This is a genomic window from Marinobacter salinus, assembly GCF_001854125.1.
Lineage (GTDB): Bacteria > Pseudomonadota > Gammaproteobacteria > Pseudomonadales > Oleiphilaceae > Marinobacter > Marinobacter salinus.
This window is the reverse complement of record NZ_CP017715.1, coordinates 1,378,461-1,839,833: the sequence shown is the minus strand read 5'-3', so window position 1 is coordinate 1,839,833 and position 461,373 is coordinate 1,378,461. Positions and strand designations below refer to the sequence as shown.

420 protein-coding genes, 14 tRNA genes, 3 rRNA genes, 2 pseudogenes and 1 riboswitch (2 of these 440 running past the window's edge) are annotated in these 461,373 nt (G+C 55.2%); of the genes and pseudogenes, 272 read left to right on the top strand and 167 right to left on the bottom strand.

All coding sequences use genetic code 11. The annotated features are described in order from the left end of the window. From BKP64_RS08445 to BKP64_RS08420, 6 genes are all read left to right on the top strand, one after another. Nucleotides 1–500, top strand: the 3' portion of a protein-coding gene (locus BKP64_RS08445; RefSeq protein ID WP_070968491.1) for a copper resistance system multicopper oxidase. It extends 1,222 nt beyond the left edge of the window; the window shows 500 of its 1,722 coding nt (coding positions 1,223–1,722); its start codon lies off the left edge, out of view; it ends in the stop codon at nt 498–500. After that, a complete protein-coding gene (locus BKP64_RS08440) occupies nt 497–1,246 on the top strand; it encodes a copper resistance protein B (RefSeq protein ID WP_070968487.1) in 750 nt (249 codons plus the stop codon). The genes BKP64_RS08445 and BKP64_RS08440 overlap by 4 nt, the downstream gene beginning before the upstream one ends. Before the next feature lie 167 nt (nt 1,247–1,413). Further along, nucleotides 1,414–1,767 (top strand): hypothetical protein, encoded by a 354-nt coding sequence (locus BKP64_RS08435; RefSeq protein ID WP_070968484.1) that lies wholly within the window; start codon nt 1,414–1,416, stop codon nt 1,765–1,767. Nucleotides 1,768–1,951: 184 nt separating this feature from the next. Further along, nucleotides 1,952–2,440, top strand: coding sequence for a hypothetical protein (locus BKP64_RS08430; RefSeq protein ID WP_070968481.1), 489 nt, complete (start codon nt 1,952–1,954; stop codon nt 2,438–2,440). Nucleotides 2,441–2,583: 143 nt separating this feature from the next. Further along, a complete protein-coding gene (locus tag BKP64_RS08425; RefSeq protein ID WP_070968478.1) occupies nt 2,584–2,988 on the top strand; it encodes an antitoxin Xre-like helix-turn-helix domain-containing protein in 405 nt (134 codons plus the stop codon). Beyond that, nucleotides 2,988–3,677: an RES family NAD+ phosphorylase gene (locus BKP64_RS08420; RefSeq protein WP_070968475.1), complete on the top strand. Its 690-nt coding sequence runs from the start codon at nt 2,988–2,990 to the stop codon at nt 3,675–3,677. The genes BKP64_RS08425 and BKP64_RS08420 overlap by 1 nt, the downstream gene beginning before the upstream one ends. A 59-nt stretch (nt 3,678–3,736) precedes the next feature. Here BKP64_RS08420 and BKP64_RS08415 read toward each other — a convergent pair. Further along, a tRNA-Arg gene (locus BKP64_RS08415) sits at nt 3,737–3,813 on the bottom strand. Nucleotides 3,814–3,901: 88 nt separating this feature from the next. On the opposite strand from BKP64_RS08415, the gene BKP64_RS08410 reads away from it, so the two are divergent. Together BKP64_RS08410 and BKP64_RS08405 are read left to right on the top strand one after the other, a co-directional pair. Continuing rightward, a complete protein-coding gene (locus tag BKP64_RS08410; RefSeq protein WP_083329299.1) occupies nt 3,902–4,603 on the top strand; it encodes a TIGR04283 family arsenosugar biosynthesis glycosyltransferase in 702 nt (233 codons plus the stop codon). After that, entirely contained in the window at nt 4,596–5,234 is a 639-nt protein-coding gene (locus tag BKP64_RS08405) for a TIGR04282 family arsenosugar biosynthesis glycosyltransferase (protein WP_070968472.1), read from the top strand. Before BKP64_RS08410 ends, BKP64_RS08405 begins: the two co-directional genes overlap by 8 nt. A gap of 1 nt (nt 5,235) precedes the next feature. On the opposite strand, the gene BKP64_RS08400 is transcribed toward BKP64_RS08405, so the two are convergent. Further along, entirely contained in the window at nt 5,236–8,088 is a 2,853-nt protein-coding gene (locus BKP64_RS08400) for an insulinase family protein (protein WP_070968469.1), read from the bottom strand. A gap of 35 nt (nt 8,089–8,123) precedes the next feature. After that, nucleotides 8,124–8,423, bottom strand: a complete 300-nt coding sequence (locus BKP64_RS08395) for a hypothetical protein (RefSeq protein ID WP_070968467.1) — start codon at nt 8,421–8,423, stop codon at nt 8,124–8,126. A gap of 388 nt (nt 8,424–8,811) precedes the next feature. On the opposite strand from BKP64_RS08395, the gene BKP64_RS08390 reads away from it, so the two are divergent. Beyond that, the gene (locus tag BKP64_RS08390) at nt 8,812–10,797 is read left to right on the top strand and encodes an SDR family oxidoreductase (RefSeq protein WP_070968464.1); all 1,986 of its coding nucleotides are present in this window, start codon (nt 8,812–8,814) and stop codon (nt 10,795–10,797) included. 56 nt (nt 10,798–10,853) lie between these two features. Here the strand turns inward: BKP64_RS08390 and rnt are convergent, their stop codons facing one another. After that, nucleotides 10,854–11,516 carry a ribonuclease T gene (gene rnt / locus BKP64_RS08385; protein ID WP_083329184.1) on the bottom strand — a complete coding sequence of 221 codons (663 nt, stop codon included), beginning with the start codon at nt 11,514–11,516 and terminating at the stop codon, nt 10,854–10,856. 41 nt (nt 11,517–11,557) lie between these two features. Then, a complete protein-coding gene (pyrC, locus tag BKP64_RS08380) occupies nt 11,558–12,589 on the bottom strand; it encodes a dihydroorotase (protein ID WP_070968461.1) in 1,032 nt (343 codons plus the stop codon). 163 nt (nt 12,590–12,752) lie between these two features. On the opposite strand from pyrC, the gene BKP64_RS08375 reads away from it, so the two are divergent. Then, entirely contained in the window at nt 12,753–13,670 is a 918-nt protein-coding gene (locus BKP64_RS08375) for a flagellar protein MotY (protein ID WP_070968458.1), read from the top strand. Nucleotides 13,671–13,697: 27 nt separating this feature from the next. Here the strand turns inward: BKP64_RS08375 and BKP64_RS08370 are convergent, their stop codons facing one another. Further along, a complete protein-coding gene (locus BKP64_RS08370) occupies nt 13,698–14,624 on the bottom strand; it encodes a histone deacetylase family protein (protein ID WP_070968455.1) in 927 nt (308 codons plus the stop codon). A 209-nt stretch (nt 14,625–14,833) separates the two neighbouring features. Between BKP64_RS08370 and BKP64_RS08365 the strand changes: the two genes are divergently transcribed. Beyond that, the gene (locus BKP64_RS08365; RefSeq protein ID WP_070968453.1) at nt 14,834–17,578 is read left to right on the top strand and encodes a bifunctional acetate--CoA ligase family protein/GNAT family N-acetyltransferase; all 2,745 of its coding nucleotides are present in this window, start codon (nt 14,834–14,836) and stop codon (nt 17,576–17,578) included. Nucleotides 17,579–17,600: 22 nt separating this feature from the next. On the opposite strand, the gene rdgC is transcribed toward BKP64_RS08365, so the two are convergent. The 8 genes from rdgC to BKP64_RS08325 form a co-directional block, all read right to left on the bottom strand. After that, on the bottom strand, nt 17,601–18,527 hold the full coding sequence (gene rdgC, locus BKP64_RS08360; RefSeq protein ID WP_070968451.1) for a recombination-associated protein RdgC: 927 nt from the start codon (nt 18,525–18,527) through the stop codon (nt 17,601–17,603). A 98-nt stretch (nt 18,528–18,625) separates the two neighbouring features. Further along, nucleotides 18,626–18,826: a DUF2788 domain-containing protein gene (locus BKP64_RS08355; RefSeq protein ID WP_070968447.1), complete on the bottom strand. Its 201-nt coding sequence runs from the start codon at nt 18,824–18,826 to the stop codon at nt 18,626–18,628. Between the two features lie 24 nt (nt 18,827–18,850). After that, nucleotides 18,851–19,621 (bottom strand): peroxide stress protein YaaA, encoded by a 771-nt coding sequence (gene yaaA, locus BKP64_RS08350; protein WP_070968445.1) that lies wholly within the window; start codon nt 19,619–19,621, stop codon nt 18,851–18,853. 12 nt (nt 19,622–19,633) lie between these two features. Beyond that, the gene (locus BKP64_RS08345) at nt 19,634–19,867 is read right to left on the bottom strand and encodes a glutaredoxin family protein (protein ID WP_070968443.1); all 234 of its coding nucleotides are present in this window, start codon (nt 19,865–19,867) and stop codon (nt 19,634–19,636) included. Next, nucleotides 19,867–20,616, bottom strand: coding sequence for a YciK family oxidoreductase (locus BKP64_RS08340; protein ID WP_070968440.1), 750 nt, complete (start codon nt 20,614–20,616; stop codon nt 19,867–19,869). Before BKP64_RS08340 ends, BKP64_RS08345 begins: the two co-directional genes overlap by 1 nt. A 58-nt stretch (nt 20,617–20,674) precedes the next feature. Further along, nucleotides 20,675–21,340 (bottom strand): phosphoglycolate phosphatase, encoded by a 666-nt coding sequence (gene gph / locus BKP64_RS08335; RefSeq protein ID WP_070968438.1) that lies wholly within the window; start codon nt 21,338–21,340, stop codon nt 20,675–20,677. Further along, nucleotides 21,330–22,046: a bifunctional 2-polyprenyl-6-hydroxyphenol methylase/3-demethylubiquinol 3-O-methyltransferase UbiG gene (gene ubiG, locus BKP64_RS08330; RefSeq protein ID WP_070968435.1), complete on the bottom strand. Its 717-nt coding sequence runs from the start codon at nt 22,044–22,046 to the stop codon at nt 21,330–21,332. Before ubiG ends, gph begins: the two co-directional genes overlap by 11 nt. Before the next feature lie 35 nt (nt 22,047–22,081). Continuing rightward, nucleotides 22,082–23,422 carry a TRZ/ATZ family hydrolase gene (locus BKP64_RS08325; protein WP_070968432.1) on the bottom strand — a complete coding sequence of 447 codons (1,341 nt, stop codon included), beginning with the start codon at nt 23,420–23,422 and terminating at the stop codon, nt 22,082–22,084. Nucleotides 23,423–23,531: 109 nt separating this feature from the next. Here BKP64_RS08325 and mtnA point away from each other — a divergent pair, with 109 nt between their 5' ends. Beyond that, nucleotides 23,532–24,596, top strand: coding sequence for an S-methyl-5-thioribose-1-phosphate isomerase (mtnA, locus tag BKP64_RS08320; RefSeq protein ID WP_070968430.1), 1,065 nt, complete (start codon nt 23,532–23,534; stop codon nt 24,594–24,596). Here the strand turns inward: mtnA and BKP64_RS08315 are convergent. The 4 genes from BKP64_RS08315 to BKP64_RS08300 all read right to left on the bottom strand — a co-directional run bounded on the left by BKP64_RS08315 (nt 24,585) and on the right by BKP64_RS08300 (nt 31,163). Then, on the bottom strand, nt 24,585–25,358 hold the full coding sequence (locus BKP64_RS08315; RefSeq protein WP_070968427.1) for a helix-turn-helix domain-containing protein: 774 nt from the start codon (nt 25,356–25,358) through the stop codon (nt 24,585–24,587). The two genes, mtnA and BKP64_RS08315, sit on opposite strands and share 12 nt — an antisense overlap. Nucleotides 25,359–25,377: 19 nt before the next feature. Beyond that, entirely contained in the window at nt 25,378–27,549 is a 2,172-nt protein-coding gene (locus BKP64_RS08310) for a carboxy terminal-processing peptidase (protein WP_070968425.1), read from the bottom strand. Nucleotides 27,550–27,772: 223 nt separating this feature from the next. Further along, nucleotides 27,773–29,923 carry a 3-hydroxyacyl-CoA dehydrogenase NAD-binding domain-containing protein gene (locus tag BKP64_RS08305; RefSeq protein ID WP_070968422.1) on the bottom strand — a complete coding sequence of 717 codons (2,151 nt, stop codon included), beginning with the start codon at nt 29,921–29,923 and terminating at the stop codon, nt 27,773–27,775. Nucleotides 29,924–29,954: 31 nt separating this feature from the next. Continuing rightward, the gene (locus BKP64_RS08300) at nt 29,955–31,163 is read right to left on the bottom strand and encodes an acetyl-CoA C-acetyltransferase (protein WP_070968419.1); all 1,209 of its coding nucleotides are present in this window, start codon (nt 31,161–31,163) and stop codon (nt 29,955–29,957) included. Between the two features lie 188 nt (nt 31,164–31,351). Between BKP64_RS08300 and BKP64_RS08295 the strand changes: the two genes are divergently transcribed. After that, nucleotides 31,352–31,615, top strand: coding sequence for a late competence development ComFB family protein (locus BKP64_RS08295; protein ID WP_070968418.1), 264 nt, complete (start codon nt 31,352–31,354; stop codon nt 31,613–31,615). A gap of 11 nt (nt 31,616–31,626) precedes the next feature. Here BKP64_RS08295 and BKP64_RS08290 read toward each other — a convergent pair whose 3' ends face one another. Beyond that, complete coding sequence (locus BKP64_RS08290) at nt 31,627–34,098, bottom strand: DUF349 domain-containing protein (protein ID WP_070973611.1); 2,472 nt, start codon at nt 34,096–34,098, stop codon at nt 31,627–31,629. A 165-nt stretch (nt 34,099–34,263) separates the two neighbouring features. Between BKP64_RS08290 and BKP64_RS08285 the strand changes: the two genes are divergently transcribed. Beyond that, entirely contained in the window at nt 34,264–34,740 is a 477-nt protein-coding gene (locus BKP64_RS08285) for a regulatory protein RecX (protein ID WP_070968414.1), read from the top strand. Between the two features lie 19 nt (nt 34,741–34,759). Here BKP64_RS08285 and mltF read toward each other — a convergent pair whose 3' ends face one another. Next, nucleotides 34,760–36,232 (bottom strand): membrane-bound lytic murein transglycosylase MltF, encoded by a 1,473-nt coding sequence (gene mltF, locus BKP64_RS08280; protein ID WP_083329298.1) that lies wholly within the window; start codon nt 36,230–36,232, stop codon nt 34,760–34,762. A 324-nt stretch (nt 36,233–36,556) separates the two neighbouring features. On the opposite strand from mltF, the gene purL reads away from it, so the two are divergent. Continuing rightward, the gene (gene purL, locus BKP64_RS08275) at nt 36,557–40,462 is read left to right on the top strand and encodes a phosphoribosylformylglycinamidine synthase (protein ID WP_070968408.1); all 3,906 of its coding nucleotides are present in this window, start codon (nt 36,557–36,559) and stop codon (nt 40,460–40,462) included. A gap of 418 nt (nt 40,463–40,880) precedes the next feature. Next, complete coding sequence (locus BKP64_RS08270) at nt 40,881–41,192, top strand: YqfO family protein (protein ID WP_070968405.1); 312 nt, start codon at nt 40,881–40,883, stop codon at nt 41,190–41,192. Here the strand turns inward: BKP64_RS08270 and BKP64_RS08265 are convergent, their stop codons facing one another. After that, nucleotides 41,193–41,750, bottom strand: coding sequence for an NUDIX hydrolase (locus BKP64_RS08265; protein WP_070968402.1), 558 nt, complete (start codon nt 41,748–41,750; stop codon nt 41,193–41,195). A gap of 95 nt (nt 41,751–41,845) precedes the next feature. On the opposite strand from BKP64_RS08265, the gene BKP64_RS08260 reads away from it, so the two are divergent. The 9 genes from BKP64_RS08260 (at nt 41,846) to rrf (ending at nt 50,236) form a co-directional block, all read left to right on the top strand. Beyond that, the gene (locus BKP64_RS08260) at nt 41,846–42,433 is read left to right on the top strand and encodes an NUDIX hydrolase (protein ID WP_070968399.1); all 588 of its coding nucleotides are present in this window, start codon (nt 41,846–41,848) and stop codon (nt 42,431–42,433) included. Between the two features lies 1 nt (nt 42,434). Next, a complete protein-coding gene (locus BKP64_RS08255; RefSeq protein ID WP_070968396.1) occupies nt 42,435–42,968 on the top strand; it encodes a gamma carbonic anhydrase family protein in 534 nt (177 codons plus the stop codon). Then, the gene (locus BKP64_RS19075) at nt 42,965–43,147 is read left to right on the top strand and encodes a DUF1289 domain-containing protein (RefSeq protein WP_083329183.1); all 183 of its coding nucleotides are present in this window, start codon (nt 42,965–42,967) and stop codon (nt 43,145–43,147) included. The genes BKP64_RS08255 and BKP64_RS19075 overlap by 4 nt, the downstream gene beginning before the upstream one ends. A 53-nt stretch (nt 43,148–43,200) precedes the next feature. Further along, nucleotides 43,201–44,400 carry a formate-dependent phosphoribosylglycinamide formyltransferase gene (gene purT, locus BKP64_RS08250; protein ID WP_070968393.1) on the top strand — a complete coding sequence of 400 codons (1,200 nt, stop codon included), beginning with the start codon at nt 43,201–43,203 and terminating at the stop codon, nt 44,398–44,400. Between the two features lie 516 nt (nt 44,401–44,916). Then, nucleotides 44,917–46,456, top strand: a 16S ribosomal RNA gene (locus tag BKP64_RS08245). Between the two features lie 89 nt (nt 46,457–46,545). Next, nucleotides 46,546–46,622 (top strand) — tRNA-Ile (locus tag BKP64_RS08240). 96 nt (nt 46,623–46,718) lie between these two features. After that, a tRNA-Ala gene (locus BKP64_RS08235) sits at nt 46,719–46,794 on the top strand. 350 nt (nt 46,795–47,144) lie between these two features. Continuing rightward, a 23S ribosomal RNA gene (locus BKP64_RS08230) occupies nt 47,145–50,038 on the top strand. Between the two features lie 83 nt (nt 50,039–50,121). After that, nucleotides 50,122–50,236: ribosomal RNA gene (gene rrf / locus BKP64_RS08225) — 5S ribosomal RNA — on the top strand. The 16S, 23S and 5S rRNA genes sit together here with 2 tRNA genes alongside, the layout of an rRNA operon. Nucleotides 50,237–50,332: 96 nt before the next feature. Here rrf and BKP64_RS08220 read toward each other — a convergent pair. The 8 genes from BKP64_RS08220 to BKP64_RS08185 all read right to left on the bottom strand — a co-directional run bounded on the left by BKP64_RS08220 (nt 50,333) and on the right by BKP64_RS08185 (nt 61,732). Continuing rightward, complete coding sequence (locus tag BKP64_RS08220; protein ID WP_070973610.1) at nt 50,333–51,013, bottom strand: sensor histidine kinase; 681 nt, start codon at nt 51,011–51,013, stop codon at nt 50,333–50,335. A 32-nt stretch (nt 51,014–51,045) separates the two neighbouring features. Further along, a complete protein-coding gene (locus BKP64_RS08215) occupies nt 51,046–52,689 on the bottom strand; it encodes a tetratricopeptide repeat protein (RefSeq protein ID WP_070968391.1) in 1,644 nt (547 codons plus the stop codon). Further along, nucleotides 52,686–56,204, bottom strand: coding sequence for a hybrid sensor histidine kinase/response regulator (locus BKP64_RS08210; protein ID WP_070968387.1), 3,519 nt, complete (start codon nt 56,202–56,204; stop codon nt 52,686–52,688). Before BKP64_RS08210 ends, BKP64_RS08215 begins: the two co-directional genes overlap by 4 nt. Nucleotides 56,205–56,248: 44 nt before the next feature. Further along, nucleotides 56,249–56,755, bottom strand: a complete 507-nt coding sequence (locus BKP64_RS08205; protein ID WP_070968385.1) for a hypothetical protein — start codon at nt 56,753–56,755, stop codon at nt 56,249–56,251. A gap of 93 nt (nt 56,756–56,848) precedes the next feature. Further along, the gene (locus tag BKP64_RS08200) at nt 56,849–58,615 is read right to left on the bottom strand and encodes a sodium:solute symporter family protein (RefSeq protein WP_070968382.1); all 1,767 of its coding nucleotides are present in this window, start codon (nt 58,613–58,615) and stop codon (nt 56,849–56,851) included. A 6-nt stretch (nt 58,616–58,621) separates the two neighbouring features. Next, complete coding sequence (locus BKP64_RS08195; protein WP_070968380.1) at nt 58,622–58,885, bottom strand: DUF4212 domain-containing protein; 264 nt, start codon at nt 58,883–58,885, stop codon at nt 58,622–58,624. 209 nt (nt 58,886–59,094) lie between these two features. Continuing rightward, nucleotides 59,095–59,802, bottom strand: a complete 708-nt coding sequence (locus BKP64_RS08190; protein ID WP_070968377.1) for a 3'-5' exonuclease — start codon at nt 59,800–59,802, stop codon at nt 59,095–59,097. Nucleotides 59,803–59,818: 16 nt separating this feature from the next. Continuing rightward, nucleotides 59,819–61,732 (bottom strand): putative nucleotidyltransferase substrate binding domain-containing protein, encoded by a 1,914-nt coding sequence (locus BKP64_RS08185; protein ID WP_070968375.1) that lies wholly within the window; start codon nt 61,730–61,732, stop codon nt 59,819–59,821. A 167-nt stretch (nt 61,733–61,899) separates the two neighbouring features. Between BKP64_RS08185 and smrA the strand changes: the two genes are divergently transcribed. The 8 genes from smrA to BKP64_RS08145 all read left to right on the top strand — a co-directional run bounded on the left by smrA (nt 61,900) and on the right by BKP64_RS08145 (nt 68,581). Next, nucleotides 61,900–62,481 (top strand): DNA endonuclease SmrA, encoded by a 582-nt coding sequence (smrA, locus tag BKP64_RS08180; RefSeq protein ID WP_070968372.1) that lies wholly within the window; start codon nt 61,900–61,902, stop codon nt 62,479–62,481. A 63-nt stretch (nt 62,482–62,544) separates the two neighbouring features. After that, a complete protein-coding gene (locus BKP64_RS08175; RefSeq protein ID WP_070968369.1) occupies nt 62,545–62,736 on the top strand; it encodes a membrane lipoprotein lipid attachment site-containing protein in 192 nt (63 codons plus the stop codon). A gap of 82 nt (nt 62,737–62,818) precedes the next feature. Beyond that, nucleotides 62,819–63,301: a (2Fe-2S)-binding protein gene (locus BKP64_RS08170; RefSeq protein WP_070968367.1), complete on the top strand. Its 483-nt coding sequence runs from the start codon at nt 62,819–62,821 to the stop codon at nt 63,299–63,301. A 1-nt stretch (nt 63,302) separates the two neighbouring features. Beyond that, the gene (locus BKP64_RS08165; RefSeq protein ID WP_070968365.1) at nt 63,303–65,507 is read left to right on the top strand and encodes a xanthine dehydrogenase family protein molybdopterin-binding subunit; all 2,205 of its coding nucleotides are present in this window, start codon (nt 63,303–63,305) and stop codon (nt 65,505–65,507) included. 105 nt (nt 65,508–65,612) lie between these two features. Beyond that, nucleotides 65,613–66,239: a methylthioribulose 1-phosphate dehydratase gene (locus BKP64_RS08160; protein WP_070968362.1), complete on the top strand. Its 627-nt coding sequence runs from the start codon at nt 65,613–65,615 to the stop codon at nt 66,237–66,239. Further along, nucleotides 66,236–66,796, top strand: coding sequence for a 1,2-dihydroxy-3-keto-5-methylthiopentene dioxygenase (locus tag BKP64_RS08155; RefSeq protein ID WP_070968360.1), 561 nt, complete (start codon nt 66,236–66,238; stop codon nt 66,794–66,796). Before BKP64_RS08160 ends, BKP64_RS08155 begins: the two co-directional genes overlap by 4 nt. Continuing rightward, nucleotides 66,793–67,485: an acireductone synthase gene (gene mtnC / locus BKP64_RS08150; protein WP_070968358.1), complete on the top strand. Its 693-nt coding sequence runs from the start codon at nt 66,793–66,795 to the stop codon at nt 67,483–67,485. Before BKP64_RS08155 ends, mtnC begins: the two co-directional genes overlap by 4 nt. 55 nt (nt 67,486–67,540) lie before the next feature. Then, nucleotides 67,541–68,581, top strand: a complete 1,041-nt coding sequence (locus BKP64_RS08145) for a DUF3080 domain-containing protein (protein WP_070973609.1) — start codon at nt 67,541–67,543, stop codon at nt 68,579–68,581. Nucleotides 68,582–68,595: 14 nt separating this feature from the next. On the opposite strand, the gene tfpB is transcribed toward BKP64_RS08145, so the two are convergent. The 4 genes from tfpB to arsC are packed head-to-tail and all read right to left on the bottom strand — an operon-like array spanning nt 68,596 to nt 71,840. Beyond that, nucleotides 68,596–70,413, bottom strand: a complete 1,818-nt coding sequence (gene tfpB, locus BKP64_RS08140; protein ID WP_070968355.1) for a type IV pilus assembly ATPase TfpB — start codon at nt 70,411–70,413, stop codon at nt 68,596–68,598. A 10-nt stretch (nt 70,414–70,423) separates the two neighbouring features. Next, nucleotides 70,424–70,783, bottom strand: a complete 360-nt coding sequence (locus tag BKP64_RS08135; protein ID WP_070968352.1) for a DUF2069 domain-containing protein — start codon at nt 70,781–70,783, stop codon at nt 70,424–70,426. 57 nt (nt 70,784–70,840) lie between these two features. Continuing rightward, nucleotides 70,841–71,446 (bottom strand): NAD(P)H:quinone oxidoreductase, encoded by a 606-nt coding sequence (gene wrbA, locus BKP64_RS08130; protein WP_070968349.1) that lies wholly within the window; start codon nt 71,444–71,446, stop codon nt 70,841–70,843. Nucleotides 71,447–71,486: 40 nt separating this feature from the next. After that, entirely contained in the window at nt 71,487–71,840 is a 354-nt protein-coding gene (gene arsC / locus BKP64_RS08125) for an arsenate reductase (glutaredoxin) (RefSeq protein ID WP_070968347.1), read from the bottom strand. A gap of 69 nt (nt 71,841–71,909) precedes the next feature. On the opposite strand from arsC, the gene BKP64_RS08120 reads away from it, so the two are divergent. From BKP64_RS08120 to BKP64_RS08035, 17 genes are all read left to right on the top strand, one after another. Further along, nucleotides 71,910–72,377 (top strand): TlpA family protein disulfide reductase, encoded by a 468-nt coding sequence (locus tag BKP64_RS08120; RefSeq protein WP_070968344.1) that lies wholly within the window; start codon nt 71,910–71,912, stop codon nt 72,375–72,377. Nucleotides 72,378–72,423: 46 nt separating this feature from the next. After that, the gene (gene dnaE, locus BKP64_RS08115; RefSeq protein WP_070968342.1) at nt 72,424–75,906 is read left to right on the top strand and encodes a DNA polymerase III subunit alpha; all 3,483 of its coding nucleotides are present in this window, start codon (nt 72,424–72,426) and stop codon (nt 75,904–75,906) included. 177 nt (nt 75,907–76,083) lie between these two features. Continuing rightward, entirely contained in the window at nt 76,084–77,037 is a 954-nt protein-coding gene (accA, locus tag BKP64_RS08105) for an acetyl-CoA carboxylase carboxyl transferase subunit alpha (protein WP_070968336.1), read from the top strand. Next, nucleotides 77,021–78,376, top strand: a complete 1,356-nt coding sequence (tilS, locus tag BKP64_RS08100; protein ID WP_070968333.1) for a tRNA lysidine(34) synthetase TilS — start codon at nt 77,021–77,023, stop codon at nt 78,374–78,376. The genes accA and tilS overlap by 17 nt, the downstream gene beginning before the upstream one ends. An 87-nt stretch (nt 78,377–78,463) precedes the next feature. After that, a complete protein-coding gene (locus tag BKP64_RS08095) occupies nt 78,464–80,092 on the top strand; it encodes a CTP synthase (RefSeq protein ID WP_070968330.1) in 1,629 nt (542 codons plus the stop codon). Between the two features lie 2 nt (nt 80,093–80,094). Then, nucleotides 80,095–80,940, top strand: coding sequence for a 3-deoxy-8-phosphooctulonate synthase (gene kdsA, locus BKP64_RS08090; RefSeq protein ID WP_070968327.1), 846 nt, complete (start codon nt 80,095–80,097; stop codon nt 80,938–80,940). A 200-nt stretch (nt 80,941–81,140) separates the two neighbouring features. Beyond that, nucleotides 81,141–82,436 carry a phosphopyruvate hydratase gene (gene eno, locus BKP64_RS08085; RefSeq protein WP_070968324.1) on the top strand — a complete coding sequence of 432 codons (1,296 nt, stop codon included), beginning with the start codon at nt 81,141–81,143 and terminating at the stop codon, nt 82,434–82,436. A gap of 200 nt (nt 82,437–82,636) precedes the next feature. Then, complete coding sequence (locus BKP64_RS08080) at nt 82,637–82,909, top strand: septum formation initiator family protein (protein WP_070968320.1); 273 nt, start codon at nt 82,637–82,639, stop codon at nt 82,907–82,909. Nucleotides 82,910–82,922: 13 nt separating this feature from the next. Beyond that, nucleotides 82,923–83,621, top strand: a complete 699-nt coding sequence (ispD, locus tag BKP64_RS08075; protein WP_070968318.1) for a 2-C-methyl-D-erythritol 4-phosphate cytidylyltransferase — start codon at nt 82,923–82,925, stop codon at nt 83,619–83,621. A gap of 26 nt (nt 83,622–83,647) precedes the next feature. Further along, nucleotides 83,648–84,127, top strand: coding sequence for a 2-C-methyl-D-erythritol 2,4-cyclodiphosphate synthase (ispF, locus tag BKP64_RS08070; RefSeq protein WP_070968315.1), 480 nt, complete (start codon nt 83,648–83,650; stop codon nt 84,125–84,127). Beyond that, complete coding sequence (gene truD / locus BKP64_RS08065; protein WP_070968311.1) at nt 84,124–85,221, top strand: tRNA pseudouridine(13) synthase TruD; 1,098 nt, start codon at nt 84,124–84,126, stop codon at nt 85,219–85,221. The genes ispF and truD overlap by 4 nt, the downstream gene beginning before the upstream one ends. A 20-nt stretch (nt 85,222–85,241) precedes the next feature. Next, nucleotides 85,242–86,012: a 5'/3'-nucleotidase SurE gene (surE, locus tag BKP64_RS08060; RefSeq protein WP_070968308.1), complete on the top strand. Its 771-nt coding sequence runs from the start codon at nt 85,242–85,244 to the stop codon at nt 86,010–86,012. After that, nucleotides 86,009–86,665: a protein-L-isoaspartate(D-aspartate) O-methyltransferase gene (locus BKP64_RS08055; protein ID WP_070968302.1), complete on the top strand. Its 657-nt coding sequence runs from the start codon at nt 86,009–86,011 to the stop codon at nt 86,663–86,665. Before surE ends, BKP64_RS08055 begins: the two co-directional genes overlap by 4 nt. Continuing rightward, nucleotides 86,665–87,657, top strand: coding sequence for a polyprenyl-phosphate transporter (locus BKP64_RS08050; protein ID WP_070968300.1), 993 nt, complete (start codon nt 86,665–86,667; stop codon nt 87,655–87,657). Before BKP64_RS08055 ends, BKP64_RS08050 begins: the two co-directional genes overlap by 1 nt. A 287-nt stretch (nt 87,658–87,944) precedes the next feature. Beyond that, nucleotides 87,945–88,739 carry a peptidoglycan DD-metalloendopeptidase family protein gene (locus BKP64_RS08045; protein ID WP_418287595.1) on the top strand — a complete coding sequence of 265 codons (795 nt, stop codon included), beginning with the start codon at nt 87,945–87,947 and terminating at the stop codon, nt 88,737–88,739. 204 nt (nt 88,740–88,943) lie between these two features. Then, on the top strand, nt 88,944–89,930 hold the full coding sequence (gene rpoS / locus BKP64_RS08040; RefSeq protein ID WP_070968297.1) for an RNA polymerase sigma factor RpoS: 987 nt from the start codon (nt 88,944–88,946) through the stop codon (nt 89,928–89,930). Between the two features lie 202 nt (nt 89,931–90,132). Then, a complete protein-coding gene (locus BKP64_RS08035) occupies nt 90,133–90,708 on the top strand; it encodes a chalcone isomerase family protein (protein WP_070968295.1) in 576 nt (191 codons plus the stop codon). Between the two features lie 87 nt (nt 90,709–90,795). Here BKP64_RS08035 and nth read toward each other — a convergent pair whose 3' ends face one another. From nth to metG, 8 genes are read right to left on the bottom strand one after another with little or no spacing between them, the layout of a single operon-like run. Further along, nucleotides 90,796–91,434 (bottom strand): endonuclease III, encoded by a 639-nt coding sequence (gene nth / locus BKP64_RS08030; RefSeq protein WP_070968292.1) that lies wholly within the window; start codon nt 91,432–91,434, stop codon nt 90,796–90,798. Between the two features lie 28 nt (nt 91,435–91,462). Beyond that, nucleotides 91,463–92,179 carry an electron transport complex subunit E gene (locus tag BKP64_RS08025; protein ID WP_070968290.1) on the bottom strand — a complete coding sequence of 239 codons (717 nt, stop codon included), beginning with the start codon at nt 92,177–92,179 and terminating at the stop codon, nt 91,463–91,465. A gap of 2 nt (nt 92,180–92,181) precedes the next feature. After that, nucleotides 92,182–92,883: an electron transport complex subunit RsxG gene (rsxG, locus tag BKP64_RS08020; RefSeq protein WP_070968287.1), complete on the bottom strand. Its 702-nt coding sequence runs from the start codon at nt 92,881–92,883 to the stop codon at nt 92,182–92,184. A 3-nt stretch (nt 92,884–92,886) separates the two neighbouring features. Next, nucleotides 92,887–93,939 carry an electron transport complex subunit RsxD gene (gene rsxD, locus BKP64_RS08015; protein ID WP_070968284.1) on the bottom strand — a complete coding sequence of 351 codons (1,053 nt, stop codon included), beginning with the start codon at nt 93,937–93,939 and terminating at the stop codon, nt 92,887–92,889. Between the two features lie 21 nt (nt 93,940–93,960). Next, nucleotides 93,961–95,781: an electron transport complex subunit RsxC gene (rsxC, locus tag BKP64_RS08010; protein ID WP_070968282.1), complete on the bottom strand. Its 1,821-nt coding sequence runs from the start codon at nt 95,779–95,781 to the stop codon at nt 93,961–93,963. Next, the gene (rsxB, locus tag BKP64_RS08005) at nt 95,781–96,359 is read right to left on the bottom strand and encodes an electron transport complex subunit RsxB (protein WP_070968278.1); all 579 of its coding nucleotides are present in this window, start codon (nt 96,357–96,359) and stop codon (nt 95,781–95,783) included. Before rsxB ends, rsxC begins: the two co-directional genes overlap by 1 nt. Before the next feature lie 14 nt (nt 96,360–96,373). After that, nucleotides 96,374–96,955, bottom strand: coding sequence for an electron transport complex subunit RsxA (gene rsxA / locus BKP64_RS08000; protein WP_070968275.1), 582 nt, complete (start codon nt 96,953–96,955; stop codon nt 96,374–96,376). Between the two features lie 28 nt (nt 96,956–96,983). Next, nucleotides 96,984–99,017 (bottom strand): methionine--tRNA ligase, encoded by a 2,034-nt coding sequence (gene metG / locus BKP64_RS07995; protein WP_070973607.1) that lies wholly within the window; start codon nt 99,015–99,017, stop codon nt 96,984–96,986. A 208-nt stretch (nt 99,018–99,225) separates the two neighbouring features. Here metG and apbC point away from each other — a divergent pair, with 208 nt between their 5' ends. The 4 genes from apbC to BKP64_RS07975 all read left to right on the top strand — a co-directional run bounded on the left by apbC (nt 99,226) and on the right by BKP64_RS07975 (nt 103,100). Then, on the top strand, nt 99,226–100,326 hold the full coding sequence (gene apbC / locus BKP64_RS07990) for an iron-sulfur cluster carrier protein ApbC (protein ID WP_070968272.1): 1,101 nt from the start codon (nt 99,226–99,228) through the stop codon (nt 100,324–100,326). Between the two features lie 255 nt (nt 100,327–100,581). After that, on the top strand, nt 100,582–101,148 hold the full coding sequence (gene dcd, locus BKP64_RS07985; protein ID WP_070968270.1) for a dCTP deaminase: 567 nt from the start codon (nt 100,582–100,584) through the stop codon (nt 101,146–101,148). Continuing rightward, nucleotides 101,145–101,744, top strand: a complete 600-nt coding sequence (locus tag BKP64_RS07980; protein WP_070968267.1) for a YjaG family protein — start codon at nt 101,145–101,147, stop codon at nt 101,742–101,744. The genes dcd and BKP64_RS07980 overlap by 4 nt, the downstream gene beginning before the upstream one ends. A 78-nt stretch (nt 101,745–101,822) precedes the next feature. Then, nucleotides 101,823–103,100, top strand: coding sequence for a valine--pyruvate transaminase (locus BKP64_RS07975; RefSeq protein ID WP_070968263.1), 1,278 nt, complete (start codon nt 101,823–101,825; stop codon nt 103,098–103,100). On the opposite strand, the gene BKP64_RS07970 is transcribed toward BKP64_RS07975, so the two are convergent. From BKP64_RS07970 to purM, 3 genes are all read right to left on the bottom strand, one after another. Beyond that, nucleotides 103,097–103,843: a DUF3108 domain-containing protein gene (locus tag BKP64_RS07970; protein WP_227515538.1), complete on the bottom strand. Its 747-nt coding sequence runs from the start codon at nt 103,841–103,843 to the stop codon at nt 103,097–103,099. The two genes, BKP64_RS07975 and BKP64_RS07970, sit on opposite strands and share 4 nt — an antisense overlap. Before the next feature lie 86 nt (nt 103,844–103,929). Further along, nucleotides 103,930–104,592, bottom strand: a complete 663-nt coding sequence (purN, locus tag BKP64_RS07965; RefSeq protein ID WP_070968260.1) for a phosphoribosylglycinamide formyltransferase — start codon at nt 104,590–104,592, stop codon at nt 103,930–103,932. After that, nucleotides 104,589–105,653, bottom strand: a complete 1,065-nt coding sequence (purM, locus tag BKP64_RS07960) for a phosphoribosylformylglycinamidine cyclo-ligase (RefSeq protein WP_070968257.1) — start codon at nt 105,651–105,653, stop codon at nt 104,589–104,591. Before purM ends, purN begins: the two co-directional genes overlap by 4 nt. Before the next feature lie 211 nt (nt 105,654–105,864). On the opposite strand from purM, the gene BKP64_RS07955 reads away from it, so the two are divergent. From BKP64_RS07955 to BKP64_RS07935, 5 genes are read left to right on the top strand one after another with little or no spacing between them, the layout of a single operon-like run. Beyond that, complete coding sequence (locus BKP64_RS07955; protein WP_227515537.1) at nt 105,865–107,202, top strand: DUF2066 domain-containing protein; 1,338 nt, start codon at nt 105,865–105,867, stop codon at nt 107,200–107,202. A gap of 21 nt (nt 107,203–107,223) precedes the next feature. Further along, nucleotides 107,224–107,784: a CDP-alcohol phosphatidyltransferase family protein gene (locus BKP64_RS07950; protein WP_070968253.1), complete on the top strand. Its 561-nt coding sequence runs from the start codon at nt 107,224–107,226 to the stop codon at nt 107,782–107,784. Then, on the top strand, nt 107,763–108,479 hold the full coding sequence (gene hda / locus BKP64_RS07945; RefSeq protein ID WP_070968250.1) for a DnaA regulatory inactivator Hda: 717 nt from the start codon (nt 107,763–107,765) through the stop codon (nt 108,477–108,479). The genes BKP64_RS07950 and hda overlap by 22 nt, the downstream gene beginning before the upstream one ends. 48 nt (nt 108,480–108,527) lie before the next feature. Further along, nucleotides 108,528–109,325 (top strand): ParA family protein, encoded by a 798-nt coding sequence (locus BKP64_RS07940; RefSeq protein ID WP_070968248.1) that lies wholly within the window; start codon nt 108,528–108,530, stop codon nt 109,323–109,325. A 12-nt stretch (nt 109,326–109,337) separates the two neighbouring features. Continuing rightward, complete coding sequence (locus BKP64_RS07935; protein WP_070968245.1) at nt 109,338–109,673, top strand: YqcC family protein; 336 nt, start codon at nt 109,338–109,340, stop codon at nt 109,671–109,673. Here the strand turns inward: BKP64_RS07935 and nadC are convergent, their stop codons facing one another. After that, nucleotides 109,674–110,513, bottom strand: a complete 840-nt coding sequence (gene nadC, locus BKP64_RS07930) for a carboxylating nicotinate-nucleotide diphosphorylase (RefSeq protein WP_070968242.1) — start codon at nt 110,511–110,513, stop codon at nt 109,674–109,676. 223 nt (nt 110,514–110,736) lie between these two features. On the opposite strand from nadC, the gene BKP64_RS07925 reads away from it, so the two are divergent. From BKP64_RS07925 to BKP64_RS07910, 4 genes are all read left to right on the top strand, one after another. Further along, a complete protein-coding gene (locus BKP64_RS07925) occupies nt 110,737–112,971 on the top strand; it encodes a DUF1631 domain-containing protein (protein ID WP_070968239.1) in 2,235 nt (744 codons plus the stop codon). A gap of 124 nt (nt 112,972–113,095) precedes the next feature. Beyond that, complete coding sequence (ampD, locus tag BKP64_RS07920) at nt 113,096–113,671, top strand: 1,6-anhydro-N-acetylmuramyl-L-alanine amidase AmpD (RefSeq protein WP_198402680.1); 576 nt, start codon at nt 113,096–113,098, stop codon at nt 113,669–113,671. Next, nucleotides 113,672–114,559: a regulatory signaling modulator protein AmpE gene (gene ampE, locus BKP64_RS07915; RefSeq protein ID WP_070968234.1), complete on the top strand. Its 888-nt coding sequence runs from the start codon at nt 113,672–113,674 to the stop codon at nt 114,557–114,559. Between the two features lie 124 nt (nt 114,560–114,683). Continuing rightward, on the top strand, nt 114,684–116,714 hold the full coding sequence (locus BKP64_RS07910; RefSeq protein ID WP_070968231.1) for a methyl-accepting chemotaxis protein: 2,031 nt from the start codon (nt 114,684–114,686) through the stop codon (nt 116,712–116,714). Nucleotides 116,715–116,738: 24 nt separating this feature from the next. On the opposite strand, the gene BKP64_RS07905 is transcribed toward BKP64_RS07910, so the two are convergent. From BKP64_RS07905 to BKP64_RS07885, 5 genes are all read right to left on the bottom strand, one after another. Continuing rightward, nucleotides 116,739–117,296, bottom strand: coding sequence for a cob(I)yrinic acid a,c-diamide adenosyltransferase (locus BKP64_RS07905; RefSeq protein WP_070968227.1), 558 nt, complete (start codon nt 117,294–117,296; stop codon nt 116,739–116,741). Then, the gene (locus tag BKP64_RS07900) at nt 117,289–118,203 is read right to left on the bottom strand and encodes a ketopantoate reductase family protein (RefSeq protein WP_070968225.1); all 915 of its coding nucleotides are present in this window, start codon (nt 118,201–118,203) and stop codon (nt 117,289–117,291) included. Before BKP64_RS07900 ends, BKP64_RS07905 begins: the two co-directional genes overlap by 8 nt. Before the next feature lie 4 nt (nt 118,204–118,207). After that, nucleotides 118,208–121,060: a valine--tRNA ligase gene (locus BKP64_RS07895; RefSeq protein WP_070968222.1), complete on the bottom strand. Its 2,853-nt coding sequence runs from the start codon at nt 121,058–121,060 to the stop codon at nt 118,208–118,210. 257 nt (nt 121,061–121,317) lie between these two features. Then, entirely contained in the window at nt 121,318–121,830 is a 513-nt protein-coding gene (locus tag BKP64_RS07890) for a DNA polymerase III subunit chi (protein ID WP_070968219.1), read from the bottom strand. Beyond that, a complete protein-coding gene (locus tag BKP64_RS07885; RefSeq protein ID WP_070968216.1) occupies nt 121,817–123,310 on the bottom strand; it encodes a leucyl aminopeptidase in 1,494 nt (497 codons plus the stop codon). The genes BKP64_RS07890 and BKP64_RS07885 overlap by 14 nt, the downstream gene beginning before the upstream one ends. Nucleotides 123,311–123,538: 228 nt before the next feature. Here BKP64_RS07885 and lptF point away from each other — a divergent pair, with 228 nt between their 5' ends. Both lptF and lptG read left to right on the top strand, forming a co-directional pair. Beyond that, complete coding sequence (lptF, locus tag BKP64_RS07880; protein WP_070968214.1) at nt 123,539–124,642, top strand: LPS export ABC transporter permease LptF; 1,104 nt, start codon at nt 123,539–123,541, stop codon at nt 124,640–124,642. After that, nucleotides 124,635–125,696 carry an LPS export ABC transporter permease LptG gene (gene lptG / locus BKP64_RS07875; protein ID WP_070968211.1) on the top strand — a complete coding sequence of 354 codons (1,062 nt, stop codon included), beginning with the start codon at nt 124,635–124,637 and terminating at the stop codon, nt 125,694–125,696. Before lptF ends, lptG begins: the two co-directional genes overlap by 8 nt. A gap of 13 nt (nt 125,697–125,709) precedes the next feature. Here the strand turns inward: lptG and BKP64_RS07870 are convergent, their stop codons facing one another. Then, on the bottom strand, nt 125,710–126,258 hold the full coding sequence (locus BKP64_RS07870) for an RDD family protein (protein WP_070968207.1): 549 nt from the start codon (nt 126,256–126,258) through the stop codon (nt 125,710–125,712). A gap of 141 nt (nt 126,259–126,399) precedes the next feature. Between BKP64_RS07870 and alaS the strand changes: the two genes are divergently transcribed. The 8 genes from alaS (at nt 126,400) to BKP64_RS07830 (ending at nt 132,192) form a co-directional block, all read left to right on the top strand. Next, the gene (gene alaS / locus BKP64_RS07865) at nt 126,400–129,030 is read left to right on the top strand and encodes an alanine--tRNA ligase (RefSeq protein WP_070968204.1); all 2,631 of its coding nucleotides are present in this window, start codon (nt 126,400–126,402) and stop codon (nt 129,028–129,030) included. A 103-nt stretch (nt 129,031–129,133) separates the two neighbouring features. Next, nucleotides 129,134–130,384 (top strand): aspartate kinase, encoded by a 1,251-nt coding sequence (locus tag BKP64_RS07860; protein WP_070968202.1) that lies wholly within the window; start codon nt 129,134–129,136, stop codon nt 130,382–130,384. A gap of 173 nt (nt 130,385–130,557) precedes the next feature. After that, nucleotides 130,558–130,755: a carbon storage regulator CsrA gene (gene csrA, locus BKP64_RS07855; RefSeq protein WP_008172808.1), complete on the top strand. Its 198-nt coding sequence runs from the start codon at nt 130,558–130,560 to the stop codon at nt 130,753–130,755. Between the two features lie 126 nt (nt 130,756–130,881). Then, nucleotides 130,882–130,971 (top strand) — tRNA-Ser (locus tag BKP64_RS07850). A gap of 63 nt (nt 130,972–131,034) precedes the next feature. Beyond that, nucleotides 131,035–131,111: transfer RNA gene (locus BKP64_RS07845), tRNA-Arg, on the top strand. 28 nt (nt 131,112–131,139) lie between these two features. Next, a tRNA-Arg gene (locus BKP64_RS07840) sits at nt 131,140–131,216 on the top strand. A gap of 211 nt (nt 131,217–131,427) precedes the next feature. Continuing rightward, entirely contained in the window at nt 131,428–131,619 is a 192-nt protein-coding gene (locus tag BKP64_RS07835) for a hypothetical protein (protein WP_070968199.1), read from the top strand. Nucleotides 131,620–131,685: 66 nt separating this feature from the next. Beyond that, the gene (locus BKP64_RS07830; protein WP_070968197.1) at nt 131,686–132,192 is read left to right on the top strand and encodes a BCAM0308 family protein; all 507 of its coding nucleotides are present in this window, start codon (nt 131,686–131,688) and stop codon (nt 132,190–132,192) included. Nucleotides 132,193–132,266: 74 nt separating this feature from the next. Here BKP64_RS07830 and BKP64_RS07825 read toward each other — a convergent pair whose 3' ends face one another. From BKP64_RS07825 to atpD, 10 genes are all read right to left on the bottom strand, one after another. Continuing rightward, nucleotides 132,267–134,123, bottom strand: a complete 1,857-nt coding sequence (locus BKP64_RS07825; RefSeq protein WP_070968195.1) for a HAMP domain-containing methyl-accepting chemotaxis protein — start codon at nt 134,121–134,123, stop codon at nt 132,267–132,269. Nucleotides 134,124–134,338: 215 nt separating this feature from the next. Then, the gene (locus BKP64_RS07820; RefSeq protein WP_070968192.1) at nt 134,339–135,238 is read right to left on the bottom strand and encodes a F0F1 ATP synthase subunit gamma; all 900 of its coding nucleotides are present in this window, start codon (nt 135,236–135,238) and stop codon (nt 134,339–134,341) included. Nucleotides 135,239–135,241: 3 nt separating this feature from the next. After that, the gene (locus tag BKP64_RS07815; protein ID WP_083329181.1) at nt 135,242–136,765 is read right to left on the bottom strand and encodes an alternate F1F0 ATPase, F1 subunit alpha; all 1,524 of its coding nucleotides are present in this window, start codon (nt 136,763–136,765) and stop codon (nt 135,242–135,244) included. A gap of 4 nt (nt 136,766–136,769) precedes the next feature. Beyond that, nucleotides 136,770–137,537: a F0F1 ATP synthase subunit B gene (gene atpF, locus BKP64_RS07810; RefSeq protein ID WP_070968189.1), complete on the bottom strand. Its 768-nt coding sequence runs from the start codon at nt 137,535–137,537 to the stop codon at nt 136,770–136,772. Between the two features lie 3 nt (nt 137,538–137,540). Next, nucleotides 137,541–137,819, bottom strand: coding sequence for a F0F1 ATP synthase subunit C (locus BKP64_RS07805; RefSeq protein WP_070968186.1), 279 nt, complete (start codon nt 137,817–137,819; stop codon nt 137,541–137,543). Between the two features lie 12 nt (nt 137,820–137,831). Beyond that, on the bottom strand, nt 137,832–138,545 hold the full coding sequence (locus BKP64_RS07800; RefSeq protein ID WP_070968184.1) for a F0F1 ATP synthase subunit A: 714 nt from the start codon (nt 138,543–138,545) through the stop codon (nt 137,832–137,834). Then, the gene (locus tag BKP64_RS07795; protein WP_157755410.1) at nt 138,542–138,859 is read right to left on the bottom strand and encodes an ATP synthase subunit I; all 318 of its coding nucleotides are present in this window, start codon (nt 138,857–138,859) and stop codon (nt 138,542–138,544) included. Before BKP64_RS07795 ends, BKP64_RS07800 begins: the two co-directional genes overlap by 4 nt. Then, on the bottom strand, nt 138,852–139,166 hold the full coding sequence (locus BKP64_RS07790) for an AtpZ/AtpI family protein (RefSeq protein WP_070968181.1): 315 nt from the start codon (nt 139,164–139,166) through the stop codon (nt 138,852–138,854). Before BKP64_RS07790 ends, BKP64_RS07795 begins: the two co-directional genes overlap by 8 nt. Beyond that, on the bottom strand, nt 139,159–139,587 hold the full coding sequence (locus tag BKP64_RS07785; protein WP_198402662.1) for a F0F1 ATP synthase subunit epsilon: 429 nt from the start codon (nt 139,585–139,587) through the stop codon (nt 139,159–139,161). The genes BKP64_RS07790 and BKP64_RS07785 overlap by 8 nt, the downstream gene beginning before the upstream one ends. Continuing rightward, complete coding sequence (gene atpD, locus BKP64_RS07780) at nt 139,577–140,977, bottom strand: F0F1 ATP synthase subunit beta (RefSeq protein ID WP_070968178.1); 1,401 nt, start codon at nt 140,975–140,977, stop codon at nt 139,577–139,579. Before atpD ends, BKP64_RS07785 begins: the two co-directional genes overlap by 11 nt. A gap of 359 nt (nt 140,978–141,336) precedes the next feature. On the opposite strand from atpD, the gene BKP64_RS07775 reads away from it, so the two are divergent. Beyond that, nucleotides 141,337–143,052, top strand: coding sequence for a choice-of-anchor F family protein (locus BKP64_RS07775; protein WP_070968175.1), 1,716 nt, complete (start codon nt 141,337–141,339; stop codon nt 143,050–143,052). Between the two features lie 86 nt (nt 143,053–143,138). Here the strand turns inward: BKP64_RS07775 and BKP64_RS07770 are convergent, their stop codons facing one another. Together BKP64_RS07770 and BKP64_RS07765 are read right to left on the bottom strand one after the other, a co-directional pair. Further along, nucleotides 143,139–143,573 (bottom strand): hypothetical protein, encoded by a 435-nt coding sequence (locus BKP64_RS07770; RefSeq protein WP_070968173.1) that lies wholly within the window; start codon nt 143,571–143,573, stop codon nt 143,139–143,141. Between the two features lie 137 nt (nt 143,574–143,710). Then, nucleotides 143,711–144,247, bottom strand: a complete 537-nt coding sequence (locus BKP64_RS07765) for a DUF2058 domain-containing protein (RefSeq protein WP_070968170.1) — start codon at nt 144,245–144,247, stop codon at nt 143,711–143,713. Nucleotides 144,248–144,353: 106 nt separating this feature from the next. Between BKP64_RS07765 and dbpA the strand changes: the two genes are divergently transcribed. The 4 genes from dbpA to BKP64_RS07745 all read left to right on the top strand — a co-directional run bounded on the left by dbpA (nt 144,354) and on the right by BKP64_RS07745 (nt 149,366). Then, on the top strand, nt 144,354–145,727 hold the full coding sequence (gene dbpA, locus BKP64_RS07760; RefSeq protein ID WP_070968167.1) for an ATP-dependent RNA helicase DbpA: 1,374 nt from the start codon (nt 144,354–144,356) through the stop codon (nt 145,725–145,727). Nucleotides 145,728–145,949: 222 nt separating this feature from the next. Beyond that, nucleotides 145,950–146,201: an OadG family protein gene (locus tag BKP64_RS07755; protein ID WP_070968166.1), complete on the top strand. Its 252-nt coding sequence runs from the start codon at nt 145,950–145,952 to the stop codon at nt 146,199–146,201. A gap of 40 nt (nt 146,202–146,241) precedes the next feature. Continuing rightward, nucleotides 146,242–148,029 (top strand): sodium-extruding oxaloacetate decarboxylase subunit alpha, encoded by a 1,788-nt coding sequence (gene oadA, locus BKP64_RS07750; protein ID WP_070968163.1) that lies wholly within the window; start codon nt 146,242–146,244, stop codon nt 148,027–148,029. Between the two features lie 14 nt (nt 148,030–148,043). Continuing rightward, on the top strand, nt 148,044–149,366 hold the full coding sequence (locus BKP64_RS07745; RefSeq protein ID WP_227515535.1) for a sodium ion-translocating decarboxylase subunit beta: 1,323 nt from the start codon (nt 148,044–148,046) through the stop codon (nt 149,364–149,366). 53 nt (nt 149,367–149,419) lie between these two features. Here BKP64_RS07745 and BKP64_RS07740 read toward each other — a convergent pair whose 3' ends face one another. From BKP64_RS07740 to imuA, 3 genes are read right to left on the bottom strand one after another with little or no spacing between them, the layout of a single operon-like run. Further along, nucleotides 149,420–152,539, bottom strand: a complete 3,120-nt coding sequence (locus tag BKP64_RS07740; protein ID WP_070968156.1) for an error-prone DNA polymerase — start codon at nt 152,537–152,539, stop codon at nt 149,420–149,422. Continuing rightward, nucleotides 152,539–153,957, bottom strand: a complete 1,419-nt coding sequence (locus BKP64_RS07735) for a Y-family DNA polymerase (protein ID WP_070968153.1) — start codon at nt 153,955–153,957, stop codon at nt 152,539–152,541. Before BKP64_RS07735 ends, BKP64_RS07740 begins: the two co-directional genes overlap by 1 nt. A gap of 7 nt (nt 153,958–153,964) precedes the next feature. After that, nucleotides 153,965–154,654: a translesion DNA synthesis-associated protein ImuA gene (imuA, locus tag BKP64_RS07730; protein ID WP_070968151.1), complete on the bottom strand. Its 690-nt coding sequence runs from the start codon at nt 154,652–154,654 to the stop codon at nt 153,965–153,967. Nucleotides 154,655–154,781: 127 nt separating this feature from the next. Between imuA and BKP64_RS07725 the strand changes: the two genes are divergently transcribed. Continuing rightward, on the top strand, nt 154,782–155,129 hold the full coding sequence (locus tag BKP64_RS07725) for a 4a-hydroxytetrahydrobiopterin dehydratase (RefSeq protein WP_070968148.1): 348 nt from the start codon (nt 154,782–154,784) through the stop codon (nt 155,127–155,129). Between the two features lie 47 nt (nt 155,130–155,176). Here BKP64_RS07725 and BKP64_RS07720 read toward each other — a convergent pair whose 3' ends face one another. From BKP64_RS07720 to BKP64_RS07705, 3 genes are all read right to left on the bottom strand, one after another. Continuing rightward, nucleotides 155,177–156,163 (bottom strand): integron integrase, encoded by a 987-nt coding sequence (locus tag BKP64_RS07720; RefSeq protein WP_070968145.1) that lies wholly within the window; start codon nt 156,161–156,163, stop codon nt 155,177–155,179. A gap of 783 nt (nt 156,164–156,946) precedes the next feature. Beyond that, complete coding sequence (locus BKP64_RS07710) at nt 156,947–157,201, bottom strand: Txe/YoeB family addiction module toxin (RefSeq protein ID WP_008938367.1); 255 nt, start codon at nt 157,199–157,201, stop codon at nt 156,947–156,949. Further along, nucleotides 157,198–157,449: a type II toxin-antitoxin system Phd/YefM family antitoxin gene (locus BKP64_RS07705; protein WP_012137510.1), complete on the bottom strand. Its 252-nt coding sequence runs from the start codon at nt 157,447–157,449 to the stop codon at nt 157,198–157,200. Before BKP64_RS07705 ends, BKP64_RS07710 begins: the two co-directional genes overlap by 4 nt. Nucleotides 157,450–157,596: 147 nt before the next feature. Here BKP64_RS07705 and BKP64_RS07700 point away from each other — a divergent pair, with 147 nt between their 5' ends. The 38 genes and pseudogenes from BKP64_RS07700 to BKP64_RS07525 all read left to right on the top strand — a co-directional run bounded on the left by BKP64_RS07700 (nt 157,597) and on the right by BKP64_RS07525 (nt 186,544). Beyond that, a complete protein-coding gene (locus tag BKP64_RS07700; protein ID WP_070968138.1) occupies nt 157,597–157,818 on the top strand; it encodes a hypothetical protein in 222 nt (73 codons plus the stop codon). Between the two features lie 520 nt (nt 157,819–158,338). Next, entirely contained in the window at nt 158,339–159,664 is a 1,326-nt protein-coding gene (gene ltrA, locus BKP64_RS07695) for a group II intron reverse transcriptase/maturase (protein ID WP_070973602.1), read from the top strand. A 165-nt stretch (nt 159,665–159,829) separates the two neighbouring features. Next, on the top strand, nt 159,830–160,135 hold the full coding sequence (locus BKP64_RS07690; protein ID WP_198402661.1) for a hypothetical protein: 306 nt from the start codon (nt 159,830–159,832) through the stop codon (nt 160,133–160,135). A 113-nt stretch (nt 160,136–160,248) separates the two neighbouring features. Beyond that, entirely contained in the window at nt 160,249–160,581 is a 333-nt protein-coding gene (locus tag BKP64_RS07685) for a hypothetical protein (RefSeq protein WP_070968133.1), read from the top strand. A gap of 161 nt (nt 160,582–160,742) precedes the next feature. Continuing rightward, complete coding sequence (locus tag BKP64_RS07680; RefSeq protein ID WP_070968112.1) at nt 160,743–162,314, top strand: transposase; 1,572 nt, start codon at nt 160,743–160,745, stop codon at nt 162,312–162,314. 220 nt (nt 162,315–162,534) lie between these two features. Beyond that, on the top strand, nt 162,535–164,205 hold the full coding sequence (locus BKP64_RS07675) for an ATP-dependent nuclease (protein ID WP_070968130.1): 1,671 nt from the start codon (nt 162,535–162,537) through the stop codon (nt 164,203–164,205). Nucleotides 164,206–164,359: 154 nt separating this feature from the next. Next, entirely contained in the window at nt 164,360–165,931 is a 1,572-nt protein-coding gene (locus BKP64_RS07670; RefSeq protein WP_070968127.1) for an IS1182 family transposase, read from the top strand. A gap of 200 nt (nt 165,932–166,131) precedes the next feature. Next, on the top strand, nt 166,132–166,500 hold the full coding sequence (locus tag BKP64_RS19755; RefSeq protein ID WP_418287592.1) for a SecDF P1 head subdomain-containing protein: 369 nt from the start codon (nt 166,132–166,134) through the stop codon (nt 166,498–166,500). Nucleotides 166,501–166,937: 437 nt separating this feature from the next. Further along, nucleotides 166,938–167,357, top strand: a complete 420-nt coding sequence (locus tag BKP64_RS07660; RefSeq protein ID WP_070968122.1) for a hypothetical protein — start codon at nt 166,938–166,940, stop codon at nt 167,355–167,357. A 230-nt stretch (nt 167,358–167,587) separates the two neighbouring features. Next, a complete protein-coding gene (locus BKP64_RS07655; protein ID WP_070968118.1) occupies nt 167,588–168,379 on the top strand; it encodes a hypothetical protein in 792 nt (263 codons plus the stop codon). Between the two features lie 159 nt (nt 168,380–168,538). After that, a complete protein-coding gene (locus BKP64_RS07650; RefSeq protein ID WP_070968112.1) occupies nt 168,539–170,110 on the top strand; it encodes a transposase in 1,572 nt (523 codons plus the stop codon). Between the two features lie 116 nt (nt 170,111–170,226). Then, on the top strand, nt 170,227–170,790 hold the full coding sequence (locus BKP64_RS07645) for a hypothetical protein (RefSeq protein ID WP_070968115.1): 564 nt from the start codon (nt 170,227–170,229) through the stop codon (nt 170,788–170,790). Between the two features lie 147 nt (nt 170,791–170,937). Beyond that, nucleotides 170,938–172,509 carry a transposase gene (locus BKP64_RS07640; protein ID WP_070968112.1) on the top strand — a complete coding sequence of 524 codons (1,572 nt, stop codon included), beginning with the start codon at nt 170,938–170,940 and terminating at the stop codon, nt 172,507–172,509. 231 nt (nt 172,510–172,740) lie between these two features. Further along, a complete protein-coding gene (locus BKP64_RS07635; protein WP_031211838.1) occupies nt 172,741–173,019 on the top strand; it encodes a type II toxin-antitoxin system RelE/ParE family toxin in 279 nt (92 codons plus the stop codon). Then, nucleotides 173,019–173,312 (top strand): HigA family addiction module antitoxin, encoded by a 294-nt coding sequence (locus BKP64_RS07630; protein ID WP_023012140.1) that lies wholly within the window; start codon nt 173,019–173,021, stop codon nt 173,310–173,312. Before BKP64_RS07635 ends, BKP64_RS07630 begins: the two co-directional genes overlap by 1 nt. Nucleotides 173,313–173,521: 209 nt before the next feature. Continuing rightward, a pseudogene (locus BKP64_RS19665) lies at nt 173,522–174,432 on the top strand (transposase); the annotation flags it as partial. Beyond that, nucleotides 174,404–175,312 carry a ZIP family metal transporter gene (locus BKP64_RS07620; protein ID WP_198402660.1) on the top strand — a complete coding sequence of 303 codons (909 nt, stop codon included), beginning with the start codon at nt 174,404–174,406 and terminating at the stop codon, nt 175,310–175,312. The pseudogene BKP64_RS19665 and the gene BKP64_RS07620, both read left to right, overlap by 29 nt. Before the next feature lie 351 nt (nt 175,313–175,663). Next, nucleotides 175,664–176,359 carry an AraC family transcriptional regulator gene (locus tag BKP64_RS07615; RefSeq protein WP_157755409.1) on the top strand — a complete coding sequence of 232 codons (696 nt, stop codon included), beginning with the start codon at nt 175,664–175,666 and terminating at the stop codon, nt 176,357–176,359. 74 nt (nt 176,360–176,433) lie between these two features. After that, nucleotides 176,434–177,192 (top strand): transglutaminase-like domain-containing protein, encoded by a 759-nt coding sequence (locus BKP64_RS07610; RefSeq protein WP_070968105.1) that lies wholly within the window; start codon nt 176,434–176,436, stop codon nt 177,190–177,192. A gap of 174 nt (nt 177,193–177,366) precedes the next feature. Further along, nucleotides 177,367–177,609 carry a type II toxin-antitoxin system Phd/YefM family antitoxin gene (locus BKP64_RS07605; protein ID WP_058092928.1) on the top strand — a complete coding sequence of 81 codons (243 nt, stop codon included), beginning with the start codon at nt 177,367–177,369 and terminating at the stop codon, nt 177,607–177,609. Continuing rightward, nucleotides 177,606–177,869 (top strand): Txe/YoeB family addiction module toxin, encoded by a 264-nt coding sequence (locus tag BKP64_RS07600; protein ID WP_070968102.1) that lies wholly within the window; start codon nt 177,606–177,608, stop codon nt 177,867–177,869. Before BKP64_RS07605 ends, BKP64_RS07600 begins: the two co-directional genes overlap by 4 nt. Before the next feature lie 144 nt (nt 177,870–178,013). Continuing rightward, the gene (locus BKP64_RS07595; protein ID WP_070968099.1) at nt 178,014–178,286 is read left to right on the top strand and encodes a CopG family ribbon-helix-helix protein; all 273 of its coding nucleotides are present in this window, start codon (nt 178,014–178,016) and stop codon (nt 178,284–178,286) included. Then, nucleotides 178,283–178,564: a type II toxin-antitoxin system RelE/ParE family toxin gene (locus BKP64_RS07590; RefSeq protein ID WP_070968095.1), complete on the top strand. Its 282-nt coding sequence runs from the start codon at nt 178,283–178,285 to the stop codon at nt 178,562–178,564. The genes BKP64_RS07595 and BKP64_RS07590 overlap by 4 nt, the downstream gene beginning before the upstream one ends. A 91-nt stretch (nt 178,565–178,655) precedes the next feature. After that, nucleotides 178,656–179,291, top strand: a complete 636-nt coding sequence (locus tag BKP64_RS07585; protein ID WP_070968092.1) for a hypothetical protein — start codon at nt 178,656–178,658, stop codon at nt 179,289–179,291. A 54-nt stretch (nt 179,292–179,345) separates the two neighbouring features. After that, nucleotides 179,346–179,882, top strand: coding sequence for a GNAT family N-acetyltransferase (locus BKP64_RS07580; RefSeq protein WP_070968090.1), 537 nt, complete (start codon nt 179,346–179,348; stop codon nt 179,880–179,882). Between the two features lie 164 nt (nt 179,883–180,046). After that, nucleotides 180,047–180,265 carry a GDCCVxC domain-containing (seleno)protein gene (locus BKP64_RS19505; protein ID WP_472387581.1) on the top strand — a complete coding sequence of 73 codons (219 nt, stop codon included), beginning with the start codon at nt 180,047–180,049 and terminating at the stop codon, nt 180,263–180,265. Further along, the gene (locus BKP64_RS07575; protein ID WP_070968087.1) at nt 180,198–180,434 is read left to right on the top strand and encodes a Txe/YoeB family addiction module toxin; all 237 of its coding nucleotides are present in this window, start codon (nt 180,198–180,200) and stop codon (nt 180,432–180,434) included. The genes BKP64_RS19505 and BKP64_RS07575 overlap by 68 nt, the downstream gene beginning before the upstream one ends. Before the next feature lie 115 nt (nt 180,435–180,549). After that, nucleotides 180,550–180,837, top strand: a complete 288-nt coding sequence (locus BKP64_RS07570) for an encapsulin-associated ferritin-like protein (RefSeq protein ID WP_070968084.1) — start codon at nt 180,550–180,552, stop codon at nt 180,835–180,837. A 124-nt stretch (nt 180,838–180,961) separates the two neighbouring features. Further along, nucleotides 180,962–181,537: a M23 family metallopeptidase gene (locus BKP64_RS07565; protein ID WP_083329179.1), complete on the top strand. Its 576-nt coding sequence runs from the start codon at nt 180,962–180,964 to the stop codon at nt 181,535–181,537. Between the two features lie 56 nt (nt 181,538–181,593). Beyond that, nucleotides 181,594–182,112 carry a uracil-DNA glycosylase gene (locus tag BKP64_RS07560; RefSeq protein WP_070968079.1) on the top strand — a complete coding sequence of 173 codons (519 nt, stop codon included), beginning with the start codon at nt 181,594–181,596 and terminating at the stop codon, nt 182,110–182,112. A 136-nt stretch (nt 182,113–182,248) separates the two neighbouring features. After that, a complete protein-coding gene (locus tag BKP64_RS19300; RefSeq protein WP_198402659.1) occupies nt 182,249–182,536 on the top strand; it encodes a GNAT family N-acetyltransferase in 288 nt (95 codons plus the stop codon). After that, nucleotides 182,506–182,928, top strand: a complete 423-nt coding sequence (locus BKP64_RS07555; protein ID WP_070968076.1) for an MAPEG family protein — start codon at nt 182,506–182,508, stop codon at nt 182,926–182,928. The genes BKP64_RS19300 and BKP64_RS07555 overlap by 31 nt, the downstream gene beginning before the upstream one ends. Before the next feature lie 298 nt (nt 182,929–183,226). After that, the gene (locus BKP64_RS07550) at nt 183,227–183,739 is read left to right on the top strand and encodes a methyltransferase family protein (RefSeq protein WP_198402658.1); all 513 of its coding nucleotides are present in this window, start codon (nt 183,227–183,229) and stop codon (nt 183,737–183,739) included. Nucleotides 183,740–183,752: 13 nt separating this feature from the next. Beyond that, a complete protein-coding gene (locus tag BKP64_RS19295) occupies nt 183,753–184,391 on the top strand; it encodes a hypothetical protein (protein ID WP_070968071.1) in 639 nt (212 codons plus the stop codon). Beyond that, a complete protein-coding gene (locus tag BKP64_RS07540) occupies nt 184,361–185,401 on the top strand; it encodes a sulfatase-like hydrolase/transferase (RefSeq protein ID WP_070968067.1) in 1,041 nt (346 codons plus the stop codon). The genes BKP64_RS19295 and BKP64_RS07540 overlap by 31 nt, the downstream gene beginning before the upstream one ends. Before the next feature lie 104 nt (nt 185,402–185,505). Continuing rightward, nucleotides 185,506–185,736, top strand: a complete 231-nt coding sequence (locus tag BKP64_RS07535; protein ID WP_070968064.1) for a hypothetical protein — start codon at nt 185,506–185,508, stop codon at nt 185,734–185,736. Next, a complete protein-coding gene (locus BKP64_RS07530; protein WP_070968062.1) occupies nt 185,733–186,257 on the top strand; it encodes a GNAT family N-acetyltransferase in 525 nt (174 codons plus the stop codon). The genes BKP64_RS07535 and BKP64_RS07530 overlap by 4 nt, the downstream gene beginning before the upstream one ends. Beyond that, entirely contained in the window at nt 186,254–186,544 is a 291-nt protein-coding gene (locus BKP64_RS07525) for a YkgJ family cysteine cluster protein (protein ID WP_070968058.1), read from the top strand. The genes BKP64_RS07530 and BKP64_RS07525 overlap by 4 nt, the downstream gene beginning before the upstream one ends. A gap of 27 nt (nt 186,545–186,571) precedes the next feature. On the opposite strand, the gene gtfA is transcribed toward BKP64_RS07525, so the two are convergent. From gtfA to BKP64_RS07505, 4 genes are all read right to left on the bottom strand, one after another. Next, nucleotides 186,572–188,014, bottom strand: a complete 1,443-nt coding sequence (gene gtfA / locus BKP64_RS07520; RefSeq protein ID WP_070968055.1) for a sucrose phosphorylase — start codon at nt 188,012–188,014, stop codon at nt 186,572–186,574. A 51-nt stretch (nt 188,015–188,065) separates the two neighbouring features. Beyond that, nucleotides 188,066–190,339: a glucosylglycerol-phosphate synthase gene (gene ggpS / locus BKP64_RS07515; RefSeq protein WP_070968053.1), complete on the bottom strand. Its 2,274-nt coding sequence runs from the start codon at nt 190,337–190,339 to the stop codon at nt 188,066–188,068. A gap of 394 nt (nt 190,340–190,733) precedes the next feature. Next, a complete protein-coding gene (locus BKP64_RS07510; protein ID WP_070968051.1) occupies nt 190,734–191,519 on the bottom strand; it encodes an OmpA family protein in 786 nt (261 codons plus the stop codon). Nucleotides 191,520–191,542: 23 nt separating this feature from the next. Beyond that, the gene (locus tag BKP64_RS07505; RefSeq protein WP_070968048.1) at nt 191,543–191,920 is read right to left on the bottom strand and encodes a DUF4398 domain-containing protein; all 378 of its coding nucleotides are present in this window, start codon (nt 191,918–191,920) and stop codon (nt 191,543–191,545) included. A 145-nt stretch (nt 191,921–192,065) separates the two neighbouring features. Between BKP64_RS07505 and BKP64_RS07500 the strand changes: the two genes are divergently transcribed. Next, nucleotides 192,066–192,356: a DUF3175 domain-containing protein gene (locus BKP64_RS07500; protein WP_198402657.1), complete on the top strand. Its 291-nt coding sequence runs from the start codon at nt 192,066–192,068 to the stop codon at nt 192,354–192,356. Nucleotides 192,357–192,513: 157 nt separating this feature from the next. Further along, complete coding sequence (yghU, locus tag BKP64_RS07495) at nt 192,514–193,395, top strand: glutathione-dependent disulfide-bond oxidoreductase (RefSeq protein WP_070968042.1); 882 nt, start codon at nt 192,514–192,516, stop codon at nt 193,393–193,395. A gap of 81 nt (nt 193,396–193,476) precedes the next feature. Here the strand turns inward: yghU and BKP64_RS07490 are convergent, their stop codons facing one another. After that, nucleotides 193,477–194,109 carry a DUF2202 domain-containing protein gene (locus BKP64_RS07490; protein ID WP_070968035.1) on the bottom strand — a complete coding sequence of 211 codons (633 nt, stop codon included), beginning with the start codon at nt 194,107–194,109 and terminating at the stop codon, nt 193,477–193,479. 359 nt (nt 194,110–194,468) lie between these two features. On the opposite strand from BKP64_RS07490, the gene BKP64_RS07485 reads away from it, so the two are divergent. From BKP64_RS07485 to BKP64_RS07475, 3 genes are read left to right on the top strand one after another with little or no spacing between them, the layout of a single operon-like run. Continuing rightward, on the top strand, nt 194,469–196,871 hold the full coding sequence (locus tag BKP64_RS07485) for an ATP-binding protein (RefSeq protein WP_070968031.1): 2,403 nt from the start codon (nt 194,469–194,471) through the stop codon (nt 196,869–196,871). Further along, the gene (locus BKP64_RS07480; RefSeq protein WP_099092581.1) at nt 196,855–197,727 is read left to right on the top strand and encodes a universal stress protein; all 873 of its coding nucleotides are present in this window, start codon (nt 196,855–196,857) and stop codon (nt 197,725–197,727) included. Before BKP64_RS07485 ends, BKP64_RS07480 begins: the two co-directional genes overlap by 17 nt. 42 nt (nt 197,728–197,769) lie before the next feature. After that, nucleotides 197,770–198,495, top strand: coding sequence for a ZIP family metal transporter (locus BKP64_RS07475; RefSeq protein ID WP_083329177.1), 726 nt, complete (start codon nt 197,770–197,772; stop codon nt 198,493–198,495). Nucleotides 198,496–198,503: 8 nt separating this feature from the next. Here the strand turns inward: BKP64_RS07475 and ftsH are convergent, their stop codons facing one another. From ftsH to ggt, 3 genes are read right to left on the bottom strand one after another with little or no spacing between them, the layout of a single operon-like run. After that, on the bottom strand, nt 198,504–200,411 hold the full coding sequence (gene ftsH / locus BKP64_RS07470) for an ATP-dependent zinc metalloprotease FtsH (RefSeq protein ID WP_070968025.1): 1,908 nt from the start codon (nt 200,409–200,411) through the stop codon (nt 198,504–198,506). Beyond that, on the bottom strand, nt 200,408–200,656 hold the full coding sequence (locus tag BKP64_RS07465; RefSeq protein ID WP_070968022.1) for a YkoF family thiamine/hydroxymethylpyrimidine-binding protein: 249 nt from the start codon (nt 200,654–200,656) through the stop codon (nt 200,408–200,410). The genes ftsH and BKP64_RS07465 overlap by 4 nt, the downstream gene beginning before the upstream one ends. Nucleotides 200,657–200,701: 45 nt before the next feature. Continuing rightward, a complete protein-coding gene (ggt, locus tag BKP64_RS07460) occupies nt 200,702–202,465 on the bottom strand; it encodes a gamma-glutamyltransferase (RefSeq protein ID WP_070968019.1) in 1,764 nt (587 codons plus the stop codon). Nucleotides 202,466–202,608: 143 nt separating this feature from the next. Here ggt and purU point away from each other — a divergent pair, with 143 nt between their 5' ends. The 12 genes from purU to pyrF all read left to right on the top strand — a co-directional run bounded on the left by purU (nt 202,609) and on the right by pyrF (nt 217,043). Further along, nucleotides 202,609–203,463, top strand: a complete 855-nt coding sequence (gene purU / locus BKP64_RS07455; RefSeq protein WP_070968017.1) for a formyltetrahydrofolate deformylase — start codon at nt 202,609–202,611, stop codon at nt 203,461–203,463. 126 nt (nt 203,464–203,589) lie between these two features. Further along, on the top strand, nt 203,590–206,223 hold the full coding sequence (gyrA, locus tag BKP64_RS07450; RefSeq protein WP_070968015.1) for a DNA gyrase subunit A: 2,634 nt from the start codon (nt 203,590–203,592) through the stop codon (nt 206,221–206,223). Nucleotides 206,224–206,273: 50 nt separating this feature from the next. Further along, nucleotides 206,274–207,356 (top strand): 3-phosphoserine/phosphohydroxythreonine transaminase, encoded by a 1,083-nt coding sequence (gene serC, locus BKP64_RS07445; RefSeq protein ID WP_070968012.1) that lies wholly within the window; start codon nt 206,274–206,276, stop codon nt 207,354–207,356. A gap of 2 nt (nt 207,357–207,358) precedes the next feature. Then, nucleotides 207,359–208,456, top strand: coding sequence for a prephenate dehydratase (gene pheA, locus BKP64_RS07440; protein WP_070968009.1), 1,098 nt, complete (start codon nt 207,359–207,361; stop codon nt 208,454–208,456). A gap of 23 nt (nt 208,457–208,479) precedes the next feature. Further along, the gene (gene hisC, locus BKP64_RS07435; RefSeq protein WP_070968006.1) at nt 208,480–209,604 is read left to right on the top strand and encodes a histidinol-phosphate transaminase; all 1,125 of its coding nucleotides are present in this window, start codon (nt 208,480–208,482) and stop codon (nt 209,602–209,604) included. A 1-nt stretch (nt 209,605) separates the two neighbouring features. Then, nucleotides 209,606–211,834, top strand: coding sequence for a bifunctional prephenate dehydrogenase/3-phosphoshikimate 1-carboxyvinyltransferase (locus BKP64_RS07430; protein WP_070968004.1), 2,229 nt, complete (start codon nt 209,606–209,608; stop codon nt 211,832–211,834). Further along, complete coding sequence (gene cmk / locus BKP64_RS07425; protein ID WP_070968002.1) at nt 211,834–212,514, top strand: (d)CMP kinase; 681 nt, start codon at nt 211,834–211,836, stop codon at nt 212,512–212,514. The genes BKP64_RS07430 and cmk overlap by 1 nt, the downstream gene beginning before the upstream one ends. A 130-nt stretch (nt 212,515–212,644) precedes the next feature. Then, complete coding sequence (gene rpsA, locus BKP64_RS07420; protein WP_070968000.1) at nt 212,645–214,336, top strand: 30S ribosomal protein S1; 1,692 nt, start codon at nt 212,645–212,647, stop codon at nt 214,334–214,336. Between the two features lie 131 nt (nt 214,337–214,467). Then, complete coding sequence (locus tag BKP64_RS07415) at nt 214,468–214,764, top strand: integration host factor subunit beta (protein ID WP_008172061.1); 297 nt, start codon at nt 214,468–214,470, stop codon at nt 214,762–214,764. A 64-nt stretch (nt 214,765–214,828) separates the two neighbouring features. Next, nucleotides 214,829–215,131 carry a LapA family protein gene (locus BKP64_RS07410; RefSeq protein WP_070967997.1) on the top strand — a complete coding sequence of 101 codons (303 nt, stop codon included), beginning with the start codon at nt 214,829–214,831 and terminating at the stop codon, nt 215,129–215,131. Next, nucleotides 215,131–216,300, top strand: coding sequence for a lipopolysaccharide assembly protein LapB (gene lapB, locus BKP64_RS07405; protein ID WP_070967994.1), 1,170 nt, complete (start codon nt 215,131–215,133; stop codon nt 216,298–216,300). The genes BKP64_RS07410 and lapB overlap by 1 nt, the downstream gene beginning before the upstream one ends. Before the next feature lie 32 nt (nt 216,301–216,332). After that, nucleotides 216,333–217,043: an orotidine-5'-phosphate decarboxylase gene (pyrF, locus tag BKP64_RS07400; protein ID WP_070967992.1), complete on the top strand. Its 711-nt coding sequence runs from the start codon at nt 216,333–216,335 to the stop codon at nt 217,041–217,043. Between the two features lie 109 nt (nt 217,044–217,152). Here pyrF and BKP64_RS07395 read toward each other — a convergent pair. Together BKP64_RS07395 and BKP64_RS07390 are read right to left on the bottom strand one after the other, a co-directional pair. After that, nucleotides 217,153–217,228, bottom strand: a tRNA-Asn gene (locus BKP64_RS07395). A gap of 70 nt (nt 217,229–217,298) precedes the next feature. Next, nucleotides 217,299–218,483: a pyridoxal phosphate-dependent aminotransferase gene (locus BKP64_RS07390; protein WP_070967989.1), complete on the bottom strand. Its 1,185-nt coding sequence runs from the start codon at nt 218,481–218,483 to the stop codon at nt 217,299–217,301. Nucleotides 218,484–218,682: 199 nt separating this feature from the next. Between BKP64_RS07390 and uvrB the strand changes: the two genes are divergently transcribed. After that, entirely contained in the window at nt 218,683–220,740 is a 2,058-nt protein-coding gene (gene uvrB / locus BKP64_RS07385) for an excinuclease ABC subunit UvrB (protein ID WP_070967987.1), read from the top strand. Here the strand turns inward: uvrB and rimI are convergent, their stop codons facing one another. Next, nucleotides 220,741–221,859, bottom strand: coding sequence for a ribosomal protein S18-alanine N-acetyltransferase (gene rimI / locus BKP64_RS07380; protein WP_070967986.1), 1,119 nt, complete (start codon nt 221,857–221,859; stop codon nt 220,741–220,743). Nucleotides 221,860–222,060: 201 nt separating this feature from the next. Between rimI and BKP64_RS07375 the strand changes: the two genes are divergently transcribed. After that, the gene (locus BKP64_RS07375) at nt 222,061–223,560 is read left to right on the top strand and encodes a RimK family protein (protein ID WP_070967983.1); all 1,500 of its coding nucleotides are present in this window, start codon (nt 222,061–222,063) and stop codon (nt 223,558–223,560) included. Here the strand turns inward: BKP64_RS07375 and BKP64_RS07370 are convergent. Continuing rightward, the gene (locus BKP64_RS07370; protein WP_070967981.1) at nt 223,557–224,738 is read right to left on the bottom strand and encodes a cation diffusion facilitator family transporter; all 1,182 of its coding nucleotides are present in this window, start codon (nt 224,736–224,738) and stop codon (nt 223,557–223,559) included. The two genes, BKP64_RS07375 and BKP64_RS07370, sit on opposite strands and share 4 nt — an antisense overlap. A 407-nt stretch (nt 224,739–225,145) precedes the next feature. On the opposite strand from BKP64_RS07370, the gene BKP64_RS07365 reads away from it, so the two are divergent. Then, complete coding sequence (locus BKP64_RS07365) at nt 225,146–226,174, top strand: quinone-dependent dihydroorotate dehydrogenase (protein ID WP_070967978.1); 1,029 nt, start codon at nt 225,146–225,148, stop codon at nt 226,172–226,174. A 190-nt stretch (nt 226,175–226,364) separates the two neighbouring features. On the opposite strand, the gene rmf is transcribed toward BKP64_RS07365, so the two are convergent. Further along, on the bottom strand, nt 226,365–226,577 hold the full coding sequence (gene rmf / locus BKP64_RS07360) for a ribosome modulation factor (protein WP_070967976.1): 213 nt from the start codon (nt 226,575–226,577) through the stop codon (nt 226,365–226,367). A 300-nt stretch (nt 226,578–226,877) separates the two neighbouring features. Here rmf and rlmKL point away from each other — a divergent pair, with 300 nt between their 5' ends. Continuing rightward, nucleotides 226,878–229,070, top strand: a complete 2,193-nt coding sequence (gene rlmKL, locus BKP64_RS07355) for a bifunctional 23S rRNA (guanine(2069)-N(7))-methyltransferase RlmK/23S rRNA (guanine(2445)-N(2))-methyltransferase RlmL (protein WP_236953996.1) — start codon at nt 226,878–226,880, stop codon at nt 229,068–229,070. Between the two features lie 35 nt (nt 229,071–229,105). Here rlmKL and BKP64_RS07350 read toward each other — a convergent pair whose 3' ends face one another. Further along, nucleotides 229,106–229,702 carry an outer membrane beta-barrel protein gene (locus BKP64_RS07350; protein ID WP_227515533.1) on the bottom strand — a complete coding sequence of 199 codons (597 nt, stop codon included), beginning with the start codon at nt 229,700–229,702 and terminating at the stop codon, nt 229,106–229,108. Nucleotides 229,703–229,823: 121 nt separating this feature from the next. Continuing rightward, a complete protein-coding gene (locus tag BKP64_RS07345) occupies nt 229,824–230,309 on the bottom strand; it encodes a hypothetical protein (protein ID WP_070967970.1) in 486 nt (161 codons plus the stop codon). Nucleotides 230,310–230,431: 122 nt separating this feature from the next. On the opposite strand from BKP64_RS07345, the gene BKP64_RS07340 reads away from it, so the two are divergent. Next, entirely contained in the window at nt 230,432–231,721 is a 1,290-nt protein-coding gene (locus BKP64_RS07340) for a M18 family aminopeptidase (protein ID WP_070967968.1), read from the top strand. Between the two features lie 56 nt (nt 231,722–231,777). Here BKP64_RS07340 and BKP64_RS07335 read toward each other — a convergent pair. Beyond that, nucleotides 231,778–231,853, bottom strand: a tRNA-Asn gene (locus BKP64_RS07335). A gap of 73 nt (nt 231,854–231,926) precedes the next feature. Between BKP64_RS07335 and BKP64_RS07330 the strand changes: the two genes are divergently transcribed. Continuing rightward, the gene (locus BKP64_RS07330; RefSeq protein WP_070967965.1) at nt 231,927–232,874 is read left to right on the top strand and encodes a YheT family hydrolase; all 948 of its coding nucleotides are present in this window, start codon (nt 231,927–231,929) and stop codon (nt 232,872–232,874) included. A gap of 24 nt (nt 232,875–232,898) precedes the next feature. On the opposite strand, the gene BKP64_RS07325 is transcribed toward BKP64_RS07330, so the two are convergent. Continuing rightward, complete coding sequence (locus tag BKP64_RS07325) at nt 232,899–233,528, bottom strand: arylesterase (RefSeq protein WP_070967962.1); 630 nt, start codon at nt 233,526–233,528, stop codon at nt 232,899–232,901. A gap of 61 nt (nt 233,529–233,589) precedes the next feature. On the opposite strand from BKP64_RS07325, the gene BKP64_RS07320 reads away from it, so the two are divergent. Together BKP64_RS07320 and BKP64_RS07315 are read left to right on the top strand one after the other, a co-directional pair. Further along, complete coding sequence (locus BKP64_RS07320; RefSeq protein WP_070973598.1) at nt 233,590–234,309, top strand: ABC transporter ATP-binding protein; 720 nt, start codon at nt 233,590–233,592, stop codon at nt 234,307–234,309. Continuing rightward, nucleotides 234,309–236,795, top strand: a complete 2,487-nt coding sequence (locus BKP64_RS07315; protein ID WP_070967959.1) for an ABC transporter permease — start codon at nt 234,309–234,311, stop codon at nt 236,793–236,795. The genes BKP64_RS07320 and BKP64_RS07315 overlap by 1 nt, the downstream gene beginning before the upstream one ends. An 8-nt stretch (nt 236,796–236,803) precedes the next feature. Here BKP64_RS07315 and BKP64_RS07310 read toward each other — a convergent pair whose 3' ends face one another. The 4 genes from BKP64_RS07310 to BKP64_RS07295 all read right to left on the bottom strand — a co-directional run bounded on the left by BKP64_RS07310 (nt 236,804) and on the right by BKP64_RS07295 (nt 240,920). Then, nucleotides 236,804–237,556 carry a substrate-binding periplasmic protein gene (locus tag BKP64_RS07310; RefSeq protein WP_227515532.1) on the bottom strand — a complete coding sequence of 251 codons (753 nt, stop codon included), beginning with the start codon at nt 237,554–237,556 and terminating at the stop codon, nt 236,804–236,806. 179 nt (nt 237,557–237,735) lie between these two features. After that, nucleotides 237,736–238,923 carry an iron-containing alcohol dehydrogenase gene (locus BKP64_RS07305; protein ID WP_070967954.1) on the bottom strand — a complete coding sequence of 396 codons (1,188 nt, stop codon included), beginning with the start codon at nt 238,921–238,923 and terminating at the stop codon, nt 237,736–237,738. Continuing rightward, nucleotides 238,923–239,468 (bottom strand): hypothetical protein, encoded by a 546-nt coding sequence (locus BKP64_RS07300; protein ID WP_070967951.1) that lies wholly within the window; start codon nt 239,466–239,468, stop codon nt 238,923–238,925. The genes BKP64_RS07305 and BKP64_RS07300 overlap by 1 nt, the downstream gene beginning before the upstream one ends. 174 nt (nt 239,469–239,642) lie before the next feature. Beyond that, nucleotides 239,643–240,920, bottom strand: coding sequence for a M48 family metalloprotease (locus BKP64_RS07295; RefSeq protein ID WP_227515531.1), 1,278 nt, complete (start codon nt 240,918–240,920; stop codon nt 239,643–239,645). Nucleotides 240,921–241,084: 164 nt separating this feature from the next. On the opposite strand from BKP64_RS07295, the gene BKP64_RS07290 reads away from it, so the two are divergent. From BKP64_RS07290 to BKP64_RS07255, 8 genes are all read left to right on the top strand, one after another. Beyond that, nucleotides 241,085–241,825, top strand: coding sequence for a DUF599 domain-containing protein (locus tag BKP64_RS07290; RefSeq protein WP_070967948.1), 741 nt, complete (start codon nt 241,085–241,087; stop codon nt 241,823–241,825). Nucleotides 241,826–241,843: 18 nt separating this feature from the next. Next, nucleotides 241,844–242,314: a PaaI family thioesterase gene (locus tag BKP64_RS07285; protein ID WP_070967945.1), complete on the top strand. Its 471-nt coding sequence runs from the start codon at nt 241,844–241,846 to the stop codon at nt 242,312–242,314. Then, nucleotides 242,311–242,745, top strand: coding sequence for a PaaI family thioesterase (locus tag BKP64_RS07280; RefSeq protein WP_070967943.1), 435 nt, complete (start codon nt 242,311–242,313; stop codon nt 242,743–242,745). Before BKP64_RS07285 ends, BKP64_RS07280 begins: the two co-directional genes overlap by 4 nt. Nucleotides 242,746–242,964: 219 nt before the next feature. After that, entirely contained in the window at nt 242,965–244,857 is a 1,893-nt protein-coding gene (gene htpG / locus BKP64_RS07275; protein WP_070967941.1) for a molecular chaperone HtpG, read from the top strand. A gap of 6 nt (nt 244,858–244,863) precedes the next feature. Continuing rightward, nucleotides 244,864–245,082, top strand: a complete 219-nt coding sequence (locus BKP64_RS07270) for a DUF2835 domain-containing protein (RefSeq protein ID WP_070967938.1) — start codon at nt 244,864–244,866, stop codon at nt 245,080–245,082. A 250-nt stretch (nt 245,083–245,332) separates the two neighbouring features. Beyond that, complete coding sequence (katG, locus tag BKP64_RS07265) at nt 245,333–247,504, top strand: catalase/peroxidase HPI (protein ID WP_070967935.1); 2,172 nt, start codon at nt 245,333–245,335, stop codon at nt 247,502–247,504. A gap of 137 nt (nt 247,505–247,641) precedes the next feature. After that, nucleotides 247,642–248,613, top strand: coding sequence for a tRNA dihydrouridine synthase (locus BKP64_RS07260; protein ID WP_070967932.1), 972 nt, complete (start codon nt 247,642–247,644; stop codon nt 248,611–248,613). Nucleotides 248,614–248,722: 109 nt separating this feature from the next. Continuing rightward, on the top strand, nt 248,723–249,712 hold the full coding sequence (locus BKP64_RS07255; protein ID WP_070967929.1) for an MBL fold metallo-hydrolase: 990 nt from the start codon (nt 248,723–248,725) through the stop codon (nt 249,710–249,712). Between the two features lie 3 nt (nt 249,713–249,715). On the opposite strand, the gene BKP64_RS07250 is transcribed toward BKP64_RS07255, so the two are convergent. Beyond that, nucleotides 249,716–250,729, bottom strand: coding sequence for a class I fructose-bisphosphate aldolase (locus BKP64_RS07250; protein ID WP_070967926.1), 1,014 nt, complete (start codon nt 250,727–250,729; stop codon nt 249,716–249,718). Between the two features lie 161 nt (nt 250,730–250,890). On the opposite strand from BKP64_RS07250, the gene BKP64_RS07245 reads away from it, so the two are divergent. Beyond that, nucleotides 250,891–252,948: a dehydrogenase gene (locus BKP64_RS07245; RefSeq protein ID WP_070967923.1), complete on the top strand. Its 2,058-nt coding sequence runs from the start codon at nt 250,891–250,893 to the stop codon at nt 252,946–252,948. Between the two features lie 77 nt (nt 252,949–253,025). Here the strand turns inward: BKP64_RS07245 and BKP64_RS07240 are convergent, their stop codons facing one another. From BKP64_RS07240 to BKP64_RS07230, 3 genes are all read right to left on the bottom strand, one after another. Continuing rightward, nucleotides 253,026–253,721, bottom strand: a complete 696-nt coding sequence (locus BKP64_RS07240) for an aspartate/glutamate racemase family protein (protein WP_070967921.1) — start codon at nt 253,719–253,721, stop codon at nt 253,026–253,028. Nucleotides 253,722–253,787: 66 nt separating this feature from the next. After that, a complete protein-coding gene (locus BKP64_RS07235) occupies nt 253,788–254,807 on the bottom strand; it encodes a sodium:calcium antiporter (protein ID WP_083329176.1) in 1,020 nt (339 codons plus the stop codon). A gap of 129 nt (nt 254,808–254,936) precedes the next feature. Then, the gene (locus BKP64_RS07230; protein ID WP_070967915.1) at nt 254,937–255,761 is read right to left on the bottom strand and encodes an HAD family hydrolase; all 825 of its coding nucleotides are present in this window, start codon (nt 255,759–255,761) and stop codon (nt 254,937–254,939) included. Between the two features lie 238 nt (nt 255,762–255,999). Here BKP64_RS07230 and BKP64_RS07225 point away from each other — a divergent pair, with 238 nt between their 5' ends. After that, the gene (locus BKP64_RS07225) at nt 256,000–256,332 is read left to right on the top strand and encodes a DUF3135 domain-containing protein (protein WP_070967912.1); all 333 of its coding nucleotides are present in this window, start codon (nt 256,000–256,002) and stop codon (nt 256,330–256,332) included. Here BKP64_RS07225 and BKP64_RS19745 read toward each other — a convergent pair. Beyond that, a pseudogene (locus BKP64_RS19745) lies at nt 256,333–256,401 on the bottom strand (SHOCT domain-containing protein); the annotation flags it as partial. It abuts the gene before it with no gap. A 45-nt stretch (nt 256,402–256,446) separates the two neighbouring features. Continuing rightward, nucleotides 256,447–257,403 carry a LysR family transcriptional regulator gene (locus tag BKP64_RS07220; protein WP_070967909.1) on the bottom strand — a complete coding sequence of 319 codons (957 nt, stop codon included), beginning with the start codon at nt 257,401–257,403 and terminating at the stop codon, nt 256,447–256,449. 640 nt (nt 257,404–258,043) lie between these two features. On the opposite strand from BKP64_RS07220, the gene BKP64_RS07210 reads away from it, so the two are divergent. Both BKP64_RS07210 and BKP64_RS07205 read left to right on the top strand, forming a co-directional pair. Continuing rightward, nucleotides 258,044–258,697, top strand: coding sequence for an ABC transporter ATP-binding protein (locus BKP64_RS07210; protein WP_099092580.1), 654 nt, complete (start codon nt 258,044–258,046; stop codon nt 258,695–258,697). After that, a complete protein-coding gene (locus tag BKP64_RS07205; RefSeq protein WP_070967900.1) occupies nt 258,687–261,257 on the top strand; it encodes an ABC transporter permease in 2,571 nt (856 codons plus the stop codon). Before BKP64_RS07210 ends, BKP64_RS07205 begins: the two co-directional genes overlap by 11 nt. 87 nt (nt 261,258–261,344) lie before the next feature. On the opposite strand, the gene BKP64_RS07200 is transcribed toward BKP64_RS07205, so the two are convergent. The 7 genes from BKP64_RS07200 to BKP64_RS07170 all read right to left on the bottom strand — a co-directional run bounded on the left by BKP64_RS07200 (nt 261,345) and on the right by BKP64_RS07170 (nt 269,018). Next, nucleotides 261,345–262,097, bottom strand: a complete 753-nt coding sequence (locus tag BKP64_RS07200; protein WP_198402656.1) for an ABC transporter ATP-binding protein — start codon at nt 262,095–262,097, stop codon at nt 261,345–261,347. 28 nt (nt 262,098–262,125) lie between these two features. After that, complete coding sequence (locus BKP64_RS07195; RefSeq protein WP_070967897.1) at nt 262,126–262,887, bottom strand: ABC transporter ATP-binding protein; 762 nt, start codon at nt 262,885–262,887, stop codon at nt 262,126–262,128. Nucleotides 262,888–262,889: 2 nt separating this feature from the next. Further along, nucleotides 262,890–264,125, bottom strand: a complete 1,236-nt coding sequence (locus BKP64_RS07190; protein ID WP_083329175.1) for a branched-chain amino acid ABC transporter permease — start codon at nt 264,123–264,125, stop codon at nt 262,890–262,892. Between the two features lie 4 nt (nt 264,126–264,129). After that, nucleotides 264,130–265,164, bottom strand: a complete 1,035-nt coding sequence (locus tag BKP64_RS07185) for a branched-chain amino acid ABC transporter permease (RefSeq protein WP_070967894.1) — start codon at nt 265,162–265,164, stop codon at nt 264,130–264,132. Between the two features lie 125 nt (nt 265,165–265,289). Continuing rightward, on the bottom strand, nt 265,290–266,633 hold the full coding sequence (locus tag BKP64_RS07180) for a substrate-binding protein (protein WP_070967891.1): 1,344 nt from the start codon (nt 266,631–266,633) through the stop codon (nt 265,290–265,292). A 266-nt stretch (nt 266,634–266,899) separates the two neighbouring features. Then, the gene (locus BKP64_RS07175; RefSeq protein ID WP_227515529.1) at nt 266,900–267,556 is read right to left on the bottom strand and encodes a class I SAM-dependent methyltransferase; all 657 of its coding nucleotides are present in this window, start codon (nt 267,554–267,556) and stop codon (nt 266,900–266,902) included. A gap of 142 nt (nt 267,557–267,698) precedes the next feature. Then, entirely contained in the window at nt 267,699–269,018 is a 1,320-nt protein-coding gene (locus BKP64_RS07170; RefSeq protein ID WP_070967889.1) for a serine hydrolase domain-containing protein, read from the bottom strand. A 188-nt stretch (nt 269,019–269,206) separates the two neighbouring features. Here BKP64_RS07170 and BKP64_RS07165 point away from each other — a divergent pair, with 188 nt between their 5' ends. Then, complete coding sequence (locus tag BKP64_RS07165; protein ID WP_070967886.1) at nt 269,207–269,599, top strand: RidA family protein; 393 nt, start codon at nt 269,207–269,209, stop codon at nt 269,597–269,599. Between the two features lie 156 nt (nt 269,600–269,755). Continuing rightward, nucleotides 269,756–270,730 carry a 1-phosphofructokinase family hexose kinase gene (locus tag BKP64_RS07160; protein ID WP_070967883.1) on the top strand — a complete coding sequence of 325 codons (975 nt, stop codon included), beginning with the start codon at nt 269,756–269,758 and terminating at the stop codon, nt 270,728–270,730. Here BKP64_RS07160 and BKP64_RS07155 read toward each other — a convergent pair. The 7 genes from BKP64_RS07155 to chaB all read right to left on the bottom strand — a co-directional run bounded on the left by BKP64_RS07155 (nt 270,714) and on the right by chaB (nt 275,260). After that, the gene (locus BKP64_RS07155) at nt 270,714–271,106 is read right to left on the bottom strand and encodes a hypothetical protein (protein WP_070967881.1); all 393 of its coding nucleotides are present in this window, start codon (nt 271,104–271,106) and stop codon (nt 270,714–270,716) included. The genes BKP64_RS07160 and BKP64_RS07155 overlap by 17 nt on opposite strands. A gap of 29 nt (nt 271,107–271,135) precedes the next feature. Next, nucleotides 271,136–272,191 (bottom strand): ribosome small subunit-dependent GTPase A, encoded by a 1,056-nt coding sequence (gene rsgA, locus BKP64_RS07150; protein WP_070967878.1) that lies wholly within the window; start codon nt 272,189–272,191, stop codon nt 271,136–271,138. Between the two features lie 115 nt (nt 272,192–272,306). Then, nucleotides 272,307–272,792, bottom strand: coding sequence for an acyl-CoA thioesterase (locus BKP64_RS07145; protein WP_070967875.1), 486 nt, complete (start codon nt 272,790–272,792; stop codon nt 272,307–272,309). A 136-nt stretch (nt 272,793–272,928) separates the two neighbouring features. Further along, a complete protein-coding gene (locus BKP64_RS07140; RefSeq protein ID WP_070967872.1) occupies nt 272,929–273,498 on the bottom strand; it encodes an acyloxyacyl hydrolase in 570 nt (189 codons plus the stop codon). Between the two features lie 281 nt (nt 273,499–273,779). Then, nucleotides 273,780–274,256 carry a YbhB/YbcL family Raf kinase inhibitor-like protein gene (locus tag BKP64_RS07135; RefSeq protein WP_070967869.1) on the bottom strand — a complete coding sequence of 159 codons (477 nt, stop codon included), beginning with the start codon at nt 274,254–274,256 and terminating at the stop codon, nt 273,780–273,782. Between the two features lie 196 nt (nt 274,257–274,452). Further along, nucleotides 274,453–274,788 carry a thioredoxin domain-containing protein gene (locus tag BKP64_RS19740; RefSeq protein ID WP_070967867.1) on the bottom strand — a complete coding sequence of 112 codons (336 nt, stop codon included), beginning with the start codon at nt 274,786–274,788 and terminating at the stop codon, nt 274,453–274,455. 235 nt (nt 274,789–275,023) lie between these two features. Then, nucleotides 275,024–275,260: a putative cation transport regulator ChaB gene (gene chaB / locus BKP64_RS07125; RefSeq protein ID WP_070967864.1), complete on the bottom strand. Its 237-nt coding sequence runs from the start codon at nt 275,258–275,260 to the stop codon at nt 275,024–275,026. 259 nt (nt 275,261–275,519) lie between these two features. Between chaB and BKP64_RS07120 the strand changes: the two genes are divergently transcribed. Continuing rightward, nucleotides 275,520–276,401, top strand: coding sequence for a hypothetical protein (locus BKP64_RS07120; RefSeq protein WP_070967861.1), 882 nt, complete (start codon nt 275,520–275,522; stop codon nt 276,399–276,401). Between the two features lie 122 nt (nt 276,402–276,523). Here BKP64_RS07120 and BKP64_RS07115 read toward each other — a convergent pair whose 3' ends face one another. The 6 genes from BKP64_RS07115 to BKP64_RS07090 form a co-directional block, all read right to left on the bottom strand. Then, complete coding sequence (locus BKP64_RS07115; RefSeq protein ID WP_070967859.1) at nt 276,524–277,063, bottom strand: CPBP family glutamic-type intramembrane protease; 540 nt, start codon at nt 277,061–277,063, stop codon at nt 276,524–276,526. Further along, nucleotides 277,060–277,710: a glutathione S-transferase family protein gene (locus BKP64_RS07110; RefSeq protein ID WP_070973594.1), complete on the bottom strand. Its 651-nt coding sequence runs from the start codon at nt 277,708–277,710 to the stop codon at nt 277,060–277,062. Before BKP64_RS07110 ends, BKP64_RS07115 begins: the two co-directional genes overlap by 4 nt. 154 nt (nt 277,711–277,864) lie before the next feature. Then, nucleotides 277,865–278,518, bottom strand: a complete 654-nt coding sequence (locus BKP64_RS07105) for a class I SAM-dependent DNA methyltransferase (protein WP_070973593.1) — start codon at nt 278,516–278,518, stop codon at nt 277,865–277,867. Nucleotides 278,519–278,655: 137 nt separating this feature from the next. Beyond that, entirely contained in the window at nt 278,656–279,150 is a 495-nt protein-coding gene (locus BKP64_RS07100) for a ZIP family metal transporter (RefSeq protein ID WP_070967857.1), read from the bottom strand. Nucleotides 279,151–279,473: 323 nt separating this feature from the next. Next, a complete protein-coding gene (locus BKP64_RS07095; protein WP_070967854.1) occupies nt 279,474–280,169 on the bottom strand; it encodes a TSCPD domain-containing protein in 696 nt (231 codons plus the stop codon). A 27-nt stretch (nt 280,170–280,196) separates the two neighbouring features. Beyond that, nucleotides 280,197–282,335 (bottom strand): adenosylcobalamin-dependent ribonucleoside-diphosphate reductase, encoded by a 2,139-nt coding sequence (locus tag BKP64_RS07090; protein WP_070967851.1) that lies wholly within the window; start codon nt 282,333–282,335, stop codon nt 280,197–280,199. A gap of 584 nt (nt 282,336–282,919) precedes the next feature. On the opposite strand from BKP64_RS07090, the gene BKP64_RS07085 reads away from it, so the two are divergent. Continuing rightward, nucleotides 282,920–283,729 (top strand): DUF6160 family protein, encoded by an 810-nt coding sequence (locus BKP64_RS07085; protein ID WP_070967848.1) that lies wholly within the window; start codon nt 282,920–282,922, stop codon nt 283,727–283,729. 55 nt (nt 283,730–283,784) lie between these two features. Here BKP64_RS07085 and BKP64_RS07080 read toward each other — a convergent pair whose 3' ends face one another. The 3 genes from BKP64_RS07080 to BKP64_RS07070 form a co-directional block, all read right to left on the bottom strand. Further along, entirely contained in the window at nt 283,785–284,579 is a 795-nt protein-coding gene (locus BKP64_RS07080) for an ABC transporter ATP-binding protein (RefSeq protein ID WP_070967844.1), read from the bottom strand. A gap of 9 nt (nt 284,580–284,588) precedes the next feature. Further along, complete coding sequence (locus BKP64_RS07075) at nt 284,589–285,491, bottom strand: ABC transporter permease (protein ID WP_070967841.1); 903 nt, start codon at nt 285,489–285,491, stop codon at nt 284,589–284,591. Nucleotides 285,492–285,558: 67 nt separating this feature from the next. Continuing rightward, entirely contained in the window at nt 285,559–286,533 is a 975-nt protein-coding gene (locus tag BKP64_RS07070) for an ABC transporter substrate-binding protein (protein WP_070967838.1), read from the bottom strand. A gap of 253 nt (nt 286,534–286,786) precedes the next feature. Here BKP64_RS07070 and BKP64_RS07065 point away from each other — a divergent pair, with 253 nt between their 5' ends. Both BKP64_RS07065 and BKP64_RS07060 read left to right on the top strand, forming a co-directional pair. Continuing rightward, nucleotides 286,787–288,454 (top strand): AMP-binding protein, encoded by a 1,668-nt coding sequence (locus tag BKP64_RS07065; protein WP_070967835.1) that lies wholly within the window; start codon nt 286,787–286,789, stop codon nt 288,452–288,454. 132 nt (nt 288,455–288,586) lie between these two features. Next, nucleotides 288,587–289,072 carry a YiiD C-terminal domain-containing protein gene (locus BKP64_RS07060; protein WP_070967833.1) on the top strand — a complete coding sequence of 162 codons (486 nt, stop codon included), beginning with the start codon at nt 288,587–288,589 and terminating at the stop codon, nt 289,070–289,072. Nucleotides 289,073–289,094: 22 nt separating this feature from the next. Here BKP64_RS07060 and BKP64_RS07055 read toward each other — a convergent pair whose 3' ends face one another. Both BKP64_RS07055 and BKP64_RS07050 read right to left on the bottom strand, forming a co-directional pair. Continuing rightward, nucleotides 289,095–290,783 (bottom strand): ABC transporter permease, encoded by a 1,689-nt coding sequence (locus BKP64_RS07055; RefSeq protein ID WP_070967830.1) that lies wholly within the window; start codon nt 290,781–290,783, stop codon nt 289,095–289,097. A gap of 147 nt (nt 290,784–290,930) precedes the next feature. Further along, a complete protein-coding gene (locus tag BKP64_RS07050) occupies nt 290,931–291,947 on the bottom strand; it encodes a Fe(3+) ABC transporter substrate-binding protein (RefSeq protein ID WP_070967827.1) in 1,017 nt (338 codons plus the stop codon). 187 nt (nt 291,948–292,134) lie between these two features. Between BKP64_RS07050 and BKP64_RS07045 the strand changes: the two genes are divergently transcribed. The 3 genes from BKP64_RS07045 (at nt 292,135) to BKP64_RS07035 (ending at nt 294,476) form a co-directional block, all read left to right on the top strand. Beyond that, the gene (locus tag BKP64_RS07045; RefSeq protein WP_070967824.1) at nt 292,135–292,413 is read left to right on the top strand and encodes a PilZ domain-containing protein; all 279 of its coding nucleotides are present in this window, start codon (nt 292,135–292,137) and stop codon (nt 292,411–292,413) included. Between the two features lies 1 nt (nt 292,414). Further along, entirely contained in the window at nt 292,415–292,996 is a 582-nt protein-coding gene (locus BKP64_RS07040; protein WP_070967821.1) for a hypothetical protein, read from the top strand. 175 nt (nt 292,997–293,171) lie between these two features. Continuing rightward, a complete protein-coding gene (locus BKP64_RS07035) occupies nt 293,172–294,476 on the top strand; it encodes an HD-GYP domain-containing protein (protein ID WP_070967818.1) in 1,305 nt (434 codons plus the stop codon). On the opposite strand, the gene BKP64_RS07030 is transcribed toward BKP64_RS07035, so the two are convergent. Next, a complete protein-coding gene (locus BKP64_RS07030; protein WP_070967815.1) occupies nt 294,466–295,584 on the bottom strand; it encodes an organic solvent ABC transporter permease in 1,119 nt (372 codons plus the stop codon). The genes BKP64_RS07035 and BKP64_RS07030 overlap by 11 nt on opposite strands. A 264-nt stretch (nt 295,585–295,848) precedes the next feature. On the opposite strand from BKP64_RS07030, the gene BKP64_RS07025 reads away from it, so the two are divergent. The 3 genes from BKP64_RS07025 to queF are packed head-to-tail and all read left to right on the top strand — an operon-like array spanning nt 295,849 to nt 298,401. Then, complete coding sequence (locus BKP64_RS07025) at nt 295,849–296,799, top strand: ABC transporter ATP-binding protein (RefSeq protein ID WP_070967811.1); 951 nt, start codon at nt 295,849–295,851, stop codon at nt 296,797–296,799. Next, nucleotides 296,796–297,569, top strand: coding sequence for an ABC transporter permease (locus BKP64_RS07020; protein ID WP_070967808.1), 774 nt, complete (start codon nt 296,796–296,798; stop codon nt 297,567–297,569). Before BKP64_RS07025 ends, BKP64_RS07020 begins: the two co-directional genes overlap by 4 nt. A gap of 13 nt (nt 297,570–297,582) precedes the next feature. Continuing rightward, the gene (queF, locus tag BKP64_RS07015) at nt 297,583–298,401 is read left to right on the top strand and encodes an NADPH-dependent 7-cyano-7-deazaguanine reductase QueF (protein WP_070967805.1); all 819 of its coding nucleotides are present in this window, start codon (nt 297,583–297,585) and stop codon (nt 298,399–298,401) included. On the opposite strand, the gene BKP64_RS07010 is transcribed toward queF, so the two are convergent. Beyond that, nucleotides 298,395–299,864, bottom strand: a complete 1,470-nt coding sequence (locus BKP64_RS07010) for an adenylate/guanylate cyclase domain-containing protein (RefSeq protein WP_070967801.1) — start codon at nt 299,862–299,864, stop codon at nt 298,395–298,397. The two genes, queF and BKP64_RS07010, sit on opposite strands and share 7 nt — an antisense overlap. Before the next feature lies 1 nt (nt 299,865). After that, the gene (locus BKP64_RS07005; RefSeq protein WP_070967799.1) at nt 299,866–300,177 is read right to left on the bottom strand and encodes an Mpo1-like protein; all 312 of its coding nucleotides are present in this window, start codon (nt 300,175–300,177) and stop codon (nt 299,866–299,868) included. Nucleotides 300,178–300,318: 141 nt separating this feature from the next. Here BKP64_RS07005 and BKP64_RS07000 point away from each other — a divergent pair, with 141 nt between their 5' ends. The 18 genes from BKP64_RS07000 (at nt 300,319) to secF (ending at nt 318,168) form a co-directional block, all read left to right on the top strand. Continuing rightward, nucleotides 300,319–300,873 carry a nitroreductase family protein gene (locus BKP64_RS07000; protein ID WP_070967796.1) on the top strand — a complete coding sequence of 185 codons (555 nt, stop codon included), beginning with the start codon at nt 300,319–300,321 and terminating at the stop codon, nt 300,871–300,873. Nucleotides 300,874–301,109: 236 nt separating this feature from the next. Further along, a complete protein-coding gene (flgB, locus tag BKP64_RS06995) occupies nt 301,110–301,508 on the top strand; it encodes a flagellar basal body rod protein FlgB (RefSeq protein ID WP_070967794.1) in 399 nt (132 codons plus the stop codon). A 34-nt stretch (nt 301,509–301,542) separates the two neighbouring features. Then, the gene (gene flgC / locus BKP64_RS06990) at nt 301,543–301,992 is read left to right on the top strand and encodes a flagellar basal body rod protein FlgC (protein WP_070967790.1); all 450 of its coding nucleotides are present in this window, start codon (nt 301,543–301,545) and stop codon (nt 301,990–301,992) included. 18 nt (nt 301,993–302,010) lie between these two features. Further along, a complete protein-coding gene (locus BKP64_RS06985) occupies nt 302,011–302,688 on the top strand; it encodes a flagellar hook assembly protein FlgD (RefSeq protein WP_070967787.1) in 678 nt (225 codons plus the stop codon). Nucleotides 302,689–302,715: 27 nt separating this feature from the next. Then, a complete protein-coding gene (locus BKP64_RS06980; RefSeq protein ID WP_070967784.1) occupies nt 302,716–304,629 on the top strand; it encodes a flagellar hook protein FlgE in 1,914 nt (637 codons plus the stop codon). A gap of 75 nt (nt 304,630–304,704) precedes the next feature. Beyond that, the gene (locus BKP64_RS06975) at nt 304,705–305,457 is read left to right on the top strand and encodes a flagellar basal body rod protein FlgF (RefSeq protein WP_070967783.1); all 753 of its coding nucleotides are present in this window, start codon (nt 304,705–304,707) and stop codon (nt 305,455–305,457) included. Between the two features lie 82 nt (nt 305,458–305,539). After that, the gene (flgG, locus tag BKP64_RS06970; protein ID WP_070967780.1) at nt 305,540–306,328 is read left to right on the top strand and encodes a flagellar basal-body rod protein FlgG; all 789 of its coding nucleotides are present in this window, start codon (nt 305,540–305,542) and stop codon (nt 306,326–306,328) included. Nucleotides 306,329–306,331: 3 nt separating this feature from the next. Continuing rightward, a complete protein-coding gene (flgH, locus tag BKP64_RS06965; protein WP_070967777.1) occupies nt 306,332–307,033 on the top strand; it encodes a flagellar basal body L-ring protein FlgH in 702 nt (233 codons plus the stop codon). Beyond that, on the top strand, nt 307,030–308,127 hold the full coding sequence (locus BKP64_RS06960; RefSeq protein WP_070967773.1) for a flagellar basal body P-ring protein FlgI: 1,098 nt from the start codon (nt 307,030–307,032) through the stop codon (nt 308,125–308,127). The genes flgH and BKP64_RS06960 overlap by 4 nt, the downstream gene beginning before the upstream one ends. Nucleotides 308,128–308,135: 8 nt before the next feature. Further along, entirely contained in the window at nt 308,136–309,122 is a 987-nt protein-coding gene (gene flgJ, locus BKP64_RS06955) for a flagellar assembly peptidoglycan hydrolase FlgJ (protein ID WP_070967770.1), read from the top strand. Nucleotides 309,123–309,127: 5 nt separating this feature from the next. Further along, complete coding sequence (flgK, locus tag BKP64_RS06950) at nt 309,128–311,161, top strand: flagellar hook-associated protein FlgK (protein WP_070967768.1); 2,034 nt, start codon at nt 309,128–309,130, stop codon at nt 311,159–311,161. A gap of 43 nt (nt 311,162–311,204) precedes the next feature. Continuing rightward, nucleotides 311,205–312,431: a flagellar hook-associated protein FlgL gene (flgL, locus tag BKP64_RS06945; protein ID WP_070967765.1), complete on the top strand. Its 1,227-nt coding sequence runs from the start codon at nt 311,205–311,207 to the stop codon at nt 312,429–312,431. Nucleotides 312,432–312,514: 83 nt separating this feature from the next. After that, nucleotides 312,515–312,601, top strand: a tRNA-Leu gene (locus tag BKP64_RS06940). Between the two features lie 33 nt (nt 312,602–312,634). Beyond that, entirely contained in the window at nt 312,635–313,738 is a 1,104-nt protein-coding gene (gene queA / locus BKP64_RS06935) for a tRNA preQ1(34) S-adenosylmethionine ribosyltransferase-isomerase QueA (RefSeq protein ID WP_070967762.1), read from the top strand. A 14-nt stretch (nt 313,739–313,752) separates the two neighbouring features. Beyond that, complete coding sequence (gene tgt / locus BKP64_RS06930) at nt 313,753–314,874, top strand: tRNA guanosine(34) transglycosylase Tgt (protein WP_070973592.1); 1,122 nt, start codon at nt 313,753–313,755, stop codon at nt 314,872–314,874. Nucleotides 314,875–314,903: 29 nt separating this feature from the next. Further along, on the top strand, nt 314,904–315,266 hold the full coding sequence (yajC, locus tag BKP64_RS06925; protein ID WP_070967759.1) for a preprotein translocase subunit YajC: 363 nt from the start codon (nt 314,904–314,906) through the stop codon (nt 315,264–315,266). 81 nt (nt 315,267–315,347) lie between these two features. Then, nucleotides 315,348–317,222, top strand: coding sequence for a protein translocase subunit SecD (gene secD / locus BKP64_RS06920; RefSeq protein WP_070967756.1), 1,875 nt, complete (start codon nt 315,348–315,350; stop codon nt 317,220–317,222). After that, nucleotides 317,215–318,168 (top strand): protein translocase subunit SecF, encoded by a 954-nt coding sequence (gene secF / locus BKP64_RS06915; RefSeq protein WP_070967753.1) that lies wholly within the window; start codon nt 317,215–317,217, stop codon nt 318,166–318,168. The genes secD and secF overlap by 8 nt, the downstream gene beginning before the upstream one ends. Before the next feature lie 76 nt (nt 318,169–318,244). Here secF and BKP64_RS06910 read toward each other — a convergent pair whose 3' ends face one another. Continuing rightward, nucleotides 318,245–319,045 carry an inositol monophosphatase family protein gene (locus tag BKP64_RS06910; RefSeq protein ID WP_070967749.1) on the bottom strand — a complete coding sequence of 267 codons (801 nt, stop codon included), beginning with the start codon at nt 319,043–319,045 and terminating at the stop codon, nt 318,245–318,247. A 184-nt stretch (nt 319,046–319,229) separates the two neighbouring features. Here BKP64_RS06910 and trmJ point away from each other — a divergent pair, with 184 nt between their 5' ends. From trmJ to der, 13 genes are all read left to right on the top strand, one after another. Further along, nucleotides 319,230–320,090 (top strand): tRNA (cytosine(32)/uridine(32)-2'-O)-methyltransferase TrmJ, encoded by an 861-nt coding sequence (trmJ, locus tag BKP64_RS06905; protein WP_083329290.1) that lies wholly within the window; start codon nt 319,230–319,232, stop codon nt 320,088–320,090. Further along, the gene (cysE, locus tag BKP64_RS06900; RefSeq protein WP_070967742.1) at nt 320,083–320,862 is read left to right on the top strand and encodes a serine O-acetyltransferase; all 780 of its coding nucleotides are present in this window, start codon (nt 320,083–320,085) and stop codon (nt 320,860–320,862) included. Before trmJ ends, cysE begins: the two co-directional genes overlap by 8 nt. Nucleotides 320,863–320,939: 77 nt before the next feature. Further along, nucleotides 320,940–321,437: an Rrf2 family transcriptional regulator gene (locus BKP64_RS06895; protein WP_070967739.1), complete on the top strand. Its 498-nt coding sequence runs from the start codon at nt 320,940–320,942 to the stop codon at nt 321,435–321,437. 19 nt (nt 321,438–321,456) lie between these two features. Further along, nucleotides 321,457–322,605 (top strand): IscS subfamily cysteine desulfurase, encoded by a 1,149-nt coding sequence (locus tag BKP64_RS06890; protein WP_070967736.1) that lies wholly within the window; start codon nt 321,457–321,459, stop codon nt 322,603–322,605. A gap of 68 nt (nt 322,606–322,673) precedes the next feature. After that, nucleotides 322,674–323,102: a nucleoside-diphosphate kinase gene (gene ndk, locus BKP64_RS06885; protein ID WP_070967734.1), complete on the top strand. Its 429-nt coding sequence runs from the start codon at nt 322,674–322,676 to the stop codon at nt 323,100–323,102. 62 nt (nt 323,103–323,164) lie between these two features. Continuing rightward, the gene (rlmN, locus tag BKP64_RS06880; RefSeq protein WP_070967733.1) at nt 323,165–324,277 is read left to right on the top strand and encodes a dual-specificity RNA methyltransferase RlmN; all 1,113 of its coding nucleotides are present in this window, start codon (nt 323,165–323,167) and stop codon (nt 324,275–324,277) included. Nucleotides 324,278–324,318: 41 nt separating this feature from the next. Next, nucleotides 324,319–325,125 (top strand): type IV pilus biogenesis/stability protein PilW, encoded by an 807-nt coding sequence (gene pilW, locus BKP64_RS06875; RefSeq protein WP_227515528.1) that lies wholly within the window; start codon nt 324,319–324,321, stop codon nt 325,123–325,125. Next, nucleotides 325,115–326,101 carry a RodZ domain-containing protein gene (locus BKP64_RS06870; protein WP_070967731.1) on the top strand — a complete coding sequence of 329 codons (987 nt, stop codon included), beginning with the start codon at nt 325,115–325,117 and terminating at the stop codon, nt 326,099–326,101. The genes pilW and BKP64_RS06870 overlap by 11 nt, the downstream gene beginning before the upstream one ends. A 36-nt stretch (nt 326,102–326,137) precedes the next feature. Further along, a complete protein-coding gene (ispG, locus tag BKP64_RS06865; RefSeq protein WP_070967729.1) occupies nt 326,138–327,256 on the top strand; it encodes a flavodoxin-dependent (E)-4-hydroxy-3-methylbut-2-enyl-diphosphate synthase in 1,119 nt (372 codons plus the stop codon). 52 nt (nt 327,257–327,308) lie between these two features. Beyond that, the gene (gene hisS, locus BKP64_RS06860; protein WP_083329174.1) at nt 327,309–328,589 is read left to right on the top strand and encodes a histidine--tRNA ligase; all 1,281 of its coding nucleotides are present in this window, start codon (nt 327,309–327,311) and stop codon (nt 328,587–328,589) included. A 42-nt stretch (nt 328,590–328,631) separates the two neighbouring features. Beyond that, nucleotides 328,632–329,288, top strand: coding sequence for a YfgM family protein (locus BKP64_RS06855; RefSeq protein WP_070967724.1), 657 nt, complete (start codon nt 328,632–328,634; stop codon nt 329,286–329,288). A 29-nt stretch (nt 329,289–329,317) separates the two neighbouring features. After that, nucleotides 329,318–330,460 carry an outer membrane protein assembly factor BamB gene (bamB, locus tag BKP64_RS06850; RefSeq protein ID WP_227515527.1) on the top strand — a complete coding sequence of 381 codons (1,143 nt, stop codon included), beginning with the start codon at nt 329,318–329,320 and terminating at the stop codon, nt 330,458–330,460. Between the two features lie 59 nt (nt 330,461–330,519). After that, a complete protein-coding gene (gene der, locus BKP64_RS06845; protein ID WP_070967720.1) occupies nt 330,520–331,941 on the top strand; it encodes a ribosome biogenesis GTPase Der in 1,422 nt (473 codons plus the stop codon). Nucleotides 331,942–331,974: 33 nt separating this feature from the next. On the opposite strand, the gene pta is transcribed toward der, so the two are convergent. Genes pta through BKP64_RS06830 form a run of 3 tightly spaced genes read right to left on the bottom strand, consistent with a single transcriptional unit; the run spans nt 331,975 to nt 337,788 of the window. Beyond that, nucleotides 331,975–334,128, bottom strand: coding sequence for a phosphate acetyltransferase (gene pta / locus BKP64_RS06840; protein ID WP_070967717.1), 2,154 nt, complete (start codon nt 334,126–334,128; stop codon nt 331,975–331,977). A gap of 26 nt (nt 334,129–334,154) precedes the next feature. After that, nucleotides 334,155–335,351: an acetate kinase gene (locus tag BKP64_RS06835; protein ID WP_070967714.1), complete on the bottom strand. Its 1,197-nt coding sequence runs from the start codon at nt 335,349–335,351 to the stop codon at nt 334,155–334,157. Nucleotides 335,352–335,370: 19 nt separating this feature from the next. Continuing rightward, a complete protein-coding gene (locus BKP64_RS06830; protein ID WP_070967711.1) occupies nt 335,371–337,788 on the bottom strand; it encodes a bifunctional diguanylate cyclase/phosphodiesterase in 2,418 nt (805 codons plus the stop codon). Nucleotides 337,789–338,023: 235 nt separating this feature from the next. Between BKP64_RS06830 and ccoM the strand changes: the two genes are divergently transcribed. Next, the gene (ccoM, locus tag BKP64_RS19735) at nt 338,024–338,176 is read left to right on the top strand and encodes a cytochrome c oxidase subunit CcoM (RefSeq protein ID WP_198402655.1); all 153 of its coding nucleotides are present in this window, start codon (nt 338,024–338,026) and stop codon (nt 338,174–338,176) included. A gap of 36 nt (nt 338,177–338,212) precedes the next feature. On the opposite strand, the gene BKP64_RS06825 is transcribed toward ccoM, so the two are convergent. From BKP64_RS06825 to BKP64_RS06815, 3 genes are all read right to left on the bottom strand, one after another. Next, nucleotides 338,213–338,288, bottom strand: a tRNA-Glu gene (locus BKP64_RS06825). Nucleotides 338,289–338,397: 109 nt separating this feature from the next. Beyond that, complete coding sequence (locus BKP64_RS06820) at nt 338,398–339,306, bottom strand: TIGR01777 family oxidoreductase (RefSeq protein ID WP_070967708.1); 909 nt, start codon at nt 339,304–339,306, stop codon at nt 338,398–338,400. A gap of 59 nt (nt 339,307–339,365) precedes the next feature. After that, on the bottom strand, nt 339,366–339,737 hold the full coding sequence (locus BKP64_RS06815; RefSeq protein WP_070967704.1) for a sirohydrochlorin chelatase: 372 nt from the start codon (nt 339,735–339,737) through the stop codon (nt 339,366–339,368). Nucleotides 339,738–339,837: 100 nt separating this feature from the next. On the opposite strand from BKP64_RS06815, the gene BKP64_RS06810 reads away from it, so the two are divergent. From BKP64_RS06810 to BKP64_RS06785, 6 genes are all read left to right on the top strand, one after another. Next, complete coding sequence (locus BKP64_RS06810) at nt 339,838–340,440, top strand: DUF924 family protein (RefSeq protein ID WP_070967701.1); 603 nt, start codon at nt 339,838–339,840, stop codon at nt 340,438–340,440. A gap of 183 nt (nt 340,441–340,623) precedes the next feature. Beyond that, entirely contained in the window at nt 340,624–341,346 is a 723-nt protein-coding gene (locus BKP64_RS06805; protein ID WP_070967698.1) for a murein L,D-transpeptidase catalytic domain family protein, read from the top strand. A gap of 149 nt (nt 341,347–341,495) precedes the next feature. After that, nucleotides 341,496–341,571: transfer RNA gene (locus tag BKP64_RS06800), tRNA-Gly, on the top strand. A gap of 136 nt (nt 341,572–341,707) precedes the next feature. Next, nucleotides 341,708–342,502, top strand: coding sequence for an MOSC domain-containing protein (locus tag BKP64_RS06795; RefSeq protein ID WP_070967694.1), 795 nt, complete (start codon nt 341,708–341,710; stop codon nt 342,500–342,502). 8 nt (nt 342,503–342,510) lie between these two features. Beyond that, complete coding sequence (locus BKP64_RS06790) at nt 342,511–344,454, top strand: ATP-binding cassette domain-containing protein (RefSeq protein WP_070967689.1); 1,944 nt, start codon at nt 342,511–342,513, stop codon at nt 344,452–344,454. Continuing rightward, entirely contained in the window at nt 344,451–345,119 is a 669-nt protein-coding gene (locus BKP64_RS06785) for a DUF6901 family protein (protein WP_070967686.1), read from the top strand. Before BKP64_RS06790 ends, BKP64_RS06785 begins: the two co-directional genes overlap by 4 nt. Before the next feature lie 65 nt (nt 345,120–345,184). On the opposite strand, the gene BKP64_RS06780 is transcribed toward BKP64_RS06785, so the two are convergent. Then, complete coding sequence (locus BKP64_RS06780) at nt 345,185–345,616, bottom strand: universal stress protein (RefSeq protein WP_070967684.1); 432 nt, start codon at nt 345,614–345,616, stop codon at nt 345,185–345,187. 154 nt (nt 345,617–345,770) lie between these two features. Further along, nucleotides 345,771–346,589, bottom strand: coding sequence for a hypothetical protein (locus BKP64_RS06775; protein ID WP_070967681.1), 819 nt, complete (start codon nt 346,587–346,589; stop codon nt 345,771–345,773). A gap of 447 nt (nt 346,590–347,036) precedes the next feature. On the opposite strand from BKP64_RS06775, the gene fadB reads away from it, so the two are divergent. From fadB to topA, 3 genes are all read left to right on the top strand, one after another. Beyond that, nucleotides 347,037–349,184: a fatty acid oxidation complex subunit alpha FadB gene (gene fadB, locus BKP64_RS06765; RefSeq protein ID WP_070967675.1), complete on the top strand. Its 2,148-nt coding sequence runs from the start codon at nt 347,037–347,039 to the stop codon at nt 349,182–349,184. Nucleotides 349,185–349,217: 33 nt separating this feature from the next. Next, entirely contained in the window at nt 349,218–350,393 is a 1,176-nt protein-coding gene (gene fadA / locus BKP64_RS06760) for an acetyl-CoA C-acyltransferase FadA (protein WP_070967672.1), read from the top strand. A gap of 269 nt (nt 350,394–350,662) precedes the next feature. Further along, nucleotides 350,663–353,299 carry a type I DNA topoisomerase gene (topA, locus tag BKP64_RS06755; protein ID WP_070967669.1) on the top strand — a complete coding sequence of 879 codons (2,637 nt, stop codon included), beginning with the start codon at nt 350,663–350,665 and terminating at the stop codon, nt 353,297–353,299. A 50-nt stretch (nt 353,300–353,349) separates the two neighbouring features. Here the strand turns inward: topA and BKP64_RS06750 are convergent, their stop codons facing one another. Beyond that, entirely contained in the window at nt 353,350–354,225 is an 876-nt protein-coding gene (locus BKP64_RS06750; RefSeq protein WP_070967667.1) for an NAD(P)-dependent oxidoreductase, read from the bottom strand. Between the two features lie 211 nt (nt 354,226–354,436). On the opposite strand from BKP64_RS06750, the gene BKP64_RS06745 reads away from it, so the two are divergent. Continuing rightward, nucleotides 354,437–355,798, top strand: coding sequence for an erythromycin esterase family protein (locus BKP64_RS06745; RefSeq protein ID WP_227515526.1), 1,362 nt, complete (start codon nt 354,437–354,439; stop codon nt 355,796–355,798). Nucleotides 355,799–355,880: 82 nt separating this feature from the next. On the opposite strand, the gene gltA is transcribed toward BKP64_RS06745, so the two are convergent. After that, complete coding sequence (gene gltA / locus BKP64_RS06740; RefSeq protein WP_070967663.1) at nt 355,881–357,155, bottom strand: citrate synthase; 1,275 nt, start codon at nt 357,153–357,155, stop codon at nt 355,881–355,883. 481 nt (nt 357,156–357,636) lie between these two features. Here gltA and sdhC point away from each other — a divergent pair, with 481 nt between their 5' ends. The 13 genes from sdhC (at nt 357,637) to rluB (ending at nt 372,864) form a co-directional block, all read left to right on the top strand. Beyond that, nucleotides 357,637–358,014: a succinate dehydrogenase, cytochrome b556 subunit gene (gene sdhC, locus BKP64_RS06735; RefSeq protein WP_070967660.1), complete on the top strand. Its 378-nt coding sequence runs from the start codon at nt 357,637–357,639 to the stop codon at nt 358,012–358,014. Further along, nucleotides 358,005–358,352 (top strand): succinate dehydrogenase, hydrophobic membrane anchor protein, encoded by a 348-nt coding sequence (gene sdhD, locus BKP64_RS06730; protein ID WP_070967657.1) that lies wholly within the window; start codon nt 358,005–358,007, stop codon nt 358,350–358,352. The genes sdhC and sdhD overlap by 10 nt, the downstream gene beginning before the upstream one ends. Nucleotides 358,353–358,355: 3 nt before the next feature. Beyond that, nucleotides 358,356–360,128 carry a succinate dehydrogenase flavoprotein subunit gene (gene sdhA, locus BKP64_RS06725; protein ID WP_070967654.1) on the top strand — a complete coding sequence of 591 codons (1,773 nt, stop codon included), beginning with the start codon at nt 358,356–358,358 and terminating at the stop codon, nt 360,126–360,128. A 14-nt stretch (nt 360,129–360,142) separates the two neighbouring features. Further along, nucleotides 360,143–360,847, top strand: coding sequence for a succinate dehydrogenase iron-sulfur subunit (locus BKP64_RS06720; RefSeq protein WP_070967651.1), 705 nt, complete (start codon nt 360,143–360,145; stop codon nt 360,845–360,847). A gap of 308 nt (nt 360,848–361,155) precedes the next feature. Then, nucleotides 361,156–363,993 carry a 2-oxoglutarate dehydrogenase E1 component gene (locus tag BKP64_RS06715; RefSeq protein ID WP_070967647.1) on the top strand — a complete coding sequence of 946 codons (2,838 nt, stop codon included), beginning with the start codon at nt 361,156–361,158 and terminating at the stop codon, nt 363,991–363,993. A 25-nt stretch (nt 363,994–364,018) separates the two neighbouring features. Further along, on the top strand, nt 364,019–365,239 hold the full coding sequence (odhB, locus tag BKP64_RS06710; RefSeq protein WP_070967645.1) for a 2-oxoglutarate dehydrogenase complex dihydrolipoyllysine-residue succinyltransferase: 1,221 nt from the start codon (nt 364,019–364,021) through the stop codon (nt 365,237–365,239). A 35-nt stretch (nt 365,240–365,274) separates the two neighbouring features. Next, a complete protein-coding gene (gene lpdA, locus BKP64_RS06705; protein WP_070967643.1) occupies nt 365,275–366,717 on the top strand; it encodes a dihydrolipoyl dehydrogenase in 1,443 nt (480 codons plus the stop codon). Nucleotides 366,718–366,911: 194 nt separating this feature from the next. Next, the gene (gene sucC / locus BKP64_RS06700; protein WP_070967640.1) at nt 366,912–368,078 is read left to right on the top strand and encodes an ADP-forming succinate--CoA ligase subunit beta; all 1,167 of its coding nucleotides are present in this window, start codon (nt 366,912–366,914) and stop codon (nt 368,076–368,078) included. Next, nucleotides 368,078–368,950, top strand: coding sequence for a succinate--CoA ligase subunit alpha (gene sucD / locus BKP64_RS06695; protein ID WP_070967637.1), 873 nt, complete (start codon nt 368,078–368,080; stop codon nt 368,948–368,950). Before sucC ends, sucD begins: the two co-directional genes overlap by 1 nt. Nucleotides 368,951–369,069: 119 nt before the next feature. Beyond that, nucleotides 369,070–370,284: a tryptophan--tRNA ligase gene (locus BKP64_RS06690; protein WP_083329173.1), complete on the top strand. Its 1,215-nt coding sequence runs from the start codon at nt 369,070–369,072 to the stop codon at nt 370,282–370,284. 59 nt (nt 370,285–370,343) lie between these two features. Next, nucleotides 370,344–371,177: a segregation and condensation protein A gene (locus tag BKP64_RS06685; protein WP_070967632.1), complete on the top strand. Its 834-nt coding sequence runs from the start codon at nt 370,344–370,346 to the stop codon at nt 371,175–371,177. A 44-nt stretch (nt 371,178–371,221) separates the two neighbouring features. Further along, complete coding sequence (scpB, locus tag BKP64_RS06680; RefSeq protein WP_070967629.1) at nt 371,222–371,851, top strand: SMC-Scp complex subunit ScpB; 630 nt, start codon at nt 371,222–371,224, stop codon at nt 371,849–371,851. Nucleotides 371,852–371,889: 38 nt separating this feature from the next. Continuing rightward, a complete protein-coding gene (gene rluB, locus BKP64_RS06675) occupies nt 371,890–372,864 on the top strand; it encodes a 23S rRNA pseudouridine(2605) synthase RluB (protein WP_070967627.1) in 975 nt (324 codons plus the stop codon). Between the two features lie 3 nt (nt 372,865–372,867). Here the strand turns inward: rluB and BKP64_RS06670 are convergent, their stop codons facing one another. Next, nucleotides 372,868–373,794: a GGDEF domain-containing protein gene (locus BKP64_RS06670; RefSeq protein WP_070967623.1), complete on the bottom strand. Its 927-nt coding sequence runs from the start codon at nt 373,792–373,794 to the stop codon at nt 372,868–372,870. Nucleotides 373,795–374,081: 287 nt separating this feature from the next. Between BKP64_RS06670 and BKP64_RS06665 the strand changes: the two genes are divergently transcribed. From BKP64_RS06665 to BKP64_RS06645, 5 genes are all read left to right on the top strand, one after another. Then, on the top strand, nt 374,082–374,765 hold the full coding sequence (locus BKP64_RS06665; protein WP_070967620.1) for a GntR family transcriptional regulator: 684 nt from the start codon (nt 374,082–374,084) through the stop codon (nt 374,763–374,765). Between the two features lies 1 nt (nt 374,766). Beyond that, nucleotides 374,767–378,261, top strand: a complete 3,495-nt coding sequence (smc, locus tag BKP64_RS06660) for a chromosome segregation protein SMC (protein WP_070967618.1) — start codon at nt 374,767–374,769, stop codon at nt 378,259–378,261. A gap of 126 nt (nt 378,262–378,387) precedes the next feature. After that, on the top strand, nt 378,388–379,452 hold the full coding sequence (zipA, locus tag BKP64_RS06655; protein WP_070967616.1) for a cell division protein ZipA: 1,065 nt from the start codon (nt 378,388–378,390) through the stop codon (nt 379,450–379,452). A 77-nt stretch (nt 379,453–379,529) separates the two neighbouring features. Then, nucleotides 379,530–381,566: an NAD-dependent DNA ligase LigA gene (gene ligA, locus BKP64_RS06650; RefSeq protein ID WP_070967613.1), complete on the top strand. Its 2,037-nt coding sequence runs from the start codon at nt 379,530–379,532 to the stop codon at nt 381,564–381,566. A 190-nt stretch (nt 381,567–381,756) separates the two neighbouring features. After that, a complete protein-coding gene (locus tag BKP64_RS06645; RefSeq protein WP_070967610.1) occupies nt 381,757–384,489 on the top strand; it encodes a hypothetical protein in 2,733 nt (910 codons plus the stop codon). Here BKP64_RS06645 and BKP64_RS06640 read toward each other — a convergent pair. From BKP64_RS06640 to BKP64_RS06630, 3 genes are all read right to left on the bottom strand, one after another. Then, nucleotides 384,486–385,118 carry a CBS domain-containing protein gene (locus BKP64_RS06640; protein WP_070967608.1) on the bottom strand — a complete coding sequence of 211 codons (633 nt, stop codon included), beginning with the start codon at nt 385,116–385,118 and terminating at the stop codon, nt 384,486–384,488. The two genes, BKP64_RS06645 and BKP64_RS06640, sit on opposite strands and share 4 nt — an antisense overlap. A gap of 69 nt (nt 385,119–385,187) precedes the next feature. Then, complete coding sequence (gene mnmC, locus BKP64_RS06635; RefSeq protein ID WP_070967605.1) at nt 385,188–387,080, bottom strand: bifunctional tRNA (5-methylaminomethyl-2-thiouridine)(34)-methyltransferase MnmC2/FAD-dependent 5-carboxymethylaminomethyl-2-thiouridine(34) oxidoreductase MnmC1; 1,893 nt, start codon at nt 387,078–387,080, stop codon at nt 385,188–385,190. Nucleotides 387,081–387,084: 4 nt separating this feature from the next. After that, the gene (locus tag BKP64_RS06630; protein ID WP_070967602.1) at nt 387,085–387,705 is read right to left on the bottom strand and encodes a peptidylprolyl isomerase; all 621 of its coding nucleotides are present in this window, start codon (nt 387,703–387,705) and stop codon (nt 387,085–387,087) included. Nucleotides 387,706–387,919: 214 nt separating this feature from the next. Between BKP64_RS06630 and BKP64_RS06625 the strand changes: the two genes are divergently transcribed. After that, nucleotides 387,920–388,660, top strand: coding sequence for a pilus assembly protein PilB (locus BKP64_RS06625; protein WP_070967600.1), 741 nt, complete (start codon nt 387,920–387,922; stop codon nt 388,658–388,660). A gap of 79 nt (nt 388,661–388,739) precedes the next feature. Here the strand turns inward: BKP64_RS06625 and BKP64_RS06620 are convergent, their stop codons facing one another. The 3 genes from BKP64_RS06620 to flgA form a co-directional block, all read right to left on the bottom strand. Further along, nucleotides 388,740–389,210 (bottom strand): flagella synthesis protein FlgN, encoded by a 471-nt coding sequence (locus BKP64_RS06620; RefSeq protein ID WP_070967597.1) that lies wholly within the window; start codon nt 389,208–389,210, stop codon nt 388,740–388,742. Between the two features lie 7 nt (nt 389,211–389,217). After that, nucleotides 389,218–389,544, bottom strand: coding sequence for a flagellar biosynthesis anti-sigma factor FlgM (flgM, locus tag BKP64_RS06615; protein WP_070967594.1), 327 nt, complete (start codon nt 389,542–389,544; stop codon nt 389,218–389,220). A gap of 195 nt (nt 389,545–389,739) precedes the next feature. After that, a complete protein-coding gene (gene flgA / locus BKP64_RS06610) occupies nt 389,740–390,441 on the bottom strand; it encodes a flagellar basal body P-ring formation chaperone FlgA (protein WP_070967591.1) in 702 nt (233 codons plus the stop codon). A gap of 187 nt (nt 390,442–390,628) precedes the next feature. Here flgA and BKP64_RS06605 point away from each other — a divergent pair, with 187 nt between their 5' ends. The 5 genes from BKP64_RS06605 (at nt 390,629) to BKP64_RS06585 (ending at nt 395,020) form a co-directional block, all read left to right on the top strand. Next, the gene (locus tag BKP64_RS06605) at nt 390,629–391,558 is read left to right on the top strand and encodes a chemotaxis protein CheV (RefSeq protein ID WP_070967588.1); all 930 of its coding nucleotides are present in this window, start codon (nt 390,629–390,631) and stop codon (nt 391,556–391,558) included. 37 nt (nt 391,559–391,595) lie between these two features. Continuing rightward, on the top strand, nt 391,596–392,423 hold the full coding sequence (locus tag BKP64_RS06600; RefSeq protein ID WP_070967585.1) for a CheR family methyltransferase: 828 nt from the start codon (nt 391,596–391,598) through the stop codon (nt 392,421–392,423). A 4-nt stretch (nt 392,424–392,427) separates the two neighbouring features. Beyond that, nucleotides 392,428–393,618 carry an MFS transporter gene (locus tag BKP64_RS06595; protein WP_070967581.1) on the top strand — a complete coding sequence of 397 codons (1,191 nt, stop codon included), beginning with the start codon at nt 392,428–392,430 and terminating at the stop codon, nt 393,616–393,618. Between the two features lie 22 nt (nt 393,619–393,640). After that, nucleotides 393,641–394,531 (top strand): LysR family transcriptional regulator, encoded by an 891-nt coding sequence (locus tag BKP64_RS06590; RefSeq protein WP_070973590.1) that lies wholly within the window; start codon nt 393,641–393,643, stop codon nt 394,529–394,531. Nucleotides 394,532–394,651: 120 nt separating this feature from the next. Further along, nucleotides 394,652–395,020: a DUF7352 domain-containing protein gene (locus tag BKP64_RS06585; RefSeq protein ID WP_070967578.1), complete on the top strand. Its 369-nt coding sequence runs from the start codon at nt 394,652–394,654 to the stop codon at nt 395,018–395,020. A gap of 51 nt (nt 395,021–395,071) precedes the next feature. On the opposite strand, the gene BKP64_RS06580 is transcribed toward BKP64_RS06585, so the two are convergent. After that, nucleotides 395,072–395,722 carry a cupin domain-containing protein gene (locus BKP64_RS06580; protein ID WP_070967576.1) on the bottom strand — a complete coding sequence of 217 codons (651 nt, stop codon included), beginning with the start codon at nt 395,720–395,722 and terminating at the stop codon, nt 395,072–395,074. A gap of 74 nt (nt 395,723–395,796) precedes the next feature. Beyond that, nucleotides 395,797–396,327: an isochorismatase family protein gene (locus BKP64_RS06575; RefSeq protein WP_070967572.1), complete on the bottom strand. Its 531-nt coding sequence runs from the start codon at nt 396,325–396,327 to the stop codon at nt 395,797–395,799. Nucleotides 396,328–396,592: 265 nt separating this feature from the next. On the opposite strand from BKP64_RS06575, the gene BKP64_RS06570 reads away from it, so the two are divergent. From BKP64_RS06570 to BKP64_RS06555, 4 genes are all read left to right on the top strand, one after another. Continuing rightward, a tRNA-Ser gene (locus tag BKP64_RS06570) sits at nt 396,593–396,683 on the top strand. A gap of 163 nt (nt 396,684–396,846) precedes the next feature. Then, on the top strand, nt 396,847–397,356 hold the full coding sequence (locus tag BKP64_RS06565; protein ID WP_070967568.1) for a YeeE/YedE thiosulfate transporter family protein: 510 nt from the start codon (nt 396,847–396,849) through the stop codon (nt 397,354–397,356). Next, a complete protein-coding gene (locus tag BKP64_RS06560) occupies nt 397,353–397,955 on the top strand; it encodes a DUF6691 family protein (RefSeq protein ID WP_070967565.1) in 603 nt (200 codons plus the stop codon). The genes BKP64_RS06565 and BKP64_RS06560 overlap by 4 nt, the downstream gene beginning before the upstream one ends. Nucleotides 397,956–397,975: 20 nt before the next feature. Beyond that, nucleotides 397,976–398,764, top strand: a complete 789-nt coding sequence (locus BKP64_RS06555) for a protein tyrosine phosphatase family protein (protein ID WP_070967562.1) — start codon at nt 397,976–397,978, stop codon at nt 398,762–398,764. Nucleotides 398,765–398,825: 61 nt separating this feature from the next. On the opposite strand, the gene yccX is transcribed toward BKP64_RS06555, so the two are convergent. Further along, nucleotides 398,826–399,104 (bottom strand): acylphosphatase, encoded by a 279-nt coding sequence (gene yccX, locus BKP64_RS06550; protein ID WP_070967559.1) that lies wholly within the window; start codon nt 399,102–399,104, stop codon nt 398,826–398,828. An 84-nt stretch (nt 399,105–399,188) separates the two neighbouring features. Between yccX and BKP64_RS06545 the strand changes: the two genes are divergently transcribed. Continuing rightward, the gene (locus BKP64_RS06545) at nt 399,189–399,962 is read left to right on the top strand and encodes a fructosamine kinase family protein (RefSeq protein WP_070967556.1); all 774 of its coding nucleotides are present in this window, start codon (nt 399,189–399,191) and stop codon (nt 399,960–399,962) included. On the opposite strand, the gene BKP64_RS06540 is transcribed toward BKP64_RS06545, so the two are convergent. Further along, complete coding sequence (locus BKP64_RS06540; protein WP_070967553.1) at nt 399,959–400,906, bottom strand: AEC family transporter; 948 nt, start codon at nt 400,904–400,906, stop codon at nt 399,959–399,961. The genes BKP64_RS06545 and BKP64_RS06540 overlap by 4 nt on opposite strands. A 220-nt stretch (nt 400,907–401,126) precedes the next feature. Then, complete coding sequence (locus tag BKP64_RS06535) at nt 401,127–402,053, bottom strand: LysR family transcriptional regulator (RefSeq protein WP_070967550.1); 927 nt, start codon at nt 402,051–402,053, stop codon at nt 401,127–401,129. Nucleotides 402,054–402,209: 156 nt separating this feature from the next. On the opposite strand from BKP64_RS06535, the gene BKP64_RS06530 reads away from it, so the two are divergent. From BKP64_RS06530 to BKP64_RS06485, 10 genes are all read left to right on the top strand, one after another. Then, nucleotides 402,210–403,544, top strand: coding sequence for an aminotransferase family protein (locus BKP64_RS06530; protein ID WP_070967547.1), 1,335 nt, complete (start codon nt 402,210–402,212; stop codon nt 403,542–403,544). A 2-nt stretch (nt 403,545–403,546) separates the two neighbouring features. Further along, the gene (locus BKP64_RS06525; RefSeq protein WP_070967544.1) at nt 403,547–404,242 is read left to right on the top strand and encodes a CoA transferase subunit A; all 696 of its coding nucleotides are present in this window, start codon (nt 403,547–403,549) and stop codon (nt 404,240–404,242) included. After that, nucleotides 404,229–404,876 (top strand): 3-oxoacid CoA-transferase subunit B, encoded by a 648-nt coding sequence (locus BKP64_RS06520; protein ID WP_198402654.1) that lies wholly within the window; start codon nt 404,229–404,231, stop codon nt 404,874–404,876. Before BKP64_RS06525 ends, BKP64_RS06520 begins: the two co-directional genes overlap by 14 nt. 267 nt (nt 404,877–405,143) lie before the next feature. Beyond that, the gene (locus BKP64_RS06515; protein ID WP_070967541.1) at nt 405,144–405,947 is read left to right on the top strand and encodes a transporter substrate-binding domain-containing protein; all 804 of its coding nucleotides are present in this window, start codon (nt 405,144–405,146) and stop codon (nt 405,945–405,947) included. A gap of 110 nt (nt 405,948–406,057) precedes the next feature. Further along, complete coding sequence (locus BKP64_RS06510) at nt 406,058–406,720, top strand: amino acid ABC transporter permease (protein WP_227515523.1); 663 nt, start codon at nt 406,058–406,060, stop codon at nt 406,718–406,720. A gap of 12 nt (nt 406,721–406,732) precedes the next feature. After that, nucleotides 406,733–407,386, top strand: coding sequence for an amino acid ABC transporter permease (locus BKP64_RS06505; protein ID WP_070967535.1), 654 nt, complete (start codon nt 406,733–406,735; stop codon nt 407,384–407,386). A gap of 38 nt (nt 407,387–407,424) precedes the next feature. Then, nucleotides 407,425–408,210, top strand: a complete 786-nt coding sequence (locus BKP64_RS06500; RefSeq protein WP_269466074.1) for an amino acid ABC transporter ATP-binding protein — start codon at nt 407,425–407,427, stop codon at nt 408,208–408,210. 173 nt (nt 408,211–408,383) lie between these two features. Further along, complete coding sequence (locus BKP64_RS06495) at nt 408,384–408,791, top strand: arginase family protein (RefSeq protein ID WP_227515561.1); 408 nt, start codon at nt 408,384–408,386, stop codon at nt 408,789–408,791. A gap of 37 nt (nt 408,792–408,828) precedes the next feature. Continuing rightward, entirely contained in the window at nt 408,829–409,188 is a 360-nt protein-coding gene (locus BKP64_RS06490) for a RidA family protein (RefSeq protein WP_070967529.1), read from the top strand. Nucleotides 409,189–409,290: 102 nt separating this feature from the next. Continuing rightward, the gene (locus BKP64_RS06485; protein ID WP_083329172.1) at nt 409,291–409,788 is read left to right on the top strand and encodes a DUF1330 domain-containing protein; all 498 of its coding nucleotides are present in this window, start codon (nt 409,291–409,293) and stop codon (nt 409,786–409,788) included. Here the strand turns inward: BKP64_RS06485 and BKP64_RS19040 are convergent. Next, nucleotides 409,691–410,029: a branched-chain amino acid transporter permease gene (locus BKP64_RS19040; protein ID WP_083329171.1), complete on the bottom strand. Its 339-nt coding sequence runs from the start codon at nt 410,027–410,029 to the stop codon at nt 409,691–409,693. The two genes, BKP64_RS06485 and BKP64_RS19040, sit on opposite strands and share 98 nt — an antisense overlap. After that, nucleotides 410,022–410,726: an AzlC family ABC transporter permease gene (locus BKP64_RS06480; RefSeq protein ID WP_070967528.1), complete on the bottom strand. Its 705-nt coding sequence runs from the start codon at nt 410,724–410,726 to the stop codon at nt 410,022–410,024. Before BKP64_RS06480 ends, BKP64_RS19040 begins: the two co-directional genes overlap by 8 nt. A gap of 145 nt (nt 410,727–410,871) precedes the next feature. On the opposite strand from BKP64_RS06480, the gene BKP64_RS06475 reads away from it, so the two are divergent. From BKP64_RS06475 to pgsA, 5 genes are all read left to right on the top strand, one after another. Further along, the gene (locus BKP64_RS06475; RefSeq protein ID WP_227515522.1) at nt 410,872–412,521 is read left to right on the top strand and encodes a methyl-accepting chemotaxis protein; all 1,650 of its coding nucleotides are present in this window, start codon (nt 410,872–410,874) and stop codon (nt 412,519–412,521) included. A gap of 76 nt (nt 412,522–412,597) precedes the next feature. Further along, nucleotides 412,598–412,849, top strand: a complete 252-nt coding sequence (locus tag BKP64_RS06470) for a YheU family protein (protein ID WP_070967525.1) — start codon at nt 412,598–412,600, stop codon at nt 412,847–412,849. Nucleotides 412,850–412,949: 100 nt separating this feature from the next. Further along, the gene (uvrY, locus tag BKP64_RS06465; protein WP_070967522.1) at nt 412,950–413,609 is read left to right on the top strand and encodes a UvrY/SirA/GacA family response regulator transcription factor; all 660 of its coding nucleotides are present in this window, start codon (nt 412,950–412,952) and stop codon (nt 413,607–413,609) included. Further along, nucleotides 413,593–415,452: an excinuclease ABC subunit UvrC gene (gene uvrC / locus BKP64_RS06460; protein ID WP_070967520.1), complete on the top strand. Its 1,860-nt coding sequence runs from the start codon at nt 413,593–413,595 to the stop codon at nt 415,450–415,452. The genes uvrY and uvrC overlap by 17 nt, the downstream gene beginning before the upstream one ends. Before the next feature lie 7 nt (nt 415,453–415,459). After that, nucleotides 415,460–416,008: a CDP-diacylglycerol--glycerol-3-phosphate 3-phosphatidyltransferase gene (gene pgsA / locus BKP64_RS06455; RefSeq protein ID WP_070973585.1), complete on the top strand. Its 549-nt coding sequence runs from the start codon at nt 415,460–415,462 to the stop codon at nt 416,006–416,008. Here the strand turns inward: pgsA and BKP64_RS06450 are convergent. From BKP64_RS06450 to thiB, 7 genes are all read right to left on the bottom strand, one after another. Further along, nucleotides 415,971–416,612 (bottom strand): ABC-type transport auxiliary lipoprotein family protein, encoded by a 642-nt coding sequence (locus BKP64_RS06450; RefSeq protein WP_083329170.1) that lies wholly within the window; start codon nt 416,610–416,612, stop codon nt 415,971–415,973. The two genes, pgsA and BKP64_RS06450, sit on opposite strands and share 38 nt — an antisense overlap. Further along, entirely contained in the window at nt 416,609–417,547 is a 939-nt protein-coding gene (locus BKP64_RS06445; protein ID WP_070967517.1) for an MlaD family protein, read from the bottom strand. Before BKP64_RS06445 ends, BKP64_RS06450 begins: the two co-directional genes overlap by 4 nt. A 5-nt stretch (nt 417,548–417,552) precedes the next feature. Further along, complete coding sequence (locus BKP64_RS06440; RefSeq protein ID WP_070967514.1) at nt 417,553–418,383, bottom strand: ABC transporter ATP-binding protein; 831 nt, start codon at nt 418,381–418,383, stop codon at nt 417,553–417,555. A gap of 3 nt (nt 418,384–418,386) precedes the next feature. Further along, nucleotides 418,387–419,514, bottom strand: coding sequence for an MlaE family ABC transporter permease (locus BKP64_RS06435; protein WP_070967511.1), 1,128 nt, complete (start codon nt 419,512–419,514; stop codon nt 418,387–418,389). An 83-nt stretch (nt 419,515–419,597) separates the two neighbouring features. Next, nucleotides 419,598–420,212, bottom strand: a complete 615-nt coding sequence (locus BKP64_RS06430; protein WP_070967509.1) for a thiamine ABC transporter ATP-binding protein — start codon at nt 420,210–420,212, stop codon at nt 419,598–419,600. Further along, the gene (gene thiP, locus BKP64_RS06425; RefSeq protein ID WP_227515520.1) at nt 420,205–421,863 is read right to left on the bottom strand and encodes a thiamine/thiamine pyrophosphate ABC transporter permease; all 1,659 of its coding nucleotides are present in this window, start codon (nt 421,861–421,863) and stop codon (nt 420,205–420,207) included. Before thiP ends, BKP64_RS06430 begins: the two co-directional genes overlap by 8 nt. Nucleotides 421,864–421,903: 40 nt before the next feature. Further along, the gene (gene thiB, locus BKP64_RS06420; RefSeq protein ID WP_070967503.1) at nt 421,904–422,911 is read right to left on the bottom strand and encodes a thiamine ABC transporter substrate binding subunit; all 1,008 of its coding nucleotides are present in this window, start codon (nt 422,909–422,911) and stop codon (nt 421,904–421,906) included. Between the two features lie 53 nt (nt 422,912–422,964). After that, nucleotides 422,965–423,063: riboswitch (TPP riboswitch) on the bottom strand. Between the two features lie 161 nt (nt 423,064–423,224). Here thiB and BKP64_RS06415 point away from each other — a divergent pair. The 3 genes from BKP64_RS06415 to BKP64_RS06405 all read left to right on the top strand — a co-directional run bounded on the left by BKP64_RS06415 (nt 423,225) and on the right by BKP64_RS06405 (nt 425,308). After that, nucleotides 423,225–423,300, top strand: a tRNA-Gly gene (locus BKP64_RS06415). 91 nt (nt 423,301–423,391) lie between these two features. Beyond that, a tRNA-Cys gene (locus BKP64_RS06410) sits at nt 423,392–423,465 on the top strand. Between the two features lie 100 nt (nt 423,466–423,565). Beyond that, the gene (locus BKP64_RS06405; RefSeq protein WP_157755408.1) at nt 423,566–425,308 is read left to right on the top strand and encodes a site-specific integrase; all 1,743 of its coding nucleotides are present in this window, start codon (nt 423,566–423,568) and stop codon (nt 425,306–425,308) included. A gap of 44 nt (nt 425,309–425,352) precedes the next feature. On the opposite strand, the gene BKP64_RS06400 is transcribed toward BKP64_RS06405, so the two are convergent. From BKP64_RS06400 to BKP64_RS06375, 5 genes are all read right to left on the bottom strand, one after another. Then, complete coding sequence (locus tag BKP64_RS06400; protein ID WP_070967498.1) at nt 425,353–426,453, bottom strand: tyrosine-type recombinase/integrase; 1,101 nt, start codon at nt 426,451–426,453, stop codon at nt 425,353–425,355. Nucleotides 426,454–426,635: 182 nt separating this feature from the next. Then, nucleotides 426,636–427,943: a hypothetical protein gene (locus BKP64_RS06395; RefSeq protein WP_070967495.1), complete on the bottom strand. Its 1,308-nt coding sequence runs from the start codon at nt 427,941–427,943 to the stop codon at nt 426,636–426,638. Then, nucleotides 427,933–428,412 (bottom strand): ribonuclease HI, encoded by a 480-nt coding sequence (rnhA, locus tag BKP64_RS06390; protein ID WP_070967491.1) that lies wholly within the window; start codon nt 428,410–428,412, stop codon nt 427,933–427,935. Before rnhA ends, BKP64_RS06395 begins: the two co-directional genes overlap by 11 nt. A 120-nt stretch (nt 428,413–428,532) precedes the next feature. After that, nucleotides 428,533–428,748: a hypothetical protein gene (locus tag BKP64_RS06385; protein WP_070967488.1), complete on the bottom strand. Its 216-nt coding sequence runs from the start codon at nt 428,746–428,748 to the stop codon at nt 428,533–428,535. A 743-nt stretch (nt 428,749–429,491) separates the two neighbouring features. Beyond that, nucleotides 429,492–430,106 carry a recombinase family protein gene (locus BKP64_RS06375; protein ID WP_070967482.1) on the bottom strand — a complete coding sequence of 205 codons (615 nt, stop codon included), beginning with the start codon at nt 430,104–430,106 and terminating at the stop codon, nt 429,492–429,494. A 399-nt stretch (nt 430,107–430,505) separates the two neighbouring features. Here BKP64_RS06375 and BKP64_RS06370 point away from each other — a divergent pair, with 399 nt between their 5' ends. The 5 genes from BKP64_RS06370 (at nt 430,506) to BKP64_RS06350 (ending at nt 434,494) form a co-directional block, all read left to right on the top strand. After that, a complete protein-coding gene (locus BKP64_RS06370; protein WP_070967479.1) occupies nt 430,506–431,252 on the top strand; it encodes a hypothetical protein in 747 nt (248 codons plus the stop codon). Between the two features lie 21 nt (nt 431,253–431,273). Beyond that, nucleotides 431,274–432,011, top strand: a complete 738-nt coding sequence (locus tag BKP64_RS06365; protein WP_070967476.1) for a hypothetical protein — start codon at nt 431,274–431,276, stop codon at nt 432,009–432,011. A 125-nt stretch (nt 432,012–432,136) separates the two neighbouring features. Next, a complete protein-coding gene (locus tag BKP64_RS06360; RefSeq protein WP_070967473.1) occupies nt 432,137–432,547 on the top strand; it encodes a very short patch repair endonuclease in 411 nt (136 codons plus the stop codon). Nucleotides 432,548–432,614: 67 nt separating this feature from the next. Further along, nucleotides 432,615–433,823 (top strand): DNA cytosine methyltransferase, encoded by a 1,209-nt coding sequence (locus BKP64_RS06355; RefSeq protein ID WP_227515519.1) that lies wholly within the window; start codon nt 432,615–432,617, stop codon nt 433,821–433,823. Next, on the top strand, nt 433,823–434,494 hold the full coding sequence (locus BKP64_RS06350) for an Eco29kI family restriction endonuclease (protein ID WP_070967470.1): 672 nt from the start codon (nt 433,823–433,825) through the stop codon (nt 434,492–434,494). Before BKP64_RS06355 ends, BKP64_RS06350 begins: the two co-directional genes overlap by 1 nt. Before the next feature lie 986 nt (nt 434,495–435,480). Here BKP64_RS06350 and BKP64_RS06340 read toward each other — a convergent pair. After that, nucleotides 435,481–436,257, bottom strand: coding sequence for a hypothetical protein (locus tag BKP64_RS06340; RefSeq protein ID WP_070967465.1), 777 nt, complete (start codon nt 436,255–436,257; stop codon nt 435,481–435,483). Between the two features lie 5 nt (nt 436,258–436,262). After that, nucleotides 436,263–438,137: a DEAD/DEAH box helicase family protein gene (locus tag BKP64_RS06335; protein WP_070967461.1), complete on the bottom strand. Its 1,875-nt coding sequence runs from the start codon at nt 438,135–438,137 to the stop codon at nt 436,263–436,265. Between the two features lie 741 nt (nt 438,138–438,878). Here BKP64_RS06335 and BKP64_RS06330 point away from each other — a divergent pair. Both BKP64_RS06330 and BKP64_RS06325 read left to right on the top strand, forming a co-directional pair. Further along, complete coding sequence (locus tag BKP64_RS06330; protein ID WP_070967458.1) at nt 438,879–440,612, top strand: restriction endonuclease; 1,734 nt, start codon at nt 438,879–438,881, stop codon at nt 440,610–440,612. 73 nt (nt 440,613–440,685) lie between these two features. Continuing rightward, nucleotides 440,686–441,690: an AlbA family DNA-binding domain-containing protein gene (locus BKP64_RS06325; RefSeq protein WP_070967456.1), complete on the top strand. Its 1,005-nt coding sequence runs from the start codon at nt 440,686–440,688 to the stop codon at nt 441,688–441,690. 294 nt (nt 441,691–441,984) lie between these two features. Here BKP64_RS06325 and BKP64_RS06320 read toward each other — a convergent pair whose 3' ends face one another. Both BKP64_RS06320 and BKP64_RS06315 read right to left on the bottom strand, forming a co-directional pair. After that, nucleotides 441,985–442,686, bottom strand: coding sequence for an RES family NAD+ phosphorylase (locus BKP64_RS06320; RefSeq protein ID WP_070967453.1), 702 nt, complete (start codon nt 442,684–442,686; stop codon nt 441,985–441,987). Then, on the bottom strand, nt 442,683–443,090 hold the full coding sequence (locus BKP64_RS06315) for an antitoxin Xre-like helix-turn-helix domain-containing protein (protein WP_070967450.1): 408 nt from the start codon (nt 443,088–443,090) through the stop codon (nt 442,683–442,685). Before BKP64_RS06315 ends, BKP64_RS06320 begins: the two co-directional genes overlap by 4 nt. 157 nt (nt 443,091–443,247) lie before the next feature. Between BKP64_RS06315 and BKP64_RS06310 the strand changes: the two genes are divergently transcribed. From BKP64_RS06310 to BKP64_RS06275, 8 genes are all read left to right on the top strand, one after another. Next, nucleotides 443,248–444,963: an NADH-ubiquinone oxidoreductase-F iron-sulfur binding region domain-containing protein gene (locus BKP64_RS06310; RefSeq protein WP_070967447.1), complete on the top strand. Its 1,716-nt coding sequence runs from the start codon at nt 443,248–443,250 to the stop codon at nt 444,961–444,963. A gap of 11 nt (nt 444,964–444,974) precedes the next feature. Continuing rightward, entirely contained in the window at nt 444,975–447,866 is a 2,892-nt protein-coding gene (gene fdhF, locus BKP64_RS06305) for a formate dehydrogenase subunit alpha (protein ID WP_070967444.1), read from the top strand. Nucleotides 447,867–447,949: 83 nt separating this feature from the next. Next, entirely contained in the window at nt 447,950–448,510 is a 561-nt protein-coding gene (locus BKP64_RS06300) for a hypothetical protein (protein WP_070967440.1), read from the top strand. A gap of 286 nt (nt 448,511–448,796) precedes the next feature. Continuing rightward, nucleotides 448,797–449,918 carry a metallophosphoesterase family protein gene (locus BKP64_RS06295; RefSeq protein ID WP_070967437.1) on the top strand — a complete coding sequence of 374 codons (1,122 nt, stop codon included), beginning with the start codon at nt 448,797–448,799 and terminating at the stop codon, nt 449,916–449,918. Beyond that, nucleotides 449,915–452,563, top strand: coding sequence for an AAA family ATPase (locus BKP64_RS06290; RefSeq protein ID WP_070967434.1), 2,649 nt, complete (start codon nt 449,915–449,917; stop codon nt 452,561–452,563). The genes BKP64_RS06295 and BKP64_RS06290 overlap by 4 nt, the downstream gene beginning before the upstream one ends. Nucleotides 452,564–452,876: 313 nt before the next feature. Next, the gene (locus BKP64_RS06285; protein ID WP_070967432.1) at nt 452,877–456,005 is read left to right on the top strand and encodes a DEAD/DEAH box helicase; all 3,129 of its coding nucleotides are present in this window, start codon (nt 452,877–452,879) and stop codon (nt 456,003–456,005) included. Then, nucleotides 456,002–457,684, top strand: a complete 1,683-nt coding sequence (locus BKP64_RS06280) for a class I SAM-dependent methyltransferase (RefSeq protein WP_070967429.1) — start codon at nt 456,002–456,004, stop codon at nt 457,682–457,684. The genes BKP64_RS06285 and BKP64_RS06280 overlap by 4 nt, the downstream gene beginning before the upstream one ends. Before the next feature lie 28 nt (nt 457,685–457,712). Further along, nucleotides 457,713–459,053 (top strand): NADH:flavin oxidoreductase/NADH oxidase family protein, encoded by a 1,341-nt coding sequence (locus BKP64_RS06275; RefSeq protein ID WP_070967426.1) that lies wholly within the window; start codon nt 457,713–457,715, stop codon nt 459,051–459,053. Here BKP64_RS06275 and BKP64_RS06270 read toward each other — a convergent pair. Further along, nucleotides 459,040–459,858, bottom strand: a complete 819-nt coding sequence (locus BKP64_RS06270) for an SDR family NAD(P)-dependent oxidoreductase (protein WP_070967423.1) — start codon at nt 459,856–459,858, stop codon at nt 459,040–459,042. The two genes, BKP64_RS06275 and BKP64_RS06270, sit on opposite strands and share 14 nt — an antisense overlap. Then, entirely contained in the window at nt 459,855–460,385 is a 531-nt protein-coding gene (locus tag BKP64_RS06265) for a CIA30 family protein (RefSeq protein ID WP_070967420.1), read from the bottom strand. Before BKP64_RS06265 ends, BKP64_RS06270 begins: the two co-directional genes overlap by 4 nt. Nucleotides 460,386–460,526: 141 nt before the next feature. Between BKP64_RS06265 and BKP64_RS06260 the strand changes: the two genes are divergently transcribed. Both BKP64_RS06260 and BKP64_RS06255 read left to right on the top strand, forming a co-directional pair. Next, complete coding sequence (locus BKP64_RS06260) at nt 460,527–461,309, top strand: hypothetical protein (RefSeq protein ID WP_070967417.1); 783 nt, start codon at nt 460,527–460,529, stop codon at nt 461,307–461,309. After that, a protein-coding gene (locus tag BKP64_RS06255) for a coiled-coil domain-containing protein (RefSeq protein WP_070967414.1) crosses the window boundary here: on the top strand, nt 461,302–461,373 show its 5' end (the start). The gene runs 2,868 nt beyond the window's last position; the window shows 72 of its 2,940 coding nt (coding positions 1–72); the start codon lies at nt 461,302–461,304; the stop codon falls past the right edge of the window. Before BKP64_RS06260 ends, BKP64_RS06255 begins: the two co-directional genes overlap by 8 nt.

The following is a 461,373-nucleotide window of genomic DNA, read 5'->3' as shown; positions in this document are numbered from 1 at the left end:
TGGTTCCGGAGGCGGCCAACGGCGGAAAATTCCTGTCTTATGCAGATTTGAAAGCCCAAAAACCCTTGTATGAAGAACGTGAGGCGACCCGTGAAATCGAACTGCGCCTGACCGGTAATATGGAGCGCTACACATGGAGCATCAATGGCGTCAAATACGAAGATGCAGATCCCATTCGCCTTCAGTACGGCGAGCGGGTTCGCTTCAAGTTTGTAAATGAGACGATGATGACGCACCCCATGCACCTCCACGGCATGTGGTCCATCCTCGATGTCGGCGCCGGCCAGTTGAATCCGGTCAAGCACACAGTGAGTGTGCAGCCGGGGACAACGGTCTATATGGAGACCGAAGTCGACGCTCCAGGACAATGGGCCTTCCATTGCCACCTGTCCTATCATGCCGCAGCCGGTATGTTCCGGAAAGTGATCGTTGAGGGTGGCCCTGAAACCGAACAGGCCGCGATCGACGATGCAATTGTCAATGATGGGGGTGACGCATGAGTCGTTGGATTTCTTTGGTTGCCACCGCCGCAATGGGGCTGAGTGCCATGCCTATGACCGCTTATGCCCAGGAACGGATACAGGATGTCACCGAGCGCAAAAAGCCCCTGAAGGTTTGGGGCGCTCAGTTCGAGGAATTTGAGTATCGTTATAGTGATGATGACGAAGAGCTGGGCGTATGGAGCGGAGATTTTTTCTACGGTACTGACGATCTGAAGGCGCGTTGGCTCACCAAGGGAGAATACGCCATCGAGGAGCAGGCCTACGAAAAGCTGGAGAACCAGTTGGTAGCTCAGACGCCTGTTTCTGATTTTTTCGATGCCAAGGCGGGTTTAAGGTTTGATACGCCTGAAGGCCCCGACCGCACCTACGTCGTCCTTGGGATTACAGGGCTTGCGCCTCAGTGGTTTGAAGTCGACGCAAACCTTTATGTCAGCAAGGACGGAGATACATCAACGGAGCTGGATGCCGAATACGAACTCCTGCTGACCAACCACTGGATACTTGCGGTCGCCCTGGATGCCTCGGTGGCGTTCAGTGAGGACCGGGAAATTGGAGTTGGCAAAGGGCTGGTTTCCACTGAAACAGGAATCAGGCTCAGTTACGATTTGGTCGATCGCTCTTTCTCGCCTTATGTGGGCGTAGTTCATGAGCGCAAATATGGAGATACGGCTGATTTCGCGGATGCGGACGGCGGCAATGTCGAAGACTGGTTTGCGGTAGTGGGTGCAAGACTTTCCTTCTGACAACACAAGTGGGCCTCGGGCATACGTCCTGGGCCCTTTTTTTGAACTATTTGATGTACATCAAATCCAGGTATAAAAGTATGATCTGCGTCCCCCCTTTTTCAGCTGCAGTTCAGTTTTTGATGCTGTGATAAAAGCAATGCATACAGGCTACGAGGTGCACAGTCATGATCAAGGCCCATAAAGCATCAAACCAGTCACCATTTCTGCTTCGGCGTAAGCTGACCGTTGAAGGTCTGACTGAGAGTCAGTGGGAAGACTTTATCCCGGAGCTAAACCATCATCCGTGCGTGGATTTCGCCGAACGAAAATCCCAGAACCGGCTTGTTGTCACATTTGATGGCACGCATTGCTCCACTAATGAACTGATCGGCCTTGTTGAGGCCCAGGGGGGGCGATTAAAGCTCGATTGGTGGGAGCGCCGGCGATTGGCGTGGTATCGATTCACCGATGACAACGTTCGGGCAAACGCCAAGCACGAGCCTTTCTGCTGTTCAAAAATTCCTCCCGCGAAAAAATAGCAGGAGGTTGAATGAGCTGGTAGCAGGAAAACACCAAATCCGATCGGGTGGCTAGCTTGGCTTTGCTTTAATAAATTGATGTGAAACAAACTTCCCGGTGATTAGGGTGCCCTGTTCAGATTCAGTTCAGGTAAATGATCTTAAATGTAGTTGTTTGAAATGGAGCTTTTAAAGGAGCGTCACTATGAATCGTTTTACTAAAGTACTCGCTGTTTCTTTGATCATTGCCGCACCTTCAGTGTGGGCCCACGGCTCGGGTAACCAGTATGGCCCCGGTATGATGATGTCCCAGGAAGATATGCAGGAGATGCAGGAAAATATGACCCGCATGCAGGACTTAGCGGGTCGGATGCACCAGAACTCCGGGCAAAACCGCCAGAAGTATATGCAGGAGCATATGGAGCTGATGCAAGAGCAAATGCGCATGATGCACGGGGGCATGCCTGGTGGCCCGGGAATGATGAACGGCCAAGGCATGATGAACAATCAAGGAATGATGAATGGCCAGGGCATGATGAATAATCAGGGTCAGCGAGACAACTCCACTCAGAGTCGCCCGGCGATTGGCTCGGAGGAGCGAATCCGATTCATGGAACAACGAATGGAGCAGATGCAATTGATGATGGAGCAGATGCTCGAGCATCAGAAAGAGCTGCAAAAAAGGCAGCAGTGATTGTCTGGTTATCCTTTGACGGCTAACGGTTGCGGCCAATTCGATTTGTATATACCTGAGTCTCAATTTAGACAAATAATAGTTTTGGGTCTAAAATTGGACTAAGCGAGGATCTGAATGCTCGCTCATGAGGGGGGTAAGAAATGACCGCAATCGCAGCGAAAAAGTCGCCGGCTGACGCCCGCCGAATGGGTGTCAGCGGCCTGAGGGCCGCCTTCAATATTCTCGATATGTGGGGATGCTCCGCTGAGCAGGCCCAAGCCATTCTGAGGTTGCCAAAGGCGACCTACTATAAATACCGTAATGATCCCGCAAGTGCTCGTCTCGACAGGGACCAGCTCACACGCATCAGTTATCTGTTAAATATTCACCAGGCGTTACGAATTGCATTCAGCAATCCGGAGAACGTTTATGGATTCATGCGTAAACAGAACCACAATCCCTATTTCCACGGCAGGGCCCCTCTGGACGTGATTGAAAGTGGCGATTTCGGGGCGTTATATGAAACCTTCCGTCGTATCGATGCCTTGCGAGGCGGTCTCTGGTAATGACGTTGGATCTTCCTGTCATCAGCGTTGCGAAAACCAGGGGCTTTCGCCTCATTAACTCCAAATTACCTACAATAGATCTCTTTAACGACGTGGCAGATCCGGATCAATTCCAGGATCTCTATGATCTCCAGGCCATGACCAATCCCCGCTTCAGTCAAGAGATAGGGAACCTGAACTACATTGACTTGGATGAAATCCCCTGGGGTATCCCCGGCTGCAATTATGCCGCGGCCTCTTTCACTCATGTTCCCCCTGACGGAAGCAGGTTCAGCAGTGGGGAATTCGGGGTGCTCTACATTGCCGATACCATGACAACAGCGCTGGCGGAGGTGGAGTACCACCAAGGTAAGTACTTGGCAAATATTGAAGACCTGAAGTTCGACAGGCTGCTTTTTCGCGGGCTTGTCTGCACGTTTGCCGGCGAAGTCATACACGATGCGACTTCGCTGCAGGTAACTCATGATATATATCACACCGACGATTACAGCACCTCCCGCACCTTGGGCGCCCAGCTCCGTGCAGAGGGATCTGAGGGCATTCACTATTGGTCTGTTCGAAATCCCGGAGCTACCTGTTGGGGCTTGTTCACACCAAAGCATGTGCGGTCAGTAGTCCAGGCCGCGCATTATGAATTCATTGTGGGTAGCGGGAAGATTGTGGATACGAAGAAGGTAAGTTCAACCTGAGTTTTCGGTAACGATCCAGAGCGACAGGCGGACGGGTTTTCGGGAGCAGGAAGGATAAATGGTACCCCCGGCAGGACTCGAACCTGCTACCTTCCCCTTAGGAGGGGGACGCTCTATCCAGATGAGCTACGGGGGCAATTCTTCAGGAAGGGCGGTATGATAGCTGTCTCGGGTTGTTGTCTCAAGGTGTTGCCCTGTTTACCTGTTTTTTTCCGGAGAGTGTTTTGCCTGATTCTGTCTCATTGAGCGTTATTGTGCCGGTGTGGATGGAGGCCGCAGGTATCGAGGATACGTTGCGAGCCTTGGCGAAGGTCAGATCGGCCGGCAATGAGGTCATTGTGGTGGATGCGGGCAGTTCCGATAGCACCGCAGAGCTTGCCAGGCCCCTGTGCGACCGGGTGGCAATTTCGGAAAAAGGCCGTGCCGTTCAGATGAATGCTGGTGCGGCCCTTGCGCAGGGAGATTTGCTGCTGTTTCTCCATGCGGATACGCGTCTGCCTCCGGATGCTCTTGAGCACCTTCATCGCTTTAGCGTCAGTCGCCATGCCTGGGGCCGATTCGATGTGCGTTTGAGTGGCGACCGCTTGCTGTACCGGATTATCGCCTGGTTTATGAATCGTCGATCCCGATTCACGGGTATTTGTACCGGTGACCAGGCCATGTTTGTCCGGAGGGATACGTTTGAGGCTCTGGGCGGGTTTCACCCAATGCCTCTGATGGAGGATGTGGAGCTCTCTCGCCGACTCTGTCTGGTATCCCGGCCATATTGCATTGCATCACCCGCCACCACAGACAGCCGGCGCTGGGAAAAGTCTGGCCCTTGGCGTACGATTTTCCTGATGTGGCGATTGCGCTGGCGCTATTGGCGCGGTGAATCGCCGGAATCCCTGGCCCAGGCCTACCGCTCGGATGTCCGTAATGCCTGATACTGAAGCCCCGAAGACTGTTCTCATGCAATTCGCCAAGTGGCCCGAAGAGGGGCGGGTTAAAACCCGTTTAATGCCGGTGTTGGGTGCCAGCGGCGCGCTGGATGCCCATGTGACTCTTACCCTGGCGGTCCTGGATAACCTCTGTGCCTCCGGTTACACCGTTCAGTTCTGGTGGGATCGTGAGTTGGAACATGCTCCAAAGGAAGCGGGCGTGATTGTCCAGAACGTCAAGAGCGCAGGTCTTGAGCAAAAATTTCAGCAGGGCGCCACCCTTGGCGAGCGGATGTTCCGGGCATTGCAGGCGTCGCTGGAAACCCATTCCCGGGCTCTGGTGATTGGCAGTGATTGTCCTTCGGTTGACCCTCAGTATGTGCGTCAGGCCGTTGCACTTCTGGCGGATTGTGATGTGGTGCTGGGTCCTTCGGACGATGGAGGCTATGTCTTGATAGGTGCCAGCAGGATGGTTCCCGGAATGCTGGATGACATTCAGTGGGGAACCGTCCGGGTTATGGAACAAACTTGTGAGCGGATGGAAAGGCTGGGGCTCCGCGTGCGTCTTCTGGAACCCCGCTGGGATGTGGATGAGCCTGAGGACTGGGCGAGGTTTCAGCGCCTGCCCATAATCTAGGTCAGCTTGCTGGTACGGGTGGCAATTCCAGTAACCGGGTAAGCACTGTGTCCGATTTCAGGCCACTCTCTCCCGTGACGACCTTCAAGGCGTGTTTGCGTTCCAGAACGGCCTCCGTGAACGTCTGCAAAAGCGCCTTTTTGCTGACGTTGTTAATGGCTTCGGCCAGTTTCTGTCTGGAGTTGAAGTTGTAAGCCCCGCGGTCTAACTCACGCCAATAACGACCTGAAATGTCGCCCAGCTGTCGATCCTTTTCCAGCAGTTTGCTGATCACGGCCTGCTTTTCACGATTCATGCCCGTTTCACTGAGGCGCTCCAGCTGTACTTCAAAATCCTCTGAGAACTGACGCACGGCCTTGTCAATCTGCTCCTGGCTTGCGCCCGGAGACTGGACAACAAAGCCCAGGGCCGGAGTTTCGAGCATTTCAAAGGGCGTGGCATAGACGATGTAGCCCAGCTGCTGGTTTGTGCGAATTTCCTCGTAAAACGGGCTGCTGATAATCTGGGCCAGGAGCCGGAATCGGGCGCGCTCTTCGAAGCTGGTGTTGCTTCCTTGCATATAGAGAGTGTATCCGGTATCTGGATGGTCCACGTCCAGCGCCACCTGTGTTTCTTTCTGAGGCAGCTGGCGCACTCTGCTGCGCTCCACGGTGGCAATCTTACTATCGCCCAGTACGATGGCTCCGACCTGTTGTGCCAGGTTAAGCGCATAGGCGCGGGTAAGGTTGCCGTGAGCCAGCATGACTGGATCCACATGCGACAAAAGGGCATGGGAAAACGATTTGAGTTCGTCCAGGGTTACCTGTTTTGCCGCAGCCAGCTTGTCCTCTGTGTTCCAGGCACCTTCAATCAACGCGGTTTGTACGAACTCGGATGTTTGCTCAACCGGTCGGTCCTTGGCCTTGTTCTGGAGGCTGTCCACCAGCTTCTGGCGAGCGATGTCGAACCGCTGCTGGGTTAGTTGGGGAGACGCGATCTGGGTGAGAATGCGGTTGATCAGCGTATGCAGTTTGTCACTGTACCCGCCAACGCGGATGGTCACGCCCCTCAGATGCGGGTAGACGCTGTAGTCCAGGCCGGCGAGCCGGGCTGAATAGGCCCATGCATTGAGGTTGGTATTGATGGCATCTACCAGTAATTGGGTCAGCACACTGCTGCGGGCTGATGCTCTTGCGGCCGGAGTACGGAGACTGATGAATACGTTCGCTTTCGGTGTGTTGAAGCGGGTGTCCCGGGCAAACCAGATGTCCATGCCCTCATGACTTCCGAGCAACGTGGGTTTTGTCATGCTCTGGCCAGCGACCATGTCGAGATTCTCCGGCACAAACGGATTGGATGCGGGTAGCCGGAGTTGTGACGCCAGTGTTGGTTGCTGCTTTCCGCGAAGCATCGATGGGTCCAAGGGGGTCAGCTCCCATTCGGCATCGTACCAGCGGGTCTTTTTCGGATTCTCAAGTTGTGGTTCCGGATCCAGTACAAACACCATCAGGTTTTCAGGCGTCAGTTGATCAAGAAGGTCCTGGTATTGTTCAGGGGCATAACGTTCCATAAGCCAGGGCGCGCTGAGGATCTCCTCTGGCGGGTAGTGCTGAAGCTGGCGGGAGAGGGTCATGGCCTCATGAACCGGCTCACCCTGCTCGCGGAAGCGGAAGTCGATGCGCGCCAGCTGCTGCATTTCCTCGAAACGTGACTTGCTGATGCCCTGGTTTCGGATTTTGTCGATATAGTCGAACACCAGGGGCAGGATGTCATCCTGCTTGCTCAGACCTTCCGGTGTCAGGGACATGCTGATGTCCAGTGTGGCGTTCTCTCCCGTGTCCATGCCAAGACCTGCAGACAGGCTTTCGACCAGTCCGGCCCGTTTGAGAACATCGAACAGGCTGCCCGGACCTTCATGCCCGAGAAGGTTGGCAATGTAACTGGCCGGTTTGGTGCGGTAATTGGCTTCCTGGGATGGAATCGGAAAGGACAGGGTGAGACTGCGCACATCCTTTAAGGCATCCGCTGTGACTTTTGCGGGCCGTGTGTCCCGATTATAGAAAGTCTCCGGATGGCGCCTGGGTGCCAGATTATGGTTCTCGATGGCATCGAAGCGGCTGCGGACCATGTTCTCCAGGTCATCCAGAGACTGCGGGCCATAGACTGCCAAGGTCATCAGGTTTGAGGAGTAATGGCTCCTCCAGAAGTTGATCAGGTCTGGCCGGAGGGGGTTCTCTCCGGTGTTTTCGAGTGTGCTCAAATTACCCACAGCGAACTGACTGAACGCGTGCCCCGGGTTGCTAACAGCCTTTTTGACAGAGTAAAACCGGCGACCGTCTTCCTTCTGTTTGGCGCTGAACTCGGAGTGCACCGCATTGCGCTCCCGGTCTACCAGGTCCGCAGTGAACAAGGGGGCCGCAAATTGTTGGGCGAAGCGGTCCAGGGCGGGCTCCAGGAACTGTGCTTGCACGTCGAAGAAATAATTCGTGTCCTGAAATGCGGTGAAAGCGTTGTGACTGCCACCATGGCTTTTGATGAACTGCTGGTATTCACCGGGCTCAGGGTACTTTTCTGTGCCCAGAAACAGCATGTGCTCAAGGAAGTGCGCGAGGCCTTCCCGGTCGGCCGGGTCGTCGCCGCTGCCGACTGCCACGTTCATGGAGGCAGCGGCTTTATCTGCATCCTTATCGGATACGAGTATGGTACGCAGCCCGTTGTCCAGCTCAATAAACCGATACTGATTATCATCGTTAGGGCTTTTTACGGGAGCCCCTGTTGCCAGGGCAACCGCACTGCCCAGCAACAAGGTAAGCAGCACGAATACGTTGGTGACGATCAGGTGTGATCTGGCGGTACGGCGTTTACCAGTGCTCATAGCGTCTCTTTAATCCGGTGATGAGTCAGGAATGTTCAGTGCATCAGGGCGTTGCGTGTGCTTTCCGGTTGCTGGTCCAGTGTTTTCCTGGCGAGGTCAGCGGCCTGGTCCGCGTCAAGCTGGCCCGAAGCGATGCGCTCCAGCACCGTGGCCATAATGGCAACCGACTGACGATAGTCGGCGAACTCTGCCTGGAACGCGGAATCAATGGCTTCGTACACGGCCTGAATTTTCTCTTCCCGGCTGCCGGCATTCGCGGACGTGTCGTTGATGGCTTTGAGACAGGCTCGGGCAATGGTGATGTAGCGTTCTGTGTTCGGGTTGTCTTTTTGCATGGTCTGTTTCCGGAAGAGCGTGATTTCCTATGATTTTTCATGACGCCGAAAAGCGCAATAAGTTCCCGATTATGGCATTGCTGGCAGGGTGTTTCATTGCTTTCCGGTAATCGGCCCCACGGGGCAGGCAGAGACCGATTCCTGTGCTAGTCTCAAAATCATTGTGTCGATGTGTCAGGCAGATGCCCGCAGAGGGATCTTGTTCATTTTTAGAGTAATGGCTCTAACAAAAACAAGAGGTTACAGAGTAAAAGCTCTAAAAAAGTTCGATACATGAAGATATCAATTAAGTACAATGCCGTCGTTCCCGGATCCATCTACGACTTTAGTCTAAAAGAGGGCCGGCATGGATAGACAACAAATGAGCAACAAGCAGGGTGGATAATTGATGAACTATTTCCTGACGGGTGGTACCGGATTCATTGGTCGTTTTCTCGTGGAAAAACTACTGGCTCGAGGCGGCACGGTGTATGTGCTCGTGCGTGAACAGTCCCAGGGCAAGCTGGATCTTCTGAGGGAGCGCTGGGGAGCTGATGAGTCCCAGGTCAAAGCAGTGATTGGTGACCTGACGAGTAAAAACCTTGGTATCGACGCCAAGACCATGAAGACCCTGAAGGGCAACATTGACCACTTCTTTCATCTGGCCGCCGTTTATGACATGGGTGCGGACGAAGAAGCCCAGCAGGCTACCAATATTGAAGGCACCCGTGCTGCCGTTAATGCGGCCGAGGCCATGGACGCCAAACACTTCCACCACGTGTCCTCGATTGCTGCCGCTGGTCTGTTCAAAGGCACTTTCCGGGAAGACATGTTTGAGGAAGCGGAAAAGCTGGACCACCCCTACCTGCTCACCAAGCACGAGTCCGAAAAGGTGGTGCGCCAGGAGTGTAAGGTTCCCTTTCGCATCTACCGTCCTGGCATGGTTATCGGCCATTCAAAGACCGGTGAGATGGACAAGGTCGATGGACCCTACTATTTCTTTAAAATGATTCAGAAGATCCGCCACGCGCTTCCGCAGTGGGTGCCGACCATCGGTATTGAAGGCGGTCGCCTGAATATCGTGCCTGTGGATTTCGTGGTGAATGCCATGGACCATATTGCCCACCTGGAGGGTGAGGACGGCAACTGCTTCCATCTGGTGGACTCCGATCCGTATAAGGTTGGCGAAATCCTCAACATATTTTCCGAGGCCGGCCATGCGCCCAAAATGGGCATGCGTATTGACTCCCGCATGTTCGGATTCATTCCACCGTTCATTCGCCAGAGCCTGAAGAACCTGCCACCAGTGAAGCGCCTCACGAGCGCGGTTCTGGACGACATGGGGATTCCACCTTCGGTCATGTCGTTTATCAATTACCCGACCCGGTTTGATGCCCGGGAAACCGAACGTGTGCTCAAGGACACCGGCATCGAGGTGCCACGTCTGACTGATTATTCCGCGGTGATCTGGGATTATTGGGAGCGCAATCTGGACCCGGACCTGTTCAAGGACCGCACGCTGCGGGGAACCGTGGAGGGACGGGTATGCGTAGTTACCGGCGCAACCTCGGGTATTGGTCTGGCTACTGCGCAGAAGCTGGCGGATGCGGGCGCGATCCTGGTTATTGGTGCGCGCAAGCCGGAGCGACTGAAAGAGGTGGCTGCAGAGCTCGAATCCAGAGGAGCCAGCGTGCATGCTTACCAGTGCGACTTTTCTGAAATGGAAGACGCTGACCGCTTTGTCCAGACGGTATTGGACAACCACGGTGCGGTGGATGTGCTGGTGAACAACGCTGGTCGATCGATTCGCCGTTCGCTGGATCTTTCATTTGACCGGTTCCACGACTTTGAGCGCACCATGCAGCTTAACTATTTCGGTTCTGTTCGTCTGATCATGGGCTTTGCCCCGAAGATGCTGGAGCGACGTCGCGGTCACGTCATTAATATCTCGTCCATTGGCGTACTGACCAATGCGCCGCGATTTTCAGCCTATGTTGCGTCCAAGTCTGCTCTGGATGCGTTCAGTCGCTGCGCTGCGGCGGAGTGGTCGGATCGCAATGTGACCTTTACCACCATTAATATGCCGCTAGTGAAGACCCCCATGATCGCGCCGACCAAGATTTATGATTCGGTGCCGACGCTGACGCCGGATGAAGCAGCAGACATGGTGGCGGAAGCGATTGTGTACCGTCCGAAGCGTATTGCGACCCGTCTTGGTATCTTTGCTCAGGTGCTGCATGCACTGGCGCCGAAAATGGGTGAAATCGTAATGAACACCGGCTACCGAATGTTCCCGGATTCTCCGGCAGCGGCCGGCAGCAGGTCAGGGCAGAAGCCGAAGGTGTCCTCCGAGCAGGTGGCTTTTGCCGCCATTATGCGAGGCATCTACTGGTAAGCAAAGGGTTTGCCCTTATAAGAAAAACCCCGCTTCGGCGGGGTTTTTTGTGTCTGTTACTCTGTATCTTCGGGAATCAGGGGCAGGGGCGGCGGGAAGCCACCGAGGTCCTTCCACCGGTTCACAATCCCGCAGAACAAGTCTGCCGTCTTTTCCGCATCATAGGCGGCGGAGTGGGCTTCTTTGTTATTGAACGGAATGCCGGCAAGCTTGCATGCCTGGGCCAGAACTGTGTGGCCATAGGCAAGCCCGGCCAGAGTGGCGGTGTCAAAAGTGGAGAAGGGGTGGAACGGGTTGCGCTTGATGTCTGAGCGCATGGCGGCAGCGAACACGAAGTTGTGATCAAACGTAGCGTTATGCCCAACGAGCACCGCGCGTTTGCAGTCGTGGGCTTTTACCGCCTTGCGGATAGGGCTGAAAATTTCGCTCAGACCTTCCCGCTCCGGTACCGCTTCCCGCTCCGGATTCCAGGGGTCAATGCCGGTGAAATCCAGGGCAGACTGCTCCAGGTTGGCACCTTCAAACGGATCGATTTGCTGCAAGTGTGTTTCGGCACGGCGCAGGTAACCGTCTGCGTCCATGGTCAGCAGCACCGCAGCCACTTCCAGGAGGGCGTCCCGTTCCGGGTTGAATCCGGCGGTCTCCACGTCAACAACAACGGGCAGAAAGCCGCGAAAGCGGCGGGACATAGGATGTGGTTCTTTGTTTTCGTCAGTCACTCAAACTCCGGTCATGGCCGTGTAATGTATAGTCAGGATGTTTACGCCAGGCGCCAGTTAACGGTTTCGCCCGCTTTCAGTGGCACGATGTTGCCGTCTGCCAGGGGCAGCTGGTCTGGCATGGTCCAAGGCTCCCGGACCAGGGTGACGGTATCGGTATTTCGTGGCAGGCCATAGAAATCCGCGCCATTGAAGCTTGCAAAAGCTTCAAGTTTGTCGAGTATGCCCAGCTCTTCGAAGATGTCGGCATACAGCCCGATGGCGCCATAGGCAGAGTAGCAGCCTGCGCAACCACAGGCCGCTTCTTTGCGATCCTTTGAATGCGGCGCGGAATCAGTGCCCAGAAAGAAGCGTTTATCACCGCTGGCGACCGCATCTCTCAAGGCCTGCTGATGTCGGTTACGCTTGAGAATGGGCAGGCAGTATAAGTGGGGGCGAATACCGCCAACCAGCATGTGGTTGCGGTTGTACATCAGATGCTGAGGGGTCAGGGTGGCACCGAGATTGCCGCCTTTATGACGCTGCACGAATTCCGCTGAGTCCGCTGTGGTTATGTGCTCCAGAACTACTTTCAGACTGGGAAACGCTTCCAACGTCGGTGCCAGCACCCGGTCGAGAAATGCCTTCTCACGGTCGAAGATGTCGATGTCAGCATCCGTGACTTCACCGTGCACCAGTAACAGCATGCCGCACTCTGCCATAGCTTCCAGCACCGGATAGATATTACGGATATCGTTCACTCCGGATGCGGAGTTGGTGGTCGCACCCGCCGGATAGAGCTTGGCGGCCACTACGCCAGCCGACTGAGCCTCATGAATGGTGTCCGGCGTTGTGCTTTCAGTCAGGTAGAGCGTCATCAGTGGTTGAAAGTCTGTCCCCGATGCCGCCGCCAGAATGCGTTCTCTATAGGCGATGGCGGTTTTTGCGGTGGTTACCGGTGGCACCAGATTGGGCATGATGATCGCGCGCCCGAAACAGGCGGCTGTTGCTGGTACAACATCGTTCAGAATAAGGTCGTCGCGAACATGGAGGTGCCAGTCGTCCGGGCGAGTAAGAGTGAGCTGATCGGTCATGGGTTTTTCCGCAATGCCATCGGCGGGCCGGAGCCCTGAAAAATTTTGCGAATTATATCAGAAGGCGCGAATGTTTGTTTTTGTATGCAGTGCTAAAGAAGCGCACGTTTCTGCCGTTACCAAGATAAATACCCGAATCATCCGGAAGCGTCGGTAAACCGTTATGGCATTCAGCCTTTGTAAACAGACACTGAGCCTGCTTGGCGCATTGGCGCTGGCCTCGGGCATGCCTGCCTCAGTCGGGGCAGCCAGTTATGGGGCAGGCATTGAAAACAGCCAGTGGTATCTGGCTGAATCGGTGTTTGAGTGTTCACTGGTGCATGAGGTTCCCGGTTATGGGAAGGCAGTATTCCGGCACCAGGCGGGGGAGGCTCTTTCGTTTTTCCTGGAAGCCGAGCACCCGATGATGCGGCCCGGGCGTGGTTCACTGGTTGTTGAAGCTCCGGCTTGGCGCCCCGGCGTCGCGCCAAGACCCATGGGCACGGTGAACGTCTCGGACGGGAGCCGGCCGGTGCTTCTGGACACCCGTCAGGCAATGATTCTGGCCCGTGGGTTGCTGGAAGGCATGAGGCCTACCGTAACCCGGGAATCCTGGTTTGACGGCAGTCCGGTTCGGGTTCAGATATCGAATATCAATTTTTCCGGCCAGTTCCAGCGCTACCGTACCTGTACGTCCAATCTTTTGCCGGTGAATTACGGCCAGATTCGCCGCTCCCGCATTCCGTTTAACAGCGGCAGTGCCAGTCTCTCCGGGGCTGACCGCACACTTTTGGACAACATCGTGACCTACGTGCTGGCAGATACGACCGTTGAGCGTGTCTTCGTGGATGGTCACAGTGACCGTTTGGGTAGTCGAATCGACAACCGTGCGTTGTCGGAGGAACGGGCCAATGTTGTTGCAGATTACTTGAAGGCCCGGGGCATTTCCGAGGACTTGATTATTGTCCGGGCACATGGCGATCAATACCCGGTATCACGCCGCCCTGCTGATAACAGGAGAACCACCATTCGTCTTCAGCGGGAGGGCGAGCGGCCTGAATTCCAGCAGGCGAACGCCTATGGTGGTGAACCTGCCGGCTGAAGGCGTTCCTGGTGTATGGTGCTGAACTTAGTATACGGCGTTCAGCACTTCCAGATGGGCCGTCACGCTCTCGGCTAGCGCTTTGAGGTGATAGCCGCCTTCCAGAGTTGAGATGATCCGGTCGTTGGAATAATCACTGGCAAGGTTGGTGATCATTTCCGTCAGCCAGCGATAATCTTCTGTTTCCAGGTTCAGTTCCGCCATCGGGTCCAGCTTGTGGCTATCAAAGCCGGCTGAAATCAGAATAACCTGTGGTTTGAAATCCTGAAGTTTTTTCACCCATGCGGTCTCCACCGCTTTTCGATACTCAAGGGCAGAACACCCGGCTTCAATAGGCGCATTGACGATATTGGGTGCCTGCCGGTGTACGTGGGAGTGTGGGTAAAAAGGGTGCTGGAAACTGGAGCACATCAGAATGCGTTCATCGCCACCGACGATGTCAACCGTACCATTGCCCTGGTGGACATCGAAATCAATGATGGCGACGCGCTCAAGGTGGTGAAAATTCAGGGCGCGCATGGCGGCAAGTGCGACGTTGTTATAGAAACAGAATCCCATGGACTTGCTGCGTTCCGCGTGGTGTCCGGGAGGTCGTGCGCAGATAAAAGCATTGGTTACCTGGCTGCTCATGACCATATCGACAGCCTGAATGTTTGCGCCGGCGGCCAAGCGTGCGGCACGGAGAGTATCCGGCATCATGGCAGTATCCGGATCGGTAAAGACGCGGCCCCGGGTAGGCTGCATCAGTTCAAGCTGGTGCAGGTATTTTTCCGGATGAACCATCAGCAACTGGTCGCGGGTGATCTCTTCAGGCCTGACCCAGTCCAGCTCTTGTTCGAGCTTGGTGTCAGCAATGTAGCTGAGAATGGTTGAGATCCGCTCAGGACACTCCGGGTGTTCCGGGCCCATGTTGTGTCGCAGACAGTCATCGTGGGAAAAGAATGCCGTGGTCATACGTCTCTGAATGCCTTGGGTATGCTTGTATTTTCATCAATCTTATCAGGGATAACCACAGGGTGCCGTGTTTCTTTGGTCTTAGAGGTAAGGTCGCCGTTTTAGATCAATTCACCTCCGCCCAAGATAAGGTATACACTCATAAGTAACCTGTTTTATTAAAATTATCACCGACGCGGCCCCAGGGTCGGATTCTAAGGAGAGCCAGTTTGAGCACCCGGTATCTGGAAAGTCTGTTCAATCCTGCATCCATCGCAATAATTGGTGCATCCGAACGGGCAGACAACCTTGGTGGTATGGTGCTGCGAAATCTTATGGGGGGTGGCTACCCTGGCCGACTTCTTGTGGTTAACCAGAACGATTACGACAATGTGCATGGCGTTCCCTGTGTGAAAAAAGTGTCGAAAATGGACTTTTCGCCCGACTTGGCCATTATCTGCACACCTCCGGATACTGTCGCTAAAACAATCAAACGTCTTGGCGAATCGGGTGTCCGGACGGCAATTGTCATGACCGGGGGAATGTCCCGGGCACACAGTAAAACCGGCCAGCCGCTGATGTATTCGGTAAGAGAAGCCGCCAGAGAAACCGGGATTCGTGTCCTCGGCCCGAATACCATTGGCCTGATGGTTCCGGCTCGCAGCCTTAACGCAACCTATGCGCATATGGGGGCGATCCCGGGACGCGTGGCCTTTGTCGGCCAGTCCGGCGCGATTGCCAGTTCCGTTATTGACTGGGCGTTTGCCAGGGGCGTGGGGTTTTCCTATTTTCTGACCCTCGGAGATGGCATGGATATCGATCACGATGACCTGATCGATTACCTCGCCCAGGACACTCAGACCCGCGCCATTCTTCTGCACATCGAGAACATTCCCAATCCACGGCGTTTTATGTCTGCTGTGCGGGTCGCATCCCGAACCAAACCGGTGATCGCCGTGAAATCAGGCCGCGTACCGGAATCCGAGTGGTTCCCTCACGAGCTACCCGCCGGGCTGACACGGAGTGATCCGATATACGATGCCATGCTCCAGCGGGCGGGTGTCCTGAGAGTGGACGGTCTTGGGCAGATGTTTGATGCCCTTGAGACGCTGACCCGGATGCGTCCCTTGCGTAGGGAAACGCTGGCGATCATGGCCAATGGGGTTGGCCCGGGGGTGCTGGCGGTGGACCGGCTTGCCGACCTGGGCGGAGAACTGGCGAACCTGTCCCCATCGTCCATTGATGCTCTGGCAGAGTTGCTCCCGCCTTACTGGGGGCGTCGAAACCCCATTGACCTCAACTACGATGCTTCGCCGGCGTTATACGGCCAGGCCATCAAGATTCTTGCGAAAGATCCCGAGGTGGCAAATGTCCTGGTTATGTACGCCCCGAGTCTGACCGAGGACAGCCTGCAGATTGCCGACGCTGTCGTGCAGGCTTCGAAGGGCACTCGTCTGAACGTGTTTACCTGCTGGCTGGGACAAAGCACGGTGATGGATTCCCGTGAAGAGTTTTACCGGGCTGGTCTGCCGTCCTTCTTTAATCCGGAAAAGGCTGTCATGGCCTTTATGCAGCATGTCCGTCACCAGCGTGTGCAGCGGCTGCTCACGGAAACGCCGGAATCATTCACGGATCATTTTGATGATCGAACCCATACCCGTCGGGTTGTGATGAATGCGGTCAGGGCAGGGCGAAAACATCTTTCGAACCGGGAGGCCCGGGATCTGATCCAGGAATACGGCATCAACACCATCGATACCATGTACTGCGATGATATCGAAGAAGTGCTGGAGGTGTTTGCTGTGGAACGGCGCCCGGTAGACATAACTATTATCCACGAGCAGGCGTGCCACCCGTTTCTGAATCTTAGTCCCACTCAACGGCGTTACAAGGGCACGATGCAGAAACTGAACAGTGAGGCTGCAATCATGGATGCCTGCCGGTTTCTGATGGAGGAATACCAGAAACACTTCCCGGAAAGCGGCTTTCTGGGTTTCGCGGTTCAGCGCTCCTACCAGCATGTCGGGGGTATTGAGTTCAATGTGGGGATTACCCGGGACGCCCTGTTCGGGCCGCTGGTGGTGTGTGGCGCAGCCGGTGCCCAGATAAACGTTATGACCGATCGCCAGATTGCATTACCACCCCTGAACATGGTTTTGGCCAGAGAGCTGCTCCGGCGCACTTACATGTTCAAGCTTCTGAAAGAACATAGCCTGAAACCGGAAGAGGATATCCGGGCGGTATCGGAAACACTGGTCACCCTGTCTCAGATCGTCATTGATATGCCCGACATTCAGGGGCTGGAAATCTCACCGCTGCTTTTCAACGAGCAGGGTGCGGTGGCGGTGAATATCGCGATCAATCTGGCCGAGAAGCCGGGTCGGCCAATTATCCAACCTTACCCGAGGGAACTGGAAGAATGGATTGTGCTTCCGAAATCGGGGCGCCGGGTGATCATAAGGCCAGTACTGGCTGAAGATGAGCCCGCCCACCGGGCCTTTCATGAGTTGCAATCACCAGAGTCCATTCGCTACCGCTTCTTCCAGTACCGAAAGCATTTCTCCCGGGAGGACGTTGCCCAAATGGTGCAGATCGACTATGACCGGGAGATGGTGTTTATTGCGAACGCACCGCGGGAAGATAGCGAGGGGGAAGAAACCCTGGGGACTGTGCGAACCTGGACAGATGCAGACAACTTGCAGTGTGAATTTGCGGTGATGGTCCATGACAAAATGAAGGGTGAAGGTCTGGGCGCCGCGCTGATGCAGAAGATGATCGAATACTGTCGCGCCCGGGGGACCATGGAAATGGTGGGTAATGTGCTACCGGATAACCGGCCTATGCTGCAGCTGGCGGAACACCTGGGGTTCGAGATCAAATTCAACGTAGAGGAAGAAGTTATGGATTTGCGGCTGGTATTGAATGAGCCAGAGAAGGACTGGCAGCGGGAGAGGTTGGGCAAGAGCGTCCACTGAGGGAAGCCCTTGCCCGGGAGAATTATTCCTCTACGATCGCGGAGCGATCTTCTCCGCCCAGGGCTTCCAGTAAGCCGGGAAAGAGGCGTGACAATTCCAGAGTCATCAGGGTGAAGGCTGCATCAAACTTGGCGATGGCGTCGTCTGCATCCACATCATCCAGCTGGTCCTGCAAGGTCTCACCAAATTTCAGTCGGCGGATCCCCAGTTCTTCATCCAGAACAAAGGACACATTGTCATCCCAGGTAAGTGACAGTTTGGTTACCTGCATGCCCGCATCCAGATGATTGCGGATTTCGTCGGCCCTCAGGTCCAGCCCCTTGCAGCGGACCACGCCGCCGTCTTCGGACGGGTCTTTCAGCTCGCATTCGCTGCCCAGTTCAACCTGGGCCGGCAGATCGATGGTTTCGGTCAGCCAACCGGTAAATGTAAAGGCCGGTGCCTGCTCCACAGCCGGTGGGCGAACCGGAAGTGATCCCAGGCTTTTGCGCAGGGTTGAGGCGAGATCCTCGGCTTGCTTGGCGGAGCCGGCGTCAACCACGAGAACGCCGTCCTTGGGAGCCAGGTAAGCAAAACAGCGACGGTTCTTTGAAAATGCCTGGGGTAGCATTTCCAGCATCACCTGCTCCTTGATTTCATCCTTCTCCTTGCGGCGGACCTTGCGGCCCTGTTCAATTTCGATGGCTTCTGCTTTTTCTTCCACGGCTTCTTTAACAACCTGGCCCGGCAGAATTTTATCTTCCCTTCTCAGGGCAATCAGGTGGTAGCCATTGGCACTGTGCACCATTTGTTCGCCATGCTTGCCAAGCGGAGGCACCCACCCCTGCCGGGTGGTTTCCTGAGGTCCACAGGGCTTGAAGGCGTCAGCTTGCAGCTTTTCATCCAGCTCTTCGGCAGAGATGTCGAAAGGTTTGGTAAAACGGAAAACACGGGCATTACGAAACCACATCAGGGTTGGTCCTTGCTCTAGAGTCTATTCAGATGATGTTTAAAGGGGAGGGGATGATACGGCCACCTGGTGGTGGCCGTAAAGTGACGGGCGGGGCGTCAGATCTGCAGGATCTCAACAAGGACGGTCTTGACGATGAAACCCACCACGCCGGCGCCCAGCACCGTAAAAAGCGCAATCGTGCCGAATTTACCGGCCTGTGACTTCTTGGCCAGATCCCACACGATAAAACCCATCCAGACAATCAGGCCGGTAAGAAATACCAGCATGGCAATCTGGGAAAAGACAGCTTCGTTCATGACTTACTCCGATCTCAACTTGGTTTACTGTTCATCCCGCAGGAAAACCCAGTTGTTCTTGTCGGACTGGTCTTCGCTGAAATAGTAGCCTTCGATGTTGAAGCCCTTGAGGTCGTCAGCCTGTGTAATGCGATTCCGGATCGCATACCGGCACATCAGCCCACGGGCTTTTTTGGCGTAAAAGCTGATCATCTTGTACTGGCCGTTTTTCCAGTCCTTGAACTGGGGGGTGACGAGTCGGCCTTCAAGCTCTTTCTTCTTCACGCTCTTGAAGTATTCATTGGAAGCCAGATTGACCAGTACGCCATCATCGGCGGTAAGCAAGCGGTTTATCTCTTTGGTAATCTGGCTGCCCCAGAAGGCATAAAGATCTTTACCGCGTTTGTTCTCGAACCGTGTGCCCATTTCCAGGCGATAGGGCTGCATCAGGTCCAGCGGCTTCAGGATTCCGTAAAGGCCGGACAGCATGCGCAGGTGCTCCTGAGCAAACGCGAAATCGTCATCGCTAAAGCTTTCTGCGCCCAGGCCGGTGTAGACGTCGCCCTTGAATGCCAGTACCGCCTGGCGCGCGTTGTCTGGCGTGAAGGGCGTATGCCAGTTACGGAAACGCTCAGCATTGAGCTGTCCCAGCTTGTCACTGATGCCCATCAGGTTGCTGACCTGGTGGGGCTCCAGTTCTTTGAGCTGGTCGATCAGCTCGCAGGCGTCATCCAGGAAGTCTGGCTGGGTATAGGCTTCTGTCGCCAGGGGGCTCTCGTAATCGAGAGTTTTGGCGGGAGAAATAACCATTAGCATGTGGGGCAATCCTCATTGCAGAAACATAAGTAACTGATCACTGGTAAACGGCCAGTCCAGTTCGGCACCGGTGTCATTCCGGCGAAGCACGGGAATACGGGTGCCGTAACGTTCAACCAGTTCTTCGGACTGGGCAATATCCACGACGTCTACCGGAATGGGCTCCGGCATGGGGGTATTGACCAGCAGGGCTTCAGCCAATTCGCAAAGGTGGCACTGCGACGTTGTGTAAAAAAACAGTTCCATTACTTGGGCTGCGCATCCAGTTGCTGGCCATTAACACCGTTACTGTCCTTGCCCATGAGATACAGATAAACCGGCATCAGGTCTTCCGGTGCGGGATTCTGTTGTGGGTTCTCCGCCGGATAGGCGCGGGCACGCATATTGGTACGGGTTGCCCCTGGATTCAGACTGTTCACTCGAACATTGTGGCGCTCGTCGTCGAGCTCGTCCGCCAGCAACTGGCTGAGACCTTCAATCGCAAATTTGGAAACGGCATAGGCGCCCCAGTAGGCTTTAGCCTTGCGGCCAACGCCTGACGAGGTAAAGATCACTGACGCCCCAGTGGACTTTCGCAACAGGGGGATCATGGCGCGGCTCAGCAAAAACGGCGCTGTTGAGTTCACATGCATTACCTTGTTCCAGGTTTCCGGGTCGTACAGTTCAACCGGGCTGCGGTCACCAAGAATGGCGGCGTTGTGGAGAATCCCGTCAAGGTGACCGAAGTTGTCTTCAATGGTCATGGCCAGCTCTTCGTAATCCTTGACCGCAGCGCCCTCAAAATTCATGGGCACGATGGCCGGTTTTGGATGGCCGGCGGCCTCGATCTCATCGTACACCGATTCCAGCTTGGAAACGGTACGTCCTACAAGGATCACCGTGGCTCCGTGAGCGGCATAGGCCTTTGCCGCGGCCAGACCAATGCCGCTGCCAGCGCCCGTCACCATGATGATGCGGTCTTGCAGAAGATCGGCGGGTGCTTGGTAATCTTGCATAACCTGTCTCCGTGTCAGGCTGTGACCGGTTCTGGGAACCGGTTAAGAAATTCGGGATCTATTGTAACAGTTTTGCCAGATCGCTGACGGTGTCTGCGATCATGTCCGCTTGCCACAGGTCAACGGTCTCCGGCTCTTCTATGTATCCATACCGGACGGCAATGGTTTGCATCCCCGCATTGCGTCCCGCCTCGATGTCACGTTCGTGATCACCCACGTAGACGGCCTGCGAAGGGTCGGCTTCAATCTGTTTGCAGGCGAGAAACAGCGCTTCCGGGTGTGGCTTGCGCTCGGCAACGTGATCCGGGCAGATGACAACGGCACAACGTTGGGCGAGACCGAGTGCTTCCACAAGCGGCGCAGCGAATCGTGCCGGCTTGTTGGTGACAATGCCCCACGGAACGCCTCGTGATTCCAGGCTTCGCAGAATCTGGTCCATGCCGTCGAAAAGAGTTGTCTCTATGGCGACGCCAGCTTCATAAAGGTCGAGGAATGCCGTGTGCTTGTCTGTGTAATCCGGATGTTCGGGCTCCAGGCCAAAGCCCACCCGCACCATGGCACGCGCCCCATTGGACACGGAGCGCCGGATCTGCTCGGCGGGAAGGGCTTCGAGCCCATGCTGTTGCCTGAGCTGGTTAAGGCATCGGATGAAATCCGGCGCGGTGTCAATCAGCGTGCCATCCAGATCGAACAGGACTGCAGAAGGAGCTGATTCAGGCGTCATGGGTGTCCCGGGCATACATCAGGTAATTTACGTCCACGTCGCGACCAAGCTTGTAGGCCTTGGTTATCGGGTTGTACGTCATGCCTGTGAGTTCCAGGACCTCGAGTCCGGCATGGCGGAGGTGATCGGACATTTCAGACGGGCGAATGAATTTCTTCCACTCGTGCGTTCCCTTGGGTAGCAGGTTGAGAATATATTCAGCACCCACAATAGCGAACAGAAACGATTTGGGGTTGCGGTTGATGGTGGAAACAAACATGTGGCCGCCCGGCTTGAGCATGGTTGAGCATGCCCTGATAACGGAGGCTGGATCGGGAACGTGTTCCAGCATTTCCAGACAGGTTACAACGTCATACTGACCCGCGTGTTGAGGGTCTTCCGCCAGGGCTTCCACGGTAGTCTGGCGATAATCGACCTTGATACCACTCTCCAGGCCGTGCAATTTCGCCACTGCAAGCGGCGCTTCACCCATGTCGATGCCGGTTACGTGAGCGCCTCTCTGGGCCATGCCTTCGGAGAGAAGGCCACCACCGCAGCCGACATCCAGTACCCGCTTGCCCGCAAGAGGAACCCGTTCATCGATGTAGTTTAACCGCAGCGGATTGATGTCATGCAGTGGCCGAAATTCGCTGCTGGGGTCCCACCAGCGACTGGCCAGTGCCTCGAACTTGGCGATTTCGTTCCGGTCTACATTCTGGTTTGTCATGGTCTGTTCTGCCTGATGAATCTGTCGGAATTCGGTTATTGGGCCTGCTGATTTCGGATTCGTTCCATCCAGCCATCGACCCGGAGCATTAGATCTGCGACATCAATGCGGGTGAGTGTGCCTTCCTGTAATTGAGGTACGCCATTGATCCAGCTATGGCTTACTGCACGGCCATGATTGCTGTAGACGAGGTGGGAGGCCGGGTCATAGACAGGCTGTAAAAACGGGTCGCTCAGATCGACGGCAATGATGTCGGCGAGTTTTCCAGGCACAAGGGAGCCCAGTTCGTGATCCCGACCTATAGCCCTGGCGCCATTGAGTGTCGCCATGGTTAGTGCCTGATGGGCCGAAAGGGCAGTGGCATCGTCTGCCACGACCTTGGCGATCATTGCCGCGGTGCGCAGTTCCCCGAACAGGTCCAGATCGTTGTTGCTGGCAGCACCGTCGGTGCCAATGGCGACGTTGATACCGGCATCCATCAGTTTCTGAACGGGGCAAAGCCCACTCGCAAGCTTGAGGTTGGATTCGGGGCAGTGAATGACATGAGCGCCGGACTCGACAATTGATCTGAGATCGGAATCGTCAACCTGAGTCATGTGCACACACTGCGTATTCGGGCCCAGGATGCCCATCTCGGCCAAACGCGCAACGGGACGTTTGCCTTGCTTTTCGAGTGATTCGGTTACTTCGAATGCCGTCTCATGCAGGTGAATCTGGATAGGAGCACCGGTCTCTTCGGACAGATTGAGCGCCTTGAGCAGTGGACCATCGGAGACAGTGTAGGGAGCATGTGGCCCGATTGCCGGTGTTATGTACTCGTCGCCCTTCCACGTTTTGATGAGCGCTTCACCTTTGCTCAGGTATTCGTCTGGTCCTGACCCCCATACGGTCGGGAAGTCGAGCAGCGGAAAGCTGATCTGGGCCCGCATGCCTGCGTCATGGGCGGCCTGGGCGGCAATTTCCGGGAAGAAGTACATGTCAGAGAATGTTGTCGTTCCTGTGCGCAGCATTTCCGCCATGGCGAGTTGCGTGCCGTCAGCAATGAACTGCTCACTGATAAACGCGCCCTCCGCCGGCCAGATATGTTCGTTGAGCCATGTCATCAGCGGTAAGTCATCCGCTATACCCCGGAATAGCGACATCGCGGCATGACCATGGAGATTGATCAGTCCCGGCATGACGACGTGATTGGGCAGATTAACCGTTTCCCGGGTTCGAAACCGCAGATCGGCCTCTTGCTGCGAAACCACCGCTGCAATCCTTGACCCCTGAATAATGACCGCCTGATGTTCAAGTACCACGGCTTCGGGTTCGATGGGTATGAGCCACCGGGAATTGATTCGGATATCGGCTGCGGTGATGGTGTCTGCCGTCATTTACCTGCCTTAATTGCGGCGCGTAGGAGAAGTCGCGCTTTGGAAATGTAGCCCGGAAGTATAAACGTTATACTGGCGGTTTTCAGCGTTTCAGACATGGAGCTGTTTTATGGCGAACTCCCCCTTACCTCCTTCTTCAAGGGCGATCGGCACGGTTGCGATGCGCTGGCATGGGGCCAGTCTTGAGTTGCTGGACCAGCGCTTGCTGCCCATGGAGGAACACTGGATTACAGTTGAGGGTGCCTCCGGCGTTTCTCAGTGTATCCGGGACATGGTGGTTCGCGGGGCTCCCGCCATTGGTATCAGCGCTGCCTATGGCGTCGCATTGGCCGCTCGCCATGCCGGCGGCGGTGACTGGAAAGCAGAAATCAAACAGGCTATTCGCGAGCTGGCGGCTTCCAGGCCAACCGCGGTTAACCTGTTCTGGGCGTTGCAGCGGATGGAACGGGTATTCCACAAATGCCATTCCCTGGATGAAGCCAGCAAGCGTCTGGCCGCTGAGGCGGTCACTATCCACGAAGACGATCTGGCGGCCAACCTGGCTATGGCGGGTAATGCCCTGGAGGTGATGCATCCGGAAGCGCCCATCTCAGTGCTCACTCATTGCAATACCGGCGCATTGGCAACTGGTGGCTATGGCACGGCTCTGGGGGTCATTCGTCGCCTTCATGAGAAAAACCTGCTGACAATGGTGTATGCAGATGAAACCCGGCCCTGGCTTCAGGGAAGCCGTCTGACTGCATGGGAGTTGGCACAGGATAGTATTCCGGTCACTTTGAACGCGGACGGCGCCGCCGCGGCCATTCTTGCACAAGGTGATGTGCGATGGGTTGTAGTGGGTGCAGACCGGATAACAGCCAACGGGGATGTGGCTAACAAGATTGGAACCTACAGCCTTGCTGTGCTGGCTCGCCATCACAAAGTGGGGTTTATGGTTGTCGCACCTTCAAGCACTATCGATATGTCACTGGCGGCGGGTACGGACATTCCGATTGAGGAACGCGACGGTTCGGAAGTTCGAGAGATTCGCGGCATCCCCCTGGCACCCGAAGGAATCAAGGTTTTTAATCCGGTCTTTGACGTCACTCCGGCAAGCCTGATTGATGCCATCGTGACCGAGAAGGGGGTCGTTCATAATCCGAATATTACGGGAATGCGGGATCTATTTGGTTGAAGGCTTGTCATTTCTGGTGCCAGGCGGTTCGTGGGTCTCGGCCCCTTTTTCATAGGTGGCTCTCAATTCGGCCACCTGGCGCTCTTGTTCCTCGACAAAATGAAGGGACATCTCGAAACTCTGGCGAGTAAAGTCCAGGACCTTCCGGAAACCTTCGTCGGTCAGGGTCCGGGCATCGTCGTGTCGGCGGAAAATATTGATGAATTCCCGCTCCCTCTCGAATTGTAGTGGCAGTCGTCCCACCCCCCAGTCATTTAGAGCCTGCCAGACTTCGGGGTTATAGTGGCGCGTGGTTCGCATGATGAAGGGAATGGGGTCGTTGCGTGCAATCAGTGCTGCAAGCCGCAGGATCAATTCGAAGGAAAGGGTGGCGGTGCCGTTTTCAATTGCCTCAAGCACCGACTTGTCTTTCAGGTTCAGTGCTTCACTCATTTCTGACAGGGTCAGACCGGCCACCTCGCGGATATCCTTGAGTGATCGGCCGGCCGTCAACATGGCCCGGAGCTGATCCTGCGAACTGATCAGTGCCCGGCCCACTCTCAATGAGGTGTCAGTCGCCCGGGCACCCAGGCGAAGCGCCGAACCTGTAAGGCTGGTGAGCCGGTTTAGCAGGCCTTCAGGGCCTTTTTGCATGCTGTCCCCAGGCTTCTCCAGTCCTTCCACTTCCTCCAGCGAGCGCATCGCATGGAGTGCATCCAGCAGCATGTCCTGTACGGCGCGTGCCTTTTGCCGACTGTCTTCAGTTCCGGCCTTTTCGGTCATTCTCCGGCGCCTTCACAAGTTATTGGGTTGGCGTTTGAGCCGCATATTGCTGGGGCGTCAGGATCGACGCCATATGCTGATCCAATTCCAGCATGTCAGCCATAATGTCGCCGCCTTCCCGAATCACGAAATCCAGTTCGTCATCGGTCGTGTCCAGATCTGCCGCCTGCTGATCCTGCCAGTCTTCAAGCTCTTCAAGGCTTTCAAACGGTGCTTCACCACGCAGTTCCCGGCGGGCATTGGCAATGGTCAGGCGCGTACGCTCGATCTGTTCATGCTGATTTTTGCGTTCATCCATATTCAGGCTGACCGAGTCCATTTCGCGCTGCTTTTTGAGGAAATCGATTTCCTGTTGCAGCAGGCCGAACTCGGGGCTGGTGGCAAAGCGCTCGTCGTGACGTTTTCGCAGTTCATCGATAATGCCACTGAAATCAAAGTACCTGGTGTGGGGTACGGCTTCGATCTGATCCCAGGGCAGGGCGTGGTCAAGCGCATCCTCGCCAATGCGTTTTTTATCAATCCGTGAGGGTATTTCAATATCCGGAATGACGCCCTTGTGCTGGGTAGACCCGCCGGATACCCGGTAGAACTTGGACTGGGTGATTTTCAGTTGCCCATGGTTCAGGGGCCGTACCGCCTGGACTGTGCCTTTGCCGAAGGTCTGTGACCCTACCACGAGCCCGCGCCCGTAATCCTGGATCGCCCCGGCAAAAATTTCGGAGGCGGAGGCGCTCATACGGTTGGTGAGGACAACCAGAGGGCCGTCGTAAGCGATTGACGGATCCTCATCGTTTAAAACCTGTACATCATTGTTTGCGTTGCGGATCTGTACGGTCGGGCCCTGGTCGATGAACAGGCCAACCAGGTCATTTGCTTCGTGCAGCGCACCACCACCGTTGTTGCGCAGGTCAATGACGAGCCCGTTGACACCATCCTGCTCAAGCTCGGCAATGAGTTTGCGCACGTCCCTGGTGGTACTCTTGTAATTGGGGTCCCCGGCCTGCATGGCCTGAAAGTCCGCATAGAATGTGGGGATCGTGATGACGCCGATCTTGTAGTCGCTGCCCCCGCGCTCGAGCTCAATGACATCTTTACTCGCGCTTTGTTCCTCCAGCTTGACCTCATCCCGCTTGATGGCAATCGCCTTGGTAATGGTTTCGTCGCTGGCGTTGGCCGGGATCACCTCCAGGGTTACCACGGAATTTCTCGGACCCCGAATCAGGTCCACCACTTCATCCAGACGCCAACCGATCACGTTGACAGCTTTTTCATCCTCCTGCGTAACCGACACAATACGGTCTGCAGGTTGCAGCTGGCCCTGTTTGGATGCGGGACCACCGGGCACCAGGCGAACCACCTTGGTGTACTCGTTATCCGACTGCAACACCGCCCCGATGCCTTCCAGAGAGAGGCTCATATTGATGTTGAAATTCTCTGAAGTCCGCGGCGAAAAATAGGAGGTATGAGGGTCCCACATGCCGGTGAAGGCATTCATGTAAGCTTGGAAAGCGTCTTCACTGCGGGCCTGGTAGGCGCGCTTGAGCTGACCCTCGTAACGACGTTGCAGGTTGTCTTCGATGGTTTCATCATCCGCCCCGTTGAGGCGCTGGGCCAGAACCGCGTTCTTGATTCGCTTGACCCAGAGTTCATCCAATGCCTGTTGATCCGCTTCCCAGCTGGCGTCAGATCGATCCAGCAAGATGCTCTCGTTCCTGTTGAAGTCGAGCTGGTCGATGCCCTGGCCAACCAGATTCAGGGCAAAGCGAAGGCGATCAATGACACGCTGCTGAACCAGATTGTAGATATCAAAGCCGGGTTGGAGCTGGCCGGTTTTCAGAGCCGAGCCCAATTGCGTCTTCACCCGGTCGAACTTGTTAAGATCTTCCTGTGTCAGGTAAATGCGCTGGCCATCCAGGTATTCCAGGTAGGCGTCGAACACGTCCCCGGAGAGTTCATCGCTCATGCCCAGGTCCCGGAAATGGGTGAACTGCAATTGGCGGGCAATGAGGATATTGGCTCTGGCCTGGTCAATGGTTGGGGCGACCGGTTCATAGACCCGGGCGTCGTCCATTTTGGCCTGCAAGCCCGTGGCTGCAGTGAACAGCAGGGCGACAGTCAGTGCTTTGCAGATGCCTGACCGGCTGGTATTGGCCGACGAATGACGAGCCATAATTCTTTCCGCGATGGTCATAAATACGTACCTGACGGTGCTGGGCGAAAGTTCATGGATACTGAACTCTACTATACCCGGTTGCGAATAAATTTATTGTAGGCAAGCGGTACACCCGTTGCCATAGGCAGGGCGTATCGATTCGTGACAATCTGTCCATGAACCCGGCAGGTTGGTAACACGCCAGGGCTGGAAATGCGGAGAAAGGACGGGGCCGGAGGGGGCAAGCCTCCGGCAATGATGCTCAGGCAAACTCGGTGTTGGTTTCTGCCTTCTCAAGCAAGAGTCCGGGCGGCGTAAATCGATCGCCATGCAGTTCCGCCAGCGCCTTTGCGCGTTCTGCAAAGGCACGCACACCGTATTGGTTGATAAACTGGATGGCACCGCCAGTCCAGGGTGCATAGCCGATACCGAAAATGCTGCCGACGTTGGCGTCTTCCACGGTGCGCAGAACGCCCTCTTCAAGGCAGCGGACTGTTTCGATCGCCTGTATGAACAGTATCCGGTCTTTCAGGTCCTGCAGCTTCACAGCGTGAGCTTTGGCGGAATCCACATAAAGGCGTTCCAGTTCAGGCCAGAGGTATTTCTTTCCATTCTCCGGGTATTCATAGAATCCGGAGCCTGCGGCCTTACCTTTGCGCCCATGCTCATTAACCATCTGGTCAATCACTGCTCCCGCGGGATGGGGATTCCAGGTACCACCGGCGGCTTCTGTGTCCTTTTTGCTCTGATCACGAATATGCTGCATCAGGGTCATGCTGACTTCATCAGAAATGGCCAGGGGGCCGACCGGCATGCCCGAGAGCAGGCCGGCGTTTTCGATGCTTGACGGGTGAATACCCTCGGCCAGCATACAAATGCCTTCGTTGACGAAGGTGCCGAATACCCGGGATGTGAAAAAGCCGCGGCTATCGTTAACCACAATGGGAATCTTGCCGATCTGTTGCACATAATCGAAAGCGCGGGCCAGGGTTTCTTCAGAGGTTTTCTTGCCGACGATGATTTCCACCAGCTGCATTTTGTCTACCGGAGAGAAAAAATGCAGGCCGATGAAGTTTTCCGGCTTGGCCGAGGCGTCCGATAGTTGAGTGATAGGAATGGTGGAGGTGTTGGAGGCGAAAATACCATTTGGCGCCAGCCTCGGTTCAGACTCCCGGGTTACCGTCGCCTTAAGGTTGCTGTCCTCGAACACGGCTTCAATCACCAGGTCGCAACCGGCCAGGTCATCCGCGGAATCGGTGGCGTGGATACGCTTGAGAATGTCCGTTTTCTGTTCTTCGGTTATCCGCCCACGACTGACTCTTTTGGCCAGGAGTTTTTCCGAGTAGCTTTTGCCTTTTTCGGCGTTTTCCACCGATACGTCTTTCAGTATCACCTCAATGTCCCGTGAGGCCGTGGAATAGGCGATACCCGCTCCCATCATGCCCGCACCCAGGACGCCCACTTTTTTGAAGGTGCCCTTGTCAGTGCCGTCAGGGCGGCTGCCCCCGGCCTTGATGGCATTTAACTGGAACCAGAAGGTGCCCGTCATGTTCTTGGCCACCTGACCAATCACCAGTTCGGCGAAGTAACGGGTCTCAATAAGACTGCCGTTGTCAAAGTCCACCTGGGCGCCTTCAACAGCAGCAGAGAGGATTCGCTCCGGTGCCGGATAGCAGCCCTTGGTTTTCTGTCTCAGCATGGCCGGAGCAATAGAGAGCTTCTGGGCCATGGCGGGGTGATGCGGCGCACCGCCAGGAAACTTGAAACCTTTCTGGTCCCACGGCTGCTGACATTTGGGATTGGCTTCAATGAATGCGCGCGTCCTGGCCATCATATCTTCGGGAGAATCGGCGATTTCATCCACAATTCCGGCCTTCAGCGCGGCCTTTGGATTCGTCTTCTTGCCCTCCATGAGGTAAGGGAGCGCGGCTTCAAGGCCAATCATTCGGGGTAGGCGCTGGGTTCCGCCTCCGCCGGGGAGGAGGCCCAGAGTCACTTCCGGCAGGCCAAGTTGGATCGAGTCCTTGTTCAGCACCACGCGGTGGTGGCAGGCGAGGGCAATTTCCAGCCCGCCGCCTAGCGCGCTGCCGTTAATGGCGGCTACCACGGGCTTGCCACTCGTCTCGAGATACCGCATACCGGCTTTCAGGCCGTTAACCATCTCCTCGAATGTCCCGGCGTCTTCACGGGTGACCCTGTGCAGTTCTTTGAGGTCGCCGCCGGCAAAGAAGGTTTTCTTGGCGGAGGTGATGATAATGCCGCGAATCTTGTCGAGGTCCGTCTTTACCCTGGCGACTGTTTCTGCCAGACCTTCCCGGAAAGCGGCGTTCATGGTGTTGGCAGACTGGCCGGGCATGTCAATGGTGAGGGTCAGAATCTGGTCCGAACCCAGGTCGTAACGAATAGTGCTCATAGTCGGTTCTCCTTGCAGAAAAGTGTTGGGTTCAGACACGTTCGATGATGGTGGCAATGCCCATGCCGCCGCCAACGCACAGCGTAGCGAGGCCATAACGCAGTTCGCGTCGCTCCAGTTCATCCATCAGCGTGCCAAGAATCATGGCGCCGGTGGCTCCCAGAGGGTGGCCCATGGCGATTGCGCCGCCATTCACATTCACTTTTTCATCGGGAACAGACAATTCGCGCTGGAAGCGCATGACCACAGAGGCAAAGGCTTCATTTACTTCAAACAGGTCAATCTGGTCGGCGGTCATGCCGGCCTTTTCCAGTGCCTTGCGGGCGGCCGGGCCTGGCCCGGTCAGCATGATGGTGGGGTCGGTACTGGTGACCGCCGTCGCAACAATACGTGCGCGGGGTCGGAGCCCCATCGCCTTGCCCTTGGCCTCACTGCCAATGAGCATGGCCGTGGCACCATCGACAATGCCGGAGGAGTTGCCGGCGTGGTGTACGTGATTGATTTTTTCTACGTAGTGGTATTTTTCCCGGGCGACGCCGTCGAAACCCATATCGCCCATCATCTGGAAAGAAGGCTTCAGGCCGGAAAGTGACTCAGTTGTGGTGTTGCCCCGAACATGTTCATCGCGATCCAGGATGACCACTCCGTTTTGATCAGTGACCGGGACAATGGACCTGGCGAAGTAACCGTTCTGCCAGGCCGCCGCCGCTTTTTGTTGGGATTTGACTGCAAAGCCGTCCACGTCTTCCCGGCTGAAGCCTTCGATTGTTGCGATCAGGTCGGCACCGATGCCTTGAGGCATGAAGCCTGTGTGCAGGTTGGTTTCCGGGTCCGTTGCCCAGGCACCACCATCTGAGCCCATAGGTACACGGGACATGGCTTCGACGCCCCCGGCGACTACCAGGTCTTCCCACCCGGAGCGTACCTTCATAGCTGCGAGATTAACGGCCTCAAGGCCGGATGCGCAGAAGCGATTCAGGGTCACGCCGGCAACCCTTTCGTCCCAATCGGCAGCCAGGGCGGCAGTCTTCGCGATGTCTGCGCCCTGGTCGCCAACGGCGGTGACGCAGCCCATAACAATGTCGTCTACTTGCGCCGTGTCCAGGCGATTCCTCTCTTGCAGTGCGCTGAGCACGGTCGTCAGCAGCGTGATAGGTTTGACGCTGTGCAGGGCCCCGTCTTTCTTGCCACGTCCCCTGGGGGTACGGACTGCATCGAAGATGTACGCCTCGGTAGTCATTGCTTGTCCTCTGGTATTTGTTGTTTCAGAAATTACATCCAATGGGATAACCATAGCCGGTTGCAGCATTGGCGCGTAATGACGAGGCCTGCCAATCGTATTGGCGAAATTGCTCAGGTGCCATGACAAGATGCAGAGGGGCTTCTATGGTTAAAGGAGAGCGCAGGCAAACGCGGGAGGCACACGCTATGTCCCTCAGAGATGCTATCGACAACTTTTACGAAAGGCTGGTTCAGGATGCCATTGATGCCACGCGGGAAGACACAGATACCACCGATTACCTGACTGATGTGATGTGTGTGGCACTAAACCGGTTGCCCAGTCGGTATTATCGGCATTCCATCGACATGATGTTTTATCTGGCAGATGAGGAATTGAAGGGCATGAAAGAGAAATCCCTGGCCGCAGTAAAAGCCGCCAGGGATTTTGTAAAGGAACATCGGCGAGAATAATCTCGCAGAAGCTAGCTGGCCACCAGCGTAGAGAGAACGTTGTTCAAGCGTTCAGCAAGTGCCTGGTCGGGCGCTTCGGTCCATGGCTGAAGGCACCAGCCGGCAACCAGCTTTTCCAGTTCCCGGACCTGATCGTTGGCTTTTTCTGAAGAACCCATGCCTTCTGCCAGCCGCTGGACCTGGATTTCCATACGCTGCTGCTGATCCGATTGAGGCGAGGCAACGCCTCCGAGAATCTCTGCTCGAATAACCAGCTCAGACGGCTCCAGTTGATTCTGGTCAGCGGCCAGCCCAGGCCAGTGTTCGGGCAGTTCGGCATTTGACTCCACGCCGTCGGCTCTTGCTTTCACCAGAGATTGCCATGTTCCGATATTGGCTTTCATGCGGCGATTTGCCATTTCCTTGTGAAGGCGTTGTTTTTCACCTTGCACACGTTCTTTGGCGGAGGTAGAGAGTGCGGTCCCTTCCAGCTCTCGAAGCCTGGAGAATGCTGCGGACAGGGCATCTTCGTCGCTGCTGCTATCGAGGCTCCGGGTCTCGCTCAAAGCAGATTCCGCCGCTTCGTCAGCTGCCTTTGCAGCTTCCTGTTTTTCATTGCGCTGGGCATCCCTGCGGGCAAAAATCTCATCGCAGGCTTTGCGGAATGCCTGCCAGAGCTTGCGATCTTCCCGGTGACGGGTGATGCCGATGGCTTTCCAGTCGGTCTGCAGGTCCTTGGCTTGGTTCATCGCGTCCTGAAGCGGCTCATGACTGATCAGGGCATTGGCCTTGTCGACTATTTCCTGTTTGAGTGCCTCGTTCTTACGCCGTTCCTCATCCAAAGGTGCTTCCAGCTTTTTTAACAGGTCATCAAATTGTTTTTGCACCTGCCGGTTGTCCCGAAACTCCACTGGCCAGGCGGCTTTCCATTCTTGCCGCGCGGTCAGGTGAATCTTTTCTGCAGCCTTCCAGTCAATAGCGGACCAGTCTGCGTTGTTCAGGAAGGTTTCCAGGTCAGCGCAGATGGCCTGACGCTTCTCTAGGTTGGCGTGTTTAAGGCCGGACTTGGCCGAAAAATAGGCTTTGCAAGGTTCATAGGCCTGGTCTGATGCTTTCTTGAATCGGGCCCACAGAGCGCGATCTGACGAGCCGCCAAGGTTACGCCACTCGTTCTGGAGTTCCTTTATCCGCTCAGCCTTCGCTTCCGGCTCCATTGGTTGCTGGGCCAGATACTCCATCTGCTCACAGAGGGCTATTTGCTTGGGCTCAGTCGCGAAGCCTTGCCAGTCGTTGAGTTCATGCAGCTGCCCTGCAAGCAGTTGCAGACGGGCCTGGAAGGGCTTGCCATGGCGATGATCCAGTGATTTAAACTTTTGCTGGGCCGTTTTTAACAGGTGCCTGGATTCTTTCAGTTGTTTCGCTTCGAGTGCAGCTTCGAGTTGGACGACAAAATTTTCCAGCTCTGAGGCCAGAGCTTTTTGTTTTTCCTGATCTTCTGCTTTGGCGGGCGCTGGAACCTTGCGCTTACCTGCCAGTTTTCGGACAGGCTCCAGAACGGCTGGCATGGGGTAGCCTTCCGGCCAAGTAATGGTTTTGATCAGGGTTTTGGCCTGTTCCCGTCGTTCATCTGATACGTCCTCGTCGGACTCTAGCGCCCCCGCGAGTTCGGAAATGGTGTCCTTTTCCTGATTGATATGGCGGATGGCGTTCACGTAGTTACGCAGTGAAAGCATGGCAGTTTCGTAAGCTTTCTGCTCCTGCTTGCTTACAGTAGTTTCACGGGTGGCTTCGAGCCAGCGGTTCTCCTGGGTTTTTTGTAGCGCATCCAGTGAGGCGAGGGAGGGAAGAGCTTCCGGCACCTGGCTTTTCAGGTCGGCCAGTGTGCTGTGGAGCAGTGCCAGAGTTTCATCTCTCTGCTGTTTCTGATCCAGTTGCCGTTTTTCATCTGCCAGCGCCGAGTGGATACCATCCAGGCGTTCCTTGCAACGATGAATCGCCTCAAGGAACGCCTGGGCCTGGTCCGAAGTTGCATGCGGCTCGACATCACTCCATTGGCGAATGAGTGATTCCAGCCGCGGCTCGTAGAGCTTGGTATCCTCACTGCGTGCCTGGTCACTGGCGTGACTGATCAGGGTTTCGATGGTTTGTGACAGGCTTTCTTGTCTCGCCTGTTCATCCCGCATTTTCTGGAGGGATTGTTTGACGCTCTGGTAGACCCCTTTATCCCGACCCTTGGCTTGTTTTTGTACTTGCTGCAAGCTATCGATTTCCGTCAACCGGCCAGCCGCATCGAGCCGAATGGAGGCGGTCGCGCCGTTAATGGCAAGTTCTGCCAGAGTAGACTGGTTCGGCGAGCCCAGCAGGGCCTGGAGCTGCTCCTCTCTCAGATTGTCGCGCGTATCTTCCGGTTTAACATCCGTTGGTTGTGCTTCTTTCTTGTGGTTTTTTCCGGTTGTTTCGGAGGATTTACGGGATTTAAACAGTTTCTGGATGAAAGCGGCCATGAAGGTATCCTTTGGGATTGAAACCAGTCCGCGGTGTCGGGCAAAGTAAGCCGCCACCGACCATCGGCCTCCTTTGCAGGGTGCCGGGTACTGTTGCCGGACATGCCAGCAGGAATAATTCGGGGGCTAGTCTAGCGTTTTGTACGCGCATGCGGGAAGGGGTGTATGGCAAAACAGGAAAATCAGGATGATCATGAATACAAAGCACGCTCGGTTGCGCTGAGACTGCTGGCCAGGCGAGAGCACAGCCGCCTGGAGTTGTCACTGAAACTGCGCCAGCGAAAGATCGATAATGACGTGATCGAAGCGGTGCTGGACGACTATCAAAAGCAGGGCTGGCTGGACGATGAGCGTTTCGCCGATGTCTACGCTCGCCAGCGAATGGATCTCGGTTACGGCCCCATGCGCATATTGGGGGAGCTCCAGCAAAGGGGGGTTCACCACGCCCCGGACTGCCTGGATAAAATGTCCGAGGAGGATTGGTGCCGTCGAGCGGTTGAATTAAGGGAGAAGCGTTACGGGCTGTTGGATCTCAGTGAGGATTGGGACGAAAAGGTACGGCAGGCCCGCTTTCTGAATCGACGTGGTTTTTCCTCGGGGCAGGTTGAGAGGGCGTTGGAGGCCCGCTCAATCGAAGATTGATGCCATTGAGAATTACTCGCTAGAGGGTTGGGGGTATCATGCCCAGCTCAGAAGGCAAGCCTGCGCGCAGGTTCGGGTGGGCTTCCGCTTCCGGAGGCCCGTTGCTGTCCTGTGCGTCGGACTCCAGGCTTACCACTCCGGTGCTTTGGTCGGGTTGGGGCGGGGCCCGCTCTGTCATGCGAGCGAGGACATCGTAGTAGCGGCGAATGTTCTGCACGTAAAGTACCGGCTCATGTCCTCTGGCGTAACCGAAGCGCGTCTTGGTGTACCACTCTTTCTGTGCCAGCAGCGGCAAAAACTCTTTTACGTCCATCCAGCGATCCGGGTTTTTGCCAGCGCCTTCCGTCAGCCTGCGAGCATCCTCAAGATGGCCAAAGCCGACATTGTATGAGGCAAGAGCAAACCAGGTGCGGTCAGGTTCTGGAATGCGTTCGGGAATCTTTTCGTGAACTATCCGGAAATACTTGGCGCCACCCTGAATGCTTTCCTCGGCATCCATCCTGTTATTGATGCCGATATAGCTTGCGGTGTTGCGCGTGAGCATCATCAGACCACGTACCCCTGTAGGGGAAACCGCGTTCGGGCGCCAGTGGGATTCCTGATAACCGATGGCCGCAAGCAACCGCCAGTCCATACCGAAATTGGTGGCGTAGTTCTGAAACAGGCTCTCGTATTTGGGCAGGCGATTCTCCACGTGATGCATGAAGGTTCTTGCGCCCACGTAATTGAGCTGGTCAAGGTGCCCATAGAAGCGTTCGGCGAGTTGGGCGAGAGTGCCATCGGCCTGCAGCTTCCCAAGAAACTGGCTGGCGGCGTTGACCAGAGAGTCATCCTGAGCGGAGGGAAAAAGCCAGGCGAGCTCCTCCGGGTCACCAAGAAAAAAGGCCTCTTTCACCTCGGGAAAAAACACGTGGTTCAGCTCAAGTTCGTTTGAAGACACCACCGCATAGGAGAATTCTCCGCTCTCGACACGCGCCAGTATGCCAGCTGCGTCCAGCCCCGGGTGCACCTGCCAGCCTGTTGCGCGGTCTCCTTTGGGATCCTGTTGCAGCACATGCTCGTGGTTGCTGTCTGCGACCAGATGGAGCGTCTTGTCGGCAAGGTCAGCCAGGGAATCCGGGCGATCGGCATCACGGTTGTAAACCACCACCGACTGGGCGGATATGCCGGTTGGAAGTACCTTGTACTGATCTTTGAATCCTGGCTGCTGTGAGAGTCCCGCCAGACCAATGTGGGCAAAGTTCCTGGAGAGTACGGAGAGCACTTCGGTGTTGTCCTCGGCCACGCGCACTCTCAACTCCACCCCGAGCTCGTCTGCAAACAGCTTGGCCAGTTCGTAGTCATAGCCAGTGGTCCCGTCGCGACCCTCGTAATAGATCGAGGGCGCCTCGCGGGTGATTACGTGCAGCACACCCTCATCAAGAATTTCCTGGAGGGTGCTTGGTCGCGAACAGCCGGCGATTGTCAGAACGGCGCCTACAAGGAGCACCATCCGCACCCGCTTTGCGCCAAACGCAGTGAACAGTCTGGACAAATCCCTGATCTCCGTTACAGCTGGATCTTCGAAATACGTCATGAATTGCGGAGGAGACGTATCCGGTGTCGTGCTGGGTGTGGCTTCCATTGCCACATCCCATGATCCCCATTGGAGGAACGCTGGTCAATAAAGCTGGTTAATTAATATGCAAAACAATGTCAATTATAAGGTGGGGGTTTAACGTCTCCCGCACTATATCCCGAGTAAGCTTTCGCGTATCATACCGGCCTTTCAGATTGCACCCAGACTTCCCCGTTTCGCGCGATACAGGTTGATATCATGCTTGAACTTCGCGGCGCTCCCGCGCTTTCACCTTTCCGCTCCCGCAAATTACATTCCCGGATTCAGGACATTGTACCTGAGGTCGAGCATGTCTATGCCGAGTTCATGCACTTTGCCGATCTGGAAGGACCCCTTTCAGACTCAGAGCATGCGATTCTGGACCGGCTACTGACCTATGGTCCCAGTGTGGCTGTCGAGGAGCCGGACGGTGTGCTGTTCCTCGTAGTTCCGCGTCCTGGAACCCTGTCTCCCTGGTCCAGTAAGGCAACGGACATTGCCCGCAACTGTGGCTTGCGGCAGATTCTCCGTATTGAGCGGGGTACTGCTTTCTATATAAGGGCCAGTCGCAAGCTTGGCCTTGAACAACGGGAGAAGATCGCCGCCCTGTTGCATGACCGCATGACGCAAAAGGTCTTCCATGAAATGGGTGGAGCTGAACTGCTGTTCAGTCATGAGGAGCCTCGCCTTCTGGGTCGCGTTCCGGTGCTTGCCGGGGGGCGCTCGGCGCTGGTTGAAGCCAATACGCGGCTCGGGTTGGCTCTTGCAGAGGACGAAATCGATTATCTGGTCAAGTCTTTTGCCGACCTCGAGCGGGATCCGACCGACGTTGAGTTGATGATGTTCGCCCAGGCCAACTCTGAACACTGTCGGCACAAGATATTCAATGCGTCCTGGGATATTGACGGGCAGGGCCAGGAAAAATCGCTGTTTGCTATGATTCGAAACACCTTCGAAATGAATAGCGAAGGCGTACTTTCTGCGTACAAGGATAACGCCTCGGTTATTCGGGGCAGTCGGGGAGGGCGTTTTTTCCCCGACCCCGAAACGGGTGTCTACGGCTATAACCAGGAAGACATTCATATCCTCATGAAGGTTGAAACCCATAACCATCCTACCGCCATTGCGCCAGCAGCAGGTTCCGCTACCGGCTCCGGTGGTGAGATTCGGGATGAGGGTGCCACGGGCCGTGGATCGAAGCCGAAAGCAGGACTGAGCGGTTTTACCGTCTCTAACCTGAATCTGCCGGGTGATACCCAGCCTTGGGAGATTGGCTATGGAAAGCCTGACCGAATTGCGTCCGCGCTCGATATCATGATTGAAGGGCCTGTTGGGGGTGCTTCCTTTAACAACGAATTTGGTCGTCCGAACCTGGCGGGCTATTTTCGTACTTTTGAAGAAAAGGTACCCGGAGCTGCGGGCGACGAGGTTCGCGGTTACCACAAGCCGATTATGATTGCCGGTGGCCTTGGCAACATTCGGGGAGAACATGTTGAAAAGGGCGAGATCCCTGTAGGTGCCAAGCTCATTGTTCTTGGCGGGCCCTCCATGCTGATTGGGCTGGGGGGTGGTGCCGCCTCTTCCATGGACTCCGGCTCCAGTAACGAAAACCTCGATTTTGCATCGGTTCAGCGGGATAACCCTGAAATGGAGCGCCGGTGCCAGGAAGTGATTGACCGTTGCTGGCAGATGGGCGACAGGAACCCGATCTGTTTCATCCACGATGTAGGTGCGGGCGGCTTATCCAACGCCATGCCGGAGCTGGTGAAAGACGGTGGTCGGGGCGGCAAATTCGAACTGAGAGATATCCCCAGTGACGAACCAGGGATGTCACCGCTGGAAATCTGGTGCAACGAATCCCAGGAGCGTTATGTCATGGCGGTGGCTCCGGAGAATCTGGAGCAGTTTGATGCACTGTGCCGTCGGGAGCGTTGTCCTTATGCGGTTATCGGCGAGGCGACCGAATCCCATCACCTCGAGCTGGGCGATTCCTACTTTGATGACAAGCCGGTAGACCTGCCCATGGAAGTGCTGTTTGGCAAGCCGCCGCGTATGCACCGGAGTGTCAGCCGAGCAGCCTTTACCAAGCCGATCTTCGATTCCACGAAGATAGATCTGCACGATGCGATTCGCCGCGTGCTGCGCCTGCCGTCGGTGGGCTCCAAAAGCTTCCTCATCACCATTGGTGACCGGACCATTACCGGTCTGGTCGCTCGTGATCAGATGGTTGGTCCCTGGCAGGTGCCGGTGAGTGATGTTGCGGTCACCGCCAGTTCCTTTGACGTTCGAAGCGGTGAGGCCATGGCCATGGGCGAGCGCACGCCTGTTGCTGTGATCGATGCCCCTGCATCCGGGCGTATGGCGGTTGGGGAGGTAATTACCAACCTGGCGGCCGCATCCATCGGCAAACTGTCCGATATCCGCCTGTCGGCAAACTGGATGGCAGCAGCCGGGCACCCGGGCGAAGATGAGAACCTGTACGAAACCGTTCGCGCGGTCGGCATGGAGTTGTGCCCCGCATTGGGAATCACCATTCCGGTGGGCAAGGACTCCATGTCCATGAAAACAATGTGGGAGGAGGATAGCGGCGAGCAAAAGAGCGTGACTGCGCCGCTTTCGCTCGTAATTAGCGGCTTTGCTCCGGTTATTGATGTTGCCCGCACCCTCACTCCGCAATTGGTAAGTGATGCTGGAGAAACAGATCTGATTCTCGTTGATCTTGCCGCCGGGCAGAACCGCCTGGGTGGTTCCGCTTTGGCTCAGGTCTATCGCCAGGTTGGGGCAGTTGCGCCGGATCTGGACGACCCCGAGGATATCAAGGCGTTCTTTGCTGTTATTCAAGGACTGAATTCGGATGGCAAACTGCTGGCATATCATGATCGGTCGGACGGTGGTCTTTTCGTAACGCTGGCCGAGATGTGCTTCGCCGGCCGCACCGGAGTCGATATCAAGCTGGACGGTTTAGCTGAAAATTCCTCGCAGTTCGCCCGCGAGCTGTTCAACGAAGAGCTTGGCGCAGTCATCCAGGTTCGTCGCGAGGACACCAGCTTTGTACTGCAGCAATTATCCGGAGCAGGTCTCGGTGACCACACCAGTGTGATTGGCACACTGAATGAAGACGACCAGTTGCGCCTGAGCTTTGCGGGCGAAACCGTAGTTGATGAATCCCGTAGTTCGCTTCAGCGTTTATGGGCAGAGACCAGCTATCGAATCCAGTCGCTCAGGGACAATGCCGACTGCGCCCAGGAAGAGTTCGATAACCTGCTGGAGTCTGACGATCCGGGGCTTCATACCGAGCTGACTTTTGATCTCAACGAAGATATCGCCGCCCCCTATATCAATATGGGGGCACGGCCAAAAGTCGCAGTGCTTCGCGAGCAGGGCGTGAACGGTCAGGTGGAGATGGCTGCTGCGTTTGATCGTGCCGGCTTTGAATCTGTTGATGTTCACATGAGTGATCTTCTTTCGGGACGCGTCACTCTGGAGAAGTTCAACAGCCTGGTTGCCTGTGGCGGCTTTTCCTACGGCGACGTTTTGGGGGCCGGTGAAGGCTGGGCCAAATCCATTCTGTTCAGTGACCGGGTTCGGGATCAGTTCGCTGCGTTCTTCAATCGTCAGGACACTCTGGCGCTTGGCGTTTGTAACGGATGCCAGATGCTTTCGAATCTCCACGAACTGATTCCGGGAAGTGAAGGCTGGCCGCGTTTCGTGCGTAACCAGTCTGAACAGTTTGAAGCGCGCTTTGTGATGGCTGAAGTTGCGCCTTCCCCGTCTGCTTATCTTGATGGTATGGCCGGTTCAAAGATGCCTATTGCCGTGGCTCATGGCGAAGGGCGAGTGGAGTTTACCGGAAGTGCGTCGGCGGCAGGGTTGTCAGAGAATGAGATGGTGGCGCTGCGGTATGTGGATAACCGGGGTCAGGCGACTACCCGTTATCCGTTTAATCCCAATGGTTCAGAAGCGGGTATTACGGGTGTCACCACTCGTGATGGGCGCGTGACCATTATGATGCCACATCCGGAGCGGGTATTCCGGTCGGTTCAGCATTCCTGGCACCCGGACGGCTGGCAGGAGGATGGTCCCTGGATTCGCATGTTCAGGAATGCGAGGTGTTGGTTCGGTTAACTCCGGTGCTCTAAAAAACCGGTCTCGGAAGTGTCTGTTAAAAACACTAACCCGAGGCCGGTTTTTTTGTGCCCGCTTGCCTCGTTTGGGGGAGCTTTTCAAGGGATAAAACCCCCTAATTTGCTAAAATACCGCTTGACTCAGGTTTTTTATGCACATTCCTGGTGCCTCTTTGTTTGTTCACTGAACAAAGCGTGAAAATTTGGTTCATGTTTTGGTCAAGTTCTTTAACGTATTGAAATATAAGAAAATAAATTAACGGGTGATTTTGTCGCCAATTTAAGAGAAGTGCAGTATTTACGGGGTTTCCGGGCGTGTTCCCAAAAACTTTCCCCAGAGTTATCCACAGATTCTGTGGGTAAGTAGCTAAGCCATTAATCTGTACAAAAAATATCCGATCAAGAGGGAGATTTTTTCTATGTACAAGCTGTGTTTCTTCGTCCCCGAGAGCCACCTTGTTCAAACCAAGCAGGCGCTGTTTGATGTCGGCGCTGGCCGCATTGGCGATTATGACAGTTGCGCATGGCAATGCCTTGGGCAGGGTCAGTTCCGTCCCCGGGAAGGCAGTGATCCGTACCTTGGTAAGCAGGGTGAGGTAGAAGTGGTTTATGAATATAAGGTTGAACTGGTTTGCGAGGACAATCTGATCAGGGAAGCTCTTAGTGCACTTAAGCAGGCTCATCCATACGAGGAGCCTGCCTATGAGATTTTTCGCATGGAGGCGCTTTGATCAGTATTTTTCAGAAGATAAAGGCATTGGGCGGCGGATATCCTTTACATGCACACTGAAGTCGTCCTTTCTGAAGTCTTCAAGGAACAGTTCAAGTGTCTTTCGCACGGTCGGGAACGACAGCTCGTCCCACGGAATGTCCTCGAGTTCAAACAATTGGGTTTCAAGAGACTCTTCTCCTGCCCCAAATTGTCCGTCTTTGAGGGTTGCCCTGTAAAACATGTGAACCTGGTTAATATGTGGTACATCGATGATCGAATAGAGACCTTCGATATTGACGTCGGCAAGTGCTTCTTCCACGGTTTCCCTGATTGCAGCCTCAACTGTCGTCTCGGCGTTTTCCATAAACCCTGCCGGGAGTGTCCAGTAGCCGTAACGGGGTTCGATGGCTCGACGGCAAAGGAGAATTTTGCCCTCCCAAACCGGCACCGTGCCAGCAACGATGCGGGGGTTCTGATAATGTATCGTGTCGCAGCTGGCACAAACATAGCGGTGACGGTTGTCGCCTTCGGGGATACGTTGTTCAACCGGATGGCCGCAGGTGCTGCAGTACTTCATGTTTTTCCCCGTATACTGATATTGGTTTGGTAGTCAGTTTAACTGTCGTGACTGCCCCTGTCTCATTCAACATTTTGATGTTCTGGAGCCACAATTTGCGCGATCTTCTTGCCGAACGGCTGGCCGGCTATGCTCCCAGGCAGCTGGCGCTGGATTATCCGGAGGCCGGTATTCTGGTGCCGGTTACTGACGATCATCGTAACCCCGAGATGGTGTTTACGTTGAGGTCCTCGAATTTGAGCACTCACCGGGGGCAGGTTGCCTATCCCGGTGGCAAGCGTGACCCCGGCGACCCCTCTCTGGCTGCCACGGCCCTGCGGGAGACTCATGAGGAGATCGGGTTGCCTCCGGATCATGTCGATATTATCGGTCCGTTGAGCCAGGTGATGTCACGCTATGGGATTCTCGTTACACCTTACGTCGGGGTTATCCCCGTCGATCATCCGCTGGAACCTAATCCGGATGAGATCGAGAGCGTATTTCGTGTTCCCTTGTCTTTCTTCCTTGAAGACAGAAGAGAGCGAACCGATTCGCTGAACTTTCTTAATCACACGTTTTACGTGCCCTGCTATCGTTGGGAGCGCTACCAGATCTGGGGATTGTCGGCGGTGGTTCTGGTCGATTTTCTGAACGCTGTGTACGATGCCGGTATCGATTTGCTGGAACCGCCTGGAGGAGGCTGACATGTTTTATGAACTGGATGAACGAACGCCGGAGCTTATTGGGGAAGGCCAGTTTGTTGCTCATAGTGCAACGGTAATTGGCAGTGTTCGCCTGATGGAAAGAGCCAGTGTCTGGTATAACGTGGTAATCCGGGGCGACAACGATCTTATTACGATTGGCCCGGAGAGTAATGTGCAGGATGGTTCGGTACTTCATACCGATTCGGGAATCACGTTGACCCTGGGTCGGGGCGTTACCATCGGACACAAGGCCATGCTCCATGGTTGCGATATCGGTGATTACACACTCATTGGTATCAACGCGGTCGTGCTGAATGGTGCAAAGATTGGAAAGCATTGCCTGATTGGCGCGAACACCCTTATTCCCGAAGGAATGGAAATCCCCGACGGCTCTATGGTGGTGGGTTCGCCGGGCAAGATCAAACGAGAGCTCAGTGATGGCCAGAAAAAAATGCTGGAGATGAGTGCTCAGCACTATGTTGAGAACGGAGTGCGGTACCTCGCGAAACTTCGGACCTGTGAGCCTTCCAGATGAGTGCGTTGGACAAAGTGCGTTCGCCCTGCGTGCAGGTTTGCGCACTGGATGAAAATGATACATGTATCGGGTGTCAGCGTACTGGGGGCGAAATACTGCGTTGGACTCAAATGACCAATGACGAGCGAAGGGATGTGCTTCGAAAAGTGGCAATACGCGAAGAGAAGGTCTCACTCTAGCGTCCCTCCCCCGGCGCCGCATCTAACAGATCCAGTTTCAGGTAGGAATTGATATGAAGGAAGGCATTAATACTGTCCGAATTGGTACACCCCTGAAGGAAAGTGCATTCAGGGTTCTATTCTGCGGTTCCGGCGAGCTTGGCAAAGAAGTTGTCATTGAGCTCCAACGTTACGGAGTGGAGGTGATCGCTGTGGACCGGTATGCGAATGCGCCGGCCATGCAGGTTGCCCACCGTAGCCACGTTATTGATATGCTGGATGCAAGTAGTCTTCGCCATGTCATTGAGCAGGAAAAGCCAGACCTCATTGTTCCCGAGATTGAGGCAATTGCCACGCCGGAGCTTGTCAGGCTTGAAGAAGAGGGGTATCGGGTTATTCCGACTGCCCGGGCGGTAAACCTGACAATGAATCGGGAAGGGATCCGCCGATTGGCGGCTGAAGAGCTTGGATTGCCAACCTCGGCATATCGATTTGCCGGCTCCCGAGAAGAGTATCTTGAGGCTGTTGAGGCAGTGGGTCTGCCTCTGGTCGTAAAACCGGTAATGAGTTCATCAGGCAAGGGACAGAGCACTGTTAGAACAGAGAGCGCTGTTGCACCTGCCTGGGAGTATGCCCAGTCGGGTGGTCGGGCCGGAAAGGGTCGGGTCATTGTCGAGGGTTTCGTGGACTTCGACTACGAGATCACGCTGCTGACTGTAAAGCATCGAGACGGTGTCTCATTCTGTGATCCGATTGGGCATCGTCAGGAGGATGGAGATTACCGCGAATCCTGGCAGCCGCAGCCCATGTCGCCATTGGCCCTGGATCGCTCTATGGAAATAGCCAGGGCCGTCGTTGAAAATCTTGGAGGCTTCGGCCTTTATGGGGTGGAGCTGTTTGTTAACGGGGACAATGTCTGGTTTTCGGAAGTTTCGCCTCGCCCTCATGATACAGGTCTCGTAACTCTTATCTCCCAGGATCTTTCAGAGTTTGCTTTGCACGCGCGGGCAATCCTTGGGTTGCCGATTCCCACGATTCGCCAGAATGGCCCTTCGGCATCGGCCGTTATTCTGCCGGAAGGTGATTCGGGTAACGTAAGCTTTACCGGCGTCGAGAATGCCTTGGTGGAGCCGGATACCCAGTTGCGGCTGTTCGGTAAACCGGAACTGAAGGGCCGTCGGCGTATGGGAGTGGCTCTGGCTCGAGGAGAGTCGATAGATCAGGCGAGAGAAAAGGCCCGTAATGCGGCGTCGGCAATAACGGTTCAGCTCTGATAGGCGTTGGAGTGTTTGGGTGTCTATAGAGAGGTGGGCCGAACGTCAAAATGACGGTTTCAGGAAAAAGTTAAAAGGAACCGTTGACACCTACGGGCAGGTCTGTAGAATGCGCATCTCTTCTGAGGGACAAGCCACTGAGACAGCGGCTTCTTGAGGGAGTAACTGTTTGAAAGCGCTGAAGAATTTGAGTTTCAAAATTCTTCAGAAAGCGGTTGACAGGAAAGCGATTCGCTGTAGAATGCGCTCCTCGAAACAAGCAGTAAGCCGGTCAGTTTTTCGGCGATTTCCGGAGACGGGGACGACGGAAAATAAACGGTTGACAGGGCGGCGGTTCGATGTAGAATACGCCACCTTGATTGAGCAACAGCTCAAACGCTCTTTAAAAAATTGACCAAGTAATTCGTGTGGGCGCTGGCCGAGGTATTTCGGATATGAAATATCAGGACAGTGACTCGTCGAAATTGAGTTTTGTCTTGAGCAAGAATAGAGAATCTTCGGATTCTTGTATGATTTAAACTGAAGAGTTTGATCATGGCTCAGATTGAACGCTGGCGGCAGGCTTAACACATGCAAGTCGAGCGGTAACAGGGGGTGCTTGCACCCCGCTGACGAGCGGCGGACGGGTGAGTAATGCTTAGGAATCTGCCCAGTAGTGGGGGATAGCCCGGGGAAACCCGGATTAATACCGCATACGCCCTACGGGGGAAAGCAGGGGATCTTCGGACCTTGCGCTATTGGATGAGCCTAAGTCGGATTAGCTAGTTGGTGGGGTAAGAGCCTACCAAGGCGACGATCCGTAGCTGGTCTGAGAGGATGATCAGCCACATCGGGACTGAGACACGGCCCGAACTCCTACGGGAGGCAGCAGTGGGGAATATTGGACAATGGGGGCAACCCTGATCCAGCCATGCCGCGTGTGTGAAGAAGGCTTTCGGGTTGTAAAGCACTTTCAGTGAGGAGGAAAAGTTAGTCGTTAATATCGGCTAGCCTTGACGTTACTCACAGAAGAAGCACCGGCTAACTCCGTGCCAGCAGCCGCGGTAATACGGAGGGTGCAAGCGTTAATCGGAATTACTGGGCGTAAAGCGCGCGTAGGTGGTTTGATAAGCGAGATGTGAAAGCCCCGGGCTTAACCTGGGAACGGCATTTCGAACTGTCAGGCTAGAGTGTGGTAGAGGGTAGTGGAATTTCCTGTGTAGCGGTGAAATGCGTAGATATAGGAAGGAACACCAGTGGCGAAGGCGGCTACCTGGACCAACACTGACACTGAGGTGCGAAAGCGTGGGGAGCAAACAGGATTAGATACCCTGGTAGTCCACGCCGTAAACGATGTCAACTAGCCGTTGGGGATCTTGAATCCTTAGTGGCGCAGCTAACGCACTAAGTTGACCGCCTGGGGAGTACGGCCGCAAGGTTAAAACTCAAATGAATTGACGGGGGCCCGCACAAGCGGTGGAGCATGTGGTTTAATTCGACGCAACGCGAAGAACCTTACCTGGCCTTGACATGCAGAGAACTTTCCAGAGATGGATTGGTGCCTTCGGGAACTCTGACACAGGTGCTGCATGGCCGTCGTCAGCTCGTGTCGTGAGATGTTGGGTTAAGTCCCGTAACGAGCGCAACCCCTATCCCTAGTTGCTAGCAGTTCGGCTGAGAACTCTAGGGAGACTGCCGGTGACAAACCGGAGGAAGGTGGGGATGACGTCAGGTCATCATGGCCCTTACGGCCAGGGCTACACACGTGCTACAATGGCGCGCACAGAGGGCTGCAAACCCGCGAGGGGGAGCTAATCTCACAAAACGCGTCGTAGTCCGGATCGGAGTCTGCAACTCGACTCCGTGAAGTCGGAATCGCTAGTAATCGTGAATCAGAATGTCACGGTGAATACGTTCCCGGGCCTTGTACACACCGCCCGTCACACCATGGGAGTGGATTGCACCAGAAGTAGTTAGTCTAACCTTCGGGAGGACGATTACCACGGTGTGGTTCATGACTGGGGTGAAGTCGTAACAAGGTAGCCGTAGGGGAACCTGCGGCTGGATCACCTCCTTAAACGAAGCCGAAAGCTTCGGTCAGAGTCCACACGAATTACTTGGTTGATTAATAAAGAGAGCAGATGGGTCTATCAGGCCCGTACCATTGGGTCTGTAGCTCAGGTGGTTAGAGCGCACCCCTGATAAGGGTGAGGTCGGTGGTTCAAGTCCACCCAGACCCACCAGAATTGTCCAGCTCGTCGTTGTGTCCGGACTTGCATAGCAGGCTATGCGGCGCCCGAACACGCCTAGATCTGAACAATTCTTGTAATAGCTTGAATGGGGCTATAGCTCAGCTGGGAGAGCGCCTGCCTTGCACGCAGGAGGTCGGCAGTTCGATCCTGCCTAGCTCCACCAAAACTCTACTGACGAACCTTCGGGTTGCGATCAGTGTACAGAAACAAGCATTTCATCACGATGACAGCGGTTGTTGGGTGAAGTTCTTCTTTCTGATCACTGGGTCAGATTTGCTCTTTAACAAATTGGACGAGATAGAAACACGATTGATGGATTCCATTATCTCCGGAATTCATTGATCAGAGTGATAACGATTTCAAGCGTTATCCGGTGTTGTCGTTGAAGTGGTTGTATATGACTTCGAGCGACTGTCTCTGAACCTCATCCTGGATGGGAAAGCTGGTGTCACTTCGGTGGTGTCGGGGCTCTTGTTCATGTTGAAGTCCAGATCAGTTGTCTTGGGGTTATATAGTCAAGCAACTAAGCGCATACGGTGGATGCCTTGGCAGTCAGAGGCGATGAAAGACGTGGAAGCCTGCGATAAGGTTCGGGGAGCTGGCAAACGAGCTGTGATCCGGACATTTCTGAATGGGGAAACCCACCTGGTTTCGGCCAGGTACCTTGCACTGAATACATAGGTGTAAGGGGCGAACCGGGGGAACTGAAACATCTAAGTACCCCGAGGAAAAGAAATCAACCGAGATTCCCTAAGTAGCGGCGAGCGAACGGGGATTAGCCCTTAAGCTAAACAACTGGTAGGAGAAGGCTCTGGAAAGTGCCGCCATAGTGGGTGATAGCCCCGTATCCGAAACCTGAGTTTAGTGAAATCGAGTAGGACGGGACACGTGGTATCCTGTCTGAATATGGGGGGACCATCCTCCAAGGCTAAATACTCCTGACTGACCGATAGTGAACCAGTACCGTGAGGGAAAGGCGAAAAGAACCCCTGTGAGGGGAGTGAAATAGATCCTGAAACCGTATGCGTACAAGCAGTCGGAGCAGACTTGTTCTGTGACGGCGTACCTTTTGTATAATGGGTCAGCGACTTATGTTCAGTGGCGAGGTTAACCGTTTAGGGGAGCCGTAGGGAAACCGAGTCTGAATAGGGCGATTTAGTCGCTGGGCATAGACCCGAAACCGGGCGATCTATCCATGAGCAGGTTGAAGGTTGAGTAACATCAACTGGAGGACCGAACCCACTGTCGTTGAAAAGCCAGGGGATGACTTGTGGATCGGAGTGAAAGGCTAATCAAGCCCGGAGATAGCTGGTTCTCCCCGAAAGCTATTTAGGTAGCGCCTCGGACGAATACCACAGGGGGTAGAGCACTGTTTCGGCTAGGGGGTCATCCCGACTTACCAACCCGATGCAAACTCCGAATACCTGTGAGTACTATCCGGGAGACACACGGCGGGTGCTAACGTCCGTCGTGAAGAGGGAAACAACCCAGACCGCCAGCTAAGGTCCCCAAGTACCAGTTAAGTGGGAAACGATGTGGGAAGGCTCAGACAGCTAGGAGGTTGGCTTAGAAGCAGCCATCCTTTAAAGAAAGCGTAATAGCTCACTAGTCGAGTCGGCCTGCGCGGAAGATGTAACGGGGCTCAAACTGGTCACCGAAGCTGCGGCTGCATACTTTGTATGCGGGGTAGGGGAGCGTTCTGTAAGCCTGCGAAGGTGTGTTGAGAAGCATGCTGGAGGTATCAGAAGTGCGAATGCTGACATGAGTAACGACAATGCGGGTGAAAAACCCGCACGCCGGAAGACCAAGGGTTCCTGCGCAACGCTAATCGGCGCAGGGTGAGTCGGCCCCTAAGGCGAGACCGAAAGGTGTAGTCGATGGGAAACGGGTTAATATTCCCGTACCTTGGATAGCTGCGATGGAGAGACGGAGAAGGCTAGGTGAGCCGGGCGACGGTTGTCCCGGTTTAAGCGAGTAGGGAGTGGACTTAGGCAAATCCGGGTCCACAATCCTGAGACGCGACGACGACTGCCCTTTTAGGGCGGGAAGTCATTGATGCCCTGCTTCCAGGAAAATCTTCTAAGCTTCAGGCTATTCGAGACCGTACCCCAAACCGACACAGGTGGTCAGGTAGAGAATACCAAGGCGCTTGAGAGAACTCGGGTAAAGGAACTAGGCAAAATGGTGCCGTAACTTCGGGAGAAGGCACGCTGGTGGTATGTGAAGCCCCTGCGGGTGGAGCAGAAGCCAGTCGAAGATACCAGGCCCCTGCGACTGTTTATTAAAAACACAGCACTGTGCAAACACGAAAGTGGACGTATACGGTGTGACGCCTGCCCGGTGCCGGAAGGTTAATTGATGGGGTTAGCATTCGTGCGAAGCTCTTGATCGAAGCCCCGGTAAACGGCGGCCGTAACTATAACGGTCCTAAGGTAGCGAAATTCCTTGTCGGGTAAGTTCCGACCTGCACGAATGGCGTAACGATGGGGGCGCTGTCTCTACCCGAGACTCAGTGAAATTGAAATCGCCGTGAAGATGCGGTGTATCCGCGGCTAGACGGAAAGACCCCGTGAACCTTTACTATAGCTTCACAGTGAACTTTGAGCATGTTTGTGTAGGATAGCTGGGAGGCTTTGAAGCGGCGACGCCAGTCGTCGTGGAGCCAACCTTGAAATACCAGCCTGACATGTTTGAGGTTCTAACTTGGACCCCTTATCGGGGTTGAGGACACTGTGTGGTGGGTAGTTTGACTGGGGCGGTCTCCTCCCAAAGCGTAACGGAGGAGCACAAAGGTGGGCTAAGTACGGTCGGACATCGTACGGTTAGTGTAATGGCACAAGCCCGCTTGACTGCGAGACAGACACGTCGAGCAGGTACGAAAGTAGGTCATAGTGATCCGGTGGTTCTGTATGGAAGGGCCATCGCTCAACGGATAAAAGGTACTCCGGGGATAACAGGCTGATACCGCCCAAGAGTTCACATCGACGGCGGTGTTTGGCACCTCGATGTCGGCTCATCACATCCTGGGGCTGAAGCCGGTCCCAAGGGTATGGCTGTTCGCCATTTAAAGTGGTACGCGAGCTGGGTTTAGAACGTCGTGAGACAGTTCGGTCCCTATCTGCCGTGGACGTTGGAGATTTGAGGAAAGCTGCTCCTAGTACGAGAGGACCGGAGTGGACGAACCGCTGGTGTTCGGGTTGTGTCGCCAGACGCATTGCCCGGTAGCTATGTTCGGATAGGATAACCGCTGAAAGCATCTAAGCGGGAAGCCCCTTCCAAGATGAGATCTCCCTGGACCTTCGAGGTCCCTGAAGAGCCGTTCAAGACCAGGACGTTGATAGGTCGGGTGTGTAAGCGCTGCGAGGCGTTGAGCTAACCGATACTAATTGCTCGTGCGGCTTGACTATATAACACCCAAGACAATTGCGGATAGCGCAACGAAATCAACATCACCCGTTTCCATCTCGTCCCCCAGTGATCAACCGTTTTGTCTGACGACCATAGCGGCTTGGAACCACCTGATCCCATCCCGAACTCAGACGTGAAACAGGCCTGCGCCGATGGTAGTGTGGCATTGCCCATGTGAGAGTAGGTCATCGTCAGACTCTTAATACCAAAAACCCCCAGCGGAATACCGTTGGGGGTTTTTTTATGGCCCGAACAAAGTGAACCAGGGCATGCCTCACTCCGATGCCGTTTGGTCAGGGCAGCCAGATTTCGAAGACGCCCCCACCGAAACTGCCACCGTTGTGAAGCTTGATGAAACCAGTTCTGTCGCCTTCACGATGAAGTGCCGCTACGGACGAGGCGAAAAAGAGTCCCAGGCTGGTGCTGCCACTATTGAAGTCGAGTGATTTAAAACTCAGGGTGCCGGTATGCTGCATACTCTCGGGATACCCCTCACCGTCGTCTTCAACCCCCAACACCAGATAGTTATCGCGCTCTTTGGCGGTTAACCGGATCTTGCTTCGCGTATAGCGAATGGCATTGTTGATGGTGTTGTTAAGAGCCCCTGTCAGCAAATCTTCATCGAAAAATCCATTAATTTCATCGGTATCTATGGAGTACTCAATTCCGAGCCCTTCAAGGAGCGGTGTATGGCGAGCCAGGTGCGCTGACAGGAAATCCGGAACGAAGTGCTCCTCGATATGTGCGGACAGGTTGTTCTCGCCCAGTCGGTAAATGCCCAGGAGTTGAACGAGGTCGTTATGCATTCGCTCTGCTTCGTACTGGAGGGTATTGAATCGGGAAGACTCGCTGAGGGTCTTCTCATGCTCGGCCCTCAGTTCGTCGAGGGAGTTCAGTAGCATGCCTAATGAGTTCTTCATGTCATGTACGGCTGAGGCAAGCACCATGGAAAAATCGATATTCTGGTCTGCCAGGCGGTCCGGGGTGCCGGGTTCACGGTTATCGGTCATGCTGTCAGTCCTTTCAGTTTGCGGCTCAACGCCCTATAACGCCTGTGTTGCCGGTGCTGCTCAGGGAGTCCGGACAGGCGATCAAGACAGATCTGGCATTGACTCAGTAGTTCGTGGTTCGTGGCGTCAGCTTCATATTCTTTCATCAGGACCTGGACAAGGTTAAGGTTCAGCGCCGCGTGATCTGGAACGACCTCCAGCGCCTGTCTGAAGGCATCAGCCGCCCCAACGAGATTGCCCGACTCAAAGGCCTTGATTCCATCCCTGTTGAGTGTGCGTGCCTGGATTTTCTGGCGAAAGCCCACGGGTTCGTCGAGCAGGCTTTCAATCTTTTGAAGTGTGCCGGGGTCATTGTTAAACCGCAGTGCGAGGCGTGCCAGCAAGGACTTGGCTTCGTCGTTATGACCAAGCCTGAACAGCGTTTTGGCATAATCCAGGCCCGTGCTGACATCGAGAGCCTCGTCGTCTTCCAGTTCAGGCCGGACGGAGGTAAGGAGCTTCTCTGCCTCCGATTGTCTACCCTGGCCAGCGTGAACGCGGCATTGGACTAATCGACTTCGCAGGCCAATGCCCGGTGAGTCCTGGAAGCGCTTCTCCATCTTGTTAAGGACACTGATGGCCTCGCTGGCACGCTTGATGCCCTCCGGCTCCCGATCACCCTCACTGAGGTCGGTCAGAGCCTGTCCCAGAGCGAGATGATGCTCGGCGCTGTCGTGAATGGAGTATTGGCCAAGCTCGACCGTTCGGCGCCAGGCCTCAGAGGCGGTATCGATATCCTGATTTGCCCCGGCCAACTCGGCAAGATGCTTCTGGCGAAGCAGGGCATTAGGTGAATGCTCTGTTGCCTGTTCGAGAGTATGTTGCGCTTGGGTGGGCTTGCCTTGGCGCTCCAGCCCTTCCGCCAGAAGGTCATAGGCCTCCATGTAGTCGGGGTGCTTGGCGATGAGCTGAGAGAGACTGTCGACGGCGTCATCATAACTTCTATTAGCCAGCAGCACCTTGCTCCGTCCCAATAGCGCCCAGGACAGCTCTCTCTGCGCCAGAACCTCATCGTAAATCTTAAGGGCATGGGCAAGATCGCCGAGGCGAAAGTAAAGGTCCCCCAGTGTTTTCATCAGCCACGTTTTATACCGAGGCTGTTTGGGAAGCGCCTGAAGGCACAGTGATATTGCTTCGGGATAGTTCTCCCGGCCTATCTCCCGGTTAATGGGTAACAGGGCATTGCGTTGGTCAATCAGGCTGCCCAGCCGCTTTTCGAGCATGGCCCGGTTGATAGGCTTGGTAAGATAGCCGTCCGGCTGGTATTCCCGTGCCCCCATGACCATTTCCTTGGAGGTTTCAGCCGTCACCATCAGGAACAGGGATGATCGTTGAAGCAGTTTTTTGTGGCGCAACTCTTCCAGAATGTGCTGACCGTTTTTGCCTTCGCCCAGATTAAAGTCGCACAGTACAACATCGACATGATTGTAGGTGCAGTGCTGGATTGCCGGAGTCGCATGGGCGACCAGCTCGATTTTGTCTCCGCCGCAACTCCTGAGCATTTGCCGCATGGAGAGCCTGAAACTCTCGAAGTCGTCGATGACCAGAAAGCTCAGCTTGCCGAACGAATTAACGGAGGATGTGTTGCTGGACTCTGTCATGGGCGCTTCTGCTTCAGTAATTTATTCACCAATGCCCGCAGGGCTGCCGGCTTCACAGGCTTATAAAGAATGTGGTAGCCCCTGGCAACTGCATCCTCCCGAACTTCGGGTGCCATGTATCCGGTAATAAGAATTCCGGGTATATCATTACTAATGTTGCCGCGAATGGCATCCATGGCGTCCAGGCCGTTCTTTTTATCATCCAGCTGGTAGTCAGCGAGAATGATATCGGGCTTGTGGCCATCCAGCCTGTGCATGGCATCTTCAAGGCTTTCCGCGGCGGTGACGTCACATTGCCAGTTCCCCAACAAGGCAACCATCCCCTGAAGAATCGCCGGGTCGTTATCAATGCAGAGCACATGTAACCCTCCGAGGCTGGATACCCTCCGAGAACCGGTCGAAGGCTTGTTGACGGCGATTTGGCTCTGGTCAGGCGCCGCGACAGGAACGGTAATGCCAAATACGCTGCCACGATCCTGAATGGAGTGAACCGTGACGGGGTGGTTCAGCATGCCGCTGATTCGATCAACAATGGCAAGCCCGAGTCCAAGTCCTTTCTTGTCCCTGCCATGCTGGAAACGCCGAAATTCTTCAAAAATATGGGCAAGCTGATCTTCCGGGATGCCGGGACCGGTATCCCAGACTTCGATACGGATATAGCCCCTCAGGCGCCGGCAACCGAGTAAAATTTTGCCCTGTGGGGTATAGCGAATGGCATTGGAGAGAAAGTTCTGCACCACCCGCCTTAACAGTTTGGAGTCAGACCGGACCCAGGCGGTACTTGGTACCACATGCAGCTCCAGACCCTGATCCTTGGCGATGGCAGAGAAGTCCGTAGCCAGGTGGCGCAGGATATCATTAACAGGAAACACGCCAATGTCCGGTTCCAGTGCGCCAGCATCCAGTTTGGATATATCCAGAAGGGTACTGATAATCTCTTCTGCGGCTCCCAGGGAGCTGTCGATGTGGTCGACAAGGTCCTTCATTTCGCCGTCTGAGGCCTTTCCTGCAAGAGCGGAAGTAAACAGGCGCGCAGCATTCAGGGGCTGCAGCAGATCGTGGCTGGCAGAAGCCAGGAAGCGGGTCTTGCTCTGGTTTGCCTGCTCAGCTACGGATTTTGCCTTGAGCATCTGCTCATTGATAACTTGAAGCTCCTGGGTCCGCTCTTTCACCCGTTGCTCCAGGTAGATATTGGTTTCCTTTAGAGCCTGTTCGGTTCGGCGCATGGCCGTGATGTCCTGAAACGTGGTGACATAGCCTCCCCCCGGGATGGGGCTGCCATCCACCCGAAGTACCGTGCCGTCGGGCCTCTGGCGCTCATAGGACATGGGTTTGCCCTCGCGCATGCTGGTGCAACGATCGGTGATGATATCGTCAATGCGGCGAGCAGAGAGATTTGCATTGGTCAGGTTGTACCGCATCAGGTCTTCTACCGGCCGTCCAGCGCGAACGAAGCCTTTGGGGTAGGTGAACAGTTCAAGGTAGCGGTGATTCCAGACCACCAGCTGCTGTTGATGGTTGACCACCGAGACACCAAGGCTGATGTTTTCGATTGCCGATTGCAGCAGTTCCCGGCTGAAGGTCATGGCCTGGGACGCTTCGTCGACAATACTGACCACATCCTCGATTTGCATGTCACGGCCGGTGAGCGTGGACTCGAGCACCACGCGCGCTGTCGATGCACCTATGACGGAAGCCAGCTGGCGCTCGATGTACTTCATCAAGTGAGTCGATGCAGGCCGGTGCGGGTGCAGTCGAATTGCATTACGGCGTTCGTAGTTTCGGAAAATGGTTTCTGAACGCTCTTCGCCCATAAAACGGTCAGTCAGCGCCTGCAGGTCCGAGGTCAGAATCTCACCCTGCCAGCTCTGGTGTTGGGCAGTCTCAGCTCTGGGCTGAGGGTCATGGAAAAAAGACGCAATCTGGATTTTCTCCCGCACACGCTGGCGCGTCAGCATCGAGAGCACCACATAAGTCAGCGTGTTGATCCCCAGGCTCCAGATAATTCCATGACTGGTCTGGTCCAGATTCGACCCAAACAGGGCCGTCGGGCGGGTCCAGTCCAGTCCCCATAGTCCTTGGTTGATCAGGGTGTCGGTAACCCAGCCTGTGGTTGCCAGTGCCGGCAGGAGCAGGGTGTAGCACCACATCAGAAAACCAAGCGCCAGCCCCCACACTGCGCCCGTATAGTTGCCTCGGCGCCAGAGAATGCCGCCGACCAGCGCCGGGCCAAACTGGGCAGCCGCCGCAAAGGAGAGCAGGCCAAAGGCAGTCAGGCTGTAGTCGGCGCCAGCCATACGGTAAAAGCCGTAAGCAGTCAGCAGTACCACGAAGATGGCGACGCGGCGGATACTCAGCAACAGATAGCTGAGGTCGGCGCGCTGGTTCATTCTCGGGCGGAAAAACTTCAGCAGTGCCGGCATGATGATTTCGTTGCTGACCATGGTCGCGATAGCAACCGAGCAGACGATAACCATGGCGGCGGCAGCGGAGCCGCCACCAAGAAAGGCCAGGATGGCGAGCCATTCCTCACCGGCCATAATCGGCAGTTGTAGGATGAGGATGTCGGGATTTCCGTTGGCGCCCCCAGGGGCAAGCAAACCGGCGGCCGCGATCGGAAGCACGAAGGCACTGGCCACGATCAGATAGATTGGCATCGCCCACCGGGCAATCTCAAAGTCCCGGTGGTCGGTATTCTCGACCACCATCACATGGAACTGCCTTGGCAGGCAGATGATGGCGAGCATCGCCACCAGGGTCTGGGTAATGAATGCCGGGGCCTGGAGGCCATCGGTGGTAAGGGTGCCAATCAGATCTGCTTCCCGGGTCCGGTCGAGCAAGTCACCAAAGCCACCATAAAGCCCATATCCGACGAACAGCCCGACTGCGACGAAGGCAACGAGTTTGATCAGTGATTCGAAGGCAACGGCCTGGATCATGCCCCGGTGATGCTCCGTAGACTCCAGGTGACGGGTCCCGAACAGGACAGTGAAGACAGCCAGGGCCAGGGTGATATACCAGGCGGAATCGTTCCACGCTGCTGTGCTGAGTTCCTCATAGCCGGAACCGGATTCGGAAAGGACATTAAAGCCCATTGAGATCGCCTTCAGTTGAAGGGCGATATAAGGGACGCTACCGATAAGGGCAAACGTTGAAATCATGGCTGCCAACAGCTGGGATTTTCCATAGCGGGAGGCAATAAAGTCCGCAATGGAGGTGCTGTTGTTTCGCTTACTGATGTAAATGATGCGGCGGAGCAGGGGGGCGCCAAAGATGAAGACCAGCAGGGGCCCCAGATAAATGGGCAGAAACCCCAGCCCTTCCTGGGTAGCCCTTCCAACGGCGCCGTAAAACGTCCAGGAAGTAAAGTAGACCGCCAGAGAGAGCGCATAAATATGAGTGCGCGCCAGCCTGCGCTTGTACAGCCCGGGATGTCTGTCACCTGCCCAGGCGATGACAAACAGAACCGAGATATAGGTGATGGATATTAAAACCAGCAGCCAGGCACTAATCATATAAACGCATTTCCGTTTGTTCCGGGCAGTCCGCTACGTGCCAATCAGTCTGTGCAGACTGCATTCAGCAGAGTGTCATTGCTGTTGAGCACCTTCATGTTATCGACTCGGGGAGTGCCGTCGGAGCCCAGGGGTACCAACTCCCGGGTTTGGCAATTCAGGATATGAACCCGGTGAGATACCGCATCCGCCAGTTTCTGTTCAAACCGATACAGCGTAAACCGCACCACGTCCGGATTTCCGGTGTCGTGACTGATGCTTTTTGTATCGACAGTTGAGAACGCGGTTATGTAAGGGAAGGCGAAGGTCCACGGACGCCACAGGATGCCATCTGTCTCGGTATCTACAACCACTGCCTCTTCGGGCAGCTGGGATTGTTTGTGATCGTACCAGGTGTACTCGCCATAAATCAGGTAGCCGAGCATACCAGCACCCGCGAATACAGGGATGATCCACTTTGGGGCTTTTTGGCGGGTTGCAGTGCGGATTGCAAGAGCAATACCGGCAGCTCCCAGTCCGCAGAATACGGTGGCGACAAACGTCCAGAACATAGATCTGTTTCCTCAAAAAAAGAACGGGCTCCCTCATAGAGGAAGCCCGTTCAGTACAACCTGTCAACTTAATGAATCAGGTCGGTTTATTGCTTAGTGGTCTTGAGCCTGACCGGAACCGCGTGGGTAACGGACGCTTTCAACCAGCTCCTGAATCTCAACGGGCGGTTCTTCAGTTGCGTTGGATACAGCGAAGGCTACCGCAAAGTTGACGATTGCACCAACCGCACCGATGGACAGTGGGGAGATACCCAGTACCCAGTTTGCCGGGGTGTCTGCCAGGTTGTTGGTGCCGGGGATGAACAGCCAGCCCTTGTACACGAAGATGTATGCCAGGGTAAAGGCCAGGCCGGTCAGCATGCCGGCGATGGCACCGACGTTGTTAACCCGCTTGGAGAAGATGCCCATCATCAGGGCCGGGAACAGGGAGGCTGCGGCGATACCAAATGCCAGCGCAACGACCTGTGCCGCAAAGCCTGGAGGGTTAGCCCCGAGCCAGGTGGCTACGATAATCGCTACCGACATCGAAATACGGGCTGCCAACAGTTCGCCTTTCTCTGAAATGTTCGGGTTGATCGAGCCTTTGATCAAGTCGTGACTCACCGCAGAGGAGATAGCCAGCAACAGACCCGCCGCTGTGGACAGTGCCGCTGCGAGACCGCCTGCCGCGATCAGGCCGATGACCCAGCCGGGAAGGTTGGCGATTTCGGGGTTAGCCAGTACCAGGATGTCCCGGTTAACGACCAGCTCATTGCCTTTCCAGCCCCGCGCTTCAGCCTCGGGTGCGAAGGCTTCGCTGTCATTATACAGCTGGATGCGACCGTCTTCGTTCTTGTCGGTGAACTGAATCAGACCGGTCACTTCCCACTCTTTCACCCAATTCGGACGCTCATCGTACTGGATCGGCGCAGAAGCAGTTCCGTCCGGGTAGATGGTGGTCATCAGGTTCAGTCGAGCCATGGAAGCAACGGCAGGTGCTGTCAGGTACAGCAGGGCGATGAAAACCAGAGCCCAGCCTGCTGACCAGCGCGCATCAGCAACCTTCGGTACGGTGAAGAAACGGATGATGACGTGTGGCAGGCCGGCGGTACCGATCATCAGGGACAGGGTAAACAGAACCATGTTCAGTTTGTTGTCCACGTCTGCTGTATACTGGTTAAAGCCCAGATCAGTGATGACCTGGTTCAGTTTGGTGAGCAACGGCAGGCCGGAATCCACGTGGGTGGAGAACAGACCAAGGCCAGGAACAGGGTTGCCTGTCAGCTGAAAGGAAATAAACACCGCAGGAATGGTGTAGGCAACGATCAGAACGCAATACTGAGCGACCTGTGTGTAGGTAATGCCTTTCATGCCGCCCAGTACGGAGTAGATGAAGACCACGACCGCAGCAATGATCAGACCCATGGTGGCGTCGACTTCAAGGAAGCGTGAGAAGGCAACGCCGGCGCCAGCCATCTGGCCGATAACGTAGGTTATAGACGCTACGATCAGGCAGACAACGGCCACCAGGCGGGCGTTCTTGCTGTAGAAACGGTCACCGATGAACTCGGGAACGGTAAATTTGCCGAACTTCCGCAGGTAGGGAGCCAGTAGCATTGCCAGAAGCACGTAGCCGCCGGTCCAGCCCATGAGGAAGGTGGAGTTGGCATAACCACCAGCGGCGATCAGGCCCGCCATGGAGATGAAGGATGCCGCTGACATCCAGTCCGCACCGATCGCCATGCCGTTGGTGATCGGGTGAACGCCGCCGCCGGCAACGTAGAAGTCTTTGGTGCTACCGGCTTTCGCCCAGACAGCAATACCGATGTAGAGGAGGAAAGACGCCCCTACGAAGATGAGGTTGATTGCAAATTGACTCATTCGTTCTTACTCCTCGTGCACGCCGAATTTTTCGTCGATCTTGTTCATGCGCCACGCGTAGTGGAAAATCAGAGCGATGAACGTAAGGATGGAGCCTTGCTGGGCAAACCAGAAGCCCAGGTCAGTCCCCCCGACTGGAATGCCGGCAAGCATCGGGCGAAGAAGAATGGCAAAACCATAGGAAACGAGGGCCCAGACGACCAGGCTCCCGACTATCAGGCGTAGGTTCGCCTTCCAGTAGTTTTCAGCGTCGTAGCTATGACCTGACATAGGATCACTCCTGTCTTGTTGTTGTTGAGGTTGGGTAGGTTTTGTATGTGGTTTTTCGGATAGAGAAATTATTATTCATATAGTACTTCTCCGACTTGTTGTCCTGTCCGACTTTACCTGTCAAGCGATTTATAGATATTGGCAAAAAGTCTAATTCTCAGTAATTTGCCGCACATTTTGGCCGTTCTGTGAACCCGATTAGATTTCCGTCAAAATCGATGCATGTTTTGCAGGCGACGGTGGTAATGAAGCTTGTCGTGAAACTCCCGAAGAGTTTTTAACCCTTCTTTTCGGGCTTTATTCAGTGCCACCAGGGTAAGTTCTGCGGTTGCCAGGGCGTCTGCTGCGGCGTGGTGGCGTGCACTGACCTCAAGCCCGAAGTAATCGGCCCAGTTATCGAGTCCTTTTCCGCCGGTTTTTGCGTCCGGGAAGACGGCGGGCAGCAAGTCGGCGACATCCATCCAGGTATGGGTCAACGTGTACCCGAGCTGGCTTCGCAGTGTTTTTTCCAGGAACTTCTGATCAAAGGCTGAGTGGTAGGCCAGTACCGGATCTCCGTTCATCCATTCAAGCAGGTAAAGCAGGGCGTCTTCGGTTTCGTGGCCCTGGGTCAGCGCTTCGGGACCGATTCCATGAATCAACACAGTTTCACGGATATCGAGGTCCGGACGTCTGAGAATCAGGTCAAACTGGTCGTCCAGGTGAATGACGCCGCCCGAAATTGCAACGGCGCCTATGGCGATGACCTCGTCTTTGGAGGGGTTGAGGCCTGTAGTCTCAAGATCCAGAACAATTAGCCGGCACTCGGTCAGTAATTGATCCGCGGGGACTTTGGGGTTTGGGAGGTTGTCCGGATCATGGCTGCCAACTTTGCCGCCCCGTCGCTGTTCTATCCACTGCTTGATTCTCTCCAGCATAGTTCTGGCCCGGTCTTCAGAGTTGGTAGGTGACTTCCAGCTTCTGCTGCAGGCGCTGTGCCTGCCGGAAGGATTCTCTCAGGATCCGTCGGTCGAGCGGGTTCAGGTCGTCAGGGTCTATGTAGTTGGTCAGCTCTTCGCCCCGATTCAGCATCTCCTGGTGAGCACGCATCCTGATTGCCTGAATCAGGCTGTAGCCTTCTTTCCACGCATTGGCGTCTTTTGAATCAAAGACCCCTTTTTTGGCCAGCTCGTCCATACGTTCCAGGGTATTGGCTGTCTCAACGCCGTTTGCGAGCGCGAACACACGAATCGACTCAACAAACGGCGCCAGACCCTGGCGTTTCAAGTCCAATAAGTGTTTATTTCCATCGGTGACATAGCGAAAGTTCCGGAACATTGTTAGCGGAGGTTTTCGCTGAAACGCATTGCCCGCGAGCATTTTCTGGAAGAGGGCATTCTTGCGGATGCGGCTGAGAACCTTGTCAAGCAGCTTATGAAGAGGCTCTGCGGGTCCGAAAACTGCTCTCATGTCCAGAAATATGGACGAATAGACGAGGTTTTGGGGGGTGGATGCATCAATAAATCTGATAAACCAGTCATCCCACTCACGTTCACTCAGGCAGAGTTTGGGGTTGCTGGCCATGATGTTGCCCTTGCAGAGGGTGAAGCCGCATTCAGCCAGTTCCTTGTTGACGGTCTGGGCGAACGGCAGGAGCTTTTCACGAACCTGGTCTTCCGTCATTCCTTCCGGTGTCCGGAACAGGATGCCGTTGTCCTGGTCGGTCAACAGAGTTTGTTCCTGACGGCCTTCGCTACCGAACGTCAGCCAGGTAAAAGGGATGCCAGGGTCGTTCTTTCTGATGTTCAGTTCCAGCACGCGCCGCACAGTCACGTCATTCAGTGTGGTTATGATTTTCACTACCTGGCCTGAGTCGGCACCGTGGGCAAGCATTGCGTCAACCAGGCGCGATACATCCGAACGAAGGCTGACCAGAGTGCGCAGGTGCGTGGCGGTGCCGATGGTGCGGGCGAGGTTGACCAGGTCTACCCGTTGCAGAGCGAACAGGTCCCGTTCCGACACAACGCCAATCAACCGGTCGTCCTCGTCGACGACACACAGGTGCGCAAAGTGATGTTCCGCCATCAGCATGGCAGCCTCGAACGCGTCCGCATGTGCGGGGAGGCGGCAGGGGTCTGGCGTCATTACCTGCTGAATCGGTGTATCCAGCGGCCCCTTTTCCTCGGCGATCATGGTGCGCAGATCGCGCAGGGTAAATATCCCGGTGGGGTGCCGGTTGTCGTCGGTAATGATAATGCTGCCGCAATTGTTTTCGTGCATCCGCGCCACTGCCTTTCGCACTGGCAGGTCCGGTGAGCACACAATTGGATTGCGAAGTGCATAGCGCTCCAGTGGGGTATCAAGTGAGTTGCTGGACCCCATGGATGCCATGGCATTGGACTGAATCCGCTGGTTTACCTGATCCAGCAGGCTACTTACACCACGGAGACAGAAATCCCGGAAGGGCTCGCTCTCCGAAAACAAGGTAATAAAAGCGTCCTGCTCAATACTCAGGCAGAAGGTGTCACCAGCGGCTCTGTGTAACGTTCGGGTCGGGCGCTCGCCAATGAGGGCGGCCAGGGGAAAGCATTCGCCAAGGCTGATTTCAAAGGTGGTTTCGGCCTTGTCTTCCTTCTCGTTGTGGCGTTCTCCACGAATCCGTCCCTGCTTGACAACGTAGAACCTTTTAATGATTCCATCTTCCGGAGAAAGGACCTCGTCACCATCTGCAAAGAATCGCAACGTCGCATGCTCGGCGAAATGAGCGAGATGGGTGTCATCCATGCTGGAGAAAGGAGCGTGTTCCCGTAAAAATGCCATGATGGCGCGGGTGTTTTGGGGGCGGGTCGTGTCCTGGTTCGCTGCCATGTATGGATCCATTCCTTCATTATTATTGTCCGAATGCAGTGTAGTTCAAGGAGTGCTTGCAGAGCCCTACGATTTTCGTCGCACGGGGAGCTGCGCCAGCACTTCTTTATGGCAAACGGAGCGGGTGGTAAAGTTCCTGAATTAACCATGATATTAGTAGCATTGCCATGACCACCAAAGACGAGCGCCTGAGTTTTCTTGAAGAAATGAAAGATGTCCGGCGCATCAGAAAACCAAACCGGGCTGAGGTCCAGGCCCCCAGGGAGCTGACGCCAGGGCATCTGGAGCGGCAGCGTGCTGCGGTTGAGGCCCCCATCAAAGACAAAAATCCGCTGACATCGGATATTGTGGAGCCGTTGACGGCCCACGACGTGCTGGGGTGGCAGCGTCCGGGAATACAGCATGGCGTATATCGTAAGCTCCGGCTCGGTCAATATCCGATCGAGGCGCGTCTGGATCTGCACCGGATGACGGTTGAGCAGGCACGGCGGGAGGTTTTTGCATTTATCGGGGATTGTGTCCGATATGGATTGCGTTCCGTGATAATTCTGCACGGCAAAGGCGAACGCAACCCCGATGGTATCGCTCAGTTAAAAAGCTACCTGGCCAAGTGGCTGCCCGAACTGGATGATGTTCTGGCCTTCCATTCGGCCCAGAAACACCATGGTGGAACCGGTGCCGTCTATGTCATGGTGCGAAAAAGTGAACGAGACAAGCAGCACAACCGTGAGGTTCACGGGACCCGGTAGCGGTCTCATAAGCATTAAAGTTCAAAATCACGCCGCGCAAGCGGTGCTTTGGAGGTATTTTGCGTGAAAAAAGTAACGTTGATCTTGTTTGCTGTAGTTGCGCTTTCGGGCTGTAAGGACCGTGTTATCTGGAATGACAACGGCAAGGTGGAAGCAGCCACCGAGAACCGAGAGGTCTGGGACTCCAATGGTCAGATGGAGGCCGGTGAGCGTAAGATCTGGGTCAACAAGGATGGCGAGGATGTCGTCAAGTAAGTGCTCCGGTCAGGTCCTCTGGCGGACATGAAAGCAGGAACGCGAGCTGGGTTTCCGGAATACACGAAGGGAGAGCAGGGTAATGGCATTGAGCCTGACGGTGAATGGAGAGGAACGCTCGTTGAACGTAGAGGGCGACACGCCTCTGTTGTGGGTGATCCGGGACGAACTGGGGCTTAAAGGAACGAAATTCGGTTGCGGGGCTGGTTTGTGCGGTGCCTGTACGGTCCACCTTGATGGCCAGCCGGTGCGTTCCTGCTCCACACCGGTGGAGATGGCTGCGGGTGGTCGCGTTACGACTATTGAAGGGCTCGGTACAAGCGAGAATCTGCATGCGCTGCAGCAGGCCTGGATTGATCATGGTGTGCCTCAGTGTGGCTACTGTCAGTCCGGGCAGATAATGAGCGCTGCCCACCTGCTGGCGACCAACCCCTCTCCTGAACGGGATGAGATCGTTGCAGCCATGACCGGCAACCTGTGTCGTTGCGGCACATATTCCCGGATCATCGAAGCCGTCGAGTCAGTTGCAGGTACTGTGCGTCCGGATCAGAAGGAGGGCGCGTAACATGGGTATGAATCGACGGGATTTCCTTAAAGTCAGTGCCGGCACCTCAGGTAGCCTGGTGCTCTCGCTCTCACTACCGGGGTGCGCGGGTATCCAGACCGGCTATCAGGCTGAAAGCGGCGAGTGGAAGCCTGACGCCTGGCTGGAACTGACCAAAAACGACGAAATCTGGTTCACCCTGGCAAGGGTGGAGATGGGGCAGGGAACCTATACCGGCCTCACAACATTGATCGCAGAAGAGCTAGAGGTGAGGCCGGATGCGATCACCCCCCGATTTGCTCCCGTTGCGCCTGAATATCGCAACCCGCTATACAAGCTTCAGCTCACGGGTGGCAGCACCAGTATCGCCACCAGTTGGGAGCCCCTGAGAACTGCGGGTGCATCGGCCCGTCAGATGCTGGTCATGGCGGCGGCAAGGGTATGGAAGGTCGACTCAGCCGAGTGTTCAGCGCGTGAAGGTCGGGTGCTGCACCCTAACGGTATTGATTCCATGGGGTATGGCCAGCTGGTTGAGTTGGCGTCCAAAGAGGTCATTCGTGGCAACGTCGCGCTCAAACCCCGAAGTGATTGGAAATACATTGGCAAACAGGCTGGAAGGCTGGACGCACGTGCGAAATCAACAGGTACCGCCGAATACGGCATTGATGTTCACGTGCCGGGCATGGTCTATGCCGTGGTGAGCCGCTCACCCCGGCATGGAGGTCGTGCAAAGGCGTTTAACGGCGACGAAGTCCGGGCCATGCAGGGGGTTCTTGATGTTTTCAGGATTGAGCGTGGTGTCGCGGTCGTCGCCGACAAATACTGGCGAGCGCGCAAAGCCCAGAATGCGCTGCAGGTGGAGTGGGATTTCTCGGAAGCGCTGTCACTATCCACCAGCGACGTTTTCGATTCGTACCGGGCAGCTGCGGATGAAGACCCAGGCAAGTCCGAGCGTAGCGAGGGTAATTTTGATAACGCGGCAGGCAATGCTGCTGCGCTGGTAAAGGCTGAATACGCGCAGCCCTATCTTGCTCACGCCACCCTGGAACCGATGAATGCCACCGCCTGGTATCGTGGTGACAGCGCAGAGGTATGGGCACCGACTCAGGCGCCCGATCTCGGGCGCATTGCCGTTGCTCGTGCGACGGACCTGTCTCCGGATGACGTCACCATCAACACAACGTTTCTGGGCGGCGGTTTTGGCCGCCGGCTGACGCAGGACTTCATTGAGGAAGCCGCTGCTGTTTCTTTCCGTATGAACCAGCCAGTGAAGGTTATCTGGTCGCGGGAAGAAGACACCAGACACGATTTGTATCGCCCTGCGATGCTGCACCGGATGACGGCCTCGATGGAGGGCGGCCAGTTGACAGGCTGGCATCATCAGATCGTCGGCCCACAGATTCTCACGTGGTATGTGCGCAACGCCGCGCCCGCCCAGTATCCCTGGGCTCCAAAGTTCCTTTACGACACCCTGGGTAAAGTGGGCCTGATGGCGGAGGGCATTGCGACGCCAAAAGATATGTCCGCGATCGAGGGTGCCATCGAATATCCCTATGGTGTAGAAAATGTGGATATCCGCCACACTCATACTGATCCCGGAGTCCCGATCACCTGGTGGCGTTCCGTCGGCTATTCCCATAACGGATTTGCCGTAGAGACGTTCATGGACGAGCTGGCTTACGAGGCGGGCGATGACCCTTACCGGTTCCGCCGTAAACTGCTTGCAGACGAACCAAGGCATCTTGCGGTTCTTGATCGTGCGGCCCGGCTGGCGGACTGGGAAGAACCTGTGCCGAAAGGCCGCGCCCGCGGTATTGCCCTATTCAGGAGTTTCGGTACCTATGTGGCTCAGGTGGTCGAGGCTGGTATCGAGAATGGCGCGATTCGCGTGTTTCGGGTTTCTTCCGCCGTAGACTGCGGCGAGGTGGTGAACCCGCGTGTTGTTGAGGACCAGATTGAAGGCGGCATTCTTTTTGGTCTGACAGCGGCCCTTTACGGCGAAATTCACTTTGATAATGGGGAAGTCCGGGAAAGCAACTTCCATGATTACCAGTTGATGCGCCAATATGAGCGCCCGGAAGTGACTGTTGACATCGTGGATAGCCGGGAACTTCCAACGGGTGTGGGCGAACCTGGTGTGCCGCCGGTTATCCCCGCGCTGGGTAATGCGCTGTTTGCCTTGACTGGTAAACGGCAACGAAGTCTGCCACTGAGAGCCGATGCCTGAGGTGCCTGTCTGATCGCCGCAAGGCAGCATTTGCGGGTCGCTTCACCATCCCTATAATGTTGGCAGATGAGCGCTTTGAAGGCGTGTAAAACCCTGGGGGAACCTGTGCTTGATGTAACCCGATATGCCGTCGCGGCAGATGCCATCGTCGAAGCCGGCCGTTTCCTTTACGAGCGCGGTTGGTCGCCGGCAACAAGCAGCAACTATTCTGCCCGAATCGATGACCAGAACATTGCCATCACCGTGTCCGGCCGCCATAAGGGGGAGCTGGGTGCGGGCGACGTTATGGTTGTGGGGCTGAACGGCCAGTCGGTTCAGAGCAGCTGCCGGTCTTCCGCAGAAACGCGGTTGCATACAGTACTGTACGAGCTATTTCCCGAAGTAGGTGCGGTGCTGCATACCCACTCCGTCAAGGCCACGGTGCTGAGTCGGCTGGTACCGGAAGGTCAGCCGCTGACCCTCGAAGGATACGAGCTTCAGAAAGCCTTTAGTGGCGTGCAGACCCACGATTCTGTGCTTTCCGTTCCGGTGTTTGAAAACACCCAGGACATCGACGCCCTGGCCCGGGAAACCAAAGCCTGGTTTGAAGGTCACCGGGATCAGCCGGGGTACCTGATTCGCGGCCACGGACTGTATACCTGGGGAGAAACCATGGCGGATTGCTTGCGCCATGTGGAGGCCTTTGAATTTTTGTTTGAATGTGAGCTTGAAACCATGAGGGTCCGCCCATGACTACATTGAGTATCTTTGATCAGAACCAGCCGGAGACGGCCCGCACCGTGACGGAAAATCCTTCTGAAATTCAGGAGCTTCTGGAAAAACACGGAGTCCGGTTTGAGCAGTGGCCGACCCGGGAGTTGCCTGCAGGCGCTTCCCACGAGGATATTCTGGCGGCTTACCGGGATGAAGTTGCAGAGCTGAAAGCTGAGTGCGGTTTTCAGACCGCCGATGTGGTGAGTCTTAATCCGGACAACCCCCAGAAAGAGGCGTTTCGCCAGAAATTCCTGGATGAGCACATTCATCGTGAAGATGAAGTCCGGTTCTTCGTTCGTGGGCAAGGGCTGTTTTACCTGCACTTCGGCGACCAGGTGTTTGCCATTTTGTGCCAGAAAAACGACCTGATCAGTGTTCCAGACGGAACCCGCCACTGGTTCGATATGGGGCCGGAGCCGGAGTTTACCTGTATTCGTTTGTTTTCCAATCCTGACGGCTGGGTCGCTGACTTTACCGGTGAGGATATCGCCGGGCGCTTGCCTCGCTATGAGGCCCTGGCGGGAGCCGCGGAATGATCCGGGTTATCCTGACAGATATCGAAGGCACTACCAGCTCGATCTCGTTCGTCCACGATGTCCTGTTTCCCTATGCCAGAAAACACCTTCCCGGCTTCGTGCGAGCTCACTACCAGGACGATCCGGCGGTGCGCGAGCAGCTTGATATGGTGGCGGCCAATGCCGGCTTGGAGCGTCACGACATTGAAGGGCTGATTGAGACCCTGCAGGAGTGGATCCGCGACGACCGTAAGGAAACGCCCCTCAAAGCGCTCCAGGGTATGGTCTGGGAGCAGGGCTACCAGCAGGGCGAACTGAAGGGCCATATCTATCCCGATGCGGCTGATTGCTTGCAACGCTGGCATGATCGAGGCTTGCGTCTGTTCGTATATTCTTCAGGGTCCGTCAAGGCGCAAAAACTTATTTTCGGTTTTACCACGGCCGGTGACTTTACCCCCTGTTTTTCGGGTTATTTTGATACCCGCATCGGCGGTAAGAAGGAAGTGGAGTCTTATCGCAATATTCTGAATGAACTGGGTGTGGAGGCGTCAACGGTTTTGTTTCTCTCTGATGTGGAGGCAGAGCTGGACGCCGCGGAAGCCGCCGGAATGAAATCGGCATGGCTGGTTCGGGAGGGCGAACTGCCCGAGACCAGCCGTTTTGTGGCTCGTGACTTCGAGGAGGTGGATACACTGCTACGGAAGCGGTAATACCTCTGCCATACAATCATCAGGTCAGGAGCTATCCGTGCCGGAAATCAAATGGATGAGGATGCTTGCCCCGGGACTGGCAATGATGATTCTGACCGGTTGTAACCCTTTCTCCGAAGCGCGACCCATGATGGACGAATATGTGGAGCGAGTCGCCCGGGTGCTTGAAATCGAGCCCAGATTTTCTGATCCGGCGCCCGTTTCCCGGATTCCCCGACGACGTGAGCGGGTGCTGCCCATACCTGAGCTGGAGATGGGGATGCTGGACTTCCTGTCTCTCTATGGCTGCGAATTGCAGCGTGTGGTCGGAGAGAAAAATTCCGTAATGGGCAAGTTCATGCAACCTCTGAATCGCCTGCGTTACGAAGTGGATTTTATCAATGCAGCGCGAGAGTGTCTTCCGGAAGTGGAGGATGAGGAGCTGACTGAAGCGCTTGAGTCCGCTATTAAAAGCAAGCGGGAATCACTGCCAATCGCCATCTGGAACGCGACCTGGGGGGTTGAGGAGGTTGAGAGCCTGTTTACACTTGCCAAAGGTGCATACCCTGTAGCACCGGAGGGTAACCCGGTTTCGGATCTGGTTATTGAGTTGAGGCAGTTAAACAATGCCGTAGCAACCTTGCTTGGCGGGAATCTCGATACTTCTCTGACATTTGCCGGAAATGTTCACCAGCGTTGGCAGGCGGAGCACCGCGCCGGGCAGCTGCTCAACAGCGCCAGCCTGCTCACTGCTCGCCTGAATGATGCGACGGCCCTGATTCGCCAGAGGGTTGAGGGCAGGCCCCTGTGTCTCAATGAAAAGCCCAACAGCCAGTCGGATATTGTTCAGAGCATGTTTTTCAGTATCTACATTGAAAAAATCCAGCCTTACATGAGCGAGGTCCAGCAGGCGAGGGCGGCTCTGATCGAGCCATTAGCCACGCTTGCTGAAATCCAGGAACAGACCATGCCGGCCGTTTTCGAGCCCTGGTTCGGGCGTCATCTTTCCCGGACCGCCAGGGGAAGCCTCTGGCGGGAGCTGGATGAGGCCATGATGCGCCACACCAGAAACTGGCAAAAATTATTGGAGCATTGCGGGTTGCGGCCTGGCGCCTGAGATTTGCTCTCTCTTCAGCGCTGGCTTTCCGGCGTTACTCTCAGGATCTCCTCCACGGTGGTCTGCCCCGAGGCCACTTTCTGGGCGCCGCTCAGTCGCAGTGATTTCATGCCTTCCTTATAGGCATCCAGCCGAAGTTGCTCCAGCTCACACTGCTCTGTGATCTGTTGGACCAAGCCTCCTGAGAGGCTCATGATCTCATAGACGCCGGCCCGGCCCAGATAGCCGGTGTTGCGGCACTCCAAACAGCCAACAGGCTGATAAAACTGCTTGGGACATGTGGCCTTCCACGGGCGGGTGAGCGTTTGCCAGGCTTGTTCATCTGCGGGGGCCGGTGCTTTGCAGTGAGGGCAGAGCGTTCTGGTCAATCGCTGGGCCATAACCCCCAGGACAGTTGCACGGATCAGGTAAGGCGGAATACCGAGCTCCATCAGCCGGGTAATGGCACTCGGAGCATCGTTCGTATGCAGTGTAGAGAGTACCAGGTGTCCCGTAAGAGCGGCCTGTACCGCCATTTCTGCGGTTTCGAGATCCCGGATCTCGCCGATCATGATGATATCCGGGTCCTGCCGCAGCAATGCCCGCACGCCAGCCGCGAAGGTCAGATCTATGTTGGTCTGGACCTGCATCTGGTTGAAAGCCGGCTCTACCATTTCTATTGGGTCTTCAATCGTACAGACATTCAGCTCGGGCGAGGCAATCTGCTTCAGAGTGGAGTAGAGCGTGGTGGTCTTTCCCGAACCGGTGGGGCCGGTAACCAGAACAATGCCATGGGGTCGGGACGTTATCGTATTCCAGCGCTCCCGGTCTTCCTTGCTGAACCCCAACTGTTCATAGGACTTCAGTAGTACTTCCGGGTCAAAGATCCGCATGACCATCTTCTCGCCAAAGGCCGTGGGCATGGTCGCGAGGCGCAGTTCCACTTCGCTGTTATCCGGTTTCCGGGTCTTGATGCGACCATCCTGAGGGCGGCGCTTTTCCGCAACGTTCAGTCGCCCGAGAATCTTGAGCCGGCTGGTGACGGCGACGCCGACATGCTCAGGAAATTCGTAAACATTGTGCAAGACACCATCAATCCGGAAACGGACCTGGGTTACGGCCCTGCGCGGCTCAATGTGGATGTCCGAGGCGCGTTGATCGAAAGCGTATTGCAGCAGCCAGTCGACAATTTTGACCACATGCTGGTCGTTGGCGTCCGGGTTTTCGCTGCTGGTACCAAGATCCAGTAGTTGTTCGAAGTTCTGGTTGCCGGCACCACTGGACGACTGGCCGCCACCGGCCTTGCTCACGGAGCTGGCCAGCTGGTAGAACTCGACAGTATAACGACGGATATCTTCCGGGTTGGCAACGACTCGTCGAATGTCCTTGCCAACAGCCTGGCGTAGGTTGCTTTCCCACTCATTCTTGAATGGTTCGGTACTGGCAACGAGTATTTCATCCCGCCCGATCTCAACCGCTAATATTCCATGGCGCTGGGCAAATGCGTAGGACATCACCCGGGCGATGGCGGGTGTGTCAATTTTAAGAGGATCAATGTGGTAGTAAGGCTGCCCGGCCCATTCAGCCAGCCACTGGCTTAATCGGTCAAGATCAAGCGTCCGGCCCGTTTTTTGGCTGGTCAGGGCGGCCATCGCTACCAGATCGAGAGGGTGGCGCCTGGTTGCCTGCCCGGCCCCTGAGGAGGTGCCAATATTGGTCGTCAGAACCCGTTCCGCGTCTTCCTGGCTGATCTCACCGCTGGTCACCAGCGCTGTGCACACATCCCTTAGCGTTAGCGTGGAACGGGTAGGAGCCAGAGGGCGGGCCTGTTCAGGAGTCTTGGTGTCAGACATGGGGTCTCGCTTATTCCGGTATCGGCCGGTTCACTTTCAGATGAACCATGGCCATTATGAACAGCAGCAAGGTTAGCACGGTCAGAGTCACCGGCCCGGCGGCCCCCTCGCTCAGCCAGGCGGAAACAACAGCTTGGGTAAAATAGAAGATGACTACAAAGGCCAGCCAGATGTAGCCACGGTTGTTGCCCAGGAATACGGGGACCGCGAAAGCCAGCAGCGGTAACAGCTTGACGGTGAGTATCAGCGCAATGGAGACCCCCTCAACGGGTGCCGGGTAGAAAGTTGTGACAACCAGCGTCACAAGCACCGCTACGTATAGGAAAAGGGTCAGCCGGGCAGTGTTCCTGGCTTTCGGGTTTTTGAGCATAATCTGTTTCCGGAAAAGGGTGAGTGGTCTTGCTATGAGGCAAAGGCTGTATAGGTGTCACGCCGACAATTTGAGAGCGATCCTGGCCAGGCGTTCACCGAGGGCCTGGCAAAGCGATTTCTCATGATTACTCAAAGGGAGCTGCTCTCCGGTGCCCGCCCAGTGAGTAGGACCATACGGCGTACCGCCGGTTTCGGTTTCCCCGAGAGCTTTCTCGGTATAGGGCAGGCCGCACAGTAGCATGCCGTGGTGCAGCAGCGGCACCATCATGGTCAGCAGCGTGGTTTCCTGGCCACCGTGAAGGCTGCCGGTCGACGTGAAGGCGCCTGCGGGTTTCCCGGCAAGTGCGCCACTGAGCCAGAGGTCGCCGGTTGTGTCGAGGAAGTGTTTCAGCGGCGCGGCCATGTTACCGAAGCGGGTTGGGCTGCCGAGTGCCAGCCCGGCACAATTCGCCAGATCTGACTTGGTCGCGTAAGGCGCGCCAGCATCAGGCACCGGGGGCAATGAGGCATGGGTATCTGGCGAAACCGTTGGTACAGTTCGCAGTCGTGCCTCGATGCCGCTCACTCTGGATACACCCCTCGCAATTTGCGTGGCGAGCTCGGCTGTTTGTCCATTGCGGCTGTAATACAGTATCAGAATATACGGTGAAGGATCTGACATTCGCGAGCTTCCTTGTTGCCGGGGGCGCTGACGGTCGGAATCACAGGATAGACAACACGTTTTCAGGCGGTCGGCCTACCGCAGCTTTGCCATTCGCGAGTACAATAGGCCGCTCAATCAGTTTCGGGTTAGCGGCCATGGCCGCAATCAGCTGATTGCGGCTCAGGTCAGGGCTGTCCAGCCCGAGCTCCTTGTATTCCTTTTCTTTGGTGCGCATCAGATCTCTTGGCTCGAGTCCAAGCGCACTGACGATGTCGGTCAGCTCCTGCTCTGTTGGTGGTGTTTCCAGGTAGCGTATAATTTCCGGTTCAATGCCCCGATCCATAAGCAGTTCAAGGGTTTGACGTGATTTTGAACAGCGCGGGTTGTGGAAAATCCGGGTCGGTTCTGTCATCTTCTGGCCTGATTGTCTGAATGGAAACAGCGGTTTTACGTGGGCCGTAGTCTAACAGGAGGTTTTCTTGTGCAGTACCCTGCAACCGGATGGTTTCGCAATTGGAGTTTTCGTTTTGGAATCTTGTTACTGATTTTGCTCACCGCCGGCTGTGAGAAAATGGAGTTTGAGCGCGCTGATGGGCTAAAGATGGGGTGGGACCGACTCAGGGGCCAGTGGGTTCTGGTTAATTACTGGGCTGAATGGTGCAAACCCTGCCTTGAAGAAATTCCGGAACTGAATGAGCTTGATAAGGCGCCGGACATTGCCGTTCTAGGTGTCAACTTCGACGGTGTCCGGGGCGAAGAACTGGAAAAGCTGGGGGAGCGCATGGGTATTGAGTTCACCCTTCTGGCGGATGATCCTGGCCAGATGCTGGGCTGGAAAACGCCGGTTGCATTACCCGCCACTTTTATTGTGAATCCAGACGGAGATTTGCTGGAGGCCCGGTTTGGTCCCCAGACAGAAGACGACATCCGGGCCCTGATCGGCGGCTGAGTGCCGAGGCCCCAACAGAATTTACTAGCAGGAAGTGCCTGACGTTATGCCGCAGACTTTTATTCACCTCCGCGTGCACTCTGAATACTCCATGGTCGATGGACTGGTGCGGGTTAAGCCTCTTGTCAGCCGTGTAGCCGAGCTGGGCATGCCAGCGGTGGGTCTTACCGAGCAGTCCAACATGTGCTCGCTGGTTCGTTTCTACAAAGCCGCAACCGGCGCCGGGGTAAAGCCCATCATCGGCGGGGATCTGTGGCTGGAGAACCCGGACGAGCCGGACAATCCGTTCAGGCTGACATTGCTGGCCAGAAATAACGATGGCTACCTGAATCTCACAGAGATCATCTCGCTGGGTTACACGGAAGGGCAGCGGTTTGGAAAGCCGATCATTCAGCGCAAATGGCTCGAAGATCGGCCAGATGGTCTGATCATGCTGTCTGGCGGAAAACTCGGAGATATCGGGAAGGCCCTGCTGGCAGAGAAGCCTGAGCTTGCCCGAGAACGGGCTGCTTACTGGATGAATCTTTATCCGGGTGCCTGTTACCTGGAACTGCAGAGGACAGGTCGTGCAGGTGACGAAGACTGCCTGCACCTGAGCGTGCAGCTGGCCCAGGATCTGGGGCTTCCGGTTGTCGCCACCAATGATGTGCACTTCCTGGATGCAGAGGACTTTGAGGCCCATGAGGCCCGGGTCTGCATTGGCGAGAGCCGGACCCTGGATGATCCGCGCCGGGACCGGCGGTTCAGTGACCAGCAATACCTGCGCAGTGCCGAGGAAATGATCGAGCTGTTTGCCGACATTCCGGAGGCCATTGAAAATACTGTGGAAATTGCCCGCCGCTGTTCCGTAAAGGTGCGAATGGGCGAATACTTTTTGCCGAACTATCCCATCCCGGAAGGGATGACAATGGACGAGTATTTTCGCAAGGTGTCCGAGGACGGGCTGGAAGAACGGCTCGCCAAGACTCTGAGCAGGGATGATCCGGATTACGAGGAAAAACGGGCGGCCTATTACAAGCGTCTGAACTTTGAGCTGGATATTATTATCCAGATGGGGTTTCCGGGTTACTTCCTCATCGTTATGGATTTCATCAAATGGGCCAAGAACAACGGCGTGCCGGTAGGGCCCGGCCGGGGTTCCGGTGCCGGTTCGCTGGTGGCCTACGCCCAGTTGATCACCGATCTGGACCCGCTTGAGTATGACCTGCTGTTTGAGCGCTTTCTGAACCCCGAGCGGGTATCCATGCCCGACTTTGACGTTGATTTCTGCATGGAAGGCCGGGACCGGGTTATCGCCTATGTGGCTGAGAAATATGGTCGTGAAGCGGTTTCCCAGATTATTACTTTCGGAACCATGGCTGCCAAGGCCGTGGTCCGGGATGTGGCGCGGGTACAGGGTAAGTCTTACGGCCTGGCCGACAAGCTGTCCAAAATGATCCCGTTCGAGCCGGGCATGACGCTCGATAAGGCCATTGAGCAGGAACCGCAGCTCAAGGATTTTCTGGAACAGGACGAAGAAGCCCAGGAAATCTGGGAAATGGCGCTGAAGCTGGAAGGTGTTTGCCGTAATGCCGGTAAACACGCCGGTGGCGTTGTGATCGCGCCCACCAAGATTACCGATTTCTCACCCCTGTATTGCGATGATGAGGGTGGCAGCCTCGTGACCCAGTTTGACAAGGGTGACGTGGAAGATGCCGGCCTGGTGAAGTTCGACTTTCTGGGTCTGAGGACCCTGACGATCATCGACTGGGCACTGAAGATGATCAATCCGAGACGGGAAAGCCGGGATCTGCCTCCTCTCGATATCAACGAGATTCCGCTGGAAGATGTTCCGTCTTTCGACATGCTGAAGAAAGCGGAAACCACTGCCGTATTCCAGCTGGAATCCCGAGGCATGAAAGACCTGATTCGTCGCCTGCAGCCGGACTCCCTGGAAGATATGATTGCACTGGTTGCCCTGTTCCGGCCAGGCCCGCTGCAATCCGGCATGGTTGACGACTTCATCGATCGGAAGCACGGTCGTCAGCCCATGTCTTTCCCGCATCCTGACTATCAATATGAGGGCCTGAAGCCCGTATTGGAGCCTACGTACGGGGTTATCCTTTACCAGGAGCAGGTCATGCAGATCGCCCAGGTGATGGCCGGCTACAGTCTCGGCAACGCCGACATGCTGCGCCGCGCGATGGGCAAGAAGAAGCCTGAGGAAATGGCCAAGCAGAAACAGTTTTTTCTGGATGGCTGTGAGCAGAATGGCATCGACAAGACCCTGGCGGAAAACATCTTCGACCTGGTAGAGAAGTTTGCCGGTTACGGCTTCAACAAATCGCATTCGGCCGCATACGCACTGGTTTCCTACCAGACCCTGTGGCTGAAGGCGCATTACCCGGCCGAGTTTATGGCTGCGGTGCTCACCGCCGACATGCAGAACACCGACAAGGTGGTCACGCTGGTGGAAGAGTGCAGGAACATGAAGCTTGATCTTCTGGTTCCGGATGTTAGCCGCTCTGATTTCACCTTCACCGTAAATGACGAAGGACAGATTGTTTACGGACTCGGTGCAATCAAGGGGCTGGGCGAAGGTCCGATCCAGAGCATTGTGGAGGGAAGGGGCGACGGAGAGCCCTATCAGGATATCTTCGATTTCTGCCGCAGGGTGGACCTGAAGAAAGTGAACAAACGGGCTATGGAAGCCCTGATTCGTTCCGGCGCGATGGATAAGCTTGGAGCAGGCCGGGCGCAGCTCATGGCCAGCATCGACAAGGCCGTGCAGCAGGCAGATCAGCAGTCTCGGAACGAATCCGTGGGCATGATGGATATGTTCGGGGAAATGCTTGAAAACGGTGAAGGCGGCGATCCTTATGCCGATGTGGCGGGAGTTCGGGAGTGGCCCGAAAAGCAGCGGCTCAAAGGTGAAAAGGATACCCTGGGGCTGTACTTGACCGGTCACCCGTTCGATGAGTATGAAAAAGAAGTTCGGCGCTTCGTTCGCTCCTCCATTGCCGACCTGAAACCCAACAAGTCGCCGCAACGAGTGGCGGGCCTGGTGGTGGCTCAGCGCACCATGAAGACCCGAACCGGTTCCACCATGTGTTTTATCACCCTTGATGACCGCAGTGCCCGGATTGAAGCAACACTGTTTTCGGAAGCCTTTTTTGAAAACCGGGAACTGCTGCAGTCCGATCAGGTGATTGTCGTGGAAGGCCAGGTCAGTCATGACGATTATTCCGGCCAGATGAAGATGCGGGTAAGTTCGGTGATGGACGTTGGCACCGCGCGCCAGCAGTTCAGTCGTGGACTGAAGCTGGCACTGAGCGCAGACCAGCTTCAAAACGGACTTCTGGAGAAGCTGGACACCACGCTTCGGCCATTTCGTTGTGAGGGTAGTCCGGTCTGGATAGAGTACAGCAGTCCGGAGGCCCGGACCCGAATAGAGCTTGGGGATTCCTGGCGCGTGCAGCCTGACGATAATCTTCTGTTGGAACTCAGGTATCTCGTGGGCGACCAGTCCGTAGAACTGGTCTATGATTGACTAAGTCCGGCAAGGTTCTGGGCGCAGGTATGGCTGACACCTTGAAAAATTACGGTTTTGTCAGAAAGCGGACTCATACCAATGTCCGCTTTAGCCACGTTGCCGGCGCTGATATCTTTGTCCCAAATTCTGGTTTGGCGGAGTGTTTCCCGCCTGGCAATCAAATGATGGAACATCATGAACCCTAACTATCTGGATTTTGAACAGCCCATTGCCGACCTCGAAGCTAAAATCGAAGAGCTTCGCATGGTGGGCAACGATACCGATATCAACATCACCGATGAAATCAGCCGTCTCAAGAAAAAGAGCGTCAGCCTGACCGAGAGTATCTTCTCGGACCTGAAGCCCTGGGATGTCGCTCGTTTGGCAAGGCACCCGCGCAGGCCCTATACCCTCGATTACATTGAATCGATTTTCGAGGACTTTGACGAGTTGCATGGTGACCGTCGTTACGCCGACGATCAGGCCATTGTTGGTGGTACCGCGCGCCTGGACGACAAGCCGGTGATGGTGATTGGTCATCAAAAGGGCCGGGAAGTGCGGGAGAAGGTCAAACGCAATTTCGGCATGCCCCGTCCTGAGGGTTATCGCAAAGCGCTGCGTCTTATGGAAATGGCGGAACGTTTCCGGATGCCGATTCTGACTTTTATCGATACGCCGGGTGCCTATCCTGGCATCGGAGCGGAAGAGCGCGGCCAGAGTGAAGCTATTGCATTCAACCTCGCGGTGATGTCCCGGCTGAAAACTCCGATCATCTCCACGGTTATCGGTGAGGGCGGATCTGGCGGCGCGCTGGCGATTGGTGTCTGCGATCAGTTGAACATGCTCCAGTACTCCACCTATGCAGTCATTTCGCCCGAAGGCTGTGCATCCATCCTATGGAAAAGTGCGGAATACGCTGCCCAGGCGGCGGAAGCGATGGGCGTCACCGCAGACAGGCTGAAAGACCTCGGGCTTGCGGACAACGTGATCAAGGAGCCCTTGGGCGGAGCCCATCGAAACCCGGAGGAAATGTCCGTTTCCCTGAAAGAGGTTTTGGCCAAGGGTGTGGCGGAATTGAGCCGTCTTCCGGAAGATGAGCTGGTATCCCGCCGTTACGAGCGGCTCACCCGCTATGACACCGGGCGCTAAGCCCGGCTCCGGATTTGCCTGGCCGGATACGCTATGTGAGCCGGTCAGGTCGCTTCCCTCGCATTCCCGCCTGTGGGTTGCCCTCAGCGGTGGACTCGATTCTGTATTGCTCCTGCATCTGGCGGCCTTCTGCCACCGCTCCCGGGTCCCACTGGGGGCTATCCATGTGAATCACCAGCTCCAGCCCAATGCTGGTGAGGCCGAGGCCTTTTGCCGGGAGCAATGCGGCGTGCTGGGCATTCCCTTTGTTGCCCGCAGGGTGATCGTCAATACCGGAGGGAATGATTCGGGGGCTGGCGGCGTGGAGGAGGCTGCCCGCAAAGCCCGTTACGCAGTCTTCGAACAGATTCTGGAGCCGGGCGACTTGCTGCTCATGGCCCACCATGGTGATGATCAGGCCGAGACTGTTCTGTTCCGTTTGCTCCGGGGTAGCGGCGTGGCCGGTCTGGCTGGCATGCCCCGTTCCCGCAAGCTGGGAGCTGGTCATCTCGCGCGCCCGTTGCTGGATCTGGCGCGCGATGACATTGTTCGGTGGGCGAGAGAAGCTGGGCTGTCGTGGGTCGAAGACCCCAGCAATGTTGATCAGGTTTATGATCGCAATTATCTGCGCCACGCTATTCTGCCGCGGCTAAAGGCCCGATGGCCAGGACTTGCCCGAAGGGTTCGCCACAGCGCCAGCGCTTGTGCTGACAGTGAGTTTCTGAACGGCCGCCTTGCTGAAATCCAGTGGGCAGGGTGTTCTGACGGCGAGGGCCGCGTTTTGGTTGCGGGTGTGAAAGCACTGACGTTGTCGGAGCAGAGGAACATGTTGCGCTGGTGGATCCGGAAACGTGGCTTTCACCCCCCGCAGCTCTCTGACTGGCGTCAGGTGATGCATGACCTGCTCGAGGCCGGAGAGGACCGGGAACCGGAGCTGCTGGGTGAGGGCTTCAGTCTGCGCCGGTTTCAGGGGCGGCTGTATCTGGTTCCGGATCCGGTTGATGTGGCCAGGAGGGTGGCAACCATCGCGCCAGGCGAAAAACTGAAATGGGGGGAGTGGACGCTTGGTCTGGAGCCGGGTACTAACCCGGAACAGACGATCCCGCCAATAAGGGTATCTACGAGGCAAGGTGGGGAGCGCCTTCGGTTTTCCCCTCGGGAATCCTCGAAATCCCTGAAAAATTGGCTTCAGGAAAAGGCGGTTCCACCTTGGGAGAGGGCCCGTCTGCCTTTGGTTTTTGCGGGTTCCGAGGGTGTCGGAGAACTGATTGCAGTTGGCGATTTGTGGTGTTCTGAACAATACTCGGGAAGCGCCCCCGCCGCCGGCTGGCGGCTGATTGTGGAGAGGGATTGTGATTGAGTAGGGAGGGGCTTTCTGGTAGTCTGGCGTCCCATCTTGAGATGACAATCTCCCTCCTTCACCGAACCAGACAATCATGGAATCTGCATGACGCGTTATATTTTCGTCACCGGCGGTGTCGTGTCCTCCTTGGGGAAAGGTATCGCTTCAGCCTCCCTGGCTGCGATCCTCGAGGCACGCGGCCTGAAGGTCACTATTCTCAAGCTGGACCCGTACATCAACGTGGACCCCGGCACCATGAGCCCGTTCCAGCACGGTGAGGTTTTTGTCACCGAAGACGGCGCGGAAACCGATCTCGACCTGGGCCACTACGAGCGGTTCATCCGCACGCCGATGAGCCGTCGGAACAACTTCACCACCGGTCGCGTTTACGAAGAAGTGATTCGAAAGGAGCGCCGAGGTGATTATCTGGGCGGCACCGTCCAGGTTATTCCCCACATTACTGATGAGATCAAGCGCCGAGTAGTGGAAGGCGCGGCGGGCGCAGATGTTGCCATGATAGAAATTGGCGGCACGGTAGGGGATATCGAATCCCTGCCATTCCTTGAGGCCTGCCGACAACTGAAGGTCGAAGTCGGTCCTCAGCGTGCCCTGTTCATGCACCTGACTCTGGTCCCTTACATCGCCACCGCAGGCGAGATCAAGACCAAACCTACCCAGCACTCCGTCAAGGAAATGCGTTCTATTGGCCTGCAGCCAGACATTCTCCTGTGTCGATCCGAACACGAAGTGGATGTCAGCTCTCGTCGTAAAATTGCGCTGTTTACCAACGTTGAAGAGCGGGCGGTCATTCCCTTGCAGGATGCCAAGTCCATTTATGCCATCCCCCGTATGCTCTATGAGCACGGTCTGGATCAGCTGGTGATTGAGCGTTTCGGCCTGGATGCGCGACCGGCGGATCTGAGCGAGTGGGATGATGTGGTGGAGTCCCTGATGAATCCCCAGGGTGAAATCACCATTGCTATGGTCGGCAAATACATGGAGCTGCTCGACGCCTACAAGTCGCTGATCGAGTCTCTGCTCCATGCTGGCATCAAGACTCGAACCAAGGTCAATATCAATTACATTGATTCCGAAGACATTGAGCGTGACGGCACCGTCGCTCTGGAGAGCGCGGACGCCATTCTGGTTCCCGGCGGTTTTGGTGAGCGTGGCGTTGAAGGAAAGATTCGCACAGTTCAGTATGCCCGCGAGAACAAGGTTCCCTATCTGGGGATCTGTCTGGGCATGCAGGTGGCTGTCATCGAATATGCCCGCAACGTAGCAGGCCTGAAAGACGCCCATAGCACCGAATTCCGCGAGCACACGCCAGAGCCGGTCGTCGGTCTGATAACTGAGTGGCTGGATTCCACCGGTGAGCGCGAAGAGCGGACCGAAGAATCCGATCTGGGCGGGACCATGCGCCTGGGTGCTCAGGATTGCGTGCTGACGGAAGGTTCAACCATCGCCAACTGCTATGGCAGGAAGACCATTCGCGAGCGTCACCGTCACCGCTATGAAGTGAACAACCATTTCCTGCCGAGGTTGGAAGAAGCTGGTCTCCAGATCTCTGGCCGTTCGACCGATGGCCGCCTGGTAGAAGTTGTTGAGGCGCCGGATCACCCTTGGTTTGTCGCCTGTCAGTTCCACCCGGAGTTTACCTCCACACCCCGTGACGGCCACCCGCTGTTCAGGGGCTTCGTTGAGGCAGCACTGGCCTGCAAGAAAGGATCCTGAGCATGGCGCAGAGCACTGTAAACGTTTCGGGAATAGACGTCGCCAACCACAAGCCGTTTGTGCTCTTTGGCGGCATGAACGTCCTCGAGTCGCCGGAACTGGCCATGGAAGTGGCTCAGGCCTATGTTGAGGCCACCGGCAAGCTCGGTATTCCCTACGTTTTCAAGGCGTCTTTTGATAAAGCCAACCGGTCGTCTGTGAATTCCTTCCGTGGCCCCGGCCTGGAGAAAGGTCTTCAGATACTGGCGGACATCAAGAGCAAGTTTGGTATTCCCATTATCTCGGACGTCCACGAACCAGTCCAGGCCGCTCCGGCAGCCGAAGTGTGCGACATCATCCAGCTGCCGGCTTTCCTGAGCCGCCAGACGGACCTGGTGGTCGCCATGGCGAAAACCGGTGCGGTGATCAACATCAAGAAGGCCCAGTTTCTGGCTCCTCAGGAAATGAAGCACATCATCACCAAGTGCGAGGAAGCCGGCAACGATAGGGTGATTCTGTGCGAGCGGGGTAGCAGCTTCGGTTACAACAACCTGGTCGTCGACATGCTGGGCTTTGGCATTATGAAAGCCATGAACGTACCGGTGATGTTCGACGTTACTCACTCCCTGCAGATGCCGGGCGGACGAGCCGATTCTGCCGGTGGCCGCAGAGCCCAGGTTACGGATCTGGCTTTGGCGGGCATGTCCCAGGGCTTGGCCGGCCTGTTCCTGGAAGCCCATCCGGACCCGGACAAGGCCAAGTGCGATGGTCCCTGCGCTTTGCGGCTCAGCCAGTTGGAGCCTTTCCTGCAGCGAGTGAAAGCTGTGGATGATCTGGTAAAAAGCTTTAAACCTATCGACACCGCCTGATTGGCGGTGTTTGTTTTGTTTAGGAGTACGAGCAGGTGGGGGATGACTTTCCGAAACACGCTCCTTGCGGCACATCCATGTGACGCTTGGGCTCCGCCATCCCTGGCTCCGCACAGTTTCGGAAAGTCATCCCGCACCTGCTCTATGCCGAACTTCGAGTTTGAACCGTTTAGATATTGAAAAATTGGAGAATCATTCGAATGACCAAGATTGCCAACATCAAAGGCCGTGAGGTTCTGGATTCCCGCGGTAACCCTACTGTCGAAGCAGACGTTATTCTCGAAGACGGAACGGTGGGCAGTGCTTGTGCGCCGTCTGGTGCGTCTACCGGTTCCCGGGAAGCCCTGGAACTGCGTGACGGTGACGCTTCCCGTTATCTGGGCAAGGGCGTTCTGAAGGCCGTAGAAGCGGTGAACGGCAAGATCCGCGAGGCGCTGGTAGGAAAAGATGCCGCTGATCAGCGTGCTCTGGATCAGATCATGCTGGATCTCGACGGTACCGAGAACAAGGCCAATCTGGGCGCCAATGCAATCCTGGCAGTTTCCCTCGCTGCGGCCAAGGCGGCGGCTATCTCCCTGGGCAAGCCGTTGTATGCGCACATTGCCGACATCAACGGCACCTCTGGCAAGTTCTCCATGCCGGTGCCGATGATGAACATCCTGAACGGTGGTGAGCACGCGGATAACAACGTTGATATCCAGGAATTCATGGTTCAGCCGGTTTCCGCCAAGAGCTTCTCCGAGGCCCTGCGAGTTGGTGCGGAGATTTTCCATAGCCTGAAAAAAGTGCTGAAGGCCCAGGGTTTGAACACTGCGGTAGGGGATGAAGGTGGCTTTGCTCCAAACCTGCCGTCCAACGAAGCGGCACTGGCGGTGATTCAGGAAGCGGTGGAGAAGGCGGGTTACAAGCTGGGTGCCGACGTGACCTTGGCTCTGGACTGCGCCTCGTCCGAGTTCTATAAGGATGGCCAGTACCAGCTCTCCGGAGAAGGCAAGAGCTTCGACTCTGAAGGTTTTTCCGACTATCTGGCAGGGTTGTCCGAGCGTTATCCGATTGTATCTATCGAAGACGGTATGGATGAAAGCGACTGGGATGGCTGGAAAGTCCTGACCGATAAGCTCGGAAGCAAGATTCAGCTGGTCGGTGATGACCTGTTTGTTACCAACACCAAAATCCTGAAACAGGGTATCGAAAAAGGCGTGGGCAACTCGATTCTTATCAAGTTCAACCAGATTGGTAGCCTGAGCGAAACTCTGGACGCCATCAAGATGGCGCAGGACGCCGGTTACACGGCGGTTATTTCACACCGCTCTGGTGAAACTGAAGATACCACTATTGCGGATCTTGCGGTCGCCACTTGCGCGGGCCAGATCAAGACCGGTTCCCTGTGCCGTTCTGACCGTGTCGCCAAATACAATCAGCTGCTTCGTATTGAAGAAGCTCTGGATGGCAAGGCACCTTACCGCGGTCTGAGCGAGATCAAGGGGCAGAGCTGAGTCTGGCTCCTTCATTTTGAAATACGGTCATTCGATCGTGGTTGAAAAAATGTTAAGGCCATCGTGTTCTGGATGAAAATTCAGTTACGATGGCCTTTTTACACAACCGGTTAGAAGAATTTGTTGCTAATCTACTCTAAGGTCTATACTCAACGTCCAACGTTGAATTTTTGATCGGTAAACTCTTAACGGAATCGGCAATGAAATTGCTTTGGGCCATCATGGTAGTGCTGATACTCCTGCTTCAGGTTCGCCTGTGGGTCGGGGAGGGCAGCTTTGCGCAAGTATGGGCCCTGGAGAAATCGGTAGCCGAGCAACGGGAAGAGAACGCGGAGCTGTCTACTCGCAACGAACGGCTTTATGCAGAGGTCCGGAACCTGCGAAATGAGCAGGGCGCCGTGGAAGAGCGAGCCAGAATGAACCTGGGGCTGATTCGCGAGAACGAAACCTTCTTTCTGGTTGTAGAGAATTAAAGACGCCCTCCCCATGACTTCTCCCCGATTATGGCTAATAGTCCCTGCGGCCGGCATAGGCAAGCGTATGCAGGCCGAGTGCCCGAAACAATACCTTCGTATCAACAACCGTTATATTCTGGACCTCACACTGTCACGGTTGCTGGACTCTGCCCGCTTCGCCGGTTGCATGGTTGCCCTCAACGCTGCCGATCACTGGTGGCAGGATGCCGATGCCAGCAAGGATAGCCGTGTTCAAACCTGCACCGGTGGCGCCGAGCGCGGCGATTCGGTCCTTTCCGCCCTCCATGCCCTTGCCGAACAGGTAGAGGATAATGACTGGGTATTGGTGCACGATGCGGCACGTCCTTGTGTTCATTCCGACGACTTGACCCGTCTGGTGGACACTGTGCTGGGCCATCCGGTTGGAGGGCTTCTGGCTGCGCCGGTCGCTGACACGATCAAGGTAGCGGATGGAACTCCCCCTGAGGTCGTCAAAACGATGGACAGGCGTCAGCTTTGGCGGGCTTTGACGCCTCAGATGTTCCGTTATTCCATGCTCGTTGATGCACTGGAGCAGGCCCTGGCGAGTGGCCACCCGGTGACCGATGAGTCCTCTGCCATGGAGTTTTCCGGTAACATGCCGGTTCTGGTGGAAGGTCGGTCGGATAATATCAAGATCACCGTCCCGGCTGACCTGGACCTTGCTGGGTTTATTCTCAATCGGTTCTGAATTTTCTGGTTTTCCGGAGTTAGGTTATGCGAATTGGTCAGGGCTTTGATGTCCACGCCTTTTGTGAAGGTGATGCAGTAATCCTTGGTGGTGTTTCAATCCCTCACAGCCAGGGCCTGAAAGCCCATTCCGATGGTGACGTGCTGCTGCACGCTTTGGCGGACGCCCTTCTGGGAGCGTTGGCGCTGGGCGATATCGGGCACTTTTTCCCGGACACCAGCGATGAGTGGGCGGGTGCCGACAGCCGCGACTTGCTGCGGAGGACTGTGGCCAGGGTGCAGGATGAAGGCTATGCAGTGGTCAATATCGATAGCACCATCATTGCTCAGGTACCGAAAATGGCTCCTCATATCGAAGGCATGCGACTGAACATTGCCGAAGATCTCGGAATTCCGCCGAATCGTGTAAGTGTCAAGGCGACGACCACCGAGAGACTTGGTTTTACGGGGCGGGAAGAAGGCATTGCCTGCCAGGCTATTTGTCTCATGGAGCCAGTTGCTTCGTGAGTAGCACGACTTCACCCTCCGACCGTTGGCGACTGGACTGGCCCACCTCAGGAGGTGGCCGGGTTGCCAGCGCAAAGTTGAAGTCAGGCCCGGAAGACTTCCAGGTGGATGAGGACCTTGGTCTGGAAGGATTCTTCGGGAATTCGGATTTAACATCGATTCCCGGTGACGGGGAGCACCTTTGCCTCCGGCTGGAGAAGCGTGGTGATAACACCGAGTATGTTGCCCGAGAGTTGGCGACGCTGTCGGGATGCCGGTCCTTCGACATTGGTTTTTGTGGCCTGAAAGACCGCCACGCCGTGACCCGGCAGTGGTTCAGCCTTTACCGTCCCGGACTGGCGGCAGAGGATGCCGCTTTTATTGATAAAATTTCCGGGCGTTGGCCAGTACTTTCTGCGTGCCGGTACAGTCGCAAACTCCGTCGAGGGGACCATCGTGGAAACCGCTTTATCATTACCCTTCGGGATATTGCCGGTGACAAGGCGAGTGTCGAGGCGGCTCTGGATCACTTGAAAGAACAGGGGGCTCCCAATTATTTCGGTCCGCAGCGATTTGGCATAGCCGGGGCCAACCTTGACCGTGCAGCGGCGATGGGCCCTGACGCCATGGATCAACGGGGACGCTCAGGTGGTCGCGGTCGCAAAGGCAAAAACCGCGCTGGCAGAGAGGGCTCTAAAAACGTATTGTACTTTTCGGCGGCACGTTCCTGGCTATTTAACGAAGTCCTGGCGCTCAGGGTGGAACAGGGTAGCTGGTTGACGCCCATTAACGGCGAGCCCGGGCTTGCTGGTAATGAATTGGAGGTAACCGGCCCGCTCTGGGGTGACGGTGGCACCAGTGCTGGCGGAGTTCAGGCAGAACTGGAGCAGGGCGTTGTCGACCAGGCGCCAGCGCTTGTCCGGCTGTTTTCGACGACCCGCATGAAGCCGGAACGCCGGCCATTGGCGGTGCGGCCGGCGGAGCTGGCCTGGGAATGGCAGGCTGATGGCAACCTGACACTGGCGTTTTTCCTGGCACCTGGCCAGTACGCAACCACCATTCTGGGCGATATTTTTGAGCTTGAGGATATGAGCCTCGGCCAACATAACAATTGACAAGGCTAGCGGAGAACACTGTGCGTATTCTGTTGTCCAATGATGACGGTGTCCATTCGCCGGGGTTGATAGCCCTTTACGAAGGACTTGAAGGGCTGGGGGACCTGGAAGTGGTTGCTCCGGATAGGGATCATAGCGGGGCCAGCAATTCCCTGACGTTGAATCGTCCCCTGACGGTAGAGCAGCACCCTAACGGATTCCGCTCCATCGACGGTACCCCAACAGACTGTGTGCATCTTGCTGTTAACGGACTGTTCAGAGAGCCTTTCGACCGGGTGGTTTCCGGGATCAATACGCACGCCAATCTCGGTGACGATATCATTTATTCCGGAACCGTCGCTGCCGCGACCGAGGGTCGCCATCTAGGTCTTCCAGCCATTGCGGTATCCCTGGTCAATGATGGTCATTTCCACTATGAAACCGCAGCCCGCGTTGTTCGCGTGCTCCTGGAGAGCGAACGGCCTCTGGTGCTTGGGCCCCGCTCCATACTCAATGTAAACGTACCGGATGTTCCCTGGGATGAACTGGCAGGCTTCCGTGTCACGCGTCTTGGTCACCGCGAGCGTGCGGAGGGTGCTGTGCCCATGACCTGCCCGAGAGGTAAGGAGCGATACTGGATTGGAGCCGCTGGTGAGGGTGGCGATGCGGGTCCGGGAACCGACTTCCATGCGGTGCGCGAAGGCTACGTATCTATAACGCCTGTCCACATTGACATGACCCGCCACGACGTTCTTTCGTCTCTGCGTGAATGGGTGGGCAGTTTGCCGGATAGCGGGGAGGGAGTTGCATGAGTGCCGAACTTCAGGGCATTGGCATGACTTCCAGACGCACAAGAATGCGCCTTGTTCAGCGTCTTCGGGATGCTGGAATCCAGTCAGACCGGGTGCTGGACATCATCGGAGAGGTGCCCAGGCATATCTTTCTCGACGAGGCCCTTTCCCATAGAGCTTATGAAGAGACATCCCTGCCCATCGGACATGGCCAGACTCTGTCCCAGCCCTATATTGTTGCCCGAATGACCGAACTGATGCTCGCGCACTCGCCCTCCCGTGTACTGGAACTCGGTACCGGGTCCGGTTATCAGACTGCGATTCTGTCGCGCCTGTTTGATGAGATATACAGTGTTGAGCGGATCAAGCCGTTACAGGACCGTGCCAGAGACCGGTTGCGCCAGCTCAAATCCCGAAACGTGCTGCTTAAGCATGCGGATGGCGGTATGGGGTGGCCCGATCGCGGCCCTTTCGACGGAATCATCGTGACGGCAGCACCCATAGAGGTGCCTGCCGAGCTGCTGGCGCAGCTGCGTGATGGTGGCGTTCTGATTGCTCCTGTCGGAGAGGAAAACCAGATCCTCGTGGAAGTCACGAGGAGGGGAGACCGGTTCGATCATAAGGAGCTGGAACCGGTGCGTTTTGTGCCCCTTCTGGGCGGAGTGGTCCGTTGATGACTGATGAGAATCGGGTGCATCAGGGCATAACCTATGCCCGTCCACATCATCCTGCGGCGGTCTTTGTCCGCGGCATGGCGATGGGTGCGGCCGATATTGTTCCGGGCGTATCCGGTGGCACCATAGCCTTTATTACCGGCATCTATTTTCGTTTGCTTGAGGCCATCAATGAGGTTCCAGTCGCCATTTTCCGTGATCTCGCCCGGCGGCGGCTGCGAGCATTCTGGCAAGCAATCGACGGTACCTTCCTGGTATGCCTGCTGGCCGGTATCCTGACCAGTATTGTTACCCTGGCGTCGGCAATCAGTTATGTGCTGGCGGAACATCCTATCCTGATCTGGAGCTTTTTCTTCGGCCTCATCGTGGCGTCTGTCTGGCATGTCGGTCGTCAGGTTAAGCATTACCGTTATTCGCTGGTGGCGCCACTTTTCGCCGGTGCTGTGTTGGCATGGTGGATCACTACGCTGTCTGCCAATGAGTTGGAGCCGGGCAGCGCAGCCTTTTTTGGCGCAGGTGCCCTGGCAATCTGCGCCATGATTCTCCCTGGGATTTCAGGCAGTTTCATCCTCGTAATCATTGGCATGTATGCTCCGGTACTCGCGGCTATCAAGAGCATTGATATCAGCATTTTGCTCCTGTTCATGGCTGGGTGTGTGGTTGGCCTGCTGTCCATCGCTCGCCTGATTACCTGGGCGTTCCATCATTTTCATGATGTCGTGCTGGCGGTTCTTACGGGGTTTATGGTTGGGGCTCTTAACAAGGTCTGGCCCTGGAAAGAGGTTCTGAGCTGGCGAACAAACAGTTCCGGTGAGCAGGTCCCGCTGAATGAAATCAGCGTCACCCCTTTCACGTTTTCGGACCTGACCGGGCAGGACCCCCAGATTCTGACTGCAATTCTGATGGCAGTGTTTGGTTTTTGTGTGGTGTTGTTGGTCGAGTGGATTGGTACTCGTCATCAGGGCCGCCCCCTGTCCGCGCCTGGCCAGTGAATAGTTGAAAGTGTTACCTATCGCACAAGCCAAGTGTTTCGGCAGGTAACAGAAGTCGCCAGAGCGTAACTTGGAATACACTGAAAAATATGCAATATATTAAGAAGTTACTTTTCAAAGCTTAGAAACTGCTTTGGCATGCTCTGCGCTTTAGACGGATTTTTTATAACTAGGTATTTTTTATTCCTGTGATCTTTTTGCGTGGGTTAATCCATGCCGCATGGCCGGCCTTCCCGCGGTTCCCCTCCGGTGCCCACGCTTCATTACGTGTCCTGAAAGCCTCTGGCATCAAGCGTAGCCTGCTTGTGGTGCTGCTTGGCGGGCTGCTCCTGACTGGCTGTAATACCTCCGCCCTCTACCAGGACGACCTCTATAATCCGCCAGTTTACTGGGGGCGCCACGTGGTTCAGCCAGGTGAGACCCTGTACAGCATTGCGTGGCGTTACGGGCGTGACTACCGGGAACTGGGTAGCGCCAACGGCATTGGTCCCCCATGGAGCCTCAAAGCTGGACAGGTGCTTCGCCTGGACCTTCGCGGGACCGTAGCTACCCGTCCGGATCAGGACGCGGGCAGGACTGCGACCGCACCCCGACGCGCAGCGTCCCGTGCGGTTCCGCCGGTGCAGACACCGTCATCGGCATCGAAGCCGGCAGTTACGTATAGGTCTGACAAAGGGGTGCCGGCCATTTCGAAGACCCAAACGGTAGCACGAGTGAATTGGCGCTGGCCTCACATTGGCACCGTAATTGCTGGATATTCAACATCCGGAAAAGTCAATAAAGGTATTGATATTGCCGGGAAAGCCGGGGATGCTGTGAGAGCGGCGGCCAGTGGAAATGTGGTATACGCCGGCAACGGTTTGTTAGGGTATGGAAACCTGGTTATCGTAAATCATAATGAGCACTATTTGAGTGCTTATGCTCATAACCGGAAGATTCTGGTGCAGGAAGGGGAGGATGTGAAAGCCGGTCAGGTGATCGCAGAGCTCGGTAGCAGTGGCGCTGAACGACCCGTATTGCATTTTGAAATTCGAAAAAATGGCAATCCGGTTAATCCCGCCCATTATCTGCCGCCGCGCTAGCGAAGAAGCAGCCAGGATGCTGTTACCCCCTCACAAACCGGCACTGACAGAAAGACCGCATAAAAAAAGAAAAAAAAACGGTTACGACAGTAACCGGCCAACTAGCAAATGTCCTGAAGAAAAAAGCATGAATACGCAGAATGTCCGCAATAACAAGAAGTATCGGACAAACACCCAGGATTATTGAGAGGCGGGGCAAGACAGATGTCAGCAGAGCAGGAAGGAATCATTATTGACCGGGTCGAGGATGTGGAAGAATCCGAGACTCAACTACTGGCCGAAGAGAAGGTTGAAAAGAATTCAGCCGATGAAATGGAAGAGGATATTCCGTCGAAAGGGCGCTATTTCACGAGCCAGAAACAGCTGGATGCAACTCAGCTTTATCTCAACGAAATTGGTTTTTCACCCCTTCTGACACCGGAAGAAGAGGTTTACTTCGCCCGTCTGGCCCGCAAGGGCGAGGATTCTGGCCGAAAGCGAATGATTGAAAGCAATCTTCGACTGGTGGTCAAGATCGCGAGACGCTACGTCAATCGGGGGCTGACCCTGCTGGATCTGATCGAAGAGGGCAACCTGGGCCTTATCCGCGCGGTTGAGAAGTTTGATCCCGAGCGTGGATTCCGCTTTTCGACCTACGCCACCTGGTGGATCCGGCAAACGATTGAGCGGGCCATCATGAACCAGACCCGGACGATCCGGCTGCCGATTCATGTTGTGAAGGAGTTGAACCTTTACCTCCGTGCAGCTCGTGAGCTGACGCAGAAGCTGGATCATGAGCCGTCTGCCGAAGAGATCGCACGGATGGTTGATAAGCCCGTATCTGATGTGAAGCGAATGCTTGGCCTCAATGAACGGGTTGCCTCGATGGATACCCCGATCGGTACCGGCGGTGAGAAGTCCTTGCTCGACACAGTCGCAGACGAGGGTGCCTCCGATCCTGCGGACCTGTTGCAGGATAACAACATGTGTTCCTGCCTCGAGAAGTGGATTGACCAGCTCAGTGACAAACAGCAGGAAGTGTTATCCCGCCGCTTTGGTCTGAGAGGCTATCCGGTCAGTACGCTGGAGGAGGTGGGGCAGGAGATTGGCCTCACTCGTGAGCGTGTCCGTCAGATCCAGGTAGAAGCCCTGCGTCGTCTGCGGGAAATTCTTGAAAAAGAAGGCTTGTCCGGAAACCTGCTGTTCAAGTGATATTCTTCTGATCTTTCCGATCGAAAAGCCGGCCAGAAACCTGACCGGCTTTTCTGTTTCAGTATCTCTGCAAATGAGAACCAGGTTGCGACCTGGCCTCCCTCGTCGTTGTTAGAATGCCCGGACCAGGGTGGGATAAGGTGGTCGAACCCCGGTGCACGAATGAAACACGTCAATAATAACGATCGAAAAGGAAAGGACTATGAAGAAGGCTCTCTCAACCTGTTTTGCCTCTCTGATAATAACGGCGGCTCTGGCTGCCCCGGCCTCCGCAATGACTGTGGAGGGCGTTGATGTACCTGACACCTATTCCGTCATGGACACCAAGCTCAAGCTTAACGGTGCTGGCACCCGCTCAAAATGGTTTATGGACCTGTACGTGGGCGGCCTCTATGTGCCTGACACCGTAGGTGATGGAGAAGCGGTGATCAATGCGGATGAGCCCCAGGCAATTACCCTGCATATCATCTCCGGGATGATCACCAGTGATCGTATGAGCGAAGCAACTTTGGAAGGTTTTGAAGCTTCTACAGACGGCGACATGGCAGCAATTCAGGCTGATGTTGATCGGTTTATGGATGTCTTCAAGGCAGAGATCAACGAAGGCGATGTCTTCGATCTGGTGTACCTGCCAGGCGAAGGCGTAAAAGTGCTCAAGAATGGCGAACTGAAGGATACCGTTGGTGACCTGGCGTTTAAAAAGGCCTTGTTCGGTATCTGGCTCTCGGACAAGCCGGCCCAGGAAGATCTTAAAGAGAAGATGTTGGGGCAGCGATAAACGTAGTTCCTCTATAAGCACAAAAAAGCCGACACCTGATGTCGGCTTTTTTGTGGACTCAGGGCTTTGTCCAAGGACTGTGACAGGTTACAGGTAATCCCGCTTTTCCCTGAACTCACACAGGTCCTCAATGGGGCAGGCTCCGCACTTCGGTTTACGCGCGGTGCAAATGTAACGGCCGTGGAGTATCAACCAGTGGTGAGCGTCTAGCAGGAATTCCTTGGGGACCAAACGCATCAAGCGCTTCTCCACTTCCAGAACGTTTTTCCCTGGCGCGATCCCGGTACGGTTTGCGACCCGGAAAATATGGGTGTCCACCGCCATGGCCATGTGCCCGAACGCGGTATTGAGAACCACATTAGCTGTTTTTCGTCCGACACCGGGCAGTGACTCAAGCTCTTCACGCTTTTCAGGAACCTGGCTGCCATGTTTTTCAATGAGAATACGACAGGTCTTGATTACGTTTTCGGCTTTGCTGCTAAACAGGCCAATGGTCTTGATGTATTCCTTTAGTCCGTCCACACCCAGCGCCAGAATCGCTTCTGGCGTATTGGCCACAGGGAAGAGCTTGTCTGTGGCCTTGTTGACACCCACATCGGTGGCCTGGGCCGAGAGAATGACCGCAATCAGTAACTCGAACGGTGAGGCGTAATTCAGCTCGGTTTCAGGGTTCGGATTTGCGTTCCGCAGTCGGGTAAAGATTTCAGTGCGTTTTTGCTTGTTCATCGGTATCTAAAGCGACCTTACCTGCGGTTCAGGAAACATTGCCAGTGACACGCACCCGCTTGTTTCCGGGTGCAACGGGCATTGGCTCTTCGACTTTTTGACGCTCTGCCAGATGATGATCAACACGGTTTTTGAGCGCGATGAGCAGCCCAAGCCCAATAAAAGCTCCGGGCGGCAGAACCATGAACAGCATGTTGGGATAGTTCTCGAACGGGCGTAACACCCAGTCAGCAGCCATGGGGCCAAGTAACAGGTTCATGTCCACAAACAGGGTACCCTGACCAAAAAGCTCACGCATGCCGCCGAGCACAATGAGTACCGACAGGAAGCCCAGTCCCATCATCGCACCATCCAGCAACGCCGGGCCGGGGGCATTTCGTGAAGCGAATGCATCGGCTCGACCCAGGATGGCACAGTTAGTCACAATCAGCGGAATAAAAATGCCCAGAATCTGGTAAAGCTCATAGGTAAACGCCTGCATCAATAATTCGGCACAGGTTACGAAGGAGGCGATGATCATCACGAAAGCCGGCAGCCGGACGGACTCACTGACAAAGTTCCGGATCAGCGACACGGCGAGATTCGACCCCATAAGAACCATCGTTGTCGCAAGGCCAAGGCCAACAGCATTGACAACAGTGCTGGTCACGGCGAGCAGAGGACAAAGTCCGAGTACCTGAACCAGGGCCGGGTTATTGGTCCACAGCCCGTCGCGTATGATTTCTCTGGAAGTTTTAGTGGCCATGATTATGAATGCTCCGAACGGGTTGACTCACCGGCAATGGATTCCGGAGAAAGGGCACCGTCCCTCATTTGTGGCGTTTCGTTAAGACGTTCCCTGATCGCTTCCCGGTTTTTGCGGAAATAGATCAGGGCCTTCTTTACTGCTTTGACCACCGCCCTGGGTGTGATTGTCGCGCCGGTAAACTCATCGAAGTCTCCGCCGTTTTTCTTGACGTTCCACTCCCGATGGGGCGGCTCGCCCAGTGAACGCCCGTCAAAGCTCCTGATCCAGGGAGACTTTTTGGTTTCAATGCGGTCTCCGAGCCCAGGGGTTTCCTTATGGCTGGTGACGCGCACTCCCAGAATTGTACCTTCCATGTCTACTCCGACAAGTAGCTTGATATTCCCGGAATAGCCGTCGGTCGCAATGACGGGCATGATGATGCCGGTCGGCTGACTGCCCCGACGGGCAACCCAAACAGTCAATGGGCCTTTGGTTGCCAGTTGGTCGCTGGCGGGGAGCTGAACGGTATCTTTTAGCAGGTCATTGTCACGCATGCTTTCCGGAATGATCTCGAACAATGCCTTGGCCTCGGCCCGGGCCGCCTGTTCCTGGATTCGCTGTTCGGTGAAGGCTTGGGTAACGGCGATGGTGCCTCCGGTGATCACAGCGAACAGACCAAGGCCAATGGCGCTGCGACGTATTGACTGCCCAAGTGCTGCCATATCCTATCCCTGATCCCTGCTTGCCAGACCCCGACGGGGCTTGTGATGCCCGTAGGTTCTTGGTGGTGTGTAATGGTCGATGAATGGCACCGCAAAGTTCATCAACAGAACGCTGAAAGCCACGGCATCGGGGTAGTTGCCCCAGGTTCGAATCAGGTAAATGAGAATTCCGATGCCCGCCCCATAGATCAGTTTGCCCTGATGGCTGGTAGCAGCAGAAACCGGATCCGTCGCAATGAAGAAGGCCCCGAGCATGGTGCCTCCGGCCAGGAGATGAAGCGTTACCGGGGCATACTGATCTGCGTTATTACCGAAAGCCAGGCTCATGATGGTTAGCCCGGCCAGGAAAGCAACCGGGATATGCCAGGTGATGATCCGAAGGACTACCAGCAACAGCCCTCCGGCCAGGAATGCGGCATTAACCCATTCCCAGCCCCGGGCAACGCCAGTGCCAAAAGTGGGGTGTCTGAGCACTTCCTCGGCGGTGTGTGTTGCGATTTTGTGTTTGTACTCGTCCAGGGGGGTTGCCATCGTCCAGCCGTCCACAGCGGTTTGCTTGGCGGAGATAATGGTGCCCAGGGTTTCACCAAAACCGGGAGCGCCTTTCCAGAGCATGGCAGGCTCGGCCCAGTTGGTGGTCATGGCAACCGGGAAGGAGATAAGCACGAGGGCGTAACCGACCATGGCAGGGTTGAACGGATTGGAGCCGAGGCCGCCGTACAGCTGTTTGGCGACGACAATGGCAGAAATAACCGCAATGGCAGATACCCACAGAGGTAAAAACTGGGGCAGGGACAGGCCCAGCAAGAGGCCGGTTACCGCAGCGGTATTGTCTTTGAGAAAGAATGCCACCGGCTTGTTCCGGAGCGCCAGAATGGCCGCTTCGGAAGCCAGTGCCACGGCTATGCACCAAATGACATTGATCAGATTGCCCCAGCCGAAGAACAGGGTCTGGGCCAACAGGCCCGGCAGAGCGGCAATAATCACCCAGAGCATGACCCGCGAGGTGGGGCGGGCATTGTGGGCATGGGGTGACGACTGTTGAACAAATGCCATGAATGTCGGGCCTGAATTCGGTTAATCGGTTGACTGGGATTCTGTCTGATTTGCCAGTTGTTTGCGGGCATCCGCCAAGGCGTTTTCCGCTCGCTTTACCCGGTCATGGTTCTTCGCGACTGCCCGTTCCAGCTTGTCCACGTTATCGGCCTGCTGCGCTTTGGCGTCATCCAGCATGCCCTGCATGGTCGCAAGCTTGGATTGCGCATGAGCGAGCTGTTTTTCCAGGTCCGGAATGTCGGGCGTTTCCCCAGCAGGCACATCAGCGTCGGTTTTTGCGGTATCGGCCTTGGCCTTTTTGCGGGCAAGTGCCTGTTGAACCAGAGCCGCCTTGGCTGCTCGCTCGTCTGTTGCCTCGCCTTCCGCAGAGGCGTTCTGGGCTTCCGCCTGCTTCTTCGCCTGGGCCTCGGCTGCCGCTTTTGCGCGTTCTTTGCGGCGCTGTTCTTTCTCTTGTTGCTCGCGCTCCAGGCGGGCCTGGCGAGCTTCAAAACGTTCCCTTGCTCGGTCAGCCTTCAGCTGTTCGGCTTTTTGAATACGAATTTCGCCCTTGGCATAGCGATAGTACTGCACCAGGGGAATCGAACTGGGGCATACGTAAGAGCAGGCACCGCACTCGATGCAGTCAAACAGATTCAGATGCTCTGCTTTTTCAAACTCGGACGCTTTGGAATGCCAGAATAGTTGCTGGGGCAGCAGCCCCATGGGGCAAACTTCGGCACACTCACCGCAGCGGATGCAGGGCTGTTCAGGCGGCGGTGCGGGCAGTTCGACGGCCGTGGCGGCGATCACGCAATTGCTCGTCTTGATGACGGGGACAGCGGTGGTATGCAGTGTGTAACCCATCATGGGGCCGCCCATCACAAGCCGGCTAACCCTCTCAGCCTCGAGGCCGGCCTGTTCCAGCAGGTACTCGACCGGCGTGCCAATAAGTGCCTCGAAATTGCCTGGTTCCCGAACGGCCTCGCCGGTAATAGTGACAATCCGGGAAATCAGGGGCTTGCCTTCGAAGACGGCCCTGGCGACGGCAACTGCCGTTCCGATGTTCTGGCACATAACGCCGATGTCCGCGGGTATACCACCGCTGGGCACTTCCATGCCCGTGAGAATCTCAATGAGCTGCTTTTCACCACCGGACGGGTACTTGGTCGGAATTACCGCAAGTTCGATTTGCGTGCCCTCAGTGGCTTTGCGCATGGCATCAACAGCTTCGGGCTTGTTGTCTTCGACGCCAATCACGCAGCGCTCGGGGCGAAGAATCCAGGCCATGATCTTGAGGCCGGCCACAACCTCGTCGGCCTGCTCTCGCATGGTCATGTCATCGGCGGTAATGTAGGGCTCGCATTCGGCGCCATTGAGAATCAGCGTGCTGACTTTCCGGTCCCGGGGAGGGCGCAACTTGATATCGGTGGGGAAGCCTGCGCCCCCCAGTCCGCATACTCCGGCTTCGCGGATAATTCTTAGCACTTCGTCCCTTTCCATCCCGCGATAGTCACTGATGGGAGACAGTGGTAACCACTGGTCTTCGCCGTCCGGTTTCAGTGTGATACAGCGGTCGTTCATGCCGGAAGGGTGGGGAACAGGTAAATCAGCAATATTTTCAATGATTCCTGACGTTGGGGCGTGGATTGGAACCCCCATGCCCATGGTCACATCGGCTATTTTCTGACCTTTGAGTACGCGGTCACCCCTGTTCACAACTGCTTCGGCGGGCTCTCCGATATGCTGCTGCAACGGCAGAACCAGTAGGTCAGGTATGCCGGCAACGCGAACTGGGCGGGCCGTGGACTGATGCTTGTTTTCGGCAGGATGAACGCCGCCGGAGAAGTTCCATAACTGAGTCATCAGGCGCTCACTCCCCGGCGGTCGGTAGCGATGATGTCCGGTTCCGGTGGTGTCCAGGTCCAGGTCCGAATGTCGGGCTCAACCGTCACCATATCGATACAGTCAACGGGGCAGGGCTCAACACAGAGATCGCAGCCGGTGCACTCGCTTTCAATGACCGTATGCATGTGCTTGGCTGCGCCAAGAATCGCATCTACCGGGCATGCCTGAATGCATTTGGTACAGCCTATGCATTCATCCTCGCGAATCACGGCAACCCGTTTGGCCTGCTCGACGCCATGCTCTGCATCCAGCGGCTGGGGTTCGATATCAAGCAGATCCGCCAGCGCCTTGATAGTGGACTCGCCACCCGGTGGGCACTTATTGATAGGGCCGCCCTCGGCGATAGATTCGGCGTAGGGCCGGCAGCCGGGGAAACCACACTGGCCGCACTGGGTTTGAGGGAGCAACGCGTCAATCTGGTCCACCAGGGGGTTGCCTTCGACCTTGAACTGTTCCGACGCAAAGCCCAGCAGACCGCCAAAGACCATGGCAAGGGCCAGCAGTACCAGAACAGCGATAATGATGCCTGTCCACATAAAGCGCGTCTCCGTTAAACGCTGACCAGACCAGTGAAGCCCAGGAACGCCAGTGACATCAACCCTGCGGTTACCATACCAATGGCGGCACCCCGGAAAGAAACGGGAACGTCGGCCACAGCGATACGCTCGCGCATCGCGGCGAACAGCACCAGCACCAGTGAAAAGCCTGCGGCGGCGCCAAAACCATAGAGTACAGATTCAACGAAGTTATTGTTTTTATTAAGATTGAGAAGTGCAACGCCAAGCACCGCGCAGTTCGTTGTTATCAGCGGCAGAAATATGCCCAGTACGCGGTAGAGCAAAGGGCTGGTTTTGTGAACGACCATTTCTGTGAACTGGACCACGACGGCAATCACCAGAATAAACGTGATCGTCTTCAGGAATGCCAGGTCCAGAGGTGCCAGAAGATAGGTATAGGCCAGGTAGCTGCAGACTGACGACAGCGTCAGCACAAAGGTGGTCGCCAGGGACATGCCCATGGCGGTTTCCAGCTTCCCGGACACCCCCATAAACGGGCACAGCCCCAGAAACTGAACCAACACAAAGTTGTTCACCAGGATGGTGCTGACCAGGATGAGTAGATACTCTGACATCAGAGCTGCCCTCTGCCTCGCTGACGGGTTACATGATCCGCATGCCGGGTGTGGCGCCGGAGTCCGGCGAAAGGATAAAGATTTCTTTACCGCCGGGACCTGCTGCCAGAACCATGCCTTCCGACATACCGAATTTCATTTTCCGGGGTTTCAGATTGGCCACCATCACCGTCAGGCGACCTTCCAGATCTTCCGGTTTATAGGCTGACTTGATACCAGCAAATACGTTCCGCTCGCCATGCCCTATATCAAGTGTCAGGCGAAGAAGCTTGTCGGCCCCCTCAACATGTTCCGCTTTGACAATTTTAGCGACCCTGAGGTCGGTTTTCGCAAAATCGTCGAATTCTATCTCATCCGCAACCGGTTCCAGATTGGGAGCGGGCGCGGGCTTGCCCGTCGCAGCAGGCAGCTCTTCTTTTGACGCGTCCAGCATCTTCTCGATCTGCGCCATGTCGACCCGGTTCATCAGCGGCTTGAATTTGTTTATGCCGTGGTTCTCCAGACGCTGAGCACGCTTGTTCCAGTCCAGGCGGGCGTTCAGGAATGCTTCTGATGCTTCAGCGGTTTCCGGGAGTACCGGTGCAAGGTAGGTCATTAGCAGGTGAAACATATTGATCGCGTTGGTGCAGATGGCCTGCAGATTGTCCTCCTGGCCCTCCTGCTTGGCGATCACCCAGGGTTGCTCGTCGTTCACATACTGGTTGGCGATATCTGCCAGCTCCATAATCCGGCGCATGGCGCGGCCAAACTCCCGGGCTTCGTAGAACTCCTCGATTTCGTTGCCGGCATCGATGAACTCCTTGATTTTGGTATGTTCGGTAACCTGTCCCAGCTGGCCGTCAAAACGCTTGGTGATAAAGCCGGCGCTCCGACTGGCAATATTGACCACCTTGCCTACCAGATCGGAGTTTACCCGAGCCGCAAAATCTTCCAGGTTCAGGTCCATGTCATCGACGCTGCCGGTCAGTTTGGCTGCGAAGTAGTAACGCAGGTATTCCGGCTTCAGGTGGTCCAGGTACGTGCGGGCCATGATGAAGGTGCCGCGGGACTTGGACATCTTTTTGCCGTTAACGGTCACAAAGCCGTGTGCCCAGACCGCCGTTGGCGTGCGGAAACCGGCATCGTGCAGCATGGACGGCCAGAACAGGGCATGGAAGTTGATGATGTCCTTGCCAATGAAGTGGTACACCTCAGCGGTGGAATCGGCCTTCCAGAAGTGCTCGAAATCGATGTTTTCCCGGTTACACAGGTTTTTGAAGCTGGCGAGGTAGCCGATAGGCGCATCCAGCCAGACATAGAAGTATTTACCTGGCGCGTCCGGAATCTCGAAGCCGAAGTAGGGCGCATCGCGGCTGATATCCCATTCCTGCAACCCAGCGTCCAGCCACTCGGCCAGCTTGTTTGCCACCTGTGGCTGCAATGTGCCGCTCCGGGTCCATTTGGCCAGGAAATCGGCAAAATCAGGCAGCTTGAAGAAATAGTGCTCGGACTCTTTCTCAATTGGCGTGGCGCCGGATACCGCAGAGCGTGGATTAATCAGCTCCGCTGGCGTGTAGGTCGCTCCACAAGCCTCGCAATTGTCACCGTACTGGTCCTCCGTCTTGCACTTCGGGCAGGTTCCCTTGATGAAGCGGTCCGCCAGGAACATGTTTTTTTCCGGGTCAAAGGATTGGGTGATCTTGCGCGTAGCAATGTGTCCGTTTTCCTGCAGCTGCCGGTAGATGTACTCGGAGAACTGCCGGTTTTCCTCGGAATGGGTGGTGTAGTAATTGTCGAAGCGGATGTGGAAGCCCGCAAAATCCTGCTGATGCTCGTCGCGAATGCGATCAATCAGTTTCTCCGGGGTGATGCCTTCCCGCTCGGCACGCAGCATAATGGCTGTTCCATGGGCATCATCAGCGCAAACGTAGTAGCAGTTCTGGCCCCGCATTCTCTGATAACGCGCCCAGATGTCGGTCTGAATGTATTCCAGCAAATGGCCCAGGTGAATTGGGCCGTTGGCATACGGCAGGGCGCTGGTGACCAGAATATCGCGCTGTTGCTTTGAACTCGCTTGCGTCATGGTGTGTCCGAACCTTTCAGTCAGTAAGGGTTGGCAATAAAACAGAGTAATGGGCGTCCCGATTGCAAATTTTGGCGTATCTTGCGCCAAGTGGTGACCCCATATGGCCAGAAACGGGCACAGATGATACCTTCCGAGCAGATATTTTTCATCCGAATCACCTGTTTTCATGCCTAAAAACAAGCATGAGCTTATTCCGGAGAACCCGATGACACAGATTTCAGAACAGGCCCTGCAAACCGCGGTTCGTGAATACCGTGATCCCTATCTTCAAAAGGATCTTTACGAGCTGGGTGCTGTGAAGTCACTGATCGCCGACGATGCTGGTAACGTGACCCTGATGGTCGAGTTGCCATACCCCTCCAAAGGCATTGCAGGTGCCCTGAAACAGCTGGTTTCCGTCGCGCTGGAGAACGTCGACGGCGTTGAGCATGCCGACGTGCACGTGGGCCAGAAGATCCACTCGTACAAAGTGCAGAAAGACTTGCCTTCCGTTCCGGGTGTTAAAAACATCATTGCGGTCGCATCCGGCAAAGGCGGTGTGGGCAAATCCACCACCGCCGTCAACCTGGCCCTGGCCCTGCAGGCCGAAGGCGCCCGCGTGGGCATTCTTGATGCCGATATCTATGGCCCCAGCATCGGAATGATGCTCGGCGTACCCGAAGGCAAGCGCCCCGAGACCCGCGAAAACAAATACTTCGTGCCCATGGATGCCCACGGCCTTCAGGCCAACTCCATGGCGTTTGTGGTCACTGAAAAAACACCCATGGTCTGGCGTGGCCCCATGGTCAGCGGCGCGGTCATGCAGCTGCTGCAACAGACCCTCTGGAACGAACTCGACTACCTCATCATCGACATGCCCCCTGGTACCGGCGACATACAGCTCACCCTGGCACAGAAAGTCCCGGTCACCGGCGCAGTGATCGTCACCACCCCCCAGGACATTGCCTTGCTGGATGGTAAAAAAGGCATTGAAATGTTCCGCAAAGTCGACATCCCGGTGCTGGGCGTTGTTGAAAACATGAGCGTGCACATCTGCAGCAACTGCGGCCACGAAGAGCCGCTCTTCGGGCACGGCGGCGGCGCGCGCATCGCCGAGGAATACGACACCACACTTCTCGGCCAACTGCCCCTGCACATGACCATCCGCGAACAGACCGACGGTGGCACACCCTCCGTTATTGCCGAACCGGACTCCGAAGTGGCCCGCCGGTATCGTGATATTGCCAGAAGGGTAGGGGCCGAATTGTCGACACGCGAGCGGAACCTCTCTGGTTCGATCTCAAGCGTTTCAGTGACCGAGCACTGAAGCAGGTAAGAAGGCGAATGCCTGGCTACTTGAATCGCGAGGTTGGGGCACGCTTTTCAAAACTGTAGAGGGCCACGGACGGCCCGAAACAAGCGTACACGGACGTGCTTGTAGCGTGTTTTGGAAAGCGTGCCTCAACCTTGCAGCCCCCATAGCAGGCCGTCCTGTAATAAAGCGAGCAGACTTCGACAGACTGGGCGCTAACGGGTAAACTACGCCTCAATTTTTTTCCCCAGTGATTACGAGACTTCGCCAATGAGCATCAAAGCCGACAAGTGGATTCGCCGGATGTCCGAACAACACGGCATGATAGAACCGTTCGAGAGCGGACAGGTTCGTGAAACCGAAAAAGGCCGCGTGATCTCTTACGGCACCTCCAGCTATGGCTACGACGTACGCTGCAGCAACGAATTCAAAATCTTCACCAACGTCCACTCTGCCACCGTGGACCCAAAGAACTTCGACGAAAACAGCTTCGTCAACTACACCGGCGATGTCTGTATCATCCCGCCGAATTCCTTTGCTCTGGCCCGCACCGTGGAATACTTCCGCATACCACGCAGCGTACTCACCATCTGCCTCGGCAAATCCACATACGCTCGTTGCGGCATCATCGTCAACGTCACCCCGCTTGAGCCCGAGTGGGAAGGTCAGGTAACCCTGGAGTTTTCCAATACCACCAACCTCCCGGCCAAAATCTACGCCAACGAAGGCGTGGCCCAGATGCTCTTCTTCGAATCCGACGAGATCTGCGAGACCAGCTACAAAGACCGGGGCGGCAAATATTTCGGCCAGACCGGCGTAACTCTGCCCAAGACATGAACGCCAACCAGTTTCTTAAAGCTGTTTCCCAGTTGCAGGGGTGGCGCGAATGCGCGTTCCTGCTTGCGCTCGCTGAGCGGTCGTTCCCGAACTATGCATTGTTCGCGGACGCTGTGGGTCTGAAAACCGGCGCCAAAATGCGGCAGATGCTGGATCTTGGCTGGGACATGCTGCAAAAAGACGTTGCTGAATCGGCTATTCCTCAGTTACTGGCCAAACTGGAAGCCCTGTCTCCGGATGTAAATGCCTACGATGCCTATGGGGTGTATCCGGCCTTTGATTTCTGCCAGCTGCTTGAGCAAGCACTGTTGAATCGTCTGAACCCCACAAAGCACCGGGCAACGGACGCTTCCCAGATGGCCACTGCCACTGTCATGGATTTTGTTGAGATGTCCGAAGGTGAGGATCTGGACGAAGATGAACTGGTGCGACTTCTGGACCAGCACCCGCTCATGAAAGAAGACAAGGCCTTTCAGCGCGATATCGTGCTGGCACTCAAGCGTCAGCGCACCCCGACAAAGCAGTTTGTGGAAAAGCTGCTGGCTGACGCCGCTAACGACGGTGTCAGCAATCTGGGAATCTCTCTGGCAGAATGACGCCAGCTATTGGGTGCGGGCTACACTGTTTCTGACACCCCGGTTTTATCCCATTGAATGCAAGACGGATTTGACGCCATGAAGCTCTCTGCGTTTGGTCGCAAGTTTACTGCCGATGCCGGCATCACCTCGTTGATGGATGATCTGGGTAATGCCATGGCATCCGGCGACGACATGATCATGATGGGTGGCGGTAATCCCGGCCACATTCCGGAAATACAGCGGCGGGTCCAGGAAATTCTGGCGGAGATGAGCCAGAGCGAAAGCGATGTGCGCCGCCTGGTTGGAGTCTATGACCCGCCCCAGGGTGAAAAACAGTTCATCGCGTCACTGGTTGACTTGCTGAACCGGGAGTATGGCTGGGGCCTGAGGCCAGAGAATATCGCCCTGACCAATGGCAGTCAGGCCGCTTTTTTCATGCTTTTCAATATGTTTGGTGGCGATTACGGAGACGGGCAGAGCAAACACATCCTGCTGCCCCTGGCGCCGGAGTATATCGGGTACGCCGATGCAGGCATTGAGCCTGGTTTGTTCCATGCGGTTCAGCCGGAAATCTCCTTCACCGATGCTCACGAATTCAAATACCGTGTAGACTTTGATGCCGTTGAGGTGACGGGCGAGACCGGTGCTGTGTGCGTATCCAGGCCGACCAACCCGACCGGCAATGTTGTTACGGACGAAGAGCTGGCCCGCCTTGAAGCGCTGGCGCGGGAGCAGGATGTTCCTCTGATTGTCGATGGTGCATACGGAACGCCATTCCCAAGCCTGTTGTTTGTGGACGCAAAGCCCACCTGGAATGAACAGATTATCTTGTGCCTGAGTCTGTCAAAACTGGGTATGCCGGCCGCCCGCACCGGCATCGTCATTGCGGCGGAGCCTATCATCAAGGCATTGTCGGGAATCAACGCCATCATGAACCTGGCCACGGGCAGTTTCGGTGCCATGTTGGCCGAGCCGATGGTTCGTTCTGGCGAGATCCTCTCCCTGAGTCGGGATGTGGTTTGTCCATTTTACAAAGCGAAAATGGAGAAGGCCGTAGCGACGTTCCGCGAGGCAATGGGTGAGGACAGTTGCCGCTGGTACATTCACAAGCCGGAAGGGGCGATGTTCCTCTGGTTATGGTTCCCGGATTTGCCAATTACCAGTCTGGAGCTGTACCAGCGTCTGAAGGCTCGAGGTGTGCTGGTGGTTTCCGGTCACTACTTCTTCCCCGGCCTCCCCGAGGATGACTGGAAACACTGCCACGAGTGCCTGAGGGTGACCTATTCCCAGGATGACGACAGGGTGGCGGAAGGTTTGCGGATTATCGCGAATGAAGTAAAAGCAGTATGGGCCGAAGCAGGACGGGCGGATTAACCGCCCAGAGCTGCCTGTTTCAGTTTGAGTTCGTATTTGCTGCCGTCGGGTTCTACCTGTAACAGCCGGATGAGTAAATAATCCTGATCCGGGGCGAACCACATCAATGTTTCGCGCTTTGCGCCTTCGCCCCTGACTTTCTCTGCCTTCAGTGTTGCTACGATCCCGTTGGGTGTTTTCAAGGGTTCCTCGTCAATCACGGCAAAGTGATCCTGGTCGTAGTCGCCGCCGTCGATAATCTGATAGGTCATGTCCCGCTTTCCGGCCCTGATATCATGGTGAAGCTGAAGCTGAAAACCCAATGGGTCCAGTGCGCCTTCCCGCAGTTCCAGCTTGAAAGGTTTGCCCCGATATTTTCCCGTCGCAAATCCGGTTTTCCAGTCAAAATCAATAGACTGTTCCCGGTCCTTCACCAGAAAGCCGGACAGCCGGTAGCGATAGCGCAGGGGCACAACCCGGTTGTTTTCCCATCTCAGCGTCAGGGACTCATCAATGTTTGCGATAAACGATTTCACGTCCGTCCGGTACAGCCAGACATCGTCGCCCTGGGATGTGAGCGTCCGTTTCGCGCTACCGTTCAGGGCAATGCCTTTTTCCATTGATGCTGTGTAGCTGGCTTCGAAGGGGGCAAGAAAGGGCTGTTCTTCCGCGAGCGTTATGGCAGGGATCGCGAAGGCGCCAAGGCATAGCAGGATTGCCATGCCCCGGGCCAGGGAGTTCGCGGTGTTTCGAATCGCTTGCATTGTCGGTAATTCCAAAGCTGTCATCTGTGACGACAGTCTAGCGGGTTACCAACGATGGGGAGATGACAATCCGTTCAGGGTGGGACTCAGTTATCAGGAAGCCGTGTGGGCTTCCCAATAGGCTCGCCATCAAACGCCACATAGTCACTGCCGAGCTGGATACGGCCTTCGCAGAACCAGCGAACCACGATCGGATAGAGAATGTGTTCCTTTTCCTGAACCTTCTCTGCCAGCGTCTCAGGAGTGTCGTCCGGAGTGACGTTAACCTCGGCCTGGGCGATCACCGGGCCGCCATCCAGTTCTTCTGTGACGAAATGAATGGATACGCCATGAAGCTTGTCGCCGGCTTCCAGCACCCTTTTATGAGTGTTGAGCCCGGTGTAGTCCGGAAGCAGTGATGGGTGGACATTGAGCATTTTGCCCCGGAACGCACGAACGAAATCCGTCGTGAGGATGCGCATAAAGCCGGCGAGCACCAACAGGTCCGGGTTGTGCCGACGAATCTCCGCCATCAGCGCCCCATCAAACTCCTCCCGGGAGCCGTACTTGGTGTGGTCGATAACGAAGGTTTCTATGTTGGCCTGCGCTGCCCGTTCTAGTGCAAATGCATTCGGCCGGTTGCAGCCGACAGCGATAATCTGGCCGGGGAAATCACGTTCCCGGCTGGCATCAATCAGCGCCTGCAGATTGGTGCCGCTACCTGAGGCGAGGACCAGAATACGGGGCAGGGTGGGCTGATCCGCTTTCATGACGAGACAAGTCCTGGTGCATAACGCACCACCGGATCGTTGTCGGCGCTTTCGGCGCTTTCAATAACGCCTACCTGCCACGCGGTCTCTCCCAGAGCGCTCAAGGTATCCAGTGCCAGCTCTTTCTGGTTGGCGGGAACGCAGACGATCATGCCAATGCCGCAGTTGAAGGTGCGGTACATTTCTTCGCCGGCGACTCCGCCAGCGTCTTTCAGCCACTGGAACACCGGGGGCAATTCCCAGCTGGAGGTGTCGATTGCAGCGACGCTGCCCTTCGGCAGAACCCTGGGGATGTTCTCCGGCAGGCCGCCGCCAGTAATGTGGGACATTGCCCGCACGTCCACTTCGCGAATCAGCTGGAGAAGATTCTTGACGTAAATGCGGGTCGGGGCCATCAGGGCGTTGGCCAGAGTACTGTCGCCCACAGGTTGATCCAGATCCGCGTTGCTGACTTCCAGGATTTTCCGGATTAGAGAGTAGCCATTGGAATGGGGGCCCGACGAGCCCAGTGCCAGTAACACGTCGCCGGACTGGACCCGGCTACCGTCGATGATTTCGCTGCGTTCGGCAATGCCAACGCAGAAACCCGCGAGATCATAGTCATCGCCCTCATACATGCCGGGCATTTCCGCAGTTTCGCCACCAACCAGCGAGCATCCAGCCTGCTCACAGCCTTCGCCGATGCCTGAAACAACTTGCGCCGCGATATCCACGTTCAGCTTGCCAGTGGCATAATAGTCGAGGAAAAACAGCGGCTCCGCACCGCCAACGATAAGGTCGTTCACGCACATGGCAACCAGGTCGATGCCGATCCGGTCATGCTTCTGCAGCTGCATGGCCAGGCGCAACTTGGTGCCGACACCATCTGTGCCTGACACCAGAACGGGCTCATTATAACCGGCAGGGATCGAGACCATGGCGCCAAACCCGCCCAGTCCGCCGAGAACTTCCGGGCGGCGGGTGCGCGCTGCGGTATTCTTGATGCGGCTTACGAGTTCATTGCCGGCGTCGATATCAACGCCAGCATCGCGGTAGGTCAGGGAGGGCTTCTGTTCGCTCATGGTGTACTTTAACCGTTGGCCAGTGGGTCAGGCGGCGGATTTTAACAGGTGCTGTGTAGGGCTCCAAATGTAATTCCTCGTATCGATTTAGCCTTTAAGGGCAAGTAGGCCAGCTGAGGTCAATATTGCTTTTCCGAAACCCCTGTCAGCTACTCACATCCGGGGGCATGGTGTATCCTATGCGCCATTCATGCGAACTGCAGGGTGTTTCATGTCAGTATCAGGATCAAAGGCGGCCTATAAGCCGGGACCGGCCGCATGGTTTGTCTTGCTAGGGTTATTTCTGGCGGCTATGAGTGCTCCGGCGACTGCTGTGACCGTTTCCGGCCTCTATGCTGTGGAGGTGCCAGTGACGGGGTCGTCACCGGAGCAGCTTGCGGAAGGTTACGCTGATGGTCTCGCGAAGGTGTTTGTACGCGTTTCAGGCACCCGTCAGGTCCTGGCCCGGGAGGGCGTCGATGACCTGCTCGCCGGCGCCGAGTCTTTATTATTGTCGTATCAGGTTCTTCGCGGCGAGTCCGGAGAAAGCCGGTTACGAATGACCTTTGGCGCCGTTGGTGTTAACCGCGCTCTGGCCTCGGTCGAGGCGCCGGTCTGGGGCGCTAATCGTCCCCTGACCCTGGCCTGGATTGCTGTTGAAGACCGGGGCTCCCGGTCACTCATTACCAGGAGCCGTGAATTGGCGACATCCGTAGCCGGGCAGACAACCAGTATCTGGCAGTCGGCATTTGAGCAGGCTGCCGAGGACAGGGGCCTTCCGGTCGTTCTGCCTGATGCAGGTTTCAGTGGTGACCGGGAGTTGCTCTCTGATATATGGGGCCAGTTCGTCAGTCGAATTAGTACTGTAACCGGCGAAACGGATCACGACGCCCTGGCGTTGGTTCGGGTCAGCCGAAATGGCGGGCAGTGGCGCGCGGGCTGGGTGTTCGATGGTATGGCGATGAATGCGGGTGAGGAATCGGTAACGGCAGCCACTCCCGAGGCGTTGGCTCAATCCGTTGTGAACCGGTGGGCAGAGTTGTATGCGAGCCGGTACGCTGTGGCGGCAGCGGAGGTGGGCGAATCGCCTCAGGTCGATATCGTGCTGCGAGGTGTTACCTCACTGGCGGATTACGGCAGGGTTAATGAGGTTCTTGAGGGACTTACGCCAGTTGTCAGTGCCGGAGCATCACGGGTCAAGGGTGAGCAGCTGACCATGAGGGTCGCGTTTTCAGGCGAGCTTGATCAGCTCAAGGAGTACATAGCGCTGGATCCGCGTTTTGTGGCCCTGGAACCGGAACAGAACCGAAGCGCCGGCCCGTCGCCTCTTGCTGAGGCACGGGTGCCCGACGCATCGGAAGAGGTTGACTCGACACCGAATGCATCGGAAATGCTGGAAACGCCGTCGAGCTCAGCCAATGGTGCAGAAGACGCCGAACAGACGATGTTTTCTTATCAGCCTATGCCAGTGGATGAACAGGAGGCCGAGCAGGTGTTTGAATCCCTGTATCAGGTCCTTTACTACCGTTGGCAGCCGGCTTCCGTCATCGGGAATGGTGACGGGCAATAGGGCGTTACCGGAGGGAGCCTTGTGAGTTTGGAACGCTGGCGCTGGATTCCCAATGCCCTGACGTTTTTGCGGATTCTGCTGATCGCTCCCTTTGCGGCCACATTGCTGGCCAGGGATTATCGTCTTTCGCTGCTGATCTTCTTCGTGGCTGCGGTGACCGACGCCTTTGACGGTTTTCTGGCCCGGCATTTTAACTGGCGCTCACGGTTCGGCGCGATCGCTGATCCATTAGCAGACAAGGCCCTGCTCATTACGGCCTATCTGATGCTGACGTTCACCGCTGTGCTCCCGGTGTGGCTATTCCTGCTGGTCCTTGGTCGGGACCTGTTGATTGTGGCGGGAGCCCTTGCTTATCACTACGGCGTCGGGCGGTTCGAAATGCAACCGAGCCTCCCAGGCAAAATAAATACTTTTATCCAGATCCTGGTGGTGCTTGCTATCATCATCCTGTTGGCCGGCTGGCCTATGCAGCCTTGGGTCCTGAAGGTGGGCATCCTGCTGGTGGCTGTTTCAGCGGTATTCAGTGGTGGTCACTACCTTGTGGTCTGGGGGATACGCGCATGGAGGGCCAAGGGCTCGTGAGTGCTTCACAACTGGCTCTTGGGGTCAAACTCCGGGACGATGCCCGCTTCGACAACTTCCACGGCGATCGCAATACCGGTGCGGCTTCTCGCCTGAAGGCCATTAGCGATCAGCCTGAAGGTATTCCTGTCGTGGTTATATGCGGCGATTCGGATACCGGGAAAAGTCATCTGCTTCAAGCTGTGTGCCATCACGCCGAGAGCCAGGGAAAGTCGGCGGTCTGTATCAGTATTGCCGAGTTGGAGCCTTTCGGCCCCGAGGCCCTCGCCGGCCTTGAAGAGCAGGACGTGATCTGCCTGGATGATCTCGACCGTGTTGCCGGCCTGCAGGCCTGGGAAGAGGCGGTTTTTCATCTATACAACCGTGCCCAGGACCGGGGTAGTTTGCTGGTGGTAAGCCTGTCCGAGGTTCCCGGGGCGTTGCCTCTTCACCTGCCAGATCTGGTGTCGAGGCTCAGTCATGGTCTGACAATTCAACTCGGGATTTATCGCGACGACGATCGTTTGAAGATCCTGATGGCTCGCGCGGAACAGCGTGGACTGGTGATGGGTGACGATGTCGCCGGATTTATCATGCGTCGCGCACCCCGGCGTCTTGGGGATTTGCTGGCAATTCTGGATACTCTGGATGAGAATTCGCTTCAGGCTCAGCGAAGGCTGACTATCCCGTTTGTAAAAACCGTAATGGGTTGGTAAGCGGAAGGTCAGTCGCAAAAACTATAAAGTGCGTAAGGGAGAGTCGACATGAGACGGGTTGTATTTAACCAGAAAGGCGGTGTAGGCAAGTCCAGCATTACCTGTAATCTGGCGGCCATCAGTGCTGCGAGGGGTAAGCGAACGCTGGTAGTGGACCTGGATCCACAGGGCAATTCGACCCATTACCTGTTGGGCAAGCCGGCCGGTGAACTGCGGGATACGGTGGCAGACATGCTGGAGCAAACCGTGGCCTTTACCGTTTTTAACCGCCGGCCGGATGAGTTTGTGCATGCTTCGCCTTTCGATAACCTGTTTGTCATGCCGTCCAGCCCGGAGCTCGATTTTCTTGAGCGCAAGCTTGAGGCCAAGCACAAGATCTATAAACTGCGTGAGGCTCTGAAGAAGCTTGGCGAGACCTTCGATGCCATCTACATCGATACCGCTCCGGCATTGAATTTTTATACCCGTTCAGCGTTGATCGCGGCGCAGCGTTGCCTGATTCCGTTCGATTGCGACGATTTTTCCCGGCAGGCGCTGTACAACATTCTGAATGAGATCCGTGATCTCCAGGAAGATCACAATGAGGATCTGGTCGTGGAAGGTATTGTTGCCAACCAGTTCCAACCGCGTGCCAGCCTGCCGAAACAGTTGGTGAAGGAGCTGACAGAAGAGGGATTGCCCGTTTTGCCGGTAAGGCTTTCCAGCTCGGTCAAGATGAAGGAATCCCATCAGGTCCGGCAACCACTCATTCACATGGCTCCCAAACATGCTCTGACCCGTCAGTACGAAGACCTGTTTCGTGTACTGCATGGTGAATCGGTGGAGCTGGAGCCACTGACCGACTAGAGACATTAAATTATGACAGATTCTTCTGGCCAGATTGGCCAGGTCGCAGACAGCCTGCTCCGAGTCGAGATTGAACTACGCCAGCTGGGTGTTTGGGAGTCAACGCAGCCTCCGGCGGAGGCGTTCCAGAGCGCTCAGCCTTTTTGTCTCGACACCCTGGAATTCACCCAGTGGCTTCAGTTTGTCTTCGTTGAGCGCATGAAGGTGATCATCGAAGGTGACCACCCACTACCCGCAGTTTCAGGTATTGCTCCCATGGCGGAGGAGCATTTTGGTGGGCGCCCGGAATCGGGCGAGAGGTTGATAAAGGAGCTTGAGACTATTGACCAGCTCTTATCCAGAGATTGATCAGTCCAGACGCATGGACAGATCGATGGCCTTGAGATCCTTGGTCAGTGCGCCAATGGAAATGAAATCCACCCCGGTTTCCGCCACGGGGACCAGCGTGTCCGCGTTTATGTTTCCGGAAGCTTCCAGTTTCGCTTTTCCATTGGTCTGAGCCACTGCGGCACGCATATCCCCGAGCGAGAATTCGTCCAGCATGATGATGTCGGCAGCGGCACTCAAGGCCTGGTCCAGCTCCTCCAGATTCTCTGTTTCCACTTCGACCGGCCTGCCTGGGGCGATCCGGCGGGCCTCGTTGATGGCTTGTGCAATCGAGCCGCAGGCGGCAATGTGGTTTTCCTTGATCAGGAACGCATCCCACAAACCAATCCGGTGATTGAAACAGCCTCCGCAGGTGACCGCGTACTTTAACGCGAGGCGCAATCCAGGCAGGGTTTTACGGGTATCGAGCAGGCGAACGCCGGTATGAGAAACCTTTTCAGCGTATGCCGAACAGGTTGTTGCTACACCCGAGAGTGTTTGGAGCCAGTTCAGCGCCGTGCGCTCAGCGGTCAGCAGGCTCCGTGCCTCGCCCTCCATGCGAAAGAGAACCTGCTCCGGTGCTACCTGGTCGCCGTCCTGGACCTGCCAGTGCAAAGCAACCGCCGGGTCAACCTGGCGAAAGACCTCGTTCACCCATTCACGGCCGGCGATGGTTGCCGGCTCCCGGGTAATGACACGGCCGGTCGCCCGCTTGTCAGCAGGAATCAGCTGAGCCGTAATGTCGCCATCGCCGATGTCTTCGCGCAGGCTCTGTGCGATGTTCTCAACTCGGGATTGGCGGAGAAGTTCTGCAGGAATCATGGTGATGGGTCCGGTCATATCTGGGGAGCAGGTTGTTGACATGTGGATTCTATAGGGCCTGTTCCGATTAGCCAAACCCTTTGGGTGGAACTGCTAAACTGTGACGTGCGTCTGATCTAAACAAAAGGTGACAAAATCTGACACAAGCTGACGCACGTAGCCCGTATCATTTGAAATCAGGAAAGCCCTTTGGCATTCGCGCGATCAGATCCGGAGCAGCTTAATGGCGTATGATAACAACGTTGTCCGTTTTTCGGGCCAGCAGCCCCCGCAGCGGTTCTCGCTGCCACCGGCTATGGTCCGCCTGCGTGACGCGTCTGGTCAGTCTCTGAAAAGTGTATTGGCCAGCTTCTTTGATCGCGCCGATGATGCTCTGTTTGAGCTTGCCGACCGTGCAGGCTCAAACACAGATCAAACCGCGTACTTTGATGCCATGCGGGAGCTGCGCCTTCGTCGAAAGGCTATGGTTGTTTCTGTGCTCCAGCATGTCAGCCAGGCCTTTAACGACATCGGAAAATTCAAACCCCGCCAATCCTCTGGCTCACTGGATGACGCTGATCAAGACTCTTTGAGCCTTGTCGACCACTCCCAGCTTGAGCAACAGGTCGCCATTGATAACCTGATTAACAAGCTTCGCAACCGTTACACCGACCAGATTCGTCTGCTGACGGTTCGGGTGGCTCATCTCGTCCCCCGATTCGACCTGGCAGACAGCCAGATGCCTTTGAGTCCGGAGGTCATCTGTGGCGGTGTGGCGGAAGCCTGCTCAGACCTCGACATTGATATCCGTGCCAAGCTCGTGGTGCTGAAACTGTTTGATCGTTTGCTTGCTGATACCCTCGGTGATTTCTATCAGGAAGCCAACCGGACGCTGATTGAGCAGGGTGTCATGCCTGAAATGAAGCGTCCGCCTGTCGCCAGGAGCGGCTCAGGCCAGGGTTTCTCTGGCAGAGAAGTGCCTGCTTCAAAGGCGGGCTCTTTTCGATCAGCCGGTCCAGACGAGCAGGGTGGGAGTGGGGCTCCGCAGCCAACGTTTTCAGAGCTGAGTGCGCTCTTGCACCAGGGTGCTGGCAGTGGAGGCGGTCATGCTGCGTCCGGTGAAGACTATCTGGATACAGACCTCCTGATGGCTCGTCTGAGCGAGATCCAGACTTCCTCAGGCCAGTGGGGCGTCGAGCAGGTGGTGGCTTTGAGTGATCAGCTCAAGCCGGTACTGAAAGCGGCGAACGGCAGGGCCCTTAATGTGGGACAGGTCGACAGCGATGTCATCAATCTGGTCGCCATGCTGTTCGATTTTATCCTTGAAGATCGCCAACTGCACCCGGTCATGAAATCCCTGATTAGCCGGTTGCAGATTCCCGTTCTCAAGGTTGCCCTAAGTGACAAAACCTTTTTCAATCGCGGCGGACATCCCGTTCGGAAGCTCCTCAATGAACTGGCGCTTTCGGCAATCGGCTGGTCTGAAAAGCGCGCGGGCCAGAGGGATCCACTGAGGGAAAAAATCGAAACAGTGGTGGACCGCGTGCTGAGTGAATTCGCGGATAACATCGGTTTGTTCGAGGAGCTCCTGACAGACTTCCGGCATTTCATGGATCTTGACCGTCGCCGCCGGGAGTTGGTTGAGCAGCGTCTCCGGGACGCGGAAGAAGGTCGGGCCAAACAGGAGCGAGCGTCCGAGGCTGCGGAAGGACTGGTTCGGGATCAGCTTTTGAACCGGGATGTGCCGGAGCCCGTCAGCCAGCTTTTGCAGGAGCCCTGGAGCAAATACCTTCAATGGGTTGTCTTGCGGGAAGGTGAAGATAGTGAGCGCTGGAAGAACGCCCGGGACCTGACTGAACGCTTGGTGTGGAGTGTGGACCCAAGGCCCGTGACCGACTCCACCCGAAGTGACCTGTTGCGGGCGATCCCCTCAATCGTTGATGAGTTGCGCAAAGCCTTACTGGAGATTTCCTGGGACCCGTTCGCGACCGACTCAGCGATACGTGATCTGGAGCTTGTTCACGTCGATGTATTTCAGCGCCTGGTTACCGAAACCGGCCGTTCCGCAGCGCCCGTGGAGGAGCCAACCAGTACCCCCGAAGAACCTGTCGGGAAAGCAGAAGAGCCCGAGGATATACCTGAGCCGGCAGTGCCCGAGACGGTTGATACGCCATCTGTTGAATCCACTGAAACAGTCCCTCGGGAATGGCTTGATCGTGCCGACAATCTCCGTGTTGGCTCGTGGGTTGAATTGTCCAGAGACGGCGGTAAGGTGCGTTGTAAACTGGCAGCCTTCATAAAGGCGACGGGCAAATACATCTTCGTCAACCGAAGCGGGGCCAAGGTTGCAGAGTACCACCGTCACGAACTTGGCTCTGCCATGGCAGCGGGTGATATCAGCATGCTCGACGACGGCCTTATTTTTGACCGGGCCCTGGAGTCCATCATTGATAACCTGCGCAGCAGCCGAAAAGACTAAAGGCATGGCAACTCCCGTAACTTTGTGCTTCAATCAGGGCATGCTCTAACGCCCTGATACCTTTGGATTTACCTTGCCAGATTCAGACGTTGTCCCGGTCCGTCAGGCCGTATTTCCTGACGACATCAAAGCGCTCCGCGAAACCGGTAGGGTGCCAGGTTTGCGCTGGTGTCCTTCCCCCAATTTCGGCCCCCGACCAGAGGGCGCATCCATCAGTCTTCTGGTGGTTCACAATATCAGTTTACCCCCGGGGCAGTTTGGTGGAGCCGAGATTGAGGATTTCTTCTGCAATCGACTCGACTGCTCTGCGCATCCCTACTTTGAAGCCATTGCCGGTATGCAGGTATCTGCGCACATCCTGATAAAACGCGATGGCTCCCTGACACAGTTTGTGAGTTTGCTTGATCGTGCCTGGCACGCGGGTCGATCCTGTTTTCAGGGGGATGAAGAGTGCAATGACTTTTCAATAGGTATTGAGCTGGAGGGAACCGATGAGATTCCTTACACCGATGCCCAGTACCGCTCCCTCGCCTGGTTGTCGCGACTTGTAATGATGGCGTGGCCCGAGATCACACCTGAACGCGTAACCGGACATTGCGACATTGCACCTGGCCGAAAAACGGATCCCGGTCAGGCTTTTGATTGGGGGTACTTTCTGGCGTTACTGGAGAATTCGTCTTCCGGCGAGGAGGGTGCCTGAATGGTGCTGATCGTATTTTTACTGGCGTATGTGCTGCGGCGAAGGCTGGATACGCAAGGCAGGCTTTCCGGTGACACCCTCTGGCGACAGTGGTTTCGCCAGGCCGGGAAAGTCGAAGCGGGTCACGAAACCGGAATTGGCGCGGGATTGGCGCTGGTTACCCTCCCGGCACTTCTCTCAGGTCTGGTCATCTACCTCCTCGACATATCCGGTTGGAGACTTGCGGGGTATCCCCTGGAGTTTCTGGTGCTTACCCTGATGATGGGTGTCCCCGGCTGGAGGCATTCATTGCGCACCTATGCCGATGCGTGGCACCGCGGGGATATGCAGGCAGCATGGCACCACATTCAGGATCGCTTGCCGGCTGCGGAGAGAGGGGCCGCGGTATCACCTGAAGCCATGCATCTGTCGTTCTCTAAAGCATTGATGCTGGCTGTTTTTCAGCGTTTCTTCCTGGTTGCCTTTTGGTACGTCGTTGGCGGTATTGGTTTTGCCATATTGGCCCGTGGCCTTGTTGCGTTGACTGAACAGTGGCCCCATGCCGCGGCAAGGCCCCGGTTTGCGCGCCTGCTGGAACTGATGGCCTGGATACCCGCCCGACTGCTCTCACTGACGTTCGGTGTCGCCGGTGACCTGGCTGGCTGGCTCCGGGAAACACGCTCAACCTTTACCGGAATTAGCAAAAGCGCTGGGGAAGTCCTCATGATTTCCGCCAACGGGTCGTTAACCGGGTATGCGCTGGACCCTGCCAGGTTTTCGCGGATCCATCCCGAGGAATGGACTGACTTCGGAGGGCGTAGCCTGAGTGCGATACGAGATTTGCTCAACCGGAGCATGCTGGTATGGATATGTTTACTGGCGTTGCTCGTGATCTCGGGAATTGCCTGACGTCAGAATTGTAGACGGGATTACAAAATAATAATAAATACTACTTTAGTATTTAGGGCTGTAGGCGACAATACAAAAAAAAGAACAACAATTCAGTTGTTAAGGTTCCAACGAGAGGGCAAACGTGAAGCAACTCATTAATCCCGCCATAGCCTTGATGAACCGGCTGCCCATGGTCTTCAAGTTCAGCCTCATCAGTATACTTTTTCTCCTACCCATTGGTGGATTGTCCTGGCTGGTGATCACCGAGCTGAATCAGTCTGTGCAAACCATGACCCGTGGCGTGGAGGGGCTTGAGCAATTGCAGAATGCAGAGCGGTTGCTGTCAGCCTCCGTCGGGTATCGTGATTACCGGGCACCGGGAGTTCTCAAAAACCAGAAAGAATTACTGGCTGAATCGAGAAAGGCGGCCGACCGGATTGACGCCATTCTTGAAGCCCTGGTTGTGGAGGAGCGCTCATTCGACACTTCGGGAGCCTGGGCGGAACATGTCTCGGCCCTCAGGCAGGACTGGGAGGCCCTGAAATCCGATGATAATTATCAGGGCAGTATCGACCCCCAGTTCAAGTATTATCAGGCCTTTGTGCAAAAGGTCCTTGCCCTGCTTCCCGCAACAATCGAAATCTCCGGACTGAGTCAGGGGGCATCGCGGGAAAACCTTCTTTTGCTGGGATTGCTGCAGGAAGCTCTGCCCGAGACCCGTGACGTGATTGGTCGTGCCCGTGCCTATGGCATTTTTGCGCTGGTGGAAGGGCAGGTCGGGTATGCCCTGAGTGAGACGCTTAACGGCCTTTACGACCAGCTTACCAACCGGGATTCTATGTTATCCCCGGCGCTGTCAGTGGCGTCTGACGCCTCTCCACGGCTGGCTGGCGAGGCATCAGGCACGATCGAGAGGATTAATGAAAGTCTGGTGGTCGTTCGTGATGCCCTGGACCTGAACGTCATTACCCCAATGCGCCTGGAAATGCCCTGGAAGGAGTATGACGGGCTGATTAAGGCGCAACTCGAACATTATGATGCCCTGCAAACCGTCATTTTCGATACCGTCAGCGCAAACCTGTCTTCGCGGCTGGAAAGAGAGGTCAATCAACGTCGCCTGATTGTTATTGCACTGGTGGCGGTTCTGCTGGTTGTGGTTTACCTGTATGTCGGCTTCTTCATGTCTGTTCGCACAGCCATTAACCGGTTTACGGAGGCGGCCCGCAATGTCGCGGCGGGAGATATGACCACCCACATTCGTTTGAGCAACCGTGACGAACTGGGTGAGCTGACCAGTGAATTCAATAATATGACCGATCGCATTGCCGAGCTGGTCCGTTCGGTCAGTCGAACCACGGGCGACGTTGGTCAGCAGGCAGCCAGGGTTAACGATACGGCAGCCGCGAATAGCGAAGCCGTCGCTCGCCAGATGGAAGAGAGTGGCCAGATCAATGAAGCCATGAACCAGATGGTAGAGGCGGTCCACGAAGTGACTGAAAGCGCTCACAGGGTAGCCGACAGCGCCGGTACGGCCGAGAGTGACACAGAGACTGGTCGGGAGGTGGTAGCGGATACTGTGGCGACGATCAACCGCCTGGCGACGGAAATTTCCGGAGCGGTGGAGGTGATCAACCGTGTCAGCAAGGATAGTGACAACATCAGTCAGGTTCTGGTCGAGATCAAGGCCATTGCCGAACAGACCAACCTGCTTGCCCTGAACGCTGCTATCGAAGCGGCGCGCGCCGGTGAACAGGGGCGGGGCTTTGCGGTTGTAGCGGATGAGGTGCGCTCATTGTCCCAGCGTACCCATAAATCCACGGAAGAGATCGAAGGCATGATTTCAAGGTTGCAGAGCGGTGTTAAGGATGCCGTATCTGCAATGACTAACAGCCGGGACGTCACTGAGGCGACGGTCAAGAAGTCCGGTGAGGTAACGGAGTCGCTCGATCGTATTGCCCGTGGTATCGCCATTATTGTGGATATGAGTCACCAGATTGCCCAGGCGGCTGAAGAGCAGTCCGCCGTAGCCAAGGATGTGAACCTGAACGTTGAGAAAATTGGCGAACTCGGTCAGAAGACCGCCGCTAACGCAGAAGAGACACTGGGTTCTTCTCGGGAGATGTCTGAACTGACAACGTCGCTGCAGCGGTTGGTTGAAGCGTTCAAGGTATAGAGGATCGTTCAGAAAAAATCCGGCTCACAGGCCGGATTTTTTTTGCTCCCACAGAATTTCTTCCCCGCCGTCCCGCCGCGCCAGTACTCTGGCTATGACGAATAGCAGATCCGAAAGCCGGTTCAGGTAATGCCTGGACGCGGTATTGATTGAGTCCTCGTGGCCCAGCGCCACGACAATGCGCTCTGCCCGTCGGCAGACGGCGCGCGCCAGGTGGCACTGGGCAGCGGCAGGAGACCCCCCGGGAAGGACGAAGTTCTTCAGTGGAGGGAGATGTTCGTTGTACTGATCGAGCGTCTGCTCCAGCCATTCAATATGGTCATCTCCGATCACCCGGCTGCCCGGTATGGCAAACTCTCCGCCCAGGTCGAACAGATGGTGCTGGATTCTGCGCAGGCTCCCAATCAACACGTCTTCGCTGTCGAGGGTCTCGATTAACAAGCCGATATGGCAATTCAGTTCATCGGCCGTGCCCATGGCCTCGACCCGTTGGGCATTCTTGGCAATCCGGTTGCCGTCGGCAAGTCCGGTTGAGCCATCATCTCCGGTGCGGGTATAAATCTTTGAAAGTCGATTACCCATCGGGTTGCTCCTGTATGTTTGGCGACAGTAGTTTTACCTGTTCAGTCAGCATTTGGTTCACCGGTGTGGGTATTCCGGCGTCTATTCCCAGGCGGACCAGATAGCCGTTGATGAAATCAATCTCGGTTTTGCGGCCCGCCAGCGTATCGCTGCGCATGGATGAGGTGTTTCGGGCCGTATTCTCCGCCACGGTTTCAATCTGTTGGCGAAGCACCTGTGGTCGTTCTTTCGTTTGACCGTTCGCGGCCATGAGTGCGGCTATCTCGCTGCACAGGGAATCAATGTTTTGCTGGTAGAACTCCGAGGTGAGAATCTCACCGTTGGCGCAATTCAGGATGGCAGTGAAGGGATTAATGCCGGCATTGATCACCAGCTTTTGCCAAAGTCGGCTCAGAATGTCACTTTCCCGGTGAATCGAGAGGCCACTTGTGGCGAGCTGCTGTACGATCGGGCCGACGTAGGGTTGAGCGGCCTCGTTCATGGCACCGATCCAGGTTTGTCCCGATCCGGCGTGAATGACCGTGCCAGCGTCAGGCCGGTTTGCACCCTCTGTGGTGCTTGCGGCCAAAACGGGATGGCCGGGCCAGCGTTGAGCTACCGCCTGCTGGCTTCCGAGTCCGTTCTGAAAAAGCACCACGGGAGTGTTTCCTGGAAGAGTAGCCATCACGGAGGTTAGCGCATTCTGGGTATCGCCGGCCTTGGTGGTTACAAGCAGAAGACTGACCGGGTCCCCGAGTGCCTGCCAGGGCACGGAGACATCCTGGATTGAGCCGTCTGGCCCCTGAAATTGAAAATCCACCGGGCTGTTACCAGAGGCTCCGGCCCGGGGCACGAAGGCCGTTTCTCCGGCAGGCAGGGAGGCGGCCCACAGCCGCCCCAGTGCACCTGCGCCCAGAATGGCAATCATGCCGTTACATGGCCTCTATGTCGGCCCGCTGCTGGCTCAGGCGAGACAGGCTACCTTGGGCATCCCGGAGTTTTTCCTGCTCCTTCTCCACCACTTCGGCGGGTGCCTTGGCGGTGAATTTCTCGTTGCCAAGCTTGCCTTCGAGGCGCCCGATCTCTTTCTGCAGGCGTTCCAGTTCCTTGTCTAGCCGCTTGAGCTCCGCCGCCTTGTCAATCAGCCCGGCCATGGGGACCAGCACTTCCATCTCGCCAACCAGTTGGGTCGCGGACATGGGGGCCTTGTCGCCGGCAAACCATTCCAGGCTTTCCAGCTTGGCCAGCGATGCCAGGAACTGGCGGTTGTCGTCCATTCGTCGTTTGTCTTCCGCATCTTTGCCGCGCAGCAGAACCGGAATTTTCTTTGCCGGAGAGATGTTCATTTCGCCGCGAATGTTCCGTACGGCGACGATCACACCCTTGAGCCACTCGATATCAGCGGCAACGGCCGGATCCTGCTTGCTGCTGTCAGGCTGGGGATAGGGCTGCAGCATGATACTGTCACCGGACTTGCCGGCCAGAGGCGCAATTCGCTGCCAGATTTCTTCGGTGATGAACGGCATGATCGGGTGAGCCACCCGCAGGACCGCTTCAAGCACACGGACCAGTGTGCGGCGGGTGCCCCGTTTGGCCTCAGCACTTGCGCTCTCGTCGTTAAGGGCAGGTTTCGACAGCTCCAGGTACCAGTCGCAGTACTCATTCCAGATAAACTCGTATAGGGCGTAGGCAGCCAGGTCAAAGCGGTACTGATCCAGGTGACGAACCACGTCCTGCTCGCATTTCTGCAGCTCGCTAATGATCCAGCGGTCAGCCAGGGAGAGCTCGACCGGCTCGTCGTTAACACCGCAGTCCTCACCTTCGGTGTTCATCAGCACGTATCGGGCGGCATTCCACAGCTTGTTGCAGAAGTTGCGGTAGCCTTCGAGGCGCTTCATATCCCAGTTGATATCACGGCCCGTGGTGGCCATGGCCGCCAGGGTAAAGCGCAGGGCGTCGGTGCCGTGGGCGGCGATGCCTTCCGGGAATTCCTTCTCGGTACGCTTGCCGATCTTCTCGGCCAGCTTCGGCTGCATCAGGTTTCCGGTGCGCTTTTCCAGTAATTCGTTCAGGCCAATGCCGTCGATCATATCCAGAGGATCGATAACGTTGCCCTTGGACTTCGACATTTTGTCACCGTGTTCGTCCCGGATCAGGCCGGTGACATACACAGTGTGGAAGGGCACCTGCGGCGTGCCATCTTCATTCTTCATGAAGTGCATGGTCATCATGATCATTCTGGCGACCCAGAAGAAGATGATGTCAAAACCGGTGACCAGCACGTCGGTGGGGTGGAAGTTTTTCAGGCGCTCGGTGATTTCCGGCCAGCCCAGGGTGCCGAAGGTCCAGAGTGCCGAGCTGAACCAGGTGTCCAGAACGTCGTCGTCCTGAGCCAGTTCGAGATCGCCCGACAGGTTGTATTTCTGACGCACTTCCTCTTCGCTGCGGCCGACGTAGATGTTGCCCTCGACGTCGTACCAGGCCGGAATGCGGTGGCCCCACCAGAGCTGGCGGGAGATGCACCAGTCCTGGATGTCGCGCATCCACGAGAAGTACATGTTCTCGTACTGCTTCGGTACAAACTGAATGCGCCCGTCTTCAACGGCTTCAATGGCCGGCTTGGCCAGGGTCTTGGCATCGGCGAACCATTGATCAGTCAGCATCGGCTCGATAATCAGACCGGAGCGGTCGCCCCGGGGCACGCTGAGCACGTGGTCTTCTTCCCGCTCCAGCAAGCCACTATCTTTAAGGTCGGAAACGATGGCTTTGCGGGCGTCCTCGCGAGTGAGGCCTGCATAAGCACTGGGTACCTGGCCATCGATCTCGGTGTTTTCGGTGCCGTCGGAATTGAAAACCTCGGCAACGTCCCGGATGTTGGCATCCTGGGTCATGACGTTGATCATGGGCAGGTGGTTGCGCTTGCCTACGGCGTAGTCATTGAAGTCATGGGCGGGCGTGATCTTCACGCAGCCCGAGCCTTTCTCCGGATCGGCATGGTAGTCGGCTACGATCGGGATCTTCCGGTTTACCAGCGGCAGCATCACGTGCTTGCCGATCAGGTGCTGATAGCGTTCGTCGTCCGGATGCACAGCCACGGCGGTATCGCCAAGCATGGTTTCCGGACGGGTGGTGGCGACGATCACGTAATCCTTGCCGTCCAGGGTTTTTGCGCCGTCGGCCAACGGATAACGAAGATGCCAGAAAAAGCCTTTCTCTTCTTTATTCTCCACTTCCAGGTCGGAAATAGCGGTGTGCAGTTTCGGATCCCAGTTCACCAGGCGCTTGCCGCGGTATACCAGGCCTTCGTCATACAGGCGGATGAAGACTTCCTGAACGGCTTTGTAGAAGCCGTCGTCCATGGTGAAACGCTCGTGGTCCCAGTCCACGGAGTTGCCCAGGCGGCGCATCTGACGGGTGATGGTGCCGCCGGAGTGTTCTTTCCAGTCCCAGATCCGTTTGATGAATTCCTCACGGCCGAGATCATGGCGAGTTTTACTTTCTTCCGCAGCTACTTTGCGTTCGACAACCATTTGGGTGGCAATGCCGGCGTGGTCGGTGCCTACCTGCCACAGGGTGTTGTGGCCCTGCATGCGCTTGTAGCGGGTGAGGGTATCCATGATGGTGTGCTGGAACGCATGGCCCATGTGCAGGCTGCCGGTGACGTTGGGCGGCGGTATGGCGATGCTGTAGGACTGGCCTTCGCCGGAGGGCCGGAAGTACCCTTTGGATTCCCAGTTCTCGTACCACTGGCGCTCGATGTTTTCTGGCTGGTAGGTTTTTTCCATGGGTTTCTGCTGGTGACCGTTGGTTGATTCACAAGGGAAAATTGAGACGCCCGATTATACATGGTCGCTATCTTTGCGGCGAACCTCTCATAGCATAAGACTGCAAGTTCGGGTGCCAGCGCAGCAGGAAATGCCTTTCCAAAACACGCCCACGAGTACGTCCCTGTAGGCTCGTTTCGGGCCGTCCATGGCCCTCAACGGTTTTGGAAAGGCATTTCCTGCTGCGCGTTTCAGCTCAGGTGCAGGTCGCCTGTTGTTTATCGCTTTCTCTGATCGTGGACTCTCGGTTCGATGCCCAGGGCCCGCAACTGCTTGAAGTGCGATCGTGCCTGATTCAGAACGGACGGGTCGTTGTGGGCGACCAGGGCAAGTCGTTTGAACCGGTCGGCGTCGGCCGGCAGACTCTCGGAAAGGATAATGACGGTATCCCAGTCTTCGGCAACTGGCGGGCACAGCAGTATTCCGACGGGATCTGTGCAGGTGGTGGCGGAGTCCGGTACCACGCTGTGTGGGATGAACGCATCGGGGCTGAAGTTCCATAGCAGGTCGTCCAGTTCCTGGGCGTGTTGCATGGTGTCGCAGACGATGCAGACACGGTCTCCCTGCTGCCATGCCTTGTCTACCAGTTTTGCGGCATGGAGGTTGCGGGCGGCAGGGGCGTTTTGGGTCAGGATGTGGAACCAGTAACGCTGGTTGCGATCGGCTTGCCCGGAGGAACCGGCAGCAGCGCCGCCGGTTTCCGTGTGATTTTCTGAATTACTTGCCTGCATGGGACATCAGGTAATCAACCAGCAAGGGAACCGGACGGCCGGAGGCGCCTTTGGCCTTGCCTGACTGCCATGCGGTGCCGGCTATGTCGAGATGCGCCCAGCGGTATTCTTTGGCGAATCGGGACAGGAAGCAGGCCGCAGTAATGGTGCCGGCAGAGCGGTCGCCAATGTTCTGCATGTCTGCAAAGTTGCTGTCCAGCTGGCTCTGGTAGTCGTCCCACAGCGGCAGGCGCCATGCACGGTCGCAGGCGCGCTCGCCCGATGCCAGAAGTTCATTCGCCAGCTCGTCGTTGTTGGCGAGCAAGCCGGTGGCGTGATGGCCCAGGGCGACGATGCAGGCGCCGGTGAGGGTGGCCATGTCAATGACGGCTTCCGGATCGAATTTCTTTACGTAGGTGAGGGCGTCGCAAAGCACCAGGCGGCCTTCGGCGTCAGTGTTGAGGATTTCCACGGTCTGCCCCGAGAGGGTGGTCACGATGTCGCCTGGTCGGCAGGCTCCACCATCTGGCATATTTTCGGCCGCGGCAATCACCGCAACGACGTTGATTTTGGGCTTGGTTTCCGCCAGTACCTGCATGGCGCCAAAGACGCTGGCCGAGCCGCCCATGTCGTATTTCATTTCATCCATGCCGGCGCCGGGCTTGAGGCTGATGCCGCCCGTATCAAAGGTGATGCCCTTACCGACCAGGACGTGGGGCTTGTCTTTCGCCTTACCACCACGGTACTCCATCACGATCAGGCGTGGCGGCTGTGTGCTGCCTTTGCCAACGGCCAGGATGGTGTTCATCCCCATCTTTTCCATCTGCTTTTCGTCAAGCACTTCGGTCTTGATGCAGTCGTGGTCTTTGGCAAGCTTCTTGGCCTGCTGGGCGAGCCACTCCGGGTGACAGATGTTGGGAGGCGTGTTGCCCAGGTCGCGGGTGAAGTTCATGCCGCGACCGGTCGCCAGGCCAAGATTGAAGGCATCTTTCAGGGCTTTCCCGGCACCGGATGCCGCCACCAGTACTTTGTTCAGCTTGCGCGCACCGGGCTTTTCGCTCTTGAATTCGGTGAAGGTGTAGAGCTGGTCTTCCAGGGTACGTCCCACCAGGCTCAGGCGCGCAGCTTCTGAGCTGACTGTTTCATCGCCTGTGACAGCGGTGTCCGTAAGAGCGATCAGTGCCGATTTGGACGGGCCTTCTTTGAGTGCGCCCATCATGGCTATGAGGGCCTTGCGGTAGTTGGCCGGTGTCCGCGCCGAATCATCCCCGGTGCCGACCACAACTAACCGGGCCCAGGGCTGGTCGTCCAGGGGAAGGGTGCGGGTGCTTGCGTTTTTACCGCTGATATCACCTGCGTTCTGGAGTTTCTTGATCAGCCCGCCTAGCGCTTCGTCTGCCTCGGATGTGGACTCCGGCCAAGTGCCTTTTTCGGGCAGGCCGATAACGAGACAGTCTGCTTTCGTGTTTGCGATGGCTTTACTGCTCAGGCTGAAATTCATGGCAACTCCTGTTGATTGTACTGAAGAAGCGTCCGCAGATCGCGGAGGCTGGTTCCGGTCTAGTCTAGCATTGGGGTTTGCAGGCAATTTATCAAGCGGCGGTGCATCAAGAGTTCCATGGCCCGCGCCCTGTTCCCTTTGCGCTGTCAATCGACGGAAAGGTTACATAGAATACGCGCAGTTCCCTGTTTCCTCCATGTTTCAACGGGCACTGCCAGAGAGACCGTTTTGGGCATAATTTTCCGTTATCTTATCCGTCAGGTAATGATCAGCATGGTTGCCGTTTCCGGCATACTGCTGCTGGTCTTCATGAGTGGCCGGTTCATCAGGTACCTCGATAGCGCGGCCGAGGGCTCTATTTCCGCCGATGTTCTTCTGAGTATCATGGCTTACCGCTTTCCGGGTTTTCTGGAGCTCATTTTGCCATTGGGTCTGTTTATCGGCATTTTGCTCGCCTATGGGCGCATGTACCTCGAGAGCGAAATGACGGTGTTGTTCGCCTGCGGCATCAGTAACGGGCAGTTGCTGCAAAAGACACTGTTGGGCAGCATCCCGGTCATGGTCATTGTTGGCGCCATGAGTCTTTATATCTCGCCCTGGGGTATGAAGCAGGTCGAGCAGATTCTTAACGAGCAGCGCAAGGCAACAGAATTTGAAATGCTGGTGCCAGGGCGATTTCAAAGCTTTGGCTCCGGGGATCGGGTCACCTACACCGAAGGGTTAAGCGACGACAAGCGGGAGCTCCGGGGTGTGTTCATCGCGGAGTATGGTAAGAGTGGTGACGGCGTTACCATCATGACGGCCCGTTCAGGCTCCCAGTTTGTTGATGAAGAAACCGGCAGCCGCTTCCTGGTTCTCCAGGATGGGGGGCGCTTTGACGGGATTGCCGGCAGGCTTGATTACGACACAATGGGGTTTGAAGCTTACGGCCTGAAAATCGAAAGTGGTGAGGCACGGAACAAGGAGTTGGAGAAGGGTGTCACCACTGAGTACCTCTGGCAGTCCGACAACCTTGAAGATCGGGCGTTGCTGCACTGGCGCTTGTCGCTGCCGTTGATCGTTCCGATTGTCACCCTGCTTGCGGTCCGGCTGAGCCGGGTTAATCCCCGGCAGGGGCGTTTCTTTCATCTGTTGCCTGCCATGCTGGTATATATCACTTATCTTGGCTTGTTGATTGTCGCCAGGGATGCGCTGGCGGACGGCAAGGTGCCGGAGTGGGTTGGTATGCTCTGGGTCCATGGAATTTTTCTGATATTCGGGCTCTGGTTGCAGTTCGGGCCTTCCTGGCTCCACCGGCGGCGCCTGATGCGCGAGGAGCCGGCCCATGCGTAGGATTGATGGCTACGTGATGCGCACCGTTGGCAGCGCCATTTTTCTGGTTATGGTCGTGGTGCTTTCGCTGGATCTGATTTTTGGCTTCATTGGCGAACTCGAAAACACCCGTAACGATTATCAGACCCTCGAAGTGCTCTGGTACGTATTCCTGACCCTGCCTCGCCGGATTTACGATTATTTGCCGCTGGGTGCGTTCATGGGGTGTCTGGTAGGCCTGGGGTCTCTGGCCAGTTCCTCTGAGCTGACTGTCATCCGCGCCGCCGGGGTATCCCTCAGGCGAATTGTCTGGTCGGCTATGAAGCCTGCGCTGGTAGTGGTGGTTCTGGGCGTGTTCATCGGTGAATACGTTGCTCCTCCCGCCGAGCGGTATGCCCAGAGTGACAAAGCAGTGGCACTGGGTGCAGGGAGTAATGTGGCATCGGCCAGAGGGGTCTGGCACCGGGAAGGGGATGTGTTCATGCATCTTAACGCGGTCCAGCCCAACGGTGTACTCCACGGGGTTTCCCTGTTCCGTTTCAATGATGAGCGTGAGCTGGAGTCCGCAAGCTTTGCCGAGCGGGCAATCTATCAGGGTGATTACTGGCTGCTGGAAAAAGTCAGCGAAACCGACATTGGAGAAACCGGTACAACCCTGTCAAAGCACCCGACACTACGATGGGATACGGGCCTGTCACCCGGCGTTCTGAGCGTTCTGATCGTAAAGCCGGAGAATCTCTCCATGACCGGGCTTTATACCTACGCACGCTACCTTAACGCCCAGGACCTCAACGCCAAGATATACTGGCTGGCGTTCTGGAAAAAGGCGCTGATGCCTCTGGGTACCGCCGTTATGGTTCTGGTGGCAATCTCGTTCGTGTTCGGGCCATTGCGCTCGGTGACAATGGGCTTCCGGGTTTTTACCGGATTGCTGGTAGGCCTGGTGTTCAAGTACATGCAGGATATTCTCGGCCCGATGAGCATGGTGTACGGATTCAATCCACTGATTGCGGTACTGGCACCGATTGCGGTGAATGCCGTGGTGGGGGCCGTGCTGATGCGCCGGGCCGGCTAGAGCGGCCCGGCCACTAGTTCTTCGGAGTTTTTTTGGAATCCTTGGGGACCTGAACGACGACGCTGTCCGACATGCGGTCGGTTAGCGACAGGCCATTAATGGGATAGAACAGGGCAATGATGGCGGGTAGCGTCAGGAAGAGGGTGGCGGCGCCGAAGTAGTAGCCGGCCAGCAGCGCCAGGAAAAAGACGGCTGCAGCTGTGACGTAACGACGCAAAGCCTGACTCCAGCTGACGGACACCCCGTCCAGGTTTTCGATCCGGATTCGCCAGACCTGCATGCCCAGAGTTTGCCCGATGCGGGTCCAGAAATAAGCGAAGAACACATACAGCAGCAGGAAAAGCACGAAGGTCAGGCCTGGGTCTCCGGAAAGCTGGCCGGCCTCTGCCATTTGCTCAAAGCGATCCCAACCGGTAATCCAGCCACCAATCATGGTGTAGATCCAGGTAATAACAAGCAGAACTGCAATGCTGATCAAACCATCATAAATAATGGCCAGAGCCCTTTTTAAAAAGGTGGCTGGCGGAAAAAGTTCCTCGGCGTCATGGAAGCGTCGGGGCATGGAATCTCCTGTGATGTTTCACGTTTTTCCTGTTCTCGGCGTGTGCTAGAGTAGCGGATTTGCGCGAGCATGTAAGTAATCGTATTCAATCGTGGACCCGACGGCATTTCCGGCGGGTTTCTGGAAAGGTATCAAAGGGCTATGAAAACCGCAGAGTTGCGACAGGCATTTCTCGATTATTTCAAACAGCAAGGTCACACCATTGTTCCAAGCAGTTCGCTGGTACCCGCGGACGACCCCACATTGCTGTTTACGAATGCGGGAATGAACCAGTTCAAGGACCTGTTCCTCGGCCGTGAAGAGCGCGACTACACCCGAGCCACGTCTTCCCAGAAATGTGTACGTGCCGGCGGCAAACACAATGACCTTGAGAATGTGGGTTATACCGCCCGTCATCACACCTTCTTTGAAATGCTTGGTAACTTCAGCTTCGGCGATTATTTCAAGCGCGAAGCCATCAACTACGCCTGGACGTTCCTCACCGGCAAGGACTGGCTGAATCTGACGCAGGAAAAACTCTGGGTAACCGTTTACGCCGAAGATGACGAAGCCTACGACATCTGGAACAAGGAAGTCGGTGTTCCTGCCGAGCGCATCGTCCGCATTGGCGACAACAAGGGCGGGCGCTATGCGTCTGACAACTTCTGGCAGATGGGTGACACAGGCCCCTGCGGCCCCTGTACCGAAATCTTCTACGATCACGGCCCGGATGTGGCTGGCGGTCCTCCAGGCTCTCCAGAAGAAGACGGCGACCGTTATATTGAGATCTGGAACGTGGTGTTTATGCAGTACAACCGTACTGCCGATGGCGAAATGCTAAAGCTGCCCAAGCCGTCTGTGGATACCGGCATGGGGCTGGAGCGCATTACTGCTGTATTGCAGGGCGTGCATAGCAACTACGAGATTGACCTGTTCCAGGATTTGCTGGCGGCTGCCTCCAAGGTTCTTGGCGGTGCGGCAACCACCGAAGCGTCTCTGCGGGTTGTGGCCGACCATATCCGCTCCTGTGCTTTTCTGATCGCGGACGGCGTTATGCCTTCCAACGAGGGCCGCGGCTTTGTCCTGCGCCGGATCATTCGCCGTGCAGCGCGCCATGGCAACAAGCTGGGCGCAACAGGGCCGTTCTTCTATAAACTGACCGGTGCCCTGTGTGAACTGATGGGCGATGCGTTCCCGCAGCTGGTCAGCAGCCGCAAGCAGATCGAAAAGGTGCTGCTACAGGAAGAGGAACAGTTCGCCAAGACCCTGGATAAGGGTCTGCGACTGCTTGAACAGGATATTGCTGAGCTCAAAGGGACCGAAATTCCGGGTGAAACCATTTTCACCCTGTATGACACTTTCGGTTTCCCGGTAGACCTGACCAACGACATCGCCCGTGAGCGCGGCTTGACGCTGGATTACGAAGGCTATGAGAAGGCCATGGAAGGGCAACGTGAACGTGCACGTGCCGCGAGTAAGTTCGGTATCGACTACAACGCGGGTGGCCTGCAGATTGAGGGCAAAACCGAGTTCACCGGATATGACCATGTCGACGGCCACGAGAGAATTCGCACGGTTATTGTGGGCGGCGAAGAAAAGGCCGCAGAAGCAGGCGATGAGGCCGTTGTCGTGCTTGAGCGTACTCCGTTTTACGCGGAATCCGGTGGCCAGGTAGGCGATACCGGCCTGCTGACCTGGAGCGGTGGTCGTTTCAAAGTGACCGACACCCGCAAAGAAGGGGATAACCACCTGCATCTCGGTACGCTGATTGAGGGCGAGTTGTTTCCGGGGCTGGAAGTGGATGCGCGGATTGATCATGCCCGCCGCGAGCGCACCAAGCGCAACCACTCTGCCACGCACCTGCTACATGCTGCGTTGCGCAAGGTGTTGGGCGAGCATGTGACCCAGAAGGGCTCGCTGGTGGATCCAGAGAAGCTGCGCTTTGATTTCTCGCATTTTGAGGCATTAACGCCGGACCAGCTGAAAGAGATTGAGCGTCAGGTGAATGAGCAGGTTCTCGAAAATACCCCGGTACAGACCGAAATTACCGACATGGAAAACGCCCAGGAAAAGGGGGCCATGGCACTGTTCGGCGAGAAATACGGGGATGTGGTTCGGGTCCTGAGCATGGGCACCGACCGCTACTCTGTTGAGCTGTGCGGCGGTACTCACGTCGGGCGCACCGGCGATATCGGCTTGTTCCGTATTACCTCTGAAAGCGGTATTTCTTCAGGAGTTCGCCGGATTGAGGCGGTGACCGGCTTTGGCGCTCTGGAGTGGGTGGATGAAACCGAGCGTACCTTGCGGGAGGCTGCCCGCCTTGTGAAGGGCGGCCGCGAGTCCCTGGTTGAGAAGGTTCAGCAGACCGTCGATCGCAATCGCCAGCTTGAAAAGGAAGTGGATGCTCTCAAGGCGAAGCTGGCCAGCTCAGCTGGCAGTGATCTGGCGGGCTCCGCGGTTGACGTTGGCGGGCTGAAAGTCGTGGCGTCGGAGCTTGAAGGTGCAGACCGAAAGGCGCTGATGGAAACCGCCGACCAACTGAAGAACAAGCTGGGAGAAGGTGTGGTGGTCCTGGCCAGCGTACAGGATGGCAAGGTGACTCTGGTGGCCGGCGTGACCAAGTCTGCAACCGGAAAAATCCGGGCAGGTGATCTGATGAAGCACCTGGCCGCGCAGGTTGACGGTAAGGGCGGCGGTCGGCCGGATATGGCCCAGGGTGGCGGCAATGATCCGTCCAAACTGGCAGGGGCGCTTGCCGGTGTTCCAGCCTGGGTTGGGAAAAATATCGCATAAGCAACTTTTTTGGGAGCGGGCTGGAGTTTATAATCCAGCCCGCTTTCTTTTGACTGGTGGAGAACTCCTCCACCGTGAGTCCCGTTTCGGAGTTTGGGAAAAAATGGCCCTGTTGGTTCAGAAATTTGGTGGTACTTCGGTTGGAACGACTGAGCGTATCGAAGCGGTTGCGGAGAAGGTCTGCCGTTTCCGGAAGGAAGGTCACGAGGTCGTGGTGGTCGTTTCTGCCATGAGTGGCGAAACCAACCGGTTGATCGGGCTGGCCAATGAAATTATGGAAGAACCCACGCCCAGGGAGATGGACGTGCTCGTCTCGACCGGCGAGCAGGTTACGATCGCCCTGTTGTCTATGGCGTTGCAGAAACGTGGCTGTGAAGCGCGTTCCTATACCGGGTCGCAAGTCCGGATCGTTACCGATAGTACTCATACCAAAGCTCGTATCAAACAGATTGACGAGCAGCGGATGCGTGAAGATCTGGATGCCGGACGTGTGGTGGTGGTCGCCGGATTCCAGGGTATTGACGAGAGCGGCAATATTACAACGCTTGGCCGCGGTGGTTCCGATACGACGGCGGTTGCATTGGCGGCTGCGCTGAAAGCAGACGAGTGCCAGATTTATACCGATGTTGATGGCGTCTACACCACCGACCCCCGAGTCGTTGATAGTGCTCGGCGTCTCAAGCAGATCACCTTCGAAGAAATGATCGAAATGGCGAGCCTTGGTTCCAAGGTTCTTCAGATTCGGTCCGTAGAGTTTGCAGGTAAATACAACGTTCCATTACGGGTTCTTTCCAGCTTCCAGGAAGGGGAAGGCACCCTGATTACTCTTGAGGATGAAAACGCCATGGAACAACCGGTTGTTTCCGGCATTGCCTTTAACCGTGACGAAGCAAAACTGACTATTTCCGGCGTTCCCGATACTCCGGGCAGCGCTTTGCGTATACTGAAGCCTGTTAGTGACGCCAATATCGAAGTGGACATGATAGTCCAGAACGTTGGCGAAGATAACAGAACTGCGTTCACGTTCACCGTGCATCGCAACGACTTCAAGCGCGCGAAGGAAGTGCTGCAACGGGTTGCAGATGAACTGGGTGCGCGGGAAGTTGGCGGTGACAGCAAGATAGCCAAGGTGAGCATTGTGGGCGTGGGTATGCGGTCCCATGCCGGGGTTGCGACTCAGATGTTCGAGGCGCTTTCCAATGAAGGCATCAATATTCAGATGATCTCCACATCGGAAATCAAGATTTCCGTGGTGATCGATGAGAAGTATCTCGAGCTGGCGGTTCGCGCACTGCATAGTGCGTTTGGGTTGGACAAGCTCGCGGTAGAAGAAGAGGCCGTAAAGCGCAGTTAACAGGTCGAACTGCGAGGTCTCGGAAAAGGGAACCATTTGCTGAGCCTATGACAGCTCGGATCCGTATAAGGGGATGTGCGTCTTTTGCTCAGCCAGTGATCCCACTATAAAAAGAATAAGTATAGAAAAAACCATTTGTCGGAACAGGTAGCTCTGGATAGGGAGTATGGGATATGTTGATTTTGACTCGCCGTGTTGGCGAAACTCTGATGGTGGGTGACGATATCACCGTCACCGTGCTCGGAGTAAAGGGGAATCAGGTACGCATTGGCGTTAATGCCCCGAAAGAAGTGGCGGTACACCGTGAAGAAATCTACCAGCGTATTCAGTCGGAAAAAGGCTCTGAAGAGCCCGAGCCTGGCAACAGCTGAGAGATGAAAAGCCGTTCAAGGGAAACCTGAACGGCTTTTTTCATTTCATGGGAAACCGAGATCGAAAAATCTTGTGTCAACCCTATGAAAACAGAAAAATTATGGTAGTATACGCCCCGTTCTCAAGGAGAGGTGGGTGAGTGGCTGAAACCAGTTCCCTGCTAAGGAACCGTACGAGCAATCGTACCGAGGGTTCGAATCCCTCCCTCTCCGCCATTTTCTTTTCGAAGAAAACGAGGCAGGTTGACGTAGCACTCAACCAAAGCAAGTGATGAATGCGCGGCTGTAGCTCAGCTGGATAGAGTACCTGGCTACGAACCAGGCGGTCGGAGGTTCGAATCCTCCCAGCCGCGCCACTTCCTCAATACCTTGCACCAGTTTTAAGCGGCTGTAGCTCAGCTGGATAGAGTACCTGGCTACGAACCAGGCGGTCGGAGGTTCGAATCCTCCCAGCCGCGCCATATCAAAGTTTGACGCCTCAGTTTGTGTACCTCACAGGCTGGGGCGTTTTGCTATGTATAGCTCTTATTGCCTCAGCATCCCTTCTCTGAAGCCCCGCAGCGCGATCTGATGTTTGCTCCAGATCAATCTCTGGGCGGTTAAAATTGCACAGTCTCGGTGCTTCTGCTTATTCTTGAAAATGTAGAGAATACTTTTCAAGGAGCGGAAACCATGAATAAAACGATCAATGGTGCCTATGATAATCACGACCAGGCCAAGAATGCGTGGGATGATTTAATAGCCACAGGCATTCCCAGAGACAACATCTTCATCGATGAGGAAGCGAAGGTCGTGAAGGTGAGCGTCCCTGCGGAAACGGAAAGGGAAATTCTGGAGATATTCGGGCGCCACAAGCTTCATTAACTCATCTGACATCGAGAGCATCGCCATCCGGTGGTACTCGGGTAATCTTTGGGAAGGAGCGGAGTCATGAGTGGTAAAGATGGAGATGTGGCAGGACGCGGTCGGCGGGACCGCTTGATTAAGGAAGAGATTCACGATCCTTACATGGCGCGAAGCAAGCCTCCGGAGCCAACTGTCTGTCCCGGATGCAGTGCAGTGTTCAGCAAGGGCCGATGGCAGTGGTCACCGGAGTCGGCGGAGGGGGCCCATGAAATGATGTGCCCGGCTTGTGAGCGAATCCGGGATGACATGCCAGCGGGCATTCTTACATTGAGCGGCGGTTTTCTTGGTAAGCATAGGGACGAGCTTCTCAAGCTGATCAGGAACAAGGTAGAAGAGGAAAAGGCCAATCACCCGCTGAAGCGCCTGATGGGGGTTGAGGACGGGCCCGATGGCGAATTGATCGTGAAGTTTACCGATCTTCATCTGCCACGAGGCACCGGTGAGGCGGTTGAGCGGGCCTATGATGGCGATCTCGATATCCAGTACACAAAGGAGTCCAATCTGGTCCGGGTGTACTGGAGTCGGGAGTAGTTAGGGCTGCGGCAGACGGAGAGACCCGTCCCCGTCGTCCGCAGCTCCAGGATTTTGATGATGACTGGCTGTTATCAGAGCCTGAACCGGGAGACCAGAGTCTGCAGTTCGCTGCCGAGCCTGGCCAGCTCAGAGCTGGAACTGGCGGTTTGATTTGAGGAGGCGGCCGACTGGTCAGTGACGTCTCGAATGCGGGTGACGTTCACATTAATCTCCTCGGCTACAGACGTTTGCTGTTCCGACGCGGTAGCGATCTGATTATTGTATTGCTTGATTTCGTCTACAGCCCGGGTGATCCGTTCAATGGTGCTGCCCGTCGCGGTTGCTCGTTTCAGGGTGTCGGAAGCCAGCGACGCGCTGGACTCCATTGCTGAAACGGAGTTTCCAGCACTGGTTTGCAGCGAGGTCACGAGCGTCTCTATTTCCTGTGCCGAGGCCTGGGTCCGTTGCGCCAGGGAGCGAACCTCATCGGCAACGACTGCGAACCCCCGACCTTGCTCGCCGGCCCGGGCAGCCTCAATTGCCGCGTTTAGAGCTAGCAGGTTGGTTTGTTCGGCCACGGATTTGATGACATCCAGAACGGTACCGATATTGGCGGTTTCCTTCTGCAAGCCCTGGATAGTTTCCATGCTCTGGTTCACTTCACGGGTCAGGTTGTTTACCTGATTGACGGTCTCTGTGACTTCCTGTTCGCCTTCGATGGCCTGATTGGCGGCATCCGAGGCAATGCCAAAGGCCTGTTCGGCATTTCGTGCAATGTCAGCGACGGTCGCGGTCATCTCGTTCATCGCCGTGGCGACCTGATCGGTTTCCTGTTTCTGGAGGTTGATACCATCGCTGGTCTGATTTGAAACGGTAGAAAGCTCTTCCGCGGAAGCGGCGATATTGGTGGCACCGGATTCGATGCTCCTGACCAGCTCTCGCAGACCGGTCACCATGGTTGCCAGAGCTGCCATCAGGCGCCCAATTTCATCGGTTCGTTGGTTGTCGATCTTTACCGACAGATTGCCGGACGCAACCTCAGATGCGATGGCGACAGCCTGGTTGATGGGTGCGGTAATTGCGCGGGTAATCAGGAAGGCCATCAAGATGCCAAGCAGCACTGCTATGCCGGTAGCGCCAAAAATCAGAACTGTCGCTTGCTGGCGATCCGACTCCATCATCTCGGCTTGTTGAGCACGCAGACCGTTTGCCGATTCGATGACACTCCTGGCCGTCGCTACCATGTCTTGGGAAAGCTGGCTGCCGGACTGGGTAAGGGTGGCCACGGTCTTGAATTCGTCCACGTAAGCATCGAGTGCCTTGGTGATTTTTGCTTTCTCTTCGGCGCTGATGGCTGCCGATTTCAGTGGCCCCTGTACCCGTTTTGCGTCGCCGAGGTACGCCTCAACACTGGCATCGTCATGCTGGATCAGGAACTTGCGTTCGGAGCGGCGCATATCTTCAAAAATGGCCGATGCAAAAAACAGCGAGCTGTGCGCCTTGAGCGATGAGCCGAAGATTCTGGCCTTGGTTTCCAGTCGGCCCAGTGCTTCTTCCTTCTGACCTATGTTTACTTCCACCTTGCCCATCAACGACTGATACTGACTGATATCGGACTGGATGTTGCCGAGAGTCTCAATATCTTGCGGATCTGTTAGCAGGGGTTCGATGTTGCTGGTGAGCCCAAGCACTTTATCGCCCTGAGCCTGGGACTTTTGGACGTATTCGGCTTCACCGGTTAACAGAAAGTTCTTTTCCTCGACCCGAGCCTCGGTCAGCCCTGTGTTCACTTGTCCGAGCAAGGCTACGATATTTGATCGCTGGCTGTATGTTTCCAACGCGCGATTTCCAACCACTCCAACAATAACTGTGAGCAGCAGGAGAAGGGCGAATCCGGCCGAGAGTTTCGTTCGGATGGTCATGTTGCCAAAGAAGTCTGGAAGTCTCATACGATGTCCCTGAAGCGTGTGAGCAATGCCCGTCTTGTCGTCTGCTCAACAGATAGCGGAGGAGCATTATTGATACGCAAAATCGGTGGTTACTTACTTTATTGTGGCTCTATTAAGTATGTTTTCAGAAAAGAATTCAATTGTTATACGTAACAGATGATTGCGGCGTCCGAAAAAAGCGATACATAAAATAGCATTTTACGGTGTTTAAAATATCAGGATTTGGGATTCTTTGGCTCCAGCGCTTCAAATCCGGACACGAGATCAAGGAGCTCAGAGGTTATCACCGTTTGCCTGGCTCTGCGGTAACTCATGGTAACGTCGCCGATACGTTCATCCAGATTGCGCTCGGCTGACTGCATCGCTGACAGTCTGCTCGCATGTTCACTGGCCTGTGACTCGGCGCAGGCGCGGAATACTGAAACAAACAGGTACTGATCCAGCAGGCGATGAAACAAAGCCTGCCGCTCCATGGTGAATGTCGGCAGGCTGCGGGAAGGCCAGGGTTCTTCTTCAAGGCGATGAAAACGCCTCAGATTCATGGGCAGTAACTGCACCCCGGTGGGTTGGTAGCTGCGTTGGCGGGAATGGCGGTTGTAGAAGAGAAAGATATAGTGTGCGCCGGCTTCTTCCTGCCACTGATCGATTTTCAGAAGGATTTGCTGAACGGTAGCAGTGATCTGTACTGCTGATCCCGGCGTCAGGAAGTCTTCTTCGACGTGCAGACCGGCGTTCTCGAGGCTGCCCGCCACACGGGCGCCGACCGCAAGAAGGCGGCGGTCTTCTTTCTCCGCGGCAGTGGAATCCATGCGCATGATGGCGTGCTCGGCGATTTCCTCATTAAAGCGGCCACATAGTCCATGGTCTGACCCGAACACGACGGCGCCCAGACGGCGGGGGCGGGAAGCCGGACCATGTTCAAAGCCAGAGGGTTTCATGTCCTTCAGCACGACATGAAGCCCAAGTTCCACTGTTCGGTAATAACCACCGAGGGCTTCAACCGCCTGCTCAAACTGATGGATGTTTGCGGCCGAGAGCGCCTTCATGGTTTTCACAATGCTGCGTAGCTGATCCAGACTGTCCAGTTGCTTGTGAAGTTGTTCCAGTGATTCCATGGGTTAGCTCCCGCTTGCCTGAACGATGCCGGCCAGCGCGACCTCAAGTTCCGACAAAACCCTTTGCCATTGGTCATCGTCCAGCGTTTCGCCGTTTTCCATGTTTGCGCAGAGTTCGGGGAGAGTCTCCAGCAGGTGTTTCTGAATCCGTTTTTCGGCGTTCGCGATTGCATCCAGAGGCACGTCATCCAGCAGTCCGGCATTGACGGCCTTCAGCACCGCCACCTGCTCACTCGCGCGCAAAGGGTGGCGCTCGTTCTGTTTCAGGACTTCCCGCACTCTTCGGCCCCGCTCGATGGTGGCGCGAGTTTCCTTGTCTAGGCGGGTAGAGAAGCGGGCAAAGGTTTCCAGTTCCTCGAACTGGGAATAGGACAGGCGGAGGTCGCTGGCGACACTGCGGAGGGCGGGGTGCTGGGTTTTACCGCCAACCCTTGAAACCGATTTACCGACATGGATTGCCGGCAGAAGCCCTTTCTGGAAAAGGACCGGAGACAGATAGATCTGGCCATCGGTTATGGAGATCAGGTTGGTCGGGATGTAAGCCGAAATATCCTGTGCCTGGGTTTCAATCACTGGAAGAGCCGTCAGGGAGCCGCCACCAAATTCCTTTCGCAGATGGGTGCTGCGCTCCAACAGGCGGGAATGAATATAGAAAATGTCGCCCGGATAGGCTTCCCGTCCCGGGGGACGGCGCAGGAGCAGCGACAGCTCACGATAGGCCCGGGCATGGCGGGTCAGGTCATCGTAGACAATCAGCGCGTCATAGCCTTTCTCCATGAAATACTCGGCCATGGTGGTGGCTGCGTAGGGTGTGATGTAACGCAGGCCGGGAGGGTCGTCATCGGGGGCGACAACCACGACTGTGTGGTCCAGGGCATCGTGTTTACGTAAGGTTTCGACCGCTTTGGCAACAGCGGTGGCCCGCTGACCTACTGCGCAATAGATGCACTTAACACCTTTGTTCCGCTGATTGATGATGGTGTCGATGGCCACGGATGTCTTGCCCGTCTGTCGGTCACCGAGAATCAGCTCCCTTTGCCCACGACCGATCGGGATCAGAGCATCAATCGCTTTAATACCAGTTTCCATGGGGACTGTTACCGGGGAGCGCTCGATGATTTCCGGAGCAGGGCGCTCAATTGGCCGACGTTCATGAAACTCCAGCGGTTTGCCCCCGTCCAGGACCTTGCCGGTAGCATCAATCACCCGCCCGAGAAGGCCCTCGCCCACGGGCGTATCTGCCTCTCGGCCGGTAGCCGTGACACGAATACCTGCGCCCAGTTTCTCGCTATCGCCCAGGAGCATGATGCCCACTTCGTCCGGTTCCAGATTGATGGCCACTCCGAGTACGCCATCGGGAAACTGCACAAGCTCCTCGGAGGTGACGCTTGCCAGCCCCCGAACCCTGGCAATGCCCCCGCCAACCTGTATAACCGTGCCCGTTTCGTGGCTGCGTAGTGTCGGCTCGGTGTCCTCAACCACCTTGTGGAGTGTGGCCATGGTGTCGTCAAGGAGTTGCTGCAACACGGCATCAGGCCTCTTGCTGTTCGGTGATGACAGGTTTGAACGCTTTTTCCATGCGGGTCGTCAGCTCCTCAAGGTAGTCCGACAGGTTCCAGCTGACTCGCTCTCCATTGCACACCAGTTCGATGCCGCACCCGAGTTCGGGGTTTGTGGTGTAGGTAACTGCAATTTCGCCGCCTATCTGGTCGTGCACAGCTCCTGTTAACTGCTTCTGCAGAGCCGGATCAAGTTCAGAATGGCTGGAAATACAGGCCGGTTCCGAAGTGTTCCTCAAGGATTCCCGGGCTTCCTGATCGAGAGTCGGCAGTTTTTGAATAAAGGTATGGACCATGCGGGCTTCCAGATCCGAATCTGCCAGATCCTGAAGTGCTTTTCCGGCAATGGACTCAATGGCCTCCAGGGTTTGGCGTCTCAGGCTGCCGATAAACTCCGCCTTCTCCTCGTTGACTTCCCGCATCCAGCTGGCCCGGACCCGGGCGGTTTCTTCCCGCGCGACATCAAGCATATGACTGCGCTCCTGCCTGGCTTCCTCCCGGGTCTTCTCCAGAATGTCGTCCTGCTGTTGCTTCAATGCGTCGGCTTGCGCCTGATACTTTTGCGCCTCCTCCCGGGCAGTTTCTTCACGGGCGTCGGCATCTTCCATCCTGCTACGTATTTTGTGCTCACGCTTGTCCATTGCCTTGATAACCGGCTGGTAAAGAAAGCGTTTCAGTAGCCAGACCAGGATAAGGAAGTTGATAGCCTGGGCGGATACGGTGATCCAGTCTATATCCATGGGTCAGCCTCCGGCAGCAGCGATGGCATGGTCCCAGAAAGGGTTGGCAAATATCAGAATCATGGTGACCACGAAGCAGTAAATGGCCGTGGATTCGATCATTGCCAGACCCACAAACAGGGTACGGGTGATGGTGGCGGACTCATCCGGTTGCTGGGCGATGGCGCTCAGTGCCTGGGCAACGGCGCGCCCCTCAGCCAGGGCCGGCCCTATTGAACCGATGGCAATGGTCAGGCCTGCTGTGATGACGGAAATCATGCCAATGATTGAAACGCTGTCCATAGGGTGGCTCCTTTACTGGTCAGAAGAAAGTGTATCCGCTTGGTCCGGGTCCTCAGCCTTTTCATAGACTGAGGTAGCCGAGGCAATGTAAACCATGGCGAGTACAGCAAAGATGTAGGCCTGGATCATGCCGGTGAGCAAGCCAAGAAGTTGCATGACAACCGGGAAGAAATAGGGCGTCAGGCTCAGAAGAATGCCAACGATCACCGTGCCACTCATGATGTTTCCGTATAGTCGCACCGCGAGTGCCACGGTGCGCGAGATCTCGCCGATAATGTTGAACGGAAGCATAAACCAGGTGGGCTGAAGGTAACGCCCCAGGTAGCTGCCGGCACCCTTGCTGGCAATTCCGAACACCGGAACCGCGATGAACACACAGATAGCAAGCGCCGTGGTGGTAGAGAGTGAGCCCGTGGGTGCGAGATAGCCCGGAACCACATTCAGAAGGTTGGCCATGGCAATGAACAGGAACAGGGTGCCAACAAAGGGCAGGTAATTGCCCGGTTGCTGGTGGCTTACCTGTGCGATCTGATCACGAATACCGGTAACCAGTACCTCCAGCAGGTTCTGCCACCGGGAGATGTCAGGGTTATCCGAGATGCGGCGGGTAACCAGCCAGGAGGTTAGTGTCAGTATGGCCATAACCACCCAAGTAAAAACGAGCGTGGCATTCAGGGAAAAAATACCCCACTGGAAATAGACGACGCTATCAGGCGAGATGGTCATGGGCGTGGCTCCCCGCCGATCCCGGGCGGCCGAATACGGTGTGCGATCAGCAGCCTGGGTAGCGTAAAGCCGGCAACGGCCGCCAGCAGGTGCTGCCAGTCACCATATTGGGCAACAACATAAAAGCCCGCCAGAGTGATGCCAAGGCGCAGAAACAGGCTGCTCATCATCAAGAGACCGGGATGACGGGCCTCGCCTAAACGGCGAACCGTAAGCCATAGACCACCGAGAAAAGCCAGGCCAAGCGCAACTCCGAGCGCAAAAGAAATACCGTAGGCTGACAAGGAGGCAGGGAGGGTCGTTTCATCAGTCACGTTCGCTCTCCTGTTTGATCCAGTACCAGGCATTGAGGCAGCCTAATGCTATGCCGATGATAAGCAGAGTAAGCGTCCAGGACACCTGGCCCGGCCAGCGATCGTCCATCCAGAGCCCAACGGCGACACCGATGAGTGTCGGGATGGCCACAGACCATCCCACCAGGCCAAACATGCCAAGGCCAAACCAGGCTGCATGCCGGCCTTTCTTCCGGGCCTCTTGCTTGCGCCTGGCACGACGGCCCACTTGCTCGCCAAGTTTTGGCGGATGGCCGTCAGGTTCTGAACGATGAGGCCGGTCAGCCATGGAGTTTCTCCTTGAGGTCAAGGAAGCCCCGTAGCGTTCCGGCCTCAAGTCGGGCAAGGGCGGTACGAGCTTTCCGTTCGTGCTCATCCAGATCCAGGAAACGCTCCTCAATCATCGACTGTAGCTCGGCCATATTGGTTCCGGTTACGCCTTTGTAGGTGGAGACGGTGACATCCTGTCCGCACTTCACTAACACGCCCCGGTCCACCGCCGCGAAGCACTCTGTGCCATCTTCGCTGTAGAAAGACAGCACTCCAGGAGTCAGGGCAGCGACGAAATCAATATGTCGGGGCAGCAAGCAGAATTCACCGTTCTCCGCTTCCGCGATAACCTTGCTGACCGGCTGGTCCACAAGCACTTCTGTCGGAAGCAGAACTTTCAGGTTCATGTGTCCCCTGCGGGCGGCATTATCAGGACTCATTACCGATCTCCGTCGTGTCCACCTGGTCAATGGTACCGATCATGTACAAGGCTTTTTCGTTGACCTTTTCAAACTCGCCGGCAAGGATGCGTTCACAGCCCTCAATGGTCTTTTTCAGCGGGACCAGTTTGCCGCCATGGCCGGTGAACTGGCCTGTGGTAAAGAACGGCTGGGTCAGGAACCGTTCCAGGCGCCGCGCCTTGCTGACGGTTGCACGATCCTCTTTGGACAACTCTTCCATGCCGAGCATGGAGATGATGTCCTTAAGCTCGTCGTATTCCGCCAGTGTGCTGCGTACAGCCTGGGCCACCTCGTGGTGACGACTGCCGACAATGGCGGGTGTGAGCATTTTCGAGCTGGTCTGCAGCGGGTCCACGGCCGGATAAAGCCCCTGGCTTGCCCGCTTGCGGGACAGCACGATGGATGCAGTCAGATGAGAAAATATATGGGTTGCTGAGGGATCGGTAAGATCGTCCGCGGGAACATAGACTGCCTGTACCGAGGTGATGCTGCCATTGCGGGAACTGCAGATCCGCTCCTCCAGTTCCGCCAGTTCGGTGGCGAGGGTGGGTTGATAGCCAACCCTTGATGGAATCCTGCCCATGAGCCCGGACACTTCCATGCCGGACTGAACGAAGCGGAAGACATTGTCGATCAGTAGCAGTACATCCCGTTTAACCACATCGCGGAAATATTCCGCGACGGTCAGGGCGGCATGGCCAACCCGGAATCGGGCTCCCGGAGGTTCGTTCATTTGGCCGTATACGAGTATGGCCTTGTCGATAACCCCGGATTCCTGCATGGCGCTGTACATCTCTTCCGCTTCCCGCATGCGCTCGCCAATGCCGCAGAACAGGCTGATGCCCTCGTACTGCTCCGCCATATTGTTGATCAGCTCATTGATCAATACGGTCTTGCCAACCCCGGCACCCCCGAACAAGCCGGACTTACCACCGCGCTCCATAGGCGCGAGGAGATCAATTGCCTTGATCCCGGTTTCGAAGATTTCCGTGCTGGTGGTGCGATCCGAGAGTGGCAGGATAGGGCGGTGGATGGGCCAGTGCTCGCGGGTACCGATCGGGGCGCCGCCATCAACTGGCTTGCCGAACACATTGATCATTCGGCCAAGAAGTGATTCCCCGACCGGAACCTGTAAGCCTGCGCCGGTTTGCTGAACGGGCATACCTCGGGAGAGGTGGCGGGTAGAGTTCAGAGCAATGCAGCGAACTGTGTCAGTGTCCAGATGTGTCTGGACCTCAAGGTTCACCTGATTCTCAAGACCCGTGAGCAGTTCCCGGTTGCGAGGCGGGAGGGGTGGGTTGAAGCGCACATCAACCACATTGCCCCGTATAGCGGCGATTTCACCAAGCTGTGCGCTTTTCGCTTCCATTTGAGTCCTTTCCCTTACGCTTTCGAATCAGGCTTCAGTAAAGTAATTGTCATGCTCACGTTCAACGGAGTACAGATGAACTGCGACATTTTGTCGCACAGTGCTTAGCCCTTCGAGGTTCTCTGCGGAGAAGGTTCGCGTTACTGTCGATGTAAGCATTACCACTAAGCCGATGAATAGAATCCTGTTCTAAGGTTAGCAGCCCGACCAGTGTTGGTCTTTTCCTTAGGCGGTAAAGTTGACTTGGGTTAACTCCTGATGCTGAATCAAATAGCGCATTTGCATATAACTGGATTTATTATACTCTAGGCAGGAAAGGTCGGAGAGGACCTGATTTAAGGTGTCAAGGAGAAAATCCAATGAAAATGGGAATTAAATTCTCAAGAAAACCGCTTGTTAGCGCGATAGTGTTTTCGTTGTTGGGAGTGTCGCAGGCAGCTTCGGCGGCAACGATCGATAGCGTCAATGAGGACAACCTTGCAGTTCCCCCTGTCCAAGGAAAAACCCTGGTTTATACCGATACTGAGGGAACCGGCACTTTTGGCTGGATTGATCCCGTAAATGACTTTGGTAATTTGGGCTTGGGTATCAGAGTCTATAACGAGCCATTTACCGCCCAGAATACCTATGACTTCGCGGGCTGCATCATGGCGCAACCGGATCGTCAGCTTCTGGATCCTCCCCAAAAGAACTGCCAGGCTCCCCCCGACTCGGGTAAACGCTTCAAGCTGAAATCAACCGAGACCAATGGTCCGATTGATCTGGTATTTAATGTGTCGCCCGGGGCTGAGCCGAAGCTCTACCGGGTTATTGGCAAGCTGTCGAACCTGACGGATGGCACCAATAGCGTTGGAGGGGATTTGAACGCCTTCCGATTTGAGACCGGTTTCGGTGTAGGTAACGCCTTCAGTGCGTCTACTGCAGACGACGGTCTTTCATTCGGTTTTGACGGTGCCGACAAACTCACGATAGGAAATCTGGGCAAATTCCCCGGAGGCTTGTTTGGCGGCAGCAAGGTCGAAGGCCTGCCGTTCTTTAACACAAGCGTTGCAGAGTTTATTGAATCAGGAGCGACCGCCTCCAATCAGGATACAACTGAGACTGACACGAATGTTCCGAGTCAGTACAAGGACTTGTTTGGTGACTGGCGTACCCTCAGCTCAGTGCCGACCGGCTGGTTCATCGATCATGATGGCAACCCGGCGAACGATTCCATCCTGCTTGCTTGGGACGATGGTGCTCCCGGTGCGGCCGATTGGCAGACATTTGAAAAGGTATTCGATCCGGCTGTGACGGTTGACCATGACGGTGATGCCGGGACTGCCGAGATTTCCGCGGCAGAATGGGACCCGAACAGCGGCAGCTTCAATCCTGCTGTGGCTGGCGACGTTCTGCCCCTCGTTGATACGTTGGGCGAAGAAGACCCCGACAACAATGTTCCCGATGCGATTTCACTTGTGCAGTCGACGGCTTCTGGCCTTTACGACGGAACATTCAATGTTCTGATCGATGGCGAGGCTGTAAACATTGATGCCTTCGCCGACTGGGCTAATAAACCGGTGACTGTAATTGACGCCGATAACAGTGATGCTTTGGTCGCCACCTGGAATCCTGATACCGAGCTGTATGATATTGCTGCAGCATACGTGGAGACCTATGGTTCAACACTGACATTAACTGAAATGCTCAATATTAGCGGCCCGCCCGATGCAACAACTGGTCTCATCAGGCAACCCGGTTATGTTCAGGGCCCCGTTGAAGATTTGGCGAACGTCAATATCAATACCACCATCAGTGTGGCCGACACCTTCACTTTGAACTGGCCAACCTGCACCAGCGATGGTGTGGATACAAACTGTACCTTCACTCTGCGTGTGACAGGTCTGAATGATGCGGTTGGAGTGCCCGCCATTCCAGTACCAACTCCGCCAGAGGCGCCAACGCCTGCCGGTGACGGTCCGATCTTTGGCTGCTCTGCCGGTGCGCCGGGCTCGCCATTTGATCCGGTACTGCCGGGCATGGTCCTGATGGCCCTGGGTGGTTTGTGGGCGCGCAAGCGTCTCAGCAACGCCTGAACCATCTGCCATTAAAAGGCGCAAATAAAAAGCGGGGCTGATAATCAGCCCCGCTTTTTTTTGTAACTGTGAAAAGTGAATCCGGGTTACTGGTTACCGGACCCCTTGATCTTATACTCCTGGTTTTTGCCGTTACCCCCTGAGCCTTTGCCCATACCTTGACCAGATCCCATGCCTTGTCCGGAACCCATGCCTTGTCCGGAACCCATGCCTTGTCCGGAACCCATACCCTGGCCCGCTCCCATGCCTTTGCCTGGCCCTTTCCCCATGCCGTTATTCAGTTCAACCCCACGCTCACGGGCGCGTTGTAGCATGCGTTCGTGGTGCAGCTGGCGATACCGGGCCCGCTCGGCATCGGTGTTCAGGTTACGCATGGTTGTGCGGTGTTCCTGCAACTCCTGCTGGGTCATCAGTTCCCGACCAAATACCTGTTCGTTGGACTGGGCGGCTACCGGTAAGCTGGCCAGGGACGTAAGTAAGGTGGCGCCTGCTATCGAGATCAGCGATTTTTTCATACTCATGGTTAATCCCCTTTCGTTATATGGATATAACCTGAGTGTAGTACGGCGTCATCAGATTGGGAGTGATGATTAGTACTTATGTCCGCTGACCGGACAGATAGATCAAAAAGGAATCTGGTCCGAAGGCGTTCGGAGGTCTACCACATGAGATCGTCCGGAATCTCATAACCGGCATACGGGTCGTCGTCACCCACGTCGTCTGTTTTGCGGTCATGGAGAACTACAACAGCGCTTTTATCGCGCTCCATGATCTTCCGGGCAACACCCTCTGCCACAATCTCATAGGCATCGTTCACGAAAACAATAGCGAGGCGACCACGGGACAGCTGATCCACCATGGTGTCGTCGACAAAAATTTTCTTGATCTTCTTGTCGTGGACAAACTGATAGGAGGTATCGCCCCTGCTACGGTCCAGTCGGTTGGTTTCCACCAGCTGGCGTATCTGCGCCTGAATGGCCTTTTTTTCCGCTTCCTGCTGGCGTTGCCGGTTCAGCTCGCGGTCTCGCTCGGCCTTCTCTTCCCGGGCCTGGCGGGCACGGATCTGGGCTTCATTAACCTGCTCCGTACCTTTGGGTTGCTGTTTTCTCTGTTTGCGTTTCTCGTTTCGAACGGCCTTGGCCTTCTTCTCGTCGGCAAGGCCTGCTTTCAGTAGCTGATCCTGTAGGGACGCCATCAGTAACTCCGTTAATTATTGGCAAATTCTGGTATCCTGTGCGTGTAGTATACGCCCTCATTTTTGCCTTCATAACCAGCAGCCGCTGATTCCGGGATTTTCTTGTATGCCTTCCTTTAAAGAGTTTGGTCTTTCCCCTGCGATGGTCTCCAATCTGGAGCAGTTGGGATTCGAGCACCCCACTGAAATTCAGGCCAAGGCCTTGCCGCAATGCCTGGCGCGCCGTGACGTGATTGCCATGGCGCAGACCGGTAGTGGCAAAACCGCCGCCTTCGGGATTGGGCTGGTTGAGCATCTCAATCCCAGGTTGTTCGCGGTGCAGGCCCTGATTCTCTGTCCTACCCGTGAGCTGGCGGATCAGGTGAGCAAAGCGCTGCGAGAGCTGGCCCGGGCCAGGGACAATGTCAAGGTGCTGACGTTGTGTGGTGGTGTGTCCATTGGCCCCCAGATAGGCTCCCTGAGCCATGGTGCCCATATTGTTGTGGGGACGCCCGGACGGATCCAGGATCACCTTCGCAAAGGCACGCTCACGCTTGATCGCGTCGGGACTGTGGTGCTGGATGAAGCCGACAGAATGCTGGACATGGGCTTTGAGGACGCCATGGAGGATATCCTGGGGCAAACGCCGGAAACCCGCCAGACCCTGATGTTTTCGGCCACCTGGCCGGAATCCATCCGAAAACTCAGTGCCCGTTACCAGCAGGATCCGGTCGATGTGCGTGCCGAATCAGGGCAGGGCAATCCGGACATTCGTGAGCTTTTCTACGAGATTTCGCCAGGGGCCACCACCGATGCTGTTATGGCCTTGCTGTCCAAGCATCAGCCTTCCTCGTGCATTGTCTTCTGTACCACCAAGCAACAATGTGACGAGATGGCCGAAGGGCTCAGCCAGCGAGGTTTTTCGGCCTTGCCTCTGCACGGGGATCTTGAGCAGCGGGAACGGGACAGTGTGCTGGTCCGTTTTGGCAATCAGAGTTGCTCGGTCCTGGTAGCAACGGATGTGGCCGCGCGGGGGCTGGACATCAAATCCCTGCCACTGGTTATCAATGCCGAACCTGCCAGAGATTCCGAAGTGCATACCCACAGGGTTGGCCGGACCGGGCGCGCGGGCGAGCAGGGGCTTGCCATAACCCTGTGCACCCCGTCCAAGGGCCATAAGATCAGTCGTCTGGAATCGGATCGTGGGCGTGCGGCGGAATGGGGGGATACGGAAGCTCTGATGGCGACGCCTCAGCAGCCTGTCTACCCGGCCATGAAAACGCTTTGTATTGCCGGTGGCAGGAAAGAAAAAGTCCGCCCGGGCGATGTTTTGGGTGCACTGACGGGTGAGGCCGGAATCCCGGGTTCCGCTGTCGGAAAAATTGATCTATTTGATTTTCAGTGCTTCGTAGCAATTGACAAGGATTACGCGGCGAAGGCGTTGAAACGATTGGAAAGTGGGCGGGTCAAAGGTCGGAAAATACGCGTTCGATATGCTTGAATCGTTAGCATGATGGGGTTGAGCGCGGCAGGTCACTTGGGCGTCGCGCCTCGGAAAGCGCGTATAGTAATTCGCATTTAGGTTGCTCAGGACAATCTAAAACGGTAAATTACGCAGGATTTTGCCTCCCGATTTGTTACGGAAAGTGCTGAGACTTTAGTCTAAGTGGTCCGGCCAGACAACTCGGGGAAATCAACAAACCAATACAGGTAGCTATTCGATATGAATGACCTGATGTCACAAGCCGTAGATCTCATGATTGCCGGTATGGGGTTTGTGTTTGCGTTCCTGGTGGTTCTGGTGTTCGCAACACTGCTCATGTCCAAACTGATCTCCCGGTTTGCGCCGCCAGAGCCGGCAACCCCGGCCAGAACGCCACGTGCCAAGCCGAAGGCGCCCGCGTCGGTCGACCCTGACACCGCCGAGGCCATCAAGAAGGCGATTGCACAATTCCGGTCCCGCCACAAGAAGTGAGCCGGTAAAAGATAGAACCTTTAAACAGAAGGCTGACACGATGACTGACACGAAGAAACCGCTGGGGATTACGGACGTTATCCTGCGTGACGCCCACCAGTCCCTGCTTGCCACCCGTATGCGGCTTGATGACATGCTACCCATTGCCGAGAAACTCGACAAAGTCGGTTTCTGGTCCCTGGAATCCTGGGGTGGAGCCACCTTCGACTCCTGTATCCGTTACCTGGGCGAAGATCCCTGGGAGCGTATCCGCGAACTGAAAAAGGCTATGCCCAACACTCCGCAGCAAATGCTGCTGCGTGGCCAGAATCTGTTGGGCTACCGCCATTACGCGGATGATGTGGTCGAGCGGTTTGTAGATCGTGCCGCCGAAAATGGCGTTGACGTGTTCCGTATTTTTGACGCGATGAACGATCCCCGCAACCTGGACACCGCCATCAAGGCCGTTCGCAAGACCGGCAAGCATGCGCAGGGCACTATCTCTTATACCACCAGCCCGGTGCACACCATTGAGATGTGGGTTGAGCTGGCGAAGGAAGTCGCAGACATGGGGGCGGATTCCATTGCCATCAAGGACATGGCGGGTATTCTCAAACCGTACGTGGCCTTTGATCTGGTTAGCCGCCTGAAGAAAGAACTGGATATCCCGATTCACATGCAGTGCCATGCGACCACGGGCATGTCTACCGCCACAGCCATCAAGGCAGCGGAAGCCGGTATCGATAACGTGGATACGGCCATTTCCTCCATGAGCATGACGTATGGCCACTCGCCCACCGAGGCGGTTGTTGCCATTCTTGAAGGTACTGACCGTGACACCGGCCTTGACCTGAACCTGCTTGAAGAAATTGCCAGTTACTTCCGCGAAGTCCGCAAGAAGTACGCAAAATTTGAAGGCAGCCTCCGGGGTACCGATTCCCGTATCCTGATTGCTCAGGTGCCTGGTGGCATGCTGACCAACATGGAAAACCAGCTGAGAGAACAGAACGCGAGCGATAAGTTTGATGAGGTTCTGGCTGAGATTCCCAAGGTTCGCGAAGACCTGGGTTACATCCCGCTGGTGACTCCGACTTCCCAGATCGTTGGTACCCAGGCGGTGCTGAACGTTCTGACCGGTGAGCGTTACAAGTCTATCTCCAAGGAAACCTCCGCAATCCTGAAAGGCGAATACGGCTCCGCGCCAGCGCCGTTCAACAAGGAGTTGCAGGAGCGTGTTCTGGATGGCAAAGAAGCGATCACTTGCCGTCCCGCCGACCTCATTGACTCGGAAATGGACAAACTGACCGACGAGCTGAAGACGCTGGCCAAAGAGAAAGGCATCAAACTGGCGGAAAACACCGTTGATGACGTGCTGACTTACGCTCTGTTCCCGCAGATTGGCCTGAAATTCCTCGAAAATCGCGATAATCCGGATGCCTTTGAGCCGATTCCGAGCGCTGCTGATGTGGCACCTGCGAAGAAGGCCGGCGGCCCCGAGACTTACACCGTTGAAGTCAATGGCAATAAGTTTGTGGTGGCGGTGTCCGAAGGTGGCGAAATCACCCAAATCCAGGGCGAGGGCGGTGCTGCTTCTGCGCCTGCCGCGTCTTCGGCTCCTGCGCCTGCAGCGGGTGATGGTGAGCCAGTTGTTGCCCCTCTGGGCGGCAATATCTTCAAGATTCTGGTATCGCCGGGTGACGTTGTTGAAGAGGGCGATGTGCTGATTATCCTCGAAGCCATGAAGATGGAAACCGAGGTTCGCGCACCTAAGGCCGGTACTATCGGTGAAGTTTTCATCAAGGTCGGTGATGCCGTCTCCCCTGATGATGAAATGCTGACAATCGCATAAAGGGCCAGCATTCCATGGATAAATTAATGACGTTGTGGACGGGCAGTGGCCTGTTCAACATTGAAATTGGTCAGGTGGTAATGATTGCCATCGGCTTTCTTCTCCTGTTCCTTGCGATTCGCAAGGGCTTTGAGCCGTTGCTGCTGGTGCCAATTGGCTTTGGCGGTATTCTGGCGAACATTCCGGAGGCAGGGCTCGCTCTGTCTGCCGCGGAAAATGCAATCCATATGGCCAAGCCAGAGGTTCTTGCGGCGCTTGCGAGTGCACTGGATGTGTCCTATCAGTCTGGCCAGGTGGTAACGGCTGAGGTCATGGACGCGTTCAAGTACGCGTATAAAGAAGCCAGTTCCGCCGAGCTTGCTATGGCCAACGGCCTGGCGCAGGACTTTGGTTACGGTAACGGAATGCTGTACAACTTCTACACCGTGGTTATCGGGAGCACCGTTGGGCCGCTGCTGATTTTCATGGGCGTGGGCGCCATGACTGACTTCGGACCGTTGCTCGCGAACCCGAAGACACTGCTGCTTGGCGCTGCAGCCCAGTTCGGTATCTTTGGTACGGTGCTCGGCGCAGCTCTGTTGGACTGGCTGGGTATCCTGGACTTTACCATTCTGGAAGCAGCTGCGATCGGTATCATCGGTGGTGCGGACGGCCCAACGTCCATCTACGTGTCCAGTGTGCTGGCGCCTCACTTGATTGGTGCAATTGCGGTATCTGCCTACGCCTACATGGCGCTGGTACCAATGATCCAGCCGCCTATCATGAAGGCTCTGACGTCGCCGGAAGAACGCAAAATCAAGATGTCCCAGCTGCGCCCGGTGAGCAAGCAGGAGAAGATCATCTTCCCGCTGGTTGTGCTGATTGCCGTGGTTCTGTTCCTGCCTGATGCAGCGCCGCTGCTGGGTATGTTCTGCTTCGGTAACCTGATGCGCGAGTGTGGTGTGGTTGAGCGTCTGAGCGATACAGCCCAGAATGCGCTGATCAACATCGTTACAATCTTCCTCGGGTTGTCGGTTGGTTCCAAGTTGATGGCTGACAAGTTCCTCGATCCCCAGACTCTGGGTATTCTGGGCCTTGGTATCGTCGCCTTTGGTGTAGGAACGGCCTCGGGTGTTCTGATGGCGAAACTGATGAACAAGTTGAGCAAGGAGCAGATCAACCCGTTGATTGGTTCGGCAGGTGTATCTGCGGTGCCGATGGCAGCGCGGGTATCCAACAAGGTTGGTTTGGAAGCTAACCCGCAGAACTTCCTGCTGATGCACGCCATGGGTCCGAACGTGGCTGGTGTTATCGGCTCTGCGGTAGCTGCCGGTGTGATGATCAAACTGCTTAGCTGATCGTTCCTCTGCTGCACTGAAACCCCGCCCGGTGTAAGCCTGGCGGGGTTTTTTTAATGGAAATTCCGGGAACTGACCGGGAGCGTTTTTATGAGATGGCTCAGGTCCGAAAGTTTGCCTGCCATGATATGAACAATATCTCCCTCTCTTTCCAGTACGCCTTTTACATGTAATAGCCGGGCGGTTAATAACGGTTTCCGCTGCCGCCGGGCGGTTTCCAGCCATACCACCACATTTACGTTTCCGGTTTCGTCCTCGAGGGTCACAAAGGTGACACCAGAGGCGGAACCGGGGCGTTGGCGGCCGGTAACGAGGCCTGCCACCTGAACCGGAATGCCGGCTTTGGTGGCTTTGAGCTGCTCGGCGCTGAGGCAGAACTGCAGATGGCCCTGTTCCCGCAGGAGTGCCAGCGGGTGGCGTTGCAGGGTCAGGCCCTGGCTGGCGTAGTCGGCCAGGACGTTCTGGCCTTCGGTGGGCTCTGGCAGCTGGTCACAGGTATCCGGGGCGTAGTCTTCGTTCTCTTCTTCTGCGAACAGCTTGGTGGGCTGTTCATGTCCCAACAGTTGCCAGTAGGCCTGATGGCGGTTGGCGGCGAACGCGGGCATGGCATTGGCGCCGGCGAGCAGTTCCATGTCCTTCTGGTTCAGGCCGGCCAGCCTGCGCAGTTCGCTGGCGGAACGGTAACCCTGCTCTGGCCGCAGCTGGCATAGGCGTTCTGCGCCGCCGGACGATAATCCCTGAATAAGCCTGAGGCCGAGCCGAAGCTTCTGGTCAGGGCCTTCAAGAGTATGGTCCCACTGGCTGTGATTTATGTCTGCTGGCAGCACGGCCACGCCGTGGCGGCGGGCGTCCTGAACCAGTTGGGACGGGGAGTAGAAGCCCATGGGCTGGCTGTTGAGCAGAGCACAGTAAAAGGCGGCCGGGTAGTGGCACTTGATCCAGGCGGAGACATACACCAGTAGCGCAAAGCTGGCAGCATGGGATTCCGGAAAGCCGTAGCCGCCAAATCCGCAAATTTGCTGGTAAAGCCGTTCGGCAAAGTCCGCACCGTGCCCCCGTTCAAGCATACCGGTAACCAGCTTTTCCCGGAACGGGGTCAGGTCGCCGTGGGACTTCCAGGCGGCCATGGCGCGGCGAAGCTGGTCGGCCTCACCGGCGGAGAAACCGGCTGCGACCATGGCCAGTTTGATGACCTGCTCCTGAAAGATGGGAACACCCAGGGTGCGCTCAAGCACTTTTCGGATGGCGTCGTTGGGGTAATCCACCGGCTCCAGACCGTGCTTGCGCCGCAAGTAGGGGTGAACCATGTCGCCCTGTATGGGGCCGGGTCGCACGATGGCGACTTCGATCACCAGATCGTAATAGGTCTCCGGTTTCAGCCTTGGCAGCATGTTGATCTGGGCCCGGGATTCCACCTGAAACACCCCGATGCTGTCACCCTTCTGCAGCATGGCGTAAGTCGCTCGGTCTTCCTGGGGAACGTCCTGCATCCGGAAGGGCCGGCCTTTTTCTTCGCTGATCAGATCCAGTGCTTTGCGGATGGCAGACAGCATGCCCAGGGCAAGAACATCGACCTTCATCAGCCCCAGGCTTTCCAGGTCGTCTTTGTCCCACTGGATAACCGTACGGTCTGCCATGGCGGCGTTTTCCACCGGCACCAGTTCAGCCAGCGGCCCGGAACTGATGACAAAACCGCCTACATGCTGGGACAGGTGGCGGGGAAAGCCGAGTAGGGTATTCACCAGGGTAAAGAATTGATCGGCGACTTTCGGGTTTCGGGTCAGGCGCTTGTCCAGAACCTGCTGGCGCCAGCCAGTGGCTTTGTCCCGCCAGTCGATACCTTCCAGTAACTGCTCCACCAGCGCCGGATCGAATCCCAGCGCCTTGCCCACATCCCGGATGGCGCTGCGGGGGCGGTAGCGAATCACCGTCGCGGCCAGCGCCGCCCGCTCCCGGCTGTAACGCCGGTAAATGTACTGGATAACCTCTTCCCGGCGCTCGTGCTCAAAATCCACGTCGATATCGGGCGGTTCATTGCGGTCTTTGGAGATGAACCGTTCAAACAGAAGCTCCACCCGCGCCGGGTTTACCTCCGTGATGCCCAGGCAGTAACACACGGCAGAGTTGGCGGCAGAGCCCCGGCCCTGGCAGAGAATGCCCCGGCTGCGGGCAAAGGCAACGATGTCATGAATGGTGAGGAAGTAGTGCTCGTACTTCATCTCCGAGATCAGCCCCAGTTCCTTGCGAATCAGCGCCTGAACGGTCAGCGGTGTGCCGCCCGGAAAGCGTCGCCGTTCGCCTTCATGGGTCAGTCGCTTCAGGTAAGCCGCCGGTGTTTCATTCTCCGGTACCAGGTCCGGTGGGTATTCATAACGCAGGCTGCCGGGCTCGAAGGTGCACTGTTCAGCAATCCGCAGGGATTCCTTCAGCCAGGCGTCGGGAAACAGGCGTTGCAGCACCGGCAGAGGCCTGAGGTAGCGCTCACCGTTCTGGAACAGGCAGTGGCCAGCGTTTTCCAGATTGGTATGGTTGCGCAGGGCAGTGAGCACATCCTGAAGAGGCTGGCGCTTCCGGCCATGCATGTGCACCTCGCCGGTGGCGGTGATCGGGCAATGTAACTGCTCAGACAGCCAGCGGGCACGGGCTAGTTGTTGTTCCTCGCCGGATTCCAACGTGCGGGCGGCGGCTATCCAGAGGCGATGTTCAAATAGCCGAAGCAGCCATTCGCCGCAGGCCAAAGCCTGATCGGCATCGGCCTGAACCGGTGAGGGCGGCAGCCATAGGCACAGACAGTCCTCCAGGGCGTGGGTTTCTGCATCCCGGTAGAACAGCTGGTACTGGCCTTTTTCTGCCCGGCGGCGCCCGGTGGTAATCATCTGGCAGAGCTGACCATAGCCTTTTCGGGTACGGGCCAGGAGAATAAACCGGGGTGTGCTGGCGCCAGGCGGGGCATCCTGTAACTCAAACCAGCTGCCGGTGATCAGTTTTACCGGGCTCTCTTTCAATGCCGCCCAGGCCCGGGGAATGCCGGCCACAGAGCAGGCGTCGGTGATGGCCAGGGCGGTATACCCCAGCTCCGACGCCCGCTCTGCCAGTTCCTGGGGGTGGGATGCCCCGGTCAGGAAGGTGAAATTGCTGAAGCAGAACAGCTCCGCGTAGGAATTCCCGCCCATCAGCCAAACCACCCATGCACAAACCAGCCATCCCGCACATCCCGGAACACCCAGGCCAGCTGACCATTGTGCAGCTGGGCAATGTAATAGTCCCGGTGCACCCGCTGGCCGTCCCACCAGCCACCGGTGATCCGTTCCGGCCCGGAAAACCAGACTGTCGGGGCTTCCGTCAGGGGTTGTGGCCCTTGTAAAAGCCATAGGGGGCGGCGGGGAAGCGAGTTGTTCGCCGTGGTCGCTGGCTGGCTGTGCCGCTGGATTTCAGAAGCACTCCAGGCCCGTTCCGGGCGATGATCCGCCTGGGGTGTCAGTTGCTTCAGGGCATTTTCGCCAAGCCTGGCCTGCAGGCGACTCATCAGGGTGTGCCAGGCCTCGTTCAGATCCTGAGTTTCACCCAGAAGATCCTGCCCGGCTGTGGCTTCCCGCCCCAGAAACCGCTTCACAGATAACAGCAAAGCAATTACCGGAGCCCTTAATGGCTGTTGCTCAAAGCGCAGGCGGATCAGGTTCAGAAACGCCTCTGACCGGTGCTCCGGCCCGGAGGTTCGGATGCGCAGGCGCGTAGGCGCTTCATGCCGGTGATGGAGTACCAGTAGCAGGCTGTCGGTATCCTGCTGGCGCCAGCACAGATCTTCCTCCAGCTCTGACAGAATACGCTGCAGCGGAAACAGCAACCCCTGTGACTGCTCAATTTCCTGCACGAAGTCTGCCTGCTGCCGGAAGTGGTGTGGCGGTTGCCAGGGGGACTGTGGGTCTGACCGGGCGCCCTGGATTTTCTGCACATGGGCCAGGGTTTCCGGAGACAGCCGCCGGGCGAGTTCGGCTGCTGGCAAATCAAAGACCTCCCCCAGGGTATTCAGGCCCAATCGCTGCAAACGGGTACAGGTACGGACACCAAACTCTGCAGCTAACAGGGGCAGTCTGCCCAGGGTACGGAAAATATGCCCTTGGTCAGATGTGCATTCTCCCTTGCCGGCCCTGGCGACAAGGCGAGCTGCCAGTGGCGTATGGCCTATGCCTGGCCAGGCTGTAAGCTGGCGCTCGTCCAGAGCCTGCTCCACGGTTTGCCAGACCGCCGGCAGGCCGCCGTACAACCGCTGCAAACTCCCGATTTCCGCCAGAAGACCATCGGGTGGCACCAGAACAATGTGGGCGGCGTAGCGGTACAGCCAGCGGGCCTGATCCTCCAGGATCCGGGCTTCCTGCTGGTGGTCTGCCCGCACCATGCCCAGTTCCGGCACCAGACTGATGGCGGTTTTCAGGCGCATGCCAGCATGTACGCCCTGGTCCCGGGCTTCCGGACAGGCTTGTATCACCTTCTGACCGGAACCTTCGACGATGACGAGTGCATCTGTACCCTCGCGCGAGCGCCGGATATGGTCCAGTAACAAGTGAGGAAAGTGCAGGTACAACCAGAGCATGATGAAACTACCGGGCTGAATCGGGCCAGGGGCCTTGAACCACGCGAGGGGCCTCACGGAAAGACAGGTCCGCCCTGTGGGCCATGGCCAGCGAGCAACGCTGACCGGGCCAGCTGCCGCGGCGCTTCACCACATTCACCTTCAGGTCCTGTTGGTCTCCGGGTTCCAGTTCAAGGCGAAGCGCGGCCGGAGAGTTCTGCCCGGCGTAGCGGCGCTCACGGAACAGCACACACACATTACTGCCGGCCTCTGCAGCCAGCTGCAGGCGCCGGACTTCCCGGGAGGCCAGCTTGCCCGGCCAGGCCATCACCAGTCCTGTTACCGGTGAACGAAGGCAGTTCTCCAGCGTCCACAGGAAATCGCCTTCGTCTTCGGTGTGGATCATCACTACCTGATCAAGATTCACGCCTTCCCGTGCCAGGGCAGGGGCGTAGGGAGTGTGCGGTGGATTTAGCCAGAACACGGTTTTGCCGTTATGGGACAGCCGTTGCATTAATGGCAGCAGCAGATGCAGTTCGCCAATGCCGGGTGTGTCCAGCAGGCATTCGCTCAGGGCGCCCTTGGGCCAGCCCAGGCCGCCGAGCTGGTTATCCAGTACCTGGTAGCCGGTTGGTTCCGCCGGCTGGGTGGTTTGCATATGCCGGTGTCCCTGCCAGACACGGGCATCCTGCATCAGCGTGTTCAGAAGCTCGCTCATGGGAAGACTCTCAAAATACTGTTTAAATATACAGTATTCTGAAAGTGGCCGGATTTCAAGGGAAGGGTTGATAAAGCAAAGGGCACAACCCACGCTTGTAGTACAGCCATCAACCATGGAGGTTGAAATGAGTGACCTGAAAGCGCACAGCTGTGAAGCCTGCAGCCCAAACGCCCCCAAAGCGACCGAGGAAGAAAAGCAGCGGCTGCACAAAGACGTTCCGGACTGGGAAATTCTGAACATTGACGGAGAAGAGCGGCTTCATAAGGTCTACAAACTCAAAAACTTTGTTAAGGCTCTGGAATTCACCAACAAGATTGGCGACCTGGCTGAAGCCGAAGACCATCATCCCGTGGTTGTTCTGGAGTACGGAAGAGTCGCGGTAAGCTGGTGGAGCCACGAAATTGGCGGCCTGCACAAAAATGACTTCATCCTGGCAGCAAGAACAGACGCTGCCTTCAACGATATGCAATAACCCTGATCGCGGCGGAACCCGGTTTCCGCCGCTTTCCCTCCGGAGGTCTAGAACCCCTCATCGACAGGACTGCGTACGCCAAAGCCCCCCTTGCGGACAACGTGAGTGTAGATTTCGGTGGTGCGTACGTCGGAATGGCCGAGCAACTTCTGAATGGTGCGGAGATCATAGCCGGCCTCAAGTAAGCGTGTGGCAAAGCTATGACGAAAGGTATGACTCCCTGCAAGCTTGCGGATGCCAGCCGCCTGAATAGCCCGACGAAAGTGCTTTTGAACAGTTCGATCCAGCAAGTGATGCCGCCTTCGAATGCCTGAACGAGGATCCATCGAAAGCTCCTGCGCGGGAAAGATATACTGCCACCCGGTCTCCTGACTGGCATTTGGATATTTGCGTGCAAGGCCCGCTGGAAGATAAACAAAGCCAAATCCTTTCAACAGATCTGCCTTATGCTGATGCAGCGCGGAATCAATCTGATGCTTTAACGGCTCCACGAGGCGGTCCGGCAGTAGCGTAATTCGGTCTTTAGCACCTTTGCCGCTTCGAACAATCAATTGCTGCATATCAAAATCAACATCTTTGACTCTTAAGCGCAGGGCTTCATTGATACGCAGTCCAGAGCCATAGAGAAGCATGGCAACAAGCTTGTAGTCTCCGCTCAGATTGCGAATAACGGACCTGGCTTCTTCCGCGCTGAATACCGTTGGAAGCTTTACTGGCTTTCTGGAGTGCTCGAACTTCAGATCGTCCAGAGGTTGGCTCAGGAATTCCCGATATAAAAATACCAATGCGTTCAAAGCGACTCTCTGGGTAGAGGCGCTGGCGTTTTCCTGCAAAACCAGATGAGACAGAAATGCTTCGACTTCTGCAGAGCCCATAGCTTCAGGGTGTTGGAGGCCGTGGAAGCGGATAAAGCGTTTGATCCAAAAGAGGTAGGTTTTCTCCGTTTTATACGCCATACCTCGCAGACGTAAAAAACTCCGAACCTTGTCCAAAAACCGGGTTGGTTGCGCAGGTATCGGGGTGGGGATATCCATATCCAGTCATCCTTAAATACTGTTTTTATATACAGTATCTTGGTGTTAGCCAAAGTCAAGGAGCTGATGTTTGGCGGAGTTATACGAACGCGTTCGCAAAACTCCAAAACATCACATGAGAAATGAAGATAACTATCTGATAGGGTTGAAAGTTGGAACACGAAGGGCGGAGTTATACGCCCATGGCTAGGAGCAGGAGTGGCTCAGGAACGGGCGTATAACTCCGGCGGTAGCCGTGGTAATTGGTGCTCAAGATGCTCTTTTTACTGAAGAATTGGGCCCCAGTTCGGGGAAGTTTGACCGGAGTTTTGCGAACGGGTGATATACGAACGCGTTCGTATAATTAGCTGTTAAAGCGGTGGGTGAGGGTGCAAAGGTTTTCTTGCCGTTTCACCGTAGGTTAGCGGTATACCACTGTATAAGTAAACAGTATCATTTTGCATCTGGGATCGTGTGCAAGAAAACAAATAATGCGGATCGCCGTTGAGCGCTCTCCCTGCTACCCTCAAGAGCCGGAGCAGACGGATAAGTCGCGGCTTGATCCGTCTGCTCCGGCTCTTGAGGGAAAGCCGATCAATCCGCGATCGTGGTCGCCTTTGTTCCGTGCCTTCTCGTCTTGGTTGCCCGCGCTGACCATTGGCCTGATACCTTTCCAGGGTTGTCTTCCGGGTATGGAGTGGCCTGTGACTAAGAGCAATATGACAGTCTTTCTGGACGTTCCGTTTAACAACACGTTGCACGCGACCTGCGCTTCGCTCCGGCACGTGAACATGTATCGTTAAATCAGTAGTGATACCGGAGTTGGGCGATAAGCAAAGCGTCATCCGTGACTTTGTAAACTATTCGGTGTTCTTCGTTGATTCGGCGAGACCAGTACCCTGCGAGGCTGTGCTTGAGGGGCTCTGGTTTGCCAACACCTTCGAACGGTTCTCGCTTGGTCTCTTTAATCAGCTTGTTGATTCGGTTAAGAATCTTTTTGTCGGTTTTCTGCCAGTACAGATAGTCTTCCCAGGCGTTCTCAGAGAAGATGAGTTTCATTCAAGAAGTTCCTTTTCTTGACCACCGCCTTGCTCTAGTTCGGCAACAGATTCCAGCAAACGCCGTGCGTTTTTCGGTGCGCGCAGAAGGTATGCCGTTTCTTGCAGCGCCTCGTAGTCCTCCAAGGAGATCATAACCACTGACTGGGACTTGCTCCGGGTAATGATCACAGGGGAATGGTCTTCACAGACCTGCTCCATGGTTTTTGCTAGATTGGTTCTAGCGGCTGTGTAGCTGATGGCATCCATAAGGTTGCTCCTGTACAGGATGTTGATCATGGTCAGGATACCGTACGTCAGAGGATTTAACAATCGGCTGCACAGCGACCGGTTTTCCGCCGCTTCGCGGCTCCAAACCGGCGCATGAGCCGGGCGTTATAGGGCTTCTCGATCACTATGAGCAAACTGGCCGGAATGACCATCAATGAACGTCTCTTTCATGTCGGTATCATGGATGAGTTTGATGCAGCCATTTTGTCTCACGATCAAGATCAAGCAATTGCTCTATTGCAACGTGTAGAGCTTTCGAAGGAAGAGGCAATGGCAACTGTGGCAACTGTGGCAACTGTGGCAACGATTTTTAAGAACCCGGGCAAGTATGGCTACATCAAGCCGTAAACCAGGTGCTTTGCAGCCCAATAACAAGGCCATTAAGTCTGTTCCGGGCCGATGGCCCTCCACCGGACGCCCTTGTCAGGGCGCCGCTTATGGCCGGCGTGTGTGCCGGGCATGGCACAGAACTAGGGAGGTGAAAGTCCTCCTGCCAGGTGTTCGCAGAGCCGAAGGCTAGGAGAAGAGCAAGGGCGTCATCGCGAGGTGGGGTCCGGAGGAAGCCCAATCCAAAGCGGCGGGGCGACGAACAGGAACCCGATACGAGGTGTGGTACATCCGGGGCGAGCGGGCACGTGACCGCGAAGCCCTCCTTCTGCGACTGGGGTGTGCTTTATAAATCGGGCGTCTACGCCGTGAAAGCTCTGTGCCTTACCCCGGGAGGTCTGCCATGTGTGGACGGACCCACTGAGAGACGAGCGATCGCCTCTGATCGCGTGGCAGAAATCAGCCGAGGGCATAGTAGGTTCGCCCGTGAACCGAAGGCCCGAACAGAGACAGGAGTCGAGTGTCCGTGCAGGGAAACGAGATGGCATCTGCAAAGCAGCTTGCGCTGCCCCTGGAGCAACCAGGGGATGAACCCGTTTCCGGAAATCGGGAAGACTCGCACTCCGTTCAACCCTCACCGTGGATGGCGCGTGTGTTGAGCAGGGACAACCTCAATCGCGCCCTGAAGCAGGTTCGACGTAACAAGGGAGCGCCGGGCGTCGACGGCATGACCGTGGATGAACTGCCGGATTATCTGCGCCAACACTGGCCGGAGATTCGACAACAGCTGCTCCAGCAGACCTACCGACCAAAACCGGTACGGCGGGTCACCATCCCCAAAGCCAACGGCGGTTCCCGCCCTCTGGGTATTCCAACGGTGCTGGACCGCTTTATCCAGCAGACGATTGCCCAAGTTGTCCAGCAGGACTGGGAACCCCGCTTTCATCCGAACAGCTACGGTTTTCGTCCTGGGCGTTCTGCGCATCAAGCGGTCCGATACGGACAGCGCTGCGCCCGGGAAGGTCGCAGCTGGGTGGTGGATCTGGACCTGGAAGCCTTCTTTGATCGGGTAAACCATGATCGCCTGATGGCACGGCTGAAACGGCACACGCCGGACAAGCCCTTGCTCCGGTTGATCAACCGATACTTGAAAGCAGGCGTCCAGATCGACAGCCGCAAAGCCCCGACACCCGAGGGCGTACCGCAAGGCGGGCCATTGTCTCCGGTGTTGGCGAATGTGGTGCTGGACGAACTGGATTGGGAACTGGAACGGCGCAACCTGCGCTTCGCCCGCTACGCCGATGACTGCCAGATCTATGTTGGCAGTCGCCGCGCTGGTGAGCGGGTGATGGTGAGTCTGACGCGCTTTATCGAGGACTCACTGAGGCTCACAGTGAATACACGAAAGAGTGCGGTGGACCGGCCCTGGAAGCGCAGCTTCCTGGGCTTCACCCTCAGCCGGAAAGGACAGCGACTGAAAGTGGCCAACAAAGCCCTCGACAAGCTGAAAACCCAAATCCGGATACTGAGCCGCCGAACACGGGGCCACTCACTGGCCCAGGTGATCGCAGATCTGAAAGAGACCCTGCTTGGTTGGAAAGCGTACTTCGACGAAGCCGAAGTGCTGAGCCCGCTGCGGGACCTGGACAAGTGGATACGGCGGAGATTGAGAAGTTACGTGTGGAAGCAATGGGGGCGAAGGGGGTATCGTGAGCTGAGAAAGCGGGGTGTCTCGGTCAGGTTGGCCTGGAACACCGCGAAATCAGCCCACGGCCCGTGGCGGTTGAGTCATTCGCCGGCACTGCGGCAAGCCTTACCGGCCCGATTGTTCCGGAGCTATGGACTGCCGGAATTGGCAGTACGGTAAAGGGTTGAATCAAGTCACTGAATCGCCGTGGTACGTGATCCGTATGCCCGGTGATGTGGGAGGAGGGGCATCGTGAGGTGCCCCCCTATCCCGATTATATATTTCTGAGGGAGTTCAAAATTGCTCAACAGGTCAGCTTTAATCCTCCGCTACAAAGAGCCCGCAGTGCGCTGGATCAACGAAGCTGATCCGAACCCCGATGGCCCGGCAATCACGCTAGAGGATGTTAACGAGGAACGTACCGTTTACCTCATTGACGAGGAAGTGGCCGACACTCCTGAACAACTCAGAAAATGGGTCAAAGCTAACTTCCGCCCGCTATTTGAGAGCGAGCTTGGCGGGTGGTACGTCGACCCTGATTTATGGCCCCGGAAGCTCACCCTGAAATTGTTCGACGAGTGGTTTACGGTCGAATGCCACACAATGATTTTCGATACGGTTGGTGGTCCAATTGAGGACGACGAAATATAACAAGGCGCATCAATACGCGGCCGATGGCCGCCGGACGCCCTTTTCATTGCGGCTGCGCCTCCATTACAAGGGCGCCGTTGTGCGCTGGCGTTATAAGCACTAGGGAAATTCGCATGATCAACAAGGAAGTTTTAGTTCTTCTGTTTTTATTATCAGGATCTGCTATCGCTGGGGAAAAACCGCCTGAGCTTTGGTCATGGTTTAAAGACCTGAGCAAATCCAAAGAGGCTTGCGAGATACAAAGCTCATATGCCCTGCAAGTCCTGGGGCTGGAGAACCAGGTTGAGAATGAGTACGGAATATACGGGAACGTAAAGTCGAACCGTGTTGTAGTGAAATGTATAGAAATATCACCTACCCAAAGCAAGCTCATGGTTGCGGTTGCTGGCTATAATAAGGATTCAGTTGAGCTTGTGAGAAACAAAATCATTGATTCAATTCAGTAGCATAGAGCTTATAACAAGGCCAGGCACGCGACGCCTACTGCATTGCGGCTTCGCCTGCATTCCGTAGCCGCGCATGCTGGCTAGCGTTGAGGCTGTAGAAAAACCCCGAAATCTCCACCCCGGTTTGGTAGGATCAGGCAAACGGACAAGGAGTTGTTGGCATGCCCCGCTTCAAGCATTACAACTACGACCAGGACGCCATGGTCGTGATCAACTACCAGGAACAGCTTCAACCCGGCACCTTTGAATACGCGGTGCACTACCTGATCGAACATAAGCTAGACCTGTCAGTTTTCCATCCCAAATACCGCAACGAAGACACTGGCCGTTTGGCCTACGATCCGGCCATCCTGCTGAAGATCATTCTGTTTGCCTATTCCAAGGGCATCACCTCCAGCCGTGAGATGCAGTGGTGCTGCGAGACCAACATCATCTTCAAAGCCTTGTCCTGCGATACGGTTCCCCACTTCACCACCCTGGCGAAGTTCGTCAGCAGCCATGCCGAGGAAATCGAAGAGCTGTTCGAACAGGTACTGCTGGTGTGCCACGAACAGGGATTGCTGGGCAACGAACTCTTCGCTATCGACGGCTGCAAGATGTCCTCCAACGCCGCCAAAGAATGGTCGGGCACCTTTAAGGAACTGGGCGAAAAGCGAGAGAAACTGCGACGACTGATCCGCCACCACTTGAAGGAGCATTACGAACGGGACGAGGCGGAGACCGAAGCCGAACTGGATCGGGATATCCGTCGGGCAAACACCATCCTCTCGCTGGATGAAGCCATGAACAAAGTGGACCGCTTCCTAAAGACGAACCGCCCAAGGATGGGCCGTGGGAAGCGGAGCAAGGAAGTGAAGAGCAACCTGACTGACAACGAAAGTGCCAAGATGACCACCAGCAAAGGCACGATCCAGGGCTATAACGGCGTAGCCACGGTGGATAAGAAACACCAGATCGTCATCGACGCCCAGGCCTTCGGCGAAGGCCAGGAACACCACACCCTGCAACCGGTACTGGAAACCGTCGAATCCCGATTCCGGAAACTGGGCATCGCTGACAGTATTTACCAGCAAGGCACGGTCGTCACCGCCGACACCGGCTTCGCTAACGAAGCCAACATGAAGTACCTGCACGAACGACAGATCAACGGCTACGTGCCAGACAATCGGTTCCGCAGCCGGGATCCGAAGTTCCAGAACCAGAAAGACAAATACGGCAAGCGTCATCAGAATCTGCCGGATACAGGCTGGAAGCAGACCATCCCGGCCAGTGAGTTCCAGTTCGATCCGGTAACCATGACGTGCATCTGCCCGGCAGGTAATTCCATCAGCTACCAAGCCACACGCGAAGCCGAGAATGGCAAAATGCGGGTGCATTTCGAAGGGCGTTTGCTGCAATGCCGGCACTGCCCGAAGAAGCATCAGTGTATGCAGAACCCCGCGTCCGCCAACCATCGCAAAGGCTCCGGAAGACAGGTCTCGTTTACCATCGAAAACAAGCGCCTGCCAAACTACACCGACTGGATGAAACACCGGGTGGACAGTCCGCAGGGCAAGGAAATATACAGTCACCGGATGTCGGTGGTAGAGCCGGTATTTGGCAACATTGGTACCACGAAGCGACTGAACCGTTTCAGCTTGCGAGGCAAGAAGAAGGTGCAGGGCCAGTGGCAGCTGTACTGCCTGGTGCACAATATTGAGAAGTTAGCGAATTACGGGCGGTTAGCGGCGTAATGCCGAGGGTGGAAGGCCAGAAATGTGGCCGCTGAATGCTAGTAATACCGGCACTAAGACCGTCAACGGGCCGAAACTGATGGCTGAACATCGCAATGGCAATAATCGGCTAGCTGATGGCTGCGACAAAAATTTTAGGAACCAGGCGCTGGGAGCGACTCGCAATCGGGTTTTTCTACAGCCTCGTTAGTTGCCATCCTTGAAATCAGAGTATTCCGAAATGATTAAAGATATAAAACTGAAATTTGGTCGAGCTGAGGGACTTAGTGCAGAAACAATTACTGCTATGCCTATCACAGTGTTCGTAGGCCCGAACAATTCAGGGAAAAGCAAAATACTCTCTGAAATACATCAGTTTTGCAGCAATGGAAACAAAAACACCAACAACGTAATCATTGATACGATAGAGCTGTCTCCATTTGGGGAAGACGAAATAGATGCCAAGATTAATAAGGTGACGCTCAAGCCAAATCCTGGCGAGGCAGTTCAGCCGGAGCACATTTTTGTCGGCAAGAGAGGCGCACGAAACCAAGTGCATCTGCCAGCACTAAAGCAGGCCCTTAAATCGCCTAATCAGCAACCAACCCATACATGCCAGTGGTACTTGGCATATAACACCCTGATTCTTAACGGCAATAATCGAATCAATTTGGTAAATGAGCAACCAGCAGGAAATCTTCAGCAGCCTGCACAAACTAGTTTTCAGACGCTATTTCGGGATGACACCAAAAGAGAAGAGGTACGAAGGATAGTATACGAAGCTTTTGGGCAGTATTTAGTTGTAGACCCAACAAATCTAGGAAAGCTTAACTTGCGACTTTCCGAGTTTGCCCCTGCTGATCACATGGAAGAGAGAGGAATTCATGACGAAGCAGTTAAATTTCACAATAAAGCACTTCTAATTAACCACGCAAGTGACGGTGTTAAAGCTTTCACTGGAATGGTTACAGAAATGATTGCAGGTGACCCGTCAGTACTTCTTATGGATGAGCCAGAAGCCTTTTTACACCCTTCTTTGTCTTTTAAGCTGGGGAAAGAAGTTTCTGGAATAATGTCGCATTCTGATAAGCGACTTTTCGTCGCAACTCATAGCCCAAACTTTGTGATGGGCTGCATTCAGTCAGGAGCCCCAGTTAACATCGTGCGCCTCACTTATAGAGATGGCGTTCCAACATCTCGAATTCTGCCGAACAAGGAAATTCTGAGGTTGATGAGGAATCCTCTTTTACGCTCGACGGGTGTGCTCAGCGGTTTGTTTTATGAATTTGTAGTTGTGACGGAGTCAGATGCGGACAGGGCATTCTATCAAGAAATTAATGACCGTCTTCTAAGGTATTCTGATGGAAAGGGAATTCCGAATTGTTTATTTCTCCATGCGCAAAACAAGCAAACCGTGAAAACTATTATAAAGCCGCTGCGTGAATTAGGGATTCCTGTTGCAGGCATTGTTGATATTGATGTTCTTAAAGATGGTGGAAGTGTTTGGACAAGTTTTCTCGACTGTGGATTCTTGCCAGAGATTGAACGGCAACCATTAGCGAGCCTGAGGCAGGCGATAAAGCAGAAGTTTGAAGGTTCCGGTAAGGATATGAAAAGAGAAGGCGGAATAAAAATACTTAACGAGGAAGACAAAGAAGCACTATCAAATCTATTTCTAAAGCTATCAGAATATGGACTTTTTGTTGTTCCCAATGGCGAGCTCGAATCGTGGCTTAAAAGGTTGAATGCAAGAGGGCACGGACCAAATTGGCTGGTCGAAATCTTTGAAAAGATCGGTGAAGACCCAAATTCTGAGGAATATGTTAAGCCTGAAGAAGGTGATGTATGGGGTTTTATTGAGGAAATATCAAAGTGGTTCTTCAATCCAAGAAGAAAAGGCATTCCCAAATAGCAACTAACAAGGCCAGGCACGCGACGCCTACTGCATTGCGGCTTCGCCTACATTTCGTAGCCGCGCATGCTGGCTGGCGTTGAGGCTGTAGAAAAACCCCGAAATCTCCACCTCGGTTTGGTAGGATCAGGCAAACAGACAAGGAGTCGTCGGCATGCCCCGCTTCAAGCATTACAACTACGACCAGGATGCCATGGTCGTGATCAACTACCAGGAACAGCTTCAACCCGGCACCTTTGAACACGCAGTGCACTATCTGATCGAACACAAGCTGGACCTGTCAGTTTTCCATCCAAAATACCGCAACGAAGACACCGGCCGCTTAGCCTACGATCCGGCCATCCTGCTGAAGATCATCCTGTTTGCCTACTCCAAAGGCATCACCTCCAGTCGCGAGATGCAGTGGTGCTGCGAGACCAACATCATCTTCAAGGCCCTGTCCTGCGACACTGTTCCGCACTTCACCACGTTGGCCAAGTTCGTCAGCAGCCACTCGGATGAGATCGAAGAGCTGTTCGAGCAGGTATTGTTGGTCTGCCACGACCAGGGCCTGCTGGGCAACGAACTCTTCGCCATCGACGGCTGCAAGATGTCGTCGAATGCGGCCAAAGAATGGTCCGGCACCTTTAAGGAACTGGAAGAGAAACGAACCAAGCTGCGACGCCTGGTTCGCCATCACCTCAAGGCCCATTACGAGCGGGACGAGGCAGAGACTGAAGCGGAACTGGACCGGGACATCCGACGAGCCAAGACCATCCTGTCCCTGGATGAGGCCGCCAGGAAAGTCGACCGCTTCCTAAAGACGAACCGCCCAAGGATGGGCCGGGGGAAACGGAACAAGGAAGTGAAGAGCAACATCACCGATAACGAAAGCGCCAAGATGACCACCAGCAAGGGCACGATCCAGGGCTATAACGGCGTGGCCACGGTGGACAAGAAACACCAGATCATCATCGACGCCCAGGCCTTTGGCGAAGGCCAGGAACACCACACCCTGCAACCGGTGCTGGAGAGCGTGGAAACCCGCTTCAAGAAGCTGGGCATCGCCGACAGCATCTACCAGCAAGGCATCATTGTTACCGCCGACACCGGCTTCGCCAACGAAGCGAACATGAAATACCTGCATGAACGGCAGATCAATGGCTACGTGCCGGACAACAAATTCCGCAGTCGCGACCCGAAGTTCCAGAACCAGAAAGACAAGTACGGCAAGCGTCACCAGAACCAGCCAACCACGGGTTGGAAAGACATCATTCCGGCCAGTGAATTCCAGTTCGATCCGGTCAACCTGACGTGCATCTGCCCGACTGGCCAAGAGCTTACCTACCGGGGCCAACGGGAAGCGGAGAATGGCAATATCCGGGTGCACTTCGAAGGTCGATTGCTGCAATGTCGGCACTGTCCCAAGAAGCACCAATGCATGCAGAACCCTGCATCCGCTAACCACCGAAATGGGTCTGGCCGACAGGTGTCGTTCACCATTGAGAACAAGCGCTTGCCCAACTACACGGACTGGATGAAACACCGTGTCGACAGCCGTCAGGGCAAAGAGATCTACAGCCACCGCATGTCGGTGGTGGAACCGGTGTTCGGCAACATTGGCACGAATAAGGGGCTCAATCGCTTCAGTTTGCGGGGCAAAAAGAAGGTGCAGGGCCAGTGGCAGCTATACTGCCTGGTGCACAATATTGAGAAACTGGCGAATTACGGGCGGTTGGCGGCATGAAACAGGGATCAGAAGGCGGGAAATATGGTCCCTGGATGCCAGCAATACCGGCACTGGAAGCGGCAAAGACCCGAAACGACTCGCTGAACATCGAAAGTGGAATCATCAGTCAGTTAATGGCCGCGGCAAACAATTTTAAGAACCAGGCGCTGGGAACGACTCGAAATCGGGTTTTTCTAGAGCCTCGTTAGGTAATCGTGATGATGAAATGGGTCGCAACCCTCTTGCTAGTTACCCCCGGTGCCGTACTAGCAGAGACTGAGCTAGACTTTCACCTGTGTTCAGCTTATGTGCAGCAATCGGCAGTAGGTACACAGATCGAAAATGAATGGCCGGTTCACGTAAAGTTGACAGAGGTTAGCGCCACAAGTTTTGAGCGTTTCACTGATGCAAACATTGGCAGAATGAGCCGAATTATTGTCGGTGGTCGCGTATTTTTGAGAGCGACGATATGGACGCCAGTTCCTAGCGGAACCTTACGTGGGAAGTTCAGCTCCCAGGAGGTTGCCAAAGCATGGCAGCGAACTCTTGTAGGAGAATTACCCGCAGCTCCGTGCGGTGTGAACTGAAAAATGCCTAACCAATCGCTCAAGTACGTTACCGGCCTGGCGGCCGTCCACCGGACGTCCCTGACGGGCCGCCGCTTAGCTTCGCGTTAATGGCCAAGGCTTCGGGTAGTAGAGTGCGGAGTTGCTTTCAAGTGTTTACCACCGTTCAGAATTTCTCCCCGCAAAACACTGCAAAATCCGTGAGTTTCGTGTTCCGATTCCTCGCGCCATGGGCTAGGGTAAGTGCAAGCTTAAAAGCAGGGGGCATTCGGCACTATGTGCCAGAGATGAGCCGCCGGGTAACCGGTCACTAATAAGGCCAGGCACGGCGTCGTCTTTTTTGTTGCGGCTGCGCCTCCACTACAAAGCCGCGCATGCTGGCATGCGTTCGCAGGCTGCGCTCGAAAGTAGAAAAAGATCAACGGTAAATAACGATAACAAAGTGAGGCGAGAGGTTAATGAAGGATCAATCAAGGACCAAAACCTTGGAGTTTGATGCTCCAAAAACAGAACAAGAGGTCTACGCTCTTGTGCAAAACGCTCTGAAAAGCGAGTTCCAGACGGTCAAGCTGAATGAAAAAAAGAAGAAAAAGGATTTCCGCGAGGTGTATCTTCGCGTCCGGACCAAAATGCTCTCCCCGATAATTTCCCTTCGGGGGCCTTTGAGCGTTCAGGTCAAGGACAACAAAGCACGAGTGAACATTGATGGCAAGACCATGGCAAATCGCTGGTATTTGTTCCTGTTCATTCTGTGCGTGTTTTTGCCTCCACTGTTTTTGCTTCTTCTGATGCTGTTCGTGTCACAAAAGAAATCGTCAAACGAAGCGATCGACAAGGTCTTCGAGCGATTGGAGTTCGACTCTTCCGCATACGAATAGAAAAAAGGGGATTGACCGGCGTTTCGGTCGAGGGGCAATTCGGCGTTATGGTTCCTGTCGCCATGCGGTGGGTTGATCCAGCGTATCTGGGAGTTGGCATTCAACTTGGGGGCGCTGGAAAGCGCCGGGTAACCGGCCATTAACAAGTCAGGTCAGCGGATGCGTGAGACGCGCCGCTGCCTTCAGCGCTATGCCATGCACTGAACTGGTCAGCTAAAAGGAACGTCGGTTTGCGTTTAGGTTGGGTAAAAGGTGACAAACTTATAGGTGTACTTAACTGGATTGGTACGCCGGCAGTCTTTCTCTACTTTTTTAGCATGATTGTCTACCCATGGTTTGAGACAGGTGGCCAATGGTCTGGCGTGCAAGAAACATGGATGGATTGGCAGACGTTAAATGTTGGTGTTTTGGCGTTTATATCAAGCATGGTGGCTTTCAATATTTCGAAATACCATGCGAATCAGCAGCGTGAAAGGGAGTTCATTGCAGCGAGAGCGTTTCTTCCTGAGGCGCTCAGTGAGCTGGCCGAATATTTTGAGCAAAGCGCAGAATTGCTCAAAGAAGCTTGGGATAGGGCGAAGGACAAACAGGATCAATGTAAAACTTCCTTGGAGCGCCCCGTGCCTAGTCTTCCAGAAAACTATAGAGAGATTTTTAGCAAGTGTATTTCTTTAGCTGAACCTGAAGTAGCTCAATTCCTTTCATATATTTTGATGCGATTGCAAGTTCACCACGCGCGAATCAATAGCTTGAGTAAGAGCTTTCAGCCCGTTAGTAATACTCTGGTTATAAAAGACAATATAAAGTCATACTTTTATCGATTGGGCGAGTTGCAAGCTTTGATTGGGAGGATTTTTAACTACTCCAGAGGTCTTGAGGGTTTCGATGATAGCCCCTTGTCTTGGGATGAGTTTAAAGGTGCCTATGGAAACTTGGATCTATGGATTGATGAAATTGATGATCTCAGCGACTTTACCAGAAGAGCTATCGGCAGAGGGGATAACCATGGTTGGAAGGCATAACAAAGCCAGTCACGGCGACGTCTACTGCATTGCGGCTTCGCCTTCGCCTTCGCCTTCATTCCGTAACCGCGCATGCTGGCGGCGTTGAGGCTGTAGAAAAACCCCGAAATCTCCACCCCGGTTTGGTAGGATCAGGCAAACGGACAAGGAGTTGTTGGCATGCCCCGCTTCAAGCATTACAACTACGACCAGGACGCCATGGTCGTGATCAACTACCAGGAACAGCTTCAACCCGGCACCTTTGAATACGCGGTGCACTACCTGATCGAACATAAGCTAGACCTGTCAGTTTTCCATCCCAAATACCGCAACGAAGACACTGGCCGTTTGGCCTACGATCCGGCCATCCTGCTGAAGATCATTCTGTTTGCCTATTCCAAGGGCATCACCTCCAGCCGTGAGATGCAGTGGTGCTGCGAGACCAACATCATCTTCAAAGCCTTGTCCTGCGATACGGTTCCCCACTTCACCACCCTGGCGAAGTTCGTCAGCAGCCATGCCGAGGAAATCGAAGAGCTGTTCGAACAGGTACTGCTGGTGTGCCACGAACAGGGATTGCTGGGCAACGAACTCTTCGCTATCGACGGCTGCAAGATGTCCTCCAACGCCGCCAAAGAATGGTCGGGCACCTTTAAGGAACTGGGCGAAAAGCGAGAGAAACTGCGACGACTGATCCGCCACCACTTGAAGGAGCATTACGAACGGGACGAGGCGGAGACCGAAGCCGAACTGGATCGGGATATCCGTCGGGCAAACACCATCCTCTCGCTGGATGAAGCCATGAACAAAGTGGACCGCTTCCTAAAGACGAACCGCCCAAGGATGGGCCGTGGGAAGCGGAGCAAGGAAGTGAAGAGCAACCTGACTGACAACGAAAGTGCCAAGATGACCACCAGCAAAGGCACGATCCAGGGCTATAACGGCGTAGCCACGGTGGATAAGAAACACCAGATCGTCATCGACGCCCAGGCCTTCGGCGAAGGCCAGGAACACCACACCCTGCAACCGGTACTGGAAACCGTCGAATCCCGATTCCGGAAACTGGGCATCGCTGACAGTATTTACCAGCAAGGCACGGTCGTCACCGCCGACACCGGCTTCGCTAACGAAGCCAACATGAAGTACCTGCACGAACGACAGATCAACGGCTACGTGCCAGACAATCGGTTCCGCAGCCGGGATCCGAAGTTCCAGAACCAGAAAGACAAATACGGCAAGCGTCATCAGAATCTGCCGGATACAGGCTGGAAGCAGACCATCCCGGCCAGTGAGTTCCAGTTCGATCCGGTAACCATGACGTGCATCTGCCCGGCAGGTAATTCCATCAGCTACCAAGCCACACGCGAAGCCGAGAATGGCAAAATGCGGGTGCATTTCGAAGGGCGTTTGCTGCAATGCCGGCACTGCCCGAAGAAGCATCAGTGTATGCAGAACCCCGCGTCCGCCAACCATCGCAAAGGCTCCGGAAGACAGGTCTCGTTTACCATCGAAAACAAGCGCCTGCCAAACTACACCGACTGGATGAAACACCGGGTGGACAGTCCGCAGGGCAAGGAAATATACAGTCACCGGATGTCGGTGGTAGAGCCGGTATTTGGCAACATTGGTACCACGAAGCGACTGAACCGTTTCAGCTTGCGAGGCAAGAAGAAGGTGCAGGGCCAGTGGCAGCTGTACTGCCTGGTGCACAATATTGAGAAGTTAGCGAATTACGGGCGGTTAGCGGCGTAATGCCGAGGGTGGAAGGCCAGAAATGTGGCCGCTGAATGCTAGTAATACCGGCACTAAGACCGTCAACGGGCCGAAACTGATGGCTGAACATCGCAATGGCAATAATCGGCTAGCTGATGGCTGCGACAAAAATTTTAGGAACCAGGCGCTGGGAGCGACTCGCAATCGGGTTTTTCTACAGCCTCGTTATAAATCGGTGGGTCATGGATATACCGTATGAAGATCTAGCACCTCTTTTCGAGGCGTATGGGGCAGCGTGTTTTCAAGCGCAGCATTTGGAATATGGTTTACTCTTGCTCCTGAAAATACTTCAACGCCCTGCTGTGGGAAAAAAGCCGACCCTCGGAAAATTAATAAAGCATGCAAAAGACTTGAAGCTTTTCACAAGCGAGGATTCGAAGAGCCTTAGGTCAGCCCTTGAACTCCGGAACAACTTGGTCCACGGCTACTGGCACCAAGATAAGGTTTTGAATATGAGGGACGCCCAGACTCGGTCGAGTATGAAGCGGGAACTGGAGTCTTATCAGGCCGATCTGCGAGTTGCCAGTGCTCTAATCGATGGTGCCATTGACAGCCTTTTAATTCATTGGGGTGAAAGCTTGGCGGGCTTCGGAGATGCAGCGATCGAAGATTGGCAAACTGACATTGGCTATGCGGAGGAGCTCCTGGAAAATTTATAACAAGTGCAGTCACGGCGACGCCCACTACATTGCGCCTCCGGCTCCATTACGTGGGCGCGCATGCTGCAGGCGTTGAGGCTGTAGAAAAACCCCGAAATCTCCACCCCGGTTTGGTAGGATCAGGCAAACGGACAAGGAGTTGTTGGCATGCCCCGCTTCAAGCATTACAACTACGACCAGGACGCCATGGTCGTGATCAACTACCAGGAACAGCTTCAACCCGGCACCTTTGAATACGCGGTGCACTACCTGATCGAACATAAGCTAGACCTGTCAGTTTTCCATCCCAAATACCGCAACGAAGACACTGGCCGTTTGGCCTACGATCCGGCCATCCTGCTGAAGATCATTCTGTTTGCCTATTCCAAGGGCATCACCTCCAGCCGTGAGATGCAGTGGTGCTGCGAGACCAACATCATCTTCAAAGCCTTGTCCTGCGATACGGTTCCCCACTTCACCACCCTGGCGAAGTTCGTCAGCAGCCATGCCGAGGAAATCGAAGAGCTGTTCGAACAGGTACTGCTGGTGTGCCACGAACAGGGATTGCTGGGCAACGAACTCTTCGCTATCGACGGCTGCAAGATGTCCTCCAACGCCGCCAAAGAATGGTCGGGCACCTTTAAGGAACTGGGCGAAAAGCGAGAGAAACTGCGACGACTGATCCGCCACCACTTGAAGGAGCATTACGAACGGGACGAGGCGGAGACCGAAGCCGAACTGGATCGGGATATCCGTCGGGCAAACACCATCCTCTCGCTGGATGAAGCCATGAACAAAGTGGACCGCTTCCTAAAGACGAACCGCCCAAGGATGGGCCGTGGGAAGCGGAGCAAGGAAGTGAAGAGCAACCTGACTGACAACGAAAGTGCCAAGATGACCACCAGCAAAGGCACGATCCAGGGCTATAACGGCGTAGCCACGGTGGATAAGAAACACCAGATCGTCATCGACGCCCAGGCCTTCGGCGAAGGCCAGGAACACCACACCCTGCAACCGGTACTGGAAACCGTCGAATCCCGATTCCGGAAACTGGGCATCGCTGACAGTATTTACCAGCAAGGCACGGTCGTCACCGCCGACACCGGCTTCGCTAACGAAGCCAACATGAAGTACCTGCACGAACGACAGATCAACGGCTACGTGCCAGACAATCGGTTCCGCAGCCGGGATCCGAAGTTCCAGAACCAGAAAGACAAATACGGCAAGCGTCATCAGAATCTGCCGGATACAGGCTGGAAGCAGACCATCCCGGCCAGTGAGTTCCAGTTCGATCCGGTAACCATGACGTGCATCTGCCCGGCAGGTAATTCCATCAGCTACCAAGCCACACGCGAAGCCGAGAATGGCAAAATGCGGGTGCATTTCGAAGGGCGTTTGCTGCAATGCCGGCACTGCCCGAAGAAGCATCAGTGTATGCAGAACCCCGCGTCCGCCAACCATCGCAAAGGCTCCGGAAGACAGGTCTCGTTTACCATCGAAAACAAGCGCCTGCCAAACTACACCGACTGGATGAAACACCGGGTGGACAGTCCGCAGGGCAAGGAAATATACAGTCACCGGATGTCGGTGGTAGAGCCGGTATTTGGCAACATTGGTACCACGAAGCGACTGAACCGTTTCAGCTTGCGAGGCAAGAAGAAGGTGCAGGGCCAGTGGCAGCTGTACTGCCTGGTGCACAATATTGAGAAGTTAGCGAATTACGGGCGGTTAGCGGCGTAATGCCGAGGGTGGAAGGCCAGAAATGTGGCCGCTGAATGCTAGTAATACCGGCACTAAGACCGTCAACGGGCCGAAACTGATGGCTGAACATCGCAATGGCAATAATCGGCTAGCTGATGGCTGCGACAAAAATTTTAGGAACCAGGCGCTGGGAGCGACTCGCAATCGGGTTTTTCTACAGCCTCGTTAAGCTCTATTGTTGCGTGGTGCGCAACATGCTAGTATTCCCTCATGATTAAATCATTCCGTCACAAAGGACTGAAGCGGTTTTACTCGACCGGCCACACGTCTGGCATACAACCCGACCATGCCAAGAAGCTGCGTATGCAGCTGGCTGCTCTGGATACGGCGACTTCAGTGGAAGACATGGATATCCCTGGTTTTCGGCTTCATCCATTGAAGGGCAAAGACAAAGGCCGGTGGTCGATTAGGGTTAACGGAAATTGGCGCATGACGTTCGAATTCCAGGACGGCAACGCCTACATTCTTGATTATGAGGATTATCACTAATGACTATGCATAATCCGCCGCACCCTGGTGAATTCATTCGCGAGGTGTACCTGGAGCCTTTCGGTATCAGCTCTCGTCAGCTTGCTTCCAGTCTGGGCGTTTCACCTTCTACTTTGTCTCGGCTGCTCAAAGGAGATAGTGGCATTAGCCCTGAAATGTCTTTGCGGCTGTCCAAGGTTCTCGGGCGCACTCCTGAGAGCTGGTTGGCGATGCAAGATATGTATGACCTATGGGTGGCTCGCGGCACAGTCAATCTGGATGGTATTCATCGCCTGGACTTCGAAGCAGCTTAACCAGTGGCTGTTGTCGGACGCGCCTGCGCTGGCGCTACGGCACGCCGAAAAGCCAAGCGTTGAGGCTGTAGAAAGACCCCGAAAATCCCCTCCCAGATTGGTAGGATCAGGCAAACAGACAAGGAGCCGTCGGAATGCCCCGCTTCAAGCACTACAACTACGGTCAGGACGCCATGGTCGTGATCAACTACCAGGAACAGCTTCAGCCCGGCACCTTCAAGGAGCTGGATGAGAAACGGGAGAAGTTGCGACGATTGATCCGCCACCACTTGAAGGAACATTACGAGCGGGACGAGGCAGAGACCGAAGCGGAGCTGGACCGGGACATCCGACGAGCCAAGACCATCCTGTCCCTGGATGAGGCCGCCAGGAAAGTCGACCGCTTCCTAAAGACGAACTGCCCAAGGATGGGCCGGGGGAAACGGAACAAGGAAGTGAAGAGCAACATCACCGATAACGAAAGCGCCAAGATGACCACCAGCAAGGGCACGATCCAGGGCTATAACGGCGTGGCTGCGGTGGACAAGAAACACCAGGTCATTATCGATGCCCAGGCCTTTGGCGAAGGCCAGGAACACCACACGCTGCAACCGGTACTGGAGAGTGTGGAAACCCGCTTCAAGAAGCTGGGTATCGCTGACAGCATTTATCAGCAAGGCACTGTGATCACGGCCGATACCGGCTTCGCCAACGAAGCGAACATGAAATACCTGCACGAACGGCAGATCAACGGCTACGTGCCCGACAACAAATTCCGCAGCCGCGACCCGAAGTTCCAGAACCAGAAAGACAAGTACGGCAAGCGGCATCAGAGCCAGCCGACTACGGGTTGGAAAGACATCGTCCCGGCCAGTGAATTTCAGTTCGATCCGGTAACCCTCACCTGCGCCTGCCAAACTACACCGACTGAATGAAACACCGTGTGGACAGCCCGCAGGGGAAAGAGATCTATAGCCACCGCATGTCGGTGGTGGAACCGGTGTTCGGCAACATTGGCACGAATAAGGGGCTCAATCGCTTCAGTTTGCGGGGCAAAAAGAAGGTGCAGGGCCAGTGGCAGCTATACTGCCTGGTGCACAATATTGAGAAGCTTGCGAATTACGGGTGGTTGGCGGCGTGATACCGAGAGTGGATGCCCTGAGGAAGAGCTTGCTGGAAACCAGCAACACCGGCGCTTAGCACGTCGAAAAGCCGAGGTTCATGGCTGGGGCCTGGATTCGGGTTTTTCTACAGCCTCGTTAGCTGCCAAGAAGGAATCGCATATCGATAACTTGATTTGGATTGTCATCGGTGGATTTCTCATGAGTGCGATCGCCTTGGTGGGCAGTGTCACCGTAGTGCTTAAACCGGCCACCCTTGATCGCTTGCTGCTACCCTTTGTCTCCCTTGCAGCGGGAACACTGATTGGCGGTGCCTTGTTTCACATGATTCCAGAGGGTTCTGCCGCCCTCGACCCGTTGGTAACCGGCGTGTGGCTCGCCGCTGGTTTTGTCACCTTTCTGGGGTTGGAGCTGTTTCTTCACTGGCACCACTCACACAGTTCCGAACCTACAGGACGAAAACCGGTAACCTATCTGATCCTTATTGGCGATGCTGTTCATAATTTTCTCGGCGGCCTGGGGATTGCTAGTACCTTCCTGATCAATCCTGCTGCCGGCGTTACCGCTTGGGTTGCGGCGGCAGCCCACGAGGTTCCACAGGAGTTGGGCGACTTTGGTATTCTGGTGCGCGGTGGCTTTCCTCGACGAAGTGCTTTGCTGTGGAATTTCCTCTCTGCACTGACTTTTCCTCTGGGAGCCCTGGTCGCTTATTTTGCAGCTCAACAGTTTGAAGTGTCCGGCTTGGTGCTTTTTGGCGCAGGCAACTTCATTTACATTGCCGCTTCCGACTTGGTACCGGAGATCAAGGCAAATAAAAGCTTCCGCGCCGCAGCCACGCATTTCGGTTTCTTTTCAGTGGGGATAGCGCTGACGCTATGCCTCGCGATGTGGAATGCATGAACGAGTCAGCTATCAAGGTGCTGCTGTTGGACAAATTTTCCGCTGCGCTACAAATTTGCCACAGAGCGTAGCGTTATGCGTAAAGGGTAATGCATTGGGTCCAGGTAATGCACTGACTGGTCGTGCCACTACAGGGCGTGCGCAGCAGGGGCATGGCCAGTGGCGAGGACGGATTTGTACCACGGACCCAGTCTAAAACGAACTCCGAGACTTGAGTTATTAATTCCATATAGATCGGGCGATGCTCCAGAGGTAAACTGAATGTCTATGGGACACCCACCTGCGGAGCCAAGACCTCCTACCGTTTGGCTAAAACCCGGGCTATTGATGGTTTTCGGAGCCACGTTAGAGGTGAAAAGCCATAAACATCACCCTATCCAGGTGGTGTGGCCCGCCGGTCAGAAGGCGATTTGCCGCCATGACGATCTGGTTGTGCATGGAGCGGTGGTTGTGCAGTCGCGGGTTGCCCACCGGCTGACGATGGATAGCGGCTGGGTCATACTGGTGGAACCGCAAAGCGCTCTGGGAGCGCGGCTGTCGCAGCTACTCGGCAATCAGGCCATGATTGCCTTGCAAGAGTTGCCGGCTGCTACGCCACTCATACCCAGTGCCGAAGATGATCCGGCCGCTCACCTTGGTGGCCTGTTCGGCGCTCTCGACATGAAACAAGAATTTCTGGCCCAGTCCACCGGCGATACCGCGTCAACCGTTGCGGATGAGCGATTGCGAACACTGTTGCGAGAACTGGACGAGTGCCTCTCCGGGGCCTGCCTTAAACCCGCCGGCTGGCGCGCCGTAGAAGTGGCACGGTCCCTGTCATTGTCGGAAGGACGTTTTCTCCACCTGTTTCGCGAACAGATGCATATACCCTGGCGCCCTTACGTGCTCTGGCGGCGCTTGATCTGTGCCATAAACGCCCTGGCCCAGGGAGCCTCCGCCACCGAAGCGGCCTATGGAGCTGGCTTCTCCGACAGCGCCCATTTGAGCCGGACCTTTAAAAGCCTTTTCGGGCTGTCCATTCGAGAGGCCGGCGGACTTTTCTCATAGCCAGTTTATTCAATTATTCCGGGCGCCTCCAAAGTACACTGACAGTACATGTTCTTTAACAGGAGGAGACGCCCATGAACAGTCCGGATAATGATTATTTGTCGCAGACGCCAATGCTGGACTACGACCACCCCAGCCTTCAGGCGTTGATCAAAGCGAAATGCTGGCGCGAGTTGTCGCCTTATGACGCCATCGGCGCCATCTATACCTTTGTGCGGGACGATATCCACTTCGGGTACAATACCGACGACACCATTCCCGCCAGCCAGGTGCTCAAAGACGGATATGGTCAGTGCAACACCAAAGGCACTTTACTGATGGCGCTGCTCCGGGGCGTGGGCATTAGCAATCGCTTCCATGGCTTCACCATACACAACGAGTTGCAGCGCGGTGCCATTCCTTGGTACCTATTCGCGCTTGCCCCGGAACGCATCGTTCACAGCTGGGTGGAAGTTTACCTGGACGGTCGCTGGATCAACCTTGAAGGTTACATTATCGACAGGGCTTATTTAGGCCAGGTCCAGGCGCGCTTTGGTGACGAGTGTAAAACGTTTTCGGGGTACGGCGTCGCCACGCCCTGCCTGGCTCAGCCACCCATAGATTGGCACGGGGAAAACACCTATATTCAGAATGAAGGTATCGCTGATGATTTCGGTGTTTACGCCCGGCCGGACGATTTCTACCCCACTCACAGCAATTTGGCCGGGGTGAAGAAGTGGCTGTTCCGATACCTCTTCCGCCACTTAATGAACCGTAACGTCGACCGTATTCGCAGGCGGGGAATCAGCGGTCGGTCAAGGAAGCCCTTCACAAGGATGATTCGACAGGATTAGGTGTATATTTTTAGGAATGTCCGCAGTAACGGGGTAGAACCCACGTCTTTTCATTGCGGCTTCGCCTCCATTCCAAAGCCGCGCATGCTGGCTGGCGTTATGCAGAGCGTTCGTCTTGACGTACGTACCTATAGGCGTACACTTGATAAAAGTTAAACACGCAAGAGGTGCGTCATGACCGGAATCACAGCAACTGAGGCGCGCAGCAACCTTTATCGGTTGATTGATGAAACTGCCGAGTCCCACCAGCCAATCGTCATTATGGGTAAGCGGAACAAAGCGGTTTTGGTATCCGAGGAAGATTGGTCGGCAATACAGGAAACACTTTACCTGCTCTCGGTACCGGGTATGCGTGAGTCTATTCGCGAGGGGATGGACACCCCCGTGGATGAATGCGATGAGGAGCTGGACTGGTGACATGGAAGTTGGTTTATACCAAGCAAGCCCAAAAAGATGCAAAGAAACTAGCCTCCAGCGGCCTCAAACCAAAAACCCAGGAACTATTAGCGCTGATAGCGGAAGACCCATACCGCAAGCCGCCACCGTTTGAGAAACTTATTGGCGATCTTGCGGGAGCCTACTCACGCCGTATCAATATTCAGCATCGTCTGGTCTACCAAGTGCTCGAATACGAGCGTGTGGTTAAGGTTTTAAGGCTCTGGAGCCACTACGAATAATGCATAACCAGCCGCTGTTGCCGGACAATTTTCCACAGCTTGGCGGCTCCAAAATTGCCGCAAAGCTCCGCGTTAAATTCTTTTGCTGCACCCTAGCCGACTATGCTGTAATACACTGTAGTCACTAGCATTGAGGGTACAGTCATGAGCGTCACTACCGTTCGTCTTCAGGCAGAAGTTGAACAACATCTGGAAGCAATTGCCGGCAGACTCCATCGGAGTAAAGGCTGGGTGATCAATCAGGCGCTATCAGAATATATTGAAAAGCAGCAGCGTGAGCAGGAGCGTTGGCAGCAAACGCTGGAGGCAATGGAGTCGGCTGCCCAAGGAAAGGTGGTCGATGCTAGCGAGGTCCATAGCTGGCTCAATAGCTGGGGAACTGAAAACGAGCAGGATGCACCGAGGTCAGGTAAGTGAAACTGGTTTACACGGACGAAGCCATTGAAGATTTGAAGCGCCTCAGGGAGTTTATCGCGGTTCACAATCCTTCTGCGGCAGGCAGGATAGCCACAGAACTGGTTAGCAAAATCGAATTACTACCAGACTTCCCCAGAATGGGAACACCGGTTGAAATGGCACCGGTACCTGATTCCATCCGCGACATGGTCTTTGGCAAGTACGTTGTTCGCTACTCCGTACATGTCAGTGCCATCATCATTCTAAGGGTATGGCACGAGCTGGAAGGTGAACGATAGCAATTTAACCAGCCGCTGTTTTCGGACAGTTTTTCCACAGCTGCGCGGTTCCAAAACTGCCGCAAAGCTCCGCGTTAGCGGGCTATAAACTATGCCAACTCCAGAAGAAATTCTCGCTGGGCTCAGCGCCATCGCCAATGATTGGCGTCTTCTTGCCATTTTTTGGCACGGATATTTCGCAGCGCTCATTTTTGGGCTGTTTGCTGGGCTGCGCCTGAAAGGACGACTCTTTGGAATACTACTCGCAGCGCCGATGCTCTCCGTTAGCGCCCTTGCATGGATTCATGGGAACCCGTTCAACGGATTTTTCTTCGCGCTCACAGGTGTCGTGTTGATCGGGATCGCAGCACGTATTGAGATAGAACGTCTAAGCATTGCTCCAATGCGGCTTACGATTCCCGGAGCTTTACTAATCCTCTTTGGTTGGGTTTATCCTCATTTTCTCCAGGACACAGGGGCCACCGCGTACCTCTATTCAGCACCAACGGGGCTAGTCCCATGCCCTACGCTATCGGTTATCATCGGATTTACGCTGGTGCTGCGCGGATTGGGATCTAGGGTGTGGTGCCTTGTGTTGAGCGCAGTGGGTCTATTCTATGGTGCCTTCGGCGCTGGCCGGCTTGGCGTGACGATTGACTGGATTCTATTCATCGGCGCACTAGCAACAATATATGTAGCATTTTCAACTCATTTGACGGGAAACCGCATTGGCGAAATCGCCCGCTAACAAAAAATTGCAGTCCGTTCGGGCCCTGACGGGCCTCCACAGGATTCCCAAGACATGAAATTTTCGACGTATAGCGAGTCTGACCGACAGGAAATTGAGGCCCTGTTTACCCGGACGTTCTCTGATTCAGAAGGTGAGTCCGAGGGAAAGCTGATTGGGCATTTGGTGCATGAGTTGATGAACGGGACCGAAACCGATGACCTGTTCGGGTTCATAGCTACCGAGCAAGGGCAGATAGTCGGCTGTATCTTTTTCACGAGATTGTCGTTCGGCTCCCCCGTAAAAGCTTTTATGCTGTCACCGGTAGCTGTTGATACAGACCACCAGGGCGAAGGTGTTGGCCAAAAACTGATTCATTTTGGCATTAAGCGCTTACGTGAACTGGGTGTCGAACTCATTTTTACCTATGGTGATCCGAACTATTATTCAAAAGTGAGTTTCGAGCACGTACCTCAAGAGGTTGCGGAAGCGCCGTTTAAACTAGCTCATCCAGAGGGTTGGCTGGGGCAGTCGTTGGGTGGGGGCAGTCTTGAGCTCCCACTGGGACAGGCTTGTTGCGTTGAGGCATTTAATGATCCTCGGTATTGGTAAACCTATCTACCGGACCGAGAATCACATAAAAATTCGCGTCAGGCGTATCGGGGTAAGTCCATTAAATACTGCCTTTCGAATGAACATAGACCATAAGGCCAGCATCGCGAACAAACCTGTACCGCCGAGAATGTTACCGATGAGCACCAGGGAAATAGGAGAACATGGCTATGGTCGAGATAGTTCTGGAATCGATAATCAAATGCCCAAATTGTGGTCATCAGAAAACGGAAACTATGCCTACGGATTCCTGCCAGTACTTTTACGAGTGTGAATCTTGTCGTACTTTACTCAAGCCGAAGCAGGGAGACTGCTGTGTCTTTTGCTCATACGGCACCGTGCCGTGTCCGCCCATTCAGCAAGGGTCAGGGTGTTGTAAGTGAAAAAAACGGGGAAGACCCATACCGCAAGCCGCCACCGTTTGAGAAACTTATTGGCGATCTTGCGGGAGCCTACTCACGCCGTATCAATATTCAGCATCGTCTGGTCTACCAGGTTCTTGAGGACGAGCGAGTAGTGAAAGTTCTCAGACTCTGGAGCCACTACGAATAATGCATAACCAGCCGATGTTGCCGGACAATTTTTCCACCGCTTCGCGGCTCCAAAATTTCCGCAAAGCCCCGCGTTATGCATCACAATATAAATTTCATTTATCGAGGAGATAAAGATGTCAAACGAAGGTTACCATGAACCAATAAGTGAGCTCTCGGATGAAACAAGAGATATGCACAGAGCTCTCACATCACTTATGGAAGAACTTGAAGCAGTGGACTGGTACAACCAAAGAGTTGATGCCTGTAAAAACGAGGAGTTGAAAGCAATCCTTGTTCACAACCGTGATGAAGAAAAAGAGCATGCTGCGATGGTTCTGGAATGGATCAGGAGACAAGATCCCCGGTTTGATAAAGAATTAAAAGACTATTTATTTACAGACAAGCCAATTGCTCACAAATAAATGCATACAAGGCCATTAAGGTTGTGGGCCTGCAGCTCTCCACCAGAGCGCATCCAGCTCAATCCTGTCGACTGGGGAGGGATGGAGCGAGAGGGAAGCAGGTCACTACTTCTGAATCACCGCCATGAGTGGCAGCAAGATGGCTATAGATATCGTTAAGCTGAACTCGCTTGGTAATCGGGCAGACGGTATTGCTCCTCGAGCGTTGAGCGCCTATGAAATCTTTGGAGAGACACTCTATAGTCCGTGCCAGGGAAGCATTTTCAAGGTCCGCAAAAGTCTGCCAGACAACCCTCCCGGACATCCCGATACAGAGCATCCTGAGGGCAATTATATCGTGCTGAAGTGTGCTGAGGCGGATATATTCATGGCCCACTTAAAGGCAGGCAGTATTAGAGTGGATCCAGGGGAGGTTGTGACTTCGGGGCAACCGTTGGCTAAAATCGGCAATTCGGGGAATACACTTGAACCGCATCTTCACATTGGTGCAGCAAAAGACGGTAAAGAGATAGGGCTCCAGTTTAACGGGCGGTCATTGTCGATTAACAGTGTGATAAGCCGAAAGAAAGAAGTGCATAAAAACGCCATTAACTTGAACGCGCAAAAGCGTCGCTTCGCTTTGCTCTTGCGCGCTGGTAATGGCGAACGTAGAGGACAAAGGCAACGACTGTGTTATCCGACAAATTCTTCGATGATTTAGCGGGCCGCGAGAGCAGCTCTACTGTTGCGAACCCATACAAGCGGAAGGGTGCACTAGTGAACCTTCGGCTGTACTTTCAATATATGAATGCCTTTCCGTCAACGAAAAAAATCTTGTTAGTTGGTGAGGCTCCGGGGCACAAGGGATGCGGTGTAACTGGTATCCCATTCACCAGTGGTGCTGCTTTTCAGGATGGCCAACACCCTCTTCTTCAGCAGCTGAATTCCCAAATTTCACTGCCTTATGTCGAGTCTGAAAACACTGCAACTATCGTGTGGGAATATCTCTACGCGAAGGAAAACACTCCGCTTTTCTGGAATTCGTTTCCGTTCCACCCACATCCGGAATCCACCCAAGCCACGAACAGGGCGCCAACGAATGATGAAATTGATGAGGGGGTGCGCTATTTGCGGGAAATTCGGGAATGGTATCGGCCAGACGTCGTCGCTTCCGTTGGCTGGAAGGGAATGAGAGGCCTGTCCAAGGCATTTCCGGGCGAAAACTTTTTGTATATCAGACATCCTTCATTCGGTGGAAAGAGAGATTTCATCAGCGGGATGGAAAATGTCATCTAACAAATCATTGCAGAGGACGTTTGACCCGCCATCCATTTTGCTGCCGCAAAAAACGGACGTCGCCTCAAACGCTACTGAATTCATTCGTTAGGCTTCAGAAGTAAGGCACATCCTGCTATGGCAGAGTTATTGGAATTTGAAACCGAGCGGCTACATTTGCGGCAATGGCAAGAAAGCGATTTTGAGTCGTTCGCTCATCAAGCAGCGCGGTTGGGGGTTATCGTTAGCCCACTGGGGGAAAGGCTATGCATCAGAAGCTGCTCGCGGTGCATTACATGTTGGGTTTCAACAGCTGCGACTTCCTGAACCAGCCGGCGTTGCCGGACACTTTTTCCACCGCTGCGCGGCTCCAAAACTGCCGCAAAGCTCCGCGCCAGGGGGTAAGGAAACACCATGGATCAGGCAGAATATTGGTACACGGTAGCTTCAGTGTTGCTGTTCTTTAAGATGTTTGCCATATCCGCATATCAGGGGTTCCATCGAATCGGGAAGTTGACCTTCAAGAACCCCGAAGATGCCGCCTTCGTGAGGCGGGAGGCCGCCGAAGAGGAGTTGCCCCAAGTTCAGAGAGCAGCCCGCGCCTGGTTAAATGACCTCGAGAATATCCCCATCTTCCTGGCCTTGGGCGTGGCATACATTTGGGTTGGCGCCACTCCCGGTTGGGCCGTTTGGCTCTTCTCGATATTCACGGGAGCTCGCTATTTGCATACATTATTTTATCTGTGCGGAATTCAGCCTTGGCGAACGGTGGCTTATGCAGTCGGAGTGGTGTGCATGTTCACCATGAGCATTCAGATCCTCTTGGCACTTCCCTAACCAGTGCAGGCGCGGTGACATCCATTACATTGCGCCTGCGGCACCATGCGCGCAATTTGGGTCGGCGGTGAAATGCAAACGCCGGCTTCCGGCCAGGAGCTCTTATTCAGAGCGGGTGTCATGACCAGAGTCATGATATCTGTGAAATCTCATCCCTGAGATTTTGTTTCCTTAGAAGTTACGGATTTTATTTGCATGTGCTTGGGATCTCGGTTGGTGGCAAGCGTGGGTCTACTCCCTGCTGATCTTATCCGTGGGTATTGGGGGGCGTATATGGGCGGAACAGCGACACCCCGGATTGACGGCTGAACGGCAAAATATTGAAATTATCCGAAACGCAAAGGCCTGGGATAAAGTGCTTGCTCCGCTGATGGCAGTGAGTATCAGTTACCCTATGGTTATTGTGGCAGGGCTGGACCATCGCTATAACTGGTCCCCCGAATTTCCGCTATGGATCAATGTAATTGGATTCATATTGATCGCGTTCGGTTATGCCTTCGCTGCATGGGCAGTGGCAGAGAACCGTTTTTTCTTCAGCGTGGTAAGTATTCAGACGGAACGAGGGCATGTGGTGTGTGATACCGGCCCGTACAGGTTTGTTCGGCATCCGGGTTATGCCGGAAATATTCTTCCACTGTTCGGTATCGTTCTTGCGCTGGGCTCGGTATGGACCCTTATACCTGCGGCATTAGCAGCAATTATCTCGGTGATCAGGACCGCACTAGAGGACAAGACTTTACAGGAAGAGTTACCGGGCTATCGAGACTATGTGCAACGTGTGCGCTACAGGTTGATCCCCGGCATTTATTGAGAGAAATTACATCTTGAGAAAAATTCTCAGCCTTGGGACGGTTTCGATTCTTTTGCTCGTAGAATTCAGTATGTTCTACGACTTTTTCTCTCCGTTTCGGTTTCTGTGGAGTGAAGGCAAGGTAATAGAGTTAATCCTGTCAGTGCTGGTGTTTCTCTGGAGTCTGGCAGGCGTTTTCTTAATATTTTTTAGTGGCCGCAGTCTTATTCGAAAAATCACCTTGCCATTTTTTATGTTCTTCTTTCTTTCCAATATCGGCTCCTTCCTTGTCTCAAACGCGCCCATCGATTTCCAACAGGCAGACCTGATTGTGAGTTATTTTCAATGGTGGGCCGGGGCCGTGGTTGAGAATATTGGTCTGGCGGTACTGCCGCTTTTTATCATTCTAGTGCCGCTTATTATTTTCACCGAACGTTTGCCAGGCCTTTTAAAATTAAACATCCCCGGAAAGCTCTATGCCGTTCCAGTCAGCACAGTACTACTTGCCTTTATTGTTCTGCTGAACAGCGATGGAATTTTGATCGATACCCATCTTTTTTCAGGGTTCCGGCACTGCTTATGTTTGCCGGCCAAAGCGACCTCTACGAGGGCGAGAGATCTGAGGCCAATTACTCGGGTTCTTTGGAATCGCAGGTTGAGAAAATCGTTCTGATTGTGGATGAAAGTATCCGTGCGGACATTCTGGGAATCAATGGATACGGAAAAGGTACGACTCCCTATCTTCGCTCGGTGGAAACTGGCCTCATCAATTTCGGGTTGGCCGCTTCGGCGTCAAACTGCAGTGATTATTCCAACCTCATCCTCAGGACGGGTATCAGAAAAGGGGCGATCCCGGACCACGATCAAATGAGCTTGAAGACACCCTCAATCTGGCAATTGACCAAGAGGGCAGGGTATTACAATGTTTACCTGGATGCGCAGAGCGCAGAGGAATGGGGAAACTACCAAAACTTCATGAACAAACAGGAAGCGACCTTTATAGACGAACTGCTAAGGCTTCGCCAGGGCGTCGCCTACGAGAGTGACGGAGTTGCTCGTGACAAGCTGATTGATCTGCTAAAACAACCCGGTAAGGTCTTTATCATGCTTAATAAGTATGGCATTCACTTTCCGTACTTCAGGAGCTACCCCCCGGAATCCATAATTTTCACCCCTGCTCTTGGGCCAGGTGAGCCAATGAATGACAGAGAAAAATCTCTGAATTCATTTATGAATGGAATACGTTGGAGCGTCGATGACTGGTTTAAAGGCTTGCTGTCCGAAAGCGGTGAGTTCGGGAATTACGTCATTATTTACACAAGCGATCATGGACAGAACATTGTCGATGACGGGACACTGGCCACACACTGCAGGCCCAGGGCAAATCGTTTTGAGGGCATTGTGCCCATGATGGTTTTCGCCAGCGACGCGGCAACCCTGGAAAGGTTAAAGGCGGCACAAGCGGAAGGTTATGATCGAACCAGCCATTTTCAGGTATTTCCGACGCTAATTAAACTTGCCGGTTATAATGGAGCTTGGGTAAAAAGCCACTATGGAGCATCGCTGGGTGAGCCTCTCGGCTCCTCGCCAGAATTTTTTGTGGGAGACGTCCATGGCCGTGGGTCGGTCAGAAACTGGGTCTCAATATTCCCGAACGGTATAGAAAATGACCAACGCCCCTGAATACGGATGTGGCAGGTGAGGATGTTAGGGTTCGAAAAGGCAAGTTTGGCCGAAACAAAAGGCTGCGCGGCTGATTTGCGCATTTGTTTTCAGGAGAAAGTCTCGTGATCATTGAATCCTGGTTTGCATTTGTTATCGCATCGGCCGTTTTGCTGGTCATTCCCGGTCCGACAATTTTGGCTGTCATCAGCTATTCGGTCACCTATGGTCGTCGCGCCAATATTCCCCTGGTGGCTGCGGTTGCACTTGGCGACTCAACTGCGTTATTTACGTCCCTTGTAGGTTTTGGGGGCATTGCATGCCAAGCGCTCCGCACTGTAGAAGGTGACAGATGATTCCACCTGACTATTCCGATCCATTCGACGTTGCGGGGCAGCAAGTCACGATTCGCACAATGCATCCGGCGGACCGCCGCATTGAGGCCGAGTTTGTTAATGGTCTTTCTCAGAAGTCACGCTACCAGCGGTTTCACGGTGCTATGCGTGAGCTTCCGACTAAGATGCTGGATCGCTTTACGCATCCCGATTACCCGGACGAAATGGCGCTGATCGCTACCATCACTGAAAACGGTGAAGAGCGTGAGATTGGCGTTGCGCGATATGCCCGGACCACAGAGCCTGGCCATGCAGAGGTTGCTATTGTTGTCTCGGACGAATGGCACGGTAAGGGCATTGGAACCCGGTTGCTGAGAGATCTCAGGGAGCTGGCAATGCAAGCCGGATATCGCCACCTGGAGGTCAGCATACTGTCTGATAACAAGCCCATGCTGGAATTGGCGCGCGAGCTGGGCTTTGAGAATACTCCGTCGCATTCAGGCTATCCGGAAATCACACTGGGCAAAGGCCTTGATCAATGACCATTCCTGTTAAAGATGTAACCGACGCTGAGGTTTCCTGTTCCAATTGCCGTGCCTGCTGCTGTCGCTTGGAGGTCATGATCATCAGCGATACCGGCGTTCCCGAAGAGCACATTGCTTTCGATAAATGGGGGGGTGAAACCATGCTGCGTTTGTCGGATGGGTGGTGCTCCGCTTTAGACCGGGAAACGTTCATGTGCACGATTTATGAAAACCGTCCGTGGATTTGCCGGGAGTTTGAAATGGGCTCCTATGAGTGCCGGGAAGAGCGAGCGGAATTCATGTAGTTTTTACCATGAATTCCACTCAGAACATCAGCAGGCAAGCCGTTTGGTCTGTGCGGTGTCGACATCGTAATATTCGATTTTCACGGTTTTGAAGTTCAGGTCGACAAACAAGTGGCAGTAGTAATCTCCGTGGCGCCAGGCCATGGCCACACTGGAGTTGTTGGAGTAGTTCAGTTCAAAATGGCCGTCAAAGGCAGGGTAGTTGCTACGAAATTCCATAAGGCCCAGTAAGCGCTGCACGACCGGTTTCTGAACCGCCTGTTCCACCTCATCCAGGCTGTAATAGTGGCGGTTAATATCCCGCAGCTCTCCGCTCTGTTCCATAAGCTCATGATCATTGCAGCCCGCAAACAGCCCAACGTAGTAGACCTGTGGAATTCCGGGTGCGAAAAACTGGATTGCCCGGGCCGCGATGTAGGCGTCGTCATTTTGCATGAGGGCGTCGTAAAAGGTGCAGGTAAGCTGATAGATCGCGCCAACGCTATGAATATTGGCCGCGGAGCGGCGCATGATAGGGTCCGCACTGCGGGCATCAATGTTGTCGATCAGAACCCTGATTTTCTCGTCCGGCAGCACACCCTCGACATCCGGGATACAGATGCCATCGTGTGTATCCAGAACGGTGACCATATTACGCGGACACATGCGCAGCCAGTTTTTCAGGTACACGCTGTTCGCGTCTAACAGCGAATAGAGCAGCAACGGCGGTAAGGCGAAGCCATAAGGATGCATGTTGCGCCGGCCGATCGCGTACTGGTAACTGGTGTGATCGTGCACTTCCGGCAGGCATTCCGCGCCATGCTTCAGCGCCACTTCGTTGATCCAGTCCAGTATCCGGTAAACCTCGGGCTCCACTAGAAAGCAGCTGGTGCCGATTCGCTTGGTGGTGTAGCCGAAGGCGTCGAGCCTGAGCAGGTTCACGCCTTTGGAGGTGAGGAACCCGATGTAGCTTTCCATCAGGGTGTAAGCCTGATCAGCATCGTAATTCAGGTCAATCTGCTGTTCCGTGAAGGTACACCACACCCGGGTTTTGGTACCGTCCGCGAGCGTGACCTCCCGGAAGGGTTCTTTCTCCTTGCGAATGTGGATCTTGGCCATATCGTCCGGGGAGATCTCGCCGAATTTGTCCACATGAACAAACAGATCGGCGTACTTTGAGTCAAAACCATTGACAATGAAGTCTTTGAATTCGGGAGATTCATCGGAAATGTGATTCACGGTGAGGTCTACACACAGGTCGTATTTTTGTGTGAAGGCTTCAATATCGTTCCAGGTGCCAAAGTCCGGATCCACTTCCTTGTGGGTCAATGGTGAAAACCCGCCATCGGCGTTGGAGGGAAAGAAAGGCAGGATATGCAGCCCGCCGATGGCCTCTGACAGATGCTTTTCAACAACGGTGTGAAGGTCCTTCAGATCTTTGCCGATGCGGTTCGGGTAACAAATCAGCTGCACTGCATTTTTTAGCAGCATGGTCTGGCTCCTGCTTTGGGCGAATGCCGGTATATGGGGGCTTCGGGCCGATCAGGCCGCACTCTGGCCCAGGGGCACGATTTTCTTGAGCTTGCCTTCCCGCCGCTGTTCCACTGCGTGAATAAACTCTCGTCCCCAGTATTCAATGTCATAACGGCTCACGATTTCGAAGGCTTCGCTGAGCCGGTTCCTGGCTTCGCTGCGGCTCATGGCCAACGCGTAGTAACAGGTGTCGGCAAGGTCCTGTGGATGGTGTGGATTCGCCAGAATGGCACCGCGCAGCTCGGCGGCGGCACCGGCAAACTCGGACAGAACCAGCACACCGCTGCCTTTGGTTAATCCCTGGGTCGCGATGTATTCTTTGGCAACGAGGTTCAAACCATCCCGAAGCGGAGTAATCCACATCACGTCGGCCATGGTGTAGTAGGCCACCAGATCTTCGAAGGGCAGGGCCCGGAAAAAGAACTGCACAGGGGTCCATCCGACCTGGGCAAACTGCCCGTTAATGCGCCCCACCGTTTGCTCGATCTGAGACAGCAATTCCTCGTAGATGGTCATGCCCGCCGCCGCGGGCACACAGACCATCAACAGGGTGACTTTGGTGGCCAGTTCGGGATGCTCGTTAAGCATGCGCTCGTAGGCGTGAAGTTTCTCGATAATCCCTTTGGTGAAGTCCAGCCGCTCCACGGACAGGATTAACCGGATATCCATGAATTCCTCCCGCAGCGTTTCCATCCGCGCCACGACGCTCTGATCGGAGAGGGCATTGCGAACACGATTCAGGTCGAGGCCAACCGGGTGTGCGCCCAGCCCGATCCTGCGATCATTTACCCGGATTTCGGTCGTCATCTCGTCCAGCCCCACCGCGCACCCATAGGTGAGAAAGCGTGGTGCGCAGCCCATTTTCTGGGTGACTTCCAGCGGGGTTACGCCGCGGGCCACGTCCACAAAGTTTTCGGCCTGCCTGGGAATGTGGAAGCCAATATGATCACATTGCAGCAGGCTGCCAATGATCTCACGGCGCCAGGGCAGCACGTTGAACACATCCGCGGAAGGGAAGTAGGTGTGATGGAAAAAGGCAATGGTGAGGTCGGGACGCATCTCGCGCAGGAACGCCGGCACCATCCACAGGTTGTAATCGTGAATCCAGACCACGGCGTTTTCCGCCGCTTCCGCCGCGGTACGTTCCGCAAACATTTTGTTCACTTTGAGGAAGACCTGCCAGTGGTCATCCCGGAAGGTGGCCCGCTCCCAGAAAGTGTGCAGGGTGGGCCAGAAGGCTTCTTTGGAGAACCGCTTATAGAAGATTTCAACATCTTCTTTGCTCAACGGCACCCGTGCTGCGACCAGTTTTTCATAGCGGCCGCTATCCACTTCCGTATGAGTCTGGAAGGGGCCAAGGTCGGGATCGTCAATCGACCAGGCCACCCAGGCTCCTGCCTTGCCGTCGGCAAAAAAGCTCAGTAGCGTCGGAATGATGCCATTGGGGGATTTGGGGCGGCGCCGGATCAGCTCGCCGTTCTCGATTACCTCCTCATAAGGCAGGCGATGATAGACGATTACCAGGTCGGATTTTCCCGAGTTCATGTACTCGGGAATTTCGGCGTCGATGCCGGCGTGTCCGAGATAGCCGAAGTGTTCAAATGCCTCAAGAATACCCCCACAGCCAGTGGCTCCGGCATGAAATACCCGTGCCTGGTGTTCTGTCGCTTCCAACAGTGCCGCCTCGGACTCGCCGACACAGACACCCTTGAATTCGTGTTGATACATCGACAAATCGTTCAGGGTATCACCGGCCACCAGAACCGCTTCCGGTTCTAATCCCAGGTGCTCAACCAGGCGGGACAGTGTGCGTCCTTTGTTGACATCCTTCGGAAGAATATCCAGGTACTTGCCGGCTGAGAACAGGATATCGCAGGACAGTGCCTCCACCTGTGCCCGCATGTTTTCGCAGACCACATCGCTGTGGCAAAAATAGGAAACACGGCGTTCCTGCGGTACTTCCTGACGCTGCAGACCTTCAAAGGAAGCGAGGGCACTCTCAACCATGTGCTCCCCAGGCCAGAGATCGTCGATTTCGCCCTGCAATGGCTGTATCGCTTGTTGGGAATCTCCGTGCACCACGGTACAACCGACATCGCAAATGATGTAGTCCGGTTCGGGAATCGTCGGATCTGAAAGTAAGGGCAGCACGGATTCCAGCCCCCGACCTGTGACAAACACCAAATCAATTTCAGGGTGAGCGGAGATCAACTGATAAAGCTTGAGGCGATTTTCCGGATCACCCGCGAGAAAGGTGCCGTCGAGATCGGTGGCAAGTAGCATTGTCTACTCCTGATGTGTCTTCCTTAATGTCCAGGAGTTCAGCAAAACGTTGAGTAAAACGGGAACCGCTTAGCACGGGCAAAGCTTTGCTGAACCAGGGGACCCTTGAGAGGTGTGCTTGCAGTTTTCATACCGGGATACGCAGCCAGCTCTGCAATGCACATCGCATCAGCAACAGGTAATCCCGGGAAAACAGAGGGATAGAGTGCTCTGGGGCATTGGACTTGTGTCAGACACGTCGTGTTGGAATGCACGCCGATGGTGCAGTGTGTGGGCTGGCGCGTCATTTTCGGGCTGTGCCCTCAGGTGCATGACGCGCCGCTTGTGTTGGCGCAGCAACTCCGGCATTTGAGTCCCGGGGAATTGCTGACCCTGTGCTCACTGTCAGCCGGCTTCAGCGGCCTTCTATCATTCCGGACTCGTCCGAGATCACAATCTCCACGCGTCGGTTTTGTTGCCGGCCGGCACTGGTGTCATTGCTGGCGACCGGGTACGCCTCACCATAGCCCTGGACTTCTACCCGGCGGCTGGAAATGCCCTGCTTTAACAATGAGTCATAAACGGACATGGCACGTCGCTCCGACAGGCGCTGGTTGTAAGCCTCTTCGCCAGTACTGTCGGTATAGCCTTCAATCCGCACTCTCCGATTCTCATACTCTTGCATGAAGTCGGCGAGGCGGGCCACCGTGCGCTCACCGGACGCCTTCAGTTCCGCCTTATTCAGATCGAACAGCACGTCGCCCAGAGTCAGCACCATGCCGCGGTCTGTCTGCTCCGCTTTCAGGGCTTCCATCTGCGCCCTGAGCGCCTCAGTCTCTTTGGTTTTCAGTTGCAGCATGATCTGTTTGCGACGCTCTTCAGCGGAGCTGATCTGGGACTCCAGGGAAGCACGCAGCCCCTGCTGTTGGGCAATCTGGGCGTGCCGGTTCGCCAGATAGGCGGCATGTTCAACCGTCTCAATATCGGCACCGTCTTCGAGCAACGATTCGGCTCTGTCGAGCTGGGTTTTTGCACTGCGTAACTGGCTGGCACCGCTACGTGCAACATCCGGATCCTGCTCGATGCTTTGGTAGGTTGAACGGGCTTCTTCAATTTTGGCGTTGCTGGAGGGAGTGCTGGCACAGCCGGCCATCAGTGTGGACAGCCCGATCGCGATGCTAAGGGATAGTATGGGTTTCATCGTCTCAATCTCCTTGTCCGGGCTTATTGTTTGTCCGTTTCCAACTGATTCTGGAGGTTTTCGATGCTTCGGTTGATCTCGGCTACGGCTTGCCTTGCCCTCTCGGTCTGGGAGCGCGCAGCCGCTAACTGGGCGTCAACTGCTGCCTGCTCCAGCAGGTGCTGTGCTTCACCGTATTGCTCCCGGTCTATCAATTCACGGGCATCGGCCAGTTTGTTCTGGGCTTGATTGAGTAACACCGGCTCGAATTGACGGGCATCGGCGGCTTCGGCCTGCTGGATGGAAGACTGCGCTGATTGTAGCTGGCTGTCCGGTTTCGGTCCGGGGCCGGCACAGGCGATCAGAGCCGTGGCCAGTCCGAGAACAATGAGGGGGCGTGCAAATAGGCGGTGCGGCTTCATGTGTGAACTCCCTTGCCTGGTTGCTCCCGTCTCCTGACGGGACGAACAAGATTGTTAAATAATGTAAAACCACTAAAGATGACTATAGCAGAAAAAGACTGGTACGGTTTCAGGGTAGTGTTCGACACAAGACTGGAGGTTGGTTTTGGATAAACCCGAACGCTGGTCGCAGAGCGTCACCGAATCCAGCGATGCCCTGGACCTTGAGCAAGGCGTATTTGCCCTTGAAGATCCCCGGGAAATCGCCTGCTCCCTGAAGAGGTCTGCCGAGAAGAGCAGGCGTCGGAAATCGGATCCTTACCGGTCGGCCATGTCGATGCTGACGTTTTACATCAATCGGGCCGGAAAGCAGCTTGCCCCGGACCAACGGGACCGCCTGGAGGCTGCAAAGGATGAGTTGCGAGACCTGTTTGGCAGGCCTCGAAAAAATCAGTGAATACGAACAAACGCCTCAACCCTTGCCTTATGCAGGAACGCCCCAAGGTTTTCGGGGATAATGAACCTTTTTTGCGCCAAAGGGCGTATCCCTGACAGTGATTGTCTGATGCCCGCATATTGGGCCTGTTTTTTTATCCGAAGGAGAGAGCACAGCTATGAGTGACCCGACCTACACTCCGCCAAAAGTCTGGAAATGGGAGTCCGAAAGCGGTGGCGCCTTCGCCAGTATCAATCGGCCAATTGCCGGCCCCACTCATGACAAGGAGCTTCCTGTCGGCAAGCACCCGCTGCAGCTTTATTCATTGGCAACGCCGAACGGTGTAAAAGTCACCATCATGCTTGAGGAGCTTCTGGCCCAGGGTTTTGAGGGCGCCGAGTACGATGCCTACCCGATCCGGATTACCGAAGGTGATCAGTTTGGCAGCGGTTTTGTTGAGATAAACCCGAATTCCAAGATTCCGGCATTGCTGGACCGGAGTGTGGATCCTGCCGTTCGTGTGTTCGAGTCTGGTTCCATTCTTTTGTATCTGGCCGAGAAGTTCGGTGCCTTTCTGCCGAAAGACCTCGCTGGCCGTACGGAGACCATGAACTGGCTGTTCTGGCAGATGGGCAGCGCGCCGATGCTGGGCGGGGGCTTTGGCCACTTCTACGCTTATGCGCCGGAGAAATACGAGTACCCCATCAATCGTTACACGATGGAGGTAAAGCGTCAGCTGGATGTTCTGGACCGACAGCTGGCGAATAATCGTTACATTGCCGGAGATGAGTACACCATTGCGGATATGGCAATCTGGCCCTGGTATGGCGCGTTGGTGAAAAACAAAGTGTACGACGCGGCTGAGTTTCTCGAGGCCCATTCATACAAGAACGTGATTCGCTGGACAGACGAGATTGCCCAGCGGCCCGCTGTTCAACGCGGCCGGATGGTAAACCGGACCTGGGGCGAGCCTGAAGAACAGCTTCACGAACGCCACGACGCGAGCGACTTTGAAGACAAAACGCAGGACAAGCTTGCGGCGATTTTGGGGCATTCCTGAATCATTTGCTTATTATTGGAACTGAATAAAACACCGGCAGTCAGAGGCTGCCGGTGTTTTATTGCTTTAGTGGTGACGAGATTAGCTCTCTACCTGGCTATCGTCCTCAAGAATGAGTTCCACTTCCTCCGGCTCAAGAACCTGGGCTTGGTAGTCGAGGCCCTGGTCTTCGATTACCGCAACGAAGGCCTTCAGGTGGCTTTTGGAGCCATCCAGAAGGTTGGAGTAGGCGAGTGTGATGGCACGCTCATCGGTTTCATTGATTGCGGCAAGAATGTCTCGCATGTCCTTCTCCTCAATCAGGCCACCCACGTACAGGCCGTCAAGAAGTGAGTTCTTTCCTTTGGCAATAAGTTCGTCGTAAAGCGCCTGTAATTCCTCATTGGTAAATACGCCTATGGTGTCATTAACAACAGGATCTTCAACGTCAAACTTATCAAGCAAATAGTTAACAGTGCTCGTGTGGGTTTCCTCCGAGAGGGCTATTTGTGCAAAGACTTGCGTTTGGTCACCCCAGTACTGATCAAGAGTCAGGTATACATCTCTGGCAAGTTTCTCTTCTTCACGCATGAATTGGAGATCGTCAGTTTCGGTGGTGGTTAACTCGGACGACGCCGAAGAGCTCTCATGGCCCTGACCGCCGGCTGCCAGGGCGGAGCTACTAATGAAGATCGAACTGATGATCAGACCATTGATGAAAGAGTTTGTTTTCATGGTTACCTCACATAAACGACAATATTTAAATCCCGAACTTATAGGTAAGACGCAAACAACCGAAAAAGGTTCGTTAAATTATTGTAAGTTTGCTTTCTTTTTTCTTGTTGCTTTATAAACGGTTTAAATATTGTTAACTCTATCTTTAGTTATCGTTTTTTTAATAAAAAGAAAATAACGATTTACTTTTTTATTTACACTTGAACTTTGAGTAAGTGAATGGTCTCACCTGTGCATTTCCCGGTTTGTCTTTTCAGGCGCTGCTACTCGCGGCACAACTTAGTCGTTTTAGTGGTCTATCCTTTGGTTACATTCTTCGCAGTTTTGCAGACTGCCCGTTACTCATCAGGAGGAAGCTGATGGCCTTACCATCGCCCTTGACGCCGGAACAGGTCTATCACCGGTGCCCACTCGACCAACTGGATTTTGACACCACCGAATCTTTGGAAGACCTGGAACTGCCTTGTGGCCAGGAACGTGTGCTGCGGGCCCTTGAGTTTGGCGCCAGTATGCAGGCGGATGGATTTAACCTCTTTGTCCTCGGCCCCTCAGGCGCGGGCAAGCATGAGTTGGTCGAGCGTTTCTTTTCCAGTCATGCCAAGCGACAACCTGTACCCTCGGACTGGTGCCATGTTCACAACTTTGAGTTTTCGGACCGGCCCAGGTCTATTCGTCTCGCAGCGGGGGAGGGCCGGCAGTTCAAGAAAGACATGAATGATCTGGCCGGGGAGTTGCGCACGGCTATTCCGGCCACCTTCGAAAGTGAGGAATATCAGGCGCGTCTGCAGGAGCTGCAGGAGGAAATGACAAAGCGCCAGCACCAGGGTTTGTTTGATATACAGGAAGAAGCCAACGCCAATAACATTGCCATGATAACGACGCCTGCGGGCTTTACCTTTGCTCCAATGCGCGAGGGCGAGGTTATTGATCCGGAGGAGTACAAAAAGTTTTCCGATGAAGAAAAAGCGCTGGTGGAATCCAAGGTAGAGGAGCTCCAGAAAAAACTGCAGCAGACCATCCAACAGATTCCGCGTTTGCGTAAGGAGGTCCGGGAACGGGTTCATGCTCTGAATGAAGAGATGGTACAGCTCACACTCGGCGGTCCGATCGGGGAGCTTCGCGAAAAATGGCGGCACCTGCCCGCGGTTGTCGATTATCTGGATGCCATACGTGAGGATGTGGTTGAACACGCGGAAGCGTTCCAGGACACCGAAAACGGTCCACCCAGTGGCCTGCTGGGGCGTTACAGAGTCAATCTGCTGGTCGACAACGCCGAGACGGTCGGGGCGCCTGTAATCTATGAGGACCTCCCCAATCACCAGCATCTGGCGGGCCAGATTGAGCACCGGGCCCGGCAGGGCACACTCTACACTGACTTCACTCTTATCAAGAGTGGTTCTGTGCATCGGGCGAACGGTGGCTACCTGCTTATTGATGCTCGCCGGATACTGACCCAGCCGATGGCATGGGAGAGCCTGAAGCGCATTCTGTTTTCCAGTGAGATTCGGATCGAATCCCTGGAACGCCTGTATGGCTTGGCGAGCACCATAAGCCTGCAGCCAGAGCCCATTCCGGTATCGGTTAAAGTTGTGCTGCTTGGTGATCGGATTCTGTACTACCTGCTGTCCCACTACGATCCGGATTTTCTGGATCTGTTCAAGGTTGAGGCCGACTTTGAGGATGACCTTGACCGGGACGATGATAGCTATGAGCTCTATGCCCGGATGATCGCCACCATGGCGCGGAAGCTGAAATGCCGGCCGCTTGGCCGGGACGGAGTGGCAAGGCTGATTGAGCAGGCGAGTCGCTTGGCGGCGGATCAGCGTAAACTTACGGCTCATGATCGGGTATTGCGGGATCTAGTCAGTGAGGCTGACCACTGGGCAGACCGCGCCGGTGTTTCCGTTATCGAGGCGGACCACGTTCAGCAGGCGATTGATGAGCGGGAATTCCGGGCCAGCCGGATTCGCGACCGGAGTCGTGAACAGATTGCCCGCGGCACCGTGATGATCGCTACCGAGGGTGAGACCGTGGGGCAGGTAAATGGTCTTTCGGTGCTCAAGCTCGGTGCGTCAATGTTTGGCCAACCAACCCGGATTACGGCTACCGCCCGTCCGGGGAAAGGGCAGGTTGTGGATATTGAGCGGGAAGCCAAGCTGGGCGGCCCCATTCACAGCAAGGCTGTTATGATTCTTTCCCGTTTTCTGGCCAGTCGATATGCCGGCGAAGGCGAGCTGTCACTGTCGGCAAGTCTGGCCTTTGAACAGTCATACGGGGGCGTGGAGGGCGATTCCGCGTCCATTGCAGAAACTTGTGTTCTGTTGTCGGCAATCAGCCGTCTGCCGTTGCGCCAGACGTTTGCCGTTACCGGCTCGATGAACCAGCACGGAGAGGTTCAGGCGGTTGGCGGAGTCAACGAAAAGATTGAGGGCTTTTTTGATGTCTGCCGTGAGGCCGGGAAGGTGCGCGGTCATAGTGTTATTTTACCGGCAAGCAATGTGGAGCATCTGATGCTTAATGCGGAGGTCCGCAAAGCCATCGCCGATGGCGATTTCAGCATCTACCCGGTTTCGCATATCGATGAGGCCATTGAGCTCCTGACGGGCAGGGACGCCGGCGAGCCGGATGAGCAGGGTGAGTTCCCGGAAGCATCTTTCAACCGGGCGGTGGCCGATCGTCTTTCGCAGTTTGCCGAAGTCAGCAAGAAGCGGAGTGACAGCGAAGGAAACGATGACAGCAATGGAGATGCAAACCGTGAGTAATACTGCCAAGCCTGAAGAGCGGGCTTCCGCACGTGGGCGTGTACTGGTGCTGATCGACGGTTCAAGGATGAGTTATGCGGCCCTGGAGGCTGCCGTTGATATCGCCGGAAAACGGGGTGTGGATGTCCTGGGTGTGTTCGTTGAGGAACTGAATCTGGTGCGTAGTGCCGGATATGGTTTTTCACGTGAGGTTGGGTCGGTCTCCGGTATCAGCCGGCCTCTCGACCCGGGCATTCTGGAACAGCGCATGCAGCGCTTGGCTGATCAAGCGCGTGCTGCGCTTGTCCGGGCGGTCAAACAGCGTGGAGGCAGGCAGGCCCTCAGTATTGCTCGTGGTCATGTTGTTGATGAGGTGCTGGCGTTGGCTGGCCCGGAAGATCTCCTGGTACTCGGTCGTGCCGGTTGGTCTTCGCCGGCCGGTGCCCGGCTGGGCTCCACTGCACGGGGGCTGATCCGGCAGTCACCGGGGCACGTTTTGTTGTGGTGTGAGCAGACGCTACGATCCCAAAACCGTGTGGTCGTTTTCCTTAATGACCACGATGACGCAAATCATCGGGCTGCATTGGCCGCCGCCGAAATCTCGCGCTACTATCACCAGCCGGTGACGATCATTCTGGGCGCCGGTATTGAGCCAGCCTCTGAGCGGCTCGACGCTATCAAGCAGGATCTTGATGTGCTCGGGGCCGGCACCCGCTTGCGGGTTCTTTCTGATACCAACCCGATAAGGGTAGCTCGGTTGCTCCGGGAGGAGGGCGCCTCGCAACTGGTAATTAGCCGGGAGTGTGCGCTTTTTGACGAACCTGGCGCAGAGCAGCTGTTGGCAGCACTTACTCTCCCCGTTACTGTAACGCCCTGACAAAAAGGGTTCCTTGGGTAGTTTTGATCTGGGGCGGTTTTGATGATTCTGGATGTTTTGCACATTGTCGGGCTGACAGTATTTGCCGGTGCCTGCATTCCCTTGGGAGGTTTGCTGGCGAGCGTGGAGCGGATAAGTCCCAACTGGCTGGAACAGGAGTTTCGCCATTTCCTGATCGCTTTTGGCGGTGGGATTCTCCTTGGTGCTGTTGTGGTTGTTCTGGTGCCTCAGGGCCAGGAAGCCGTCGGTGATTCGTTGTTGGCCATTCCCGCCATCGTCGCAGGTGGCATTCTGTTTTTCGCCGTGGAGCGAGTGCTCGGGCTCAGGCGCCGGGAAGCGCCACAGTTGATGGGCGTGATGCTGGATTTCGTGCCGGAAGCGGCTGCGCTCGGTGGTCTGGCTGTCGTCAGTCCGGGTATCGCTACGTTACTGGCCCTGTTGATTGCGTTGCAGAACCTTCCGGAGGGGTTTAATGCCTACCGGGAGTTATGCGAGCGTCCTGGCTACACCTCACGCAAGACCCTGATATTTATGAGCGCGCTTGTGCTGGCAGGGCCTCTTGCAGGGCTGCTGGGTTATTTCTTCCTGTCGGAGCATCAGTTTGTTCTGGGCATCATTATGCTGGTGGCGTCGGGTGGTATTCTTTATCTGATTTTCCAGGACATTGCTCCCCAAGGCCGGCTTGACCGGCACTGGGGGCCACCGCTCGGAGCGGTTTTCGGGTTTTGCCTGGCCCTATTCAGTCACGACCTGGTCACTCACGTCTGAGCAAAAGCTCAGGCGATCTTCCGGGCTTCTTCCTTACGAAGAACTTCTTCGATTTCTTCGGATGACAGGGTTTCGTCTTTCAGCACCGCCTTTGCAAGGGCTTCAAGCTGATTCCTGTGTTCACTCAGGAAGTCGATGGTGGTTTTTTCAAGCGCTAGAAGCTGTGACTGGATTTCTGCGTCAATCAGTTCCGCCATCTTTTCACTGAATTCCCGTGGCAGGCCCATTTCCCGTCCGAGAAAAACGTGCTCTTCGCCAATACTCAGGCCAAGCGGGCCAATCTTCTCGCTCATGCCCCATTGGCCGATCATGCGGCGGATCAGCGTGGTAGCTTCCTTGAGATCGTTCTGGGCACCGGTACTCACCTCGCCATAGATGAGCTTCTCTGCTGACCGGCCGCCAAGCATCACTTTGATGCGGTCCTTCAGGTAGCTCTCGGTATAGTTGTAGTGGTCATCCTTTGGTGTTTGCTCGGTCACACCCATGGCCATACCGTGAGGGATGATGGTGATTTTTGTGAGGGGGTCTGCCTTTGGCAGGTAATAAGCCATGATGGCGTGACCGCACTCATGATAGGCCACCGCTTCCCGTTCCTCCGGCGTCAAATGGGCGTCACTTTCTTCGCCGAGAATGATCCGGTCCCGGGCAACATCAAAGCAGTGGGCATTGACCTCGTCGAGGCTTTCACGGGCTGCCGTCAATGCGGCCTCATTAACCAGATTTTTCAGATCAGCACCGGAAAAACCGATGGTGCGGGCAGCCAGATGCTCAAGATCCACGTCTGCCGCCAGGGGTACCTTGCGCACATGGACCTTCAGAATGGCGTTTCGTGCCTCTTTGTGTGGGAGGGCCAGAGTGATCTTGCGGTCAAAACGGCCGGGGCGCAGCAGAGCGGCGTCCAAAACGTCTGGCCGATTGGTCGCGGCCAGGACAAGAATGTTCTCGTGTTCTTCGAAACCATCCATTTCACTCAGGATCTGGTTCAGAGTCTGTTCCCGTTCATCGTGACCGCCTCCAAGGCCTGCGCCACGGGAGCGGCCGACGGCATCCAGTTCATCGATAAAGATGAGTGCCGGGGCCTCCTTGCGCGCCGTCTGGAACATATCGCGTACCCGTGATGCGCCTACGCCGACAAACATTTCAATGAACTCAGAAGCACTGATACTGAAAAAGGGCACCTCAGCCTCGCCGGCAATGGCTCTGGCCAAAAGGGTTTTACCCGTTCCCGGTGGGCCAACCAGTAGCACGCCCTTGGGCATGACCGCACCCAACGCCCGGAATTTCTCGGGCGCTTTCAGGAAATCGATGATCTCGGTGATTTCCCGTTTGGCCGATTCGATGCCTGCAACCTCATCCAGTGTTGTGGTGGAGGTTTCCCTACGGGCCCTGTGGGCCTTGGACTTTCCGAAATCAAACGGTCCGCCGCCCTGGGTCATGCGCCTCTGTGCGGCGCCCCAGAACCAGAACATCAACGCCAGCAACAATATCCAGGGCAGGAAGCCACGAATCATCTCTTGCCACCAGGGTAGTCCGGATGGCGTCGCCTTGATGGTTACCTGATGATCTTCCAGAAGCCCCAGCAATGCCGGATCTTCCATCGGGGGGCGGATGGTATGAAATCCGGTACTGCTGCTTTCGGCGGGGCGTCCCGAACTGAAAGAAGCCGCGCCACTGTCGGTAAACAGGCCGTTAATGGCTTCCTCTTTCAGGGTGACTTCTTTGACCTGGTCGTTCGTTACGGCCGTTTTGAACTCGGAATAGGCAAGCTCCTGGAGTCTTGGCTGGCCGCTGTCCTGGAGCCAGAGCACCATCAGAAAGATGGCGGCACTGAGCCACAGGAATGAAAACTGGTTGGGAATTGCAGGCTGCTGGTTGCCCGTCGGTTTTTGATCCTGGGGGTTGTTAGGTGCTGTCATTTTGGTCTCCGGTCACCCTCCATGATTTTTGCCACGAAGACGGATTTCCCGTAGGTCTCAAAAGACCACTTCATGGTGTCCGAAAGTACGCTCATCACCTCGTCGTATTCGCCGAAGATCTCAGTACTCATGCGCCCGGGGACGACTTCAAGCCCGGTTTTTTCCAGGCGGGCAATCAGGTCCCATATGGGCTGCTTGTAATCATCCTTGAGCGGATAACAGCTCAGTTGCACAGAAATAAACATAAAACACCTCCGTTATTGCTGGTTACCCGTACTCCTGGCCAAAGCTCAGTAGCCCTTCGCCGAGGATGTGCTGCGCCTCGGGTCAGCACCGCCGTAAAGGGTGCCGTCTTCCCCTATCATAATACTCTGAATAGCGCCCATCGCCGAATTGGTAACCACGCTGTGGCCCCGGTTTTCCAGTAGACGAACAGTATCCGGGCTGATTCCCTGTTCGATCCGGATTTCGTCCGGCAGCCACTGATGGTGGATGCGCGGGGCGGCGACAGCCGTCTGGATGTTCATGCCATGGTCGATCACATTCATAATCACCTGCAAGGTTGTTGTGATAATCCGTGAGCCGCCCGGACTGCCGGTGACCAGAAAATTCTTGCCGTTCTTGCGAACGATGGTGGGTGACATCGAACTTAGCATGCGTTTGCCGGGCTCGACCTTGTTCGCTTCTCCGCCAATAAGGCCATAGGCGTTTGGAACCCCGGGCTTGGCGCTGAAATCGTCCATTTCGTTGTTAAGCAGGAAGCCGGCACCCTGGACCGTGATGCCGGAGCCGTAACTGAAGTTGATGGTATAAGTGTTGGAAACCGCATTGCCCCACTTATCGACGACTGAGAAATGGGTGGTTTCATTGCTTTCATAGGGGGCCGGCTTGCCAGCGTTAATCATACTGGCTGGCCTGGCTTGTGCCGGGTCAATGGTCTCACGAAGCTCGTCAGCGTAAGCCTTGCTGGTCAGGCCGGTAAGGGGGACGTCTACGTAATCGGTGTCTCCAAGGTATTTAGAGCGGTCCGCGTAGGCGAGTTTCATGGCCTCGGCCATCAGGTGGATGGTATCAGCGGAGTTGTGACCGGATTCTGCCATCGGGTAATCCTCAAGGATGTTGAGGATCTGAACAATGTGAGTGCCGCCGGAGGAGGGCGGAGACATGGAATAGACATCGTGGCCCCGATAGGTTCCGTGGACCGGAGAGCGAACCACTGGCTGGTAGTTTTTGAGATCCTTTTCGGTAATCAGGCCGTCGTGGCGGCGCATTTCTGCTGCGATCAGGCGTGCGGTTTCACCTTCATAGAAGCCCTTCACGCCCTCATCTGCGATACGTTGCAGGGTATTCGCCAGGTCCGGTTGCCGAAACCGCTCTCCCGGCTTCCAGGCAGAGCCATCGGGTTTGTAGAAGGTGGCCCGGCTGGCGGGCCAGCGTTCCAGGCGGTCGCGGGCCTGCTCCAGCCCCTCAGTAAAACGTTGGGGGACGATAAATCCTTCCCGGGCCAGCTTGATCGCGGGCGCCAGTGCCTGTTTCAGCGACAATGTGCCGTGCCTGTCCAGCGCCAGTGCCAGCCCGGAAACCGTGCCCGGTACACCTGCTGCCAGGTGGGTGAAGCGGCTGCGGTTCTTCACGACCTCGCCCTCCTGGTCCTGAAACATGGCTTCCGACGCCGCTGAAGGGGCCTTTTCCCGGTAGTCGATGGCCTCCGGTGTGCTGCCGTCGCCCTTCGAAATCAACATGAAGCCGCCCCCGCCAATGTTGCCGGAGCGCGGTTGGGTAACTGCCAGCGCAAAGCCTGCGGTAACCGCGGCATCGATGGCATTGCCGCCATCCTTCAGAACCTGGAGCGCGACGTCGGTCGCCAGGCCATGGCTGGTGGCCACCATGCCGTGGTTTGCAGCCGCAGGGTGAAAACGCTCGCCTTCCAGAATGGCCTGGCCAAACGCAGGGGTAATGCCCGTCAGAATGGCAATCAATGCAATGGCGCAGAGGCTGCCTGAGCGCCTCCAGGGGCTGGCTTTCCGGATTTGCCGGTGTGGGTGTCTGTCCATGTTTCCGCTCCTCGTTTCTGGCGTTCAGATAGGCTATGATAGCCGGTCATTTTCATAGGTGCGTACCGTTTACCTGTCGAGAATTCCGCCAGTGGTTCCTGCGCGCACCTGCTTTCCCGGATTTGAGCTAAGGAAAGGGTTTCATGGAGCATACCTATCGTCTTGTGATTTCCTGCCCCGATCGGGTCGGGATTGTCGCCAAGGTGAGCAATTTTCTGTCCACGTACAATGGCTGGATTACCGAGGCTAGCCATCACTCGGATACCCAGACCGGCTGGTTTTTCATGCGCCATGAAATAAAGGCCAGTTCGATTCCTTTCGGCCTGGATCAGTTCCGGGCGGCGTTTGAGCCCATTGCCCGCGAATTCAACATGAACTGGCACATTGCGGACTCGGCCCAGCCCAAAAAAGTTATCCTCATGGGCAGCAAGGAATCCCATTGCGTGGCAGATCTTTTGTATCGCTGGCACAGCAAGGAGATCAACGCCGAGATCGTGGCCGTGATTTCCAATCACGACGATTTGCGGCGGATGGTGGAGTGGCATGAGATTCCCTATCATCATGTGCCGGTGAGCAAGGAAAACCGGGACGAAGCTTTTGCCCACATCGACGACCTGTTCCAGCAGTACGATGCCGATGTGGTGGTGCTGGCCCGGTACATGCAGATTCTGCCCTCAGAGCTGTGTGGCAAGTATGCCGGGAAAGTCATCAATATCCATCACAGCTTTTTGCCGTCGTTTGCCGGAGCCCGCCCTTACCACCAGGCCTACAGCCGTGGTGTGAAGCTGATTGGGGCCACGTGCCATTATGTTACTCAGGATCTGGACGAAGGTCCGATCATTGAGCAGGACGTGATCCGGATCACTCACAGCGATTCCATCGAGGACATGGTGCGCCTGGGTAAGGATGTGGAAAAGAACGTGCTGGCCCGGGGCCTGCGTTCCCACATTGAAGACCGGGTGATCACCTATGAAAACAAGACGGTGGTTTTTGATTAAGTCCGCCTCACAGTTGCCCCGGTCAGGGTGCGATTGTGGTAGACTTCGCGGCTTGTTGAAGAATAACTACGGGGCCCGGAAACGGTCCTGACACGACTTCCAGATAACGCAAAGGAACCTTTCTCGATGGGTGAGTTAGCCAAAGAGATCCTGCCGGTAAATATTGAAGACGAGCTTAAACAGTCCTACCTCGACTACGCCATGAGCGTCATTGTCGGCCGAGCGCTGCCGGATGTGAGGGATGGCCTGAAGCCGGTACATCGCCGTGTTCTGTTCGCCATGTCCGAGTTGAATAACGACTGGAACAAGGCTTACAAGAAATCCGCCCGTGTGGTGGGTGACGTTATCGGTAAATATCACCCGCACGGTGATTCGGCTGTCTACGACACCATTGTTCGTATGGCCCAGCCGTTCTCCCTGCGTTACCCGTTGGTGGACGGCCAGGGCAACTTCGGTTCCATCGACGGCGATAACGCGGCGGCGATGCGTTACACCGAAATTCGCATGGAGAAGATTGCCCACTCCCTGCTGGCGGATCTCGAGAAGGAGACGGTGGATTTCGTCGACAACTACGACGGCACCGAGCGAATTCCTGATGTGCTGCCGACCCGGGTTCCGAATCTTCTGGTCAACGGCTCTTCCGGTATTGCCGTGGGTATGGCCACCAACATTCCTCCGCACAATCTGAGGGAAGTCGTCAGCGGGTGTCTGGCGCTGATCGACAATCCGGACCTGTCCATCGACGAGCTCATGGAATTTATTCCCGGACCGGATTTTCCGACCCAGGGCATTATCAATGGCCGCGCGGGCATTGTTGAGGCTTATCGTACCGGTCGTGGCCGCATTTATATTCGTGCCCGCCACGAAATTGAGCATGACAACAAGACCAATCGCGATGCCATCATCATCAACGAGCTTCCCTATCAGCTGAACAAAGCCCGCCTGATTGAGAAAATTGCCGAACTGGTGAAAGAAAAGCGCCTGGAAGGCATCACCGAATTACGGGATGAGTCGAACAAGGAAGGCATCCGCGTAGTGATTGAGTTGCGCCGCGGTGAAAACCCGGAAGTGGTGGTCAACAACCTTTTTGCGCACACTCAGCTGCAGACGGTGTTCGGCATCAACATGGTGGCGCTGATCAACGGCGAGCCCAGGACGCTGAACCTGAAAGAAATGCTGGATGCGTTCGTGCGCCACCGCCGGGAAGTGGTTACACGACGGACCATTTTTGAGCTGCGTAAAGCGCGTGAGCGGGGCCATATCCTTGAAGGCCTGACGGTTGCGTTGGCCAACATTGACGAGATGATCGAGCTGATCAAGGCTTCTCCGAGTTCAGTAGAAGCCAAAGAAAAGCTGATGTCCCAAGGCTGGTCGCCCGGCGATGTTCTGGCCATGCTGGAACGCGCCGGTGAAGATGCCTGTCGCCCGGATGATCTTCCGGAAATCTACGGTTTGCGTGACGGCTTGTATTACCTGTCTCCGGAGCAGACACAGGCCATTCTGGATATGCGTCTGCATCGCCTTACCGGTCTGGAAACTGAAAAGCTCCAGAATGAATATAAGGACATCCTGGAAAAGATTGCCGGCCTGCTTGAAATCCTGGCGGACCCGGATCGTCTGATGCAGGTGATTCGTGAAGAACTGGAAGCCGTAGTAAACGAGTTTGGCGACGAGCGTCGTACCGAAATTACGAGTTCGCAGCGCGATCTGACCATCGCCGACTTGATTGATGAAGAAGATCTGGTGGTGACCATTTCCCACAGTGGTTATGCCAAGACCCAGGCGGTTGAGGATTACCAGGCTCAGCGTCGCGGCGGCCGGGGTAAAGCTGCTACCTCGATGAAAGATGAAGATTTTGTTGAGAAGCTCTTGGTGGCTAACTCCCACGACACCATCCTGTGCTTCTCCGACAGAGGCAAAGTCTACTGGCTGAGAGTTTTCGAAATCCCGAGAGCCAGCCGGGCCTCCCGTGGTCGTCCGATGGTGAATATTCTGCCGCTGGACGAGGGTGAGCGCATTACCACCTTCCTGCCAGTTCGCGATTACCCGGAAGATCAGTTTGTGCTGATGGCGACTTCTGGTGGCGTAGTCAAGAAGACGCCGTTGCCGAATTTCTCCCGCCCTCGCAGCAGCGGCCTGATCGCTCTGTCTCTGGATGAAGGCGATGCCTTGATTGGTGCGGCGATCACCAAGGGTGACGCGGAAATCATGCTGTTCTCCAGTGCCGGTAAGGCCGTGCGCTTCAGTGAGGAAGCCGTGCGCCCGATGAGCCGGACTGCTCGTGGCGTCCGCGGTATCAAGATGCCGGCAGGGCACCACGTTGTTTCTCTGATCATTCCCCAGGAAGATGGTGTAATTCTGACCGCCAGTGAGAACGGGTATGGCAAGCGGACCGCTATCGATGAGTTCCCTACCTATGGCCGGGGCAGTCAGGGCGTTATTGCGATGCAGTGCTCTGAGCGTAACGGTAACCTGGTAACGGCGCTGCAATTGTTCGATGGCGACGAAATGATGCTGATTTCGGACAAGGGCACCCTGGTTCGTACCCGTACGGATGAGGTCTCTGTACTGAGCCGGAACACGCAAGGTGTACGCCTGATCAAGCTGAGCCAGGAAGATGAGCGCCTGGTGGGTGTTGAGCGGATCGCCGAGACCGACGCCGAAGAAATTGATGGTGAAGAGATCGACGGTGATGAAGCGGAAGCTTCTGGCGAGAACAATGCGGAAGGTGGCTCTGAAGAAGGTGCCGGCGAGGAATAAGCCGGCACTGCCAAAGACCGAATCAGCACTATTTGAGAGAAAACAGGATCATGAGCAGGGCGTTTAACTTTTGTGCAGGCCCGGCAACCTTGCCGGAAACCGTGCTGGAGCAGGCACGTGATGAGATGCTGGACTGGCGCGGGACTGGCATGTCTGTAATGGAAATGAGCCATCGCAGTGATGAGTTTGTGCAAATCGCCGAAGCAGCCGAGAACGATCTGCGTGAACTCGCCGGTGTGTCGGACGATTACGCGGTACTGTTCATGCAGGGGGGAGCGTCAAGCCAGTTCGCGACCATCCCCCTGAATCTGTTGGGCAGCAAGGCCTCTGCGGATTATGTGAATACGGGAATCTGGTCGAAAAAGGCGATCGCTGAAGCGAAGCGCTATGGTGACGTTAACGTGGCAGCGAGCTCGGAAGATAGCGGTTTTACGACCGTTCCCGATCAGGCGAGCTGGCACACCCGCGCCGATGCGGCATACCTGCATTACACGCCGAACGAGACCATTGGCGGTCTGGAATATGATTTTATTCCCGACAGCGGCAAGGTCCCGCTGGTGGCTGATATGTCGTCCACCATGCTTTCCCGTCCTGTGGATATCTCAAAGTTTGGTCTGATCTACGCGGGCGCCCAGAAGAATATCGGACCGTCCGGTCTGGTCGTGGTCATTATTCGCAAAGACCTTTTGGGCATGGCCCGGAAGGAAACCCCGACGATGATGAATTACCAGGTCATTGCCGACAATGGCTCTATGTATAACACGCCTGCGACCTATTCCTGGTACCTGGCAGGTCTGGTGTTCAAGTGGTTGAAGGCCCAGGGCGGTGTAAAAGCCATGGGCGAGATCAATTATCGCAAGGCCAAAAAGCTGTACGACTTCATCGATACCAATGATTTTTACGCCAACCCGATTGCGCCCCGTTTCCGGTCCTGGATGAACATTCCGTTCACCCTGGCGGATGACGGGTTGAACGGCGAATTCCTGAAAGGTGCGAATGCCTGTGGGCTGCTGAACCTCAAAGGGCACCGTTCTGTCGGTGGCATGCGCGCAAGCATATACAACGCCATGCCCGAAGCCGGGGTTGATGCCTTGATCCGGTACATGGCGGAATTTGCGAAGGAGCGCGGCTGATCATGAGTGACGAGCAGATTCGACTGGCCGAACTCCGGGATGAAATCGATCAGATAGATCAGCAGATTATGGATCTGATCAGTGCCCGTGCCCGCTGTGCGCAGGAAGTGGCTCACGTGAAGATGGGGGCAAATCCCGGACAGGACGTGTTCTTCTATCGTCCCGAACGGGAAGCCCAGGTGTTGAGGCGTATCAAGGATTCCAATCCCGGGCCGCTCTCCGGGGAGGAGATGGCGCGACTGTTCCGTGAGATCATGTCGGCCTGTCTGGCTCTTGAGAAGCCGATGCATATCGCTTTCCTGGGCCCGATTGGTACCTTTACCCAGGCGGCTGCCCTGAAGCATTTTGGTCACTCCGTTGTCAGCGTGCCGCTCCCCGCCATTGATGCTGTGTTCCGGGAAGTGGAATCCGGTGCAGCTCACTACGGTGTGGTGCCGGTGGAAAACTCCACCGAGGGCATGATTAACCATACCCTGGATATGTTTATGTCCTCGCCACTGAAAATCTGTGGCGAGGTTCAGCTGCGAATCCATCACCATCTGATGGTATCTCCGAAAAACAAAGATCAGGAAATTACCCGGATCTACTCCCACCAGCAGTCATTCGCCCAATGCCGCCAGTGGCTTGACACCCATCGCTACGGAATTGAACGGGTAACCGTGTCCAGCAATGCAGAAGCTGCCCGTCGAGCAGCCGAAGAACCGGGAACGGCCGCCATCGCCGGCGACATGGCGGCCGAGTTGTACGGTTTGGAGAAGCTTGCCACCAGTATTGAGGATCGCCCTGATAATACCACCCGATTCCTGATTATCGGTCGGGAAGAAGTGCCGGCCAGCGGTCACGACAAATCGTCGATTCTGGTCTCCATGAGGAACAAACCGGGTGCGCTGTATCAGCTTCTTGAGCCATTCCACAGTCACGGCATCAGTCTTACCCGCATCGAAACCCGCCCATCGCCCAGTGGTACGTGGGCCTATGTCTTCTATATCGACTTTGAAGGGCACATGGAAGATGAGCAGGTGAGCAAGCTGCTTGCGAAAGTGGACGACGAAGCGGTTGAACTCAAACGGCTGGGTTCCTATCCGATCGGTGTTCTTTAAGTACAGGTTGTCGAGGAGTGGCTATGGCGATTGATTACCAGAGCCTGGCGGTAAAAGGGGTTCAGGCACTGTCTCCTTACCAGCCGGGCAAACCGATTGACGAGCTTGCGCGCGAGTTGGGGTTGAATCCGGCTGAGATCATCAAGCTTGCCAGCAACGAGAATCCCCTGGGGCCGAGCGATAAGGCGTTATCAGCGGCAAAGGCCGCTCTGTCCGAACTTTGCCTTTACCCCGACGGTAACGGATTTGAGCTCAAGCAGGCTTTGGCCGGGCGCCTGGGCGTCGAAATGAGCCAGATAACCCTCGGTAATGGTTCCAACGATGTTCTTGAGGTGATCGCCCGGTGTTTTGCTGCTCGCGATTCCGAGATCATTTTTTCCCAGTATGCCTTTGCCGTTTACCCCATAGTTACCCAGGCTATCGGTGCTACCGGTGTCTCCGTACCGGCGAAAGACTGGGGGCATGACCTGGACGCCATGGTCGCCGCAGTCACCGACCGTACGCGCCTGATCTTCGTTGCCAACCCCAACAATCCGACCGGAACCGTCCACACGGCGGATGCAGTTGAAGCCTTTCTCGAAAAGGTACCCGAGAATGTACTCGTGGTGCTTGATGAAGCCTACTGCGAATATCTGAAGGGCGGACAGTACCCCGATGGCATTCGTCTGTTGTCCCGCTTTCCGAACCTGATTGTCTGCCGTACGTTCTCCAAGGCCTGGGGCCTGGCAGCGCTGCGAGTTGGTTACAGCGTCAGCTCTCCGGCCATTGCAGACATACTGAACCGGGTACGGCAGCCGTTTAACGTAGATACTATTGCTTTGGCAGCGGCAACTGCCGTGCTGAGCGATGAGGCCTATCTGGAGCGCTCTTGTGAGGTAAATGCCGCCGGGTTGCGTCAGCTTGAGCAAGCATTGGACGATATGGGGCTTCCCTATATTCCCTCCGCCGGTAACTTCATTGCGGTAGAAGTGGGCGAGAGAGCTCAGGAGATCTATCAGGCACTGTTGGCCCATGGTGTGATAGTTCGCCCGGTCGCGGGGTATGGAATGCCGAAGCACCTGAGGGTTTCAGTAGGTTTGCCGGAAGAGAATAGCCGTTTTATTGAGGCGCTGGGACACTCGTTGGCATCCGTGGGGCAGGGGACCTGACGTGTCTGGCCAAAAGCCCCTTTTCAAGCGAGTTGCGATTATAGGCCTTGGGCTGATTGGAGGCTCACTGGCCAGTGCCATACGCCGCCATGGACTGGCGGGCTCTGTGGTTGGTGCGGATAAGCGGCCGGATGAACTGGCCCTGGGTGAAGAGCTGGGTATCATCGACGAAGCTGCGGCGTCTATTGAAGAGGCGGTAACAGGCAGTGATCTGGTGGTGCTGGCGGTTCCAGTGCGTGCTACGCGGTCAGTGCTCGAAGAGATCAGGCCTTGGCTCGGAGCTGATACCGTGCTGACAGATGTTGGTAGTACGAAATCCAGTTTCGTCTCCGACGTAGAGGCTGTGTTCGGCGCACTGTCGCCAAAGGTGATTCCGGGGCATCCTATTGCAGGTTCCGAAAAAAGTGGTATCCGGGCCGCAAACCCGGAGCTGTTTGCCAAGCACAAGGTGATCCTGACTCCCGGTGACAATGCGGGTGAGCCGGATGTTGCCCGCCTGAAAGCGCTTTGGGAAGGTTGTGGAGCCACGGTCCTTACCATGTCTGTGGCGTACCACGACGAGGTTCTGGCGGCCACTAGTCACCTGCCTCATCTGATTGCGTTTTCCCTGGTAGATACACTTGCAGGCGAAGACGAAAATATGGACATCTTTCGCTATGCGGCGGGGGGGTTCCGCGATTTTACCCGGATTGCTGCCAGTGATCCGGTGATGTGGCACGACATATTCCTGTCTAACCGGGACGCAGTTCTTCGGGTAATTGACCATTTTACGCACGACCTCGACCAACTGCGCACAGCGATCGCCCAACAGGACAGTGCCACACTGTTGAGGGTTTTCAGTCGTGCCAAGGCGGCGCGAGAACATTTTTCAAAGATGCTTTCAGGGCAGGCTTACGTGACACACAACACTGAGAAACCGGTAACGTTCCGTCTTCAGCCAGGTAGTGCTATTTCCGGAGATATCCGGGTGCCAGGCGACAAATCCATGTCCCATCGCTCGATAATGCTGGGCGCTCTGGCCGACGGCATTACTGAGGTCAAGGGCTTTCTTGAGGGGGAGGACAGTCTGGCCACCCTTCAGGCATTTCGCGATATGGGGGTCACTATTGAGGGCCCGGACGACGGATTTGTGCGCATCCATGGCGTTGGCATCAAGGGGCTTCAGGCACCTCGCGGCCCTCTGTATCTCGGCAATTCCGGTACCGCCATGCGGCTGTTTGCCGGCCTGCTGGCAGCACAGCCTTTTGACTCGGAGTTGACCGGCGATGCCAGCCTTTCGAAGCGTCCCATGGGGCGGGTCGCCGACCCGCTCCGGGCAATGGGTGCAGTGATCGACACTGCCGAGGGCGGGCGCCCCCCGCTTAAAATCCGGGGTGGTCAGCACCTGACCGGGATCCACTATGAGATGCCGGTGGCCAGTGCCCAGGTTAAATCCTGCCTGCTGCTGGCAGGGCTTTACGCAGACGGCAGTACGTCCGTTACTGAGCCGGCGCCAACTCGCGACCACACCGAGCGCATGCTGGCAGGTTTTGGCTATCATGTGCATCGTGATGGTGCCACGGCCAGTGTAAGTGGCGGCGGAACGCTGACAGCAACGAATATTGACGTCCCGGCAGACATTTCCTCTGCTGCTTTTTTCCTGGTTGCTGCCAGCATTGCTCCGGGATCTGATCTTATCTTGCGACACGTTGGTATGAACCCGACGCGGGTCGGGGTTATTAATATTCTCCGGCAGATGGGCGCCAATATTGAAGTGCTCGATGAGCGGGAGATTGGTGGAGAGCCGGTTGCGGACCTGCGCGTCCGTTCTGCGAATCTGAAAGGCATTGATATTCCCGAAGACCAGGTGCCACTGGCGATCGATGAGTTCCCGGTACTATTTATCGCTGCGGCGTGTGCAAGTGGTCGCACGGTTCTGCGCGGAGCTGAGGAACTTCGGGTCAAGGAAAGTGATCGAATTCAGGTTATGGCAGACGGGCTTGCCGCACTGGGGGTTGAGTCCGAGGTGACTCCGGATGGCATTATTATTGAAGGTGGCCAGGCCATCGGTGGTGGCACGGTTAGCAGTCATGGCGACCATCGGATTGCCATGTCATTTGCCGTTGCTTCGCTGAGGGCGGCGGGAGAGATCGAAGTGAAAGACTGTGCCAACGTGGCAACGTCCTTCCCGGGGTTTGTGGAACTTGCCAGGAATACCGGAATCAATATCTCCGCCGAAGGAGCTGAATAATGAGTGACAGTCAGGCGCCGGTTATTACCGTCGACGGTCCCGGTGGATCGGGCAAAGGCACTGTTACCCAGATGCTTGCCAGGAAGCTGGGCTATCATTTGCTGGACAGCGGGGCGCTTTACCGATTGACTGCGCTGGCCGCGGTTCGCCAGGGTGTCGCATTGGACGATGAGGAAGGCCTGGTTGGCGTGGCGGCTTCGCTGGACGTTGCTTTTGAGCCGACGCCGGCGGGAGAACCCGCGAGGGTCATCCTGGCGGGTGAAGATGTGACCTCGGAAATCCGTACCGAGACCTGTGGTGACAACGCCTCGAGGGTTGCGGTAATGCAACCTGTACGGGATGCGCTGCTACAACGGCAAAGGGATTTCCGGAAAGCGCCTGGCCTGGTCGCCGATGGCCGGGATATGGGCACGGTGGTCTTTCCCGATGCTCCGGCAAAGATCTTCCTGACAGCCAGTGCGGAGGAGCGTGCCCGAAGGCGTTACAACCAGTTGAAGGACGCGGGTGTCGATGTTAACATTGATGCCCTTTTAGAGGAGATACGGGTTCGCGATGAACGGGATATAAACCGTTCTGCAGCCCCTCTCAAGCCTGCAGATGATGCGCAAGTCATTGATTCTACGGGTTTGAGTATAGAAGAGGTGTTAGTCAGGTGCATGGCCGTGGCAGGTCAGGCCTGACTGCACCTGTTTTGCGTTGAAGTGCCGGAAGTGGCGTTATCGGCCAGCCACTGGCCACGTCCGGACATTATTAACAGACCGTGTTGCTGGTGGCACGGAGCGTACTTGCGTTGATCATATAGGACTCATAATGAGCGAGAGCTTTGCGGATCTTTTTGAAGAAAGCCTAAAAGAAATTGACATGCAGCCGGGTTCCATCGTCCAGGGAACCGTGGTGGATGTTGATAACGACTGGGTCACCGTTAACGCCGGACTGAAGTCCGAAGGCGTTATCCCCGCCTCCCAGTTCCTGAACGAAAAAGGCGAGTTGGAAGTTGCCATCGGCGATGTGGTCGATGTGGCTCTTGATGCGGTTGAAGATGGTTTCGGTGAAACCCGTCTGTCCCGTGAGAAGGCCAAGCGTGCAGAGGCATGGAAGGTACTCGAGAAGTCCTTCGAAGCCGAAGAAGTGGTCAAGGGCATTATCAATGGCAAGGTCAAAGGTGGTTTCACCGTCGATCTGGCCGGTATTCGCGCCTTCCTGCCAGGCTCTCTGGTAGATGTTCGTCCGGTTCGCGACACCGCGCACCTGGAGAACAAAGAACTTGAGTTCAAGGTTATCAAGCTGGACCAGAAGCGTAACAACGTGGTTGTTTCCCGCCGCGCCGTTCTGGAAGCTGAAAACAGCGCCGAGCGTGAAGCTCTGCTGGAAACCCTGACCGAAGGTATGGAAATCAAGGGTATCGTCAAGAACCTGACCGACTACGGTGCGTTCGTAGATCTGGGCGGTGTTGACGGTCTGCTGCACATTACCGATATGGCCTGGAAGCGCATCAAGCATCCGAGCGAAATCGTCAATGTGGGCGATGAGATCAGCGTTAAAGTTCTGAAGTTTGACCGTGAGCGTAACCGCGTTTCACTGGGTCTGAAGCAGTTGGGTGAAGATCCCTGGGTCGATATCAAAGGTCGTTACCCTGAAAGTAGCCGTGTCAAGGCGCGTGTTACCAACCTGACGGATTACGGCTGCTTTGCCGAGCTGGAAGAGGGTGTGGAAGGTCTGGTTCACGTATCCGAAATGGATTGGACCAACAAGAACATCCATCCGTCCAAAGTCGTTCAGGTTGGCGACGAAGTGGAAGTGATGATTCTGGATATCGACGAAGAGCGTCGTCGTATCTCCCTGGGTATCAAGCAGTGTGCTTCCAACCCGTGGGAAGATTTCTCCAGCAACTTCAACAAGGGCGACCGTATCTCCGGCAAGATCAAGTCTATTACTGACTTTGGTATCTTCATCGGACTCGACGGTGGCATCGACGGTCTGGTTCACCTGTCTGACATCAGCTGGAACGAGACTGGCGAAGAAGCGGTTCGTGAATACAAGAAGGGTGACGAAGTCGAAACCGTTATCCTGTCTGTTGATCCTGAGCGTGAGCGCATTTCCCTGGGTATCAAGCAGCTTGAGAGCGATCCGTTCGCCGAGTTCGTACAGCTGAACGACAAGGGCTCTATTGTTAAGGGTACTGTGTCTGCAGTTGATGCCAAGGCCGCGACTATCGCTCTGAACGACGAAGTTGAAGCTGTGCTCAAGGCTTCTGAAATCAGCCGTGACCGTGTTGAAGATGCACGCAACGCGCTGAAGGAAGGCGAAGAAGTTGAAGCTAAGATCATCAGCATCGATCGTAAGAACCGCATCATCAACCTGTCTGTGAAGTCCAAAGATGTTGAGGACGACAAGCAGGCACTTGAAGGTGTGCGGGCGAAAACGGCTGAATCTTCTGGTGCGACCACCATTGGTGATCTCATCAAGGAGCAGATGCAGCAGCAGAACGCCAACAAGGACTGATTTTCCGGTTGGTAAGAAAAAACGGGCTCTAAGAGCCCGTTTTTTTTGTGTTTTTTTTGGGTTTGGCTAAACTAGTGTCATGGGAGTCCGGTAGCCGATGGCTTAATAATAATGAAAGAGGGAAACGCCTCATGACGAAGTCCGAATTGGTGGAGCTGATTGCTTCAAAGCAAACGCAGCTCTCCGTTAAAGATGTAGAATTGGCCGTTAAAACCATTATCGAGCACATGTCCCAATCGCTCGCCGATGGTCAGAGAATCGAGATCAGGGGGTTTGGCAGCTTTTCCCTCCATCATCGGGCCGCCCGAACTGGGCGAAATCCGAAGACAGGTGAGGCGGTTCAGTTGCCCGCTAAATACGTGCCGCATTTCAAACCCGGTAAAGAGTTGCGGGAACAGGTTAACGACAGCCTGAAAAAAGGCTTTTAAGACCTGATCAGCTAGCGCGTATAATCCCGGCTTAATCATTGGCTCATTTTGGAGTGGTTTCACCATGGCAGGATTGCAGAAGGTTCTTATTATTCTGTTGGTACTGGCCCTTATCCTGCTGGCCCTTGTGTTTTCGCTCAATAATCAGATGGCGGTTTCTCTCAACTTTCTGCTGTTTGAAACCCAGCCCCACGGCATCGCCGTCTGGATTATTATGGCCTTTGTCATTGGCGCCCTTGCAGGCGTGCTAATGACCATGCTGGCGACCTTTCGTACTTCGGTCTCCCGGCGCACCCTTCAGAAACGACTCGATCGTGCCGAGCAGGCATTGGAGAAATCCAGGGCCCAGAACGACCGGACTCTTTAATGGATATGGTGCTTCAGTGGCTGTTGCTTACGGCAGCGGTCGCAGCAGGCTGGGTGGCTGGCAGGCTTGGTAGCAGTGGCCGCAGATCCGGAACCACTATCGCTGATGAAGACTCAGTACGCGACCGGCTTCAGTTTCTATTCACTAACTATTCTGATCAGGCGGTCGAGAACTTTGTTCAGTCGTTGGCTGTAAACAAGGATACGGTCAGCCTTCACCTCTCTATAGGTAATCATTTTCGCCTCAAGGGTGAGACGGACAGGGCCATTCTCATTCATCAAAACCTGCTGGCCAGACCTGAGCTGCCAACCCGGTTTTCGCCCCAGGTTACCCTCGAGCTGGCAACGGATTATCTGAATGCTGGCCTTCTGGACCGGGCAGAGGCGCTTCTGCATCAGTTGATGGGAGATCGGGATTACGGGCGTAAATCTGCCCAACAACTGATTGAGCTTTATCAGCAGGAAAAAGAATGGCGCAAGGCCGCCGATGTTGCGCGAACGCTCACCAAAGGCGATGCCGATCCCGGGATGTTCAAGGTGCTCGCCTATATTACCTGTGAGCTGGCTGAGGAAGCACTGAAGCAAGATGACCGGTGGTCCGCCCAGAAGCTTGCAAAAGAAGCTTTGGATTATGACCGCTCATGCGTCCGGGCCTCTTTTATTCTTATGCGATTGCTCATTCGTCAGGGCAGTTACCGGGAGGCCGGGAATCAGAGTCTGAAGGTATTTGACCAGAATCCGGAATTCGGATCCGAGGCGGTCGACCGGCTGATGAAGCTGGAGCATGACCACGGTGATGTGGGGCGTCTGGTCAAGAAGCTCCGTAAACTGTATGAAAGTTACCCGAGTACCAGTCTTCTGCTGGCGCTGGTTGAGTCTGTCGAGCGTGCTTCCGGCAGGCCGGCGGCTATTGATTTGTTGAGACAGGAGCTGGAGGTGCGACCCAGCGTTCGTGGTCTGCTGAGGCTGGTTGAAATGGCAGGCTACGAAAAGGGCATGACGACGGATGAAGGCCGGCTGGTTAGTCGTATCGGCCACCTGATACTGGTCAACCGCCCGGTGTATCGATGCGTCAACTGTGGCTTTTCGGGGCAGCAGCTCCATTGGTTGTGCCCTAGCTGCAAGCAGTGGGAAACCGTCCGTCCGATTCAGGGCGTTGAAGCCGAATAAACTTCTACTGAATTTCCTCAGGATAATTGAACGTGCAAACCGCAAACGACCCCAAAATCATCGTAGCCCTGGACTTTCCCTCCGAAAACCCGGCCCTGGAACTGGTCGATAAACTGGATCCTGCCAAATGCCGGTTGAAAGTGGGCAAGGAGCTGTTTACCCGTTCAGGCCCTCAGTTTGTTGAGGGGCTCCACGGGCGCGGATTCGATGTGTTCCTGGACCTGAAGTTCCACGATATTCCGAATACCACCTCGGCGGCGGTAGTGGCTGCCGCAGATCTCGGCGTCTGGATGGTAAATGTCCACGCCTCGGGCGGTGAAAAAATGATGACCGCCTGCCGGGAGCGTCTGGAAGCTTTTGGTGCGGATCGCCCGTTGTTGATCGCCGTCACCGTTCTCACCAGCATGACTGCCGAGGATCTGGCTGGTATCGGCATCACCGACTCCCCGGAAGCCCAGGTATCACGGCTTGCAACTCTCACGAGAAACTGCGGCCTGGATGGCGTCGTCTGCTCTGCCCAGGAAGCCCTAAAGCTCAAAGCGGAGCAGGGCGCCGACTTCAAGCTGATTACCCCGGGGATTCGTCCGCTGACCGCCGACAAGGGCGACCAACAGCGGATCATGACTCCGAGTGAGGCTCTCAAGGCTGGTTCCGACTACCTGGTGATCGGCCGTCCGATTACCCGGGCGTCGGATCCGTTAGCTGCTTTGGAGGCTATTCATGCTGAGGTGATGGGCCTCTAATCGATTGTTTTTTCAACTCCTGCCCCGGCCCGCCCAACAAGCCGGCTAGGGCAGAAATCAGGCAATAAAAAACCCGCTAACTCAGAGAATTAGCGGGTTTTCAGAATAGTGGCTCCCCGAGCTGGGCTCGAACCAGCGACAAACGGATTAACAGTCCGTTGCTCTACCAACTGAGCTATCGGGGAACGTCGTCGTGTGACGAGGCGCGTATATTAAGTTGGCTATAGCGCCCCGTCAACCCCCAGCCCGAAATTTTTAGGCGAGCGCTTTTTGGAGACGCTCAATAGCCTTTTTCAGGTTCTCCATGCTGGTTGCGAAACTCAGGCGCATATGGCCCGGGCAACCGAATGCGGAGCCTGGAACCAGGGCAACGCCTGCGTCGGTAAGCAGCTTTTCGGCGAACTCCACGTCACTGCTGACACTAGCGTCGGCCTCGATGGCTCCCTGGAAGCTGGGGAATACATAGAAGGTGCCGTCACCTTTCAGGCATTCAACGCCGGGCAGGGCATTCAGAGCCTCAACCAACCAGTCGTGACGCTCCTTGAAGGCCGTAACCATTTCCCCGACGCAGTCCTGCGAACCGTCGAGGGCAGCCTGGGCGGCAGCCTGCGAAATCGATGACGGGTTCGAGGTGCTCTGGGACTGGATCTTTTTCATGGCGCCGATGATTTTTGCCGGGCCGGCGGCGTAGCCGATTCGCCAGCCAGTCATGGAGTAAGCCTTGGAGACACCGTTCAGAACAAATGTCCGGTCATAAAGCTCCGGCGTTGCATTCAGGATGTTACAGAATGGTTTTCCGGTCCAGAGAATGGGTTCATACATGTCGTCAGTGGCGATCATGATGTTCGGGTGCTTCTTCAGCACTTCCCCGATCGCCTGCAGTTCTTCCAGGCTGTAAGCCATACCGCTGGGGTTGGAGGGGCTGTTGATCACGAACAGGCGGGTACGCTCGGTGATCGCGCTTTCGAGCTGTTCCGGCGTGATCTTGAAACGGGTGTCTGCACCGGTTTCGATAATGACCGGCTTGCCTTCGGCAACCAGTACCATGTCCGGATAGGATACCCAGTAGGGGGCCGGAATAATGGCTTCGTCGCCGGGGTTCAGGGTGGCAAGTGCCAGGTTGAAAAAGCTCTGTTTGCCACCACTGGATACCAGTATCTGGTTGGCTTCGTATTCCAGGCCGTTGTCTCGTTTGAACTTCGCAATAATCGCTTTCTTCAGGGCGGGCGTACCATCCACAGCGGTGTATTTGGTCTGACCGTTATGGATGGCCTCAATGGCCGCCTGTTTGATGTGATCGGGGGTATCGAAGTCCGGTTCGCCAGCACCAAGGCCAATGATGTCCTGGCCGGCGGCACGCAGTTCTGCGGCCTTGTTGGTGACTGCGAGGGTGGGGGAGGGCTTGATAGCCTGTACTCGGCTGGAAAGTTGAAGGTCCAAACTTGCGCTCCTTAAAGCTGCGTCTGATAGGGCTGCGATCGGCGGGGCATCGATGGAAAGGCCAAATTGATGGCTGATTTTCGCCCAGCCGTCGATCGCACTGATGGTATCATGAAGCCGGCATAACGCTAAATTTCTCGATAGTATGAGCCTGATCAGTGGCTTTCACTGTTAATTTACCGGAGGTTATCCGCCAATTATGGCCAATAAAGAGTCCAGGGCTGCCAAAGAGGCCGTATTCAGAGTCGACTCACCTTATCAGCCTGCGGGTGATCAGCCGAAGGCGATTGAGGGGCTGGTTGATGGTATTCAGTCAGGTCTGGCCCATCAGACACTGCTGGGTGTAACCGGTTCGGGTAAGACCTTCACGATTGCCAATGTTATAGAGCAGGTTCAGCGCCCGACGATTGTCATGGCCCACAACAAGACACTGGCTGCACAGTTGTATGGAGAGTTCCGGGAGTTCTTTCCGGACAATGCCGTTGAGTACTTTGTTTCCTATTATGATTACTACCAGCCGGAAGCTTACGTACCGTCTTCTGACACCTTTATTGAAAAAGATGCCTCTATTAACGAGCACATCGAGCAGATGCGGTTGTCAGCCACAAAAGCACTTCTGGAGCGGCCGGATGCGATTATCGTGGCAACGGTTTCTTCAATCTATGGTTTGGGGGATCCGAAGTCTTATCTCAAAATGATGTTGCACCTGGATCGTGGTGACCAGATTGACCAGCGTCTTATCCTGAGGCGCCTGGCTGAACTCCAGTACACCCGCAATGATATCGAGTTTCACCGGGCCAATTACCGGGTGCGCGGGGATGTTATTGATGTGTTTCCGGCGGAATCTGAAAAAGAGGCCATTCGAATTGAGTTGTTCGATGATGAAGTCGAAAACCTGAGCTATTTCGACCCCTTGACCGGGGAGGTACTTCGGAGGGTGCCCCGGGTTACCATTTATCCCAAATCCCATTATGTCACGCCACGCCAGACCGTTCTGGACGCGGTTGAGCACATTCGTGTGGAGCTGGACGAACGGCTGCAACAGTTGCGAGACAACAACCGCCTGGTGGAAGCTCAGCGGCTGGAGGAGCGGACCCGCTACGACATTGAGATGATGATGGAGCTGGGGTACTGCAACGGCATCGAGAACTACTCCCGTTATCTCTCTGGTCGCCAGCCGGGTGAAGCGCCTCCGACCCTGTTCGATTATCTGCCGCCCGATGCCCTGCTGGTGGTCGATGAGTCCCATGTGACCATTCCCCAGATTGGCGCCATGTACAAAGGCGACCGGTCACGAAAAGAGACGTTGGTGGAATACGGTTTCAGGTTGCCCTCGGCGCTGGACAATCGCCCGATGCGTTTCGAAGAGTGGGAGCGCATTGCTCCCCAGATGATCTTTGTTTCCGCGACACCGTCCACGTACGAGGCGGAACATGCCGGGCAGGTGGTTGAGCAGGTGGTCAGGCCCACCGGTTTGCTGGATCCGGAAATCGAAGTGCGCCCGGCTTCCACTCAGATTGATGACCTTCTGTCAGAAATCCGCGCCCGCGTTGCCATCCGGGAGCGGGTGCTGGTAACAACGCTGACCAAGCGTATGGCGGAGGATCTCACCGACTTCTTCATGGAGCACGACATTAAAGTACGTTACCTGCACTCCGACATTGATACGGTTGAACGGGTCGAAATCATCCGGGATCTCCGTCGGGGAGTATTCGATGTACTGGTCGGAATCAACCTGTTGCGGGAAGGTCTGGATATGCCTGAAGTATCACTGGTGGCAATTCTGGATGCGGACAAGGAAGGCTTCCTGAGATCTGAGCGGTCACTGATTCAGACTATTGGCCGGGCTGCGCGGAACATTAACGGCAGGGCCATACTGTATGGCGACCGTATAACCGGTTCCATGCAAAAAGCCATCGATGAGACCGGTCGTCGGCGAGCCAAACAGGCTGCCCATAACGAGGAGCATGGCATCACACCTCAGGGGCTGAACAAGAAGATAGCGGACATCATGGAAGGTGCCGGTGGCGGCGGGCGCGGTCGGCGGAAGGCTGAACGTCCTGGTCAGAAAGCGGCCGAGGAAGCCGAGCAGTACAGGGCCAGGGCCGGCAACAGATCGCCGGAAGAGTTGCTCAAGGAAGTATCCCGTCTGGAGGACGAGATGTACAAGGCGGCCTCCGATCTGGACTTTGAGAACGCCGCACGTTTACGGGATGAAATCTCGGAACTGAAGGAAGCCGCGCTGCGAACCGCTTGATCAGCCGGTGCGTTTTGGCCCGACGATCACGGTAGCCTGCAGGGGCTGGAGGCTGCCGTACCTCGACATCTTGTCGAAGATTCGTCGGTCGATAGGCAGGTACTGTTTGTCAGCCACGGTGTCTCCAGCCTCTACATCGATTTCCGGATCGTGCAGATACACGAACTGGTCATCAATGGCGCAAACAGTTACCCAGTGTGGCACCCGGCTGCGATTGAGCTGCCAGGTACTGATCAGAATAACCGGGATTCGGCCTTCAAGGAGGGCTGTTTCCATTCCTTCAAGTGTGAGCGGATCGTGGTGCAGGTCGATACCTGTCAGACCTATGTCGTGCAGAAAGCCCTCGTGCACCAGTTCAAGCACTCGTTTTTTATCCTCGTTTCTTACCGTGTCCTTGAACAGGGCACCCTCTTTGCTGATCCAGGCGCTGGCGTTAAATCCGCGATGCCAGGCTGCAAGTGCGAGTCCGTGAGGACCGCAGCCTCCATGACCGGCCAGCATGAAGATGGTGGTGGCCTCCCGCCAGAGCTTAAGCTCTTCCAGTGTGGTCATCGGTTGCTGCTCATCGAGTGCCGCCATCGCCATGATCAGTGCTGCCGGCCCGCATGAAAATTCCGTGGTTTGCGGATAGTAGGGCACGGCCGGAAATTTCCGGGACGGTTCATAAAACAGGATACGCCGCTCAAAGCGCAGAGCATTGCCGTGGTCCTCGTAATAGTCCCGGAGCGTGCCGAACTGGCGATAACCGAGCCGCTTGTATAGGGCTATGGCTGGCCCGTTGTCTTCTCTGACTTCCAGGCGCATAACAATGCGCCCTGCTTCCACCGCTTCCCGCTCGGCCTCTCGCACCAGTTTCTCGCCAGCACCGCGCCCACGGGCAGTCGGGGATACTGCAATAGAGTATATGCGCGCAAGGCGTGTGGCGGCATTCATCAGGACCAGGCAGTAGCCCACAAGCTGCTCCCCGAGGCTGGCTACGATCAAACGGTCCCGGGGCATCTCCAGGAATCGCCGAAAGCTTCGCCGCGAAATTCGATCCTCTGAAAAGCATCGGTTTTCCAGCCGGACAAGATCGTTGAGGTCGGCGTTGGTGGCATGTCGGAGCTGAAGTTCAGGCATGTGGGTGGAGCCTTGGAGAGAGTCTGGTCGGGTATGCTGGCTGGCTTCCCTTATAGGGCTATTATGGGAGAACTGCTGGTATTGGCAAATACGCCAGCTATGCGTAAAAGCACGCATTATCCGGTGATTGTGCAGGATTAGGCCCCGGCGTATTGTTGCGACTTGTTGTTGAGGCTGAACCTTCAGGGAGGAATGCCATACATGTCCCGTTTGCTCATCGTTGTAGATCGCGCCAGAGACTGGTCGCCTTATTATCCCAGTGAAGATGTACTGACCTTCGATCAGTACCTGGAGCTCTCGGTGCCAGCCTCCAGTCGCGTCCGGGTTATCAATCTGTGCCAGAGTGCGAAATACCTGAGTCGTGGGTATTACTGTTCCTTACTGGCGGAAGCACGCGGCCACCATGTAGTGCCCTCGGTAATGACGCTTAACGATCTGAGCAGAAAGGGGCTGTTCTCGCTGGAGCTGGAAGAGCTTGATGACAGTGTGATCAACTGGCTGGAGGCCTCTGGTGCGGAAATTGATCCGGCAACCGATGAGCGTGAGGCGACCCATGAAGTCAGGATCCGCACCTATTTCGGTCAGGCCGAGAACCCGGACCTGAAGCCTGTGGCGCGGGCGCTGTTTGAGCGTTTTCCCTGTCCGATTCTGGAGATCGTTTTCAAGCGCCGAAAAAAATGGCAGATCGAATCCATGAAGCCTGCGGCGCCTGCGGATCTGGACGAGCACGAACAGGATATCTTTGCGGCGGCTTTTGACCGTTTCAGCAGCATGGTTTGGCGTAAGCCACGAACACGTCGCCGTTACCGTTTTGATCTGGCTGTTCTGGTCAACCCCGATGAGGAGATGCCACCAAGCGACAAAATTGCGCTCAAGCGGTTTGAAAAAGCTGGTCGCAAGCTCGGTATCAATGTCGAGCAGATCACCCGCCGGGACTACATGCGGCTGCCGGAATACGACGGCTTGTTCATCCGGGAGACCACAGCTATTGATCACCACACCTATCGCTTCGCCCGCAGGGCAGAGGCCGAGGGTATGGTCGTGATCGATGACCCTGTGTCGATTCTCCGGTGCACGAATAAGGTGTTTCTGGCGGACTTGCTCAAGAACAACAAGGTACCGACGCCGAAAACCCTGATTCTATCAAAGGATCAGAAGCACGCAGTGGAACAGGTCATTGAGCAGCTCGGTTTCCCTGTCGTCATCAAGATCCCTGATGGCGCATTCTCTCGGGGGGTAACCAAGGCCGAGGATGAAAAAACACTGCGTGCCGGTCTCAGGGAATTGTTCAAACAGTCGGCGCTGGTTCTTGCGCAGGAGTACCTTTACACCGATTACGACTGGCGAATTGGCGTTCTTGGCGGTCGGGCGATCTATGCCTGCAAATACATGATGGTGAAAGGCCACTGGCAGATTTATCAGCATGGGGAGTCCAGCAGCGAGAGTGGTGATTTCGAGACGATGCCAACTTACGAGGTTCCCAGAAATGTCATTCAGGCGGCACTGAATTCCACCCGACTGATTGGAAATGGTTTGTATGGTGTGGATATCAAGCAGTCGGGTAACCGGGTGGCGGTCATTGAGGTAAACGACAATCCGAGTATTGATGCAGGTGTGGAGGATCGCTTCCTCGGAGGCGAGCTCTACACACTGATCATGCAGGAGTTTCTGTCCCGGATGGAGGAAAACCGGCGCCGTTAGGCCCCGGTTTCCTGAAGTGATGGTTCCGCGACCCAGACTCGGGCGCTGCCAAACCAGTTATAGTTATCAAGTGCTTCCCGGATACGCTCGGCCGTCAGCACGTTGTCGCTTGCCGAGGTATCGAAAAACAGCTCCAGGTGAACCTTGTTTTTCAGATAATGCAGGCGAAGCCGGGTATTGGGGGGCAGTTCGCCCACATGCCGAGCCAGCGTGCCACGGATTTCTTCCCGGGAGGGCAGCCGCTCGGACGTGGGCAGGTGATCTTCATCATTCTCGGCATCAATGTGGAAGTTGATGTCGCGGATGTTCTCCAGCGCATCTCTCATGCCTCCGACTACCTGCATGCCGATCTGATGCCCCTCGGACACGCTGATGTCAGGCCTCACAACCAGGTGAATGTCGAGCAGGATGTCATGCCCCATACGACGGCTACGCAGTTCATGCACATTACGGACGCCGTCGGTGCGACGGGCAATGTCTTTGAGCATTTCGGTATCTTCCGGAGACAGCCCGGTGTCTACCAGTTCCTTTACGCTGTCCCAGGTAAATTTCCAGCCGATGTGGATAATGATAAGGGCGATAACAACGGCTGCCAGCACGTCCATCCAGAGAAACCCGAGCATTGCGCCAAACGTTGAAACCAGAACCACAACGGATGAGAAGGCATCCGTCCTGCTGTGCCAGGCATTGGCAATAATCAGGTCGGATCGAATAGCCAGACCAACCCGGCGGGTATAGTGATAAATCCATTCCTTACCCAGAACAGACAGGGCAGCCGCAACAAGCACTGGCCATCCAGGCACGATATCGGCCTTGCCTTCAAGCAGCCTCAGAGTATTTTCCCAAGCCAGGGCAGCACCTACAGCAATCAGAATGCTGCCGAGTACTAGCGTGCCGAAGGTCTCAATGCGCTGATGGCCGTACGGGTGGTCTTCATCCGGCTCCTGTCGTGACACTCGCATGACACCAAGAACCACGAGGTCTGAAGCCACGTCGCTGAATGAGTGAATACCATCCACCAACAGTGCCTGAGAATGAAAAAGAGCACCTCCAATGACCTTAATGACGCCGAGTACGGCATCAAGAATCATACCAATAATGGTAACTCTGGACGCGGCCTTCATTTCCATGGCCAGGTTTTCTCGATGGCGTTGAGCCTTTGAAACCGGTTCTTCCATTCGGGCTGCTCCGGGTAGATTAACAGGCCTTAGTATAACGTTATTGCCAGGCTCCGTGTGGACCGCATCTTAACTGCCTGATTGCACTATTTATGCACAATGTTGCGAATCGGTGACGAACTAACATTTTGTACAGATTTACTCAAGAGTTCTTTGCTTTATGCATAAGCAATTGAAAAATATAATAAAAATAACTGGTCAAAAAATGATCAATCTGTAGGCTGTCGCAGTTATCAAGGGATAGCAAACGTTGCCCCGCGATTTTCAACAGGTTTATCCACAGATTCCGTGGAAAAGGTCATCAGACCGCCATCATACAGTCATTTAGAGCTGATTTTGCCTTCCACCGGGATGCTGTGGAAAACTTCCGGTATACTCCTGCTCACTCATTGGCAAGGAGTTTTCAGATGTACGGCGTTATCCGCAACCTGCTTTTCAGGCTCCCACCGGAGCGGGCCCATAATATTGCATTAAATGGTCTTGATATCGCTAACCGGCTTGGTTTGCTGGGAACTCTTGCGCCGAAGATAGATGCATTACCGGTGAATGTTATGGGTCTGGATTTTCCGAACCCCGTCGGGCTTGCAGCAGGGCTGGATAAAAACGCCGATCATCTTGACGCTCTGGGGACGCTGGGCTTCGGCTTTATTGAGGTCGGGACGGTCACGCCTGTCGCACAGCCTGGTAACCCGAAACCACGGATGTTTCGGTTGCCGGAACACCAGGCCATCATTAACCGCATGGGCTTCAACAATGAAGGCCTCGATCATTTGCTGGATCGGGTTGACAGGCGTCGCTACCAGGGCGTGCTGGGCATTAATGTGGGTAAGAATAAGGACACGCCGAACGAGGAGTCCGAGTCCGACTATCGCAAAGGCATTTCAGCGGTATACAGCCGGGCTGACTACATCACCGTGAACGTCTCGTCGCCCAACACTCCAGGGTTGCGTGATCTCCAATTCGGCGATTCGCTGAAAGCATTGCTGCAGGCAATCAAGAGCGAGCAGGCCGGATGTGAGAAGCGATTCGGCCGTTACGTGCCGATTGCGGTCAAAATTGCACCGGATATGGATGACGAAGGAATTCGCTTTATGGCCTCCGCTCTTCGCGAGAGTGGTCTGGATGGTGTTATCGCCACAAACACCACCGTCAGTCGTGAGGCCGTCAGCGGCCACCGACATGCAGGTGAGGCTGGCGGGCTGAGCGGCGCACCGGTTCGCGCTGCCTCGCTCCGGGTTATCCAGGGGCTTTATGCCGAGTTGGGTGAGTCACTGCCGATTATTGGCGTCGGCGGTATCACCGATGGAGAGAGCGCGGCTGAAAAGATCCGGGCCGGGGCGAAACTGGTCCAGGTGTATACCGGTTTTATATATCGGGGGCCGGAACTGATTCGTGAGGCGGTTGATGCTATCCGGAAGGTGAGTGCGGAGAGTTGATTCCTGTTCTGCAAAAAGGGAAGGGCCAAAAATAAGGTGGGCCCGCTTAGCGGGCCCTTGCGGGGAATAAACCCCGTGGCGTGTCATCGCATGGTACGAGGCGGGGGGCCCCGTTTGGGTTACTCTGAGTACTGCGCCAAATTGTATGAAAAAAGATCAGATCAAGATTCGGGGTTACTTGTGAATGTCGTCACGCTGACGTGACGTTGGAAAGTTTGTGGATGCCGGAAACGCCGGTCATGCCCTCCCAGTTATCTGTGCGGCCTTCTCGCCACCCGTTCAGCCATTCCTGGCGGACTTCAGCCTGTTCGATCGGGCAGCTGTCTTTCGGTTTACCGGACACGCCAGCGAGATAACCCCGCTTGAATGCACGAGCGTACATGTCTCTTTTCTGTCTTTTCATGCCGTTCCTCACTGATGGATTAACAGAACAAGCGTGTACACATCTGCAGTGGCTGCGATCAGTGGACTCCATTCAGGGATAACCCACTATTGTCAGCTCAAGCCAGAGCAGTCAGGATCCTGTTAACCGAGGCGTTTATGCCACCGGAACGACGCGTCACTTACAAGCTAATTCAAACATCGCGCTGATGTACACTATTTATTTCATCTATGTGAATGTTTTTTTATATTTTTATGAAATAAAAAATGACAGCTCTATTTTTAAAAAGCTGCTATTCCGGAAACTTACCCGGATGACCCAATGAATCAGGAGTTGAACTTGTCCCAATCTGTCTTTTTCGTAACCTGCCCGAAGGGCGTTGAATATCTTTTGGCAGACGAACTCAAAACGTTCGGGCTGGAGCCAGTTCGTAATGCGCCGGCCGGTGTCTGGGCGAAGGGCAGTCTGGAAGGCGGTTACCGTACGTGTCTTTGGTCACGGCTTGCGAACCGGGTCATCCTGCATATTGATGAGGTTGATGCCACCAGTGGTGACCGTCTGTATGACGGCGTGGTTCACCTGGACTGGCAACAGCATATTCCGGTTAATGGCAGTTTCCGGGTGACATTCCTTGGCCAAAACGAGGCCATTCGGAACACCCAGTTTGGTGCGCAGAGGGTGAAGGACGGCATAGTTGACCGGTTCCGGGTCGGCGGCGGGCAACGTCCATCGTCCGATGCAAAGGCGCCGGATGTCGTCATCTCGGCAAGGCTCAACCGTGGCCGGCTGTCCCTCGGGATAGACCTGAGCGGACACAGTCTTCACATGCGCGGTTATCGCACAGAGAAGGGCCTTGCACCCATGAAGGAAAACCTGGCTGCTGCTCTTTTGCTGCGTGCTGGCTGGCCTGAGATTGCCCGTGAGGGAGGTGATTTTGTCGATCCCATGTGTGGTTCCGGCACGTTGCTGATAGAGGCTGCGATGATGGCTCTGGATCTTGCGCCGGGGCGCAAGAGCGAGGGCTTCGGTTTTGAGAAGTGGCCAGGGCACCAGCCCGAATTATGGCTGTCTCTTCGCCAGGAAGCGGAGCGCCGCGCCCATGAGGGGAAGCAGGGCAAGTTGCCAAAGTTCGCGGGGTTCGATCAGGACAGCCGGGTTATTGCGACCGCCCGGAATAATCTTCAGCGGGCAGGGCTTGATGGTGTGATCCAGCTGGAAGTCCGGCAGGTAGCGGATCTGGCTCTTGATGGAGGCTGGGCCGAAACCGGTCTGGTGTTAACCAATCCCCCCTACGGCGAACGCCTGAGTGAGCGTCGGGAATTGTCTGCCCTTTATCGCTCGCTCGGGGAGTCCGTAAAGCGTGTCGCTCCTGGTTGGCGCCTGGGTGTGTTCACTGGAGCGCCGGAGTACGGTAAATCCATTGGTTTGCGGAGCTACAAGCAGTATCGCCTTTTCAACGGCAAGCTCCCGGCCCAGTTACTGTTATTCGAGATTGATGATGCCAGCGCGATGACGCCCAGGGAGCCGGACATTCCCGGCGAAATCACGCCACGCATTGCCAACGAGGAACGGGCGGCAATGCTCGGGAACCGACTTAAGAAAAACATGAAGACGATCGGGCAGTGGGCCCGCAAGCAGGGGATCAGTTGCTATCGCCTGTATGACGCTGACATGCCGGAGTTTGCCCTGGCCATTGATATTTACGAGGGAAGGGTTCACGTTCAGGAATATGCTGCTCCCAAGTCTGTTGATGAGCGCTCTGCCAGAGAGCGCCTCGCGGAGGCGTTGGCGGTTATTCCGGGTGCGCTGGGTATTGAACGCGAGGATATGGTGACAAAACAGCGCCAGCGCCAGACAGGCACGAGCCAGTACGAGAAGCAGGAGGCCAGCGGCGAGTTTTTTCAGGTGCATGAGCACGGATGTGTGCTGAAAGTGAATCTGAAAGACTACCTGGATACCGGCCTTTTTCTCGACCATCGTCCGGTGAGGCTCTGGATTCAGCAGCACGCGAAAGGTCAGCGGTTTCTGAACCTTTTCTGCTACACCGGTGCCGCGACAGTGCATGCGGCAGTCGGAGGCGCCAGCCGCTCTCTGAGTCTTGATATGTCAAAGACCTATGTGAATTGGGCGGAAGAAAATCTCGCGTTGAACCGTGCAGACCCGAAACGTCACCGGGTGGAACAGGCAGACTGTCTGGCCTGGTTGGCTGAGAAACCGTCCCCGGACCAGCGGTTTGATCTGATTTTCATGGATCCTCCCACTTTCTCCAATTCCGCCCGCATGGCGGGTGTGCTGGATATCCAGAAAGACCACGGCAGGCTTATTCGTCAGGCCATGGCCCGGCTGAACTCTGAAGGTTTGTTGATCTTCTCAAACAATTTCCGGCGCTTTAAGCTGGATGAGGCTCTGGAAGGCGAGTTCGAAATCGAAGAGGTGAGCAAAAGCACCCTTGATAGAGATTTTCAGCGGAACGCGAGAATCCATCGGTGCTGGCATATTCGCCACCAGGACTGACCTGATTCGTCCAGATCGGCCGGTGGACTGCGGTTTCAGAATTCGTAACGCAGACCACCGGAGAACTGAAACGTATTCACGTTCGTTCCGGTATCTTCGAACAGTTTTCCGCCTTCGAAAACCAGGTAGGTGTTGTCGAGAACTTCAAAGTCCAGACCGGCAACCCAGCTTATGCTGAAACTGCTGCCCGGGAATTCCCCTTCAAGATCCCGGAACTGGGCATTCCGACTATCTTCGGCGTTCATGAGTCTGCCTTCTCCGTTGATGTAGGAAAAGCCAAACTGCCCGTAAATGTCGGCCGAATCGGTGATGGGGTAGTGCATGCCGAGGTACCAGCTGGCGAAGTAGTCGATGGAAAGAGTCAGGTCACTTTCGGGGATGTCTGCATCCTTGAAACCACCGCCAGCCCTTAGCTCGGCGTGAAAGAAGTCAGTGATGTGACCGCCGACAATCAGTGTGCCGCCAGAGCCCCAGCCAGTCTCGTTGGTGAGCTCGCCCACGGTGCGGTGGTTGAAAGCGGTCGCCAGCATGCCAACATAATGCATGTCTTCCCGCGCTTTTTCCTGAGCCGTTGCAGTCGGAGATGTGGGCATCGTGGCCGCAATCAGCGCGGCGAGGAGGGATGTTCTCACAACCTGGTTCATTGTTATGGGGCTTCCTGACGTAAGCGGATACGGGCTGATTTTGCCTTCTGTAACCGTTTGTTACGTCGACCCGTGTCACACTTCCCTGTGTTGAGTAAGGGTGTAGTGCTCAGTTTTCTTCAAGAAGGCCCTCTTCTTTGGCCAGAAGCAGCAGTGCATAGACTCCGTTTTCCGGCAGTTGGGGCTCCAGGCCTTCATCAATCATGACCTGGCGGCGGCGGTCTTCCAGGTCGTTGCTGTCCAAGCCGGTAATAAGGTCGGTGATCGGTGCGATCTCAAAGGGAGCTTCCTGGCCAAGGGCGGTGAAGATCTTGTCAATGAGGATCTCGTCCGGGTCCAGTCCATCGACGTAAACGGTCTGGTCCGGCAGGTCTTCGTGGAGTTCTCGTGCTAACTCCAGTATCGGCACGCCCTGTTCTTCGAGGTACCTGAGGTCGACGTCGCCCAGGTCGCCATCGTCAGGCAGCCAGTCGTCTTCCGGGGCAATAACGACCGCTTTCATGCGACCGTCGGCCAGCGACCAGGCCATGGCAACCGGAAACAGGGCGTCGTCTGTATGGCAGTATTCAATATCGAGAAATCTTGGTGCTTGCACGATGGGCTCCGGTAATCACGGGTGAGTAAAAATCTGGTGGTCAGGAATGTCCGCATCCGAGTATGAGGCTTGAGAGCTTCATGCCATACTATTCAAGCAATTATCATCGAATCAGGAACATCATGGAACACGCTGAATTTAACAAAGACTTGCTGAAATTTCTGGACTCATCGCCAACGCCCTGGCATGCGGTTGCCACCATGAAATACCGGCTGGATGCGGCCGGCTTTGAAGAGCTCGACGAACGGGATGACTGGTCGCTGGCTCGTAATCAGGGTTATTACGTTATCCGGAACGGCTCGTCCATTGTTGCGTTTCGCACAGGACAGAATGATGTAACAACGTCCGGGATCCGCATGGTCGGCGCCCACACGGATAGCCCCTGCCTTAAAGTGAAGCCTAACCCGGAGTTGCGTCGAAAGGGCTTCTTTCAGCTCGGCGTTGAGGTGTATGGCGGTGTTTTGCTGAACCCCTGGTTTGACCGGGATCTTTCACTTGCGGGTAGGGTAACCGTTCTGGATGAAAACGGTAAGGTGTGCGACACACTTGTGGACTTCCGCAAGCCGGTGGCCTTTATCCCTAGCCTGGCCATTCACCTGGATCGGGAGGCAAATAGCAATCGCACGGTGAACGCCCAGACGGATCTACCTCCTGTTCTCATGCAGGTTCCGGAAACCGATACCACCAGCTTTGCTGATCTTCTGTGCCAGCAAATGGCGAGCGAATCCGGTATGAAGGTGCGCAAAGTTTTGGGGTATGAGTTGAGCTTCTATGACGCCCGGGAGGCCTCTTTTGTCGGACTGCGTGATGAGTTTATAGCATCGGCGCGACTGGACAATCTGTTGAGTTGCTATGTTGGCCTTCAGTCTTTGTTGAATACCTCCGGCGACGAGGCTGTGCTGCTCGTGTGTAATGATCACGAAGAGGTCGGGAGCATGTCGGCAGAAGGGGCCCAGGGGCCGTTCCTGTCTGCGGTTATTGATCGCTGGTGTGGTTCCGGCAGAGCTCGGGCGATTGCTCGGTCAATGATGATTTCGGCGGATAATGCCCACGGTATCCATCCCAATTACATGGACAAACACGACGAGAATCACGGTCCCTTATTGAACCAGGGGCCAGTCATCAAGGTTAATCACAACCAGCGCTATGCGACCAATAGCCGATCAGCAGCCGTTTATCGCCACATCAGTGATGAGTTGGGCTTGCCGCACCAGACCTTCGTTGTGCGCAGCGATATGGGCTGTGGAAGCACAATCGGACCGTTGACGGCAGGGAATCTGGGTGTGACTACACTGGATATCGGCGTGCCTCAGTTTGGTATGCACTCAATCCGGGAGCTTATCGGGACTGAGGATGGTTATACTTTGTTCCGGGTGCTTGAAGAATTCATGCAGCGAGAGCAGATTTTCTGAAGTCCGGAATGAAAAATGCCGCTGGTTCATACGAAGCAGCGGCATTTCGAAATATGTGGCTCCCCGAGCTGGGCTCGAACCAGCGACAAACGGATTAACAGTCCGTTGCTCTACCAACTGAGCTATCGGGGAACAGCAGCAAAGTGGCGCGCATATTAAGCGCTTTGCGGGATCGGGTCAACCCCCTGAATTGAAAGGTTAAAAATTGTACTATCGTCCACCACCCTGGCTCCGTAGCGGGCATGTACAGTCGGTCTGGCCCACTCTGTTTCGCAAGGTCGAGACACTGTCGCCGCAGCCAGAGGTCATTCAGACGGATGACGACGACGAGTTGCACCTTGACTGGTATCGGCAGGGCAGTAACCGCCTTGCCATTATTTCCCATGGTCTTGAGGGCCATAGTCGCCGGCCTTATGTGCTGGGTCTTACCCGGGCACTGCTGATTGACGGCTGGGATGTACTTGCGTGGAATTTCCGCTCCTGTGGCGGTGTGATGAACCGGCAGCCCCGGTTCTATCACAGCGGCGCGACTGGCGACCTGGGCAGGGTTGTAAGGCATGGTCTCGGGAACGGCTACGACACGGTCTTCCTTTCCGGCTTCAGCATGGGTGGGAATCTGACGTTGCTCTACCTTGCTCAGCAGGGGGAGCAGATTGACAGCCGGATATGTGGCGCCGTTACCTACTCTGTACCGTGTGATCTGGCGGGCAGTGCGGAAGTTCTTGCCCGTCCAAGCCGAAAAATATACATGCAGCGTTTCCTGAAGGATCTTCATTGGAAAATGCAGGGAAAAGCGGAGAAGTTTCCGGATTTGATCGATGTTACCGGTTTTGAATCTATCCGCACGTTTCGCGAATTTGATGATCGTTACACGGCGCCGTTGCATGGTTTCCGGGATGCCCGGGATTACTGGGCCCAGTGCTCGGCACTTGGACAGCTCAGGAACATTCGGGTGCCGGCACTGATGCTCAATGCCGCGGACGATCCTTTCCTGTCGCCGGCGTGTTTTCCGGAGTCCCGCGGCATATTGGGAAAACACGTCCGTCTGGAAGCGCCGCGTTGGGGCGGACACGTCGGATTCGTGGAGCATGCCCGGGATGGCTACTACTGGTCGGAGCGCCGGGCCATTGCATTTTTGCAGGGCGTTTTCTGACGCCGCCAATCAGCGATAAACGCCCTAACGAAGCACTGGCTTGAGAACGGGCCAGACATTTTCAAGAAGCTGTGATTGTGCCTCGTCTGTCGGGTGGATGCCGTCTTCCTGCATCAGGGCTTCCTGATCGTAGATACCTTCCAGAAAGAAGGGAACCAGAGCGGTGTCGAACCGGTCCGAGAGTTTCGGGAAGATATCCGCGAACGTGCTGGTATAACGTTGGCCATAGTTGGGTGGTATCTGCATGCCCACCAGTACGGCTCTGGCGCCGGACTTCTGGACCAGCGTGATCATGGAGGCCAGGTTGGACTCGATGACGTTGGGCGGGAACCCGCGCAGTCCGTCATTGCCGCCCAGCTCTATGATGACGACGTCCGGATTGTTTTCCTCAATCAGCCTGGGTAGCCGCCTGGCACCGCCATCGGTAGTCTCACCACTGATGCTGGCATTAATGACCTGCCATTGCGCCAAGCCATTGTTTTGCAGGCGCTGTTTGAGTAACTGGACCCAGGCGGTTTCGGAAGGAACACCGTAAGCGGCACTCAGGCTGTCACCCAGAATAAGCAGCGTGTTCTGGCTGGCGAGCGAGTGCGCGGAGAAAAAAGCGAGAAATACCAAAAGGATTGATCTGGCGGACCGTCGTGCCGTATGCATAGTCAATTCATTTACCTTTTTCAGTTCAACAAACCCAGGAACGGGGGCTCTAGTGAACCAGATGACCGATCTCAACTCCGACCGTCAGCATCCGATGTTGCGTGTCTCGAACCTGACTCACAGAGTCAGCCTTGAAACCGATACGCTGACGATCTTGCAGGGGGTCAGTCTGGAAATCAATCGGGGAGAATCCGTAGCCATTGTCGGTCGCTCCGGTTCCGGTAAAACCACGTTGCTGGGATTGCTGGCAGGACTGGACACGCCGAGCGAGGGAACGGTCGAGCTGGACGGTTCGGTGATCAGCAAGCTTAGCGAAGATGAGAGGGCAAAGCTGAGGGCCCGGCGGGTTGGTTTCGTGTTCCAGTCGTTTCAGCTGCTGCCGGCGTTAACAGCACTGGAGAACGTTATGCTGCCGTTGGAGTTGGCCGGCATGGAAGAGCCCGAGAAGCGGGCGCGGGAGCTTTTGGAACGTGTTGGCTTGGGGGAGCGCCTGTCCCATACCCCCCGGCAACTATCAGGTGGTGAGCAGCAGCGGGTGGCGATCGCCCGGGCGTTTGCCTCTGAACCAGTCATCCTGTTTGCCGACGAGCCCACCGGCAACCTCGATAACCGAACCGGACAAGCAGTGTCGGATCTGTTAATGGCGCTCAATCGGGAGCAGGGCACGACATTGATCATGGTCACCCATGATGAGCACCTGGCGGGTCGGTGTGGCCGGCAGTTTCACATTGAGGCAGGCGTGCTGACAGAGCCGGAACCGGCCCGGGAGCTGGCCCACTGATGGCTGCCGCAAAGAAATTGATGTCTGTTCGCCGCGACTGGCGCGAGCGAGACGTTCGTGTGGTGCTGGCAGCACTGATCATCGCTGTCGCAACCGTTGCCACCATCGCCCTGTTTGCCAGTCAGTTGCAGCGCACCCTTGTGTCCTCGGCCAGCTCTTTTTTGGCGGCAGATCGCCAGCTTGAAGCAGAAAACGGCCGGGAAATACCGGCAGACTGGCTGCAAGAGGCTCAGGCCAAAGGACTCGCCACCGGCAGAATGGTGGAATTTTCCACCATGGTATTCGGGAGTGGCGGTTTTCAGCTGGTGTCCGTGAAAGCCGTCAGTAATGAATACCCTTTGCGCGGTCAGATTGAGGTGCAGCAGGATGCCGAGGGGCCGCGAAGCATGGTGGCCGGGGGGCCGAAACCCGGGCAAGTCTGGATTAACCCTCGCCTGTTGCGACTGTTGGACCTGACTATCGGTGACTCGCTGGAGGTGGGGAACCGGAATCTGACCATATCAGGACTTCTCATCCGCGAGCCCGATGGCGGATTCAGGCTGTCATCCCTGGCTCCCCGGGTAATGATGCATGTGGACGATGTGGCCTCGACTGGCGTTATCCAGGAAGGTAGTCGGGTAGAGTACGTTTATCTGTTCGCAGGCGACAATGCTGCGCTTGAGGACTATTACACCTGGTTGAAGCCGCGCCTTGAACCGAGTCATGAATGGGAAGGTGTCCGCGACGGAGAGACCTTCTCCCGGTCTCTTGAGCGAGCCGAGCGATTCCTGCTTCTCGGCGGCAGCCTGGCTGTTTTGCTGGCAGCAGTTGCGGTTGCTGTAGCCAGCCGGCAATACGCTTTGTCTCAAAGAGATACGGTGGCGCTGCTGAAAACGTTGGGGGTTAGCAGTGGCGGTATCGGTAAGCTTTACCTCCGCCGGCTGGCACTCTGGGGTATTACCGGTGTTGTTGGCGGGTTGTTGGTTGCCTTGCCCCTGTTCTGGTTACTGACCCGAATATTGAGCGATGTGCTTGAGCGCCCGGTGGAATTCTACCTTGACCCGTCAGCGTTAACCCCGGCTCTTCTGACCGCTTTGGTGTCGCTGTTTGCGTTTGCCTATCCGCCGATTCGACGTTTGCGTCATGTCCCGGCAATGCGCGTGCTGCGCAGTCAGCCTGGGGAAACGGGGCGGGAGGCTTTGCCGGATATGGCGATTGCCGTTCTCGCTGTATTCGGGCTGGTTTGGGCTTACGCCGGCGAGTTGGCACTGGTGGTATCGCTGCTTGGTGGTTTGGTGCTCCTGCTTGGGGCCCTCGGGCTGCTAGGGGGACTCCTGGTTGCGACATTGAGGAAAGTGCGCGGTGGCGGCAATTCCTGGCGACTGGCACTGGTGGGGCTGTATCGCCACCGCCGCGCCAGCCTTTCCCAGATGGCGGTATTCGCCATGACCCTGATGCTGGCGGCCACATTGATCCTCGTCCGAACCTCCCTGCTGAATGACTGGCAGGCACAGTTGCCCGAAGATGCGCCGAACCACTTCCTGATTAACATTGCGCCGGATGCCGTGGACGAGGTGGGCGCTTTCTGGCAAGAGCGCGGACAACCCCTGGACCGACTTTATCCCATGGTGCGCGGGCGACTTACTGAACTGAACGGCCAGCCGGTGAAGGAGGCGGTTAGCAAAGACCAGAGGATCGGCGCGCTGAACCGGGAGCTGAATCTCACCTGGATGTCGTCATTGCCCGAGGATAACGAGATTGTGCAGGGGCAATGGTTTGAACCGGGCCAGGTGCAGGGTGTATCGGTGGAATCGCAACTGGCAGAACGCCTGGGGCTAAAGCTCGGTGACAAACTGAGCTTTACCATTGGATCCGCGAAAGTTACGGAACCGGTTACCAGTATTCGTACGGTCCAGTGGGACAGCATGAAGCCCAATTTCTACATGGCCTTTCCGCCTGGTGGTGGTTTGACGGATATGCCAGCTACCTGGATAACCAGCTTCTACCTACCCTCGGAGAAGAAAACAGAATTGAACGACTTCTCCCGCCAGTTCCCGACAATTTCGGTGTTGGAGATTGATAACATTATTGAGCGTATTCAACAGATCGTTCTTCAGGTAACCCAGGCCATTGAGGCTATTCTTGCCCTGATTCTGGCCGCTGCCCTGGTGGTTATGGCTGCCGTGGTGAGTGCTACCCTGCGGGACCGTCAGAGGGAGGGAGCGTTACTGAGAACCCTGGGCGGTCGCCAGTCTCTGCTGGTGCGAAGTACTATGCTGGAATTTGCCCTGTTGGGTGGTTTTGCCGGTGTGCTTGGTGTGGTTGCAGCGGAAGCTGCTGTCTGGGCCCTTCAGTTCCGGATGTTTGAGGGCAGTTTCAACTGGCATTGGCAGGTTGTGTTGCCGGTGCCGCTGATTAGTGCTGTAGTTCTTGCCGTGTTCGGGCGTTGGCAGTTGCGACCGGTGCTGAACGTGTCGCCTATGCTGCTGTTGCGGCGACTGGAGTAATCTCCGGTTTACCGGTAGTTCGCAAGAATGGCATCCAGTTCGCCGTTCTTGCGGATGCGGGCGAGCTCGTTATTGAAGGCGTCAACGAAATCCGCCCATTGTTTAGTGACCATGATTCGAAAGCCATATTGGCTGATGACTTCGCGCGATGTCCTGAACTCGTCCTGAAGCCCTTCGTTGCGGAGAATCCACTGTCCAACCAGGCGGTCAGCCACGGCGGCGTGAAAGCGGTCTCCGTGGAGTACGAAGGTGAACATGTCCCGAGTCCGCGATACGTCGAAGCGCTGAATAGTACCCGCGGAAAAATATGGCTCGAGCGGAGGATAATGGAAGCCCAACTGCGTCACCAGGGTTTTGGAAAAGAGGTCCGCCGGAGATTCGTAGCTTTCTGCTGATTTTTTAGGTATGAAGAATACTTCTTCACTGTTCACGATCGGGTCTGTAAACAGAAATCTTTCCGGTTGTTCCGTCCATTCTATGGCCCGAGGGGTGCCATCAACGTAACCATCGAGCAGCATTTGATCGACGCGCTTACGGGGAATTTTCTCCGCCATCAGGGTGTAACCAAGACGGTCTGCAATCAGCAGCACGGCATCCCACATAATGCCTGAGGGCGTTTCCCCGTCCACAATCAGGTAGGGGGGATAGCCGTTTGGAGAAACATTCAGGTGGAATGTTTTATCTTCGGGAGAAGCCATAGCCCTGGAAGAAAGGGCAACAAACCCAATGAGGAAAAAAGCAAGGCTGGCGAAGCAAATCAATCGGCAGGATCGTCGGCTTTTCATGGCGCAGGACTCTGATGTCGGTTGAATAACATACCCGGCTACATCCCTGCCAGAATGCGCATAATTGTTACTTTTTTATCAATATAATTCAATAACCCAATATTTTATGTGTTTCAGGCAAGTTTCGGGGGCCGGCAGGGCCCCCGGCCGAAGGATTATGCCCAGGCGCGACGCAGCACTGTCCGAGCGTCTTCCAGCGAAACCTCTTTCGGGTTGAACATGATTGACCCATCATCCAGCGCCATCTCGGCAATGTGGTCCAGCTGACTTTCCAGCACTTTACCGGTTTCTTTGAGAGTGCGCGGCAACTGGCATCGTTTGTAGAGAGCATCCCGCAGCTTTCGAATTGCCGAAATGCTTGCTTCAGCACGGCGGCTGGCTGGCGTTGCGGAGAAGACTTCCGGCCCTTCAAGGTAGAGCAGAAGCTCACCCAGGGGTTCACGAATCGACTCCAGATTGAACTCGAGGACGTAGGGCAGGTATAGGCTCATGCACAAGCCGTGGGGCAGGTGGCAAATTGCGCCGGTGGCGTGGCCGAGGGAGTGCACAAGTCCTACCATTGAATTCGAGAACGCAATGCCGGCCATGGTGGACGCCTGCGCCAGTTCCAGACGACCGTCGGTATCCTTTGGATTGTCCATGACATGCAAAAGTGAGTGACTGACTTTTTTTATGGCCGCGGTTGCATAGGCATCACTCAGTGGGTTCTTTGCCATGCAGGTGAAGGCCTCGGTCGCATGGGTCATCGCATCCATGGCGGTTGCTGCCGTGATATGAGGCGGCAGTGTCAGAGTCATGCGCGGATCAATAATGGCCGCGTTGGGCAGCAGGAAAGACGAAGTAAAGGGCAGTTTTACGCCCTTGGTTTCGTCGGTGATGACGGCAACCGAGGTTACTTCCGAACCAGTACCTGCGGTAGTGGGTACCACAAAAAACGGCTTCAGCGGATGCTTGATAATGCCCGCACCACTGTATTTGGCGATGTTGTCGCCGCCCTCTGATACCAGAATGTTGACGGCCTTGCCGGTATCAATGGCTGAACCACCGCCAACCGCGATTATGGAGTCGCATTTTTCCTTGCGATAGATGCCCGCTATGTCCCGAACAACTGTGGTCGAGGAATCCGGGGGTACGTCATCATAAATGCTGACGATTTCAAGGCCACTTTCCTCACAGGCTGTAATGACGGGCTCCAGCAGGCCCGCAGCGCGAACGCCCTTGTCTGTGATAATCATTGGCCGTTTGGCCGAGAGGCCGGTCAGTTCGTAAGGGATATGCTCCAGTGCTGCCTTGCCGGCAATGACTTTTACCGGGCAGAAGAACTCATAGTATTTGTTAGTCATTACGCTCTCACCGTCTCAACAAAATTGGTTGCAACTTTCAGGTAAATACGGGCCGCACTGACCAGTTTTTCAGGTAGGTGCAGGTCAGTCGGGTATTCTTTCACGGCTCGCTCCGCAATGAGTCTGGGCAAAATGAAAGCCTCAAGCCGGTTGAGGACCCGCGTCATCCGGACGGCATAACTGATGTCACCATCCACCAGCATTCGGTCGTTGGCAAAGGCCACCGACGTCTTCTCCTGAAACGAAAGCACCAGGAAGGCATGGGCAATGTGTTTGAACTGGATTGAGAGATCTATCGGGCGGGGCGCCGAACTACCGTGATAATGAAAACGCCCCAGGCCCGTGTGCTCCACAATCAGCCTCGGTCCGTCTGGCATAACCATCATTTCAAAGAGGAAGCCTTCGGGGAGTGCCAGGGCCTCCTGATTCACCGTGGCATCCACTTCACTGACCGCCTGAAGAGCGCGCCCCATCACCTGGAACATTAACTCCACGTACAGGCGGCGGGCCTGGAATACCATCGGCTGGATACGTTTCGCTAACATGGCCGTCATCCATTGGTTGTTTGTGTTATATGATTTTTAGAGTTATTGCTCTAAAAGTCAATGTATGTGATGACGCCAATCCGACGTCAATACTGCAAATGAGAGCCTGGTGGCATAAAAAAGGCCGGGGGACTATCGTCCGCCGGCCCTGAAAGAGGGAAGCGTGCAGAATGATTACTGGGTTAGCGCCGCAAGCTTTCGTTTCGCCTCTTCGGCAACGTCTCCGCCCGCTTCGGTGGCTTTGCGATAATACGCAATCGCATCATCGCGCCGGTTTTGTTTAACGGAAATGTCACCGAGTCGCAGGAACGCGATAGATGTGGGTACCGTCTGATTGGCGTGAAGAAGATTTTCCCGGGCTGTGTCCAGGTTGTTCATGGCGAGGGCATTCAGGCCGTTATAAAGTCGGTAAACGAACATCTCCGGGTAAAGTGAGACGGCTTTTTCGAAATCGGCTGCGGCCTTCTCGGAATTATTCTGTTCTTTGTATATTCGGCCACGAAGGGCATAGAACATGGCTTCATCCGGCGCCAGGCGGATGGCTTCATTAATTTTTTCCAGGGCAGGCTCAAGTCTATCCTCCGATGCCAGCTCAAGGGCTTTTTCATGGGCATCATAGGCGGGCTGAAGCTTCCTCAGAGTGGCGAGCTTCCGTTGATATACATCCTTCCCCCGGTACCCGCCAGCGCCAACCTTGCTCACCAGGTCCCGGTTTTCCTGCACCCTCTTGGCGGAAGGCGGGTGCGTGGCAAACAAACCCTGCAGAAAATTACTGTCCCGCCCTTCGGAGAGTTTCAGGAAGAGCTCCTGCAACTCAACGGCCGCGCCGGGGTCGTAACCTGCTTCTTTCATGTAAAGAATGCCGTAATGGTCCGATTCCAGTTCATCGCCCTGGCTGTACTGGGCTAACGCAAGCTGGGCGCCCAGGGCAGCGCCGCCCATGACCAGTCCGGCCCATTCGTTGTCCGTCACGGCCATGCCCAGCACGCCAACGCCAAGGCTTATCATCTGGGTCTGCTGCATTCTCTGAACGCTGTGGCGTGCGGCTGCGTGAACAATCTCGTGGCCCAGCACAGACGCAAGCTGGGCTTCATCGTCCAGCTTGATCAGCAGGCCCCGGTTCACCGCGATTTTGCCGCCTGGCAACGCCCAGGCGTTGGGAACACTGCTGTTGAGTACTACAAATTCATAGGGCAGGTCAGGGCGATCACTGACCTGCGCCAGTTTTTGCCCGACATCCCGGACATAAAGCGCCAGTTCCGGATCCATATAGAATTGCCCACCCTGGGTTTGCTGGGTGGGTGTGTATTGTTCGGCGCCCATGGCCAGTTCCTGGCTTTCGGGAATCAGGGATAGCTGTTTTTCGCCCGTGACCGGATTGACAGAGCAGCCTGTCAAGAGCAGCAAAAGCGCTGCAGCGGAAAGGCAGCGTAGTACGGCAGCATTTTTCACACTCAACTCCTGTAAATCGATTTCCTGATGCATCATTGCACGGCATCGTGCGGCTTTAAATACCTGTGAAGGCACAATGCAAAGTGGAGAGCCGCGCCGTCTTGGCGTATTATAAAAGGTGTTTTCTGCTGTGCCTCTATCTTACCGCTTTCCAAAGGCTTTTAATGGGTAATGTCCTCGAATTCGTAGCCCTCGTGTGGTTTTTTGTCTGTTGGCTTGGTTACACTGAATACTCCAAACGAAGGGCCGCCGACCGCCCCTGCCTGTCCAACACTCTGGATATGTACAGAGAGGACTGGATGCGCGTGATGTTGCGCAGGGATAACCGGATTTCGGATGCCTCCGTGGTTGGTAACCTGGAGCGTAATGGTGCGTTTTTCGCCTCCAGCTGCCTACTGATCCTTGCGGGTATTATTACTGCGCTTGGTTACACTTCCGAAGCCATGGAAGTATTCTCCACCATGCCTTTCAGTGCGGTACCGAGCCGGGAAATATGGGAACTGCGGCTTGTGGTATTGCTGGTTGTCTTTGTGTATGCCTTCTTCAAGTTCACCTGGTCCATGCGGATGTACAACTTCGTTTCCGTGATGATTGGCAGTGCGCCTCTTGTTGATGATACGAAAACGAGCCCGGCAGGACGGGAGGCTTTTGCTCGCAGCGCTGGCACCACCTGCAATCTGGCAGGTGACGCATTCAACCTCGGCCTGCGTTCCTATTACTACGCGCTGGCGGTTGTTGCCTGGTTTATTCACCCTATCGCGTTTATTGCGGCTTCCACGCTGGTGGTTGTCGTCCTGTATCGCCGCGAATTCTGTTCGAGCGCCCTGGTGGCGTTGCGTGCCGGCAAAGTCTTTGAAGAGCCTTTGTCGGGAAAGCCGGATTCTGGCGTAAAATCCAAATCTTGATCCACAGGTTTGTCCTGAATGAACGATGAAATCCGCATGAACCGGGTCACCCGGTTCATTGAAACCCTTAATCAGGCCAAAGAGCTGGGCTTGTCCGTCGCTGAGGCCACAAAGGGCAGCCTGACGTTATGCCTTCCCTACAGCAGCCGCATTATCGGCAACCCTGATACCGGCGTTATACACGGCGGGGCTATCACCACTTTGATGGATACCACATCGGGGTCCGTCATTCTGTGTGCACTGGATGAGTTTGAACTTTGCCCGACACTGGACTTGCGGGTTGATTACATGCGACCTGCCGAGCCACACAAACCGGTTTACGCCCGGGCGGAGACTTACAAAATTACCCGGAACATCATCTTTACCCGTTGTGAAGCTTTCCATAAAGGAGGGGAGACCATTGCCAATTGCGTGGGCACCTTCATGCGTATCGGGCCAGACGCCTTGCCGCGAGCCTACCGTGACCTGATCTCGGGAGATGCTGAATGACCGAACCTGAGATTTTGCGTTACACCCGGGAGACCGGTGACTTCTCCCGAATGCTTCAGAGCATTCCCTATGCGGCGTTTATTGGTCTGGAATGCGATCAGTTTGGGGATGATCTGATTTTTCGGTTGCCGAAGAAAGAGCAAAATCTCGGTAACCCGATCTTGCCCGCGATCCATGGGGGGGTGATTGGTGGTTTCATGGAAATGTCAGCCGCGCTCTACCTGATGATGTCCCAGGAGAGTATGCGCATGCCCCGCATCGTGGATTTTTCCCTGGATTACCTGCGCGCCGGTCTGAACCGGGAAACCTATGCCGAGTGCCAGCTCACCCGGCAAGGAAACCGGGTGGCCAATGTGATGATTTCAGCGTGGCAGAAGTCGCGCTCCCAGCCCATTGCAACGGCCCGCGCTCATTTTCTCCTGGAAGACTGATTTCCGCACGGTTCCGGGGCTTGAAATGCTCCGGCATGCCCCCACTTCTGCACCAAGACAAAGAATCCGTGCTGAAGCAAGTACAGAGATTTTGCCGAAACACGCTGTGAATACGTCCATGTATGCTCGGCTCTGCCATCCTTGGCTCCGCATGGTTTCGGCAAAACCTCCGCACTTGCTTTTCCGAACTGTGAGTTAATGTCAGGAGATATAGACGCCATGACGGTTGAGTCAAAGAAAGAGACGCTGGGTTTTCAGACCGAAGTGAAGCAGCTGCTTCACCTGATGATTCACTCCCTGTATTCCAACAAGGAAATCTTCCTCCGTGAGCTGATCTCGAACGCCTCGGATGCTGAGGACAAGTTACGCTTTGCCGCGCTCAAGGACGACAGTCTCTACGAATCTGATCCTGAACTGAAGATTCGCCTCGATTACGATAAAGAAGCGAACACCATTACCCTGACCGATAACGGCATCGGCATGACCCGTGATGACGTTATCCAGAATCTGGGTACCATTGCCCGCTCCGGCACTGCCGAGTTTCTGCAGCAGCTGTCGGGGGATGAGAAGAAGGACAGCAAGCTGATTGGTCAGTTTGGTGTCGGTTTCTATTCCGCCTTCATTGTCGCCGACAAGGTCGACGTATTTACCCGCCGCGCCGGTGCACCGGCCGAAGAGGGTGTGCATTGGGAGTCCAAGGGTGACGGCGAATTTGCCATTGAGCAGGTTAACCGTGAAAACCGCGGTACTGAAATTGTTATCCACCTGAAAAGCGATGCCAGCGAATTTGCCGATGGCTTCCGTCTGCGTAATCTGGTGAAGAAGTACTCCGATCATATTTCCTTCCCGGTGGTCATGAAATCGGAATCCGAGGAAGAAGAGGAGAAGGGCAAGGACGAAACCGTCAACGATGCAACGGCTTTGTGGACGCTACCCCGTACCGAGATCAAGGATGAGGAGTACAAAGAATTCTACAAGCACATCGCCCATGATTTTGAAGATCCGCTGACCTGGTCCCACAACAAAGTGGAAGGCAAGCTGGATTACACCAGCCTGCTGTACATTCCGGCCCGGGCTCCGTTCGATCTGTACAACCGTGAAGCTCCACGTGGTCTGAAGCTCTATGTTCAACGCGTGTTTATCATGGACGATGCGGAACAGTTCCTGCCGTTGTACCTGCGTTTCGCCAAAGGCGTGATCGATTCGAACGATCTTTCCCTGAACGTTTCCCGGGAAATACTGCAGAACGACAGTACCGTCGATAGCATCCGCACAGCCATGACCAAGCGGGTTCTGGATATGCTATCCAAACTGGCCAAGAAAGAGCCTGAACAGTATCAGTCGTTCTGGAGCGAGTTTGGCACCGTTCTGAAAGAAGGACCTGCGGAAGACTTCAGCAACCGGGAGAAGATAGCCGGTCTGCTACGTTTTGCATCTACCCATACCGGTGAGAGCATCCAGAATGTGTCCCTCGACCAGTACATTGAGCGGATGAAAGAGGGCCAGCAGAAGATTTTCTACATTACGGCCGACAACTTCACCGCAGCCAAGAGCAGTCCGCACCTGGAAGTGTTCCGTAAAAAGGGCATTGAAGTGCTGATCCTGTCTGACCGTATTGATGAGTGGATGATGGGATACCTGAACGAATATGACGGCAAGCAGTTCCAGGATGTGGCTCGTGGCGATCTGGACCTTGGCGAAGTTGAAACGGAAGAGGACAAGAAGCACAAGGAAGAAGCCGCGGAGGAACACAAAGACCTGGTTGAGCGGATCAAGAAAGCTCTTGAAGACCGCGTTCAGGACGTCCGTGTGACTAACCGCCTGACCGATTCCCCTGCGTGCCTGGTAGTAGGCGACTTCGATATGGGCGCCCAGATGAAGAAGATCATGGAAGCGGCAGGCCAGAAAGTGCCGGACAGCAAGCCAATCTTCGAAATCAACGTGGACCATCCCCTGGTTCAGCGTCTTGAGAATGAGAAGGGCGAGGAGCGCTTTGGTGAGCTCTCTGCCGTTCTTCTGGACCAGGCCACTCTGGCGAGCGGTGAGCAGTTGAGCGATCCGGGTGCCTATGTGTCCCGCCTGAACCGTCTGTTGCTCGAACTGGCGAACTGAGACTCAATGCAGCAGATCATTGTGGATATCAGCATCAGCCCTGAAGAGTGGATCAAGCTCTATCAGGGCGTTGCGACCGATGTTCGCACCTCGGCCCGGGACGGACGCTCTGTCCGGTTCCCGGCCCGTATCCTCTCCCGGTTTTTCCTTGAAAACGGCGTACATGGCTGTTTCCGGATACTGTTCGACGAACAGGGCAAGTTCTCCTCTATTGAACGGCTGTAACCAGTCGCTCATACCTTCCATAAATAAAAGCTTTCTTAATCGTATTTTTAATTAATTGTATTAAACATTCGGCCTCGCGTTAAGGTTGAAACTGTCCCATGGGGAGTCCCCGAAAACTGCGGGAAACTCTATAGGTATTCGCTATGCGGGGCATTGGAAATACTCAGAGCAGCGTGTTTTTTCTGGCCTATAGTTAGTGATGCCAACATCAAAGTAGTGTCGTTTTGCCAAACCGAACAAGGAGAGAGCAATGACCGAGAACAATAGCCCGGGTGGAAAGTGCCCTGTAATGCACGGCTCGAACACACAGGAAAAGGCGGAAGTGACGGCCTGGTGGCCTGAAAATCTCAACCTCGACATCCTGCATCAGCATGACAGCAAGACGAACCCAATGGGTGAGGATTTTGACTATCGGGAAGAGGTCAAAAAGCTCGACTACGAAGCGCTTGAAAAGGACATGCATGAGCTGATGACCAACAGCCAGGACTGGTGGCCTGCAGACTGGGGGCATTATGGCGGACTGATGATTCGTATGGCGTGGCACGCCGCAGGCACCTATCGCCTGGCCGATGGCCGGGGCGGTGGTGGAACCGGCAACCAACGCTTCGCACCACTGAACTCCTGGCCGGACAACGGCAACCTGGACAAGGCGCGCCGTCTGCTGTGGCCGCTCAAGAAAAAGTATGGCAATAAGGTGAGCTGGGGTGACCTGTTTATCCTGGCCGGCAATATTGCCTACGAATCCATGGGCTTCAAAACCTTCGGTTTCTCTTACGGTCGTGAAGATATCTGGCACCCGGAGAAAGACATTTACTGGGGTGCGGAAAAAGAGTGGCTGGCACCGTCTGACAGCCGGTACGAAAACCTCGACAAGCCAGACACCATGGAGAACCCGCTGGCTGCCGTCCAGATGGGTCTGATCTATGTGAACCCGGAGGGGGTAAACGGCCAGTCGGATCCGCTCAAGACCGCGGAACAGGTGCGTGTAACGTTTGCCCGTATGGCGATGAACGACGAAGAAACCGCGGCCCTGACCGCTGGTGGCCACACGGTCGGCAAGACCCATGGTAACGGCGATGCGGAAGCACTTGGGCCGGAGCCCGAGGGCGCCGACGTTCATGAGCAGGGCTTTGGCTGGCATAACCCGAACATGGGGGGCAAAGCCGCCAATGCCATCACGTCCGGCATTGAAGGTGCCTGGACCACCAACCCGACCCAGTTCGACATGGGTTACTTCGATCTGCTGTTCGGTTACGAGTGGGAACTGAAGAAGAGCCCGGCGGGTGCAAATCAGTGGGAGCCTGTTGATATCAAGGAAGAGCACAAGCCGATTGATGCCAGCGACCCGTCCAAGCGCCATAACCCGATCATGACCGATGCGGATATGGCCATGAAGATGGACCCGAAGTACCGCGCGATCTGCGAGAAGTTCATGGCAGACCCGGATTACTTCAAGGACTGCTTCGCCCGTGCCTGGTTCAAACTGACTCACCGGGACATGGGGCCCAAGTCCCGTTATATCGGCCCTGACGTACCGGCCGAAGATCTGATCTGGCAGGACCCGGTTCCCCAGGGCGAGACGAACTACATCGAAGAGGCGGTTAAAGAGAAGATTGGTGAAGCAGGCCTGAGCCTTAACGAGCTGGTCTCCACCGCCTGGGACAGCGCCCGGACCTTCCGTGGTTCTGACATGCGTGGCGGTGCCAACGGTGCCCGTATCCGCCTGGCTCCCCAGAAAGGCTGGGAAGGCAATGAGCCCGACCGCCTGGCCAAGGTGCTGAAGGTTTACGAGAAGATCTCTGCCGACACTGGCGCCAGCGTTGCTGACGTTATCGTGATTGGCGGTAACCTGGGCATTGAGATGGCTGCGAAGGCTGCCGGACACGAAATTCATGTGCCTTTTGTTAAGGGCCGTGGCGACGCAACTGACGAGATGACGGACGCAGAATCCTTCGAGCCGCTGGAGCCCTTGTCTGATGGGTTCCGCAACTGGCAGAAGAAGGATTATGTGGTCAAGCCGGAAGAGATGCTTCTGGACCGCGCCCAACTGATGGGCCTGACTGCGCCGGAAATGACTGTTCTGCTCGGCGGTATGAGGGTGTTGGGCACCAACTACGGTGGGACCAAGCACGGTGTGTTCACAGACCGCGTTGGCCAGCTGACCAACGACTTCTTTGTGAACCTTACCGATATGTCGAACCGTTGGGAGCCAACTGGCAAGAACTCCTACAACATTGTGGATCGCAAGAATGGCAACACCAAGTTCACTGCGACCCGTGTTGATCTTGTGTTCGGTTCCAACTCCATCCTGCGAGCCTACGCAGAGCTGTATGCCCAGGATGACAACGAAGAGAAGTTTGTGAAGGACTTTGTTGCCGCATGGACCAAGGTCATGAACGCTGATCGATTCGACGTTAAATAAAACCTGAAAGTAATTGAATCGGCGCCCCGGAAACGGGGTGCCGATCTACCAACTTCCCGCCAAATTCCTTACAATCCCGCTCCGCCTGATTTTTGATCAGTCTCAACGTGAAGATCTTGATTGCCGCTGGAGCACCCATGCGAATTATTCTCGCCCCGATGGAAGGGCTGGTTGATGCACCTATCCGTGAAACACTGACCAAAGTCGGTGGTATTGACCGGTGCGTGACGGAATTCGTTCGCGTGACCCACGGCATGCTGCCACCGAGAGTGTTCTTCAAGTACGCCCCGGAACTTCACAACCAGTCGCTCACCGAAGTCGGCACGCCCGTGGCACTGCAGCTGCTTGGCTCGGACCCATACCAGATGGCGCGACACGGTGTTAAAGCCGCCGAACTGGGTGCAACCCAGGTCGATATCAATTTCGGTTGTCCTGCGAAAACCGTGAACAAGCACAAAGGCGGCTGTGTACTGATGCGGGAGCCGGAACTGATGCATGACATCATGGCCGCCGTCCGCCAGGCAGTGCCGAAGCAGGTGCCGGTAACCGCCAAAATGCGCCTCGGGTATGACGACCGGTCCATGGGGGTTGCCTGTGCGCAAGCGCTTGAGTCCGCCGGTGCCGAGGAGATTGTCATCCATGCCCGCAGCAAGGTGGATGGTTACAAGCCACCGGCTTACTGGGAGGAAATCGCCCGGGCACGGGAAGCGGTCAGCACCCATATTATCGCCAACGGCGAGATCTGGACCGTCGCGGACTATTGGCGATGCCGTGAGGTGTCCGGTTGCGACGATGTCATGATCGGCCGGGGCCTTATCGCCCGGCCAGACCTTGCCCGGCAGATCAAAGCTAGCCAGCTGGGTGAAACCGTAGCGGACATGACCTGGCTGGAAGCCGTGGCGCTGGTTCGTGAGTATGCCATGGTTCTTCAGGGCTGGCTGGAAGACCGGTATGTGACCGGCCGCGTCAAGCAGTGGCTGAATTTTCTGCGCCTGGGTTTCGCCGAGGCAGACGCTCTCTGGCCCGAGGCCCGCAAGATCCGGCAGGTGGCTCCCATGCTAGCCTGCCTTGAGAAACCGGTGCCAGTCACCGGCTCGCGCGCGGCCTGATCTGCCTGTTCTGACTCAAGTCCTTTCTGCTGACTACACTGGTACCAATAACGTTGTTGTTCGTATACGTAAGGGTACCAATAAGAAAATGGATGAGAGGAGGAAGAACATGTACCGATTTTTCCGAAGCACCCTTGCTGGCGCAACGTCGGTTGCCTGTCTGATGCTCGGTGCTGCCATGCCGGCACTGGCTGATGACCATGTGGTGAAGGTCACGCCACTGGGCAGTCACGATGGCGAGTTCTGCAGCCGTGACCGGGCTCTGGTGTTTGAAGACCCGAATGGCACACGTATTCTTTATGATGCCGGGCGAACCGTTGCCGGGCCGGACGATCCGAGGCTGGGCAAGATAGACGTCATTCTGGTGTCTCACATGCATGGAGACCACGTTGGAGATCAGCGAATCAGTGAGACCAATCAGGGTACCTGCGCCTCTCCGGACACTGGCGTGTCGGCATTGCCACAATCCAATACCGTGGACATTGCGGTAAAGAAAGGCGCCAAGATCGTAACTGGCAGTGAGATGCCGGCGTTCTTTGCGACCAAACTCATAGCTGCGGGCGGTGATCCTGCCAATTCGATGCTGGTGCGATTCGGTGGCGATCGGGACGTCGGCGGTGTGGCCATTACCACTGTGCCCGCAGTACACAGTAACGGCGTTTCTCCCTCATTTCTGTCCGGTCCGCTGGCGGAGTACCTGAAAGCCGCGGGCGTTGGTGCCAGTGTGGGGCCGCCGACGGGTTACGTGCTGACGTTCTCTAATGGTCTGGTGGTCTATCTGTCTGGCGATACCGGCATAACCGCCGAGCAGAAGCTGGTCGTTAATGATCATTACGGGGCCGAACTGGTGGTCATGAACATCGGTGATACTTTCACTACCGGGCCCAAGGAGGCGGCGTACGTGGTCAATGATCTCATTGATCCGAAATCCGTGATTGCGTCACATGCGAACGAGCCGGCCACCTCGGGCGGAGAATTGAAGCAGGGCACGAAAACCTCCCTGTTCAGGGATCTGGTCAAAGTGCCTGTGCATGTCCCGCTGAGCGGACGCACCCTCGCGTTCAACGGTGATGGCGTCTGCTCCGCAGGCTGTGATTGAACATCAGCTCTCCATGTCCGGTGTGTAGGTGCCCCAGCGGGCTGCGCTGTTGAGCCTGGCCCGTTTAAGCATCGCTTCCTGGGCGGCCGGTCCGTTTTCCAGGTGTCCTGCCCACGCCTTCTGGGCCGGTTCCTGCAAGGCGCGGCCGTAGGAGAAGCTCAGCTCCCAAGGCTGGACCCCTTCGCTGTTAATCGCGTTCAGGTTCAGCGTAGCTTCTTCCGGTGTCTGGCCACCGGACAGGAAATTGATGCCCGGCACGGCTGCCGGTACCGACCGCCTGAAAACCTTAATGGTTGCCTCGGCTACTTCCTCTGGGGAGGCTTTCGGGCACTCCTTGCCCGGGGTGACCATGCTCGGTTTCAAGATCATGGTTTCCAGCTCTATGCCATGACGATACAGAGCAAGGAACACTTCTCTCAGCACGGCCTCACTGACTTGCGCACAGCGTTCCATGGAGTGGTTTCCGTCGATAAGGACCTCCGGCTCGACAATCGGCACGATACCCATGGACTGGCAAACCGCTGCGTACCGAGCCAGCATTTCGGCGTTGGCTTCAATGGCCTGGCGAGAGGGCAGGGTGTCCGAGATATGGAACACGTCACGCCATTTGGCAAACCGGGCGCCTGCGTTCTTGTATATTTCCAGTCGGTCATCGAGACCATCCAGGCCAAAGGTAATCTCATCGCCCGGTGCATTGATCAACGGCTTTTTGCCTTTGTCCACCTTGATGCCGGGCACAATACCCTGGCTCTCCAGCAGCTTCGGAATCGGCACCTCATCCAGGCTGTTCTGGCCGAGGGTTTCCTCGAACAGAATAACGCCACTGATAAAGTCTCCTAGCCCTGGTGCAGAGAGAATCAGGCTTCTGTATTCGCGGCGGTTTTCTTCTGTGGATTCAACATCCACTGCTTTGAAACGTTTGGCAATCGTAGGATGGCTTTCGTCCGCCGCCAGAATACCTTTGCCAGGCTGGACAAGATCCTGAATGGTCGTGGTCAGTTCGTCCTGAATGCTCATGTCGGCTCCTGTTATCTATAGTCCGGTTTCGTGATACCGAGCGATACTGTTTTTATTGTAGACCGTCAACCGGCGACGGGAATTTGATCTGGGCTAAGGCAAGGGTGGTCTTCATGTTTTACGCTAGTAAATATAACAACAGGAATACAAAGGACTGAATTATGAAAACGGTGGTCAGTGTCAGCCAGGGGTCCTCAGAGTACGACTACGACCTGGAAACGGAATTTCTTGGCCAGCCCTTCCGGATTATCCGGATCGGCACCGACGGTGATCTTTCCCATGCCGAGTCGGTCCTGGACTCGGTTCGGGACCAGGCTGATGCCATCGGTCTGAGTATGATCCACGACCACTATCAGGTAGGTCGGGAACAGCTGGAACATCCGGAAACGGCACGCCTTGAAGCCTGTGTTCCGGACAAGTCGGTGACCACCGGGGCGGGGCTGCGTGGTATTCTTCAGGAATGGGCTGTGCGCCATACTCAATCTGAACTCGGGCATTTCTTTGATAATGCGCGGGTTCTTTTTATGAATGGACAGGCCGGCTACCGGATCGCCAGATCACTGGCGGAGCACACCGAAAACCTGTTTTTCGCAGACCCCTACATGGACTTTGGCGTTCCACGAATGCTTACGTCCCTGAAACAGCTTGAAAGCTATACTTCCCTGACGGCCCCGATCATGTTCCGGCCAACGGCTGTAAAGATGGTGGAGACTGTTCTGCGAAACCCGATTTACCGCCTTGGCGAGGGGCTGGTGAAAGGGTCTTTGCACCACGCTGTTCGGGACTCGCACGTTATTGTAGGAGCTGTTGGTGATCTGGAAGCGTTCAGCCAGAAGGAGCTGGATGGCAAAACCATCATCACCTCCAGGGTGACAGACGCTGCGCTCGACTGGATGCGCTCGCGCAAGGTCGCGATGGTGGTGGATTACAGTCCTTGGCTGGAGGGTCGGCCCATTGGTGTCAACGTTATGGAAGCGATGATCAGCGCCGCGCTCTCAAGGACACCGGAACAGCTTAGCCCTGATGATTACCTGGACGTGATTGAACAGCTTGGTGTGGAGCCCCGGATTCTGTACCCGAATGGCTATCGCCGCGTAAACCGCTTTGCCTTTGTGATCCACCCGCTGTCTCAGCAGTACCTCACCAAGACGCCACCCCTGGACTGGATTGCTAATGTGTCGCCGCCTGTGGTTATGAACCTCGTGGAAAAGGCCGTGGCGTATACGCCGCCATTTCTCTATTCAAAAGTATCCGGTATTACCTCGCCCACGGGAGATGAGGTGGAAGGTTGGTTGATTACCGTCGGCGGAACTCCACGGGAAATCATGGCCCATGGCCCGGAGTTCACGTACAGCAGGTTGCTGGCGGCCGCCAAACTGGCGAAAAAGCTCGGTGCCCAGATTATGGGGCTGGGGGCCTTTACCAAAGTGGTTGGCGATGCTGGCATAACCGTTGCAAAACGGGCACCTCTGCCGATTACCACAGGCAACAGTTACAGCGCCTCTGGAGCGCTCTGGGCTGCGCATGACGCGGTTCGGAAAATTGGCCGTGTCCATATTGGCGAGAGCGGCAAGATGGCCGGCAAGGCCATGGTGGTCGGTGCAACGGGTGCGATTGGCTCGGTCTGTGCGCGCTTGCTGGCCAAGGCGGTGGATGAGATCTACCTGGCTGCGCCGGAGCCGGCGAAACTGTTGGCTCTGAAAGAGAGTATCGAGCAGGAGACCGAAGGCGCCATTGTCCACGTGGCAGGTTCTGCTGATCGGGACGTTGCCGACATGGACATGATTGTGACGGCCACCTCCGGTGCCGGAAAACGCATTCTTGATATCATGAAGGTAAAACCCGGTTGCGTTATCACCGACGTTGCCCGTCCCCTGGACATTTCTGCCGAGGATGTGGCCAAACGGCCGGATGTGCTGGTGATTGAATCAGGCGAGATCCAGCTCCCCGGCGACGTCATAATGAAAGACATAGGTTTGCCGAAAGGTATTGCCTATGCCTGTCTTGCGGAGACGATTGTGCTTGCGCTGGAAGGCAAGTTTGAGAACTTCACCCTGGGTCGCAATATTGAATGGGAAAAGGTTCGGGAGATATACAAAGTCGGCCTCAAGCACGGTATGAAGCTGGCCGCGATTTCCGGCGTGAATGGCGTCTTTACCGAAGAGGATTTCGAACGGGTTCGAGAGCTTGCGGCCAGCAAAGAGGCTGAGGCAGTTTAAGACTCGGGCAGAACGCATGATTAATTGCGACCAGACGCTTTCGGTGGCGTCATTTTGCGCCATTTACGATGGGGGGTTCACAGACCTTCGAGTGTGCGATCCACGGCAATGGCGGCATGGATTTTCGTCGTGTCGTAGAGAGCAACGGATGTATCCGTTTGCCCGATCAACAGGCCGATTTCCGTGCACCCGAGAATGACTCCCTGCGCGCCCCGACCCGCCAGGGAGGCCACAATATCAAGGTAGGCCTCCTTGGAGGCCGGGTTAACTTTCCCCCGGCACAGCTCTTCGTAGATGACTCGGTGTACAACCGCCTTCTGGGACTCATCTGGCGTGACCACTTCAATGCCAGCCTGTTCCAGGCGCTTGCGGTAAAAATCCTGGTCCATGGTGAATCGCGTCCCCAGCAGGCCGATTCTGGTAATGCCGTCCTGTTTCAGCACCCCGGCGGTGGCATCCGCTATGTGTAGCAGAGGGATGTCGAGAGCGTTCTCAATGGCAGGCGCGACCTTGTGCATAGTATTGGTACAGATGAGCAGAAGCTCGGCACCTGCTCTCTGGAGAGACAATGCAGCATCGCAGAGTATCTCGGCGGTTTTGCCCCAATCGCCCTGGTGCTGAAGGGTTTCGATCTCGGCGAAATCTACGCTGTATAGAATGAGTTTTGCGGAATGAAGACCGCCAAGCCTGGCATTTACTCCCTGGTTGATCAGCTGGTAATAGGTTTGAGTGGATTCCCAGCTCATGCCACCCAGTAGGCCAATGGTCTTCATCAGAAACATCCTTATCAGGTAATGGATCCGGGGTTGATAGTGACCCCCTCCGGCCCTTCCAGTCATTCAGCCACTTGCGACTACAATAGACAGCGTTACAGTGTAAATCAGCAATATCAGGGCGCTCTCAAAGCCGATCCGGCCAATGCCATAGAGCTCCCGCCTGACCATCCCCATCAACAGAATGGCTGTCATCAGGATGCTGACCAGGCCCCAGGTCATCTGTATTGGTGTGATGTCATGGTAGATGGAACCACCCGGGTAGCCAACATCAGCCGCGGCCACCACCAGCATATTAAAGCAATTGGTGCCAAAGATATTACTCACTGCGAGCGTAAGCGCACCCCGACGAATGGCTGCAATGGTCGTGACCAGTTCGGGCGAGGAGGTGGCGAGTGCCGTGAACAGGCCGCCGATCAGGGTTTCGGAGAGCCCGGTCTGGTCACTGATGCTCTTGGCACTCTCCATCACCACCCAGCCGGCTATACCGGTTACGACGGCCAGTGCGGTGAAGTTGAGCCAGGCCATGGCCAGGCCGCCGCTGAGGTAATGTTTGGGTTTGTCTGGAACGGTCTGGCGGGTGAGGCGGGGGAACCACATGGGTTTGTTATCGGTTCGGCGAACCAGATGCAATCCGAATAAATACGCTGCTACGATCACCGGGGTAACGGGGTGCAGGCCCCAAAGGGAAATTGCCGGACCTGCCATCGAAATCAATGGCAGTGCCAACAGCACAATCAGCAACGCCGCAAGCATCAGGTTTGTAGGGGAAGCGGCAGCGTGCTCCAGATTCGCCCTGCGATAAATTACATCCGCTATGCCGAGAAATACCAGGTTCGCGGCCATGCTTCCCATGATATTACTCATGGCAAGGTCCGGCCTGGAATCCAATGCTGCGCTCAGAGTGGCCGCGAAGTCGGGCAATGAAGTTACCCCTGCCAGCAAAAAAATCCCGAACAATGCCTCGCCCAAGCCGGTCCGGTCCGCCAGTTCATCCGCAACTCTTGCCAGGCGACTGCCCGCGGTGACGATGACCACGGCACTGATCGTAAATGTGATAATGCTTGCTGTGAGGGATGGAAACACAATGTGCCTTGATCGTTGTTGCCTGTGAATGCATTCAAGAGGTAAATGGCATTTCGAGACCCTGGGTGTTCATTAGCATTCTGCCGGTATTGGTAAGACAATTAGCAGTCGCCAGCTTTGCTCTGAGAGTCAGCCATATTTTCGTTTGTACAGTCTGAGGATTCCCCTGACAGTAACATCCAGCTGACTGCCTGTAGAGTAGTCTCCCTGCACCACATAGTTTGCCCTCTCTTCAGAGATCAGCTTCTCGATCTTCTCCTGCGTTGTCTGCTCGCCCCATTTTTCACCATCGAACACCGCAATGCTGCAACCGCCTTGGGCTTTGACCATCTTCATCGCCGGAATGTCGGTGTCTCCGTCACCGATATAGATAACGTGGTCGAAGGGAAAAGGGCGCTCCAGGGGCTCAAGGTATTTATTGATGGTCACGTTATCCCAGCTGTTTTCGATGCCCTTGTTGATGCGAAACAGGTACTGGGTCTTGGTGGTGTAGTCGATCGCGACGGCGGGCCATTTGGCGTGCCCGGTGGTTTCATCGTAGTGGTAGCGACAGCCGAAGATCTTCTTGAAATGCTTCGCCACCGGCGTTCCGCGAATCATCTCCTCCAGCCCGCTTGAGACGATGTAATGGCTCAGCGCTATACCCTGGTCGCTGGCAAAGCGATTGATGGCATCAAACCAGCCCTCCACACCGGGAAACAGGGGAATGGACTGGCCATGCACGCGCAGCCTGTCAGGCGTCAGCTCATCGTGCATACCCACATCGCGGGCGCGCTTTGCCAGTTCCCCAAGGTAGGTGAGTATCTCGTCGCCGTCCCGTTCAAAGTTCTTACGGTTCACCTCGGGCCAGAAGTCCGAGTTTTCGCTCAGGCCGAGGGTTGGCATCAGGCCATGTTCGGCGCAGTTGCCTCGGGCGAGGGTGCCGTCGAAGTCGTAAACCAGGGCGCATTGCATCGTCTTTTGCCTTCTTGTCGATCGATCTGTCCCGGCTTCCTGTTCGCGGCAGGAAGTAGGTTGGATGTCGCTCGAAGATAGGTTTGATTACGGAACCATTCAAGGCTTTACTAAAATAAAAAAACGCAGAAAAAAAACAGTCTGGTTTCCGGACTGTTGAACGAGGGTTACAGGGGCTTTTAATGCGAGTGGTGCTGCACTGAGTAACTGAGTAATTGAATCCAGGGAGGAGGAAATTATGAATATGCCCACGTTCGATGAGCTCAAGGATCTGGCTCACCGTGACCCGGAAGGCTTTGAGAGGTTACGTGCGGAATTGATTGATGACTGTATTCGCGGCAGCTCGGAGCGCAACCAGCGCCGGCTTCGCGGTCTTCAGTTTGTGATTGAGGCTCGGCGACGGATAGCCGGTAGTCCCATGAAAGCGCTACTGGATATTCAGGCCATGATGCACGACTCGTTTCTTGCTCTACAAGAGGCCCTGCTGGCGCAGCGGCGCCCTGATGTTCCAACGGCGCGGAAAAATGCTCGAGTTCTGCACTTTGGACGGTCCCTGTCCTCGCGGACTTGATTAATCCTCCAGGTCACGGCGCTTTTGATCATATTCGTCCTTATCGATATCTCCCCGTGCGTAGCGTTGTTTTAGAGACGCTCAGTGAGAGGTTAAATTTCGTTTGCCCCAATTTCATATACTTTGCCCGGCGAGGCGTTGCTTCTGCGCCCGGACGGCTTCCGTCAGAAAGTCCATCAAGGCATGAATCCTAACGACTCCTCGAAGGTCCGGGTGCATCAGAAACCACAGTCCGTATTCCAGTTCCGGGATGGGGTCCGTTAGTTGGATTATGTCCGGATCTCCATCTGCAAGATAACAGGGGATGACCGCCAGTCCCATGCCTGATCGAATAGCACTCAGAATACTGACCAGAGTATCAACACGGTAGACACAGGCTTCCTTAAGCGCATTAGTGTCCATCCACTGGTCCACTGATGAATCCTGCAGCCGTGGCCCGGCGCCAATCCATGGTTGGGAGGCAAGAGTAGCGATGGACGTGCCCGGCGTCAGGCCAAGGCTTCGATGCCCGTACACGGCCTGGCCAATTGTGGTCAGCGGCCGGCCGATCAGGCTTTCGGGCGGGCGGTTGGACGGACGAATGGCCACATCTGCCTCCCGGCGAGTGAGGTTAAACAACTGGTTGGACACGGCAACGTCCAGCACAATGCCTGGGAATTTATGCTTGAATTGTGTGAACAGAGGCGCCAGAAGTCCCATCAGCAGGGAGTCTGTTGTGGTGGTCCAGATCTCTCCACTGGGCGCAAGGTCGCGACCAGCCACCTTGCGTTCAGCGGCAAGAGCAGCTTCATCCATAACCCTGGCCGTGTCGGCAATCTCCTCTCCGGCCAGTGTTGGCCGGTAACCCTTCCGGTTTCTCTCAAAGAGGATCACCCCCAGACGTTGTTCAATATCACCCAGCCGCCGGAAAACCGTGGCATGGCTCACGTCCAGAGCCCGTGATGCACCGGACAGAGAACCTGAAGTCGCGATTGCAAGCACTAGCTGAAAATCATTCCAGGCCAGATTGCTACGTGTTCTCTGCGAAGTGACAGAGTCTTCGTCGGGTTGTTTGTCTGTTCGTTTTTGCAAAGTTTGTTCTCGTATATAGGGAATAGCTTGCAGTTTAGAACAATATTAGCATGTGCCTGAACTTTGGAGATAACGAGAACGCCCCGATGCCGGGGCGGTGTAATGGAGGTCAGAAGCATGTTGATTTCAAAAGAGATGACGTACTCTTTTGGCGGCAATACATTAGCGCGCCGAGATTACGGAAAGGTATCAGACCCGGGTGTCGAGAACTCCCCCGGGAGCAGCATACCGCCGAGGTATCGGGATGGGATGGGCGGTATTAACCTTGATACGGTAAAGCAGGATCAGCGTCAGGCTCGGAGAGAGTTTGTGCGGGCGATGATACGGAATCTGGTAAAATCTCGCCGGTATTGAGAAGTTACCGGCGCGGCAGCGCTCCTAAGAGTCGGCTTCATAACTGACCAGATCCACATCTGCGGCTGGCGTCTTCCAGTATAATCCCATGGCGCCTTGCTAAATTCACTCGTTCGTCATCGTAGCAGACGGGATTGTCCGGCACTCATAGTGCGCCAGTCTGAAAAACTTCTCGTACTCTGAATTAGTTTCCAACTTCTGCATGGCGTTGAGGTTCATAGAAAACTTCCGTGCTAGCAATACTTCCATCAGAGTGAAAGGTGTCTCAGTGTCCACCAGCGTCCAGATGAGCGATATCAATCTCGCCTACCCAACAGAGTCAGGTACCGTTGCAGTGCTCAACAACGCCTCACTCACGGTTCCGCCCGGCGAGACACTGGCGATTACCGGGCCCTCTGGAAGTGGGAAGACCTCGCTGCTTCTGCTGCTCTCCGGCCTCCAGCGACCGACCAGCGGCGACATTCTCGTTGGTGATCAGCGCCTTGGTGACATGGACTCTAACACCCTTGCCGACTGGCGGAGCGAACACCTTGGCATCATCTTCCAGTCTTTCCATTTATTACCCGGCCTGACCGCGCTGGGTAACGTTAGCCTTCCGCTTGAAATTGCCGGGCAGCCTAAGGCCCTCGGGCGGGCCGTTTCCATGCTGGAGGCAGTTGGCCTGAGCCATCGGCTGCAGCATTACCCGGGGCAGCTTTCCGGGGGAGAGCAACAGCGTGTCGCGATTGCCAGGGCACTTGTTCACCAGCCGAGCCTGCTGCTGGGCGATGAGCCGACTGGCAATCTGGACCACGAAACCGGCGAAAAAGTACTTTCCCTGTTGTTCGACCTACATAAGGAAAGCAAGTCCACGCTGGTACTCGTGACGCACGACGAGCGTGTCGCAGAGCGTTGTCAGCATCGGGTCCGGATGGACGGTGGGCGCCTCTATGAAGTCTGAAAACGCCACCAGGCCTTTGTGGATGCTGAAATTCGCGATCACCGATCTGCGATCACGCATCTCCGCGCTCAAGGTCTTTCTCGCGTGTCTCATTCTTGGCGTCACCCTCGTAGCCGCGACGGCCAGTTTGTACCGGGTTATCGAAGAGAGCCTGCTGGCGGATACTCGTGCGCTTCTTGGTGGAGACGTGGAGCTTGATGCCAGCGAGCCTTTACCGGATGAGGTGCTGGAGTGGATTGGGTCCACCGGCAGTATCTCGTTGGTCCGGGAGTTCGACACCATTGTCAGTGGCAGCGACGGTGATGGCTTCTTCCGAGCCGAAATCTTGGTCCCGGATGCGGCCTATCCACTTTACGGCGAGCTTCAACTGACGCCGGATGAGCCTCGCACAGAACTCGCGGCACGAAAGGGTGATTCGTGGGGCGCCATCATCGATCCCCTGCTTGCTGAACGCCTCGGTCAGTCCATCGGCGACCAGATTCAGATTGGCGCAGCGACCTTTCGCATCAGCGGCCTTATTCAGAACCAGCCGGATCGTAGCCTGAATGCAAACTGGCGCGGGCTACCGATCATGATTTCCGAGCAGGCGGTGGAGGCAACGGGGCTGATCCGGCCGGGCAGCCGCGTGGACTATGAATATCGTGTGCAGACCGACCAAAATCTGGATGCCTGGCTGGAGGCATTCGAGCAGGCCTTTCCGGATACACGATGGGACATCACCACCTTTGCCGAGCGCAGCGAACGCATCGCCGAACGGCTGGACCAGATTGCCACGGCGCTCATCCTCATTGCCTTTACCACTTTGTTTATTGGTGGCCTGGGCGTTGCCAACAGCATCCATGCCTATCTGGACGAAAAACTGGGCACCATTGCCACGTTGCAGACACTGGGGCTGCGCCGCAAGCCTTTGGTAGTAATCTACCTGTTACAGATCGGTATATTGGGCAGCCTGGCTGGCCTAATTGGCGGTGGAATCGGGCTGGCGCTTTCTGTTGTGGCGATCAGTCTGGCGGGCGATGCTTTTGCGTTGGCCGGGCCTGGCGGAGCAGGGGGGCATTGGCTGTCCCTGTGGTTTGTACCCTTGCTCCTGAGCTGGTTGTTTGCGGTGCTGACCGCTTATGTCTTCGCGTTGCCGGCGCTGGCCAGGGCACTCGCTGCCTCACCGGCAGGGCTTTTCAGGGGCCAGGTTCAGGCGGCCCCGAATGAACCTCGCAGTTGGCGGATTGCAAGCTATCTACTGCTGGCGCTCTATATTGCCGCCACCCTGTTCTGGTTACCGTCCCCGCAACTGGGGTTCCTGTTCCTGATCGCGGTGATCGTGCTCTGGGGTTTGCTGGAGGGTCTGATCAAGGGATTGCGGCGTGGTGCCAAAACACTGGAAAACGGCGGTTTTGCCGATCGTAGGTTTGCCCGGCGCCTGGCGCTGGCCAATCTCCACAGACCGGATTCGCCGTTGCGGGCAACACTGCTTTCACTGGGCACGGCACTGACCCTGGTGGTGGCTTGCACTCTGATGGTCGCCACCCTCCTGCGAGCGCTGGAAACCACTATACCGGCTGAGTCACCCGCGCTTATTCTATATGAGGTTTTTCCGGACCAGATGGGACCACTTGAGTCTGGCCTTGAAGCCGTTGATCCCTCGAGCAGGGTAGAGCTTCTGCCACTGGTTCGATCACGCCTGGCAACGATCAACCAAGAGCCGATTGCAGAGGTACTCGCGGATAATGCGGAAGCCAGGCGCGAGGCCATGGGGGATGAATACAAACTCAGCTATCTCTCGGGAAATCCGGAAGGCCTTGAGCTGGTGGAAGGCACCTGGTGGACATCGTCTGCGCCGAAGGGAGAGCCCGCCTTCATGGCCATGGAAGATCGGGAGGCCAACCAGCTCGGGCTGGGTGTCGGTGACCAGGTGGAATTTATCGCCCAGGATAAGACCATTACCGCCGAAATTCGGGCCATCTACCGGCAAAAGGGCCTCCAAACCCGATTCTGGTTTGAAGGGGTTTTGCAGGAAGGTGCACTGGACGAATTAATCAGGCTCCACGTAGGCGCGGTATACCAGAGCGATGAGGCTGCCAAACAGTCCCAGCAATGGCTGGCCAGAAATATCCCGAACGTGATCACATTGCGCACCGCTGACTGGCTCGAGACAGCCGGAGATCTGCTCAACAAAGCTGCGGCCGGGCTTGCGGCGGTTGCCTCGGTCAGCCTGATGGCAAGCCTGCTTGTGCTCTCAAGCGTGGTGAGTGTCAGTCGCAGGCGACAACTCTACGAGGCCAACCTTCTGCACTGTCTCGGTGCCAGGCACCAGGCCATTCGGCAATCCATGTTGCTGGAAACCGGACTGCTGACCTTTCTTGCAACGGTTTTCGCCACGGCACTCGGGGCGCTCATTGCCCTGCCAGTGGCCGACCTGCTGCTGAAGCTGCCAGCAGGCGATCTTTGGTGGCTGGGTGTGCTGGTAGCGGGCGTCGTCAGTTCCCTGGCTCTGCTGGGTGGCCTGCTGCCGACCCTGAGGGCGATGCGGCTGAACCCGGCGACTTTATTGCGGGACGGCTGAGATGAGTCCGTAACGAGAGAGGATAAATCCATCCCGGTCAACGCGGCGCAGAAAGTACTGGGCGCTTTTGCTGCGGGATGGATATTTTCAAATAGAAAGGTAGGTCTGACGGAGCTGTTCGTCCTCCAGCACTTCACTCGCGAGACCGTCAAACACGACCTGCCCGGACTCCAGAATGACCGCCCGGTCCGCCAGTTTCAGCGCTGCAATCGCGTTTTGCTCGACGATGACGGTGGTGATGCCCAGCGCCTTGATTTCTTTTAGCGTGCGCTCGATTTCCTGCACGATAATGGGTGCCAGCCCTTCGTAAGGCTCGTCCAGTAGCAAAAGCTTGATGTCCCGCGCCAGTGCCCGACCGATGGCCAGCATTTGCTGCTCGCCACCCGACAGGGTGGTGCCCTCCTGATTACGCCGCTCGCGCAGGCGTGGAAACAGCTCGAAGATACGATCAATTGACCAGCCGGGGGACGGCGCCAACTGAGCCAGCTTCAGGTTTTCCCATACGCTCAGGCCTGGAATGATGCGACGGTCCTCGGGGACCAGAGACAGTCCGTTCTGGGCCGCCTGATATGCCTTCATGGTGTGCAGCGGCTGATGATCCAGCCAGATTTCACCATGGGTAACGGCGGGCGAATCCACGCGGGCGATGGCGCGCAAGGTCGAGGTTTTCCCAGCCCCGTTACGCCCGAGCAACGCGAGAATTTCCCCCTCATGGATATTCATCGTCACGCCCTGGACAATGTAACTCTCACCGTAATAGGCGTGCAGATCCCAAACCGAAAAATAGGCGGGCCTTGAGGCTTCATGCTGGGCATGAGTCGTCGGTTGTTCTGACATCATTTCCATTCCTTCACTGTGACCATGGTGTTCACTCCGACTCCACCTTGCCCAGATAAGCTTCCTGCACCTCAGGGTGGCCTTTGATATTTTCAGGGTGATCCTCAACAATCACATGCCCCTGCGCCAGCACGCTGATTCGGTCAGCCAGGCTGAACACTACGTGCATATCATGCTCAATCACTACGAAAGTAATGTTGTGGGCCTCATTGATGGTTTTCAGCAAATCGATCGTGTTGTTGGTGTCAGCCCGAGCCATGCCGGCCGTGGGCTCATCAAGCAACAGCAATTTGGGCTGCTGGACCAGGCACATAGCCATCTCCAGCCTTCGCTTGTTGCCCCGGGACATGGCGGACGCCGTATGATGACGTTGATCAACTAATCCCACATCCTGCAGTATTTTCTCGGCCTGCTCGCGTATGGCGGTCTCCTTCGCCAGTGACTTGAAGGGCGAGATGTGAAAGGCACCGTCCCGATGAGCGAAGGCCGGGATCATTACGTTTTCCAGAATGCTTAACTCGGAAAACACCTCCGGTGTCTGGAACACACGGCTGATGCCGGCTTGATTGATCTGGTAGGGTTCCAGGCCCAGAAGGCTGCTATTGTTGAAATCGACCGTGCCACTGTCCGGCAACAGCTTGCCGATAAAGCAGTTAAGCAGCGTGGATTTGCCCGCGCCGTTGGGTCCGATAATGGCGTGGACGGTGTTTTCCTGAACCGACAGATTGACATCATTCAGCGCCAGAAGACCGCCAAACCGCTTGTTTACGCCTTTTACTTCGAGTATCCCCACGACTACGACTCCCTCGTGTTGACGGAACTGGGCGATGGTTTCCCAGACGACACATCGTCACCCGGGGGGCGGGTGTCACTCTGGGGTGACGGGGTTTTACGGGCCTGCGACAATCGCGCAACCAGATTCATAATCCGGCTGGCCCCCTCCACAAGACCGCCCGGAAGAAAGATCACCACCAACATAAAGATCAACCCCAGTGAGATGTGCCAGCCGCTACCCAAAAACGGCGAGACTATGGCGACAAGTACATCCGTCACCCCATCAGGTAATGCCGAGAACCAGCCTTCGACCACCGATTCATTGATGCGGCTGAAGATATTCTCAAAATACTTGATGATGCCGGCCCCGAACACCGGTCCAATCAACGTCCCGGCGCCCCCCATAATGGTCATCAGCACCACCTCGCCCGAGGCAGTCCACTGCATGCGGTCCGCCCCGGCGAGTGGGTCCATGCAGACCAGTAAGGCACCTGCCAGGCCCGCGTACATGCCGGAGATGACAAAAGCCGTGAGTGTGTAGGGCCGAGAGTGGAATCCAGTGTAGTTGAGCCGGGTCTGATTACTTTTGACCGCCCGCAGAATCATCCCGAACGGCGACCGGAATATGCGCAACGACAGGTAGAACATGCCGATCAAAATCAGCGCGCTGACATAAAACCCGACGTTAAACTGCAAATCCATCCCGAGAAACGGCACCACCGCCGTATCCCCCATCTCAAGCCCAAACAGGGATGGTGAGGCCATTTGGCCAGCTTCACCGGCACTATCCAGAATGCGGGGATCCTCAAGGTCGAGTTGCAGTCCGGTTTCGCCGTTGGTGATGGGGGTCAGTACCGAGTACGCCAGGTTATAGGACATCTGGGCGAACGCCAGTGTCAGGATAGAAAAGTAGATCCCGGACCGCCGCAATGAAATGAACCCTATCAACAAAGCGAACAGGCCCGACACCACCACTGAAAAAATGATGGCAGGTACAATGTTGATGCTGAGCAGCTTTAGCATCCAGATCGCCGAATAGCTGCCGACGCCCAAAAATGCCGCATGGCCAAACGACAGATAGCCGGTCAGTCCAAACAGGATGTTGAAGCCAATGGCGAAGATGCCGTAGATGGCGAAACGCTGCATCAGATCCGGGTAACCTGCACCCAGCGGCGCCATGATCAGTGGCGTGGCCAGCACGAAAATGGTGAACAGGACCATCAGAGCCCTATCGCTTGTACGTAGTATTTTCAGCATGGCATCAAGTCTCCATTACGCCTTTGCGCCCCATGAGTCCACGAGGACGTGTCAGCAGAATAATGACTGCCACCAGGTAAATGATGACCTGATCAATGGAGAACCCGAACAGGAAGTCCTTCACCTCGGGCATGGAGGCGAAACTCTGCAGGATGCCGAGCAGGAAACCCGCTGCCACCGCACCGGTCAGTGATCCCATACCGCCCACGACCACAACCACAAAACACAGCACCAGAAAGTCCATGCCCATGTGATAGTTCGGCGACAGGATCGGGGTGTACATAACGCCTGCCAAACCAGTCACCACGGAGGCCAGACCAAACATAGCAGTAAACCGTTTGTCGATGTTGATGCCCAGCAAACCAACGGTTTCGCGGTCCGCCATGCCAGCCCGCACCACCATGCCAAAGGTGGTGTAGCGCAAGAAGGCGAATATCCCGCCGATAACCACGCCCGCAAACAGGAAGTAAACCAGACGCCAAATCGGATAAATCACGGCATTTTCCGCCATACCGACCAATGCCCCGACATCAATGGAGCCTACGAACGCTTCTGGCGCAGGCTGAGGAATGGGGTTGGCACCGTATACGGATTTGATGACTTCCTGCAGCACAATGGCCAACCCGAAGGTAACCAGTATCTGATCAGCATGAGGTCGCTTATAGAAGTGCTTGATCAGTCCGCGCTCCATCACGATACCAACCAGCAGCATCACTGGAATGGCAAACAGAATGGACCAGAACACGGAGTAGTCGATCATGGTCGCGCCAAATTCGCCAAACCAGAGCTCAACATAGGGGACCTGAATTTCCAGTGGCGTACCCCAGGGGCTAAGTTCGGTGTCGGAAAGCGTGACTCTCTTGAACGACAGTAAGTTGTTGAAGGTGACGGTACAGAACGCACCAATCATAAAAAGAGCGCCGTGGGCGAAGTTCACCACACCCAGGGTGCCGAATATCAAGGTCAGCCCTAGCGCGATCAGGGCATAGGCACTGCCTTTATCCAGCCCATTCAGTATTTGCAGAAGGATGGCATCCATCGGTATTTACCTTGTCTGACAACAGTCGCCTGAAGTGCAACAGGCATATCAAGATCGGGCCGCTGGAGGTGCACTGGCCGGGGTGGTCAGTGCACCTCTTCTCAGAGGTGGTCAGGTTCCTGGAATCAGACGCCTGGATTACACTTACCGAGCGAGCCACCGGCAAACATTGGATGGTTGGGGTCGTAAGTGACTTTGTCTGCAGAGGTTACATTGACCACTTCCAGCAAGTCGAACTCAGAAGTGGGGTTTTCCTTACCGCGAACCACGAGCACGTCTTTGAAGCATTGATGGTCGTCGGCGCGGTAGAGCGTCTTGCCATTGCCCAGCCCATCAAACTCGAAGCCTTCGAGCGCTTCAACGATGGCGCAGGGGTTAAAACTGCCCGCGCGTTCGGCGGCATCGGCATACAGCAGAGTTTGCACGTAACAGGTATGTGCGGCCTGTGAAGGAGGCTGGCCATACTCTTTGCCATAAGATGCGACAAAGGCTTTCGAACCCTCATCCTGCAAAGACCAGTGCCAGTTGGTGGATCCGAATATGCCTTTCACGTTGTCACCGGCGCCGCGGGCCATCAGGCGGGAATAAAGCGGCACAACAATTTCAAATTGTTTGCCGTTGACCATCTTATCGCGCAAACCGAACTGAACTGCGTTGGTCAGTGAGTTCACCATGTTCGAACCGTAGTGATTCAGGACCAGCACATCGGCACCCGAGTTGGTAACCGGAGCGATATAGGATGAGAAGTCGGTTGCGGACAGCGGCGTCCGGACGGCATTCACTGTCTCCCACCCGAGCTCTTCAGTCGCGGCAATCATGGACTGCTCCTGAGTCCAGCCCCAGGTGTAATCCGCCGTCAGGTGATAGGCTTTACGGTCGTTCCCATAGTGTTGCGACAGCACCGGCGCCAGCGCCGCAGCCGACATATAGGCGTTGAAGAAATGTCGAAAGCCGTTGGCTTTCTTGTCTTTCCCTGTGGTGTCGTTGGAATGGGTCAAACCGGCCATGAAGATGACGCCGGCATCCTGACAGAGCGACTGAACAGCAACCGCTACCCCGGAAGACGAGCCCCCGGTAATCATGATGGCACCGTCTTTTTCGATCATCGCCCGGGCGGAGGCGCGAGCGGCGTCCGATTTGGTTTGGGTGTCGCCGGTCACATACTCAACCTTGCGGCCGAGAATACCGGTGCCTTTGAGCATTTGTGATGAGAACGTGTTCAGCATGCCACCGTCGCCTTCTCCATTGAGATGCTTGACGGCAAGTTTGTAGGCGCGTAACTCATCGGCACCCTCATCCGCGTAAGGGCCGGATTGAGGAACGTTAAACCCAAGCACGACACTGCCTTTACCTGGTTCATTCGTGTAAGCGCTTGCGGCTCTGGAAAAGATCGTTGGAGCAACAAGTCCAGCGCCTAGAACAGCACTGCCTTGAAGGAACTTGCGGCGGTTCAGATAGTAATTAGACATAGGTTTCTCCCTGAATTGTTCTTGTTTTTTTTGGTCGCTGAACACCCTTGTTTATTTTCTAATCAGGTGTCCTCTCAATCGTAACTTTCCAGAGGTCAGGCGATTAAGCAATAGGAATTCACCTGAGTTACAACTAATGTCTAAGGTCTGATGTCTAATGCGCTGGGTGTCAGCTCTTGGGGTATAATGCGGCTTAATCCGGCGCTCTTGTTAGACGAAGAGGGGAGTGCATAGTACACATTACCTCCAGGCTTCAGGCTTACTGATTATCCGTCGGATTTGTGTGAACTGGCGGTGGCAGTCAGCAAGAACACGGGATAGCTACGGTCCTCTTTTTCGATCGCGCTGGCGGACACTACCTCAATCCCTGAAAAACCGGCTTGCTCGGCAGCACGGGCGATGTCGTTTCGCTCAAAGCCGAAATGGAACACGCCAGTGTCTTCGCTATGAAAGGTCCCGTCTTCCTTGTCCAGATCGGAGATGGCGATAAAGCCGCCGGGTTTTAAAAGCTCCCGGAAGCGGCGGAACATGGCATCAATATCCCGCACATGATGCATAGTCATGGACGAGATGATGCCGTCGAAGCATTCGTCGATAGACTGTTCTTCGAGATCAATTTCCCTGACATCCAGTTCACATTGCAGCGAAGCTCGTTTTTCTGCGAGCTGCCGGTTCATGGAGGGAGAAATGTCCACGGCCGTAATTTTCTTCACGTGGGGAGCGATGCGCTCCAGTAACAAACCGGTCCCGGAGCCGAAATCCATAAGGTGCATGGAGGGTTCGATATGCGTCTTCTCCAGGATGGTGTTGGCTATGTTGGAGACGTTATCGACGCGGTCGCGGTTCTGCTCGTAACTTTCTGCCTTGTGGGCGAAATAGTCTTTGCTCATTGATTTGGTCATCTTTTCTGCTTGAAACGCCATAGATTATGCGGCGTCCGGGCGTAAGTTCAAGTTGGTATAAATTAATTCCAAATCTCCACGGGCCAGAAGCGCAGTGTCGGTGATCGTCAGTTAGCCCAGCCAAGGGGCTCATTTGGCCCCGAGTGTTTAACGGCCTTTTATCTCAATTCATGTTCACCAAATACTCCGCTACGGCCTGATAAGCCGGTAGTGAGGTCGGGTCAATCTGGCTGTTGCCGGCCTTTGGGTAGGAGGCGAAGCGCACAAGGACCATATTGGCGGTGGGGTCTATGTAGATGGTTTGGCCGTGCACTCCCCTTGCGGCATAGGAACCATGGGCGTTGTGGAAGTTCCACCACATGCTGCGGTAACTGCCTCCGGGGAGGGTAGTGTAGCCCGCTTTGGCGAAGGCCTCCTTGTCGCCGCCGGCCTGTATATTGTCCGCCACAGCTTCAGGGAACAGCTGGTGCCCATCGTAGCGCCCCTTGTTCAGCATCAGATGGCCAACCCGGCCAAGGTCTCTCAAACCGGCGCTCAGGCCGCCGCCGGCGAAGGGAGTGCCTTTGCCATCGACGGTCATATAAGCGTCCTGTTCGGTATCGAGAGGTTGCCACAGGCGTTCGGCCAGCATGTGTGCCACATTCTGGCCACTCACGCGTGAGATAATCCAGCCCAAGGCATCGGTGTTGATGGTGCGGTAGCCGAAGGCGACCCCATGTTCGCCATTTTGCTCCACAGTTTGCAGGTACTCGAAGTAGCCATCCGGGCCGCTGTAATCGGCAGGTTTGGGCAGGGGGCTGGCGGCTGCCGAGTATTGCCAGATATCAGCGTTGGGATCGGCGTAATTTTCGCTATAATCCAGCGCGGTGGTCATGTCCATTACCTGGCGCACCGTGGCGCTGCCGAAGGCACTCTCTGCCAGTTCCGGAATTATGCTGGTCACATTTGCCTGGTCGTCCAGCTTGCCTTCCTCCACCAGGATTTCAGCCAGTAGGCCAGTAAGGGATTTGGTCATGGACATGGCGGCGTGTTTTCCTGTTTCGTCCAGACAGCCACTGTAGTGCTCGTAAACGATCCTGCCGTTATGCAGAATCAGCAGCCCGTCAGTGTAGTTGGCAGCCAGGGATTCTCGCCAGGTCATGGCAGTATCGCTGCCCAGAGGTGTGAACGTGATGTCGTCGATGCCGTTATCAAGTGCATAAGGCAGGTGGACGGGTGCGCCGATTCCCCGGCTTACCCGGGTGGTGGGCAGCAGTTCGCGGATGTGGCACACGGTCCAGCGCAGCTTCGGGAAGCTGAAGTAGTTGCTCTGTGGTTGGGTGATGAGTTTGTCGGGTAGAGGTGGAAAGCCGGTCATCCATTGCATGGCTTTCGGGTCTGACGCTTCAGCGTTGAGTGTGGCGTTTGTTTGGTTGCCCGCGAACGCGGCGGTAAAGTTCAAAGCAAGTAATACCAAGGCACAAACAGGATTGAGGTTGGGCATTTGCAGACTCCTTGCAAACCTGACTTTACATTTTCAGGTAACAGCGTCCTTCAAAAAAAACGCATTCGAAGTGATGCGCTCCCGGGCCTTTTCAGTCAGGATGAAAAAAATAAGCCTTTCCCGGTCTTTGGCCACGGTTTTTGAGACCTCCCCCGTTTCGATCAACCAGACTGCGAGATGAGAATACTATGAGTGCACCAATATTCCATATGATAGATCAGGCGCCAACGCCCGTCGGACCTTTTTGTCACGCCACCGAGGTAGACGGATGGGTATTCTTGACCGGGCAGATGCCAACCGATCCCAAGGATGCGAACGCAGCGCTTCCTGAAGGTGTCGAGGCCCAGACCCGCCGAGTCATGGATAACCTGATACTTGTACTTGAGGGTATGGGCCTGGGCCTCGAGGACGTGGCTTCAGTCCGGATCTTTCTGACCGAATTTGAGCGCGATTTCGATTCCATGAACAGCATTTACAAGTCTTATTTTCCGGAAGGTAAGTTACCTTCCCGGACCTGTATTGGTGTAACAGCACTCGCAGTGGGCGCGCTTGTCGAAATCGATTTCACTGCCCGTCGATAGCAACTCTCAAATAAACCTGTCCCGGTTTTACCAGGTATTATGCGCGTCAAATCTGTTGAGCTGAGCCCGAAGAATTCCTGCGGTAACGGGCTATATTGAACAAGAGATGAGCAAATTGGCCGTGGAAGTGGGTTTGAAACCACGCAGGAGCATTTGATGGTCGATGTTTTCACAAAACTGCCCGTGGCCGTTCTAAGCCTGAACCCGGCGGTGGATATCACCTATGAGATCCCCCAGCTGATTGCGGATCAGAAGGTCCATGCCCTGGAATCCCGCTACGATCCGGGCGGTAACGGGATCAATGTCGGTCGCGGCCTCAAACGACTTGGCGTCCAGGCATGTACCTTCTGTGTCGTTGCCGGCGAAATTGGTCGCTTCCTGCGCCATCAGCTGGACGCGCAGCTGGACCAGGTCAGTTATCTGGAGGTCGATGGGGAAACCCGGATTAATGGCACCATTCTTGAGAGCATCACAGGGGCACAGTTCGAGGTCAGTGGTGTCGGTCCCACGGTGTCGAGCACACAACGGGACCATCTGCTCGACCGGTTCGTGACCCATTGTGGCGATGGGCTGGGGATAATCACCGGCTCGTTACAGCGGAGCTTACCGACAGACTTATACGCGGAAGCAGTGCGGCGGGTGAGGGCGGCCGGAGGGCGTGCGGTGGTTGACTCCCATGACGAGTTGCTCAGAAATGCCATCGACGCCCAACCTTTCCTGATCAAGCCCAACCGTTTCGAATTGGAAGCCCTGGTCGGGAGGTCTCTGACGGATGAACGGGACATCATTCGGGAAGCGCGCCGTTTGCAGGAGCGCGGCGTGACCTGGGTGTGTGTTTCCCTGGGCGGTGAAGGTGCCTTGCTGGTGACATCGTCCAGTGTCCTGAAAGGCGAAGCGCCGTCGGTCCCCGTGGCCTCTACGGTCGGCGCCGGTGATTCAATGGTTGCCGGTATGGCGGCGTTATTGGCTCAGGGCGCCTCAGCTGAAGATGCACTTCGGGAGGGAATCGCCTGCAGTGCAGCGACGGTGATGCAGCCGGGGACCGAGTTGTTCGATAAGGAAATGGTCGATCGGCTGCGCGGGGAGGTTAGCGTCACGCCGCTTGGTTACGGCTTTAGTTCCGGTTCTTGAGCACCGTATAAATCTGGAAAACGGCCCCGTCCTGTGCCCGTTTTTCTACGAAATCCTCAAGCAGTTCGAGAACTCGTTTCTCGTCGTTGCTGCGAAAACCCGGCCAATACACATAGGGCACCAGATCCGGGTTGCTGATGAAGAAGAGCGCCGTCTCTTCCGGCTTGTTGGCGACGTCTCCGCGGAGGCCCACGGAGAAACGGCGGCCCTCGCTACCTCTCAGTGTCACCAGAAGTGAATTGTCCTGCTCAATGAACCGGGTGTCCTCGACAGAGACCGGCTCTGCGAGATCGGGCACCGACGTGATGTAGTACTGAAAGCCAAGAAAGGCCAGCAAAACTGCAAGCAGCGCTGCGAGGGCAAAGGATTTGATCATCAAAAGGATTCCGACCTGCTCAAAGACGACTAAATTTTCGTTCTTTTCTGTTTTACATTCTTGCCCTCTTTAACGACTTTCGCGAAAGCTCGTCCCTGGGCACGTTTCTCAGCCAAAGTTGCTGTTGCCAACGCATTCTCACGCAACAACTTTTTATAATTGGCCAATCGACGACGGTCGATTTTGTTTTCCTCGATCGCTCGAAGCACAGCACAACCAGGTTCCGTTTCGTGTTTGCAGTCCGCGAACTGACAGTGCTTTGCCAATAGCTCAATGTCGTCGAAAACCGTACCGACGGACTGATTGATATCCGCCACCTTGAGTTCTCGCATTCCCGGGACATCGACGAGGAGCCCGCCGGAAGGCAGCATGTGTAGTTCACGGTGGGTCGTCGTGTGGCGCCCCTTCTTATCTTGCTCGCGAATTTCGTCCGTCGCGGTTAGAGCGTGCCCTGCCAATGTATTCAGAAGCGTAGACTTGCCCACGCCGGAGGAACCAACGAGCGCGACGGTAGAGGCCTTATCGATCCAGGAACGAACGCCATCAAGAGTGGCGGGATCAAGTGCATTTGCAGTCTCAACCGGCACACCCGTCTGGGTGCTACGGGCACGTTGGACGTAACAGTCCACATCGTCAACAAGGTCGGCTTTGGTGAGAACGATAACAGGCGTCGCTCCGGCCTCCGCACCAAGTGCGAGGTAACGCTCCAGTCGGGACTCTTTAAACTCTTCGTTGCAGGATGTGACGATAAAAAGGACATCAATATTCGCTGCTATGGGCTGAATTTCATTGTTGCTGCCCGCCGCCAAGCGCTTGAACAAGCTTTTGCGCTCAAGGACGTGTTCGATCCTCGAAAGTGAATCATCCAGTACAACCCAGTCTCCCACAGTCGGTCGATCTATCGCATCGGACTGCCGTAAGACCGACGAGAGCTCTACAACCTTCTCACCAGACCCACAGACAACCGTACTTCTTGAACGTTGGACTGACGTCACACGCCCCAGCCGATCCTGCAAAAGACCAGCGTCCGTTAGTTGCTGGATAAAGAAAGGAACCAGTCCCAACCTTTGTAATAAGTCACTCACACTCGAGATCCATTTTGCGTAGATACATTACTTTTTTCGACCACGATTCTTGATTCCGTCCTTGTACCAAAATTGATCTGTCCCGGTTTTCGTTTATTTGTTCTGGTTTTCGTTACTACGCTTTTGGGCGGTGGAGAGCCTTATAGCGTTCCGCTAACTCAACTCGAATCGCACGACGTTCCTGCCCGTTAGCAAAGCGCCTGAGTTGCTCATCAGTGCGTGGTTCCAGTTTAGGTACTTCAACGGCTTTTCCGTTTTCATCAACCGCTACCATAGTGAAAAAGCAACTGTTGGTATGTCTGACCAGCTTTTCACGGATGTCTTCTGTGATCACTTTAATGCCCACCTCCATCGAGGTGCGCCCCGTGAAGTTGACGCTGGCCAGGAAGGTAACCAGTTCGCCGACATGAATGGGCTGCAGAAACATTACCTGATCCACGGACAGGGTAACGACATAGCTCCCTGCGTAACGGCTGGCACACGCGTAGGCCACTTCATCAAGACACTTAAGCAAGGTGCCACCGTGCACGTTGCCAGAAAAGTTGGACTTATCCGGTGTCATCAAAATGGTCATGGTAAGTGTTGTGGATTCGAGTTCCATAACGCCCTCTTGGTTATTTTACCATTCAGTATATGCGCAAAAGGTGTAGCGGCGTATAACCGGCCTACGAGGCGGGATTTCAGAAGATAGATAGAAAAATAAATCTGTCCCGGTTTTTCCGGTTTTTCCCTGATGATTAAAACCTGTAGCTGAACTCAACCATGTGAAAATCCGCTCCGGTCGTGTCAGATCCATTAACGCCGGCGTCTGAATAGTGAAGAAACCGATATCCCAGCCCCAGATTTTTATACAATGGCACAGTGACACCCGAGGTCAGGGCAAACTGGAAAGGCCCGCCATAGTCCTGGGTCCCGAAACGATATCTGCTGAACAAGGCGCCACCTGCTCCCAGGTCCAGTACAAAGCGTCCGTCTTCACTACCCAGCGTCAATTCAGGGATGAGTGAAACGACGAGCGCATTTTCCCCCGCCCCCCGTAGAATTCCAGCACTCGCCATCAAACGGCTGCTTATTCCCCAGCCTGAAGTGGAGTAACTATTCCAGGGAAAATGGAAGTTCGCCGACACATCGTATTCTTTAAAATCCTCCGGTGCGTCCTGTCCAAGCAAGGTTTTTTCTGAAACTCGTGCGCGTATGCTGAGACTCTGTAATTCCAGTTCTTCGGAGTAGCTTGAGCCAGGAACGAGAAGGCAACCGGTGATGATCGGCAGCAGACTGAAGTGAAGTGAATGGTGAGAAAAAGCCATTGCTGGGAGCCCATACTTATTTTGAGAAAGGTTTTTCGGTAATACCCCACCTCAACTATCTGTTTTCGCAATTAAAAACGGAAAAGGCTTTTGATAATTAGCCACCTAGTAACCCTTGTGCGAAGTAGCCGGTAGCAAAAGCTAACCCGGCTGCTGCGGTGCCCATTAATGAAGTACGTAGTCCCGATCGCCAGGCTGGCAGGCTAAGCCGTCAGCAGCCAAGTTGGTGAAACCTAGTACTAATGCCACTTGTGGCGAGAAGCCTGCGCCCGAGCGCGGATTTAGTCGCGCTGAAAAACGCCCACCAGCCGGTTCATACCTATCAAATGAGCCTCCACCTTTTCGAGCAACTCACTCAGGCTGAGGCCCGCGGGCAGGTCCAGTTCCTGGTCCAGGGCCAGGACCCAGAAATAATAATGGTGTCGGCCATGGCCTTTGGGAGGCATGGGGCCGCCATAGCCACTGGTTCCGAAGTCATTGGTGCCCTGGGTTCCTTTGCCAGAGCCTTCCTCCAGATGGGGTGTCGAGATCGGTAAGTTGTACAATACCCAATGCACAAATCCGTAGGAGCTATTTTTCACCTGAGGGGCGTCGGGGTCGTGACAGATCACCGCATAGGATTGGGTCCCTTCGGGCGCACCGTGCCAAGCCAACGCTGGTGAGAGGTCGGCGCCTTCTCCTGTATGCCTGGTGTCGATCTGGCCATCCGGACCGAAGTCCGGGCAGGTTAGTGTCATGGAGGACAGTGCGAAGGTCATCGTCTCTCTCCTTCTTTTGCAGAGGATCGAAAGCCCTGTCGCTGGTTTAGTGTCGGACGACAGAGCGTGGTTTAAATTCCATAATCCTCTCGTGTCGCTGTGCTTTCAACAGCTTCGTCCTCGTAAGGTGAGCCGGCAAATTGCCGTAACCGGTCTTATTGGCAGCGGTAGTGTCAGATTTTTCGACTCCTTTCACTCATGGGGGCGCTGCCAGGCCCGCAGAAAAATAGATCGGTCCCGGTTTTTGTGTTAGACCATACGCTTGAAATTCGGCAGTGCCGCAACGCGATCCAGCCATGCCCGAACCGGGGGCCAGGCCGCCATGAGGGTACAGATCAGACCCCGATGCAAGGTAGTATAGAATGGCGTTGGACTCTGAAAGCGTTTCGCCGCTATCCAGCTCAAGCAGAGGTATTTTGCCATGTTGCGCTGGTGTTCGTAGAGGGAAACGGGCCCCTGCAGCATCGTAGACCTTTTCATTCATCCACTGATTGTATGCGGCCATTAATTCGAAGTGTTCCTTCAGGCTCATAAGGACTCCTTGAGATCTTTCACATAGACATGGGTCGTTTTAGTCCGATCAAAACCGACTGATGGATAGAATCCATGGGACTCCGAACGATCCACATTGGACCGAACCACTATCCGTGAGAGTCCTATCGAACGTGACTAATCTTCGGCGGCCCATCCAATCACCTCAGCATTGGAAATGGCTACGAAGAGCTGTTTTTCTGGAGAGGCGATTAATGCTGTCAGCCACTCCCGCTTTATTTGTCAGTTTTATCCTTCACCCACTTTTCACCTTCCTTGTGATATTCCTTTTTGACCGCCGCCCAGGCCACCTTATGGGCGGTTTCTTCCCGGCCTGAGTCGCCACGACGATCTTCAGGATCGCTGTATTCATCCCAGGCGGAATTGAACGCTTTGCGATAAATCTCTTGGGCATGCGCGGGCAAATTGTTGCGTACACTGTCTGGTAATTCGGAATTGTTACGGTATGGCATTGGTCTCGTCCTCTATACGATGCCGTCAGTGATAGGCTAGCAGCTGTTGGCGCGGGGGCAGGACATAATGAATAGAAAGAGTGAATCTTTCGAATTATACTCAAAGGCACAGGGCAAAATCCGGTTCTCAATCCTCCTCTGGAAAATGGAGGACCTGACCCCGAACGTCCCCGATTTTCCTCTTTCAATGTGACCAAATGTCATTGATCACTACAGCCAGCCTCTCATAACCAATGAGATTAAAAACGGAGCTCCAAAAGTGAAGTATTTACTAGCCATATTAATTCTTTTGTTCCCCGCCATGCTGAATGCCAAAAGCTTCACATTAATTGAAAATGTTATGAGCGACGACTCACCTCAAACAGTCTATGAGAAACTCAAAGAGAAGGGATGGAAATATCTAAATAAAAGCGAAATGACTGACGATGAGTTTGAAAGTAAATTCCCAAAACTCGGTTATGGAAATCAAAAATGGGGAATGTCTGATTTTTTTTACAAAGATGATGAGTATATAAGCTTCCGGTTTGGCGTACCAAGTCGCACATCTTCTGGATTACATTCAGGAGGGGACAAAGATGCCATGGTTGCCATTAACATGACTCGATTTATAGAAAACTCCGAGTTAGATACAAACGAAAAGTATCACATATTCGCAAACCTAATAAATGAACAGTTCAATAAAATACCCACCTATAGTGATGAAAAGATATCAGGCATAATAATAAGCAAAAACGATTCGTATTTGTCAGTGATGGTGGCTACGCCCGGAAGCAACAAATATAACCGCGTTGGAACAACAACCATTTCACTCAGCACGGCAAACAAATTAATTTACAAAATAGCAGAAGAAAAAGTTCCAGGCAAAGTACTCTCTACAACAACAAAAAAGAACAGAGTTTCAGCCAATCTAAAATTAAGCACCGCCTTTAAAGGTTTTTCCGGAACAACAATATTTGACGATTACGATGAAGATAAGATGCTGGAATTACTAGTAGGAAAACTCGAGAAAGAAAGTCTCGCCACCAATAAAAAAACCAGCTTAATTGATTCGCTCAGACATCCTACCGAGGTAGATGGCTATAAAGTATACTTAAAATACCCTTACTATTCGGAATACACCATATACCCCAACGGCGAGTAGGAAATATTGTGGCCAGGTCTTGTCTTTTCGCGCAGGGGGCAAGACCTGACCCATGCATCATGCACTAAACGCTTCTGTCAGTAACATGCTAGCAGCTGTTAGCGCCGGGGCAGGGCAAAAGGTTACAACTCCAGCACAAGATTTCTGCCGCCAAGAAAAAGCACCCAAACCGTTACCGCCGCCCAGTGAATGATCACTGGAACCCAGATAGACCGGGAAAGAACATAAGCGTAGCCACAGGTAATCCCCATAGCGCACACGATAACCAGAAACCACGGATTCAGGAAAAGAGAAATAGCCGTGGAGTTAAACGCCAGAGCATTGAACGGATGCCACACAATGAATACCAGTGTACTAATTGCCACACTCCGGGCAGCCTTTACGTGCCCGGACGCCAATATGTTTCGCGGTATCAGTACGCCCCTGAAAAAAGCTTCTTCGAGCAGCGACGGGAACACAAACAATACGATGGGTAGCACGGGAGTGATTGGCGAATCCAGCCACCCGAATTGAAATAAACCGGCGCCGAAACCTACGGATATCGCTATAATTACGAACACTGGCACCAGTGTCCAGGCCTTCAACGGGGCCTGAAAAGGGGAGGCCAGAAAACTCTGGCCGAGGTTGTTGCCGAGGTACTTTGCAGGCTTTTCTGGAATCATAGGTTTTTGAATCTACATACGTAGGCTGTCATGTTTGTTCTCTCTAGCTCATTTTGAGGCTTTCGGAAATTCGGCAGTGCGGCAACGCGATCCAGCCATGCCCGAACCGCGGGATAGGCCTCCAGATCGAAGCCACCCTCATCAGCGACGTGGGTGTAAGCATAGAGTGAGATGTCTGCAGTGGTGAAATTCTCGCCAGTCAAAAATGGCGTTCGTGTAAGCTGCTGCTCCATCACCTGCAACGCCTTATGCCCACCCGTTTGCTTGGCGGCATATTCATCAGCTTTCTCCGCCGGCAACCCCAGGTACTTGTTGATAAATCGTGCGACAGCGATAAACGGCTCATGACTGTATTGCTCGAAAAATTGCCATTGCAGAACGTGAGCCTGGGCCAAGCCGCCATGAGGGTACAGATCAGACCCCGATGCAAGGTAGTTCAGGATGGCGTTGGACTCTGAAAGCGTTTCGCCGCTATCCAGCTCAAGCAGAGGTATTTTGCCATTTGGGTTCTTTTTCAGAAATTCATCAGACTTTGTGCCGCCGGCGAGGATGTCGACATCAATCCATTCATGGTCAATGTTCAGCAGGTTGCAGACGAGCTCAACTTTGTAGCAATTGCCTGATTTGGTATCGCCGTAGATTTTCATGCAGTTTCCTTTGCTATGATGCGCCAGTGTTAAAGGCGGAAGCGCGAAAGAGCAGGTTGTTCGCTCGCCGTCGCCTCCGGTTTTACTCTTCACCCACTTGTTGCCCTCCTTATGATATTCCTTTTTGACCGCAGCCCAGGCTACCAGCTGGTGTCTACAGAACCTCATAGACAAAATACTGTACCTTGATCTTCGTGCCATACTCCGGGTGATTCGGCAGGTATGGCATAGGCTCTGTGCCAAAGATACGTTTCCAAAGCCCTATCTTTTCAAGCTCGCGGAGTTGCTCCTCGTAGTCGTGTTTACGCATGATGTCATCGCGCTGCGAGAAGATGACGTGGCCCTTTGCTCTTACAATACGGCACAACTCTTTAAGTACCTCATTGGTCTCAAAGTAGGTAAGCGCACCAATGAAATTTACAGCATCATAGGTGTCGTCATTTATTGGAAGGGGTATTACCTGCATATCTACCCTGCGGAGCGAGGAGTAGGCGCCGGTCTTCTCCGCAAGCTTGAGCAGGCTGCGGGAGATGTCCATACCATGAATGTCTTTATACCCAAGATTCCTAAGGGCTGTTCCTGTGAGGCCAGAGCCACAAGCGGCATCCATGATGGTGCTCGACAGTGGCACATAGTTCCTCACAATGGCTGCAGCGGTTTCCGGACCAACATAATTCCACTCAGTAAAAGTCTCGTCGTACGCACCTGTCTTGGCGAACTTGTCATAGTCACGCTCGACCGCAGCGCTTTTTGTTGAATATTCTTCACCCCAAATTTCGGGCGTTTCGTTGATGATTTTCTCTCTCATGGTGTTCCTCCGGCAGTGTATTACGGGGTTTGAGCAAGTTGGTATCGAAAAAAGAATAGTAAAATCAGGCTTAACAAGCATGCCAAGCACGAACTCCAGCACCACCCCCATCGGGGGCGCCCAATGTTTTGCGAGTTTTACTCCTGGGGCGATATCTTGAAATACAGAATGCCTCCAGAAGCTATAAGCAAAATAACAGCAATGGCAATAGCTTGGTCTTGTAGCCAGTGGTAACTGGATGCTCCTGAAACAGGGCCCAGAAAGGCTATCAAAAAGAAAATGGTCATGATTTTCTTCCGGCCGAAATTATGAGAGCTATTCAACTCGCGATATGTGTTAAACCCCTCTGGAATGTTTTGTAATGTGATTAGCACCGCAAGCAACAGCGCATCTGTACTTCCGATTGCAAATGCAGTTCCAGGCGCAATCGATTCAGGGATGAAATCAAGGAGCATCGCCACGAGTTGACTGGCCGGCGTCATGCGTTTCAGAAGATAAATATCAAGCATCATGAAAATGTGCCGGCCAACCAGGAGGCAGGTAGACGCTATCAACGGATCGAGTTTGGCAATGCCATAAGGAACTAATACGAGCGCAACAGCAGACAGTAGAGCACCGCCACCAAATGCCATGATGCTGTGACTGAATTCTGCCTCAAGCAGTCGTGATTTGAATTTACCGATGCTATAACCAGGCCGGCTGTCAATGTGAGCCCAAAAAGGATTGCCAGGTTATTCACGACGTTTCCATGTGGAGTCCATGTAGCTGAGGTAACCCGCACGGAAATAATCGTCATCTGTCCAAAATCTCCAACCCGAGTCTGTTCGCTTATCCACATCCCCTCTCCGGAGTTTTCCGACACCTGTCGTATGACGCCGCTTTTTTTAACCTTCCGAAAACAAAAAGGCCCGAAGTTCTCGCTCCAGGCCTTTTCGTCACTCACCGGTCAATCAACTCAACCGCATTTGCTATCGCCGCAGGAGAGACAGGTCGCACAACCGTCCATCACAATCACCGCCTTGGTGCTGCATTTGCCGCACATGGTGGCGTTCGGCGGGAAGTCAGTGGCCTTTTCGTCGTTCGTGGCCGTGGTGTGGCTGGCTTCGAATTCGGCGCGTTTTTCGGCGAGGATGCGCTTGGTAGTTTCGCTCATTTCCTCGCTTTCCAGCAGGCCGATGGCCTTCAGGTGCTTCTCGATGACGGCACCGATTTCAGCCACTAGCGAAGGCATGAACACCCCGCCTTTCTTGAAGTAGCCGCCGTTGGGGTCATACACGCTGCGCAGCTCTTCCACCAGGAAGGTTACGTCGCCACCCTTGCGGAATACCGCCGAGATAACGCGGGTGAGGGCGATAACCCACTGGAAGTGTTCCATCGACTTGGAGTTGATGAACACTTCGTACGGCTGCCGGCTCTCGTGGTCGGTGCCTTCGTTGAGCAGGATGTCGTTGATGGTGATGTACATCGCGTGCTCGGCGATCGGCGGCTTGATCTTGTAAGTGGTGCCCAAGAGGAAGTCCGGCCGTTCGATGTATTCGTTCATCTGAACGGGCTTGGTTTCCGCCTTCACCGGTGCCTGGTGTTCGGTTGCTTCAGGGTCGGCTTTCTTGACTCGGTAGCCGACGATTTTGTTGCTGATTTTAACTGTCATGTTCGTTGTCCTGTGTCGGTTCCCGGATCAATATTTTCCGTAGGTGCCTTCTTTAAGCGCGTCAAACAGGTTGGCAGCGTTGTGGATTTCGCCGTCGTACTCTACCTGTTCGTTGCCCTTGAGGGTTACCTTGCTGCCGTCGTCCAGGGTGAACTCGTACAGCGTGTTTTCCAGATCCTTCTCTTTGACCAGTACGCCCTGGAAGGCTTCTGGATTAAAGCGGAAGGTGGTGCAGCCTTTCAGGCCTTTATCGTAGGCGTAGAGATAGATGCCCTTGAAGGCCTGATAGTCGAAGTCTGTCGGAACGTTCGCAGTCTTTGAAATCGAGGAATCTACCCACTTCTGGGCAGCGGCCTGGATGTCTACGTGCTGCGCCGGCGATACATCGTCCGATGTGGTGAAGTAAGAGGGCAGCTTCTTGTCTTCCTCTTCAGAGAACGGCATGGCGCCCGGGTTTACCAGGTGGCGGTAGGCCAGGAGCTCGAAGGAGAAGACGTCGACTTTTTCCTTGGTCTTACGGCCTTCGCGGATGATGTTGCGCGCGTAGTGGTGCGAGAAGCTCGGCTCAATGCCGTTACTGGCGTTGTTGGCCAGTGACAGGCTGATGGTGCCGGTGGGCGCGATGGAGGTGTGGTGCGTGAAACGCCCACCTTTCTCGGCCAGTTCCTCCACCAGTTTCGGCTCCACGTTGGCGATCTGCTGCATGTAGCGGCTGTATTTGGCGTGCAGGATACGCCCTTTGATCTTGTCGCCAAGCTTGTAGCCGTCTTCAGAGAGTTGCGGGTTTTTGCCCAGCATCTTCGGCGTGACTTCAAACTCGTCGTCCATGATCGGCGCCACGCCTTTTTCTTCGGCCAGGGCCAGGGACTGGCGCCAGCCTTCAACGGCCATCTCGCGTACCACTTCTTCGGTGAACTCTACGGACTCGTCGGAACCGTAAGGCATGCGGAGCATGGCGAGAGTAGAGCCGAGGCCCAGGATGCCCATGCCGTGGCGGCGCTTGTAGGTGATTTCGTGGCGCTGTTCGGCCAGCGGCAGGCCGTTGATTTCAACCACGTTGTCCAGCATGCGGGTGAAAATGCCCACCACCTTGCGGTACTTTTCGTAATTGAAGCTGGCCTTGTCAGTGAACGGGTAGTCCACGAACTTGGTCAGGTTCACGGAGCCCAGCAGGCAGCTGCCATACGGGGGCAGGGGCTGCTCGCCGCAGGGATTGGTGGCGCGGATGTCTTCGCAGAACCAGTTGTTGTTCATCTGGTTGACCTTGTCGATCAGGATGAAACCCGGCTCGGCGTAGTCGTAGGTGCTGGTCATGATGGTGTCCCAGATGAACTGGGCTTTCAGGGTGCGATAGATGCGGCAGGCAACCTTGCCTTCATCGTTAATCACATAGCCTTTCTGAACCGGGAAATCACGGTAGACGAATTGGCTTTCGTCGCTCAGATCCAGCTCTTCGTCTGCCACTTCCTTCTCGGTGACCGGGAAGGAGAGGTGCCAATCGCTGTCATTGCGGACGGCTTCGATGAAGTCTTCGGTGATCAGCAGGGAAAGGTTGAACTGGCGCAGGCGGCCGTCTTCACGCTTGGCCTGGATGAAGTCGATTACATCCGGGTGGTGCACATCAAAGGTGGCCATCTGGGCGCCGCGGCGGCCACCGGCAGAAGACACGGTGAAGCACATGCGGTCGAAGATATCCATGAACGACAGCGGGCCGGAGGTGGTGGCGCCGGCACCGGCTACATACGCGCCTTTCGGGCGCAGGGTGGAGAACTCATAGCCGATACCACAGCCTGCCTTGAGGGTCAGGCCGGCTTCGTGGTTCTTTTCCAGGATGTCGTTCATGGAGTCCTGAACGGTGCCGGAAACGGTACAGTTAATGGTTGAGGTAGCCGGCTTGTGCGCTTCGGCACCGGCGTTGGAGGTAATCCGGCCGGCGGGGATGGCGCCGTTCTGCAGAGCCCAGATGAAGTTCTTCATCTGCTGGGTGCGCACGGATTTGTTTTCCACTTCAGCAAGGGCTTTGGCAACACGTTCGTAGGTCGCGTCGATGTCCTTGTCTACGGGCTCGCCGGTCTTGGTCTTCAGCTGATATTTGCTGTGCCAGATGTCGATCGAGGCTTCCTGCATCGGAATTGTTGTAACCATTGCCTGTGCCTTAGCGTTCATTGCCACCCTCGGTATTCTCAGTATGTCTTCTTTTGACAACGCTGTCCTTTTGACCGCGTTGTACCCCTTTGATTCGTCTAATGTCCGGTCTTGCGTTCAGGCACATTATGGACCACTACATATGGTGCCTGTCTTGTGCCCGTAAACACGGCTTGTTGCCCCCGGTTTTGTTCTGGATAGATACTCCCGGCAGTGCCCTGGCTGCTTGAGGACGTGCCGGGCAGCGAGTCGTCGCTGAACTTGGTAACCCTATATGTGGGATCATTTTCAGAAAGTATAACAGGATATAGTGTTGTGTGAACAAGAACGCAACTATTGATTAGAGAGATGGGGCAAAGAAAATCAATCGACCAAGGCTTGAAAGTTCGGAAATCTCCGGAAAAACGACAGCTTGGGCTTAAATCTTCATGACCACTACATGTTGTGGTCAAAAAACACACGAATTACCCGGTAAAGCTTCGGAAAGTCAACTAATTTGTGATCTCTGCACGTACCGGGGGCGGACGTGTCGCTAGAGTACGGTGGTGGCGTCGAATACTGCAGTGACCCACAGGAAGTGATAACTACTATAAAAGGAATGAACAATGAAAGGCCTGAAACTTTCCTTGCTAGCGCTATGCATTGCAGGTGTGCCACCTGGGGTCATGGCGGAGATCCAGAGACTGGATGAATCTGTGATGGGTAATATCACCGGCCAGGCCGGTGTCACGATTGAGCTCGAAACCAAGTTGAATATCGATCGGTTTATCTACACGGATGAAGGCTCGCTGGAAATCAACGACATTTCTGTCGGCGGTGCAAACCGCACGGATATGTTTTCGGAAATGAATCTCAACCTTAATGGCTCCGCCACCGATACCCTGGACAACATCCGGATCAACATCGATGTGGCAAGTGATGGCGATGCCATCATTAACCTTCTTCCGTTGTCGTTTAATGCGGTGGATTTGCGGGTATCCACTGGAGCCTGGAACCTGACGGGAACCGGCGGCTCTACAACGGTCCTTGATAACTTCAATATGGATGCGCTGATCGGTTCAGGAACCATCCGGATCGATACAGCGACAGACAAGCTGAACTTCAAGACCGACATTGCGATCGACGATATGGACTTCGACGTGCCGTTTCTGGCGCTGGGTATCCGGGATTTTCAGATGACCGGTGCTGATTATGATCTGCAAGCCCCTCAGCCACTGCGGTTGTTTGCATACGTTGAGATGGATATGCACAAGGCGCCGAATTCCCAGAATGTCGAAAGCCTTGCGATTGATCTCCAGACATTCGAAGCGGATATCCGCATTGGGGGCGTTATCGTGGGTGGCACGTCTATCGGCTCCATGGCCCTCGACAATCTGGCGATCACGGATACCTCAATGCTGATCTACGGGCATTGATAATCTCGCAGTGAGCCAGAAGAAAAAGGCGGGAGTCTATCCCGCCTTTTTTTGGTCAGCCGAGCAGCAGGCTGTCGTCGTCTACCGACAGGCCCCTCTGTTTTTCGAACAAGCCCAGGAGGTCTGTTACTTCGAGGCCCTCTCGTTCTTTGCCGGCGATGTCGAACACCACTTGTCCCTGATGAAGCATGACAGTTCGGCTGCCGACTTCCAGCGCCTGTTTCATGCTGTGGGTAACCATCAGGGCTGTCAGCTTCTGCTCGTCAATAATCTGTGTGGTCAGCTCCAGCACGAACGCAGCGGTTTTCGGATCCAGGGCGGCTGTGTGCTCGTCCAACAGCATAATGCTGGAAGGAGTGAGGCTGGCCATCAGCAAGCTCACCGCCTGGCGCTGGCCGCCGGACAGTAGGCCCATTTTATCGCCGAGCCGGTTTTCCAGCCCCAGACCCAGTGACGACAGGCTCTCCCGGAATTGTTCCAGGTACTGCTTCTTGACCGCGGATGTCAGGCCGCGGCGCTGTCCGCGCTTGACCGCGAGCGCCAGGTTTTCCTCAATCGAGAGAGCTTCGCAGGTTCCCGCGAGGGGGTCCTGAAACACCCGCGCAACCCTGCCTGCCCGCTTGTGTGTAGGCAGCTTGGTGACATCGACGTTATCGACAATGATGTCACCGCTGTCCACCAGAACTTCGCCGGAGAGCGCATTCAGGAAGGTTGACTTGCCGGCACCGTTACTGCCGATCACGGTAACGAATTCACCCTGGTTGACGGTCAGGCTCATGCCCCGAAGTGCGGGGTTTTCCAGTGGCGTACCCTTGCCAAAGGTCAGTCGGAGATCGCTTGCACTGATCATGTCGCCTCCTCAGGCCTTCTTGCGTGAGAGTTTGTTGATGACGGAACTGCGAACACCGGGCAGGACAATCGCCAGCGTCACCAGGACGGCGGTGATCAGGTTCAGGTCCTGGGCCTGCAGGCCGAGCATGTCCGCGTTCAGTGCGAAGGCAATCGCCAGCCGATAGATGATGGCGCCAAAGACGCACGCGAGCAGGGCCCGAACCACAGTAGACGGGGTAATTACGGCTTCGCCCCCGATCAGGGAGGCCAGCCCGATCACGATCACTCCGACACCCATGGTAACGTCGGCGGCACCCTGGCTCTGGGCAAACAGAGCACCCGCCAGGCCAACCAGTCCGTTGGAAAGGGCTACGCCCAGGATAATCATGGCACCGGTGGCAATGCCCTGGGCTCGGGCCATTCTTGGATTAGCGCCCGTCGCCCGCATGGCGAGGCCTGTTTCGGATTTCATGAAGCGCCACAGGAGAATCAGGGCGATCACTACCACGATGACAAAGAGGAGTACCGGTACCTGATGGTAGGCGAGGTCCAGATCGTACCAGGGAGTCAGCACTGTCTGTTCGGTCAACAAGGCAACGTTGGGCCGCCCCATGATGCGCAGGTTTACCGAGTAGAGCGCAATCATGGTGAGAATGGAGGCCAGCAGATTGAGAATTTTGAGTTTGACGTTGAGGATCGCGGTAACCGCACCGGCGGCCATGCCGGCAAGTACGGCGGCGCCGGTGGCGATCCACGGGTTCCAGCCATTTATGATCAGGATGGCGGCCACGGCGGCGCCCAACGGAAAACTGCCGTCAACGGTGAGGTCCGGGAAGTCGAGGACACGGAATGAGATGTAGATGCCGAAAGCGACCAGGCCGTAGATGAGACCGGTCTCAATGGCACCGTAAAAGGCGATTTCACTGAGCATGGGTAATATTCACTGTGAAAGAAAACGGGCGGGCCCTTGTGGGGTCCGCCCGTTTTGGGGTCAGATGTTACTTGTCGCTCTTGACGACTTCTTTGGCTTCCCGGATCAGCTCCTCGGAGAGGGTGATGCCCATGCGCTCGGCGGCGGCCGGGTTCACAAACAGGTCCAGGGTGTCCATGGTTTCAACGGGCATGTCGGCGGTGCTGGCACCTTCCAGGATGCGAGCGACCATTTTGCCGGTCTGGCGGCCGTGGCTGTAATAGTCGAAGCCCAGTGCGGCAACGGCGCCACGTTCTACTGTTGCGGTGTCTGCGGCGAAGACCAGAATGTCTGCCCGTTCACCGACAGAGATAACGGCTTCGGCGGCACTGATAACCGTGTTGTCGGTGGTCAGGTATATGGCGTCTGCCTCACCTACTAGCGAGCGCGCAGCGCCGAGCACCTCGGAGGTTTTGGTGGCTGCGGCCTTGACCAGCTCCAGGCCGCGGGCGGCGAGTCGCTCTTCCAGCAGGTTGACCAGGGAGACGGCATTGGCTTCACCGGGATTGTAAACTGTGCCAATCCGCTTGGCGCCCGGTACCACGCGCAGGACCATGTCGAGGTGCTTGTCGATTGGCAGCATGTCGCTGACGCCGGTTATGTTTGCGCCCGGTGCTTCAAGGCTCTTGACCAGCTTTGCACCGACAGGGTCGGTAACCGCTGAGAAGACAACTGGAATGTTGCGGGCTGCTGCTGCAACGGTCTGGGCAGACGGTGTCGCGATGGCCACGATAATATCAGGGCTTTCGCCGATAAATTTGCGAGCAATCTGGGAAGCAATGGCAGAGTTGCCCTGAGCGCTTTCGTGCATAACCGTCAGGTTTTCACCTTCTATATAGCCTTGCTCGGCGAGTTCATCCTTAACGCCCTGGTAAACGGCATCCAGTGCCGGGTGCTCGACGATCTGTGTAATGGCAACAACGCGCGGTTCTTCGGCCTGTACAAGGCTTGCCGCTGCCAGAAGGGAGGCACCAATCAGGGTGCGCAGAGTTCTCTTGGCCATGAGGCTGTCTCCGGGTCAGTTACGGGTTGACGAATTTTCGACGTTCAGAAATACGAAGGTGCGAAAGTTTACCACAGCCCCGGGGGATGCAGGGTAGGGATTGTTGCCACAGGTCTCTGCGTATGGAGGAAAGTTGAGTTTTTGAATAGTTTTGCTTGTGTCACGTTTTGACTGGCGGGACTATGTTGAAATACCCTACGAAAGTCTAATAATAATCCCAAAGAATTCGAACGACGAAAACTAAGGAAGGTCCATGGACACAACTAATAAACTTCCCCTGGATATGGTCTACCACTGGGAGACCGCCAAGGCTAATTCCCTCTACATGACTCAGCCTGTCGGTAACGGCAAAGTAGTCGAGTACACCTGGGGTAAAGCGGTGGATGAGGCACGGCGTGTCGCGGCCTATCTCAAATCGCTCAACCTGCCGGAAAAGAGCCGTATCGGTCTCATCTCCAAGAACTGCGCCCAGTGGGTCATGGCGGACTGGGCGATCTGGATGGCCGGTCATATTTCGGTCCCTCTTTACCCGACCCTGAATCAGGACACCGTTAACTACATCCTCAATCACGCCGAGTGTGAGGTCCTGTTTGTTGGCAAGCTGGACGACTGGGACATGATGAAACCGGGCGTGCCGGAATCGGTTCGCTGCATTTCTTTCCCGTTGAGTCCCCCCAACGATTTTGAAAGCTGGGACGACATTGTCGCCAAGTATCCCCCTCTGGAGGAGAATGTTCAGCGTGACGCGGATGAGTTGGCGACCATTGTGTATACCTCTGGCAGTACCGGCCGGCCCAAGGGCGTGATGCTCAGTTTCGGTAATATGGCCTTTGCCGCCGAAGGCGGTATGGAAGTGCTGGGTGTCGGCTCTGAAGAGCGCATGCTCTCGTATCTGCCGCTGGCGCATGTGTTTGAACGAACGTTTGTGGAACTGGCTTCTCTATATGCCGGGTTCCAGCTCTTTTTTGCCGAATCCCTGGATACGTTTGTACAGGATCTGCAGCGTGCCCAGCCCACGCTGTTCCTTTCCGTACCCAGGCTTTGGGTCAAGTTCCAACAAGGTGTGCTGCACAAGCTGCCCAAGAAGAAGCTGGACAGACTCCTCAAGATTCCTGTCGTCAGCACGCTGATCAAGAAGAAGATCCTTAAGGGGTTGGGTCTGGACAAGGTCAAGTTGGCGGGCAGCGGCTCCGCGCCCCTGGCCAGCGATGTTCTGGACTGGTATCGCAACCTCGGGCTGGAGCTCCTGGAAGGCTACGGCATGTCCGAAAACTTTGCGTACTCGCACATGAGTAAGCCCGGGCGCTCGAAAACCGGGTATGTGGGCGAGTCTCTGCCGGGTGTTGAGACCAGAATCAGTGAGGAGGGTGAAGTCCAGATCAAGAGCCCGGCGACGATGATGGGCTACTACAAGGATGAAGAAAAAACCCGCGAAGCCTTCACCGAGGATGGTTTTCTCAAGACCGGAGATAAGGGGGAGATCGATGAGATGGGGCGCCTGAAACTGACAGGCCGCATCAAGGAGATCTTCAAGACGAGCAAGGGTAAGTACATTGCGCCGGCGCCAATTGAGAACCGGCTTATGTCCCATGATTCCATTGAAATGGTATGCGTGTCCGGTGCGAACCAGACACAGCCGTTTGCGTTAGTGATGTTGGGTGAGGATATCCGGCCAAGGACAGCCGATGAGAAGTTTCGCAAGGAACTGGAGGCAAGCTTCACCAACCTCATCAAGGAAGTGAACAAGACCGTGGACCCACACGAGCAGTTGGCCTTCATTACAGTGGTCAGTGACGAGTGGTCGATCGAGAACAGCTTTCTCACACCAACGCTCAAGCTCAAACGAAATGTGGTCGAGGACGCGTATCAGGAGAAGGTCGATAGCTGGTATGCGCAAAGACAGCCGGTGATCTGGCAGTAGAGTATCAGCTGTTGTTTCACAACCTTTGATCAGGCCCGGCGATGCCGGGCCTGATGTTGTCTGGGACCGACATAAGTCGAATTTGGAAAAATCGCAAGCGGGCATAAACTGGCGAAAGATCAGGAGGATGTTATGCCCCAGTTGGCCCTTTTCCAGAAACGCATCAACGAAGAAATTCCGCTGTCCCAGGCGCTGGGTATCCGATTGCGCTCCTGGGATGGGCGCGCTCTTCTGCTCAGCGCACCACTGGCGCCTAATCGCAATCATCAGGGCACCGGTTTTGGGGGCAGCGTCTACTCGGCAGCTGTCACTGCAGCCTGGGCGGTCACTGAGCTCGCTTTGGCTGACCTCGGTCTCCGGGGCGCTGTGGTGGTTCAGAGCGGGAACATTGACTATCTGGAACCGGTGGACAGGGACTTTTATGTGATCTGTCGGCTACCGGGCGGCGAGATCCCGGATCGATTCCGAAAGAGCCTTGCCCGGCATGGCAAGGGGCGTCTTGACCTGACGGCAGAAGTGTTCTGCGGGGAGCCTACAACCGAACCGGTTGCTGAGCCCGTTGCCGTATTCGAGGGGCGTTTTGTGGTCCAGGATGCCCGTTCCCGAGTCAACCTCTGACACCCTCACGCACACTTGCCTGCTAGCCAATCGTGCGCGTGTTCGAGATCGAGCGGCTCATCAGAATAATCGGGATGATACCCGCCAGAACAATGATCAGCGCCGGCAGGGCACTGTGATACAGGCGTTCATCCGATGCAAACTGGTAGACGTAAGTCGCCAGGGTGTCGAAGTTGAACGGCCGCAGGATCAAGGTTGCCGGCAGCTCTTTCATGCAGTCCACAAACACCACCAGTGCCGCGGTAAGCAGCGTACCGCGGAGCATGGGCAGATGGACTCTGACCAGGGTTTTTCCCGGGCTGTACCCCAGTGAACGAGATGCCATATCCATGCTGGGGGTGATCTTCTGCAGTGCGCTTTCGACGCTTCCTGCCGAGACGGCCAGAAATCGCACGGTGTAGGCGAAAACCATGGCGAACGCGGAGCCACTCAACAGCAACCCCGTGCTTATCCCGAAGGCATCCCGCATCAGGCTGTCCAGCCAGTTATCAAAGCCCGCCAGGGGCACAATCACTCCGACTGCCAGAACCGCTCCGGGCATGGCGTAACCGAGGCTGGAGAGCCGCATTAGAATCTGCATGCCCCTTGTGTTGTGTAGTCGCCGGCTGTAGGCGAGAGTGACGCCGATCAGTAGTGTGGTCAGGGCAGCGGTTCCGGACAGGAACAGGCTATTAAGCGTGTTCTCCAGAAAATCGGGGTTCCAGCTTTCTCCAAAATACTCCCAGGCGTAGAGCCCTAGGGTGAAGCCGGGTATTACAAAGCCGAACAGGACAGGAATCGCACAAACGGCCAGGCAAACCAGCTGTCGCGGCACGGACATGGTGAAGCGAGGGATCGGGTCACGGTTGTCGCGGGCCGCAAACTGTTGTTGCCGACGGCGGGAATAGCGTTCAAGGGTGACCAGGATAACCACAAAGATAAGCATCGTGGTTGCAATCTGTGCGGCGCCCCCGAGGTTGCCGAGATTCATCCAGGTATCGAAGAGGCCCGCTGTCAGTGTTTGAACAGCAAAAAAATCCACCGTACCGAAATCGTTCAAGGTCTCCATCAGGACGAGGGACAGGCCGACGGCCACCGCAGGCCGGGCAATGGGCAGAACCACCCGGAAAAAAGTGCTTAGTGCCGAATGGCCAAGGCTCCGACTAACCGCGAACAGTGAGGGGGACTGCTCAAGAAACGCAGCGCGTGCGAGCAGGTAAACGTATGGATAGAGCACCAGCCCGATCATCAGGGTGGCGCCTTCAAGGCTGCGGATCTGGGGGAACCAGTAATCGCTGGCGTTTTCCCAGCCCATCAGAGCCCGGAGGCCACTTTGTATGGGTCCGGCGTAATCAAGCAAGCTGGTGTAGACATAGGCGATGACATAGGCCGGCACCGCAAAGGGCAGCAGCATTGCCCACTCAAAAAATTTCCTGCCCGGAAACTCGCACATGGTAACGGCCCAGGCAGTTGCCAGTCCGATAACAAGTGTCAGGGTGCCAACGCCGACCATCAGCTTCAGAGTGGTGGTCAGGTACCGGGGCAGGGTGGTATCAATCAGGTGTGGCCAGATATTTTCTTCCGGAAAAAAAGCCAGCAAGACCACGGAAAGAACTGGAAGTGCAACGATGGCTGTGATGAGACCTGCTGTGATCAGCCAACGCCGGGAGGCACGTTTTGCCAGCAGGGGCTCGGTAAGCCCTGGGTCAACGCCGGTAACTGCCTCGGTCATAGCATTCCTGTTGATGAATCGAAATGAGAAAGGCTGTCGATTGTAGTCAGCTCAGTAGCTGCCTGCAATGACCCGCGTCAGGAACCGCGGGGGTATTTGTCAGCAATCGGGCCGAAGAACGCGAGGGCGCCCTCCGGCCCGGGAAGCTTACTCGCCGTCGTAGTCGACGCGATCAACCAGTTTTACGGCGGCGTTGCGGTTGTCGGCGATTTCCTGAAGAGACAGATCGTCAGGGTGGATATCGCCCCACTCTGCAACCAGGCCTGAAGGCTTCACTTCCGGATTAGCGGGATACTCGGTGTTGGCTTCTGCATAAATGCGCTGGGCTTCCGCAGATGACAGGAACTCCATCAATCTGAGGGCATTCTCACGGTTAGGCGCGCTTTTTGTCAGGGAGATACTGCTTATATTCACGTGAGTTCCACGGCCGTCGGCATTGGGGAATACCAGGCGAACTTTTTCTGCGGTTTCACGCTGGTTCTCGTCTTGCAGCATGTTGCCGTAGTAATAGCTGTTTCCGATAGAGACGTCACACACGCCCTCTGCTATGGCCTTGATCTGATCGCGGTCTCCGCCTTGAGGTTTACGCGCCAGGTTGTCCTTCAGGCCTTGCAGCCATTCTTCGGTGTAGGCTTCGCCATGGTGGGCAATCATGGAGGAAATCAGGGCGATGTTGTAAGGGTGTTTGCCGCTGCGGGTGCAGATGCGGTCTTGCCATTTGTCATCGGCCAATTGTTCGTAGGTGGTAATTTCGCCTTCCTCTACCCGGTCTTTTGAGGTGAAGATCAGGCGGCCTCGTGTCGTGAGCGCAAACCATTTACCGTCGGGATGGCGGAGATTGTCCGGAATGTTATGTTCCAGAACATCGTTTTCAACGCTTTGCACCAGATCGCGCTCAACCAGCTCGTTGACACGTGAGATATCGACTGTCATCACTACGTCGGCAGGACTGTTCCGACCTTCACGTTCCAGTCGCTCAGCCAGCCCCTGTTTCGCGAACACGACGTTGCTTTCAATGCCGGTTTCTTTTTCAAACGCGTTTAAAAGGGGTTGCAGCAAGTAAGCCTGACGGTACGAGTAGATATTCACCTCGCCATCCGCAGAGGCAGTGATGGGAAGTACGCTCAGGGCAATGGCCGCGGTGGCGGCGAGTTTCATTCGCATATTGTCGTCCTTACTTAACGCTAAAATAAAGGGTTCAGGTGCTACTGGTCACAGGTTCTTAAAAACGCCAACCATTCTCATTTGTATTTCCGTGTGAGTCAAGATCGCCGTTGGCATATTTCCATGAAAATGGTGGTATGCTTCGGAAGACTATAAAAACTATGCAAAAAGTAGTGGAATTCGCAACATGACCGGGAATGATCGAAGAGAGCACATCCGTACTGCCATGAGCGCCAAGGTGAAGATCGGGCATCCTGTATTCGGCGACTTTGTTTTCTCAACCAGGGATATCTCGGACGGCGGCGTTTTCATTGTGGTCGATACCGAACCTTTTCACCCCGAGCTTGGCGACAAGGTGACCGTGCAAGTGCAAGGTCTGCCCGTGGCGGCGCCGGTGCTTGATATGGTGGTTGTTCGCAAGACCAATGATGGATATGGCCTGCAGTTTGATCAGGATTTCGATTGATATGAGATTTCCTGTGCATGTACTTCTGGTGGTCCCCCTTGTGATGGTATCCGGATGTGCTTCCTATTATTCCCATTACGCGGTGTTCCCTGCGGAGAATTCCGTGGGTGAGCCGCGGCAGGTGAAACTCACCTGGGAGACGGCAGATTATCCGGAATGGTGGTTTATGGGTGACAAGGCAACGTCTATTCGATTGGAAACCCAGTGCAGTAAGCGGGTTTGGCGCTTGCGCGACAGTTCCGATGAAGAGGCCGGTGTATGTGGCGACGGTATTCGGGCCTGCGGTGAGCCCCGGCTGGATATCGTTGCTGATAACGGGGCGCCAGTGACCGGCAGTGAGCGCTGTGTGGCGCTGAACCCTTCTGTTCAGAACGGACGGATTTCCGGGTTGGGTGAAAAACTGAAGTTGCTCGTGTCGTGTCGGCCAGCGACGACATCTGTGGGCCAGGGTGACGAAAAACGTAACTTTGACTACATTCGCGCCTCCTCCGTTCCTTATACCGTTTACGCTCGAAAAGCGCCACGGGGCTCGTTTCGGGCCAAAGCGCCAGAATTTGACGATTCGGTGTGTGACGCAGAGTGACACTTTTTGCCCTCAAGGTGTGACTGCTGTCACATTGCTACATTTTGTTTCCTGATGAACATTAGAGTTACCTTTTGTCTCCTTAGGGTTACTCTGCGCTACCAAACTGTAATGGACTCTTTCGGCCGTCCGGTCACAATGGAACCATCGAATAGTTTAAGCGCAGAGGTGGGTTGTGGGCGTCCAGCAGAGAAAAGTTGCGGTACATGATCTGGAAGTGGGCATGTTTGTGTCTGACCTTGACAGGCCATGGCACCAGACGCCGTTTCCAATTCAGGGCTTTCACATTCGCTCTCAGGATGATGTCAGGGCGCTGACGTCTCACTGTAAGTGGGTGATGATCGATGTCGCGGAAATTCGTGAGGCGAAAGAACTCAAAGGTGCGTCGAAGCCTGTCTTCGGCCGCAAGCAGAATCGTCGTGGCAATGGCCGGGAAGAATTGAAGCTCCCGCCGTTGTCCGTTCGTGATCCCGTCAGCTACGAATCACTTACCACTCTGAAAAAGGAAGTGAAAGCATCGAAGCGTTTGTTGGATGATGCTGAACTGGCACTCAGCCGTCTGTTTGAAACGACCAGAAGTGAAGGTGTGGTCGATCTTAAACCGATTGCACGAATCACCAGCGAAATGGTCAAGAGCGTGATTCGCCAGCCAGACGCGCTGCTTTGGCTGAGCCGGACACGTCAGCATGATGACTATATCTATCGTCATGCGTTGAATACTTCGGTCTGGGCTTTGGTATGTGGGCGCCACCTCGGCCTGAACGAAGGGTTGCTGAACCATCTGGGGTTGGGCTGTTTGCTGTCTCAGGTGGGTAAAACATCTCTTCCCAGGGAATTGCTTAACCGTGAAGGACAGATGAACGCTGACGATTACGCCCTGTATCGCGGCTATGTGACGAAAGGCGTTGAGATGCTGAACGGTAGCGTGTCTCGAGCCGTTTTGAGCGTCGTCCAGGGACACCGTGAGCGGCACAATGGTTCTGGTTTTCCGGAGGGTGTTCGGGGCGATCGCATTCCGCTGTTGGCAAAGGTCGCCGGCATTGCCGAGTTCTTCGAGTCTCAAATCGGACCGCGGGATAATTCCGAACCGATGACTCCGGCGAAGGCTGTTGCGCTTCTCTATGACATGAGGAATATCGAGTTTCAGGAAGATCTGGTGGAGAACTTTATCCAGTCCATCGGCATTTACCCGACGGGAAGTCTTGTGGAGTTAACCGACGGCCAGAGGGGAATTGTGGTTTCCCACTCGCCGGAAAGAAGACTCTGGCCACGTGTCATGGTTATGACGGATGCCGACCGGCAGCCTCTGAAGTCCGCCAAGGTGGTTGACCTCGCTCGTTACAACGAGGCTCGTGAGGCAGGCGAAACGGTGATGATCCGGGAATGTCTTCCCCATGGCGCTGACGGTCTCGATCCATCCCGCTACGACATTACCGGTGCTGAATCCCGCTGGAACCTATCGCGGCTGATCAGCGGATAATCACTCGCAGCGGTTTGCGCACCCAGCGGTAGGTGTTTTCGGGACGGAAACTTAAGATCAGTTCCGATTCACCACCGGCGTTCCCTGCCACAAAATACTCCACCTGAGCGGATTGCCAGTTCGTGGCGTTGATCACAACGTCGCCCGGGCGAGTGCTGATTGCGTCAACATCTGCCAGCTGCGCACTGCCCGCGATACGACGGACCCTCACCGTCTTTATTGAGGTATCGCTGGCCGGGTGGCTGGCGACGTCCTCATCCAGGTAAAACCGGTTTGCAACGGTTGTGCTGATCGCCTTCAACTCTCGTGAGAGGTATGTTCGGGCGTCTTCTGCATCAATGTCTTCAAGGGTGCGAGTGGCGTCAAGAATGCGATCCCGCTTTGCGATCAAATCTTCCCGGTACTCCACGTCTGGATCCCGATCTTCTTCATTCTCTGGACGTGGGTCGGCATTGTCGATCTCTGTTTGGGTCGGTGGGTCTTCGCACAACTCATCCTCCTCCGGGTAAAAACAGATCGCTGCGAGGAGCTGGTTGGCTGGCGAGGGCGTTTGGCCCAGAGCCGTAAATTCGGCTTCACTGACATTGAAGTCAATGGGCGCTGCCAGGTAGGGGAGCGAGGCATTGAGCTGTTGGATGACGCGGTCCCGGATCTCGATGCCTTCGCCTTCCCGAACATTGACTGTCCAGTTGAGTGAGATCAGGAAGCGGGTCAGGTTTGTAAGTGGAACGTTGTCGAGCAGCTGTTGCTCCGTGATTGTGTGGGTGCTGAGGCCCAGGTCATCCACGGAAGGGTTGGTGAGCGCCGCTCTCAGATCGGCAAAAAATTCCAGCAGGGTAACGTGCTGTTGCGTGGGAACGCCGCTCACCAGGGGCAAGTCCCCAACCCGGAAGCTCAAGGTTTCTCCCGGGTAGTAACGAAATTCCCCCTGGCTGTCTGTGGTGCCTGTCTGGCTTGCGGTCTGGTAAGTCAGCCCACTGAAACCATTATAGTTTAGCCGTCCGGCGCTGGTATCGTCGCTGCCTGAGTTGTCACCCTCAAAGCAGCCTGAGATAGTCAGGGCGGTCATCAGCATGAGTGGCAGTCGGATCGGGTGAACGGATCTCATGAGTTGTCGCACATTCCCTTCGGTTCAGCTCGCCTGTCCCTATCCAGGTGACGGCGAGCCATTTGTAAGTTGTTGTAACCGCATTATAGGGGTGGGGTTCGGCTCATATCGGGATTCCCGTCGCAGTTTCCGTTTTTGACCGGGCGTTGATGATGATCAGCACGCCTTGAAATCAGGGCGTTTGCCACAATAAATAGCATTCTAAATTTCAGGCAGCCGTCTCTAACCACGGTTGCCGGCTGTTTCATGAAATCAGGATCGTTTATGACCAATGCACTGGAAATCCAGGGCCTGACGAAAACATATTCGGATGGGTTTCAGGCGCTCAAGGGTATTGACCTGCATGTGGCTCAGGGCGATTTTTTCGCGCTGCTTGGCCCCAATGGCGCCGGAAAGTCGACAACGCTGGGAATCGTTTGCTCTCTGGTGAACAAGACTGCCGGAAAGGTTCGCGTCTTTGGCTGCGACATTGACACCCACCTCTCCGACGCAAAGCTCAACCTGGGTGTGGTTCCCCAGGAGTTCAACTTCAATCAGTTTGAGAAAGTCTTCGACATTGTTACAACTCAGGCCGGTTACTACGGTATTCCCCTCAAGCAGGCCTCTGTTTCTGCTGAAAAGTATCTGAAGAAGCTGGGTTTGTGGGACAAGCGCAATACCCCTGCGCGGATGCTTTCGGGTGGCATGAAGCGACGTTTGATGATCGCACGGGCTCTGGTCCATGAGCCCAGATTGTTGATTCTGGATGAGCCGACAGCGGGCGTTGATATTGAACTCCGCCGATCCATGTGGGCGTTTCTTGAAGAGATGAACCGACAGGGCACCACAATTATTCTGACTACACATTACCTTGAAGAAGCAGAAGCACTTTGCCGCAATATTGCCATCATCGACCATGGCAAAATTCTGAGGAACACAAGCAAGCGCGAGTTGCTCCAGCAGTTGAGTGTCGAGACGTTCGTGCTCGATACCGAAGCCCCGCTGAATACGGCGCCGGCGCTGAACGGTTTTGAGACCCGGCTGGACGGTGAGGGAGCTCTGGAAGTGGATGTCGAGAAAGGCCAGGTGCTGAACCAGGTGTTTGTCGAGCTTGAGAAGCAGGGTATTAAAGTGGTCAGTATGAGAACCAAAGCCAACCGGTTGGAGGAGCTTTTCATTCGCATGGTTGAAGAAAACGCCGATGTGTCTCGCAAGGGACTGGAGGGCGTCGCATGAAGATCCAGGCTTTGGTGACGGCATTCAGCACGATTGTGCTCCGGGAGATTCGACGATTTACCAGGATCTGGGCTCAGACCATGTTGCCGCCTGCTGTCACAATGACGCTTTACTTTATAATTTTCGGTAACCTGATTGGCTCGCGGATTGGCGAGATGGGCGGATTTGATTATATGGCCTTTATTGTGCCCGGCCTGATCATGATGGCTGTTATCACAAACTCCTACGCCAACGTGGTGTCTTCCTTCTTTTCAATGAAATTCCAGCGAAGCATTGAAGAGCTGTTGGTATCGCCGGTGCCGAACTGGATTATCCTGGCGGGTTACGTTTGTGGCGGCATGGCTCGCGGGCTGGGAATCGGTGTGATTGTCACCCTGTTGTCGCTGGCATTCACCAATTTATCTATTCACAACCTGCCCATGATGGTTGCGACGGTGTTTCTGACCTCAGCACTGTTTTCCCTGGGCGGTTTTATTAACGCCATGCTGGCAACGAAATTTGATGATATTTCCATCGTTCCGACGTTTATCCTGACGCCGCTGACCTATCTGGGCGGAGTGTTCTACAGCATCGATCTGCTGCCGGATTTCTGGCAGGGCGTTTCCATGATCAATCCGATCCTCTATATGGTGAATGGGTTCCGTTACGGCATTCTGGGTGTTTCTGACGTTAATCCTTTCGTGTCTCTTGGTATGATTCTGGTTTTCATTTCCGTGCTGGCCTTTATTGCCCTCAAAATGCTGGCTCGCGGGAAGGGTATCCGTCACTGAATTCGGGAATTTTATGGCCTTACATGACGCTCCGCTTGGCAAGTCCAGCGAGTATCCGGATCGTTACGATCCAAATCTCTTGTTTCCTGTGGCTCGGGACGAGAATCGGCGCAGGCTCGGGCTTGCTGATGGTCGCTGGCCCTGGTTTGGCGAGGATCTCTGGCAGGCCTGGGAGGTTTCCTGGTTGCGGCAGGGCGGTGTGCCGGCAGTCGTCTGGGCCGAGATCCGTTTTCCGTCAGCTTCGCCCTGTATCATTGAGTCCAAGTCGCTCAAGCTTTACCTGAATTCATTCAATCAAAGTATTTTTTCATCTGCGGAGCAGGTCGCTGAGACGCTTACCCGGGACCTGTCCAGCGCCTGCGGCGCGTCTGTTCATGTTCAGCTGCGTAGCGTTGACGAATCCGGTGACGCGCTCGGGCGCCCGCCAGGGTTCGAGTTGATTGACGACGAGCCGGTCGGTGAGGTGGTTTATGAATATGCACCCGATTCACTGGTTGTCTCTGGCGAGACGGTGACTGAGCAGCTGTGTTCACATCTCCTGAAGAGTAACTGCCCGGTGACCGGCCAGCCGGACTGGGCAACCATTATGGTGAGCTATACGGGCCCGGCCATTGTTCGTTCCGGTTTGCTGCGTTACCTGGTGAGTTTCCGTCAGAAGCAGGATTTCCACGAGCACTGTGTTGAGACTGTGTTTACAGATTTGATGAGGTACTGCGGGCCCAAGAGCCTCATGGTTTGTGCCCGGTACACGCGACGTGGCGGGCTCGACATCAATCCATGGCGAGCCACGGAGCCGGGCCACGATGCAGGGCCCCGGCTGATTCGTCAGTAAGCCTTACCGGCGGTCGCCTCGGGCAGAGAAGTATCATCTCCACGGCGCAGGCGGTCAGCCGCATCCTCAAGAGCGGTCAGAATGGACTCCCGTTCTTTTTCGGTGATCTTGTCTGAATCCAGGTACATGGCAAAGCCGCTGTGTTCGTGCTCAAGAAAGCTGCGGTTTGGCCCCAAATCCCGGCGGAAATCCACCACTTCGTAAATTGGAACAGGTTTGCCAAAGCCCTTTACCGTGATCTCACCCTTGTCCCGGCACATGATCCTGTCTTTGATCAGTGAGAAGGTCTCATAGGAAATAAGAATCTCTCCCGGTTCAGCGAGAGATTCCAGTCTGCTGGCGAGGTTTACTTCTTTTCCGATGATGGTGTAGTCCATCCGATTCTCGGCGCCGAAATTGCCCACCGTGGTATATCCGGTGCTGATTCCCATGCGAATTTCCAGGGGCGTTTTGATGCCCTGGCTGCGCCATTTCTGGCGCATTATTTTCATGTGTTTGCGCATGTCGATGGCCATGGATACACAGGCGAAGGCATCTTCTCGTTGGCCCCGGCTGGTCGGGTCACCGAAGAAAATCATGATTGAGTCGCCAACAAATTTGTCGATGGTGCCGCCGTATTTCAGTGCGACTTCAGACATCTCGTTGAAGTAATGGTTTAGCAGCTCTGTTAGAGCCTCCGGCTCCATCTCCTCGGACAATTCAGTGAAGCCTTTGATGTCCGAGAAAAACACTGCCAGTTTCTTCCGCTGGGTTTCAAGGCGCACGTCCCGCTCACCGGTAAAAATTGACTGCCACACTTGCGGTGACAGGTATTTCGAAAGCTTGTGGGACAGCGCTATGGATTGTTCGCGCTGATTCTGGATCTGGGTTTTCGCCAGCATCAGTGCTCGGGCCTGTTGGTGCGAGTAGAAAGCTGTAACACAGATGTAGAGGCCGGTGGACACGATGGCAAGTATGCTGGTCAGCAGTGGCGACTGGAAGGTGTCCGCAGGGCCTGTTATTGCGACCGCTGCCGCGGTCCCGGCTGCCAGGAACACTGTGCCGAGAAGCCATTGCCGTATACCTCCTACAATCAGGCAGCTGAACATAAGCATGACGACGACAGACACCGAGGGAATAGCCACCAGTCCAATGCACCCGATGAAGGCTCCGCCAATGATACAATCGACCACCAGCATCTTTTGCCGGATGCGCGCGGATTGCCTCAGGAATGTTCGCCGTGTGACGATGTGGGCAATGTGTGGCCAGGTGAGGGCGCCGGCAACGAGCCATAGCAGCCAGTGATGGAATACACCCTGGAGGACACCGGAAACAATGATCGCTGCTGTCGCCGTGTAAGCGAGAATGCGGCCGTTATAGTCGGGCATGGGGGGAATTGCCACAGGACTGTTCTGGTAATCACCAGTCATGGCCTTGCCAGCGCTGGTGCTGGCGTTTCGCAGGTCTGCGGGTGCGCTCATCATATCAGAAACGTATTCTGCCAATGAGCATGTCCCTGAACATGACCCAGTCGCCCATCAGGCTGTACAGTGGGTATTGGAACGTCGCGGGTCGGTTTTTCTCAAACCTGAAGTGGCCAACCCAGGCAAACCCGTAACCAATCACCGGAAGTAGCAGTAGCCAAGCCAGTTTGCCAGATGAAATGGCCCACACGGCAACCAGCAATACCAGAAGGCTGCCGGTAAAATGCAGGCGACGACAGGTAACGTCGCTGTGCTCTTCCAGGTAATATGGATAAAATTCAGAGAAGTTGTTAAATGTTTGTTGGTTACTCATGGTGCTGCTACCGCATCATTTATAGTTGTTAGGCAGACGGGCTACGACTAAAGGTTAACAGTATTACGTATAACCCACAATTCACGGAATTGATTTGGGGGGGAACCAATTTTAACCACTGCCATCTCACAGCGAGAAGATATGACCGCAGTCAGTGATTTTCTGCTCAACCGGGCTTCCGAACCGAGGCTTGAGGCCCCGGCGCCGGACCGGGAAACTCTGGATCGTGCCATCGCCTGTGCCACCCGCGCACCTGACCACGCACTCCTGCGCCCTTGGCGCTATCTGGTTATTGAAGGTGAAGGGCTGATGGCGCTTGGGGAGCTGTTCGCCTCAACTTGCCCCAATAACAGTGACAACCAGCAGATAGAAAAGCTGCGGAAGGCACCTTTGAGGGCCCCGATGGTTATTGTTGCCATTGCCTCGCCGACCATTCATCCAAAGGTGCCGGAGGTGGAGCAGGTTATGTCGGCGGCGGTAGGCGTCGGCTTTCTGGAGCTGGCCCTCCAGGACGCCGGGTACGGTGTGATGTGGCGAACCGGCAGCGTTGCCTATCATTCGGTTGTCCGAAGCGGCCTCGGGCTTGAGGACAGGGAGTCGATCGTTGGCTTTCTCTATGTCGGTACAGTTTCTTCTGAAAAGCCCCGCGTACCCAGGCCTGACGTCAGTGAAATCCTTCAGCAATGGCCGGGATGACCCGACCATTTTTCTGCTCCTGACCCCCGGCAATCGAACCGGGGGAAACAGCTTGCCGCTTTTTCCTCAATGTGACTCCTGCTTTCCCGACTTGTCCGGGTTTTATTCGCCGGTCCGCCCTGTAGCCCTCTGATTCAAAGACTTTTTAAATCATGGCATTCACTTTGCTTTAACCCTTCCAGAACGCATAACCGGCAAAACCGACCGGCAGCACGGTGAGGTTTTTGGGAGGCAGTATGGCGATTTCATTTGATAGCGCGTTGGGCATTCATCAGCACGCACTGGAGGCTCGGGTAAAGCGGGCTGAGGTTCTGGCAAACAATCTGGCAAATGCCGACACCCCGGGGTTTAAAGCGCGGGATGTGGACTTCCAGGCCATGATGCAGCGTGCCCAGCAATCGGTCAGCGGCTTTGAAATGAGCAAAACCAACGATGCGCACATGGACACGTCTTCCGGCGCCGCTGAATCGGATCTGCTGTATCGCACGCCAAACCAGCCATCGGTTGACGGTAATACGGTAGATGCCCAGCAAGAGCAGAGCCGGTTTATGAGGAATGCCATGGATTACCAGGCGAGCTTCCAGTTTTTGAACAGCAAGTTTTCAGGGCTCACCAAGGCCCTGAAAGGCGAATAAGTCGCAGCGTCCCGATTAGCGAAGGAGAGACTTCATGTCATTGGGCAACATTTTTGACATCGCCGGATCCGGCATGACCGCGCAGTCACTGCGGCTGAATACAACGGCTTCCAATATTGCCAATGCCGAGACGGCCAGCTCGAGTACAGAGACGGCTTACCGTGCCAGGAAACCAGTGTTCGCCGCCATCCAGCAATCCATGCTGAATCCTGACAACCAGGGGTTGGGCATGACCAGCGAGCAGGGCCCGGGTGCCGGCGTTCGTGTTGAGGGTGTTGTGGAGAGCGACGCCGAGCTACAGATGCGTTACGAACCTGATCATCCTGCTGCGAACGAGGATGGCTATGTGTTTTATCCGAATGTGAATGTCGTAGAGGAAATGGCCGATATGATGTCGTCGTCCAGGAGCTTTCAGATGAACGTAGACATCATGAACACGGCCAAATCCATGATGCAGCGCATCCTGACCCTTGGTCAGCAGTAAAACGGTGAGGAGCAGATAATGAGCGTAACCAATACCAGCAGCGCCTCGGATGTTCTGAGCCAGTACCGGACAACCCAGCAAAACGGTGCCAACAGGAACAGCGAGCTGGGCAGAAACGAATTCATGGAATTGATGCTGGCCCAGCTGAAGAACCAGAACCCTCTGGAGCCGCAGGATAATGGTGAGTTTATCTCCCAGTTGGCGCAGTTCAGTTCGCTGGAAGAAATGCAGAAACTCTCTGGCACCGTTGATGATGTGGTTGGCCAGTTCCGGTCCACCCAGGCCCTTCAGGCTTCAGCCATGGTGGGTAAGACGGTGCTTGCGCCTTCGGGCGTCGGAATCCTCGGAGCCGAGGGCGAAATCAGCGGCACTATTGAAGTCCCGGCTTCAACCGGGGGACTAAGGGTCTCTGTTCAGAGCCAGAGCGGAGAACTGGTACGTCAGCTTGATCTGGGTAGCAGGCCGGCGGGTGTTCAGTCCTTCTCCTGGGATGGTCAGGACGGCAACGGCAATCCATTGCCGCAGGGTCCCTACAAGATCGTAGCTGAAGCGTCATATCCGGGTGGCCCTCAACAGCTGGCGACCATGGTTAGCGCTAATGTCGACAGTGTTTCACTGGGTCAGGGTGGTTCTATCACACTGAACCTGGCCGGAATGGGGTCCATAGCCCTGTCCGACGTAAAACAAATCAACTGATACCGGTGTCAGACCAAGGGGTGAATCATGGCATTTAATACAGGGCTCAGTGGCCTCCGGGCAGCATCGGTAGATCTGGATGTGACCGGTAACAACATCGCCAACGCCAGTACTGTGGGCTTTAAAGGAAGCAAGACTCAATTCGGGGACTTGTATGCCAGCGGTTTCCTGAGTGCGGGCACCAACCCCATCGGCGATGGGGTTCGGGTTCAGGACGTCAAGCAGTCGTTTGGTCAGGGCAACATCAGCTTTACTGACAGCGGCCTTGATATGGCGATCAGCGGCGACGGCTTTTTCATCCTCAACAACGGGGGAGAGGTTCGCTATTCCAGAGCCGGCCAGTTTGCGATCGACAAAGAAGGGTTTGTCATCAATAACCAGAACATGCGGGTGCAGGGTTACACTGCGGACGACGACGGAAACCTTTCCGGTATTCGGAGTGATCTTCAGGTCGAGACCGATAACCTGGCTCCAAGGCGGACAACCAGTCTGGTGTCAGATCTGAATCTCGACTCCCGCGAGTCCGTTCTGGAAACCAGGGTTCGCGATATCGGGCCACTGACAGTTGCCAGTATTCAGGGCGAAACCTTCGATATCCAGTACAACGACGGCACCGCCGATTACCCGGTGAGCATCGATCCTGCTGCCACCGCCAGAGAAGCCGCAGCGGCCATTAATAACGCTCCGGGCATGAGTGCCTCAGCCACCACGACGGCCACATTCAGCGGTGCGCAGCAGCTGGACGATAGCTATATTACGACCGCCGGGCCAACCAACTTTGCGTTCAGTCTCAGTATCAATGGCTCTCCGCTGGCTCTGGATACGAGCAACATCACGTCACTGCAGGACCTGGTTGATTCGATCAATAACTCGAGCGAAACGGCCATCTCAGCATCCGTCGTGGATGACGGAACCGGAACGGACGTTCTCCGGGTTATTCACAACCAGGGAGAGACGCTGTCGTTCGCGTTTGACAATGACGGGAATCTGACCAGCGGTACCGAGACCACGGGCACGGTTCTTGGTGATGTCAATGCGACGGCAGATCGTGTGGTCGCGGGTGTTTCCGACCCAGCAGCCGGTGATTTTGCGACCGCCTTCGCCACATCCCCCATCCGGATTGCCAACGAATTCAATCCACTGGACCAGCGAACCTACAATCACGCCACCTCCACCAACGTCTTCGACAGCCTTGGTAACTCTCACGAAATGACGCAGTTTTTCGTGAAAGAACCTTCACCGGGCAGCGGCGTTGGTGTAAGCGAGTGGTCGGTTTATCTTCAGATTGATGGCGAAATGGTAGCCGGTACGGATACTTCTCCTTACACCGCGCGCTTTGATGAAAGCGGGAACCTTCAATCTATTAATGGAGATCCGTCCGGTGAAATCGTGATCTCGGACTGGATCCCTAAAGATGAAAGCGGCCAACCTAATGGTGCCGATGGTCCGCCTGCGGCGGGGACCCAGGTGGTGACTCCAATTCCCGAGCCTCCGACGTCGTCAGCGTTTGTTCTCAACCTTGCGGAAACAACCCAGTATGGGGCGAGCTTTGGGGTCAATGATCAGCAGCAGAATGGCTATACCACAGGCCGTCTGTCCGGGCTGGATGTGTCTGACCAGGGTGTTCTCTTCGCCCGGTACACCAACGGCCAATCCCAGGCACTGGGCCAGGTAGCTCTGGCCTCCTTCAATAATACCAATGGATTGTCTCCGGTGGGTGATACCTCCTGGGTAGAAACCTTCGATTCCGGCCAGCCGATCATAGGCGCGCCGGATACCGGAACCCTGGGTTCAATCAAGGCGAGCTCAGTGGAGGAGTCCAATGTTGACCTGTCCGCGGAACTGGTCAACCTGATCATTGCCCAGCGGAATTATCAGGCCAATGCCAAGACCATTGAAACCTCCGATGCGGTCACCCAGACCATTATCAATCTCCGTTAATCCTCAATAAACGAGATATGGCACGACTCCTGCAAGAAGACTGGAAACAGTCAAAATTCCGGCAGGAGTTTTCCCATGGACAAAGCCCTATACATCGGTATGTCAGGCGCCAAGCAGAATATGCTGGCCCAGCGTGCCCATGCCAATAACCTGGCCAACGTCAGCACCACAGGCTTCAAGAGAGATTTCGCCCAGGCCCGCAGCATGCCCGTGTTCGGCGAGCACCATCCGACCCGGGCGTACGCGATGACAGAGAGGCCAGGTACTGACTTGTCCGCCGGCGCGCTGATGGACACCGGCCGTAAACTCGACGTGGCGGTAGAGGGTGATGGCTGGCTGGCGATTCAGAATGATCAGGGTGAAGAAGTATTCACCCGTACCGGCAGTCTGCAGATTGATGTGAACGGCTTGATGCGCCTGCCCGGTGGTGAACCGGTACTGGGGAACGGCGGTCCCGTTGCGCTCCCTCCATTCGAGAACGTCGAGATTGGCGCAGATGGAACTGTATCCATAATTCCTGTCGGCGGCGCGCCAGATGAACTCGTTGAAGTAGATCGGCTGAAACTGGTGAATCCACCTTCTGGCTCTCTCGAGAAGGGTCTGGACGGATTTATGCGCCGTAGGCCGGATCAGGTAATTGATGGCCCCGAGCCGCCTGATGCCAACATGCGTGTGGCTTCCGGTTTTCTGGAAAGCTCCAATGTTAATGCTGTGCAAGAGATGATCTCTAACCTCCAGTTGTCCCGGCAATACGAAATGCAGGTGAAGGTCATGAGCGCCGCAAAGGACAATTCTGAAGCGGCGGCACGGCTGTTGCAGAACCTCTGATATTGACTGAACACAATGGCCTGACGGGCTGAAAGCGGCAAAAACTGGCCGCATCAGCAGCCCCCGGCAAGGAGTAAAAATCATGCATCCAGCACTTTGGGTCAGTAAAACCGGTTTGAGCGCGCAGGACACCAATATGTCCACGATCTCCAATAACCTGGCCAACGTTAACACCACCGGCTTCAAGCGGGATCGGGCGGTTTTTCAGGATCTGCTGTATCAGGTTAACCGGCAGCCAGGTGGTCTGAGTACGCAGAATTCCGAGCTTCCCTCGGGGCTCCAGTTGGGTACCGGTGTGCGAGTGGTCGGCACGGCCAAGCAGTTCTCTCAGGGCAACCTGCAAATCACCGAACAGCCGCTTGATATGGCCGTGAATGGACGGGGCTTTTTTCAGGTTCAGCTCCCGGATGGTCAGATCGCTTATACCCGGGACGGTCAGTTCCAGCTTAATGCCAACGGCGACGTCGTGAATCCGGACGGTTACGCCCTTGAGCCTGCCATTACCGTCCCGGATAACGCGACCAATATCACTATCGGCAAAGACGGCACGGTGACAGCGGTCACCGATGATCAGTCTGCACCGGTCAACCTTGGCCAGATTACCCTCGTGGACTTCATTAACCCACAAGGCCTTCAGGCTATCGGTAATAACCTGTTCAAGGCGACCAATGCCAGCGGAGATCCGGCTGAAGGTGAGCCGGGACTTGCCGGGCTCGGCGCCATTGAACAGGGGACTGTTGAGGCATCGAACGTGGAAGTGGTGGAAGAGCTTGTCAATATGATCACCACTCAGCGGGCCTATGAGATGAACTCCAAAGTAGTCTCTACAACCGATCAGATGCTCCAGTTCATTACCAACAATATTGGTTAAGTCATGAAACGCATCATTCAAACGAGTAAATCCAGGCAGGTGCGCACCTTGGCGCTCGTTGGAGCGCTGATCCTGCTGCAGGGGTGCACCGCCATGAGTCGCCCCCGGGCCGTGCCGGATGATCCTGAATATGCGCCGGTTCGTGCGCAGGCAATGATGCAGAAAGACCCTCAGTCGGGTGCCATTTTCCAAAGTTCCCGGAACTACAACTTTTATGGCGATACCACAGCGCTGAATATCGGCGATGTGCTGACCATTACCCTTGAGGAGTCCACCCGGGCGAGCAAGAACGCTGATACCAGCATTACCAAGGATAACGACATTACCCTCCCGGAACCGACGATTCTCGGGAAGAGCAATTTCGGCATTGCCACGTCGCTCAACCAGCAGCGGGATTTCGAGGGTTCGGCCGAAGCGGATCAGAGCAACAGTCTGGCGGGTAACATCACGGTCACCGTGACAGAGGTTTTGCCCAATGGTGTCCTTCGGGTCAGAGGTGAAAAATGGCTGTCGCTGACGAACGGCGATGAATTCATCCGGCTTACCGGGCTGGTCCGCCCTCAGGATATCCAGCCAGACAATACGGTCGCCTCGACCCGCATCGCCGACGCCCGGATTGCCTACGGTGGTACCGGTGATTTTGACCAGGCTAACCAGATGGGTTGGGCGGGGCGCTTCTTCAACAGCGAATGGTGGCCATTATGAGTCTGAAAAGAGCCTTGGCGGCCGTAATGGTTCTGGTGCTCCTTGCCGCACCGGTAATGGCTGACCGACTGAAAGATCTTGCCCGCATCAAGGGTGTCCGGAATAACCAGCTTGTAGGCTACGGCCTCGTGGTGGGGCTGGACGGAACCGGCGACAAGGCCCCGTTCACCAATCAGACCTTTCGGAACATGATGAACCAGTTTGGTGTAACACTGCCTGATGGCGTCAACCCGAAACTGGAAAACGTTGCGGCAGTGACCGTGAGCGCAACTTTGCCTCCGTTTGCCAAGCCGGGGCAGGAGCTGGATATCACCGTTTCTTCCATTGGCAATGCGGACAGTCTGAGAGGTGGCACACTGTTGATGACCCCGTTGAAGGGTGCTGATAACAATATTTATGCCATGGCGCAGGGCAGTCTCGTGGTTGGAGGCTTCGGTGCCCAGGGCCAGGACGGATCCCGGATCACCGTCAATATTCCAAGCGTCGGGCGGATTCCAAACGGCGCGACCATAGAGCGTGAGGTTTACTCGCCTTTTTCGCAGGGCGACACCATAACCTTCAATCTGATGCGCGCGGATTTCACCACGGCGCGCCGGGTTGTTGAAGCCGTTAACGGCCGCCTGGGGCCGGACATGGCTTACGCCCATGATGCGACATCGATTTCAGTCAGGGCGCCCCGGGATCCCTCCCAGCGGGTCAGTTTTCTGTCCATTCTCGAAAATATCGAGGTTGATCCGGCCCAGGATGCGGCCAAGGTAGTCATCAATAGCCGTACCGGGACCATTGTGGTTGGCCAGAATGTGAAAGTAAGCCCGGCGGCGGTTACCCATGGCAACCTGACCGTCACTATTCAGGAAAACCCGGAAGTGGTTCAGCCCAACCCGTTCGCTGAGGGCGAAACGGCGGTGCAACAGGATACCCAGATTGCAATAACCGAAGATCCGGCACGGATGTTCAAGTTTGGTCCGGCTGTCACCCTGAATGAAATTGTTCAGGCGGTTAATCAGGTGGGTGCGGCGCCCGGCGATGTCATGGCGGTTCTTGAGGCGCTCAAGCAGGCCGGCGCATTGCGCGCCGAGCTGATTGTGATTTAGGTGACGTGATGCAGGATTATCAGGTTAAACAGGCTCAGGTTTACACCGATTTCAATGGTCTGAATGCGCTGAAATCTCAGGCACGAACCGATAAGCAGGCGGCGCTTGAGGAAGTGGCGCGTCAGTTTGAGAGCCTGTTTCTGTCCGAAATGCTCAAATCCATGCGTAAGGCCGGAGATGTATTTGCCGAGGGCAACTACCTGAACAGCAAACAGTCCGAGTTTTACCGGGATATGTTCGACAGCCAGCTCAGTCTCACAATGGCTGAAGATCAGGGAGCCGGGCTTGCGGATGCACTGGTCCGGCAGCTCAGCCGACAGATTCCAGGTATGGCCGGTGAAGGTGAAAAACTGGCGGCCCACAAGGCAAGCCTTGGCGATTACGATCGAAGTCTGCCGGCCTTGTCGCCGCGCTTGCCCGAGCAGGTTGAAAAGGTGATGTCGGTAGCCGACACGGCTGCTTCCAGACCCCTGGAAAATCCGGAGCCATTACCGGAGCGGTTTGAGTCGCCTGAGCATTTTGTTCGTGAGTTGCTGCCAGTGGCTGAACGCATTGCCCGCGATAAGGGCATTGATCCGAAACTGATGGTTGCCCAAGCCGCGCTCGAGACTGGCTGGGGGCGCCACATGATCAAGGGTGATGGAGAAGAGCCGAGCTTTAACCTGTTCGGCATCAAGGCCGACCAACGGTGGCAGGGTGATTCAGTAACCATTACCACAACCGAATACCGGGAAGGGTTACCCATGAAGGAGCAGGCGGATTTCAGGTCTTATCCAGACTATGAGTCGAGCTTTCGCGATTACATCTCCTTCCTGGAGTCAAATCCACGTTACCGGGAGGTCCTTTCGGCTGCTGACCAACCCGAGGTCTTTGCAGAAAGACTTCAGCAAGCGGGCTATGCGACCGACCCTGATTACGGTGACAAGATCCGCCGGATCATGAACCGTGACTCACTGATGACACTGTCTCTGGGCAGTGAAGGGATGAAGGAGTAACTGTTATGGCTGGGCTGATAGGTATTGGTCTTACCGGCATCCTGAGTCATCAGGCGGCACTGAACACCACCGGAAACAACATTACCAACGCCAATACTCCCGGGTATAGCCGTCAGGAGGTCCAGTTCGATACCCAGGAAGGCCAGCGCACCGGGGCAGGGACCATTGGCAGTGGGGTGAGTGTTACCAATATTCGTCGCCTCGCGAATGAATACCTTGTGCAACAGGTTAGGGAAGACAGCACCCTGTCCAGAGAGCAGGAAACCCTGAACTCTGAACTGACCCGGCTTGATAACCTGCTCGGTGGTGAGACGACCGGGCTGAGTACCGCCCTCAATAATTTCTTTGCCAGCCTGCAGAACGCCGCCGAAGACCCGACATCGTTGCCTCAGCGACAGCTGGTACTGAGCGAGGCGCAGCAAATCGTCAGTCGATTCGAAGCATTGAATCAGGAATTTATTCAGCAGCGTGAGTCCGTCAAGACTCAGATGGAACAGGGTGTCAAAGATGCCAACACGCTGCTCAAAAGCATTGCGGAACTGAATCTTGCGATCTCGGAATCACCGGGTTTGGCTCAAGGTCAGATGCCCAATGAGTTACTCGACAAGCGGGATGAGAAGCTCCGACAGCTATCGGAACTGGTCAGTATCAAGGTGTCAGAGGCGGAGGGTAGTCAGGTTAACGTCTCGCTGACCAACGGACTCTCCCTGGTGGTTGGCAATAACGCCGCCCAGTTTGGCACGCGGGAAAGTGCGGAGGATCCGACACGTCTTGAATTTACGCTGAGCAATGGCGGGCGGACACTCAATGTCGATGAGCAGATTACTGGTGGTAAGCTCGGCGGTCTGCTGCGGTTCGACAATGAAGCGCTGAAGCCGGCTTTCGATGAGCTGGGCCGTATTGCCATTGCCCTGGCAGATACCGTGAACCACCAGCATGAGATTGGCATGGATCTGGAAGGCGATCTGGGCGGATTGTTTTTCACGGATATTAACTCCGAAGCGGAGCAGCGCAGCCGGGTAGTCGCCAATGCCAATAACCAGCTGCCCCAGACCGGGCTGCTGGCTGTGGAGATTACCGATAGCGCCAAACTGGCCGCAGGCAGTTACACCCTTCAGTTTAGCGGTGATGGTCGCAGTTTTGAGCTCATTGACAAGTCAACCGGAGAAACCGTCAATCAGGGCCGGTTGCCGGATCCGGTTCAATCAGAAATATCGATGCCCGGATTTAATATCCGCGTTGAGGGGGGTGCCTTCAATGCCGGCGACAAGTATCTGATTCAGCCAAGCCGAAATGCTGCCGAGAGTATTGCTCTGGTGGTTAATCGTGAAGAGGATCTTGCCTTTGCGAGCCCTGTCCGGGCTTCGTCGGGTGATCAGAATATTGGAACGGCCAAGATTGACCAGGGCACGATGCTGAATGTCCGGAATCCCTTCACCAACTCGCTCTTGCCCGGGTTTCAGACTGCAGGGGCGCTCAGTAACGGGCCCTTGACCGTGTCGTTTGCGTCTGGGGGCCCCACTGGCCTGACATTCACGGTAACGGATTCCTCGGGCACCGCAATCGGAGCGACAAACCAGCCTTACAATGCAGGCCAGGTTAATGAGTTGTTCAGCGAAAATCCTGCCAGCGGTGCCGACTATCAGGGGTTTCAGTTCAAGGTAACGGGACAGCCAGCAGTGGGTGACACCTTTACCATCGGATATAACACCAATGGCGTTTCCGATAACCGTAACGCGGAGTTGCTTGCCGCGTTAGGCACGGCCAATACGCTTAATAATGGTAGCCAGAGTTTTACCGAGGGTTATGCCGGCCTGGTCGAGGATATCGGTGTCAAAACCCGGCAGAGCCAACTGGATATGGATGCCGGCAAAACACTTCTGGAGCAGTCGACCAATCAGCGAGAGGCCATATCCGGGGTCAACCTGGATGAGGAAGCCGGCAAGCTGATTCAGTATCAGGCCGCCTACAATGCGTCTGCGCAGGTTATGTCGGTGGCTCAGGACTTATTCAATACGCTGTTACAGAGTTTCCGGTAATGGAACGGGTAACGGTCGGGATGGCAGCGTGAGGTGATGTGAGATGATTCGAATTTCATCGCAACAGATTTTTTCCGGTGGCATTAACCGCCTTCAGGAGTTGAACAGTAGCCTGAATAATACTCAGCAACAGATTTCCACGGGCAAGCGTGTCAACAAGCCCTCGGATGATCCTGTGGCTGCTGCACGGATTTTGAAACTGGATCAGGAGCTGGCCCGCGTCGAGACATACCAGCGCAATGTGGACCTGGCGGATAACCGCCTGAACCAGGAAGAGAGCGCGCTGGAAAGCTCTGTTGATATTATTCAGCGGGTCCGGGAACTGACCGTGCAGGCAGGTAACGGGTCGCTGGCTCCCAACGATCGCCGCTCGATTGCTTCGGAATTGAAAGAACGGCTCGGTCAGCTGGCGAATGTAGCGAACACCCGGGATGCCTCCGGCGAATATATTTTCAGCGGTTTCCAGGGGTCGGTGCAGGCGTTTCAGCAAGACGCCACCGGGAGCTGGCAGTATCAGGGCGATGAGGGGCAGCGCGTTCTGGAAATTGATGACGGAGTCACTGTGCCTATCAGTGATCATGGTAAAGGGATTTTCGTCAATGTGCCTGCGGCGGTTACCGGAAGTGTTCCTTCCTCCCCCACCAGCGGGTCTATATCCGGGGTAAGGGTAGTTAACGAGGCGGCGCTCAATGCGGCTTATTCCGGCGGATTTCCGGATGACATTACGCTTCAGGTCGATAACAGTGTGCCCCCGAATGTTCTGGCTTTTGATAGCAGTGGCGCTCCCTTGCCGGTCGATCCTCCTCAGTATCAAAGCGGAGAAACCTTTGTTGTTGCCGGGGTTGAGGCCAGTATTACCGATGCGGTTCCGGGAGCCGGGGATGTATACACGTTGAACATCAATGAAAAACAGTCCGTTTTCGGAACCATTGAAAATCTTATTGCCGGTCTGGAGTCCATTGATAAGACCAACAGCCTGGGCAACGCGGAATTTGATGACCTGATCGCCAATTCGCTGATCAATCTCGATAATGCCCAGGAAAGTATTATTCTGAAGCAGACGGAGCTCGGCGGGCGGATGAACGCGGTCGAGTCCACCAAGACTTTTCTGGAAGACTCGTCGGTGTACACCAATGAGATTCGGTCAGAATTGCAGGATGTAGACTACGCCGAGGCGATCAGTAATCTGAGTTTCCAGAGCTTCGTTTTGCAGGCCGCGCAACAGTCTTTCGCCCAGGTATCCCAGCTATCATTGTTTGACAGACTCTAAATATTTGAAGGCTGGGGCAGATCTGTCCGCTGCCCGTATTGCTTTCGCGGGAGAGCTCAGTATAATCCCCAGCACTTTCTGATGGCGGCGTGGTGAAATTGGTAGACACGACGGATTCAAAATCCGTTGGGGTAAAACCCGTGGCGGTTCGAGTCCGCCCGCCGCTACCATTCTTTCCCGCTCTGTCGTGAATAGTCCATTCCATGAATGTCTCCGATTTTCATTTTGATCTACCGGATGAGCTTATCGCCCGCTATCCGCTTCCTGAGCGGACAGCTTCACGTCTCCTGTGTCTCAATGGCCTTTCCGGCGACACCGCTCACCGCCATTTTACCGATCTGACTGACTTGCTTCAGTCCGGCGATCTTCTTGTGTTCAACGATACCCGGGTCATCCCCGCCCGCCTTTTCGGTAAAAAGGAAACCGGTGGCCAGATTGAAATTCTGGTTGAGAGAGTCACCGGAGAGCACGGGATTACTGCCCATGTTCGTGCGTCGAAAGCGCTCAGGAGTGGGCAGAATGTCATCCTTGAAGATGGCACGGTCATGCGGATGACGGGTCGGGACGAGGCATTGTTTCATCTGGTTTGCGAATCCTCCGAGCCGGTTCTGGATGTACTCGAGCGTATTGGGCACATGCCTTTGCCGCCCTATGTGGATCGCCCTGATGAAGGCTCCGATCGTGAGCGTTATCAAACAGTCTATGCAAAAGAGGCTGGTGCGGTTGCCGCACCAACGGCGGGCCTGCACTTTGACGAGAAGCTTCTTGAACATCTCCGGGAAATGGGCGTTGAGACCACGTTCGTTACGCTGCATGTAGGTGCCGGAACGTTTCAGCCGGTTCGTGTTGACCGTATAGAAGATCATGTCATGCACAGCGAAGTGGTGCATGTGCCCCAGGATGCTGTTGATGCCGTCGAGCGGACAAGGGCTCGGGGCGGCCGGGTTGTTGCCGTAGGGACAACCTCCGTTCGCTCCCTGGAGTCTGCAAGCAGGGGAGGTCGCCTGCGGGCATTTCGCGGTGAAACAGACATCTTTATCAGTCCGGGCTACCGTTTCGAAACCGTTGATGCGCTGGTAACGAATTTTCACTTGCCCGAGTCGACGCTGATCATGCTGGTAAGCGCGTTTGCCGGTTATGAGAATGTCATGAATGCATACCGGGCGGCCGTTGCCGAAGAATACCGTTTCTTCAGTTATGGCGACGCTATGTTTATTACCGGTCAGGCGCCTAGCAGGGGAATGCTGCTTGGTGCTTCCGAACCTATTACTGATTCCAAGCAAGATAACGCCGGGGAGGCTGTGTGACCGAGTCCTGTTTCATGTCATTTGAAAAGTTCGGAGAAGATGGCCGAGCCCGCCGGGGCCGGTTGACCTTTCCCCGTGGATCGGTCGAAACACCAGCGTTTATGCCTGTAGGCACCTACGGTACGGTCAAGGGAATGCTGCCCCGGGATATTGAAGAGATTGGTGCCGAGATCATTCTGGGTAATACCTTTCACCTCATGCTTCGCCCAGGCACCGAGGTGATCAAGGCCCATGGCGATCTTCATGATTTCACTCAGTGGAAAGGGCCCATATTGACCGATTCTGGCGGTTTTCAGGTATTCAGCCTCGGGGAGATGCGGAAAATCACGGAGGAGGATGTAACCTTCAGGTCCCCGGTGGATGGCTCGCCGGTCAAGTTGTCGCCGGAGATTGCCATTCAGGTCCAGCGTGACCTGGGTTCGGACATTGTCATGATCTTTGACGAGTGCACGCCTTACCCGGCCACCGAGCAGCAGGCCAGGGACTCCATGGAGCTTTCGCTGCGCTGGGCCGAGCGTAGCAAAAACGCCCACCAGGGCAACCCGGCGGCGTTGTTCGGGATCGTTCAGGGTGGTATGTACGAGAACCTTCGTGAGCGGTCGCTGGATGGTCTGACAGAGATCGGGTTTGACGGCTATGCCATCGGTGGCCTGTCCGTAGGCGAGCCGAAGGAGGACATGATCCGAATTCTGGACCATCTTCCTCCCAGAATGCCCGAAGACAAGCCGCGCTATCTGATGGGCGTCGGTCGGCCCGAGGATATCGTTGAGGCGGTGCGTCGTGGTGTTGATATGTTTGACTGTGTCATGCCAACCCGTAACGCACGGAATGGCTACCTGTTCACGTCGACCGGAATCGTCAAGATCCGTAATGCCCGTCACCGTCATGATACGTTGCCGCTGGACGAGCGCTGTGATTGTTATACGTGTAAGAATTTTTCGAGAAGTTATCTGCATCATCTGGATAAATGTGGAGAAATGCTCGGCTCCCAGTTGAATACCATTCATAACCTGCGGTTCTATCAGAACCTCATGGCTGGATTGCGTGGGGCCATTGAAGCAGGTACATTGTCGGACTTTGTAACCGACTTCTATGCTCTTCGCGGCGAGACAGCTCCGCCGATGAGCACTGACTGAACTTATTGCTTAACCAACGGAGATATTCAATGAAATCGATTAAATTGCTCGTAGCTGGCCTAATGGCAATCATGCCCACGCTGGCGATGGCACAAGACGCTGCAGCCCAGGGTATGGGTGTGATGGGGCAGGTGATTTTCTTCGCCGGCTTTATCCTGATTTTCTACTTCCTGATCTGGCGTCCGCAATCCAAACGTGCCAAAGAGCATAAAGCCCTGATGTCCGGCCTGAACAAGGGCGACGAGATCGTTACTTCCGGCGGCGTTGCCGGCAAGATTACCAAGGTCACCGACGATTTTATTGTTGTTGAAATTGCTGACAACGTTGAGATCAAGGTGCAGAAGGTTGCTGTTGCTGCAGCTCTGCCCAAAGGAACTCTGAAGGACATCTGAGCCGGAGGCCGTAACCCGACGGTTTGATTCTTTCTGGCTGAAACACCAAGGCCGGCCTTTGGCCGGCTAAATAGGGATCCCATGCTGAACAAGTATCCGCTTTGGAAAAACCTGGTTATCCTGGTCGCGCTTGTGATCGGGTTTATCTACGCTTTACCCAACCTTTTCCCTGACGATTATGCCATCCAGATTACTGGTGCCCGAAGCAGCACAGAAGTTAACGAAGGTGTGCTGGACCGGGCTGTCAAGGCTTTGGAATCGGAGGGTATAGAGGTAAAAAGCAGCACGCTTCAGGATCGGGATGCCCTGATTCGCCTTACCACTGCTGAAGGCCAACTGCAGGCCCGGCCTGCCGTTCAGTCCGTGCTGGGTAACGAGTACCTCGTCGCATTGAATATGGCGCCCTCGACTCCGGATTGGCTGAAGAGCCTCGGTGCCGGACCCATGAAGCTCGGTCTCGACCTGCGTGGTGGTGTCCATTTCCTGTTGGAAGTGGATATGGAGACGGCGGTTAACCAGCGCCTGGAGGCGCTTTCGGGTCAGATCAAGGGTGATCTTCGGGAAGAGCGTATTCGCTATCGTGGTGGCAATGTCGAAGGGCAGCGTCAGATTGTCCTGAGCTTCCGTGACGAAGAATCTCGTGCCGAGGCCTTCGATCTGATTCGTGGGCAGTACAACCAGTTCCTGATGGACGAGCGAACGGAAGGTGAGGAGCGCCAGATTGTGCTCTCGCTTTCGGAGGCGGAAGTTAAGTCCATTCAGGAGTACGCGCTGGAGCAGAACCTGACCACCATCCGCAACCGGGTTAATGAGCTTGGTGTAGCGGAACCGCTGGTTCAGCGTCAGGGAGCTGACCGGATCATCGTCGAGTTGCCCGGTGTGCAGGATACGGCCCAGGCCAAGCGAGTTCTTGGCGCTACGGCGAACCTGGAGTTTCGTCTGGAGGCGCGTCAGGACGCGCCGGCAGGCGAGGTTGAAGAGTTTGGTTTCCGTGACAATCCCCAGCGGACAGCCCGCCTGGAACGTGATGTGATTACGACGGGCAATAACGTCGCGAATGCTCAGCAGGCATTTGACGAGAACGGTCAGCCGCAGGTGAATATCACCATGGATTCCGTCGGTGGCGACCAGATGAACCGTGCAACTCGTAACGCCATTGGTCGTCGCATGGCGGTACTCTTTATTGAATTCCGCACTGAAACAGAAAACCGCATGGTCGATGGTGAGATGACGACTGTCGACAAACGGGTCGTTGAGAAAGGCATCATCAGCCTGGCGACTATCCAGTCTGCGTTGGGTAGCAGTTTCCGGATTACCGGTCTTGACTCGATTCCCGAGGCGGCAGAGTTGGCGTTGTTGCTGCGTGCCGGCGCCCTCGCGGCACCGATGTACTTTGTCCAGGAACGGACGATTGGTCCAAGCCTTGGTCAGAAGAATATCGACGCTGGTGTGATGTCAGTGCTGCTGGGCTTTGTCCTCGTCCTTCTTTACATGTTGGTTTATTACCGGGGCTTCGGTCTGATTGCCAACGTGGCACTGACACTGAATCTCATGTTACTGATTGCCTGTATGTCCATACTTTCCGCAACACTGACCTTGCCGGGTATCGCCGGTATAGTGCTGACAGTTGGTATGGCTGTGGATGCGAACGTACTGATATTTGAGCGCATAAGAGAAGAGCTCAAGTCCGGGCTACCACCTCAGTCTGCAATCAATTCGGGCTACTCAAGGGCGTTTGTCTCGATTTTCGATGCCAATATCACGACCCTTTTGGTTGCGGTAATCCTGTTTGCCATGGGCTCCGGCCCGGTCAAAGGCTTCGCCGTAACCCTGTGTCTGGGCATCCTCACCTCAATGTTCTCCGGGTTGATGGTCAGTCGCAGCATCGTGAACCTTGTTTATGGCGGTCGCAAGATCGAGAAACTGTCGATCGGAGGGAAGCTCGCAAATGTCTGAGCACGATAAGAAACCGTTTGATTTTATGGGGTTGAGGAAGGTTGCTTCAATCCTCTCAATTACGCTTCTGGTTATTTCCGTCGTATTACTTGCGGTGCGCGGGCTTAACCTGGGTATGGACTTCACTGGTGGTACGTCGGTCGAATTCGAGTATGTCGAGGCTCCCGCTCTTGGTGAAATTCGGGCCACCCTGGATGCGGCCGGCTATGAGCAATTTGTCGTGCAGAATTTCGGTGCGGACACGACTGTCCTGGTCCGTCTTGCTGAAGCGGGCAATGATAAACTTGGCGAGGAAGTAACCCGTGCGCTGACAGCGAGTGGTGACGAGCTTGAACTGATAAGTTCCGAGTTCATCGGTTCTCAGGTTGGCGAAGAGTTAAAAGAAGACAGTGGCCTTGGTTTACTGCTCGCTCTCGCAGTCGTTCTGATTTATGTCGGGATGCGCTTTCAGTTCAAGTTCGGTATCGCATCGGTGTTGCCCCTGGCTCACGATGTCGTCATTGTTCTGGGGTTTTTTGCCCTGTTCCAATGGACATTCGATCTTACGGTACTGGCGGCGTTGCTTGCGGTTATTGGTTACTCCCTGAACGACACCATTGTCGTGTCGGACCGGATCCGTGAAAATTTCCGAAAGATGCGTGTCGGGAGTTCCTGGGACATCATTAATACCTCGATTCACCAGACTATCAGCCGTACGATCAACACTTCCGGAACAACACTCGTTGTTCTACTCGCCCTTTACCTGTTTGGCGGCGAGGCGATTAACAACTTTTCGTTGGCTCTGATTATCGGTGTCGTCGTGGGTACTTATTCCTCTATTTACGTTTCCGCAAGCTTGCTGGTTGCGTTTGGTGTTTCCCGCGAGGACCTGATGCTTCCGGCGAAAGAAGGTGCCGACAATGGCGAAGAAGAGGAACAGCCGCCGGAGTGGCTGAACCGTATGTAAAGAGACCTGTGGGCATAAAAAAACCGCCACTCCCTCGGGATGGCGGTTTTTTTTATGCCCGAAGGACCGCAGTCGGTCAGCGGGGCAGGCGACCTCTGAAGGGGTGCAGTACCTTCAGGACTTCACGGAAAAGCTTGGGGTTGGCGACAATCAACTGACGGGCATTGCCGGTTGAGGGGTTTCCCGAGAAATCACCGGTCAATGCGCCGGACTCCATTGCGATGGTGACGCCGAGGTCCAGGTCCGCCGCTTCTGGTCGAAAGATGACCGCAGCATCCAGGCTGCCTGAAGAAACCCGGGCAATGTCCAGTGCGACGCAGCCGGATGTCCGGAACATGGCGGATTCGCGGGCGAGTACTGATGCCATTTCACCCCACAGCTGGGGATCCTCGCTCTTGCGGGCCTGATCGAGCAGGTTGCTGGAGATGGCTGCCATTTTGGTTTGTTTGATGTCCGAAGCACGAACCCTCCGGCTGTTGAGGGCCGCGCCGTGCCCACGGCTGGCGGAATACTCTTCGCCGGTCACCGGGTTCACGATCAGCAGGTTCTCGGTGCGGTTGTTTTTCTTCTGGGACAGAGCCAGGGCAAATTCGGGGATGCCTCTGAGAAAGTTCTCGCGTCCCAGAACCGGGAAAATGTGCCAGCTTCTCTCGCTGGTGTCAGCGCTCGCCTCATTAAGAGCGGCGATGCTGTGATCCTTGTAGGCCTTTTCGAGTTGTTCCGCAAAATTGTCGTAAATAGACTGCTCAACCCGATCCAGCTGACGGCGGCGTTCTGTGTCGTCCTTGCCGGAAGGTTCCTGTCGCTCGAAGTGTGCTTTCAGGTAGTCGGACCCCTGACGCGCTACGCGAAGGGCCATTTTGATAGCTGGTTGCATCTGAGTGTTCATTATCCGGGTGTGTGAAGGCCGGCTATGATAGCAAAAGATGACCCCGCTTGTATGTTTTTCGACTTAGCAATAGCACGGATACCAAAGGATTAGGGCATTCCCGCACAGGCGGGAGGTGGATCGTTTCTGGTATCATGGGCGATCTTATTCATTCAGCTTGGACCTGCTTACGATGCACAAACCGGCACTTCCGATGGGCATAGACACATTCCAGGATCAGATCCGTATCGTTCTGGTTGAAACGTCGCACTCGGGTAACATCGGTGCAGTGGCCCGAGCCATGAAAAACATGGGGCTGGGCAATCTCTGGCTGGTCAATCCGAATTCGTTCCCCGATGAGGCGTCATACGCCCGAGCGGCCGGGGCGTCGGATGTCCTGGATCGGGCCAATGTTGTGTCGTCCCTGGATGAAGCCTTGTCCGGCTGCACACTCGTGATGGGCACAAGTGCGCGTGGGCGCAAGGTTCCCTGGCCGGTGATCCCACCGCCGGAGGCAGCGGTAGCCGCCTGTCAGAATGCCGAGAAGGGAAATGTGGCACTGGTGTTTGGTCGGGAAAATCATGGTCTGAGCAACGATGAGCTCCAGCGCTGCCACTACCATATCCATATACCGTCCAACCCCGACTACAGTTCCCTGAATCTGGCGATGGCTGTTCAGGTTATGTGCTATGAGTTGAGGATGTATCATCTCCGCGGTCTTGAAGCCGGGGCGGGGAGCCCATATTTAAAGCCCATGACTGCACCGGGAGATCCCGGCTGGGATATCCCTCCCGCTCCGGTGAACGATGTCGAGGGTTTTTTCGGGCACCTTGAGCAGGTGCTAACGGATGTGGATTTCCACCGACGAGACAACCCTCGTCAGCTGATGACCCGCTTGCGGCGGCTGTTTCAGCGCGCGAGACTGGATCAGATGGAGATTAACATTCTCAGGGGCATACTGACCGCAGTGCAGAAAGCGGTTGGTGCCAGCGGCAACCGTAAACCAACCGATGCCGATGCGAAGGCGACGGGACAGGAAAATGGCCATGTTTGAGCGTTTGAGGGAAGACATTAAGAGCGTTTTTCACCGGGATCCGGCGGCCAGGAATACGTTCGAGGTTTTGACCAATTACCCGGGGCTGCATGCCTTGTTGTTTCACCGGTTTGCCCACCGGCTATGGCGGATGGGGCTGAAATGGCTGGCCCGCACAATCTCGACAGTTGCGAGGTGGTTGACCGGCGTTGAGATTCATCCGGGAGCGACGATTGGTCGGCGCTTTTTTATCGATCATGGCATGGGCGTAGTGATTGGTGAGACCACTGTGATTGGCGATGATGTTACCCTTTACCAGGGCGTGACCCTGGGCGGGACGAGCTGGAACAAGGGTAAGCGGCACCCAACGATCGGTAATGGTGTAGTCGTCGGCGCCGGGGCCAAAATTCTTGGCCCGTTTGAGGTGGGAGAGGGCGCCAAAGTGGGTTCGAACTCTGTGGTCACCAAAGCGGTTCCTGCCGGAGCAACTGTTGTCGGTATCCCGGGGCGGATTATTGTCAAGCGCAAAACCGAAGACGATGATGTGCGTCGTAAGGAGATGGAAGAGCGGATGGGCTTCGATGCCTATGGTGTAACCGAAGAAATGCCTGACCCGGTTGCTCGCGCCATGCGTTCATTGCTGGACCACATGCACGCTGTTGATGATCGTATTGAGAACATGTGCAAGGCCATTCGTAAGGTGAACAGTGAATACCAGAACGGTGCGCTCCCGCCGCTCCATGAGGAGGATTTTGACTGCGTCCGGGACGAGAGCGAAGAGACACGAGGCTGAATACTTGACTGAAATAGTAGGTCAATTCATACTCGCGTCTGTGAAATTAGATTCAATCCCATCATGGGGCTGATTGTATGAAGTTGACCACCAAAGGCCGCTACGCCGTCACGGCAATGCTGGACTTGGCTCTGCACGGAGACCAGGGCCCGGTGAGTCTTGCTGATATTTCAGCCCGACAGGAAATATCACTATCCTACCTGGAGCAGCTTTTCTCCCGTCTCCGCCGAAGGAATCTCGTTGTCAGTGTTCGCGGGCCCGGCGGAGGCTATCGCCTGAGTCGTATCGCTGGAGAGGTTTACATTGCGGAAGTCGTCGATGCTGTCAGTGAGTCTCTTGATACCACGCGATGCGGAAACAAGGGCGACTGCCAGAAGGGAGAAAAGTGCCTGACTCACCACCTGTGGTCTGATCTGAGTGACCAGATTCATCAGTTCCTGAGCGAAATCAGTCTTGGTGACCTGATGAGAAAGCACGAAATCCGCCAGGTTGCGGACCGCCAGAACCGGCGTCAGTCTGATGACGGTTCTGAAACGATTAATACCGAACGCCTGTCCGATCAGGCGCCGGCCTGACACAATATCCCTTGATACCATGAAAAAGCCCGTATATCTGGACTATGCGGCGACGACGCCTGTTGATCCGTCTGTCGCTGAAGAAATGATCAAGTACCTCACGCCTGACGGCATTTTTGGCAATCCCGCATCGCGAACCCATGCTTTCGGCTGGCAGGCGGAAGCCGCTGTGGAAACTGCGCGCCGGCAGGTGGCCAGCCTGGTTCACGCTGATCCGAGAGAAATTGTCTGGACATCGGGTGCGACTGAGGCCGATAACCTCGCCATTAAAGGTGTTGTGGCTGGACGGACCGGTGTGCATGTGGTCACCTCGTCCATTGAGCACAAGGCGGTTCTCGATACCTGCAAGTGGCTTGAGCAGCACGGCGTTGAAGTGACCTGGCTGGCTCCGGACCGTGAAGGGCGAATCCGTGCCGGGCAGGTTCTGGAGGCGCTGCGGGAAAATACCGTTCTGGTCAGTCTGATGCTGGTCAATAACGAGCTGGGTTGTATCAACGAGATTGCCGAAATTGGCCGGTTATTGCGTGAGCATGGGGTGCTTTTTCACGTCGATGCTGCGCAGGCCGCAGGTAAAATGCCGGTGGATGTGAGTCGGATGCCGGTGGACCTGATGGCCCTGTCCGGTCACAAAGTATATGGGCCGAAAGGAGTTGGCGCACTTTACGTCCGTCGTTCACCGGATGTCCGTATTGAGGCGCAGATCCATGGCGGCGGGCACGAGCGGGGGATGCGCTCAGGTACTTTGCCGACCCATCAAATCGTGGGTATGGGTAAGGCTTTCCTTCTGGCACAGGATGGGCTGGAAGCGGAAATGGCTGAGCTTGAAAACTTGCGGGAAACCTTTATGTCGGGCATTGAAGGGCTTTCAGGGGTCACCGTTAATGGAAGCCAGGATTGCCGGGTGCCGGGCATTCTGAATCTTTCCTTTGACGGCGTTGACGCCGAGTCGCTTATGCTGGGTCTCAGGGACCTTGCGGTTTCATCGGGTTCTGCCTGTGCGTCCGCTACGATCGAGCCCTCCTATGTCCTTCGCGGGATTGGTTTAAGTGATGAACAGGCCCACAGAGCGCTCAGGTTTTCGTTCGGGCGGTTCACAACGAAAGAAGAGGTCGCCTTCGCCAGCTCGCAAATTGTTGATGTTGTTAGTCGCCTTCGTGCAGTGCGGTAGGCAGTTGGCCCCGGACTGCGTATAATCGCAGGCCAGAATTTTAACCCGAACCTGACTGGAGAAAGACCATGGCAAATGAGCGCACGCTCTCTATTATCAAGCCCGACGCTGTTGCGAAGAATGTGATCGGCGAAATCTACAGCCGCTTCGAAAAGGCCGGCCTGAACATTGTCGCTGCGAAAATGATGCACCTGACCCAAGAGCAGGCAGAAGGCTTCTACGCCGAGCACAAAGAGCGCCCCTTCTTCAACGACCTCGTCGCCTTTATGACGTCTGGTCCGGTTGTTGTTCAGGTTCTGGAAGGCGAGGGCGCCATCCTGAAAAATCGTGACCTGATGGGTGCAACAAATCCGAAAGAAGCCGAGGCAGGCACCATCCGCGCCGACTTCGCTTCTTCTATCGACGCAAATGCTGTGCATGGCTCAGATTCTGCTGCTTCCGCAGAGCGCGAAATTGCGTATTTCTTTAATGACAACGAGATTTGCCCGCGCGGCTGATTGCGTTGATCGGAGGCGATCCTTGATCGCCTCCGTATTGGTTATCTGATTGAGGTTATAAAATGACAGCGGCCGCTGAAAAAACCAATCTTCTCGGGATGCCGAAAGCAAAACTTGAGGCTTTCTTCGAATCCCTTGGAGAGAAGCGTTTTCGTGCCACTCAGGTTTTGCAGTGGATTCATCAGCGGGGCGCGGATGACTTCGATCAAATGACCAATATGAGCAAGGCTTTACGGGACAAGCTCAAACAAGTAGCTGAAATCCGTGGCCCGGAAGTGGTTTACGATGAGACGTCCAAAGACGGCACTCGCAAGTGGGTGATGCGCATGGACAATGGCAACAGCGTTGAGACCGTACTCATTCCCGATGGGGAACGTGGGACGCTGTGTGTTTCTTCCCAGATTGGATGCAGCCTGGACTGCACGTTCTGTTCGACCGGGAAGCGAGGCTTTAACCGAAACCTGACGGCCGCAGAGGTTATCGGCCAGGTGTGGGTTGCGCGTAAGGCATTCATGCCCTTTGAACCAGGCCCTGACAGACCTATCACCAACGTGGTTATGATGGGCATGGGGGAGCCATTGCTCAACTTCGACAACGTAGTCGATGCCATGAATCTCATGATGGAAGACCTGGCTTATGGGATTTCCAAACGTCGGGTAACCCTGAGCACTTCAGGCGTTGTCCCTGCGCTGGATCGCCTTGGGGAAGTTACCGATGTTTCACTGGCCATTTCCCTGCATGCCCCGAATGATGAGCTTCGTAACAAGCTGGTCCCTCTTAATAAAAAATATCCGATCGCGGAGCTTCTCGCAGCGACGAAACGGTATTTTGCGCGCTTGCCTGACAAGCGCAAGGCAACGATTGAATATACAGTCATTGAGGGAATGAATGACCAGCCGGAACACGCACGGGAGCTTGCGGTGTTGTTGCGGGATCTGCCATGCAAGATCAATCTGATACCCTTCAATCCGTTCCCGGAAAGCGATTTTCGGCGGCCGAGTATGAACGCGACCCGTCGCTTTCAGACCGTGTTGAACGAAGCAGGCTACATAGCGACGATACGAACGACCCGAGGCGATGACATTGATGCCGCATGTGGCCAGCTGGTTGGCAGGGTTGAAGACAGAACTCGCCGCAGCCAGCGTTATATTGATGTTCAGCAGGTTAATCCCTGAAACGGACTCACCAATCAAGCAGATGCGAGGAATGCAAGACTGTGACGTATAGAACAGCGAACAGGCGTATTTCTGTTGCAGCCCTGATTCTGGGCGTCATTCTTGTCACAGGTTGCGTAACGACGACCGACAGCCGTTTCTCTCGGGAGGCAGACAAGCAGGAAGCGGTGGATGATTACGTTCAGCTGGCCACGGCCTATATTGGCCAGGGAAATCTTGAACGAGCGCGGCACCACCTCGATCGCGCGCTGAAACTTGCGCCGGAAAGTCCTGCGGCGAGAGCTGCAATGGGGTTGGTGTTAAACGCTGAAGGCGAAGCCGAGTTGGCAGAAGCCAGTTTCAGGCGTGCCATTTTCGCTGACTCCGGATACACCCGTGCACGGGTGTATTATGGTGCGTTTCTTTATGGGCAGGGCAGAATTGAAGACTCCCGGGATGAGTTTCGAGCGGCATCACGGGATACGGATTACAAGGATCGAGGGTCTGTTTTTTATAATCTGGGGATGACTCAGGAGCGCCTGGGGGAGCTTGAGAACGCTACCACCTCCTATCGTCGGGCCGTAGAGCTCTCCCGCGGAGATGCGCGCTCCTTACTTGCATTATCCCGGGTCCTTGTTGAACGTGGAAACTATGACGCGGCAGCCCGTTACTACGGTCGTCTCACGTCGATCATGCAGAGAAATGAGCGCGCGCGCCACTCACCGGAAAGTCTGTTGACCGGAATTCGCATAGCCCGCCACCTGAATGATCGCAATCAGGAGGCCAGCCTGGCCTTGCAACTCAAGAACAATTATCCGGAGTCAGTTGAATACCAACAATATAAGGTGCTGATTTCTAATGGCCAATGATGATAATCCTCAGCCAGTGAAGAATGATCCTGTCGGGCAACAGCTGAAGCGTGCGCGTGAGAAGGCCTCGCTGACTGTGAGTGACGTTGCTGACGCCCAGCATTTACGGCCCGTGGTGATTCAGGCGATTGAAGAGGGCGATTATTCCAGGATTGATAGTGAACTCTTCCTGAAGGGTTATGTCAGGGCCTATGCGATGCAGGTTGGTCTTGACGCCGATGCCGTTATAAATGACCTGGACCACGAACTGGAGCCGTTGCGTAAACAGCGGGAGCAGGAACGCGAAGAGAACCCGCTGGTGGATATCGAACGCCGGCGACACAGGAAGCGTCGGATGGCGAAGTTGCTTCTGCTTTTGGTGGTTGCAGCCTTGGCCGGATATCTGGCTTTTACGTTTATGTTACCAATGGACAGCACTAAAGAAGACGTGACTGTGATGCCGGAGTCGGCTCAGCCGCAGGACGGTGAAGAAATTGGCGATTCGGTGAGCCAGCAGGGGTCGGAAGAACCGATGGAAAATGGCCCGGATACAAATGGTTTGGCATTGGAGATCGGGGAGGAGCCGGGCGTAACTCGGGAAAATCCGCTGGAGGTCCCAGATTCCGGAGTTCAATTGGAACCCGAGGTGACATCCGCCGAAGAGGGTGACCCGGTGGTGGACGTTCCGCCAGTGCTTGAAGAACCTGCGCCTGTTGTGGAGGACCCGAGGGAGCCAGTGGCGATCACAGCCCAGGGGAGCCTGCTGATCACCTTTACCGATGATTGCTGGGTTCAGGTCAGCGATGCCTCAGGCACTCGTTTGGTAAACTCTCTCCAGCGGAACGGTGACCAGGTCGAAGTATCCGGACAGCTACCCCTCAAGGTAGTGATTGGTGCGGTCGATGCCGTGGGCTCTATTCGCTTTCAGGGGGAATCAGTGGATATGGGTGACTACCCGGTCGTAAACAACCGGTCAGAATTTACCCTGACGATCTGAAACTTTGACGATTTTATCGATATTGGTCAGTAAGCAATGAAACAGGAATCTCCGATCGTAAGACGCCAGTCCCGCCAGATTATGGTGGGCAATGTACCTGTAGGCGGTGGTGCTCCGATTGCAGTTCAGAGCATGACCAACACGAACACCTGCGATGTGGCGGCAACTGTCGGCCAGGTGAATGCGTTGCAGGATGCCGGTGCGGATATAGTAAGGGTGTCGGTTCCGGATATGGACGCTGCGGAGGCCTTTGGCAAAATCCGGCAGCAAGTCTCTCTTCCGTTGGTTGCGGACATCCACTTTGATTACAAGATCGCTTTGCGAGTCGCGGAGCTGGGCGTCGATTGTTTGCGTATCAACCCGGGCAATATCGGACGTGAAGATCGCGTCAGTGCGGTTATCAGTGCCGCCCGGGATCGGAATATTCCCATTCGTATTGGCGTAAACGCGGGCTCCCTTGAAAAGGAGCTTCAACGAAAGTACGGCGAGCCGACAGCAGACGCACTTGTCGAGTCGGCGATGCGCCACATTGATATTCTCGACCGTCACGATTTCCCCGATTTCAAGGTCAGTCTGAAGGCTTCGGAAGTGTTTATGACGGTTGCCGCTTATCGCAAGATTGCATCGCAGATCGAACAGCCGCTCCACCTTGGCATTACTGAGGCAGGCGGGTTCCGCTCAGGCACGGTGAAATCGTCGATTGGGCTCGGTATGCTCCTGATGGACGGAATCGGCGATACCATTCGCGTTTCCCTGGCTGCGGATCCGGTCCAGGAAATAAAGGTCGGTTACGACATCCTGAAGAGTCTTCGTCTGCGTAGCCGCGGTATTAATTTTATCGCCTGTCCCAGTTGTTCAAGGCAGAACTTTGATGTTATCCAGACGATGAATGATCTGGAAGCCCGCCTCGAAGACGTCAATACCTCACTGGATGTCGCTATTATCGGGTGCGTGGTCAATGGTCCGGGTGAGGCGAAAGAAGCGGATATCGGACTCACCGGCGGAAGCCCGAAGAACCTGTTTTATATGGCCGGCAAACCAAATCAGAAACTCGATAATACGACGTTAACGGATGATCTGGAACGTCTGATTCGTGAAGAGGTTGCCCGCCGTAAGGAACAGGAAGATGCCATCATTGTCCGTTCCGACGGCTGACGGCATCTGGTTTTCCGACCGAATTTTCAAGATACAGGTTTAAGGGTTTAACTTGGCTAAGATTCAGGCAATTCGCGGGATGAACGATATCCTGCCAGAGCAGACGCCGGTTTGGCAGTTTGTTGAAAGCACCGTGCGGAAAGTACTGGCACAGTATGGTTACCAGGAAATCCGGATGCCTATTGTCGAGCAGACAGATCTGTTCAAGCGGTCCATCGGCGAAGTGACCGATATTGTCGAAAAGGAAATGTACACTTTCGAGGACCGGAACGGAGATAGCCTGACACTTCGGCCGGAAGGCACCGCTGGCTGCGTTCGGGCGGCGGAGGAGCATGGTCTTCTGTTTAATCAGACCCGTCGGCTCTGGTATACCGGCCCGATGTTTCGCCATGAACGCCCCCAGAAAGGACGGTATCGCCAGTTTCATCAGATCGGTGTGGAATGTTTCGGCATGGCCGGTCCCGATATTGATGCGGAACTTCTTATTCTTACTGCCCGGCTCTGGAAGGAATTGGGCCTCGAAGGCCATACCCGTCTTGAGATCAACTCTATCGGCACTTCAGAGGCTCGTAGGGCCTATCGCGAAGCACTGGTCGATTATCTGGAACAGGACAAGGCCGGGCTGGATGCCGACAGTCAGCGTCGACTGCAGACCAATCCGTTGAGAATTCTGGACAGCAAGAATCCTTCTACTCGCAAGATCCTCGAAGGTGCCCCGAGCCTCGACGACTATCTCGATGACGAATCGAGAATCCACTTTGATCGCCTCCGGGAGCTGCTGGATGCCGCAGGCATTAACTATACAGTGAACCCTGCGTTGGTACGTGGTCTCGATTATTACGGAAAAACCGTGTTTGAGTGGATTACTGACAGCCTTGGTGCCCAGGGAACTGTTTGCGCCGGTGGCCGTTACGATGGTCTGGTTGAGCAACTGGGCGGTAAGCCGACCTGTGCCGTTGGGTTTGCCATGGGAGTTGAGCGACTCATTTTGCTGCTGGAGACACTGGAAGTTATTCCGGACCATGTGAACAACAATGCGGATGTCTACGTAACCGCAATGGGGGAGAGCGCGATGGCGCCCGCTTTCGCACTCGCCGAAAGCCTCCGGTCGGCACTGGTGGATCGTGTTGTGGTATCTCACTGTGGCGGCGGCAGCTTTAAAAGCCAGATGAAAAAGGCTGACCGAAGTGCTGCGAGGTACGCGGTTATCCTCGGCGAAAATGAGCTTGCGAACGGGACCGTGGGCCTGAAGCCGCTGCGAGCCGATGAGCCCCAGCGGGAAGTGCTCCAGAGTGAGTTGGCATCGGTGCTGTCAGAAGCCTTCAAACACTAATTCAACGTACACAAAAGCAAAAACACGACTACAGGAGTCATCATGGCTGAAATGCGCACCGAAGAGGAACAGGTTCAGGCGATCAAGGACTGGTGGAAAAACAATGGAAGCTCATTGCTGATAGGTATTGGTGCTGCTCTGGCCATCGTTTTCGGATGGCAGGCCTGGCAAAACCATCAGGCGGAGCAACGCGCCGAAGCGGCAAATCAATTTGGAAACCTGCTGAACGCGTTTAGTGATCAGGCTGATGAAACCAGCGCTGAGACCGTTGCTTTTGTAGCCAGCACTCTTCGGGAGGACTACACCGATAGCGCCTATGCCGTGTATGGCAACCTGATCCTGGCACGCCAGCAGCTGACGGACGGTGATGCGCCGGCAGCGATTGAATCCCTGAAGTGGGCACTGGAAAAAGCGGGCGAGCAACAGGCTCTGGCACTGGTTGTGCGTAGTCGGTTGGCGCGTGCCCAGTTTGCATCGGGCGGTTACGATGACGCCCTTACCACCATCAATGGGGCTGCGGACTCCGAAGCTTTCGCCGCGATTTTCTCAGAGCTTAAGGGCGACATTCTGCTCGCTCAAGGCGATCAGGATGGTGCTCGTGACGCGTATCTCGCGGCTCGCGAGCAGAGTCAACAGCAGGGGCGCAGCGGGATCCTTGAGCTAAAACTTTCCGATCTTGGCATTGGGGAGGATGCCTGATGCGGGGATCTCGCAACAGGCTAGCACGTTTGGCCCTCATTGGCGGCTTGTTGTCCGTTTTGGGTCTTGCAGGTTGCAGTACCACGGATACATTTGAGCAGCCGGCTCCACTGCCAGATGTCGATGAATCTGTTGAATTCAAGCGGGTCTGGAGCATGTCCGTCGGTGACGGCCATGATGGTGAGTTTCTGTATCTTCGCCCCCTGAATACCGGCGATGTTATCTATGCGGCGTCGGCCGACGGTGAGCTGGTTGCTGTTGAGTCGGAAGACGGCAAGGTGGTCTGGCAAACTGAACTCAACGACCGGATTTTTGCAGGTGTCGCTGGTGATAGCGACCAGCTGTACCTGGCAACCCGGGAAGCGGACCTGCTGGCACTGTCACGGGTCGACGGCAGCGAGCTCTGGCGTGCCTCCTTGCCCACGGAAGTTCTTGCAGCCCCTCAGTCGAATGGCGAGTTGGTGGTTGCCCAGACGACAGACGGCCGTGTGCTGGCCTTCGAGGCCGAAAGTGGCGAAAAGCGCTGGCAGTATGATGGTGTCGTTCCGGCTCTGTCCATGCGAGCCGCCGCCGCTCCGCTCGTGGGTGGCGACGTGGTTATCGCGTCCTTTGCCAACGGTAAGATCATGGCGTTGTCTGCCGAGTCCGGTCAGCCGCTCTGGCAATACGAGGTCGGTCAGCCACAGGGGCGCACAGAGCTGGAGCGCCTGGTGGACATTGCCGGCCAGCCGCTGGTGCTCGACTCCGCCATATTGGTCGTAGGCTATCAGGGTAAGCTGGCACTGGTGGATATTCGCACGGGGCAGGAAATCTGGAGCCGGAAGGCATCCAGCCTTTACTCACCAATGATCGGCGATGGCGATATCTATCTTGCTTCAGCGAATGGCGACGTCGTCGCCTTGCGCGGTTCCGACCGCCGGGAGCTCTGGACTCAGGATCGGCTTTCATGGCGCCAGCTAACCCAGCCGATGATCTTCGATGATTACCTTGTGATCGGTGATTACGAAGGGTACCTGCACATCCTCTCTCGCGAAGACGGCAGTCTGCAGGGGCAGCTGGAATTCGATGATGAGGGTATACGCGTAGCTGCACAGCGGTTAAGCAATGGTAACCTGCTCGTTTTCGGCAACAGTGGAAGAATGGCGGTTCTCAGAATTCGGCCAATCGACTGAATGTTTTTCCAGCCCGGCCATACGACCGGGCTGTTTTCCTTTTTACGTAGCGGACTATTATGACCCCAGTTATTGCCCTTGTCGGCCGCCCGAATGTTGGCAAGTCGACGCTTTTCAACCAGATGACCCGATCCCGGGACGCGCTGGTCGCCGATTTTCCGGGCCTTACCCGGGACCGAAAGTATGGTGAGGGCACATACGAGGGTCAGCGTTTTATCGTCATTGATACCGGCGGCCTTACCGGTGACGAGCAAGGACTGGACGCGGAGATGGCCCGTCAGTCGCTGCAGGCGGTGGAAGAGGCAGACATTGTTCTCTTTATGGTGGATGGTCGTGCGGGACTGACTGCAGGTGATGAGTTGATTGCGGATCAGCTGAGGCGCTCCGGCAAGCAGGCTCACCTTGTGGTTAACAAAACCGATGGTCAGGACCCGGATATTGCAGCGTCTGATTTTTATAGCCTGGGTTTTGATTCGACGTTTCTCATTGCGGCATCTCATAATCGCGGTATTCGCTCGATGCTGGAACTGCTGCTGCCATCCGAAGACGAGCGCGAGGAAGAAGACCGGGCAGGGAAGTATCCCGGGATTCGCATTGGCGTGGTCGGTCGTCCGAACGTAGGCAAGTCGACGCTCGTTAACCGCATGCTCGGCGAAGACCGGGTGGTTGTCTATGACATGCCAGGCACAACGCGTGACAGCGTTTACATTCCGTACGAACGGCAGGGCGAGCAATACACGCTGATCGATACAGCGGGTGTTCGTCGCCGCAAAAATGTTCGTGAAGTGGTCGAAAAGTTCTCGATTATCAAGACACTGCAGGCCATCGACGATGCGCATGTGGTGATTCTCGTAATTGATGCGCGGGAGGGGCTGGTTGACCAGGATCTTCATCTCATCGGTTTTGTTCTTGATGCCGGCCGATCGCTCGTCATTGCCGTTAATAAATGGGACGGCATGGACCCGGAAGAGCGCGCAAAGGTCAAAGAACAGGTCCGACGGCGCCTCGATTTTCTGGATTATGCGGACAAACATTACATCTCTGCGCTCCATGGATCCGGCGTTGGCGTTATGTACGAATCGGTGCAGGCGTGTTACGAGTCGGCTATGGCAAAATGGCCGACGAACCGCCTGACCGCTATCCTCCAGGACGCCATTGCCCAGCATCAGCCTCCCATGGTTCAGGGCCGCCGGATCAAGCTTCGCTATGCGCACCAGGGCGGCTCGAACCCGCCTGTGATTGTGGTGCATGGCAATCAGGTTGATGCGCTCCCCGGTTCTTACAAGCGGTATCTGGAAAACACCTTCCGTAAGGTACTGAAGGTCACCGGTTCACCGATCCGGTTCGAATTCAAGTCAGGTGAAAACCCGTTCGCAACCAAGGTCGACCGACTTACACCGCGGCAGAAGGTGAAGAAGGACAATGATCTGAAAAAGGGCAGGAAGGTTAAGAAAACCAGGCAGAAAAGCCTTAAACGCTAGTAGGGCGCCGTGTTGGCAGAACAGCGGACTGGCTCAGGCCAGCCCCGCATCTTGCACCTGTTTCGCCTGAACGGCTGTCAGCGCGATGGTAAACACAATATCCTCAACGAGTGCCCCCCGGGAAAGATCGTTCACCGGCTTTCTCAGGCCCTGCAGCATCGGCCCGATGCTGACCACGTTGGCGCTCCGCTGCACCGCTTTATAGGTCGTGTTTCCGGTATTAAGATCGGGAAAGACAAAGACCGTTGCCTTGCCAGCTACCTTGCTGTTGGGTGCCTTGCTTCGGGCGACGCTTTCGATAGAGGCGGCGTCGTATTGAAGGGGGCCGTCAATCAGAAGATCCGGGCGCCTTTCCCTGGCAATGCGGGTTGCTTCCCGAACCTTTTCCACATCCTGACCAGATCCGGACTCGCCCGTACTGTAGCTGATCATCGCCACCACTGGTTCAATTCCGAAAGCTTCTGCGGACTGGGCGCTCTGAATAGCAATATCCGCAAGCTCTTCGGCATTGGGATCGGGGTTGATCGCGCAATCGCCATAGACGACCACTTGTTGTGGCAGGAGCATGAAGAAGACCGAAGAAACGACTTTTGCCTGATCATGGGTTTTGATCAGTTGTAGGGCAGGGCGAACGGTGTTGGCTGTCGTGTGAATCGCACCTGAGACCAGGCCATCCGCTTCGTCTCTGGCAACCATCATGGTGCCCAGCACGACGTTATCCTCGAGCATGGCTTCTGCCATATCGGGTGCCAGGCCCTTGTGTTTCCGCAGATCAACCATCGGGGCGACATACTTTCGCCGAACCCTCGCCGGATCGATAATTTCTATATCTTCTGGCAGGTTCAGTCCCTGAGATCTGGCGACACTGAATATTTCGTCAGGATTACCAATCAGCACGCAACGGGCGAGGCTGCGTTGTTGGCAGATAATGGCGGCATGAATGGTGCGAGGCTCGCATCCTTCTGGAAGAACAATGCGCTTGTTGGCGGCGCGTGCCCGTTCTGACAGCTGATAGCGAAAAGCCGGGGGTGAAAGCCGGCGCTGGCGATGGACTTTGAGGTGCTCCTGAAGCCAGTCCGTGTCGATTCGCGTTGCGACCGCCTCCATGGCTTTTTCAATGCGATCCGGGTCATCAATGGGGATGGCGGTAGACAGGTTTGCGAGCATGTGCGCAGTGTCATAGGTGTTGGTTCCGGAGCTGAGGACCGGAAGCCCGGTGTCCAGGGCCCGGCGACAGATATCGATAACCCGGGGGTCCGGAGTCAGCCCTCCGGTCAGCATCAACCCGGCTAGCGGTACACCGTTCAGCGCGGCGACGGCCGTGGTGACAATGATGTCCTCCCGGTCACCCGGTGTGACCATAAGGGTGCCTGGCTTCAGTGTTTCGATCATGTTTCGTATAGTTCGGGCGCAGACGGAAACGTTCTGGACACGTCGCGTCAGCATCTGGCCTTCATGAAGTACATGGACGCCCAGCTCTCGGACTATGTCTGACACCCTGGGGGCGAGAAGATCCGGTTGCCATGGGATTTCAGCCAATAGGTGGAAGCGTTGCTCCCTGAAAACCCGGCATTCCTTCCGGTAGTTGGCAGGACTCCAAACCGGCCCTGCAACGTTCTGAAGAGACAACCCGGATTTTTCTGGCTCGCCCACCTTGTTCAGAATAACTGCAATGACATCGGGGTCGGATGGGCTGGCGAAAAGTCTTGAAGAAAAATCCAGCTCGTCGTCTACTTCGGCAGGCTGACTCATCTTGGGTGTGCTGACGAGAATGACCTCGGAGCCCAGATTTCGAGCGACCTCGACATTCAGCCGGGCAATGTACGCTTCGCTTCGATCAGGTACTAACCCCTCAATAACAACAACATCGACATCCTTGGCCACCCTCTGGTATTCACCTACGACATTTTCCATCAGCAAATCCGAGTTTCCGCGATTGAGTAGCTGCTGGGCTTCCCTGAGAGGGATGGGGGCGGGTGGATCCAGGTGACTACGGGTGCGGACAAACTCCACTGAGGAATCGTTGCCTTCGTTGTGTGATGATTCACCGTGGTGAACTGACTGCCGGAAGGGTTTGTAGAAGCCAACGCTGACGCCCACTCGCTCCAGGGCGCGTAACAGGCCGAGGCACACAGACGTGAGTCCTGAATCCATGGATGTTGGTGCAATAAAAAGACTTTTAGCCATATCAAGTTTCCGGAATTACAGTGTGGTTACCCCGCTCCTGTGCCGCCTGAAAGTCGGGAGGCTTCCCTGGCGATTACCAGCTCTTCATCGGTAGGGATTACGAGGATCGCAAAGCGGGAGCCGTTGTCTTCAATGTGGCCATCGGTGTACTGACCATTGGCTTCGTTAAAATCGGCTCTGATTTTAAAGCCCATTAGATGAAGATGCTCCACCGTTTTCTGACGGACTCTGGCACTGTTCTCTCCAATACCACCTGTAAACACCAGTGCGTCGAGCTGACTGAGTGACGCCATCATTGCCCCTACATATTTTGCAAGCCGGAAGCAGAAGATGTCTATGGCCAATGCAGACGGCTTATGGCCGTGATCAGCGAGTTCACAGAGCGAGCGCATGTCATTGGTTTGCCCGGAAACACCGAGAAGCCCGCTTTGGTGATTCAGGGCCTGGTGGACCTCCTCAGTACAAAGCCCCTTGGTACTGAGGAAGTCGAAAATTCCCGGATCCACATCGCCGCTACGGGTGCCCATAACCAGGCCCTCCAGTGGCGTGAGCCCCATGCTGGTATCAACACTGATACCGTCACGAATAGCAGCAATACTGCAGCCGTTGCCAAGATGTGCGGAAATGACCGATGTGGTTGCCAGAGTTCGATTCAGTAACCTGGCGGCTTCGAGAGCCATGAAATAATGGCTGGTTCCATGGAAACCGTATCGTCTGACCCCCCACTCGCGGTACCAGGCTTCCGGAAGGGCATAGAGGTAGGCCCTTTGAGGCAGTGTCTGGTGATATGCCGTGTCGAAGACCGCCACCTGGGGCACGGCTGGAAACATCAATCGGGTTGCTGCGATGCCTGAAAGGTTTACCGGGTTATGCAGTGGAGCGAGCCCGGCACAGGCCTGAATTGAACGGAGTGCAGAGTCGTCGATGACTGTCGCTTCCTTGAAGGCTTCACCACCATGAACCACGCGATGGCCGATGGCCCGGGGCTCCGATGTCATCAGGCCCAGGTCCCGGAACCGGGAGACCAGCGCCTCAAGGGCTTCCCGATGGGAGGCGCTGGAGGGGAGGGCAACCTTCTCTTCCACGCCATCTATCCGGGCAAATGCATCCTCTGTGTTAAGAGAGTCAGCAAGGGCGGATGTCCGTCTTCGGTGGTGCTGGTCAAACAAGGCAAGCTTTAACGATGAGCTGCCACAGTTAACAACGAGTATGACGTCTTCCATTTACCGGTGGTCCTGGTGGTTATATCTGCACGCGCTGGTTAGTTTTGAGCCAGTTCTCGAAGTCCTTTGCCGGCAGGGGGCGACTGTAGAAGTAGCCCTGGCAAAAATCGCACCCTTCCTGCTTGAGAAAGTGTGTTTGAGGCTCTTCTTCCACGCCCTCGGCGATCACGCTCAGGCCGAGACTGTGGGCCATATTGATGATCGCCCGAACGAGTGAGGCGTCTTCGGGCTCTTTCATAACATCCTGTATAAACGACTTGTCGATTTTCAGGGTGTCGAAGGGGTAGCTTTTAAGGTAACTCAGCGCCGAATAGCCTGTGCCGAAATCATCCACTGAGAGACGGATGCCGGACCGGTCCAGCTGACGCAGAATTTCAGCCGTTTCAATGGAATTATCCAGAATCAGCCGTTCAGTAATTTCCAGTTCAAGCTGGTCCGCTTCAAGGCCGCTAGCGGATAGAGCCCGCATGACGGCTTCGGTGAAGCCTGGATCCCGGAATTGTCTGGGCGATACGTTAACGGATATGCCGATGTTCCTGCCCGCGGTTTCTTTCCAGCTAACGGCGGCTTTGCATGCTTCCTCAAGCACCCATTCGCCAATGGGAATAATAAGCCCGGTTTCTTCTGCCAGCGGGATAAATCGGTCGGGCATGACCATCCCCATCGACGGATTGTTCCAGCGCAACAATGCCTCAACGGAACAAAGGTTTCCGGAATCCGTGTGAACAATAGGTTGGAAATAAAGCTCGAACTCTTCCAGTTCAAGAGCCCGCCTCATACGGGATTCCATTTGCAGCCGTTCGTGCGATACCTCGGTCATCTCAGGTGCGAAGTGCGCAAATGCGCTCTTGCCCTTGTGCTTGGCCTGGTACATGGCGGCGTCGGCATGCTGGAGCAGGGTTCCGCTGTTGTCGGAGTCGGTAGGGAAGATGGCTATGCCGATGCTTGTCGTAACAAAGACTTCCTGTCCATTCAGAATATAGGGGGGAGCGAAGGTTTTCAGGATGCGGTCTGCTACCTGTGACGTCGCGTCGGGGCCTGTCAGGCCTGGCAGTATGACGAGAAATTCGTCACCGCCCAACCGAGCCACCGTGCTTGTACCCCTCAGGCAGCTGGAAATGCGCCGAGCTGCCTCAATTAACAGACTGTCCCCGGCATCATGACCCAGGGTGTCGTTAACGTGCTTGAAATTGTCGAGGTCCAGGAACATGACACCCACCAGCGTGTTCTCCCGGCGAGCCTGGGCCAGGGCGAGCTTGAGCCGGTCCAGTGCAAGCATCCGATTGGGTAGCCCCGTGAGGATGTCATAGTTTGCCTGACGCAGGAGTTGTTGTTCGTAACGTTTCCGGATACTGATGTCTTCACCAAGGATCAGATAGCCGGTTGCATCGCCAGCCCCATCCTTGATGGGCGTTACAATCAGCTGTTCCCAGAACCGCTCGCCGTTTTTGCGAATGCTGTTCACTTCACCTTGCCAGACTCCGACCCGCTGGACCTGCAGACGAATAGACTGCCACAGGTGCCTGCCCTCCCTGTTTTCAATATTATTCTCGCCCAGGGAGCCCGGGTGCTTGCCCAGAATGGATTTTGCGTCGTAGCCCGTGAGCTGGGTGAACTTCTGGTTAGCAAACTCGATTCGCCACTGTCGATCACACATCAGAACCGAGGAGGGGCTTTGCTCGATCGCTTTCGAGAACTTACGAATTTGCTCCGCATCCCGTTCCTGGCGAGCTATGTCATCATTTAGCCTTTCCCGCATCTGATTAATGGCATCGGTTACCCGTCCAAGCTCGTCCCTGCGGTTGCTGGGTGTGTCGGGGCGATCAAGTTCGAGAGGGCGGGACAGGTTTTTCAGAGAAAAATCCCGGGCATAGGTTGCCATCGTCGACAAGTGGCGGGTTACAAAGTACTGGAAGATCCAGATGATCAGGATTGAGACGAAAAACGTTTTCAGGAACTGGGTGGCCAGAATGATGCCCACTTTGCGTTTCATCTCCTGGTATACGCGATCGAGATCAGCAGTCACCGTAAGTTCGCCGAGTTTGAACATTTCATCACCCTGGTGAACCAGGTTGAAACTGTGTGAGGTGATTTGAGCGCCTCGGGGTATTTCCCCCATTACAAGCTCGGAATCCGGCTCGATTCGCAGACGGAGATGCACAATGTCGGGAAGGCTGAGTATGCCTTCCATCTGGGTTTGCAGAAGCTTCTGATCCAATGCCCAGAGGCTTCGAGCGAGACTGGAGGAGTAGCCCGATTCAACGACTGCCATGCGGTTATCGATGAGGGAAAGATCCTTGCGGTAGTCAGAATAGATCTGTATTGCGGATGCGATCAGTGTAAATGCAGAGCTGAACAGGAGTATCCATGCCAGTAGCCGGAATGAGAGGGGAGACCCTTTGCGAAAACGTTGGAGACGCGTCGACAGTTTTGGCATGTCGTAGAGTTCTGCCACCCAGGCCGGTTTAAAGGAGAAATCGTTATCTTTCGACTATAGCAGTAGTTTCATTCGGGTGCTTTGCAAACGCAGGAAAAATAGAGAGAAATGTGTGCGGGTTCAGTGTTTTTGCGTACGAAAGGGCAGTAGCACGGTTGACGCAGATCAATACCCGGTGGCTGCAGGCATCGTAACCTGAACTTAGTTAAGTAAGTCGCTGGAAGGAGAATCTACAATGTACTTTGACGCAGTTGTTATCGCCGGAATTGTTACTGTATTACTGATGCTGGGCTTCTTTGTGGGTGTCGGCATTTTCGTCATGAAGGACCAAAAGGCGCACGGAGACCACAAGAAAAAGGACGGAAAACATGGCGGAAAACCGGTCTGACCTCCTTGGAGAGGCCAGGCAGTCAAGGTGAAGAAATGGCGTCCCCTAGGGGGTTCGAACCCCTGTTGCCGCCGTGAAAGGGCGGAGTCCTAGGCCACTAGACGAAGGGGACGCAACGTTTTCAAAACCTTGCCTCGTCGAGGTGGCGCGTATATTAAGTAAGCCTCTGCGAGGTGTCAACGCCTTTTTGAAAAAAAGCGTTGATCAACAGAGCTTATGTCTCATTCCTGGCCAACGGAGTTTCTCAGGGCTGGCGCAAGTTCCGGATATTTGAACTGGAAACCGGCATGGGTCAGGTTCTCAGGGTAGGCCTGCTGTCCGGTAAGCAGCAGTCGGGACATTTCACCCAGAGCGAGCTTAAGCACAGGTGCGGGGGCCGGGAACAGCGTTGGTCGATTTAGCACCTCACCCAGGCAGCGCGTAAACTCACGGTTGGTAACAGGGTTCGGGCTGACGACATTGAATGGCCCGGTAGCCGATGTTTTTTCCAGCATCCAGATCAGCGCATTTACAACATCGTCACGGTGGACCCAGGGCATATACTGTCGGCCACTGCCAAGGCGCCCTCCCAATCCAAGTTTGAACGGTAAAATCATGCGGGAAAGAAAACCGCCTCCGCGCCCGGCAACCACCCCTGTTCGTGATAGACATAACCGTACACCGTCATCAGTTACAGGCATTGCCGCATTTTCCCAGTCCCGGCAAAGGCGATGGGTGAACTCATCCCGGGGCTGAGTCTGCTCCGTCACTACAGAAGACCCCTGGTCTCCATAAAAGCCAACCGCAGAGCCTGAAACCAGTACTTCCGGCTGCTTCTCCCAGCTATGAATCACTTGCACCAACTTTTCCGTCACTGCTATGCGACTGTCCCTGAGCTCTTTTTTTCGCTGCTCCGACCAGCGTTTGTCGGCAATGCCCTCACCGGCAAGGTTAATGACGCCGTCAAAACCGGGGTGGGCTCTTAGCTGGTCAAGGTCCCGAACCGCTTCCACACGACCGCAGAACGCGCGAACGTTTTCGGCAGGTTGGCGGCTGAAAACGGTCAACTCATAATCCCGGGACAGCAGCTCCCTGCAGAGCACCTGTCCGATAAAGCCGGTACCGCCTGTGATCAGTATCCGTTTAGTCATAACAACTGTCCTCCTCGAATCACTTCCCTGGCAGTCGAGGTCGTAATTATCGACCCGGATCAGGGATCAGTGCTTGTGAGCTGAAGCACTACAACGTCCTTGATAGCTTGTCCAAGCAAAGGGTTTTCCCCGATCGGAGGCGCCAGACTTATTTTCACATTATGGGCGCGCTCGAGGGATTCAATAATGGCGGGCACATCCTTGCGAAGGTGGCGCCCAGCCGCCAGGAAGAGAGGGATTACCGTGAACGCATCCACCCCAGCCGAAACGCCTTCGGCTACAGTATTCTCGAGCGATGGTTCGGCCAGCTCCATGTATGCTACTCGTGACTCTGGCACGGCTTTGAGCGTTGGACCGGCGAGGCCTTCGAACGTCTCGCACCAACGCTTGTCACTGCTTCCGTGTGCCAACAAAATAATGCGATGGCTCATCCGCTCTCCTGATTAAACATTTTGGTGTGGTCTGTCATAACCTGCATAACCCATCATAAGGCAGAGTGTACAGACGTTAAAAATAACAGGGTGTCTCCTAATGTTCGATTGGAAAGAGATTCTGGATTTCTGGTTCGGAGAACTTGATGAATCAGGGTTGCCTGACAGGCTCCACCGCGACCGCTGGTTTCGTTCGGACCGAAAATTCGATCAGGAAATTCGTCGACGTTTTCTTTCAATGGTGCTTTTTGCGTCAGAGCAGGGTCTTGATCAATGGCGGCGTGAGCCGGGCGGAGCGCTGGCCGAAATCCTCCTGCTGGACCAATTTTCCCGACACATTTTCCGGGGCGGAGCGATGGCTTTTGATCAGGACGTATTGGCCCGGAAACTCTGCAAAAATGCCATGCACAAAGGCCAGGACATGATGCTGCCAGCGGTTCAGCGAGCCTTCCTGTATATGCCGCTGCAGCATTCCGAGCGGCTTGAAGACCAGACTCTCTCGGTGGAATGCTACGAACAGCTGGCGACGGTCACATCCGGAATTCTCCGGGACTTTATGGGAAGCTTTGCGCAGTCCGCCAGGGACCACCGGGCAATTATTCAACGATTTGGCCGTTTTCCTCACCGGAACAAGGCCGTGGGCCGAAAATCGTCGCCGGATGAGGAGGCCTATCTCGAGACCGGGCGTCGCTTCGGTCAATGACAGGTGTCCTGAATCTGTTGCTGAATAACGCCTCCGGAGCTGTCGGAGTATGTCCCTTTAATTTTTGTATAAATAATGTACATTTTGACCGGGTTACCACTTTTGCCTGATAGAATGCGTCACTCTTATTATGTTGAGGCGCGACTGCCGCGCCCCTTTACGTTTTGTTATCGGAGAAGTGGAATGTTCGCTCGATCTCGGGGGGCTTGGCCCGGAGTTTTGCTGGCGCTTTTGGCAGGCCTTCCGTCGCCTTCATTCAGTGCAACCATGAATGATGAGCTGCTGGCCCGTCTTTCCAGCACCGCTCCCATGCTGGACCAGACCGTACTGAAATCCGCCTTTGCGGCCGCAAGTTGCGCTGTGTCTCATGGCATTGAGGTACCGGAGCGACTTGCAGTTATTGATTTCTCGATGCCGTCGAGTGAAAAGCGAATGTGGATATTTGACCTTGAAAAGGGCGAGCTGATTTTGAAAGACCTTGTTGCCCATGGTAAAAACTCGGGTAATTTCAAGTCCACCTCCTTTTCAAATGTTGAGGGCAGCTATCAGTCCAGTATTGGGCTTTTTCAGGCCAGGGAGTCTTATTTCGGGAAGCACGGTTACTCTCTCCGGCTGGATGGTCTGGAGCCCGGGATCAACGATCACGCGCGTGATCGTGCCATTGTGATTCACGGAGCGGACTACGTAGACGAAACATGGGTGAGTAAATACGGCAGGATTGGGCGCAGTCATGGCTGTCCAGCGGTGGATAATGATGTGATCAAGAAAGTTGTCGATAATCTGAAAGGGGGCCAACTCGTATTCAAATACTACCCCGATCAGACATGGCTGCACAGTTCCAGCTTTCTGAATTGCGCTAGCAAAAGCGTTGCCTCTCACTCGGAGTCAGAGAGCGAACGGGGTTGACCAGTTGGTGATCTCCTTTTCATTTGCGCAGTTGGTGAGCAGTTTTTTCGGTTGGTTGCCCGATTGGCAAAAAGTTGGAAAAAGTGGTTGACGGAAAGCACCGTATCCGTAGAATACGCCTCCGTTGTCGGCATGAACCGAACAGCATTGCGGGAATAGCTCAGTTGGTAGAGCACAACCTTGCCAAGGTTGGGGTCGCGAGTTCGAATCTCGTTTCCCGCTCCAGATTTTAAAACCCGGTCTCGAAAGAGGCCGGGTTTTTTCGTATGTGGTGACTACAAACACGGCGTTCCAGTGCCCGGTCAGTTATAATCGGCGGCCATTGTTTATTTACGAAATCCGGTCGGGAGGCGCACCCAGCATGAACGTTCAGTCGCTCTGGATTTATCCGGTTAAATCTCTCGCTGGTATCGCAGTGGAGCACTTTGAACTGGACAACTTTGGTCCTTCGGGTGACCGACGGTGGATGATCATCGATGAAGAGAGTCGTTTTGTTACACAGCGACAAAACCCGGAACTCGCAAAAGTCGGAACAAAGATTGTTGACGAAGGAGTTGAGGTCGACATACCGGGAGAGGGTCGGTTTGTACTGAGGGCGTCTGGGAGGGCGCTGCGGGTTCAGGTATGGCGGGACTGGGTTCAGGCGTTCATCGGCGAGGCGGATGCCAATGAAGCTCTCAGCCGCTATTGCGGTAGTCGGTTCCAGTTCGTGTATATGCCGGAGTCTTCGTTTCGTCCAGTCGATGCCGCAAGAGTACAGGATAGGCGCCGGGTCAGTTTTGCTGACGGTTTTCCGCTGCTGATTGTGAACAGGGCCTCCCTCGACGAACTAAACGAACGATTGAGCTCTCCAGTGGAAATGCGCCGTTTCCGGCCCAATATTGTCGTTGATGGAGTTCGTCCCTGGGCGGAGGATCAGTGGCGGGAGATGATTATCGGGGAAATGCGGTTCAGTCTCGTCAAGCCCTGTTCCCGCTGCGTGATGACCACCGTTGATCCGGACACGGGAATCAAGGATGACTCTGTGCAGCCTTTGAGAACACTGTCAGGTTATCGTCGTACCGAAGACGGAGTGATTTTCGGTATGAATGCCATCCATGAATCCTTCGGGGTCATAAGTATTGGTGACCCTGTCGAAATTACAATTACGGAGTAGAACTCAACGTGCCACTGTTAACGCTGGATGCTGTTTCCCTTGCCTTTGGAATGCGCCCACTACTCGACAAGGCTTCCCTGATCATTGAGGCCGGTGAGCGGGTCTGTCTTCTGGGAAGAAATGGTGAGGGAAAATCCACACTGCTGAAAATTGTCAGTGGTGAGGTGACACCGGACGGGGGCCTGGTTCGCCTGGAAGATGGTGCCGTGTTGGCGGTACTGCCTCAGAACCTGCCATCGGAAGACAAGCGGACGGCTTATGAAGTGGTATCCGGAGCTTTTCCTGAAACCGGAAAACTGCTGGCGGAATTCCACCAGTTGTCTCAGCAGGGTGATGAAGTCAGCCTTGATCGCCTGATGAAGGTGCAGGAACGACTGGAGGCATTGGATGGGTGGCTGTTGGATCAGAAAGTCAGCACCATCCTCGCTCAGTACGGAATAGACCCCGACCGGTGTCTGGATACACTTTCCGGCGGGTGGCAGCGCCGGGTGCTTCTGGCCAGAGCCCTGGTAGCCGAGCCTGACATTCTTCTGCTGGATGAGCCGACGAACCACCTGGATGTGCCAGCGATAGCATGGCTTGAGGAGGCGCTGACACAGTTCCGGGGCGCGATGCTGTTTGTTAGTCATGACAGGGCGTTCATACGGAATATGGCAACACGAATCGTCGAGCTCGACCGGGGCCAGCTCGTAAGCTTCGCGGCAACGTATGATCGCTACCTCGATCTCAAGCAGAAAGCGCTTGAAGAGGAGGAGAGGCAGAACGCACTCTTCGACAAACGCCTGAAACAGGAAGAAGCCTGGATTCGTCAGGGCATTAAAGCACGAAGAACGCGTAACATGGGGCGTGTGCGTGCGCTGAAAGCGATGCGAGAGGAGCACCGACAACGCAGGAACCTGGGTGGTACAGCTACCTTTGCCGTTGAAGATGCAGCACGTTCCGGAAAACTGGTTGTTGAAACACGGGATGCGGCCTTCGGTTACCCTCATGGTGATGATATCGTTCACGGATTGAATCTGACGGTGCTTCGTGGCGACAAAATTGGCCTGGTTGGAGAAAATGGCACTGGAAAGACAACGCTGGTTCGTCTGTTGTTAGGAGATCTGCAACCAACCGAGGGATCGGTTCGTCTGGGTACCAATCTTCAGGTCGCATACTTTGATCAGCTCCGGGGCGAATTGGACCTGACCAGAAATGCACTCGATAACCTTTCGGAAGGACGAGAGTTTATCGACATCAATGGCCAGAGTAAGCATGTGCTTGGATACCTGCAGGAGTTTCTGTTCACCCCTGAGCGCGCACGCTCACCGGTGAGGGTGTTCTCTGGCGGCGAGCGAGCCCGTCTCCTGCTGGCCAAATTGTTCAGCAAACCGGCAAATATTCTGGTTCTGGATGAGCCAACCAACGATCTTGACGTAGAAACCCTGGAGCTGCTTGAAGAGCAATTGGCAGAGTTCAAGGGAACCGTCATTGTAATCAGTCACGACCGTGAATTCCTGGACAATGTGGTCACGGAAACGGTATTCCTGGATGGATCTGGACAGGTTCGTGAGTACGTTGGCGGATACAGCGACTGGCGGCGTCAAGGTGGTCGATTTCCTTCCGAATCCAGCGGAAATCGCCCGGATAAACAGGACAAACAAAAAAAATCCTCTGCCGTGGTAGAAAAAGCCGAGTCATCCGAAGCTGCAAAGGCCGTGGCAGAGCCGGCCAGGTTGAGACCTGAAAAACTCAGCTACAAACTCAAACTTGAGCTTGAACAACTGCCGGGGAAAATTGAGGCGTTGGAGCAGGAGGTTGGCAGATTACGGGGTCTGGTCTCCTCTTCGGATTTTTATTCAGGCCCACCCGGTGAAGTCTCGGAAACTCTGGAGGACCTGGCGGACAAGGAAGCCCGTCTGGAGAAAGTTATCGAGCGTTGGATGGAGCTGGAGGAGCAGTCGAATCAATGAGCGTAACCTATAAGTTCGGATTTCAGGACGGCCGTAACGTAGAGTTCAAGTTGGCGGACCAGCCAGCAGCGCCAAAAGGCAATGTGCCGTCATGGGTGAAACTGGAACATTGTCAGTGTGCCAATTGCCCGCTTAGCGCCAGTGATACGGCGTATTGTCCGGCCGCAACCGAGATCCTCCCTGTTGTCGAGGCATTTCAAGCGGACGATGCCTATCAGAAGGTAGATGTAACGGTGGTGGATGACCAGCGGAGTTACGTAAAGCAGACCGCTCTGGAGGAGGCGTTGAGATCCCTTTTGGGGCTCAAGATGGCGACTAGTGGCTGTCCGGTTCTTGCCGAGCTGAAACCGATGGCAGTCCACCACCTGCCATTTGCTAACACTGATGAATTCATCATGCGCAGCGTTTCCCATTACCTGCTCCAGCAATACTTTGCCAAGCGAAATCACCGGGAACCTGATTGGGATCTGAAGGGATTGGTTGAGCGAAATCAGCGCCTGCAACTGGTTAACCAGGCGCTGTGGCAGCGCATTCATTCGGTTTGCAAGGGCGACAGCAACCTGAAGGCGCTGCTGAACTTCTTTTCAATGGCCTCAAGTGTGAGTTTCTCTCTGGAAAGTCAGCTCAGGAAACTCGAGGCGAAAATGGGCGGGGAAGGGCGCTGATGGCCCCGGTCACGTTTAAAAAGGCCGGGCGACCTGAGTCCCCGGCCTTTTTGCTGTTTGAGGCATCAGTTGATACGCACGGCCAATACGTCACACTCGGTTCCATGCAGGACGCCATTGGCAGTCGAACCAAGTAACAGCTGGAAGCCTTTGCGGCCGTGGCTGCCAACGATCACCAGATCTACGTTCTGCTCCTTGGCCAGACGATGAATTTCTGATTCCGGGCGGCCAACGGTCACAACCTGGCTCGTCTTGGCCACACCATACTGGTCGCCGTAACTTGCCAGCTGCTCATGGGCCGCCTTGTCGAGCTGGTCCTGCAGCTCGGTCAGATCCATCGGTATGTCTCCGCCATAGGCATAGCCCACGGGCTCGACTACGTGAACCAACATCAATTCGGCGCCATGAGCGTCACTCATGGCTTTGGCCTTATTCAATACCTGGGGCGCTTCTTCGGTCAGATCAATCGCAACGAGCATTTTCTTGTAGGCAGACATTGTTTTACTCCTTCGCACGCGGGCTTTAATTCAGGATAGTACCCTAAATCCAATCCGGAAAGTGTACCCGGAAACTGACGGGTATCAATAAACTTGAAGGAAAACATGAACTCTGGCGGGTGGGTTGTGCCCGTCAGAGTTCTGGCAGGTAAAATCAGACGTTGTCTTTCAGCAGCTCAATGGCTGTGGCAAGACCGCTCAATATGCCTTTGGAGTAACGATCAATGACGAAGCCAACGTTCTTCTCGTTGTAGTTAATATAGGAACTCCGAATAAATTCCCACTTGGAGGATACGTCTTCAAGAACCGACTTGAGCTCATTCTCCGTGCTCCCCTGAAGAACGCCTGCCAGAAGCTGATCGAATTCCCTGGCTTGTTCATCAAGTGGTATTTCAGTTGAGGACCCCTGGAAAGTCTGGGAAACAGAGGAGTTGGTGCGAACGGAGTACTTGGCCATCATCTGGGCCATCTTGACGGCTGCCGAGCGCGCTGCCTCAATCCTTGGTCGGGTATCTGTCTGAGAACTTTCCTGTGCGGCCTGGTATAGGTTGGAAGCCACATCGTTAACGGTGAGTGCCTGGTTGGCCATGTCGGACACCAGGCGCAAATCCGGATATCCGGTCTTGCGAACATCATTGATGTTGTCCCGCATGAGACCTTTGAACTTGTCGAACTCCTGGTTCAGGGATTCAACCTGCTCTGCTGACAAAACACCGTTGGTGTCACCCGCGATGGCGTTGATCGCGTCATTTGCAGAATTGATGCCAGCAACGATCTCATTAAGGATGTTGGTGTCGCCATTGGCGCTGAACCGATAATAGGCGTCCAGGGCCATGTAGTTGCTGACCCGGAAGTCATGCAAGTCGGAGAGAAATTCGCCAGACGCGTCCTGGGCACGCGCGCCCAGCGATGTCAGCGCCAGCAGAATCAGTGCGGCTACCAGGGAGCGAACCCGCAAGCGAGTGTCTTTCATCGGGTAAATCTCCGTATTGCTGTTTTATTGTTGTGGACCAAAGTCGTAGGTCGAAGTTAAAGTATGTCTGCCGGGCGATCAAGCTGTTTTCCCTGCCTGACAGGGGAGAACTGTAAACAATCATGAAATTTACGTGATGAAGTTCTCGTTTTTTCTTTGGTTTAGCCTCTACGGCACTGAAAATTGAGGAAATCCGTCGAATCATTCTTCTTATACCTCTGGCTGTTCCAGAGGCTTTTTCGCCGTACCGGCAAGAAACAAATTGACAAACGACTGTTTTTTTTTCATCGTGTGCCCTCGCGATTCAAACGACTGTATGAATTTTTTGAATCGAACGATTAGGCAGTGACCGAAATCTCGCTGCATAAACAGCCATCTGAGCCGCATCAGTGCAAACACGGTTATGGTGGCTGAAAGCAGTTCCAAACACAGACTGGAGATCAGTTGATGATTTACGAAGGTAAAGCCATCACGGTTAAAGAGATCGACGGCGGGATCGCTCAGTTGAACTTTGACTTGCAGGGCGAGTCAGTCAACAAGTTCAACCGTCTCACTATTGAAGAGCTCCGCGCCGCGACTGACGCATTGAAAGCGCAGAAGAATCTGAAGGGCCTGGTGGTAACCAGCTCCAAGGACAGCTTTATTGTTGGTGCTGACATTACCGAATTCACCGAGCTTTTTGCTGGCCCGGAAGAGGATCTGGTAGCCAACAACCTCAAGGCCAACGACGTTTTCAACGATGTCGAAGACCTCCCGTTCCCGACCGTAACCGCCATTAACGGTATGGCGTTAGGCGGCGGGTTCGAGATGTGTCTTGCCACTGATTACCGGGTCATGGACCCGAAGGCAAAAGTTGGCCTGCCGGAAGTCAAGCTGGGTATTTTCCCCGGTTTTGGCGGTACTGTTCGTTTGTCTCGTCTGGTCGGTGTTGATAACGCGGTTGAGTGGATCAGTGGCGGAACCGAGAACAGGGCCGATGCGGCTCTGAAAGTCGGTGCTGTTGATGCAGTCGTTGACGGCGACAAACTGGTCGATGCGGCGGTTGCCATCATCAATCAGTGCAACGAAGGAAAGCTGGACAATCAGGCCCGTCGTGAAGAGAAGAAAGGCAAGATCAAACTGAATGCCATGGAAAGCATGATGGCATTCGAGATCTCCAAGGCGTTTGTCGCCGGCAAGGCGGGCAAGAATTACCCGGCGCCGGTTGAAGCCATCAAGGTCATGCAGAAGCATGCTGGCATGACTCGCGACAAGGCGATTGAAGTTGAAGCCAAAGGTTTCGCCAAGATGGCGAAAACCAACGTTGCTGCGTGTCTGGTCGGACTGTTCCTGAACGATCAGGAGCTCAAGAAGAAAGCCAAGGCGTGGGAAAAAGAAGCCAACGATGTCAATCTGGCCGCGGTACTGGGCGCAGGCATCATGGGGGGCGGTGTCGCTTTCCAGTCGGCGCTGAAAGGCACGCCGATCATCATGAAGGACATCAATCAGGACGGCATCAAGCTGGGTCTGGAAGAGGCCAAGAAGCTGCTCTCCAAGCGCGTAGCCAAGGGCAAGATGGACGCCGGCAAGATGGCGGACGTGCTCAACAGCATCACACCGACCCTGAACTACGGCGATTTCAAGAACGTCGATTTGGTGGTTGAAGCTGTCGTTGAGAACCCGAAGGTTAAAGATGCGGTTCTGCGCGAGACTGAAGAAGCGGTTCGTGAGGATGCGATACTCACCTCCAATACCTCTACCATTTCCATCAACCTTCTGGCCAAAAACCTGAAGCGTCCGGAAAACTTCTGCGGTATGCACTTTTTCAACCCGGTGCACATGATGCCGTTGGTTGAGGTGATTCGCGGCGAGAAAACAAGTGACCGCGCTATCGCGACCACGGTGGCTTACGCCAAGGCCATGGGCAAGACTCCGATCGTTGTGAACGACTGCCCGGGCTTCCTGGTGAACCGGGTGCTGTTCCCGTACTTCGGCGGCTTTGCCGGACTGGTTCGCGATGGCGCGGATTTCCAGAAAGTCGACAAGGTCATGGAAAAGTTTGGCTGGCCCATGGGCCCCGCGTACCTGCTGGACGTGGTGGGCATGGATACCGCCAAGCACGCCAACGAAGTGATGGCCGAAGGCTTCCCGGATCGCATGAAGGACGAGAACAAGTCTGCCATTGATGTGATGTTCGAGAATAACCGTTACGGTCAGAAGAATGACAAGGGTTTCTACAAGTACGAAACCGACAAGAAGGGCAAGCCAAAGAAGGTTGTAGACGAAGAAACCTACAAGCTGATTGAGCCTGTTGTTCAGGGTAAGAAGGACTTTGATGAAGAAGACATCATTGCCCGGATGATGATCCCGTTGTGCCTGGAAACCGTTCGCTGCCTGGAAGATGGCATCGTTGAGGATCCGGCCGATGCGGATATGGGGCTGATCTTCGGTATCGGCTTCCCGCCGTTCCGTGGTGGCGCCCTGCGCTATATCGACGACATGGGTGTAGATCAGTTCGTCGAGCTGGCAGACAAGTATGCAGACCTTGGTCCTCTTTATCATCCGACCGAGAAGCTGCGTGAAATGGCCAAGACTGGCAAGAAGTTCTTTGGCTAACCCTGAACGAGATTTCCGAACGGAGAAAGATCTATGAGCCTTAATCCGAGAGACGTTGTCGTCGTCGATTGCGTGCGGACTCCGATGGGTCGTGCCAAGAATGGTTGCTTCCGTAACGTGCGCGCAGAGACATTGTCGGCTGCGCTGATCGAAGCACTGTTTGAGCGCAACCCGAAGCTCGACCCGAAAGAAGTTGAAGATGTGATTTGGGGCTGTGTGAACCAGACCAAAGAGCAGGGCTTTAACGTGGCGCGGCAGATTTCCCTGCTGACCCGTATCCCTCATGAGTCAGCAGCACAGACCGTGAACCGTCTGTGTGGTTCTGCCATGTCCGCGATTCATACCGCTGCCCAGGCTATCCAGACCGGTAACGGCGATATGTTCATGGTGGGCGGGGTAGAGCACATGGGTCACGTACCCATGACTGAAGGCTTTGACCACAATCCCGCAGCTTCCAAGTACTCTGCCAAAGCGTCCAATATGATGGGCCTGACGGCAGAAATGCTTGCCAAAATGCACGGTATTACCCGTGAGCAGCAGGACGAGTTTGGCGCCCGATCGCACCGACTGGCCCACGAAGCGACCGTTGAAGGCCGTTTCAAGAACGAAATCGTGCCCATCGAAGGCCACGACGAGAATGGCTTCAAGGTGCTGATCGAAGCGGACGAAACCATTCGTCCGGAGACAACTGCTGAGTCCCTCGGCCAGCTGCGTCCAGCCTTCGATCCGAAGAACGGTACCGTTACTGCCGGTACGTCTTCGCAGCTGACTGACGGTGCCGCTGCCATGGTGCTGATGTCTGCTGAACGTGCTGAAGCCCTTGGCCTGAAGCCGATCGCCAAGATTCTCAGCATGGCCGTTGCCGGTTGTGATCCCGCGATCATGGGTTATGGCCCGGTTCCGGCCACCAAGAAGGCGCTTAAGCGCGCAGGCCTGAAAGTCGAAGATATCGACTTCTGGGAACTGAACGAAGCTTTTGCGGGGCAGTCACTGCCTGTTCTGAAGGACCTGAAACTCCTGGGCGTGATGGAAGAGAAAGTAAACCTGAATGGCGGTGCGATTGCTCTGGGCCACCCACTGGGATGCTCTGGTGCACGTATCTCCACGACCCTGCTGAACGTGATGCAGGCCAAAGGCGGTAAACTTGGTGTTTCTACCATGTGTATCGGTCTTGGTCAGGGTATTGCAACGGTTTGGGAGCGTCTCTGATTCTCTGAAAGGAATTGGTACGTTGTCCAGAGAGGCCCGGCATAATGCCGGGCCTCTCTGTTTCAGGGTTGCCGGCAATAGCCCCGTGACTGCTAAAAAAGCAGGGCTGAAATCAAAGAATGGGTTGTCTTGCTATTCTTGACCCTGTAAAACAGTGAGCCTATACAGAATGGCGGCTTTTTTGTTTTTTCTAGCCGACTGATTTTACAGCGAGTTTACGGTTTGCTGACTTATTGACCGATTTATCGCCAAGGAAACAGATCTCCGATATGGGTAAAAGTCTCGTAATTGTCGAGTCACCAGCGAAAGCGAAGACCATCAACAAATACCTGGGCTCCGACTTCATCGTGAAGTCGAGTGTTGGGCACATCCGTGATCTTCCCGTGAGTGGCAGTGGGTCCCAGACAGATCCAAAAGAGCGTGCCAGGCAAGCCGCACTCACTCGAAAAATGAGCCCTGACGAAAAGGCGGTTCATAAAAAGCGTAAGGCCCGTGAACAGTTGGTGGCCCGGATGGGTGTGGACCCGGATCACAACTGGGACGCCCGCTACGAGATCCTTCCCGGCAAGGAAAAAGTGGTCAGTGAACTTAAACGGCTGGCTAAATCCGCTGATTATATCTACCTTGCGACGGATTTGGACCGCGAGGGGGAGGCCATCGCCTGGCACCTCCAGCAGACTATTGGTGGCGAGCCGGAAAAGTACCGTCGGGTTGTATTCAACGAGATAACCAAGCGCGCTATCCAGGAGGCGTTCAACGATCCCGGGAACCTCGACAATAACCGTGTCAATGCACAGCAGGCCCGCCGCTTTCTGGATCGCGTCGTCGGTTACATGGTGTCACCGCTTCTGTGGGCAAAGATAGCCCGCGGTCTGTCCGCTGGCCGGGTTCAATCCGTAGCCGTACGTTTGATCGTCGAGCGCGAGCGTGAAATCCGGAAATTTGTCCCGGAGGAGTTCTGGCAGTTGCATGCGGACCTGGCGTCTAGCCAGGCGGAGAATCCGGTGCGCTTTGAGGTTACGCGACACGCGGACAAACCATACCGGCCGGTCAACGAGAGCCAGAGCCGCGAGCATGTCGAGCGCCTGAAGACAGGCACCTTCAAGGTTGCCAAACGAGAGGATAAGCCGACCAAGTCGCGCCCTTCAGCACCTTTTATTACCTCGACGCTTCAGCAGGCAGCCAGCAACCGTATGGGCTTCAGTGTCAAGAAGACTATGATGCTCGCCCAGAGGCTTTATGAGGCGGGCTTCATTACCTATATGCGTACTGATTCGACCAATCTGAGTCAGGACGCCATCGCCGGTTGCCGGGATTACATCAAAAAACAGTTTGGCGATCGCTACCTGCCAGAAAATCAGCGGGTATACGGCAGCAAGGAGGGTGCGCAGGAGGCTCACGAGGCGATCCGGCCGACAGAGGTCAGCCGTCGCCCCTCCGACATCAGTGGGCTTGAGAAAGACGCAGAGAAGCTCTACGACCTGATCTGGCGTCAGTTTATTGCCTGCCAGATGGCCGATGCAGAGTTCCTGAGTACTTCGATAGTGGTCGCCAACGGCGAGTATGAGCTACGTACCCGTGGTCGGATCATCAAGTTCGACGGTTTTCTCAAGGCTGCGCCCCAGGCTTCGAAGAAGGATGAAGACATCGCCTTGCCGGATATCAAGGTTGATGAAGTCCTCAGTATGAAAAAGCTGGACCCGAGTCAGCATTTCACCAAGCCGGCTCCGCGTTACACAGAGGCGAGCCTGGTCAAAGAGCTCGAGAAGCAGGGTATCGGGCGCCCGTCTACCTATGCGTCGATCATATCCACGATTCAGGATCGCGGATATGTGCGGCTTCAGAACCGACGTTTCTACGCCGAGAAAATGGGTGAGATCGTTACAGAGCGTTTGTCGGAATCCTTCCCGAATCTGATGGACTTCGATTTTACCGCTAGGATGGAGGGTGAGCTGGATGAGATCGCCGAGGGCGATGTGGAATGGAAGGCCGTCCTGAACGATTTCTATGGCAAGTTCCGTCAGCAGCTTGAAACCGCTGAAAGCACAGATGAAGGCGGGATGCGGGCCAACTCCCCTACAGAAACCGACATTCCATGCCCGAGTTGTGGCCGCAATATGCAAATTCGTGTCGCGAGCACCGGGGTTTTCCTGGGATGTTCGGGGTATTCGCTGCCGCCCAAGGAACGCTGCAAGACCACCATCAATCTGGTTTCCGGTGATGAAGTCGTCAGCGCTGACGAAGATGTGGAAGGCGAGGGCGAAACGCGATTACTGCGGATGAAGCGCCGTTGTCCCAAGTGCGGCACGGCCATGGACAGCTACCTCATTGATGAAACCCGAAAGTTGCACGTGTGTGGCAATAATCCGGATTGTTCCGGCTATGAGGTCGAGAAGGGCACGTTCCGGATTAAGGGTTACGATGGGCCGACGCTTGAATGTGATAAGTGTGGGTCCGAGATGCAGCTGAAGACCGGGCGTTTTGGCAAGTATTTTGGATGCACCAATGACGAGTGCAAAAATACCCGTAAGCTCCTGAAAAGCGGTGAGCCCGCGCCTCCCAAAATGGATCCGGTACCAATGCCGGAATTGCAGTGTCAGAAGGTTGATGACACCTACGTTCTCCGTGACGGCGCGTCGGGTCTGTTTCTGGCGGCCAGCAAGTTTCCCAAAAATCGCGAAACCCGTCCGCCATTGGTGAAAGAGATCAAGCCCCATCGCAAGGAGATTGATCCGAAACACGATTACCTGATGGATGCGCCGGAAACGGATCCGGAAGGAAATCCTACGGTCATTCGCTACAGCCGAAAGTCCAAGGAGCAGTACGTGATGTCTGAGAAGGATGGCAAAGCGACTGGTTGGTCAGCCTGGTACGTGAACGGAAAATGGCAGCCACGGGAGAAATAGACGGGGTATGTCGGCATTAAGGGGGCTTAGAGCCCCCTTTTTGCATCAGTTCAGCGGAATTTCCGCAACCTCTTGATCAGTGATGACGTGTCCCAGCGCTGGCCACCCATGGCCTGAACATCTGCGTAAAACTGGTCCACCAGTGCCGTGACAGGCAGCGATGCATTGACTTTTCGCGCCTCTTCCAGGCAAATGCCGAGATCCTTGCGCATCCAGTCAACCGCGAAACCGTGATCGAACTTACCCTCAATCATGGTTCCTGAGCGGTTTTCCATTTGCCATGATTGAGCGGCGCCTTTGGAAATTACGTCGACAACCTTGGCTACATCCAGATTTGCCTGTTCCGCGAAGTGCAGGGCTTCTGAGAGGCCCTGAACCAGTCCCGCGATAGCGATCTGGTTCACCATTTTCGTTTTCTGACCACTTCCGGCGGGCCCCAGCAAGTTAACGGCCCGCGCGTAATGATCCATGAGCGGCTTCGCCTCCGCGAAGTCGGTATCGGAGCCGCCACACATAACGGTTAGTTTTCCGTTTTCTGCTCCCTGCTGACCACCGGAAACCGGCGCATCGATAAAGCCCTGCTTTCTCGCAGCTGCCGCGGCCGCCAGTCTCTCGGCGACACCAGCGGAGGCTGTGGTGTGATCAATAAGGATCGCGCCTTCGGGGGCGTTGGCTATGATTCCTTCATCTCCCTCAAACACCTCTATCAGGTCTTTGTCGGCTCCGACGCAAGTCATTACAAAGTCTGCCCCTTCAACCGCTTCAGCAATCGTTTTGCAGGCCTTGCCCGAGTATTCAGCCGCCCATTGCTCTGCCTTGGCGTTCGTGCGGTTCCAGACCCTGACCGATAGACCGGCCTTGGCCAGGTGTCCGGCCATGGGGTAGCCCATTACGCCCAGGCCAATGAAGGTTACGGTTGTTGTCATAGTGCTCTCCGAGTTTGCAAGTTATTGTTTATGGGACGTTGTCGGAAGATTTTTTCAGATTGAACAGCTCCTGAGCATAGCGCAGATCGTTCGGTGTTGGGACCCATTTCTTGCCTCGGCGGACAGGGCGTCGGCTTGACCAGACTAGGGCATGTCACCCCTGATAACACTGTACTAAACTGCAGATAAGTGTCGATTATAGGGAGGAAGCATGATGATTCAGGGTAATCAGCCACCCGGCTCAGGAGAGTACGCCGGTTTCGGCAGGCACGGAGCTGGTACGGATGTTTCAGAAGCGATAGCGTCCCTCGCCGAGCCCTTCGATTCGATTGCGGAGCTGCCGCTGCAAGGCTTGTTGGACCGCATCGGGGATGCCCGGGTGGTTTTACTGGGGGAGGCCTCCCATGGAACTGCCGAGTTCTATCTGGTGCGGGAACGTATTACCAGGGCCCTGATAGAAGAGAAGGGCTTTCGCTTTGTTGCGATTGAGGGGGACTGGCCTGACGCTGCGCGAATTGACCATTATGTTCGTCATGCCGAATACCCACCCTCGGAATGGACCGCCTTTTCGCGCTTTCCAACCTGGATGTGGCGAAATGAGGAAGTGCGTGATTTTGTTGACTGGCTCCATAACCGGAACAGCGGTCGCCCTGCAGACGAAAGGGTGGCGTTTCATGGTCTGGATTTATACAGCCTCTACAGTTCCATCCGTGCTGTGCTTGAATATCTTGAAGAAGTAGATCCCGATCTGGCGCTGGATGCCCGTCAGCACTATGAGTGCCTGGCACCGTTTGAGAGTGATCCGGCGACTTACGCGAGGGCTGCCCTCAATCCGGGCTATATGACCTGTGAAAAACCTGTTCTTGAGATGCTCAATGCGCTTCTGGGGCGCCATCGCCGTTACGCCGAGCATGACTCCGATCGCTTCCTGGACGCGGTTCAGAATGCGCGACTAGTGGCGGATGCCGAGGAATATTACCGGACCATGTATTACGGCAGCCACAGTGCGTGGAATCTCCGGGACACCCACATGTTTGAGACGCTGGAGTCTTTGCTCAAGCATTACGGTGATAAAAGCAAGGCGGTAGTCTGGGCCCATAACAGCCACGTCGGCAATTCCGATTCGACGGATATGAGCCGGCGCGGAGAGTTCAATATCGGAAAACTCTGTCGTGACCGGTTTGGGAAGGATCTCTATACTGTCGGGTTCGGCACCGACCACGGGACCGTGGCGGCCGCTTCTAACTGGGATGCCCCCATGGAAATCAAACAGGTAAGGCCTGCGCTTCAGGGCAGTTTTGAGCGTCACTGTCACGATACGGGCATTCCCGGTTTTCTGATCCCGTTTGGGAAGGCCGAAGGCCAGGTGCGGGAGCTCATGTCAGGGCGTTTTCTTGAGCGTGCGATCGGAGTGATCTATCGACCGGAAACTGAACGCCAGAGTCACTATTTTCGGGCATGCCTGCCGGAACAGTTCGATGAGTATGTCTGGATTGATCGAACCCGGGCAATCACACCATTCGCGAGCGGATTAATACCTGGGGTGCCGGATACCTATCCGTTTGGCTTGTAGGCAGAGTGGTCAGTGGGGGCAAAAAAAACGGCTGCTGAAGTCAGCAGCCGTTTCCGTTCCGGGCGGCAAGTCCTCGGCAGACTTACCTCTCCGGATAGTCCCGTGCTGGGGAGCCGGTGTAGAGTTGGCGAGGGCGACCGATTCGGTAGTCGCCGCTGACCATCTCATTCCAGTGTGAGAACCAGCCAATGGTCCGCGACAGGGCAAAGATGACAGTGAACATTGAGGTTGGGATACCGATTGCTTTGAGTATCAGGCCGGAGTAGAAATCTACGTTCGGGTAGAGTTTGCGCTTGACGAAGTACTCGTCTTCCAGTGCAATTTTTTCCAGGCGCTGGGCAATCTTCAGCAGCGGATCGTTCTCCAGACCCAACTCTGTAAGAACCTCGTGAGCGGTTTCCGCCATGACCTTGGCCCGCGGGTCGAAATTCTTGTAAACCCGGTGGCCGAAGCCCATCAGTCGGAACGGATCGTCTTTGTCCTTGGCCTTGGCGATGAATTTTTCGATGTTGGACTCGTCGCCGATTTCAGCCAGCATGTCCAGCACCGCTTCGTTAGCACCGCCGTGAGCCGGTCCCCAAAGGGCTGCAATGCCAGATGCGATGCATGCGTATGGGTTGGCGCCAGTGGAGCCAGCCAGGCGAACGGTGGAGGTGGACGCGTTTTGCTCATGATCTGCGTGCAAAATGAAAATCTTGTCCATGGCCTTGGCCAGAATCGGGTTCGGCTTGTATTCCTCGCAGGGCACACCAAACATCATCTGCAGGAAATTCTCGGAGTAAGAAAGGTCGTTCCGCGGATACATGAATGGCTGGCCAATGCTGTACTTATAGCACCAGGCGGCGATCGTGGGCATTTTTGCGATCAGGCGGTGAGCGGTGATTTCACGCTGATGCTCGTCTTTGACGTCCATCTGATCGTGGTAGAAAGCGGACAATGCGCCGACAACGCCACACATGATGGCCATCGGGTGCGCGTCGCGACGGAACCCCTGGAAGAAGTTGCGCATCTGGTCGTGCAGCATGGTGTGATTTTTGATGGTGTCGTGGAAGCGCTTGTTCTCTTCCTTGGTCGGCAGTTCACCCTTCAGTAGCAGATAGCACACTTCCAGGTAATCGGAGTGGTCTGCAAGCTGTTCAATAGGGTAGCCGCGGTGCAGAAGAACGCCGTTTGCGCCGTCAATAAAGGTGATGGCCGATTCGCAGGCTGCTGTTGATACGAACCCCGGATCGTAAGTAAAAACGCCTTCCTGGACCAGGCCTCGTACGTCAATAACGTCAGGGCCGACGGTGCCGGAATATACCGGTAGCTCAATGGAGTTGTCCCCCACCGAGAGCGTGGCTTTCCTGTCGGTCATGTTGCTCTCCTATTTATCAGCTTTGGAAGCTTTATCTGCAGTTATAGATGCGCAAGAAGGCGCGTATTATCGCAAAACTGGCGGCAAAATATAGGGCGTTGGCTTTTTTTGTCAATGGGAGAGTCAGGAAAAGGCATTTTTTCACCATACGTGTAAATCAGGGATATCCCGAATAAGGCCTTGCCGGGCCCGGAATCAAGTTTGTCAATAATCCTTATAGCTGTCTTAACCCCCTGATATTCGCGGCCGCGGCCCTATTGCCGGTTTGTAATTACCGGGGCTACTCCTTATAATCCGTAGCCCGGAATCGGGGATCGCCCTTGCCTGAGCAGTCTTTTGTGAATGCTTCTGCTGGCGGGATGATTCTTCCTCCTGAGCCAATCGTGTGCGGGTTTCGTATCGGCACGCTGATCCTTACATACCAACCATCCGCAACCGGAGTTTCCGGTATTGTGGAACCAAGAGAGAGTGTGAGAGCGCTGTGAATAGCAAACGACCAGTAAATCTCGATCTCGGCAAGTTTCATTTTCCGCTGCCAGCCATTACGTCCATATTGCATCGTGTGAGCGGCATCATCATTTTTGTTGGTGTTGCGTTCATGCTTTACGGACTCCAGCTTTCCCTGTCTGGGGAAGAGGGCTTCAGTCGCGTGAGTGAATTGCTGGACAGCTTCCTTGCCAAGCTGATTACCTGGGGCATTTTGTCTGCCTTGTTGTACCACCTGGTTGCAGGTATCAAGCACCTGCTCATGGATGTGGGCATAGGTGAAGAGCTGGAAAGTGGCCGCCTCGCCGCGAAGATCACGATTGTGGTTTCCGTCATTCTCATTGTTCTGGCAGGAGTCTGGGTATGGGCATGAATAGTGTGACGAATATTGGCCGTAATGGCATTCAGGACTGGATCATCCAGCGGGTTTCAGCCTACGTATTGGCTATCTATACGCTGTTCATGCTCGGTTTTTTTGCCACAACCGACGTTGACTATCAGACATGGTCGGCACTTTTCGGTCAGTCGTGGTTCAGAATCTTTACCCTGCTTGCAGTGCTTTCGATCGGCGGCCACGCCTGGGTCGGGCTTTGGACAGTTTCTACCGACTACATTAAATCAGCGATGCAGCGTGGCCTCTTTCAGGCAGCCTGTATTCTTGCGATTTTCGTTTATGTGGTCTGGGGCATTCAGATTATTTGGGGGCTTTAATCGATGGCTAACATCAAGACCATGTCTTACGACGCGATTGTTATCGGTGGTGGCGGTGCCGGTATGCGGGCAGCCCTTCAGCTGACAGAGTCGGGCGTTAACACGGCGTGTATCACGAAAGTCTTTCCGACGCGTTCACACACTGTGTCGGCCCAGGGTGGTATAACCTGCGCCATCGCAAGTGCTGATCCCAATGATGACTGGCGCTGGCATATGTATGACACCGTCAAGGGGTCGGACTACATTGCCGATCAGGACGCTGTCGAGTACATGTGTTCAGTCGGACCTCAAGCGGTTTTTGAACTTGAACACATGGGGTTGCCTTTTTCCCGCACAGAGCAGGGCCGTATTTATCAGCGTCCTTTCGGCGGGCAATCCAAAGGGCCGGATAATCCGACTCAGGCTGCACGTACTTGTGCTGCTGCTGACCGGACTGGACATGCGCTGCTGCATACGCTTTATCAGGCCAACCTCAAAGGTGGTACCACCTTCCTTAACGAGTGGTACGCCGTCGATCTGGTTAAAAACAGCAAAGACGAAGTGGTTGGTGTAGTTGCGATTGAAATCGAAACCGGTGAAGTGGCTTACATCAAGTGTAAGGCGACCGTTCTGGCAACAGGCGGCGCTGGTCGTATCTATGCCTCGACTACGAATGCCCTGATCAACACTGGTGATGGTATCGGCATGGCGCTGCGCGCTGGTTTTCCGATGCAGGATATGGAAATGTGGCAGTTTCACCCCACAGGTATCTACGGTGCCGGTACGCTGGTGACGGAAGGCTGCCGGGGAGAGGGCGGTTACCTGATCAATGCCGAGGGTGAGCGTTTCATGGAGCGTTATGCTCCGAACGCAAAAGACCTGGCCGGCCGTGACGTTGTCGCCCGGGCGATGGTTATCGAGATTCTGGAAGGCCGCGGTTGTGGCCCGGACAAAGATCACGTCCTGCTCAAGCTCGACCACCTGGGTGAAGAGACCCTGAATTTGCGTCTGCCGGGAATCTGTGAGCTTTCACGCACCTTTGCCCACGTCGATCCGGTTAAAGAGCCTGTTCCGGTTGTTCCGACCTGCCACTACATGATGGGTGGCGTTCCGACCAACGTTGGTGGTCAGGCCCTGACTCAGGATGAAAATGGCAACGACAAGCCGATCCCGGGTCTGTTTGCCTGCGGCGAAGCGGCCTGTGTGTCTGTTCATGGTGCCAACCGGCTCGGTGGCAATTCGCTCCTCGACCTGGTGGTATTCGGTCGTGCCGCTGGCCTTCACATTGAGGAGCAGCTTCGCGGCGGCTTTGAGGTTGACGGTGCCAGTGAGGAAGATATCAAGCGTGCCATGGCCCGCCTGGATCGTCTGGACAGCGCTTCCGAAGGCGAAAGCGTCGCCGAAGTGCGCAAGGACCTCCAGAATTGCATGCAGCTGTATTTCGGTGTTTTCCGGGATGGCAAGAGCATGGAAGAGGGCTTGAAAAAGCTGGAAGCGATCGGCGAGCGGGTTCGTAACACCAAGCTTGCTGACACCAGTAGCGCCTTCAACACCGCGCGTATTGAGGCTCTGGAGCTGGACAACTTGTATGAAGTTGCGTTGGCTACTGCGATTTCTGCCTATGAGCGTAAAGAGAGCCGTGGCGCTCATGCCCGTAACGACTTCACCGAACGTGATGACGAAAACTGGCTGAAGCACTCTCTCTATTTCCCGCTGGACAAGCGTATTGGCAAGCGTGATGTTAACTTCGCGCCAAAAACTGTCGAAACGTTCCAGCCGAAGATTCGGACTTACTAAGGGGGACGCAGATAATGTTGGTAAGCCTTTACCGTTATAACCCGGAAACTGATAACGCCCCTTACATGCAGGACGTTGATGTCGAACTTCCGGCGGGCAAGGACCTTATGGTTCTGGATGTCCTTAACCTGATGAAGGAAAAGGATCCCTCCGTCGCTTATCGTCGTTCCTGCCGTGAGGGTGTTTGTGGCTCTGATGGCATGAACATGAACGGCAAGAACGGTCTCGCGTGTATAACGCCAGTCTCCCAGGTCGTGAAGGGCGACAAGCTCGTGCTGCGCCCTTTGCCTGGTCTGCCCGTCATTCGTGACCTGGTTGTCGATATGGGTCAGTTTTACAAGCAGTATGAGAAAGTTATGCCGTACTTGGTGAATGACAGCCCGGCTCCGGCCATTGAGCGCCTGCAATCACCGGAAGATCGGGAGAAGCTGGACGGCCTGTACGAGTGTATTCTCTGTGCGTGCTGTTCCACCTCCTGTCCGTCCTTCTGGTGGAACCCGGATAAGTTCATTGGCCCCGCCGGCCTGCTTCAGGCCTACCGGTTTCTGGCCGACAGCCGTGATACCGCGCAGGCTGATCGTCTTGCCAACCTGGATGACCCGTTCAGTGTGTTCCGTTGCCGGGGTATCATGAACTGCGTCAGCGTCTGCCCGAAAGGCCTTAACCCCACGAGGGCAATTGGCCACATTCGGAATCTTCTGCTGCAACGGGCGACTTAAGCGGCACAAAGTTCAGCAGACGCTATACTGTTCTGACCAGGCTAGCACCCTGAAGGCCCTGCAGCGATGCAGGGCCTTCAACCAAAGGCTTATAGTCAATAGTCTTAGCCGGGTGCACACTACGCAAACCGTTATGGGGGCTTTAGAATCTCCCGCAGTTTTGCTGAGTATAAAACCACCGGGGATGGAAAACATCCATGTCGGGTGTGGTGGCCAAAGTCGATCCCGTAAAAACCCGTATTGACTGAGAATTACCTCTGGCCGACCATACCGGGCTCCCCGCACCAGCCCAAGGTGAGCTATTCAAAATGCACGAAAGCATCATGGAGCAGTTATGGCAGACTTCCCACTTACAAGGTGGCAATCTGGCCTATGTTGAACAGCTTTTTGAAACCTACCTGAAAGACCCCAACGCCGTTCCGGAAGAGTGGCGCAGTTATTTCGACAAGCTTCCAAGTGTCGATGGCTATCAAGGCCGTGACGTTGCTCACTCTTCGATTCGCGAGCAGTTCGAGCACATTTCCCGCAACCAACGTTTTCTGGCTACCGGCGGCGTACCTGCTAGCGCAACGACTGACGCGGACAAGAAACAAATTCGCGTTCTGCAGCTGATTAACGCTTACCGTTTCCGTGGTCACCAGGAAGCCAAGCTGGATCCGCTCGGTGTTTGGCAGCGTCCCGAGGTAGAGGACCTGAATCCGTCGTTCCACGAATTGTCGGATACGGACCGTGATCTAGAATTCCAGACTGGTTCCCTGAATTTTGGCTCCGAGACCATGAAGCTCGGAGACATTATTGAGGGGCTGCGTAGCACCTATTGCGAGAGCATCGGCGCAGAGTACATGCACGTTGTTGATACTCGCATCAAGCGTTGGTTTCAGCAGCGTATGGAGCCGGTTCGCTCACGACCGGAGTATGAGGCGAAGACCCGGAAGCACCTTCTGGAGCGCCTGACTGCTGCCGAAGGCCTGGAGAAGTACCTCGGGTCCCGGTACCCGGGTGTCAAGCGCTTCGGTCTCGAAGGAGGCGAAAGCCTCATTCCTTGCCTGGATGAGCTTATCCAGCGTGCCGGTTCCTACGGCGCCAAGGAAATCGTTCTAGGCATGGCTCACCGGGGCCGGCTGAACGTTCTCGTCAATACTCTTGGCAAAAACCCCAAGGAGCTGTTTGACGAATTCGAAGGTAAAAAACTGGCCGACTCTGGCTCCGGGGATGTGAAGTATCACCAGGGCTTCTCGTCGAACATTATGACACCCGGTGGTGAAATCCACCTGGCAATGGCGTTTAACCCGTCTCACCTGGAGATTGTTTCGCCAGTGGTTGAGGGTTCCGTTCGTGCCCGCCAGACTCGCCGTGATGATCTCGATGGCAGCCAGGTTGTTCCTATTATCATGCATGGTGACGCGGCGTTCGCAGGCCAGGGTGTGGTGATGGAAACCTTCCAGATGTCCCAGACCCGTGGTTATGGGGTTGGCGGTACTATCCATATTGTGATCAATAACCAGGTCGGCTTTACGACCAGTAAACAGGAAGATGCACGATCAACCGAGTACTGTACAGACGCTGCCAAAATGATTCAGGCACCGATTCTGCACGTCAACGCGGACGATCCCGAAGCAGTCATTTTTGCGACTCAGATGGCGATGGATTATCGCAACGAGTTCAAGAACGATGTGGTTATCGACCTGGTTTGCTACCGACGTCGCGGGCATAACGAAGCCGATGAACCGGCGGCCACCCAGCCAGTCATGTACGAGAAGATCCGCAAGCTGAAGACCACTCGTAATCTCTACGCGGAGCAACTGGTTACTGCGGGTGTGATTTCAGAAGATGAAGCCAAGCAGATCGAGAACGACTACCGTGACGCACTGGACAACGGTGAGCATGTGGTCAAGTCTCTGGTAAAGGAGCCTAACAAGGAGCTTTACGTTGACTGGACCCCTTATCTCGGACATGAGTGGACAGCAAAGTGCAAATCCAGCGTAGCACTTAAAACGATTCAGAAGCTGGGCAAGAAGCTGGTTCAGGTACCTGAGGGATTCAGTATCCAGCGCCAGGTTTCAAAGATTGTCACGGACCGGGAAAAAATGACCGCGGGCGCTCTGCCCATTAACTGGGGCTACGGCGAAGTAATGGCCTATGCCACGCTGTTGGATGAAGGTCACCCGATCCGCATCACTGGTCAGGACGTGGGCCGCGGGACGTTTTCGCACCGGCACGCGGTACTGCATAATCAAAAGGATGGGTCGACCCATACCGCTCTTGAGTGCCTTTCCGAGGACCAACCGAAGTTTGAGCTATACGACTCGCTGCTCTCTGAAGAAGCCGTAATGGCTTTTGAGTACGGTTACTCCACGACGTCGCCCAAGGGACTGGTTGTCTGGGAAGCACAGTTTGGTGATTTTGCCAACGGTGCTCAGGTTGTTATCGACCAGTTCCTCACCAGCGGCGAGCACAAGTGGGGACGCCTGTGCGGGCTGACATTGCTTCTTCCTCACGGTTACGAAGGGCAGGGCCCGGAGCACAGTTCTGCGCGCCTCGAGCGATTTTTGCAGATGTGCGCCGAGCACAATATTCAGGTTTGTGTGCCGACAACGCCGTCGCAGGTTTTCCACATGTTGCGCCGGCAAGTCAAGCGCCCGCTACGTAAGCCTCTGGTTGCGATCACGCCGAAGAGCCTGCTGCGTCACAAAGAAGCCACTTCCGGTCTGGATGACCTGACCTCGGGCACTTTCCAAACGGTGCTTCCGGAAAAGGAACCTTCTGATCCGAAGAAGGTGACGCGCCTGATTATGTGTAGCGGCAAGGTGTACTTTGATCTGCTGGAGAAGAAAAAGGCTGATGAGCGTGATGATGTGGCCATTTTCCGCATCGAGCAGCTCTATCCGTTCCCCGGAGACGACCTGGACGCAATGCTTGCCCAGTACACCAAATTGAAAAACGTGGTGTGGTGTCAGGAAGAGCCGATGAACCAGGGTGCGTGGTATCCAAGCCAGCACCACATGAGAAATGCGCTTCAGCGCCTGAATCCAAAACTGTACCTTCAGTATGCCGGTCGTGACGCCTCGGCTGCGCCTGCTTGTGGACACATGTCTGTGCACATCGAAGAGCAGAAGAAACTGGTCAACGACGCGTTTGAAATCTGACGAGCTACCGAACTAAGGATCCGTAATGTCAACTGAGATTAAAGCCCCCGTTTTCCCGGAGTCGGTCGCAGAAGGTACTGTTGCGACCTGGCACAAGCAGCCGGGCGAAGCCTGTTCACGAGACGAGCTGATTGTCGATATTGAAACCGACAAGGTTGTTCTGGAAGTGGTTGCCCCGGCTGACGGCGTTATTGAAGAAATCGTAAAAGGTGAAGGCGATACCGTGGAAAGCGGCGAAGTCGTCGGCACCTTCAAAGCGGGCGCCGCCGGTGAATCAAAGCCTGCAGAAGGCAAGAAAGAAGAGGCACCGAAGGATGAGGTTCAAAAAGAAGAGTCTGCCGCTTCCGGTGACGCGATTCTGAGCCCGGCTGCCCGTAAGCTGGCTGAGGAAAACAGCATTGACCCCAATGCCGTCAAGGGCACTGGCAAAGACGGCCGCGTGACCAAAGAAGACGTGCAAAACCACGTTGATAGCAAGTCAGCGGCTGGCTCTGCGGCGCCACAACCGGCTGCGGCCATGCCTGAAGTCAATGTGGCTGCCGGAGAGCGTCCCGAAAAGCGTGTGCCGATGACCCGTTTGCGCGCCAGTATCGCCAAGCGTCTGGTCAATGCCCAGCAAAGCGCTGCCATGCTGACGACCTTCAACGAGGTCAACATGGCGCCTATCATGGAATTGCGAAAGCAGTATCAGGAAAGCTTTGTGAAGCGTCATGGTATCAAGCTTGGTTTCATGTCCTTCTTTACCAAGGCGGCAACCGAGGCTCTTAAACGCTTCCCGGCCGTCAATGCCTCCATCGATGGTAACGACATGGTTTACCATGGCTATCAGGACATTGGCGTCGCTGTGTCGACGGATCGCGGACTGGTCGTTCCGGTGCTCCGTGACTCTGATGCGATGGGCCTGGCGGATATCGAAAAAAAGATTGTCGAATACGGCACCAAGGCCAAAGGCGGCAAGCTCGGTATCGAGGAAATGACTGGCGGGACCTTTACCATTACCAACGGTGGCATCTTCGGCTCACTGATTTCCACGCCGATCCTGAATCCACCGCAGACAGCTATTCTGGGCATGCACAAGATTCAGGAGCGTCCGATGGCGGTGAATGGCAAAGTCGAAATTCTGCCAATGATGTACCTGGCTCTCTCTTACGACCATCGCATGATTGATGGCAAAGAAGCGGTACAGTTCCTTGTAGCCATTAAGGAAATGCTTGAGGACCCGGCACGTATTCTGCTGGACGTCTGAGCTGATACTTAACGAATCAGAAAACGGGATCAAATATGTCTGATAAGTACGACGTAATTGTCATTGGTGCGGGCCCGGGCGGCTACGTTGCTGCCATCAAGGCAGCTCAGTTGGGCCTTAAGACCGCGTGTGTCGAGTCCTGGACATCGACAGACGGAAAAAGCCAGGTGCTCGGTGGTACCTGTCTGAACGTTGGCTGCATACCCTCGAAGGCGCTGCTGGAAATTTCTCACAAATATGAGGAAACCACTCACGACTACGAGATGCAGGGCATCATCGCCAAAGATGTCAAAATGGACATCGGCAAAATGATGGAGCGCAAGGGCGGCATTGTTAAGCAGCTGACAGGTGGTATTGCAGGACTGTTCAAGGCCAATGGCGTAACGTCTATCCACGGTCATGGCAAACTGCTCGCCAACCGCAAGGTTGAAGTGACTGACCAGGAAGGCAAGACCAAAACCTACGAGGCCGAAAACGTGATCCTGGCATCCGGCTCCAAGCCGATCCAGATCCCGCCTGCGCCGTTCGACGGTGAGTACATCGTCGACTCTGAAGGCGCTCTTGAGTTCACTGAAGTTCCAAAGCGCCTTGGCGTTATCGGTGCCGGCGTGATTGGCCTCGAATTGGGCAGCGTCTGGGCGCGCCTGGGTGCAGAAGTGACAGTTCTGGAAGCTCAGGATACGTTCCTGCCTACCGTTGATCAGCAAGTGGCGAAAGATGCCATGAAGCAGTTCCAGAAGCAGGGGCTGAACATCGTGATGGGTGCCCGGATGACAGGGGCCGAGGTCAAGCGCAAGCTGGTCAACGTTTCCTATGAAGATTCCAAGGGCAAGCATGAGGCGAAGTTCGACAAACTGATTGTTGCCGTCGGCCGCCGTCCGTATACCGATAATCTGTTGTCTGAAGACGCGGGTGTGCAAATGGACGAGCGCGGCTTTATCTTCGTCGACGACAATTGCAAGACCGAAGCGCCGGGCGTTTGGGCGGTCGGTGATGTTGTTCGTGGTCCGATGCTGGCGCACAAGGCATCCGAAGAGGGTGTTATGGTTGCCGAGCGCATTGCAGGGCACAAGCCCCAGGTGAATTACGACTGCATCCCCAATGTGATTTATACCGCTCCGGAAGTGGCCTGGGTGGGCAAGACTGAAGAGCAGCTGAAGGCGGAAGGTGAGGACTACAACGTCGGCACGTTCCCGTTCGCTGCCAATGGTCGTGCGATGGCCGCCAACTCCGCCTCGGGACTGGTCAAGATCATTGCAGACGCGAAGACCGACCGGATCCTTGGTTTCCACGTGGTTGGTCCCCAAGCGTCGGAAATTGTCGCTCAGGGCGTGATTGCCATGGAGTTCGGTTCCAGCGCCGAAGATCTGGCCCTGACCTGCTTTGCGCACCCGACTCTGTCAGAGTCAGTGCATGAAGCGGCCCTGGCCGTTGCCGGTGGCGCGATTCACGTCGCGAACCGTCGCAAGAAGAAGTAACGCAAGCCAGGAAACAGGGGCGCCAATAACGGCGCCCCACTGCCATAAAAACGGCTGGTTTCCGGTTGCGCTCACGGCAGGCTGAGGTGATCCCCGGCCCGCCAAAGCGAATTCGCAACAGCAGTCCCGCGAGGGGCTTGCGCGGGTTCTTTTCCGTACGTGGTTATCCTCCATCAATAAGCGGGACATTAACTATGAATTTGCATGAATATCAGGGCAAACAGCTTTTTGCTGAATATGGCCTGCCAGTATCCCAGGGCATTGCCTGTGATACTCCTCAAGAAGCCGTGGCAGCTGCTACCGAGATTGGTGGTGATGCATGGGTTGTGAAAGCACAGGTTCACGCTGGTGGCCGTGGTAAGGCCGGCGGTGTAAAGCTGGTCAAGAGTAAAGACGAGATTCGCGAGTTTGCCGAAAAGTGGCTGGGCAAGAACCTGGTCACTTACCAGACCGACGAACACGGCCAGCCGGTCAGCAAGATTCTGGTTGAATCCCTCACCGATATTGACCAGGAGCTCTACTTGGGCGCCGTTGTCGATCGTGGTACCCGCCGCATTGTGTTCATGGCCTCTACCGAAGGCGGCGTAGAAATTGAACAGGTTGCCGAAGAAACTCCGGAAAAGATTCTGAAGGCTGAGATCGATCCACTGGTTGGCGCGCAGCCTTACCAGGGTCGCGAGCTGGCGTTCAAGCTCGGCCTCGAAGGCAAGCAGATCGGACAGTTCACCAAGATTTTCCTGGGTCTGGCCAAGCTGTTTGAGGACCGTGACCTGGCACTTCTGGAGATCAACCCGCTGGTCATTACCCCGGCCGGTGATCTGCACTGCCTGGACGCCAAAATTGGCGTAGACGGCAACGCGCTGTACCGTCAGAAGAAAATCCATGAGATGCACGATCCCTCGCAGGAAGATCCCCGCGAAGCCGAAGCCGCACGCTGGGAGCTTAACTATGTTGCCCTGGAAGGCAACATTGGCTGTATGGTTAATGGCGCAGGCCTTGCCATGGGCACCATGGACATCATCAAGCTGTCAGGTGGCCGGCCGGCCAACTTCCTGGACGTTGGTGGCGGCGCAACCAAGGAGCGTGTTTCCGAGGCATTCAAGATTATCCTGTCTGACGATAACGTGAAGGCGGTTCTCGTGAACATCTTCGGTGGCATCGTTCGCTGTGACATGATTGCTGAAGGTATTATCGGCGCGGTTAAGGAAGTTGGTGTAAAAGTGCCAGTTGTTGTGCGCCTTGAAGGCAACAATGCCGAGAAGGGTACTCAGGTACTCGCTGATAGTGGCCTGAACATCATCGCCGCTACCAGTCTGGCGAATGCCGCAGAGCAAGTCGTTAAAGCCGCAGGGGGTAAATAATGAGCATCCTGATTAACAAAGACACCAAGGTTATCTGCCAGGGCTTTACCGGCGCACAGGGTACCTTTCACTCTGAGCAGGCTATTGAATACGGCACCAAGATGGTTGGTGGTGTAAGCCCGGGTAAGGGTGGTACCGAGCATCTGGGTCTGCCGGTTTTCAACACTGTGCGCGAAGCGGTGGAAAAAACCGGGGCAGAAGCGACCGTTATCTATGTGCCGGCTCCGTTCTGTAAAGATGCGATCATCGAAGCTGCTGATGCGGGTATTCAGCTGATTGTCTGCATCACCGAAGGCATCCCGACCATCGACATGCTGTACGCCAAAGAATACGTTGATCGTAAAGGCGTACGTATGATCGGTCCGAACTGTCCGGGTGTTATCACACCGGGCGAGTGCAAGATCGGTATCATGCCGGGCCATATTCATAAGCCAGGCAAGGTCGGTATCGTATCCCGTTCCGGCACCCTGACTTACGAAGCGGTCAAGCAGACCACAGACTTCGGCTATGGCCAGTCTACCTGCATCGGTATCGGTGGTGACCCGATTCCTGGTTCCAACTTCATCGACATCCTGAAGCTGCTCCAGGAAGATCCGCAGACCGAAGCTATCGTTATGATCGGTGAAATCGGCGGTACCGCCGAAGAAGAAGCGGCTGCGTTTATCAAGGACAACGTAACCAAGCCGGTGGTATCTTACATCGCTGGTGTTACCGCGCCTCCAGGTAAACGTATGGGCCATGCTGGCGCCATCATCTCCGGTGGTAAGGGAACTGCAGACGAAAAGTTTGCCGCTCTGAACGACGCCGGTGTCAAAACTGTGCGCAGCCTGGCCGAGATTGGCCAGGCCCTGAAGGAAGTGACTGGCTGGTAAGTTAGCCTTCTTTCGATAAAAACCCCCGTTCTGCCCTGCAGTGCGGGGGTTTTTTATTTATAATGCCGGGTCGCCTGAACTATGATGGCGAATCCAATACAAAATAAGGAGTTCGTGCTTTGAGTTCTGTAGATTCCCAGCAAAGAGTTTTGTCCGGCATGCGTCCGACCGGCAAGCTTCACCTTGGCCACTACCATGGTGTGCTGAAAAACTGGGTGAAACTCCAGCACGAGTTCGAGTGCTTTTTCTTCATCGCTGACTGGCATGCGCTGACTACCCAGTACGACGACCCCTCGGGGATTGAGCAAAGTGTCTGGGACATGGTGATTGACTGGCTGGCCGCGGGCGTGAATCCCGGGTCTTCAACGATGTTCATCCAGTCGCAGGTTCCGGAGCACGCGGAACTGCACCTGCTTTTGTCCATGATTACGCCACTGGGTTGGCTTGAGCGGGTTCCAACGTTCAAGGACCAGCAGGAAAAGCTGCGTGAGAAGGACCTGGCAACTTACGGGTTCCTGGGTTACCCCCTGCTGCAAAGTGCCGATATTCTTGTGTATCGGGCGGGCAAGGTTCCCGTTGGCGCCGATCAGGTTTCCCATGTCGAAATTACCCGGGAAATTGCCCGTCGGTTTAATCACATTTATGGCCGCGAGCCGGGCTTCGAGGAGCAGGCCGAAGGCGCTATTGTGAAGATGGGCAAAAAGAACGCCAAACTCTACCGCAATCTCAAGAAGCGGTATCAGGAAGAGGGCGATCTGGAAGCTCTGGAGACCGCGAGGGCACTGCTCAAAGAGCAGCAGAATATTTCTCTGGGCGATCGCGAGCGTCTATACGGTTATATCGAGGGCGGTGGAAAGGTGATCCTGCCCGAGCCGCAGCCACTGCTGACGCCGGAATCCAAAATGCCGGGGCTGGACGGCCAGAAGATGTCCAAGTCCTACAATAACTATATCGGTCTGCGGGAGGAACCGGACAGTGTCGCCCAGAAGGTGCGGACTATGCAGACAGACCCGCAGCGTGTGCGGCGGACAGATCCGGGCGATCCTGAAAAGTGCCCGGTCTGGAGCATGCACAAGGTTTATTCCGATGCGGATACGCAGGAATGGGTGCAGAGTGGGTGCCGAAGTGCCGGAATAGGCTGCCTCGACTGCAAAAAGCCGCTCATTGATGCCATCGTGGAAGAACAGCGCCCGCTGCATGAGCGAGCCCGGGAATATGAGAGTAATCCCGATCTGGTACATTCCATTCTACAGGAAGGGCGTGAGCATGCCCGGGACGCAGCGCGGGACACGCTTGAGGAAGTGCGGGCGGCAATGGGCCTTCATTACCGATAGATTCCTACATTTGACCGGGTGGAGGGAGCAGCGACCGGATTCTCCGGAGGAGATAGGTTATGACCGACGAAACAACTGGTACCGCTGTGTCTGGCGCTGACGAGGCAGTGGCTGAACAGTCGCCACTCGCCGTCGTGTCAGGAAAGCCCCTGGTCGATGTTCCGAAAGATCTGTACATTCCGCCTGATGCACTTGCGGTCTTTCTTGAGGCCTTTGAGGGGCCGCTGGATCTGCTCCTTTATCTGATCCGCCGCCAGAATATGAACATTCTGGACATTGATGTCAGTGAGATTACCCGTCAGTACATGGACTACATCGGTGCTGTGGAATCCATGCGCTTTGAGCTTGCTGCGGAATACCTGGTTATGGCTGCAACTCTGGCAGAGATCAAGTCACGGATGCTGCTGCCCAGGCATGAGGCAGAGGATGATGAAGAGATTGATCCGCGTGCTGAGCTGATTCGGCGTCTGCAGCAGTACGAGCGCTTCAAGAAGGCAGCGGAAGATATTGATGAGATGCCGCGGCTGGAACGTGACAACTTTCCAGCCGCGGCGGCTTTGCCCAAAATGTCATCGAGTCAGCCGCATCCGGATGTAGACTTGCGAGAAATGCTGCTGGCGCTGCAAGGTGTCCTCCAACGAGCGGATCTGTTCACCAGCCATCACGTGGAGCGTGAGAAGCTCTCCACTCGCGAACGGATGTCAGCCATTCTGTCCGCGCTTCAGGACGAACATTTTGTCACGTTCGAGAGCCTGTTTACTCTTGAGGAGGGGCGATTGGGGGTAGTGGTAACCTTCATTGCTACGCTGGAACTGGTGAAAGAACAGTTGATTGAAGTCGTTCAGGCAGAGGTTCTCGGCCCCATTCATATTCGGGCGCGTGCGGCCAGCTGATACGGCGTTCGATCGAAAAGAACACGGTAATTCGGGTATTCGTTATGAATGAAGAGCACCTGCTACGCATCCAGGCTATTGCCGAAGCGGCTCTCCTGGCCGCCGGAAAGCCCTTGTCAGTGGATCAGCTTCGCGATCTCTTTGCCGAAGATGAGCGTCCCGCCCGGCAGGTAATGGAGCATGTGATGGTGTTGTTGGAGGAGGCCTGCGAGGGTAGAGGCTTTGAGCTCCGGAAAGTGGCAAGTGGATACCGTTTGCAGGTTCGCCAGGAATACGCTCCATGGGTCGGGCGGCTTTTTGAGGAGAAGCCTCAGCGTTACTCCCGGGCCCTGCTTGAAACCCTCGCCTTGATTGCTTACCGGCAGCCGATCACTCGTGGCGAGATTGAAGACATTCGTGGTGTAACGGTAAGCAGCAATATCATTCGTACGCTGCTTGAGCGAGAGTGGGTTCGCGTTGTAGGTCATCGCGATGTACCGGGCCGTCCTGCCATGTACGCGACCACAAAGCAGTTTCTCGATTATTTCAATCTGACGGGGCTGGATCAGTTGCCGCCGCTGTCGGAAATTCGCGACCTGGAAGAAATCGGTCGTGAAATTGAAAAGAATATGCAGGCAGAAATCGAGTTCGAATCCCCCTCCAGGAGCGATCCGGACGAGCAGACACTTCACTGATGCCATCACGGCATCAGGCAGTTATTAAGGATTGATTCATGGCGTCAGAACGCCCGAGACGGGCCGCGAAACCGGCCAGTGAAAAAGTAAAGCACGACGAGCCGGAGCGCATCCAGAAGCTTCTGGCGCGGGCAGGTATCGGATCTCGTCGTGAAATTGAGGGCTGGATGGAGGCTGGTCGGCTGATTGTTAACGGCCAGCCAGCGGCCCCTGGCCAGAAAGCAACCGTCGAAGACCGCTTTGAGCTTGACGGCAAGCGCCTGGATGTTTCCGGAGCTGCAGAAGTTCTTCGCCGGGTATTGATTTACAACAAGCCTGAAGGTGAGGTGACCACCCGCAAGGATCCGGAAGGTCGCCCAACCGTGTTTGACCGGCTCCCCCGACTGAAGGACCATCGCTGGATTTCTATTGGCCGCCTGGATATCAATACGACGGGGCTCGTTCTGTTCACCACTGATGGCGAGCTGGCGAATCGCCTGATGCACCCTTCCAGCCAGATTGACCGGGAATACGCTGTGCGGATTTTCGGGGAAGTTGACGATGCCATGATCGGGCGATTGATGGAGGGGGTGTTGCTTGAAGATGGCATTGCAAAGTTCACCGACCTTTCGCCGGCTGGCGGAAGTGGAATCAATCGGTGGTTTCACGTGACGCTGCTTGAGGGGCGGAATCGTGAAGTGCGCCGCCTGTGGGAATCCCAGGGAGTGAGAGTCAGCCGTCTGAAGCGTGTACGCTACGGCCCGGTCTTTCTTCCGAGCAGGCTGACGCTCGGAAAATGGGAAGAACTGGACCAGAAAGCAGTGGACCTGCTGAGTCGCACAGTGGGTCTGGCGGCAAAGGATATTCCCCAGAAAACGCCGGATGAGAAAGCGGCACAGGATCGTCAGCGTCGCAAGAGCCCCGGTCGCACGGGTAAAAAGCCGGGTGCGAAGCGCTGGCAGGTCAGTGATTCCGGTCCCGCGAAAACGTCTGGTAAGGGCAGTGGTACCCGAGGGCGATCTGCTCGTAAATAGTGTTCAGTTGATTGTTGGAAAGACCCGGGTACAGTCCCGACCCTGACTTTTTGCTCGGTAAAGCGCTTCATCTGCCCGGGCAAGCCACTGCTCGGGTGACTCCCCCTCGCTGTGCAGGGCGACCCCGCAACTCGCGGTAATCGAAAGCCGGGTTCCGCCGCAATCTATCTCAAGGCCGCTGACCGCCTTGCGGATCCTGTCACCGACGTCTTTGGCATTCTCATCACTGGTGTGGGGCAACAGAACGGCAAACTCCTCACCGCCGAACCGGTAGACACTGTCCGAGGTTCGCAGGGCGCGTTCAACCGCCTCTGCCGCAAGCTGCAGCAGGTGGTCGCCAACGACGTGGCCATGTTTGTCATTGACCGCCTTGAAATGGTCCAGGTCACAAAGAATCAGTGAGTAGTCCTGGTGATGGCGGTCCGCAAGCTGGCCAGCGCGCTCCAGGGCTTCGTCCATGGCTCGCTTGTTGGGGATACCGGTCAGGGAGTCTGTGAGTGCGGCCTGCTCAATGGCAATATACTGGCAGGCATTGCGCAACGGGCAAATTGCAGCGCTGATGATCATCTCCACACCCTGCAATTCCTCTTCGGAAAACTTCTTTCGCCGATGCAGTGTCAGTGTTCCGAAACTGGCGCCTTCGAGATTCAGGCGGTATTCGCAACGATGCGGGCCGCCCATACCGGTCGCGAAGACAAAGTCCCTACGGGCAATCCGGTGGCGGTAATTGAACGAATCGAAGGGAACTATAGCGCCAAGTTCTTCCGCGAGGATACCTAGCTGGTTTTCCAGTGAGAGCGTCGTAGACAAGCGACGCGTGAGTCTGGTGAGTACATCCGGCGCGTTGTTCCAGTCCTGGTGGGCCTGCCTCAAAGCGGCCAGCTTCTGGTGCTGGCTACTGGATCGCTGGATGGACGGTATATGTTTCACTATGGCTCACTCTGTCGCTTAAGTTTACAGTGATTTCCTGTTCAAAAGCATAAACCATGCCGCAAAAATAAAAATTCAATAAAACAGTTAGATGAGAGCTTTTTCTGGTATTACATGGTGAGCTCGCAGGGTGTTTAGGAGGTCGGCGCCAAAAAACCGGCAGGCCATTGCCGGGTCAGGTTATGACCGGGACCAAAATGTCGGACAAGGGGATGGGGCTCGCCCATGCCTGTGGTAAACTCGTGCGCTTATGATTTTGCCCTCTGCGGAAGTGAGCGACTAATTCTATGAGGTTTCAGGCCCCGGAAAGTCTGTCTGAACAAATTGCCCAACATATTGGGCAGCGGATCATCACACGAGACCTTCGACCCGGAGAGCGTATCCAGGAGCTCAAGGTTTCCGGTGAGCTCAACGTCAGTCGGGGCTCTGTGCGCGAGGCCCTCCTGATTCTTGAACGACGCCATCTGATTGAGATATTCCCCCGCCGGGGCGCCGTTGTGTCTGGCCTTACTCCTGAAACTGTCAACAGCCTTTATGATATTTACATAGACTTGCTGTGCATGCTCGGGCGCAAAATGCTGGAACGCTGGTCTGGCAAGGAACTAGGCGGTGTAATGGGGCAGGTGCAGGAACTCCAGGCGGTAATTGATGCGCTGAATTCCTCCGGTGCCGATGCTGCCGAACAAGTCATCGATGCCGGCTTTGGCGTCATGCGGTATGCCTATGGACTGGTGGAAAACCCCTTCCTTGAGGAAACCCTCGAGAATTTCCGGCCAGCCATCAGCCGGACTTATTTTGTTGCCCTTGAACACTTCCGGGAAGAAATCAGCGAAACAGCAATGTTTTTCCGGCAACTGGCTGAAGCTGCTGTCAGCGACGATGCTGAAAAACTGCAGGCGGTCATTCAGGCATTCGGCGAGCACCAGCGAGAGCAGGTTCTGACCATACTCAGGGATGAGGAGAGCGCCTGATATGCGGCTGAAGTCCATCAAACTGTCCGGATTCAAGTCATTCGTTGATCCGACGACCGTACCGTTCCCGTCGAACCTGACAGCGGTAATCGGGCCGAATGGTTGTGGAAAGTCGAATATTATCGACGCGGTTCGCTGGGTAATGGGTGAGAGCTCCGCGAAATACCTTCGGGGTGAGTCCATGACCGACGTTATCTTCAATGGCTCCAGTGCCCGAAAGCCTGTTGGCCAGGCTTCTATTGAGCTCGTATTTGATAACAGTGATGGATCGGCTCCCGGAGAATTCGTCAGGTTCAACGAAATTTCGGTCCGTCGTCGGGTTTCCCGTGAAGGCCAATCGGAATATTTCCTGAATGGCTCAAAATGCCGGCGGCGGGATATCACTGACCTGTTTCTTGGCACTGGCCTTGGCCCCCGCAGCTACGCGATTATTGAACAGGGAATGATTTCTCGGCTGATTGAAGCAAAGCCGGAAGAGCTGCGCGTTTATATTGAAGAAGCGGCTGGCATTTCCAAATACAAGGAACGGCGCCGTGAAACTGAAAACCGCATTCGGCGAACCCAGGAAAATCTTGAACGCCTGACGGATCTCCGCGAAGAGCTGGGGCGTCAGCTTCAGCATCTTGAACGTCAGGCGGCCGCGGCAGAAAAGTACAAGACCTACAAACAGGAAGAACGCCAGAAAAAAGCCGAGTTGACGGTTCTGCGCTGGCAGTCCCTTGATAATGACCTGCAGACGTGGCGGGGAAGAATCCGTGATACCGAGCTTGAGCTGGAAAAAAATCTGACTGAACGGGTCAGCCTTGAAACCGCTATGGAATCGCTTCGGGACAGCCACCAGGATCGAACAGAACACTTTAATCGTGCCCAGGCCCGATACTACGAGGCCGGTGCTGATATTGCACGTATCGAACAAAGCCTGGAACACCAGCGAGAACGCAGTCGCCAGACTGCAACCGAGCTTGATCAGGCCATAGGAAATCAGCGCGAGCTCGCCAGGGAGCTGGAGCAGGACGAGGAGAAACTTGCGGGGATTCAGGAAGAGTTGGATATGCTGGAGCCGGAGCAGGAAGCCTTGGCTGCCCGGTCCGAAGATTCTGGCGAGAAACTGCAAATGGCCGAAGAGGCCATGAGCGACTGGCAGCAGAAATGGGAAGATTTCAGCAGCCGTTCTTCGGATGCCCGCCGTCAGGCGGAACTGGCACAATCGCGGATTCGCTCTCTGGAAGATGCGATTGAGCAGCTTCGTAACCGACATCGTAAGCTGGAGGAAGAGCAGAATCTGCTGGAAGGCCAGATGGACCGCGCTGAACTTGAAGAGCTGCTGGAGCAGCAGGAAACGCTCGAGCTCCAGAGAGAGGAAGCGGCGGAGCGTATAGCTGCGGTTCAGGATGAGCAGTACGAAGCCCGGCAGAACCTCCGTGAAGCTGAGCAGATTGTCGGGGAGGAACGCCAGAAAGTACAGAACCTCCGTGCTGCGCTGGAATCCCAGCAAGCGTTGCTGGACGAGCAAATGGGCGGGCAGGATGACGCCCTGCAGAATTGGCTGGCTGAGCATGGGTTGACCGACTCACCGCGGATTGCGAGCCAGTTGCGCATAGAGAGTGGCTGGGAATTTGCTGTTGAGCAAGTAATTGGGCGATTTACCCATGGCCTAGCCCTGCCTGGAATCGATTCTATCCGCGATGCCATGAATGGCGCGCCAAAAGGCCTGGCGGTAGTGAATTCCTTCGCGAATACGACCACCAGCGCAGGTGGGCTTGAAGCCAAGGTTTCCGGTGTGCCCGCAGTCGCTTCTCTTCTCACTGGCATAATGACTGCAGACACCCTGACGGAAGCACTTGCGCTGCGCGACGGTCTTAAGGCCGGTGAGACGGCCATTACACCGGGTGGGGTCTGGGTTTCCCGTGACTGGGTCCTGATGCCGGACTCCGATGCAGGGCAGGTAGGTGTGATTGAGCGCCAGAAGAAAGTGACGGAGCTGGCCGAGCAGTTGGGGCAAGCGGAAGACGCCCTGGAGATTGCAAACGAACGTCTTGAACTTTTGCAGGAACGATCGGAAAGAGTGGAGTCTGCCCGCGATGAAGCCCAGGGAACCCTGAGTGAAGTCGAACGGAACCTTGCGCAGCTGTCTTCCAGAGTCAGTGGTTTGCGGGCCCGTGCCGAACAGATTGACGCGCGGTTACAGCGTATCAGCGATGACTTGTCCGACGTGTCGCTAAATCTTGAAGATCAGCAGGAAAGCCTCCTTGCGGTGCGCGAAGAATGGCAACAGGCGTTGGCATCGACCGAAGACAGCGACGAAGAGAAAGAGCGCTTGCTGGAGCAACGTGACAGCCTCAGAGAAAATCTGGACCGGCTTCGCCAGGACGCACGCCATGACCGGGATCATGCGCACCAGTTGCAGCTTCAGTTGCAGTCCCTGAACAGCCAGCGGGAAGGGTTGAAACAGACGATTGGGCGGATGCAGCTTCAGAAGGAACGGTTGGAAGAACGGCTGGAAATTCTCAGGGAAAGCCGGGAGAGTGCAGAAGAGCCGATTGAAGATCTCCAGATGCAACTGGAGGGGCTGTTGGAACGGCGACTGGCTGAAGAGGAAAAGCTGGGTTCCGCCCGTGACGCTCTTGAAGAGATTGATCGGGAGGTCCGGGAAAAGGAACAAGGCCGCAGTCGTATAGATCACCAGATACAAGACGTGCGCTCAAAACTGGAAAAGCTGAAAATGGAGTCCCAGGCGCTGGAAATTCGCTCTGGCAATCACGTTGAACAGCTCAAGGAGCTGGATGTGAAACTCCAGGAAGTGCTGGAGCAGTTACCCGAGGATGCTAACGAGGAAGGCTGGGCTGACGAGTTGGAGAAAATTGGCAATCGGATTCAGCGGCTGGGGGCGATTAACCTCGCGGCGATTGAAGAATACCAGGTTCAGAGTGAGCGAAAGACGTACCTTGATACTCAGCACGAAGACCTGATGGAGGCGCTGGAAACCCTGGATAACGCCATTCGCAAAATCGACCGTGAGACGCGTCAGCGGTTCAAGGAGACGTTCGATAAGGTTAATGGGGGACTCCAGGCTCTGTTCCCGAAGGTGTTCGGAGGCGGTAACGCCTACCTTGAGTTGACCAGTGAAGATTTGCTGGAAACCGGCGTAGCGATCATGGCCAGGCCTCCGGGGAAGAAGAACAGCACGATTCACTTGCTCTCCGGTGGTGAAAAGGCGCTGACGGCCATCGCTCTGGTTTTTTCGATCTTTCAGCTTAATCCTGCTCCATTCTGCATGCTGGACGAGGTGGATGCGCCACTGGACGATGCAAACGTGAGCCGTTATGCCAATATGGTCAAGGAAATGTCCAAGCAGGTTCAGTTTATCTACATCACCCACAACAAGATCGCGATGGAAATGGCGGACCAGCTCATGGGGGTTACCATGCACGAGCCGGGCTGTTCGCGTCTGGTATCGGTGGATGTTGAAGAGGCGGCGGCTCTGGCTGAGGCCTGAGAGCCGCCTGAATATAATATCGACAAGGATGACAATAACGCCATCTGTTGCGGTGCGCGTTGTATTCATTACGGGCTTTTCTTAGAGTAACAACGTTACGGAATCTGCAAACAGGACAGCAGCACTATGTCACTTAGGGAATGGTTAATTGCCATCGGTACCCTGGTTATCATCGGCATTGTCGTCGACGGAATACGCCGTGTGCGGCGCGCACGTAAGGAATCAATGGCGATTTCCTCCGGTATGGGGGCTGATGAACTGGAAGAATCGCCTCTGGACGACGAATTTAACCCGGAGCTTCCCAACGGTGGTGCCCGAACAATTTCCAGGGACACTCTCGAAGAGCGTGGGTATGTAAAGCGGGAAAAGTCGGACCGTTTCGGAACGCCCAAGCCCAAGCCCACCCGGCCAGTCACGGCATCGACCAGTGGTCGTGAAAAACTGCCCGAAGAGCCTGAGGAAGAGGCACTGGAGTCCGGCTTTTCCTCGCGGGACGAACGTGATCCCGAACCCGATGAAGGCTGGGGAGCAGCCGATGATGAAGTGCCCGGTGATGATGATATCGTCGGTGAGCCGCGAGTGGTCCGTGAGGATATTCCGGACACCCCTGAGCCTGCGTCAGCTGCCCCGGAAGTAACCGGGAAAGATCGCGAGCCGCTACCGCCGACAGTCACCACAGAGGTCGAGGAAGATACGGCCCGTCGGGAACCGGTAAGTCGCAACAGCAGGCAACCTCTGGCCGGTGCCAACCGTCCGGAAGCCCGGGAAGTTGTCGTTATTAACGTGCTGGCCCGCAACGGCGAGGATTTCAGGGGGCCTGCGTTAAAGGACCTCTTTGAAGCCTGTGGACTCGAACATGGCGACATGGACATCTACCATCGTCATGAAGCTGCAGACACTACCAGTCCTGTCCAGTTCAGTGTTGCCAATGCGGTGGAACCGGGTACGTTCAAGCCATCGGATATCGAGTCGCTGACAACGCCCGGAATCAGTTTTTTCATGAGCATGCCGGGGCCGTCCAACGCGCTCCAGGCTTTTGATTTCATGCTGGAGACAGCCCAGTGCGTGGTGCGCAACCTCGGTGGCGAGTTGAAAGACGAGCGTCGGAGCGTGATGACGCCCCAAACCATTGAGCATTGTCGCCAGCGGATTCGCGAATTTGAGCGTAAACAGCGGTCCCAGCGGGTTTGATCCCAGGGTGAATGAAAGATTAACAATGCCCGGATGATGAGTCCGGGCATTTTTTTGACAGGTGAGAGCGCGAATTCATGAGCAAAGCCACGCCCGACGTTATTCAGCGTGTTGAGGAACTCCGGTCAGCGGTCGACGATCACAACTATCGTTATTATGTACTGGACGATCCGCAAGTGCCGGATTCTGAGTACGACCGCCTGTTCCGGGAACTCCAGAAACTGGAAGCAGAGTACCCTGAACTGGCTTCCGATGACTCTCCCACTCGCCGGGTGGGTAGCAGCGCGGAAACGAGCTTCGAGGAAGTGGTTCACCGCTTACCGATGCTTTCTCTGGATAATGCTTTCAGCGAGGAAGAACTCCGGGATTTCGACCGCCGGATTCGGGATCGGCTGGGCTCAGGCGATGATATCGAGTATGTGTGCGAACCCAAACTGGATGGCCTGGCGGTGAGTCTGCATTATGAAAACGGCTCGCTGACCGTTGCGGCTACCCGTGGTGATGGGTACTCGGGCGAAGATATAACCGCCAACATCCGAACGATCCCCTCGGTCCCGCTCAAACTTCGTGGCAAGGATGTGCCAGAGCTTGTTGAGGTGAGGGGAGAGGTTTATATGCCGAAGGCGGGGTTTGAAAAACTCAACCGGCGTTTGGCGGACCAGGGTGAAAAGACCTTTGTCAATCCCCGGAACGCGGCAGCAGGCAGCCTGCGGCAGAAAAAGTCCACAGTCACAGCCCGGCGTCCACTGGAAATGTGTGCTTACAGTGTTGCTGTGACGGATGAAAGCCAACTGCCCGAGACCCATTTTGATGGTCTTCAGATGGTGAAGCGCTGGGGTTTCAGGATCAATCCGGAGATGCGGAAGGCGAAGGGCGTTGAAGAGTGCCTGACTGCCTATAACCAGCTAATGGAAAAGCGCGAATCTCTGCCCTATGAAATCGACGGCATTGTCTTCAAGGTGAACCGCCTGTCTCTTCAGCAGCGACTGGGCTTTGTGTCGCGGGCTCCGCGTTGGGCAATCGCCCAAAAGTTTCCTGCCCAGGAAGAACTCACGGTCATTGAGGATGTTGAGTTTCAGGTTGGTCGTACCGGCGCAGTGACGCCCGTGGCCCGTCTCAAGCCGGTATTTGTCGGTGGTGTAACCGTCAGTAATGCCACGCTTCATAATATGGATGAGATTCGCCGGCTGGATGTCCGTATTGGCGATACGGTGTTCATCCGGCGGGCGGGGGACGTCATTCCTCAGGTGGTCAAGGTGGTGACCGAGAAGCGTCCCGACGATGCCAGGGCGGTGGAGCTTCCGGAAAAGTGCCCGGTATGTGATTCCGATGTTGTTCAGATTGAGGGAGAGGCCGTTGCCCGCTGCTCCGGCGGGCTGTTCTGCCCCGCCCAGAGAAAGGAAGCTATCCGCCACTATGCGTCCCGCAAAGCCATGGACATTGAGGGTCTGGGGGACAAGTGGATAGATATTCTGGTCGACCGTGGGCTGGTTGAAACGGTCGCTGACCTGTACCACCTGAAAAAAGACGACCTGACCGGTCTTGAGAGAATGGGGGAGAAATCGGCATCCAATCTCGTAGGGGCCATCGACAACGCCCGAAACCCGGTGCTGTGGCGTTTTCTCTATGCCCTGGGTATCAGGGAGGTGGGCGAGGCAACGGCCAAGGGGCTGGCGGCTCACTTTGGCACTCTTGAGGCCATTGCCGGGGCGGATGAAGAGGCCCTACAAACAGTTCCGGATGTTGGCCCGATTGTGGCGGGACATATCCGCAGTTTTTTCGACCAGTCGCACAACAAGGAGACCCTTGATGCCCTGCGACAGGCCGGGGTGGTGTGGCAGGAAGAAGAGATTGTCGAGGGTGAGAAGCCCCTGCAAGGGCAGACCTGGGTCCTCACCGGAGCACTGTCTGCCATGACCCGTGATGAGGCGAAAGAAAGGCTTGAGCAGCTTGGTGCCAAGGTTGCGGGTAGTGTTTCAAAAAAGACGGCGTGCGTGGTTGCCGGTGAGGCGGCCGGCTCCAAGCTGGCCAAGGCAGAGCAGCTTGAGATTCCCGTTCTGGATGAAGCCGGTCTCTTGGATTTTCTCAAACAGCATGGTTTCGGCGCTCCGTAACACGCTATAAACCCGCCCATCGTGCCACTTGCGCAAGGGGACGTGCTGGCGGGTGAATCTGAGAACTCGCGCAGATCGCCTTTCATGTAAATTGGCTACCATGACGTTGTTCTGTAACGGTGTGTAAATCGACTGGCTCGCTCGCCGGTCGGCACTGCCATAAAAACAACGTTTTAAAGCGGACTTTTTCATGCGCGCCGATTTAATTTCCCGCACTGTCTCCGTCACTCGGCTGACCACCGTGGTGCTGATCGCCCTGTCTGTTGTCGCCTGTAAAACCGAGAAGGATCCCGATCAGCCCACCGTTCTTGGTATACCTCCTGCCACGGCTTATCTTGGGGTGGAATATTATTACAATTTTGGCGCCTTCGGCGGCGAGGATATCCTGGATTACTCCCTGACCAACGCGCCCTCGTGGCTGGCATTGGAGGATATCAACAACAAGGCGCGGCAAGGGGTAATCATGCGTGGTGTTCCGGGACTGTCAGGCGGCAATCTTGGAGATGCTGACCTGGGCAGGGAGGAAGACATCAATCTGGTGACCACGGACGGCCGTATGGCCGGTGTTCAGCCATTCGATATCACCGTGAAATACAATCCTTTGTCTCTGGAGGCCGACTCTTACACCGAAGGTGAGATACTGACTCTCGATGAGAGCCGGCGTGAGCATTGCGCTCAGCCTGACCTCGCAACCGCGGGTGAGCACAGTTTTACCATTAACGAGTACAACGATGATGGCTCGGTATCGACCACCGCGAATATTACCATTCCGACCCGCCCGATTGCCGTAAAAGTTATCCTTGATCAGCCCTCTGTGACACGGGTGGCTGTTGCATTTGAACTGGCCTCCGAATACGACGCGTCAAATTGTGACCCTGGCTTCAGTGCGCCCCACCAGCGGTGCGATTCCAGCGATGCCAACGCCGGCGATGCGATTATCGGACAGGATCTGGTAGCGTTCGGTTCTGGTAGTGACGGACTTCTTGAGAACCTTGATTACATCACTTACCAGCAGGACGAAGAGGGCGTCTTCACCGGCGGTGTGGTCACTTTTGAACCCGGGATTACCGAGTGTTACATCCGGCTGGAAGTGGCCGATGACAGCTTCCCCGAGCCGTCTGAGTCTGCCCGGCTCAGACTGACTGAAGTGCGTTCCGGACTGGCGGGCCTCGGGGAGAGCAACAACGGGGTGCGCGCCAACATTGTGGTGGACGACGATGAGCCTGTATTGACCCTCGAAACGACCATCGGAGGGGATCGTGACACGATGAATGTTGGTGAGGTCAGAGAATACGCAGCGATACTCACCGGGGACAGGGAGAGCGAGATCCGTGCAAAGCTGGGTCACTCTGAGGACTCTACCGCAAGACTGGGAACAGAGTTCGTCACCGAGCGCTGGGAAAACGGGAGCTGGGTCGAAAGTGACGAGCTCGTTTTTCCTGTAGATGTCAACGAAGTTCCCTTTCGGATCCGGGTTCCAGCCGGTACTTATACCAACCTGGCCCTGGATGATCGTTTTATTCTTTTGGGGCTGAATGAGTCGTATCAGGCCGGCCGTGAGAACTTCGCCCGGGCGGCGGATGAGAATCTTCTTCGAGTCAGTCTCAATGAATTGACAGCCCCGCTTGTTCTGAACCCATCGGACGGTTTCGTTCCTACCGATCTGGCACTTGCTCATTCCGGGCGGACCTTTGTTGCAGGTTATGACAGCCTGGATAACGATCGGGTACTGGTCAGAATATACGATCAGAAAGGTACACAGTCGCAGGAAATTGCTGTTTCCGGAGCCGGCGACAGCCTGGTTCAGCCGTTCCCGGCAATCACTACTGTTCAACGCAAGGTCTCGGAAGGTACGACCAAGGTCGACCGTTTCGAGTTTGCAGTGGCCTACGACACCGATGCGCCCGTTGCCGGAACCTCAGCAATGGGCGGGCAGGACATTCTGATATCGCGGTATTGGTACGATTCGGCCAGCAATGGCGGGGAGTACGTTAAGAGCTGGACGACCCGGACCGGCACCGCCAATGATGATATTGTCCGGTCTGTCGCGATGAATGCGGAAAACGGATACGTGCTGATCGCCGGAGAAACAGATGGCGCCTGGCCCGAACAGGTTCCTGCAGGGGGAGTTGACAGCTTCCTTCAGCGTATTGATGTCGAGGTGGACGGCAGTAACGAGATTCCAAAGGTGGCCTGGACCCGCCAGATCGGTTCACCGGAGGATGATTCAGTAGCCGGAGGCAGTGCCTTGCCACTCTCACCGATACTGTTCGGCTCGGCGCAAGGTTCCGTCAACGGCGAGACCGTAATTGGAGGTGTGGACGCCTTCTTTTACGGTGCTTCTGGCAGCATTGGTGATGTAAATGTCTATCAGGTCGGAACCGAGGGCGATGAGAGGGTCACCGAAGGGACTCATGCAAACAATATTCTGTGGTTGATCGGTAACGGTGATGGCGCCTACTCGGTTGTGGAGAACGGCGATGAAGACAACACACTGGAGAGAAACCAGCTGACGAGTCCGGCAGGTTTCCTGCTCGGCTACTCAACTGATGGCGTTGTCAGCCGGGCCTATACTTTAAACGATGCCAATGATCAGGCCGGCGACCGTTTTGCAGCCTTGTCGGAGTTTGGCAGCGATATGGTTGTGGCAGGTGCGAGCGATGGCAATTTCAGTGGCGAGGCTATTGTTACCGGTCAGGAGCAGGGAGTTGTTGCTCGTGTATCTCTGGTGAAGGACGATGAAACTCAGGAGGAGAGTCCGTTCAAAAATGAGTGGCGGTTCCAGTTGAATGCTGATGACTCGGAAATTGTGGTGCTGGATAACTATCGGGACGACGAAATTCTGGCCCTGACCCGCCATGGCCAGGAATGGCTCTTGTTAGTACTCAGCCCTGAAGGAAGACTGTTAACATCGCTGAACTAGACGATTCCTTCGTGACGACCTGCACTGGCATAGAGTCGGAGGTAGTCGGTGCTAGTGACTATACCTGCAGGCTGTCCGGAGCTATCGATCACCAGGGCGGCGTTGAGCTGGTGTGCCAACAGCAGTCTCGCCAGCTGGTGCGCGTCGGTTTCCGGAGACGTGGTCAGGAAGGCTGGTAGTTCAATGTGAACAAGACTCTGGTTCAGGCCGCTTACCTGTTGTTTGTGAAGCCATGCCAGAAACCAGCGCCGATCCACGAGCCCGGCAACGTTGTTGTCAGCCGTAATGACAATGTGCTGCACACCGTGCTCATCCATCGTGGTCAGGGCGTCAGAAACGGTTGCCGAGGCAGCAAGGCTGTACAGGGTGGGAGAACAAATCCTGGAAACTGGCAAATAGGGGCGTTGCTCTTTCGGCTCTCCGGCTGCAGCCTCACCATACTCCTCAAGTGCCCTGTGGCGGCCGGACTGCGCTGCTTGCTGGAACTCGGCGTCCGTAGCGTCGCTGTGGCTGGTGCTGATAGGGTGGCTTTCTGTCAGCTCTGTGACGTCCCCGACACGCCGCCCCCGAAAAGCTTCCGGTAGCCGGGTACCTACTGGCCTCCCGGGTTCACTGACAAAAATAGACATGAGTCCTGCTCCCAATTCCCTGGTTAATTCTTTAACGGCTGATGCATGGCAACCTTGAGTCCTGAATCATTACGACGATAGGGTATCCGGCTTGTGGATACGGCGGGTCCCGACTCGCTGCCCCAATCGTTTGGGTAAGCAGGCGGGCTGTCCAGACAATTCGTCTGCGAGGTACTCCGCAAGTAACGGCGCATAGGTGAGGCCTTTGCTACCTAACCCCGTCAAGAGGTAGACACCCGTCAGTTCATTTCCCTCAATGTCACACAGCTTTCCCGCTACGGGTTGGTAGTCATGGGTCGTGCAACGGAACGCGACTTTCCCTTCGACCTGTTCGGATAACTCGGTAAGGGGGGCTTCCCGGCTCAGGGAGCCGGGCAACATGGACTGCAACTCGGTCAGGTTTTCGTGATGGCTTTCCGGTGTCGTTTCGGGATTATCGTCCCTCAGATCGAAGGTGGCACCGGTGACCGCTATGCCGTTGTCCGACGGATTCAGATACCGGGTTCCGCAAACGACCGCCTTCGGCGTCTGCAGCGATGTATCTGGAAGATGAGTGACCTGCCCGCGAATGCTTTTGAGCCGATATGCGCCATTAAGCGGGATCAGTGCCGGGGATTGGTGTCCTGCGCATATCACAATTCGGTGCGCGCTAATGTCAGATCCTCCCGGCCCCGATAACTGCCACTTACCGTTAAGGGGCAGCAGGCGACCGACCTCGAAGTTGAACACCCGGGTGATCAGGGGATGGTCTGTAAGCACTTTACAGAGCCTGGCGGGTTCCAGCCATCCGTTGCCCGGAAACCAGAGGCCTCCGCTTTGTGTCTGGACCCCGGTTAACCGGCTCGCTTCGTCCCGGTCCACCGGGTAAAAGATTTCTGCCGGGTACGCGTTTCGTTCCAGAAACCGCCGCTGACGATCCGCTTCCTGGGCACTCCAGGCCAGTTGGAGGAGGCCAGTAGGGTGCCAGCATTGGTCGCGATACCGGGCGTAGAAGCGTTGGCTGAACAGCAGGGATGTCAGCCCTAGTTCGGTCTGATCATTGAACTCCACCCCAAGCTTTACGTACATTGCTCCCTGGCGATTACCTGAGGCCGCTGTCCCTTGATGGCTGGCGGTATCCACAAGCGTGACCGGGGTGCCACGGTCGGCCAGATTACGTGCCAGCAGGCAGCCGGCAATGCCGGCCCCAATGACCGCAATCGTATCGGAACCTCCCGGAGGCATGGGCTCGCATGTATTCTCTAGCAGGCCACTCAGCATGTCCCTTTTCCGGCCAAAGCCTCTGGTTTTATGAACCTTGAAACCAACAGCGGCGAGCGACCGTCGTATCCGGCCGACTGAAGTAAAAGTGGCCAGGGTCGAACCGGGCCTGCTGTGGGCCCGAACCTGTGCAATGGCCCGATCAAGCCACATTTCCGGGTTGCGGGCGGGCGCAAAGCCGTCGAGAAACCAGGCGTCAGCGTTAAATTCAAGAGCCTGCCAGGCCTCCAGAACATCACCGAAGTACAGCGTGAGCCGAACCTGGCCACCCCCAAGCACCAGACGATGAGCGCCCTTTACAAGTGGCGGGTAATTTTCAATGAGTTCTGTTGCCAAATCCGCCAATTCGGGCCAGAGGTCCAGGGCATGAATCAGGTCGTCGCGGGTAAGGGGGAATCGCTCTACAGAAATAAAATGCAGTGTCGCCGTACAATCCGGTTTCTGTCCGTTCCAGGCCTGCCATGCTGCCAGGAAGTTCAGCCCGGTACCGAAACCGGTTTCCGCTATAACAAACTGTCCCCCAGGGCGGACCTCGGCAAAGCGCTCTGCCAGATGATTGGGTTGCAGAAAGACATAGCGGGTTTCCTTGAGCCCATCTTCACGACTGAAATAGACGTCTCCAAATCTGACTGACTCCGGGACACCGTTCTTCCATTTGACCTCGGCGGGCTCAATCTGCGGCGGAAGATTAGGACTTGCCATGGCGCTATTTGGCGGACTCCAGAACGGAGACACTTTGAATCATTATGGGGTCAAGAGGTACATCGGCCATTCCGCCGGAATATCCGGTTTTCGAGTTGGCAATGGTATCAATCACCCCCAACCCATCCGTTACCTTGCCGAACACAGCATAACCGGCGCCCCTGACACCTTTATCCAGGAATGGGTTATCAACGACGTTGATAAAAAACTGGGAGGTGGCGGAGTCCGGAGCATTGGTGCGGGCCATGGAAATGGTGCCGCGGAGGTTGGGCAGGGTGGGACTGGCCTCATTAGCTATGGGCGCGCGGGTTGATTTCCGGGACAGTTCTGACGTGAATCCGCCACCTTGAATCATGAATCCGGGTATGACGCGATGAAACACGGTCCCATCATAGAAGCCGCTCCGGACATACTCGAGGAAGTTTCTGACGGTTTCGGGTGCTACGTCTGGCCGCAGTTGCAGTTCAAATGCGCCCGCGCTGGTTACAACCCTCACTTGGGGCAGGGCCGCAGATGAGGGCTTATTTACGGGTTCTGCCCAGGCGGATGTTGTCGGCACCAAGACTGTAAGCGCCAGAATCAGGGCAGGGATCACATTACGCATTGTTTTTACCGTATTTGTCATTTGTCGTGCGCTCTTTGGGTTAGCCATAGAGATCTTTCCTGTAATAATTCACAGGTTCAGTTAGCTGAAGCAGGATGTTAACAGATTATCGCGAAATTTCGGTTAACCTCCGGGGCTTAGTGGCCGTAATCAGCTAGTCTCATCATTATCGATAACACCCTGATTTCATGCCGGGCCGGGATGTACGGTTTTCACGACCGCAAAGGAGAGAAGTGTGAGAGTCCGCCAAGGATTTGAAGAAAAATCACGGCTAGGACGATTGTTAATCAATCGTGGGTATCTTTCAGAGGTTCAGTTGGAAGAAGGGCTTAACCTCCAGAGAGAAACCGGTCAACGTCTGGGTGAAGTGTTTATCCAGTGCGGCTGGGTCACGGAGAAAGAGTTATATCGGGTCCTTAAACATCAGGCCCGGTACCGCAATACGGCAGCGTTGGTAACCATGGTTGCCCTACCTTTTCAGCCTTTGGTGAGCTTCGCGGCCAGCAACAACGCCGAGGCCGCGCGGGCGAGCGATCCGGCAGGTGAGCTTTTTGAGGCCGGTGGCCTGGCCCCGTTGACTGAGGACGAGCTCTCAGAAGTATCCGGCCAGGCTGATCCGGGTCTGCTGCAACGGGTTGCGAGTGTCTCGGCAATGGTTCCCGGTACAACGGATGAGAGTCAGGAATCGTCGGTCGATGTGATTGAAGGTATTAAACTCACTGCTCACATCTTCGTGCCGGTGCTGAACTTTCTTGATTCCGATCTCACGATTTCCGGAGTCCATTACCGCGATGGAGAGCCGAGCTACAGTGTTCGGAAGGACGGCGCGCTCATGCTGGCTTTTCCGGAGCGTATTGAGGAAATCCGGATGGACAACATACGGGTCAGCGGGAATCATTCCCCGTCAATGGGCAATGTGAGCATCAACGACGTCCGGTTCCATCCCGATTCCAGGATAACTATCTACACACGATGAGCGGTTCGGGCGGGGCGGGGCTCCTGACACGAAAACGCCCGGTCCTGCCGGGCATCTTATTCAAGGACACGTCAGTGTTTCAGGCGCTCGCAAGAATGGTCCGGCTTGATACCGACGTGTGTTCTCCTTTTGCACCATAAAGCTTTTGCTGGGCGGTTGCGCCCCGAAAAATATCTGTAAGGCGGGAGAGCCGTTTCTGAAGGTGGCTCATGATTCGACCGTTATTATGGTTGAGTGTCTGGCACACCGACATTTTGACATCTGCCTCTTTCCAGAGGCTGTAGAGTTCGGTCAGGCCTGCGCTGCGAATAAAGCGTGAGGGCTCCCCGCTATCCGGTCGGTAGCCCATAGCAACAAGCGTACGAATTTTCTGTTTCGCCCGTTCGCGGATCTCGCTCAGCAATTGATTTTTTTCGGCGGTCAGAGCATCCAGTGCGCGTATATCTGACGATGCCAGGCAGGTTTTCTCCTTGAGAAGGATGTCCTCCAGTTCTTGCAGTTGCTGGACATCCTGAGAAAGAGCGTGTTTCAGTTCATCAATTGGAGCCATGGTTTACTCACCCGAAAATGCTTTCATCCATCTCAAGCATTTTCTGGGCCAGCTTCTCTGCGTCCACCTTATAAGTGCCATTCTCCAGAGCTGACCGGATTTCGGCAATCCGATCGTCATCCATCTCCGGAAAGTCACCCAGCTTCTGTTCAAGCTGTTTAAGGTTCTTGGCCTGACTGCTCAGGCTGACGTTCTCTCCCCGTGCGCCCTGCGCTTGGGATTTTGCCTGTTGGTCGGTTGCCGGCTGGGCAGCCTGGGTGCCCGTTGCCTTGTCGGCCGTGGTCCGCTGGGTGTTGACCTGGCCTGGGCCAATTCCATTTAAGTCAACTGACATATCAATACCTGCTGCGTGTGACGTCACGCTCGGACGTGACTTACTCGAATTTATAGTCGTTTAACGGCCGGGCCGTCCGTACCTTTAGAAAAATTTCAGGCCCCTGCATTAATATTTTTTCACTCTGGCACCCGCGAGAGGAGGGCAAACACGGCAGTTTCTTGCCGGGCGGCACCGCGTTGCCTTTGCCGCGTGTTACATGGGAATCTCTACCCGGCCCGGAGCCACAACATTTGCCTTAACAGTCCTGGCGGAAACAAGGTTTTCAACCAACACCTGCTCACCGACAGACGCACTTGCCAGCGCCTTGCCGCGCGTACTCACCGAGAATGAGCCACTCTTTGCGGTAATGATAACATGGTCGCCCCTTTCGACAGCGTCAGGGGCTGCCAGAAGGTCCGGTGTAATCAGTGAGCCGGAATTGACCGGCCGCCGAACTTCCATGCCTACCACGTCCTGTGCCTGGCGCATAATTCCGCGCCGGGTGGCGTTGATTACAACCGTGTCTGTTGTCACCATGTCTTTCGTCACACGCTCTCCCCGGGTAAGCGGGCGCGCAGCAACAAGGGCAGGCCCGGTTATGGAAACCGATGCGGTCACAAACAGGCGCCAGGGTCGTTCACTCTCGCAGGCAACCTGAAGCGAGGGGCGCGTGCTTTTCCAGGGGTCACCCGTGAATTCAACCGAGAGTGGGTTTAGGCAATGTGCCAGTGACAGCCTGTCGTCGATACTGCCTGTTTCGAAGGATACCTTGTAGCCGTTCGCGGCCTGCTGTTTGGCAAAAATCTCAAGAAATCCAACCGCCGCTTCGTGGACCTGGGTTGCGGTTAGTTCTGTTCCGGCGAATGCGCTGAAGCTAGACATTAGCAGGGTTAGGGCGTAAATGGTGGTGCGCATACCTGTTAGTTTGTCCTATGCTGTCAATCAGAGTCCAAATGCCCGATAGTTGCTAAGGGTTCGGGCGTGATGGCCGTTAAACAGACTGAAACCGTATGGTGATGACGGTTTATTGTCAGCCGGTTGAATTTCAAAGGACCGAGCAAAATGCATGCCGACGTAGTTCCGGCGAGCCAGGAGAGAAAAGATGGCAGGGGTATTGGATAGTGTAAATCAGCGTACCCAGCTGGTTGGGCAGAATCGTCTTGAGCTGCTTCTGTTCCGCTTGCGCGGGCGACAGATGTACGGCATCAATGTGTTCAAAGTCAAAGAGGTTCTGCAATGCCCGAAGCTGTCTTCGATTCCCAATAGCAGAACCGTGGTGCGTGGCGTGGCTCACATCCGGGGCGAAACCATTCCGATCATTGATCTCAGTATGTCGATTGGCCTTCCGGGTATACCGCAGGAGGAGCTGGCAACCAGTTTTGTGATCATCACCGAATATAATCGCAAGACGCAGGGTTTTCTGGTCTCCGGGGTTGAACGGATCATGAACATGAACTGGGAGGATATTCTTCCGCCGCCGAAAGGTGCCGGTAAGGATGTCTATCTGACGGCGGTGACCAAAATTGATGATAAACTAGTAGAAATTATTGATGTAGAGAAGATTCTTTCAGAAGTTTCTCCTCTCCGTGAAGATGTTACGGAGGCCGTGCTGAGCAAGAGTGCAGAGAGGGTGCCCGGACACCTGCCCGTGCTCGTTGTTGACGACTCGACAGTCGCCCGCCGCCAGATTGAGCGCTGCCTTACGGCCATCGGGATGGAAGTTGTTACGAAGAACGACGGCAAGCAGGCTTTTCAGTATCTTAAAGAGATCACGGAAGACGGCTCAAAAGCGCGGGATCATCTGGCTCTGGTGATTTCCGATGTGGAGATGCCGGAAATGGACGGTTATACCCTGGTTACCCGTTGTAAGGCTGATCCGGCGCTCAGCGATTTGTTTATAATGCTGCATACTTCATTGAGCGGTGTTTTCAATAAAGCTATGGTTCAGAAGGTCGGTGCTGACGACTTCATGGCCAAGTTCAGCCCGGACGAGCTTGCAGAGCGGGTGATGGAAATCATTGATCAGGGTTGAGACCACTGCTCACGGATTCATTCAGAACTGAGATTCAATGAAAGCGGATATAACTCCACAGGAATACGAAGCTTTTAAGACGTTCCTGCAGGATGCGTGCGGCATTTTACTGGGTGACAATAAACAGTACCTGGTCAAAAGCCGCCTCCGGCGCATTCTGGAAGAAAATCAGCTCGACTCTCTTGGCGGGCTGCTAGAGCGTCTCAAGCGTCCGGGGAGGGCCAACCTCCGGGAGGTTGTCATTGATGCAATGACAACCAACGAGACGCTGTGGTTCAGGGACAATCATCCATTTCGTATCCTTCAGGAAAAGTTACTTCCGGAGTTCGCTGAACGAAAGCTGACCCAGCCGTTACGACTCTGGTCGGCAGCCTGTTCAACGGGGCAGGAACCATACTCGATCGGAATGATTTTGGAAGAGTTCCGGCGCACCAGGCCTGGAAAAATACGCGATGTCAGAATAACGGCAACGGATATTTCCAAGAGCGTTCTGGAGGTGGCCCGGCGTGGCGAGTACGAAATGATTGCTATCGGCCGTGGGCTTTCACCCGAACGCCAGAAGCAGTTCTTTACACCATCACCCAATGGTGGCTGGCAGATTCGTCCCCAACTGAAAGGCATGGTGGAGTTCAAGGAGCTGAATCTGCTGGAACGCTACATGCTGGGGAAGTTTGATATCGTTATGTGCCGGAATGTTCTGATCTATTTCTCAGCAGAGCTGAAAAAGGACATTCTTACCCGGATTCATGCCACGCTGAACCCCGGCGGTTACCTGATACTTGGCGCCTCGGAGTCCCTTAACGGGCTGTCGCATCTCTATGAGATGGTGCAGTGCCATCCGGGCATTATTTACAGGAAAAAGTAACGCCATGCCCCTCAACGTCTGGGTTCTGGTTGCCGCGCAGGCACTCGCCATGTGTACGGCGCCCTTCATTGTTTTCATTGGTAGTATCCAGGGTCGCCTCCTTTCTCCCGTGCCAGAATATGCCACACTACCTGTCGGGCTGGTTGTCGTGGGTACGGTGCTGGCCATCAAGCCCGCGACCTGGCTGATGGAAAGAATTGGCCGAAAACGGGTGATGCTCCTCGGAACTGTCATGGGTATGACAGCCGCATTTTTGGGTGCCTTGGCTTCCTGGCAGGGCCTGTTTCCTTTGCTTTGTCTGGCATCTGTCCTTGGCGGAACCGGCTTGGCCGTTGTTCATCAGTATCGTTTTGCCGCGATGGAGTCGGTACCTCCCGGTTTGGCCGCGACGGCTGCCGCCCGCGTGCTACTGGGTGGTCTCGTTGCTGCCTGGCTTGGTCCTGAAGTCGCTGCGCTGGGTGGTGGCGGAGAGCATCCGTTCCTGCTCAGTTGGCTGGGGCTGGCAGCGGTGCAGGCATCGGCTCTGGTCATTCTGGTTCTGGGGTACAGGGCCGGGGGGGAGCTGGTTCGGGAAACCCATTCCGGGGGTGGTCGTCCGCTAACAGAAATTCTCAAAAATCCGCTCGTCTGGGCGGCCATCAGTGCTGCGTCTGTCGGGTACGCTGTCATGAGCTTTATTATGACCGCGACGCCACTTAGCATGACAGAGTTGGCCGGGCATGACCTGAATGACGCCAAGCGGGTTATTCAGCTCCACATCATGGCCATGTATTTGCCCTCATTGATCAGCGGATGGTTGACCCGAGTGATTGGTATTCCCGTGATGATGGCCGGTGGATTGTTGGCTTATTTTGCCTGCGTGGCGCTCGCTGCAAGTGGTATCAGCTTTCATCACTACCTTGGGGCCCTGCTGTTACTGGGCGTCGGCTGGAATTTCCTGTTTGTCGGCGGTACTTCGTTGCTGCCCAGGGGATATCTGGACGTTGAGCGCTTCAGAGTGCAGGGGCTTAATGACATCCTTGTGTTTGGTTCCCAGGCGACGGCGGCTTTGTCCGCCGGCGCTGCGCTTAGCTGGCTGGGCTGGTCGGGACTGGTGATGATTGCCGTGCCTTTTCTTGTTCTTCATGGTGTGATTATGACTGTCTGGTTGGTGAGGTCGCCACCAGCATGCGCTTCGATTAGCAAGCCGGACTGATTCGCTCGGGAATGATTTCATGATGGATCGGCTAAATCTCAGGCATCTTTATTATTTCTGGGTTATCAGCCGGGAAGGCTCTATCGTCCGCGCAAGTGAGGTGCTGGAGTTAGCGCCACAGACCCTGAGTGGGCAACTGACAACCTTTGAGGCGTCGGTTGGCGGGCTGCTTTTCCAGCGTGAGCGCCGGAAACTCATACTGACAGACCTGGGTAAAATCGTTCTTGGCTACGCCGATGACATTTTCGCGCTTACCGGGGAACTCAATGAGACCCTTCGCCTTGCGCCGGCAGAGAGGCCGCTGACGCTTTCGGCCGGAGTGTCCGCCTCCATTCACAAACTGATTGCTTATTACCTCCTGCAACCCGCAATGGTTCTGGACCGCCCGGTGCAACTGGAGTGCCGTACCGGTGGTACGGAAGATCTTGTATTGAGCCTGAAGCGCAGGGAGCTGGACGTTGTCCTGACGGACCGGACACCGGGCCAGGATGATCAGGGAAGTTTCACAGTACACTCACTCGCGGGTTCCAGCATCAGTCTGTTTGCGTCCGCCCATCTGGCTCGACGTCTGAAGAAGGGATTTCCAGAGTCTCTTAACGGTGAGCCTTTATTGGCGAATGCCACCAATGCGCCGTATTTTGAGCGGCTGATGAACTGGTTCTCGCTCAAGGGTGTTCGAATGAACGTCGTCGCGAGAATCGACGACAGCGCTCTTATTAAGGTGTTTGGGCGTGAGGGGCTGGGGGTGTTTGCCGCTCCGACTGCTATAGAAGATGAGGTTTGTCGTCAGTATGAAGTGGAGCACATAGCTTCCATCGACGAGGTTAAGGATGAGCTGTTTGCGATTACCCGTAGCAGGAACTTCACCCACGTTGGAGTGCGGGCTATATGCGAGAAAAGGGGTAATTTTTGACGTTGCCTGAAAGCATCGAAAAAAACGAACAAAACCTATCATGAAACCTTATTTTATCGAGCCACGTTAAGGGTCACTATTGAGCTGTGTCCGGGTAACAGCCCAGAAGGAGTAGCAGTCATGAAGACCATTCATAAATTCCGTCTTGAATCCGGTAAAGAGCCGACCAGCCTGTCGCTGTCGGAAGGTTATCGGGTCGTCCGTTGCGAGTACCTTGTGCCTGACAAGGCCGTTTTTCTCTGGGTGGAGCAGTCACTCAGCGTCGGAACGCCCAAGGTTCAGCGGCAGTTCCGGGTCGCCCTGACAGGCGAGCCGGTACCTAGTAGTTACGAGTATCTGGATACAGCGTTGGATCCGTTCGGCCCCGAGGCTTATCACGTATTTGGGATACCGGGCTCTGAAGCTAGTCTGGAATCCGATTTCGATCGAGAGCCGGCGGGCAACGAGATGTTTAGTCGTGTCAACTGGCAGCATTCTGCCATCTCTTGAAGGTCCACCGATCCCTTCGCCACACTTTGGCCCTTCGGGGCCTTTTTTGTGTCACTCGGGTAGATGGCCGGTTTTTACCCAGATAATGGTTTCCTGCTCGACAAAGGGGTGGTGCTGGCTCAGGTGAGGGCTTCTGATCCAAGTACCTCTGGGGTACCGGCCGTGCTCGTCGCAGAACTCGCCAGAGAGAACAAAGATCTCCTCACCGCCAAAGTGCCTGTGGGGTTGGAAGATTTCATTGGCCGGCCACTTAACAAGCGCCACATGCTCGTGTTCAAACTCGTGCAGGGGCATGACTTCCAGCCCACCTATGCCTGGTAACCAGCGTGCACTATTGGTATCCACGCGAACGGATTTCAGATCTCTCTCGTTAAACTGGTGAAGCTTGACCAGCAACGTACAGCCATGCTTGCTAAAGGGCGCGTGCCCGGTACCGGGAGGGTTCCGGATGTAGGTTCCCGCAGGATAGTCACCATTTTCATCGGAAAACACCCCATCAAGGACCAGAATTTCCTCTCCAAGCGGGTGTTCATGGCGCGCAAAGGAAGCGCCGGGTTCATAGCGGACAACACTGGTTGCATGGCCTCGTTCCGCTTCTTCCCGGGCGAGGGGCTTGCGCAATACGCCCCCGGCAGGGCTGCTCTGCCACTGTTGTTGTTCGGTCCGAATGACAATACGCTCCGAAAAGTCCATGTTGAGCATGAGTTACCTCAGTCGATATCGAAGGGTGTATTTTACGCCGCAGCCATGAGCATGGATGAGTCCCTGATTGTCATTCACTTCAGCAGGGTCTGGATATCCCTGAACCGTGGATGTCTGCAGTGACGCATCCACTCGAATGCCACCATCTCCACCGTGACAATCTTTGCTCCACTTTGATGGAGACGATCCAGAGCGACATCGCGGTCGAACTCGTTTCTTGACCCGGTTGCATCGGCGACAACCCAGACCTTGAAGCCTGCATCGAGAAGGCTAAGCGCGGTTTGCATCATGCATACGTGTGTCTCACACCCGCCAATCACGATGTGTTGCCTCCCCTCTGGCAGAGTGTCAATCAGCCCGTCCGGGCAGGCATCGAAGTGATATTTTTCGATCGTCTGCTGACATAGTTCACGCACAGCTTCAACGTTTCTCCCCAGCTTGTCCGGAACCTGTTCAGTTGCCAGCACGGGAATGTTCAAAAGGCCGGCAATGGTTGCCAGCAAAAGGCTCTGATCGATGACCTCCTGACCATGACTGATGGCAGGCATCAGTTTTTCCTGGAGATCAATCAGCACCAAAGTGGATTGCTCAGCTTTCATCAGCATTGGTGTCCTCCTGTTACACGCCCGCGGGAATCAGGTGAGGGATAGAGTGCCATGGCTTGGCAGCTCCTAATCGCGGGCATCATACTGATCGTGACCAGCATTGTCTTAACGATAGTCTTCAATCTGTTTAATCGTTAGGCAACGACAGCCGACGACACGGATTATTTTGACGAATTTGCCAAAGAGAGTTGCCAAACGACTGAAAAAACATTAGAGTTTGCGCCCTCAAATGAGCGATGAGATCGCTGATTTGACTCAGTTTATTGGAGAGGTGGCCGAGTGGCTGAAGGCGCACGCCTGGAAAGTGTGTATACGTTAATAGCGTATCGAGGGTTCGAATCCCTCCCTCTCCGCCAATACAAAACCCCAGCATTCGTGCTGGGGTTTTTTATTGGCTGGACAAAAATATCTCTGCTTTTGACCACCGTCACTTTATCTGCAGTATGATTCGGCAGTGTTTGACATGAAGGAATAACCTTAGATAAAACAGATACACCTATTATCTTTAAGGAGTGCCCCATGTCTCCTCGAGCGTTTTGGTCGCCCTTCTGGGCCGGTATCGGTCTCGGGCTGGCCCTTTTCCTTACGTTTGTTCTTACCGGCCATGGTCTTGGTGCGAGTGGTTTTTTCACTCGCCTCACGGCTGATCTGGGGCAATGGGTTGCCCCGGAACTCACCTCCAATAATCGTTACCTTGGCGATTACCTGAGCACTGGTTCGCCGCTTCAGGCCTGGATTACCTGGGAAATTGTTGGGGCCTTTGTCGGTGCACTGGTAGCTGCATTATCCAGCCACCGATTCCGCCCCCAGATCGAGCGCGGGCCGTCGTCAGGCGTCACGTCGCGAGTGTTGATGGCGTTGCTTGGAGGTATTCTGACTGGTCTGGGTGCCCGGCTTGCAAGGGGCTGCACCAGTGGGCTGGGCCTTTCCGGTGGTGCTGCGCTGGCAGTCGGTGGTTTTGTATTCCTGATCTGTTTCTTTGTCGCGGGTTTCGCGTTCAGTCTGATCGTGAGGAGGTTTTGGCAATGAGCTGGCCACTCTATGATTCGGGTATTGCGTCTGGCCTGCTTGCAGGTTTCCTGTTCGGATTTGTGCTCGAGAATGCGGGGTTCGGCAGTCCGAGAAAGCTGACAGGGCAGTTCAGACTTGAAGACTGGTCAGTCTTCAAGGTGATGTTCACAGCCGTCATCGTTGCAGCCGCGCTGCTCTGGCTTTCAAAGCTTCTGGGGCTGATGCCGCAGGGCAGTTATTATGTTCCGACACCATTTTACGCCGCCATGGCGGTTGGTGGCCTGCTGATCGGCGCCGGGTTCGCTATCGGAGGCTATTGTCCGGGCACGTCTGTGGCCGGCCTGGCAGGCGGGCGTGTTGATGCTCTTGTTTTCATGTTTGGCATGATAGTAGGTACGGTTCTTTTCTCCGCATGGTTTGGTCCTCTGGAATCGCTGTACCTGGCTGCTCAGGGCCCAAAAGCGCAAACATTAATGGATTTAACCCGCATCCCTGAGTGGTTAATCCTTATCGTGCTTGCGGCAATTGCCTGGGGCGGCTTCAAGCTGGGGAGCAACCTCGAGAAAAAATTTGGTGGTCCATACAAGGCCAGTGATTTGTATGGTGAAAAAAGATAGTAGCCAATAGGAGAGGTGTCATGGATATCAAACGTTTCAGGCGAGCGACCCTCCCGTTAGCCATAACACTTGCGTTGTCGGGTGGTCTAACGGCGTGTTCTGATTCCCAGAATGCGGACAGCCAACAGGTGCAGGCCCAGGCGGTGGCCGCTAACCCCTGTGCAGCAGCCAACCCGTCCTCGAGCTCGAATCCGTGTGCGGCAGCGAACCCGTGTGCGGCTGTCAATCCTTCTGGATCTGCCAATCCCTGTGCGGCCGGGGCCGGTGATTCCCAGCCGGTTGGCGATGCGATGCCGAATCCTCCGGCACGCAAAAAAGGCGATCGTGGGCGCCCATTTGCCATTGAAAATGACTGGGCGACTGCTCCGTACGGTAATGACATGCCTGATGTGGTGGTCAACTACAATCGCCCGGCACCTTTTATTGCCGCGGGCGGTCATATTGAGAAAGGCGCCATGGTGCAGCTGAAACAGCAGGGATTCAAAACGGTGGTGAGTCTTCTGACCGAAGCAGAGGGTGTTGGAGAGGAAGAGCAGGAAGCCCATCAGGCCGGCCTGAATTTCTATGGGCTGGGGGTGTCGTCCAAGGCGCCTGACCGTGAACAGGTAGAAGCCTTCACGCGCATTGCTTCCAATTCCTCGAATTATCCGATTCTCGTGCATTGTGCAAGTAGCAACAGGGTAGGGGCCATGTGGGCTCTCTACCGGCATAACGTTGGAGTGCCTGCGGAGATCGCCATTGAGGAAGGCCGTGCGGCCGGCCTTAAAACCAGCCGGGAAGGCGCGGTACGTGAGCTGATGGGGCTGTAGAGGCCACCGTGGGATTTGCTGCCAGCCTGCGAAAGGATTTAGCGGCTGGCGTGGTCCGATCTCAGCTCCTTACGCCGAAGCCGGTAAATTCGCCGGTGGGGGTCTCCTCGGAAACCTCAACCGATTCCACTTTCGCTGCAGGAGGGCCTTCGCCACACCAGTTCTTCAGCTGTTTCAGTTTATCTTCCGTACCCTCCGCTATAATTTCTACCCGTCCGTCAGGAAGGTTGCGCGCGTAGCCGGTGATGCCCAGTTCCAGAGCCTGGCTTTCCGTAGAGGCGCGGTAGAAAACACCCTGAACGTGCCCTGAAACCAGGAAATTCCAACGTTTTATTTCCATAATTTGTCCTCGCAAGGCTGAGAATGTCAGGCTTGGTTTGAATCTAACGTTTCAAGGCGAACGTGTTCAAGGAGAACAGGACTGATGACCGGAATATTCACCAAACGGAACACGACGGGCCAGTCGGACGCACTGATCTGCGAAGCGGAGGGGCTGGAGAGTCTACGGGAGGCGCTCCTGGAGGCCGGGGTTTCAGGTTTGCGGGTACCGGAGCTTTATCGAGTTGACGAAGCTGCGATGGAGATTGAGGCAATAGATTGCGCCCCCGGCTCGGTTACGACATTCGACATGCTGGGCGAAGGACTCGCACTGATACACAGAAAGGCGCGGCCAGCCTATGGCTGGGCAAGAGACAATTATATAGGGCTTTCTGTGCAGCCCAATCGCTGGTCGGACAGCTGGGGCGATTTCTTTGTCAGGGATCGCCTCGGGTATCAGGTTTCCCTCATCCGGGACTCCTCAGTAAGGGCATCGTTTGGCCGGGTTCTGGAGAAGCATGGTCGGGACCTCGCGTTTTGGCTGGACAGTCATTGTGAACATCCAAGCCTGATTCATGGTGACCTCTGGAGCGGCAACGTTCTCTTTGACCTCAGCAACTCCTGGCTCATCGATCCCGCAATCTATTGTGGCGACAGGGAGGCAGATTTGGCGATGACCGAGATGTTTGGCGGGTTTGGCGACGCGTTTTACGATGCCTATGACCGGATGTATGCCCGGTCAGCGGTCTACGGGCAAAAGCGGGATATCTACAACCTTTACCATTTCCTCAATCACTACAACCTTTTCGGAGGAAGCTACCTGGGTGGGTGCGAGCGCGGATTTGCCATGGTGAAGCGTGTTTTGGCCGAACAACCCTAAATTACATTGGCCGTTCGGAGCATAAACACACCGAACGTTACGGTGATGCTTGCCAGCAGTGTGGTAATAGCGATGATGTTTGCTGCCAGCCGGTCGTTACCCCCGAGCGCTTTGACCATCACAAAACTGGCTGCGGCGGTCGGGCTGGCGAAAAACAGGAACATCAGCCCCAACTCGGCACCACGAAAACCGAATAAAAACGCCGCTGCCGTGCAGAATCCCGGTAGAAATACCATCTTCATCAGGCTGGAGCTAAGTGCGGTTTTGCTGTCGCTTCTGATGGCGCTCAGGGAAACAGTGGCGCCAATGCACAAAAGCGCGAGAGGCAGGGTCAGGGAGGCGAAATAGTCACCTGACGTCATAACCCAGTTTGGGAGCTGAATCTCATACCATGCAAACGGGATGGCAATGAACACAGAAAGAATCAGCGGGTTACGGATAATGTCGTGACAGATCTTCCGCCAGCTGGCGGAATGCCCCGGTTGGTAGCCGATAAGCACAATGACCGAGAGGGCGTTGTAGGAGATGATAACAAGCCCAAGCAGAATGCCGCCGGCAGACAGGCCAAAATCGCCATACAGGTTAGCCGCCAGCGCCAGCCCGACAATGCCGCAGTTGCCTCGAAAGGCGCCCTGAACATAGACTCCACGGTCTTCCCTGGCGACAGTAAAGCGCGCCCAAAGCCACGCCAGGCCAAAGCTCGCAAGCGTGGCAGACAGAAAAAAGGCGAGTAAAGCCGGATTTAGCGCGGTATCCAGGTCCGCCCTGATTATGCTGAGAAAGACAAGGGTTGGCAGCGTAGCCTTGAACACCAGAGCGGAAGCGGTGTTCACGAAGGTGCTATCAATCCACCCAATGCGCCGGAGCCCGAGGCCGACAAAAACCATCGCGAATACGGGCAGTGTTGTCTCCAGGGTCTGGAGAAATACAGTGGTGAGGTTCATGCCTTTCCATGTGTCCTTCTGGTCATTTTATGGGTCAGGTTTGTGGACTAATCCGGACCGAGTCGCGCCAGCCGCATCCGGTTATAGCTCAGAGCCCAGGTATTGTCGTCGATTCCGGCTCGAAAATGACGCAAGGCGTTAAAGGTCTTCGTACCCGGCTGCCTCCCCGAATACCGGTTGTCGGGTCATGGTCTCCAGATTGTGACGAACCAGATCCGGGTTAGGATTTAAACCGTTCCGCCATTAGGTGATCCGGCAACTCCGGCAGCATTTCCTTGAGCAAGCTGATTAACCGGTTATTCGCCCAGTTCTGTTTGTACACCAGTCCAAAATGATAATGGAAGGTAGGCTTGAACGGTTTGATCAAGAGGTCATCACGCATTGCCTGATGGTCGTAGGCCGTGATGGGGTTGATCAGTGTGATGCCGACGCCGTTGGCAACCAGTGAGCATATGGCTGCGATGTTGGCTTCGGTTTTACCGGCAATGCGTATGTTTTTCTCCGACAGGTGCAGTAGTAGCTGGTCGGCTGCCAGGTTGGGCTGGTTGGGGATAACCAGATGCTGGCCTTTCAGGTCTTCTGTGGTAATCACACTGGCTTTGGCCAGGCTGTGGTTTTTCGGCATCAGACAGACCGCTTCGGTTGAGATCAATTCATCGACCACCAGGGCCTGGCTGGTCACCGGCAGGGTGACGAATCCGACATCAAAATAACCGGCTTCAACTGCACGTACTACCTCCGGGCTGGGCATAATATCGAGATACACACTGTACTTCGGGTTGTCGCTCAGAATGCGGGCGATGGTTTTGGGTATATAGGCAAAACCGAGGCCGGGCGCACAGGCGATGCGTATGCGCGAAGCGCCAAATTCCCTTAGCGCCGCGATGCTGTGATTCATGTTTTCCAGATTATTCAGCAACCCCACTATTTCACCATAGAGCTCATCGGCCTCGGGCAGAACAATCAGCCGTTTTTTGTGTCGCATGAACAGCGCAATGCCAATATTTTCTTCCAGCTGCGCCAGTGATCGACTGACGCCCGACTGGGTTATACCCAGATCTTTTGCTGTTTGTGTGGCGCTGCCCGTCTCATACAGTGTTTTAAAAATGGTCATTGATTTCAGAGAGGTAAGTTTGATGTCACTCATGATGGCAGGCCTCGTGGACGTCTTCCGGAGCTAAAACATGAGTTTAAATCATCAAATAATGAAAAAACATTATGCATTGAAGTTAATTTTTATCTGTTCCTATAATGCGGAATCGTTCAAAAAATCATCTTTTTGTGTAAGAGGATCGATGACCCCATGCCCAACAATGCTTTGTTTTATCTGACCAGTAACGACATGCCTCTGGTCAGCCATGCCGATGGCATTTATATCTGGGATACCACGGGGCGTCGTTACATCGATGGTTGCTCGGGAGCGATCACCTGCAATATTGGCCACAATCATCCCACCGTAAAACGCGCCATGGTCGAGCAACTCGATAAGGTTGCGTTCAGCTACCGCACCCAGTTTGAAAGCCAGGTTGCACTGGATCTGGCTAATAAAATGGTTGACTTGACTGACGCTGATTTGCAGAAAGTCTTTTTTGTCGGCAGTGGTTCGGAAGCAGTCGAGAGCGCGATCAAGTTGGCGATTCAGTATTTCGTTGCCGAAGGTCAGCCTGAGCGCAGCAAATTTGTATCGCTGCGCCCGTCGTATCACGGGAGCACCATGGGCGCACTGGGGCTAACCGGGTACGAACCTCTGGAAGCGCCCTACCGTTCGATCACCATTGGCTCAGTCAAGGTACCCTCGCCAGACCTGTATCGTTACCGCGAAGCGAGCGTTGAAGAACACATTGCAGCGGTGCTGAGACAAACCGAAATCGCCATTCTGGCGGCGGGCGCGGAAACCATTGCCGCTATTGTCCTTGAGCCGGTTGGCGGTGCCAGCACCGGTGGCCGTATGGTCACCCGGACTTACATGGAGGGGATGCGCGCCCTGTGTGACCGCTACGGTTGCCTGTTGATCATGGACGAAGTGCTCAGTGGTATGGGCCGTACCGGTGCCTGGTTTGCTTACCAGCACTATGGCGTAGCCCCCGACATTCTGGCACTGGCAAAGGGCCTTGGCTCCGGCTATTACCCCATTGCCGCCATGATGGCGGGCAAGGAGCTCGTGGATGCAGTGGGCCGAAGCGGCGGCTTTATGCATGGTCATACCTATGCCGGGAATCCGCTCGCCTGTGCCACCGGCCTTGCGGTGATTGATGTTATGAGCTCGGAGAAGCTGGTCAGCAATGCCGCTGAGCAAGGTGCCTATTTGCGCCGGCAACTCGAACAGCTGGCCGAGAAATACGATTGTATAGGCAATGTGCGCGGTATTGGCCTGTTGCAGGGTGTGGAGTTGGTGCAAGACAAGGTCAGTAAGCAACCTTTCCCCGCTGCGTTCAACGCTTTCGACAGGCTTACCGCGCTGGCCAAGGGGCGGGGCTTGCTGATCTACCCAAGGCGCTGCCTGAACGGACTCGAGGGGGATCATGTTCTGATCACACCGCCGTTGACCGTTACCGCCTCAGATATCGACGACATTATTGCACTCTTCGATGGCAGTCTGGCTGACTTTGAACAGGTCGCAAGAGAGCAGGCGGCCTGATCATGAAAAAGAACCTCACCCTGGAAAACGCCATAGCCACCATCCCTTCGGGCGCAGTGGTCATGGTCGGTGGTTTCGGCAACCCGGGCACGCCATTCAGTTTGATCAATGAAATACTGCGCCAGGGGCAAACCGATCTTACCCTGATCAAAAACGATGCCAACGAAGTCGGCCACGGTGTGAGTCGACTGATTGAGAATGGTCAGGTGCGTAAGCTGATCACTACTCACATTGGTCTGAATAAAGTCGTGATCGATCATTTGAACCGGGGCGATATAGACGTGGAGTTTCACCCTCAGGGCATGCTGGCTGAAAAGATCCGCACCGCCGGTTCCGGCAGCTTTGGGTTCCTGACTGATATTGGTATGGATTCCGAGATTACCCGGCCTGAAGATCTGCTCGACTGGCAGGGCAAAACCTACAAAGTGGAAATGGCATTGTCAGCCGATTTTGCTCTTATTCATGCTGCTCAGGCCGACTGGCTGGGCAACCTGGTGTATCAGGGCTCGGCCATTAACTTCAGCCCGCTAATGGCCATGGCGGCGAACCACGTCATTGTCGAAACACCGGACCTGGGTGCCCCCGGGCGTTTTAAACCTGAACACGTGCATACACCGAGCGCCTTTGTCGATAGCGTCGTACAGCTGGAATCACTCACCTCAGACTACGGAATTCTGGAGCATCATGTCCGCCGTTGAACGCATTTTGAGCAGGGCGGTGATCGAGATCACCCCAGGCAGCATCGTCAATCTGGGCATTGGTCTGCCAACGCAGGTCATGCATTACCTGCCGGACGACTTTGATGTCCAGATTCATTCGGAGAATGGCATTCTCTGTGCCTGGAAACAGGCCGAACGGGAATCGATGGACCCTTTTCTTATTGACGCCTCCGGCGCCTACGTCTCTTTGCGCGAAGGCGCGAGCCTGTTCGACAGCGCCGTCTCCTTCGCAATGATTCGTCGGGCCCGTCTGGACCTGACGATGATCGGTGCTTTCGAGGTCGACGCGCACGGTAACCTCGCCAACTGGAAAATTCCGGGCAAGTTCTCACCGGGTATAGGTGGCGCCATGGAGCTGGCGCAAAAAACAAAGCGCATCATCGTGCTAACCACGCATACCGACAAACACGGACGCCCCAAAATACTTGAGACCTGCCGGCTGCCGCTCACTGCCAAAGCTTGCGTCAGTCGAATCATTTCAGACCTGGCTGTAATCGACGTTGCCGACCAGGGCCTGGTAGTGCGGGAAAAACTGGTCGACATTAGCAATGTCGACTTACAGGCGCTGACTGAAGCAGAACTGACCTTCGCGATCGGGGGAGTCACGGTATGAACCTTAACGAACGCGAAACCGCTTTAAACATTCACGGTGTTGACGAGTCTGAGCTGCATGGCCTCGCCGTGTGTTTGAGTCAAGCAACACTAAAAAGATTGGCAGGAGGTGACCAAAGAAACAACCATGAGAGTCAACCCAATAATTAATCTGTATGGATGACAACGATCGATCCTGGCTCAACAGGTACGGTCATTGAACAGTGTGGAGAGGTGCAATGCATCAATGCATGCACTGTTTTAATAAAGTCTGAACAGGAATAAGAATATGAAGGCACTTACAAAAAAGTTCTCACAAACTCTGGCGACCGCAGCTGTGGTTATTGGTGCAACAGCGATGGTGGCAATGCCGACCCAAGCGCGTGACCTGCCTGAAATCCGCGATGACGTCTTTCAGGTAGCCAACTCCGGCGCCTACCCTCCCTTCAGCTATGTGAACACTCAGGGTGAACTCGTGGGCTTCGATGTTGATATTGCCGAGGCGCTGGCTAAAAAAATGGGTGTGGACGTCAACATTCAGTCATCCCCCTGGAACGGCATTATTGCTGCCCTGGCCGGTGGCCGCTTTGATGCCTGCATCTGCAGCATGAGCGTCACCGAAGAACGCCAGAAAGCGGTTGATTTTACCGACCCGTACTACAGCGCAGGTCTTTCAGTCTGGGTACAGGAAAGCACGGACGATATCAGCAGCATCGACGACCTCTCCGGTAAGCAGGTTGGTTCCACCCTGGGCGAAACGGGTAATCAGTGGGCGGTCGAAAATGGCGAAGGTAAATGGCGCAACCAGACCTTCCAGGGATTGCCTGACATGATGAACGCTCTGACCACAGGCCGCGTTGATGCCATGATTGCTGATGACGTGCCGGTTCTGGTCGCGATGCAGGACAACGCACTCGCTATAAAAATGATCGACGTCGGTGAACTGCCACGCTGGCCCGCAGCGATTTCCATTCAGAAGAACAAACCTGAACTGAAGGAAGCGCTCAACGCTGCTCTGGCCGAAATCAAGGCAGATGGGACTTACCAGGACATCGTCGACAAGTGGATTGGCAAAGGTGCCAATATCGAGTAATGGCCGATTAAGGGTGGGCTCTTTGCACTGATTGCATCGAGCCCACCCGAGGCACCCGCCGCTGGTGCTCGAAGTTTGAAGGTTGAGTCACCGATAACAGCAAAAAAGGTATGACCATGGATTTTGACTTGATGGTCGAGGTTACGCCTCTGTTAATCAGGGCGGCCTGGGTTACGATCGATATTTCTTCCCGTGCGATTTTCTTTGGGTTCTTTGTCGCCTGTGGTTTGGTGTTTTTACAGACCTTCCGTTTCGCCCCCATCCGCTGGTTTGCCCGCGGTTATATCAGTGTGGTTCGCGGGACTCCCTATTTCGTGCAATTGTTGCTGGTGTTTTATGGCGGCCCGAGTCTCGGCTTGCGGCTAGACCCCGTCACCTGCGGTGTCGTTGTTGGGGCATTTAATATTGGCGCCTATATGAGTGAGGCGATTCGTGGCTCCATTGAATCGGTTGACAAGGGGCAAAGCGAAGCCGCCCGATCATTGGGTTTTGGCAAAGCACATACAATGGTATCCATCGTGCTGCCGCAAGCGGCGAGTCTGATGATTCGTTCCGTGGGTGTGCTGGCCATTGTTCTGGTCAAGAACTCCTCACTGGTCTCCATTATCTCCGTGGTTGAATTGACTTATCAGGCGCAGCGCCTGATTGGGTCGACCTATAAGCCGCTGGAAATTTTTACCCTCAGTGCCCTGATGTACATCGTCATCATCTATGCGGTGATGGGCATCATCGAGTTGGCCTATCGTCGCGCAACCCGATACACGACCCAATAGGAGGCAGCACTGATGGAATTTGATTTTACTCCCGTTATTACCTACTTCCCAACCTTGCTGAAAGGCGTGGGCGTGGCGTCTTTGGTAGCCATCGTTGTAGCCTTCATGTCCATCGTGGGTGGGCTTATTGTCGCGGTGATATCCATCTACACCAACAAGGTAGTGAGTTGGCCGTTACGCTTTTTTATCTGGCTGTTCATGACGACGCCGCTGCTGCTGCAACTTTACTTCCTGTACTTTGGATTGGGCGAATGGGTCCTGATTCCGGCCATCGTGGTGGGCATACTGGGGCTTGGTTTTCACTACATGGCTTACAATGCCGAGATTTTCATCGCCACCATCAAGTCGGTGTCAGGTGGGCAATATGAGGCCTCCCGTTCATTGGGCTTCGGGCATTGGAATACCATTTTGTACATTATTGTGCCACAGGCGTTGATTCGCTCGATTCCCCAGTTGGGAAACAACATGATTTTAATGGTCAAGGATACCTCGGTGTTGTCTGCGATCGGTGTGGCTGAATTGGTGTATGCCTCCCAGTATGCGATCAGTGTGTCATTCAGGCCGTTCGAGTTCTTTATTGTTATCGCCATGATGTATTACGTGATCAATATTCTTATGGAACTGGGTCAGGCATGGCTGGAACGTCAGACCGCCTACCGCCGCTGAATCGTCCCTGTAAAAGATTATAATACTGGAGCTTTCTTATGAGCGCAGAGAACAATGCAGAAACACCCATGGTAGAAGTTCGCAATGTGCACAAGCGCTTTGGCGACCTCGAAGTTCTGAAAGGGATCAATCTGACCGTCAATCGCGGCAAGATCATTTCCATCATTGGTCCGTCCGGTTCCGGTAAAAGCACGCTACTGCGATCGGTCAATCAGCTGGAAGTGATTGATGAAGGTGCCATCCTGCTCGATGGTGTGCAGGTTAACCGGCCCGATATGAAAGGGCTTGCCTTTGAACGGCACATCAACAACATCCGCCAGAACATGGGCATGGTGTTTCAGCACTTCAACCTGTTCCCGCATCTGTCGACCATCGATAACGTCACCCTGGCACCGCGCAAGCTCAAGGGTATGGATAAAAAAACGGCCCGTGAGCTGGGTATGGAACAGCTTGAACGGGTGGGCCTTGCAGAGAAAGCCGATGTGTTTCCGAACTGGTTGTCGGGTGGTCAGAAACAGCGAGTTGCCATTGCCCGGGCATTGGCAATGAAACCCAAGGTGATGTTGTTTGACGAAGCCACCTCGGCCCTGGATCCGGAGCTGGTTGAAGAAGTAAACCGGGTAATGCGTAGTCTGGCCGATGAACACATGACAATGTTGATCGTCACACACGAGATGAGTTTTGCACGGGATGTGTCCGACTGGGCCCTGTTCATGGATGGCGGTGTTGTGGTTGAAGAGTGCACTCCGGACAAGTTGTTCAGCAATCCGGATCAGGAGCGTACGCGCAACTTCCTGCAAAAACACCTCGACAACAACCACTAGGCGGTGCTCGGTGAAATGCTTTTATCATGAGACGCAGAACGAGCATGCACCCAAACATTTTTTGCTGCGTGGACAACCCGCCCCGTCGCCAGAGCAACCGGTGCGCGCCGAGCGACTGAAAGAAGCGGTTGAAGCTGCGGGCGCCAGCCTGAGTCTGCTGCCACCGCTTGCCAGTGATCCGCTGTTGCTCAATAGGCTCGGTGCATGTCGACCCTGCCGATTTCTACCCGTTTTACTGGGGCGCAGCACAAGAGGTGGGGGCGGGCGAAGGCAAAGGCTATAACTGCAACGTGCCGCTGCCTCTGGGCGCTGATGGCATTGCGTTCCTGCAGGCGCTGTCACGGCTGTTGTCTGCTCTGACTGAGTTCAAACCCCAAGCTATTGTCATCGCGCTCGGGCTCGATGCTCACAAGGACGACCCCCTGGCCGGCATGACCCTGGAAACCGAAGACTTTTACCGCATTGGGCAACGCCTGGCACAGGTAAAAGGCCCCAAAGTGATTGTTCAGGAGGGGGGATACCCGACCGACAGTCTCAGTGATAATCTGGCCGCTTTTTTACAGGGCTTCGAATGGGGTTAACCACCTCAAATTTTTCCCAACCAATAGAGTGCAATTTATGACCGATCGTTACATTGACAGCAACCAACGAATGAGCCAAGCCGTCGTACATGGCAATACTGTCTATCTGGCTGGCCAGGTCGCCTCGGACGCCAGCGCTGGCATGCGTGGCCAGACTGAACAGATTTTGCAGGGTATTGACCAGATGCTGGCCAAGGCCGGTACTGACAAATCGCACCTTCTGTCGGCCACCATATGGGTAACCGACATGGCCGAGTTCGCTGAAATGAACGCCGCCTGGGACGCCTGGGTAGTGGATGGCCGCCCGCCCGTGCGCGCCTGTGTGGAATCCAAACTGGCGAAGCCGGAATGGAAGGTCGAGATCATGGTGATCGCCGCCTTGCAGAGGTTTGATTAGTGCCGATTCGGCGCCTGGCTGAAAGGTAACGAATTCGCTTGCGTGAACTTGGGCGGATTACGCTATAGTAGGCGCCGTAACAGGCAAAGCAAGAGGATCAGGATGGAAGCCTTAAGTCCCACACCGGAACAGTTACAGAAAGTTCTGGCAGATACCCCGAAAGACCAGCCCATCGTGATGCTGAATCTGCTGAGGTTTCGTGACCAGGCCAGCTACAAGGATGAGGCGTCTGATCGTACCGGGCGGGAAGCGTACAGGCTGTACATGAAAGAAGCCGCTGCCTGCGTAAAGGCTGTTGGCGCAGAAGTTATCTGGTCGGGGCACAGTGTTGGTTCACTGATTGCTCCCCCAGATGAGTCCTGGGACCAGGTCCTGCTTGTTCGCTATCCGTCCATTGAAGCCTTCATGGCGATGATTGAGAGCTCGGAATACAAGGGTGTGGTCAAGCACCGCACGGCGGCTGTCCAGGATCCCGGCTTGTTGCCAACCTTGCAGACAGTCTCTAACTGCCAAGTATGCCAGTCTGCTGAATCACCATATAGCTGGCAGTACCTGCGGCTATGGAGAGCAGGGAATTCCGCTGCCACAAATGAAGTATAACCACCAGAGCACCCGGTATCAGGGCGTCCAGTCCCGGGAGATCGGCCGACCAGTTGGCTGAACGTTGCAGAAAGACCGTTGCCAGCAACGCCATGACGGCAGCCGGTAGATACCTTCCCAGATGCTGAACCAACGGGTGGTCCGTATGCCGTTCGAAGAACAGGAACGGTATTACCCGGGTTGCAAAGGTGGCTATCGCCGCAACCGCAATAAAGGCCATAAGATAGCCGTTTTCAGACATGGCGCGCCTCTTTCCCGGCCTGTGATGTCCTGATTCTTCGGTATTGCACCAGTAACGCAACGGTTACGATCGCAATGGCTCCGATAAGCTGATGGGCTGGTGGTAACAAAAGCATGGCAATACCTGCCGCTGCTGCGCCTATCCACATCGGTACGCTATCTCCCAGAGCCTTGAGCTGTTCAATGGTCAGAACAATAAACAGGGCCACCAAAGCATACTCGATGCCGGTGCTGTCAAACACCACGTTGTCGCCAAGAAGCGCCCCCAGGGCGCAGCCAATGACCCAATAGCACTGGTTGAAGCCGGTAATCCGGAAATCAATTTCCTGCTCGTGACGTCGATCCTGGTATCTCGGCCGGCTGGTCAGGAGTGAATAGGTTTCGTCGGTCAGACCGAAAATCAGGTAGAGCTTTCGCAACCCGGCGCCCCGAAACTGACCCAGCAGGGAAAGCCCGTAAAAAAGGTGCCGGGCGTTCAGAACAAACATGGCAACAAAAACCTCAACAAGCCCGGCGTTGGCCGCGAGCAGGCTCACCGCCAGAATCTGTCCCGCTCCTGCATAAATAACCACACCCATCAGCGGTGCCACCCACCAGGCATAATCCAGTTGAGTTGCAAACAGCACCCCGAACGCCGTTCCCAGAGGCAGATAGCCGAAGAGGATTGGGAGTGTCTGGCGAAATACGGACAGGTTCATTGGGCTCCAGGCATCAGATAGGCGGCGATGGATGATAATGAATTCCCGTCATTTTTTGAAGCGGTTCCAAAAGCCGGGGCAGCATGGACGATGGTGGGTGTTCACGGGTGCCGCAATAAAAATGTCATAAAGCAGGAATACCCTCATGGGCAAAGCCCTTGTTGGAGTTGTCATGCTTGGCACTGTTCGAACCCGCATTCTGTTTTTTGCCTTTCTTTCCGTCTTCGCGTTGTCCGGTCTGGCGGTCCTGTCCTGGACCATCATACTCAAGGCAGAAGAGGCGTCGGACAGTTTGATCAGCACCAAACTGAAAGAATCCTGGCTACTGGTTGATCTTGAGCAGGACCATCGTCGGCTGCAGGATCTGGCCTTCAAGATCAAGGCGCAGCTGTTGCTTTGGGACGAAATTGAACCGGTATTTGCCGATCTTGAGCAGGCGCTTCCTGCCCATTGGAAGGCCGTTTCTGAAAATGCGGGACTTGAAACATGGGCGGAGGAGCATCGCGATTCGTTCGAGCGCGTCGTGGCGCTGATGGAATCCATGAAGAGCGGGATAGGTGAAAAGAGCTATTACCGTGTTGGCCAGGTTGTGGATTTTGATTTATTCCCGTCCCTTGAGCCCATGCTGAAGGCCATTAACCAGCGACAATTGCAGAGCAGGAATTCAGTTTCAGCTGGCGCTGATGATTTGCTGGCGTTTTTGTCCAACCAGCAGGTATACCTGGTGGCAGGTTCTGTTCTCTTCCTCTTTGTTGTTGTGGTGATGACAGCGTGGCTCCGGCAATCAGTCATCCTCCGGCTTCAGAAGATGGAGAGTGAGCTTGGCGCGATGGAAGCGAATAGCGATCTGACCCGGATGCCGGTGCTGAAGGGGCGGGATGAGGTGGCCGGTGTCAGTCGGGCACTGGGCGCACTGGTCAGCCGTTTCGAGCAGTTTATCGCCGATATTCGTGGCGCTGCGGGCGAACTGAATCAGCGCTCGTTGACCCTTGATACAGGCGCCGAGTCCTTGCACACCGCATCCGAGACAACCCGCCATCAGATACGGGATGTCAGTCAGTCCATGGCCGCCATTGCCGATCAGGCATCGGCAATCGAGCGAGCCACCGACCAGTCAGCGCTTACAGTTGGGGATGCTGTGTCGGCTAACGAAGAAGTGCAACATAGGCTGGTCAGCAGTGAACAGGCGGCAGAGCATACGGTTGATGTGATCTCCCGCGTTTCACAATCAATTCACGCGTTGAACGATTCAACCGGTAAAATCGAGCAGGTCATCGGTGTTATTGCAGACATTGCAGAGCAGACTAACTTACTGGCGCTCAACGCCGCAATCGAGGCTGCCCGGGCAGGCGAGCATGGTCGGGGTTTTGCAGTGGTTGCTGATGAAGTCAGGACGTTGTCCCGGCGAACGTCCGAATCTACCCGGAATATTGGCCAATGGGTTCAGGACCTGGTGGCCGGTGTTGGCAGCGTCGATGAGCTGTTGGGTGAAATGCGCGAGGCCGGTAATCAGAATCGTGAGCACCTGATTGCGCTCAAGGCCCACCTCGAGAGCCTGAGGGGACAGTTTGTCCAGTTGGAAGACCACAGTGCTGCCATCTCGGCCGCCGTAACCACCCAGCGGGATGAAATAGGGCGGGTTGGTCGCCGGTCGACCGCCCTGGACGAGAGTGCCGATTTCCTGATTGAAAGCGTTGAAAGCACGCGGGCCATCAGTGAGGCCCTGAGGCAGGAATCCCTGTCGATGCGGCAGCTGATCGCCCGATTCCGGACCGCAGCCGACTCCGGCCAATAGCGCCGGAAGATGATTTTTGGAAAGGGCTTCTCCCTTTGCGTGATAATCCTTACCATGTGCATCAACAGGAGGGACTATGACCGACGACGCAGCCTATCAAGGGCAACCCGACCCCCGGCAGGAAAAGTTCATTGTAGAGAAGGAACTGCTGACGGAAGATCAATTGACTGGCTTGGTTGAAGAGTATTGCACCCGGTACCATGGGTTGAACGATACCGAGAACCCGCTGGCCGAGGTGAACCTAGTGCTGGCAGCCGTCAAACGGGGGGATCTGGTGGTCTGGTTTGATCCGGTTGAAAACACCGCAGGGCTTGGTTCTCCCTCCTGAATGTGAAGTCGAGCGGCAGTAATCCGGTTTGCACCTACCCGCGAGTATCGGTAACCGGTACAATCGCGCTGTCTGTCGAAAGCCGTGTGCGAGGTGAATTTTGATCAGGGTACTGGTTGTAGATGACCATGATCTGGTGCGTTCCGGGATTACCCGGATGCTGGCTGATGACCCCGACCTGGAAGTCATCGGGCAGGCGGCATCGGGAGAGGATGCCATTGAGTTTGTCCGCAAGGATCAGCCGGACATTGTTCTGATGGATATCCGTATGCCCGGTATCGGCGGCCTCGAAGCGACCCGGCGAATCCTCCGCATTGATGACTCTATCCGGGTCATCGTTGTTACTGCTTGCGCAGACGATCCTTATCCCACCCGTGTCATGCAGAGCGGGGCCTCTGCCTACATAACGAAAGGCGCGGATATCAGGGAAATGGTTCGTGCTATCCGCATGGCCCACTCTGGCCAACGTTACATCAGCCCCGAGATCGCCCAGAAGATGGCGCTCAAGCAACTGGGCGGTGACAGGGAGGATGACGGCGAACTCTCACTTTTCGAGCGCCTGTCCGAGCGTGAAATGCAGATTGCCATGATGGTGGTTGACTGCCAAAAGGTTCAGGATATCTCGGACAAGCTGTGCCTGAGTCCGAAAACGGTTAACAGCTACCGTTACCGGATTTTTGAAAAGCTGGAGATTTCCAGCGACGTTGAACTGGCCCTGATGGCTGTGCGGCTTGGGTTGCTTGATGCCGACAAGGTCTGAATCCTCCAGCCATGACAGGGGGTTCGACAGCAAAAACTTCCTGAAGCAGCTTACGGAACGGCCCGGCGTTTATCGCATGTATGACGAGGGCGGCTCGGTCCTTTATGTGGGAAAGGCTCGCAACCTTAAGAAACGGGTCAGTAGTTATTTTCGCAAATCCGGGCTCGCACCGAAGACCGAAGCCCTGGTTGGAAAAATCAGTTCTATTGAAGTGACGATTACCGGTAGCGAAACCGAAGCCCTGCTGCTTGAGCAGAACCTTATCAAGTCCCTTCGCCCTCCCTACAACATCCTTCTTCGAGACGATAAGTCGTATCCCTACATCTATCTGTCGTCCCACAGTGACTACCCGTCTCTGACTTTCCGGCGCGGGCGCACCAAAAAAGGGGGCGGCACCTGGTTCGGGCCATTTCCGAGCTCCGGTGCGGTCAAGGAAAGTCTTAATGTTTTGCAGAAAGTATTCCGTATAAGATCTTGTAGTGAAAGCTATTTCAAGAATAGAACCCGACCCTGCCTACAATATCAGATTCATCGTTGCACGGCTCCCTGTGTTGAATACATCAGCCCCGAAGATTATCGGGAGGATATCCGCCGTGCCACCATGTTTCTGGAAGGGAAAAACCCCGCGATCATCCATGATCTGATGAACGCGATGGAAGTGGCGTCCAAAAACCTGGAGTTTGAAAAGGCAGCGGCCTATCGGGACCAGATCAATCACCTGCGCCACGTTCAGGAGCAGCAGTCGGTTGACGGTGAGGGCGGCGACGCGGACGTAATCGCCATTGCCCAGGACGCGGGCATCGTTTGTATTGTGGTCATCATTGTCCGTGGCGGCCGGGTTTTGGGGACCAAGGATTACTTTCCCCGCTATTCCATAGAACAGACGGAAGGCGAATTGCTCAGTGCCTTCCTGGGGCAGTACTATTTCGGCGGAAATACCCGCCGGGAAATTCCCCGGGATATACTGGTTCCAGTGGACGTGGAGGGGCAGGAGTTACTTGCCGAAGCGTTGTCCGAGACAGCGAACCGGGAGACCCGGATTCGTGGCAATGTCAGGGGAGAGCGCCGTCGGTGGTTGGAGCTCGCGATGACCAATGCACGTCAGACCCTGCTGACGCACCTGGCAAGCAAGGAAACTGTCTATCGTCGCCTGCTGGCGCTTCGGGACCTGCTAGAGCTGGCAGAGACGCCATCGAGAATGGAATGCTTTGATGTTAGCCACAGTCATGGCGAAAATACCGTCGCATCCTGTGTGGTTTTCGACGAGAATGGCCCGCTCAAGAGTGACTACCGGCTCTACAATATTGAAGGGGTGACCGCCGGCGACGATTACGCGGCGATGCGACAGGTACTGACACGCCGCTACAGGCGGATGGTGGCTGGCGAAGGCAAACGACCGGATCTGGTTTTCATCGATGGTGGTAAGGGGCAGTTGAATATTGCCCGAGAAGTCTTTGATGAACTTGAAATTTCAGACATCCCGCTGATCGGTGTCGCCAAGGGTGTGACCCGCCGGGCGGGAATGGAACAGTTGATCGATGCCATGACCGGTGATGTGTTCCGGGTGCCCGCCGATTCTCCGGCGCTGCACCTGATACAACACATCCGGGATGAGTCCCACCGGTTTGCCATTACCGGACACCGTGCCCGTCGTGACAAGAAGCGCCGACAATCAACGCTTGAGGGCATTGAAGGCATCGGGCCAAAGCGCCGTCGTGACCTGATTCGCTATTTTGGCGGGATACAGGAAATGCGCAAAGCCAGCGTCGACGAGATGGCCAAGGTTCAGGGCATCAGCAAATCATTGGCCGAAACACTATACGCAGCACTGCATGATGAATAAGGACAGCATGAATTTACCTAACATACTCACACTCTCCCGTATCATCATGATCCCGGTGTTTGTGGTGATTTTTTACCTGCCGGTCGAGTGGAGCTACCTGGTGAGCGCATCCATTTTTGGTCTGGCTGCTGCGACCGACTGGTTGGACGGTTACCTGGCCCGCAAGCTGGATCAAAGCACGCCTTTCGGCGCCTTCCTGGATCCGGTTGCAGATAAGCTGATGGTGGCGGTTGCTCTGGCCGTGCTGATTCAGGAGCACGCCGCGATCCTGCTGACCATTCCGGCAACGGTCATTATTGGCCGCGAGATTGTTATCTCAGCGCTCCGCGAGTGGATGGCGGAGATAGGTAGCCGGGCCAGCGTGGCGGTATCCTACATCGGTAAAATCAAGACCACGGCCCAGATGGCGGCCATTGTTGGTTTGCTTGCCTTTCCCCCGGGGGTGGTCTGGGCCGACGTTGCGCTGGCTCTGCTTTACATTGCCGCGGGCCTGACTTTGTGGTCAATGGGGCTCTATCTCAAGGCAGCCTGGTCTGATCTGTTTCCGGAGCATTGAGTCCACGGCATTCGGTTGCCCATCGGGTAACCGCCTCTGACATTGCCGCACCTGCCTGACTGAAGGCTTCTATCACCTGTTCAATTGCGGCTCCGCTGGCAGCCTGCTCCACAGCAAAGCTGTGCGCGCACAGAGTGGCTTTGGACCCATTGTTTACAATCTGGGCATGCAGCGCGATCAATACGTCAAAAGTGCCTGCGCTGTTTTCGGCGTGAAACGCTGAGAGCTCCGTAATCAGCGTCCAGTCAGTGTCCGCCGGGCTGGTATCGCTGACGACATTCTGGAAACCTTTGCTTGCCCGGATATCCCGCACCAACAGATCACGAATAATAACCGGCGCTGTGTCGCGCCAGCGCACTCCTTCAAAAACGCGGAACTCCCATGGACTCGGCTTGGCAAGTACGCGTGTGCTGTTGAAGGGCTCGGAGGCGTAGGGTGTATCAATCCGAAGACTATAGGGCCGGGCGCTGTCAGCCTGATACGCTGAGGTTGCAGCGGGAAGGTCCAAAACCCGTGGCGGTTCAGGGTTTGGAAATACCGTACAACCGATGAGGTTGCCTGTCAGTAACGCCATGAAGGTGGCTGCAATCAGACCCTTGTTCACGGTGAAAGCTCCTTGATGGTCTCGCTTCCCCACAGTGTGCCTGTGGGGTCCTGTTCCAGCCGGCGGGTAAACTGATTCAGGTTGCGCAAAGTGCTGCGAAGCTCCCGCAAGGCGGGCGCCAGCTCTCCCATCCCCTGAAGACCGGAGGCCATGGCGCCCTCATTCTCTTGCGTGAGCCTGTCGATTCGCGCCGAGGTGGATTGAATGGTTTGCAGGGCCTTCTCCAGGGCCTGGAAAGCCCGCTGGCCTTCGTTTGTTATCAGAGCATTGGCGTTATCCGAGGCGCGGGATACCTTGATGGCGGCTTCTTCGGCTCGCCGTCCAGACGCGTCCAGTTGTTCCAGAAGGCTGGTCAGTTGGCCTCTGCTGGCCAGCAGGGCGTCGGTGGCCGCCCGGGTATTTGCCAGAATGGCTTCCAGGTTTTCGGTATTCTGCTCTGAAAAGAGCCTGTTTGCATTGGTGAGCAGGGTATCTGCTTTTTGTAACAGCTCTTCGCCATTGGTGAGCAGGCTGCTAAACGCGGACGGCTCGGCCTGGATAAAAGGTGGTTCCTCTCTGGTGCCCTCAAGAGCGGGACTGTCCGGGCTGCCGCCACTGAACTGAACACTCATACTGCCTGTAATGTTGGCCAGCACCAGTCCTGCTTTCGTGTTTTCACGAATTGGGACCTGCTCGTCGACGCGCACCAGGACTCTGACCCGGCTCGGGTTTTCAGGGTCCAGGTTTAACTCGAGAACATCGCCAATCTGAACGCCGCTGTACATCACCGGGTTGCCCTTGGACAGGCCGCTCACGGCATGGTCAAAGCCAATTTCATAGTAGGCCCACTCTCGATCGTTTGCCGATTTGTTGAGCCACAAGGCAAAAATCAGGGCTGTGGCAAATGCGATAACCGTGAACAAACCTATGATCACGTGGTGAGCCTTCGGCTCCATGGCTACTACTCCTGAGACCTTTGTTTCGATTGAGCCAGGTGTGCATAGCTGGCAGCACGCCCCCGTGGCCCCTTAAAGTAATCCTGTATCCATTCATCTTGAGTGTCAGCTACCGTTGCCAGCGTGTCGGCCACCAGCACTCTTTTCTGCGATAGCACGGCCACCCGGTCGCAGGTGGCATACAGTGTATCCAGGTCGTGAGTAACGAGGAAAACGGTCAGCCCCAAGGCGTCACGCAGGGTCACAATCAGCCGGTCAAAAGCGGCTGCGCCAATAGGATCCAACCCCGCTGTAGGTTCGTCCAGAAACAATATTTCCGGATCGAGGGCCAGCGCTCGGGCGAGTCCAGCACGCTTGACCATGCCACCAGAAAGCTCTGACGGGTATTTCAGAGCTGCTTCCGGGGGGAGGCCGGTCAGCGCCAGCTTCATGCGCCCGAGTTCCTCGGCTTCCGGGCGTGAAAGTCCGGCGTGTTCAATGAGTGGAACCGCAATGTTCTCCTGCAGGTTCAATGACGTGAACAGGGCGCCGCCCTGGAACAATACCCCGAAGCGTTGCTCAATCTCCGAGCGCTTTCTCGCGGAAAGCCGTTCAAGATCCTGACCAAATACCCGTATTTGCCCTGAGGAAGGCTTATGCAGGCCCACAATGCTGCGCAGAAGCACCGTCTTTCCAGTCCCCGACCCACCGACGATTCCCAGGATTTCTCCCTGTCTCAAGTCGAGCCCAAGGTTCTGATGGACCACGTGGGTACCAAAGCGATTGCAGAGTTCGCTTACCTCTATGACGCTCGTTCCGGAGCTGAAATTGCCGCTTTCCGCGTGACTACCTTCCATGTTTTACCAGCCCATCTCCATAAAAAACAACGCAGCAATGGAGTCCAGCAGGATAACCATGAAAATGGACTGAACAACGCTGGATGTGGTGTGCTCGCCAACAGACTGTGCGCTGCCACCCACCTTGAAACCTTCCAGGCATCCGATGACAGCAATGAGGAACGCGAAAACCGGAGCCTTGGAAAGGCCAACCAGAAAATGCCGAAGCGGGATGTCCCGCTCAATAATGGCCATAAATTGCGACGGATATATGTCCAGGACAAGCGCGCAGACTGAAGCGCCGCCCACCAGGCCCGCCACCATGCCGACAAAAGTGAGGATGGGCAGGCTGACAGCCATCGCCAGGACTCGGGGCAGGACCAGGAGCTCAATCGGATTCAGGCCGAGTGTACGGATGGCATCCAGCTCCTCGTTGACCTTCATGGCGCCAATGTGTGCGGTGAAGGCGCTGGCTGTCCGGCCCGCGAGAAGAATGGCGGCAAGCAGCACGCCGAATTCCCGCAAAAACGAGAAGGCGACCAGGTGAACCGTGTAAATGGTGGCCCCGAAATCTTCAAGCACGGTGGCGCCAAGAAAGGCGACTACCGCGCCCACCAGAAAGGTAAGCAGAGCAACAATCGGAAGCGCATTAAGCCCGGTATCCTGGACCGCTGCGACAAAGGGAGTCATTCGCCATCGGCGAGGCCGAGGCAGAGTCCAGAACAGTGCTGCGAGGGTTTGCCCGATAAAACCGTTCAACATCCGGAGCAACTGGAACAGGGTTTCGACCCGTCGACCGGTCTCCGAAAGCAAAAGGGCAATCCGTGAAATGTTGGCAGGTCGGGGCTCAGGCCTGTTGGACATGGCCTCACAAACGGCACAGAGTAAAGCGGATTTCTCGGCAGGCAGAAGACCGGGCTCTGAGGCAAGGCCCAGTAACCTCTCGGGCCCGAGAAGGGAGGCCAGTTGCGAGGCTCCGGCAGTATCAACCCGCCCGAGGCCCGACAGGTCTACTGGTAAGGATGTCTGCGTTGGCCTGGAGAACTCTCCTCCAACGGACCTGAGCCTTTTATAGGCGGGCAGCGTCCAGTCTCCCCGGATGACAAGCGTTCCGGCCTCCATAACAGCGTCTCCCGGGATATGGGGAGGCATCACGAAAGCCGGATTTTCGTTGTTGTCTGGGCTCGTCACTGCTGTCGATAGTCCATTGGTTGTTTTACTTTCCAATCACTAGCTTAGAGACTCCAGTGGCGATCTGCCAGTACCCGGCGGTCCTCCTCGTCATGGCTGGCAAGAACGATCGTGGTCCCGGCGTTTTTTTGTTCAATGAGTATGGTCCTCAGGATCTTGCGTGTGTCTTCGTCAAGGCCGGTCAGCGGCTCGTCAAGGAGCAGTACAGGCTGGTTGCGAAGTATTGCGCGGAGAAGTGCGACCCGTTGGCGTTGACCTCCCGAAAGCTCGGCTGGCATCCGTGTCTCAAATCCCCCAAGACCAACCCGTGCCAGGCCTTCCTTGATCAAGTCCTTCTGGTCAGTCGACAGCTTCATGCCGGGATGAATACCCAGGCCGATATTGGTTACCACGTTCAGATGCTCAAACAGATTGTGTTCCTGGAATACACTGGTGACAGGCCGTTCCCAGGGCGGCAGTGGGTTCAGCAGCTCACCATTCCATAGTATGTCGCCGTTCCAGGGTTCCAGAAACCCTGCCAGTAATCCAAGCAGCGTGGATTTTCCTGATCCGCTGGGGCCTTGAATGGCAATGCATTCGCCCGTGCTAACCTGGAAATCAAAGTGCCAGGGCCGGCTCGAGGGCTTATAGGCGAAAACAAGATTTCTGACTTCAAGCATGATCGGGTTCCGGGTATTCCGTGACAGTGTGACCAACGCGCTTCACCCGGGGGGGCTGCCTCCCGAGCAGGTTGAAAAAGGCAAACAGGCCAAGCAGGAGCAGGAGCAACCAAAGGCCACTGGCTGCGGCCGCCGACATCTGATAACTGCCCAGTTGCTGGTAGAGAAGAACGGGGATTGTTGGCTCTCCGGGCGCGCCAAAGAGTGCAATGACCCCGAAATCCCCGAGCGACAGGCCGGTCCCATACGCCATGGCAAGGGCAAGCGGGCGTCGCATGCGGGGCCAGTAAAGCCAACGCCAGCGATACCAACCGCGGATCCCGAGCTGGTCGGCCTGGTTGACGGTAGCCGGGTCAAGGTTATTGAAAGGACCTCTAAGGAGCTGGAGAACGAAGGGCAGGGCCATGACAGCGTTGATCAGCGCGACAAGAACAAGGCCCTCATTGGTTACGCCCAGCTTGGGTCGCAAGAGCAGAAACAGGCCGGTTCCCAGCACCAGGGGCGGAATGATGAGTGGCAAATAGGCGGTCACTTCACAGAGCCGGGATAGCAGCTGGAAGTTCCCCGCTTTTTTTGCCGCCAGAATCAGCAGTGCGGTAAGGACTGAGGCAGCTCCAGCCGGCAATGCAATGGCGAGGCTGCGGAGCGTTGCTGGCAGCAGCCCTGAGCCAGACAGGGAGGCGTCGCCAGGAGAAAGGGCGTCGAGCAAACCGGGAAACCCTCGGAATAGCACCGCGAGGAGGGGGAGGATCAGAAAAAGGGTGAAGGTGACTAACAATGCCCCATCGGTCACCACATGGACGCCTGTGCTGTCCTTGCGGATTGAATTGCCAGACAGCTTGCGATCAGGAACGAGCGAGGCGGTTACACCTTTCCGGAGAACCAGCCACCAAAGCGAGCCGCAGATAAGCAGTTGGACAACGGCAAGAAGAGCGGCTCTTCCAAAATCAAACTCGAAGCGGAGTGACTGGTAAATCGCAACTTCAAGCGTTGTTGCACCCGGCCCGCCACCGAGCGTCATCACAATGGCAAAGCTCGTAAAACACAGGGTGAACACCAGGGCGGCGACACCGGGAAGAACGGGACGCATAGCCGGCCATTCCAGCGCCCGCCATTGCCACAGTGGGCCGAGTCCCAGTTGACTTGCGATCCGCCGTTGCCCTTCAGGTGTGCTCTCAAGGGTTTGCAGAAGGATCCGGGCGGCAAGAGGCGCGTTGAAGAAAATATGGGCCAGAACGATCCCGTTAAGCCCATAAAGATTCCAGTTCAGGGAAGGAGACCACTCCTGCAAGAGCGAGGTAAGCCAGCCCTGGCGACCGTAGACACCGACAATTCCGGATACCGCCACGATGGTGGGTAAAACAAGGCTGAGTTCCATTAACCGAAGCAGAATGCCACGGCCGGGAAATCGCCTATGGCGATCCAGGGCGCGTGCGATGGGAAGGGCGACCAGCAGGCTCAGGAAAACTGAGAGAGCCGCCTGCCAGACAGTAAATACCAGGACACTGCGCAGATAACGGCTGCTCCAAAGTTCCGTGGCGTCCAGGGCAGGCGCTTGCCATAGCAGTGCACCCACACCGCATGCTGCGAGACCAACGATGCCCAGAGCGAGCAACGTACCCGGCCAGATTCGCCAGCCCGACCCACTCATGGGTGGCTGAAACCCCGTATTCATCTGAGCAGAAGCCTGTTCATCGGGTCATGGCGTCCAGCCATTCGTTAAGCCATGCTTTGCGTTTGTCTGCCACCACTGCTGGATCAAAATAGAGTGTATTGACTGGCTCGATCAGCCGGTTGAACACATCAGGTAGGTCTGGCCCAAGGTCGATGGCCGGGTACATGACATTCTTCAGTGGAATGTGCTGCTGGAACTTGTCTGTGAGTACGAATTGAAGAAATCTGCGGCCCAGCTGTTTGTGGTTTGATGACTTAACCAGGGCAGCGACCTCAACCTGGAGATAATGCCCCTCTTCAAATTCAGCAGCCTGATACCGATCGGTTTTGTCGATCGCCATGTGATAGGCAGGCGAGGTGCTGTACGACAGGATCATCGGTGCTTCGCCGTTCATGAACAGCGAAAAATAGCCATCACTCCAGCTTTTGGTCGTTGTGAGGATCTTTCCTTTTAGCCGTTGCCATTTTTCCGGAGCCTCTTCACCGTACACACTGCGCATCCACAACAATAAGCCAAGGCCGGGGGTGCTGGTTCTGGGGTCCTGAATAATAATCTTAAGATCGTCCGGGGCATTAATCAGTGCGTCAAGGCTGTGGGGTGGTTCCTGTAGCTGCTCAGTGTCGTACACGAAGGCGAAATAGCCCCAGTCATAAGGAACGAACAGGTTATCGGACCACTCGATTGGCAGTTCAAGGGCTGCCAAGTCAGTCTGGTGAGGCGCCAGGAGGCCGGTCTCGCGAGCGGTGTTCATGGTCCCGGTATCCAGTCCCAGAACGATATCCGCTGGACTGTTTTCGCCTTCAAGGCGCAACCGTTGGAGTATGTCGCCGCCGCTCTCCAGAACGACGTAACGAACCTCGCAGTCACACTGTGCTTCAAATGCCTGCTTGATTCCGGGGCCAGGGCCCCATTCCGCTGCGAACGAAGGGTGGGTGTAGATCGTCAGCTCTTGCGGTGTTTGTGCTGCTCCGGCAACCGGCCACAATGAGGCAGCCAGTAGCAATAGTGTGGTGCGGATAAGCATGGCTTTGGAATCCTCCTGAATGTCGGGGGGAAACCTTGCCGCGGGTACACCATTAGTGGTGGGAGCTCAATCCCTTCGCCAGCATAATCCGGATCAGGTTCCGCGGGTATGGTCTCAGCCCCGCTGTTGATAGGGCACCCCGTTGAGTTGGTCATATTGTATCATGGCACCGGAGAGGCTTGTGCAGGAACTGACGGCCGAACAGACCGTGTCTGTCGACCAAAAAATGTCCAGAAACCCAGCGAAAACAGAAAGTTGAAAAAAGTGGTTGACGCAATCGGCCGAATCCGTAGAATACGCCCTCGTTGACCAAGCGGGAATAGCTCAGTTGGTAGAGCACAACCTTGCCAAGGTTGGGGTCGCGAGTTCGAATCTCGTTTCCCGCTCCAATTTTTCCAGTTCAACTGGTTAAAAAGTCAACACAGTCTCTCAATGCCCACCTGAGAGCATGAAAGTCCTCTTCCTTTCGGACTTTTACCCGGCGCGGTGGCAGAGTGGTTATGCAGCGGACTGCAACTCCGTGTACGCCGGTTCGATTCCGACCCGCGCCTCCATTATTTCCTATCTCGTTGAAATCAGTTAAGATTTCGCCGTTTCAGATACTTACGTAAGTCTAGTGGTCGCCTCCGGTGGTACAGAGCGGGGGTACAAAGCTTGTCTCTGAATATGGCTAGTCCAAGCAAAAATCGTCACGGTGTCTACATCTGCCGCGTTGCGGTGCCCAAAGAGCTTCGGCCCATAGTTAAGCGGTCCGAACTCAAAGAATCCCTCAAGACCAAAGATCCTCACGAGGCTCGCCTCAGGTTTCCTGCTGTGTATTCAAAGTTCAGAACGCTTATAGATAACGCCAAGAAACAAGCTGCAGGTGAAACGGTGCTGTCTGCGGTACAAATCACCTCAATAGCTGATACCTGGCTTAAGGAAAAAATAGACGAGCTTGAGCGGGAGGGAGCGTTCCGAGATTGGTATTACTGGATTGAGGAGCCAGTTGAGAATGGGACGACACTCCGTCAACCTGAGTGCCCCCTTCAGAGTGCTCTTGCTGATGCAGAAAAGCAGGGCCAGCAGAAGTTGGACGAGTTAGTGGTCGAAGCCTTTAAGGACGATTTATCCCAACTGGTCGCCAGATGTTGTCCAGGCCTCCGCACCGAATCACGAGAATATATCAACCTTGCTCGGCAGCTCGCTTCCAGAGTTGGTTTACTTGTACATCACCTATCCGAAAGGGAAATGGGTAAATACTCCACCCCAGAAGTGGAATCTAAGGTTGAGGCGACAGCTGAAGCCCCTTCGATGACACTATCGGAAACATGGGATTGTTACGTTGCAAAGCTTTCGAGGGAATTAGGCGAGCAAGCGGCGCGGCGACGCTATGAAGACTACAGAGCTGCGGTTTTCGGGTTAATCGATTTCGTCGGTGACCTTCCCATAAACCGGGTTACAGCTGACCACCTGCGTTCATATCGTGATTTGCTCTTTGAAGCGCCCTCGAGGCCGAAAAAGGCGCTGAAGGCCAGACCTTTGGCCGAACAGGCGAGGATAGCGAAGGAGCAGGGACTCAAGACCTTGTCCTTTGAAACGGTCTCCAACCGCATGATTCACCTAAGTGCGTTGTTTACCTCAGCTCTCGATATCCCCGGTTCAGGGCTGACAATTAACCCAGTCTCATCGGAAATAATTCCTAACAGACGCCGCCGGAGAAAGGAATTCGTGAGGCGGGAATACAGTCGCGATGAGCTCTCCAAGGTATTCCATGGAGGCTGGTTTGCTGAATCGGACTACGAAGAAAGGCTGCGCTTTGGTGCCGCAGGCGTTTGGCTACCAGTTATTTCGTACTATACCGGGGCCAGGCGGGAAGAAATCGCCGCGCTTGACGTTACGGATGTCGAGCAGGTCGCTGATATCTGGTGTTTCAGAATCCGACCAAATGGGGCTGACAAAAGAACGAAAACGGGGCATGCAAGGGATATCCCCATCCATTCCGATTTAATGGCTTTGGGGCTATTGGATTATGCCAAATCTCTGCCAAGAACAGGAAAGCTTTGGCCGGACCTGAATAGTTCAGAACGAGGAAAATATGGCGATAGTCTCCAGAGAAAGTGGTCTGTTTACGTGCGCGAGCAAGGGGTGCCTCCGAGTACAAAGCCATTTCATGGGTTCAGGCACGCTTTTGCTACGAGTTTGAGGGAAAGAGGTGTCGACACAAGCATCATTGCTGCACTTGATGGGCATTCCCTAAAGGGCCAGACGAACGAATATGGTTCTTTCAGTCCGCAGGCGCTCAAACGGGCCATCGAACACTTACCAAGAGTTCCGGCATATGAGCTCGTTAGGATAAGGGTCTCGGAATATCGCATAGGGGATGAAGTCGAGAAGCGGGGCGGGGACGCCCATTGAGGGAAGCTTAACTATTGGTCCCTTACGTCGGGCGTCCTCGCATTTTAGGCCGGGGCCTGCTGTATGAGGTCAGCCAGGTTGTCTAGGTCATTAGAGGCGAGATGAGTGTATCTCTGCGTGGTTTTGATATCCGCGTGGCCCAACCATTCCTGAACATGCCTTGTGCTTGCGCCTCTTCGTGCTAATCGAGTGGCAGAAGTGTGCCGAAGCGCATGGAAAACGAAACCGGGGTCACTCTCCAGATTCATCGTTTTTCGTACCTTTCTCCAGAGTGCTTTGACCCTATCTTTGTTTAGTTCATGGAACAATCGGACACGGCGCGTCTCCCTAGCCTCTACTGCGAGCTCATCGACCATTTCCCAAGCTGGGCCTCGGACAGGGATATACCGAGTCTGTCCCGTTTTGGTTGTTTTCGAGCCTGTTGACCGCGAAATTCGTAAGCGGGAATAGTCGCGCTCGAAGTCTCTTACCTCCAGGCCAAGAAGTTCCCCCTGACGGAGGCCTGTCCAAAGGGCTAGCTGAACGAGATTAGCCATCTGTTGGGCTCCTTTGTTGTGGAACCCTTTCAGAAGGGACAGGATGGTCTTCTCTTCCTCGGGCGTGATTTCGCGACTCCTGTTATATCGGGCATTACGCTGGCGGTAGTAGCTCCACTCAATCTCTCTGACGCCGGGAACTTCCCAGTGATGGATGGCATATGTCCATATATTGCGTAGGAGGGCCAGACGATGGTTGATAGTGGAGGGGCTGTCCTTTTTCCTAAGGCAAACATCAACGAAGTTGCTGATATCTCTGGGCTGGACCTCCGCAAGGCGCTTTTTCCTTCCAAAGCGTTCTGCAGTGGTTTTACCGAGAGATGAATAGTAGCTTGGTAATGACTGCCTATTGCGCCACTTGGTCCGCAGGGCTTGGTCAAAAGCCTCCCCGACAGTTAACTTCTCAGAGACGAGGAGGGGCTCAGAACCATTCCGGGCCTCAAAGTCGAGTTCTTCCTTGGGAATCCCTGACCGGAGTTGGGCAATTACTGAATCGTGAATAGCCTTTGCTTCGACCTCGTCTACTCCTCTTAGAACTTTTCGGATTTTCGGGTAGTGCCGTATTTGGATATCTAGCCGATATCCCTTCGGGTGTTCTTTCACTGCCATAGGTTCAATTTTCCTCCAGATTAATCTGATTGGCCCCCCGTGATGGGAGGCCGAAGTGGTGTTTTCATAGGTCTACTGTTAGTGAGCATTGGGTGAGTCCATTAGGTCTACTCTTATTGAGCATTAGGTGGGTCCATTAGGTATTCTGACCGACGTAGATGTCGTCATCGTTCATATTCATCCTACCCAGCCTCAGTAACCACTGGTGAGAACTCAGGAAACTGCTTCCGATACTCCTCATGCATGGCACGCATCAAGGTGTCCCTGTCCCGCTGTCTAACGACAAAGGAGTCGTGAATTGGCAGACAGGGAACATCGTGTTTGTGAAGTTGGTGTGCTATACCGCAGGCAATTCTGCTTTCAAGGAACTGAATCTCCTTCCACCTTCCGGGCTTCATTCCTTTGACGGCAAACGGATTGGTTTCTTCGACAGCTGTCAGCAGCTCCTTTGGAGAAAAGTAGTCGATTCCCCGCTCTCTCAAGAGTACAGTCAGGCTCCGAAGTGCCGTACTGCGGGTGTCGCAGTTGGTTACCCTCAGCATCGCTTCTTTCATAATTTGCCTCGGCACTGAAGCATGGGCATAACAGTCACTCGGGGCAGGGCGACCGTTTGCATGAAAAAGCATGCGGGGTGCATGGGAACTGAAGTCCAGTTCTACGGTTTTCTCACCATCAATTATCAAGTTTGCCCGTTCTTTCTTTTTGAGCTGTTGGAGGGCCAGAAACATGCGTCCGCCACTTTGGAAGTCGTCCCTGAACCTGCGTTTACCTGTAAGCAGGCGCTGGTCTATAGAGATGACCTCTAGGCCCTTCTGTAGGCCAAAGTGGTGAGCCCGATTCACGGTGTTGATATCTTCAATTTGGCGTCTGAGAGCGTTTGTGTGTTCGTTGTCAGGGTAATCGATTAGCCGTTTGTTGCTGGTCAGCAGCAGTGGCTCATTAGCTGATAAGTGGGCCAATGAGAGCCCAGAGCTGTGTTCGCTGAACCAGTCACTGGTTGTCTGAGTCGGAACATACGTGCTTGTGAGTCCCTGGAAATATCCCTCCCCTTTGAAGCCACCACAGAGCTTTTCGATAAATCCCATTCGTTCTAATGAGTCTATTACCCTTGTCCACGTTTTAAGACCAATCCGGTTGGTCCGATATCTTGGTGGAGTGGAGAATGAAGAGGCAGCACGGCTCAAACAAACAGCAAATACCCCGTTGATACTGCTATTCGGCTTCAGGGCCGCCAGCATTGCCTTCAGGATAATTCCCAAGGCTTCAGCATGGGGTTGTAGATACCTTGCTGAGACGCCGATTTGATTAAGCATTTCAGATACTCCCTCGCCGGTAAGTCCCCATTCCGCTGTTTGGGGTGACAGATACGTTGTTTTCACAGGGGCCCCCACAACTTTGGTCAGCTTTTCGTTTGGCCCGAAGCGGCACATCCATTCAAGCGATGAGAAGGCTGCTCCCTCAGGGGGGAGGGTTAGTTGCTCAGGAGCCACAGCGCACCTCCTCTGAACTAGCCATGGAGTAGGCCAGAAAGTCAGCCCTTTCGTTGTTGGCGTTGCCGTCGTGGCCTTTAACCCATTGCCAGGTGATATCGCGGTCACTCGCGAGTGTGTCGAGCTGTTGCCAGAGGTCGGCGTTTTTGACGGGTTTACGGGCCGCTGTTTTCCAGTTTCTTGCCTTCCACGAGGGGACCCATTCAGTGATTCCCTTCACTACATACTGACTGTCGGACTCAACCAGAATAGGCCTGTCTGTGTCCTGAAAGGCTTCTAGAGCCGCGATGACAGCCGATAACTCCATTCGTTGGTTTGTCGTGCTGGCATATCGCGAGGATTGCACCTCTAGAGTTTCTGATTCCTTTTCGTCGACGACTACAAAAGCCCAAGCTCCGGGCCCCGGGTTTCCGATGCAGGAACCATCTGTTGAGATTCGAATAAAGTCTCTCGCTTTGGTGGTGGTCATTTTGGCTAACTCCTATATAAAAAAGGCCCTCTGTCGAGAATCCAGAGAGCCTTCACCGTTGATGCGATGTTTGGTCGGGGGTAGGGGGCGAATACTGGAATTTCAGTAAAGAATTTGGCGTTATTCGCTGATTACCTTGATAGGTGTTGGTCTCACCGGGAAAAGGGGGCAGCCTTTCGAGGTGCAGGCTTGGACTTGCTGTCTCCAGGTGCCCTTTGCTTCCGGGTCGTAAATGCATTCAACGCACTTGGCATTGATGGGGCCACGGAAACCTCCTTTTTCGAGTTGTTGATGAATGACCTCGTGTTTGCTTCTGCGTAGGTTGTTGGCTGTCATGATGTAACTCCTTCGTTTCGCTGTTTCCTGCCTTTGGAAGCGCACAGGCGGCAGTACTGAATGAGCTCGTTGATGTCAGTTGTGGGAAGCCCCTGGGCGGTCATGAGCGACAGGGCGCGTAGAACTACCGAGAAGCTGTACTTGAGCCCGCAGCGGGCCAGAAGTGTGCTTTGAATAGCCCCCACCGCTTGGCGGCTGTCAGGGCATAAGTTGACGTGATAAATGGTTCGTCCGTTGTGTTGTCGAACATGGCGGGTTTCTGTTCGCATAAAGTCCTCCGGGAATGTATGCAAGTTGAACAAGGAACAGACCCCCAGAGACGAAAGGCGTTGAGACTCTCGACCTGATGGCGGAGGCAACATGGACGGGGGTGGCAATCGGCTCTGGTTTTCTGCGGTTTATTCGGGAGAGAGGGGAGTTATTTCCCCCACATGGGTAGACCCAAAAAAAGACCCCTAATGAAGGCCTAAATGATCCTTTTGAGAAGGAGCCTAAGTCTGGTGTCGGAGTACTTTCACCCGATGGTGTAGACCCAAAAAAGACCCTCTCTGAAGGCCTTAATGATCCATTTGGGAAGTAGGCTAGGTCTGGTATCGGAGTGTTTTTACCCAATGGGGTAGACCCAAAACCTGAGTATCACTTGGGAGATGGCTGGTCCCAGGAATTTGGGTATAGAGGCGGGAAGCATGGCCCGCGCTCTTATTGATGATACCGATCAGGGTCGGCTGAATATTTGGGAGCTTCTAAGTTTCGTTAGCTTGTTTTATTGCTCGGGCAATCGTAGCTCGGGAGGCTCCCGTTATTCTTGAAACCTCAGTCCAGCTGTGGCCTTTGGCAATCATGGTGAGGATATTCTGGTGCCGTTCTTTGTTGATAGGTCTGCCCCTGTACTTACCTTGAGCCTTAGCCTTCTCGATGCCCTGTCGCTGTCTTCTTCGTCTATCCGCATAGTCCTTCCGGGCGATTGCTGCGAGCATGTCCAGCATCATCTCATTCAATGCGTCCATCATACGTGCGGTGAGCTCGTCTTCAGTGCCAACCATCATCCAGGAAGTGGGCAGGTCAATAGCTACGATTCGGACGCCCTTGTCTTTGATTCGGCGTTTCAGTGTTTCCCAATCATCCGCATTGAGGCGACTCAACCTATCAACCTGCTCAACGAGAAGAATGTCGCCCTTGTGGCAGTCATTGAGAAGACGAAAGAGCTCTGGCCTATTGAGCTGTGCACCTGATTCATTCTCGATGTAATAGGCCGCGATAGTCAGTCCCTTGTCTGAAGCGAAGCTATCAAGCTCCTCCCTTGCTCGGTTTGCGTCTTGGTCCTCAGTAGAGGCCCGCAGGTAGGCGCGAACAAACATACTTTCCCCCGCTGGTTTCGTTAGACTGGTTTTATAATAGCGGTTTCGTTTGGGTGGTCAATAGATAAAATGAAACCAGTAGCGGAGCTCCGATTGGTGGTTTCGTAAAGCTATACCAAAGCGATACTGGATATTTAAACGATTCGGCCTTAGTTCACGTAAAGAATAGAACGAGACAGACAACGCAGGATTTGTAAGCTAGCCTCATGCGGCAGGGTCGAATGTAATCCGAAGGTCGTGAGGAAGAAATCAGTCTAAGGGGCTACCTTGAACTAAAGGGAGAATAATCTGTCTGGATGGCACCACGAAGGGCTTAACTTGATTGTAAGTTACAGCTAGCGATAAGATGCGCAGCCTTTCGCATTAGCCCCACTCAAGGCTTAGTCAAAACAGAGTTAGATGAACGCGACGAGAATAGAGCAATACATCAAAGCAATTCTTGCTGCTGCAGAGGGGCAGGGTAGTAATGGTCTTTCCACAACTGCCCTGACCAAGTATCTGTATTTGCTAGACTATTACTCATCGCTGCGAGACTCCGACTACGTTCAGTCGACATCCGACTGGATCTTCCATCATTTTGGACCTTACAGCCGCAAAATAGACCAGACTATCCGTCAAATGGCTGACACCGGTTCCCTTACTATGGAAGGTGTAGAGACGGAAGCTGGGGATGGAGCAGTTGCGCGAATCTACAGGTTACCGAGTAATACCTCGAGGGCCTCTCTTCGAGATTTGGATTTGCCCAGAGGCGTGCCGCTAAGGCTGGAAACGGATTTGGGGCGCTTCCGGTATGACCTGAGAAGTCTACTCAATCACGTTTATTTTGAAACGGAACCAATGCAGTCCGCGAAGCCGGGGAAGCTTCTATCATTTCCAGGACCTGATTCAGAAGCAAAACCTGAGGATGTTCGGTCTTTTAGAATGCAAATCAGCAAGGCCAAGGCCGAGCGTATCCAGGCGCTTATGGCCAAGAGGGCGGCTGCATTTCTAAAGTCCCGAGAGCTAGAGGAAAAGCCGACTCGAGGAATATACGACGAACACTACATGGCTTTCGAGTCAGAGCTTTCTGAGGTTGCTAATGAGGTCGATGGAGACAAGGGGCAGCATCTTAAGGCCTCTGCAAACCTCTCACGGCTTTACGAGTAACCACCAAATCGGAAATTCATAATGAGCGACAAGGAAGAGTTTCTCGACATATTTTCGTTCGTAAATTCCATGTACGACTCGACGCGGACCAAGGGTGAGTTGCCAGAGTCGGGGCAGTTTTGTTGGGTGCCTGTGCTTGAGAAAGAGCGTCGCCCTTGGGTTGCGGATGTTAAACGCTCAGCCGCAACTACACACGACTCCGCTGAACTGGAAATTCGAAGGTTCGATGACACTCGGGACTTTCGCGGGAAAGAAGCTCGGCTTCCCGTCCATGCTTTAAACCTTACTGAAAACCACGAGCTGATTCTCAGTCGTGCCAAGAAACGCCTCTGCTTAATTATCGGAAAGGTGGATGGTGTAGATGCATCGACTTTACCGCTGGGTGTTCAGAGACAGAAAGCACTGAATGCCTTCGGAAGCCAGTATCTATTAGCACCGCTATATGCAGCATCTTCGCAAAAGAAAGCCACCTCGTTTGGTTCGGTGATGTGCGCTCGAATCCGGAGCTTAATGTATCCTGAGTTCTTTTGGGTGCCCAAGTCTGGAGGAGTCATTAAAGAGGATAGTGTTATCCGCCTAGACCACTTATTCATCGACCCTCTCCAGTGTGGTTCCGCTCCAGAAAATCATTTTCTTTCGACCGAAGCTCAGGCGTTTGTCATGGACCAAATTCAGGTCATCTTAGGTGAAACTCCATCCGAAGAATATTTGCAGGTGAGAGAGCTTTTGGTTGAAGACTTGCCTGACGCTTTCAAGTGATGATTGCAGAAAGTTCGAGCTCGAATAGCCCTCAAGAATAGAGGTGGGCTTTCGTAAATCCCGCAGAGCTGTTTGCTCAGTCTCTTGCCACTGGCCCACGGTCATTATCCTTCGTGGAAAATCCTATGGATTCAGTTTCGAAGGCGAAGCGAAGTGAGATTATGGGAAAGGTGCGGGGGAAGAACACTTCTCCTGAACTCCATGTCCGTAAGCTACTCCATTCACTGGGGTTTCGGTATCGATTGCATCGCGGGGACCTGCCCGGAAAACCAGATATTGTCTTTGCGAAAAAGCAGAAAATCATATTCGTCCATGGCTGCTTCTGGCATCGTCACGAAGGGTGCTCAATGGCTCGTTTTCCTAAATCCCGGGAGGAGTTTTGGAGGAAAAAATTCGAGGACAACAAAGCTCGTGACGCACGTAATGTTTGTGAATTAGAGCGGCAAGGCTGGAGTGTCTTAATAGTCTGGGAGTGCGAGTTGTCTGATGATATTGCCCTACGTGAGAAACTCTGTGGCTTCTTATTAGACCATTGAGGGTCAAAGCCATTGGTTAGTCTGATATATTCGGTCGGCGTGTTTGTTGAGTTTTGAGGAAAACCAGATGATGAAAGCGGTTGAACTGTTCACTGGTGCGGGAGGCCTGGGCATGGGCGTGTCGCTGGCAGGCTTTAGTCCATTGGCTGTAGTTGAGCGGGATAGGTGGGCGTGCGACACAATTCGCCAAAACCAGTCCAGAGGGAACCCGATAGTAAATGGTTGGCCGCTTTATGAGCTGGATGTCAGGCATTTCTCTTATGAAGACATCGACGGTGAGGTTGATTTGGTTGCTGGTGGGCCACCGTGCCAACCATTTTCGCAAGGAGGCCGACACCGGGCCTTTCTTGACGAACGAGATATGTTTCCGGAGACCGTTAGGGCAATTCGGGAGCTGAAGCCAAAGGCTTTTATTATCGAGAATGTAAAAGGCCTGACTCGCAAGACCTTCGCAGAGTATTTTAACTACATCAGACTTCAGCTTGAGTTCCCGGAAGTTGTAGCGAGAGAAAATGAAGAGTGGCTAGACCACTTGGGGCGGCTGGAGAGGTATCAAACTTCTGGGAGTAAAGATTCCTCTACCTATGAAGTTGTGTTTAGGGTTTTGAACGCTGCCAACTATGGAGTGCCGCAGAAGAGAGAGCGAATCTTCTTCGTTGGGTTCCGCCACGATTTGCACGTTGAATGGACCTTTCCGCAGGAGACACACTCGTATGATGCCCTCCTGCATTCCCAATGGGTTACCGGTGAGTATTGGGACTATCATGGGGTCGCAAAGAAGGATCGTCCCTCTATGGAAGGAAGGCTTAGAAATCGAGTTGAGAAACTTAATGTAGACGTGCCTAGTCGGTCTCGATGGAATACTGTTCGGGATGCTTTGAAGGGTATGCCTGACCCTGAACAAAAGACTGGCGAAATCTTCCTGAATCATAAATTTCAGCCAGGAGCGCGTACCTATCCAGGGCACACCGGCAGTCCAATCGATTTGCCGGCCAAGACATTGAAAGCAGGCGTCCACGGTGTGCCGGGTGGAGAGAATATGTTGGTAAAGCCGAGCGGGGAGGTCAGATACTTCACTGTCCGCGAGTCTGCCAGACTCCAGACATTCCCTGATACTTATATATTTCACGGTTCTTGGACTGAAACGATGCGTCAGCTCGGTAACGCTGTCCCGCTGGCCCTTGGACAACGTGTCGCTTCAAGTGTTGCTCAAGCTTTGCTGAAAGTCCAAGAGGACCAGCTCAAGAAATCACTGGCCAAGGCGAGGCTGTCTTAATGTCTGGTTCGTCTCATCCGTTTGACCCGCTAAACAAGAAAAATCTGGCCGAGAGTATTGGGCAAGCTATTTTGTCTTCGAGTCCTGTACGTTTGGACCAACTGGAGCGCTTCAACGGGGCAGGGCTTTATCTAATCTATTACTGTGGAACTTTTGACGCCTACGCAGACTTAGGGGCGTTAAATTCGCCACAAAAGCTTGTTTGCCCCATATACGTGGGAAAAGCTGACCCTCAAGGAAAAAGAAAGGGCGTGACTGACGAGTTATCGGCAAAAGGCACACCGTTGTATTCACGCCTCACAAAGCATGCGGGAAGTATTAAAGAGGCTACGAATCTTCAGATAGAGGATTTTTTCTGTAAATACCTTGTGGTTGAAGATATCTGGATTCCTCTTGGTGAGGCTTTGTTGATATCCAAGTTCATGCCTGTTTGGAACAGATATTTGGATGGTTTCGGCAATAACGACCCGGGACGTGGGAGGTACGGCCAAGTTCGTTCCAGGTGGGATGTCCTACATCCCGGGAGGGAATGGGCAACTCGGTGTAAAGATAGGGGAGAAACTCTCGAACAAGTTGCTCACGACGTGAAGTTCCACATCAAGCACTCGGTTATACCTGCCGTGCTTCAGCCTCCAGAAACCGAACAGGGCGTTCTCAATTTGGGGAGCTAGAGCGGGGTACGGGGGGGTAATTTTGAATCTTGATATTCGAAACCCCCCTCAGAAATTTCTGACATGAAAACAAACGGCTGGGTTAGCTGCTGTCCCTCCCCATGTTATTTTGTGCGCCAGTCTGGTTAACAGGTAGGTGGAAGAGTAGTTTCATGTTGTTCCCCGATAATACTCCTCCCATCCTGCGTTTCACCTTGTTCCTGATTGGCCGTTCTTGGTGGGAGCATAGCACTCTGAATGACTTAGTCTCCTTCTCCCCGAGCTGGGCCATTGGTATAAAGCAAGCCCAAGTTTCGCCACCGTGAAGGGTAACTGGAACGGCCCGTGTATCCCCGGAAATGAAAGCATGGTGGGGGACTCTTGTAAGACCAATTGCCTTTCCAAACCTTCGCCAATCTCTTTGGACTGACTCCAACATATCTACTGCTAGAATGGTTGTCGTGCTTCTTCCAACGTTGGCAATTTCAAATCTGCAGAAGGTTGTTATATCTCCTGTCTTAGGTTTTTGGGGTGTAGACCTACCAAAGCGAGCATCGTTGCTAAGAGGGTCCACATAGACAAACTGTCTTACACGAATCTTCACCCTAGGGCCCGACCTCCAATGCACTAGCCAATTTAACGCAAGAGATAAAAAACCGGCTGTCCCGCCAAGGATTCCCGCTAGGCCCGACGCTACATCATCCATTCTCTAAGTTCCTATTGCCTGCCTTACCAAGTTGAAACTGTAGCCCACTAGCCATTCTGTTGCTTGTTCACCTCCTCTCAGAGGCAGAAGCTTGGATTGCCGTTTAAACAACCTGTCTCAGTTTCACCGCTGATTGGAGCTTTCCACTCGCTCCATTGGATCGTCCCCAATGACTGAAAAGCCGACTGACGCAAAACTCTAGTTGGCGGTGCAACTAAAAACAGGGATGGTTACAAATTCTGAAAAAGAGCCGAAGGAAAAATAAATGAGTAATAAAGCGAGCGATAGTAGAGACCCCTGCTTACTTTTTAATCCGTTCCTCGTAAATCAAATCAAGACATTCCTGGAGCGACAGCTCAGGGTTTGCCGCTTCATATGCCTCTAGGGCTCCAATGATAAAATTGACGTTTTGCTTGTGTTCAGTGGCAAATTCTTTTGACAGCTTTTTCCTCAGCTTCTCAAGTCGTTCACGTTCAAGCTCATCGAAATAGGTTTCAAGAGCAGCATCAAATGAATTGCCGTGATCCATCACTAACTCTTTGAGCTTATTTATATTTATGTTGTACGCTCTGGAAGCATATTGAAGGGCGTTTCGGAAATTTACAAATCGCTCACCGAAGACGTAGAAGCTTCGTGATTCAACCTGCCTCTTATGAAATACAGTTCCATCAATTTCGTACTCAAAGCCGGGAAAGGTTATTCTAGATACTGCTTCCTTACCCAGTTCTATGCCCGCTAAAACGCTCTTCTGAAGGTCTAATGAAAGTTCAGATATTTCATCTTCGGACCAACGTTCATATATAGAGAGGGCTTTTTTGTACTTCTTCTTAATTCCTTTATCGACAATCTTTTTACGGTTTTCAATTAATCCTTCCCTGGAATCAATAAGAAAAGAAAAGCATTCTATACAACAAGGAAGCATGCAGTAAGCTGCGCTTTCTCTGGTTTCCAGGAAAAAATCTAAGTATTTGACTGAGGGTGCGTAGTCAATTTTTTCCGCCTCGCACCCACAGTAATAACAAACCCCAACGTCGCCCACGCTCAGTGGATGAATTTTTGAGTAAATATCTTCGAGCATAACTTTTAGATTCTTTGAAACTTATTAGCCTCAACGATTTTGCTCTTGGAGGCTTTCTCCAACATCTCGTTGATATATTGGTTTGTTAGCTCTTGGTTCTCATCTCCTCTCTTGAAAAGAACGATGATTGTGTCATCAGGATCTACATCAAAAGCAGAGGCAACATCGTTTACGTCAGCCTGGGTCATGACTTTTTTATCAACTTGTCGACTGGACTTGTTGTATACGCTAAAAATGTAAGCTGCAATTCTATTCTTGGCTGGGTCAATGCCACCACCCGCTGGGATTACGTCATTGAATCTCACATGTAATTCTTTATCTAAGCTTACGATTAGGTTTGAAACCCTTTGAAATGCAGGGCCACCTGCTATTGCTTTTTCAGGATTGTCAAAAGTATCACCATTTACCCAAGACGCAATTACGTTCGATTTTTGAGGTAATGAATGCCTGCCAACTGAAAAATTATCCTTAATTAAAACATTACGTATAGTTGCAATAGCATCGAGTAATTCAGGGTCATCGGTATATTTTGTGAAACAAAAATCCTCATGTAGGTGCGCTGGCACCACTAAATAGCTATCTGTCTCGTAGGCCTTGTAGTCAAAAGCTTTTGCGGGGACCTTAGATGCTCCGGAATTAACCCGAGCACCGACATCGAGGCCCCGAATTTCATGGGCCCCACAGATTCGTTCGAATTCCTCTCTTAGGCCATTTAGGTCGTCTGTGGCATGGGTGCTACAGTTAGCTTCTAAAAAATCAACTATGTCAGCATAGGCCTTGACACCATGCTTATTAGTAAAATGCAGAGCTGATTTGTTTGCATGATACCCGCAGGCTCGGCCTATGTTGGCCTGAACTATTGCCGCAATGCTCGAAACGGTGCTGTCCCAGGAAGCAATAAGGTTTTCCTTCATTTCCTGGCCGAAATTGATTCCAGCTCTTACTCCAGCGACGGTCACAGCCACGAGCTTTCTGCCAAAGAGCATCGCCTGCTCGTATTCAACTTTAAAGTCATCAATATCGATGAGTTCGTGGTCTGGAACGCCGCTCAACGAACGACCAATGATATAGATGTCGGAGCTGTCAAATCCATTTTTAATGAGTAACTCTTTTGCATTCATAGCGGATCCAGATGGAACTCTCATCAATGCCCAGCCTGAAGATCCATGGCTTTTTATCTTATCGAAAAACCTTTCTCGCGCTTCGGACTTGTTCATTATGTTTTTTTCGCGACCACCAAGACCGATAACCTGGCCGTTAGACATCATCTGACGTATCCCATGATAGTCAGAGCTGGCCTTATGAAAAACCAGCTTAGTTTTTAAATTGCGGCGTAGAATAGCTTCATTCTCCGCAGCTAGAAGAGCACTGAGGGGCGTGGCTGATATGAAGATAACTGAACACTCAGGATTTTTTTCCTCAATATAAGAAAAAAGCTTTTCGTAACGAACTGCCTTTTCAGAAGAGCCATAATGGCATTCATCAACAATAATCAGCTTCGGTTTGGTGTGAGAGAATTTCGATAAAATGTCGTTTTCAAAATGGGTGAGATTGCTAACGACTGCATTGTGACAAGGTTTGAGGTCGTCTGATGCCTGCGAAAGGAGGGCAGTGTCAGGCATCGTCAATAAGTAAAGAGTATCTTTCAGTAGCTTCCTGTCAGTGATTTGCTCGTCAGTTAATGAGTCGCGTTGAAAGCACGCCAAAGAAAGTGCCACGCCTGATTTACCAGATTGCATCTCTGCTGCAACGATTACTGTTCTGCAGTCGATGTCGAGTGCCGCAAAAGCATTTTTCGCAGCAAATCGCTGATGAGGAAAGGATTTTGTGTCTAAGACGTGTCGCAGCTGCTCGCGATGCTTATCTGCACTTATTGTCATTTATTGCACACCTTATTCCTTGTGGTTTTGTTTGCACGCTATCAGAATTGGGCTGAAACGGTCTACTCCTAAAGCCCAAGCTTTGCGGTGTGAGCCTCAGGAACAAGTTGACACGACAGGGCTTGGTGAACCCAGTTCCCCGCAATGAGCCTGATTTGGTGGGTTTGAGAGTGAATCTGCGTTTTAGTCATTTGAGAACACAATAAAGTCGCATAAAGCAGAAAGTGTTACGGACATTTACCGAAGACGATATCTCGAAGGTCTGGGGGGGGGTTAGGGCTTTTTCTGAAGACCTCGAAAAAGCATTGGCGCATGTAGGCGTTACGGTAAGCTCCTAATAAGAATGGCTTTTTTGGCTCTATATTGGGTTGATTTACTGAGGGCTTCGGTAGCCGTCATGTACAACCTGAAGCCTAAATATCAGGAGGTTATGTCGTAGATTCTTGGGGTGGCAAAGCCAGAGCAGAGCTGGTCACGTTAGCGTCCAGAGGCCTAACAGGGCGTTTTCAGCTTATGCAATTAGAATGGGGACGGTGGGAATTTCAAGCGTTCTTAAACTCAATAATGCGTTTGAAAATATGAGGTGAATGTTTTTCAGAGCTTGGGTGGCGTGAGAAAAGCGTCAGTTTCTTGTTGGGCTATTATGGGCATATGCCCCAAGGGCATAAAACTCAGAACTTCACATCAATACCAAACCTGTCTAACGTTAGTCTTGAAATAACTACGCAAGGATGTTGAACAATGGCTGAGCAAGACTTGATTAGCGCCCGTGGACCGGTTAACAACTGGAATGCTAGGCAAACCTCTATTCTCTCGTATTCGGTATTTTTGAAGCACAGTGGGCTCAACGAGGAGAAAGAGATAAAAAGCCGAGACGCCTCGGTCTTGCAGAGCAAGGTAGATCAGCAGATTCAGAAATGGGAAGAAAAGTACGAGAAGCTTCTCGAGAATAGGGAAAAGCAACGGAATGCCAAACAGGCAGAGAAAGACACGCAAGAAGCCAGCAAGGTATTAGATGAGTGCGAGAACCTTCTAAAAGCAACATTGGATGTCGATGATGCTGTAGATTGGTCATCGTTGAAGAAGAGACCTCCTTATCGCCAACCAAGTGGCAGTCTCGACCGTGTCGAATATAGTCTGATGTATGGCGAGCCCTCCAGTTTTCATCCCCACCCGAAACCACCAAGGCCTGAACAAACAGACCCGAGATACCAGTCAGGCGTTCAGTGGTTTCACAAGCTAATACCTGGACTGAGTAAAAAGAAGGAACAAGAAGCTGCAGCCCGCTTTGAAGAAGCGATGAAAGTTCATGCAGCGAACACTCTTGATGTCCAGAAAAAGAACGAGCGCCTAAAAGCTCGCTTCGAAGAAGAACGTAAAGCGTTTCAAAAGGCCCGCGATGAGTATGAACGGGAGAATCAGAGGCGAAACTCAGTTATAGACGACCTCGAGAAACGCTGGCGTGGCGGTGACCCTGAGGCAATCCATGAGCATGCCGAAATGGTGCTCAATAGCTCTCAATATCCTGAGTGGGTTGATGTGGATTTTGAGCTCGGATATCGCCCTGATGAGAGGATGCTGGTGATTAATTATGAGCTACCTGCTCCTGATTCGATTCCGACTTTGAAAGAGGTCAAATACGTTAAGACACGAGACGAATTTGTTGAGAAGCACATCACGGAGGCCCAGAAGAAAGCCCTTTATGACCGGATCTGCTATCAAATTGCACTTCGAACTCTGCATGAAATTTGGGAAGCGGACGAGCCGGATAACATACAAGGAATTGTTTTCAATGGATTCGTAACCGCTGTTGATAGGGCTACAGGCATTGAGGGCCGCTCTTGCATTCTCTCAGTGCAAGCTTGGAAAGAGGAGTTCCTGGCTATCAACCTTGAACTTGTTGACCCTAAAGAGTGCTTCCGAAAGCTTAAGGGGGTTTCCGCATCGAGCTTGGCTGCAGTTCAAGCGGTGCCGCCTAAAATTAAGCTTGATTTCGAAGATTCCAGGTTTGTGGAGTCTAGGGAAATAGCCTCTGGGGTAGATGAAGAGACAAACCTAGCTGCAATGCATTGGGAAGAGTTTGAGCATCTCATTCGTGAAATCTTTGCTAACGAGTTCAGCGGTCCTGGAGCAGAAGTGAAGGTAACAAAGGGCTCAAGAGACGGCGGTGTCGATGCAATAGCCTTGGACCCAGACCCAATTCGTGGCGGCAAAATCGTAATACAGGCGAAGCGCTATACTAATACCGTTGGCGTGAGTGCCGTTCGGGACCTATACGGCACTGTGGTCAATGAAAACGCCAATCGGGGAATCTTAGTAACAACTTCCCATTACGGTCCGGATGCTTATCAATTTGCTGACGGAAAGAACCTTACGCTAATCGATGGCGGTGGCCTTTTGGACTTACTGGCCAAGCATGGTCAGAAGGCCAGCATCGATATCAAAGCCGCGAAGCTATTGCTCAATGACGTTTGATTGGCAGCATGGCCAATATCGCGTGTCTTCCTGCTGGAATGGAGAGCTGGTAATGAAGGCATGAGCTCATGAGATGAAAAAATATAAAACAATTCAGAAGACCACGAGAGAACTCTTGCGAAATGGTGAGGGACAGTTAGTCGACTATAAGAGAGATGCCAAGGGCCTCCATACTGAGGACTTAATTGCATTTGCGAATGCTGATGGTGGGACCATATTGATAGGCGTAGAGGAAATTGAAAGGAATGGTCAGCAGCAAGGAAGAGTTGTAGGGAGTAAAATAGACGATGGAACGTTGTTGCAGATTTTGAATAAAGCTCAGGAGTGTGACCCGCCAATTACGATGGTAATAGGCGTTGAGAACCTCAATAAAGAGCCTTTGATTCGTGTAGACGTGCCTCGCAGTCCCAATAGGCCTCATGGAACAAGAGGTGGAACCTATAAGAAGAGGGAATCCAACAGAAACAAAGGTTTTTCTCAACGAGAACTTTTAGATACGTTTTTAGAAAGAGAGAGTGAAGTTTTCGTTAAGCGTTTTCGAGCTGCTGTGGACGGCTTGGAGAAGAGCTTGGACGATGTACAAGCAATTACATTCCAGATGGCTTCAGAAATCAGTTTTGGTTTAGATGAGGTCAAAGAGCGGGTTTTAGATTCGTTGGAGCATATATCTGGGAATGCAAATGAAGCTCTGGAATCCACTGAGGAGAGCAAGAGTGTATTAGAAGAGCTTTCGGGGCAAATGGATAGGATAGAAAATCACCTCGCTGAGTTGCCATCGAAGAGGGACATTCAACTCCTCCAGATTTCAATAGATTCGATTATCCACGCGCACTCACTACCAGATCCAAATCTAGAGCATAAGTTACGAATAGTGAGAGACCAGGCGAACCTATATGCGCTCCAAGCTAATGACTTGTTCATGGAGCAGGAGCTACCGGAGGAGTTTTACCAAGATATTCGTCGGCGTTTCCCTTTCTTGTCCAATGAATCAATCAACGAGGCAGTGGATAGCGCCCGAACTAGTAATCTCAAGTTGTGGGAGAGTTTTAAGCAGGGCCCGACTAAAGGTAATGAGTGACTCTTGGCTCATTACAAGCTTTGCAAAAAAACTTCAGCGGAGTCAGCAGGATTTCTGTTGTTGATCTAGAGAGGAGGATCTGCAGAAGCGTTGCGTTACTTCCTATAGATGTATACATTAGGGGGGTACAGAATAATTTGTTTGGCGCCCCTAGAGGCAACATAAGCATTTGAAAATAAAGGAAATGCGGACTGCAACTCCGTGTACGCCGGTTCGATTCCGACCCGCGCCTCCATTATTTCCCTTGAAGTAAACCTTTATCCTCCCCTTGGCTCTCCGGTTTTTGAGTGCACGTTAAGGTCGGGGTGGGACTTCGTGAGCGTCTGAAATTTTTGCCCAGTGGGTAATTCGCCTTTGATTGCCATCCCAGAAATATTTGAGATGCTCACCCTGCACCGGGGCGTGAAGCGCGACCGGCCTGAACGCAGCAATGCACTCGTGCCCGGGTCTTCGCACTGAGTTATAGAGCAAACCGTCTGACCCGTTCGCACGAGACGAAGCTGCATAAGCCTGGCTGGCGGAGTAGTCGTCCGGGTCGTGCAGATCGGCAAACGCATCTTCGCGAATATCCTGCATGGCTCGGGCAATCTCGCCAACATAGCACCGCATGGTCAGCTCGATCGATTCTTCCTTGGCAGCCGCCATTTCGCATTCTTTGTGGTAGATGGTTTCCGCGATTGCCGTTTCCAGTGAATCGGCCGCGTAATACACCCCAAAATCTCCGTTAGTAAAGCGGCTCCCAAAACCCAGATGGGTGAACGCAGCCATAACGGGGCTGGAGCCGGGTCCGATGAGCCGATCGTCCGGCGGAATCAGCTGTAAATCACCTGCTTCGTCCAGCAAGCGATCGTTGGTCATGGCCTCAATCTCGAAGGCGATGGCCAGTTCTTCGGGGGTGTCGTAGATTCTCTCGAAGAGGTCGATTGGCGGGTAATGACTGGGAATGATGCGATGAGCCTTCCATTCCGGAAGAACCAATGGCGGGGTCGGCCTCACGCCCAACCCCGTTTGGCATCAAAGTAACGGCGGGCTTGCATCAGGTGTTTCATGGAGCCTCGCGCCATGAAATCGAGCGGGGATGTCCCGGAGAAGGGTACTTCACTGGTTACCAGGCGAATCCGGCGATTGGCGCGTTCAGCGGTTGGGTACATCACTCTCAATGACTTATAAATGCCCAGGATGTAGCTGATGCGCTCCAGCGTGTCCCGAGAGAGCTTGATGTATGGCAGCTTCTGGTACTTTGCGAGAGTGCTCCGGGAGATGCCGCCAAGCATCTGCATCATCTCTTCCTGTGAGCAGTCCCACTCGCGGCAAATATTGAAGAATCCCTTCAGAGCAACATGTCCGCGCAGAGCTTCCGCTTCAGAGGCTTCAGGCTGTCTTTTGTGCTGTTGGGCCATAGTGAAAGCCCTCCCGATGTGTGTATATGGACACAATAGCAAAGAATGTACAAATATACACACTTTGCGCATCTCTCCTGATATGCTTCAATGATTGGTAAATAGTCAGGCCAGTCAAAAAGGCTGTCTTTTGCACTTCGGGGCCTTGATAAAAATAATGAATACAGACGAAGAAGTGTTCAAACGCCGACGCTCAGCCCCTCGTGGCCGACAACTGGAACCGGCGATAATGTCAGAGTTGCGGGACCTGATCGGTGACGAGCGTATCGACTCGTCATTGCGCCACCGTGATAGCCTGATAGAACACCTGCATGCTCTGCAGGATGCCTACGGTTACCTCTCCATGCTCCGCCTTCGGGCCCTGGCATCTTTCATGAACCTGCCCATGGCCGCCATTTATGAAACGGCCACTTTCTACGCCCATTTCGACGTAATTCACGATGAACAAACCCCGCCGCCTGAGATCACTATGCGGGTGTGTGATTCGCTTTCTTGCCAATTGGCGGGCGCAGGTGCACTGCACGAGGCACTGGCTGATGGGCATGACCCCAGCCATGTGCGTGTTGTCCACGCGCCCTGCATGGGGCGCTGTGATACAGCACCCGTGGTGGCCGTGGGACAACATCATGTATGCAACGCCACTGCCCAGACGGTTGGCGCGGCAATCGAACAAAAGCAGGTTCAACCCGACGAAATCCATTGGCAGCAGCTGGCGGATTACCGCTCGGTAGGCGGTTACCAGTTGCTGAAGGATTGCCGCGACGGACGGGTTACCGTCGAGTCGCTTGCGGAAGAACTTCAGCAGGCTGGCCTGCGCGGCCTGGGCGGCGCCGGCTTTCCCACCTATCGCAAATGGCAGGCGGTGCTGGCTGAGCCGGGGCCACGCTATGCAGTGATCAACGCCGACGAAGGCGAGCCGGGCACCTTCAAAGATCGCTATTACCTGGAACGAGAACCCCATGTTTTCCTGGAGGGGGCTCTGGTCAGTGCCTGGGCGGTTGAGGCGAAGGCCCTCTACGTTTACCTGCGGGACGAGTATCCCGGCCTGCACCGTGTGCTGAAAGAGGCCATTGCCGAACTGGAATCTGCCGGCATCATAGAACCCGATTTTGTGATCCTGCGCCGCGGCGCTGGAGCCTACATCTGCGGTGAGGAATCCGCCTTGATCGAGTCCCTGGAGGGCAAGCCCGGCAAGCCACGCCATCGCCCGCCGTTCGTGGCCCAAAAGGGACTGTTTAATCAGCCCACCCTGGTGAACAACGTCGAGACGGTTTACTGGATTCCGCGTATCCACGCCCAGGGCGCCGACTGGTTCGCCAGCCAGGGGCGGCATGGTCGCAAGGGGCTTCGCAGTTTTTCGGTTTCCGGCCGCATCACTCGGCCTGGTGTGCACGTCGCACCCGCTGGTATCACCCTCAATGAATTGATCGAGGAATACTGCGGCGGCATGGCGGAAGGGCATCGCCTGCTGGCCTATCTGCCCGGCGGGGCGTCCGGCGGCATACTGCCAGCCAGCAAAGCAGACATCCCCCTGGATTTCGACACGCTGCAGGAGTACGGCTGCTTCATCGGCTCTGCTGCCGTGATCGTTCTGTCGGATCACGACGATTTGCAGGCTGCGGCTGCCAACCTGTTGGGCTTCTTCGCGGATGAATCCTGCGGCCAATGCACGCCCTGCCGTGTGGGCACTGAGAAAATGCTCACCTTGCTGGAGCGGGATACCTGGGATGAGGAGACGCTCCAGCAGCTGGCCAGGGTGATGGCAGATGCGTCCATCTGTGGTCTCGGGCAGGCCGCACCCAATCCGGTACTGAGCCTGCTGCGGGATTTCCGCAGCGAGCTCGCCAGCCACAACCTGATCGCGAAAGGTTAGGGGAGGCAGCCATGAGCGAATCGAAAACAGCCATGAGCAATGCGACAACAAGCTTTACCCTGACCCTGGATGACGTGGAAGTGCAGGCCTACCCCGGCGAAACCCTCTGGCAGGTGGCCAAGCGCGCCGGCGAGACCATTCCGCACCTGTGCTTCAAAGACGCCCCGGGTTACCGCGCGGACGGCAATTGCCGCGCCTGCATGGTGGAAGTGGAGGGTGAGCGGCTCCTCGCCGCAAGCTGTATTCGCGAGGCCGCGCCGGGCATGGTGGTACGAAGTGCCGGTTCCACCAGAGCCCAGGAAGCCAGGAAAGGCGTGCTGGAATTGCTGCTGGTCGATCAACCTGCGCGAGAGAGCGGTCCCGATCGTTCAAGCCATCTGTGGGAAACCGCGGACCAACTGGCGATTGATGCAGCTGCCGTGCGCCAACGTCTCCCGGCCCATTCAGAGCGAGAAGAACCAACGGTTCACCACGTTGCACCGCGGTCGGATTCGCTGGCCCACGCCCGGGGCCACGACGCCACTCACTCTGCCATGAACGTGAATCTGGACGCCTGCATCACCTGCGGCCTGTGCGAGCGCGCCTGCCGCGAAGTGCAGGGCAACGATGTCATCGGCCTGGCACACCGGGGAGCCGCGTCCAAAGTGGTGTTCGATTTCGATGATCCCATGGGTGACAGTACCTGTGTTGCCTGTGGCGAATGCGTGCAGGCCTGCCCGACGGGCGCGCTGATGCCCGCCACCCTGATCGATGCCCAGGGCCGCGGAGACTCCGCCACGGCCGACCGCACTGTGGACTCCGTTTGCCCCTATTGCGGCGTGGGCTGCCAACTGACCTATCACGTGAAAGACGAGCCTGCCAACGCCCAACCAGAGGCAGGCGAGCAGCGAGGGCATATCCTTTTTGTTGAAGGCAGGGACGGGCCCTCAAACCAGAACCGGCTTTGTGTAAAGGGGCGCTTCGGCTTCGATTACCCCGCGCACCCGGCCCGGCTTACCCGGCCGCTGATTCGCCGGGAGGGCGTCCCCAAGGGGCTCGACCCGGACTTTGATCCGGCCCATCCGTTAACGCACTTTCGAGAGGCAAGCTGGGAAGAGGCGCTGGATCTTGCGGCAAACGGACTGACTCAACTTAAAACACAGCACGGACCGGATGCGCTCGCCGGCTTCGGCAGTGCCAAGTGCTCCAACGAAGAAGCCTGGCTGTTCCAGAAGTTGGTGCGCACCGGTTTCGGCTCCAACCACGTTGATCACTGCACGCGACTTTGCCACGCCAGCTCCGTGGCCGCATTGATGGAGTGCCTTGGCTCTGGCGCCGTGACTGCTTCCTTCATGCAGGCCCTTGAGGCCGATGTGGTCATCCTCACCGGTTGCAACCCGGCGGTAAACCATCCGGTGGCCGCCACCTACTTCAAGCAGGCGGCACGAAACGGCACCAGGCTGATCATCATCGATCCCCGGGGGCAGGCGCTGGATGCCTATGCCTGGCGCAGCCTGCGTTTCTCGCCGGGTGGCGACGTGTCGCTGTTTAACGCCATGCTCAATGTGATTATCAGCGAAGGGCTTTTTGACCAGGCCTACATTGACGCCCACACCGAAGGCTTCGAGGCGCTCGCGGCCAGCGTTGAGGGCATGACTCCGGAGGTGATGAGCCCGGTGTGTGGCGTGGAGCCCGACACCATTCGTGAAGTGGCCCGAGCCTACGCCGAGGCTGATAGAGCGATGATTTTCTGGGGCATGGGCATCTCCCAACACGTGCACGGCACCGACAACGCCCGCTGCCTGATTTCCCTGGCACTGACGTGCGGTCATACCGGCCGGCCCGGCACCGGCCTGCATCCGTTGCGGGGGCAGAACAACGTGCAGGGCGCCTCCGATGCCGGCCTGATCCCCATGGTACTGCCTGATTATCAACCGGTCGGGAACGCCCAGTTACGCGCCGCCTTCGAAGAGCTCTGGAACACTGATCTGGACCCGGAGCCAGGGCTCACCGTGGTAGAGATTATGGACGCCATCAAGGCAGGCACCATCAAGGGCATGTACATCCTCGGTGAAAACCCCGCGATGTCCGACCCGGACCTGACCCACGCACGGGCCGCGCTCGCTGCCCTGGAGCACCTGGTGGTGCAGGACCTGTTCGTTACAGAGACCGCCCAGTTTGCCGACGTTATCCTGCCTGCCGCCGCCTGGTCGGAAAAATCAGGCACCGTCACCAACACCAACCGCCAAGTGCAAATGGGCCGTGCCGCACTGTCGCCCCCAGGGGAGGCAAGGCCCGACTGGTGGGTTATCCAGGAAATCGCCCGGCGCTTCGGGCTGGCCTGGAACTACGCCGGCCCCGAGGAGGTGTTTGCAGAAATGAAGCAGGGCATGCACTCACTGGATCATATCTCCTGGTCTCGCCTGGAGCGCGAAGGGTCCGTCACCTATCCATGCCCCGCGGATGACGCCCCGGGCCAGGACGTTGTCTTCTCCGATGCCTTCCCGCGCGCAGGAGGCCGTGCCAGGTTCTCACCGGCCAGCCCGCTGCCACCGGATGAGCCGGTGGATGAGGCCTATCCCATCGTGTTAACCACCGGGCGTTTGCTTGAGCACTGGCACACCGGCGCCATGACCCGTCGCAGCCGGGTGCTGGACGAGCGGGAACCGGAAGCAGCAGCCTATCTGGCTCCCGCGGAGCTGGATCGTATTGGCGTAGCACCGGGTAATGACATTCTAGTTGCCACCCGGCGCGGCACCATCACCCTGACGGCGCGGGCCGATCAGACCATGCCGGAGGGCATGGTGTTCGTCCCCTTCGCCTTTGTGGAGGCGGCAGCAAACGTGCTCACCAACCCGGCCCTGGACCCGTTCGGGAAGATCCCGGAGTTCAAGTATGCAGCCTGCAGGTTGAGCCCGGCGTAAAGAAATCTGTCGGTGAGAGCTTGCAATTAATTGAAATCTAAGCAACGCTTGTCCCGTGTCCAAAAACTAGGGACATCCAGCCTATGGATGGAATCAAGAGTCAAGATCTCGGCCTGTTGCTAAAGTTGGTTTCGCTGCGGCAGCAAGAAGCGACCGGAGGTGGTGTAGACACATCAGCCTACACAGTGCGCAATCTCGAGTTGGAAACCGGCATTGGGAAATCCCAGGTCAGCAACTCACTGCGCCGCTGTTTTGAGGTTGGCCTGGCTAAAAAGGATCGCAATTCCGGTGTACCGCGTGTCAACACAAAGAGCCTGTTTGAATTCATAGTTTACGGTGCCAAATATGTGTTCCCTGCCAAGCCAGGCCAGTTAGTGCGGGGTATAAGCACCGCATTCGCTGCGCCCGTGCTGGAAAATCGCGTGTTCAGCGCAGGTGAACTTTTTCCAGTGTGGCCAGATGCGCGAGGTAAAAACAAAGGCTTGGAGGTTGTCCCTCTATTCAAAACTGTGGGCCATGCGGCTCACCGCGACCCGGAGCTATACGCCTTGCTAGCCCTGGTAGACGCAATACGCATAGGCAGCCCGCGTGAGGCAAATCTGGCAAAAGACCTGTTGAAAAAACACATGGAAGTGAGTGAATGAGCATACCGGCGTTACAAAAGTGGATGGTAGGCAAAGTTGCTGAGGCCCTTGGTCCCGACCTGCGAGTTTTGTTTGAACGGATTGAAACTCTGACCCATTTTGGGCATTGATGCGAAGCGATAGTGTTTTCCGAAGTTCAAGAATGCGGCGTGCAGGTTGAGCCCCGTTTAGCGTCCGAAGCAAACCATCTCTTACAGAACGACTTCCAGTGTCGCATCACGTCTGTAATGTATCTGTGTGTAGTCTAGAATAACGCCAAAATTTCCAGATCTTTCAGGTAGATAAAATGCCAAAGTTTTTGCATACGGCAGACTGGCAGATGGGCCGGGCCTTTACCCGTTTCGAGACCGAAGACGGCGCAGCCCTGGTCGAGGCCCGGTTTGAGGCCATCGAAACGCTCGCACAGCTGGCCAATGAACATCAGTGCGATGCGGTCCTGGTGGCCGGCGACGTCTTTGATGCACAAACGGTCTCTGATCGCACCATCCGGCGGGTATTCAATGCCACAAGGGGTTTCACCGGCCCCTGGGTCGTGCTGCCCGGCAATCACGACGCCGCCCTGGCAGAGAGCGTGTGGACGCGAGCCCAGCGCCTGGGTGCGGTGCCGGAGAATGTACATCTGGCGCTTCAGCCCGGCGTGATTGATCTGGAAGACCAGGGCCTCAGCATCCTCTGCGCGCCCCTGACTCAGCGCCATACCTACGGCGATCTGACCGAGCCATTCAGCGGCTACGAAACACCTGAAGGTTTTCTCAGAATCGGTCTGGCCCACGGCAGCGTCCAGGGCCTGTTGCCAGATGAGATCGATTCCACCAACCCCATCGCGCCAGACCGTGCGGAAGCCAGCAGGCTCGATTACCTTGCCCTGGGCGACTGGCACGGCACCAAACAGATCGATGAACGCACCTGGTACAGCGGAACCCCCGAGCCGGAACGGTTCCGGAACAACGAAGCGGGGAATGCCCTGGTCGTTGAAGTGTCCGAGCCCGGAGCAAACCCGAAAGTAACCTCACTCCCAACCGGGCGGTATCAGTGGCACCAGTGGCGGGAAACCCTTGCGGTCCACTCCGATCTTGAGCAACTGCTGGAGCGTTTGAACACTTTGCCCGAATCCGCCGTTGTCGATCTGCGCCTCGAAGGCTCGGTGACCCTGGCCGGCGAAGAAACCCTGTTGAAGGCCTTGTCGGTGGCCGAAGCGCGATTCCGCAGCCTTCGCTGCGAGCGGAGCGGTCTTCAGCTAGCACCCACGGATGAAGACATCGCGGCCCTGAAAGCGGATGGTTACGTGGGCGAGGTGGTTGAAAGCCTGCGGGAGCGGCAAGAAGGCGCGCAGGATGATGTCGCCCGGGATGCCCTGGCTATCCTGGCGGGTCTGCTCAGGGAGCGGGAACAGGAGGTGGGGCAATGAAGCTGCAGCGAATGCGCATTGAACAGCTGCGCCAGTTCCGCAAACCCTTTGTTCTGGACAACCTGCAACCCGGGCTCAACCTGATCCATGGCCCCAATGAGTCCGGCAAAAGCACGCTGGTACGTGCCATCCGTGCGGCGTTTTTCGAGCGCTACCGTTCAACGGCCGTTGATGACCTGCGCCCTTGGGGTGACTCCGCTGCGGCCCCCACCATTGAGCTGGATTTCGAGCACGACAACCGAGTCTGGCGCCTCACCAAAAGCTTTCTCCAGCGCAAACGGTGCGACCTGGTTGTCGGCACTGAGACCTACAGTGAAGACGACGCGGAAGAAAAACTGGCAGAACTGCTGGGCTACCAGTACCCGAAACGTGGTGCCAGCAAAGCCGAACACTGGGGCATACCGGGACTGCTGTGGGTGGAGCAGGGCACCGGGCAGGACATCGAACAGGCCATAGAGCATGCCGGTGACCATCTGAAATCCGCCCTGAATTCCATGGTCGGAGAGGTGGCCAGCTCCGGGGGCGACGACCTGATCGAGACGGTTCGCAGCCAGCGGGACACCCTGCTGACCGGCACCGGCAAGCCCCGTGGAGACTACCAGCAACTGGAAAAAGACCGTGCCCTGTATGAGCGTGAAATCGGAGAGCTGAAGGAGCGGGTGCATAAATACCAGGAACAGGTCGACCGGCTCGGCAAGCTGGCCCATGACTATGATCAGGCGGAGGCGGAGCGCCCCTGGGAAGACGCCCAGCGCCAGTTGGAGGAAGCCCGGGTGCGATATCAGCAGGTTGAGCGGCTGGAGCAGCAACAGAACCAGGAAAAAGCCACGCTCAGCCAGCTACTGCAAAACCACCGCCTATTGCAGCAGAACAAGGAACACCTGGAAGGGCTCAGTCGCCAGCTTGAGGGTCGAAAAGCCGAACTGGACCGAGCGGAGCGAGACCTCTCCACCGCAGAAGCCCAAACTCCGATGATTGCAGGCCGTTTGAGCGAAGCCAGAACCGCCTATGAGCAAGCGGAAAAGCAACGCAAACTGGCGGGCTTACTGCAAACTCGGCAGCGGCTGGAGCAGGATGTCCGCCGGCTTGAACAGCAAAAACAAGTGCTGAGCCAGAACCTTGCCAAAGCAAAGGAATACCACCAGCAATTAGAGCAAGCCAGGCAGCAAGCCAGGGAAAACCGCATCGATGCAGAGTTGGTCAAAAAACTGCGAGCCACCGGGAACCAGCTGAACGAAGAAACCATTCGCTCACGGACCATCGCCACCCGATTGAGCTGGCAGCTGGATGCTGGCGCATCACTGACGCTGAACGATGAATCGCTTACTGGACAAGGCGAGCAACAGCTTCTGGAAGAGTCGACCCTGGTGATTCCGGGTGTTGGCACCCTCGGCATAACGCCGGGCGGGGAAGAGCTGGCCAGCACCCGGAGGAAGCTAAAAGCCCTTGAGGAAGATCTGGAAGAACAGCTGAAGACCCTTGGCGTAGAATCCGTGCAACAGGCAGAGGACCGTCTCTCCGCCTTCGAAAGTGCCGGACGAGCCGTCAAGCATGCCGACGAGCTGTTCAAATCTCTGGCACCGGCAGGCCTTGAGCAACTTGTCTCCGACCAGAACGAGGCAGAAGGCGAGCTGGAGAAAGCCCGAACACAACTGGAAGCCACTCCCAAACCGGATCCGCAAGAGGATGTGCCGGCCCTGGAAGAAGCGGAGGCAGCTTTCGCCCGGGCCGGCACCGCATTGGACAAGGCCGAATCCGATGAGCGCGTGCATCAGTCCAGCCTGTCTGCCCTGAAACAGGCCCGGGATAACGCCAAAACAGAATGGCAGCGGTTGGCGGATGAAGAAAAGAGCCCGGAACGGCAGCAGCAACTTCGGCAGATAACCGCCGACCTGGCGAACATCGAAAAACAGCAAGCAGAACTGGAAGCCAGCCTCGAACGCCGCGAACGTGAAATCCGGGAGGCCCGCCCGGAGTTTCTCCGGCAGGATATCGAACGTTACCAGAACGCGGTCAACCAACTGCGCCAGACTCAGGAGAATCGCAGCCGAGAACTAAGGGATATCAAAGTCAGGCTGGAGGCCTGGGGTGCCGAAGGGCTGGAAGAACAGCTCAACGAGCAAGAGGCGGAATTCGACCAGTGCAACCGCCGCTATCAGGAATTGCATCGCCGCGCCCAGGCACTGGATCTGCTGCTCAACCTGCTCACAGAAAAGCGCCAGGCCCTGACGCGTCGACTGCAGGCGCCGCTGCAGAAACACCTGAACCACTACCTGTCAGTGCTGTTTCCGGAAGCGTCGTTGGAAGTGGACGAACAGCTACGCCCGGGCACCTTCAGCCGGGGCAGCGAACTGGGGCAGATCACCGAACTGAGTTTTGGCGCCCGGGAACAGATGGGCCTGATCAGTCGCCTGGCCTATGCCGATCTGCTGCGGGAAGCAGGAAGGCCAACGCTGGTCATCCTGGACGACACCCTGGTGCACAGTGACAGCGACCGACTGGAAGACATGAAACGCATCCTGTTCGATGCGGCCAGTCGGCATCAGATATTGCTGTTTACCTGTCATCCAGGGAACTGGAACGACCTTGGTGTACCACCTATTGACCTCCAGAGCTTGAAGGTTCAGGCAGTTGCACAGGCATGAGTAGCGACGCCAAGCAGTGCTTTGCAAGTTACGGACCGCGGACCGGCAAGCTGGATATTCGGTTTTGGCTGTCCAGTGCGTCCACAATGTGGAAGCGCTCGATCTCCCTGGTCTAATGTAAGGCTACACAAAAAAACCGCTTGAGGCGCTCTTCAGGCCAGAAAAACCTGTCGGGAGGATCGCGGATTTCATGGAAATCCGACATGTTAGGGGTTAACGTCATTCTATCGGATTTAGTTAGATTGCGAGATATAAGAAATGCCGGTGGCCACAGCGCCGTTCTTCTGGAAGTCATCAATGTGGGACGTACACGATGCAGCAGACCGGAATCTACGAGCAGCTTATTACCCGGCTCGTAGAAAATAGATTGGACCGGAAACAATTTTACGTAGGTGAGCGCCAGCTTAGCAGTGTGGAAGCATCTGTATGGTTGTCACGATTCCTGACTAACATTCTGGAGTTCGCTATTGGATCGGTGCCTTCGGGCGATAACCGACTTCAGGAGCAAATCGAGTTATCGAATCAGTTGCTGATGTGGCTCAAGGGGAAGGTGCAGGATGATGGGTTCCTGGATGAGAACCTCCTCGATAGCCAAGGAAAGATCCTCACCGCGCTTTATGAACTGGAAAACCCGGTTGCTGCGAACCTGAAGCAGTATGTTGAAGACGTTTTTCCGCTTACAGGGCTCACACAGAGTGAGTTATTTTCAGGCAGTAATGCTGGCTTGTCACTGGAATCAGAGCTAAAGCGCGAGATTTTGTCAGCGGACCGGATTTACTGGTTGGTCTCATTCATCAAATGGGCCGGAATTCGGATATTCCGGAAAGAACTGGAAGCCTTCACCGCGAGTGGCCGAGAGCTGAAAATCATCACCACCTCCTACATGGGGGCAACGGATGCCAAAGCCGTTGAGTATCTGGCTAGCCTGCCGAACACCGAAGTGAAGTTGAGCTACAACACAGAGCGTGAAAGGCTGCACGCCAAGAGCTATTTGTTCCTTCGGAACACGGGTTTTCACACCGGTTACATCGGTTCATCAAACCTATCCCGATCGGCGCTGACCAATGGGCTTGAGTGGAATCTTAAGATCACCGCTCAGGAAATCCCTCATATCATCAACAAATCGCTCAGCACCTTTGAAACCTATTGGGCTTCGGAAGACTTTGAATGGTTCGATGGCAGGGCTGAGAGTACCGAAAAGCTCAACCGCGCACTAAAACAACAAAAAGGGTTGGACGCTCCCGGCTCCTCCCACTATTTCGAAATTACGCCGTTTCCGCATCAGAAAGACATTCTAGAGCAACTCTCTGTTGAGCGGGACGTGCACCAGCGTTTCCGAAACCTCGTGGTGGCCGCCACTGGTACCGGCAAGACCCTGATCTCGGCGTTTGATTTCCGGCGCTTCCTGAAAGCAAAACCAAACGCCCACTTTCTGTTTGTGGCGCACCGGGAAGAAATTCTGCGCCAAGCCCGGGAAGCTTACCGTGGCGTGCTGCGTAATAGTGCTTTCGGTGAACTCTGGGTAGGCGGCCAGTTGCCGGAACACTACCGGCAGTTGTTCGTTTCGATTCAGACTCTGAATAACCAGCTGGATCAGCTAAAGCTCACTGAAGGCTATTACGACTACATCGTAATCGACGAAGTGCACCACATCGCCGCATCGAGTTATCGGGCGGTATTGGAACACTTCTCGCCCGAAATACTGCTGGGACTGACAGCGACTCCGGAGCGACACGATAACGGCGATATTCTCAGCGACTTTGGTGGCGTGATTGCCGCCGAACTCCGGTTACCGGAGGCCATCAACCGCCGCCACCTTTGCCCCTTCCAATACTTTGGAATAGATGATGACACCGACCTGCGCACCATTCCTTGGAGTCGTGGGCGTTACGATATTGCTCAGTTGACGAACTTGTATACGCACAACCAGAATCGCGTAAAAAAGATTCTGCGAAGCTTGCGGGAAATCGTCACCGATATAGCCAGCATGAAAGCTCTCGCTTTCTGTGTGAGCCGTGAACACGCGACCTTCATGGTGGAGCAGCTCCTGTTACACGGCATCAAGGCCGATGTGCTCACCAGTGACAACAGCCACGAACGCCAACAAAAGCAGCAAGCCATTCGCTCCGGGCAAATCAACGTGCTGTGTGTGGTCGACATATTCAACGAAGGCGTCGATATTCCGGAAGTCGACACCCTGTTATTCCTGCGCCCAACCGAAAGCCTGACCATCTTCCTTCAGCAACTGGGTCGGGGTTTACGCCTTGCTGACGACAAAGATTGCTGCACAGTCTTGGACTTTGTTGGTAACTCTCGGCCTGAATATGATTTCGCCAATAAATTCCGGGCACTGGTGGGTAAGTCAGAACGCTCAATTTCGGAAGAACTGAAGCAGGGCTTTCCCCATGCACCACTGGGTTGCCGAATTGAGCTCACCAAGAAAACCCAGGAAATGGTGCTGAGCAACATCCGGCAAGCCACGCTGACCATGAAGCGGCTGGTGTCTCTTGTTCGGCAGTTCCCACAGCATTTCACTCAGCCACTCACGCTGAAGAACTTCATAACCCATCATCCCCACATCGACCTGAACGAACTCTACAAACGGGGCAGTTGGGCCGAGTTGGTAAGCAAGGCAAAAAACGAAGATAGAGCCGATGACTCGTTTAAACTGGCGAAGAAGGCCATCCACAATCGGATTTTGATCTGCGACGATCACCAGTACCTGCTGTTTCTTAAGAAGCTATGCCAGGCAGGGTTTAGCTGTGACGACCCGAAAGGTCGCCAGGCACTCATGTGCCATTACGACTTCTGGCAGAAAGCAGGGCCAGAGCTGGAATTTGGTTCGCTGACACAAAGCTTGGCAGAACTCAGCAAGCTGGGGCTGGAACAGGAGCTGGTGGACGTGCTCGACTGGAAATTGGCGAAAACCAAACACGAGCAGCCGGCGATGCCGGAGTTGCGGGAAGTCCCGCTACGATTGCACGCCCGCTATTCCCGAGAGCAGATTCTGGCTGGCTTTGGTGCGATGACGTTCGAGCATCAGCCACCATCGAGGGAAGGTGTATATGTCATTCAGGATCAAAATATTGAGCTGCTGTTTGTCACCTTGGACAAAAACGAAAAGCAGTTCTCCCCAACCACCATGTACCACGACTACGCCATCAATGAGCAGTTATTCCACTGGCAGTCGCAAAACAGTTCCCGGCCTGAGCGTGGTAAAGGGAAGGACTATATTCAACACCAAGCCATCAACAAGCGGTTGTTCTTGTTTGTAAGAGAGCAGGCGAAAGACGAATATGGTCGCACGATGGGGTTTGTGAATTATGGTGAGGTGGATTACGTGTCTCACACCGGTTCCCAGCCGATGAGTATTACCTGGAAACTCCGAACGCCGATGCCGAACTTTATGTGGCAGCATGCAGCGAAGCTGGCGGCGGCATGAGTTACGGTCCCTACAACAAAAACGCCCAAAACTTTTTCAACCAATACCAGTCCCTGACCTTCGAACAGGTTCACCAAGACTGGCTCTCCTTCCTTGGCGATAAACCAGGTCTTGCTCTGGATGTCGGCGCAGGCAGCGGTCGCGATTCCAGCGCTCTTGCAGCAAGGGGCTGGGACGTTGTCGCGGTAGAGCCCGCCACTGGCTTGCGAGAGTTGGGGCAGGACGCTACTCGCAGGCAGAGCGTTCACTGGGTAGACGATCAATTACCCGATTTGGGTAAGATCCGGGAGCTTAGCTATCGCTTCGATCTGATTCTTGTTTCCGCTGTCTGGATGCATATCCCGCCCTCCGATCGTGAACGTGCTTTTCGCATCCTGACTGAGCTTCTGGCACCCGGTGGAATGCTGGTAATTACGCTTCGGCATGGGCCCGGTGATGGCGAGCGCGTTTTCTACGATGTCAGTAGGGAAGACCTGGAGGGTTTTGCCAAACGCCGGGCACTGATTTCGCTTCCGCTGCCGGTCGGGCGCAAGAAGGATGAGCTCCAGAGGAATGAGGTTTCCTGGGAGACTCTGGCTTTTCGTTTGGCGGACGATGGCACAGGCGCATTGCCGACAGTCCGCCACATCATCGTTAATGATAATAAGTCTTCGACTTACAAATTGGGTTTGCTGCGAACCCTCGTCCGGATCGCTGACGGTGCGCCCGGCCTGGCGCTTAATCGTACCGATGACTGGGTTGAGATTCCGCTTGGTGCAGTCGGGCTGTTCTGGATTATGCTTTATCATCCTCTGGTTCTCCGGCATCAACTGAGGCAAGCGCCAGGTAGCCGCGGCTACGGCTTCGCCACGGAGGATTTCTTCAAGCTGCAGAGTTTCACGCCTCTGGACTTCAGAGTCGGAATGTCGCTGTCTGCGGATGTTGCGCCGGTAGTCCTGCGCGCTATCCGGGATGCCTGCTCGACCATTCTCAAGAACCCCGCACATTTTACGACCTGGCCCGGCAGTAACCGTCCGGTCTTCGAGGGCGGTTCGGCCAGGATGACCATCAAGAAGGCGCCCGTTCGTTTGGACAAAGAAACGCTTTCCCGGTTCGGTACCTTCCGTGTTCCTTCATTTCTCTGGGATGCATTCAGTCGCTATGCGTGCTGGATTGAGCCAGCGATTGTTAATGAATGGATTGATTTGATGGGTAGCTGGGACCTGCGTTATTCCATGGATGTCTATCATCGAGGTTTACAGTGGGTTGAAGGTCGGCGCGATACGTCAGCTGTCCGTCAAATGATTAACCAGCAGCTCGAGACTGGTAGGGTCGAGTGCGTATGGACAGCCCAAAATCTCAAAGCGAAGCGGTTTGATGTGGACCACTGTTTTCCATGGTCACGGTGGAACAACAACGATCTCTGGAATCTGATGCCATCAAGCCATACGGCTAATGCCTCGAAGTCCGAAAAGCTTCCTGGGGACTTGCTGCTCAAAGAGGCGCACCCTCGAGTAGTGAACTGGTGGGAGCAAGCCATTGTGGGCACGTCTCGTGAGGAGCAGTTCTTCTCAGAAGCTGAGGCCTCGCTGCCATTGTTGGGGCAGGAACGAACCGTGGAAGGTGTTTTTGAGGGGATGCTTCAGCAGCGATTGAGGCTGAAAACCAATCTTCAGCTGGCAGAGTGGTTGGGGCTGTAAACTTATGCTTGAACAGCAGGAATTATCCATGACCGAATCACCGCTTGCCCAACCCTTGAAACTCCCCTGTGGAGCCGTCCTGCCCAATCGTATTGCCAAGGCCGCCATGACCGAGGGGCTGGCAGACGATCAGCTCCACGCCACCCACCGCCATGAAACCCTGTACGGTCGCTGGTCCGATGGCGGAGCGGGGCTGCTGATTACCGGCAATGTGATGATTGATCACCGGGTGCTGGAGCGGCCGGGTAATGTGGCGATTGATCCGGCGCCCGATTTATCAAAAGGGAAGGGCGAGCCGGAGGGTATGGCGCAGTTGCGTGCCTGGGCCGAAGCAGGCACCCGCAATGGCAATCATTTGTGGATGCAGATCTCCCATGCCGGTCGCCAGTCGCCGCGTTACGTTACCTCGCGCCCGATGGGGCCTTCGGCGGTGCAGTTATCGCTGATGGGCAACTATGCCTGCCCACGGGCGCTCACGGAGGCGGAGATCCTCGACTTTATCCAGCGCTTTGCTAACGTCGCCCGGATCGCCAAAGAGGCGGGCTTCACTGGCGTTCAGGTGCATGGGGCTCATGGGTATCTGTTGTCGTCTTTTCTGTCGCCGGTCACCAATCAGCGCACCGACCGCTGGGGTGGGTCGCTGGAGAATCGCGCCCGTTTCCTGCTCGAGGTAGTGCGGGCGACTCGCGCTGCTGTGGGGCCGGAGTTTCCGGTGGCGGTTAAGCTGAATTCCGACGATTTTCGTAAGGGTGGCTTTACACTCGATGAGTCTGTGAGCGTGGTGCGCTGGCTCAATGAGGAGGGTATTGATCTGCTGGAGTTGTCCGGCGGCACCTACGAACAGCCGCGGCTGCTCGGGTACAGTGGTGATGCCGACACGGCGAGCGACGGGCCGGCCATGCGGGAGAGCACTCGCAAGCGGGAGGCTTACTTCCTGGATTATGCCCAAAAGATTCGTGAGGTGTGCGATTGCCCGCTGATGGTCACCGGGGGATTCCGTACACGCACTTTTATGGAAGAGGCGGTTGCCAATGGCGAAACCGACGTGATTGGCCTTGGCCGGCCGCTCTGCACGGATCCGGATACCCCTAAGGATCTGCTAGAAGGGCGCATCGATAAGACGGTTTGCCACGAAGATCACATCAAGCTTGCCCAACGAGGGTTTTTCTCGCCCGCGAGCCCGCTGATGCCAATCAAAGTCATCAACGTGCTGGGCGGCCAGGCGTGGTACTACCAGCAGATTTTCAGGCTGGCGGATGACGAAGAGGCTGATCCGGACCTGGGCATCCTCAAGGCCGTCGGGGCTTTCGTGAAGGATGAATTGAGCCGGTCCCGGCGGGTGAAGAAGGCTCGGCTTACCTCAAGATGATTCTCTGGATCGAGCGGGGAATAAATCGGGTGATAAATTCGGCCGCGTAGGTCTGGGGTGTAACCAGATATCGAGGCTTGGGACGTCCCGCTTCTGCGGCCCTGACAATCTTTTTCACGACGTCCGATGCACTGGCTGTAAAGGGCTTGATTCTGGCGCCTGGCGCGAGCGCTGCTTCCATGGCTTCGTACTCTTCCCGATGCACCGCGCTTGCTCGCCCAAGCACGGGCTGTAACGCGGCCAGGGCATGCTCTCTGAACCGGGTTCTCACGGGCCCAGGGAGCACCAGTGAGACACTTTCCAGGCTTTTGGTGCTCTGTTCATCAAACCAGAAGCTTTCATGGGCCGTGTTCATCGCCGATTTGGCGGCACAGTAGGCGCCTTTCATTTTCTGGGGAACGATGGAGAGAACGGAGCTCACGGCGATGACCCGCAAGGGTATGCCGTGTTGTTCGCAGAGTCGCAGGCAGACAGCAGCCAGCTTGATGGGGCCGAATACGTGGGTGCTGAATTGCTTTTGCCACATGGATTCGGACAGGTCGCGAAGCGCGCCGAATTGCCCGTAACCGGAGTTGTTGACCAGAATAACCCGCTCGGCGCCCGCGATTTCGGTGTCCAGAGCGCCGGCAAGCCCTTCGATCTGCTCAAAGGACTCCAGATCCAGCGCCAGCTCCAGATCGGCGGACTCGACGCCGGTTGGTTGTCGGGACAGGGCGATCACCCTGTAGCCTTTCCGGGCAAAGAGGGCGCAGGCCTCACGGCCAATTCCGGCGCTGGCACCGGTTATCAGGGCGAGTTTGGTCATTGGATCAGCCTCCAATCCTGCATTCTCAGTTGAAACTCACCCACCTGTCGCCCGGAAACGAAAAGGCTGACTGAAGCCAGGTGCGCAAGGTTCATTGGTTCTGTATCTGAAACTGTCTTGCCCCGCCAGGTTGGTATGAATTCACTGAAGGGAAGCCGGATACGGCTCCAGTCTTCCTTATCCGGGGTGAACGCGTGCTGATATACAATGCTGCGCCGGTCCGTGCTGTTCCGGAGGCCGATCTTGTAGGTTTTGCCGTCGCCGAGTGCAAGAAGCTCGATACCTGTGTACTGGGATGCATCGAACGCTTCCGGCAGATCCGCTTTGACGGAAGCAAAGCCGCCGCCGTTATCGAGTCGCACGGTGCCATGAAAGAGGCCGACTCCATCCTCAGAGTGAGTCAGCGCGCCTTCCGATTGTCCGCCCATCACCTGGTCACCGAGGGAGTCCCATTCCAATCGCTCGCCCTTGGTTTCGAACGTAACCAGGATAGGGTTGCCGCGGCTATTGCTGTGCGTGTCTTTCATTGGCTTTCCTTTACCCGCTTTGCAGTGATTCAGGGTTGCAGTCTGGATGAAAAGTCCCCGATACAGTAGGCGTCTGATAGCGTTACACTAATCCTCAAATCTACGTCCATAAACTGTGTTCAGAGTGACTGTGGTGAGCTGTTGAACGACTATCTCGACAAAATCCTCCGTGGCCAGCCCATTAACTATGAAGCTTTCCTGAAAAAACTTCCGGATTCGTTTCGGCGCCGGCACAGGGAGTTGTTTGCGGCGGAAAAGGTAAAAACCAACCGTTGGCTTGTCACGATTCTGGATGAGAGCGCTTTCGCTGAGCTGCAGGATGTGGCGCAAACGCCGGTAAGCCGGGTAGACGCCGCGAAAAAAGGTAACTCACACCGCCATGGTACCGAAGTCAGCTTTCTTCTCGTTTACCATCAGGGGTTGGCGTCCAGCCGGCCGGACGTAGTCGTTATTGGAACGGAATCAGTGGATATGGGTTTTCATCAAGCCCGGTCGGTGCTGGTCGTGGAGAACGAGCGTAATTTCTACCAGTATTCGCAGATGCTCGATTTTGCCAGTGAAACACTGGGTGGGCGCCTGGAACTCGCGGAGTGTGACGTGGTGTTGGGTGGTGGCAACCGAATTACCCGGGCCGCGATTCTTGACTGGTTGAAGGGCTATGAAGAAGTATTCTGCGCATTCGATTATGATGCGGGTGGTCTGCAAATGTTCTCTACGATGGCGGCCTCTCTCGGTGACAAAGCCACCTTTGTTCAGCCGCGCGACTGGCAGCTATGGCTGGCCCGGTTCTGCAAGGTACCGGACACCACCGAGCGGTTTACAAGTGCTGTATCGCTGGCGGAGGGGCTTGGCTTTGTGGCCCTGGCAGAGGCGTTTCGATCTACCGGCAAATTCATGGAACAGGAGATGATTCTGGATGAGTGACTCCCAGGGGAGCCCAGGCAATTTCAATTTTGGTATTCGCCGTCTGGTATTGGTGGATTCTGCT

Coding starts and splice junctions, on each gene's coding strand:
- BKP64_RS06385 (WP_070967488.1), bottom strand. CDS start 428,748: ATGACAGCCAACAACCTACGCAGAAGCAAACACGAGGTCATTCATCAA.
- BKP64_RS08145 (WP_070973609.1), top strand. CDS start 67,541: ATGAGGATGCTTGCCCCGGGACTGGCAATGATGATTCTGACCGGTTGT.
- BKP64_RS07060 (WP_070967833.1), top strand. CDS start 288,587: ATGCCCCAGTTGGCCCTTTTCCAGAAACGCATCAACGAAGAAATTCCG.
- BKP64_RS07170 (WP_070967889.1), bottom strand. CDS start 269,018: ATGCCCAACCTCAATCCTGTTTGTGCCTTGGTATTACTTGCTTTGAAC.
- BKP64_RS06310 (WP_070967447.1), top strand. CDS start 443,248: ATGAATACAGACGAAGAAGTGTTCAAACGCCGACGCTCAGCCCCTCGT.
- BKP64_RS06285 (WP_070967432.1), top strand. CDS start 452,877: ATGCAGCAGACCGGAATCTACGAGCAGCTTATTACCCGGCTCGTAGAA.
- BKP64_RS07975 (WP_070968263.1), top strand. CDS start 101,823: ATGAAGCTCTCTGCGTTTGGTCGCAAGTTTACTGCCGATGCCGGCATC.
- BKP64_RS06350 (WP_070967470.1), top strand. CDS start 433,823: ATGTCTGGTTCGTCTCATCCGTTTGACCCGCTAAACAAGAAAAATCTG.
- BKP64_RS06605 (WP_070967588.1), top strand. CDS start 390,629: ATGGCAGGGGTATTGGATAGTGTAAATCAGCGTACCCAGCTGGTTGGG.
- BKP64_RS06785 (WP_070967686.1), top strand. CDS start 344,451: ATGAGCGTAACCTATAAGTTCGGATTTCAGGACGGCCGTAACGTAGAG.
- BKP64_RS07955 (WP_227515537.1), top strand. CDS start 105,865: ATGTCAGTATCAGGATCAAAGGCGGCCTATAAGCCGGGACCGGCCGCA.
- BKP64_RS07050 (WP_070967827.1), bottom strand. CDS start 291,947: ATGCGAATGAAACTCGCCGCCACCGCGGCCATTGCCCTGAGCGTACTT.
- rlmKL (WP_236953996.1), top strand. CDS start 226,878: ATGAATCAGGAGTTGAACTTGTCCCAATCTGTCTTTTTCGTAACCTGC.
- hda (WP_070968250.1), top strand. CDS start 107,763: ATGGAGGGCCAAGGGCTCGTGAGTGCTTCACAACTGGCTCTTGGGGTC.
- sdhD (WP_070967657.1), top strand. CDS start 358,005: ATGGGCATGAATAGTGTGACGAATATTGGCCGTAATGGCATTCAGGAC.
- BKP64_RS07610 (WP_070968105.1), top strand. CDS start 176,434: ATGAACAGTCCGGATAATGATTATTTGTCGCAGACGCCAATGCTGGAC.
- uvrC (WP_070967520.1), top strand. CDS start 413,593: ATGCCGACAAGGTCTGAATCCTCCAGCCATGACAGGGGGTTCGACAGC.
- BKP64_RS08205 (WP_070968385.1), bottom strand. CDS start 56,755: ATGTTCTGGACGTTTGTCGCCACCGTATTCTGCGGACTGGGAGCTGCC.
- BKP64_RS08340 (WP_070968440.1), bottom strand. CDS start 20,616: ATGCAAGATTACCAAGCACCCGCCGATCTTCTGCAAGACCGCATCATC.
- alaS (WP_070968204.1), top strand. CDS start 126,400: ATGAAAACCGCAGAGTTGCGACAGGCATTTCTCGATTATTTCAAACAG.
- BKP64_RS07225 (WP_070967912.1), top strand. CDS start 256,000: ATGAATATGCCCACGTTCGATGAGCTCAAGGATCTGGCTCACCGTGAC.
- purU (WP_070968017.1), top strand. CDS start 202,609: ATGGAGCATACCTATCGTCTTGTGATTTCCTGCCCCGATCGGGTCGGG.
- BKP64_RS07580 (WP_070968090.1), top strand. CDS start 179,346: ATGAAATTTTCGACGTATAGCGAGTCTGACCGACAGGAAATTGAGGCC.
- rsxD (WP_070968284.1), bottom strand. CDS start 93,939: ATGGCATTTGTTCAACAGTCGTCACCCCATGCCCACAATGCCCGCCCC.
- BKP64_RS07685 (WP_070968133.1), top strand. CDS start 160,249: ATGATCAACAAGGAAGTTTTAGTTCTTCTGTTTTTATTATCAGGATCT.
- BKP64_RS07260 (WP_070967932.1), top strand. CDS start 247,642: ATGCGAATTATTCTCGCCCCGATGGAAGGGCTGGTTGATGCACCTATC.
- BKP64_RS07140 (WP_070967872.1), bottom strand. CDS start 273,498: ATGGCTTTTTCTCACCATTCACTTCACTTCAGTCTGCTGCCGATCATC.
- BKP64_RS08295 (WP_070968418.1), top strand. CDS start 31,352: ATGTCCCTCAGAGATGCTATCGACAACTTTTACGAAAGGCTGGTTCAG.
- BKP64_RS07180 (WP_070967891.1), bottom strand. CDS start 266,633: ATGTCTAATTACTATCTGAACCGCCGCAAGTTCCTTCAAGGCAGTGCT.
- purN (WP_070968260.1), bottom strand. CDS start 104,592: ATGAAAGCGGATCAGCCCACCCTGCCCCGTATTCTGGTCCTCGCCTCA.
- BKP64_RS06355 (WP_227515519.1), top strand. CDS start 432,615: ATGATGAAAGCGGTTGAACTGTTCACTGGTGCGGGAGGCCTGGGCATG.
- BKP64_RS06540 (WP_070967553.1), bottom strand. CDS start 400,906: ATGAACCTCACCACTGTATTTCTCCAGACCCTGGAGACAACACTGCCC.
- BKP64_RS07285 (WP_070967945.1), top strand. CDS start 241,844: ATGAACGATGAAATCCGCATGAACCGGGTCACCCGGTTCATTGAAACC.
- BKP64_RS07940 (WP_070968248.1), top strand. CDS start 108,528: ATGAGACGGGTTGTATTTAACCAGAAAGGCGGTGTAGGCAAGTCCAGC.
- BKP64_RS06645 (WP_070967610.1), top strand. CDS start 381,757: ATGCGCGCCGATTTAATTTCCCGCACTGTCTCCGTCACTCGGCTGACC.
- rmf (WP_070967976.1), bottom strand. CDS start 226,577: ATGAAAAGACAGAAAAGAGACATGTACGCTCGTGCATTCAAGCGGGGT.
- BKP64_RS06960 (WP_070967773.1), top strand. CDS start 307,030: ATGAGTCTGAAAAGAGCCTTGGCGGCCGTAATGGTTCTGGTGCTCCTT.
- BKP64_RS07375 (WP_070967983.1), top strand. CDS start 222,061: ATGTCCCGTTTGCTCATCGTTGTAGATCGCGCCAGAGACTGGTCGCCT.
- BKP64_RS07100 (WP_070967857.1), bottom strand. CDS start 279,150: ATGGCATTTGGTGGCGGTGCTCTACTGTCTGCTGTTGCGCTCGTATTA.
- BKP64_RS07660 (WP_070968122.1), top strand. CDS start 166,938: ATGAAGGATCAATCAAGGACCAAAACCTTGGAGTTTGATGCTCCAAAA.
- rsxB (WP_070968278.1), bottom strand. CDS start 96,359: ATGTGGACAGGCATCATTATCGCTGTTCTGGTACTGCTGGCCCTTGCC.
- BKP64_RS07065 (WP_070967835.1), top strand. CDS start 286,787: ATGGACACAACTAATAAACTTCCCCTGGATATGGTCTACCACTGGGAG.
- BKP64_RS07045 (WP_070967824.1), top strand. CDS start 292,135: ATGACCGGGAATGATCGAAGAGAGCACATCCGTACTGCCATGAGCGCC.
- oadA (WP_070968163.1), top strand. CDS start 146,242: ATGACTGACACGAAGAAACCGCTGGGGATTACGGACGTTATCCTGCGT.
- BKP64_RS06600 (WP_070967585.1), top strand. CDS start 391,596: ATGAAAGCGGATATAACTCCACAGGAATACGAAGCTTTTAAGACGTTC.
- BKP64_RS06685 (WP_070967632.1), top strand. CDS start 370,344: ATGACCGACGAAACAACTGGTACCGCTGTGTCTGGCGCTGACGAGGCA.
- BKP64_RS07605 (WP_058092928.1), top strand. CDS start 177,367: ATGACCGGAATCACAGCAACTGAGGCGCGCAGCAACCTTTATCGGTTG.
- BKP64_RS07835 (WP_070968199.1), top strand. CDS start 131,428: ATGAATAAAACGATCAATGGTGCCTATGATAATCACGACCAGGCCAAG.
- BKP64_RS06595 (WP_070967581.1), top strand. CDS start 392,428: ATGCCCCTCAACGTCTGGGTTCTGGTTGCCGCGCAGGCACTCGCCATG.
- pgsA (WP_070973585.1), top strand. CDS start 415,460: ATGAATTTACCTAACATACTCACACTCTCCCGTATCATCATGATCCCG.
- BKP64_RS06440 (WP_070967514.1), bottom strand. CDS start 418,383: ATGGAAGGTAGTCACGCGGAAAGCGGCAATTTCAGCTCCGGAACGAGC.
- ampE (WP_070968234.1), top strand. CDS start 113,672: ATGGTGCTGATCGTATTTTTACTGGCGTATGTGCTGCGGCGAAGGCTG.
- BKP64_RS06590 (WP_070973590.1), top strand. CDS start 393,641: ATGGATCGGCTAAATCTCAGGCATCTTTATTATTTCTGGGTTATCAGC.
- BKP64_RS06270 (WP_070967423.1), bottom strand. CDS start 459,858: ATGACCAAACTCGCCCTGATAACCGGTGCCAGCGCCGGAATTGGCCGT.
- BKP64_RS08080 (WP_070968320.1), top strand. CDS start 82,637: ATGAAATTGCTTTGGGCCATCATGGTAGTGCTGATACTCCTGCTTCAG.
- fadA (WP_070967672.1), top strand. CDS start 349,218: ATGAGCCTTAATCCGAGAGACGTTGTCGTCGTCGATTGCGTGCGGACT.
- flgC (WP_070967790.1), top strand. CDS start 301,543: ATGTCATTGGGCAACATTTTTGACATCGCCGGATCCGGCATGACCGCG.
- rdgC (WP_070968451.1), bottom strand. CDS start 18,527: ATGTGGTTTCGTAATGCCCGTGTTTTCCGTTTTACCAAACCTTTCGAC.
- BKP64_RS07785 (WP_198402662.1), bottom strand. CDS start 139,587: ATGAGTCCTGATAATGCCGCCCGCAGGGGACACATGAACCTGAAAGTT.
- BKP64_RS06515 (WP_070967541.1), top strand. CDS start 405,144: ATGAAGGCACTTACAAAAAAGTTCTCACAAACTCTGGCGACCGCAGCT.
- BKP64_RS06485 (WP_083329172.1), top strand. CDS start 409,291: ATGGAAGCCTTAAGTCCCACACCGGAACAGTTACAGAAAGTTCTGGCA.
- BKP64_RS07720 (WP_070968145.1), bottom strand. CDS start 156,163: ATGGATATCCCCACCCCGATACCTGCGCAACCAACCCGGTTTTTGGAC.
- BKP64_RS07745 (WP_227515535.1), top strand. CDS start 148,044: ATGGATAAATTAATGACGTTGTGGACGGGCAGTGGCCTGTTCAACATT.
- der (WP_070967720.1), top strand. CDS start 330,520: ATGACCCCAGTTATTGCCCTTGTCGGCCGCCCGAATGTTGGCAAGTCG.
- BKP64_RS06745 (WP_227515526.1), top strand. CDS start 354,437: ATGATGATTCAGGGTAATCAGCCACCCGGCTCAGGAGAGTACGCCGGT.
- purL (WP_070968408.1), top strand. CDS start 36,557: ATGCTTGAACTTCGCGGCGCTCCCGCGCTTTCACCTTTCCGCTCCCGC.
- BKP64_RS06360 (WP_070967473.1), top strand. CDS start 432,137: ATGGATTCAGTTTCGAAGGCGAAGCGAAGTGAGATTATGGGAAAGGTG.
- BKP64_RS06560 (WP_070967565.1), top strand. CDS start 397,353: ATGAGCTGGCCACTCTATGATTCGGGTATTGCGTCTGGCCTGCTTGCA.
- BKP64_RS07475 (WP_083329177.1), top strand. CDS start 197,770: ATGATTCTGGATGTTTTGCACATTGTCGGGCTGACAGTATTTGCCGGT.
- BKP64_RS07755 (WP_070968166.1), top strand. CDS start 145,950: ATGAATGACCTGATGTCACAAGCCGTAGATCTCATGATTGCCGGTATG.
- BKP64_RS07595 (WP_070968099.1), top strand. CDS start 178,014: ATGAGCGTCACTACCGTTCGTCTTCAGGCAGAAGTTGAACAACATCTG.
- BKP64_RS08395 (WP_070968467.1), bottom strand. CDS start 8,423: ATGCAAAAAGACAACCCGAACACAGAACGCTACATCACCATTGCCCGA.
- ligA (WP_070967613.1), top strand. CDS start 379,530: ATGAGCAAAGCCACGCCCGACGTTATTCAGCGTGTTGAGGAACTCCGG.
- BKP64_RS08425 (WP_070968478.1), top strand. CDS start 2,584: ATGACCGCAATCGCAGCGAAAAAGTCGCCGGCTGACGCCCGCCGAATG.
- BKP64_RS06775 (WP_070967681.1), bottom strand. CDS start 346,589: ATGAAAGACACTCGCTTGCGGGTTCGCTCCCTGGTAGCCGCACTGATT.
- BKP64_RS07935 (WP_070968245.1), top strand. CDS start 109,338: ATGACAGATTCTTCTGGCCAGATTGGCCAGGTCGCAGACAGCCTGCTC.
- BKP64_RS08370 (WP_070968455.1), bottom strand. CDS start 14,624: ATGACCACGGCATTCTTTTCCCACGATGACTGTCTGCGACACAACATG.
- BKP64_RS06835 (WP_070967714.1), bottom strand. CDS start 335,351: ATGGAAGACGTCATACTCGTTGTTAACTGTGGCAGCTCATCGTTAAAG.
- BKP64_RS07415 (WP_008172061.1), top strand. CDS start 214,468: ATGACGAAGTCCGAATTGGTGGAGCTGATTGCTTCAAAGCAAACGCAG.
- BKP64_RS07070 (WP_070967838.1), bottom strand. CDS start 286,533: ATGGCCAAGAGAACTCTGCGCACCCTGATTGGTGCCTCCCTTCTGGCA.
- BKP64_RS06480 (WP_070967528.1), bottom strand. CDS start 410,726: ATGAACCTGTCCGTATTTCGCCAGACACTCCCAATCCTCTTCGGCTAT.
- katG (WP_070967935.1), top strand. CDS start 245,333: ATGACCGAGAACAATAGCCCGGGTGGAAAGTGCCCTGTAATGCACGGC.
- fadB (WP_070967675.1), top strand. CDS start 347,037: ATGATTTACGAAGGTAAAGCCATCACGGTTAAAGAGATCGACGGCGGG.
- BKP64_RS07175 (WP_227515529.1), bottom strand. CDS start 267,556: ATGGCGTTTCAAGCAGAAAAGATGACCAAATCAATGAGCAAAGACTAT.
- BKP64_RS06435 (WP_070967511.1), bottom strand. CDS start 419,514: ATGCCTCCCCATATCCCGGGAGACGCTGTTATGGAGGCCGGAACGCTT.
- BKP64_RS06870 (WP_070967731.1), top strand. CDS start 325,115: ATGGCCAATGATGATAATCCTCAGCCAGTGAAGAATGATCCTGTCGGG.
- rpsA (WP_070968000.1), top strand. CDS start 212,645: ATGAGCGAGAGCTTTGCGGATCTTTTTGAAGAAAGCCTAAAAGAAATT.
- BKP64_RS07160 (WP_070967883.1), top strand. CDS start 269,756: ATGGTCGATGTTTTCACAAAACTGCCCGTGGCCGTTCTAAGCCTGAAC.
- BKP64_RS07005 (WP_070967799.1), bottom strand. CDS start 300,177: ATGAGTAACCAACAAACATTTAACAACTTCTCTGAATTTTATCCATAT.
- serC (WP_070968012.1), top strand. CDS start 206,274: ATGAGCAGGGCGTTTAACTTTTGTGCAGGCCCGGCAACCTTGCCGGAA.
- BKP64_RS07970 (WP_227515538.1), bottom strand. CDS start 103,843: ATGCAAGCGATTCGAAACACCGCGAACTCCCTGGCCCGGGGCATGGCA.
- mnmC (WP_070967605.1), bottom strand. CDS start 387,080: ATGGCAAGTCCTAATCTTCCGCCGCAGATTGAGCCCGCCGAGGTCAAA.
- BKP64_RS07530 (WP_070968062.1), top strand. CDS start 185,733: ATGATTCCACCTGACTATTCCGATCCATTCGACGTTGCGGGGCAGCAA.
- BKP64_RS06510 (WP_227515523.1), top strand. CDS start 406,058: ATGACCATGGATTTTGACTTGATGGTCGAGGTTACGCCTCTGTTAATC.
- mtnC (WP_070968358.1), top strand. CDS start 66,793: ATGATCCGGGTTATCCTGACAGATATCGAAGGCACTACCAGCTCGATC.
- BKP64_RS07110 (WP_070973594.1), bottom strand. CDS start 277,710: ATGAAAATCTACGGCGATACCAAATCAGGCAATTGCTACAAAGTTGAG.
- ggt (WP_070968019.1), bottom strand. CDS start 202,465: ATGGACAGACACCCACACCGGCAAATCCGGAAAGCCAGCCCCTGGAGG.
- BKP64_RS07155 (WP_070967881.1), bottom strand. CDS start 271,106: ATGATCAAATCCTTTGCCCTCGCAGCGCTGCTTGCAGTTTTGCTGGCC.
- chaB (WP_070967864.1), bottom strand. CDS start 275,260: ATGCCATACCGTAACAATTCCGAATTACCAGACAGTGTACGCAACAAT.
- BKP64_RS08050 (WP_070968300.1), top strand. CDS start 86,665: ATGACTGATGAGAATCGGGTGCATCAGGGCATAACCTATGCCCGTCCA.
- BKP64_RS07490 (WP_070968035.1), bottom strand. CDS start 194,109: ATGAAAACAAACTCTTTCATCAATGGTCTGATCATCAGTTCGATCTTC.
- atpF (WP_070968189.1), bottom strand. CDS start 137,537: ATGGATATAGACTGGATCACCGTATCCGCCCAGGCTATCAACTTCCTT.
- BKP64_RS07570 (WP_070968084.1), top strand. CDS start 180,550: ATGTCAAACGAAGGTTACCATGAACCAATAAGTGAGCTCTCGGATGAA.
- BKP64_RS07485 (WP_070968031.1), top strand. CDS start 194,469: ATGGCCTTACCATCGCCCTTGACGCCGGAACAGGTCTATCACCGGTGC.
- BKP64_RS08035 (WP_070968295.1), top strand. CDS start 90,133: ATGAAGAAGGCTCTCTCAACCTGTTTTGCCTCTCTGATAATAACGGCG.
- BKP64_RS07705 (WP_012137510.1), bottom strand. CDS start 157,449: ATGGATGCCATCAGCTACACAGCCGCTAGAACCAATCTAGCAAAAACC.
- gtfA (WP_070968055.1), bottom strand. CDS start 188,014: ATGCTGCTAAAAAATGCAGTGCAGCTGATTTGTTACCCGAACCGCATC.
- BKP64_RS08025 (WP_070968290.1), bottom strand. CDS start 92,179: ATGGCCACTAAAACTTCCAGAGAAATCATACGCGACGGGCTGTGGACC.
- flgA (WP_070967591.1), bottom strand. CDS start 390,441: ATGCGCACCACCATTTACGCCCTAACCCTGCTAATGTCTAGCTTCAGC.
- nth (WP_070968292.1), bottom strand. CDS start 91,434: ATGAACAAGCAAAAACGCACTGAAATCTTTACCCGACTGCGGAACGCA.
- BKP64_RS06890 (WP_070967736.1), top strand. CDS start 321,457: ATGAAAAAGCCCGTATATCTGGACTATGCGGCGACGACGCCTGTTGAT.
- ltrA (WP_070973602.1), top strand. CDS start 158,339: ATGGCATCTGCAAAGCAGCTTGCGCTGCCCCTGGAGCAACCAGGGGAT.
- BKP64_RS19755 (WP_418287592.1), top strand. CDS start 166,132: ATGATGAAATGGGTCGCAACCCTCTTGCTAGTTACCCCCGGTGCCGTA.
- sucC (WP_070967640.1), top strand. CDS start 366,912: ATGAATTTGCATGAATATCAGGGCAAACAGCTTTTTGCTGAATATGGC.
- BKP64_RS08435 (WP_070968484.1), top strand. CDS start 1,414: ATGATCAAGGCCCATAAAGCATCAAACCAGTCACCATTTCTGCTTCGG.
- BKP64_RS06400 (WP_070967498.1), bottom strand. CDS start 426,453: ATGGCAGTGAAAGAACACCCGAAGGGATATCGGCTAGATATCCAAATA.
- BKP64_RS07315 (WP_070967959.1), top strand. CDS start 234,309: ATGGCTGCCGCAAAGAAATTGATGTCTGTTCGCCGCGACTGGCGCGAG.
- BKP64_RS19505 (WP_472387581.1), top strand. CDS start 180,047: ATGGCTATGGTCGAGATAGTTCTGGAATCGATAATCAAATGCCCAAAT.
- BKP64_RS07890 (WP_070968219.1), bottom strand. CDS start 121,830: ATGCAGGCAAGTAATTCAGAAAATCACACGGAAACCGGCGGCGCTGCT.
- BKP64_RS07280 (WP_070967943.1), top strand. CDS start 242,311: ATGACCGAACCTGAGATTTTGCGTTACACCCGGGAGACCGGTGACTTC.
- BKP64_RS06630 (WP_070967602.1), bottom strand. CDS start 387,705: ATGACAAATACGGTAAAAACAATGCGTAATGTGATCCCTGCCCTGATT.
- BKP64_RS07165 (WP_070967886.1), top strand. CDS start 269,207: ATGAGTGCACCAATATTCCATATGATAGATCAGGCGCCAACGCCCGTC.
- BKP64_RS07645 (WP_070968115.1), top strand. CDS start 170,227: ATGGCTGCGACAAAAATTTTAGGAACCAGGCGCTGGGAGCGACTCGCA.
- BKP64_RS07305 (WP_070967954.1), bottom strand. CDS start 238,923: ATGACTAACAAATACTATGAGTTCTTCTGCCCGGTAAAAGTCATTGCC.
- rsxA (WP_070968275.1), bottom strand. CDS start 96,955: ATGTCAGAGTATCTACTCATCCTGGTCAGCACCATCCTGGTGAACAAC.
- BKP64_RS07205 (WP_070967900.1), top strand. CDS start 258,687: ATGAAGTCTGAAAACGCCACCAGGCCTTTGTGGATGCTGAAATTCGCG.
- BKP64_RS07675 (WP_070968130.1), top strand. CDS start 162,535: ATGATTAAAGATATAAAACTGAAATTTGGTCGAGCTGAGGGACTTAGT.
- BKP64_RS07290 (WP_070967948.1), top strand. CDS start 241,085: ATGGGTAATGTCCTCGAATTCGTAGCCCTCGTGTGGTTTTTTGTCTGT.
- BKP64_RS07585 (WP_070968092.1), top strand. CDS start 178,656: ATGCCAACTCCAGAAGAAATTCTCGCTGGGCTCAGCGCCATCGCCAAT.
- BKP64_RS06975 (WP_070967783.1), top strand. CDS start 304,705: ATGGACAAAGCCCTATACATCGGTATGTCAGGCGCCAAGCAGAATATG.
- flgK (WP_070967768.1), top strand. CDS start 309,128: ATGGCTGGGCTGATAGGTATTGGTCTTACCGGCATCCTGAGTCATCAG.
- BKP64_RS08420 (WP_070968475.1), top strand. CDS start 2,988: ATGACGTTGGATCTTCCTGTCATCAGCGTTGCGAAAACCAGGGGCTTT.
- queF (WP_070967805.1), top strand. CDS start 297,583: ATGGCCTTACATGACGCTCCGCTTGGCAAGTCCAGCGAGTATCCGGAT.
- BKP64_RS06620 (WP_070967597.1), bottom strand. CDS start 389,210: ATGGCTCCAATTGATGAACTGAAACACGCTCTTTCTCAGGATGTCCAG.
- accA (WP_070968336.1), top strand. CDS start 76,084: ATGAACCCTAACTATCTGGATTTTGAACAGCCCATTGCCGACCTCGAA.
- BKP64_RS08270 (WP_070968405.1), top strand. CDS start 40,881: ATGTACAAGCTGTGTTTCTTCGTCCCCGAGAGCCACCTTGTTCAAACC.
- imuA (WP_070968151.1), bottom strand. CDS start 154,654: ATGAGCGAGCTTCTGAACACGCTGATGCAGGATGCCCGTGTCTGGCAG.
- ggpS (WP_070968053.1), bottom strand. CDS start 190,339: ATGCTACTTGCCACCGATCTCGACGGCACCTTTCTCGCGGGTGATCCG.
- BKP64_RS07200 (WP_198402656.1), bottom strand. CDS start 262,097: ATGATGTCAGAACAACCGACGACTCATGCCCAGCATGAAGCCTCAAGG.
- eno (WP_070968324.1), top strand. CDS start 81,141: ATGACCAAGATTGCCAACATCAAAGGCCGTGAGGTTCTGGATTCCCGC.
- flgM (WP_070967594.1), bottom strand. CDS start 389,544: ATGTCAGTTGACTTAAATGGAATTGGCCCAGGCCAGGTCAACACCCAG.
- htpG (WP_070967941.1), top strand. CDS start 242,965: ATGACGGTTGAGTCAAAGAAAGAGACGCTGGGTTTTCAGACCGAAGTG.
- BKP64_RS08200 (WP_070968382.1), bottom strand. CDS start 58,615: ATGAGTCAATTTGCAATCAACCTCATCTTCGTAGGGGCGTCTTTCCTC.
- flgH (WP_070967777.1), top strand. CDS start 306,332: ATGAAACGCATCATTCAAACGAGTAAATCCAGGCAGGTGCGCACCTTG.
- BKP64_RS06290 (WP_070967434.1), top strand. CDS start 449,915: ATGAAGCTGCAGCGAATGCGCATTGAACAGCTGCGCCAGTTCCGCAAA.
- ftsH (WP_070968025.1), bottom strand. CDS start 200,411: ATGACAGCACCTAACAACCCCCAGGATCAAAAACCGACGGGCAACCAG.
- trmJ (WP_083329290.1), top strand. CDS start 319,230: ATGCACAAACCGGCACTTCCGATGGGCATAGACACATTCCAGGATCAG.
- ispF (WP_070968315.1), top strand. CDS start 83,648: ATGCGAATTGGTCAGGGCTTTGATGTCCACGCCTTTTGTGAAGGTGAT.
- BKP64_RS19740 (WP_070967867.1), bottom strand. CDS start 274,788: ATGAGCCTGAAGGAACACTTCGAATTAATGGCCGCATACAATCAGTGG.
- BKP64_RS07635 (WP_031211838.1), top strand. CDS start 172,741: ATGATTAAATCATTCCGTCACAAAGGACTGAAGCGGTTTTACTCGACC.
- cysE (WP_070967742.1), top strand. CDS start 320,083: ATGTTTGAGCGTTTGAGGGAAGACATTAAGAGCGTTTTTCACCGGGAT.
- topA (WP_070967669.1), top strand. CDS start 350,663: ATGGGTAAAAGTCTCGTAATTGTCGAGTCACCAGCGAAAGCGAAGACC.
- BKP64_RS06855 (WP_070967724.1), top strand. CDS start 328,632: ATGGCTGAAATGCGCACCGAAGAGGAACAGGTTCAGGCGATCAAGGAC.
- BKP64_RS07240 (WP_070967921.1), bottom strand. CDS start 253,721: ATGAAGACCATTGGCCTACTGGGTGGCATGAGCTGGGAATCCACTCAA.
- BKP64_RS08300 (WP_070968419.1), bottom strand. CDS start 31,163: ATGACTACCGAGGCGTACATCTTCGATGCAGTCCGTACCCCCAGGGGA.
- BKP64_RS06715 (WP_070967647.1), top strand. CDS start 361,156: ATGCACGAAAGCATCATGGAGCAGTTATGGCAGACTTCCCACTTACAA.
- secD (WP_070967756.1), top strand. CDS start 315,348: ATGCTGAACAAGTATCCGCTTTGGAAAAACCTGGTTATCCTGGTCGCG.
- BKP64_RS08315 (WP_070968427.1), bottom strand. CDS start 25,358: ATGACCGAAAAGGCCGGAACTGAAGACAGTCGGCAAAAGGCACGCGCC.
- BKP64_RS06525 (WP_070967544.1), top strand. CDS start 403,547: ATGAAAAAGAACCTCACCCTGGAAAACGCCATAGCCACCATCCCTTCG.
- BKP64_RS08390 (WP_070968464.1), top strand. CDS start 8,812: ATGAACTATTTCCTGACGGGTGGTACCGGATTCATTGGTCGTTTTCTC.
- BKP64_RS07630 (WP_023012140.1), top strand. CDS start 173,019: ATGACTATGCATAATCCGCCGCACCCTGGTGAATTCATTCGCGAGGTG.
- BKP64_RS06445 (WP_070967517.1), bottom strand. CDS start 417,547: ATGGAGCCGAAGGCTCACCACGTGATCATAGGTTTGTTCACGGTTATC.
- BKP64_RS07210 (WP_099092580.1), top strand. CDS start 258,044: ATGAGCGATATCAATCTCGCCTACCCAACAGAGTCAGGTACCGTTGCA.
- BKP64_RS07765 (WP_070968170.1), bottom strand. CDS start 144,247: ATGGCGTCCCTACAGGATCAGCTACTGAAAGCAGGCCTTGCCGACGAG.
- BKP64_RS07925 (WP_070968239.1), top strand. CDS start 110,737: ATGGCGTATGATAACAACGTTGTCCGTTTTTCGGGCCAGCAGCCCCCG.
- BKP64_RS07255 (WP_070967929.1), top strand. CDS start 248,723: ATGTACCGATTTTTCCGAAGCACCCTTGCTGGCGCAACGTCGGTTGCC.
- BKP64_RS08170 (WP_070968367.1), top strand. CDS start 62,819: ATGGCATTGAGCCTGACGGTGAATGGAGAGGAACGCTCGTTGAACGTA.
- BKP64_RS06980 (WP_070967784.1), top strand. CDS start 302,716: ATGGCATTTAATACAGGGCTCAGTGGCCTCCGGGCAGCATCGGTAGAT.
- BKP64_RS06475 (WP_227515522.1), top strand. CDS start 410,872: ATGGGCAAAGCCCTTGTTGGAGTTGTCATGCTTGGCACTGTTCGAACC.
- BKP64_RS06665 (WP_070967620.1), top strand. CDS start 374,082: ATGAGGTTTCAGGCCCCGGAAAGTCTGTCTGAACAAATTGCCCAACAT.
- BKP64_RS07980 (WP_070968267.1), top strand. CDS start 101,145: ATGAACGCCAACCAGTTTCTTAAAGCTGTTTCCCAGTTGCAGGGGTGG.
- odhB (WP_070967645.1), top strand. CDS start 364,019: ATGTCAACTGAGATTAAAGCCCCCGTTTTCCCGGAGTCGGTCGCAGAA.
- BKP64_RS07565 (WP_083329179.1), top strand. CDS start 180,962: ATGAGTGGCAGCAAGATGGCTATAGATATCGTTAAGCTGAACTCGCTT.
- BKP64_RS07735 (WP_070968153.1), bottom strand. CDS start 153,957: ATGCTCTGGTTGTACCTGCACTTTCCTCACTTGTTACTGGACCATATC.
- mtnA (WP_070968430.1), top strand. CDS start 23,532: ATGGCGAACTCCCCCTTACCTCCTTCTTCAAGGGCGATCGGCACGGTT.
- BKP64_RS06375 (WP_070967482.1), bottom strand. CDS start 430,106: ATGTTTGTTCGCGCCTACCTGCGGGCCTCTACTGAGGACCAAGACGCA.
- smrA (WP_070968372.1), top strand. CDS start 61,900: ATGACCACCAAAGACGAGCGCCTGAGTTTTCTTGAAGAAATGAAAGAT.
- BKP64_RS06275 (WP_070967426.1), top strand. CDS start 457,713: ATGACCGAATCACCGCTTGCCCAACCCTTGAAACTCCCCTGTGGAGCC.
- BKP64_RS07095 (WP_070967854.1), bottom strand. CDS start 280,169: ATGACAGTTAAAATCAGCAACAAAATCGTCGGCTACCGAGTCAAGAAA.
- uvrB (WP_070967987.1), top strand. CDS start 218,683: ATGGCCAATAAAGAGTCCAGGGCTGCCAAAGAGGCCGTATTCAGAGTC.
- BKP64_RS07700 (WP_070968138.1), top strand. CDS start 157,597: ATGAGCAAACTGGCCGGAATGACCATCAATGAACGTCTCTTTCATGTC.
- BKP64_RS07800 (WP_070968184.1), bottom strand. CDS start 138,545: ATGACCATCTCGCCTGATAGCGTCGTCTATTTCCAGTGGGGTATTTTT.
- BKP64_RS07670 (WP_070968127.1), top strand. CDS start 164,360: ATGCCCCGCTTCAAGCATTACAACTACGACCAGGATGCCATGGTCGTG.
- BKP64_RS07320 (WP_070973598.1), top strand. CDS start 233,590: ATGACCGATCTCAACTCCGACCGTCAGCATCCGATGTTGCGTGTCTCG.
- BKP64_RS08190 (WP_070968377.1), bottom strand. CDS start 59,802: ATGCTGGAGAGAATCAAGCAGTGGATAGAACAGCGACGGGGCGGCAAA.
- BKP64_RS07860 (WP_070968202.1), top strand. CDS start 129,134: ATGGCCCTGTTGGTTCAGAAATTTGGTGGTACTTCGGTTGGAACGACT.
- BKP64_RS07740 (WP_070968156.1), bottom strand. CDS start 152,539: ATGGGCGGGAATTCCTACGCGGAGCTGTTCTGCTTCAGCAATTTCACC.
- apbC (WP_070968272.1), top strand. CDS start 99,226: ATGACACAGATTTCAGAACAGGCCCTGCAAACCGCGGTTCGTGAATAC.
- BKP64_RS06805 (WP_070967698.1), top strand. CDS start 340,624: ATGTTCGCTCGATCTCGGGGGGCTTGGCCCGGAGTTTTGCTGGCGCTT.
- hisC (WP_070968006.1), top strand. CDS start 208,480: ATGGCGATTGATTACCAGAGCCTGGCGGTAAAAGGGGTTCAGGCACTG.
- scpB (WP_070967629.1), top strand. CDS start 371,222: ATGAATGAAGAGCACCTGCTACGCATCCAGGCTATTGCCGAAGCGGCT.
- ispG (WP_070967729.1), top strand. CDS start 326,138: ATGAAACAGGAATCTCCGATCGTAAGACGCCAGTCCCGCCAGATTATG.
- ndk (WP_070967734.1), top strand. CDS start 322,674: ATGGCAAATGAGCGCACGCTCTCTATTATCAAGCCCGACGCTGTTGCG.
- BKP64_RS07900 (WP_070968225.1), bottom strand. CDS start 118,203: ATGATTGCCATTCTGGGCGCAGGTGCACTGGGGCGGCTGTGGGCCGCC.
- BKP64_RS07325 (WP_070967962.1), bottom strand. CDS start 233,528: ATGCATACGGCACGACGGTCCGCCAGATCAATCCTTTTGGTATTTCTC.
- BKP64_RS08400 (WP_070968469.1), bottom strand. CDS start 8,088: ATGAGCACTGGTAAACGCCGTACCGCCAGATCACACCTGATCGTCACC.
- secF (WP_070967753.1), top strand. CDS start 317,215: ATGTCTGAGCACGATAAGAAACCGTTTGATTTTATGGGGTTGAGGAAG.
- BKP64_RS19075 (WP_083329183.1), top strand. CDS start 42,965: ATGAGTGCGTTGGACAAAGTGCGTTCGCCCTGCGTGCAGGTTTGCGCA.
- BKP64_RS06430 (WP_070967509.1), bottom strand. CDS start 420,212: ATGCTTGAAGTCAGAAATCTTGTTTTCGCCTATAAGCCCTCGAGCCGG.
- BKP64_RS06565 (WP_070967568.1), top strand. CDS start 396,847: ATGTCTCCTCGAGCGTTTTGGTCGCCCTTCTGGGCCGGTATCGGTCTC.
- BKP64_RS06280 (WP_070967429.1), top strand. CDS start 456,002: ATGAGTTACGGTCCCTACAACAAAAACGCCCAAAACTTTTTCAACCAA.
- gph (WP_070968438.1), bottom strand. CDS start 21,340: ATGACGCCTGAATCAGCTCCTTCTGCAGTCCTGTTCGATCTGGATGGC.
- BKP64_RS08155 (WP_070968360.1), top strand. CDS start 66,236: ATGACTACATTGAGTATCTTTGATCAGAACCAGCCGGAGACGGCCCGC.
- BKP64_RS06585 (WP_070967578.1), top strand. CDS start 394,652: ATGAAGACCATTCATAAATTCCGTCTTGAATCCGGTAAAGAGCCGACC.
- BKP64_RS07505 (WP_070968048.1), bottom strand. CDS start 191,920: ATGAAGCCGCACCGCCTATTTGCACGCCCCCTCATTGTTCTCGGACTG.
- BKP64_RS08305 (WP_070968422.1), bottom strand. CDS start 29,923: ATGAGCACTATTCGTTACGACCTGGGTTCGGACCAGATTCTGACCCTC.
- BKP64_RS07465 (WP_070968022.1), bottom strand. CDS start 200,656: ATGTTTATTTCTGTGCAACTGAGCTGTTATCCGCTCAAGGATGATTAC.
- rimI (WP_070967986.1), bottom strand. CDS start 221,859: ATGCCTGAACTTCAGCTCCGACATGCCACCAACGCCGACCTCAACGAT.
- BKP64_RS06780 (WP_070967684.1), bottom strand. CDS start 345,616: ATGTCTGCCTACAAGAAAATGCTCGTTGCGATTGATCTGACCGAAGAA.
- BKP64_RS07025 (WP_070967811.1), top strand. CDS start 295,849: ATGACCAATGCACTGGAAATCCAGGGCCTGACGAAAACATATTCGGAT.
- BKP64_RS07040 (WP_070967821.1), top strand. CDS start 292,415: ATGAGATTTCCTGTGCATGTACTTCTGGTGGTCCCCCTTGTGATGGTA.
- BKP64_RS07250 (WP_070967926.1), bottom strand. CDS start 250,729: ATGAGCATTCAGGACGAACTGACCACGACCATTCAGGATCTTGTCCAG.
- BKP64_RS08405 (WP_070968472.1), top strand. CDS start 4,596: ATGCCTGATACTGAAGCCCCGAAGACTGTTCTCATGCAATTCGCCAAG.
- lpdA (WP_070967643.1), top strand. CDS start 365,275: ATGTCTGATAAGTACGACGTAATTGTCATTGGTGCGGGCCCGGGCGGC.
- BKP64_RS06820 (WP_070967708.1), bottom strand. CDS start 339,306: ATGACTAAACGGATACTGATCACAGGCGGTACCGGCTTTATCGGACAG.
- rpoS (WP_070968297.1), top strand. CDS start 88,944: ATGTCAGCAGAGCAGGAAGGAATCATTATTGACCGGGTCGAGGATGTG.
- BKP64_RS06370 (WP_070967479.1), top strand. CDS start 430,506: ATGAACGCGACGAGAATAGAGCAATACATCAAAGCAATTCTTGCTGCT.
- BKP64_RS06555 (WP_070967562.1), top strand. CDS start 397,976: ATGGATATCAAACGTTTCAGGCGAGCGACCCTCCCGTTAGCCATAACA.
- BKP64_RS07000 (WP_070967796.1), top strand. CDS start 300,319: ATGACCGCAGTCAGTGATTTTCTGCTCAACCGGGCTTCCGAACCGAGG.
- BKP64_RS07790 (WP_070968181.1), bottom strand. CDS start 139,166: ATGGCTGACCGGCCTCATCGTTCAGAACCTGACGGCCATCCGCCAAAA.
- BKP64_RS07270 (WP_070967938.1), top strand. CDS start 244,864: ATGCAGCAGATCATTGTGGATATCAGCATCAGCCCTGAAGAGTGGATC.
- BKP64_RS08345 (WP_070968443.1), bottom strand. CDS start 19,867: ATGGAACTGTTTTTTTACACAACGTCGCAGTGCCACCTTTGCGAATTG.
- gyrA (WP_070968015.1), top strand. CDS start 203,590: ATGGGTGAGTTAGCCAAAGAGATCCTGCCGGTAAATATTGAAGACGAG.
- BKP64_RS06365 (WP_070967476.1), top strand. CDS start 431,274: ATGAGCGACAAGGAAGAGTTTCTCGACATATTTTCGTTCGTAAATTCC.
- BKP64_RS07725 (WP_070968148.1), top strand. CDS start 154,782: ATGAGTGACCTGAAAGCGCACAGCTGTGAAGCCTGCAGCCCAAACGCC.
- yaaA (WP_070968445.1), bottom strand. CDS start 19,621: ATGCTAATGGTTATTTCTCCCGCCAAAACTCTCGATTACGAGAGCCCC.
- kdsA (WP_070968327.1), top strand. CDS start 80,095: ATGGCGCAGAGCACTGTAAACGTTTCGGGAATAGACGTCGCCAACCAC.
- BKP64_RS08310 (WP_070968425.1), bottom strand. CDS start 27,549: ATGACCATCGCGGAAAGAATTATGGCTCGTCATTCGTCGGCCAATACC.
- flgG (WP_070967780.1), top strand. CDS start 305,540: ATGCATCCAGCACTTTGGGTCAGTAAAACCGGTTTGAGCGCGCAGGAC.
- BKP64_RS07300 (WP_070967951.1), bottom strand. CDS start 239,468: ATGTTAGCGAAACGTATCCAGCCGATGGTATTCCAGGCCCGCCGCCTG.
- BKP64_RS07105 (WP_070973593.1), bottom strand. CDS start 278,518: ATGAGAGAGAAAATCATCAACGAAACGCCCGAAATTTGGGGTGAAGAA.
- BKP64_RS06315 (WP_070967450.1), bottom strand. CDS start 443,090: ATGGCCCAACAGCACAAAAGACAGCCTGAAGCCTCTGAAGCGGAAGCT.
- BKP64_RS07480 (WP_099092581.1), top strand. CDS start 196,855: ATGCAAACCGTGAGTAATACTGCCAAGCCTGAAGAGCGGGCTTCCGCA.
- BKP64_RS07895 (WP_070968222.1), bottom strand. CDS start 121,060: ATGGAAAAAACCTACCAGCCAGAAAACATCGAGCGCCAGTGGTACGAG.
- flgL (WP_070967765.1), top strand. CDS start 311,205: ATGATTCGAATTTCATCGCAACAGATTTTTTCCGGTGGCATTAACCGC.
- flgB (WP_070967794.1), top strand. CDS start 301,110: ATGGCGATTTCATTTGATAGCGCGTTGGGCATTCATCAGCACGCACTG.
- BKP64_RS08265 (WP_070968402.1), bottom strand. CDS start 41,750: ATGAAGTACTGCAGCACCTGCGGCCATCCGGTTGAACAACGTATCCCC.
- BKP64_RS08095 (WP_070968330.1), top strand. CDS start 78,464: ATGACGCGTTATATTTTCGTCACCGGCGGTGTCGTGTCCTCCTTGGGG.
- BKP64_RS07640 (WP_070968112.1), top strand. CDS start 170,938: ATGCCCCGCTTCAAGCATTACAACTACGACCAGGACGCCATGGTCGTG.
- BKP64_RS06335 (WP_070967461.1), bottom strand. CDS start 438,137: ATGACAATAAGTGCAGATAAGCATCGCGAGCAGCTGCGACACGTCTTA.
- ccoM (WP_198402655.1), top strand. CDS start 338,024: ATGTACTTTGACGCAGTTGTTATCGCCGGAATTGTTACTGTATTACTG.
- BKP64_RS06750 (WP_070967667.1), bottom strand. CDS start 354,225: ATGACAACAACCGTAACCTTCATTGGCCTGGGCGTAATGGGCTACCCC.
- BKP64_RS06795 (WP_070967694.1), top strand. CDS start 341,708: ATGAACGTTCAGTCGCTCTGGATTTATCCGGTTAAATCTCTCGCTGGT.
- sucD (WP_070967637.1), top strand. CDS start 368,078: ATGAGCATCCTGATTAACAAAGACACCAAGGTTATCTGCCAGGGCTTT.
- dbpA (WP_070968167.1), top strand. CDS start 144,354: ATGCCTTCCTTTAAAGAGTTTGGTCTTTCCCCTGCGATGGTCTCCAAT.
- yajC (WP_070967759.1), top strand. CDS start 314,904: ATGAAATCGATTAAATTGCTCGTAGCTGGCCTAATGGCAATCATGCCC.
- BKP64_RS07805 (WP_070968186.1), bottom strand. CDS start 137,819: ATGGACAGCGTTTCAATCATTGGCATGATTTCCGTCATCACAGCAGGC.
- BKP64_RS07190 (WP_083329175.1), bottom strand. CDS start 264,125: ATGCTGAAAATACTACGTACAAGCGATAGGGCTCTGATGGTCCTGTTC.
- rsxC (WP_070968282.1), bottom strand. CDS start 95,781: ATGACTCAGTTATGGAACTTCTCCGGCGGCGTTCATCCTGCCGAAAAC.
- BKP64_RS06575 (WP_070967572.1), bottom strand. CDS start 396,327: ATGCTGATGAAAGCTGAGCAATCCACTTTGGTGCTGATTGATCTCCAG.
- rsxG (WP_070968287.1), bottom strand. CDS start 92,883: ATGGCAGCACTTGGGCAGTCAATACGTCGCAGCGCCATTGGCCTTGGT.
- ispD (WP_070968318.1), top strand. CDS start 82,923: ATGACTTCTCCCCGATTATGGCTAATAGTCCCTGCGGCCGGCATAGGC.
- BKP64_RS06330 (WP_070967458.1), top strand. CDS start 438,879: ATGGCTGAGCAAGACTTGATTAGCGCCCGTGGACCGGTTAACAACTGG.
- BKP64_RS06500 (WP_269466074.1), top strand. CDS start 407,425: ATGAGCGCAGAGAACAATGCAGAAACACCCATGGTAGAAGTTCGCAAT.
- BKP64_RS08325 (WP_070968432.1), bottom strand. CDS start 23,422: ATGACGGCAGACACCATCACCGCAGCCGATATCCGAATCAATTCCCGG.
- BKP64_RS06985 (WP_070967787.1), top strand. CDS start 302,011: ATGAGCGTAACCAATACCAGCAGCGCCTCGGATGTTCTGAGCCAGTAC.
- dcd (WP_070968270.1), top strand. CDS start 100,582: ATGAGCATCAAAGCCGACAAGTGGATTCGCCGGATGTCCGAACAACAC.
- BKP64_RS08055 (WP_070968302.1), top strand. CDS start 86,009: ATGAGTGCCGAACTTCAGGGCATTGGCATGACTTCCAGACGCACAAGA.
- BKP64_RS07080 (WP_070967844.1), bottom strand. CDS start 284,579: ATGATCAGTGCAAGCGATCTCCGACTGACCTTTGGCAAGGGTACGCCA.
- tgt (WP_070973592.1), top strand. CDS start 313,753: ATGTCATTTGAAAAGTTCGGAGAAGATGGCCGAGCCCGCCGGGGCCGG.
- BKP64_RS07905 (WP_070968227.1), bottom strand. CDS start 117,296: ATGGGTAATCGACTTTCAAAGATTTATACCCGCACCGGAGATGATGGC.
- purT (WP_070968393.1), top strand. CDS start 43,201: ATGAAGGAAGGCATTAATACTGTCCGAATTGGTACACCCCTGAAGGAA.
- flgJ (WP_070967770.1), top strand. CDS start 308,136: ATGCAGGATTATCAGGTTAAACAGGCTCAGGTTTACACCGATTTCAAT.
- BKP64_RS07115 (WP_070967859.1), bottom strand. CDS start 277,063: ATGATTCCAGAAAAGCCTGCAAAGTACCTCGGCAACAACCTCGGCCAG.
- tilS (WP_070968333.1), top strand. CDS start 77,021: ATGACACCGGGCGCTAAGCCCGGCTCCGGATTTGCCTGGCCGGATACG.
- BKP64_RS07185 (WP_070967894.1), bottom strand. CDS start 265,164: ATGGATGCCATCCTTCTGCAAATACTGAATGGGCTGGATAAAGGCAGT.
- rluB (WP_070967627.1), top strand. CDS start 371,890: ATGGCGTCAGAACGCCCGAGACGGGCCGCGAAACCGGCCAGTGAAAAA.
- BKP64_RS07680 (WP_070968112.1), top strand. CDS start 160,743: ATGCCCCGCTTCAAGCATTACAACTACGACCAGGACGCCATGGTCGTG.
- BKP64_RS07775 (WP_070968175.1), top strand. CDS start 141,337: ATGAAAATGGGAATTAAATTCTCAAGAAAACCGCTTGTTAGCGCGATA.
- wrbA (WP_070968349.1), bottom strand. CDS start 71,446: ATGTCAGATCCTTCACCGTATATTCTGATACTGTATTACAGCCGCAAT.
- BKP64_RS08290 (WP_070973611.1), bottom strand. CDS start 34,098: ATGGCCGCTTTCATCCAGAAACTGTTTAAATCCCGTAAATCCTCCGAA.
- cmk (WP_070968002.1), top strand. CDS start 211,834: ATGAGTGACAGTCAGGCGCCGGTTATTACCGTCGACGGTCCCGGTGGA.
- lptG (WP_070968211.1), top strand. CDS start 124,635: ATGCGTAGGATTGATGGCTACGTGATGCGCACCGTTGGCAGCGCCATT.
- BKP64_RS07885 (WP_070968216.1), bottom strand. CDS start 123,310: ATGAATTTCAGCCTGAGCAGTAAAGCCATCGCAAACACGAAAGCAGAC.
- thiP (WP_227515520.1), bottom strand. CDS start 421,863: ATGAGTGGGTCGGGCTGGCGAATCTGGCCGGGTACGTTGCTCGCTCTG.
- BKP64_RS19040 (WP_083329171.1), bottom strand. CDS start 410,029: ATGTCTGAAAACGGCTATCTTATGGCCTTTATTGCGGTTGCGGCGATA.
- BKP64_RS08165 (WP_070968365.1), top strand. CDS start 63,303: ATGGGTATGAATCGACGGGATTTCCTTAAAGTCAGTGCCGGCACCTCA.
- mltF (WP_083329298.1), bottom strand. CDS start 36,232: ATGGTGCTCCTTGTAGGCGCCGTTCTGACAATCGCCGGCTGTTCGCGA.
- BKP64_RS07650 (WP_070968112.1), top strand. CDS start 168,539: ATGCCCCGCTTCAAGCATTACAACTACGACCAGGACGCCATGGTCGTG.
- purM (WP_070968257.1), bottom strand. CDS start 105,653: ATGAGCGAACAGAAGCCCTCCCTGACCTACCGCGATGCTGGCGTTGAT.
- pheA (WP_070968009.1), top strand. CDS start 207,359: ATGAGTGACGAGCAGATTCGACTGGCCGAACTCCGGGATGAAATCGAT.
- BKP64_RS07820 (WP_070968192.1), bottom strand. CDS start 135,238: ATGGAATCACTGGAACAACTTCACAAGCAACTGGACAGTCTGGATCAG.
- BKP64_RS06535 (WP_070967550.1), bottom strand. CDS start 402,053: ATGAGTGACATCAAACTTACCTCTCTGAAATCAATGACCATTTTTAAA.
- BKP64_RS08210 (WP_070968387.1), bottom strand. CDS start 56,204: ATGATTAGTGCCTGGCTGCTGGTTTTAATATCCATCACCTATATCTCG.
- BKP64_RS06325 (WP_070967456.1), top strand. CDS start 440,686: ATGAAAAAATATAAAACAATTCAGAAGACCACGAGAGAACTCTTGCGA.
- BKP64_RS08375 (WP_070968458.1), top strand. CDS start 12,753: ATGGCATTCAGCCTTTGTAAACAGACACTGAGCCTGCTTGGCGCATTG.
- BKP64_RS07020 (WP_070967808.1), top strand. CDS start 296,796: ATGAAGATCCAGGCTTTGGTGACGGCATTCAGCACGATTGTGCTCCGG.
- BKP64_RS06810 (WP_070967701.1), top strand. CDS start 339,838: ATGTTCGATTGGAAAGAGATTCTGGATTTCTGGTTCGGAGAACTTGAT.
- BKP64_RS08430 (WP_070968481.1), top strand. CDS start 1,952: ATGAATCGTTTTACTAAAGTACTCGCTGTTTCTTTGATCATTGCCGCA.
- BKP64_RS07830 (WP_070968197.1), top strand. CDS start 131,686: ATGAGTGGTAAAGATGGAGATGTGGCAGGACGCGGTCGGCGGGACCGC.
- BKP64_RS06340 (WP_070967465.1), bottom strand. CDS start 436,257: ATGCTCGAAGATATTTACTCAAAAATTCATCCACTGAGCGTGGGCGAC.
- BKP64_RS06815 (WP_070967704.1), bottom strand. CDS start 339,737: ATGAGCCATCGCATTATTTTGTTGGCACACGGAAGCAGTGACAAGCGT.
- BKP64_RS07230 (WP_070967915.1), bottom strand. CDS start 255,761: ATGCAATGCGCCCTGGTTTACGACTTCGACGGCACCCTCGCCCGAGGC.
- BKP64_RS07090 (WP_070967851.1), bottom strand. CDS start 282,335: ATGAACGCTAAGGCACAGGCAATGGTTACAACAATTCCGATGCAGGAA.
- BKP64_RS07365 (WP_070967978.1), top strand. CDS start 225,146: ATGTACGGCGTTATCCGCAACCTGCTTTTCAGGCTCCCACCGGAGCGG.
- BKP64_RS07245 (WP_070967923.1), top strand. CDS start 250,891: ATGAAAACGGTGGTCAGTGTCAGCCAGGGGTCCTCAGAGTACGACTAC.
- pta (WP_070967717.1), bottom strand. CDS start 334,128: ATGGCTAAAAGTCTTTTTATTGCACCAACATCCATGGATTCAGGACTC.
- BKP64_RS06300 (WP_070967440.1), top strand. CDS start 447,950: ATGGATGGAATCAAGAGTCAAGATCTCGGCCTGTTGCTAAAGTTGGTT.
- BKP64_RS08135 (WP_070968352.1), bottom strand. CDS start 70,783: ATGCTCAAAAACCCGAAAGCCAGGAACACTGCCCGGCTGACCCTTTTC.
- sdhA (WP_070967654.1), top strand. CDS start 358,356: ATGGCTAACATCAAGACCATGTCTTACGACGCGATTGTTATCGGTGGT.
- yccX (WP_070967559.1), bottom strand. CDS start 399,104: ATGGAAATAAAACGTTGGAATTTCCTGGTTTCAGGGCACGTTCAGGGT.
- atpD (WP_070968178.1), bottom strand. CDS start 140,977: ATGGAAGCGAAAAGCGCACAGCTTGGTGAAATCGCCGCTATACGGGGC.
- BKP64_RS08195 (WP_070968380.1), bottom strand. CDS start 58,885: ATGTCAGGTCATAGCTACGACGCTGAAAACTACTGGAAGGCGAACCTA.
- BKP64_RS06520 (WP_198402654.1), top strand. CDS start 404,229: ATGTCCGCCGTTGAACGCATTTTGAGCAGGGCGGTGATCGAGATCACC.
- BKP64_RS07010 (WP_070967801.1), bottom strand. CDS start 299,864: ATGATGAGCGCACCCGCAGACCTGCGAAACGCCAGCACCAGCGCTGGC.
- BKP64_RS07870 (WP_070968207.1), bottom strand. CDS start 126,258: ATGCCCCGACGCTTCCATGACGCCGAGGAACTTTTTCCGCCAGCCACC.
- BKP64_RS07370 (WP_070967981.1), bottom strand. CDS start 224,738: ATGGAAGAACCGGTTTCAAAGGCTCAACGCCATCGAGAAAACCTGGCC.
- dnaE (WP_070968342.1), top strand. CDS start 72,424: ATGCCGCAGACTTTTATTCACCTCCGCGTGCACTCTGAATACTCCATG.
- BKP64_RS07075 (WP_070967841.1), bottom strand. CDS start 285,491: ATGCTCAGTGAAATCGCCTTTTACGGTGCCATTGAGACCGGTCTCATC.
- BKP64_RS06505 (WP_070967535.1), top strand. CDS start 406,733: ATGGAATTTGATTTTACTCCCGTTATTACCTACTTCCCAACCTTGCTG.
- yghU (WP_070968042.1), top strand. CDS start 192,514: ATGAGTGACCCGACCTACACTCCGCCAAAAGTCTGGAAATGGGAGTCC.
- BKP64_RS08255 (WP_070968396.1), top strand. CDS start 42,435: ATGTTTTATGAACTGGATGAACGAACGCCGGAGCTTATTGGGGAAGGC.
- lapB (WP_070967994.1), top strand. CDS start 215,131: ATGGATATGGTGCTTCAGTGGCTGTTGCTTACGGCAGCGGTCGCAGCA.
- BKP64_RS07770 (WP_070968173.1), bottom strand. CDS start 143,573: ATGAGTATGAAAAAATCGCTGATCTCGATAGCAGGCGCCACCTTACTT.
- BKP64_RS06530 (WP_070967547.1), top strand. CDS start 402,210: ATGCCCAACAATGCTTTGTTTTATCTGACCAGTAACGACATGCCTCTG.
- BKP64_RS06295 (WP_070967437.1), top strand. CDS start 448,797: ATGCCAAAGTTTTTGCATACGGCAGACTGGCAGATGGGCCGGGCCTTT.
- BKP64_RS07145 (WP_070967875.1), bottom strand. CDS start 272,792: ATGGAACTCGAATCCACAACACTTACCATGACCATTTTGATGACACCG.
- tfpB (WP_070968355.1), bottom strand. CDS start 70,413: ATGTCTGACACCAAGACTCCTGAACAGGCCCGCCCTCTGGCTCCTACC.
- BKP64_RS08355 (WP_070968447.1), bottom strand. CDS start 18,826: ATGAACGAAGCTGTCTTTTCCCAGATTGCCATGCTGGTATTTCTTACC.
- csrA (WP_008172808.1), top strand. CDS start 130,558: ATGTTGATTTTGACTCGCCGTGTTGGCGAAACTCTGATGGTGGGTGAC.
- BKP64_RS06545 (WP_070967556.1), top strand. CDS start 399,189: ATGACCGGAATATTCACCAAACGGAACACGACGGGCCAGTCGGACGCA.
- BKP64_RS07085 (WP_070967848.1), top strand. CDS start 282,920: ATGAAAGGCCTGAAACTTTCCTTGCTAGCGCTATGCATTGCAGGTGTG.
- BKP64_RS07030 (WP_070967815.1), bottom strand. CDS start 295,584: ATGAGATCCGTTCACCCGATCCGACTGCCACTCATGCTGATGACCGCC.
- rlmN (WP_070967733.1), top strand. CDS start 323,165: ATGACAGCGGCCGCTGAAAAAACCAATCTTCTCGGGATGCCGAAAGCA.
- thiB (WP_070967503.1), bottom strand. CDS start 422,911: ATGCTTATCCGCACCACACTATTGCTACTGGCTGCCTCATTGTGGCCG.
- BKP64_RS06265 (WP_070967420.1), bottom strand. CDS start 460,385: ATGAAAGACACGCACAGCAATAGCCGCGGCAACCCTATCCTGGTTACG.
- BKP64_RS07410 (WP_070967997.1), top strand. CDS start 214,829: ATGGCAGGATTGCAGAAGGTTCTTATTATTCTGTTGGTACTGGCCCTT.
- BKP64_RS08215 (WP_070968391.1), bottom strand. CDS start 52,689: ATGACAGAGTCCAGCAACACATCCTCCGTTAATTCGTTCGGCAAGCTG.
- pyrC (WP_070968461.1), bottom strand. CDS start 12,589: ATGACCGATCAGCTCACTCTTACTCGCCCGGACGACTGGCACCTCCAT.
- gltA (WP_070967663.1), bottom strand. CDS start 357,155: ATGACCGACAGGAAAGCCACGCTCTCGGTGGGGGACAACTCCATTGAG.
- BKP64_RS07710 (WP_008938367.1), bottom strand. CDS start 157,201: ATGAAACTCATCTTCTCTGAGAACGCCTGGGAAGACTATCTGTACTGG.
- BKP64_RS06580 (WP_070967576.1), bottom strand. CDS start 395,722: ATGCTCAACATGGACTTTTCGGAGCGTATTGTCATTCGGACCGAACAA.
- BKP64_RS07340 (WP_070967968.1), top strand. CDS start 230,432: ATGGAACACGCTGAATTTAACAAAGACTTGCTGAAATTTCTGGACTCA.
- rnhA (WP_070967491.1), bottom strand. CDS start 428,412: ATGACCACCACCAAAGCGAGAGACTTTATTCGAATCTCAACAGATGGT.
- BKP64_RS07555 (WP_070968076.1), top strand. CDS start 182,506: ATGGATCAGGCAGAATATTGGTACACGGTAGCTTCAGTGTTGCTGTTC.
- smc (WP_070967618.1), top strand. CDS start 374,767: ATGCGGCTGAAGTCCATCAAACTGTCCGGATTCAAGTCATTCGTTGAT.
- BKP64_RS07055 (WP_070967830.1), bottom strand. CDS start 290,783: ATGACCGAGGCAGTTACCGGCGTTGACCCAGGGCTTACCGAGCCCCTG.
- BKP64_RS06910 (WP_070967749.1), bottom strand. CDS start 319,045: ATGCAACCAGCTATCAAAATGGCCCTTCGCGTAGCGCGTCAGGGGTCC.
- BKP64_RS07825 (WP_070968195.1), bottom strand. CDS start 134,123: ATGAGACTTCCAGACTTCTTTGGCAACATGACCATCCGAACGAAACTC.
- BKP64_RS08185 (WP_070968375.1), bottom strand. CDS start 61,732: ATGGCAGCGAACCAGGACACGACCCGCCCCCAAAACACCCGCGCCATC.
- zipA (WP_070967616.1), top strand. CDS start 378,388: ATGTCACTTAGGGAATGGTTAATTGCCATCGGTACCCTGGTTATCATC.
- queA (WP_070967762.1), top strand. CDS start 312,635: ATGAATGTCTCCGATTTTCATTTTGATCTACCGGATGAGCTTATCGCC.
- BKP64_RS06830 (WP_070967711.1), bottom strand. CDS start 337,788: ATGCCAAAACTGTCGACGCGTCTCCAACGTTTTCGCAAAGGGTCTCCC.
- BKP64_RS06895 (WP_070967739.1), top strand. CDS start 320,940: ATGAAGTTGACCACCAAAGGCCGCTACGCCGTCACGGCAATGCTGGAC.
- nadC (WP_070968242.1), bottom strand. CDS start 110,513: ATGATTCCTGCAGAACTTCTCCGCCAATCCCGAGTTGAGAACATCGCA.
- metG (WP_070973607.1), bottom strand. CDS start 99,017: ATGACGCAAGCGAGTTCAAAGCAACAGCGCGATATTCTGGTCACCAGC.
- BKP64_RS08440 (WP_070968487.1), top strand. CDS start 497: ATGAGTCGTTGGATTTCTTTGGTTGCCACCGCCGCAATGGGGCTGAGT.
- fdhF (WP_070967444.1), top strand. CDS start 444,975: ATGAGCGAATCGAAAACAGCCATGAGCAATGCGACAACAAGCTTTACC.
- BKP64_RS08285 (WP_070968414.1), top strand. CDS start 34,264: ATGGCAAAACAGGAAAATCAGGATGATCATGAATACAAAGCACGCTCG.
- BKP64_RS07135 (WP_070967869.1), bottom strand. CDS start 274,256: ATGACCTTCGCACTGTCCTCCATGACACTAACCTGCCCGGACTTCGGT.
- ubiG (WP_070968435.1), bottom strand. CDS start 22,046: ATGACAAACCAGAATGTAGACCGGAACGAAATCGCCAAGTTCGAGGCA.
- BKP64_RS07510 (WP_070968051.1), bottom strand. CDS start 191,519: ATGAAACCCATACTATCCCTTAGCATCGCGATCGGGCTGTCCACACTG.
- BKP64_RS06490 (WP_070967529.1), top strand. CDS start 408,829: ATGACCGATCGTTACATTGACAGCAACCAACGAATGAGCCAAGCCGTC.
- BKP64_RS06640 (WP_070967608.1), bottom strand. CDS start 385,118: ATGTCTATTTTTGTCAGTGAACCCGGGAGGCCAGTAGGTACCCGGCTA.
- BKP64_RS06470 (WP_070967525.1), top strand. CDS start 412,598: ATGACCGACGACGCAGCCTATCAAGGGCAACCCGACCCCCGGCAGGAA.
- arsC (WP_070968347.1), bottom strand. CDS start 71,840: ATGACAGAACCGACCCGGATTTTCCACAACCCGCGCTGTTCAAAATCA.
- BKP64_RS07525 (WP_070968058.1), top strand. CDS start 186,254: ATGACCATTCCTGTTAAAGATGTAACCGACGCTGAGGTTTCCTGTTCC.
- BKP64_RS06720 (WP_070967651.1), top strand. CDS start 360,143: ATGTTGGTAAGCCTTTACCGTTATAACCCGGAAACTGATAACGCCCCT.